The organism is Plantibacter sp. M259, from assembly GCF_006065115.1.
GTDB classification, from domain to species: Bacteria; Actinomycetota; Actinomycetes; order Actinomycetales; family Microbacteriaceae; genus Plantibacter; species Plantibacter auratus.
The window spans coordinates 2,172,491-2,615,631 of sequence record NZ_CP040750.1; the positions used below are offsets into that span (position 1 = coordinate 2,172,491).

Genomic DNA, 443,141 nt, shown 5'->3' on the forward strand with positions numbered 1-443,141 from the left:
ACGATCACCTCGCCGGATTCCTTGCCGTCGGTCGACCGGGCAGCCGCCGTCGCGACGTCGGTGTAGGACTCGGGCGGAGCGCCGTCGGCCATCTCGACGGTGATCCTGGCGTTGTAGTACGTCTCGAGCCCGCCGCCGTTCGACGCCTCGACCGTTCCGCTGACGTCCGCCACATCGGGCAGGTCCTCGACGGCCTCGACGATCGAAGCCCGCGCCGCGTCAGCGCCGGCGCTCGAACCGCATCCGGTGAGCAGGACCGCGGCTGTGACCGCGCCGAGTCCGATGGCGATCGCCCGACGTGCGTTCCGGCGCGCGAGTGCGCCTCGTGATTCCCCCATGCAGGGAGGGTAGCGTGCGCCGCGCTCATCGTCCGGCGCACGGAGGCGGTGCCCATGGTCGAGGATGGATCCATGCCGAACCGAGAGCCGTCCAGCACCAACCCCTACCGCATGAGTCGTCGGCGCATCTCGACGCTGAGCGGTGCGCTCATCGGATCCCTGGTGCTGCTCGTCGTCGTCGCGCTCGTCGGGGCCGCGATCGGCGGGGACGACGCCGAGTCCTGGGTCGCCATCGTGTTGTACGTGGCGTTCGGCCTGCCGCTGGCCGTGGGCGCGGTCCTCGGTGGCCTGGCGATCTCCCGGTGGGGGTGGGTAGCCGGCACCGTGTTCGGCTTGGGTTGGCTCACGATCCTCGTCGTCGTCTTCGACAACGGGTTCGGACTGTTCTACGACGGTGAGGCCGTGGGGCCGGTGGTCTTCGACAACGCGATCTGGCAGCTCATCGGCGTCGCCGGTCTGGTCGTCGGCGGAGCACTGTTCTTCGTCGCCGGTTGGCTGAGCCAGGTCCCGATGTGGATCGGCGGGCCGGCGGGCGGCGTCGACGTCTCGCGCAGGAAGCGTTCGGGCGAGGGGAACGCGGTCGTCCCGCCGGCCAAGCGCAAGCCGCGCCAGAAGCAGCAGCCGAAGCGCCGCTCGAAGCAGCAGCGACGTCGCTGACGATCTGACGTGGCCCGGGCGGACCGGTCAGTCACCGCCGCCCCCACCGCCCCCGTCTCCCCCACCGCCGGAGTCGCCGCCACCGCCGCCGTCCCAACCGCCGGAGTCGCTTCCGCCGTGGTGACCGCCGCCGTGGTGGCCGCCTCCATGGTGACCGTCGCTGTCGACGATGAACGGCATGCCGGAGTCAGATGTCGTACCCCCGCGATGCTTCGACCCGCCAGCACGTCGTCGGGCCTGCACGGTGATCGTGACGACGATGACCGCGACGACGGCGAGGACCGCGATCATGATGACGGTTGAGCTGTCCATGGCTCGACCGTAGCGATGTCCGACGCTTGTCGCATCACTCGCGCGGTGAGTATCGGCGTCCGACCCGGACCTCAGCGCCTCGGGATCGTGGAACCGCGGAGGACGAGGCGGCCCGGCAGGTACTCGACGCCCGGTGCGACGTCCGTGCCCTCGATCGCCTCGAAGATGCGGGTGGCGGCGAGGCGCCCGAGCTGTTGCAGGTTGGCGTCGATCGACGACAGTTCCGGGCGCGAGTTGGTGGCCAGGATCTCCCAATTGTCGAAGCTGACGACCGCGACGTCGCTCGGGACGTCGCGCCCGAGGTCGCGGACCGTGTCGAGCACGCCGCGGGCGATCTGGTCGGAACCGGCGACGATGCCGTCGATCTCCGGGTGCTGTGCGAGCAGCATCGCCGCCGCATCGCGACCCCAGTGCTCGGTCCACTCCGAGAACATCGGCGTGCCGACGAGGTCCAGACCCGCCGCGGCGAGGGCGTTCTGCACCCCCGTCACGCGGTCCCTGGCCGCCGCGTACTGCGGCTCACCCGTGATCATCGCGATCCGGGAACGCCCGCACGCGATCAGGTGCTCGACGGCGAGGCGCCCGCCGTCGCGGTTGTCGGGGGTGATCGACACGTCGGTCGGGTCGTCGGACGGCGCGTAGGCGTAGACGACCGGGACGGGCAGTTTGTGGCCGAGCGAGGGGCGTGGGTCCGTCGTGCGGCCCACCACGATGATGCCGTCGACGCGCCGGGTGAGCAGTGCGTTGAGGTGGTGCTGCTCGCGGATCGCGTCGCCGCGGGCGTCGCAGAGGAACACGTTCACCTGGCCAGCACCGAACGCGTCCTCGGCACCCATGAGGATGGGGATCACGAACCGGCCTTCGAGGTCGCTCGTGAGGAGGCCGACGGTGCCCGTCCGGCCGTTGATGAGGCTGCGCGCGAGTTCGTTGGGGGTGAAGGCGACTTCCTTCGCGGCGTCGAGCACCCGCTGACGGGTCTTCGGTGCGACCTCGCTCCGTCCGTTGATGGCTTTCGAGGCGGTGGCCATCGAGACGCCTGCGATCCGGGCGACGTCGCCCAAGGTCGCCGCTCGGCCGGGGGTACCGGTCACCGAAGCACCGACATCACTGTCTGGCATTGCTCCCCCTCTTCGTTTCCGAAACGTTACCGGACTTCGCTCTTGACGCTACACCGATCCCAGGCTAGCTTTACCGAAAGGCGTTTCGACAGTTTCGAAAACCTCCCATGCACCGCCGGACCCGACCGGTCCGCTCAACGATGAGTCAGAGGAGTCACCATGCGCAGCACGCACACCAGACGGATGCAGCGGGTCGGAGGGGTGTTGGCCGCCAGCGCCCTCCTCGTCGGCCTCGCCGCCTGTTCCTCCGGGGCGGCGGCAGTTCCCCGCTCGCCAGCGCCGGGCCCGAGGGCGTCGACGACGGCTCCGAGCTCACGCTCTGGACCCGCGCCCCACTCGAGAAGCAGGCGAAGCTCCTCGTCGAGGCCTACAACGCCTCGCACGAGAACCAGGTCAAGCTCACCGTCGTCCCGAACGACGACTACGTCGCGAAGGTCGGTGCGGCGGCCGGTTCCGACAGCCTCCCCGACCTGTTCGCCGCCGACATCGTGTACGTCCCGAACTGGGTCGAGCAGGGCCTGTTCCAGGACCTCACCGCGAACATCGACGGCCTCGACTTCAAGGACGAGATCAACCAGGGCCACCTCGCCGCCGGCACGTCCGACGGCAAGGAGCACGTCCTCCCGTTCGTGCTCGACCTGTCGATGCTGTTCTGGAACAAGGAGCTCTACACGGAGGCCGGGCTCGACCCCGAGCAGGGCCCGACCACGCTGGCCGAGTTCGCCGAGGACGCGAAGGCCGTCCAGGCGCTCAACAAGCCCGACACCTACGGCACCGCGACCGGCCTCAACTGCGGCGGTTGCCTCGTCTTCACCTGGTTCCCCAGTGTGTGGGCGGACGGTGAGCAGGTCATGAACAAGGAGGGCACCGAGTCGCTCCTCGCCGAGGACGGCGCCAAGGAGGTCTACAGCACGTGGGCCGACCTCTGGAAGTCGGGCGCCGTGCTCCCGTCCTCGAAGGACGAGGCCGGACCCACCTGGACCGCCGGCTTCACCGAGGGCAAGGTCGGCGTCATGCCGTACCCGGCCACGCTGCTCTCCTCCACTCCCTTCGACGTGGGCGTGTCCGGCATCCCGGGCCCGAAGGGCGGCGACTCGACCTTCGTCGGTGGCGACGGGATCGGCGTCTCGAAGGACAGCAAGAAGGCCGCACAGTCGTGGAACTTCCTCAGCTGGCTGATGTCCGAGGACGCGCAGGTCGGTGTCCTCGCGAAGGACAACGACGTCGTCTCCCGCTCCGACCTCGCCGAGAACGAGTACTCGAGCAAGGACCCGCGCCTCGTCACGATCAACGAGGTCGCCTCGAAGGGTGACACTCCGTACTCGCTGAACTTCCAGGAGGCCTTCAACTCGCCGACCAGCCCGTGGCTGACCCTCGTGCGGAATGCGGTCCTCGAGGGTACCGACACGGTCGACGCCGACAGCGACGCGATCACGGACGTGCTCTCGCAGTAGCCCGATCCGCCGGTGCGCCGCCGCATCCCTCACTGCGACGGCGCACCGGCATCCACCCGCTTCGAAAGGTCCACCCATGAGTACCACCCTCGCCAGACGAGGCCCGACGGACTCGGTCGGTGCCCGGAAGCGCCGAGCCGTGCACGCCCGCACCGGCTGGCTGTTCGCGCTCCCGACCGCCGTGTTCGTCATCCTCCTGTTCCTCGTCCCGCTGGGGCTCGTGTTCCAGATGGCGGCCTCCGACTGGCCGCTCCTCGGCGGCAACCAGGGTGTGAACTTCCCCGAGAACTTCCCGAAGGCGATCGACAACCGCTTCTTCCTCGACTCGGTGGTCTTCACGCTCAAGTACACGGCCATCGCGACCGTCCTGCTCATCGGCCTCGGCCTCGGCCTCGCGCTCCTCGTGCAGGAGTCCAGCCGGTGGAAGGGCTTCCTCCGCACCGCCTTCCTCATCCCGAGCGCCCTCGGCCTCGCCTCGGCGTCGCTCCTCTTCTACGTCCTCTACTCGCCGATCGCGGGGCCGTTCGCCGACCTCACGAAGGCCATGGGCTTCACCTTCCTCGGGACCCCGGACGCGGCGCTCTGGTCGACGGTGTTCCTCATCGTCTGGCGCTTCGCCGGCTTCTACATGCTGCTCATGCTCGTGGGCCTGCAGGGCATCCCGGAGGAGGTCTACGAGGCGGCGCGCATCGACGGTGCATCACGCTGGCAGACCTTCCGCGACATCACGGTCCCACTGTTGAAGCCGACCCTCGCGCTGACGACGGTGATGTGCGTCACCGGCTCACTCCTCGCGTTCGAGCAGTTCTACATCCTCACCAAGGGCGGCCCGGACAACAGCACGATCACCATCGTCCAGCTCATCTACAACGTGGCGTTCCAGGGCCCGAACAACCTCGGCGTCGCCGGCGCGCTGTCGGTCATCGTGCTCGCCGCGCTCATCGTCATCAACATCGTGCAGATCCGCGCGTTCAGCAAGAAGGTCGAGGACTGAGCATGACCATCACCCGCAAGGAACCGGCCACCGTCACCTCGACGATGCCCGACGTCCGTGGTCACGGACGCAATCGCAGCCGCGGACGCGACGGGAAACCGACGAACTTCTTCGGTATCGCCATCCGGATGCCGTTCTGGATCTTCACGGCGGCGCTCGCCGTGATCTTCCTCTACCCGCTCGTCTGGACCGCCGTCCGCTCGGTGTCGCCGCTCGCCGGCACGAACCAGACCGAGGGCTGGGGGCTCGGCAACTACATCACCCTCGCCGGGTATCAGGACGGCATCCTGCAGTACATCGGCAACTCGGTGTTCGTCTCGCTGCTGACCGTGATCCTCACGCTCGTCATCTCACTCTTCGGCGGGTACGCGTTCGCGAGGTTCCAGTTCCGCGGCAAGAACGCCCTGTTCCTCGCCACCATCGCGATCCTCATGGTCCCGTACGCGACGCTGCTCATCCCGCTCTACGTGCTCCTCAACCTGGTCGGGCTGTCGAACTCGCTCGTCGGGGTGGCGCTCGTGCTCACCATGTTCCAGCTGCCGTTCTCGACCTTCATGATGCGCATCGCGTTCGAGTCGATCCCGAAGGAGCTCGACGAGGCCGCGATGGTCGACGGCTGCACGTCCTGGAGCGTGCTGTGGAAGGTCCTCGTGCCGGCCGTGAAGCCGGGGCTGATCACGGTCGGCCTGTTCGCGTTCCTCGCGGCCTGGAACGACTTCATGGCGCCCCTCATCCTCATCAACGACTCGGCGAAGATGACCCTGCCGCTCGCGGTCTCGAACCTGCGCGGCCAGGTCCAGGGCGTCGTCGACTACGGCGCGACCGAAGCCGGCGTCGTGGTCCTCGCGCTGCCGTGCATCCTCCTCTTCCTCATCCTCCAACGTCACTACGTGCGCGGCTTCATGTCCGGCGCCTTCAAGGGGTAACCATGAGCACCACCACCAGCACCACGCCCACGACGTCCACTCCGCCAACTCCGTCGGTGACCGTAGCAGCCCCGGTCGTCCCCACCACCGGTGCGCTCACACCGCTCGGCCTCGACGAGGTGCGCATCACCGACGGCTTCTGGGCCGATCGCCAGCGGGTCAACGGCACGGCGACGCTGCCGCACGTCGAACACTGGCTCGAGCGGGAGGGCTGGCTCCGCAACTTCGACCTCGCCGCCGCCGGGACGCTTCCCGAGGGCCGCCGAGGGCGCGAGTTCGCCGACTCCGAGGTCTACAAGTACCTCGAGGCCGTCGCGTGGGAGCTCGGACGGCTCGGCGGTGACGAAGCGCTCGAGTCGCGGTTCCGCGCGATCGTCGACCGGGTCGCCGCCGCACAGGAGGCCGACGGCTACGTGAACACCCGCTTCGGTCGCCCGGGTCAGGGTGAGCGCTGGTCGGATCTCGAGTGGGGGCACGAGCTGTACTGCCTCGGCCACCTCTTCCAGGCGGCCGTCGCCCGGGAGCGGACGAGCCCGGGCTCCGACGACGGGCTCCTCGGGATCGCGACGCGGGCCGCGGACCTCATCTGCGAGGTCTTCGGCACCGACGGCATCCAGTCCGTGTGCGGGCACGCCGAGGTCGAGGTGGGGCTCGCGGAGCTGTCACGGGTGACGGGCGAGCCGCGCTACCTCGAACTCGCGTCGCTGTTCGTCGAGCGTCGCGGCACCGGCGTGCTCCAGGACATCGAGTGGGGCCGCGCCTACTTCCAGGACGACGTGCCGATCCGCGAGGCCGAGGCGTTGCGGGGTCATGCGGTCCGCGCGAACTACCTCGCGGCCGGTGCCACCGACATCGCGGTCGAGCAGAGTGACGCCGGCTTGCTCGACGCCCTCCGCGGCCAGTGGGACCGGACGATCGCGCGCCGCACCTACCTCACCGGCGGGCAGGGCTCGCACCACCAGGACGAGGCGTTCGGCGAGGACTTCGAGCTCCCGTCCGATCGCGCCTACTCCGAGACCTGTGCCGGCATCGCGTCGATCATGTTCAGCTGGCGGCTGCTGCTCGAAGACCGGGACGTCCGGTACGCCGACCACATCGAGCGCGTCCTCTACAACGTCGTCGCGACCTCGCCGTCGGCCGCCGGCACGGCGTTCTTCTATGCCAACACCCTGCACCAGCGCACGCCGGGGGAGTCGAGTCCAGACGACGAGGTGTCGCCGCGGGCGTCGTCCTCCGAGCGTGCGCCCTGGTTCGACGTGTCCTGCTGTCCACCGAACGTGGCCCGGACACTCGCGAGCCTGGCGGCGTTCGTCGCCACGAGCGACGACCGCGGCGTGCAGATCCATCAGTTCGCATCGGCGGCGATCGACACGGTCATCGGCGGCGAGCATGGCGGGCGGTTCCGGGCCGAGCTCGTGACCGACTACCCGCGCTCTGGTGTCGTCACCATGCGGATCGTGGAGGCGCCGAGTGGACCGGTGACCGTCTCGCTCCGCGTGCCGTCGTGGGCTGATGACGCGGTGGTGACCGTCCGACCCGTCGACGGGGAGCCCACCGATCGTGCCGTCACCCCGGGCTACGCCGACGTCGAGCGGTCCTTCGTCCCCGGTGACGTCGTGGAGCTCGCGTTCAGCGTCCGTCCGCGGGTCACCCTGCCGGATCCCCGCGTGGACGCCATCCGTGGCAGCGTCGCGATCGAGCGCGGACCCGAGGTCTACTGCGTCGAGTCGGTGGACCTCCCGGGCGGTGACGAGGCGATCGCGCGCATCGAGGTGGGGGAGGGTGTCGTGCCCGTCGAGGACGCGGACGGTCGGCTGTCGATCGAGCTGCGCACCCGGAGTCTCCCCGACACCGCCTGGCCGTACGGCGATGCGTTCGCCGGGTCGGGACCCGATGAGACCTTCACCGCGAGCATCGCGCCGTACCATTCCTGGGCCGAGCGCGGGCCGTCCACGATGCGTGTCTGGATCCCGATTGCCCGGGCGTGAGGGCGGAGCGCGTCATACTGGTGTCCTGTCGACCAGCGATCCGGAAGCAGCCATGACGTATCCTCCGAACCCCGAGGTCCCCTCCGGCCAGCCGCCGTATGGCCAGCCACAGTCCGGCCAGGCGCCCTACGGGCAACCGTACGGCCAGCCCCAGTACGGCCAGCCGCAGTACGGCCAGGCACCGTACGGCCAGCCGCAGTACATCGCGCCCCCGCCCCGGGGTGCCAGCTCGCCGGACGACCTGACCCTGCCGCTCTACGGGGCCACGTTCCGCCAGGCCACCAAGCGGTTCTTCAAGCAGTACGCGAACTTCTCGGGGCGCGCGTCGCTCAGCGAGTACTGGTGGAGTTCGCTGCTCACGACGATCCTGATCCTCATCCCGACGCTGCTCGTCATGGTCGGTGCCATCATGACCGGCGTCGCAGCAGCGACGGCTGCGCAGGAAGGAGACCTGTCCGGGGGTGGCTATGACTTCGCGGAGCCTGGGCCCATGGAGTTCGGCATGCGTGTGCTCCTCATCCTCGGCGTGATCCTGCTGTTGGTGGTGTGGTTCGCCCTCATCGTGCCGAGCCTGGCGATCACCTGGCGGCGCCTGCACGACGCGAATTTCCCCGGCCCGTACTACTTCTTCACACTCGTCCCCTCGATCGGGAGCGTCATCATCCTGGTCCTCGTGCTGCTGCCGTCGAAACCGGAGGGCCAGCGCTTCGACCGTCCGGCGCAGGTGCCGCCCGGGCGCTGAGCCGCACCTCACGCCGGCAGTTCGGCGGCCTTCCGCAGCAGGACGTCGCGCTCGCGGTCGTTCGCTGCGAGGTGCGCGGCGGTCAGGAGTTCCGAGCGCGCTTCCTCGATGCGCCCCAGCCGTGCGAGCAGTTCGCCGCGGACGCTCGGGATGAGATGCGACCCCCGAAGTGACGCATCGTCGGCGAGCCCGTCGACGATGCGGAGCGCCGTCGCCGGGCCGGTCGCCATCGACACCGCTATCGCGCGGTTGAGTTCGACGACCGGGTTCGGGGCGATCCGTCCGAGCGTCTCGTAGAGGATCACGATCTGCTCCCAGTCCGTCGCGTCCACGCTGGGGGCGACCGAGTGGCACTGCGCGATGGCCGCCTGCAGTGCGTAGGCACCACGGCCCCGGCCCAGCGCGTCGGCCCGTGCCAGGGTGGTGCCGCCGCGAACGATCTGCGCCCGGTCCCAGCGCTCGCGGTGTTGGTCGGCGAGCAGGATCGCGGAGCCGTCGGGTGCGACGCGGGCGGCGAAGCGTGAGGCCTGGAACTCCATGAGGGCGACCAGCGCGTGCGCCTCCGGCTCGCGGGGGACGAGCGCGACGAGGCGTCGGCCCAGCCGCAGGGCCTCGTTCGCGAGCTCGGCGCGGATCCAGGTCGGTCCGCTCGTCGCCGCGTACCCCTCGGTGAAGAGCAGGTAGACGACGCCGAGGACGGCCGACAGGCGCCGGGGCCACTCGGCCGGGTCCGGCGCCTCGAAGTGGACGTTCGCCGCGGCGAGCGTCTTCTTCGCACGGGTGATCCTCGCCTGCACCGTCGGCACCGGGACGAGGAGCATCCGGGCGATCTCCTGGGTGGTGAGCCCGCTGACGACCCGCAGCGTCAGCGCCACCTGCGACTCCCGCGAGAGCGCCGGGTGGCAGGCGGTGAAGACGAGCCGCAGCACGTCGTCCCCGATCGGCTCCCAGTCGAGGTCGCTCGCCTGCTCCAGGTCACGGGCGAGCGACCGGTACCGCTCATCGAGGGCTGCCCGACGTCGCCACCCGTCGATCGCGCGACGTTTGGCCACCATCGTCAGCCACGCACCCGGGGTGCGCGGCACGCCGTCGCGCGGCCACTGTTCGAGGGCCTCCAGCAGGGCCTCCTGAGCGAGGTCCTCCGCCAGGCCGAGGTCGCCGGTCAGCTTCGTGAGGGTGGCGACGATCTGCGCGCTCTCGATCCGCCAGACGCCGTCGACCACGCGGCGGGCGGCCTCGTCGCCATCCGCCGCGCCGGTTGCGGTCATGTCGGCGTCGGTCATGTCCGTCTCGCGTCGGTCGCGCTCAGACCGGGTCGGCCGCCGGCTTCGCCACGCCCTCCTGCGCCCGCCACTCCTTCTCCTTCTGGAGGTACTCGTTGTCCGCGTGGTCCGCGAAGTCGGTCTCGTCGGTCACTCGGCGCACCTCGATCTTGTTGCCGGGGCCGAGCGGCGCACGGCCGGCCCATTCGATGGCCTCCTCGCGGGTGGCGACCTCGATGGTCCAGAACCCGTTGAAGAGTTCGTGGAGTTCGCCGTACGGGCCGTCGGTGACGATCGGCGCCTCGGTCGTGAACTCGACGACGGCGCCCTGTGCGGCGTCGGTGAGGCCGTCGCCGCCGACCATCACGCCGGCGTTGATCATCGACTCGTTGTAGGCGCCCATCGCGTTGATGACCGCTTCGAAGTCCATGTCCTCGAGCTTCTCGACGGACCCGCTGTTGCGCATGATGAGCATGTATTTCGACATCGTCTTCTCCTGTCGTCAGGGGCGCTGATCGCCCGCCTCACTCTGACGTCGAACGGCGAACACGGAAATCGACATCGCGGTCAGAATATCCTCGGCGGGTGCCCGATGGGGAGGGTGAACGGATCGCGGCGCCCAGGTGACCGGCGGGAGAACAGCGGCGGACGGAAGTCGCGATTCACAGCCCAGGCAACAACTGTGGGTTGATACTGAGTCCATGGCAACTGAGATCGACCACGAAGAGATCATCCGTCAGCTCACTGCGAAGCTGAGCGAGAAGTACTCGGGGGTCGATTCCGCCCGCATCGGCGAGCTCGTGCGCGAAGAGGTCAGCGCACTCGCCGAGCGTCCGGTCCAGGATTACGTGACCGTCCTCGCCGAGCGTGCGGTCAAGAAGTCGCTCAAGCGCTCCGAGAAGTAGCGGTCCCGCCACCGGTCGGACTACGGCCGGTCGGGTCTGCTCGTCAGCGCCTCGACCGAGATCACGATCACGATGCAGATGACGAGCAGGGTGAACACGTTCGGGTTCAGGGTCAACGCGTAGACCACGACGGCGATCAGGGTGAGGACGCCGATGATGACGATCGCGCGGCGTGGTGATCTCCGCCTCGTCCGGTCCAGGTCTGCCATGGTGCCCCTCGCTGATGGTCGGTCGAATCTCCAGACTATGAGTACCCCGGCGACCCGCGCGTCCAGTCTCAGTCGGTAGACTCGGCTCGGGTACTTTTGTCGACGAGTCGACAGAAGCGGTTCCACGCCGTGTGAGACACGCGGGGAAGCGCCCGTCGGTGCCCGCCCGAAGCTACGAAGGAGTACCCATGAGCGCACCGTCCGTGCAGCTGTACACCGTCCGCGACGCCATCGCCGAGGACCTGCAGGGCGCCGTCGCCCGCATCGCCGAGATCGGTTTCACGAAGGTCGAGCCCTACGCGTTCGTCGAGCGCGCGGCCGAGTTCGAGACCGCCTTCGCCGCCGCTGGTGTCACGGCCCCGTCCGGCCACGCGCCCGTCATCGACGCCGCCGACCCGGCGGTCGCGTTCGACGCGGCGTCGCGGCTCGGGATCGGAACGGTCATCGACCCCTTCATCCCCACCGATCGCTGGCAGACCGCCGACGACGCGGCACGTCTCGCCGAGCGCGTCAACGAGCTCGCCGTCCAGGCAGCGGCGTCCGGCCTGAAGTTCGGTTACCACAACCACAACTGGGAGTTCTCGACCCACGTCGACGGGCGCCCGATCTTCGAGCTCTTCGTCGAGCAGCTGTCGCCCGAGGTCGTCCTCGAGATCGACACCTTCTGGTCGACGGTCGGCGGTGCCGACACCCCGGCGTTCCTCCGTTCGCTCGGGGACCGCGTGCAGTTCCTGCACATCAAGGACGGCATCATCTCCGGCGACATCGCCACCGCACTGCCGAGCAGCGAGAGTGCGCTCGTCGTGCCCGACGCGCTCGCCCAGGCGTTCGCGAACCAGCAGCCCGCGGGTCAGGGCCAGGTCGACATCCCGGCGATCCTCGCTGCCGCACCGCACGCGACCCGTGTCGTGGAGTTCGACGGCTACAGCAAGGAGATCTTCGGCGGCGTCGCCGAGTCCTACGCCTGGCTCGCCGAGAACGACAAGTAGGCGCGCACCTCGACAGGCTCGGTGATCGGGACGCCCGTTCCCTGAGCTGCGCCGCACTGAGCCTGTCGAAGTGTCGAAGGCCTCCCCGTGAACACGTGTTCTGGCCGTGGACGTGTGCTCGGGGGCACTTCGACAAGCTCAGTGACCGAGGTTGGCTCGGAGACCGGGGTCGGTTCGGTGAGCGGGAGGTCCGTTCCCTGAGCCTGTCGAAGGGCCCGCGGGGGGTCGTGCTGTGGCCGTGGACGTGTGTTCGGGGGCACTTCGACAAGCTCGGTGACCGAGGTCGGCTCGGAGACGGAGGTTGGCTCGGTGAGCGGGATGCCCGTTCCCTGAGCCTGTCGAAGGGCCCGCGGGGGGTCGTGCTGTGGCCGTGGACGTGTGTTCGGGGGCACTTCGACAAGCTCGGTGACCGAGGTCGGCTCGGAGACGGAGGTTGGCTCGGTGAGCGGGATGCCCGTTCCCTGAGCCTGTCGAAGGGCCCGCGGGGGGTCGTGCTGTGGCCGTGGACGTGTGCTCGGGGGCACTTCGACAAGCTCAGTGACCGAGGTCGGCTCAGTGACGGAGGTCGGCTCGGAGACGGAGGTCGGCTCGGAGACGGAGGTCGGTTCGGTGAGCGGGAGGTCCGTTCCCTGAGCCTGTCGAAGGGCTCACGGTGTGGCGTGTTCTGGCCGTGGATGTGTGCTCGGGGGCACTTCGACAAGCTCAGTGACCGAGGTTGGCTCAGTGACCGAGGTTGGCTCGGAGACCGCGCACGCACTCAGAACGGCGGGACCGCGTCCGGTTCCGTGCGGTGTCGCCTGCCGTTGGGTGTGGTCCAGTCGAGGACACCGTCGGGGCGATGGTCGAGTGACCACCCGGGCAGGTGCTTCAGTCGGTGGTGATGTCGGCAGACGCACGCCAGATTGCCGACACTCGTCGTGCCACCGTCGGCCCAGGCGACGGAATGGTCGAGATCGCAGGCCCGAGCCCGTCTCCCGCAACCCGGTGCGCGACACGTGACGTCACGGAGACGGACCGCTCGTTGCAGGTCCGCGGGCACCCGGTACTGCTGCCGCCCGACCGAGACGACCGCACTCGTCTCCGGGTGGGTGAGCACCCTCGTCATCGAGGGGGCGTTGACCGCGAGCCGCGCCGCGGTCTCGGGGTCGATCGGGCCGTAGCCGTCGAGGATCGCCGGGGCCTCGCTGACCCCCAGGAGGCTGAGCACGGGCACGGTGAGGTTCACCGTGGGCTGGATGTCGTCGAGCACCTCCACCGGCCGGGCGATCGGCGACCGTCGGCCCTGGTGGTCGGTCTGGTCGGCCGTGGTGACGCCGCTGATGCAGAGCGAGCCGAGTGCGTCGGCGCGCAGCTGCTGACAGGTGCGGTCGTCGTCCGTCAGGTGGGCTGCACCGACGAGCGTGTCGAGGCGTTCTCCGATCGCGATGGCGACGGGCGCCGTGGTGAACAGGTGCACCCATGCCATGCCGTCTGCCGCGGGCTCGATCACCACGCGTCGGTCGGCCTCCGACCGGGCCGCCCGCACGGTGATGGACTCCGGGTGCAGGCGCTCGCGGAGGGTGCGGGCCTGGTGCTGCAGCCGCGCGACGGTCGACTGCTCCGCGATGGAGAGGACCGTCTCGAGGAATGCGGCTCGCCCGTGCGCGGGGATGTCTTGGAGCTGATCGGTGATGGTCCGTGCGTGCCGGCTCGAGATGCGGCCGTCCTCCAGCGCGCGGAGGACATCCGGAGCATCGGCAACGAGCCGTTCGGCATCGCCGGTGGCTCGTTGCAGCGTCAGCTCGGAGGCGCGTGTCGCCATGGCGAGCGTCGCGCAGGTGGAACGACGGATGAGCGCCTTCCGCTGGGCGGGCGTCTCGTCGTGTGACACGAGGCTGTCCGCCATGGCGTCGGCCAGGGCTGCCGACCTGGCGAGGAGACGAGCCTCCCGGGCGTCGAGTGCGGCACGCTCGCGGGTGATGGCGGCGAACTCGTCCGATAGTTCCGCGAGACGCTCTTCGAAGACGTCCACCGCGCGCAGCGGGAGCGTGGTGGAGGTCTCGGTCATGACTTCAGTCCATCACGGACCACTGACATTCGAGATGCTCAGTCACGACGCTTCGACGAACCCGGCGAGCGGTCGGGATGTGGAGCGGGGTCGCACTTCGACAGGCTCAGTGACCGGGTGTGTGGCTCAGTGACCGGGTGTGTGGCTCAGTGACCGGGTGTGGCTCACGGAACGGGCACCCGGTCCCTGAGCTTGTCGAAGGGCTCCCGAGCCCCCCCGCTCAGCCGCCGAGCGGCGTCCGGATCACGCGGAACGCGCCCGCCGGGATGGTCACCGCACCCGACACCACCGGCTCGCCCGTCAGGAGCTCGACCGCACCGGTCGTCGTGAGCTGCGCATCCGTGTCGCCGTGGTTGATCGCGATCGTGAACGACGCCTCGTCGCTCCAGCGGGTGACGACCTCCAGCCCGAGCGGCGGCACCGGCGGCGCGTCGACGCCTGCCTGCTCCAAGGCTCCGGACAGCAGCTCCGACAGCCCGGCCTCGTCGAGCTTCGTGGAGACGTACCAGGCGGTCCCGGCGCCGAACCGGTTGCGGGTCACCGCGGGCTGACCGGCGGCGGGGCCGGTGACGTAGCTCGACACGGCCTCGGCGCCCTCGAGCACGATGTCGTCGCTCCAGCTCGACCCGGTCCGTCCGTCGTCCAGTTGAACGGTCTCGCCCTCGTGCAGCGGCAGGAACTCGGGGACCGAGAGGCCCAGCACACGACGGAACGCCCCGGGCGCGCCACCCTCCCAGACGGCGTCGTGCTCGTCGACGACGCCCGAGAAGTACGACACGACGAAGGCGCCGCCGCCCTCGACGTACGCGGTGAGGTTCTCGGAGGTCTCGCGGTCCGCCAGGTACAGCGACGGGGCGAGGACGAGGCGGTAGCCACTCAGGTCGTCGTGCGGGTGCACGAAGTCGACGGTGACGCCAGCGCGCCAGAGGGCGGCGTAGTAGGCCTCGACACGCTCGCGATGGTCGAGCTCGACCGACGGGCGCCATTCGAGGTCCTGGGCCCAGAACGACTGCACGTCCCAGAGGATCGCGACCTCACTCCGCACCCGCGAGCCCACCAGTTCGTCCAATTTGCCGAGGTCGTGACCGAGCGCCGTGACCTCGCGCCAGATGCGACTCTCCGTGCCGGCGTGGGGGAGCATCGCCGAGTGGAACTTCTCCGCGCCGTACCGCGAGGCGCGGAACTGGAAGTAGAGGATCGCGTCGGCCCCGCGCGCCAGGTGGCTGGCGCTGTTGCGGGCGAGTTCGCCGGCTCGCTTCGCGATGTTGCGCGGCTGCCAGTTCACCGCCGAGGTGGAGTGCTCCATGAGGATCCACGGGTCGCCGCCGGCGAGTGAACGGGTGAGGTCCGAGTCGAGCGCGAGCAGGATGTGGTTGTCCTCCCGCTCGGCGACGAGGTAGTAGTCGTTCGCGACGATGTCGACCTCGCGGCTCCAGGCCCAGTAGTCGATCGAACGGCAGTTGGTGGCCATGAAGTTCGTCGTCACCGGGGTCTCCGGTGCGTACCGCTTGATGATGTCGCGCTCGGCGACGTAGCACTCGAGCAGGATGTCCGAGGTGTAGCGCGCGAAGTCGAGTCGCTGCGTCTGGTTGACGACGGAGGCCGAGACGCGCGGTGCGTCGATCTCGTCCCACTCGCCGTAGTCCTGCCCCCAGAAGCGGGTGCCCCAGGCGGCGTTGAGTGCTTCGATCGAGCCGTAGCGCCGCTGCAACCACGCCCGGAAGGCGAGCACCGAGCCGTCGGAGTAGTCCTCGCTGATCGGTGCGCCGTACTCGTTGTGCACGTGCCAGAGGACGACGGCCGGGTGCGATCCGTAACGGGCGGCGAGCTGCTCGGTGATCGCGGCTGCCGCGCGACGGTAGGCGGGGGAGCTGGGGCTCGCGATGCCGCGTGAGCCGTGGCCGAGCCGCAGTCCCTCGCGGGTGACCGGGTGGGCCTCGGGGTGTCGCTTCCAGAACCACGCCGGCGGCACCGTCGTCGGCGTCGCGAGGTCGACCGAGATGCCGGCCTCGTGCAGCAGCCCGATGATGTCGTCGAGGAAGCTGAAGTCGTACTCGCCCTCGCGCGGTTCGAGGACCGCCCAGGAGAAGATCCCGACGCTCACGAGGTCGACGCCGGCCGACTGCATGAGGGCGATGTCCTCGAGCCAGGTCTCCCGCGGCCACTGCTCGGGGTTGTAGTCGCCGCCGTAGCGGAGGCCGGTGGTGCCGGGGATCCAGGTGGCCCGGGCGGTGAGCGGGTTGAGCTCGATGGTCATGCTGCGTCTCCTGTGACTCAGTGGGCCGAGAGCGGATCCATTCGATCGTCTGGCTGTGTGCGCTCCCAGTTCTACCACAGACCCAGGAGACAGGTTTCGACGGATTCTCGATGTTGACAACGCGAAACGGTTGTGAATAACTGTAACCGCTCACAGGTACAACGACGTTCTCCATCGAAGCGTCGCTGCCCCGCACCAGAGCGCTCCAGCTTTCGACAAGGAGGACGAATGCGCAGCACGCTTCGCCACATCGGCATCGCCACGGTCGCCACGACGGCCCTACTGCTCTCCGGATGCTCGGCATCCTCGGGCGGCACGGAGTCCGGCCCCGTCAAACTCACCTACTGGGCCTGGGCGCCCAACCTCGAGCAGGTCGTCGAGCTGTGGAACGAGGACCACCCCGACATCCAGGTGGTCGTGCAGAAGCAGGACGGTGGCGACCCCGCCATCACCAAGCTGCTCACGGCGATCAAGGCCGGCAGCGGCGCTCCCGACCTCATCCAGGCCGAGTACCAGAAGATCCCGACGCTCGTCGCGTCAGATGCGCTCGCCGACATCTCGAAGCAGGGCGCCGCCGATCTCAAGGACGACTTCTCCGACGGCGTGTGGAACTCGGTCACGCTCGGTGGCGATGCGGTCTACGCCGTCCCGCAGGACTCCGGCCCGATGATGGCGTACTACCGCACCGACATCCTCGACAGCCTCGGCCTCAGCGTGCCGACGACGTGGGACGAGTACGCCGAGGTCGCCCGCGCCGTGCACCAGGCCGACCCGACGAAGTACCTCGGCACCTTCTCCGCGAACGACGCCGGCTGGTTCGCCGGACTCGCCCAGCAGGCCGGTGCCTCCTGGTGGTCCATCGACGGTGACAGCTGGGGCGTCGACATCGACGCCGGGCCGACCGAGCAGGTCGCGTCCTACTGGGGTCAGCTCGTCGAGGAGGGCGCGATCGACAACAAGCCGATGTACACGCCCGAGTGGAACGCCGGCCTGAACGACGGTTCGCAGGTCGGTTGGATCTCGTCCGTCTGGGCGCCCGGCGTCCTCGGCGGGAACGCCCCCGACACGGCCGGCAAGTGGACCGCGGCCGAGCTGCCGCAGTGGGACGCCTCGAAGCCCTCCAACGGCAACTGGGGCGGGTCGTCCACCGCGGTGACCACGCAGTCGAAGCACGCCGAAGCCGCGGTCGAGTTCGCCACCTGGCTGAACACCGACCCGAAGGCCGTCGCTGCGCTCGCCGACGTGTCCGGGGTCTACCCGGCCGCGACGAAGGTCGCCGCCGACGCCCTCCAGACGTCGCCCGAGTTCTTCAGCCAGCAGAGCGACTTCTACGACATCGCGTCGAAGGCCTCCGAATCGGTCGCGCCGTTCACCTACGGCCCGAACGTCAACGTCGCCTTCAGCGCCTACAACGACGAGTTCGCGAAGGCCGCCGAGGCGAAGACCGCGCAGGCGTTCTCCGACGCCGTCGCCGCGATGCAGTCCATCACCATCGACGACCTGAAGAAGAGCGGCTTCTCGGTCAAGTAGTCCCACGGGGCCGGCTCACCGAGCCGGCCCCGCTCCCCGTTCCCCGCCCTCGACCCAAGGAATCGGCATGGCTGCACCATCCGCGCTGGACACGATCCGGCCCACCCAGGATCCGCCGACAGGCTCGCGCCCGCCGGCCCGATCGCGCAAGAACCTGAAGAGTCGGGTGCTCATCCCGTACGCGATGCTCGCCCCAGGCATCATCCTGTTCCTGGTGTTCATGGCGGCGCCCATCGTCTACACGCTGTTCCTGAGCTTCCAGAAGAAGCAGGTCACGGGGCTGGGCCTCGGCTCCGGGGCGCGCACGACCGCCTTCGCCGGCTTCGAGAACTACCTGGGCGCGTTCAACGACCCGGAGTTCGCAGCGAGTGTCGGACGAGTGCTGCTCTACGGCCTCATCCTCATCCCGTGCATGCTCGGACTCGCCCTGCTCTTCGCGCTGCTGCTCGACTCCCGTCGCACCCGTGCGGTCTCGTTCTCCCGCATCTCGATCTTCCTGCCCTACGCGGTGCCCGCGGTGATCAGCTCGCTGCTCTGGGGCTTCCTCTACCTCCCGGCCGTGAGCCCCTTCTACGCGATCTTCGACAGCCTCGGCTGGGACGCCCCGGAGATCCTGTCCTCGGGGACCATCATCTTCGGCATCGCGAACATCGCCCTCTGGGGTGGCGTCGGCTTCAACATGATCGTCATCTACACCTCGCTCAAGGCCGTGCCGAGTGAGATCTACGAGGCCGCCCGCATCGACGGCGCGAGCGAGATCCAGATCGCACTGCGGATCAAGATCCCGATCGTCGCCCCCGCGCTCGTCATGACGGCCCTGTTCTCCATGGTCGCCACCCTGCAGGTGTTCGCCGAGCCGACGACGTTGCGGCCGCTCACGAACAGCCTCTCCACGAGCTGGTCGCCGCTCATGCTCGTCTACCGCGACGCGTTCACCCGCGACGACATCTACTCGGCCGCCGCGACCTCGATCATCATCGCCGTCGCCACCTTCATCGTCTCCTTCCTCTTCCTCCGGGTCGTGCAGAAGCGAGCATTCGGTCAGGAGGACTGACACCATGACCACGCTTCGACTCGACCGACCCGCCGGTGCGCGACGCCGCGAACGCGCCGGCAGCACGACCATGCGCTCCGACCGGCCCAGCGGCATCTCGACGGGCATCCTCATCCTCGGCGCGATCTACTGCCTCTTCCCCGTCTTCTGGGTGCTCATGGCATCCACGAAGAGCAGCGGCGAACTGTTCTCCACCTTCACCCTCGTGCCGAGCACCCATCTGTTCGACAACATCGTCGAGCTCACCCAGTACCGCGACGGACTCTTCTGGCGCTGGATGGTCAACACGGCGCTCTACGCGGGCATCGGCGCGATCGCCTCCACCTGGGTCTCCGCGATCTCGGGCTACGTGCTCGCCAAGTTCGACTTCCCGGGCAAGCGCACCGTCTTCAGCATCCTGCTCATGGGCGTGCTCGTGCCGGGGGTCATCCTCGCGATCCCGCAGTACTTCCTGCTCGCGAACGTCGGGCTGACGAACACCTTCTGGGGTGTCCTCCTGCCGCAGATCATCAGCCCCTACGGCATCTACCTCGCCCGCATCTACGCGGCCGCGGCGGTGCCGACCGACGTCATCGAGGCGGCCCGGACGGAGGGTGCGGGCGAGTTCCGCATCTTCGGACGCATCGCGATGCCGATGATGCTGCCCGGGCTCGTGACGATCTTCCTGTTCCAGTTCGTCGCCATCTGGAACAACTTCATGCTGCCGTACATCATGCTCGGCGACGACTCGCTGTTCCCGATCACCGTCGGCCTCAACGGACTGCTCAACCAGGGTGCCTCCGCCCCCGCGCTGTACACCCTCGTGATCACGGGTGCCCTGCTCGCCATCGTGCCGCTCATCCTGATCTTCCTCATCCTGCAGCGCTTCTGGCGGGTGGACCTCGCGGCCGGTGCCGTGAAGGCATGAGCCGCTGTGGTCCGCGCTGCGGCGGCAGCAGGTGCCGCCGTCGCGCGCGAAGCCTCAGCACTAGGCTGACGGGATGACCACCGTCCCGTCCCGTCGGCGCCCGACGATCGACGACGTCGCGGAGGCCGCCGGCGTCTCCCGCGGCACGGTGTCACGGGTGCTGAACGGTGGGCGTTGGGTCAGCCAGGACGCGAAGGCGGCCGTCGACGCGGCCATCCGGAAGACCGGGTACCGCGTCAACCCGCATGCGCGGAGCCTCGCGACGAACCGCACCGGATCGGTCGCGTTCCTCCTCACCGAGGACCACCAGCTGCTCTTCGAGGACCCGAACTTCTCGATGCTGCTGACGGGAGCCGCGCAGGCGCTCGCCGAACGGCAGCTGTCGCTCGTGCTCATCATGGCGGGCAGTGCCGCCGAGCAGGAACGGGCTCTCGCCTACATCGAGGCGGGTCACGTCGACGGCGTGCTGCTCGTCTCGGCGCACAGCGGGCAGCGGCTCATCAGCGACATCGTGGACTCGAAGGTCCCGGCCATCGCGTGCGGCATCCCGCTCGGGTTCCAGAAGCGCCTCGGTTACGTGGCTGCTGACGACCTCGAGGGGGCCCGAGAGATGGTGGCGCACCTGCGTGGCCTCGGTCGGGAGCGGATCGCGACGATCGCCGGACCCGAGGACACCCCGGGCGGTGTCACGCGGCTCGAGGGCTACCGGCTCGAACTCGGCGAGGCGTTCGACGACCGGCTCGTCCGGCACGGCGACTACGGCCGCGCGAGCGGTGAGGCGGCGATGCGCGAGCTGCTCGAGGCCGACCCGACGATCGACGCCGTCTTCGTGGCCAACGACCGCATGGCCGCCGGCGCCATCGACGCTCTGCAGGCCGCCGGCCGACGCGTGCCGGAGGACGTCGCCGTCGGCGGCTTCGACGACTCGAGCATCGCGGTCGGCACCGACCCAGCCCTCACGACGATGCGCCAGCCGTTCGAGCGGATCAGCGCCGAGATGGTGCGACTGCTCCTCCAGGTCATCGAGGGCGAGCGGCCCGCTGCGATCACGCTCCCGACGGAACTCGTGGTCCGCGACTCGGCGTAGCGCGGTCGGGGTTCTGGTCCCTGAGCTCCCCGTCCGGTCCCTGAGCTTGTCGAAGGGCGCACTTCGACAGGCTCAGTGACCGAGTGCGGCTCGGTGACCGAGTGCGGCTCAGTGACCGGGTGTGGCTCAGTGACCTGGGTGCGGGCGTGCGCAACCCCATGACGATCATTCGACGCTCGGTCAGGATGGAATCATGAGCGACCAGTCCGACACCACCACCCAGCCCGATCCCGACACCGTACCCGGCATCCCGGACGCGGAGTCGCTGGAACCGACGAAGCGCACCATCGCGATCCTCGGCGCCAACGGCGACCTGGCCAAGCGGCTGCTGATCCCCGGCCTCGGCGAGGTCGTCGACGCCGCCCGCGACATCTCGCTGCAGATCATCGGTGCCGCTCGCACGCCGCAGCCGAACGAGGAGTGGCGTGCGACCGTCCGCGCCAGTCTCGAGGACGCCGGCATCGGGTCCCGGACCGTCGACGCGCTCGTGTCGACGACGGAGTTCATCCCGACCGACGCCTCCGACCCCGACGAACTGCGTGCGCTGCTCGACGCCTGCACCGGCTCGCCGATCCTCTACATCGCGCTCCCGCCCTCCGCCGGGCGCAAGGTCGCCGAGGCGCTCGCGCAGATCGACCTGCCCGACGACCTCCTCATCGCCATCGAGAAGCCCTTCGGCGACGACCTCGCCGACGCCCAGGCGCTCAACGCGGCGCTCGCCGAGGTCGTGCCGGAGGAGCGTCTGTGGCGCATCGACCACTTCCTCGGCAACGCGACCGTGCTCGGGATGCTCGGCCTCCGCTTCGGCAACCGGCTACTCGAGGCGGGCTGGAACGCGGAGCAGATCGAGAAGGTGGAGATCCTCTACGACGAGGAGCTGGGGCTCGAGGGTCGTGCGGCGTTCTACGACCAGACCGGCGCGCTGCGCGACATGCTGCAGAGCCACCTGTTGATGGTCCTCGCCCTCACCGCGATGGAGCGGCCGGACGCCGTGACGCCGACCGACGTCCACGACCGTATCGCCGAGGTCCTCGGCGCCGTCCGGCTGTGGAAGGACGATCCGTCGACCGCCCGTCGCGCCCGCTACACCGAGGGCAGGGTCGGCGACCGGCTCTTCCCCTCCTATGTGGACGAGCCCGACGTCGACGCCTCCCGTGAGACGGAGACGCTCGCACAGCTCCTGCTCCAGGTCGACACCCCGCGTTGGCAGGGGGTGCCGTTCGTCCTGCGCTCCGGCAAGGGCATCGGCGACCCGCGCCGCGAGGTCGCCGTCCACTTCCGCCGCTCGGCGGCGCCGACCGGACTCGACGCTCCCGACGGGCACGCCGACACCGTCCTCCGGATGTCACTCAAGGGCGGTGCGGTGCACCTCGACCTCATCGTGACCGGCGCCGACGACGTCGACGGCCTGCGCCGGGTCGAGCTCGAGGCCGATCCCGGAGCTGCGACCCTGAGCGCCTACGCGCAGGTGCTCGCCGGCCTCCTGCAGGAGAACACGCTGCTGTCGGTGCGCGGCGACATCGCCGAGCAGTGCTGGCGCATCGTCACCCCGGTCGTCACCGCCTGGGCCGCCGGCGAGACGCCGCTCGAGGAGTACGAGGCGGGGAGCGCCGGTCCGACGGACTGGTGACTGGGCTCTGACGCACTGCTGACCGCCTGACACGAAACGACCCGCGCCGAATGATCGGCGCGGGTCGTTTCGTACAGTGGGCGGTTACGCCGACGGCTTCAGGACGACCTTGATGCAGCCGTCCCGGTGCCGTCAGGTCACGCCGAGAACTGCAGCTACGCCGACGGCTTCAGGACGACCTTGATGCAGCCGTCCTCCTTCTTCTGGAAGGTCTCGTACATCGCCGGAGCTTCGGCGAGCGGGACCCGGTGGGTGGCGAGGTCGAGCACGCCGAGCGGATCGGTGCTGTCCTCGACGAGGGGGAGCAGCGTCGGGATCCAGCGGGCGACGTTGCACTGACCCATCCGGAGCGAGACCTGCTTGTCGAACATCGACTTCATCGGCATGATGTCGGCCTCACCGGCGTAGACGCCGCTCAGGGACACGACGCCGCCGCGGCGCACGAGATCGAGCGCGGTGTGCAGGGCGGCGAGCCGGTCGATGCCGGCGTGCTCCATGGCCGGTCGCGCGATCGCGTCGGGCAGCACGCCGACGGCCGTCTGCGCCGCAGCCGCGATCGGTGAGCCGTGGGCCTCCATGCCGACGGCGTCGACGACCCCGTCCGGGCCGCGTCCGCCGGTGGCGTCGCGGAGCTCCGCGACCACGTCGTCCGAGAGGTCGAGGGCACGGATGCCGTAACGCTCGGCGAGGGCACGGCGCTCCGGCACCGGGTCGACGGCGAACACCTCGAGACCGCGGTGCTTGGCGATGCGAGCCGCGAGCTGGCCGACCGGGCCCAGGCCGAGCACGGTGATCGAGCCGCCGTCCGGCACCTCGGCGTACTCGACGCCTTGCCAGGCGGTCGGGAGGATGTCGCTCAGGTAGAGGTAGGACTCGTCGGGCAGGTCGCGACCGACGACGATGCAGTTCGCGTCGGCGAGCCGCACCTGCAGGAACTCGGCCTGTCCGCCCGGTACCTGGCCGTAGAGCTTCGTGTAGCCGTACAGGGACGCGCCGCTGCCGTGCTCCTTCACCTGGGTCGTCTCGCACTGCGACTGCAGCCCGTTGCGACACATGAAGCACTCGCCGCACGCGATGGTGAACGGGATGACGACCCGGTCACCGACCGCGACGCGGGTGACCTCGGAGCCGACGGCTTCGACGACACCCATCGTCTCGTGGCCGAGGACGTCGCCGCGGTCGAGGAACGGGCCGAACAGTTCGTAGAGGTGGAGGTCGGAGCCGCAGATGGCTGCCGAGGTGACACGGATGATCGCATCTGTGGGGCGGTGATCGCGGGGTCCGGGACGGTCTCGACCGACACCGACCGGCGACCCTGGTACGTGAGTGCGCGCATGGATGCTCCTTCGTCGTTGTCCTTCCACCCTGCGCCTCCCGGGCGTCGGGCGACTGGGGGTGGACGTCTCGGCGGAGGGCTGATACGAGCTCAGCGTGCCGCGTCGGCGGCCACGCGCTGGAGGCTCGCGAGCACCGACCGGACCGCGGACCGCGCCATCGCCTCCGGTCTCGCCAGGACGTCGACGTGCCGGACGAGGACCGCGCCGGCGACCGGTCGGAGGACCATGCCGTCGACGGCCAACGGTGCCGCCGTGGTGCGTGGCATGACGGCGATCGCAGCCCCGGTGCGGACGACCTGGGCGGCGACCGAGAACTCGTTGATGCGGTGGTCGATCCGCGGCGCCCGGCCGCTCAGCGCGCCCAGGTGATGGAGGACGCCGGCGAGCGGGAACCCCTCGTGCGTGGAGATCCAGCGTTCGTCCCGCAGATCCTCCGGCCGCACCTCCGACCGTGCGGCCAGCGGGTGCGTCTCGTGCATCGCGATGTCGAGGGGTTCGACGAGCAGCGGCGTCACGACGAGGCGGTCGAGCGGCCACGCCGGTTCGTGCGGGAGGCGGTGGGCGATGACGAGGTCGTAGTCCGCCGTGAGCCCGGCGAACCGGTCCTGCGCGACGTCGGCGTCGGCGAGCAGGAGTCGCGGAACCGGACCGGTCGCATCGGCTATAAGCGGGGAGCCGGCGGCGAGCAGTGGTCCGAAGAACGCCAGCCCCGCGCTGTGGAACGCGGAGACGCTCACGGGTCGCTGCTCGTGCTGGAGGAAGGAGTCCACAGCGTCCCTGGCCTCGGCAAGAGCCTCCTCGACGCGCGCGGCAGCGACCGCGAGGGCTTCGCCGGCCTCCGTGAGGACGAGGCGACGCCCGTACTTCTCGGTGAGCGGCACCGGCATGGTGGCCTGCAGCGCGGCGAGCTGCTGCGACACGGCCGAGGCGCTGACGTGCATGGCTGCGGCGACCGCGGCGACGCTGCCACGGTCGCCGAGTTCGCGGAGGAGGCGGAGGCGCGCGGGATCCATAAGTGTTTCCTTCATCGTCGATCCAGACACTGGCTGTTGTTCTGTCGTGTCCGTCTCCTGGAGAGTAGCGGCATGGCCCGCCGCGCACCCTCCGAACTCATCGTCGACGTGCTGCTCGTCGGGGTCGCGGCGGTGTGGGGCGCCAGCTTCCTCGCGGCGAAGGACCTCGCCGCCGTCACCGGTGTGCCGGCCGCGGTCGCCCTGCGGTTCCTGGTGGCGGTGGTCGCCATCGGGCTCATCTGCCTCGTGCGGCGGGAGCGCCTCCCTCGCGGACGGGGCCTGCTGATCGCGGCTGGGCTCGGCTGCTCGCAGGCCGCGATCATCGGCCTCGAGACGTGGGGAGTGCACCTGACCTCGGCGACGAACGCCGGGCTGCTCATCAGCCTCGCGCTCGTCATGACGCCGGTGCTCGACGGTGTCGCGTCGCGGTCCTGGCTCCCGCGGTCCTACTTCGTCGCCGCGGTCGCTGCGGTCGTCGGTGTCGCGCTGCTCGTGTCGGACGGCGGTCTCCGAGCACCCACCGCGGGCGACGCGCTCGTGATCGCCGCCGCCGTCGTCCGTGCGGTGCACGTGACGTCGAGTGCGCACCTGACGCGAGGTCGAACCGACAGCACGCTCGGCGTGGTGTTCGTCCAGATGCTCGTGTGCGCCGGGGCGTTCAGCCTCATCGCCGGAGACGGTCTCGCTGCGGCTGTCACGCTGCTCGACCTGCGCGGCTGGCTGGACGTGCTGTTCCTCGGCCTGCTCTGTTCCGTGTTCGCGTTCGTCGTCCAGCTGTGGGCGGTGCGGCGGACCTCGGCGTCGCGCGCGAGCATCCTCATGGGGACGGAACCCGTCTGGGCGCTCCTCGTCGGTGTGCTCATCGCGGGGGAGGCGATCGGCCCGCTGGGTGCGCTCGGTGCGGCGCTGATCATCGTGGCGAGCTATGTGGGCCAGGCGATCGAACGCCGCCACCGCGCGCGGACGACCGGTATGACACCCACGGTGCAGCAGGAGCCGGCGCCTGTCTGACGGGGTCTACAGCGTGGTCGCCGCGCCCGTGAGCGGCGTTCCCAGCGGTGCTGCGTCCTCGATCCGGCACACGCGGACGTCGATCTCGTGGATCGGCGTCTCCGCCATCGACGTCGCTAGCACGCCGCGGATCGCGTCGCCGACGAGTCGGAGGGTCGCCGGGACCGGAGCCCCGTCGGTCACACCGATCGTCGCGCCGATCGTCACCGCGCCGTCGGCTCCGCGACGGACGGCCACCTTCGTCGGCTCCTCGTTGTCACGGCCGACCGCATCGGCGACGGTCCGCAGGACCGCACGGATCGGTGATCCGGTCGCGTAGACCGTCGTGACCCCCGGTGTCGCGGCGACGACGGCGGTGAGCTGCTGCGAGAGTGCGGCATCGGTGTCCATCAGGAGTCCTCCGGCCGGGCGACGCGCTGCGTGTGGATGTCGATGATCGTGACATCGACGGCGACCACGTTGAGCTCGGTGTGCGTGGCCAGTTCAGCGACGACGCGATCCCGGATGAGCTGCGACAGCCGTTCGAGGTTGTTGCCGAACGCGGCCGAGGCGGTGATCGCCACCGTGATCGGCGCGTCCAGGGTCGTCACATCGCCGTCGAGCCGGACCCGGCCGACGATGACCCCGCCGACGCTGTCGCCCACCCCGCGGATCAGGGTGCGGACGGAGCCCTCCGTGATGCGCAGGTGCACCTCGGGGTCCGGGTGCCTGAGCGGGATGTCCCGACCGGCGTGCGCCTCGAGCGAGATGTTCTGGAGCACCGCGTGCATCCAGGAGCGGTCCTGCTCGGAGTGCGTCGCCGCCTCCGACTTGAGCAGCGCCCAGGTCTGGGTGCGCAGCCGGAGGAGGGCGTCGAGGGCGAGTTGGCAACCGGGGGAGGCTTCGATGCCGGGATCGAGGGGCTCGCGGCCGCTGTCGAGGTAGTCGGAGAGCTCGTCGATGGTGTGCCCGTCGAGGTCGGCGCCGGCCAGGCCGTCGAGCATGGACTCGTGGTCGTCGTCGTTCATCGCCACACCTCCATCTCCCGCAGGACGGTCTGTCTGGCTCGCGCGAGCTGACCGCGCACCGTCGACGTGGGGACCCCGAGCGACTCGGCGATCTCGACGTACGACAGCCCGCCCGTCTCCTTGAGCATCCAGCACTCGCGCTGCATGGCGGGCAGTCGGTCGAGGACCGAAGCGAGTGCGCTCATCTGCATGCGCACCTCGACGACCCGTTCCGGGGACTGATGGGACGGGGCGGGGGCATTCCAATCCTCGATCTCGCTGTGTTCGCGGCGGCGTCTGATGCGGTCGATCGCCCGATTCGAGACCATGCGCATCAACCAGGACTTCACCGCGTTCGGGTCGTTCAGCCGGTCGAGCTGTCCCCACGCCTGGATGAGGACGTCCTGCACGACGTCCTCCGCCTCCGACTGGTTCCCCAGCACGCGGACGGCGTAGGCGCGCATGAGGGAACCGTACCGGAAGACGAGGACCTCGAAGGCGGTGGCGTCTCCGTCGGCCGCGCGCTCGGCGAGGATGCCGTCCGGGAGGACCTCGAGCGAGCGCTTCACGGTGTGGCTAGAGGACGGCGAACGCGGTGAAGGCGACGGCGGTCGCGGACACGATCGCGGACGCGGCGACCGTGGCGACATACGGAAACTGGAGCGTCTTCGCCGGGCCGTTCTCCACCGCCTCCTTGGCGCGGAGCAGGGAGACGAAGACCCCGAGGTCCTTGCCGGTGCTCGAGGCGGCGACGAAGCGGCCGTCCCGGAACTCGACCATGCCGGCGTACTCGCCGTCGACCGAGGCGACCCAGAGGGTCGCGTCCGGCTCAGCCCAGGCGACCGTGGTCCCTGTGCCTCGCTCCAACACCGTGCTCATGACTGCTCCTTGCTCAACGTTCGTGTTGTTAGAGAATCTAGCTATTCATGCGTCTGCATGTACCCACTTGACATCGCGATCCGGACTCCGCTAGACAATCTCGTTACGAGAACCACTACTGTTGGACTTCATGACCGCCCAAGCCGTTGACGCGCAGCACTACTGGTACGAACAGGACGAGCACGAGCGCGGCCGCCGCATGCTCGAGGCCATGCGTCTGTACCGTGCCGCCGAGGCCGCCATGCGTCGTCGGACCCGCGACGAGATGCACATGGGCGAGAACGACCTCCTCGCGCTGCGGTTCATGCTGCGCGCCAAGCAGGAGCACCGCCTGGTCAGCCCCACGGATCTCGGGGCCTACCTCGGCATCAAGACCTCCTCGGTCACGGTCATGCTCGACCGCCTGGAGGCGGCGGGTCACGTCGTCCGTCGGCCGAGCGAGACCGACCGTCGTCGCGTCACCGTCTCGACCACCGACTTCGCCGACTCGGAGGTCCGCAAGACGCTCAGCCACATGCACCACCGCATGATGGAGGCGACCACCGGGATCGAACCGGAGATCGCTGCGGGCATCGTCGACTTCCTCGACCGCATGCGCGAGGCCGTCGACTCGATCGACCGCACCGAGCCCGGGGGGCAGCCGCAGCACTGAACGGCAGCGCTGGGCCGTCGATGGGCCGGGGGTCACTCGGTCGGCCCCACCTGGTCTGTGGTGGAACAGCGAGGCGGGCCGCACGGTCTGATCCGTGTGACCCGCCTCCGAATGTCTTCGACGATTTCGACCGCGCGCTGCGGGCCCTCCAGGCGCCGCTCGAGCCGACTCTCAGAAGTCCCCGACCTTCGATGATCCGATGGTAATCGAGCACGTGTCGGACGACCGATGCTTGAACGGTCGGATCGCTTGTGCTACTCGCGGTCGTGCCGGTGGCGTCGCCTCAGTTGTCGGCGCCCGCCTCCGGATACTCGCTCTCAGCCATGAGCTCGAGCCCCGCCGGCGTGTAGGTGCGGTCGAGCATGGCCTGCAACCAGGTGCGGTTCAGTGCGACCGGGCGTGAGCCGGTGAACCGGAAGACGATGGGGACACCGGTCTCGATCCAGATCGCGTAGCGGCCCGAACCGTGTGCGGGGTCGATCGTCCAGGAGAGGAGGAACGCCTCACCCTTGCGGAGCTTCGAGACGACGACCATCTGCACATGGGCGAGGGTCCGATCCTCGAGTTCGAGTGCTTCGTTCCCGTACCGCAGCGTTCCCATGTTCCCCAGCCCCCTGTCGTCGTGTGCGCGCTCGATCACCGCGCCGACAATTCTGGCAGCTCCCGTGGATGCGGCGCGAATGCCAGAGCGGGAGTGCTCGTCAGTCGGCGTCGAGGACGGCGTCGAGGAGGCCCGGGAACCGGGTGTCGAGGTCGTCACGCCGCAGGGTGAGCGTGCGGTGGCGACCGTTCGGCTCGTTCCGGATGACGCCGGCCTCGCGGAGCACCTTCATGAGGTGGGACTTCGTCGACTTCGGGATCGCGGGGTCGAGGGCGGTGCAGTTCGCGGCGTCCATCGGTCCGTCCCGAAGCTGCCGCACCATCTCGAGTCGGTCGGGATCGCTGAGCGCGAAGAGCACGGCCGGCAGCTCGATCGCCTCGCGGTCGGGGTGCGTGAGATCGGCTGGTGCAGGCATGGTTCGATAATAATTGAACAATCAGCGGAAAGCGCGTATCGTCCAATCGTTCGATATTTTTGGAACCAAAGGATGCCGCCCCGTGCAGACGACGACCCCGTCACCCCCGACCCGACCCGTGCCCACCGCGGCTGCTGGCGCGCCCGTGCTGCCGCGCCGTCGCTTCGGCTTCGTGCTCGCGGGGCTCGGCAGCACGCTCATGCTCGCCGGCGCCAGTGCCCCGTCGCCGTTCTACCCGGAGCTCCAGGAACGGCTCGGCATCGGCCCGATCGGCGTCACCATCGCCTTCTCGGCCTACGCGCTCGCCCTGCTCGTCGCGCTCCTCACGATCGGCTCGGTCTCCGACCACCTCGGACGCCGCCCGGTGATCACCGCCGGGTTCATCGTGCTCGCCGCCAGCATGCTGCTCCTCTGGCACGTCGACTCCGGAGCGCTGCTGTACCTCGCGCGCGTGCTCCAAGGCCTCGCCAGTGGGGCACTGCTCTCCACACTGTCGGCGACCATCATCGATCTGGCCCCGCCCGAGCGGCCACGAGCGGCGACCCTGCTGAACGCCATCGCGCCGATGATCGGTCTCGCCTCCGGCACGATCCTCGCGGGCGTCCTGCTGCAGACGGTCGCCGATCCGTCGAGCTGGACGTTCCTCCCGTTGGCGGTCGCCTACCTGCTCATCGCGGCGTCCATCTGGATCGTGCCGGAGACCTCCGCCCGCGCTCCCGGATGGGCCCGTGCCATCCGACCTCGCGCAGCCGTCCCCGTCGACACCCGACGCTTGTTCGTCGTGAGCATCCCGATCGTCCTCGGCGGGTGGGCGACCGGCGGGCTGTTCCTCTCCCTCGGACCGAGCATCATGCACACGGAACTCGGCGTCGACGGCCAGCTCGGGGGTGCGCTACTCATCGGGCTGCTGCCGGCCGCGGGGGCCGTCGCCGCCGCGGTGCTGCACCGTCGCCGACCCGTCGTCGCAGCTGTCTACGGGGCGTCCGCGCTGTCCGCCGGGACCGTGCTCCTGCTCGTCGCGCTGATCCTCGGTTCGCTCCCGATCGCGGTGGTCGCCGTCGTGATCGCCGGCACCGGCTTCGGCACGGCGTTCATGGGCACGATCGCCTCGCTCGTCCCGCTCGCGCCGGCCGACGAACGCGCCGAGCTGTTCGCCGCGCTGTACATCGTCGCCTACCTGTCCTTCGGGGTCCCGGCCGTCATCGCTGGTCTCCTCGCCTCGGCGATCGGGCTCCACGCCACGGTCCTCGGCTACGGCACGGTCGTCGCGATCGCCGCGGGCACGGCCGCCGTCGTCCGCGCCCGTTCGGCGCGCTGACGGCTTCAGTGCGCTGACGGCCCCTCGGCGAGGCGATCGAGGAGGGTCGACGCGCGGTAGGGGATGACCTCGATGAGTGAGACCTTCGTGTTCGTCCGGACCACGCCCGGAGCCGCGAGCAGCACACCGGCGATGCGGTGCAGGTCCTCCGTGTCGTGCGCGACGACCTTCGCGAAGAGGTCGGCGTCTCCGGTGGTCGCGTGCACCTCGACGATCTCCGGGATCGACTCGAGGGCCGCGTAGGCTTCCGTCGCGAGGTCCTGCCGGATGGAGATCTCGATGAACGCGGTGAGGGGGTAGCCCAGCGCCGACAGTCGCACCCGGCGACTCGGGGCGCCGAGTGCGCCGCTCGTCTCGAGCCGACGCAGACGGGCGTGGACGGTGTTCCTCGCGACGCCGAGGGTGCGTGCAAGGGCGAGCGCCGTCATGGAAGGGTCGTCGTCGAGCGCGGTCAGGATGCGCGCGTCGAGGTGGTCGATGGTCGCGGGATGAGGCATGTTGCTCACTCTCGGGCTGGGAATCGAGCACGATGACCACTGCACTCTACTCGTGTTGCGCAAGACGACGAGCTGGCGCATCGTTGGCGGAATGAGCACCCAGCAGCCGAGCGCCGCGACGTCGAGCGCGCAGCAGGCCCCCTCCACGCCTGCCCCGGCACCGTCTCCCGTTCGACACGGGGTGGTCGAGGACATCCTCGGCCTGCTCGTCGGCGTCACGGTGGTGTCGTTCGGGCTGTTCATCCTGAAGGCGGGATCGGCGGTGACCGGTGGGACGGCCGGACTGTCGCTCCTCGTCAGCTACCTCGCACCCGTGCCGTTCCCGGTGCTGTTCATCGCGATCAACCTGCCGTTCTTCCTGCTCGCGATCCGCGGCAAGGGCTGGGTGTTCACGCTCCGGAGCGGCGGCGCGATCGTGCTCGTGTCCGTCCTGTCCGGGGTGCACCCGCTGTTCCTGCCGGTCGGGCACATCGACCCGTTCTACGCGGCCGTCGTCGGCAACGTGCTCTGCGGCGTCGGCATCCTCATCCTGTTCCGACACCGAGCCAGTCTCGGTGGGTTCAACATCGTCGCGCTGATCCTCCAGGACCGGTTCGGCATCCGCGCGGGCTACGTCCTCATGGCCGTCGACACCGTGGTCGTGCTCGTGTCGCTCGTCGCCGTGCCGCCGCTCAACGTGCTCGTCTCGGCGCTCGGTGCGGTCCTGCTGAACCTCATCCTCGCGCTCAACCACCGGCCGGGCCGCTACCTCGGGGTGTAGCGCAGGAGATCCGCCCGGCAGCAGGACGTGCTGTTCGACAACATCCTGTTACCGCGCTGATGTCCTGCTGTCGCGCTACTGCTTGTAGGACGACAGGAAGTTGCCGAGCCGCTCGATCGCGTCGGTGAGAACGCGCTCCTCCGGCAGGGTGACGACCCGCAGGTGGTCGGGGTCCGGCCAGTTGAAGCCCGTGCCCTGGACGAGCAGGATGTGCTCCGCCACGAGCAGATCGTGGACGAGCAGCTCGTCGTCGTGGATCTCGTGGACCTCGGGGTCGAGGCGCGGGAAGGCGTAGAGCGCACCCATGGGCTTGGTGCAGGAGACGCCGGGGATCGAGTTGAGGCCGGCCCAGGTGGCGTCGCGCTGCTCGAGCAGGCGGCCGCTCGGGGCGATGAGGGCGTCGATCGACTGCACGCCGGAGAGCGCCGCCTGCACGGCGTGCTGCGCCGGCACGTTCGGGCACAGACGCGTGGACGCGAGGAGGTTGATGCCCTCGAGGAAGCCGCGCGCGTGGTCGCGGGGTCCGGTGATGACAAGCCATCCTGAGCGGTAGCCGGCGACCCGGTAGGTCTTCGACAGGCCGTTGAAGGTGAGGCAGAGGAGGTCGGGGGCGACGGTCGCCATCGGGATGTGGACGGCGTCGTCGTACAGGATGCGGTCGTAGATCTCGTCGGCGAGCAGCAGCAGCCCGTGCTCGCGTGCGACTCCGGCGATCTGCTCCAGCACCTCGCGGGAGTACACCGCACCCGTGGGGTTGTTCGGGTTGATGACGACGATCGCCTTGGTGTTCGGCGTGATCTTGGAGCGGATGTCCTCGATGTCGGGCGCCCAGTCCGCCTCCTCATCGCAGCGGTAGTGCACCGGCGTGCCACCCGCGAGGCTCGTCATCGCGGTCCACAGCGGGTAGTCGGGCGCGGGGATGAGGACCTCGTCGCCGTCGTCGAGGAGGGCCTGCATCGTCATCGTGATGAGTTCGGAGACGCCGTTGCCGAGGAACACCCACTCCGGATCGACCCGGGGGAACCCCTCCATCTCCTCGTAGCGGTAGGAGACGGCCTGACGCGCGGAGAGAATGCCGCGGCTGTCGCTGTACCCGTGGGAGTGGGGGAGTGCGGCGATCATGTCGCGCACGATCTGGTGCGGTGCCTCGAAGTCGAAGATCGCGGGGTTGCCGGTGTTGAGCTTCAGGATGCGGTGCCCGTCGGCCTCGAGACGCACGGCCTCGACGAGGGCCTTCCCCCGGATCTCATAGAGGACGCTTTTCAGCTTGGAGGATTGGTCGAGGGTGCGGCGGGTGGTCATCCCCACAGGCTACTGCGGGGATGTGAACGCACGACAATGCCGATTCAGGGATCGCGGCTCCCACGGTCGGTCGGCTCCGGTGTCAGACGGCAGGGGCCTCGAGGCGGGCGAGGAGCACCGGACGAGGAGGCCGCGCCGTGCGGACGACGTCGAGCGCGGTCCGGCCGTCAGCGAGGACGACGGCCGGGTCGAGGCCAGGCGCGGCGAGGAGCACGTCGTACAGCGGTTCGAGTCGGTTCTCGGGGAAGTTGCCCTGCCCGGCGAGTGCGGTCAGCGGGACACCGTTCGCCGGTGACGACGCGTTGACGTCGGCACCCGCGGTGATGAGTGCGCCGAGCACCCGGGCGTCCTGTTCGGCGTCCCGCGCGCCGGAGCGGTCGAGCGCGAGGTGGAGGACGCTGTCGCCCTCGGCGGTGCGTAGGGCGACGTCGGCACCGTCGGCCAGCAGCTGCGGGACGAACGTGGAGCGGACGGTGAGGTCGGGATTGCGCAGGACGGCGTGGAGCAGGCTGTCGCCGTTCTCGTCGACCGCGGACGCGAGGCCTGGGGTGTAGACGGCTCGGAGCTCGTCGAGGTTCTGCCAGGTCGCCGTGCGGGTCACCGCCTCGGTGGCGGGGGCGAGTCCGGCCGCATCCAGATACGCCGTCACCAGGTCGAACAGCTGCGGCCGCCGGAAGCGACTCGAGCGGGCCCGGTCGAGCACCGAGTGCCCGTGCGGGTCGGGCGCGAGGAGCTCGAGGCCCGGCTGGTCGAAGAACGCACGGTAGTAGGGTTCGAGCTCCGCTTCGGACAGCTTCGGGTGGTCGACCTCCTCCACCGGGCGGCGCTGGTGTCGTCCGGCGGGCCGGTTCACGTCGGCACCGGCGGCGATGAGGCGACGGACGAGCGGAGGGTCGACCTCGGGGTCCCGGGCGCGCTGCGCCAGCAGGACGTGCAGCAGCGTGTACCCCTCGTCGAGGACGACCGTCGCATCCGCCCCGTCGTCAAGGAGCCGCCCGGCGATGAACGCGCGCGTCGCCGGATCCTGGTTGGACATCGCCTCGGCCAACAGCGGCAGCCCGGTCGAATCGGTGTACGAGGGCCAGGTCTCGGGGTCGTAGGCCGCCTCGAAGTCCTCGATGCTCGCACGCTTCAACCAGTAGGGCCGGACCACCATCGTGACATCCTCCGATCGAGCGGCACCGGCGGAATGGGCCGCGCCCACCAGCCTAGGCGGACGCCCCGCGCGCTGTCCGGCTGGACGCCCGCTGTCAACAACGGGGACACGATTCGTCCACGTTCAGGGTAGAGGAGTACCGTCAGACGCTGGCGGTCAAGACTGCCTGGTCAGAGGCACGGAGGAATCGTGACCGGAAACGCAACTACCCGATTCGACAATGTGGCCATGTTGTCGGTGGCGAGCACGCTGCCGTCCGCAGTGGTGACCTCGGTCGAGATCGAAGAGGGCCTCGCGGCCGCGATGAAACGCGCCCGCCTCCCGAAGGGCATCCTGCGACGCGTCGCCGGTGTGGTCGAGCGACGACACTGGGGACCCGGCGAGAACTCGGACGACGCCACGGTGTCGGCCGGTCGCCGTGCGCTCGCCGAGGCCGGCATCTCGCCGTCCCAGATCGGGCTCATGATCAACACCTCGGTGACGCGGCAGCACCTCGAGCCCTCCGTCGCCGTCCGCATCCACGACGGCCTCGGCCTGCCGAGCTCGGCCATCAACTTCGACATCGCCAACGCCTGTCTCGGCTTCGTGACCGGCATGACCATGGCGGCCGCGATGATCGAGTCCGGCCAGATCGAGTACGCGCTCATCGTCAACGGCGAGGACGCGAGCGAGGTGCACGCCAACACCATCGAGCGCCTCAGCGGCAGCACCATCGATCGCGACGACTTCATGAGCGAGTTCGCCTCCCTCACTCTCGGCTCCGGGGCCGCCGCCGCCGTCATCGGGCCGGCCGACCGTCACCCCGAGGGACACCGCATCCTCGGTGGCGTCACCCGCGCTGCGACGGAGTTCAACCACCTCTGCGTCGGCAGCGTCGACGGCATGTTCACCGATGCCCGAGCACTCCTCAAGGGCGGGCTCGACCTCGTCGTCTCCGCGTGGAAGGAGGCCGCCGGCGACTCGTGGCGGTGGTCGAAGATGGACCGCTACATCACCCACCAGGTGTCGTCCATCCATACGGACTCCATGGTGAAGGCCGCTTCGCTCGACCGCAGCCGCGTGCCGGTCACCTATCCCTACCTCGGCAACGTCGGACCGGCCTCCATCCCGATCACCCTCGCCGACCAGCAGTCGACGCTGAACAAGGGCGACCGCGTCCTCCTCATGGGCGTCGGCTCGGGGTTGAACACCGGCCTCATGGAACTCGCGTGGTAGCGGGCACGGTCGCCGCGAACGTCGGCCTGCGGACCATGGGCGTGCGCGCCGCGGGTCTGCCGGGCCTCCCCGCGCGGTACTCGCACCGCATCGACGTCCCCGGTCGCCTGGCCGACGACGGCGTGACGAGGAACTGGCACTACCTCGACACCGCCGACGCACTCAGCGAAGCCGGTGTCGAGCCGGTCGGCACCATCCTCGCCGTCCACGGCAACCCGACCTGGTCGTACCTCTGGCGCTCGCTCATCACCCGGTCCGTCGAGCAGGCCGACGCCGGCGGGACCGCCTGGCGCGTCGTCGCCGTCGACCAGCTCGAGATGGGCTGGTCGGAGCGCACCGAGGTCACCCGCACGCTCGAACAGCGGATCGCCGACCTCGCAGCCTTCTCCGACGCGCTCGGCCTCACCGGTCCCGTCGTCACCCTCGGTCACGACTGGGGCGGCGTCATCTCCCTCGGCTGGGCCACCGAGCACCCGGAGCTCCTCGTCGGTTCGATGCTGCTCAACACGGCCGTGCACCACCCGGAGGGCACCCCGATCCCCGCGCCCCTGCGGCTCGCCGGCGCTCGCGGCATGCTCGGCGCCGGCTCGGTGCAGACCACCGCCTTCCTCGACACGACACTGTCGCTCGCGTCGCCGCCGCTCGACCGCGACGTCCGCGATGCGTACCGCAGCCCGTACTCCGCGCCCGCGCGCCGTCGCGGCATCGGCGCGTTCGTCGCCGACATCCCGGCGACCCCGGAGCATGTCAGTTTCCCTCGCCTCGAGCGCCTCGCCGACGACGTCGCCCAGCTCCGCGTCCCGGCCCTCATGCTGTGGGGTCCGCGCGACCCGATCTTCAGCGACCGCTACCTCGCCGACCTCGCCGACCGCCTCCCGCACGCCGAGGTCCACCGCTTCGCCGGCGCGGGGCACCTCGTCATCGAGGACGCCCCGGTCGCGGAGTCGCTGCTCACCTGGCTCGACGACCGGCTGCCGCACGGTGCGCCGGTCGAAGTAGCTCCGCTGGAGTCCGCCGCCGCCACGACCGAGCAAGCCGGCTTCGAACCGCTCTGGCGGCGACTGGACGAGCGGCGCACCGACGACAGCGATGCGATCGTCGAACAGCGCGGTTCGGGTGCGGCCCGTCGCGTCAGCTGGCGGCAACTCGACGACCGCGTGACACGCCTGGCCGCCGGCCTGCACCGCATCGGTGTCCGGCGCGGCGACCGCGTCTCGCTGCTCGTCACGCCTGGCGCCACGCTCACAGCCGTGATCTACGCCTGCCTGCGCATCGGTGCGGTCGTGGTCGTCGCCGACGCCGGTCTCGGCGTCAAGGGCCTCCACCGTGCGGTCCGAGGCGCGTGGCCCGCGTACGTCATCGGCGAGACCAAGGGGCTCGCCGCCGCGCGTGCGCTTGGTTGGCCGGGCGTGAAGATCTCCGCGGCCCGCCTCCCCGGCGCGACCGCGGCGGCCCTCGGCGTCTCGTACAGCCTCAAGGACCTGCTCGACGCCCGTACGACGCCTGAGCTGCCCGGCGAACCCGGCCCGACCGACCTCGCGGCGATCCTGTACACCTCGGGATCCACCGGCCCGGCGAAGGGCGTGAAGTACACCCACGCTCAGCTGTCGTCGTTGCGCGACGTCCTCTCGGAGCACTTCGCGATCACCGCCGACTCGGGCCTCGTCACCGGGTTCGCGCCGTTCGCGCTGCTCGGCCCGGCGCTCGGAGCCCGTTCCTCGACGCCGGAGATGGACATCTCGGCGCCCCGGACGCTCACCGCCCGAGCGGTCGCTGCCGCCGTGGCCGAGACGGACGCCGACATCGTGTTCCTCTCGCCGGCCGCGATCCTGAACGTGGTCGCGACGGCCGACGCGCTCGACGGTGCGGATCGTCAGGCGCTCCAGGGCGTCAGGACCGTGCTCTCGACGGGCGCGCCCGTCAGCCGACAGCTCCTGACGGCACTCGTGGGCCTCCTGCCCAACGCGTCCGCGCACGCGGTGTACGGCATGACCGAGTGTCTGCTCGTCTCGGACATCACCCTCGACACGTTGCCCGACGAGGACACCGAGCACACGGGTGTGTGCGTCGGGACGCCCATCGGCGGTGTCGACGTGCGCATCAGCCCGCTCGACGAGGCCGGACGCGCCACGGGTACGCCGACGCAGGACGCGGATCGCCTCGGCGAGGTCATCATCTCGGCCGAGCACCTCAAGTCGCAGTACGACCGGCTCTGGCTGACCGACCGGGCCGCCGTCCGCAACGTCGCCGATGACGGACGCTGGCACCGCACCGGCGATGTCGGGCATCTCGACACCGATGGCCGCCTCTGGATCGAGGGCCGTCTGCCGCACGTGATCGCGACCCAGGACGGACCGATCGCTCCGGTCGGACCGGAGCAGGCGATCGAGACGGTGCCGCTCGTTCGCCGCGCCGCCCTCGTGGGCGTCGGCCCAGAGGGCCTCCGCCAGTGCGTCGCGATCGTCGAGACGACCACGGGCACGAAGCGGGTCCAGCTCGCCGAGGCCCAGCTCGCAGCGCAGGTGCGGGACGCCTCGACGCAGCCGCTCGTCGCGGTGTTCGTCGTACCCGAGCTGCCGACCGACATCCGCCACAACTCCAAGATCGACCGCACCCGCCTGTCGGTGTGGGCGGAAGGCATCCTGGCCGGTGAACGGCTGAGCGCCCCGTGACCGTCCTCGTCACCGGCGCGAGCGGCATGCTCGGCCGCGAGGTCGCCCTCGAGATGCTCCGCGGTGGACATCGCGTCCGGGTGTTGCAGCGTGGGCCGTCCGCGCTCACCGACGTCGAGGAGGTGCGGGGATCCATCACCGACGCAGCCGTCGTCGAGTCGGCGATGGACGGTGTCGACGCGGTCGTGCATCTGGCCGCGAAGGTCTCGTTGGCGGGTGATCCGGCGGAGTTCGAGCGGGTCAACGTCACCGGGGCCGAGGTCGTCCTCGACGCGGCCGAGACCGCGGGTGTCTCACGGTTCGTCCATATCTCCTCGCCGTCCGTCGCGCACGGTGGCTCGGCGCTCGTGGGTGTCGGTGCGGAACCGGCCGACCCGGACGCAGCACGCGGGGAGTACGCGCGGACGAAGGCGCAGGGCGAACTGCACGCCCTCGCGCGGGACCGTCGCGGCTTCGCGGTCGTCGTCGTGCGGCCGCACCTCGTCTGGGGTCCGGGCGACCCGCAGCTCGTCGAGCGCATCGTGGACCGCGCACGCCGCGGCCGGCTGCCGTTGCTCGACGACGGAACCGCCCTCATCGACAGCACGTACGTCGCGAACGCGGCGTCGGCCATCGCGGCGGCGCTCGAACACGCCGAGACGGCACACGGTCGTGCGTTCGTGGTGACGAACGGCGAGCCGCGTCCGGTCGGCGAGCTGCTCGCGGGCATCTGCCGTGCTGCTGGCGTGAAGCCGCCGACCTTCAGCGTCCCCGCCGGTGTCGCCCGAGCTGCCGGCGGACTCGTCGAGCGCCTGTGGAGCATCCGCCCCGGCGCCGATGAGCCGCCGATGACGCGCTTCCTCGCGGAACAGCTGTCGACCGCCCACTGGTTCGACCAGCGCCAGACCCGCGCGGCCTTGCACTGGACGCCGGCGGTCTCGATCGACGAGGGCCTCGAGCGCCTGGCTGCGCACTACCGGTCCTGATGCGAGACCGGCGGCGCATCCTGCGGGTGGTCGCCGGCGCATAGTCCCAGCCCCGCCGCCGCGCTCCAGGCACCCGAGTGCCGGCTCAAGCGGCGGCGGGGTCTGGGCCACACCCGGGCGAGGGAGCCCGGTAGGAACATCGTAGGTGCCGGGCCCGGCGCGCGTCGGCGGAACGCCCCGTCTGTTCGCAAGATGGATATCCGAACTGCCGTACATGGTCCCAGCCCCGCCGCGGCGATCCAGACATTCGGGTGCCGGCTCAAGCGGCGGCGGGGTCTGGGCCACGACCGGGGGAGGGAAGTCCCGGTACGGACGATGGTACGCGCCAGGCCGGGCGGTGTCATCAGTGGGTTGTGCAGCATCGCGCCCTCGTCTCGTGCTCCCTGTCGGACGTCTGCTCTAGCGTCGAGCGCATGCGTTCGTTCCGGATCCAGGTGCCCGATGCCGACCTCGAAGACCTGCAGCGGCGACTCGACGCGGTTCGCCTCCCCGCCGCGATCGGTGACGCCGGCGAGGAGAGCGCCCTCTCGCTCGACCGGTTGCGGTCGCTCGTCGACCACTGGCGGGACGGCTTCGACTGGCGGTGCATCGAACGCGAGCTTCAGGAGGTGCCGCAGTTCGAGGCGGAGGTCGACGGGCTGCGGCTGCATGTCGCGCGGCTACCGGCGCCGGACGGCGTCGCGGTGACGGTCCCGGTGATCGCGTTCCACGGTTGGCCGTACTCCTTCATCGAGATGCTGCCGCTGGCGAGGGAACTCGCAGGACGCACGGTCGACCTCGGCGACGGCCGGACACTCGGCTTCGAGGTCGTCGTCCCCTCGCTGCCCGGGTACGGGTTCTCGGCGCCCCTCGCGGACCGGCCGTTCACCGGCCCGGTGGTCGCCGAACTCATGCACGCACTCATGACCGAGGTGCTGGGGCACGCGAACTACCTCACCTACGGCGAGGACGTCGGGTCGACGACGAGCGACTGGCTCGCCGCGCTGTATCCGGCGTCGGTCATCGGCCAGTTCGCGACGCACGCCGCCTTCCCGTCGGCGTCCCGAGCGCGCGACCTCACCGCCGAGGAGCAGGACTGGCTCGATCGACACGACCAGGAGTGGGCTCGCGGTCTCGCCTATGCCCGTGTGCAGGCCACCAGGCCCGAGATCCTCGCGACGGCCCTGAACGATTCGCCCGTGGGCCTCGCCGCATGGATCGCGGAGAAGCTCCTCGCCTGGGCGGGCGACGGCAGCTGGTGGACCGACGACGAGCTGCTGACCACGGTCTCGCTGTACTGGTTCACGCAGACCATCGGATCATCGTTCCGGCCGTATCGCGACCACCCGAAGCAGCCCGAACTCCCGCTGATCGAGGTGCCTGTGGCCGTCGCCGTGCAGACGGGCGAACGCGGACTCCCGCGCTCCTACGCGGCAAGGGCCTACAGCGACATCCGGAGCTGGACGGAACTGGATCGCGGGGCGCACTTCACGGCCTGGCAGGTGCCGGTCACGGTTGCGGACCGGATCCAGGCGTTCGTGGAGACCCTGCCCATCACCGACTGACGGGCGCCTCAGCGCTCGTCGTCGCGAAGTGATCGGATCATGCTCCGCAGGACGACGAGTGCCTCCCGCTGCTGATCGGCGGTCAGGCCGCTCAGCATCCTGACCTCGACCGATCGCACGGCGGCGGTCGCCTGCGCGAGGTGCTCACGACCGAGCGGCGTGAGCCGGGTCGGCAGTGCCTTGCCGACGGGAGCCTGTTCGGGGCGGCTGACGAAGCCGTCGCGCTCGAGGGCCTGCAGGAGCACGTTCATCGACTGGCGGGTGACGAAGGCGCCGCGGGCCAGTTCTGAGTTCGACAGCCCAGGTCGCTGGGCGAGGAGTTCGAGGCAGGAGTAGTGCGTGATCGTCATGCCGAGTGGTCGCAGCACCGCCTCCATGGCTGAGCGGAGCGCACTCGACGCCTCCTTCAGGAGGTACCCCAGCGAGGTGTCCAGTTCGATCCCGTCTTGACTCATGTCAGTATTCTGACATAGGCTCAGTGTGTCAGATAACTGACACGACAGAAATGGACCCACATCATGCCCGTCACCGGACCGGACTTCATCTCCCTCCAGGTCACCGACCTCGACGCCTCGCAGGCCTTCTATGAGCAGTACCTCGGCCTCGTCCGCTCGCAGGCCGGCCCGCCGCATGCGGTCGTCTTCGAGACGACGCCGACCGCCTTCGCCCTGCGCGACATCGTCGCCGGAACCGATCTCGCCTCCGCGCCCCAGCCTGGGATCGGCGCGGCGATCTGGCTGCACGCCACGGACGTCCAGGAGATCCACGACGCCCTCGTCGCCGACGGCCACACGATCGTCTCGGCGCCGATCGACGGCCCGTTCGGTCGCACCTTCACCTTCGCCGACCCCGACGGCTACCAGCTGACCCTCCACGACCGCGCCTGAGCTGTCCAGTGCCCGACGCGTCAGAATGGACGGATGCGACGATCAAGAGTGCACGTGATGGGTGCGAGTGGCAGTGGCGTGACGACGCTCGGGCGGGCGCTCGCCGACCACTGGTCCGTCCCGCACGCCGACACCGACGACTACTTCTGGGTACCGACGGACCCGCCCTACGTGACCAAGCGTTCGGACGCGGAGCGGGTGCGGCTCATGCGCGAGCTGTTCGTGCCGCGCGAGGCGTGGGTCCTGTCGGGCTCGATGCCCGGCTGGGGCGACGAGATCGTCGCCGAGTGCGACGCGATCGCCTTCGTGACCCTGGACCCGGTGGAACGACTGCGGCGTCTGGAGGCCCGAGAGATCGAGCGGCGGGCCGGCGAACCGCATGATGACCGTGCGTGGCGGGAGTTTCGCGAGTGGGCGAGCGGCTACGACGACCCTGCGTTCGACGGCCGGAGTCGGGCGTCGCACGAGGCCTGGCTCGCGACGCTGCCGCAACCGGTCCTCCAGGTCGACAGCGGGCTGTCTCGTGCCGAGGTCCTCGAGGTCGTCCTGGCCTGGGAGCGACGCTGACGAGTGTCGGTGCCAGAGCGCTGTCAACGGGGTGCCGGCCGCCGGATCGAGGCGCATACTGGAACCCTCAGACTTATCTGACACACGTCGCTTAGTGAGCGACTGCGGCGTGCGGTTCCGACGCTCGAGGAGGATGTCTCACCATGAAGGCACTGCGGTACACGAAGATCGGCTCGGCCCCCGAGGTCGTCGAGATCGAGAAGCCGACACCGGGGCCGGGTGAGATCCTGCTGAAGGTCACCGCCGCCGGTGTCTGCCACTCCGACGACTACGTCATGAGCCTCCCCGAGGAGGACTACCTCGCGCAGCAGTACCCGCTGCCGCTCACGCTCGGACACGAGGGTGCCGGCGTCATCGAGTCGTTCGGTGAGGGTGTCGAGACGGGCCTGCAGATCGGCGACGCGGTCGCCGTCTACGGGCCGTGGGGCTGTGGTCACTGCCTGAACTGCTCGCAGGGCAAGGAGAACTACTGCACGAACGCCGTCGCCGAGGGGATCCGTCCTCCCGGACTCGGCAGCCAGGGCTCGATGGCCGAGTGCATGATCGTCGACGACGTGCGTCACCTTGTGCCGATCGGCGACCTCGACCCCGTGAAGAACGTGTCCCTCACCGATGCCGGCCTCACGCCGTACCACGCGATCAAGCGCAGCCTGCCGAAGCTCGGAGCCGGCACCTTCGCGGTCGTCATCGGATCCGGTGGTCTCGGTCACGTCGGCATTCAGATGCTCAAGGCGCTCTCCGGTGCCACGGTCATCGTGCTCGATGTCAACGACGAGAAGCTGGAGCTGGCGAAGCACGTCGGCGCCGACGTCACCCTCATCAGCGACGAGTCGGCCGCGGGCAAGATCCGCGAGCTGACCGGCGGGGTCGGTGTCGACGCGGTGTTCGACTTCGTCGGTGCCAACCCGACGATCGCCACGGCCACCGCGGTCGCCGCCATGGAGGCCGATGTGACGATCGTCGGCATCGGCGGCGGTTCGGCCACCATCGGCTTCGGCTCGATCGCCTACGACGCCGCCGTCCGGGTGCCGTACTGGGGTTCGCGGAGCGAGCTCATCGAGGTCTTCGAGCTCGCGAAGGCGGGCAAGGTCGACGTCGAGGTGCAGCCGTACTCGCTCGACGACGCCCCGAAGGCCTACGAGGACCTGCACGCGGGCACGATCCGCGGTCGCGCGGTCATCGTCCCGTAACGACGACTCCCGGAACCGGCGTCCGTCGCACTCGCGGCGGACGCCGGTTCGGCGTTCCAGCGCACCTCGGCGCCAGGTTCACACCCCGGAAACATTTTCGACACTGCATCGAAACTCCACACCCGCATACTTTCAATACAGTATCGAAATGAGTCGCGGCGAGGGCAGCGACGCTACCGGAGGAGCATCCCATGACCGTCGTCGAGACCGTTACCACCGTGGAGTCCGTCCGCGCCCGACTGCAGGAGGCCGGCGTCAAGTACGCGATGGCGAGCTTCGTGGACATGCACGGCAGCATCAAGACCAAGTTCGTCCCGCTGTCGCACCTCGAGCGCATGGCCGGGGGATCGGAGCTCTTCACTGGGGCTGCGCTCGACGGTCTCCCGCAGGCGATCAGCGATGAGGAGCTCTCCGCTCGCCCCGACCTCGACAGCGCCGTGCAGTTGCCGTGGCGGAAGGACGTCGCCTTCTTCGCGAGCGACCTCTACACGAAGGGCGAGCCGTTCGAGGCGGCGTCGCGCAACATCCTCAAGCGCCAGCTCGATGCGGCGGCCGAGATGGGCTTCACCTTCAACCTCGGGATCGAGACCGAGTTCTTCGTCCTGAAGGACACCCCGGAGGGTGTGACCGAGGTCAGCGACCGCGACGACCTCGCGAAGCCCTGCTACACGGCGACCGCGGCGCTCGACAACCTCGATTGGCTCACCGAGCTGGTCGAGGCGATGACCGAGATGGGCTGGGGCGTGTACTCGTTCGACCACGAGGACGCCCCGGGGCAGTTCGAGATCGACTTCAACTACTCCGACGCGCTCACCATGGCCGACCGCGCCGTGTTCTTCCGCCTCATGGCCAACGAGATCGTCCGCAAGCACGGCTACTTCGCGACCTTCATGCCGAAGCCCTTCGCTGACCGCAGCGGCTCGGGTGCGCACTTCAACATGTCGCTCGCCGACATCGAGACCGGCGAGAACCTGTTCGAGACCGACGACGACCCGCGTGGTTGCGGCATCTCGGAGCTCGGCTACAAGTTCATCGCCGGTGTCCTCAAGCACGCGCCGGCGCTCTCGGCGGTCATCGCGCCGACGGTCAACAGCTACAAGCGGCTCGTACGTCAGGGCAGCATGTCGGGTTCCACCTGGGCTCCGGTCTTCGTGAGTTACGGCAACAACAACCGGACGAACATGCTGCGCGTGCCGCTCCAGGGCGGGCGCGTGGAGTGCCGGGCGGCCGACATCAGCTGCAACCCGTACCTCGGGGCGGCACTCATCCTCGCCGCAGGCCTCGAGGGCATCCGTGAGGACCTCGACCCGGGAGCGCCGCACACCGAGAACATGTACGACTACACCGAGGCGCAGGTCGCGCAGCTCGGCATCGGCATGCTGCCGCGCAGCCTCGGCGAAGCGGTCGATGAGTTCGCGACCGACTCGTTGTCGCGCTCGGTGTTCGGTGACGCGATGTATGACGCGTTCATCGACTACAAGCGCCAGGAGTGGAACGAGTACCAGGCGCACGTGTCGGACTGGGAGACCGCCCGCTACCTGAAGTTCTTCTGATCCCGATGCACCAGGTCCTCGACCTCGGGAGGTTCGCGCTGGAGTCCGGCGCGGACCTCCCGGAGGCGCGGCTCGCGTACACGACGCAGGGCGCGCTGAACGCCGACGGCGACAACGCCGTCCTGCTTCCGAGCTACTACACCGGGACGCACGGGAGCTACGAGCCGTGGATAGGGCCGGGCCGGGCGCTCGACCCGACCCGCTGGTTCATCGTCTCGGTCAACCTGTTCGGCAACGGCGTCTCGACGTCACCGTCGAACGCGGCTGAGGAGGCGCGGGGTGCAGCGTTCCCCGAAGTCTCGATCGGCGACGATGTCCGTGCGCAACGGCAGCTCGCCGAACACCTCGGTGTCCGTCGCTGGCGGCTGATCGCCGGCTGGTCGATGGGCGCGCTGCAGGCCTACGAGTGGGCGGTGCGGTACCCGGAGCTCGTCGCGGCTTTCCTCCCCGTCGCCGGTGCCGCGCGGTGTTCGCCCCACAACGCTGTCTTCCTGGCTGGCGTCGAGGCGGCGCTCCGGGCGGATCCAGCCTTCGACGGCGGCCGCTACACGACACCGCCGCGGGCCGGACTCCGTGCATTCGGAACGGTGTACGCGGGTGGGCCTACTCGCAGGCGTTCTTCCGCGACGGCACCTACCGAGAGCTCGGGTACGCCGACGTCGCCGACCTCCTCGAGGACTGGGCGGCCGACCACGAGCGGTGGGACGCGAACGACCTGCTCGCGATGCTGCGCACCTGGCAGCGGGCGGATCCCGGGCGAGCGGTCGAGGGCGGTTTGGCCGCGGCGCTCGGCGGCGTGCGCGCGCGGAGCATCGTCATGCCGTCGTCGACCGACCTCTACTTCACCGTCGAGGACAACGTCCTGGAGTCGGCGATGATGCCTCGGAGCGAGGTGCGGGTCATCGAGTCCGACCTCGGCCATGTGGCGGGGCGGCCTGGCGTGCGTGCGGCCGAGACGGCCGTGATCGAGGCGGCCATGCGGGAGCTGCTGGGCGAGAGCTGAGCTGCCGTGCCCGCCCGTAGGATTGGCGGAGGTGTCCGCGAGCAGGGAGTGGTGATCGATGGCCAGCCGCACAGGAGCATCGCCCGGTCGCCCTCGCGCGAGTGGGATCGCCGCAGAGGATCCTCGTGAGGAGATCATCCAGGTCGCGACCAGGTTGTTCGCGGAGCGCGGGTACGAGCGCACGAGCATGACGATGCTGGCCGAGGCGTGCGGGATGAAGCAGTCCTCGCTGTACTACTGGTTCGCGAACAAGCGCGAGGTGCTGCGGGCGACCGCCGCCTCGAACCGCCAGTCGGTCGGCGCTGCGGAGGCCCTCGGTCCGATCGAGGCTGACGTTCCCGCGAAGCTCTACCGCGTCCTCTACGAGGACGGCGTCGCGATCTGCGAGGCGCCCTTCGACTACAACGAGATCGAGCGGCTCGCGGCGGAGCATCCCGACGACCTCGCGTCGTTCTGGGACGACTACCGCACGCTGTTCACCTTCATCGCCGGGCTCATCCGCGATGGGGTGGAGCAGGGATCCTTCGTCCTCGGCGGCAGCGAGACGCCGGAGTGGGCGGCAGCGGCCGCACTGCACGCCAACGAGGGCATGCAGAAGGCCTACCGCTATGGCTCCGGCGACATCGCCGCGCAGTACCCGCTGGTCGAGGCCGCCGAGGGTTCGAGCGAGACGGACCGCATCAGGGCCTTCGCGCGGCGCACCGCCTCCGCCACCCTCCACAGCCTGTTGGTCGACCGCGCTGCGCTCGCCGACGTCGAGCGGGCTGCCCTCGCGCTCGACCTCGCCGGGGAGTGAGCCGCTACTTCGTCTCGTTGGGGTGGCTCGTGTGCACCTGCTCCAGGTAGACGGTGCGTCCATCGACGTAGTACCAGATGCGCGCCGTTCCCTTCGCGGTCGGCTTGTGTTGCCAGCGTTCGTGCGTCCGCCCAGCTCGGGTGATGACGCCGAGATCGCCCATGAGTCGGTAATTCGTGAGCGTGGTGTCCAACGGCGTCGAGGTGAGGAAGTCCCAGGCGTCGGCCATTGAGTTCCGAATGGTGGCGACGAGGTCCTGCCACCCGCGGCTGGCCTCGATCGTCGCGAATCGTATCTCGTACTGGATCTTCTTCGGCGGGCGCGGAACCAGAGCGCCTCTCTTGGATGCCGCCATGGTCAGGGGCGCTCCACCGGCCCGGCCTCGTCGGTCTCGAACCAGACGAGATCGACCGCGCCGAGGCCCGCAGCCAGGGCCGTGGCCGTCTCCTTCCAGGAGGTCAGCCGGGTGATCGCCAGGTGCGGCTGATCAGTCGCGATCGACGCGCGGGCTGCGTCGACGAGGTCTTGCGCGCACGTCGCCCGGTCCGCGCTCGAGAGCGCGAGCATCCAGGGAAACGCCCGGGACATCCGCTCGGCGAGCGCGCCGGTGTCGTCGAGGGTCACGGTGATGAGCTGCGCAGCGAAGTCCAGGAGGCGAGCGCGGGCTTCGGCCTCACGCTGTGACATGAGGACGAGTGGCTCGCCGTCACGGCGGGTCACCGTGACGGGGTGGTCGTCGGCCTCGGCGAAGACCTCGGCCGAGTGCTTGCTCAGATCGGAAGAACGGCGACTGAGTGTCGGGAGGTAGGTCGAAGCGCTCATCCGTCAATGATATTCGGAATGTATTCGGAAGTCCACGAGTGCTTGATGTAACGAACACGAAACGGATTCGATACTGCATTGAAACCGGTCGTCACGACAATTGGATGACCTATTGAAAATGCGGTCGTCCGTTTCGGATCCCGCGCGAACCCTGGAGGTCCGGATGGACACGGCTGCAATCGCGGGCAACACGGCATGGCTCCTGATGGCGGTGGTGGCCGTGGCGCTGATGCTGCCCGGCCTGGCGATGTTCTACGGCGGGATGGTCAGCCGTCGCGTCACCATGAACATGATGATGATGATCTTCGCGTCGTTCTGTCTCGTCGGCATCCTCTGGGTCGCGTTCGGCTACTCGATGGTCTTCGGCGACAGCCTCGGTGGCCTCGGACTCGTCGGCGACCCCACCGAGTACCCGGGCCTCGGCCAGTTGCTCGTCGCCCCCGAGGGGAGCACGCTGCCGCCGCTGGCGCTCGCCGCACTCCACCTGATGTTCGCCGGTCTCACGATCGGGATCGTCGCCGGAGCGGCCGCCGGTCGGATGAAATTCAGCGCGTGGATGGTCTTCGCCGGTGTCTGGTCGACGCTGGTCTACTTCCCGGTCGCGCACTGGGTCTTCGCCTTCGACTCCGCTGACGGCAGCGTGCAGGGCGGGTGGCTCGCGAACACGATCGGCTCGATCGACTACGCCGGCAGCACCGCGATCCACGTCAACTCCGGGGTCGCCGCACTCGCCCTCGCCATCGTCCTGGGCAAGCGGAACGGCTTCCCGTCGCAGCCCAAGGCGCACAGCCTCCCGCTCACGCTCCTCGGCGCCGGCCTGCTCTTCGTCGGCTGGATCGGCTTCGACGGCAGCGCCCTCGGTGCCGCCGACAACAACGCCGCGGTCGCCGTCTTCAACACCGTCGCCGCGACCTGCGCGGGCGTCATCGTCTGGCTCGTCGTCGAGAAGCTGCGCGACGGCCACCCCACCACCCTCGGTGCCTGCTCGGGCGCGATCGCCGCACTCGTCGCCATCACGCCGTCCTGCGGTGCGGTCACCCCGCTCGGCTCGCTCGCGATCGGTGCCGCCGCGGCGGTCGTCTGCTACTTCGCGGTCAGCCTCAAGGTCCGCCTCGGCTTCGACGACGCCCTCGACGTCACCGCGCTGCACTTCGTCGGCGGTGTCGTCGGTGGCCTCCTCATCGGTGTCCTCGCCGTGCCGCTCGCGCCGAGCGGTGGAGAGGGGCTCCTCGCGGGCGGTGGCTTCCTGCTCCTGGGCAAGCAGGCGCTCGCGATCGTCGCCGTCTTCGTCTACACCTTCTCCATCACCTGGGTGCTCGCGAAGGTGCTCGACAAGACGATGGGCATCCGCGTCTCGGTCGAGACGGAGGCGCAGGGCCTGGACGTCGTCCTCCACGCCGAGAACGCCTACGAGATCAGCACGCACGAAGCGCTCGCCCCGCGTGGGCACGCCGAACCGAAGGTCCCGGCCGTCGTCGACTAGGACCGGCATCGGCGAGGACCGGCACCGACGGCGCCGCAGAACACCACCGGGGTAGGGGGTCCGCGATACCCCAGGGTGATGCTGCGGCGCCGTCCGCTTCGTAGCGTCGGAGCATGGACGTCATCAACGAGCTCATCCTCAACGCAGTGACCTCACCGTGGCTGTACGTGGTGATGTTCGCGACCGCCGTCATCGACGGGTTCTTCCCGCCGATCCCGAGCGAGACGGTGCTCGTCGCCGCGGCCGCCGTCGCGGTCTCGACCGGCGGATCGAACCTCCTGCTCCTCTGTGCAGTAGCGGCCGTGGGTGCGGCGATCGGCGACAACATCGCCTACCTCATCGGCCGAGGGGTCGGCACGACGCGCTTCGCGTGGATGCGGCGTCCCCGGATCGCGGCGGCTTTCGATCGGGCAGGGCGGACGCTCGGGCGTCGCGGCGCCCCGCTGATCCTCGGGGCGCGGTACATCCCGGTCGGCCGCGTCGTGGTCAACATGTCCGCCGGCGCTCTCCGATACCCGTGGCGACGGTTCCTGCCGCTCAGCGTCATCGGGGGAGTGACCTGGGCCGCCTACAGCGCGATCATCGGCGTCGTCGCCGGCAAGCTCTTCGAGGACCAGCCCTTCCTCAGCTCCGTGCTCGGTGTGGGCGTCGCGCTCGTCCTCGGTCTGGTCGTCGACCGGGTTGCAGCCGTCCGTCGTCGTCGCCGTGAGCGGTCCGAGCCGGCCGGCGACGGGGCGGCGGCGGAATCAGACACCGAGGACCACCCGCCGGCCCTGGCGCTGATGGGACAATGACCCTCATGGATAGGACGGCGCGCGGCACCTCCCGCCGCACCGTCGGGCTCTTCGTCCTCGCGGGCGTCGGTGTCGTCCTGCTGAGCGTGCTCGTTCCGATCCAGAGCCTCCTCTACGGCACCGTGCTCCCGGCGTCGTTCCTCCTCGGAGCCGCGATCTGCGGCGCGCCGCTCCTGTCCGTCGTGCTCCCACGCGTCGCGATCGTGCTGTTCTCCGCTGCGGCCTTCGTGCTCCCGCTGGTCGCCTCGCCCGACCACGACCCGGTCTGGCCGTGGCCGTGGTCGGTGCCCGCGCTCATCGCCTTCGCCGTGTTCGTCGGCGTCGTCACCTTCCTCCACGGCTGGCTGCTGGGACTCATCCCGCTGCTCGTCGGTATCGCGGGCTCGCTCGTCGCGGCACTCCTCGTCCCGTCCGCCGCCGACGCGACCGCCATGGCCGCCGACCTCATCGTCGCCTCCTCCGTCGCCGGGGCGGCCTACCTCGTGGCGCTGCTCGTGTCCGGACGCGTCCGGGTGGGGGAGGAGCTGACCCGGGAGCGCGAGATCTCCGCCGCCGAGCAGTCCCGGCGCGTGCTCGTCGAGGAGCGCACCCGCATCGCCCGCGAGCTCCACGACGTGGTCGCGCACAGCATGTCCGTGATCCAGGTGCAGGCCTCGACGGCGAAGTACCGCGTGCCCGGCCTCGCCGAGGACGCCGCAGCGGAGTTCGACGACATCGCCGCCACCGCGCGCGGCTCGCTCGTCGAGATGCGGCGTCTGCTCGGCGTCCTGCGCACCGAGGACCAGGTCGCAGAACTCGCTCCGCAGCAGGGCCTGGACGACCTTCCGGCCCTCGCCGACGGTCTGCGTCGCGTCGGCGCCGACATCACCCTCTCGATGCACCGCGGCGACGAGGGCGTCCCCGTCCCGCCGACCGTGCAGATCGCGGCGTTCCGCATCGTGCAGGAGGCGATGAGCAACGCGGTCCGGCACGCACCGGGCGCGCCCATCGTCGTCGACGTCCGAGTCGACGCGACCGCGGTGCAGCTGCGCATCCACAACGGTCCTGCAGAGAGCCCGGGGGAGCACGGCGCCGGACACGGCCTCCGCGGCATGCTCGAACGCGCCGCCCTCCTCGACGGCACCCTCGACGCAGGCCCCGACGGCGCAGGCGGTTGGCTCGTGACGGCCGTGCTGCCCACCGGCGAGCCGACCTCGACGCCGTCCCGCCCCCGATCCAGCTCGACGAAGGACCGCCTGTGACCATCGACGTCCTCATCGCCGACGACCAGGCCATGGTCCGAGCCGGGTTCGCCGCGCTCCTCGACGCCCACGACGGGATCCGGGTGACGGGGCAGGCCGCGAACGGAGCCGAAGCGGTCACGCTGTCGGCGCGGCTCGACCCCGACGTCATCCTCATGGATGTCCGCATGCCCGAGCTCGACGGCATCGAGGCGGCGAAGCGCATCCTCGGCCCGGGCTACCCGGCGGCGAAGGTCCCTCGCATCATCATACTCACCACCTTCGACATCGACGACTACGTCTACGACGCCCTGCAAGCCGGGGCGAGCGGCTTCCTCCTCAAGGACGCGCTGCCCGAGGACCTCGTGCACGCCGTGCGGGTGGTGGCGGCCGGTGACGCACTGCTGGCCCCGAGCGTCACCCGGCGGATGATCGCCCAGTTCGCCGCGCAGAAGCCCCGTGCCTCGCATGGCACCGCGCGGCTGGCGGAGCTCACCGAGCGCGAGCGCGAGGTGCTCGTCCTCATCGGCCATGGGCGGTCGAACAGCGAGATCGCCGCGACCCTGTTCATCGCGGAGCAGACCGTGAAGACCCATGTGGGCAAGGTCCTCGCCAAGGTCGGAGCGCGCGACCGCGTGCAGGCCGTGATCTTCGCCTACGACACCGGCCTCGTCGCACCGTCCTGACCCGGACACTGACCGTCGGTGCCTCACCCCTGGGTACGGTGCACCTCGACACCACCGGGTGATGTGCCCTCGGGTGCCGCGTTCGTAACCTCCTCGGACATCACCGAGGAGGACCGTCATGGCCATCACCCACGCAGCACCGATCGACGCCAGAACCGATCACACACGAGCCGATCACACACGAGCCGATCGCACCCGGGGCGACCGTGACCGTGGGATCGACCTCGTGCGTGCCTGCTGCATCGTCGGTGTCGTCGTCCTGCACGCGATGATGGTCGGCGTGACGGTGACCTCCGCCGGTCCGGTGTTCGAGAATGCGAGTGACGGAACCGTCTGGATCGCCCCGCTCAGCTGGATCCTGCAGGTCATGCCGCTCTTCTTCGTCATCGGCGGGTTCGCCGGCCTGCTCGCGTATCGACGCCACCGGTCGCACGGTGCGCCGGCCTCGGCGTTCGTCGCCGCGCGGCTCCATCGCCTGTTGCTCCCCGCGGTCGTCACCATCGGCTGTGTTGGAGCCGCCCTCGCGATGCTGACCGTGGCCGGTGTCCCCGCCGACCTCGTCGCCATGGCCGGCTTCCGGTTCGGCCAGCCACTCTGGTTCCTCGGCGTCTTCCTGCTCTGCCAGGCACTGCTGCCTGCGCTCGCCGCCGCTCACGAGCGCGCACCGCTCCGGTCGATCGTGGCGCTCGCCATCGCCGCCGTGCTGGTCGACGTCCTGCGTGCGGCCACTGGTGTCGACGCCCTCGGATTCATCAACCTCGTCCTCGTCTGGACCGCGCTCCAGCAACTCGGGTTCTTCCTGGCGGACGGCTCGATCGGCGCGCTCAGCGGGCGTGTCCGGGTCCTCGCCGGTGTCGGGGCGGTCGTCGTCCTCGTGTTCACCTGGTGGACCGGCGTCTACTCAAGCGACCTCATCGCGAACATCAACCCGCCCACCGCGGCGCTGCTCCTCGTCGGCGTCGCCCACACGGCACTGCTGTCGCTCGTCCGCGAACGACTCACTCGGCTGAGCGCGCGTCGCCGGATCGCGTTCGTGACCGACTTCGTCACCCGGCGCGCCATGACGATCTACCTCTGGCACATGCCGGTACTCCTCGCCATGGCCGGCGCGTCCGCCGCGTTCGCGCTGACGACCGGCATCGCCCTCCCCGCGCCGGGCAGCCTCGAGTGGTGGTTCGGACGACCCTTCTGGCTGGCGGTGGCACTGACGCTGACCGCACTGGTCGCGACGGTGTTCGCGCGCGTCGAGGCGGTTCCGACACCGATCGCGAGCCAGTCGCGTGGCCGGATCACGGTCGCCGTCCTCCTCGGGTTGGGCGCGATCGTTGCTCTCCTCGTGATCGGTACGACGGTGCTCACCGCGGCACTCGCCGTCGTGCTGATCCTCGCCGCGCTACTCCTGAGCGCAGAGACCGTCGCGGATCGTCGCAGCCAGTGCCGCGCGCCGGCGCTCGTGCACCTCAGGTGAGTCGGCGGACGTGGCGACGACCGTCATGGACGCCTGGGCCCAGGTCGCCGCGGTCGAGATGAGCAATGCCCACACGTCGGTCGGGTCGAGGTCGGCGCGGATCGACCCGGCTCGTTGCTCGGCCTCGATGTCTCGGAGGTGGCGGAGGTCGTGGTCCTCGAGGCCGCTGTAGAGGTAGCCGGTGCTCTCGCGCTCGAGCCGCTTCCACATGACGAGGCGGGCGAGCGCAGGATCGGCGAGGTAGTCGTCGTACAGCCGGGCCGCGTACTCGGGGAGCTCGGCTGCCGTGAACGGCACACGATCGCCGTTGGCGATGACATGCGCGTCGAAGACGGCGTCGAACAGCTGGTCCTTGGCACCGTAATAGGCGTAGATCATCGGCTTGCTCATGCCCGAGCGCTGGGCGATCCTGTCCACCCGTGCGCCGGCGATGCCGTGGGTGGCGAACTCCTCGGTCGCGGCGTTGAGGATGCGCTGACGAGTCTGTTCTGCGGTGTTCATCGCTCGAGTGTATCGATACTACCAACTAGTAGGTAGTATCGACCGCATGCGCACAACCGCCCTCATGTCCACGGTCGCCCCTCGGTCGCTCCAGCAGACCGTCATCGAACGCCGCGAGCTCCGACCGGACGACGTCGACGTCCGCGTCACGCACTGCGGCGTCTGTCACAGCGACCTGCACGCGCTCGCCTCCGTGGGCCCGGATGCGGGGCTCGTGCCCGGTCACGAGTTCGTCGGCGAAGTCGTCGCCGTCGGCTCGGACGTGACGTCCTTCGCGCCCGGCGACGCCGTCGCCGTCGGCAACATCGTGGACTCGTGCGGAACCTGCACGATGTGTCTGCGCGACCAGGAGAACTTCTGCGTGGAGTTCCCGACGCTCACCTACGCCGGCCGCGACCGCGTCGACGGCAGTACGACGCTCGGCGGGTACTCCGGGCGCTACGTCGTGCGCGACAGCTTCGTCTACCACCGCCCGACCTCCCTCGACCCGGCCGGCGTCGCACCCCTGATGTGTGCGGGCATCACCGTCTGGGAGCCACTCCGCACCAACGGCGTGGGGGAGGGGACGCGACTCGGCGTCGTCGGCCTCGGCGGTCTCGGTCACCTCGCCGTCCGCCTCGGTCGTGCGCTCGGTGCCGAGGTCACCGTGTTCACCACCTCCGAGGGCAAGTCGACCGACGCGCTGCGGCTCGGGGCGTCCCGGGTGGTCGTGTCGACCGACGCCGACGCCATGGCTGCGGCGGCCGGCAGCCTCGACCTCGTCATCGACACGGTCTCGGTGGGGCACGATCTCGCGCCGTACCTCCGCGTCCTCGACCTCGACGGGACGCTCTGCTCGCTCGGTTACCTCGGGCCGATCGACATCCAGACCATGGACCTGCTCCTCGGCCGGAAGCGTCTGACGTCGGCCGGGAGCGGTGGTCGCCGGTGGACGCAGGACCTCCTCGACTTCTGCGGCACCCACGGCGTGACGGCGGACGTCGAGGTGGTGCCGGCTGCGGACGTGGACGTCACGCTCGATCGGCTGGCCCGCAACGACGTCCGGTACCGCTTCGTGCTGGACCTCGCCGACATCGACGCCGGGCTTGCCTGACGGTCAGGAGTGCGTCGTCTGCCGTCCCATCATGCCGTCGAAGAACGCCGCGAGCTCCGCGGTGGCCGTGAGCGGGAGCACGTGGGCGACGTACTGGTCCGGCCGCACGAGGACGACGGCACCCGCTCGGTCGATGCCGCGGTCGGCGAAGATGTCGACGTCGGGATGGCGGGCGTAGACCTTCTCGTAGTCGATGAGGTCGAACGGGCCGACGCGCGGCAGGAACACCGGCGGAACGGTGCCGAGGTCGATGTCGGTGTGGCGCTGCTGGTAGACGATCTTCACGTCGAACCAGTCGTCGGCCCGCACGCCGTCGGGCACCACGCGGAGCGGTGACTCCGGGTCGTCCTGCAGCCAGGCGGCGAGCTCCGCCGATCGGCCAGACGCTGGCGAAGCGGCATCCGCGAAGACGTAGATCCGCCAGCGCCCGTCGGCCGTGGCGTGGTGTCCGAGATGGATGTGGTTGGCGTCCGCGACGCGCGAGGTGAGGGCGGACTTGAACCGCTTGCCGATCGGGAAGCCACTCGCGAGGTGCTGGTGGGTCGCCTCGCCGACGATCGCCGACGGGCTGTACTCGGTCATGAAGCCGGCCGGGAACTCCGCGGTGCGCACGTAGAAGTCGGCGAGCTCGGACGGGTCGGCGAACTCCTCCGGTCGCTTCGCCATGAGCGTCGACCACTCCCGGTCGAAGTCGATGAGGTCCTGCGCGACCACCTGCCGCTCGGCCGAGTAGGTCGCGAGCAGGCTCTCCGGGCTGCGGCCCTCGAGCACATGTCCGAGCTTCCACGCGAGGTTGAACCCGTCCTGCATCGACACGTTCATGCCCTGACCGGCCTTCGCGCTGTGGGTGTGGCAGGCGTCACCGGTGATGAAGACGCGCGGCGTGCGCGTGCCGAGTTCGTCGAGCGGGACGTCGTCGAAGCGGTCCGTCAGGCGATGGCCGACCTCGTAGACGCTGTGCCAGGCGACGTGCTTCACGTCGAGCCGATAGGGACTGAGGATGGCGTTCGCGTGCTCGATGATCTGCTCGATCGAGGTCGACCGCACGGCTTCGCCTCCGCCCGACGGCACCTCGCCGAGATCGACGTACATCCGGAAGAGGTGTCCACCCTCGCGGGGATGAGCAGGATGCTGCCGCCGGAGCCCGACTGGATGGCGCACTTCGTGCGGATGTCGGGGAAGTCGGTGACGGCCAGGGCGTCCATGACGCCCCACGCGTGGTTCGCCTGGTCACCGGCCAAGGTGCATCCGATCGCCTGGCGGACGGCACTCCGGGCCCCATCGGCTCCGATGACGTACTTCGCGCGGACGGTCCTGGTCTCACCGGAGGACTCGTCGCTCGTGTCCAGCAGCGTGACCGCGACCGGGTACTCCGCGTCGTCGTCGATCTCGAGTCCCTGGAACCCCCACCCGTAGTCGGGGCGCATCCGGGTCGGGGCGTTCGCCATGTACTCGGCGAAGTAGTCGAGCACGCGGGCCTGGTTCACGATGAGGTGCGGGTACTCGCTGACGCCGGTGGTGTCGTCGAGGGGTCGGGCGCCGCGGACGATCCGACCTGGGTCCTCGGCGTCGGGCTGCCAGAACGCCATCTCGGTGATGCGATACGCCTCGGCGGTGATGCGCTCAGCGAAGCCGAAGGCGTCGAAGGTTTCGACACTGCGGGCCTGGATGCCGTCCGCCTGACCGATCGCGAGGCGTCCCGGTCGACGCTCGACGATGCGCGTGGTGATGTACGGGAAGCGGGACAGCTGGGCGGCCGCGATCATGCCCGCCGGCCCGCTGCCCACGATGAGGACGTCGACCTCGTCCGGGAGGTCCTCGGGTCGATCGACCCCCACGCCCGCTGCGGGCAGGACGCGCGGGTCACCGGAGACATAGCCGTGGTGGTGGAACTGCATCGATTCCTCACTTCATCGTCAAGAATTCGATAATGGAACACGCTGTTCGCTTATCGCACGGCAGACACTACCCTGCACCGGCGCACGGTGGAAGACCGTTCGCCGGTGCAGGTGCAGCTCGAGTCGCGGGAGCTCAGTCCTTCGTCGCCCAGGTGCCGAGGTCCTTGACCTCGATGGCCGTGGGCAGGGCGTTCTTGTCGCCGAGGAAGGCCTGGCAGGCGACGAGCGGGGCGTCGGGGGCGACGCCCGCCGTCGCATTGCCGTCCGGGGTGCAGTCGAACTGGCCCAGGACCTTGATGGGCTGGTAGGTGCCCGTGCCGCTGAGCTTCCATTCGTCCGTCGTCGGCACGGGGAGTGCGGAGCGGTCGGCGTCCTTGATGTCGCCGTCCGTCAGCGTGACCGAGTAGGTGACGAAGTACGGGGTCTTCCCCTCGTCCGACGGCGTCGACTGCACGCCCATCTCGGCGAGGTCGCTGAGCTTCCCCTCTCGGACGTCGTCGATGGCGAACGACATCTCGACGCCCGTCCCGACCTCGACGGCCACACCCGTGCCGAGCGCCAGAGCGTCGTCGGGAGCCTGCTGCGGGCTCGAGCACCCGGTCAGGGCGACCCCGACGGTCGCTGCGACGAGGGCGGTCAGGGCGAGGGCGCGAGGCGTGCGGATCATGTCATCGACGGTATCGGGAACGGCCGCCCGAGGCCTACGGGGACAACTCCCCATCTGTCGGGGAAGAAGCTCGACTCGCCGTCGTCCAGTGCCCAGGTCGGTCGAGGGCGGTCGGCAGGAGCGCCGCCGCGTCACCTCGTGCCGCGTTGAGCTGCATCTGGGTGAGGAACAGGGCGTCCGAGAGGTCGGCCCCGTCGAGTCGTGCGCCGCGGAGATCGGCACCGAGCAGGTCCACGCCTGCCAGGTCCGCTCCGCGGAGGTCCGCGCCGATCAGGACCGCACCGCGCAGGTCGGCTCCGCACAGTCGACGAGCGCGCAGGTCGTGACCTGCCAGGTCCGCTGCCGGGTGGAGGTCGTCGTCCCGCTCGACGCCGGCCAGGTAGCCGCCCCGCGCCTCCTCGCTGACGTCGATCAGCAGGTGCCGGACGTCGGCGCGGAGGGACTCGACGTCGCAGGCGAGGATCTCGGAGGTGCCGCCGTCGAGGATCCGCTGGATCCCGGCACGGATCCGGCTGATGTTCGCTGTCAGGTCCGACGCGGCCGTCCGCTCTGCGGCCTCGACGAGGTACCAGCGCATCTCCTGCAGCTGGCGCACCACGGAGAACGTGGCGAACATCTCGGCGCTCGTGTCGGGGCGTTCCCGCCAGCTCGTGCCGCCGAAGAGCTCCCGCGAGACGAGTTGGCCGGCGCCGAAGCAGTCGAAGACGGTGCATCCGCGGAATCCTCGTGGGCGCAGGGATTCGTGGATGGTGCAGGAGAAGTCGTCCGCCAGATTGCGGCAGGGCGTGCCTGCCGGTTTGTCGATCGGGAAGTCGATTGATCGTTGGAACCCGAAGGCGGTGCAGCAGAGCGCGAAGCAGTCACCGCAGTTCGCGCGAAGAGCCGAGCGGCCGTCTGAGGGGGTCGAGGAAGCGTCGATGGACGTCATGCGTGGGTGTTCTTTCCGGAGTGGTTTCGAGTGGGGGCCGGGGTGCAGGGGAACTCCGCAGGGAGCTCCCGTTCCGGGCGCACGAAATCACCGCCCCTCGTGGGAGGAGCGAACGGGTGTCGCTGAAAGGCCTCTGGGTCACAGAGCGAAAGAACGGTTCACTGCCCCCAGGGTATCGCGCGGTGTCGTGCACGAGGTCGTCGCTGGGCTCATCGACCTCTGAAGCGGCGGGCCATGCCGAATCAGCCCGACGAGCCATGGATTGCTAGCCTGACAGCTCAGGGAAGGCGGGGCTCATGCGTCCACTGGTGCTCTCGGGTGGTCCTGCGGTCGGGAAGTCGACCTGCGGCAGGCGCCTCGCCGGAGAGCGTGAACGAGCGGCGTTCATCGATGCCGACGACGTTCGGCAGTTGATCGTGGCCGGTGACGCGACGCTCTGGAGCGGTCCGGAGGGGCGAGCACAGCACCTGCTCGCGGTCCGGAACGCCGCGGCGCTCGCTCGCAATCTCGGTGACGCCGGCTTCGACGTGGTCATCGCGGATGTCGTGTCGGCTGACACGCTCGCGGCCTACCGTGAGGAACTCCCCGACTGCCTCGTGGTCCATCTCACGCTCCCGGTGGAGGAGGCGCGAGCACGTGCAGCGACGCGCCCCGCGTATCTGACGGACGCCGAGTTCGATCTGTTGCACGACCTGCTTGCGTCGCCACCGGAGGTCGACGTCGTTCTGGACGTCTCCGGCTTCACGATCGACCGACAGCTCGAGGCGATCCGCGACGTGTGGTCGGTGTCCCGCTGATCCCGCCGGGAGTTCAGTCCCGGACGAGCTGGTTCAGTGCGGCCCAGCCGAGCGTGGGCGGTGATGCGGGAGCTGCATCGGGCGTCTCGAGCATCGCCGTCGCCCACTGCTGCGCGAGGCTGTAGGCGGCCTCCGCGATCGACGAACCCGCGCTGATGCGGCTCGCGCCGGCTCGCGCGAGCTCGCTGATCGTCAGCGTTCCCGGACCGAAGGCGACGTTGAGCGGCAGGGTCGTCGCATCGGCGAGCCGCTCGATCGTGTCGGCTCGGAGGGCACCGAGCACGAAGATCCCGCTCGCGCCGGCCCGTGCATACGCAGCGGCCCGCGTCACCGTCTCGTCGAACCAGCGGTCGCCTCCGATGTCGCCGAGTCGATGCGTGTCGATCCGGGCGTTGATGAAGAGGGGGATCCCGGTCTCGTCAGCGGCAGACCGTGCTGCCGCGATCCGTCGTTCCTGTTCCGCGATCGGGCGGAGCGAGTCCTCGAGGTTCACCCCGGAGGCACCCGCGTCGATGCAGGAGGCGATCGTGCCGGCGACCTCGTCCGGTGTCTCTCCGTAGCCGCCCTCGATGTCCGCGGTGAGCGGGACGGGCACCGCGGACGCGATCCGTCGCACGGCGTCGAGGGCGACGTCGCGGGTCAGCTCGTTCCCATCGCGGTACCCGAGCGACCAGGCGATCCCGGCACTCGTCGTCGCGATGGCGCGGGCGCCGGACGCCAGGACGGCGCGGGCGGAGGTGACGTCCCAGGCGTTCGGCAGGATCAGCGGGTCTCCGGAGACGTGCATCGCCTGCAGGGCGAGCGCGCGTTCGAGCGGTGTGGTCATCAGGCAAGTCCAGCACATCTCGCCTGGCCGTTCGACGCGTGGGTGGCTGAGACCCAGGGGGTCAGCGGACGGAAGGCGTGAGGGCTGAGCTCAAGCGGGACATCGGGATCGCGCCGGGGAATGGCTCGCGCTTCGGCTCCCAGCCCGGTTCGGTGAGACGCCGCTCGGTGACGTTCTTCGTCTGCCCGTCCCAGATCCTTGTGAGGACATTGCCGGTGCGTCGGCTCAGCATCGTGGTGATCAGGTTGAGCGGCGAGATCGGGACGGGCATCTCGACGTCGAGCAGGATGCAGAGCCGACCCGAGTACAAAAACTTCGGATCGTGGTTCACGAACCACCCGCCCCCGGCGATCCGCAGGTAGGTCTCGCCGATGTATCGCGTGGCGCCGTCGTTGAAATCGGTGTCCTGCTCCTGCGCGAAGGCGTGGCGGTCCGGCCAACGGTGGAGGATGAGCCGCTCGAGGGAGACGAGCGAGTCCCGCGAGTAATCGGTGACGACCTCGCGCGGTGTGAGGAAGTCCTCGAATCGTGCGAGGCGCGGGTGCATGATCTCCAGCCACTCGATCAGCAGCTTGTCCTGCTCCGGTGCGGGTGATTGTTCGCCGGTCTCGGTGCGTCCGTCGTCGCTCATCCCTCGAACGTACGCGGTGCGCGACGGCCGGGGAATGGGGACATCTCCCCTCGGTGTGGTTGGCTGGGCCACACCTGATTGAATGCGTCACCCTAGGAGGTAGCCGTGCGCGTCTTCGGTGTCTTTGCCCTCGTCCTCGCCGCCGTCGGCCTCGTCGTCGCCTCGCTGGTCGTGATCGGCAACCCGGATCTGGCTGCACCCGGTCCGCAACTCCTGCCGTACCAGGCGTACGACTCCTGGCGATTCACCCTCGGGCTCCTGCTGTGGGGTGCGGGTGTCTGGCTCGCGGTCGGCATCCTCGCGGTGTCGCGTCAGCCGGGGCTCGCCTGGCTCGTCCTGCTGGCGTTCATCCCGCTGCTCGTGGTCGACTTGATCGGCGGCGGCCTGATGCCGAGCTTCGTCCTGGCACTCCTTGCGGTCGTCGTCCTCGGGCTGGTCGTCCCGGTGATCGTCGGGGTCGTCGGCGTCGCGATCGGCGGGGCTGTCCGGCGTCGCCGGAAGATCGCTGCAACTGCCTGACGACAGCGCTCCACAGGATCACTGGGCCGGAGCATTCTGCGAACAGCTCCCCACGAGATGGACCCGGTTCAGGCCGCCTGGATCGCGTTCCTCGCGGCAGATCGTCAGGCTCGTGTGACTCGAAAGGCTGCCGAACGCGAGCAGTGGTGGCACCGAGCGGAATGGGCGCTGACGCTGGCACGGTCGGATCATCGAGTGGACAGGCTGATCGGCATTCGAGCACTCGAGCCGCTCCGTACGGAAGCGACCGCAACCGAGTACGAGATGATCCTCGCCGTCACCCACGCCGTCTCGGGAGGGGCCGTGGACACCGGTGAGGGAGCGATGGACAATAGGAGTTCCGTCAGAAGGAGGTTCCCGTGGCAGAAGACGATCGCATGAAGAGCGTCCTTTCCGAGCGGATCGCTGCGGGGAAGGCCGACCCGATCAGCGATGAAGAGCGAGCCCTTGTTGCTGAGATGGGAGCGGATTTCCAGCGGAGATTCGGACGGCCTTCTCGGAGTGTCCTCCGCTCGTCCTCCAAGACGGCCTGAATCGCCCGGCCGGCGCTTCCGCTACCGCGCACCCTCGAAGCTCTGGGTGCCGAGGACGGCGAGGAGCTTGAGCTTGCTTGCGGCCTCGGTGTGCGGCGCGGCCGTGAGGACGAGGAGCGCCTGCGACTGGTCCTCGGTGAACAGGGCCTGACAGTCCAGCTCGATGGGGCCGATCTCGGGGTGGATGAGCACCTTGTGGTCCTCGAAGCGCCGCCCGACCTCGTGCGTCGCCCACAGTCGCCGGAACTCCTCACTGTGCCCGGTGAGCGCCTCGACGATCTCGCCCGCAGGCGACTGCGCCCCCAGCGAGCCGTAGGCCGCACGGAGCGACGCGACCTGCGCTCGGCTCTGCCGGTCCCGGTCCTCGGCGGGGTATCGCTCGCGTTCCTCCTGGTGCAGGAACCAGCGGTAGATCGCGCTGCGCTCCAGGCCCCGGTACCGGCTCGCATCACCGAACAGCGCCCGGGCAGGATCGTTCTGGACGAGCGTCTCGCCGAGCGCCGACAGGATGAGCGCGGGGGCGTCGGTGAGCCGGTCGAGGACGCGCAGGAGCGCCGGCGCGACGTAGTCGGTCGCTGCGAGGCGGGTCGGTGCGTTGTGCCCGGCGATCCGGTACAGGTAGTCACGTTCCTCGGCACTCAGCCGGAGCGCCCGCGCGAGTGAACCCAGCATCTGCGTGCTCGGCTGCGGACCCCGCTGCTGCTCGAGCCGTGCGTAGTAGTCGGTCGACATCGCCGCGAGCTGTGCGACCTCCTCGCGTCGGAGCCCCGCCGTCCGTCGCCGAGGTCCGCTGCTCAGACCGACGTCCGCGGGCTGCAACGTCGATCGGTGTCGGAGGAGGAAGTCGGCGAGCGCTGGGCGATCCATCCCGCCAGTATCCGCCTCCGCGGCCAGGCGATCCAGGGATCGCGGATCCATGGATCGCCGGACCCTGGTGCGGCCGTCGCCACCGACGGAGACTCGATCCATGCAGATCACCGGAAACACCGTCTTCATCCCCGGCGCGACGAGCGGCATCGGCCTCGCTCTCGCACGACGTCTCCACGCAGCCGGCAACACCGTCATCATCGGCGGGCGACGCACCGAACTCCTCGAGTCGATCGCCGCCGACGAGCCCGGCCTCCATGCCGTGCGGATCGACACGGCCGATCCCGCGAGCATCGAAGCCGCGGCGAAGCAGGTCATCGCGGAGCACCCGGAGCTGAACGTGCTCATCACGATGGCCGGCGTCATGCGCGGGGAGGACTGGACCGGTTCCGACTTCGTCGCGACCGCCGAGGAGATCATCACGACGAACGTCCTCGGGCCCATCCGGCTCATCGGTGCGTTCATCGAGCAGCTCCGCAGCCGACCGGACGCGACGATCATGACCGTCTCGTCCGGGCTCGCCTTCACCCCGCTGCGGGTGACGCCGACCTACAACGCGAGCAAGGCGGCCATCCATATGCTGAGCGAATCGATCCGTCTCCAGCTGGCGGCCACGAGCGTCCGCGTCGTCGAGCTCGTCCCGCCGGCCGTCCGCACCTCGCTCATGCCCGGCCAGGAGGAGAGCGATTTCGCGATGCCACTCGACGCGTTCGCCGACGAGGTCATGGGCCTCATCGAGTCGCAGCCCGACGCCACGGAGATCCAGGTCGAGAACGTCAAGTTCCTGCGCTACGCCGAGGTCCGCGGCGAGTACGACCAGACGGTCGCGATGCTCAACCGCCTCGACCCGCACTAGGCGCGCTCATTCGCCCGGATCTGCGCGAAATCAGGCTGATTCCGTGCAGATCCGGGCGACTCAGTGACCCACCGCCTCCAGATCCAGGACGACGTCCTCCAGGCCGGGACCGCTCGCCGTCACCGTGATGGCGCCGGCCCCGGTCGGCCGGACGATCGCCAGCGCCCGTCCGTCGAAGGTGGTGCGCGTGGTCGCGTCGAAGCGCTCGGTCGTCTTCGGGGTGCCGGTTCCGAAGCCCGCGAGCCGACCCGCGCCCGTGACGCTGACCGAGACCTCGCGGTCGGCGCCGGTCACCAGGACGCCGGCCGCGTCACGCAGCTCGATCGCGATGAAGGCGAGATCGGTGTCGTCCGCGCGGAGCGTCGTCCGGTCGGCGGCCGCCACGAGCCTGGTCGGGCCGGTGGCGGAGACGAGCGCGGTGCGGCCGACCTCCGCGCCCGAGCGGAACGCGACCGCCTCGAGCGTGCCCGGCCGATAGACGGTCTCGAACTCGGCGAGCTTCGGCCGACGTCCACCCACCGGCCCCCGCGCCACCTCGACACCGTCGAGCAGCAGGGCCACCTCGTCGGCGTCGGCGGCGACCTCGACCGTCACCGGCGCGCCCTCGAAACCGGGCCACGTCCACGAATCGACCGAGTCGCTCCACGCCCACGGGGACTGCATTGTGATCGTCTGCCCGTGCCGTTCCGGTCGGAGCACCGCGATGGCCGGCTCGGACCGCAGACCGAACACGATCTCCCGGTAGTACGACACCGGCCGCCGCCAGCCGGTGATGTCGAAGTCGCCGCACCAGGCGGTGAGGTACGGGAACTCGCGCTCGAGTGCACCGTTCGCCTCGGGGTCCTCGGCGTAGGAGGTCGCACCGATGCCGACCTCGCCGAGGTAGTCCCACCCGGTCCAGGTGAAGTCGCCGATCACGTTCGGGTTCGCTTCGACGAGCGGCCAGAGGTCGCCGATCTGGGTCGGGAAGGTCTCCGAGCCGACGATCACGCGGTGCGGGAACCGCTCGGCGTCGTTCGCGTAGCGGCCGTCCGCGTAGTTGAGACCCAGGACGTCGAGCGCCGCACTGGACTCCTCGGTGCGCGTCGTGACGGCGTCGGAGGAACCGATGAGGCTCATCATGTTCGCGCCCGCTTCGCCCATCAGCTCGTTCAACCCCTGGTCCGACGCCATGATGCCGTCCAGATCGTCGAGCACGGCCAGGGTCGCGTTCACGCCGTTCGTCACGAGTCGTGTCGGATCCAACGAGCGCACGTGCTCGGCGAGTTCCCGCGCCTGGATCGCACCGTGCGGGGTGCCGACCTCGACGATCTCATTGCCGATCGAGTACATGATCACGCTCGGATGGTTCATGTCCTTCGCCACCATCGACTCCAGATCGGCCCGCCACCACTGCGCGAAGTCGAGGGAGTAGTCGTGGTCCGTCTTGCCCCGGCCCCACATGTCGAAGGCCTCGTCCATGACGAGCATGCCGATGCGGTCGCAGGCGTCGAGCATGGCGGGCGACGCCGGATTGTGGGCCGCGCGGATCGCGTTGAAGCCGGCGTCCTTGAGGAGCTGGACACGCCGTTCCTCGGCGCGCGCGATCGACGCTGCACCGAGCGGACCGTTGTCGCTGTGGATACAGGCCCGCGGAGCAGCACCGGTTCGCCGTTGATGCGGAGACCCTTCCGCGGGTCGACCGTGACCGTGCGGATGCCGTGGACCGTGTGGACGACGGCCGACTCGTCGGCGGGCTGGTCGTCGACCTCGAGCGAGGTCCGCGCCGAGTACAGCGCGGGGGAATCGACGCTCCACAGGGCCGGGTTCGGCACGTACAGCCGCTGGCGGATGAGCGCGGTACCACCTGGCGCGACGGTGACCGGCGTGCGCTCGCCCTCGACCACGCTCCCGTCGGGTCCGGCGAGTTCCGTCGCGAGGATGCCCGCACTCCTGGTGAGTCCCCGGTTGACGACGGTCGTCGCGACTTCGAGCACCGCCTGGTCGTCCTCGATCCGGATCGTCGTGATGCGGACACCATCGGGCTCGACGTGCGTGGGGTCGTCGACGTGCAGGAGGACCGGGCGGTGCAGGCCGGCTCCGGCGTACCAGCGCGAGTCCTGACCTGCGCGGGTCTCGATGCGCAGCGTGTTCGTCTCGCCGAAGCGGAGGAACGGGGTGAGCTCGACGAAGAAGCGCGCGAAGCCGTCGGCCCGATTGCCGGCGAACTCGTCGTTCAGATACACCATCGCGTGTCGGAACGCGCCCTGGATCTCGAGCCGGACGATGCGACCGGACCACTCGGCGGGGACCTCGAAGGTCTTCACGTGACTGAACGCGCCGGCGGGGAAGTAGGCGGCCCCGCCCTTGGCGAGTGCGTCCGGCGAGCGCTCGGCATCGCGCAGGGCGTCGTGCGGGAGGGTCACGGCCAGCGAGTCGTCCACGCCGCCCTGAACGGCGGCGAAGGGGCCTCGGGGTGCACGGACGATCCAGTCGCCGGTGAACGGGATGGTGGTCATGATGTGCTCCAGTGCAGATCGGGGTGCGAAAGTCTTTCGGCTTCTTACGCCGAGATCCCGACTGTATGCGAGGCCGCAGGGCATCGTCAACGCGTCAATTCGAAACTGTTTCGCTAGGCTGGGCGCGACCGACGGCCGCCCGCTGTGGGACGCGGAAGGGGACTCCATGGCACGAACACCGATGACGGGTCCGACGCTGGCGTCGATTGCCGAGCGCGCCGGTGTCTCGATCGCGACCGTCTCGAAGGTGATCAACGGTCGATCGGGCATGTCCGAGGCGACGCGTGCCCGGGTCGAGGCGGCCGTGCGCGAGCTCGGGTACCGCCCGACACCGCGGTCGATCCCCGGTGCTCCGCGAACCATCCACGTCGTGTTCGACACCCTGCACAGCGTCTACTCCCTCCGTGTCCTCGACGGCATGGTCGCCGCGGCACAGCGGTCGGACGTCGATCTCGTGACGCGGGTGCTGTCGCCCGGTTCCGGCTTCGGTTCCACGGATGCGACCGGAGACGAGGTGGCGCTCGACCGCAGCTTCGTCGACGGCGTCGCGTCGCGAGGTGCGATCGGCATGATCGTCGTCACGACGCCCATCGCCGCCGACGTCGTCGACGCCTGCCTCGACGCGGGGATCGCGCTCGTCGCGGTCGACTCGCCGGATCCGCTCGACCGCTCGGTCGCGAGTATCGGCTCGAGCCACGCCACCGGCGGGCAGCAGGCGGTCGAGCACCTGCTCGGTCTCGGCCACCGGCGGATCGCCTTCGTCGGAGGGAACCCGGCGAATCCAGGCCTGCGGGCGCGCGCCGTCGGGTACCGCGAAGCACTTCGCGGGGCGGGTATCCCGCTCGATCCCGACCTCGTCTCCGAGGAGGGGATGGGGGCCGCTGGGGACGCCGTCGCGCACATGCTGGCACGCACGGATCCGCCGACCGCCGTGTTCGCGACCAACGACGCCGACGCCTTCGCGGTCGTGCGCACCGTCCTGCGGGCCGGCCTCCGGGTGCCGAATGACGTGAGCGTGGTCGGCTACGACGACACCTACTCGGCCATGCTGACCGTCCCCCGCCTCACCACGGTTCACACGTCCATGCACGACATCGGCCGGGCCGCCGTCGACACCCTGCTCCGCCTGCACGCGGGGAGAAGCCGTTCTCCCACCACCTCGAGCTCGCGACCACACTTATCGAACGCGAGTCGACGGGGCCCCTCCCAACCTCAACGCGCTGAGCTGCCCGAATCGGTGCGATTCTGCACGGATTTCGAGCAGTTCCGGGCGACTCAGTGGGATGAGCGCGACAGGCGGAGGTCGCGGAGGGTGAACCGTCCGATGGGGAGCGCGGCACGGATCCGGGACTCGTCGAAGCGGCGTGAGGGACGGAGGTCCGCAGGGAGTTCCGGTGCCGGTGGGGCCGCCTCGCTCACTCCTTCCGCCAGCATCTGCGCCTGCGCCTTCGCCACGAGCGGCGTCTTCATGAGGCGTTCCGTCGCGCGTGCGAGCAAGCGGATCGTCCAGACGGGGACCGGGACGTACAGCGGGCGGCGTCCGGCCACGTGCGCGATCCGGCGCACGGCCGCACCCAGCTCGAGTTCCTCGGCGCCCATGACCGCGACGGTCGGCTCCGACACCCGGCCCTCGAGTGCTGCGACGAGAACGTCGACGGCGTCCGCGACCGGCACCGGACGCACGAGACGCTCGCGGTAGCCCACGGTCGCGAACACCGGGAAGGTGCGGACTGCCTTGGTGACGTGATCGACCATGTGGTCGCCGGCGCCGTAGATCATGCCGAACTTGAGGACGGTGTGCGCGATGCCCGAGCCCCGCACGATCTCCTCGGCCGCCCACTTCGTCTCGTGGTACCCGGAGCCGCAGTCGGGGCGCGCGCGGAGGAAGCTCACCAGCACGATGCGACCGACGCCGGCGCGACGGGCCGCGTCCACGACCGCCCGGGTGCCGTCGACGTGCACGCGCTGGAAGGTCTGATCACCGAGCTCGCGGTTGATCCCGGCGCAGTGTGCGACCGCGTCGCAGTCGGCGAACGCGGCGGCCAACGCTTCGACATCGTCGATCTCCACGCCGGTGCGTCGGGAGACGACGACGATCTCGTGCCCGTCGTGCTGCAGCCGCTCGGCGAGGTGTCGTCCGACGAACCCGGTCCCACCGGTGATGGCCACTCGCATGCTGTCTCCTTCGCTTGTTAGCAATATAGCGAAACTGTATATCGCAATTGTGCTAGATTGCAAACATGGCAGATACAGCGTCGGACATCTTCGCCGCGCTCGCTCATCCGACGCGGCGGCAGATCCTGCAGGACCTCAAGGACGGCGAGCTCGCCGCGGGGGAGATCGCCGCACGCTTCGACGCCACCGGTCCGACCATCTCGCGGCACCTGAGCGTCCTGCGCCAGGCCGGCCTCGTCTCCGAGCGCCGCGATGCGAACCGCATCCTCTACTCACTCGTCGGTGAGCGCCTCGCGCTGTCGGTCGGCGACTTCCTGTCCACCGTCTGTCCGGAGCAGATGGTCCTGCGTGAGGTCCGCAAGCGCCGGACCGCGTAGCTCGGTCTCGATCCGGCCTTGAGTCGCCCGAAGGTGTTCGATTCCGCCGCGATGTCGAGCCGTTTCGGGCGACTCAGCGCAGCCCGTGCGTGACGCTGTGGACGATCGTCTGCGTGGCGGCCTGTCCGGCGCGGGTCGGCAGCAGCGCCCAGACGTGGAACTGCGCGGCGCCCTCGTGGTAGTCGACCTCGACGCAGGCCGCTTCGGCTCGTTCGACGAGCAACTCTGCGTCGGGGTTGAGGACGTCGCGGGTCCCGCTCAAGACCGTGAGCGGCCCGAGCCCGGCGAGGTCGCCGAAGAGTGGGCTCACGGCCGGATCGGTGATGTCCAGATCGCCGCGCCAGTGCTCCGCGAACACGCGTCCGCCGGGCGTCGCCAGCCAGGGGTCGCTCGGCTGCACGAGGGGGATCCGCGGGTTGCTCCAGGTGAGGTCGAGCGCCGGTGACAGCAGGGTGGTCATCGGCAGGACGACGCCCTCGTCCCTGAGCCGGAGCGCGGCCGACAGGGCGATCTGACCGCCGGCCGAGTCGCCCGCGAGGACGGTCGGCCCGTGCCGCTCGATGCTGCGCCGGACCAGCTCGACGACGCCGTTCTGCGCCACGGCCGCGGTGCCGTAGGGCACGAGCGGGTAGATCGGGAGCGTGACCACGGCGCCGGTCTCCGCCGCGAGGGTGGCGGCCAGTGTCCAGTGCTGCGGTGCGATCTCGCCGACCCAGCCGCCGCCGTGCGCGTACACGACCCCGCCGATCGCCGGTCGTCGCGTGGGGGACACGGTGTACACCGGCCAGCCTCCGAAACGTTCGACGTCGACCCGGACGTCGCTGCGGAGGGTGCTGGGCGGACCGTAGGACGCCGGCCGGAGGGTGCGCTCCCGGATCCGGCGACGCGCGCCGGCCTCGCTGACGAAGGCACGGTTCGCGCGGATGAGTCGGAGCGCGGGGCCGACGACGACGCCTGGGATGGTGAGCACGGTGCCTCCGCGGTTGACGGGTTCCTGGGGGTCGCCACGCTAGCAGCGCAGGCTGGGCAGGAGTCCCCATCGCCCGGTCTCCTCCGCCGCTGCGGGTCGGGCCGTCCTTGACGGGGCCGGTGCGGGTTTCGCGTGGGACACTGGCAGACGGCGTCGACGTGCCGATCGCGCCGCAGCAGCCCGTCCCGAAGGAACCGCATGCCCGAGCTGAACCCCGTCGTCATCGAGCGAGTCGCCTGGGACGACGAGCGGGCCATGCGGCTCCGCGCCGCGATGGACGAGGAGATGGACGCACGGTACGCGTCGGCCTGGGAGGACTGGGACCCGGCGGCCGCCGAGCGGGCGCTGACCGCGTTCACCGTCGATCCTGCCGACATCAGCGCAACCTTCCTGGCCCTCATCGACGGCGAGCCGGTCGGCCACGCCGCCCTGCGCCGACTGCACGGCGAATGGGAGCTCAAGCGAGTCGTCACCCTCCCGAGCCACCGTGGCCGGGGCGTCTCGAAGCGCCTGATCGCCGCCGTCGAGGACGCCGCCCGTGCGGAGGGAGCGTCCCGCCTCATCCTGCAGACCGGCGACCGCCAGCCCGAGGCCGTGCGGCTCTACGAGTGGCTCGGCTACGAGCCCATCCCGATCTACTCGCCGTACGAGGTCATCCCGATGTCGCTCTGCTACGCCCGCCCGCTCCGCTGACGCTCGGCAGCGCGGCTATCGCCGCTAGTGAGCAGCCTTCGCGGGCTGGTTCCGTGAGCGCAGGCGTGAGATCCCGGTCACGATCGCGACGACGATCAGGCCGAGGACGAGTCCGAACACCGCGGACATCGCGGTGTCGGCGATCCAGACGACGACCGGTCCGGCGGCCTCGATCGCGTGGGTGACGACGTGCAGGAGGTCGTACGGGCCGTGCCAGAACGTCTCGGCGAGGTTCGCGATCACGAGGTGGCCGCCGACCCAGAGCATCGCCACCGTGCCGACGACGCTGATGACGCGGAAGACCGCGGGCATCGACGCGACGATCCGTGCACCGGTGCGGCGGACGCCGCGTGACGGGTTCTTCATGAGCCGGAGTCCGATGTCGTCGATCTTCACGAGCAGGGCGACCGCACCGTAGACGACCGCGGTCATGACGAGGCCGATGACCAGGAGGGCCCCAGCGTCATCCAGATGCCGAGCCCGGAGTCGAGGCTGGCGAGGGAGATGAGCATGATCTCCGTGCTGAGGATGAGGTCGGTGCGGACGGCCCCGGAGACGAGCTTCTTCTCGTCGCGGACGTCCTCCTCTGCCTCCGCGTGGTGCATGCCGAACCACTCCATGACCTTCTCCGCGCCCTCGAAGCAGAGGTAGGTGCCTCCGATGATGAGGAGGAACGGCAGCACCCAGGGCGCGAACGCCGTGAGCAGCAGGGCGATCGGGATGATGATGACGAACTTGTTGATCAGGCTGCCGCGGGCGATCCGCCACACGACCGGCAGTTCCCGCGCGGGGGTGAGCCCCTGCACGTACTGCGGGGTGACGGCCGCATCGTCGATGACGACGCCGGCGGTCTTCGCACTCGCCTTGAGGGCTGCGCTGAGGATGTCATCGACAACGGCGAGCAGGCCGACCGACATGTGCTTCTCCTTGGCTCGGGGGTCACACCGCTGCGGGCTCGGCGGGGACGGAGTCCACAGTACTGTCGCGATCGCCGAAGGGTGTACTGCTGGACACTCCCTCGCCGACGTGCACGGCCGTAGCGTCGTCCGTATGCAGATCCAACCGAAACCCGCGACGATCAAGAACCCCGCCGAGCAGTTCACCGGCGATGTCTACCTCGACCTGCTGGCCGCGCCGCAGGAGGACGGCCAGCACATGGTGGTCGCGAAGGTGCGGTTTCTCCCCGGTGCCCGCACCGCGTGGCACTCCCATGCCAACGGGCAGACGCTACACGTCACCGAGGGCGTCGCCCTCATGGGTACGCGCGACGGTGCCGTTCTCGTCGTCCAGCCGGGCCAGACGGTCTACACCCCGCCCGGCGAGGAGCACTGGCACGGGGCCACGCCGGACGACTACATGGAGCACCTCGCGATGTTCGAGCGGGCGGACGACCCCGCCGCGAGCACGACCTGGCTCGAGCACGTCGCCGAAGCCGACTACCACCGCCCCTGATCGACTGCCCGACCGCGACCGCGCTTCTCCGCTGTGGAGAAGCGGGCGTCCTCCCCAGAGGTAGGGAGGCCTCCCTTCCATGCGGATGCCACCCCGGTACTGTTGGCACTCACGACAGATTGGGGATTTCGAATGGTCGAGACCACACCGCGCCGCTCACGGTCGGCCGTGCTCGCGCTGACCTTGACGATCGGAACGCTCGTCGCGGCGGCGATCATCGGCGGATACTTCATCATCGTCGGCGATCAGGCCGACATCGCCGGGCGGGTCTGGCTCACGCTGCTGCTGCTCGCGGCCTTCGTCGGGGCCGTGTCGCTCGACGCCGCAGCCGGCCACGGGCCCAACAAGTGGTACCTCGCGGTGTCGACGTTGGTGAACATCTTCCTCGTCACCGTCGGCCTCCTGAAGCTGTGGAACGGGTGGCTCCAGCCGCCGAACACCTCCGACGGGTTCGTCTGGTCCACGCAGATCATGCTGTTCCTCGGCATCCTCATCATCGTGCGTCTGGCGCTCATCATCATCCAGGTGTACTTCCTCCACTTCGTCACCCGTGCCACGTCCACCGTGGTCAGGGCCACCGGCATCGTGACGATCGCGCTGATCATCGCCACGGTCCTCGTGCTCGTGCTGCCCATGGCCTTCCCCGAGGGAACCTGGGCGGACTGGTGGTGGCGCATCGCCGCGGCCACGACGCTCGCTGCGGCGATCTCCGCCGTGATCCCCGTGATCGTGCGGGCGTTCTCCCCGAAGCCGGAGGGCGAGCAGGTGTCCTACGGGCAGCAGCCGTACCGTCCGGAGGTCTACCAGCAGGCCGCACCCGGGTACCCGGTGCAGGGTTACCCGGGTCAGCAGGGTTACCCGGGTCAGCAGGGTTACCCGGGTCAGCAGGGCTACCCGGGGCAGCAACCGCAGCAGCCGTACCAGGGGCAGCCGTACCCGCAGCAGCCGCACCAGGGGCAGCAGCAGCCGTTTGGCGGCCAGCCGAACCCCGGCCAGCCGAACCCCGGCCAGCCGAACCCCGGCCAGCCGAACCCCGGCCAGTATGGGCAGGGGCACCCCGGGCAGGGCTACCAGGGGCAGCCGTACCAGGGGCAGCCCGCCCCGCAGCAGCCGGGCCAGCAGTGGCCCACGCCGTCCTGGCAGGGCTCCGCGCCCGGCCAGCCTGCTCCGGCACAGCCCGCTCCGCAGCAGTGGGGACCTCCGCAGCCGCAGGTCCCGTCGTCGCCGGTTCCGCCCGCGCCTCAGCAGCAGGACCCGCAACGTCCGCAGGAGTCCCGTCCTCCGCAGGAACCGAAGCAGCCTTCGGTGGCGCCGCAGCCGGCGGAGCCGCAGAGCCCGCCGCCCGCCGAGTAGGCGAACCGACCACGAGCCGGCTGGAAGCCCACCGCTTCCAGTCGGCTCCGTCGTCGGTCGCACTCGAAGCCTCGCTTCGCTTGCGCACAACTGCGTAGCCGCGTCGGGCACGTCTTCGCCCAGCGGCGGATGTGGCGATGCGCTCGCTCCGTGAGTATGGAATCGGCGCGGTGCGACCGCCCGCCGCCGACTCCTCACGATGGGTGACGATGCGCAAGCTCCTGAAGGTTCCACTGATCTCGATCGCCACGATCGCCGGCCTCGTCGCGGCGGGCCTCGCGACGACGAGCATCGTGAACGCCGTCGCGAGTTCGTCGGAAGCGGGCGAACTGCAGCCCTACGGGCAGTTGGTCGACGTCGACGGCAAGGACATGAACGTCGTCATCAGTGGTTCCGGCGCCGAGACGATCGTCCTGCTGCCCGGCCAGGGCACCGCGGCACCCGGCCTCGACTTCGAGCCGCTCGTCGACGAGCTCCGCGACCAGTACCGCGTGGTGGTCGTCGAGCCGTTCGGCTACGGCCTCAGCGATCAGACCGACGTGCCCCGGACCTCGGCCAACATCGCCGGCGAGGTGCACGCCGCCCTGCAGCACCTCGGCATCGACCGGTACGTCCTCGCCGGACACTCGATCGCCGGCATCTACGCCCTCGAGTATCTGGAGCGGTTCCGCGCCGAGGTGACGGCGTTCATCGGGATCGACACGAGCGTCCCGACCCAGCCCGGAAGCGACGAGCCGACGCCGACCGACGGCGTCGACACGCTGAAGGCGCTCGGCATCCTCCGCCTCCTCACCGCCATCGCGCCCGACCCGTACGAGGGCCTCCCATACGACGCCGCCACGAAGCGCCAACTCGCGATCCTGACGAACCGCAACGCGATGTCGCCGACGCTGCTCGACGAGATCGCCCACACGCCGGGCAACTTCCAGGCGGCCCGATCCCAAGCGTTCCCGGCCGACCTGCCGATCCTCATGTTCGTCGTCGGCGACGACCCGGAACTCTCCGACTGGGTGCCCCTCCACGAGGAGCAGCTCGCCGGAGTCGAGCGGGGTGAACTCGTCCGACTCGACGGCGGCCACTACCTGCACCACACCGAGGCGACGGTGATGGGCGAGGACATCAAGCAGTTCCTCGCCGACACGCCGGGAGACTGAATCCCCGGCCGATCCGGGCTGGCGTGTCGTCGGATGTCGGGTTAGGCTCACTCTCTATCGAACGTATGTTCGAATGACGGGAGGCCACGCATGTTGATCACGAGCACCGAGATCGCGGTCTGGACGACGCCGGCAGGCGTGCCGGAGCGACTGTTCTGGGATGGAGCCCGGTACCTCGTCACCGACACCCCGACCCCGCTCGAGCCGAACGTCTCGTTCCTTACCCATCCGCCCGCGGCGACCCCCGCCTGGCGATTCCAGGCGACCGCTGCAGACGGCCGGTCCTTCGTCTTCGACATCCGACTCGACACCGCGCGCGGACGCTGGCAGCTCCTCCGAGCGTACGAATGAACCGCTCAGACCGTTGCCCGGGTCGACGTCGCTCCGGCTGTCAGGCGGCCGGCTGCAACCGCACGACGATCGCCTTCGAGACCGGGGTGTTGCTGCGGTCGGCCGTCGAGTCGAGCGGGACGAGGACGTTCGCCTCGGGGAAGTACGCCGCGGCGCATCCACGAGCGGTCGGGTAGGAGACGACGCGGAAGCCGCGGAGCTCCCGATCCGGCTGCCCTGCCCACTCGCTGAAGACGTCCACCGTCTGCCCGTCCTCCAATCCGAGGTCGCGGAGGTCGTCCGGGTTGACGAAGACGACGTTCCGGCCCTTCTTGATGCCGCGGTACCGGTCGTTGAGGCTGTAGATCGTCGTGTTGAACTGGTCGTGCGAGCGCAGGGTCTGCAGGAGCAGCCGACCGGGCGGGCAGTGGATCGGTTCGAGCTCGTTGACCGTCAGCAGGGCGCGACCCTCGGGGTTCGTGAACGTGCGGGAGTCCCGCGGTCCGTTCGGTAGGACGAAGCCGTCCTCTCGGCGGATCTGCTCGTTATACCCCTCGCAGCCCGGCACGACCCGTCCGATGTGTTCGCGGATCGTGTCGTAGTCATCCTCGAACGCCTGCCAGGCGATGCCCGAGTCCTCACCGAGCGTCGCTCGCGCGAGGCGCGTGATGATCGCGACCTCGGAGAGCAGACCGGGCGCTGCCGGCGGGATGCGTCCGTGCGAGGCGTGGACCGCGCACACCGAGTCCTCCACGCTGACCATCTGCGGTCCGCTCGCCTGCAGATCGATCTCGGTGCGCCCGAGGGTCGGCAGGATGATCGCCGCCTCGCCCGTGACCGCGTGCGACCGGTTGAGCTTCGTGGAGATCTGAACGGACAGCTGCGTGCCGCGGATCGCGGCCTCGGCGGCGGCGGTGTCGGAGATCGCCGCGACGAAGTTGCCGCCGAGCGAGATCCAGGTGCGGACCTCGCCCCGCTGCATCGCTCGGATCGCGTTCACCGCGTCGACCCCGTGCTCCCGTGGCATCGGGACCGCGAACTCGCGCTCCATGGCGGCGAGGAAGGATTCGGGCATCTGCTCCCAGATGCCCATCGTCCGGTCGCCCTGCACGTTGCTGTGCCCGCGGATCGGCGATGCACCGGCGCCGGGCTTGCCGATGTTCCCGCGGAGGAGGAGCAGGTTGATGATCTCCTTGATCCCGTTGACTGCCGCCTTGTGCTGGGTCAGACCCATCGCCCAGGTGACGATCGTCGCGTTCGACGCGATGTAGCGCTCGGCGAGTTCGTCGATCTGCTCGCTCGTGAGGCCGGTCGCCTCGAGCACCGCCGCCTCGTCGAGGTCGGCCAGGTGGGCCGTCAGCTCCTCGAGTCCGAGGCAGTGCTCGGCGAGGAACGCGTGGTCGAGGATCGTCCCCGGAGCTGCCGCCTCGGCCTCCAGGACCCGCTTCGAGACCGCCTGCAGCAGTGCCATGTCGCCGCCGAGCCGGATCTGCAGGAACTGGTCGGAGATGACCGTGCCGCGCCCGACCATGCCGCGGACCGTCTGCGGGTTCTTGTACCGCTCGAGCGCCGCCTCGGGGAGCGGGTTCACCGAGACGATCGTCGCGCCCGCCTGCTTCGCGTCCTCGAGCGCCGTGAGCATGCGCGGATGGTTCGTGCCCGGGTTCTGGCCCATGACGATGATGAGGTCGGCCTGCTCGAAGTCCTCGTACCGGATGGTCGACTTCCCGACCCCGATGACCTCGCCGAGCGCCGTGCCGGTGGACTCGTGGCACATGTTCGAACAGTCGGGGAGGTTGTTGGTCCCGAAGGCGCGCACGAAGAGCTGGTAGACGAAGGCCGCCTCGTTCGACGCGCGGCCGCTCGTGTAGAAGACGGCTTCGTCGGGGGACTCCTGACCGCGCAGCTGATCGCCGACGATGGCGAACGCCTCGTCCCAGCTCACCGGCCGGTAGTGGTCCGAACCGGCCGGCTTGTAGACGGGCTCCGAGAGTCGACCCTGCATGCCGAGCCAGTACTCCGACTTGTCGGCGAGATCGGTGAGCGAGTGTTCGGCCCAGAACGCGCTCGGGACGACGACCGGCGTCGCCTCCCAGATGACGGCCTTCGCGCCGTTCTCGCAGAACTCGAGCTTCTTGCGGTCGTCCGGATCGGGCCAGGCGCAGCTCATGCAGTCGAAGCCGCCGCGCTGGTTGATCGAGGTGAACAGCTCCGCGGTCCGCTTCGGCCCGAGTTGCCGGAGGGCAGGCTCCATCGAATGCAGGATGCCGGGCAGGCCGACGGCGACGTGCTTCGGGTGGGTGACCTCGATGTCGGCGTCCGTGACGTCCTCGACGGGTGGTTCGGCGCTCATGCGTTCGCTCCGGTCTGGAGTGCGGCCGATGCCGAACCGTCGGAACGTGCCGATCCGTCGGTGTCGGACGCGGCCGGGTCGGCGAGCCGGTGCGCTCCGCTGTAGACGACCATCGAGTCGCCGCGGAGGAAGCCGACGAGCGTCATCCCGAGTTCGGTGGCCAGTTCGGCGGCGAGCGAGGACGGAGCGGAGACGGCGGCGAGCATCGGGATGCCGGCCATCGAGGCCTTCTGCGTGAGCTCGAAACTCGCGCGCCCCGACACCATCAGGACCATGGAGCGGAGCGGGAGCAACCCCTCCTTCGCCGCCCATCCGACGACCTTGTCGACGGCGTTGTGTCGGCCGACGTCCTCGCGGAGGACGAGCATCTCGCCGGTCCGGGCGTCGAACAGGCCGGCCGCGTGCAGACCGCCGGTGCGCTCGAAGACCGCCTGCTGTGCTCGGAGACGGTCGGGGAAGGTCACGAGGAGCGCCGGGTCGAGGCGGAAGTCGTCGTCCGCGACCGTGTACCGCGAGCTCGTCCGGACGGCGTCGATGCTCGCCTTGCCGCAGAGGCCGCACGAGCTGGTGGTGAAGAAGTTCCGTTCCAGGCTCGGATCGGGGGCGGGGACGCCGGGGGACAGGGCGACGTCGAGCACGTTGTACGTGTTGACGCCCTCGTCCGTCGCGCCGGCGCAGTAGCGCGCGGTCCGGACGTCGTCACCCCGAGCGATGACGCCCTCCGAGACGAGGAAGCCGATCGCGAGGTCGACGTCGTGGCCGGGCGTCCGCATCGTGATGGCGAGCGAACGACCACCGACGCGGATCTCGAGTGGTTCCTCGACGGCGAGGACGTCCTCGCGGGTGCGTGCGGGCTGTCCCACCGTGATGCGGGTGACGCGTCTGCGCGCCGTGATGCGAGTCATGGCTCATGGCTATCACCACCATCGGACGAGGGCAAGGTGCCTCACCGGATCCGCAGCCGCCTCGGGGGCTGGATCGCGGCCTAGGCTGGTGCCATGTCCGTCGACGCGATCATCCTCGCGGGAGGGCGGTCCTCCCGCCTCGGCGGCGTCGCGAAGGCGTCGTTGCTCCGCGACGGCCGGACGCTCCTCCAGCTCGCGATCGATGCTGCGCGGGTGGCGGACGGCCGTGTCGTCGTGGTCGGCCCCGAGGTCGAGATGACTGATCCAGTCCGCTTCGTCCGCGAGCGCCCCGTCTTCGGTGGCCCTGCCGCGGCCATCGCCGCAGGCCTGGACGCCCTGCGTGATGACGTCGCGGCCGAGGGTCCCGCGCAGGTCGCCGTCCTCGCCTGCGACATGCCGGATGCCGCACCGGCGCTCGCCGCGGTGCTCGATGCAGCGACAGCCGCGACCGGGACCGACACCGACGGCTGGGTCGCGGTGGACGACTCGGGTCGGGAGCAGTCGCTGCTCGCCGTCTACCGCCGGGAGGCCCTGGAACGCCGGGTCGCCGCACTCCGGGCGTCACAACCGAGCGGTGACCTCGCGGGCGTCTCCGTCCGCCAGCTGCTCGCCGGACTCGTCCTCCGACAGGTGCCCATTCCCGCCGGCGGCTCCGCCGACGTCGACACCTGGGCCGACGCCACCGAACTCGGGGTCGTCACCGCCGTCGAGTCGCCGGCGCCGACCGCGTCCACCACACCGACCGCCGACCCTGAGGAGCGTCTCCCATGACCGATGACCTGCATGCCGTCCTCGCCGACTGGACCGAACGGGTGTCCGCTGAGCTGGAGCTCGGTGACGTCGTGGTCGACATCGACGCCGTCCTCGGACTCGCGGGCACGGCCGCGCACGCCGTGCTGCGTCCGGCCGCCCCGCTGACCACGTACCTCGTCGGCATCGCCGTCGGGAAGGCCCTCGCGAGCGGGGCGGATCCGGTCGCCGCCGCCGAGGCTGCGACCGCGGCCGTCGAGCGGCTGGTCGCCTCGGACTCGACCGCATGACGAGGTCCTCCTGGTCGGACGCCCGCAGCATCGCGCATGCGGCGGGTGCCGCGCAGCGGTCCGACGTCGTCGACACCCTGGCGCTCGCCGAGGCCCTCGGACACGTCCTCGCGGCGCCGCTCGTCTCGCCCATCGCGATCCCGCACTACGCCTCCTCGGCGATGGACGGCTGGGCGGTGGCCGGGAACGGCCCGTGGACCCTGCTGACCGGCGACGACGCCGAACGCGGACGGTCGGTCGGACTCAGCGATGGTGTCGCGGTCGACGTCCTGACCGGAGGGCTGATCCCGGCGGGCGCCGACGCGGTCCTCCAGCTCGAGCACGGCGTGGTCGAGCAGGGCTCGGGATCAGCTCGCCTCCACCTCGCGCCGTCCGCACCGAGCGGGGAGCCGCGGCCAGGGCGGCACATCCGGCCCGCCGGAACCGAGTCACCCGCGGGGTCGACCGTCCTCGACGCAGGCACGCGCCTGGGGCCCGTGCACCTCGCGGTCGCCGCCAGTGCCGGCTTCGACCGCGTGTCCGTCATGCCGCTGCCGCGGGTCCGCCTGGTCCTTACGGGCGACGAGGTCGTCACGAGCGGCGTGCCCGCCCCGGGTTCGTGCGCGACAGCTTCGGTCCATCACTCCCGGGAGTGATCGCCTCGCTCGGTGGCGTCGTCACGTCCAGTGTCCGTGTCGGCGACGACGCGTCCACCACGGCCGACGCCCTCGGGCTGACGAGTGCGGTCGGCGCTCCTGCCTGCCACCAGCGGGACCTCATCGTGACCACGGGTGGCACCGGCGACTCTCGCGCCGATCATGTCCGAGCGCTGCTCCGCGACGCCGGAGCGGACTTCCTCGTGGACGGCGTCGACGTCCGCCCGGGTGGCCCTGCGCTGCTCGCGCGGCTGCCGGACGGTCGCCTGTTCGTCGGGCTGCCCGGCAACCCGCTCGCCGCACTGCTCAGTGTCCTCACGCTCGTGCACCCGGTGCTCGCGGGCCTCCAGGGACTCGAGCTTCCGGCCCTGCGACCGGCGGTGCTCGCCTCGCCCGTCGACGGGGTCCGTTCCGGGACGGTGCTGCGTCCGTACCGCTCGGTGCACGATCCCGATTCGGCGACGCCGCATGCGGAGCCGACGCCGTGGCACGGGGCAGCCATGCTCCGAGGCCTCGCCGACGCCGACGGTGTGCTCGTGTGCCCGGGCTCCGGCGCGGCCGCGGGCGGCCTGGTACCGAGTCTCGACCTGCCCTGGTGATCGGGCCTCGGGTCAGCGGCCCCGGACGGCTGCCGCCGTCATCAGCCGCAGCAGTTCCTCGCCGGCGAGGATGCCGCGCCGCTCGGTGACCGTCAACGTGTCGATCGTGAAGCCCTCGTCGTCGAGCTCGCCGTGCGCCGGACGGAACGCGAGGTCGGCGGTCTCCAGCATCGACTGGTCGAGGAGCGAGTCGCCGGCCGCAAGGACGAGTGGGCCGTCGAGGCGGCGGGCGACCTCGCTGACGGCGTCGTGCTTCGTGAGCGTCCGCGGCACGCAGTAGAGCTTGCGTCCCTGCAGGGAGACCGTCCAGCCGAGCCGTTCGCACTCCTGCTCGACCTGTTCGAGCCAGCCCGCCGGGATCGCGTCGCGCTCGACGATCGAGTAGAAGAACAGCGCGTCCGCGACGTTCGTCTTGAGGATCCAGGTCGGCGACGCCAGCTCCTCGAAGCGCGCCAGTGCCTCGTCGAGCGGAGCGGTGTGGTCGGTGAGGTGCGCTCGCACCCGGTCGCGCCAGTCGGCGTCGGGGACGCCGTCGACGAGGATCTCGCCGCCGTTGCTCGTGATCGCGTACGCGGGCGCGCCGCCCGGCAGCTGCACCCGCTGATACTGCGCCACGGTCCGCGTCGTGACGGGCATGAAGACGGCGTGCGAGCGCAGCTCGATCAGCAGGCGCTCCGACTCGCGCGTCATGAACGAGATCGGCACGCCGTTCCAGAGCTCTGAGACGATGATCGACGGCGCCTCGGGGTCCGGCGTCTCGAGCCAGAACGCCTTCGGCGAGTAGATGAGGGTGCGGTCCAGGTCGCAGGCGACGAGGGCGCTCACTGGGCGTCTCCCGCCGCGGCGTCGCTCAACGGATTGATGAGCCCGACACAGCTGTAGGGCAACCCGGGCACGACCTCGACCGGCACACCGCGCTGCTCGGCGAGCAGGAGCACGTGCGCGACGTCGTCGAGGGCGTCCGGCGACACGAGCACCTTCCACGGCACCCGGCGGAGCAGGACGCGGGTGGTCTCGCCGACACCCGGCTTCACGAGGTTCACGGTCGGGATGTCGTACTGTTCGCGGATCCGCTCGACGGCCTCCCAGCCGATCCAGCTCGGCTCGCGATCGGCCGCCGAGGCCTCCTCCACACCCGCGGCGACGTCGTCGACCACCTCGGCGAAGCGGCTCGAGACCGCGTCGAGGAAGGCGCCGGAGACGTCGTGACTGCTCAGCTCGCGGTAGAACTTGGCACCGTGGAACTGGTCGTCGGAGAGCAGCTCGCGGTTGTACACCGTGCGGGACACGAGGCCGGAGACGGTGGAGTTCAAGCACGCCGAGGGGATGAGGTAGTCGTCGCGGGTGCCGTACACGGGCACGCAGTGGCCGGGGTCCGCGAGGACCGCCAGTTCGTCGGAGAAGCGGATGCCGTCGGTCTCGGCGAAGAGTTCCAGCGCCGCCGTCAGTTCGCGCGCGATGGCGCCCTTGCCGGTCCAGCCGTCGACGAACGCGATCTGCTCCGGGTCGTGGTGCGCCGCGAGGTAGCGCAGCGCGGTCCCGTCGACGCCGACACCGCGCACGATGCTCATCGTGTAGTGCGGCACGTCGATCCCGCGGACCTCCTTCGCCCAGCGACGCATGAGGATCCCGATGGGCGTTCCGGCGCGGGCGAGGGAGACCAGCACGGGGCGGTTCGCGCGGGACGCCAGGACGAGGTCGGTGACGACACCGACGGCCACCGCGAGACGTCGGCTCGACCGCGCGAGGGCGTCCCGGTAGAGCTCCTCGTACTCGGGGGAGGGCAGGTACTCGATGGGCAGCGACTCGGCGTAGTGCGCGCGACCGCTCTGGATCGCGGCCTCGCGTTCGGAGGCGTCGGCCTCGAGGCGGGTGTCGCCGAGGTCGGTGAGCAGCCAGCGCACCTCCGAGGCGTCGTAGGACCCGAAGTCCGGTCCGGTGAGCGGCTCGGGGAGGGCGGCGGCGTCGATGGTCACGGTGCGGGGTTCCATTCGGCTGGGGTCGGGACGGATTCGGTGAGGAGGACGACGATGACGTGTTCGGTGACGGTCCGCAGCGCCTCGACGACGCCGTCGGGCCGGAGCAGGAGCTCGCGGTCGGCGCCCGGCTCCGGGAACAGCACCACCGCCGCGAACCGCGAGCCGCCGCGCGAGAGGTTGTAGGCGAAGCGGGGTCCGAAGCCGTCGATCGTGCGGTCGTGGCTGGTGAAGGACACCGCGCTCGCGATGGCGTAGTCGTCACGGTCGATCACGGCGATGGGGGACCGCGTGGTGGTGGAGAAGCGCGTCGCTCCGCGCGCGCGGTCGAGGTGGGCGGCGACGGCCAGCGGGACCGCGATGAACTCCTCGGAGCCGAGCACCACCACCTCGCCGTCCGGCAGCTCCGGAAGGACCCGGTCGGCGATCGCGGCGGTCACCGCGCCGTCCAGGCGTCCTGGCGCACCGAAGCGCGCGCTCCGCACGGGCGGCAGGTCGGAGGCGTCCACGACGACGACGTCGCCGGCTGCGGTCGATCCTGCGACCGATGCGGCGGGTGCAGCGTCGATGACCGCTCGCGCGCGGGCGAGGACGTCCTCCGGAAGGTCGACGGCACCCACGCCGAGCGCGACGACGGTGATCCGGGTGCCGAGGTGGTGGGCGAGGTCGTCGAAGCGCTGCCGGTCCGCATCCGAACGGAGGTCGATGAGGCCCGCGACCACCCAGTGCGCCTGCGGCGTGGTGGCGTGCAGGGCGGTGATCGTGTTGCGGACGGTGCGTCCCGTGCTCAACTCGTCGTCGACGAGCACCGTGGTGCCGCCGACCGTGGCCCACGCGGGGTCGCTCGGGTACAGGCGGTGGTCGCTCGCGTGCGAGTGCTCCTCCTCGAACGGTGTGAAGGGCACGTCCGCCTCGTGCCTCGTGGAGTGGAGGTACGGCGAGCCGAGCGCGTCGGCGACGATGTGGCCGAGGCCGGTCGCCGTCTCCGCGTAGCCGACGGTGACGAGCTCCGGGCCGGCAGCTGGGGCCGCATCGCGGAGCTGGGCGAGGTGCTCGCGGACGGCGGTGAGGGCGGCGAGACCCTCAGCATCCGGCCGTTCCCGACGGGCCAGGAGCTGCGCCACCGTGTCGAACGGCGCCGTCTCCGGATCGCTGTCGTCGAGCGCGCTCCGCACCAGCAGTCCGAGCAGTTCGCCGGCGGTGAGTGCCAGTCCGGGTACGGTCGGCACGTGTTTGGCGAGGACCGTCGACACGAGCAGCTGCGCGCGTTTGGGGTTGTCTCGGAGTGCGAGACCGACGAGGTCCTCCACCGGGATCAGGCTCCGGGACGCGTCCGAGCGCAGGCCGATGCCGACGGCGTCACTGACGAAGCGGCCCGTCCATGCCGTCACCGCATGCTCGTCTCGAGGAGGTCGACGAAGGTCGTCTCCTCCGCTGCCACCCCGAAGGCATCCGCGCGGAGCAGGGTCTTGCGCGCCCACGCCTGGTGCGGCTTCATCTCGTTCATCTTGTTCCGGTAGGGGGAGGCGTTGGCGCCGCCGCCCACGTCGCCGACGACGGAGAGGGCGTCGACGTACTCCTCGTGGCTCACGACCGACATCGCGTGGACGACCGGCACGTGGCTCGGGTGGATGACCGTCTTGCCGAGCAACCCGTTCGCCTGGTCGAGCGCGATCTCGCGGATGAGGCCGTCGAGTCCCTTGAGGAGGAGCTTCTGACGCAGCTGCGCTTCGTTCGCGTCCTGGAACGGCGTCATGCGCAGCTGTGGGCGCATGAGCCGCTCCGCGTTGTGGAAGTGCTCCCAGACCGTGCCGGTGATGACGAAGTCGTCGCCCGGCCGACCGAAGACGTTGACGACGTCGGCGATGACCGAGGAGACGAGTTTCACGTCGTACACGGTGAGGTCGCGGGAGCGCCGGAGCGAGAAGGCGCTCGAGAGGTCGGTGGCGCCGATCCGGACCGCCAGGACGTCCTCGCGGTGGGCCTTGGTGACGTCGACGATCCCGGAGAGGGTGTCGTCGCGGGTCTCACGGTGGATCATCCGCGGCGACTCGAGGATCGGCATGACCCGGAGGCGGCGCGCGCCGTTCGACCCGTCCTGCCCGTAGTCGCGCTGCACGCGGCCGAGCGCTTCGAAGAAGCGGTCCGCCACCCCGTCGCTGTTCTCGTACTTGGGGATGACGAAGCCGCTCAGGAGGTCGAGTCCCGGGCCGAGGAGCCCGGCGACCCGCTCGAGCTGCTCGGGCGTGCGGACGCGGATGAAGAGCAGTGGCAGCACGGGGCGCTTGGACCCCGAGCTCTTGGCGGCGAGCTGCTGCATCGCCTCCGCGACGTTCGTCTCGGCGAACTCGACCGCGTCGTCGGGGACCGAGTCCTCGAGGCACAGCACCATGCTCAGGCAGCCGTGCTTCGCCTGCTTCACGACGTCCTTCGCGAGCGTCGGGCGCGTGCCTGGGCTGTAGAGCGTGGCGCCGAGTGCCGCCGCCACGTGTTCCGGCGGGGAGTCGATGCTGATGGGGCTCGGGAGCTTGTGGAACAGCCGCGACGCGCGCTTGTCGTCGACGTAACTGAAGTGGCGCATGGTCATCGTCTCCGGGGTTCGCGGGCGACGACGTACGGCGTCGGCTCGAAGCCGAACTGCTGCAGGAGCGTCTGGAGGGGGATCTCGGCGGGAAGGGGTTCGAGGCGGAGTTCGAGTCTCGACCCGATGCGCAGCAGCGAGACGACCGGCGGTGCGCCGGTGTCGTCAGCCGCGGCGAAGCTCTCGCCGTCGAAGAGCTGCACCGTCAGTGGGTGACCGGCTGTGCCGACGAACAACGCCCGCCGGATGAGGTGCACGTGCCGGAGCGCGAGGATCGCGTCGCCGCCGTCGAAACCCAGCAACGGCCGGTTGCCGGGCGTCGTCACGGGCGTGCCGTCGATGCCGTCGGCCGTCGCGATCCCCGTGACGAGCTCGACGGTCTCCCACACGATCGCCGTCGCTCCGCCGACGATGAGGCTGCCGATCGCCGACTGACGAGGGTCGAGCCGGACCAGCGGGGTCTCGTCGTCGAGGACGCGGACCTCCTCGGCCGTCGGGGCGGGGAAGGGCTGTGGGGTGCTGGGCGTCGACGGGGGCGACGACGCCGCGTTCACCGAGGGGGTCGCCACGGCGGGCGTCGAGGGCCCGCCGAGCGTGAGTCCCGTCGATGGTGCCGACGGTGCCGACGGCGCTGCCGATGCCACCGGGGCAGGGGGTGCGGCGGCGGGCGTCGACGGCCCGCCGAGCGTGAGTCCTGTCGACGGTGCTGGCGACGCGGCGGGCGCCGCGGGGGCAGGTGCCGCAGGGGTGCTCGCCACCGGCTCGACCTGGGCGACCGGCGCAGGCCGCGGCTTCACCCGACGACGCAGGTAGTCGATGTCCCGTCGCACCGGGGAGGTGTTGAGCGGCACGGCTCAGAGGTCGATTCTGAAGTCGCGCGCCACCCCGGCGAGCCCGCCGGCGTAGCCCTGCCCGAGGGCACGGAACTTCCAGTCCGAGCGGTGCCGGTACAGCTCGGCGAGGAGCAGCGCCTGGCTAGAGCGGACCTCGGCGATCGGCACGTCGAAGCGCACGAGCTCCCGACCGTCGGGCGTGGCGACGCGGACGAACGCCGAGCGCACGGGCGAGAAGTCGCCGGGACCGCGGACGTCGGGGTCGATGTAGAGCAGGAAGGCGATCTTCGACACGGCGTCCGGCACGCGCGACAGTTCGACGTCGATCTCCTCGTCGTCGGCCTCGGACGAGAAGGTGACCGCGCCGTCCTGGCTCTCGACCTGGTTGAAGAACACGAGGTGGTCGTCGGACAGTGCCTTGCCGTCGTCGCCGCACATGATCGCCAGCGGAACGGGTTCGCTCTGCGGTCCGCGGCTCGCGATGACGTCCCAGCCGAACCCGATGAGCACGGCGTCGAGACCGGGGTTCTCGGCGGTGAGCGCGGCGTTCGCGCCCGCGATCAGCGACGCCATCAGTGCGCACCCAACACGAGACCGGCGTCGGGCTCCTGGAACTTGTCAGAGAGGAACCGACCGTGCGTCGAGAGTTCGGCGATCGCGCCGATGCGGATCTGGTTGAGGAGGTCGCGGATGGTCTCCTCGATGAGCTCCAGCTGACGGGCGAAGACGATCGTGCTGCGGGAGTCGTCGGTGCGGTCCGCGGCCGGCAGTGCGAGGAAGGAGCGCAGTGGGCTCGGGAGGTAGTCCGTCACCATTGCGGCGAGGAGCACGCGCTGCTCGGTCGACGCACCCTGGTCTGCGATGGTCGCGACGACGAGGCGCAACTGGTCGTCGATCTGTCGGAGCTGCGAGGTGAGCAGCGTGGGGAGGTCGCGCCCCACGGAGCGCACCGAGTCGCGGAGTTCGTCGAGGTGCCGGGCCGTCTGCTCGTCCTCGGTTTCACCGACGGGCGCCGGCGTGGCGTCGACGACGCCGAGCGGCTCGGCCCCGCCGGTCCGCAGTGCGTTCAGCAGTCGTCCGAATGCCATCCCTCGTCCCCTTCGTCCTCAGCGACCCGTGCGCCCGGTCACCCGAGCGTGAGGCTACCGCAGTTCGCGCTGCTCGGCCTGACGGCTGCGCTCGAGGTACGGCTTCGCCTTCTCGAGACCAGATTCGAGCGCGTTGACGGTGCCCTCCATGTTCTTGGCGGCTTCGGCACGGAAGGTGTCGATCGCGTCCATGGTCTGGAAGACGTTGTCGAACGCGCGCTGCAGGGTCTCGACGCTGACACCCGCGGTGGATGCCTGCTGGTGGATGCGCGTGGTCTGGTCCTTCAGCATCTCGCTGGTCTGCAGGATCATGTTGTTCGTCGTGGTGTTGATCGCGTCGATCTGGTCGAGGACCATCTTCTGGTTCGCGAGGGCCTGCGCGACGACGACGGCGGTCCGCAGGGCGGCGATCGTCGTGGTGCGAGCGCGGTCGACACCCTTGATGAGCTCGAGGTTGTTCTTGCGGATGAGGTCCATCGCGAGATAGCCCTGCACCGAGACGGCGAGCTGCGTGAGGATGTCCTGGTGGCGCTGGCGGACGGGGAAGAGGACGTCGGCCTCGAGCTTCTGGGCCTCCTCGATGCGCCCGGAGGAGCGGGCTTCGTCGATCTTGGCGACACAGGCGGCGTCGAGTGCCTTCGCGAAGACGGCGTACTCGCTGAGCGCCTGCATCGTCTCCCAGAGCTGGACCTTCTCGCCGGCGAGGGCGGCGTTGTCCTTCAGGAGTTCGTCCTGGCCGGCCATGAGCGACTTGATGATCTTGTCGAGCTGGGTCTGCGCGGACTCGTACTTCTGGAAGTACTTGGCGAGCTTGTTGCCGCCCGGGATGAACCCGAGGATCTTGCGGCCGACGCCGAGGTCCGCCTGGTTCGGCGTGAGGTCCTCGACGGTGCTGCGGAGGTCGCCGAGCGTGGTAGCGACCTTGATCTGCGCGCTGTCACCCGAGCGCTTCGCACCGGCGACCGAGGTCGACGAGCGGTCGAGCATGCGGGAGGAGTACCCGCTCGACTGCACCATCTCCTTGCCGCCGATCTGGGAGATGCCCTCGATCTTCTGCGTGAACTCGGGCGAGCGCGGGTCGAGCGTCGCGACCTCCGTCACGAAGGAGCGCGCCTGCTGCTGGATCTCCGTCTGGCGCTCCGCCGGGACCGGGACCATGCCCGGTGCCTCTTCGGCCTGCACGACGTCCGGTGCATCCGGAGCGTGCAGCACGAGGGAGGCTGCTGCCTGTTCGTTGGCGTCTGGCGGAGTGAGTGGCGTGCTCATGCGGTCGACCTTGCTCTCGTGTGTGGCTTGCTCGTGATGGAGGCGTCGGTGCTCAGCCGAGCGGGACGCCGAAGTCGCCGGCGATGCCGGCGAGACCGGTGGTGTAGCCCTGGCCGACGGCCTTGAACTTCCACTCGGATCCGTTGCGGTAGAGCTCCGAGAACAGCATGGCGGTCTCGGGGGCGGCGTCCTCGCTGAGGTCGAAGCGGACGATCTCGGTGCCGTCCTGGTCGACGATGCGACAGTACGCGCCGCGGACCTGGCCGAAGTTCTGGCGTCGCTCGTCGGCCTTGTCGATCGACACGGCGATGATCACGCGCTCGACGTCTGCCCCGACCGCGTTCAGATCGACCGAGATCTGCTCGTCGTCGCCCTCGCCGTCGCCGGTGCGGTTGTCGCCGAGGTGCTTGACGGAGCCGTCCGCTGAGGCGGGCTGGTTGTAGAAGATGAAGTCGGCGGAGGAGCGCACCTTGCCGTTCGCGCCGACGAGCAGCGCCGAGGCGTCGAGGTCGAACGCCTCACCGCTCGTGGTGCGCGGGTCCCACCCGAGACCGACCGTCGCGACGGTCAGGCCGGGGCTGGTCTTCGTGAGCGAGAGGTTGTTGCCCTTTTCGAGGGTGAGTCCTGCCATGGTGATCGCTTCTCCTTCGGAACTGCGCTGTCGCGCGGGGGACTGCTGCGGGTGGTGCTCAGAGCGCCTGGGCGGCCGGGCCGAGCAGGTCCATGACGGAACGCCCGTTGGCGCGCTCGCCGATCGCCTTGAAGGTCCAGCCGTTGCCCTCACGCGAGACCTTCGACATGATCATCGCGGTGTGCGGGCCGGAGTCGGTGAGCTGGTAGCGGGCGACCTCGGGCGAGCCGGGGGTCGAGTCGTCGATGATGCGGCTGAAGGCGTTCTGCACGGTGTCGAAGGTCTGGCGGCTGTAGCTGCTGATCACGAACACGATCTGCTGAACGGACGGGGCGACCTTCGAGAGGTCGACGAGGATCGTCTCATCGTCGCCGTCGCCGGCACCCGTGAGGTTGTCGCCGGTGTGGCTGGCCGAGCCGTCCTTGCTCGCGAGCTGCTGGAACCAGATGGTGTCGAGCACCTTGCCGGTGGCGTCGAAGAAGATCGCCGAGGCGTCCAGGTCGATGTCGGGTGCGGACGAGCGCCCGAAGAAGCCGCGCTTCACCGGTGCGACGCCGTCCCAGCCGAGACCGAGGCGGATCCGCGTGAGCGAACCGCCGTCCTGCTTCGTCAGTGAGAGCGACTGGCCCTTTTCCAGACTCAGACCCATGGTTCCGTCTCCTAGATGCTTCATCGTGTTGCTGGTGGTGAGGTGTGGGACGTGCGCCCCCGGCCGAGGCTGGGAGCGCACGTCAACGTTATCGGTTCATCCGGGCGAACGCCCGGATTCCCGGTCCGTTCAGAGCAGGCCGCGTGAGTCGGAGCTCTTCGCCTGCAGCTCGTGGGCCCGGGCGAGCAGCCGTTGGAGCTCCTCGTCGTCGGCCGCCTTCGCCTGGTGCTTGGGCTTCAGGTTGGCGAAGGACTTCTGGCGCTCGACCATGCGGGTGTAGCTCGTCTCGAGTTCGACCTCGTCCACGTGGTGACCGTCCGGGATGTCCTCCGGGGAGTCGGCGTGGTCGACGATCTTCTTCGCCTGGGTGCGGGCGTCGCTGATGATCGTGTGCGCACGACCGGCCGGGCTGAGGAGCGAGGCGAGGACCGTGACGGTCAGGATACCGATGATGACGATGAGCGACAGGCCCGTGCTGATCTCGAACACCGGGATGTGCTCGCCACCGTTGAGGAACGGCAGGGTGTTCTCGTGCAGCGCGTGCAGGACGAGCTTCACACCGATGAATCCGAGGATCGCCGCCAGGCCGTAGCTCAGGAAGATGAGGCGGTCGAGCAGGCCGTCGATGAGGAAGTAGAGCTGACGGAGGCCGAGCAGCGAGAACGCCGTCGCGGTGAAGACGATGTACGGGTTCTGCGTGAGGCCGAAGATCGCGGGGATCGAGTCGAGCGCGAAGAGCAGGTCGGTGCCGCCGATGGCGACCATGACGAGCAGCATCGGCGTGAGGACCTTCTTGCCGTTCTCGATGGTGACGAGCTTGTCGCCGTCGTAGCGGTCGGTCGTCTTGAACAGACGCTTGGCGAGACGGATGACGAAGTTGTTCGCGTCGTCGCTCTCCTCCTCCGGGCGGAGGAGCTTGATCGCCGTGAAGATGAGGAACGCGCCGAAGATGTAGAACAGCCAGGACCAGGCGTTGACCGCGGCGGCACCGAGGAAGATGAAGCCGGTGCGGGCGATGAGGGCGAAGACGATGCCGAAGAGGAGCACCTTCTGCTGGTCGGCCCGCGGCACGCGGAAGCTCGACATGATGATGAGGAAGACGAAGAGGTTGTCGACCGACAGGGCCTTCTCCGTGATGTAGCCGGCGAAGTACTCGGATCCGAGTGTGCCACCGCCGAAGAAGAGGACGCCGAGGCCGAAGACGATGGCGATACCGACGTAGAGGGCCGACCACTTCGCGGCTTCCGGCAGCGTCGGCTCGTGGGCCTTGCGCACGTGGAAGATGAAGTCGAAGGCGAGGAGGGCCAGAATGCCGACGATCGTCAGCAGCCAGACGTATCCGGGGATTTCCATGGGCTGTGTTCTCCGCAGCGCTCGAGGTGGGGGACGGGTGATGTTTAGTTGGTGCCGTCCCACTATATAGTTGGTATGGTCGAACCAACACCCGAATGCACGTATTCAGAAAGAATTCAGCTATGAGCGATGACGTCGACCCCGCCGAGGCGGGAGCCGTCATCCAGGCGTCCCTCGCGACGGTGCTCCGCTGGTCCACCAGGGCCGACAACCGGCGTTCGCTGCACGACGCCGAGGGTGCCGCCCTCACCGCCACGGACGCGTGGCTCCTCGAATACGTCATCACTGCCGGACCGATCCGCATGTCCACGGTCGCGGGCTGGATGGACGTCGACAAGTCGACCGCGACGGCCGAGGTGCGTCGCCTCGAGGAGGGTGGTCTCGTCGTCCGGGCGACGGATCCGAGTGATCGCCGCGCGGTGCTCGTGAGCGCGACGGAGGAGGGACGGACGGCCCTCGAACGACACCGGCAGGCGGCGCAGCAGGTCTACAACACCCTCGTCGGCAAGTGGAGCGAGCGCGATCGAGCGGAACTCGCCCGGTTGCTCTCGCGGTTCGTCGACGAGTTCTCCTGGGTCAGCGACGCCGTCTCGCAGCACAACGCGAGTCGGTGACCGGACGGCCTCACGGGTCGATGCGCACCGGGATCGGTCCCGTCCGCTCCGCCCGAGGCCCGTACACCCAGAAGCGGTAGAGCACGAAGCGGAACGCGGAACCGAGGGCCAGCCCGACGATGTTCGCCGACACGTTGTCCGCCAGCGGCGTCGTCAGGTGCATCGCGTCATGGGAGACCCAGAGGCAGGCCAGGGCGATCGCGCCACCCGCGAGACTCACCAGACCGAATTCGAGCGCTTCGCGGGCGACGTCCGAGCGCCGATGCGCGCGGAAGGTGAGGAGCCGGTTGCCCACCCAGTTGGCCACGATGGCGAGTGTCGTCGAGATGCCCTTCGCCACGAGCAGCCCGGAGGTGCCGGTGTGGAGGAACACCGTGTACGCGAGCAGGTTGAAGACCCCGACGTCGACGAGGAAGCCGGCGCCGCCGACGAGGCCGAAGGCGGCGACCTCGCGGACGATCGGTCGCCGGAGCAGTGCGCGCGGATCGGGAAGGGCTCGGATCACCATCGCGTCACGACCTGACCAGCTCGAAGACGATGCTGCGGTGGACGGGGATGCGCTGCTCGACGTGGTAGCCGAGCGCCTCCAGATCCGCCACGTTCGGAGAGGTGCTCGAGCCCTCGACGACCCAGACGGTGTCGTGGCCGATCAGCCGGTCGTGGATCTCGGACAGCGGCGCGGCCAGGTCCCAGAGCTCTGGGCGGTCGCGGTAGCTCGTCTCGAGTGCCACGTCGTCGAGGCCGGCGAAGGCCTGCGGGTAGAGGTCGATCGCGAGCCGCGACTTGCGCGAGGGCTTCACCGACTGGTCGAAGACGACCGCGTCGCCCGGCGAGGCATGGGCCTCGACGACCTCGGCGGTCTGCCGGAGGTCGCTGCCGTCGTCCTTCGCGAAGGGGCCGCGCTGTTCCGCGAGGACCGGGATCGCGAGCGCCAGCACGAGCGCGACACCGGCCGCGGTCGCCACCGCGCGGTCCACCTGCTTCGGCAGGAGGTCGACGATCGTCCGGAGTCCGAGCGCCATCATGATCGCGACGGCCGGGACGCAGAAGGTGACGTAGCGGAGGTTGTACATCGGCGTCACGAGGGTGTTGCCGATGATGAGCAGCGCGGTCGGTGCGAGCGCCCAGACGGCGATCATCGCCAGGGCGCGACGCTGTCGGGAGGATCGGCGCACCACGAGCACCCCGATCGGAGCGAGCACGATCAGCAGCCACGCGAGCACGGCGAAGGCAGGCGTCTGGAACCACTGGCCGACGAGCACCGACTCCGGCGTCGCGTAGTCCCGCCTGCCGAGGAACGCGATCTGCTCCCGTTGCGCGATGCCGGCGATCACGATGGGAGCGCCGAGGACCAGTGCGCCGACCAGGGACCATCCCCACGCTCGCATCACCTGCCGCCCGGGCCGTTGGAGCACCATCCATGTGGCGTGCACGAAGAGGAGCATCGCGAGGTACAGGAACAGGTACATCGAGGCGGCGCTCGCGATGGCGAAGAGTGCCCAGCTGCGGCGTGATGTGGACCGGCGACGCACGAGCGACACGAACCAGACCGTCAGCCACACGACCGCGGCCATGCCCAGCGCATAGGAGCGCGTCTCGGCGCCCATCCTGGTGACCTGGGGGATCACGGCGAACACGAGGCCCGCCGTGATGCCGATCGCCGGGGTGAAGAGCGCCCTCGCGAGCACGACCGTGCCGGCCGCGGCCAGTCCGACCCCGACCGCACTCGGGAACCGCGTGACGGCCTCGGCGGTCCCGAAGGCACCGGTCCAGACGTGCAGGAACGCGTAGTACAGGCCGTGGACGGCGTCGATGTGGCCGATCATCCCGAACATGACGGGGAGGGGGCGTTCGGCGGCGAGGACGCTCGCCGCCTCGTCGCCCCAGTACGACGGCGTCCCGATGCCGATGAGCGAGACGAGGGTGGCGAAGAGGCCGACGACCCAGGGCGCGACGCGGCCGCCGAGGAGGGTGTGGAGGGCGTCCCACCGACGGCGCGAGGGCGCGGTCGGGACGGTGATCGTCGCAGTCATGGGTTCCCCTCGGACGCGACAACCTGGCGCGTCGTCTCATCGTCCGCCGCTCAAATGAACGCCAGCAGAGAGATTCCTGAGAGGGCGCGGGGGATCCTGCGGGACCGGACGCCAGGTGGCCGGCCGCCCCGGTGGGGAGTTGTCCCCATCGCGTGGCGGCGGCGCGCGGGACAGACTGCTGGAGTCCGCCGCCGAAAGGAATCCCGATGCAGCTCTCCCGCGCCACCGCCCTGATCACCCTCCCCGTCGCAGCCATGCTCGTGCTGGCCGGGTGCTCCACGCCGTCGGCCCCCGACGCGAAGCCGACGGAGAAGGCTTCGTCGTCCGCGACGTCGAAGCCGACCTCGACCGGATCGGCGGACGGCGAGGTCACCGAGCCTGGAGCGCAGGTCGGGATCGATGAGCCGATCGTCTACGAGTCGCAGGGCACCGACGGCGTCACCGCACTCATCAGTGCGAAGCTGACCGAGGTCACCCCCGCGACGGCCGACCAGGTCGCGTTCCTCAAGACGCAGTTCGACGGCGGGGAACTCGACGGCTATGACATCACGCTCATCCGGCTCGAGATGAGCAAGGTGTCGGGCGACCCGGTGGCGTTCAACAGCGACGCGACCTCCTTCTCGCCCGTCGACGCCGATGGGGAGAAGGTCCAGGAGGCCACGCTCATCGGGTGGGACGAGTGCGGATCCGAGTCGTTCACCGAGGAGTTCGACGCCGGCGCGCCGATCACGCAGTGCTACGTCGCGGCGGCTCCGGCCGGTGGCAAGGCTCCGGCCGGCCTCATGTACGACGGCGGTTTCACCGACCCGAACCCGTACGACTCCTTCGACGGCGATCCGATCCTGCTCATCAAGGACTAGCTGTACTGCAGGCCTGAGTGCCCTTCGACAAGCTCAGGGACCGAAACGTCGGGTTGACTTTTCCCGGTCACTGAGCCTGTCGAAGTGCGCACGAGGACCCCTCATCGTTCCGGGCACACTTCTTCCGGTCGCTGAGCTTGTCGAAGTGCCCACGAGGATCCCTCGATCGTTCCGGGTACACCTCTTCCGGTCGCTGAGCTTGTCGAAGTGCCCACGAGGATCCCTCGATCGTTCCGGGTACACCTCTTCCGGTCACTGAGCTTGTCGAAATGCCCACGAGGACCCCTCAATCGTTCCGGGTACACCTCTCCCGGTCACTGAGCTTGTCGAAGCGCCCACGAGAACCCTCGACAGGCTCAGGGACTCAAGCTGGTCAGAACGGTGCGGGGTCCGGTTCCGTCCTGTGGTGTTTCCCGTCGGGTGTCGTCCACTCAAGCACCCCACCGGGACCGTGGTCGAGATTCCAGCCGGGAAGGTGCTTCATCCGATGGTGATGTCGACACAGGCAGGCGAGGTTGCCGACATCTGTGGTGCCGCCGTCGTCCCACGCGACCGAATGATCGAGGTCACACGCGCGCGCTCGCCTCCCGCACCCCGGTGCCCGACAAGTGCCGTCCCGAAGCCGCACCGCGCGCTGGAGGTCGGCCGGGACCCGGTACTGGTTCCGCCCGACCGAGAGGACCGCACCCGTTTCCGGCTGCACGAGGAGAGCGGGAGGTCCCTCGTGTGCCTTTCGACAGGCTCAGGGGCCGGGGGAAGGGCGCCGGATTCGTGGGGTGCTCCGTGGGCCCTTCGACAGGCTCAGGGACCGGACAAAGAGTGCCGGGACTGGAAGGGGAGTCAGAGACCGGGGGAGGTGAGCCGAGTCGGCGTCCCCGCAGACAGACGAACGCCGGTGACCCGCGAGGGCCACCGGCGTCCGTGTGATCGGGAGGTCAGTTCTTGAACGCGTCCTTCACGTTCTCACCGGCCTGCTTCACGTCGGACTTGGCCTGGTCGGCCTTGCCCTCCGCGACGAGCTTGTCGTTGTCTGTCGCCTTGCCGACGGCCTCTTTGGCCTTGCCCGCGAGGTCTTCGGCGGCGTTCTTGATCTTGTCTCCTGCGCTCATATGGTGCTCCTCACATGTTCTTCGGGCTGTCGATCCGCACTGATCGAATCCGACAGGGCGACCTGGTGGACGCCCTTCACTTCTACACCCGGGAGCTCGACGTCCGGGCGGGGCTCCAGCAGACTCCCAGAGAACTCCCCGGACCACACAGCACCAGTGCACCCGTCGTCGGTTCGTCCTCGACTGCCAGGAGCCCGGCCATCAGACCACGCCGCTCGTGCCGAGCAGGGTGCCGATCGCGAAGGTGGCTGCGAGGGCGAGCGCTCCGCCGACCACGACCCGGACGGTCGGGCGGATCGCCGGGTTGCCGCCGATCCTCGCGCTCGTGAAGCCGGTGAGTGCCAGCGCGATGAGCACGACGACGAAGGTGATCGGGACGCGCACCTCGGGCGGCGGCAGCAGGATCGCGAGCAGGGGGAGCAGCGCCCCGACCGTGAAGGCGAGCGCCGAGGCGCCGGCGGCCGCCCACGGGCTGACGACCGCGTCCTCGGTGATGCCGAGTTCGGCCTCGAGGTGCGCCGTGAGCGGGTCGTGTGCGGTCAGCTCCTCGGCGACCCGCCTCGCGGTCGTCGGCTGGAGCCCCTTCGCCTCGTAGATCCCGGCGAGTTCCGCGAGCTCCGCCTCGGGGTCGTCGGAGAGCTCCCGCCGCTCCTTCGCGATGAGGGCCCGCTGACTGTCCCGCTGGCTGCTCACCGACACGTACTCGCCGAGGGCCATGGAGATCGCACCACCGACGAGCCCCGCGACACCCGCTGCGAGGAGCGGGGCGCTGTCGGTCGTGGCACCGGCGACACCGACGACGAGGGACGCGACGGAGACGATGCCGTCGTTCGCGCCGAGTACACCAGCACGGAGCCAGTTCAAGCGGCCCGCGAGGTCACCGCGATGCGGTTCGTCCGGGTGGGCGCCGGGTGGTGGTGATGAGCTCATGGATGCATCCAAGCACTGCGCTGGCCGCCCGCGCAGGGTTCCCGACCGGCCGCTTGCCCGATCGCCTAGAATGGAGGCTGGTGCGCCGGGAAGTCTGGTCGGCGGGCGATCGATCGGGATCGCTCTGCTGCTCGACCGAACCCTCACCCGAAGGATCTGCATGCCCGACGCTCACCGCTCCCACGACCTGCCGGCCGACCAGGCCCCGCACTCGATCTGGCGAGGCATCCACCAGACGCTCCAACAGGACACCGTCGGTGGTGCCCTCCTCGTCGTCGCCACCGCACTCGCGCTCGTGCTCGCCAACACCGGCGCCTCCGAGTTCTACCTGAGCGTCCGCGACGTCACCTTCGGTCCGGAGGCGCTCCATCTGAACCTCTCCGTCGGTGCCTGGGCGGCCGACGGGCTCCTCGCGATCTTCTTCTTCGTCGTCGGCCTGGAGCTCAAGGAGGAGTTCGTCGCCGGCAAGCTCCGGAACCCCAAGACCGCGGTACTCCCCATCGCCGCCGCGGTCGGTGGTGTGGTCGTACCCGCCGTCATCTACGTCCTCGTGAACCTGAGCGCCGGGCCCGACGCACTGCAGGGATGGGCGATCCCGGCCGCCACGGACATCGCGTTCGCCGTCGCGGTGATCGCAGTTGTCGGCAAGTTCCTGCCGCCGGCACTGCGCACCTTCCTGCTCACGCTCGCCGTGGTGGACGATCTCATCGCCATCAGCATCATCGCGATCTTCTACACCGACCACATCGAGTTCCTGCCGCTGGCGCTCGCCGCGGTGCCGCTCGCCATCTTCGCCGTGCTCGTCCAGCGTGGCGTCCGGGCCTGGTGGGTGCTCATCCCGCTCGGTCTGTGCACCTGGGCGCTCATCCACGCGTCCGGTATCCACGCGACCGTCGCCGGCGTGCTCCTCGGCTTCATGGTGCCCGTCATCGCGACGAAGCGCGCGCGCGTGCAAGTGGGGACCACCGTTGAGGGACGACCGGTCTACGACGGGCTCGCCGCGCACTTCGCCGACCGCTGGAGCGTCGTGTCCACGGCTGTCGCGGTGCCGATCTTCGCGTTCTTCTCGGCGGGCGTGGTCATCGGCGGGATCTCGGGGCTCGTCGAGTCCTTCCAGGACACCATCGCACTCGGGATCATCGCCGGGCTCGTCCTCGGCAAGCCGATCGGCATCACGCTGACGACGTTCCTCGTCACTCGCCTGCCCGGGCTCAGGCTCGACCCCTCGATCCGCTGGGTCGACCTCGTCGGCATGGCCTTCGTCGCGGGGATCGGGTTCACCGTCTCGCTGCTCGTCGGGGAGCTGTCCTTCGGTGTCGGCAGCGAGTCCGACGACCACGTCAAGGTCGGTGTGCTCGCCGGGTCGCTCATCGCCGCCACCATCGGTGCCGCGATACTCGCCGCCCGCAACCGGGTCTACCGGCGTGCGGTCACGGCTGGAAGTAGTACGCCGAATGCAGGCGGCAGCCCGGATTGAACCGGGCGTCGCAGTTCGGACACGCGTCGACCTGCAGGTAGCGGTCGATCGTCAGTTCCGTCGAGCACACGCCGCACAGGATCGCCTCCCGGTCGCGCTGCTCGCGAGGCCACTGCTCGGCCGGGTGGTCGGCGCACTCCGCGTGGCACAGGTGGCACGGGTAGTACTCGCCGCAGCAGGCGAAGCGGATCGCGATGACGTCGAGCGGGGTCGCGTAGTGCGCGCAGCGCGTCTCGTCGTCGACCGTCTTCCCGAGGACGCGCACGGTGTCGCCGCCGCTCACCGGACGCCCCGGGCGGTGAGGGCCTCACCGAGCTCGTCGGCGTGCTTCAGTGACACCACGAGGAACGGCACGACGAAGGTCACCAGGTTCGACCCGGCCCCACGCGCCCGCTGCGCCTCCCGGACGCTCGTCGCCAGGCGGGCGAGGACCGGCACCGTGTTGATCGCGACGGCGAGCATCAGGGCGATGCGCGAGGGGTCGACACCGAAGCGACCCAGGGGCCGGAGGACGCGCTCGAAGGCGTCGAGCAGGTCGGCGACGCGCGTGCTCAGCACCAGGAGGGCCGCGAGCAGGATGGCGGCGACGATGCGGGACGTGTTCGACACCGCGGACTCGACGTCGAGGAACAGCAGTTGGCCGGCCACCGTGATCGTGATGATCCAGCGGATGAGCAGGAGCTGCCGTCCCAGCTCGCCGAGGCCGAGGCCCGAGACGAGGTAGGCGAGGACGGTCACCGTGGTGGCGATGCCCGCGGTCCACCAACTCGTCGGCAGGAGCGAGATCGCGAGCACCACGACGAGGATGCCGAGCGCCTTCGGGCCGGCCGGCGCGCGGTGGAGCCAGCCGGAGCCGGGACGGTAGAGGGTGATCACGCCGTCACGACCGCAGACTCGCGCGGTAGACCGCGATCACGTCGTCCGGTGCGCCCTGCGCGACGATCCGGCCACCGTCGAAGAGCAGCGCGGTGTCGCAGCGGGCGGCGAGCTCCAGGTCGTGGGTGACGAGGAGGAGCTGATGGCCCGCCTCGGGGTGCAGGAGGTGGTCGGCGACGGCGGCGCTGTTACGGGCGTCGAGGTAGGCGGTTGGTTCGTCGGCGATGAGCAGCGCCGGCCGCCGGATCACGGCCCCGCAGAGCGCCAGCAGCTGCTTCTGGCCGCCGGAGAGTTCGTAGGCGGACCGGTCGGCGAGGGCCGTCAGGCCGAACTCGTCGAGCGCGTCGGCGACCTGGGCTGCGATGTCGGCCTTCGACGCCTTCGTGCCGCGGAGGGAGAACGCGACGTCCTCCGCCACCGTCGGCATGACGATCTGCGCGTCCGGGTTGCTGAACACGATGCTGACGAGTCGTCGAAGCGTCGCCGTGTCTTTCGCGGCGTCGACGCCGTGGACCTGGACACTGCCGGCGGTCGCTCGCGTGAGGCCCCCGATGAGCCGGGCGAAGGTGGACTTGCCTGAGCCGTTCGCCCCGATGACCGCGATGCGCGCGTCGTCGAGGTGGAGCGTCACGTCGTCGAGTGCGACGGTGTCGCCGAGACGAGCGGTGACGCCGTCGAGACGGATGGCGGATGACTGGTCGATGTCCCCGATCATCGCACGACCTCGAACACCGCGGCGACGCCGAGACCGCCGCCGACCGACGCTGCCGCCACCCCGATCGTGCCCGCCGGAGCCCCGCCGCGCACGAGCCGCGAGAACAGGCGGACCACGGCGACCGCACCGCTCGCGCCCCACGGGTGCCCGAGCGCGAGGGCGCCGCCGTCGGCGCAGAGCCGCTCGTCGTCCTCGGCGACACCGAGTCGGTCGAGCACGGCGAGCGTCTGGGCCGCGAACGCCTCCACGATCTCGAACGCGGCGACCTGCGCGAGGTCTACGCCGGCCCGATCGAGGGCGTCGAGGATCGCCGGCGCGGCCCCGATCCCCGGGAGTGCCGGGTCGCAGCCGACGACGGCGTGCGCCCGGACGGCGAGACCGGGCGTCGTGCTTCCATGGGCGGGCCCGCCGGGTCCGCCGGGCACGACGAGCACGGCAGCCGCACCGTCGCTCACCCGGCAGGTGTTGCCTGCGGTGAGAGAGCCGTCGGTGAAGAGCGGCGTGAACCGGGGGAGCAGACGCTCGATCCCGCTGCGCGGCGCCTCGTCCTGCTCCGCCGCCCCGACCAGCGGCACGAGCTCGTCGGTGAACCGCCCGGCGGCCAAGGCGCTCGCCGCACGGTGCGTACTCCGCGCCGCGTAGGCGTCCTGGCGTTCGCGGGAGATCCCGTCGTGCTCGGCGAGGTCCTCCGCGGCGCGGGTCATGTCGGGGTCGTGCCACCCCGCCGGCGCGAACGGTGCGCGTGCGTAGGCGACGCCGTCGACGGAACGGGTCGGCGCGGTCGAAGCGCTCTCGACCCCGCCGGCGATCCGTGGCCGATGGTCGCCGGCGCTGATCGCCGTGGACGCCTCGATGATCGCCGCGAGGCCGCTGCCGCACTGCCGATCGACGGTGAGCCCGGGCACGGTGAAGCCGAGTCCGGCCCCGAGTGCCGCGACACGGGCAGGGTTGCCGCCAGGCCCCATGCAGTTGCCGAGGACGACGTCCGCGACCACCGGCGGCAGACCCAGCACGTGCGTCGCGTCATCGTGCACGGCGCGGACGACGGGGACCGCCAGTTGCTCGACCGTGAGCGCGGCGAGCGCACGCCCGCGCGTCGCGATCGGCGTCCGTCTGGCCGCGACGATGCGCGGGAGGGCATGCGACTCAGTCAAGGGACGCCACCGTCCCTGCCGCGAGCCGGTCGACGAGCTCCGCGCGGGCGGCCTTGCCGGTGACGGTGCGGGGCAGCTCGTCGACGACGAACCAGCGGCGGGGCCGATGGGTCGGCGGCAACAGCGGTGCGAGGGCGTCGCGGAGCATCGCGCGGGTCGGACGCGCGCCCGGGTGCAGTTCCAGCACGGCCGTCACGAGCGATCCGACCCCGGCGTTCGGCAGACCGAGCACGACGGCGTCGTCCACCTCGTCGAGTCGGCGCAGGGCCTCCTCGACGTCGGTGGGGATGACGGTCGCCGCGGCCGTGAGGATCGCGTCGTCGGATCGGCCGAGGAGCGTGACGATCCCGTCGTCGATCCGTGCGCGGTCGCCGACGGTGGACCAGTCGTCGTCGCGTCGGAGCGGGCCGTCGCCCTCGAGGTACCCGGTCGCGACGAACGGCGATCGGACCCAGAGGACGTCGTCGTCGCGGACCTCGAGCTCGACGCCGGGGAAGGCACGGAGGCCCGGTCGATCCGGATCGGCGCCGTCGTCGACCGCCACGAAGGAGAGCTCGGCGGCACCGTAGTAGGACACGACACGGATGCCGAGGCCCTCCGCCCTGGCGCGGAGTGCGGGGTCGAGTGAGGCGCCTCCGATCAACGCCACCCGCAGGCGCGGCGGCACCTCGCCGTCGAGCAGCGCCCGGAGGCCGTTCGGGGTCCCGTGGAACCGGGTCGCGTCACGGGCGTCGTCGGGGGTGAGCGCGTGGGTGGTCGGGAGGGCGAGCGAGCAGCCGACGGCGGCCGTATGGGCGACCGAGAACAGCGACAGCGACGACGCGGGCGGCGACGACAGCGCCAGGACGTCGTCCGGCCCGAGGTCGAGCAGCGCGCCGACGGCCGGGAAGGAGTCCGCCCACGACTCGGCGGTCCTGAGCACGATGCGCGGCTCGCCCGTGGTGCCGGAGGTCAGCGTCGCCCACCCCTGGCCAGGCTGTGGACCGGACGCGGTGCTGCGGTCGCGGACGGAACGCCAGTACGACTCGCTCCACCGGTCGTCGCCGATCAACGGCACGCCGCCGGCCGCCCGCACCTCGAGCGCCCGACGGACGAGGTCGGTCGGCGCCCCGCCGCGCAGCGGGACGAGGTGCCCTGAGCGCACGGTCATCCGATCCGGGCGGGCTCGCCGGGACGCGTGGAGCCGGCGCCGGCCGCGTTGCGGAACGCGCGCGGGTAGGCGCGGGCGAGCGTCATCGTGATGACCGTCGCGAGCACGACCTTCACGAGGTCGCCGGGCACGAACACGAGGCTCTGCAGGGCGGTCTCGCCGAGTGGCAGGCGGGTGACGAGCGACTGCACCGGGATGCCGAACGCGTAGATGACGCCGATGCCGCCGACGAAGACGCCGAGCGCGGTGCGCCACCAGCGCAGCCGACGCCCGCCGGCGTGCACGATGAGCCCGATCACGAAGACGCCGACGATCCAGCCGAAGAGATATCCGGCGCTTGGTCCGACGAAGACGCCGATCCCGCCGCGACCGCCGGAGAGCAGGGGCAGGCCGATGGCGACGAGTGCCAGCAGCACGAGCATGGAGAGCATGCCGCGCCACGGGCCGAGGATCGCGCCGGCGAGCATGACGCCGAGGGTCTGCGCCGTGATGGGCACCGCGCCGAGCACCGAGAACGCGCCGGGCAGGCCGAGGGCGGCCACGATGGCGGCGAACACGGCGATGCGTGCGATGTCGGTCGCGTCGATCCGGAGTCTGCTCATGCTGGGTCCTTCGTCGGGATGGTCGGTTCGCCTGGGGCGGGTGGATCACACCTGAACGGTGTTCACCTGAACAGCGTTCACTATAGTGGTGCTCATGTCCGGTCCCGAAACAGTGCGTCGTCATCGGCGCGACGATGTGGCTCTGGTGGCCCTCCGCATCCTCGACGATCACGGCCTGGCCGACCTCACGATGCGCCGCCTCGCCGCGTCGCTCGACGTCCAGCCGAGCGCGCTGTACTGGCACTTCGAGAACAAGCAGACCCTCATCGCCGAGCTCGCCGACCGGATCGTCGACGCCCACCCGGCACCGGACGACGCCGTGTCCGAGGCCGGCTCCGACTGGCGCGAGCGGACGCGCGTGGAGGCGGAGGCGCTGCGTGACGCGCTCCTCGCCTATCGCGACGGGGCCGAGGTGGTGTCGAGCACCTACGCGCTCGGGCTCGGTTCCGGACGTGCGCTCACCCGGCTGACGGACGCGGTGTCGGTGGCCGGGTTCGACGAGGCCACGAGTCGACGTGCGGGCACGGTGCTGCTCCACTTCATCCTCGGACACGTGTCGCACGAGCAGCAACGGATGCAGTACGACAGCGTCGGTGTGCTGGCCGACGGTGCGGCGGATCCACTCGGCCAGGAGGACCAGGCCCAGGCGTTCGCCTTCGGGGTCGGTCTCCTCGTCGACGGCCTGGCGGCGCTCTCGGTCCGCTGACGGCCCTGGTTCCATCGACCGCTCCGGGTCCGCCGATAGCACAGCGTGGATGGAACCGCCCACCGTCTGGATCGGTGGCAGCCCACGGTAGCGTTGGTGCAGGCAGGACGTGAGGGAGGCCGGTGATGGCGAAGGGTGATGACGACGACGTCGACATCGTCATCGACGCCTGGGCGAATGCACTGCCCGACGTGGATTTCGCACCGCTCGACGTGGTGTCGCGGCTCCGCCGGCTCGTGCCGCACCTCCAGGAGGTCCGACGACTGTCGTTCGCCGCGAGCAACCTGCGGCCGTGGGAGTTCGAGTTCCTCTCCATCCTCCGCCAGCACGGGGCGGAGGGCCTGACGCCGTCCATGCTCGCGACCCGGTTGGGCATCACGAGTGGCAACCTCGCGAGTCAGCTGGATCGTTTGGCTGCACGATCGCTCGTCGCCCGGCAGAAGAACGAGGCCGACGGTCGGAGCAAGATCGTCGTGCTGACGACCCTCGGTCAACAGCGGGTCGACGAGGCGATGCGTCGGCTGGTGGACGACGAGAACGCGATGCTCGCCGGGCTCAGCCATGAGCAGGTTGCGGTGCTCATCGAGAGCCTCCGGGTCATCGGCGCCGCGCTCGAGCGTCGGTAGGGGTCTGTTCCCCTGCCCCTTCGACGGGCGCAGGGACCCGACCCCCGCCTCAGAACCGCAGGTCGGCTGGGACGCTGAGCTCGATCCAGGTGTCGGTGTCCGGGCGCACCGTCGCGGGAGCCGGCTCGAGGACGTCGGCGGTGGCGAGGGCCCCGAAGTCCAGACCGGTGAGGCTCGCGAGGTCGAGGATCGGCAGCTGGAAGGTCCGGAACGGGCCGAGCGGGGGTACGGCGTCGCCGTCGCGTGTGTCGTCGATCGCACTGGACCGGCCGAGGTCGATGTCGTCGAGCTGCGCCGACTGGTCGAGCAGGTAGCCGCTCGCCGCGAGCGCTCCGCCGTTCGACCACGCCGCCACCTTCCAGAACCGCCGCGGGATCTGTACGCCGCGGTAGAGCGGGTCCGCGTCGGCGAACACCGGCCCGGTGAAGACCGACAGCCGCCGGCGCCCGGCCGAGGCGTACTCGAGGACGAGGTCCTCCAGGCCGTTCCAGAGCTCGAGTGACTGGTTGAAGTCCGCAGCCTGCGGGGCGGCGTTCGTGTAGCAGAAGGTGTCGACGTTGGCCTGCCGGGCGATCTCGACGGGCCCCCAGACCGGGTCCCTCCGCCGCACGAGGTGGCCGCGGTCGAGGTCGTTGCGGGCGTAGAGTCCCGGGCCGGCCTGCTCCTCGACCGGGATGCGGTCGTCGAGATGCCAGTCGTCGCCGCGCCCGAGGTCGAGGAGGGCGGCGCCGTCGAGGTCGACCCCGGTCGCGGCTGCCAGGCGGCGGTCGGGGTCGAGGAGCACGGTGAAGTGCGTGTAGTCGAGACGGCGGAGGCGCGCCAGCTCGGCGGGGTCGGCCGGGGCCGGGAGCTGCAGCTGGTCGGCGAGGTCGAGGAAGCCTGAATCGAAGCCGGTCATGGCAATGAGTCGATCATGAATCCGATCGAATCGGAACGGGGACCCACCCGATGGCCATGACGTCACCGACCGTTCACGATCACGCACTCGTTCCACAACAAATGAGAGCGCTCTCTTGACCTCGTCCAACCCAGCGCTTAGTGTGTCCTGCATGCCCGTGGGAACGTTCCCACGGCGTCGCGCCGTGGATCCCGGATGGGTGGCCGGCCGACACCGAAGCGCACACACAAAGGAGTGACTGTGAACAGCAAACGCCGCGGCATCACCGCCGCATCCATCGCGGGGGCATCGATCCTCGCCGTCCTGGCCTCGGGGTGCAGTTCCCCCGCCGGCGGTGGCGGAGACGAGAAGATCACCCTCTCGGTCACCACGTTCGGCACCATGGGCGTCGACGCCAACTACGAGAAGTACATGGAGGAGCACCCCAACATCACCATCGAGGCCACCAACCTGGAGGGTGGTGGAGCAGCGCGTGACGACGCCTACGCCAAGATCGCCGCCGGAACCGGCCTCAGCGACGTCGTGGCCATCGAGGAGGGCTGGCTCGGAACCATCTCCGAGGTCAGCGATTCCTTCGTCGACCTCCGTGACTACGGCATCGAGGACGTCAAGGACACCTGGCTGGACTGGAAGTACGAGCAGGGCACGGACGCCGACGGTCGCGTGATCGGCGCCGGTCTCGACATCGGACCGCAGGGCATCTGCTACCGCGGTGACCTGTTCGCGGCAGCCGGTCTGCCGAGCGAGCGCAGCGAGGTCGCCGCGTACTTCGGCGGGGAGGACGCGACCTGGGACCGCTTCTTCGAGGTCGGTGAGGAGTACGTCGGTGCCACCGGGAAGGCGTTCTATCACAGCCCCCGGTTCTTCTGGAACTCCTTCGTGAACCAGCAGGAGGAGGGTTACTACCAGGCCGACGGCGAGACCCTGAACATCGAGGGCAACGACGTGCTGAAGGAGCAGTTCGCGAAGATCGTCGAGGCTGAACAGGCCGGGCTCGGTGCCGGTCTTCCCGGCTGGGACGTCGGCCCGGAGGCCAAGGAGGGCAAGTTCGCGACCTACATGTGCCCGAGCTGGATGCTCGGCATCGTGCAGGGCTACTACGACGAGGGCACGACCGACAGCGGTTGGGACTTCGCCGACGTGATGCCCGGCGGCGCGGCCAACTGGGGCGGTGCGTTCCTCGGCGTCGCCGAGAACTCCGAGCACAAGGAGGAGGCGGCCGAGCTCGCCCTCTGGCTCGCATCCCCTGAGGCGCAGGCCGCATCGTTCGAACTCGCCGGTCCGTTCCCGAGCACGCTCGACGGCCAGGAGCTCGTGAAGGACTCCACCAACCCGTTCTTCAACGACGCACCGGTGGGCGAGATCTTCGCCGCACGGTCCGAGGGGGTCGTGGCCCAGGTGAAGGGTCCTGAGGACTCCAACATCCAGGACAACGTGTTCGGCCCGATCCTCGACCGGGTGAGCCAGGGCGAGATCACCGACGGTGACACCGCCTGGAACGAGGCGCTCAAGCTGCTCGACCAGCTCGTCGGCTGACCTCCTCTCCGACGCAGCTCGCCGGGGCGTCCGTTCGCACGCGGACGCCCCGGCACCCCTCCCGCTCCCTCTCCCGGATTGGCAGAGCCATGACCAGCACCGCAACCGTCCGCCGGCCACCTGCCGCGTTGACGTTCAGACAGAAGCTGAACCGCTTCGACTACCGCGCCTCGCCGTACCTGTACATCGCGCCGTTCTTCATCCTCTTCGCCCTCATCGGGATCTTCCCGATCGTCTACACCTTCAACGTGTCGCTGTACGAGTGGCATCTGTTGAAGGGCCAAGGCGACTTCGTCGGACTCGACAACTACGTCTCCGTCCTCTCGGACCCGTTCTTCTGGAACGCGTTCGGCAACACCATCAGCATCTTCCTGCTCTCGGCGGTGCCGCAGCTCGTCATCGCGACGCTGATCGCCGCCCTCCTCGACCAGACGCTCCGCGGACGCACGTTCTGGCGGATGAGCATCCTGCTGCCGTACATCGTGGCGCCGGTCGCCGTCGCGGTCATCTTCCTGCAGATCTTCAACCAGTACCACGGACCGGTCGCCGGCCTCCTCGAGCTCTTCGGGCTCGACCCGATCCGGTGGGCGTTCGACGTCTTCCCCTCGCACGTCGCCATCGCGAGCATGGTGAACTGGCGGTGGACCGGCTACAACGCCCTCATCCTCCTCGCTGCGATGCAGGCGATCCCACGGGACGTCTACGAGTCCGCCGCGCTGGACGGTGCGAACAAGCTCCGACGGTTCTGGTCGATCACGATCCCGATGATCCGCCCGACGCTCATCTTCGTCGTCATCACCTCGACGATCGGCGGGCTGCAGATCTTCACGGAACCGAAGCTGTTCGATCCCCGGAGCAACGGCGGATCCGACCGGCAGTTCCAGACGATCGTCCTGTACCTGTACGAGCTCGCCTTCCCGAGGCGGGACTTCGGTCGAGCCTCCGCCACCGCCTGGATCCTGTTCCTCGTGATCATCCTCGCGGGCCTGATCAACTTCGCGATCACCAGGGCCATCCGGACGAACGACGCACGTCCGGTGCGGATCCCGAAGGTGCGCGACACCCTCATCACGACGCGGTCCGTCAGCACCAGCCCGGCCCGCTCGCGTTCGACGACCACGAGCACCACCGACCAGCGAGGCGGACGAGCATGAGCACCCTGATGGAACGCACGCGGACCGAACCGACCGCGACCACGGAGGCCCCGCGATACCGCAAGGGCAAGGACCACGAGCGGCCGGGCATCCTCACCTACGCCATCCTGATCGCGTTCTTCGCCATCTCGGCGTTCCCGTTGTGGTGGTCGTTCGTCATCTCGAGTCGGCAGTCCTCCGACACGAACCTCGTGCCGCCCGCCGTCCTCCCCGGCCCGAACTTCCTCGGCAACGCGGCGAAGGTGTTCGAGACCGCGCCGTTCCTGCAGGCGCTCGCGAACAGCGTCATCATCTCGGGCGCGATCACGGTCTCGGTGGTGTTCTTCTCGACCCTCGCCGGCTACTCCTTCGCGAAGCTGAAGTTCCGGGCCAGCAACGGGCTGCTGCTCGCCGTGATCGCCACGATGGCCATCCCCACCCAACTCGGCATCATCCCGTTGTTCATGCTCATGGCCGAGTGGGAGTGGGTGGGGACGCTCCAGGCGGTGATCCTGCCCGGGCTCGTGACCGCGTTCGGCGTGTTCTTCATGCGCCAGTACCTCGTCGACGTCATCCCCGACGAGCTCATCGAGGCCGCGCGCGTCGACGGCGCGTCGATGTGGGGCACCTTCTGGCATGTCGCGCTGCCGGCCGCCCGACCGGCGATGGCCGTCCTCGCGCTCTTCACCTTCATGGCCGCGTGGACCGACTTCCTCTGGCCACTCCTCGTCCTCGGTCCGCGGAACCCGAGTGTGCAGACGGCGCTCGCGGCCCTGAGTGCGAGCGGCGGACAGACCCCGGACCACTCGCTCGTGCTCGCTGGCGCGGTGCTCTCGGTGATCCCGCTGCTGATCCTCTTCGTCCTCGCCGGGAAGCAGCTCGTGGCGGGCATCATGCAGGGCGCGGTCAAGGGGTGACGCCTGCGCCGCATACAGTGTCTTCACACCGGCACGACTGAGGAGGCACACCATCGACACCGAGACGGACTCCACCGTCCCCACGCTCATCGCGGTGGCAGCGCTCGCGGGCGTCTCCAAGTCCACCGCCTCCCGCGTCATCAACGGGTCCTCCCAGGTGACGCCGGAGGCGGTCGCGTCCGTGACCGCGGCCGTCGAGCAGTTGCACTACGTCCCGAACCGCGCGGCACGCAGCCTCGTGCGTCGGCGGGCGCAGACGATCGCGATGGTCATCCCGCAACGCACCGCCGAGTTCTTCGCCGACCCTTACTTCGCCGAGGTCATCCAGGGTGCTGCGATGTACGCGTCGTCGACCGACTACACGCTGACCCTGCTCATCGAATCCGACGTCGACCCGGACAAGACCCGTCGGTTTCTCACCGGCGGCAACGTGGACGGCGCGCTCGTCCTCTCGCATCACACGAGCATGCAGGCGTACGCGAAGCTGTCGACGTCCCTCCCGGTCGTGTTCGGGGTGCGGGCGCTCGAGGAGACGACGCCACCTGGACATGTCGTCGACGTCGACAACGTGGAGGCGGGCGCCCTGGCGACCCGGCGTCTGGTGGAGGCCGGTCGGTCCCGCATCGCCACGATCACCGGCCCGCTCGACACCGCGGCCGGTATCGACCGCCGTGCCGGGTGGCGGCGCGCCCTCCTCGAGGCGGGACTCGAGCCGGGACCGGAGGAGGAGGGGGACTTCACACCGACGAGCGGCGCGCGGGCGATGGAACGGCTCCTCGCAGACGGCCGGCAGGTCGATGCGGTGTTCGCGGCGTCGGCGCAGATGGCGACGGGTGCGCTCGGTGTGCTCCGCGACCGCGGGATCCCGGTGCCGACGCGGATCGCCATGACCTCGGTGGACAACAACGTCTTCGCGGTCGACGCCTATCCGGCGCTGACGACCGTGGACCTGCACACGGCGGACAAGGGTGCGCTGCTCGTCGAGACCCTGCACCGCCTCATCGCAGGAGAGGAAGTGCCGGAGATGACCACGATCCCGATCGACCTCGTGGAGCGCGCCTCGGTCTGATCCCCGCCAGGGCTCGTAGGCGGGAGTCGCCGCACCTGACTACAGTTACTAGAATTTCAAACTTTTGTTTCAGTAGGTTGTTTGATATATTACCTTTCGTGACCATGATCTACGACACCACGCGCCGCACCGAAGATTCGCGCATGCTCGCAGCTCTCGTGTCCGCCACGTTCCTGCTCGACGCGCTGATCGTGTTCGGCATCGGCTTCATCCCCGGCGTCTCGCCGCTCGAAGGCGGACCGACGGCGATGACCGCAGCGGTGCTGACCGCCGTCCTCTTCGCCGTTCAGCTCGTGATCGTCGTCGTGATGGCACGTGCCGCCCGGGCCTCCATCGCCTGAGGGCATCGCTTCGGCGAGGTGCTCAGAGATGGATCTGCGTCTTCGGTCCGCCGGAGCTCGCGCGGGGGAGTCCCTCGGCGAGGACCCGCGGCACCTCGTCCAGGGTGATGACGGTGCCGATGAGTCGTCGGATCCGGTCACCCATGAGCGCAAACCGTCGTGCCGCCTCGTCGATCTCGGCCGAGCCGCCGAGCACCGCGTGGACGGCGGCATCGAGGGCGATGAGTCTGCCCGACGGGAGTCCGACGTCACCGTCGGGGACCCCGAGCAGCGCGATGCGGACGCCGACGGTGGCGTTGTCGAGCAGCCGACGCGTGACCTCGGCTGAGCCGGTCGCTTCGATGATCACGTCGAAGCGCTCGTCGCCGAGCGTCGCGGGGTCGCGGGTCTCGAGGCCGAACCCCGTGGCGAAGTCCCGGTCGGATTCGCGGCGCGCGGCGACGGCCACCTCGGCGCCGGCGTCCGCGGCGAACAGGGCGGCGAACATGCCGAGGGTCCCGGCGCCCCAGACGAGCACGCGGTCGCCCGGGCCGGTCTCGGTGAGTCGGATGCCGCGAAGCGAGCACGACGCCGGCTCGACCATCGCGCCCAGGTCCGCATCGACACCGGGTGGGAGGCGGTGTACGGCCCGCTCGGGGAGCACGAGGAGTTCCGCGAGTGCGCCGTCCAGCTGGCCGAGGACGCCGAGTTCGAGGTGGTCGGGGCAGCGGTGGTGGTGTCCGGCGGCGCAGCGAGCGCATGCGCCGCACCCGATGAACGTGTCGCCGGTGACGAGGTCGCCCGGCCCCACACGGCTGACGCCGTCGCCCACGGCGACCACTCGGCCGGCCCACTCGTGGCCGGGCTGGAGCGGCAGGGTCGTCCGTCCGTCGGCGAGGTACGGCATGGTGCCGCGGAAGAGTGCCACGTCGGTGCCGCAGAGCCCGGCGCGTTCGATACGGACGAGGACCTCGCCCGGGCCGGCGTGTGGATCGGGGCGCTCGACGACCGAGGCCTCGCGCGGTGCGGTGATGCGGACGGCTCTCATGCGGTCTCCTCGTCGTGACGGCGCTCGGTCAGAGCGTAGTGCCGGGGAGCCGGAAGCATCCTCGTGGGCACTTCGACAGGCTCAGTGACCGGGAGTGGGGTCAGTGACCGGGAACGGGGTCACTGGCCGGGGGGGTCGTCTGGAACGTCCCGGTCCCTGAGCTTGTCGAAGGGCGATCGCCTCCTCAGCTCACCAGAAGGACTTGCCTCCGCCTGCGACGACCGCACTCGGCCGCTGCACCTCGGCGAGGCGTGACGTCCGGAGCGGCGTCGTCTCCCACCAGGCGTCGAAGGTGCCGGCTGCCGGGTCGATCTCGACGTGCATGCGGTGGGGTGTCTCGATGAAGATCGCATCGACGCGGAGGACCCGCGCTCCGTCCTCGCCGCCGGTGCCCCAGGCGGCACTCGCCACGATCGGTCCGTGCGTCCGCCAGGCGCCGACACCGGGGGCGATCTCCACCCGGTCGTCGCCCTCGTGCACGACCAGCACGATGTCGTCACCCTCGCCCGCCGTCACCTCGAGCGCCGTCAGCTGCGCCAGGCCGGTGTCGGCTGCCGCAGCGAACGTCCGTCCGACGAGCTCGCGCAGTGACGCAGCCGAGCCGGTCTCGTCCGAGGCGTCGAGCGGCGGCAGGGCGAGGCCCGCCAGACGTTCGAGCAACGCCTGGTCGGCGTCCGCGCTCGCCCCGCGCTCCGCGTCGGAGGCCTCGCGGGTCCCGAAGGCCGGCAGCAGGTGCTCCCATGCGGCGTTCAGCGCGGCCTGCATGTCGAGACTCTGCCCCGTGATCGCCAGGACGACGTCGTGCTCCGGCAGGACGACGCAGTACTGACCGTAGGCGCCGTCGCCACGGAACCCGTGCCGGGCCATCCAGAACTGGAACCCGTACCCCTGCGCCCAGTCCGACTCCGGGTCGTCGCCGTTCGCGATGTGCGATCGCGTCGCCTCGGCGACCCATGCGGCCGGCAGCAGCTGCCGACCCTCCCAGGCGCCGCCCTGCAGGTAGAGCTGACCGAGCGCGGCGATCGCCTCCGTCGTGGCGTGCAGGCCGCTGTATCCGAGCTCGAAGCCCTCGTCGTCCTGCTGCCAGTCGAACTCGCCGATACCCAGCGGCTCGAGCAACCGCGGTCGCAGGTAGTCGGTGAGGGTCCCGCCCGTGGCGCGCTGGACGATCGCCGCGGCCGTGTACGTGCAGGGCTGGTTGTACGCGAAGACGGTCCCCGGGTCCTCGTCGGGCGGGAGGAGCAGGAACCCGCGGACGAGGTTCGTCGGGTCGATCGCCGCGGCCCGCATGATCGTCTCCTCGCGGTGGCCGCTCGCCATCGCGAGCACGTGTCGCACGCGCATGGCGCGGCTGCGGGGGTCGGTGATCTCGGCGTCGAGCTCCGGGAAGTGGCTGATGATCGTGTCGTCGAGTCCGAGCAGACCCTCCTCGACGGCGAGGCCGACGGCGGTCGAGGTGAAGCTCTTGCTCAGCGAGTACAGCAGGTGCACCCGATCAGCCGAGTACGGCGCCCACCAGCCCTCGGCGACGACGTTCCCGCCGCGCAGGAGCATCAGGCTGTGCGGTTCGACGTTCGGCGTGTGCTCGAGGGCCGTGATGAACGCCTCGATCCCGGCGGCGTCGACGTGCTGGGCGGACGGAGTGCTTCGCTGCAGGCTCATCCCTCCATGCTGCCATCTGCCGGCGGTGGGATCGACCCGACGCTCAGTCCTGGTCGGCGTCGAGCTGGTCGCGGAGCCCCTGGTTGATGTCTTCGAGGTCCAGCACGCGAGCGATGCCGGCGAGGTTGACGCCGTCGTCGCGGAGGTCGGTGACGCGCTTGAGTCGCTCGATGTCGTCCTCGCTGTAGCGACGGGTGCCGCCCTCGGTCCGGGACGGGGTGAGGAGTCCTTTGCTCTCGAAGAGCCGCAGGGACGCCTCCGGGACGCCGGCGAGCTGGGCCGCGACGGCGATGCCGTACACGGGTGTCGCACCGTCACGATCGGCCATGCTTGAGATTTCCTTTGAACGGGTTGCACTGGATCAGGTTTCAGATGTATAAAAAATCTACACCACGAAGTGCAGATCCGAACCCCCGGATCTGCGACTTCCGGGCACCGACAATCGATGAGCCCGATCCGTCATCGGGCGACAGGGAAGGAGAACACCCATGGCAATGACCTTCGATCCCATCAGCCAGCTCGACCGCTTCGCGGCCTCCGTACTGGACTCCGTGCGCGCACCCCGGCCCATGCCGGTGGACCTCTTCCGTGACGGCGACCGGTACATGATGGTCGCCGACCTCCCCGGCATCGACCCCGGATCCATCGACGTCGACGTCGACGGTGGTCAGCTCACCATCCGTGCCCAGCGCACGGCCGACAGCCGCGAGGGTGTCCGCTGGCTCGCCCGCGAGCGCGGCGGCGGCCACTTCCTCCGGCAGTTCACCCTCGGGGATGGCGTCGACCTCGACGGCATCACCGCGTCCTACGACAGCGGTGTGCTCTCCGTGATCATCCCGGTGAGCGAGCGCGCGAAGCCGCGGAAGATCGCCGTCGACTCCACGACCGACCACCCGCAGTCGATCAACGCCTGAGCCGGGATCGACACTGAGCCGGGATCGGCGCCCGTCCGAATCGAACGAACCGAACGAACCGAACGCCCCGCCCACCATTCGTGGGCGGGGCGTTCGCCCGTGTGAGACCCGGCGGTCGGCATACTGGGGGCATGTCCCGCGTCCAACGCATCCTCGGAGCGTCAGCCCTGCTCGTGATCGCCGCGCTCGGCCTGCTGGTAGCGGCGACGCAGACCACGATGACCTGGTACCAGGCGCCGGGCGCCGACGGTGCGGCGACGAAACAGATCGCCGTGTTCGAACCGGCGGTGGTCGGCACCGTGATCGCCGCCGTGGCGGTGCTGACGCTCCTGGCCCACCTGGTCCTCGTGATCCGACGCGCGGTGCCTCGGGTGCAGTGGGCCGTCGCCGTCGCGCTCACCGTCGCCAGCGTGGTCGCCGCGGTCCTCGTGTCCATCGCGGACCGGCCGACGTTCTAGCGCGCGTCGTCTGCCTCAGCGGAGCAGCTCGGCCAGCAAGGCCTGAGCGGTCTCCTCGCTCGCCCCGGGGCCTGCAGGCGCACCCAGTCGTCGCCGCGTCGAGCGTGCGCCGAGTGCTCGCTCCCGGCCGCATCCACGGCGCCGACCGCACTGTCCTCGCGAAGCACCCACGCGCCTCCGGGCAGCACCGTGAACCGGACGAGCTCGCGGGAGTCCGCGGACAGCAATCGGCAGTCGAGCCCGCCGATCCGCTGGAGCGAGTCCTGCACGAGGTGGTAGCTCGGTGTCGCGGTACTCACGTAGCTCGCGCCGGTGGCGGCTGCGCCGAGGTGTACCGCCGCAGTGTCCACCGGCAGCGCCGTGGCGCAGGAGCGCGAGGTGGGTGCCGACGAGGACAGGGGCGCGGCGGGCGCCGGAACCGGGGCTGCCGCGAGCGCTGCGCGAGCCAACTCCTCCGTGCGCGTCCCAGCCGGGTCGTCGACCCCTGCCGCATCGACCTCGATGAACCGCTCGCCGTCGAGGGCGTGGACGGAGCAGGCGCCGTCCGAACACATCGTCCCGTTGATCTCGCCGACGCTCGCGCTCCAGTCGGTGTGCTCGTACCAGTGGTTGAAGGTGGCCCAGTGGTCGACGCCGTCTCCGACGAGTCGGACGGTCAGTGAGGTGCCGTCCGCCTCGTCGGCCCAGGCGCAGACGGTCCCGGCGTCCTGCAGGACCGGGGCGTCGTCGATGGTCAGTGGCTGTGGCGCGGCTGCGGCGCCCAGGAAGGATGCCACCTCGGCGTCGGGGACGAGCGCATCGCAGGCGAGCCCCGGGAAGGCGGACGTCGGCGGGGGTGGGAGCACCGCCGACGACGTCGGGGAGGATCCGGGCGGAGTCCCGGTGGGTACGTGCGACAGTGGCGCGCTACACGCTGTGAGGACGCCCAGCAGCGCGGCGATCGTGAGGACGCGTGCGCCACGTGCGATCGCGGGCACCGTTCGACTCAGCCCACTGCTCATCGTCGCCGGAACAGCCCTCGCTTGCGGCGGTGGAACGGCGGGACACCACTCAGGAGATGCTTCGCGCCCGGCGCCACGTACATGACGTCGATCGGCACGCTCGCCGAGTACGTCGCGAGGGCCCGTGCGAGCGGTCCGCTGATCGTCTCGCGTGTGGTCGGGGCGCCGACGATGACGAGGAGGTAGCACTCGTCGAACGTGCCGCCCTCCTGCGGGGTGACCTTCCAGCCCAGCACCGCTTCGTCGACCTCGCCGGACTCGGCGAGGACCGCGGTCAGCGCCTCGGTCATCCCCGGTGGGATGCGAGCCGGCTGTCCCACCATGACCTCGGTCTCGCGCTCGACCACCCGAGGGTGAGCACCGCCTCGCCGTCGAGCAGCTGGGCGATCTCGCCCGGGAGGAACTCCTTGCCGTGCGTGGAGTGCGGGTTCAGCACCAACCTCGCGCCTCGGGTCATCTGCCAGAGGACGCGGCAGGGGAGGGCGAGGAGGTGCTGTTCGAACGACGGGACGACCTGGAGGGTCTCCTGGAAGCGCGCCTTCGAGGTGTAGAACGGCTGCACCGAGCTGCCGTCCGAGTCGAGGAGGTCCGCCAGGGTCGCCATGCCGTCCTCGGTCACGGTCCCCGCCACGATCACGGTGCTCTCGAGGAGCGCCGTCAGGAACGCTGGTGCGTTCGAGCGGTCGTTCGCGGCTGCGGCGAGGAGGGCTTCGATCTCGGGAGCGTCTGGTGCGTCGTCGGCGGCAGGCATGCCAGCAGCGTATCCCGGCCATGTGGGAGGGTGCGCGCGCTCAGCAGCAGTCGCAGGTGTCCGTGTTCTCCGAGGTGAGCGATGAGACCGGCCGCTTGCACGCGTCTCCACGCCAGGCTTCGACGCCCTCACGGACCGCGAAGCCGGCGATGACGAGGGCGGCGACGCCGTCCGCCCAGGCCCAGCCGAGGGTGCTGTTGAGGACCAGCCCGAGGAGGACCGCGGCCGACAGGTAGGAGCAGATGAGCGTCTGCTTCGAGTCCGCGACGGCGGAGGCGGATCCGAGCTCCTTGCCGGTCCGGCGCTCGAACAGCGAGAACGCCGGCATGATCACGACGCTGACCGCCGCGAGGACGATGCCGACGGTCGAGTGCTGGACCTCGGCGAACCCGAGCAGCGAACGGGCGGCGTCGACGCTCACGAACGCGGCGAGGCCGAAGAACGACAGGGCGATGACCCGGAGGGCGACCCGTTCCCGGCGATGGGGATCGGGGCTCAAGAACTGCCAGGCGACCGCGGCGGCGGACAGGACCTCGACGATCGAGTCGAGACCGAAGCCGACGAGTGCCGCTGATGAGGCGACGGTCCCGGCCGACAGGGCGATGATGGCCTCGACGATGTTGTAGGCGATGGTCGCCGCGACGATCCAGCGGATGCGGCGCTGCAGCGTCGCGCGTCTGGCGGGGCTCAGCTGGGCGCGGAGACGGGGGCTCGGTAGGCCGACGGTGCTCATGCGCAGGTGCAGCTCTCACCCGAGCAGCAGGCGGGATCGACGACCAGGACGAGCCGGAGGAGGTCGTCGAGCGCCGGCGCCAGGTGGCTGTCCGCCAGGCGGTACCAGGTGTTGCGTCCTTCCTTGACGCCTTCGACGAGGCCGCAGCCGCGGAGACAGGCGAGCTGGTTCGACATGACCTGTCGGGAGACGCCGAGTGCGTCCGCGAGGTCGGAGGGGAAGGCCGGTGCCTCGCGCAGGGTGAGGAGGATGCGGGCCCGGGTCTCGTCCGACAGGGCGTGCCCCAGCCTCGCGAGCGCAGCGGTGTGCGTCAGGGTCGCGGTCGGTGTCATGGTGTCGGTCACGCGAACGACAGTACACGAAACGCTGTATCGAGCAAGCCTCGCGGTCGCCCGAACAGCCGCGTTAGGCGAGGCGAAACGCTGGCAATCGGGCGTCTCGGCTTGCCGCCGCCGCACCGCGCTGGCAACGTTGACGGGTCCTCGCGGCACGGCGCCCGAACGCATCTCCGCGTCCAGGACGCATCACAGGAAGACCTCGCGACATGACGTTCTGGCCGCTGCTCCTCATCGCGCTCGGCGTCTCCGCCGACGCCTTCGCCGTCGCCCTCACCAAGGGCCTGCACATGCGGCGGTTCAACGTGCGTCACGCGCTCGTGATCGCCGGGACCTTCGGACTGTTCCAAGCGGTCATGCCGCTCATCGGCTGGTTCCTCGGCACGCAGTTCGCGCGGTACATCACCGAGGTCGACCACTGGGTCGCCTTCGGCCTGCTCGCCCTCGTCGGCGGCAAGATGCTCTGGGAGGCGTTCTCGAGCCACGAGGACACCGAGGTCGACTCCGACCGCATCGACGTCCGGCGACTCCTCATCCTCGCGCTCGCCACGAGCATCGATGCGCTCGCCATCGGCATCACGCTCGCGTTCCTGCCCGGCTCGATCCTCGAAGCCGTCGTCCTCATCGGACTGACGACGTTCGTGCTCGCCTTCCTGGGCGTCTTCATCGGCCGTCGCGTCGGTCAGCGGTTCGGCAAGCCGGCGGAGATCGCCGGTGGAGTCATCCTGATCCTCATCGGTACCAAGATCCTCATCGACCACCTCACCGGCTAGTCGGAGGTCACCGCTTCCGGGTGAAGATGGCGCCGGTCGACACGTCCTCGCCGAGCGCCTCGAGGCTCCGCCCACGCGTCTCGGGCACCTGGGTGGCGACGAACAGGAGCGCGAGCGCGCCGACACCCGCGAACAGGAAGAAGGTCCCGGTGATGCCGAGGCCGTCGACCAGGGACGGGAAGTACAGCGCCAGGAAGCCGTTGGCGACCCAGAGCATGAAGATCGAGACGCCCATCCCGAGGCCGCGCATCTGGAGTGGGAAGACCTCGGCGAGGTAGACCCAGACCGCCACGTTGAGGAACGTCTGCATCGAGCCGACGAAGACGACCACGAGGACCAGGATGACCCAAGGACGCATCGGGTCGCCCGGCTCGAGCACCATCGACGAGAAGCCGATGAGCAGATGGCACGCGGTCGTGAGCGAGAAGCCGATGACGAACGTCTTCCGTCGGTCGAGTCGGTCCATGTAGGTGAGGGCGATGAAGCCACCGACGACGGCGATGATGCCGGGCGCGATGTTGGCGATGAGCGCGGCACTCTCGTCGAAGCCCGACTCCACGAGCACGGTCTGCCCGTAGTACATGATCGAGTTGATCCCGGTGAGCTGCTGGGCGATCCCGACGCCGACACCGACGAGCAGGATGCGCACGAGCCACGGGTTGCGGAGGACGGCCCCGAGCCCGATCCGGTGTTCGTCGCGCTGCGCGGTGATGGACGCCTCCACCTCCGCGAGTTCGGCGACGGCGCGGTCGTCGGAGCGGACGGTCCGCAGCACGTCGAGGGCGTCCTCGCGGCGACCGTGGTCGACGAGCCAGCGCGGTGACTCGGGCATCCGCAGCATGCCGACGAACAGCGCGACCGCCGGGAGGGCGCAGACGGCGAACATGATGCGCCACACGCTCGTGTGCTCGCTGAACACGGTGCCGATGACCGCGTTGATCACGAACGCCGACAACTGTCCGAGGACGATCGCGACCTCGTTCCGGCCGGTGATCGACCCTCGGATCTCGTACGGGGCGAGCTCCGCCAGGTAGACCGGGACGACGGCGGAGGCACCGCCGACGGCCAGCCCGAGGAGGACGCGACCGGCGACGAGCAGCTCGACATTCGGCGAGCAGACGACCACGAGCGTCCCGACGAAGAAGAGCACCGCCAGCACGATGATGCTCCGCCGCCGGCCCCACGCGTCCGACACCCGACCGCCGAGCAGGGCACCGACGGCGGCCGCGAAGACGAGTGAACTCGTGACGATGCCCTCCGTGAACGGGGTGAGCCCGAGTTCGGCGGTCATCGGACGCAGCGCCCCGTTGATCACGCCGGTGTCGTAGCCGAAGAGCAACCCGCCGAAACAGGCGACGATGGAGATCAGGCCGAGGTGGCGGCGGTGCGGCCCGGGCGTGAGAGCCGGCAGCGCGCTCGCCGACTGTCGGGCTGTGGGGGATCCGGCCATCGTGTTTCCTCGTCTGCTGGGCCCGCGCGCCGAACGGCGTCGTGGACAGGACGACAGTACCGGTTCAGTCGTCGGCGCCCGGCCGCAGCAGGCCGCTCTCGTACGCGAGGATGACGAGCTGGGCGCGGTCGTGGGCGGCGACCTTCGTCATGATGCGGTTCACGTGGGTCTTCGAGGTGTGCGGTGAGATGACGAGGTCGTCGGCGATCTGCTGGTTGGAGCGTCCGCGGGCCACGAGGAGCAGCACCTCGAGTTCCCGCTCGGTGAGCAGCGCCAGCTCAGCGGGGACCGGGCGTGGACTCGTCGGTTCGTCCGCAGCGACGACGTACTTCGTGATGAGACTCCGGGTCGCCGCGGGGGACAGGAGTGCGTCGCCGGCGTGCACCGCGCGCACGGCGCGGACGATCTCCTCGGGCTCCGAGCCCTTGCCGATGAAACCACTCGCGCCGGCTCGCAGGGTCGCGATGAGGTTCTCGTCCTCCTCGAACGTGGTGAGGATGAGGACCCGCGTGTCCGCGAGGTCGGGGTCCGCGCAGATCGCGGTGGTCGCGCCGATGCCATCGAGGACGGGCATGCGGATGTCCATGAGCACGACGTCCGGTCGCAACTCGCGGGCGAGTGCCACCGCCTGCGCGCCGTCCACGGCCTCGCCGACGACCTCGAGGTCGGCCTCGGATGACAGGATGTCGGCGACGGCCTGGCGGATGAGCGACTGGTCGTCGACGACGAGCACGGTGGTCATGCGGGGACTCCTCGGGGTGCGTCGGGTGTGCGTGTGTCGGCTCGCCGGTCGGGAGGCTCGCGGAGAGCCGCCAGCCGCCCGGGGTCGCACCCACGTCGACGGATCCGCGGACGGCGGCGACGCGCTCACGGATGCCGAGGAGTCCGTGTCCGGTGGTCGGCGCCGCGTCGGCCTGCTCACGCGGGACGCCGGGGGCCGTCGGGTTGCTCACGCTGACGACGATCCTCCCGTCGCCGCCCTCCACGAGCACGTGCGCACGACGCTCAGGGCCGTGTTTCAGTGCGTTCGTCAGCCCCTCCTGGACGACGCGGTACGCGACCATGTCCGTGGCGGTCGACAGCTTCGGCGCGTCGGGGTCGATCCGTGTCGTGATGTCGAGGCCTGCGGCGGTGAACTCGGCGATCAATGCGTCGAGTCGGTCGAGTCCCGGCTGCGGCAGCGTTCCACGGGAGCCCGCGCCAGCGTCGTCGCTGTCGCTGCGCAGGACCTCGAGCAGATCACCGATCTCGCCGAGCACCGTCCGCGACGCCCGGCGGATCGAGACGAGCGCCTCCTTCGCCTTCTCCGGCCGTGACTCCAGGGAGCTCGACGCCACCCCGGCGTTCAGGCTGATCACCGAGATCTGATGGGCGACGGTGTCGTGGAGGTCGCGCGCGATCCGGAGCCGCTCCTCGGTCACCCGACGCCTCGCCTCGGCCTCACGGGTCTGTTCGGCCCGCTCCGCGCGTTCGGTGATCGCCAGGATGTATGCGCGGCGCGAGCGGGTTCCGTCACCGGCCGCGGCGGCGAACGCGATCATCACCGCGAACTGCACCGTCCGCGGATCGAAGCTGCCGATCGACGCGAGCAGGCTGAGGAGGGCGACGGCGACCATCGTCGCGACGGCCGTGATGAGGGTCGTCCGCCGCGCGGAGCGCACGGCCACCCCGAACATCGCGATGGCGGCCGCGATCACGACACCGGGAGCGAGGGTCCCCGTGATCGCCGCCGCACCGTAACAGGCGATGACGGCCGCGAGCACCGGGATCGGCCAGCGCCGACGGAGCGGGAGCAGGAGCGCGGGCGCGACGACCAGGGCGACGACGAGTGGGCTGCCCGGCCGGAACTCCGCGTTGGGGAACGGGATGAACGCCGAGGCGATGATGAGGACCGCGGCGACCACATCGCCCACCCACGCCGGGGGTCTCGGATGCGGATCGCGCACCCGGTGATCCTGCGTCGCGGAGGTCATGGGCCCAGTCTGCCGCGAACCCGCGCCCGGCGACTCCTCCGCACGTGGCATTCGGCGGTACCACGGAAGCGGTACGCGGGTGTCCGCCGGAGGGGACGCGTCGGACGGGCGACGCCGCGAGTCTGGAGTGGTGCCGGAGCACCCGGCCCCAGACGAGGAGACATCATGCAGAGCACCACAGCGCCGCCGATCATCTCGGTCCGGGACGTCCGGCGTTCCTACGGTCGCGGTCAGAACCGGTTCGACGCACTGAAGGGGGTGAGCTTCGACATCCACGCCGGGGAGAGCGTCGCGATCGTCGGGAAGAGCGGTTCCGGCAAGTCCACGCTCATGCACGTGCTCGCGCTCCTCGACGCACCGAGTTCCGGCACCGTCGAACTCGAGGGGGTCGACACGAGCACCCTCCGCGGTCGCCGCCTCAACACGACCCGGAACAAGACCTTCGGGTTCGTGTTCCAGCAGTTCTTCCTCACCGCCAACGCGACGGTGCTCGAGAACGTCCTGCTCCCGATGAAGATCGCCGGCGTCCGCCGCGGTGACCGACGTCGCCGGGCGCTCGCCGCACTCGCCCAGCTCCAGCTCGAGGACAAGGCGCGGAACCGCGCGGTGAACCTCTCCGGCGGGCAGAAGCAGCGGACGGTGATCGCCCGCGCGCTCGTCAACAACCCGCGGATCATCTTCGCCGACGAGCCGACCGGCAACCTCGACACGGCGACCGGTGCCGTCGTGGAGGACATCCTCTTCTCCCTCAACCGGGAGAGCGGCATCACCCTGATCGTCGTCACGCACGACGAGGAGTTGGCGGCACGCTGCGATCGGCGGATCCTCATCCGCGACGGACTGCTCGTCGAGGACGAGGCGGTGGCCGCATGAGAACCGTCGACCTCATCGGGACCGCCGTCGCGAACACGTTCCGGTCCAAGACCCGGACCATCCTGACCATCCTGGCGATCTTCGTCGGAGCGTTCACCCTCACCCTCACCAACGGGCTCGGCACCGGCATCAACGCCTACATCGACGACACGGTGTCGAGCGTCGGCGCGTCCGACACGATGACCGTCACCAAGACGGCCGACACCGGCGGCGGGTTGGGTGCGACGGCGAGCGGGCCGAAGGAGTACGACCCGGACGCGGTCGCCTCCACCGGTGCCGGCGCGCCGGGATCGACCGTCGTCGCCCTCACACCGACCGATCTCGACGAGCTCGGCGGGATCGACGGCGTCCTCGACGTGCAGGCCGTGAAGTCGATCTCGACCGACTACATCGAGTCGGACGGCGGCACGAAGTACGTCGTCGGTGTCGGTGGACTCATCTCCGGGCAGAGCGTCACGCTGCTGGACGGTGCACAGCCCGACGACGACACCGACACGCTCCAGCTCGTGCTCCCCACGTCCTATGTGGAGCCGCTCGGCTTCGGAAGCGACGCCGACGCGGTCGGGCAGACGGTCACGGTCGCGATCACGGATGCGCAGCGCACGCAGCACACCGTGGACGCGACCGTCGTCGGAGTCGCCGAGGAGAGTCTCGCCTCGCCCACCGGTGCCTCGATCGTGCCGAACGCCGCGCTCACCGACCTCCTCTACGCGACGCAGAACATCGGCGTCCCGTCCGACCAGGTCGAGCGGTACGCGCAGGCGTCCATCCGGTTCAGCGCGGACGCCACCGACGAGCAGGTCACGGCGCTGAAGGACCGACTGGCCGACGCGGGCTACACCGGCACGACCGTCGCGGACCAGCTCGGCACCATCAAGACGGTGATCGACGGGATCGTCCTCGTCCTCAACGCCTTCGCGATCATCGCCCTCCTCGCGGCCAGCTTCGGGATCGTGAACACGCTCCTCATGTCCGTGCAGGAGCGCACCCGTGAGATCGGGCTGATGAAGGCCATGGGGATGGGTAGCGGGAAGGTCTTCGGGTTGTTCAGCCTCGAGGCCGCGTTCATCGGCTTCCTCGGCAGTGCGATCGGCGTCGGCATCGCGGTGCTCGCCGGCACCGGCATCAGCGCCGCGCTGTCCGGATCGCTTCTCGCCGACCTGCCGGGCCTCGACCTCATCGCGTTCGACCCGGTGTCGCTCGGGATCATCGTCCTGGTCGTCATGGTGATCGCGTTCCTCGCCGGCACCCTGCCCGCCGCCCGTGCCGCCAAGGCCGATCCGGTGGAGTCGCTCCGCTACGAGTGATGCGCGGAGGAAGGTCCGTGGTGGCGGCTGTGGGGCGTTGCGGAAGCGGCGCCCCACAGCCGCGCCGGCGCCAGGTTGAGGAGCAGCGCCGGCGCAGACGCTCAGGTCGCGTCTGCAGCGTCCACGTTACGACCAGCGGCCGTCCCGTCGTCGGAGGTTGAGGCTCCGCGCCCGCTCTTCTACGCTTCGCGCTCGCGCTTCTCCGCTTCGCGCTGTGGGGTGGTGACGTGCTCGGGCCTGAGCCCGATCCCGATGAATCTCGCCGCAAGCGGTCGGACGACGGGTCCGGCGAGCCGCATGAGGCGGATCACCCACCGCGGCGCGATGTGGGCGCCCGTGGTCGTGCGGGAGATCACCCGATGCCCCGCTCGCTGGATGCGCTGCATGATCCTGACCGGCCGCTCACGTCGACGTTGGACGGCCGCGAGGACCTCGGACGGTGCGTCCCCTGCGGCGAGGTGGCCGGCGATCGCGTTGGACAGGGCGACCGCGTCCTGGATCGCGTAATTGACCCCGACGCCGAACATCGGTGACATCGCGTGCGCTGCGTCGCCGATGGCGATGAAGCCCGGGCGGTGCCACCGGTCGAGGCGGTTGAGCTGGACCGAGAGGAGCTTGACCTGGTCCCAGTCGGTCAGGGTGTCGACGACCGGACGCAGGACGGGCGCGGCATCGACGATCCGGCGGCGGAGTGCCGGCAGGCCCTCGGCTTGGAGCAGCTCCGCGCCGCCCTTCCGGATGACCATGCCGGACTGGTACCGGTCGCCCCGGTCGATCGTGAGCACCATGCCGCGCGGCGAGAGGTAGGCGAGGGTCGGGGGTGGAGGGTCGGCCGGCTTCGGCAGGCTGAACCACAGGACGTCGATCAGGACGCCGCTCTCGTCGGGGATGAGTCCGGCCGCGTCGCGGAGGGCAGAGGTGCGTCCGTCCGCCGCGACCGTGAGGGTGGCTCGGATCTCGATGTCGGTGGAGGAGCTGGTCGCCGGGTCGGTGCCGGTCGCTGGGTCGTCGGCGGTCGTCGTGGTCGCGTGCAGGCCACGCACCCGGCCCTGCTCCATGATCAGGCTGGTCGCCTCGGTGCGGAGACGCAGCTCGAAGTTCGGCAGCGCGGCGGCCTCCTCGGCGAGGAAGTTCAGGAAGTCCCACTGTGGCGCGAGGACGAGGAAGCGGTCGGGTGCTGGCAGGGTGCGGAAGTCGACCATCGTCATCCGCATGCCGTCGATCACGGCGTCCATCGTCTGCAGCCGGTTGAGCGGCAGCCGGAGGAACCGCTCGCGCAGGCCGAGCTCACCGAGCAACGTGATGGTCGACGGGTGGATCGTGTCGCCGCGGAAGTCGCGGAAGAAATCGGCGTGTTTCTCGAGCACGGTCACGCGGAGGCCGGCCCGGGCGAGGAGGTAGCCGAGCACCATGCCGGCCGGACCGCCACCCGCGATGACGCAGTCGCGGTCGGCGGTGTGGTCGGCGGCGTGGTCGCCGTGATCGCTGTCGGTGCGGGTCGTCGGTTTCATCGAATTGCTCCCGTCGGTCTCTTCCGGACACTACTCCGGAACCCATATCGTCGACATCATGCGTCTGTTGCAGCGGGTGGGAGTGCCGCTTCTCGTGTCCGGAACGATCGTGCTCGCGCTGGCGGCGTGTACTGGCGGGGTGGGCCCGGTGGTGGTTCCGCCGGCAGTGCGTCGCCCGCTGCGTCGGTGCCGGCGGAGACGTCGAGCGGGGGCTCGGGAGACGGATCGTCCCTGCAGGTCGACTGCGCGGCGGTGGAGGCGGCCGTCGCGCCGTACATCGAGGGACTCGTGGCACGAGAGGACAACGGGGCGGACGAGTACGGGACCATCTGCGGCTGGGAGGCGCCGGAGGGGACGATCGATGCGGCGGACATCCGGTCGGTGGAGGTCGTCGTGTCGCCCGAATCGAGCGAGGCGCTGTCGGCCGATGAGCTCGCCGCTGCCGGGCTCACGCCGATCCCGGATGCGACCATCGAGGCTGCCGGAGGGACCGCTTACAGCGCGACGGTCGAGACCGGTGTCGCCGCGGTGATCGTCACGACGGTGGTGCTGCCGGAGACGGAGGTGTCGGTCACCGGCGGCCAGTGGGCCGGTCATCCGTCGCTCGACGGGCCGGCCGCGGTCGCCGTCGTGAAGGCGCTCATGGGCCGGTGAATGGCCCGGGAGCCGCCGAGCCCCCGGTCCCTGAGCAACCCTCGCCCGTACCTGAGCAACCCTCTCCGGTCCCTGAGCCTGTCGAAGGGCACTCGTAGGCACTTCGACAGGCTCAGTGACCGGAAGAGGTGCACCCGCACTCACTCCGGTCTCCGAGCAGCCCTCCCCGGTCCCTGAGCCTGTCGAAGGGCGCACGAGGAAGCGTCCAAGACCAGTGACACCCATCCGGTCCCTGAGCCTGTCGAAGGGTACTCGCAGGCACTTCGACAAGCTCAGTGACCGGAAGAGGTGCACCCGCACTCACTCCGGTCTCCGAGCAGCCCTCCCCGGTCCCTGAGCCTGTCGAAGGGCGCACGAGGAAGCGTCCAAGACCAGTGACACCCATCCGGTCCCTGAGCCTGTCGAAGGGTACTCGCAGGCACTTCGACAAGCTCAGTGACCGGAAGAGGTGCACCCGCACTCACTCCGGTCTCCGAGCAGCCCTCCCCGGTCCCTGAGCCTGTCGAAGGGCCCACGAGGAAGCGTCCAAGACCAGCGACACCCATCCGGCCTCTGAGCCTGTCGAAGGGTACTCGCAGGCACTTCGACAAGCTCAGTGACCGGGACAGGCGCACCCGGCTTCACCCCATTTCTCGAGCACCCTTCGCCGGTCCCTGAGCCTGTCGAAGGGCGCACGAGCAACTTCCACAACCGCCCCCACTAGGCATCTGGAATGTCAGTGGTCCATGATGGACTTGTTCCATGACCGAGACCACCGCCGCCGCGATCCGCGCGAGCGACGAATACGCCGCGCAGCTGGCGGAATTCTCGGACCACTACGCGGACATCCAGCGTCGGCGTGCTGCTCTCGACGCCGAGGAGGCCCGCCTCCTCGCTCGCTCCGCCGCCTATGCGGACGCTTTCGCCGACGCCACGGTTCCGGCCATCTTCCCGCCGGCCGAGCGCCTGGCGCTCTCCCGCCGTTCCACCTGCGCGGCCCTCGCCATGGCGACGCGCACCCCCGAGCAGACGGTTCAGCGGGCGACGAACGACGCCGAGCGCCTCGTCAACGACGCACCAGCCGTGCTTGCATCACTCGAGGCCGGCCGTATCTCGGCCCGGCACGCGCAGACGATCATCGACCAACTCAGTGACGTGCCGACAGCGGGGCGGGCGGTGTTCCTTGCTGAAGTTCTGCCGGTTGCGGAAGAGTCCACCAACGCAAACCTCCGTCGGCGCGCCCGCGTGCTCCGCGAGCGTCTCCACCCCGAGTCGATCACCGCCCGCACGGTCCGATCAGAAGCAGACCGTCGGGTGGAGTTCGAACCCGCTGCGGACGGCATGGCCTGGGTGCACCTCTTCACCACAGCACCGATCGCGCAGGGCATCATCGAGCGCGTCGAGGCGGCCGCGGCCGAGTCACGCGCAGCCGGCGACACGCGCACCTGCGCCCAACTGCAGGCCGACGCCCTCGCGGCGCTCGCGCTCGCCGGTGTGACCCCGGAAGACGTGATGTCGAGCCCGGTCCTCCCGCACCCGATCGAGGTCCAGGAGCACATCAAACCGACCGTGCAGATCACCGTCCCGGCACTGAGCATGGCCGGCGTCTCCGACGCACCCGGCATGCTCGATGGGTACGGTCCGATCGACCCGGAGACCGCCGCACGTATCGCGGTGAACGCGCCGAGCTTCACCCGGATCCTCGTCCAGCCGGAAACCGGCGCAGTCCTCTCAGTGGGGCGGAACCAATACCGCGTTCCGGCCGACCTGCAACGCGCAGTGCGCCTCCGGGACGGCAGTTGTCGGGCACCTGGCTGCGGCAGACGAGCCAGAGCCTGCGACCTCGATCATTCCGTCGCCTGGGAGGATGGCGGCACGACAGATGTCGGCAATCTCGCCTGCCTCTGCCGACATCACCATCGGATGAAGCACCTCCCCGGCTGGAACCTCCAACACGCGCCCGGCGGGGTCCTCGAGTGGACGACACCCGACGGGAAACACCACAGGACAGAACCCGATCCCGCACCGTTCTGACCTCCACCGGTCCCTGAGCCTGTCGATGGGTTCCTCGTGGGCACTTCGACAGGCTCAGTGAGCGGGAGCGGTATGCCCGGGACGATGAGGCGTCCTCGTGGGCACTTCGACAAGCTCAGTGACCGGGAGAGGTGTACCCGGAACCGATTCGGTCCCTGAGCCTGTCGAAGGGCACTCGGGGTGCGCTGCCTCAGTGGCCGGGGAGAGGTGTGCCCGGAGCGTTGAGGGGTCCTCGTGGGCACTTCGACAGGCTCAGTGACCGGTAGAGGTGTGCCCAGAACGTCTCGGTCCCTGAGCCTGTCGAAGGGCTTCCGGGACCACCTCCGCACCCCGCCGGGTAGGCTCCAAACGTGGGCACCGACGAAGACCAGATGCTGTCACTCGTGTACGCGAGCACGGCGACACAGCCGTTCAGCGACGACGACCTCACCGCCCTGCTCGCCGTCTGCCGCGAGAACAACGCCCGCGAACAACTCACCGGCATGCTCGTCCACCGCGACGGCCGGTTCCTGCAGGTCCTCGAAGGACCGGAGCCTGCCGTCCGTGAGCTGATGGTCACCCTCTCCGCCGATCCCCGTCACACCGGCATCCGCGTGATGTTCGAGGAACCCATCCGCGAACGGCAGTTCGCCGCCTGGACCATGGGCTTTGAACGCGCCGACACCGGCTCCGCCGCAGAGCTCGACGGCTACCGCGACACCTTCGACGACCTCGACCGCGACGACCCGACCGCCACCATGCGCGCCCTGCAGGAACTCGCCCGCTGGTTCCGCAGCCGCGCCACGCGGAGCTGAGCCGCGCTCAAGCCCGCGTTCCCACCCGCAGTCAGCCCGCGAGCTTGCCGATCGGGCTGTCCTCGAGGTTCGCGAGCAGCTCGGCGACGTCACCGTAGACCGCGACCGCACCGGCGTCACGGAGCTCCTGCTCACCGAAGCCACCGCTGCGTACCCCGATGCACTCCACGCCGGCCCGCGCAGCCGCCTCGATGTCCCAGACGGCATCGCCGACCATGACCGCTCGCGACGCCGGCACGCCCGCACGATCGAGGGCGACCTCGACGATGTCGGGCTCCGGCTTGGCGGTCTCCACGTCGCCGGACGAGGTCGCCGCGAAGATCGCGTCGTCGACGTCGAGCAGGTCCCGCAGGATCTCGAGCTCGTTCTCCGGAGCCGAGGTCGCCAGCACGACTGCGATCCCGCGGCCTGCCAACTCGCCGAGCAGCTCGCGCGCACCGCCGATCACCCGCAGCCGGGAGGTGTTCTGAAGGTAGTACTCGCTGTGCAACTCCTTCGCCCGATCGCCGTACTGCTCGACCTCGTCGGAACCGTCCAGCAGCGATTCGAGCAGCTCATCGCCGTCCTTCCCGATGGAACGATGGATGCGCCACGCGTCGACCGGCCTGCCGGCATCGGCGAACGCGCGATCCCACGCGTCGACGTGCAGGTAGTTCGAGTCGACGAGTGTCCCGTCGATGTCGAAGAGCACCGCGATGCGGTCGTCGGAGTTGTCGGGGACGGTGGTGTCAGCTGGTTCGGACATGCGTCCAGTCAAACCCGCGAGCCCGCGATTGTGAAGCGGTGGTCATTCGCCGCAGAACGTGCGAGCCCGCGGACGCGGCAGCACGCCCCACGCCCGTTACTGGAACCGGCTGGTGAGGATCACCGAGCTGGTCGCATCGTCGAGGAGCACCTGCGTCGAGCGGCCGTCCTGTGAGAAGGCGTCGTCGAGAGCGGACGAACGCACGAACGGTCCCGGCGGCAGCGCGTCGTCGAGTCCTGGGTCGAGGTCCGGGAGCTCCGCCTCCGCGTCCGAGCCCGCCTCACCGGGTGCGAGCGCGCGCAGTTCCGCGTACCCGGCCTCGTCCAGGACGACGATCGCGTCGATCCAGTACGTGCTCGGGCCCGGCACCCGCTCGTCACCCATGGTCCCCGACATCCAGGTCGCCGAGAGCGCGGAGGCGAGCTGTGGGAAGCGCTCGGTGAGCGGGCCGAGCTCGTGGCGGATCTCACCGGTGCCCGAGCGGGTGGCGGAGTCCGATGCCGCTGCGGATGCAGCCGTCGTCCGGTCCGGCGAAGGAGACGACGCGCAGCCGGCGAGCAGACCGGCGACCACGGCGACCACCGCGGCCACGACGGTCGCGCGCGGCGCGAGACGGTGACGTCGATCATGCATCCGAGCAGTCGTGTCCATGCCAGCAGCCTAGAGGTCGTCGATCACTGTCCGTTCGGCCAGCCCGGGACTGTGCGGCAGGCGGGGGTGCCCGGAACGGCTTGCGCCGAGGCTGGAGCCATGAACCTCTCCACCGCCCATCCCATCGAGGCTCGCGGGCTCCGCAAGACCTTCCACGGTCGCCCGCGCGTCGATGACGTGTCCTTCACCGTCGACCCCGGCCGGGTCGTCGGACTCCTCGGCCCCAACGGCGCCGGGAAGACCACCACCATCCGGCTGCTGCTGGGACTCGCCCGTCCCGACGCGGGGGACGGCCTCATCCTCGGCCGCCCCTACCGCGAGCTCGAGCAGCCGGCGCGCACCGTCGGCGCCGTCCTTGACGCGGGCGGACTCCACCCGACTCGCACCGGGCGGCAGCACCTCCGCATCGCCGCCGCGCGGATCGGAGTTGACGCAGCCCGCATCGACGCGGTCCTCACCGAGGTGGGGATGGCACGCGACGCCGACCGCCCCGCCGGCGGGTACTCGCTCGGGATGCGTCAGCGCATCGCGATCGCCGCAGCTCTCCTCGGCGAGCCGGCCGTGCTCATCCTCGACGAGCCGTCGAACGGCCTGGACCCGGCCGGCATGCAGTGGCTCCGCCTCCGGCTGCGTGCGTTCGCCGACGCGGGTGGGACGGTCCTGCTCTCGTCCCACCTCCTCTCCGACGTCCAGGACATCGCAGACGACGTGGTCGTCATCACCGACGGGCGAGTCGTGGCCCAGTCGTCGATGGGCGACATCCTCGCCGCATCGGGCGGCGACCTCGAGGCGTACTACCTCCAGGTCACCGGAACGGCCCAACTCACCGAGAACAGGGAGGTGCGCTGATGTTCCGCGCCGAACTCATCGGACTCGTCACCACGACCGCGACGAAGGTCACCGCGGCGGTCGCCGTCGTGGGACTCATCGTCACGCAACTCGCCTTCGTCACGCTCATGCCCGCCCTCGCCGACGGCGAGATCGGCCCTGGCCTCGACGCCCTCGGGAGCGACTTCCCCGTCCTGGACCTCGCCTCCCGCGCCGTCCAACTCGACGCGCTCAACCCCCTCGGTGCGTCGATGGGCAGCGGCTCCATCGGCGTCGCACTCCTGGCGATCACCCTGCTCGGTGTGCTCGCCGGCACGAGTGACGACCGCTACGGCGGCATCGTCGGTGCTGTCCTCGCCTCGCCGAAGCGGTTCCGCATCGTCGCAGCCAAGGCGGGCGCGGTCGCACTCGTCGGCGCCGCCCTCGGTGGCGTGCTCGCCCTCGTCAGCCTGGTCACGCTCGTGATCACCCTGGGCGCGACCGGGACGCCGTTCGTCCTCGGTCTCCCGGACCTCGGAGCACGGTTCGGGCTCGGTGTCCTCGCCGTCACCGCCCTGTCGGTCATCGGCCTCGCGGTCGGACTCATCGTCCGCACCCAGCTCGCCGGCGTCCTGACGATGATCGCGATCCTCATCCTCGAACCGGTCGTCGTCTCCTCGATCCAGCTGATCACCGGCGGCATCGTGCCGGTCTGGACCCAGTTCCTGCCCGTCGCCCTCGCCCAGGGCGTCATCCACGGCGGAACGGACGGGCTCGGACCGATCGTCGTCATCCTCGCCCTCGTGGCCCTCACCGCCGCCCTCACCGCGGCCGCATCCGCTGCGCTCTCGCGCCGCGACATCTGAAAGGAACCACCCACATGAACGACCAGACCCAGACCCACACTCAGACCAAGACACAGCACCAGACCCGTCACCGCACGATCATCGCCGTCTCGGCCGCCGCCGCGCTGCTCGCCGGAACCGTCTCCCTCAGCGCCTGTTCCAGCGCCACGGAGCAGACCGCTGGGCCCGGCTCCGAATCCGGCCCGCTGCAGGACCGGATGCAGTCGCTCGTCGACGCCGGCTACCCCGCGGCACTCGCCTCGGTGATCGGACCGGACGGCGAGGCGATCGACGTCGCGGCCGGCATCGGTGACCTCGCGACCGACGAGCCGGCCCCGGTCGACGGCGAGGTGCGGATCGCGAGCAACACGAAGATGTTCGTCTCGACCGTCGTCCTGCAGCTCGTCCAGGAGGGGAAGGTCGCGCTCGACGCCCCGATCGACACCTACCTCCCCGGGCTCATCACCGGCGACGGCATCGACGGCACCCGCATCACGGTCCGTCAGCTGCTCCAGCACACGGCGGGGCTCCCCGAGTATGCCGACCAGATCGCCGCCGATGCGTTCGCCGCGCAGGAGCGCTACACCTCGCCCCGCGACATGCTCGACATCGCCCTCGCCAAGCCGGCCGTGTTCGCGCCGGGGGAGCGGTGGGCGTACAGCAACACGAACTACCTCGTGCTGGGGCTCATGGTCGAGCAGGTCACCGACCGGGCGCTCGCCCAGCAGATCGATGAGCGCATCGTCAAGCCGCTCGACCTCGAGCACACCTACTTCCCGGCGCCGGGCGAACGCGAGCTGCGCGGTGAGCACCCCCACGGGTACCACGCGAAGACCGTCGGCGACCTCCTGGACATCACGGCCCTCGACACCTCGTTCGCCTGGTCCGCCGGTGCGCTCGTCTCGACGCCGCACGAGCTCAACGTCTTCATGAAGGCCCTGCTCGACGGTGAACTCCTGAACGAGGAGACCCTCGCCGAGATGCAGACCACGGTCCCGGCGGGTGACGAGCTGTGGCCGGGAGCGGGCTACGGGCTCGGCCTGCAGAGCTACCCGCTGAGCTGCGGCGGCGTGGCGTGGGGCCATGGCGGCGACATCCCCGGAACCCAGACGCGCAACGCGGTCGGTCCCGACGGCACGGCCGTCACCATCGCCGTCACCTCCCTGCCGTGGGCGGTCGTCTCGCCCGACGACAACGAGCGGTTGATGAAGCAGTACCGGATCGTCGTCGACGCCCTCGACGCGACCCTCTGCGAGTGATGATCACTTCCCACCGGACGCCGAGCGCCGGCCCCCGCCGGGGTCGGCGCTCGGCGTGGTTGACTCGACCCATGACCTCTCCCGCACGGCCCGCCCCGCTCGCGGCCCGTCTGCACTCGGCGCTCCCGCCGGTCCTGGTCCTCGCCGGCGCGGTGGGGTACCTCGGGGTCGTCCCGTGGGTCGACGAGCTGCACGCCGTGCCGGGTCAGGTGTCACCGTGGGCGCACGCGGGGCTGGTCGTGCTCCAGGCCATCGCCCTGCTCTTCCGGCGTCGGCACCCTGTCGCGGTGTTCGGCGTGGCGGTCCTCCTCGACCTCGTGGTCCTCGGGTCCAGTGGTGGCGAACTCGGGATCGGCTCGTTCGGCGTGATCCTCGCCACCTACGCGCTCGCTCGGCACGAGGAGCGGCGGACGGTCATCCGCGCGCTGGTGGCCGGCGCGGTCGCGACGACGGTGGTCGGCGGCATCGCGATGATCTTCGGGTCGTCCGAGCAGCCGCTCATCCTCGTGTTCGCGGCCGTTGCGCGCATCGTGTTGCAGTACGTGCTCCCGGCCGGTGTCGCCGAGTACGCCAGGGGTCGCGAGCGCCTGCTGTCGGCGATCGAAGACCAGGCGCGCATGGCCGAGAACGAGCGTCGGATCAGCGTGCAGAACGACCTCCGCGCGGAACGCACCGCCCTCGCGCGGGAGCTGCACGACATCGCCGGACACCACCTGTCGGGGATCATCGTCAGCGCGCAGGCGGCCAGCGCTCTAGTGGAGCGCGACCCGGAACGCGCTCGGGAGATGCTCCAGACGGTGCAGTCGGACGCACGGACGACGCTCGTGGACCTGCGGCGGACGGTCGGCCTGCTGCGCAGCGACGACGCGGACGCCCAGGGCGGCGGAGACGGATCGACCCTCGGGCCGGCGACCACTCCGACGATCGCGGCGATCCCGGAACTCGTCGAGGCGGCGCGGTCACGGGGGCAGCACGTCGCGTACACCGTGACCGGAGAGCCTCGTGTGCTGGGTCCGCTCGCGGAGACGGCCGCGTACCGGACCGTCCAGGAGTCGCTGGCGAACGCCGCCCGGCACGCGCCCGGAGCCGTCTGCCGTGTGGCGGTGCGGTTCGAGGCGGACGCGATCGAGCTCACCGTGACGAACGCCGCGTCGTCGCACCGGCCTGCGTCGCCGTCGCGCGACGGCTACGGTCTCTGGGGCATGCGCGAGCGTGCCGAGCTCATCGGAGCGCGATTGACCGCGGCGCCGACGGACGACGGCGGGTGGCGCAACCGCCTCACCATCCCCGATGAGCACCGTCCTGACGACCGTCCCGACCAGCACCGGAGTGACCAATGATCCGCCTCCTCATCGCCGACGACCAGGCGGTCGTCCGCGCCGGCCTCTCGGTGATCCTCGGTGCCGAGCCCGACATCGAGGTGGTGGGTGAGGCGATCGACGGCGCCGACGCTGTGCGGTTGGCGAAGGAACTGCGACCGGACCTGATCTGCATGGACATCCGGATGCCGGGCACGGACGGGATCGCGGCGACCCGCACGATCACGGCGGACCCGGAGCTCGACGCCGACGTCCTCATCCTCACGACGTTCGACGTCGACGCGGACGTGTTCGCCGCGCTCGAGGCCGGTGCAGCAGGTTTCCTGCTGAAGGGCGCGGACGAGGCGACGCTGCTCGCTGCGATCCGATCCGTCGCTGCAGGGGAGGGGACGCTCGACCAACGCCTCACCCGTCGCATCCTGCGCGAGTTCTCGGAGCGCCGGCGCGAGGCGTCCGCGGCCACGATGGCACCGGCGGAGTCGCCGCTCACCGAACGCGAGTTCGAGGTCCTCGACCTCCTGGCGCAGGGACTCTCCAACGCTGAGATCGCCGACCGCCTGTTCGTCGAACCCACCACCGTGAAGTACCACCTCGCCGGTCTCCTACAGAAGACGGGAGCGCGTGACCGCCTCCAGGCCGTGCTCTGGGGCATCCGCGCGGGCCTCGTCGACCCGCGCTGAGGGCCGGATGGCGAGCCGTGAAGACGCAATAAAACTGTCGGTGGTGGATCTGCCTGGGTTGCATTGGATGCAAGAACCCAGGACGTACGAGCAACAACAAGGAAGCCCAGGTGACTGAGTTGCACCGTGACACGGGCATGTAGGGTTCTGTGCCCGATGCCGGTACCCTCTACCTGTGATCGACAGTGCACCGAGGCAATACCTCTACTTCGACGGCGATGATGTTGGCGCGGCCATCGAACTCTGTCTGCTAGAGGAGGATGTTCCGGGCGCGCACCTCGTGAGCACGCGGGTATCAGACGGTATTGAAAGGCTCGCGGAGGAGTTGCGATACTCCTTTCGCGCGAGGATCATTTTCGCCGCTGGCGACGAAGTGCTGGCGGTGACAGATTCGGAGGTCGACCCCACGTTAGTCCAGCGTTTTCGCGCCAAGTTCGAGACAACAACAGGTCGGACCGTTTCGTGCGGCATTGGTACGTCAGCAGCGGATGCGACTCGACAACTGCATCTTGCGAAACTTCATGGTAAGAACCAGACACGTCGTGGCGGTAACGATGCCTAGCAGGGTCGTAATTCTGGCTTCCTCCGTACAACCGGATGTTTACTTCAATATCATCGCCTTCAACGCGAGGCAAAACGTGCGCGAGTTTGTTGTCGCGGTGATAGACCCACCCACGCTGCCATCTGGATCCTCGAGTGACGCGGTTCAGAAAAGGCTACAGGATTTGGTGAATCGCTTATCCGAATCGAAATACCTCAAGGTTACAACTGAGGCAACGACAATGATTCCATTGGTGAACCCGGAACCTATGGCAACATTTCTCGCGGAGGTGAACTGGTATTCTCTGCAGATTACATATCGGTCGGTCGCTGAATCAGACCTGAAAGAATTTCTGGATGAGGAGCAACAAGCCGGGGCAGCGTTTGACGTGACTGCTTGTCGCAACACTGCCCTGGCCGGCGCGGTCGCTTGGCTTGTCTCCCGCGGTGGTGCGCCGCTCCATTCACTGGAGGTGAAGCGTCCATTTAGACACGACGCTTCAGATTTGCTCCCGTACCTCGATCAAAGCGACTACGCATACCCGGAATTGTCGGCGTCGAAGCTGATCCGAGCTGCTACCCGCCGCGTCAATCGAGGCACGCTGCGGAAGAAGACTTTCTGGATCCTCAGTGTCGTGGGCGCAATTCTGGTTGGCGCTCTGTCGTACTTCGCGCCTTCTGAGCTCTCGACTCCCATACTGACCGCAGCAGCGGCGTTTGCGACCGTCATGTCCGCCGTAGCGATACTCGTGCGAAATCCTGCATAACGCGTCCCGGAGTAGTTCCTCAACAGTGGGCAGGCCGCTACCAGATCAACCGTTCTTCGCAGGTTCGTGACGGGTCGAGCTGATGATCTCGGGAAACGATAGCCTCGCTAGTCGGGCAGGGTCGTCCTTGTGACGCTAGTAACTGAGAACAGTCACGAGCGCTGCCGAAGTATTTTGAGCGCAACTACTCAGGACGCACTCATACGGACGTGCGTCAGTCGCACTATGCGTCGTCGCGTCTCGGAGTACATCGAGGATGTGCCGGTGGTAGTGGATGTTGTGGTTCCAGCGGACCGCCGGCTCATCTTCCATCGGTCAAGACTGCCCGGTCTCCAGCGACGGCTGCAATCGGTCGTTTACCGTGGAAGCCATGTGGTGGTCGGATGGCGAATGGGAAGCGCTGACGGCGGCCGAGCAATGCGGCATGTGCGCGGACGCACACTTGCCGACGAACGAGCACAGTGCCCTCATCGCGACAACCAGCACGAGTCACGTACGGCTCGCTCGAAATCAACACCACGCCGGATACAGCCTCGTGATCCTTCGAGAACATGTCGTCGACATGTCGGAACTCCCGCCAGAACAGCTCGCGAGGTTTTGGGCAGATGTGCAATGTGCGGCACGTGTCATCGATGGTGTCTTCCGATCGAAGAAGATCGACTACCTCGTCATGGGCCACCGGATGCCCCACCTGCACTGTCACCTGCTCCCTCAGCACGCGACCGACGATCCCCTCAGGAATGTGAACATCGCAGACGGCCCGACGTATCTTCCACCTGATGCGTTCGATGCCGCGATCGCCGCGCTCCAGCGAATGTGGGAGTCGTCGGAACCTCCACTCGGTAGATAGCCCTCGTTGACGTTTACGGCCGCTACGCGAACCGTCAGGCGGGCGGTGTGTTGTGTCGGCTGATGAGATCTGTTGCCAGTTCGACGATGCGTTGGCGGGCGCGTTCGGGGGCGAGCACTTCGATGTGATCGCCGAATTGTAGGAGCTGGCGTACGGACTCGACTTCGGGGTAGCTGACCGTGAACAGGTGCCACCCGTCTTCACTTGATCCGGTCGCTTGCAGACGGCTGCCCAAGATGCGTCGGGCGAGGTCGACGCGCGTTCCTCGCAACCTGACCGTAACCTCGACTTCCCCAGGGCCCTCGGAGCGGTGCTTCAGTTCGGCCCAGACCGATCGCAAGTCTTGATCGGGTCGTGTCGCCGCGGGCTCGAGGAGGGCTTCATAGTGTTCAAGCCGTTCGAGGTTGAAGAGCTTCGCCGTTCCATCGTCATCGGCCACGAGATACCACCGCCCGGACTTCGAAACGAGCCCATACGGGTCGACTTCCCGACTGGTGGCGTGCTCGGCACCGCTTCGGCGGTAGTGGATTCGCAGCCGTGGGCGAGAGCGCAACGTCAACGCTAGATCTGCGACGTCGGTGTCGCGGGTTTCTGCGGCGAGCCACCCTGAGTTGTCGACGATGACGAGTTCGGCAAGGTTCGTGTCCCCGGCTGCGTTCGCAGCACGGCGGGCCGCGATCTTCCGAATGGCCATGTCGTGAGCGGCGGTGATCCCCAGTTGTGCGCGCTGCACGCTGTCGAGGCCGGCGAGCGAGAGCGAATCCATTTCGGCTGGTTCGAGATGGGACGCATTCAGGCGCGCGCCGGGGAGGAGGACGATGCCGCCGTATCTCCCTCGCTCGGCATAGACGGGTACGCCGGCCGTCGAGAGTGCTTCCACGTCGCGCAGGATCGTCCGCACCGACACCTCCAAGCGCTCCGCCAGCTCCACGCTCGTCACGCGTTGGCGGGTTTGGAGGACGAGAAGCAGGCTCAGCAGCCGGGCGGCTTTCATTGGACAAGTTTCTCGTAAAACCTGACAACAGGTGGCGTGATTGGGCGATTGGCTTGTGTGACACCGCAAGCACTACTCGACAGGAGACACCCGATGTCCGCACCCAACCTCTTTCTGATCCAGGTCCAGGATGCTGAGGCTGCCACCGCGTTCTACAGCGACCTCTTCACGATCGAACCTGATTTCACCAGCCCGAGGTACGTCGCTTTCCCGGTTGCTCCCGGCGTGCTCTTCGCCCTCTGGACCGGCCGCAACGAACACGCGGTGCCCAGCACCCCGCGCACGTTCGAGGTCGGGCTCATGGTTCCCGGTTCGGAGGCCGCCGTCGACCAGGTGTTCGAGGAGTGGAAGGCCAAGGGCGTCAGCGTCGTGGAGGAGCCACACGATGACGTCTTCGGTCGAACCTTCGTGATTGCAGACCCCGACGGGAATCTCATTCGCGTCTCGCCCGTGGATTGATGCTCGTGGCCCGCGCGCTTGTGGGAGACAACCTCCACAGCGGCGCGGGCTGCCCGGCATGCCATGGGCTGGTCGACCCGAGCTGAGCTGCGTTCGGTGGTGGGAGCGGACCGATTCGCCTCCGACACTCAGGTAAGGCTATCCTTCCTAGGTCCCGCCTCTCGAATGAAGGAGACGACGTGCACCAGCGCGCCGCCATCAGCCTCGTCCTCGCCGCGGCACTCGCCGTCGGACTGTCCGCCTGCGGCGCGTCCGAAGCGGTCGAGCCCGCATCGACCGCCGCCGCCGGGCAGGGCGCGACCGACTACCCGCTCACGCTCGACAACTGCGGCACCGAGGTCACGATCGACGCCGCACCCCAGCGGGTCGTCTCGCTCGACCAGAACTCCACCGAGATCCTGCTGTCCCTCGGGCTCGAGGACCGCATCGTCGGCACCGCCTCCTGGACGGACCCCGTCCTCGACTCACTCGCCGACGCGAACGCCGACGTCCCGCGCCTGGCCGACAACGCCCCGACCTACGAGGTCGTCCTCGGAGCCGACCCGGACTTCGTCACCGCGTCCTTCGGCCGCCACTACAACGAGGGCGGCGTCGCACCACGCGAGCGGTTCGCCGAGACCGGTGTCGCCAGCTACCTCTCGCCCACCGACTGCGACAACGGCACGAGCATCAACGGCGGCGGGACGCGCACGACCCCGCTCACCATCGACGCGCTCTACCAGGAGATCACCGAGATGGGAGAGGTCTTCGACGTCTCCGACCGCGCAGCAACGCTCGTCGCCGAGCTGCAGGGTCGCGCCGCGAAGGCGACCGAGGGTGTCGACTTCGACGGCACGACGGTCGCGTTCTGGTTCGCCGACACGAAGACCCCGTACGTCGGCGGTGGGCTCGGATCCGCCGCACTGCTCGCCTCGACCACCGGGCTCGACAACGCCTTCGGGGAACTCGAGGACGACTGGCCGGCCACCACCTGGGAAGACCTCGTCGACCGCGACCCACAGGTCCTCGTCCTCGGCGACCTGCAGCGCGACCGGTTCCCCGGCGACCGCCTCGACGACAAGGTCGCGTTCCTGGAGTCCGACCCGCTCACGAAGACCATGGACGCGGTGCGCAACCAGCGGTACATCGCCCTGCACGGCGCCGAGCTGAACCCGTCCATCCGCTTCGTCGACGGCCTCGAGAAGATCAAGGCGTGGTGGGTCGAGCACGAGGACGAGCTCTGAACCCGGAGACGGTGACGAGTGGCGACACGGTGACGGGTGGCGACACGGCACGGCGACCCGCCTCACGCGCACGCCGCGCGACGATCACCGGCCTGCTCGTCCTCGCGGGCGTGGTCCTCCTCCTCGCCTCGGTCGGCGTGGCGATCACACTCGGACCGGCGGACATCCTGCTCGTGAACGTGCGTGACATCGTCGCGAACCACCTCGGTGTCACCGACATCCCGGTGAAGCTGTCGAAGGACGCGATCGTGTGGGAGGAACGTCTGCCACGAGCCTTCGTCGCTGCAGCCTGCGGAGCCGGGCTCGGGCTCTGCGGCGTGATCATGCAGTCACTCCTCCGCAACCCGCTGGCCGATCCGTTCATCCTCGGCATCTCCTCCGGTGCGTCGACCGGGGCGGTCGCGATCGGGATCCTCGGACTCGGCGGGGCGTCGATCGGCCTCTCCGGCGGAGCGTTCATCGGCGCGCTCGTCGCCTTCGGACTCGTGCTCCTGCTCTCCCGCCTGTCGGGTGGCGGCACCGACCGGGTCGTGCTGGCGGGCGTCGCCAGCACGCAACTCTTTTCCGCACTGACGTCGCTGATCATCTTCGCCTTTGCCGACTCGGACGAGACGCGCGGCGTGATGTTCTGGCTGCTCGGCTCACTCGAGGGCGTGCGTTGGGACGACGTGGCACTCTGTGCGATCGTCGTCGTCGCCGGCTCGCTCCTGTGCCTCCGGTACGCCCATGCGCTCGACGCGTTCGCCTTCGGTGAGGACGTCGCGGCATCGCTCGGCATCCACGTCGCGAGGACGCGGGCGATCCTGCTCATCGCGACGGCGCTCATCACGGCGACGCTGGTGAGCGTCGCGGGGGCGATCGGCTTCGTCGGGCTCGTCCTGCCCCACGCCGCCCGCCTGCTCGTCGGACCCCGTCACGGGCGACTCATCCCGGCCACGGCGATCATCGGTGCGATCTTCATGGTCTGGGTGGATGCCGGCTCGCGCGTCGCATTCTCGCCGACGCCGCTGCCGGTCGGCGTCGGGACCGCACTCGTCGGCGTGCCGGTCTTCATCGCCCTGCTGGCGCGGAGACGGAGGCGCGGATGACCCTGCATGCAGAGCACGTCTCCTGGAACCGCGGCGGCGCGCTCGTCGTCGACGGCGTGACCCTGCACCCGGAGCCGGGACAGACCGTCGGCCTCCTGGGTCCGAACGGGTCGGGCAAGTCGTCGCTCCTGCGGGTGCTCCACGGCCTCGTGAAGCCGACCGCCGGACTCGTGACGCTCGACGGTGTCGACCTGGCGTCGGTCGGTCGACGGCGCATCGCGCGTTCGGTCGCCTCGGTGACGCAGCACGCCGACACCGACGTCGACATCACGGTGCGCGACATCGTGCGGCTCGGCCGGATCCCGCACCGCTCAGGACTCGGCGGTGACACCGCAGCCGACGAGACCGCCGTCGACCGCGCGCTCGCCCACGTCGGCCTGCTCGACCAAGCCGGCCGCCTCTGGCACACCCTCTCCGGAGGCGAACGTCAGCGCGCGCAGATCGCGCGGGCACTCGCCCAGGAGCCACGCGAGCTCCTCCTCGACGAACCGACCAACCACCTCGACATCCGACACCAGTTGGAGCTGCTCGACCTCGTCTGCGCGCTCCCGGTCACGACCGTCATCGCCATCCACGACCTCAACCTCGCCGCGATGTACTGCGACACGGTCGTCGTGCTGCGGGCCGGCCGGGTGGTCGCTGCCGGGGCGCCGAGCGAGGTGCTGACCGCAGCGCTCATCGCGGACGTCTACGGCGTGGCGGCCGAGGTGACGCTGGATCCCCGCCGAGGGCACCCCGTCGTCACGTTCACGCGATGATCCCACCCGCTCTGGGCACCACATGGCCCGAGCACCGTAGGCTCGCTCACTCCGAGCGCTCGAGCGTGCCGATCTCCGTGCCGCTCTCGTCGAGGACGACGAGGCTCGTGTCGGTCCAGGTGCCGGACGCTCCGCCTGACAACCAGGTGTCGACTCCCTCACAGGCCATCCGTGTGGACACCAGCGGCGCGAACTCGACCGTGTCGCCGTCGGCAGTCCACGAGCCCATGAGGCGGTTGCAGCCGTCGGTCCCCGTGACCTTGCCGTCCTCCGCGAACACCAGCGATGGGGTGTTCTGCGCGCCGGGGTCTCCCCAGACACCGACGACACCGACAGCGTCGCCCGACTCGGCGGCAGGCGCTGTGGTCGAGGCGTCGGCGCCGCCCTCGGCGCCGGATGCGCATCCCGCGAGGGCGAACCCGAGCACTGCTGCGCCGATGACACCGAGGACTGCGGTGCGCCCCCGGTTCGACCTGGTGCCTGTGAACATGTCCATCCCCTTCAGTGGGTGGCCGCCCGACCGCGACTGGCTCGATGCTAGCGCGTCGACTCGTCGCAGCCCGCGATCGGCTGCGCCGTCCCCGTCACGGTGATGCCGCCGGTGACCGGGACGTCGACCGTCAGCAGACTGGGCGCGCCGACGTGGTGGCCCTGGCGGATGAGGATCCGAGCCGGCGGGGTGAGGAGGCCGAGCGCCCGCAGGTAGCCACCGAAGGAGGCGGCTGCGGAACCGGTCGCCGGATCCTCGGTGATGGCTCCGACCGGGAAGAGGTTGCGGGCCTCGACGAGCAGCTGGCCGTCCGCGTCGATCCCGTGATCGTGTACGACCGTCACCGTCCCGGCCCAACCCTGCTCATCCATCAGCGTGCGCAGGGCGGTCGGGTCGAAGGTGAAGGCGTCGAAGACCTCCTGCTCGCGAACCGCGACGACCGGGTGCCGGTTGCCGGCGAACGATTCGCGGAGCGGCCACTGCTCGTCGAGGTCGGAAGGCTCGAGCCCGAGCAGCGACAGCAGGCGATCGGCGACCTCGGCGTCGAGACCGCGCACGGTGGGTTCGACGCTCGTGAACGACGCGGTGATCGAGCCGGTGCCGCCGTTCGTGTCGGCGTCTGCGTCGGAGGCCGTCTCGATGACGAGCGGCCCGACGTTCGTCTCCAGCGCGAAGCGTCCGACGCCACGGCGCTCAGCCAGGGCGACGGCGGTGGCGATGGTCGCGTGACCGCAGAACGGGACCTCGGCACCGGGGGAGAAGTAGCGCAGGCGCACGTGGCGGTCGTCGCCGTCGACACCCGGGTCGACGACGAACGCCGTCTCCGGATACGCAACCTCGGTGGCGATCGCCTGCATCTCGGCATCGGTGAGCGCCGAGGCGTCGAGGACGACCCCCGCAGGGTTCCCACCACCCTGCTCGGCGGCGAAGGCGGTCAGGCGGAGGATCTCGGGAGGTCGCGTGGTCGACATCCGACGATGCTACCCGCGTCGCCGTCCTCGCCGACTGCTGAGACCTCCACGATCCAGGCCCGTTCCGGTGCGGACGACGGGGTCTGGAGGCCCGAGTGCGACAGCACCGCCCCGGAGGCGACCACTCCGGTCCACCCGGCGAGCGGGCCGTCCACCTCGTCCTCCTCGCCGAACCAGGCGGGCACGGCGCGACCGCCGGACGGCTCACCGATGCGCAACGGCCGAACCCGGTAGCGACGCTCCGGGTCCAGACCGCGCAGGGTGAACCGCCCGATCCTCGCGACGTCCGAGCGGCTGAGGAACGTGAGCGAGAACAGCGCACGGGACCGGTCCTCGGCCACCACACCCGTGATCTGGAGCGCGTCGTCGAAGACGTCCTCGCGCACGAGCCTCCCCGTGTGCAACAGGTCACGCGTCCGGCGGTAGAGCCCGAACCATCCGCGCAGTTCCTCCAGTTCGGCCGGGGACGCCTGCCGCAGGTCCCACTCGACCCCGAGATGGCCGAAGAGCGCGGTCGCCGCACGGAAGGACAGCTCGTGCGAGCGGCCCGTGGTGTGCGAGCGCCCGGAGGCGATGTGGGCGCCGAGCCGCTCCAGGGGGACCAGCTGGGCGGTCCAGCGGTTGATCTGCTGCCGCTCGAGCGGGTCGCTGCAGTCCGAGGCCCACACGCGGTGCGTGCGCTCGAGGACGCCGAGGTCGACGCGTGAGCCGCCGGAGGAGCAGGACTCAATCTCCAGCTCCGGGAACCGACGCGTGAGTTCGTCCATCAACCGGTACACGGCCGCCGTCTGACGATGCACGCCGGCCCGACCGTCGGGTGCCGACCCGGCGTCGACGAGGTCGCGGTTCTGATCCCACTTGATGTACGCGATGTCGACCTCGGTCAGGATCGCGGTCATCCGTTCCAGGACGGCGGCGAAGGCCTCTGGTCGGCCGAGATCGAGGACCTGCTGGTTCCTGGCGGGGATCGGCAATCGTCCGCCCGTCTGCATGATCCAGTCCGGGTGCTCCCGGGCCAGATCGGAGTCGAGGTTCACCATCTCCGGCTCGAACCACAGACCGAACTCCATCCCCAGGCTCCGGACCCGGTCGGCGAGCGGCTGCAGCCCGTCAGGCCACACCTCCTCGTCGACGAACCAGTCGCCGAGCCCCGCGCGGTCGTGTCGTCGCCCACGGAACCAGCCGTCGTCGAGGACGAACCGCTCGATCCCGAGCGAGGACGCGACCTCGGCCAACTGCATCAGAGCCTCGGCGTCGTGATCGAAGTAGACCGCCTCCCACACGTTGAGCGTGAGCGGTCGGTCCCGTGCCGGATGGCCGGGTTGCGCGCGCAGGTGCTCGTGGAACAGCGCGGCCTGGGCGTCGAGCCCGTCCCCGTGGGCGCCGTACACCCAGGGGCTCGTGTAGGCGTCACCCCTGGCGAGGCGGATCTCGTCGGGCAGCAGCAGTTCGCCGCCCCCGATCACCTGGTCGCCGGTCGAGAGCCGTTCCGCCAGATGTCGCTGGTTGCCGCTCCACCCCACGTGGACGCCCCAGACCTCGCCCGTGGCGAAGCCGAACCCGGGGACGCCCACGTTCAGGACGAGCGGCGCGTCCGGCCCGGTCCGCCCGCGGCGGTCCTCGCGCACCCAGGCGCCGACCCGGAGCGGCGAGCGCTGCGGCGTCCGCTCCTTGCCCCACCGGCCGGCGAGGTCGAGGACCTCCCGGGCGCGAGCCGGGATCGGGAGCGCGAGATGCAGGTCGTCGAGCCGGTAGACGCCGTCGGCGACGTTGCGGAGCGTCGCGCGGACACGCAGGAGACCGGCCTCGCTCAGCTCGAACTCGATCCGGATCGCCAGGCCCGCCTCGGCGTCCTCGCCGTCGACGGTCACCGTGCGCGGGGTCACCTGCGCCGGCTCCATCGTGAACAGCGGCGACCAGTCGCGTCCGTCCCGGCTGCCGGTGATGCCCGGCCGACCGAGCCAGGCCTCGCTCTGCTCCGGCAGCACCGCGAGGCGGGTCGGGCGGTCGGGGGCGTTCTCCGTGACGAACCGCTCCGCGCCGCGCACGACATCGGCGAGCTCCGCATCGTCGAGCGGACCGAGGTCGGCTCCCCAGTGCGCGATCGACGGGAGGCGACCGTCGTGCAGGTCGATCACGACGCTCACGGCGCGCGATCGCAGGTGGACGACGGGCTGTCGGGTGTCGGTGGACATGGGGTCCTTTCGGATGGGTGCGGTGGTCAGTCCGCGGACGGGCGTGCGAGCTGGCCGTCCCAGGGGACGAAGGTGGCGAGGTCGACGTCGTGCACGGTTCCGTCGGTCCACCGTGCGACCAGTCGGGTCCCGGTCACGTCCACCGCGACCGGGAGGTCGGGCGTCTCGCCGTCGTCGAAGCGGAGGGTGTGGAGCGCGGCCAGGACGGTGTGCCCCGGAGTGCTGGCGGCGTACAGCGCCGGAACCGCCGAGTGCGGGCCGAACGCGTTGGCGTCACGGTAGGCGACGGCCTCCGCGCGGTCCCAACCGTGCAGCCCGACGGTGGTCGCTGCGAGCCCGTCACGACCGACCACCGTGGCCCGAGGCGCGGCCCCGGCGGGATCGACCACGGTGCGCAGGATGGCGTCGTCGGCGACGGCCGCACCGCCCTCGCGGACGGTCCACGCGCGCGTCGACTCGACGAGGTGCGCGCGGAGCTCCTGATCACCGTGGACGATGCTGACCGTGGTGACGGCGCAGCCCAGCCACACCCGGCCGTCGAGCTGTGGGAGGTGCACCGAGCCGGAGACCTCGCGGACGGTCCGCATCCCGCGGATCGCGGCGCGTCGACTCGCCCGCCCGTCCTCGTCGAGCAGCGCGAGATGGCCGTCGACGTTCTCGTCCCACGCCGCGCCCGTCCCCGGGGCCGTGTGCGAGGAGTACCCGAACTTGGCGTAGTGCGGATCGTCCGCGTCGGCGCGAGCGGGCTCCACGGGGATCTCGCAGTGGTCGCTGCCGTGGTTGGCGAGCGTCACGACACCGTCCCGCTGCGAGCGCAGGATCCATCCGACCGCCGGCAGCACGGTGGTCTCCGGCGGCCCGTCGGTCGGTTGCGGGTGTTCCGGAGCGGTCCACACCGGGTCGTCGCGGTCGATGGCGAGCCCGAGGAACCCGATGCCCGCGTAGGCGAGCCGAAGCCGCTGTAGCTCTGCGCGGTGGGCTCCCACGGCCCGTACCAACCGAGACTCAGCGGGCCGTTGACGCCGACGCCGTGCCGGACGAACCCCGAGACCACCCCGGAGGCCAGGCGTCGCGTCGCGCCGGGACTCAACGGGTTCACCCCGAGAGCTCGGCGCACCAGAGCGCGGTGGGGGCGGCCGTCCGATAGCTCAGCGAGCGGCCGACGTGCACCATCGACCCGTCGGGTGCGACCATGCGCGCGAAGGAGCCGGTGAAGTCGTGCAGCCGTTCCAGATGCCGTGAGCCGTCGGCCGTGCCCGTGCGGTCGGTCATGCGGTACCAGGCCCAGAGGTAGGGGTGGATCGCCCACGCGTTGTAGTAGTCGATCGCGTGTTCCGGACCGTCGGTGTACCAGCCCTGCTCCAGGTGCCACGACTCGACCCGGGCGACGTTCCTCGTGCCGTTCAGCCCGGTGACGTCCTCGTCGACCGAGCGGAGGAACGCCTCCGCCATCGCCGGGAAGAGCTGCCAGTTGTTGTGCCAGACCTCGAGGCGCGCGTGGTGGCGCAGCCAGTCGGCGATCTGCACCTGCTCCTTCCGGGTGAGCCCCGCCCACAGTCGGTCGCGACTGACGTACAGGCCGAACGCGATGTTCGCCGCCTCCACGATCGAGTTGGTGACGCCCGTGCCGGGGGCCCGACACGTCACGCCCAGTGGCCAGGACTCCGGACCGTCCGTGGCCGTACCGGCGAGGAGTGCCCGGCTGTACCAGGCGACGAGGTCCTCGACCCCGTCGCCGTCTCCACCGCCGGCGATCCGCGGTGCGGCGAGGAGGAAGGAGCGACCGACCGCCTCCATGCCCTCGCGGACGACACCGTCGCGGGTGACCCGACCGGGCAGCCGAGGGATGCCGCCGAGCGGACTCTCGAACCGGCGGACCTCCGCCAGCCACCGGTCGGCCGTGGCCTCCCAGTGCGCCCGCGTCCACCCGGTGAAGGGTGCGGCGACGGGGTCCGCGGCCGGTAGACGGAACGGCGGGAGCGGGTCGGGCGTCATCGTGGGGCCTCCATCGGTGCTCCCGGTTCCGGGTACTGTTGCGCGCGGCGCACCCGCAGCGTGTGTGACCCGCTCGTCGCGGTGGCGCGCTGCACGAGCCGGATGCGGAAGACGGCCGACCCCCAGACCTCGTGGAGCTTCGGGTCGTCGATGTCGATCCGGTCCACCGCCACCTCGAACGCGGGGTCGGTGTCCAGGCGGGCGTCGCCGACCAGGATCCCACCGCCCGCGACGATCGGCTCGACGGCTGTCAGGAACGTCAGCGTCATCTGCGATGGTTCGGCGAACGCCCAGTGGTCGTCGACGAGGACGGCACCGGCCGCACGGTCGAGCGTCACCGCGCGGTCCAGGGCCGTGAGGCGGGCCTCGCGCGGATACGCACCCAGGAGGGACGTGGCGAGGACGGAGCGGTCGCCCTCGTCGGAGAACCGTGTCCCGCTCGCCGTGAAGGCCCGACCATACGGTTGCTCGACCCCGGCAGGGAGTGGGACGTTGTGGAAGGCGCTCCGCATGGTCCAGATGCCGTAGCGGGTGTCCGGCATGAAGGTGTCGCGGTGGTACACGCCGACACCCACGTCGATGAGGACGGGCTCGCCGTCGAGCGAGACGATGACCCCGCCGACGTCGTTGTGGTTGTGGCTGACGTCGTTGTGACCACCCTTCGCGGCGACCGCCCAGCCGTCCACGCGACCGGCGTGCTCGCGGAACACCGCCACCTCCGTTTCCGGTGCGTACCAGGAGGAGGGCATCCCCGGCGTGGCGTCGCCGGCCGTGCTCCACGCCGGGTCGAGCAGCTCCGCGAGCGTGCGGCGGAACAACGGAGCCAACTGCCCCGAGAAGCCGAGCGGATGCGAGCGCCCCATCCAGCGGGCGTGGGCAGCCACCTCGTCGTCGCCCACGCGCTCGCCGAAGCGGGCGAGCAGGTTCCACGTCGCGTTCGCCGGCAGGCTCGCGGACCCGTCCGAGAAGTTGACCTGTGACGTGGCCGACAGCTGCATGACCATCGGGAACCGGGCCATCGCGGCGACCGGCGGGACCGCGAAGCCGTCGAAGACGCCGCCGGTGAGGTCGCCGAGCAGGTCGATGGCCTCGAACAGGGTCGCGCCCGCCCACCACCAGTACGTCGCACCCTCGTCGCAGCTCCCGTCCTCGGCGTACCCGGCACGGAAACGGTCGAGGACGGCGACCGCGCGGTCCACCGACGCCGCCAGCTCGGACCGATCGGTCTCGACCACGGCGGAGCACACGAGCACGTTCGAGACGATCCACGGGGCCCAGTTGTTCGGCGGTCCGTCGAGCCCGTGCCAGAAGTCCACCTCGTCGCGCCACGGGTCCAGGACCCGACGACGGATCTCGGCGTGCACCCGTGCGCGCAGACCCGGGAAGGTCCGCTCCAGGCGGTCCCCGGCGATCGTGTCGATCGCGGCGAGCATCCCGCCGATGTAGGCGTCTGAGAGGTCGAGCACGTCACGACCGGGGATCGGGAGGAAGGGGCGCTCGCCGGACTCGGGCAGCGCGTAGTGGGAGGGCAGACACCAGGCGGTCAGTTCGCAGAGCCGCCAGACGCGATCGCTGAGCTCGCCGACCCAAGCGTCGTCCCCGCTGGCGCCGAGCGCGAGTGCCGAGGCTGCGACCGAACCGAGGAGCGCCTGCTGCGCCGTCTCGTACGGAGTCCGGTCGCCCTCCGCGCTGTACCGGGCCCAGAGCGACAGCGTCGGCGGGTTGCGGTCCGCCTCCGCGCACCAGCGGTGGGCCGCGTCGACGAGGGCCACCCGGTCGCGCTCGGCGACGCGGCCCCAGGCCTCGCGGTCGTCGACCGACGGTCCGGCGCTCCAGTCCCCGACCCGCAGTGCGCGGCGGGCCCGGTCGTCGAACCGTCCGGCGAAGCTCGTGGTCGTCGGCGCGGTGTGGTCTGTCTCGAGGGTCATGGTCTGGCCTCTGGTGTTCGGCGGTCGGTTCACGCCTGCAGCGCGAGGGCGGCGAGGGTGATCGGTCGATGGAAGGTGCCGAACCGGACGAAGTGCAGGGCCTCGTCGACCGTGTTGGCTGCGAGACGTGCGAGCTCGTTCCCGGCCGAGCCGGCGATGTGCGGCGTGATGACCGTGTTGGGGGTCGACCACAGCCGGGAGGAGGGCGGCAGGATCTCCGGCGAGGTGACGTCGAGGATCGCGACCAGGTCGCCGCGGTCGAGTCGGTCGGCGAGCGCGTCGTGATCGATGAGGTCGCCTCGGGCGGTGTTGATGACCGTGGTCCCGGGCCGCATCAGCTGGAGGAGGGACCGGTCGACGAGGTGCCTGGTGGAGGGGAGCGCCGGGGCGTGGAGCGTGACGATGTCGCTGTGCGCGGCCAGCTCGTCGAGCGTGACGCAGGGTACCCCGAGGGCCGCCTGCTCCTGGTGGTCGAGGGTCGGATCGGCGACGACGACCCGCACGTCCAGGGAGGCGAGGCGCTCGACGACGAGGCGGCCGATCCGGGAGGCGCCGACGACGCCCACCGTGATCCCGTGGCTGCCGACCGTCGGCCACGCCCGCTCCGCATCGACGGGGGCTCGAGAGGCCCGCAGCGTCTCGGCGGCCCAGAACGTGCGCTTCGCGGCGAGGATCACCATCGCCATCGTGAACTCGGCGACCGGGACCGCGTTGGCCGTCGCACTGGAGGTGAGGGCGACCCGGCGTTCGAGGAGGGCGTCGGTGACGATGCCGCGCACGCTGCCGGCCGAGTGCGCCACGGCCCTGAGTGACGGCAGGGATCGCAGGAGCGTCTCGTCGAGCACGGGGGAGCCCCAGCCTGTCACGAGCACTTCGACCGCGGCCAGCTGGGCGCGGTCCTCCGCGCGCTCGAGCCGGAGCGGGCGGTCCGACGGCAGCCTGGCGTACGGCTCCGACCGCAGCCGGGCGAGGTCCGGCGCGGAGAACACCCGGTCGAAGGTGCCGTCCGGCATGAGGAAGCCGATCGTGCCCGTGCGGGCGCTCTCGCTCTGCGGCATCGTCGCCTCCTGGTCGTCTCGGCAGCAGGCTCAATCCCAATCGGAGCCGCCCGATCGTGTCAAGCACGCCCGTTCAAACGAACAGGAATCGAACAGCACAGGGCTATCGCGGTGGCGCGGTCGACTCGCGGAGGCTCAGACTCGGCCGCAGGCTCATGTGGCGTGCGGAGAAGCCCTGCTGGGCCGCGGCCGAGATGCGCTCGAAGCACATCGTCGCCGCGAACCGGCCGATGTCGCGTTTGGGCGGTGCGACCGCGGTGAGCGGCACCCGGGCGAGCCCGGCCACCTCGTCGTCGTACGCCACGATCGACAGGTCGTCCGGGATCGAGAGCCCGAAGTCGAGCGCCGCGTCCGCGAACTCGACGGCGTAGTGGTCCGAGTGCATGAACACCGCGGTCGTGCCGGACGCCACGCACGCCTCGAGGTATCGCCTCGTCTGCTCGCCGACGCCGTGCCGGTCGTCGATGATCGCCGTGCTGGCGTCCTCGCGCAGGCCGAGCTGGCGTCGGGCGCGCTCGTAGCCGAGCCGCAACGACGGCGTCGTCGGGGTGTCGAAGGCCGCCATCCCGACCCGCTCGTGACCGAGGGCGGCGAGGTGCCGGAGTGCGATGGCGGCGCCGGCGGCATGGTCGGTGCGCACGAACTCGAGTCCGTCGCCCACCGCGGACTCCGCGACCGAGCGCTCCACGAGGACGACGGGGACCGGTGCGCGCTCGAGGAGCTCGAGCGTCGCGAAGGCGTCGAGGACCGAGGTGGTCACGAGGAGGCCATCCACCCCGCCGGCCAGCAGTCGCTCGATCTGGTCGCGCTCGCGGGCGGGGTCGTAGCGCGAGACACCGAGGACGATCCGACCGCCGAGCGACTGCGCCCGCTCCACGGCGCCGGCCACGATCGTCGGGAAGTAGTAGCTTGGATCGGGCACGACGAATCCGAAGGTGAACAGGGTGTCGGCCGCACCGGGGGCCGGCGTGGGGCGGGCACCCGGCCGGTGCGGGATGCCCGTGGTCGGCTGCGTGTCGATCGAGACGGCACCGCCGTGCACCCGACGGAGGCGGCCCTGCTCCCCGAGCTCGCGCAGGTCCCGACGGACGGTCATCGCGGAGATGCCCATGCGCTCGGCGAAGTCGGCCGCGGAGAGACTGCCGTGGATCCGCAGTTCGGCGAGGATGCGGTCGTGTCGTTGCGAGAGCTCCATGATCGACTCCGATGTTCGATATCTGTTCGGATGATTAGATGATCTTGACTTTACTCAACGGCCCCGCGAAAGATTGCCAACGTTCGAGAGAACGACGCGGAAGCACCCGACGGGGCCTCCGCTGCGAGCAAAGGAGCTGCTGTGAGCGCGACGACGACCGATCGGCCGGAGACCATCCGACCACCGATCGCACCCGCAGGGTCCGGCGGCCGGCCGACGAAGCGCAAGGTGCCGTTCGGGATGCAGTTCCGTCGCGACTCGCCACTGCTCATCATGGTGACGCCGGCGGTCGTGCTGCTGCTGCTGTTCGTCTACATCCCGCTGCTCGGGAACGTCATCGCGTTCATGGACTACCAGCCGTACATCCCGATCCCGGACAGCCCGTGGGTGGGCTTCGCCAACTTCTCGGCGCTCTTCGGTGATCCGGCGTTCTGGAACGCGGTCTCCAACACCCTCCAGATCACGTTCATCCAGCTGGTCCTCTTCTTCCCGGTCCCCATCGCGCTGGCCATCTTCATCCACTCGCTGACCTGGCCCTGGCTCCGCTCCATCGTGCAGTCGGTGCTCTACCTGCCGCACTTCCTGTCCTGGGTCATCGTGGTCGGCTTCTTCCAGCAGAGCCTCGGATCGGGAGGGGTGCTCAACACCTGGCTGCGGCAGCTCGACCTCGGGACCGTCTCCGTCATGTCCGACCCGGCGACCTTCAAGCTCCTGCTGTCCTCGCAGGTGATCTGGAAGGACGCGGGCTGGGGCACCATCATCTTCCTCGCGGCGCTCGCGGCCATCGACGACTCGCTCTACGAGGCCGCCGCCATCGACGGAGCGGGCGCCTGGAGCCGGTTCTGGCACATCACCCTGCCCGGGATCCGGCCCATCATCGTGCTGCTGCTCATCCTGCGGCTCGGCGAGGCGCTGTCCGTCGGCTTCGAGCAGATCATCCTGCAACGCAACGCCGTCGGCCCCGGAGCCGCCGAAGTGCTCGACACCTACGTCTACTACCACGGCGTCATCGACGGGAACTGGAGTACCGGCATCGCCGCCGGCCTCATCAAGGGTCTCGTCGGTCTCGTCCTCATCCTCGTCGCCAACAAGGCGGCGCACATGCTCGGCGAGCAGGGAGTGTATTCCAAATCATGAGCACCATCGTCCGACCGGTCTGGGCGGGGAAACCGAAGCCCGTCGTCCTCGCGCTCAAAGCGCTCGCGATCGTCATGATCCTCGCCGTCATCCTGTTCCCGTTCCTCATCGTGGTCTCCACGAGTGTGTCGACCGCCGAGGACGTCACGGCCGCCGGTGGCTACGTCGTGTGGCCAAAGTCCTTCACGCTCGACGCGTACCAGCAGATCCTCGCCGGGGGCGTGGTCACCCGCGCGATCCTGGTGACGCTGTTCGTGACCGTCGTCGGCACGCTCATCAGCCTCGTCTGCACCGTGTCGGCAGCGTGGGCCCTCAGCCGGCGTTCGTTCTTCCAGCGCCCCGTGCTGATGATCGTGCTCGCCACGTTCCTCTTCACCCCGGGACTCATCCCGCTGTACCTGATGGTGAAGCAGCTCGGCCTGCTCGACAACGTTTGGGCGCTCATCCTGCCCGGTGCGTTCAGCGTGTTCAACATGGTGGTCGTCCGCGGCTTCATGATGGGCATCCCGCAGGAGCTCATCGACAGCGCGAAGATCGACGGTGCCGGGGAGTTCCGCATCCTCGGCACGATCGTCCTGCCGCTGTCCCGCGCGGTGATCGCCGTCGTCGCCCTCTTCTACGCGGTCGGGTACTGGAACGCGTTCTTCAACGCGCTGCTGTACATCAACGACACCTCCAAGTGGACGCTCCAGCTCGTCCTGCGCACCTACGTGCTGCAAGGGTCCTCGCTCGTCGGTGGAGCTTCGGACGCCTCGGTGCTGCCGCCGGCCGAGTCCCTGCAGATGGCCGTCGTGCTCATCGCCATCGTCCCGATCCTCATCGCCTACCCACTCGTGCAACGCCACCTCACGAAGGGTGTGCTGACCGGCGCCGTCAAGGGCTGACCGGTCCGCACACCTCCACCCGGCACCGTCGCCGGGACCTCACCCGCGCCCCTGGCGCCAGCCCCACCTCGAAGGAGACCACGATGAACGACACCACCTCCGGCCTGTCACGCCGCACCTTCCTCACCGCGGCCGGCGTCGGCCTCGCCGTCCTCGGCCTCGGTTCCGCGCTCGCCGGCTGCACGCCAGGCGGCGCGACGTCCGGTGCCGCGGGTTCCGGAGCCCTCGTCCCGCTGCCCACGTACGTGCCGATCACGAAGGGACCGACCCCGGACCTCGCCGGCTCGGCCACGGTCCAGCCCGTCTACCTCTCGGCACCGAAGGAGGCCGAGCTCTTCACCTCGGTGTCCGGGAAGGCCGCCGTGAGCGGCACGGTGTCCGGGTTCGTCATCTCGTACAGCCCGCCGGCACCCGCGTCGAACAGCTACCTCCAGGCGGCCGAGCAGGAACTCGGCTGCAAGCTCGACCTGCAGGTGGTCCCGGCCGACTCGTTCGCGCCCAAGTTCGCGACGGTCATGGCCGGCGGCAGTGTGCCGGACCTCGTCGAGTTCCTCGCGTTCCAGCTGCCGCCGTCCTACCCGCAGCTGCTGAAGGCCCAGTTCGCGGACCTGTCCGACCACCTCTCCGGCGACAAGGTGAAGGCGTACCCCAACCTCGCGAACCTGCCCACCCCGTCCTGGGAGGGCTGCCGGATCAACGGTCGGATCTACGGCGTCCCGGTGAACCGCCCGCCGTTCGGCAACATGCTCATCTCCCGACCGGACGTCATCAAGGACCTCACGGGAGCGGAACCCGCTCCGAAGACGAAGGACGAGTTCACCGAGCTCTGCAAGGCGGTCACCGACGCCAAGCGCAACCGGTACGCGATCAGCGGGCAGAGCAACGGCGACAGCGTCGACTGGGGGTACGACTTCATGGGCGCGATGTTCGGGGTGCCGAACGGTTGGGAGCTGCAGGGCTCGAAGCTCGTCCACAAGTGGGAGTCGGACCGCTGGCTCGAGACGCTGTCGTACATCAAGGAGTTGAAGGACGCCGGGTACTACCACCCGGACACCCCGAGCATCTCCGGCTCCCAGGCGAAGACCTACATGGCCAACGGCACGGTGCTCATGCACCAGGACGGCATCTCGGCGATCATCGACCCCAGTGCCCCCGAGGGCGTGGTCTACGACGCGATCCTCCCGTTCGCGGCGGACGGCGGCGCCGGCATCGTCTACCAGGGCTCGTCGATGTTCTCCTTCACCGCCATCAAGCAGGCGGACGACGCTCGGGTGAAGGAACTGCTGACGCTGCTCAACCATCTCGCGGCGCCCTACGGCAGCACCGAGGGGTTCTTCCTCCAGTACGGCCGGACCGGCGAGCACCACACGCGTGAAGCGGACGGTCGCGTCGTCCTGACAGAGGCGGGATCGGCACAGATCGGCCCCACCTCGTTGAACCGACTCGCCGCAGCACCGCAGATCCTCGCGAGCGCGGTGCCGATGGAGGAACGGCTGCGTCGCTCGCACGCGTGGCAGGAGCAGGCCTCCCCGATGCTGCAGAAGAGCCCGATCACCGGGCTGTACTCGGAGACCGCCGGCAAGACGTCGTCGGCGACGAACGCCCTGTCGTCGACGATGAACGAGTACGTCCTCGGTCGGACCGGTTTCGACGCCGTGAAGTCGGGCATCGCCTCGTGGAAGGAATCGACGAACGACAAGGTGCGGGCGGAGTACCAGGAGCAGCTCGAGAAGCTGTCCTGACGGCGGCCGGCGGTCAGGCGCGCGGCCTGGCCCACATGACGACGCCGTACCAGGCGATGACCGCCACGACGCCGGCGATCAGCCCGCCGAGGACGAGGTCGCCGAACGGGTCGTCGCCCGCGACGCCGTTCAGGGTCCAGATGCCCAGGATCACCGCGGCGGCGAGTGCCGACGGGGTCAGCCAGCGCACCGCATCGCGGAGCAGACCCGGCTTCGGGGCCCGGCGCCGGGCCGACCCGACGGCGCCGATCACGGAACCGAGGACCGCGATGCCGGCGAAGACCACCGTGAAGACCCCCGGTGCCAGGGCGGCCGTCCGAGCCAAGGCCGCGGCATCGGCGTCGGTACCGGCGACCGTCCCGGCGGGGAGGTCGAGGACCACACCGAGGTCGTCGCCACGGACGTCGAGTGACCACCGGCCGTCGTCGTCCGGCGCGAGGTCGAGCGTCGCCGTCGAGCGGGCGGCACCACCTTCGGTCGCCGCCGGTCGCCAAGCCCCTGCCTCGGCGGGAGTCCACCCGGCGTCGACGGCGTCGTCGAGGAGCTCGTCGTCGGCGGTGAAGCTGAGTCGGAACGGTTCGGGCGGGATGTCCTTGTCGATCGGGACGCTGTTCGACCAGCCGTCGAGGAGTGCGACCCAGCTGACGCGGTCGACGTCCCGACCGCCGACGGACGTGGCGATGGCCGGCCTCGTGGCGGTCGTCTGGATCACAACGTCGTGCAGACCCGTCCGCACGTCGTCGAAGGTCGTCCGGAGCAGCAGCCGACCGTCCTCGTGTTCCGTCGTGAAGGGCGCGTCATCGCCGTCGATCGTCACGCGGTCGACGCTGAGACCCAGATCCTGACCGTCGACGACGGCGGGCCACTCGCGGACCACCTGACCGGGCACCGCCCCCTCGTTGGAGAAGTCGACGCCGAGGCGTTCGGTCACGCGCAGGCGCGCACCGTCGCCATCGGACCGGGTCAGCTGTGCGTCGAACTCGGCTGCAGCGATCGTGACGAGGGTCGATCCAGGGATGTCGCCCGTGTAGGAGCGGGCCGTCTCGGGCTCCAGCGACGAAGCCGGGAGGACGTTGACCGCGACGATCGCGCCGACGACGAGGAGCACGGCGAGCACCCGGACGGCGATCCGCGGACCGGTGAGGAAGCCTGCTGACGACCCGTCGGGCGGCGAGGTGGGATCGGTCGCGGCCGCCGGCATCGTGATCTCCGGGGCGATCAGCGCGGCGACCCGTCGGCCCGTCGCCCGGGGCGGGGTGCCGAGCACGGCGTAGGGCAGGAGACGGTCGCGTAGGGAGGCGCGATCGAGCAGCTGCGTCCGTTCGGCGAACACGCGGATGCCGAGCAGGTGCTGCTTCACGAGCGCACCCTTGCGGGTCAGTGGCCGGGCGGTCAGGGCGATCGCGAGCACGATGACGGCGAAGACGGTGGAGAGGGCGACGAAGGCGAGCGGCCACCACACCACCGCGAGCACGGTCTGGTGGGAGAGCTGCCGGACGATGCCCCACTGGAGGAGGGTCAGCGCGATCGGTGCGGCGATGAACCAGTCGCGGACGAAGCCCTTCGGCACGCGGCGCAGGCCCTCGCGCACCTGACCGGCGCGTTCCGGCCCGGTCAGGTACCGGCGCAGGGCGCGGGGGCGGTCGCCCAGACGGCCGGCCCGCTTGGCCGCACCCGCCGCCGCGATGAGGCGCACCTGTCGCTTGGCCTGCTCCTTCGAGCCGCTGATCGCCGCGTCCTTGAGCCGTTCGGCGAGCTCCATCGTCGCGGGCGACCGCAGGAGGTGCGCGGCGGTGCGCGGCGTGATGCCCTCCGGAGGCTCCGACTGGGCGAGGTACCACGGACGTCCGCGGGCATCACCCCACGCGACCGCACGGGCCGCGAACGACAGCAGGAGCGTCGCCGCGAGGACGAGCATCGGCAGGACGGGCCCGAAGGTCTGGACCCAGAAGATCCAGGACTGCGGGGGCATCGTGATCGAGCCCGCTTCGAACGGCATGGTGAACCGCGCCTGCGCGTGCGGCGGGGCCGCATCGTCGCTCGTGAACGCGTAGGCGACCTCGCCGGGAGGCGAGTCGGCCTCCGGGCTGAGCCACTGCCCGGCACCGATGAGGGTCCAGGCGAGAGAACCGTACGGCTGCCGGACGAGGCGGTCGTCGAGGTCCTGGGGGATGGTCACCCGCACGTCGAGCTTCGCCACGGCCTGCTGCAGGTCGGGCCCGAAGACGTCCCAACGGAGGAGGTCGACGGGTCGCCCGGTCGCCGGGTCGGCGTCGACGTAGGCGAGATCGGAGAGTCGGTACCTGATGACGAGTTCGTGGTCGCCGGTGAGCTGCTCGCCGGGGTCGACGACGAGCCTGAGGAAGACCGCGGCCCGCTCCCGAGTCACGTCCTGCTTCACGCCGTCCAACGTCACCGTGATCGCCGACGGGTCGAGGGCGTGACCCTGGTACTCGGTCGCGAGCACCCGCTCGATGGTCCGGTCGTCGAGGTCCTTCGGGAAGAACGCGTCGATGCGCTCCTCGACGTCGGTGACGAGGCGACCGTCGTCATCCGTCGTCACGCGGTAGTCGGCGGCGAAGGAGCGGGCGATCCAGGTGTCGGTGACGTCGGACGCCTCGTCGGTGAGGTCGTCGAGGGTCAGGGGTGGGTTGATGACCGGGCCGACGAGGAGGATGATCCCTCCGATGGCGACGAGTCCCCAGAGCTGGCGTAGCCCGCTGCGGAGGCGGGAGCCGCCACGCGACTGCAACCATCGCTCGACCCGCAGGAGCCAGGCGGAGAGGACGGTCCACAGCGGCGTGTGCCGTGGTGCGGGATCCGGTATACGGGTGTCGGGGTCGCCCACGCCGTCCGGTTCCGTCACGTCGTCGAGTGTAATCCCGCGGCGTCGCGCTCCCGGACGCCAGCCGTCGCTCGGCGACGCCGGGAGCTCAGCGTCGCCGGGAGTTCAGCGACGCCGAGAGCTGAAGGCGACCGCCTGGTGACCGGTCTCGGTGACGTCGCGCTCGGCCGCGGCCCGCTCGCGGTCCAGGTCGAGCGACCGTGAGAGGAGCACATAGGCGATCGCGGAGGCGGCGAGACCGACGAACAGGGCCAGGTCAGCCCCGCCGAGCAGCTGGGCGATCGGGCCGGTGAACCACACCGTCACGACGAACGGGATCATGGCGACGATCCCGATCGCGTAGGCGAGGAGGCCACGCCAGCCCCACGCGCCGTAGACGCCGTTCGGGGTGAAGATGTCGCGGACGACGTAGTGGCCCTTCCGCACGAGGTAGTAGTCGACGAGGTTGATCGACGTCCACGGCACGAGGACGTAGAGCAGGACGACGAGGAAGCTGCTGAAGTTCGCCAGGAACTCGCCGGTGCTCAGCAACGAGCCGATGACGGCGGCCGTGGCGATCGCGAGACAGGTGACGACCCGCAGGGTGCGTGTCGGCCGGACCGGTCGGATGGAGTCGATGATCGTGATGGTCTCGATCGACGCCGCGTAGATGTTGACCGTGATGACGCTGATCAGCCCGGGCAACGCGGCCACGAGCAGCCAGGTCCCGGAACCCGGCAGGATCGCGTCGGCTGCGTCACGGACGCCCTCGAGCGGGTCGGCGCCCTGGAACGCGCTGGCGACGAACGCACCGAGCCCCATCAGCCAGACCGCGCCGACGAACACGCCGCCGTAGGTGTAGAACAAGGCCCGCCCGGGTTCGTCTGCGGCGGGAGGTAGCGCGAGTAGTCGGAGACGTACGGTGCCCAACCGAGTGCGTACGCTGCGGCACCACCGAACTGCACGAGGAACGCGACCCAGCTGAAGTTCGCGAGCGAGAGCGCGTCGGCCGGGAGCGGCACGACGAAGGGGACGACGACGGTGAACAGTCCGAAGGTGATGAGGAAGAGCGCGGTGAGCCACGACTGTGTGCGGTGGATCCAGGAGTAGCCGAAGATCGCGAGGAGGACGGCGACACCGCTGATGAGCACGTACCAGCCCGCACCGGCGTCGACACCGGTCGTCATGGTGAGGACGTCCGCACCGAGCATCTGGTTGAACATGTTGAAGCCCACGAGGCTGAAGACGACGATCGCGCAGATGAGGACGACACCGCGGTAGCCGAACTGCGCACGCGACTGGATCATCTGCGGGAGCCCGAGTTGCGGCCCCTGTGCGGAGTGGAAGGCCGTGAACACGGTGCCGACGGCCACGCCGAGGACGATCGCGAGGAGGGACGTCGCGAGGTTCGCGCCGAGCGCCGCACCGAGCATGCCGGTCGCCAGGGTCGTCACCTGCGCGTTCGACATGAACCAGAGCGAGAACAGGGAGCGCGGGCGACCGTGACGCTCATTGAGCGGGACCCAGTCGATGGAGCGGGATTCGACGAGGGACGGCTGGGCGTCACCCGCTCCGGCGGCGGAACCGGACGGGGGAGTGGGGGCGGCAGGTGTCGCCATGGCTGGCCTCCAGGGCTCGGGCGGTCGAGGAGTGCGACGGGCAGCCGGGGGTCTGCCTCGGGTCGGGGACTCGCTCGTGCCGACGACGGTATCCGCAGCCCACGGACGGGCACAATCGGCCATGCCCCGATCCCAGCCATCGGAGAACACGATGGTCCCGTCCGCGAGGGCTTCGTATGATCGCTGGATGACCAGCACCGATCCCACTGGGGCCACCGACCACAGCGACCCCGACGCGCACAGCATCCGGGTCCGCGCCCAGGAACTCGCCCCCGTCTTGGGCGATCTCGACGGCAACCTGCGCACGATCGAGGCGGCCATCCGGGACGCCGTCGCGGACGGGGTGCAGCTCCTCGTACTGCCCGAACTCGCGACGAGCGGCTACTACCTCGGCAGCCCGGAGGCGGCCCGCGCGGTCGCACTCCCGAGCGATGTGTCGGTGTTCAGCGACTGGGCGTCGCTGCTCCCCGAAGACGCTGTGGTGGTCGTCGGGTTCTGCGAACTGGACGGCGAGGAGATCCGCAACAGCGCCCTCGTCCTCGGTGCGTCGGGGGTGCTCGGGGTCTACCGCAAGGTGCACCTGTGGGACGAGGAGCAGTCCGTCTTCGTGGCGGGTCGTGAGACCCAGCCGGTGGTCGAGACGCCCCTCGGCCGGCTCGGCGTCCTCGTCTGCTACGACCTCGAGTTCCCGGAGGTGCCGCGGGGGCTGGCGCTCCGGGGCGCGGACCTCCTCGTCGTCCCGACGAACTGGCCGCTGGTCGAGCGGCCGGACGGCGAGCGAGCACCCGAGGTCGTCCAGGCGATGGCGGCGGCGCGGGCATCCGCGATCCCGATCGTCTGCTGCGACCGCTCCGGCACCGAGGATGGCAAGCCCTGGAGCGAGGGGACCACGATCATCCCGGCCGACGGCTGGCCCGTCGGCCGGAAGGACGCGCGGGGACGGGTGGACGCGACCGTCCGCATCGACCGGGGTGCGACCCGGATCGGTCCGCGCAACGACGTGCTCGCCGACCGGCGGCCCGAGCTGTACGGGGCGGTGACGGGAAGGCTCCCTCGCTAGGCTGACCGCATGACCCTCGCGCAACTCCGCGCCTTCCTCGCCGCCTACGAGAGCGGGTCCTTCACCGCCGCGGCCGCCGAACTCGACAGCAGCCAGGCCTCCGTGTCCGAGCTCGTCAGCCGCCTCGAGCGCGAGATCGGCCTGCAGTTGTTCGCCCGCGGTGCGCGTCGGCTCGTCCCGACGGCGGCCGCTGAAGAGCTTCGTGAACACGCCAGGCGAGCGGTCGCCGCGATCGACGGCGGACTCGACGCGCTGTCCGCGATCACCTCGCTCGACGGCGGCGTGTGCACCTTCGGCGTCCTCCGCAACGCCGCCTACTACGAGCTGTCCGACCTGGTGCAGCGCTTCCACCAGCGCTACCCCAACGTGCGCGTGCGACTCGTGGGGCTGAACTCGGCACTCGTCGCGGACTCCGTGGCGAGTGGCGAGATCGAGGCAGGGCTCGTCGTCCTCCCGGTGGCCGTCGCGGGCCTCGCGATCCGGCCGCTCTTCCGCGATGAGGTGTTCTACGCCTCCACCACCAGGGATCCCGCCGCAGGCCCGGTCGGGATCGACGAGTTCGCCGACGCGAAGCTCGTGCTCTACGACGCCTACGCCGGGTGGCGGGACCCCACACGGCTGCAGTTGCTGGAGCGCGCCCGCCTGCAGGGGCGGTCGATCGAGCCGGCCGTCGAGGTCGAGCACGTGGAGACGGCGCTGAGCCTCGCCGCGACCGGAGCGGCCGACACGATCGTCTCCGGCACGGTCGCCCGCACCGGCGGGTTCCCGGAGCAGTTGACGCTCACCCCCTTCGCCGAGCCGCTGTACGACACGATCGCGCTCGTGCAGCGCGAGGGCGCCTACCTGTCGCCGGCCACTGCGCGGATCGCCGAGCTGGCTGAGCACACGCTGCTCGCGGCGGCGGAGCCCGACCAGGTGATCGCGACCACCCCGAGGCGCTGAGCGTCGCCTGCGGACCGGCGTATCGGATGACCCGATGGCTCGCGCCGGTGCGTCCCCCGTTGTCGCCCTCGCGCCCCGTTCGTACGCTCGCACCATGCGATTCAGCCCTCCCGTGCTCCAGTCCCTCGACGGCTCCTTCCGTCACCTCAAGACCCCGCTCGTCGACGCCCCACCGGCGCAGCGCGACCCGGCCGTCATCGAGACCGTCTCCGCGATGCTGCTCGACATCGAACGACGCGGCATGGACGCCGTGCTCGATGCAGCGCGACGCCTCGACCGCTACCAGGGTGGCGACGTCGAGCTGACGGCCGAACAGATCGCGACCAGCGGCGACCGCCTCCCCGCCGATCTCCGCGCCGCCATCGACCTCGGCGGCGAGCGCACGCGGGCCTTCGCCCAGGAACAGCGCTCCCACCTGCAGGACTTCGAGACCGAGCTCGTTCCCGGGCTCGTCACGGGCGTGAAGTACGTGCCCGTCTCCCGCGTCGGCGCCTACCTCCCGGCCGGTCGCTTCCCGCTCACTGCGAGTGCGTTCATGACGGTCGGCGTCGCCAAGCAGGCCGGTGTGCCGACGGTCATCGCCTGCACCCCGCCGCAGCCGAACGGCGGCGCGAACGACGCCGTCGTCTACGCCGCGCACGTGTCCGGCGTCGACCGCGTCTTCGTCCTCGGCGGTGTCCAGGCGCTCGCCGCCATGGCCTACGGTCTGCTCGGCGAGCTGCCGATCGACATGCTCGTCGGTGCGGGCAACGCCTTCGTCGCCGAGGCGAAGCGACAGCTGTTCGGAACGGTCGCGATCGACCTCCTCGCCGGTCCGTCCGAGGTCGCTGTCCTCGCGGACGAGACCGCGGACCCGATCCTGGTGGCCGCCGACCTGCTCGGGCAGGCCGAGCACGGACCGAACTCGCCGGCCGCCCTCGTGACGACGTCGGAGGAGCTCGGCCGCGCGGTCATCGCCGAGGTCGAACGCCAGCTCCCGACGCTCTCGACCGAGTCGATCTGCGGGCCCGCCTGGCGCGACTACGGCTCCGTGACCGTGGCCGACGACTGCGAGACCGCCGCGGCGCTCATGGACGACCTCGCCCCGGAACACCTCGAGGTCATCACGGCCGACGACGCCTGGTACCACGACCGGTTGCTCAACTACGGGTCGATCTTCCTCGGCGCGTGGAGCACCGTCGCCTACTCGGACAAGGGCATGGCAGGCACGAACCACGTGCTCCCGACCGCAGGCGGCGCCAAGCACAGTGCCGGGCTCTCGGTGTCGCGGTTCCTGAAGCCGCTCACCTACCAGCGGATCGCCGAGGCGGCGACACCCGAACTCGCCGACGCGGTGCAGGTCATCTCCGATTCGGAGGGCATGGCGGCGCACAGCGCGACGGCGACGCTCCGCACGGCCCGGCTCAGCTGAGGCACTCGGAGGCACGGCCCCTCTCCGGTCCCTGAGCTTGTCGAAGGGCATTTCGACAGGCTCAATGACCGGGGTGATGGCTCAGTCAGTCGAGCGCAGTGCGTGCTGGGCCTCCTGCATCGCCTCGTCGAAGTCCAGTTCGGGGTCGTGGAGGATCCGGGCGGTCGCGCGGGCGTGCGCGCGAGCCTCACGCTCGATCGCCTCGGATGCGGCCGCGTGCTCGACGGGCTCGATCGAGGGCTCACCGATCGTGGCGAACGCGCGGGTGAGGCTGAGCTGCACCTCGCGGTCGCCGCGGCCGAACTGCCTCGCCAACAGCTCGGCGAGTGCCGACGCCTCCCGCTCCGGGACGACCCCTGCGGCGGTGCGCCACGCGGCTCGGGCGACCTGATCCTCCTCGTCCTCCAGCAGCGCCAGGGTGATGGCCGACCAGGTGCGTGGGTCTCGGGTCTTCGAGAGGGTGTGCAGCGCCTGGCTGCGTGCCTGCGGGAAGACCGACCCGAGTTCCTCCATCAGGCGAGGAACGGTCACCTCGGGATCGTGCCGCACGAGCGCCCAGGTGAGCATGTCGCGCACGAAGAAGTCGGGCTCGACGGCGCAGCGGTCGACGAGGACCTCGATGTAGGTGGTCTTCGGGGTGGTGCCCGCTGCGAGTGCGGCCTGGAGCCGGTCCGAGGAGGCCGGCACGCGGAGGGCGCGGGCGAGCCCGTTCGCGGCGGCGTCATCGTATTCCGAGGACATCTCGACCACCTTCCGGGGTGTGGGGACGGGCTTCCAGCGTAGGTGTCCGATGTGGCCGGTGGCCCCCTATGACGACGCTCGTCGCGCGGACGGCCAGACTGGACCCATGATCACCATCCACCTCCGCTACCAGATCGACCCCGAGCAGCTCGACACCTTCACCGAGTACGGGCGGCGCTGGATCCGCCTCGTGAACCGGCTCGGTGGCGACCACCACGGCTACTTCCTCCCAGCGGAGGGCGACAACGACGAGGCGTTCGCGCTCTTCAGCTTCCCGTCGCTCGCCGCCTACGAGCAGTACCGCATCGCCGCGACGACGGATCCGGAGTGCATCGAGGCCTACGAGCTCGTACGCGGCACCGGCTGCATCGTGCGCTTCGAGCGTCGTTTCCAGACACCGCTCTTCGGCGACGAGGTGGACCTCCGACCCTGAGCCTCCGTGACCCTGAGGCTCAGTAGGGCGCGCGGAACGTCAGGGTGAACCGGGTGGGCGTGTCCTCGGTGAGGAGGGACCCGTTCAGGAGTTCGGCGCGTTCACTCAGGCCGACGAGGCCGTGGCCCGCGGACAACCACGAGCTGTCGGACGACCGCGCGGGGCGGGCGTTCCGGATGACCACGGTGACCTCGTCGGCGGAGGCTTCGGCGCGCACGTCGACCGCGGCGCCCGGCGCATGCTTGCGAGCGTTCGTCAGCCCCTCCTGCACCGTCCGGTAGATCGCACGCTGCAACGGTGCGGGGAGGCCGTCCGGCAACTCGATGGCGGAGGTGACGGCGATGCCGCTCTCCGCGATCAACCGGTCGAGGTCGTCGACCGTCGGTTGCGGGGCCAGCGGCGCGTGTCCGGTCTCCGCGCGCAGCAGCGTCACCATGTCCCGCAGCTCGTCGAGCGTGCGCGACGCGAGCGAACGGACCGTCACCGCCATCCGCTTCGTCCCGGGTTCCTCGGTCTGCACCTGGATCGCGCCGGCCTGGACGGCGATCAGACTGACCTGGTGGGAGACGACGTCGTGCATCTCCCTGGCGATTCGCGTGCGCTCCTCGACGAGGACATCGGAGGCGATGCGCGCCCGCTCGCTCCGGCGGGCCTGCTCGAGGTCACGGATGCGGTCGAACAGCTCACGGCGGGTGCGGACGAGCAGGCCGAAGGCGATCGGAGCCGCCGCGTAGAGCGCGGCGTACACCATGGACAGGACCGTGTAGTTGGGCGACGTCCACCCCACCACGGCACCGCGGCGAGGACGAAGACCACGGCGCCCGTCGTGACGAGCCGCCAGCGTCGCCGTTCCCGCACCGCGACGGAGAAGAGCGATGCCAACCCGGCGAGGGTCGCGAGGTTGAGGGTGAAGGCCGGCACAGCCAGGAGGAGCGACAGCCACGGCCAGCGTCGCCGGAAGACGAGGCCGACGGCAGCGGCGATCGCCAGGCCGGACTCCCAGGGGGTCGCCCACTCGAGCGTCGTCAGGCTCTCGACGGCCGCCGCCGCGATGAGGGCGAGTTCGAGGAGGACCGACCAGAGCCGGGAGCGCGGCTTCACCGCGGGGCCGCCTCGTCGCCGCGGACCCCGGCACGCTCGGCGATGATGGCGGCTTCGAGTCGGGTCGTCACCTCGAGTTTGCCGAGGATCGCACTCACGTGGTCCTTCACGGTCGCGCGGCTGAGGTGCAGTGCCTCGCCGATCTCGGAGTTGGACGCACCGGTCCGGAGCGCCGCGAGCACGTCCTGTTCCCGGCCCGTCAGCCCGGACAGTCGCTTCGCCGCCTCGCGGTCGGCGGTGCGGGCGAATCCGCCGACGAGCGTCCGGGACACCTGCGGGGACAGCACGATGCCGCCCGCGGAGAGGGATCGGAGCAGCATCGGGAGCTGCTCCGGGTCCGTGTCTTTCACGAGGAACCCCGCGGCGCCACTGCGGAGGGCGCGGGCGATGTAGTCGTCGGAGTCGAAGGTGGTCAGGATCGCGACGACGGGCGGGTCGTCCCAGGTCTGCAGTTCGTCGAGGATGTCGAGCCCGTTGCGGCCTGGCATGCGGACGTCCAGGAGCACGACGTCGGGACGGCTCGAGCGGATCGCCTCCACGGCGTCGACCCCGTCGACCGAGGCGACGACCTCGATGTCCTCGACGGCACCCAGGATGAGTTCGAATCCGGACCGTACCAACGCCTCGTCGTCGACGATGGCCACTCCGATCACGGTGTCCTCCTCAGCTCGACTCTCACCCTACGAGTCCCGGGAACCGGGCGGCGACGGCCGGGAGGCTGAACCCGCCAGGTGGCGGGGGTGGAATAGCCCGCAGCAGGATGTGGACGGATCGCCACGCCGTCGATACTGAGTCAACCGGGTCGGTCGACGCCGCCCGGCGCGTCGGGGTCGAGGATGCCGACGTGGAGCCAGGGGAATCTGCATGGGGGACCACACGTGAGACCAGGACGAGACAGCGGTGCGCGGCGTCGCTCGTCCGCCGACCAGCTTCCCACGGTCGGCATCGGGATCATTGCGACCGTCATCATCGTCGCGGCCGTCGTCCTCGTCGTCGGCTTCATCGTCGTCCTCGCACTGGGTGGCCGTTGACGGCGATCGCCCGGACGGCCGCGCGATCTCGCCGCGGAGGAGGCCTCACCGTGCCTCGCGTGGCGTCGACTGGCTGGAGCGCGCGATGCGCACGTCGATCTGACACGCCTCCGCCGCGTCAGCCCGCCCGCACCTGTCGGCCACGCGAGTCGATGTCGGGCACCGTGGCGGTGGTGGCCGCTGAGCGTGAGCCGAGGACGGTGAGTGCAAGCTCGACCGCCTCCCGCACGCTCAAGCCGGTCGCCGTGAGGGTGTTCAACTGCTCGAGGGCCTCGGGATCCACGATGACGACCGAGACGGGGGACTCCGGCCCCGCCTCGCCCACGGCGGACCCGGCGCGAGCCCGACGGGTGGCGAGCCCGCGAGCGATCCACGTCCGGTTCCGCTCGACGTCGATCTTCAACAACCGTTTGTTGTTCCGGACCCGTTCGGCGACGAGTCTGCCCTCGTGGATGTCGGAGTACACCTGCCAGCGCGGGTAGAGGAGCCGGGTCGCGAGGTCGGTCGGTCGGAGGGGACCGGGAGGTCGTCGATGAAGTCCTGCAGCACGGCCTCCGCGAGCGCCGTGCGGAGCGGTCGCCGCTGCAGCAGGTCATCGGGCGAGGTCGGGAACGGCAGGGTCATGGGGATCCGGTGGTCAAGGGTCGGGTGTGCTCCAGTGTCGCTCCGGGGCCTGGGTCCGGGATGGATCCCACCTGGAAACCACCCCGGAACCAACCCCTGCAATCCGTTGACCGTGCAGGTGCCGGTCTCATCGCACGGACCTGATCGGCAGGACGGCGAGTCCGCCCAGGACGGCGAACACGATCGCCGCGAGATACAGCGCGTGATAGTTCTCCCCGCCACCGAGCGCGAGCAACGGGACGGCGACGATCGGGACGAGCAGCTGCGGGAGCTGATAGGACAGCGAGACGATGCCGAGGTCCTTGCCGGCCTCGTCGAACGACGGCAACACCTCCGTCATGAGGGCGATGTCGACGGACACGTAGGCCCCTGCGCCGCTCCGACGATGAAGATGCCGACGAGGAACACGGTGACGTCGGGGGAGACGATCGCGACCCCGAGCCCGACGGCGCTCAGGAGGCTGGAGACGAGCACGATCGGTTTCCGTCGCCCGGTCCGGTCGGAGATCCAGCCGAACAGCACCGTCATGACGATGTTCCCGACCGTGAAGATGATGAGCGCGTTCGCCTGGACGCCCGATGCCTGCTCCTTCGGGATGCCCAACTGGTCGATGATGAAGAACAACAGGTAGATCGACACCGAGACGATCGACATCGTCACGAGCAGGCGGCAGGCCCACGCCCAGAAGAAGTCGCGATAGCGCACGGGGTTCAGCCAATAGGTGGACAGGACGTCGGCGAGGCGCAGCGGCGGAGCAGGGACCGTCCGCACGATGTCCCGGAGCCCGAACACGAGCGCGGTGCTCAGCACGCCGCCGATCAGGCCCGGCACGACGAACCAGGTCCACCGCGCGTCATTCGGGAGAGCGGCGACGATCTGCGCACCGACGATCAGGGCGAGCCCGCCCGAGACGCTGGCGGCGGCTGCGACACGCGCCCGGATCCGTGCCGGGATCTGATCGGCGAGCAGTGCGTGCACCGCCATGTTCGTCGCGCCGAAGCCGAGCTGCACGATGCTCCACCCCAGGATCGTCACCGCGAGACTGTCACCCGTCGCCAGGATCGCGACCCCGCCGAGCGCCACGATCGCGCCGCCGAGCATCCACGGTCGCCGCATCCCGAAGCGCGAACGTGAACGGTCGGACAGCCGGCCGAACAGCGGCGTGATGATCATGATGACGATGCCACCGACCGCCGCGACGATCGAGAGGTTCGTCCCCTTCGTCGCGTCGTCGAGGAAGGCGAGGGCCTTCGGGATCGACGCCCCGCTGATGGTGCCGAGCGCCAGCGTGACCCCGAACCAGGCCAGGACGAACAGCGGCAGGAAGCCGCGCGCCTGCGGGGACCCGGGGACGGCGTCCGGATCGACCGCCGCGACGGGGACGGCGTCACCGATGCGCGGCTCCGGGTCGGCGGGCCCTGTGGACGGACCGGTGGGTGGGGTGTGAGCTGACATCATCGTCTCCTCGGCTGGATCGGTTCGGGCGCGAGCAGGTTCGTCCCGTAGGCGTCACGGAGCGCGGTGGCCTGAACCGCCTGCCACTCCCTCGCCCCCGCCATGACGGCCGTGAGACCACCAGACGCATGGACGTGGCCGCGCCCGATCCACGTCATCGTCGGGACCCCCGCCTCCACGAGTCGGCGTCCGTACGCCAGACCCGCGTCGCGGAGCGGGTCGTGCTCGGCGACCTGGATCAGCGTGGGCGGCAGGCCCGAGAGGTCGTCGGCCTCGAGCGGGGAGGCGTAGGCGTCCGCCGCACGCGGACCGCCGAGGTAGAGCGGCACGAGTGCCTCCGCATCGTCCAGCCCGAACCCGCGCGCGTACCGTGTGGCGGAGTCGCCCGACGGGGTCAGTGACACCGCGGGGACCTCGAGCGCCTGATGCACGAGGGGGAGGTCACCCGAGTCACGCAGGTTGAGGACGGCGCTCGCCGCGATCCCGGCGCCCGCCGAGTTGCCGGCGATGCCCAGGCGGCCTGGGTCGACGTCGAAACAGCTCAGGCCCGCTTCGGTGGTCAGGACCCGCAGGGCGTGGATGGTGTCGTCGACCGCGGCCGGATAGGGGTGCTCGGGTGCGAGCCGGTACCCGAGCGCGACGACCTGGATCCCGGCGGCGAGGGCCCGGGCGGCGAGGAGTCGGTCGTTCAAAAGCTCGTGGACGGTGCCTGACGTGAAGCCGCCGCCGTGCAGCGCGAGCTGGGTCGGCGCCGGAGACGGGAGTCCCTCCGGGCGGTATCGGCGGAGCTCGAGCGGTCCGGCCGGTCCGTCGATCCAGCTCGTGGTGATCTCGACCGACGGCGGCGCGGGTTCGGTGAACTCCTCCGCCAGGAGGTCGGAGAGCTTCCGCGCCGCCTGTCGCCGGAGCACCAGGTCCGAGGATCGGAGTGCCGGCAACTGCTCCGCGTGCTGCTCGATCCGCGCAGCCCAGGCGAGGATGCCCGGATCCAGTCGCAGCTCCTCCACCGACGTCACCGCGAGGCCTCCGCCGGCTCGTGGAGCGGCGCCCCGTACGTCGCCGGGTCCTCGTGGAGCGTCCGCAGGGTCGTGATGACGTCGCGATGCAGGTGGTCTGCGGCGGGGACGTGACCGGTCAGCCCGCCGGAGGTGTGCGTCTGCCCGATGTACCTGACGCAGCTCACCGGCACGCCGGCCTCGCTCAGCAGGCGGGCGTAGGCCTCGCCGTCTCCGCGGAGCGGGTCCATCTCCGCCGTGTAGATGACGGCCGGTGGCAGCCCCCGGTGGTCGGTGGCGAGGAGTGGGGACGCGTACGGTTCGCGCTGCGTCGCCCGGTCTGGCCCCAGGTACTGCAGCACGAGCTGGCGCGCGAGGCGACGCAGGATGGCACCCGGGACCTGCGTGATCCCCCGGGCGTCGAGGTGTCCGCGGGTCAGGTCGAGCGACGGAGCCTCGAGCAGCTGCAGCCGGATCGGTCGCTTGGCGCGGTCGCGGTTCATGAGGGTCACGGCGGCGGCGAGGTTCCCGCCCGATGAAGCACCGCCGATCGCGAGTCGGTCGGGGTCGCCGCCGAGTGAACGTGCGTGCTCGGCCGCCCACTCGAACACGGACCAGCACTGCTCCGGTTGCGCGGGGTACCGGACCTCCGGCGCCAAGGAGTACTCGCCGGCGACGACGATGACGCCGGCCTCCCTGGCGCGGCGACGGAACCCCGCATCCCATCCGATCCAGTCGATCCCGGCGATCGTGAAGCCACCGCCGAAGAAGTACACGAGGACGGGCCGACCACCGGACGCGCCGTCGGCCAGGGCGGGGAGTCGCTGCTGGTCCGGCCAGTAGACGCGGAGCCGTGCGTCCGGGTGGCCGGGCACCTGGACGGTGTGGTCCTCGGTCGCCGCCACGAGGGTCTCGGTGCCGAGCGCCTCGGAGGACACCCGGTCGAAGGCGGCCGCGTGTGCTCGCCGCCCGACGGGATCCTTCGGCTCGGGCGTCTGCAGTGCCGCCAGACGCCCCGAGATCGCCGTGACGAACGCGTCGACGGTGGGCTTGCTCCGAGCCATGGTGTTCCTCCGATCCCGGCATCGATGCCGTGTCCGGTTCGAGTATCCGCTATCGAAGAACTTCGATCAAAGAACTTTTCACGAGCTAGGATCGTCGGAGGAGGTGCGCCATGGACGAGCGACCGCAGAAGGCCACGATCTACGCGGTGGCCAAGCGCGCCGGCGTGAGCATCTCCACCGTCTCCCTGGCCATCAATCACCCGCAGCGGGTGAACGAGGCGACGCGACGATCGGTCATCGCCGCGGCGACGGAGCTCGGTTACCGAGGTGGTGCCGCCGCGAGCGGCGCTCAGCGGATCGCGGTCGCGGCACCGTTCTCCAGCTACGCCTCCTACTACCGGCGACTGTCCGGGATCATGGAGCGCGCCGCGACGGACTCCGTCGAGATCGTCGTGCACGACCTCCCGTCGGCCGCAGGGAGCGACAGTCCCGTCCTCGACGCGCTGCCCATGCGTGCGGGGATCGACGGCATCATCGTGATGGGCGTGCCGCTGTCGCCGGCCGCGTTGGAGTCGAAGGCGCTCCCCGGCCCACCCGTGGTCCTCGTCGACGTCCCGGACGGCGCCCAGCGGCGGCTCGGGCTGCCCTCCGTCCTCATCGACGACGAGCAGGGTGGTGAACTCATCGCTCGACATCTCGCGGAGCTCGGTCACGAACGCGTGGTGTTCCTCCACGAGCCGCAACGCTCCGAGGAGTACGTGTCGGCCGGCATGCTGCGGGCGCGCGGACTGGGTCACCTGCTCTCCGTCTCCGAGGCCGTGGCCGACGTCGCCGCGGCGGACCTCGTCGAAGCCGTCGGTGCCGCGCTCGAGCGGGCGTTCCGGGCCGACCCGGAAGCGACCGCCGTGGTCGCCAACCACGACGAGCTGGCCGCCGCCGCGCATCGGGCGTTCCGCGTCACCGGCGCGCACCTGCCCGAGGGGCGCTCGCTCGTCGGCTACGACGACGGACCACTGGCGTCGGCGCTCGACCTCACGACGGTCCGCCAGCCGTTCGAGGAGTCCGGATACGCGGCGCTCGACCTCCTGCTCGGTCGGCTCTCGGGTGAGCATGCCCGCGTCTCATCGGTCCAGCTCGCACCCGACCTGGTCGTCCGAGGCACCACCTTCCGCGTCTGACCCGACCTCGCGAGCGCCCGCCGCAGCGACGCTGTTACCCTCGACGCACGAACACCACCGTTGAGGGAGGAATCGTCATGGGCAACGACGCCGGACGACAGGACCGAGCACGCGCAGGATCGAAGCGGGACGGAGCGCTGCAGCCCGCGGGCGGCGGGGAGGCCGAACCCGTCCTGGTCCAGGATCCGGAGCTGCCGCCCACGGCGGTCGACGAGCCCGACATCGCCCCGAGATGGACCCCGGCGAAGGTGATCCTGTGGGTCGCCATCGCCCTCCTCGGCGGTCTCGCCTGGACGATGCTCGCCCTCGTCCGCGGTGAGACGGTCAACGCGATCTGGTTCGTCTTCGCGGCGGTCTGCACCTACCTCATCGCCTACCGCTTCTACTCGAAGCTCATCGAACGCAAGCTGCTGCGCCCCGACGACCGGCGGGCGACCCCGGCCGAGTACCTCGCCAACGGCAAGGACTTCGTCCCCACCGACCGCCGGGTGCTCTACGGCCACCACTTCGCGGCGATCGCCGGTGCCGGTCCACTCGTCGGGCCCGTGCTCGCGGCGCAGATGGGCTACCTGCCCGGCACGATCTGGATCATCATCGGCGTGATCCTGGCGGGTGCCGTGCAGGACTACCTCGTCCTCTTCTTCTCGATGCGCCGCGGCGGCCGCTCCCTCGGCCAGATGGCTCGCGACGAACTCGGCGTGATCGGCGGCACTGCGGCGATCATCGCGACGCTCGCGATCATGGTCATCATCGTCGCGATCCTCGCCCTCGTGGTCGTCAACGCGCTCGGCGAGAGCCCGTGGGGTGTCTTCAGCGTCTCGATGACGATCCCGATCGCGCTCTTCATGGGCGTGTACCTGCGCTTCATCCGACCGGGCAAGATCACCGAGATCTCGATCATCGGCTTCGTCCTCCTCATGTTCGCCATCGTCGCCGGCGGCTGGGTCGCCGAGACCGAGTGGGGCGCAGCGGCCTTCACCCTCGACCGCACGGTCATCGCCGTCGGGATCATCGTCTACGGCTTCGTCGCCGCGATCCTGCCGGTCTGGCTGCTCCTCGCACCACGCGACTACCTCTCCACCTTGATGAAGATCGGCACGATCGTCATGCTCGCGGGAGCGATCGTCCTCGTCCGCCCGGAGATCACGGTCCCGGCGTTCAGCGAGTTCGCCGGTGGCGACGCCGGCCCGGTCGTCAGCGGCTCGCTCTTCCCGTTCCTCTTCGTCACGATCGCGTGCGGTGCCCTCTCCGGCTTCCACGCGCTCATCGCGTCCGGCACCACGCCCAAGCTGATCGAGAAGGAGCGCCAGACGCGCTTCATCGGATACGGCGGCATGCTCATGGAGTCGTTCGTCGCGATCATGGCCCTCGTCGCAGCGCTGTCGATCGACCGGGGCATCTACTTCGCGATGAACTCCTCCGCAGCCGCGACGGGCGGCACCGTCGAGGGGCGGTCGCCTTCGTGAACTCGCTCGGCCTCGCCGGGGTGAACCTCACACCCGACGTACTCACGCAGACGGCGGCGAACGTGGGGGAGGAGTCGATCGTCTCCCGGACCGGCGGTGCGCCGACGCTCGCGCTCGGCCTCGCGCACATCATGCAGCAGCTCATCGGCGGCACGTCGCTCATGTCGTTCTGGTACCACTTCGCGATCATGTTCGAGGCGCTGTTCATCCTCACGGCCGTCGACGCCGGGACACGCGTGGCGCGCTTCATGCTGCAGGACACCTTCGGCAACATCATCCCGAAGTTCCGTGATCCGGACTGGCGGCTCGGCGCGTGGATCTGCACCGCGGTGATGGTGGCGGCCTGGGGAGCGATCCTCATCATGGGTGTCACCGATCCGCTCGGCGGGATCAACACCCTCTTCCCGCTGTTCGGCATCGCGAACCAGCTGCTCGCCGCCATCGCGCTCGCCGTCTGCATGGCGATCGTGGCGAAACGCGGGAACTTCCGCTGGCTGTGGATCGTCGCCGTCCCGCTGGCCTTCACCGCCGTGGTGACGATCACCGCGTCGATGTTCAAGATCTTCTCGCCGGTTCCGGCCGTCGGCTACTGGGCGCAGAACGCGGCGTTCCGTGAGGCGCTCGCGGCGGGCGAGGACAGCTTCGGCAATGCACCGACGCGGGCGGCGATGGAGGCGGTCGTGCGGAACACCACGGTGCAGGGGGTGCTCTCGATCCTGTTCGTGACCCTCGCGATCATCGTCATCTTCTTCGCGATCCTCCACACGGTACGGTCGTTCCGCTCGGGCGGTGGGCCGAGCTCGGAGGACCCGGCGCTGCCGTCGCGGCGGTACGCGCCGTCGGGGCTCATCGCCACGAAGGCGGAGAAGGTGCTCGAGCGCGAGTGGTCGACCGTGGACGCCGACAAGCGACCCGCGCGGTCGGGGCACTGATGGCCGGCATACGACGGGGCTGGGCCGCGCTGCGGTGGTTCGTCACCTCGCTGATGGGTGACACCGCCTACGCCACCTATGTGGATCACCAGCGTCGCGTCCATCCCGACGCAGCCGTCCCCGACGAGCGCACGTTCTGGCGGGAGCGCTTCGCGGAGCAGGACCGGACGCCCGGCTCGCGCTGCTGCTAGCGGGCGGTGGTGACTCCAGCGGCTCAGGCCCGCGAGCGCCGCTTCCAACCGGTGAGTCGCTGGAAGCGTCTGCCATCGATCGGGACCGAGCGGTCGATCATCGAGAGTGCGGCGTTCTGGGTGCCGCCGACGACCCGGGTGACCTGCTCGGTGGCGGCCGCGGTGCGTTTGGCGACCATGCCGACCGTCCCGGCTTCGCCCCTGAAGCCCCACACCGTCGTCGTGTGGAGGACGGAGCCGTGTTCGGTCGGCCGAACGGCGACGGGCACCGCGCATCGTGCGAACGGCCGGCGCATGCCGAACAACGAGAGGAGCGGCACGATCTCCAGGGCGAACCCGCTCCAGTTCGAGGCCGCGTCATCGCCGATGACCGCGTAGCGGATGGTCCAGGGATCGGCGGAGTACTCCTCGGGAGTCACGGTGAACCCGTCCGTCTGCAGCGCCGACAGCATGGCTGCCATGGTGTCGGCCGGCGGGAGCGGCGAAACGATCTCGTGGAAGCGCACCATCGACCCGATGGCAAACGCATGGCCGCTCATGCCGGTGTCCCTACTGGTCCACGGCGTGGACGGAGAGGACGACCTGCTCCTCCGGCACGAGCGCCTCGAGGGCCTTGCGGGCACTGGGGTAGTCACGGCCCTCTGCCTCGATGGTGCGGGTTGCCGTCGGTCGGAAGACTGCGGTGCCGACGAGGTCGCCGTTCACCCGACCGCCGCCGTGCAGCCCGGCGAGGGCGTGCCCGGGCGGGGTGGAGGCGAGGACGGCGGCCCGCAGGGCTGCGACGTCGGGTGCGGAGGCTTCGGTGGTGATGGTCGCGCGGTCGCGGACGGTGGCGATGAGCTTCACCCTTCAAGCCTACGGAACGGCGCGTTCCGGGACGAACCCGTTCCGGTCCCTGCCGAGGGAGCTCCCGAATCCGGTGGTCCTTTCCCGGTCCCTGAGTCTGTCGAAGGGCACACGAGGGACCTCCTGCTCCGGTAATCTTCTCCCGGTCCCTGAGCTTGTCGAAGGCCCACGCGCAACTTCCACAGCCGCTCCGTCTCAGCATCTGGAATGTCAGTGGTCCATGGTGGACTTGTCCCATGTCCGAGACCACCCTCACCGCAGTCCGCGCAGGCGATGAATACGCCGCGCAGCTGGCGGCGTTCTCGGACGAGTACGCGGAGATCAAACGGCTGCGCGCTGCGCTCGATGGACGAGAGGCTCGCCTCCTCGCCCGTTCCGCCGCGTACGCCGACGCGCTCGCGGACGCGACGGTCCCAGCGATCTTCCCGCCGGCGGAGCGTCGGGCCCTGTCTCGCCGCTCCACCTGTGCAGCCCTCGCGATGGCGACCCACACGACCGAACAGTCGGTTCAACGCGCGACGAACGACGCCGAGGCGCTCGTCAATCACGCCCCGTCCGTCCTCGCATCGCTCGAGGCAGGTCGTATCTCGGCTCGGCATGCGAAGACGATCACCGACCAACTCCGCGACGTCCCCACCGAAGGTCGCGCGGTGTTCCTGGCGAAGGTGCTCCCGGTTGCCGAGCAGACCACCGACGCAGAACTCCGACGGCGCGCCCGCGTCCTGCGCGAACGGCTCCACCCGGAATCGATCACCGCACGCGCCAAGCGTTCTGAGGCGGACCGCCGCGTCGAGTTCGAGCCCGCCGCCGACGGCATGGCCTGGGTGCACCTCTTCACCACAGCGCCGATCGCGCAGGGCATCATCGAGCGCGTCGAAGCAGCGGCAGCGGAGTCACGCAACGCGGGCGACACCCGCACCTGCGCCCAACTCCAGGCCGACGCCGTCGCGGCCCTCGCACTCACCGGCGTGACCCCGGAAGACGTGATGTCGAGCCCGGTCCTTCCGCACCCGATCGAGGTGCAGGAGCACATCACGCCGACCGTGCAGATCACCGTCCCGGCACTCACCGTGGCCGGCGTGAGCGACGCCCCGGCCACCCTCGACGGATACGGCCCCATTGACCCGGAGACCGCGGCACGTATCGCGGTGAATGCGCCCAGCTTCACCCGGATCCTCGTGCAACCCGAAACGGGTGCGGTGCTCTCCGTCGGGCGGAATCAGTACCGGGTTCCGGCCGACCTGCAACGCGCGGTGCGGCTTCGGGACGGCACCTGTCGGGCACCGGGCTGTGGGCGACGAGCCAGAGCATGTGATCTCGACCACTCCGTCGCGTGGGAGGACGGCGGCGCAGCAGATGTCGGCAATCTCGCGTGCCTGTGTCGACATCATCACCGCATGAAGCACCTCCCCGGCTGGAACCTCGACCACGGCCCAGGCGGGGTCCTCGAGTGGACGACACCCGACGGCAAGCACCACCGGACCGAACCGGACCCCGCGCCGTTCTGACCTGCCTCGGCGTACTCGGATCGAAAGGTTCCTCGTGGGCACTTCGACAGGCTCAGTGAGCGGGAGAGGTGTGCCCGGAACGATCCGGTCCCTGAGCTTCGAAGGGTGCTCGGGGCGTGGCGCCTCGGTCTGCGGCGGAGGTGTGTCCGGATCGCTTTCAGTCCCTGAGCTTGTCGAAGGGTGCTCGGGTCACGTTGCCTCGATGAACGCGAGAGGTGCACCCGGAAAGGGCTGCCTCGTACACGGCTCGAGGGTGCACTCCGATGCGCTGCCAGCCGTGGAGATCAGTGAGATGCAAGCGGCCTTCGACGACGCGTTCGACCAGGCGGTGGTGTTCCACGGCTTCACGGAGTACATGCGCGACTACGAGATGGTCGTCCAGATCGGCGCCGCTCCGAGTACGGGCATTCCGAGGAGGTCCTTGCGCTTCCTCTTCGTCAACTGCGTCAAGGCCGACGTGTCGACGGTGCTTCCGCCGGACCTCTGGGCGCGTTCGTTGGACGACCGACTGCTCGAGCTCGGCACGGACCTTGACGGGTACGTCTGGGGTGTCAGAGAGCAGGGCCTCTATAAGGGGTTCGAACTGATACCCGACTCGGAGATCGCACGATCCTGGTCGACATCGGTGGGAATCCCCTTCCATGAGCTTCGCCTGATGTCGAACGCACACGACATCAGCCTGGTGTTCTCCGACCTTCGCGTCACGGAGCTGGCTCCCGGCTATGCACCGTTCACGGTCGGGCCCGCGTAGTCACAGGGATGCCCGGGGTCGGACCGGCCGCGACGGTCGTGTACCGTCGAAACGACAACTGGACCTCAACACCGCTTGAGGTCGATGCGAGGAACGAGGGTGGGACACCGTGCACAGTCCGGACGAGTTGCTCAGTGTCGGTGAGATGAGCCGTCGCACCGGCGTCGCGGTCTCGGCGTTGCACTACTACGAGCGGCTCGGCCTCATCGGTTCCGAGCGGACCGCCGGCAACCAGCGGCGGTACCCCCGGCACATGCTGCGTCGCGTCGCGCTCATCTCGGTCGCGAAGCGCCTCGGTATCCCGCTCGAGGACGTGGCGGAGGCGTTCGCCGACGTGCCGCTCTCCAGCACCCCGAGTCACGAGGACTGGCAGCGTGCCTCCCGCCGCTGGCAGAAGGTCCTCGAACAGCGTCGGCGCGGGATCGAGCAACTCGAACGCGAGCTCACCGGCTGCATCGGCTGCGGCTGCCTCTCGATGAAGGCGTGCACGCTCCTCAACCCCGACGACGAGCTCGGCGACACCGGCACCGGCGCGAGGCGCATCCCGGTCTGAGTGCACTGCCTGCCCGGTGTTCAGCCGTCGCGGCGTTGTCCGAACGTGGCGGGATCGACCGGCCGCAGCCGGTTCGGCAGCCCCTCGACGACGAGCAGGTACGACTCCGTGACGAGGTCGTCGACGAACGCCGGTTCGAGCTCGCCGTCCGGCCTGAGCGAGATCCAGTGCCGTTTGTTCATGTGATAACCGGGGATGATGTCCGGAAAGGCCTCGCGGAGGCTGCGGCTGTCCTCGGGGCGCGCCTTCAGGGTGACGATGGGTTCGCCCGTCGCCCCCGTCTGCAGCATGAAGACCTTGCCGCGCACCTTGTAGACGTCCCACTCCTCGCCGAACGGGTGCGTCAGCTCCGCACCGGGGAGTTCGTCGGCGCGGCGTGCCGCCCGCTCCTGTAACTCCGAGCCGTGCATCGTGGACCTCCTCGGAGTCGGCGTCAGCCCTGGTCGTTCGCGGGCCTGAGCCCCGCCAGGTTCTGCAGGGGGCACCAGGCGCCGAGACGCGGGTAGTCGATGGTCACGCCGACGACCCCGTGCTCACCGAAGGACAGGACCCAGTCGATCGCCGCAGGCATCGGGACCGCGAGCAGCGACACCGTGGCGTCCGGCGGGACCAGCCCGTTCGCGTACGCGGCCTCCTGTGCTCGCGTCCCGCTGCTGTAGATCCCGATCAGGTTCCCCGGTTGCGCGGCGAGCGCGTACGGCCGAGGGTTGTCCTCCGGACCGCGGTTGACGAAGACCCACCGGTCGAGTGCGGCGACCGCCCGCCAGAGTCGGATCTGTGCGTCGATGTCGTCCGGCGCCGCACGGCAGGCCTCGTTCAGTGCGTCGAGCTCGGCCAGGACCTCGGGAGCGGGTTCGAGGGTGCGGCCCTGGTTCGGCTGCTCCGGGGCGTCGGTCTGCTCGTCGTTCGAGTTGCCATCGTTCGGGCTGCCGTCGCGGCGGAACGGGTTCTTCATGGTCACTTCCTCGTGGCTCGGGATCCGGGTTCGGAGACGTGACCAACGCTATCGCAGGGGTCCGACGGGGAGCCGGAGGTTCAGAACGCACTCCCGAAGGCGAGGGCTTCCGCCGCCGCCTGCGCCGGCGAGCCGAAGAACGCCGGGCCGTGTCCCGGCAGCACGACGGAGGCCGGGAGCCCGGCCAGCGTGGTCAACGACTGGCGGGCGCGCTGCAGGTCGCCGTGGAACATCTCGGGAAGCAACTGCGGGCCGTCGTGAGGGCTGGTGGGGTGGGCGGTGACGAGTGCGTCGCCCGCGACGAGGACGCCGTGCTCGACGAGGAGGAATCCGAGGTGCCCGCGCGTGTGGCCGGGGAGAGGGAGCGGGCGGACCGCGACACCGAGGGTCGCCCGGAGCTCCGGCACGTCCTCGATGGCGGTGACCGACGTCGGCGGCACGACCTCGAGTCCGCCGGCCTCGACCGCGTGACTGACCCAGTCGGCGACCCCGGGACGCTCGAGGTGGGGCTGGACGTCGGCGAGTCCGACCTGCTCGAGCACCTCCCGGCGGACGTTGGGGATCTCGTCGCGGGACGCGAGGATGTCGCACTCCGCCAACCCGGCGATGAAGCTCGCGTTGCCGATGTGGTCGCTGTGCCCGTGGGTGAGGAGGATCGCCTGCACGTCCTCGACCGCGTAGCCGAGCGCGCCGAGGGTCGCGGTGACGGCCGCGCCGTCGCCGGGGTAGCCGGTGTCGATGAGGATCGGCCCGAGGTCGCCCTCGACGATGACCCAGTTGACGGAAGGCCCTTGGACGAGGTGCACCCGGTCGGCGACCGTGGTGCTGCGGGTGGTGCCGTTCGGCACGGCGTCGAGGTGTGCGGGGTCGCTCTGGGACATGGGCGTCCTTCCGATCGCGGAGACGGGTTCGGGGGGGGGCGGTACTCGGGGAGGGGTCAGTGCTCGGCCGGTCCGGCAACGAGCTCATGAGCGGCTGCTGCGGCGGCCGTCGTGGCTGCGGCGCCGGCCGGATCGACGGTCGCGAGGATCGGCCGGATCAGGGTGATCAGTCGCTCGCTGAGCTCTGCCGCATCGTCGTCGCCCACCGTCGTGGTGACCAGTCCGAAGCAGGCGTCGAGCAGGACGTCGGCGACGCCGTCGAGGTCGGGGAGATCGAGGTCGTGCGCCGCAGCCTCCATCCGGAGGTTCAGACGGGTGTACGCGCGCCAGTCGAACACCGTGTAGACCGGGTCGTCCATCCGTGGCAGTTCGTGCAGGAGTCGGATGGCACCCATCGCGATGGGGGAGCGCTGCGCTTCCTGCGCGGAGGCGAGGATCATCGTCACCCAACGGAGCGCGCCGTAGGGCACGCCGATCCGTGCGTCCGCCGCCTGCCACCGTTCGTCCTGCTCCGCGATGACCGCGTGCGCGAGGCTCCGCTTCGACGGGAACAGGTGGTACCCGATGACCGACTTCGGCTTGCCCATGACGGACGCGATGCCGGAGAACGAGGTCCCGGCGTAGCCGTTCCGGCCGAACTCGAGTCCGGCGGCGTCGATGATCTCATCGCGCACCTGGTTCATCGCGTACTGGCGCAGACCGCTCACGAGCGCTCCTTCGAGGTGGAGGGCCCGTCGATCGGGCCGCTAGACGATCGTCTGAGTCAGACGCTCGTCTAGCTTAGACGAGCGTCTGTGAGGAAGCTGAGGGCGCATCAGACGACCGGCGGTCAGCCGGGGAGCTCTTCGCCGGTTCCGCCGTCGCCCGATACATTGGAGCGTCGATTCCCCCGCCGATTGGAAGGCAACAGCGTATGCGCGTCACCCCTCGTTTCTGGATCGGCCTGGCGATCTACGTCGGCTACGTCGCGGTCATCTTCGTCGTGTCGAAGCTGAGCGGGGTGGCGTACACCGAGATCGGGACGTCCGCGGAGTTCACGTGGCGAGGGGCGGTCCTCGACCTGGCGGTCGGTGCGGTGCTACTGGCCGTCACCACCTGGCTGTTGGGGTGGTGGAGGCCTGCCCTGTTCGAGCGGAGACGCTCGCACCACAAGTGGCCGATCTTCGTCCCCGCCCTCATGCTGGTCGTCGCCGTGGCGAACCTGGTCAACACCGACTGGTCGAGATTCGACCCGTCGTTCCTCCTCTCCCTGCTCGCGCTGGGCCTGGCGGTCGGGTTCTGTGAGGAGCTGATGTCGCGCGGTCTGCTGCTGACGGCGTTCCGCTCACGTCTTTCCGAAGTGTGGGTGTGGCTGCTGACCTCCCTGCTCTTCGGAGCCATGCATCTGGTCAATGCAGCACTCGGCGCTCCATTCCTCAACACGCTCGGACAAGTGGTCCTCGCCGCGATGTCGGGCACCTGCTTCTACATCGTGCGGCGGGTGACCGGCTCCCTCATCTGGGCGATGGCGTTGCACGGCATCTGGGACGTCGCCGCGTTCTCGGTGGGCTTCGCCCCGCTCGGCACGCCATGGGCGGCCTACCTGACGCCGGTCATCGGTATCCTCGCCGTCGCGGTCGTGTACTGGGTGATCACGGGGACAGACGAGCGACAGGTCGGATCCCGAGCGGGCGCGACACCCGCCCTGAGCTGACACTCAGGCCGGGAGCGGCTCGATGAGGTGCGGGCCCGTGTTGCGGACGTTGTTCACGTCGCGCGTGACCTCGTAGTGCGTGAGATCGTGGGCGACCGCGAAGGACTCTCGGTCGAGCAGCTGCAACAGCTCGTCGGTGTCGAGGTGGTCGCCGAGCCAGTCGTCGTAGCCGTCGGGGGTGAGGCAGGCGGGCATGCGGTCGTGGACCTCGCCCGGTGAGACGTGCGCGTCCCGGGTGATGATCGCCATCGACAGCCGCCACTTGTCGGGGTCGTCCTCCGCCTTGGCCGGGTCGGGCCAGGCGCTGATGATGCCAGCCATCGCGAGCTCGGAGTCGGGGTCGTGGATGAAGTGGGGCTGTTTGCCGGTCTCGGTGACCACCCACTCGTAGTAACCGGTCGCCGGCACGATGCACCGTGCTGACGCGAACGCCTTCCGGAACATGGAGCCGGTCGCGACCGTCTCCATACGCGCGTTGATGGGTTGTGGCCGTTGCTTGGCGAAATCCTTGGCCCAGCCGGGGACGAAGCCCCAGCGGGCGCTGGTCGCGGTCCGTTCCTCGTGCCGGGTTCGGACCACCGTCACCTCGGTGGTGGGAGCGACGTTGTAGTCGGGCGCGGGCGCTTCGAACTCGGCCACGAGGTCCGCGAGGAGGGTGGACGTGGAATCGGTGACGACGAAGCGACCGCACATGCGCTCAGCTTAGGAGCGGGGATCCGCGAGGTCGAGGCCTGGACGCGGCCTTGGGACCGGGTCAGACCCGACGCCTCGGCCGTCGTCGGAGGAGCAGCACGGCCCCACCCCCGGTGAGCGCCACGGCGATGACGACGGCACTGAGCAGGGTCGTCGCCGAGAAGCCGGTCGGCGGGAGGACGTCGATCGCCGCGACCCCGGCGTCGGCGGTAGGCGCAGGCGGCGTCGGCACCGCGAGCGCGGCGAGGCTCGCGCGGACGTCGATCAGGCCCGCGCCGACCGAACGTTCGGTCGGGATGGAGGGGTCCCAGGGGATGGTGATGGTGTCGAGACGGGCGTGGTCGGTGAGCGCTGCTCGTACCTGGTCTGGCGTGAGATCCGGCCGGAGCTGGCGGACGAGCGCTGCCGCGGCAGCGACGGTGGGGGCGGCCGCCGACGTGCCTCGGAAGTTGCCGGAGCCGGTGAGGACGGTGGTCGAGACGGGGAGGTCGTCGATGCCGGCCGCAGTCGGGCCGGGGACCGTCACCGCGGTGGGGACGCCGAAGAGGATGGTCGACGGCCCGAGGGAGGAGTAGGTCTCCAGGGTGGAGTCCGCTGCGTCGACGGCGGCGACCCGGAACGCCGCCGGGTATGCCTGATGGCCGAAGAGCGCTGAGCCGACGGTGTCCGTCGCGGTCGAGCGGAAGTACTCCTGCGCGATCAGCTCGGGCCGTCCGGGAACGGGGAGCCAGGTCAGAGCGACCGGAGGGGTCGCGGCAATGGACGTCACGTGCCGCACGACACTGACCTGGACCTCCGACGCCTCGGTGTCCGACAGGTTCTGGAGCGGTGCCGCGCCGGTCGCGAGCGCCGGATCGCCCGGGGTGAACGGGATCGTCCGGTCAGCCAGTGACAGGACGTACTCGAACCTCGTGGCGACGGCTCCGTCGGGTTCGGCCCAGTCCAGTGCGCCGACCATCACCGAGGCCGGCGGCAGGGTGACGCCCAGCGTCGCGTCGGTCGATTCCCCCGGGTCGAAGTCGAGGCAGTCGATCGCCTCGGCGGCGAAGAGGTCCGCGACGTTCTGCGGGCAGTCGGTGGGGCGATAACGGTCGGTCGCCCACGAGCCGATCGGGAACCCGGCGCTGGGGAACCCCTCCGCGCCAGGGACGCCGAAGTTGCCGGCTGTGGTGGTGTAGAACACGCCCGTGTCCACCGCGCGCTGGATGGCGGCCTCACCAGGACCGGTCCGATAGCGGCGGTCGCCACCGCCCTGCACGTCGTCGACGATGATCGCCGCACCGGCCGCCACGAGACGGTCGACGGCCCCGGGGAAGTCGGAGGTCCCCGAGGCGAAGAGGATCTCCGCTCCCGGCGCGATCCCGTGCACCAGCTGCGCCATCGCCCGACCCTCGTCGTCATCGTCGCCCGGCGGATCGTCCACCAGCGTGACCGGCGTCTCGTACCCGCACGGATTGCCCGGCCCGGGGAGGAGTCCCGCGCTGACGTCGGCTGAGACGGCCGTTTCTCCGGCGTTCCCGAAGGATCCGGAGATGATCCCCACCCGGACGCCGGAGCCGTCGACGCCGAACCGCGTCTCGGCATCGCCGGCGTTCAGGAGTTCGACGGCGGGTGCCGGGAGCGAGCGGCAGGCAGCCGCGGTCGCGGCGGGGACAGCCGCTACCGGGAGGGCGCCGGCTCCGACGAAACCGCAGGCGAGGACGATCGCCAGCACACCGGACACCCTGCCGCGCGGCACACCCATCGTCACTCCTCATCGCGACGGCCGCCCCCACGGCGGCCAGCCTGAGGAGATCGTGACAGAGGATCTCCTCAGGCCGGCGGTTCTTGCGGAAAACGGATCACCGGCGCCGCGAGCAGGGTCGTCGTCGGCTACCGCTCGAGGCCGGCCCGTGCGTCACGGCGGGTCTTCGCGAGCGAGGCGACCGTCGCCACCGTGATCGTCAGGGCGATGAAGAGCAGCGAGAACCAGATCGGGATGTCGGGGATCCAGTCGATGTGCTCGCCGCCGTTGATGAACGGCAGCTCGTTCACGTGGAGGGCGTGGAACACGAGCTTCACCCCGATGAAGGCGAGGATGACCGCGAGGCCCTGGGCGAGGTAGACGAGGCGTTCCAGCAGGCCGCCGATGAGGAAGAACAGCTGACGCAGTCCCATGAGGGCGAAGGCGTTCGCGGTGAACACGATGTACGCCTGCTCGGTGAGGCCGTAGATCGCGGGGATCGAGTCCACCGCGAACACGAGGTCGACGAACCCGATCGCGACGATCGTCAGCAGCATCGGCGTGAAGAAGCGCTTGCCGTCGATCTTCACCGAGAGTCGGTCACCGTGGTAGGTGTCGGTGATCGGGAGGATGCGGCGGGCGAAGCCCACGACCTTGCCGTTGGCCGGGTCGCTCTCGTGGTTGCCGAACGCCTGGCGGTACGCGAGGAACAGCAGCAGCGCGCCCATCAGGTAGAAGATCCAGGAGTAGTTCTCGATGAGTGCGGCACCGACGGCGATGAACGCGCCGCGCATGATGAGGGCGATGATGATGCCGATCATCAGGACCTTCTGCTGGTACGCCTTTGGGACGGCGAACCCGGCCATCACGATGAGGAAGACGAACAGGTTGTCGATCGACAGCGCCTTCTCGGTCAGATACCCGGCGAAGTACTCACCGCCGTACGTCCAGCCGGAGACGAGGCCGATGCCGACGCCGAACAGCAGGGCGAGGCTGACGTAGAAGATCGACCAGCGTGCCGACTCGGCGATGGTCGGTTCGTGGGGCTTCCGCACGTGCGCGAAGAACTCGTAGACGAAGAAGAGGATCGTGACACCGATGGTGATGATCCAGATCAGCGGGGTGACGGCCATGGTGGCTCCAGGGGCTCGAGGACGGGACTCCGACGCGATGGTCGAAACACGGTCTTCTCCACTCTCGATGAGAGCCGACACCCCGGGACCCGATGGCGGATCCGTACTGACGAGCATGTCGCGAAGGAGTACTCCCCCTGCTCCGACAAGTGTAGGTCAGGGGGTGGACGGGGTACCTGGGAATCGGGTGAGGCTCCGGGACGGGAGATGCTCAGGGGACGTCGACGCTGCGCCTCGCCAAGCGCTCGGCGTTCGCCGTCGCCGTGGAGTTCCGCAGGATCAGCTCCGGTACCGAGGGTGGCACCGCTCCCGGGGGTTCTCCGTTGACGTGGTCGAGCAGGGTCGCGAGCAGGGTCCGGCCGACCTGTTCGAAGTCCTGCCGCACGGTGGTGAGCGGCGGCGAGAGGTGCTCCGCCTCGGGGATGTCGTCGAACCCCACGACGCTGAAGTCGAGCGGGACCCGGAGGCCGCGCTCCGTGAGGGAGTGCATGAGGCCCAGGGCCATCTGGTCGTTGGCGGCGAACACCGCGGTGACCTCGTCGTCCAGCTGTCGCCCGAGGGAGTATCCGGACGTCGGCGTCCAGTCGCCGGTCCCGACGACCTGCGCGACGAGACCCGCAGAGGCGAGTTCGTCTCGCCAGCCGCGCTCGCGCTCGCGGGCGTCGATTGCGTCCGGTGGTCCGGCGAGGTGCCCGATGCGCCGGTGGCCGAGCCCGATGAGGTGGGCGGTCGCCGCACGCGCGCCGGCGTACTGGTCGACGCCGACGGTCACCATGCCCGCGCGTGGCGTTGCGTGCAGGGCGACGAGCGGCACGCTGAGTTCCATCCCCGCCACGATGTCGGTGACCCCCTCGCGTGCGCTGATGACGGCGATGCCCTCGACGTTCTGGCGCAGGAACCCCTCGACCGCTGCGCGCGCGGAACCCGGGTCGCTGTCCACCATGTTCGCGGTGAAGACCGACCACCGTGCGTCGCGGGCCGCGGCGTTGAAGTGCAGGACCGAAGACGACGGCCCGAACTCGGTGCCGCCGGTGGCGATGAGGCCGATGGTCCGGGATCGCTTCGTGACGAGCGTCCGGGCGGCAGGGGAGGGGACGTAGCGCAGCTGCTTGATCGCTTCGTCGACCCGCGCCTTCGTCGCCGGACGCACGTTCGGGAGGTCGTTGAGCACCCGTGACACGGTCTGGTGCGAGACCCCCGCGAGCCGCGCGACGTCGAAGATCGTCGCATGACGGGACGGCTCAGCCACGCGGTCCCCTCTCGTCGTCGGCGGTCGTGATCGGTTCCGGCGGGGCCTCGTCCGGCCCCTCAGACATCGCGGCCAGCAGCTTCGAGACGGTGAGGTCGTAGTTCGGGAGGTCGGCGACCTTCCGTCGGTCGCGCAGCACGGCGATCCGGTGGCTGATGCGCAGGACCTCCTCGAGTTCGGCTGAGATGAACACGACCGACAGACCGTTCTCGGCGAGCCGGGTCACGAGCTTCTGGATCTCAGCCTTGGCGCCGATGTCGATGCCTCGGGTCGGTTCATCGAGCACGAGCAACCGAGGAGCGAGCGCGAGCCACCTCGCCAAGAGTACCTTCTGTTGATTCCCGCCTGAGAGCTCCTTCATGAGCGCATCGGGATTCGCCGGTTTGATGCCCATCGCCTGGATGTAGCTCTCGGCCAGTTCGTTCTGCCGACGCAGCGGGATCCGCCTGAACCACCCGAGGTCGGCCTGGAGGGCCAGCGCGATGTTGTCGCGCAGGCTGAGGTCGCCGATGATCCCCTCGGTGCGACGGTTCTCCGACGCGTAGACGATCCGTTGCTTGAGGGCGCGACGGGGGGATCCGAGGCGGGTGGCCTTCCCGGCCACCTCCACCGATCCGGTGTCGGCCCGGTCGACACCGGTCAGGAGTCTGGCGAGCTCCGTCCGTCCTGAGCCGAGCAGGCCGGCGATGCCGACGATCTCGCCCTCGTAGACCTTCAGGTCGATCGGTTCGATCGCACCCTGGCGCCCGAGCCCGATCGCCGCGACGAACGGGTCCTCACCGTCCAGGGCGTCGCCCTCGTCGGAGGTGTCGAGCCCGCGTCGGATCTCGTCGAAGGTCGCGAGCTCCTTGCCGATCATCTTGTGGACGAGGTCGATCCGGAGCAGTTCGTGCGGGAGGTACTCGCCGACGAGTCGGCCTTCGCGCAGCACGGTGAGTCGGTCGGAGATCTCGTAGACCTGGTCGAGGAAGTGCGAGATGAAGAGGATCGCGACGCCCTCGGCCTTGAGGATCGAGATGACCCGGAAGAGTTCGGTGACCTCGTCGTTGTCGAGGCTCGAGGTCGGTTCGTCGAGGACGAGCACCTTGGTGCGCACGGCGATCGCCCGGACGATCGCGACGAGCTGTTGGATCGCCGGCGGGTGGGCGGAGAGCTGCGAGGCCGGGTCGATGTCGAGTCCGACGACGGCGAGCAGTTCGCGGGCGCGCTCGCGCATCCGTCTCCCCGAGATCCCTCCCCAGGCATGGCGTGGTTCGCGGCCCAGGAGGATGTTCTCGGCGACGGTCAGGTTGGGGAGGAGGTTGACCTCCTGGTAGACGGTGCTGATCCCGTGCGCCTGGGCGTCGGCGACGCTCGAGAACGAGACCTCCCGTCCGTCGAGGAGGATGCTTCCGCTGTCGATCCGATGGACCCCGGTGAGTGACTTGATCAGGGTCGACTTCCCTGCTCCGTTCTCGCCCATGAGGGAGTGGACCTCGCCAGGGAACAGTCGGAGGTCGACGTCGTCGAGCGCTTTGACGCCGGGGAAGCTCACCGAGACACCGCGCAACTGCACGAGTGGCGTGGGCGAGGTCATCTGCAGCTCTCCATCGAGGTGGTCGCGGCCGGGGTGTCCGCTGATCACCTGACTCTAGCGCGCGCGACGGCGCCGCCGGGAGGCCGGTCCGCACGAATTGTGAGGGCTAACATTGCCTGTTGACAACCACTTCGAGCCGTGGCTAATGTTCAGCACAACGCAGATGTGATCGCTAACAATCACCGGCCACCTGCGTCACCACAGCACCACGCACGTCACATTCATGCCGCACCCATTGTCGGGACCGCGGGTCTCAAAGAGGAGAACAATGTTCAAGACAACTCGTGTCCGCGCACTCGCGGGCCTCGCCCTGGTCGGTGCGCTCGCCTTCAGCGCGACCGCATGCTCCAGCGGATCCGGAAGCTCCGACGGCGACGCCGGTTCCGACGGCGAACTCACCACCATCGGCTTCGTGGCCGTCGGCCCCGAGGGCGGATGGCGTACCGCGAACGAGAAGAACATCCAGGACTCGTTCTCGAAGGAGAACGGCTTCGACCTCAAGTACGCACCGGCGACGAACGGCGACCAGAACTCGCAGATCACCGCCTTCACCTCCTTCATCGACGAGGGCGTCGACGCCATCCTGCTGTCCGCCACCGAGGCGACCGGCTGGGAGAGCGTCCTGGAGCGCGCGAAGGAGGCCGAGATCCCCGTGGTCCTGCTCGACCGCGGCATCGAGCCAAACGACACCGAGCTCTACACGAGCCGCATCGCCCCCGACAACGTCGGCATCAGCGCCTCGGCGGCCGAGTGGGCGAACGGTCAGTTCCCCGACGGCGCCAAGTACGTCGTCCTCGAGGGCCCTCCCGGTCTCTCCGTGGTGAACGACCGCAACAAGGGCTGGGACGACACCATCGACCCGAACTTCACGAAGCTCGAGTCGCAGTCGGCCAACTGGTCCACGGAAGAGGCGAAGAGCGTCTTCGAGACCATCCTCAAGGCGAACAACAACGACGTCCAGCTCGTCTTCGCGCAGAACGACGAGATGGGCCTCGGCGCCGCGCTCGCCGTCGAGGAGGCCGGCCTGAAGCCCGGCACCGACGTCAAGATCATCACGATCGACGGCACCAAGGCAGCGCTCGAAGCTCTCGCCGCCGGACGCCTGAGCTTCGTCGCCGAGTACAACCCGCTGTTCGGTGAGACCGCGATCGACATCGTCAAGAAGGCACTCGCCGGCGACAAGGTCGAATCGGACATCGTGGTGCCGAGCGTCACGTTCGACTCCCCGGACGCCGCGACGGCAGCACTGCCCGAACGCGCCTACTGATCCGACCCGGTCGCCCGGCAGCCACCCCCTCGCTGCCGGGCGACCGCCCACCCGCTTCCCGGGGACCAGACTCCCCGGCGACGACGCCGGATCGACCGGCAGAACGACCAGGCAGACATGGCAATCACCGAGCCGATCGTCGAGATGCAGCACATCTCCATCGAGTTCCCGGGCGTCAAAGCCCTGCAAGACGTGGACTTCCGTCTCTTCCCCGGCGAGGTCCACACGCTCATGGGCGAGAACGGCGCCGGCAAGTCGACGCTCATCAAGGCGCTCACCGGGGTGTACAAGATCGACTCCGGCACGATCCTGGTCGCCGGAGGCCCCCGTTCCTTCTCCGGAACGGCGGACGCGCAGAGCGCCGGCATCTCGACCGTCTATCAAGAGGTGAACCTCTGCGACAACCTCACCGTCGGTGAGAACGTGATGCTCGGCCACGAGGTCCGCGGTCCCTTCGGCATCAACTGGCGCCGCACCCACGAAGCCGCACACGAAGCGCTCGTCGGTCTCGGGCTCGGGCACATCGACCCCAAGCAGCCGCTCTCGAGCATCTCGCTCGCGCTGCAACAGCTCGTCGCGATCAGCCGGGCCATGGTCACCAAGTCGAAGGTGCTCATCCTCGACGAGCCGACCTCCAGCCTCGACGCCAACGAGGTGGAGGGCCTCTTCCAGGTCATGCGCCGACTACGCGACCAGGGCGTCGCGATCCTCTTCGTCTCCCACTTCCTCGACCAGGTCTACGCGATCAGCGACCGCCTCACGGTGCTCCGCAACGGCGAGTTCGTCGGGGAGTACCGCACCGCGGACCTCAACCGCACCGAGCTCATCTCCAAGATGATCGGCAAGGACTACGGCGCGCTCGCCGCCCTCGGCTCCAACCGCGGCCGGACCGCCACCGCCGACACCCCGGCGTTCTACAGCGCCAAGGACCTCGGGCGGAAGCGCTCCATCGACCCCGTCGACATCGAGGTGCACGCCGGGGAGGTCGTCGGTCTCGCCGGGCTCCTCGGGTCGGGCCGCACCGAGCTCGGCCGACTCATCTACGGCGCCGACCGTCCCGACTCCGGCACGGTCACGATCGACGGCGCGACCGCAGAGGTCCACACGCCCATGGCCGGCCTGTCGAAGCAGATCGCCTTCTCCACGGAGAACCGACGCGACGAGGGCATCATCGGCGACCTGACCGTGCGCGAGAACCTCATCCTCGCCGTCCAGGCCCGCCGGGGTTGGGCGCGTCCGCTGTCCCGCCGCGAGCAGAACGAGCTCTGCGACAAGTACCTGCTCGAACTCAACGTCCGGCCCTCCGACCCGGAACGACCCATCAAGAACCTCTCGGGCGGCAACCAGCAGAAGGTGCTCCTCGGCCGATGGTTGGCGACGAAGCCGCAGCTCATCGTGCTCGACGAGCCGACCCGTGGCATCGACGTCGGCGCCAAGGCCGAGATCCAGGAGGCGATCGCCGCGCTTGCCGAGGACGGGATGTCCGTCGTGTTCATCTCCTCCGAGCTCGAGGAGGTCGTGCGCTTGAGCGAGCGGATCGTCGTGCTGAAGGACCACCGTAAGATCGGCGAGATCGTCAACGGACCCGAGGTCACCGCGGACACCATCGTCGACCTGATCGCCACCGAAGGGAGCGCCACGTGAGCGCCACCAGTCAGGGGCCGGCCCGTTCCGGTTCCTCCGCACGCGGCGGGCACGGCTCAGCCCGCGGAGGCCAGGGCTCGGCCCGAGCCGTCGTCAGCACCATCGTCCACCAGCCCTACATCTGGGCGATCGTGACCCTGCTGCTCCTGCTCGTCATCAACCTCGTCAAGGACCCCGGCTACCTGGGCGTCTCCGTCAACGGCACGACCGGCAACCTGTCGGGCAACCCCATCGACATCCTGCGCGCGAGCGCCCCGATCATGATGATCGCGGTCGGGATGACGCTCGTGATCGCCACCCGCGGCATCGACCTCTCGGTCGGTTCCGTCATGGCGGTCTCCGGCGCCGTGTCGATGGAGTTCATGAGCAATCAGAGCGGCGGGGACGCGGGTTCGGCCATCGTCGCAGCGCTGCTCGCGCTCGCCGTGAGCGCCTTCCTCGGCACCGTCAACGGGGTGCTCGTCTCGATCGTCGGCCTGCAGCCGTTCATCACCACCCTGATCACGATGCTCGCCGGTCGCGGCCTCGCGAAGGTCATCACCTCGGGGCAGAACACCTCGGCCACGAACGAGCCCTTCCGCTGGCTCGCCAACGGCACCGTGTTCGGCTTCCCCGTCGTCTTCATCATCGCCGGTGTCATCGTCGCGATCGTCGCGTTCCTCGTCCGGCGCACCGCCCTCGGCCTGATGATCGAGTCGATCGGCATCAACCCGCGCGCCGCCCGGATGGCGGGCATCCGACCCATCGGCATCCTCATCGCCGTCTACATCGTGAGCGCCGTCCTCGCGGGCGTCGCCGGGATCTTCAGCACCGCCAGCGTCATGACGGTCGAGGTGGCGAAGACCGGCCTGAACGCGGAGATGGACGCCATCCTCGCGGTCGTCATCGGCGGCACCTCGCTCGCCGGTGGCAAGTTCTCCCTCACCGGCAGCGTGATCGGCGCGCTCCTCATCGCGACGCTCGACAAGACGATCGTGTTCCTCTCCATCCCCTCCTCGGCGACGCCGGCGTTCAAGGCCGTCGTGATCGTGATCATCTGCCTCCTCCAGTCACAGCGCGTGAGAGCCCTGTTCGCCCGGCGGAAGTCCCGGACGACGCCCACGGCGTCGGTCCCCACGCGAAAGGAAACGGTGTCCGCATGAGCACCCTCACCGACCGACCGGCGCCCGACGCTCCGGTGCTCCCGCGGCGCTCGCTGCTGTCCCGGCTGACGCCCAACCTCGAGACCCTGCCCACCCTGGCGGCCGTCGTCATCTTCATCGGCATGGTCGTCTACGGCGAGATCGCCTACGGACGCATCGTCCAGGCCAGCACGATCTCGAACCTGCTCATCAACAACGCCTACCTGATCATCCTCGCCGTCGGCCTCACCTTCGTGATCCTCACGGGTGGCGTGGACCTCTCGGTCGGCGCGATCATCGCCATCAGCAGTCTCGTCGGGGTGATGCTCGCGAACTCGGGCTGGAACCCGATCGCGGTCATGGTGATCATGATCCTGATCGGCTCCGCGTTCGGCGTGTTCTCGGGCGTGCTCGTGCAGTACTTCAACGTGCAACCGTTCATCGCCACCCTCGCGATGATGTTCCTCGGGCGCGGTCTCGCCTCGATGCTCAGCACCACGCCGGAGCGCCTCGACGACGATTCGCCGATCCGCACGCTCTCCACCGAGTGGAAGGTGATCGACGGCCCGAAGATCAACGACCTCATCACCACCCCGAACGTGCTGATCGCCGTCCTGGTCGTCGCTGCGGCGTTCGTGGTGCTCCACAAGACCCGCCTCGGCCGCACGGTCTACGCGATCGGCGGCTCGGAGCAGTCGGCCCTCCTCATGGGCCTGCCCGTGGTCCGCACGAAGCTCATGGTCTACATCATCAGCGGCACCCTGGCCGGCCTCGCGGCCGTCGTCTACACCTCGAAGCTCGGCATCGCCCAGAACATCACGGGCGTCGGTTGGGAGCTCGACGCCATCGCCGCGGTCATCATCGGCGGCACGCTGCTGACCGGAGGCGCCGGCTTCGTCCTCGGCTCCGTCGTCGGTGCGCTCGTCCTCGGCCTCATGAACGTGCTCATCACCCGCGACGGCAGTATCCCGCCGGAGGCGACGACCATCATCACCGGCGGCATCCTGCTCGTCTTCGTCCTCCTCCAGCGACTCGTGGTCTCGCGCAAACGCAAGACCTGACGCCCGCACACCCCCGCAGCACCACCCGTTCCATCCCGCTCGACAACGACGCCGAACCAGGAGAACCAACCCCCATGAGACAACTGCGCCTCAAAACGGTCGTCGCGACCTCCATCGCGGCCCTGATCCTGCCGCTCGTCGGTGCCTCCGGCGCCGCCGCAGCGGTGTCGCCGGGGATCGCCCCGGCAGCGACCTCCCAGTCCAACTTCCGAGCCGCCCCCACGGCGCAGGAGGACCTGGACGCCGCCGCGGCGGCGCTCTCGATCGCGAACGTCGACGACGTGCGCGGGAATCTGACCCTGCCGGGAGCCCCCGAGGGGATCGACATCGCCTGGGCGTCGTCGGACATTACCGTGATCACCACCGACGGTGTCGTGACGCGGCCCGCCACGGACACCACCGTCACCCTGACCGCCACGCTGAGCCAGGGCGAGGCGACCGCGACGCGCGAGTTCACGGCGACCGTCCGCGCCGCGATCGCGGCCCCCGACTACGAGGGCTACGCGTTCGCCTACTTCACCGGCAACTCGCTCGCCGGCGAGAACATCTACTTCGCCGCCAGTGAGGGCAACAACGCGCTCGACTGGAACGAACTCAACGCCGGACGCCCGGTCCTCACCTCGGACGAGGGCACGAAGGGGCTGCGCGACCCGTTCCTCATCCGGTCTCCCGAGGGCGACACCTTCTACCTCATCGCCACCGACCTCTCGATCGGCAGCGGAACGTCCTGGGGTGACTCGGTCCGGAAGGGCAGCCACTACCTCGAGGTGTGGGAATCCCACGACCTCGTGACCTGGTCCGACCAGCGGCACATCGAGGTCGCACCGGAGAACGCCGGCAACACCTGGGCACCTGAGGCCTACTACGACGACACCATCGGCGCGTACGTGGTCTTCTGGGCTTCGTCGCTCTACGGCGCCGACGACCCGGACCACACCGGGAACAGCTACCACCGCATGATGTACGCGACCACCCGCGACTTCACGACGTTCAGCGAGCCGCAGGTCTGGCAGGACCAGGGCGTCTCGCGGATCGACTCGACGGTGATCAAGTCGAGCGACACCTACTACCGCTTCACCAAGGACGAGGGCGCCGGTGGCACCGGGTGCGCCGACATCATCCAGGAGTCCTCGACGGACCTGCGGGCCACGCTCGAGTCCTGGACGGTGCTCGACACCTGCATCGGTCGCGACGCCGGCACCAGCGCGGTCGAGGGGCCGACGGCGTTCGCCGCCAACCCCGGCGACGTCAACGGCGACAAGTTCTACCTCTTCGTCGACGAGTACGGCGGACGCGGCTACATCCCGCTCGAGACCGAGGACATCGCGAACCCGGACTGGCAGGTCGCGAAGGACTACGACCTGCCCGCGAGCCCACGCCACGGCACGGTGCTCCCGGTCACGGCTGCAGAATTGCAGTTGCTCCAGGACAGCCTCGGCGGAGCACCCGAGCCGGCGCCCGCGAACGAGGACGGCGAGATCGTCCGTTACGACTTCGCCGGCTCCGCGGGCTCGACGCTCAGCGACGTGTCCGGGAATGGCCTCGACGCAGCGGTCGAGGGTGGTGCGTCCTTCTCCGACGGCGCCCTGCAGCTCGACGGCGGCGACGACTACGTCAAGCTGCCCGACAACCTGCTCGCCGGCGTGCAGGACGTCACGGTGGAGGCCGAGGTCTGGATCGACCCGACGCAGGCCAACCCGTACTTCATCTACGGGCTCGGCAACACCACCGGTGGCGCCGGCGACGGCTACCTGTTCAGCACCGGCAACGCGTATCGGACGAGCCTCGCGACCGGCAACTGGAGCACGGAGCAGGCGGTGTCACAGGGCAAGGACCTGACGCGCGGTCGCTGGGCGAAGCTGACGTACACCTTGCAGGGCACCACGGCCACGATCTACCTCGACGGCATCGCCGTCGGCACCGGAACCGTGACGTCGGATCCGGGCGACATCGGCGGCGGGTGGACGAGCGCCAACTACCTGGGCCGCTCGAACTACGACGCCGACAACCGCCTGAAGGGCGCGTTCCGTGAGTTCGCGATCTACAACCGCGCGCTCTCGGCGGACGAGGTGCTCGCCGGCTCCGGGAACACCGCGGCGCTGACCGACATCGGCCTCGAGGAGGACGTGCTGAAGACCGCCCCGATCGTCGACAACGACCGCCACGAGGTCGTCTTCCCCGTACAGCCCGGAACGGACCGCACCGCCTTGAGCCCGACCTTCACGACCGCGGCCGGTGTCACGGCGAGCCCCGCCTCGGGGACCGCCGTCGACCTCAGCAGCCCGGTGACCGTGACGTTGACGCCAGCCGCGGGTGAGGCCGTGACGTGGACGATGCGGGCGGTCGAGATGAAGAGCCCGGTCATCCCCGGTCTCTACGCCGACCCGAACGTCTTCGTCTGGGGAGACACCTACTACATCTATGCGACCACCGACGGCTTCGCCGGTTGGGGTGGCAAGGAGTTCTTCGTCTGGTCGTCGAAGGACCTCGTCGACTGGGAGCGCTCGGCGGAGCCGATCCTCACGCTCGACGGCGCGAACGGGAACGTGCCGTGGGCGACCGGCAACGCCTGGGCACCGACGATCGGGGAGAAGGACGGGAAGTTCTTCTTCTACTTCAGCGGCCACAACCCCTCGGTCGACCGGAAGACCATCGGCGTCGCCGTCGCGGACAGCCCGGCCGGTCCGTTCACGGCTCAGCCGAACGCGATGATCCTCAACGACGAAGCGGTGACGTCGGGACAGGCGATCGACCCGGCCACGTTCACCGACCCGGTCACGGGGAAGAGCTACCTGTTCTGGGGCAACGGCTCGCCGGTGTACGCGGAGCTGTCGGACGACATGCTGTCGATCAAGGCCGACACGCTCAAGCGCATCGACGGCCTCACCGACTTCCGTGAGGGCGCCTTCGTCAACTACCGGGACGGGATCTACCACCTGACGTACTCGATCGACGACACCGGTTCGGAGAACTACCGGGTCGGGTACGCGACGGCGACGAGTGTGGACGGCCCGTGGACGTACCGCGGTGTGATCCTGCAGAAGCAGCTCGAACTCGGCATCCTCGCCACCGGTCACAGTTCGATCCTCAACGTGCCGGGCACCGACGACTGGTACATCGTCTACCACCGGTTCGCCATCCCGGGTGGTGACGGCCAGCACCGCGAGACGACGATCGACCGGCTGACGTTCGACCCGGAGACGGGCCTCATGAACCCGGTCGTCCCGACCCTCGAGAGCGTCGGTCCGCAGCGGATCGCGGTGCCCGGTGCCGAGGGCACGCTGACGATCGACCAGCCGTCGGTGCGGGTGGGTGAGTCGATCTCGGTGTCCGGATCCGGCTTCGCCGCGGGGGAGCAGGTGCGGTTCACGCTGTTCTCCACCCCGACCGACCTCGGGACCGTCGTCGCGGACGCTTCGGGTGCGTTCGTGGCGACGCTCACGGTGCCCGCTTCGGTGGTGCCGGGTGCACACACCTTGCAGGCGCTGGGTGCGGACTCCGGCATCACTGCTGCAGCGGCGCTGACCGTCCTGGCTGCGGATGCCGCGGCTCCCGGCGCTGCGGGCTCCGGTCCTGGTGCGCTGTCGACCACCGGTGTCTCGGTCGTCGGATTCCTCGGCCTGGCCGGGCTGCTCCTCGCAGCCGGTGCGTGGCTGGTCGTCCGTCGCCGACGCGTCGCCTCGTAGCCCGCGCCGACACAGCATCGATCCCGTCCGGGGTGACCATCGTCACCTCGGACAGGATCATTGCTGTTCTGTCGCAACGACCCGGGCTGATCATGCCGGCAGGACGATCACCTTGCCGGCGATGCGGCCCGCAGTGGCTTCGGCGTGGAGCGCGGGCAGTTCGGCGAGCGGGATCCGGCGCGTCACCTCGACCGTCAGCGACCCGTCGTCGACGAGGGACACGAGGGTGGACAGGCGGTCGCGGTTCCGCAGGACGAAGACTGTCGCCGCGCGGACCTGCCGCGCCTCGTCCCCGGGCGTCGGCATCCACGCGGTGGTACTCACCACCGCGCCGCCGTCGCGGACGAGACTGACGAGCTCCTCGAACTGCTCCGGGTCGATCGGAGCGAGGTTGAGGAGGACGTCGAGGGGCTCGGAGACCGCACTGAGGAGGTCGGACGCCGTGTGGTCCACGACCTCGTCCGCTCCGGCGGCCCGGACCGAAGCTTCACTCCGCGGGCTGGCCGTCGCGATGACGCGCACCCCGGCGCGCTTGGCGAGTTGGATCGCGTACTTGCCGACGACCCCGCCGGCGCCGACGATCAGGACGCGCTGACCCGACTCGAGACCGCCGTCGTCGAACAGCGCCTGCCAGGCGGTCAGGGCGACCGAGGGGAGGGCAGCGGCGTCCGCGAGCGGGATGGTCGTCGGAGCTGCGACGACGGCCTCCGCCGGTGCGACGACGTACTCGGCCGCGCCGCCGTCGAGCTCCATCGGGAGGAAGCCGATGACCGCGTCGCCGACCGAGAGCCCCTCGACGCCCTCACCGAGCGCGTCGATCGTGCCCGACACGTCGTACCCGGGGACATGGGGGAGCTGGACCGGGATCGGCAGGGAGCCGGCCCGCATGCCGTTGTCGGCCGCATTGAACGCCGACGCGGCGACGCGAATGCGCACCTGCCCCGCGGCTGGAATCGGCTGCTCGATGTCGCCGTAGTGGAGGACCTCGGGTCCGCCGACCTCGTGGAACTGGACTGCCTGCATGATGTTCTCCTTCATTAAGTGTTTCGAATTTGAAGCAACTGGCAAGACGGTAACACTGCTTCGAACTCGAAGCAACACCTAGGATGGACGCATGGCTGAAATTTCTGCATCCCTCACTCCGACCGAGCTCGGCGCCTACTTCGCGTTCACCGAGGTGAGTAGCCTGCTGCGTCCGGCGGTCGAGCAGCAGCTCCGCGAGGCGGGGGAGTTGAGCTACGTCCAGTTCCAGTTGTTGGCGCGCCTTGGTGATGCGCCGGACGGTCACCAGCGCATGACGGATCTCGCCGACGGCGTGGTCTACAGCCGCAGTGGGCTCACCTACCAGGCGCAGTTGCTTGAACAGCGCGGACTCATCACCCGTTCTCCATCACCCGACGACGAGCGCAGCACCGTCGCGGCGATCACGACGGCCGGCCGGGACGTGCTCGCCGCGGTCTTCCCCGGTCACATCCAGGCCGTCCGGGATCTGCTCTTCGCCCCGCTCGACGACGCCGACGTGAGCGAGCTTGCCCGTATCCTCGGGCGGGTCAGCGAGCACCTCCGGGCGGCCCCGCCGCGCTCGGCAGGACGTCGTCGGAAGGCGTGATCGCGGCTGTGATCAGCGGCGGGCTTCGAGGAGTGACACGAACTCGTCCGCCATGGCGAGCTGTTGCTGCAGCTTGGCGCGACGCTCGGCCGCATCGGTGATGAATCCGTCGAGGATCGCGCGGGTGTCGTCGTCGGGTGCGGTGTCCATGGCGTCGATCACCCGGAGGAGCTCGGCCATCTCCTCGAGCGAGAAGCCGAGTGGTTTCATGCGTCGGATGAGGATGAGGCGGTCGTAGTCGTCCTGCGTGTACAAGCGGAATCCGCCCTCGGTGCGCGCGGAGGCCGAGACCAGACCGACGTCGTCGTAGTGCCGCAGCGTGCGGAGCGAGAGTCCGGTGCGCTCGGCGAGTTCGCCGATGTGCATGGTGGTCGGTTCGCTCGTCACGGTCGCCTCACTTCAAATCAACCCTTACGTTAGGGTAGAGTTATCGATGGCGGCCGATCGGGCCGCATCTCCCCACCATTCTCCCGCGCGTGACGTCCCCGTGCGGTCGGTGGCGTGCGCACCGCCGCGCCGGACTCAGACATTCCCATCCGGTCCTCGCGCTGAGGACCCCGACTCCGACAGGAGCACTCATGGCCACTGGCCCCAGATCCGCCGCACCGGACGCCACCGTCCTCTCCGCCCTCCGCAGCCCCCGCATCCTCACCAGGGAGGTGCTGGCGGGCCTCGTCGTCGCCATGGCGCTCATCCCGGAGGCGATCTCCTTCTCGATCATCGCGGGTGTCGACCCGCAGGTCGGGCTGTTCTCCTCGTTCGTCATGGCCGTGGCGATCGCCTTCCTCGGCGGGCGTCCGGCGATGATCACGGCGGCCACGGGAGCGATCGCCCTGGTCATCGCCCCGGTCGCCCGCGAACACGGCCTCGACTACTTCATCGCCACGGTCATCCTCGGCGGTGTCTTCCAGGTGGTCCTCGGCGTCCTCGGTGTCGCGAAGCTCATGCGCTTCATCCCGCGCAGCGTCATGGTCGGGTTCGTCAACGCCCTGGCGATCCTGATCTTCACCGCCCAGCTCCCGAACCTCATCGGCGTGCCGTGGCTCGTGTACCCGCTCGTCGCTGTCGGCATCGTGGTCATGGTCGTCATGCCCCGCCTCACGAGTGTCGTGCCGGCGCCGCTCGTGGCGATCGTGCTCATCACCGCGGCGACCGTGGTCACCGGACTGAACGTGCCGACCGTCGGCGACCAGGGCGAACTGCCGCGCAGCCTGCCGACCCTGTTCATCCCGAACGTGCCGTTCACGCTGGAGACGTTCACGATCATCGCCCCGTATGCGGCCGCGATGGCGTTGGTCGGGCTCCTCGAGTCGCTCATGACGGCCAAGCTCGTCGACGACGTCACCGACACCCCGTCGGGCAAGACCCGCGAGTCGCTGGGTCAGGGGATCGCGAACGTGCTTTCCGGGTTCTTCGGCGGCATGGGTGGCTGCGCGATGATCGGTCAGACCATGATCAACGTGAAGGCCTCTGGCGCGCGGACGCGGATCTCGACCTTCCTCGCCGGGGTGTTCCTGCTGGTCATGGTCGTCGCGTTGGGCGACGTGGTCGCGGTGATCCCCATGGCCGCCCTCGTCGCGGTGATGATCATGGTGTCCGTCGCGACCTTCGACTGGCACAGCATCAACCCGAGGACCCTGCGCGCCATGCCCCTCGGCGAGACCGTCGTCATGGTCGCCACGGTCGTCGTGGTGGTCCTGACGCACAACCTTGCGATCGGTGTCGTCATCGGTGTGATCGCCGCGATGGTCGTGTTCGCGAGGAGGGTCGCCCGCCTCGCCTCCGTCGACCGCACGGTCGACCTGTCCGCCGCGACGCCCACCGCCCGGTACACCGTCACCGGAGAGCTGTTCTTCGCGTCCAGTAATGACCTCACGACACAGTTCGCCTACGCAGACGACCCGGAGCGGATCGTCATCGACCTCTCGCAGTCGCACGTCTGGGACGCGTCGACCGTCGCCGCCCTCGACGCGATCACCACGAAGTACGAGCGTCGCGGGAAGCGGGTCGTCATCGAGGGGATGAACGACGCGAGTACGCGGATCCACAGCCGGCTGGCCGGCAAGCTGACCGGCGGTCACTGACCGCCGGTCGTGCGGGCGCCTGCGTCCGGCTCAGTCGAGCGGGACGCCGAAGTCGCCCGCGATGCCGGCCAGGCCGGTGGTGTAGCCCTGGCCGACGGCACGGAACTTCCACTCCGAGTTGTACCGGTAGATCTCGGCGAACAGCATCGCCGTCTCCTGCGAGGCGTCCTCGGTGAGGTCGTAGCGGACGATCTCCTGCTGGTCCTGGTCCATGACCCGGCAGAAGGCGTCGCGGACCTGGCCGAAGTTCTGGCGGCGGTTGTCGGCGTCGTGGATCGAGACCGCGATGACGATGCGTGAGACGTCGGGCTCCACGGCACGGAGGTCGATCGTGATCTGCTCGTCGTCGCCGTCACCCTCGCCGGTGCGGTTGTCGCCCTGGTGCACGACCGAGCCGTCGGGCGTCGACATCTGGTTGTAGAAGATGAAGTCCGCAGGGCTGCGGATCTTGCCGTTCTCGGCGACGAGGATGGCGGAGGCGTCGAGGTCGAACGCGACGCCGACAGTGGTGCGCGGGTCCCACCCGAGACCGACCGTGGCGATGGTCAGCCCTGGGCTGGTCTTCGTGAGCGAGAGGTTGTTGCCTTTGGAGAGGCTGAGGCCTGCCATGGGTGTGTTCCTTCGAGAGTGCTCGGTGATGTTCGAACCTCCATCCTGCCCTGTTCCGGCTGAGTTTGGAGTGGGTTGTGAAGGATCGCCCGGCTACCCCATGGTCGGTGGAGGGCGGCGGTCAGGCCTCGTCGGGCTCGGGCGAGCCGGTCCCCGTGACCTCGTCGAGCGGCACTTCCTCGCGCGCGACCGCGGCGGCGACATCACCGAGCCGCCGCTGGCGGGTGCGTGCGTACTGCCGGATCATCCCGAAGGCCGTGTCCATGTCGACACCCGCCGCACGGGCCAGATACCCCTTCGCCTGTTCGATGGCGATCCGGCTGTCGAGTGCGCGCTGGAGTTGCTCGGTGGCGAGCGTCGCGTTCTCGATCGTCCGCTGCTGGAGGAGGCTGATCGTCGCGACATCGGCCAGCGCCTGGGCGGCGCGGGCGTCGGCGCCGTTGAGAGCGCCCTCGGTCTCGCGGAACAGGTTCAGTGACCCGACGGTCGTGTCGCGGAGCCGCATGGGGATCGCGTGCACGCCCGCGTATCCGCGTTCCTTCGAGGCCTCCGCGAACCTCGGCCAGTGCTCCTGGAGCTCCGCGGCGCTCTCCGCCGTCACCAGTCGACCCGACGTGACCGCCGCGATGCACGGGCCCTCGCCCGCGTTGAGTTGGAGCAGGCCGATGAACTCGCTCCGTTCGCTCGTGGAAGCGACGACCTGCAGGACGTCGTCGCGGTCGGCCAGATGGATCGCCCCTGCGGCGGCGTCGAACAATTCGACCGCCCGGTCGACCAGTGTCTGCAGCACGTCGACGACGTCGTAATCGGCGACGAGGCTGTCGGTGAGGGTCACGAACGTCTCGATGAGCCGTGCTTCGCGCGTGTCGTTCATGGCGGTGTCAGTCCTCATCTGTTGATCAGCGGATCAACCGTAACCGAGGCCGGAGGTCGTCCATGACCGCCGCGGTCGAGACGCGCTCAGGCGGATTTGCGTCGGGTCGCAAGGCCGTTCTACGCTCAACGAGCGCTGCCCCAGACCCCGGTTGCCGGAATGTTCGTCCTTTCTGATGATGCCCAGGAGCCTCATGAGTTCGCACCCCGTCGGCCTTCTTCTCGCGCGCCGTCGGCGACCCACGTGGTCGACGAGACAGCCCGTCCCACCGGCAGCGTGCGCCCGATGACGGTCGAGCGCAGCAGCGGGTTCCGGAAGACCGGCCCCAGTGGGAGACCCCGGACAGGTGGGACCTCGAGCTACTCCGCGATCCTCGCCGAAGTGAAGTCGGCAGGTCTGCTTCGACGACGCTACGGCTTCTACTGGACGCTGTTCGCCGTCCTGGTGCTGGCCACCGCCGGCTGCTGGGTCGCCTTCGCGTTCCTCGGCGACTCCTGGCTGCAGCTGTTGGTGGCGGCGGCGCTGGGCGTGCTGTTCACCCAGTTCGCCTTCCTGTCCCACGAGGCCGCGCACCGGCAGGTGTTCGAGTCCCGTGCGTGGAACGACTGGGCCGGTCGTTTCCTCGGCACCTTCCTCGTCGGACTGAGCTACTCGTGGTGGATGAACAAGCACACCCGCCACCACGGCAACCCGAACACGGTGGGCAAGGACCCCGACATCGAACCCGACACGATCCGCTTCCTGCCGGAGGACGTCGACACCGTGCGGAACCGGGCGGCGAGGATCTTCTACCGCCACCAGGGTTGGTTGTTCTTCCCCCTCCTCACCCTCGAGGGCCTCAACCTGCACTGGCTCGCGATCCGCTCCGTCGTCAGCGGTGTCGGGACGCGGGCCGGCGTGCGCGACCGGGTGATCGAGGGCGTGATGCTCGTCGCACGCTTCGGGATCATCCTCACCGTCGTGTTCTGGTTCCTGCCGTTCGGCATGGCGTGCGCGTTCCTCGGTGTGCAGCTCGCGGTGTTCGGCGTCATGATGGGTGCCTCCTTCGCCCCGAACCACAAGGGGATGCCGACGATCGCCAATGACGCGAACGTCGACTTCTTCTCCCGGCAGGTCCTGACGTCGCGGAACGTGGCCGGCGGATGGTGGGTGTCGTTCCTCATGGGCGGCCTGAACTACCAGGTCGAGCACCACCTGTTCCCCTCGATGCCGCGCCCCGCGCTCAAGGAGGCTCGACGGCTGGTCCGCGACCACTGCGCCGCACTCGACGTCCCCTACACGGAGACCACCTTGCTACGCTCCTACGGGATCGTCGTCCGCTACCTCAACCGCGTCGGTCTCGGGGCCCGAGACCCGTTCGCGTGTCCGCTCGTCGCCGAGCTCCGCATCCACTGAGCCACCATCACCACTCCCATCACCCCACGGAATCAGGAACCCAAGCCATGCAGATCATCATCGTGCTCCTCGTCATCTGGGCGATCCTCTCCATCGTCGGCTTCGCGCTGAAGGGCCTGCTGTGGCTCGGGATCATCGGCATCGTCCTCCTCATCGGCACGATCGTCTTCGGCGCCATCCGCCGCGCTGCCAGCAAGCGCTAACTCGCAGTCGGAAGCCGCCCGGTCGGTTCGGGTACGCTCTGCCAGATGCGGAATCTGGACTGGGACGGCCTGCGCAACCTCAGGGATCTCGGCGGCCTGCCGACACCGCTGTCGTCCACCGGCCTGACAGCGTACGGGCGGATCGCGCGGGGTCCCCGACGCGAGCTCCTCACCGCTGCAGGGTGGGACGCCGCGATGCGATGGGGGCTGCGGTCCGTGGTCGATCTCCGCAGCGCCGATGAGACCGGAGCGCGCGAAACCGACCCTGGTGTCCGGCCACCAGCCGAGCTGGGGATGACGCTCGCGCCGACCGAGGATCAGACCCATCCGAAGTTCCGCGAGGTGTGTCTTCCGATCCTCGACTCCCCGGAGTACTGGCCGCACAACGTGCGCATCCTGCCGGAGCTCGTCCGCGGTGCGCTCGAAGCGGTCGCCTCATCCGAACCCGGGATCCTGGTGCACTGCGCAGCCGGCCGGGACCGCACCGGCATGATCAGTGCGCTCCTCCTCGCCAACGTCGGCGTCCCCGATGACGCCATCGTCGACGACTACGCGGCATCGGTCCGTGCCATGGCCGGAACGGCACCCCACGGCGGCCCGACCCACGACCGCCAGGCCTCCTGGACCTCGGAGCAGGTCGACGCCTTCCTCGACGACGTGACGCCGCACGTGCGAGCATTCGTCGCCGATGCGGACGGGGTCTTCGACACCCTGGCTCTCGACGAGGCATCCCGACAGAGGCTGCGTCAGCTCCTGCTGTGATGTCCGCGCGATCAGCTTGCGGGACTTCGTCGACGGCGCCTCACGGCTCGTCGTCCCAGGGGACCGGCGTCGTCGTGCCCGACTGCACGTCGCTGCGGAGGATCGCGTAGGCGACCGAGGCGAGCGGCTGTCCGCCGGCCATGGGCCAGCCCTCGCGGTAGTGGGCCTCCTTCACCCAGCCGGCCCGACGGAAGGCACGACGCATGGCGACGTTGTCCTCGCGGGTCTGCCCCTCGAGCTTGCGGACGGACGGGAACCGCCCGAACACCTCGGTGACGATGACCGGCAGGACCGCCGCGCCGATCCCACGGCCTCGCGCGTCTTCGGCGAGCCGCAGGTCGATCAACGCCGTGTCGTCCTCCAGGTCCTCGAGGGTGACGATTCCCACCACCTCACCGTCTGCGAGTGCCCAACATCCGAAGGCGCCGGGCCCGTCGACGATGCCGGAGGCCAGGCGTTTGCGCGCCTCCTCCGTGGTCGGTCGCGGCTGCATGTGGAACGGGAACTCGTGTGCGCTCAGGAACTCGACGAACGCGTCGTCGTCCCGTGGACGTTCGACGGGGCGGAGGGTCAACGCTGGCATCCCTTCAGTATCGCAACACGGCGCATCGTCGCAGGACACGCCGGCTCATCCCGCAGCCAGGGTGCGGAGGTCGGCGAGCTCGCGTTCCAGGTCCACGTCGTCGAGTGCTCCCGCCATGGCTGCGATCGACAGTCCTTCGAGGCTCCTGACGATCTGCCGGGCGAGGAACGCCCGATCGTCGGCGCCGGAGACCTCGCCGAGCATCCCGACCACCACCCCTTCGGCCTGCCGGAACTGCTCCGCGAGGAGAGCTCGACGATGGTCAGCAGGCAGGCCGAGGACGTATTCGTAGACGATCGGGCGGAGGGTCGCGTCGATGTCGTGGAGAGCGGTCGCCTGTTCGGCGAGGAAACCCTCGAGGTCGTTCGCCTCGTCCCCTGAGCGCTCGTGCGCAAGCGCGTCGAGCAGGATCTCCTCGGTGTTGGCGTATTGGTAGTACAGGCCTCCGCGCGAGACGTCCGCCGCCAGTCGGACGTGATCCATCGTCGTCCGCCAGAAGCCGCGTTTCCGGAACTCGGCGACAGCGGCCTGCCGCAGGTGTTCGCGGGCGCGTGACGACGTCGGGCTGAGCGCGTTCACGAGGCGAGGGCGTCCCGCGCGCGACCGAGGTCGCGGGTGAACCCGGGGACGGGGACAGCCGATTCGGTGGCCGACACGTGGACTTCCGACATGAGCGCCAGGATATCGTCCGTGTTGTGGTGCAGCTCCATGATGCGCCGACTGAGGACGTCCTTCCGGAACATGAGGACCATGACGCGCGCGGCGAGCGCCTTCGGCAGGAGCGTGAACGGCGCGATGTCCCGCAGATGGTGGCGGAGCCGGACCCCGCGGGCCTGCACGACCCGGAGGCATTCACGGATGTTGCCGATGCCCCGAGCGAGGGTTCGCGGGCTCGCCAACGCTCGTGAGACGACGTCGCCGATCTCGTCGCCCGGGCGGAATTCGGAGGCGATCGCGGAGATGATCCCGGCGTTGACCGCCTGGTGCACCCAGAGCCACTCGAGCATGCGAGGCGACCGCTCCGCCGTCAGTCCGGCGTCATGGAACGCCTGCGAGGCCGCTGCATGAAGTGCGGTGGTGTGAGCGGACGCCGGCGCCAACCGGACGCTGTCGAAGAGGACGCTCTCGACGAGTTCCGCGTCGCGTCGGCCGCCGGCGATCGGGTAGCCGAGGAGGTGGTCGTCGTGGCCCACGAGCGCCTGCAGCTCCTCGCAGGACCCCCAGAACCCGCCCATGAGCAGGAGGCGTCGATCGAGTCCGCGGCGACGGAGCGACTCGATCGCACCGGCGAGTGCCTCGGCCGGAACGGAGACGAGGACGAGGTCGACCGTCTCCGGATCGAACGTCACCGGGGTGAGCGGATATCGGAACGAGCGGTCGACCGGTGGCTGCTCGCGTCCGTCGAGGAGGTCGACCGTGGTGGTCGCCGGCCGGGCCTGCGGGTCGGCGTCACGAAGGAGGTGCTGGACTTCGTGTCCGGCTTCGCGCAGGACGCAGCCGTAGGTCACCCCGATGACACCTCGACCCATGATGACGATGCGCATGTGCTCTCCGTTGCTGACTGGTATGCATAATCCGACAAAGGTGTCGGTTTTTTGAGTCTACACGGACACGGCTGTCCAAAGAACGCAACGGGCCACGTGCCGTCTCGCCCCGTCATTACGCTGATGCCCGACAGGACCCTTTCGCCCTGTCGGGGTTCCCGGCCGGCTTCCCCTCGATTCCGGCCGGGACCCACTTCACCGCCAGGGCGGACGTCAGAGTCAGTCGGTGTGTCCGGCGCTCGCCGCGAGCAACCCGCTCGCTCCGGCGACCATGGCGGCCTCGGTCCGGGTCGCCACTCCGAGCTTCCGCAGGATGGCCGAGACGTGGACGCTCGCCGTCTTCGCGCTGATGAACAGGCGCTCGCCGATCTGTCGGTTGCTCAGGCCTTCCGCGATGAGCTGCAGCACCTGGCGCTCCCGGGCGGTCAACTCGATGGAGCCGCTCGTGCCACGCGCTCGGGGGCGGCCGTCGAGGTTCAGCGACGCTCGCTCCGCCAACGCCCGCGCACCGTCGAGCACGAGGCCGGCACCGAGCGTCGTCGCCTCGGCGACCGCGATGACGAGCGTGTCCTGTGCGCCGGAGCGATCGCCGGCGGCCACGCGCGCCTCAGCCAGTCGGAGCGCTGTGTAGGGCGCGAGCGCGGCCGGTGCGAACGGACGCTCGGCCATCGCGCGAGCCGCCTCCCACGCACCGACGTCGTCACCGGTGCCGTCCGGTCCGCCGAGTTCTGCATCGACCAGCGCGCTCCACAGCGGCGCGGTCGGCCAGAACCGCTCCTCGGCGAGCAGCGCCCGCCAGCGTTCCTCCAGCTGCCGGAGCTGATCGTCGTCGACGCCGGCAAAGGGTCCGGACGCCACGTCGAGTGTGCCGGTGGCCAGTGCGACACGGACCCGCGCCAGGACGCGCGCCGCGTCCGCCAGCGCCGGCAGGTCGTACGCCGGCATCGGGCGGTGGTCCGGTGCTTCGAACACGCCGACGCCGGCCGGTGACCAGGCCCCGGCGAGGTCGCCGGCCGCCAGCCCGACCTGCATCACGACGCGGGCGACGCCGAACCTCGTCTGCACCTCCAGGCCGGACAGGGAGAGCATCCCCTTCCGCCACCGGCGGTACATGGTCGCCGCACTCTCGGCGTCGCCTCGCCAGAGGGTGAGCAGGATCAGCGACTGGCGGAGATACACCGAGAACGCGAGCGGTGGCTGCAGCGCCAAGGCTCGATGCACGCGCTCCTCCGCCTCGTCCCAGCGCCCGAGCGCCACCAGCGGGTCGACCGCGTTCGACGACAGGATGAGGCCCGAGCTGCGCTCGACGCCCAGCTCCTTCGCCCGCGCGACGCCTTCCAACGCCGACGCGAGCGCCTCCTCGTACGAGCCGAGCAGGTTCGCCATGTCGGACGCGTTCACCCGGTAGCGGAGCAGGGCGCTGCCGTCGCCGTCCGCCAGCGTCTCCGCGGTCGCGAGCATCCTGCTGCCGCTCTCCAGTTCGCCGTGGTGGATGCGCGCGATCCCGCCGATGTTCGCGGCGACCGAGGCGTTCCGTGCCGAACCGGTGCGGACGGCCTCCCGAGCGGCCTCGTCGGCGTACTCGATCGCCCGCTCCAGTCGCCCCACGATCATGTGTCGCGCACCGAGGCTCGTCAGCAGCACCCCGCGCAGGTCGCCGGGGGTGCCCGGTGGGACCCGGTCGAGCGCCTCTTCGAGGAGGTCCACCGAGCCCGGTCGCCCGAGGTTGGCGAGGTAGAAGGCCTTGTCGCGGAGGAGCTTGGCCTGGTCGAGGTCGTCGCGGTCCTCCGGCGTCGCGAGCACCTCGTCGACCATGGCGATCGCCCGGTCCGTCCAGCCGGCGTTCCGCAACGCGCTCGCCGTCCGTCGCATGAGTTCCGAACGCGAGCGCCCGACGAGCGCCGCGGCATCGGGGACCTGATCCCAGATCTCCAGGAGACGCTCGCCGAGCTGTGCCTCCGTGCTGTACGCGTATGCCGCGTGAGCCTGCTCCATGGCGCGGACGGTCGCGGGGAAGGCCCGTCCGAAGTCGCGGGCGAGCATCCAGTGGTGCGACACCGCGGCAGCGACCGGCTCACCACCGACGCCTGCCTCCAGCGCCTCGGCGAACCCCGCATGGAACCGGCTCCGTTCGCCGGGCAGCAGATCGTCGTGGATCGCCTCCCGGACCAGTGCGTGTCGGAACTCGTACGTGGTCGCATCAGCGACGAGGACGTTCGACCCGATCGCCTCCCGCACACCGGTGTCGAGAGCGTCGGGGCCGCCCGTGAACACCCGCTCCAGGAGGGCGTGCTCGACGCAGACGCCGCCGGCCGAGATCACGCGCAGCAGCTGTTGGGTCGTGGGCGCGAGTCGCTCGTAGCGCGCGAGCAGGAGTTCGCGGAGGGTGTCCGGGAGCTCGTCGCCCTCGCCGTCGCGGTCCTGGTCGAGACCGAGCAGCTCCTCGACGAAGAACGGGACGCCCTCGCTCCGGGCATACACGCTGTCGATCGAGACCGTGTCGACCGACGTGCCCCGGATGGCGATCGCCTGGCGGAGCACGTCGCTGCGGCTCAACCGTTCGAGGCTGTGCCGCTCGACGCGCCGCGTGCGGTCGAGCTCGGCGAGGAACCCGCGCAACGGGTGTCCGCGGGAGACGTCCTCGCTCCGGAACGTGAGCACGATCATCACGCGATCGCAGGTGAGCGCGCGGACGAGGAACGCGAGCAGGCTGAGCGTCGCGCCGTCTGCCCAGTGGACGTCCTCGACGGCGACCACGACCGGCCGGTCGCGGGAGAGCGCCTCGAACAGCACGGCGACGGTCTCGTGGAGCCGCCCGACGCCGCCCTCCCGCTGATCCTCCGCGTCGGGACCGAGTGTCGGGAGCAGCGTCGCGAGGGAGGCCTTGCCCGGGCCCGCAGCCTCCAGCACCGCGTCGCGCCCGCGCTGCGCGACGAGGTCCTTCATGAGGCCGAGGACCGGTGCGTAGGGCGCGGCGACGTCACCGAGGTCCACGCACTGGCCCGTGATGACGAGCGCCGACGACCGGACCGACCGCGTGAACTCGGTGAGCAGGCGCGTCTTGCCGATACCGGCCTCGCCGCTCAGGACCACACTGCGTGACTCGCCGGCGGCGACGGCGTCGAACACGGCCTGCAGCGCTCTGAGGTCGGAGGCGCGCCCGATCATCGTCGGGCTGGTGGTGGGCAGGCTCACCACTCCATGGTCCCACCCTCATCGGAATCGGTCGCGGCCTCCGCGAGTCGCCCCTGCTCCTCGAGTCGTCGTTCCCGGCGGTGACGCTCCCGCTCGAGATCCCGCTGGAGTTCCTGCTCGATGAACCGTCTCGTCTCGACGGATGTGAACGGGCTGTAACTGGCGCTCGTGATCAACATGGTTCCTCCGCTGCGCACGGTGCTCGTGTCCGTGCTCGACCACTCACGTTCCTCGCTGAGGCCCCATGCCTACCTCGGGCAACTGCCCTAGTTCCGCCGCAAGCGCGTCGCTGTGGAGCCGTAAGACGGGTTCGCTCCGCTCGATGGCGTACGGTTGCCCTTCGCGCACCATGACCTCATTGAGGACATCACGATGGAAAGCAGCACTCTCACGCTCGGCGGGCTCGTCTACGACCTCGACCCGAGCACGATCATCACCACCCTGAAGGACACGATGGAGCGCACCGCGCTGTCCGGAGGCGGTTTCGTCGACCTCGACGTCATCGGCGAGGACTTCGCGAGCGTCTTCGTGAGCCCTGGGACGTCGATCTACTTCACGACCAACGACGTGTCCGAGTTGACGCACGTCGACCTCAGCCCCACGGAAGCGGTCGACTGGGAGTTGGGGTTCTACGGCCTCTGATCCAGCGGGTGGTCGTGCCCGGTCGATCGTCGGACGGGGGAGTCCTCAGCCCGCGTTCGCCCGCAGGTAGGTCTCGAGGTCCATCGGCGGGACACCGGTGATGTCCTCGATCGACGGGCTCACCTCGGCCATCACACCGCTGCCGATGGCCGTGTAGGTGCTCACCCAGGCGTCGACCTCCCAGTCGGGTGCGCCGTAGGAGGCTCGCGACGCGTAGGCCTCCTCGATGGTCTCGTCGTGGAACGTGACCTCGCGATGGCGGACGCGACCGATCGTGGCGGCGACCTCGGCCATCGAGAGCGCCTCCGGTCCGGTGAGGTCATAGGTGCGACCGGCGTGGGACACCGGGTCGACGAGGATCGTCGCAGCGGTCCGTGCGATGTCGGCGCGGGCGACGAAGGAGGCGCGACCGTCCCCGGCCGGCCCGCGGATGACGCCGTCCTCACCCACGAGGGCCTCCATGAAGTCGAGGTAGAAGCCGTCGCGGAGGAACGTCCAACGCATGCCCGACGCCCGGATGTGCTCTTCGGTCGCATGGTGGTCGCGCGCCAGCGTGAACACGGCATCCGGTGCCGCCGCAGCGAACGAGGTGTACACCAGGTGCTGCACGCCTGCGGCGGCGGCCGCATCGATGAACGATCGGTGCTGGTCGACCCGGTCGGCGCTCTCTGCCCCCGACACCATGAACAGGGTGTCGACGCCCTCGAGTGCCGCGCGGGCCGCAGCCTGGTCGGTGTAGCTGAACCGGTGCACGGTGCTGAGTGGGTGCTGCGGTGCGTTCGCGGGCGTGCGCACCAGCAGGCGTTGTGGGATCTCGCGGGCGGCGAGGTCGTGCGCCACCAGGCCGCCGAGGACGCCGGTCGATCCGGTGACGGCGATGGGTCGGGGTGTGCTCGGGCTCACAGGATTCCTCTCACAGGGCTCAGGGGCGGACGCGGACGCTGCGCCCCTCGAGGGAGACGACGTCGTCGAGCTGCAACTGCCGGCCGCGTCGGCGATCGATCTCGCCGTTGACCCGCACCGCGCCGTCGGCGATCGCTGCCTTCACGTCGCCGCCGGAGTCGAGCAGACCGGCGAACTTCAGGAACTGCCCGAGGCGGATCGCGTCGCCACCGATCGGGACGTCGGTGATCTGTGCCGGGTTCGTCATCCCCGAATGCTAACAAGGATGCGCCGGCTGGACCGAGGGACAGGATGTGGCTGTACCCTCAGCGGTACCGGGTCACCGTGACTCGCAAAGGAGCACCATCATGGGCGAGAAGTCCGCACGGAAAGAAGGCGGCAAGACCGCACCGGCGAAGACGCTGAAGGAGAAGCGCACCGCCAAGGCCGACAAGAAGGCCGGCAATGCGCGTTCGGAGAACACCGACGCAGTCACGCGGGTCAAGAACCGCTAGTCCTGATCAGCGGCCCGTCGTGGTCGGTGATGCGCTCAGGCGTCTGTCCCCTCACGGAGACGGGCGCCTGTTCTGGTCTTCGCCGTCAGCGCCGCGATCCGCCCAGGTGCCGACCTCGACGGGCCGGCGGTGGGGAGCAGTCCCCATTGAGCGGTCGTCGTGGCGTGCCCCAAGCTGGACCCTGAGACCAACAACCGTCGATCAGGGGGAGCATCACCATGGGGCACACATACCGGCAGCGAATCATCCGCACCTCGGCAGCAGCCTTGGCCGTTCCGGCACTGCTGCTCCTGAGCGCATGCGGGAGCTCGGGCGGCGAGATCGGCGACGAGGTCCGGATCTCGGAAGGCATGATGACGGTCACGGGGATCGAGCAGCGGACCGCGGAGGACGTCGCCGCTCTCGAACTCGACGAGCTCGCCGGCCAGACGCCCTACTTCGTGACGTACGAGGTGGCCTTCAACGACGGCTCGGACGGCGACCTCAACGAGAACTTCTGGAAGGCCAAGGCGTCGAACGGTGAGGCGTCGCCCATCAACGTCCTCAACTTCGGTGGGGATTTCGACTGCACCGGTCTCGGCGAAGTGTCCGACGGCAAGGCGGAGGGGTGCCAGCTCATCATGGTGCCGGAGGGTGCGACGCTCGAGTCGGTGTCCTTCGGTGGAGCGGGCACGTGGCGCGCGCCGAAGGCGGAGTGACGCCGAGGCGCTGACCGCTCACGCGCGGGCAGGGCATCCCGCTATCGTCGTTGCATGTCCGACCTCAGCCCCGGCGACGACGCGCTCGAGCTAGCCCGCCTGCTCATCTCGATCGATTCCGTCAGTCCGAGCCTCGTCCCAGGGGCTCCCGGTGAAGGGCGGATCGCGGCGGTGATCGCGCAGCGTCTCGAGGGAGCCGGCTTCGTGGTCGACCTCGTTCCCGCGCCGGAGGATGCGCAGCGCGTCAGCGTCGTGGCCGTACACGCGGGATCGTGGCCGGGTCCGACGGTCGTGTTCAACGGCCATCTCGACACCGTCGGGGTCGAGGGCATGGCCGACCCCTTCAACCCGCGGATCGCGGACGGCAAGCTCTTCGGACGCGGCGCCAGCGACATGAAGTCCGGCCTGGCGGGGTTGCTCGTCGCCGCGGAGCGACTCGCCGCGGCTGACCACCCCGGCACCGTCGTCTTCACGGGCGTCGCCGACGAAGAGGACGCGAGCGTGGGCGCCGCAGCCGTCCTCCGACACCTCGCCGAACGTGGTGTGACGGCGGACGTGTGCCTCATCGCCGAGCCCACCTGGCTGGACCGCATAGCGGCGCACCGGGGGTACGCGGTCGTCGAGGTCACGCTGCAGGGGACGGCCGCGCACTCGTCACAGCCCGGTCTGGCCGTCGATGCGATCCGCGCCCTCGGCGCGCTGCTGCAGGAGGTGGAGCGGGCCGACGACGAGCTCCATCGGCGACCGGCGCACCCGTTGCTCGACCACGGTTCGTTCACCACGACGGTGGTCCGGGCAGGGAGCGCCCCGTTCACGATCGCCGCCGACGCGACCCTCGCCATCGAGCGACGCACCCTGCCGGGTGAACGCGCTGAGGACGCCCTTGTCGAGGTGCAGTCGATGCTCGATGCGGTCGCCGCGAAGATGCCTGGTCTGCGCACGAGCGCTCGGCTGACCCATCAGCGTGAGTCTTGGGAGGCCGACGAGCACGGGGCGGCTGCGCGGTTCGCCGACGTCCTCGCCGCCGAGCTCTCCCGGGACGCGGAGGCCGCACCGGCGGCGGTCGGAGCGCCGTACTGGATGGAGTCGGCGCTCTGGCAGGCGGCCGGGATCCCGACCGTCGTGTGTGGCCCCGCCGGTGGCGGACTGCACGCTGTGGAGGAATGGGTCGACCTCGACCAGCTCCGCCGGTTCCCGCAGGCGGTCATCGCCGCGACCCGCGATGCCCTGTCCGGATCGAGCGAGGCGTGACGCCCTGGGGGCCCGCCCGCATCGCGGTGATCGGGCCAGGCGCGATCGGCACCGTGGTCGCCGCAGCGCTCCACGAACAGGGACGGACGCCGTTCATCGCGGGGCGGTCGAAGCGGCCGGAACTCCAGCTCCAGGTCGATGACGAGACGGTGAGGGTCCCCGGGCCGGTCCACACCGATCCGGCGGAGTCTCCGGGCACCGCGGACCTCGTCTTCCTGGCGGTCAAGGCGACCCAGACGGCTGCCGCTGCGGACTGGCTCGCCGCGCTGTGCGGCCCGGAGACGGTCGTGTGCGTCCTGCAAAACGGCGTCGAGCAACGCGAGATGGTGGAGCCACTCGTCAGAGCGGGAACGGTCGTCCCCGCGGTCGTGTGGTTCCCGGCCACCCGTGAGCCCGGCGGCCCGGTCACCCTGCTGAGCCCGCCGCGCCTGTCCCTGCCGGAGGCACCCGGTGCCATCGTCGTCGAGGACGCGTTGCGCGGCTCCCGCTGCACCGTCGAGGTCTCGACCGACTTCGCGACCCTCGCCTGGCGCAAGCTCCTGCAGAACGCCGCCGCCGGACTCATGGCGTTGACCGGACGCCGATCCGGCATGTACCGGCGCGACGACATCGGCCGCTTGATGCTCGGCTACCTCGAGGAGTGCGCGGACGTCGCGCGCGCGGAGGGTGCGCGGTTGACCGAGGACGAACCTCGACGGCTCCTCGACCAGTTCCGAGCCGCTCCGGTCGACCGTGGGACGTCGATCCTCGCCGGCCGCGACCAGGGGCAACCGCTCGAATGGGACGTCCGCAACGCGGTGATCCAGCGGCGGGGGAGCGTGCACGGCATCCCCACGCCGATCAGCGACGTCATCGTGCCGTTGCTCGCCGCGGCGAGCGATGGACCCGGCTGAACCGCCGGCGGTGGTGGGATCGAGCGCTTCGATAAGGTCGAAAGCATGCTTCGTCTGATCGCCTTCGCGGCTCTCGGTGCTCTGCTCGGCGGCGTCATCGTGATCACCGTCGGTCCGCCCGACGTCGGGTACGCAGTCGCCGGTGTCGCACTCCCCGTCTTCATCATGACCTCGGTGCTCACGCTCGTGGCCCGGTCGGTGGGTAACGCCGTCGGTGCTTCGCCTCAGGCCGTCCAGCAGGCCAAGGACGCTCGTCGGCTCGGGGTCGCCCGCGTCGATGCGCTCCGTCAGACCGGCACCCAGATCAACGACCAGCCGCTGTGCGAACTCGACCTGACCGTCCAGCCGCTTCACGGAGCGGCGTTCGCGAGCACGATGCGCACCGTCGTCCCGCTGACCGCCATCCCGATGTTCCAGCCGGGCACCGAGCGCGATGTCGCGATCCTGCTCGACGGCGGCCCCGAGGTCGCCTTCATCGACGCCGGCGAGCTCGCTCCGGCGGAGCGTTCACGGTTGCGCGTGCCGGCTCGCGCGTCCGTCCCGTTCCTCCCCGTCGAGCCGCACCGGCGCATCGTCGACGGACGGCGACGCGGACCGTTGCTCGGCGTCGGCCGGGCCGGTCGTCCCGGCCGCTTCGCCCTGTTCGCGATCGTCGCCATCGCGGCAGCGGCCATCGTGGTCGTGCCGTACCACCAGTCCGTCGCGCAGGCGATCGCTGCCCTCGAGGACGGACGCCTCCGACCCGACCTCCGTCGCCCGGGGCGCTCGCGGAGGCGCAGCGCGCGCTCCAGGAAGCGATCGGTCATGACCGTGTGGTGTCGATCACGGTCGCCGCCGATTTCGTCATCGTCCAGGCGCCGCTCACCGTGGGGGACACGAAGACCGACCGGTGGGAGTACCGGTATGGCCAGGTCACCAACGACGGCGCGGCGAGCATCCAACCCGAATCGGCGGCCGAGCAGTTCTCCTGGTCGGACGTCGCGCTCGACCGCGTCTGGGCGTTGATGCAGGACGGCGCAGAGCAGGTCGGCCTGCCCGTGGGTGACGCGCTCGCATACGTCGTCCGGTCGACCGACACCGACGTCGACAGCCCCACGTTCGCCCGTTCGGCCGGACCGCCGCAGATCACCTTCAGTGTCGGGGACGACTACGGTTCCACCTCGTTCGTCGCCGATGCGGACGGCTCGGGCCTCACCGCGCGGTGAGCGGCATACTGTCCTCATGAACGGTGCACCGCAGTCCTTCCCGCCACTCGTCGTCGGCTCCGACCCGGTGCGTACGGAGCGGGTGACCCGCCCGGCGTTCGTCTTCACCCTGATCGGAGCGGCACTGATCCCGGTGCTCGGGATGCTCCTCGCCGTGCTGACCACGACGTCCGGCGGATTCGCCCTCGGCATGCTGTCCGGACTGTCCTTCAGCGTCATCTCCTGGCTCATGCTGTTCGCGGTGGTGCAGTTCGCGACGGTCCGTGGAGCGCAGTCAGTGGCTCGCACGGTACTGACGCTCGACGCCGACGGCCTTCGTGGGAGCATCCCGCAAGGAGAGGTCTTCCTCCCGTGGGGAGCGATCGAGCGCATCTCGGTACGCTCACGCGGCAAGTGGCGGATCCTGACCTTCCACCTCGTCCCCGGTCTGACCGCGCAGTCTCCGGGCGTCTCGACGACCCTCCCGCCGAGGTCCTTCGCCGCGCTCGGCAAGCTCGGGTTCCAGGTCGGCGAAGTGGCGATCGACACACCCGTCGACACCGTCCTCGCCGCGACGAACGCGTTCACTGGAGGCCGTCTGCGCTGAGCCATGGTCGACGGGTCTGTCGGATGGTCTGGCACGATCGGATGTATGGACTCCGCACACGCCGCCAGCCCGGTCGCCGCCCCGACGTCGATGCCGCGAGGACGATGTGGCAGGCGTATGCCGAGCATCGCGGCGGCGCGGGACTGGACGACGCCGACTACACGGTCGAGCACTTCGGCGACACGGCCGGGCTGGCCGACGAACTGCTCGACATCGTCCTGACCGGGCGGAAGCGGGCCACCGCCGAACTCGTGTCGGAGTTCGCGCATCGCGGGGACCCGCTCCCGCGGATCGGGTCGCACTGGATCGCGTGCGACAGCACCGGGGCTCCGCAGATCATCATCCGGAGCACCGCGCTGCGCATCGGACCGTTCACGAGTGCCGACGCCGACTTCGCGTTCGCCGAAGGTGAGGACGACCGCACGCTCGAGAGTTGGCAGCGCGAACACCGACGCTACTGGGAACGGACCAGTGCGGCCCGGGGCGCGGAGTGGTCGGAGTCCGAGGAGATCGTCTTCGAACACTTCGCCGTGGTGTGGCCGCCGGAGCACGCCGACTGACACGTTCCGGTCAGACCGGTTCCGTAGACTCCCCGCATGCCGATGTCCGACTACGTCGCCTCGATCCGCGCCCACATCGGGACCGGGTTCCTCATGCTCCCCGGGGTCACCGCGGTGATCAGGGACGGGGACCGGTTCCTCCTCGGTCGCCATCACCACTCCGGCCTCTGGAGCCTGATCGGCGGCGGCGTCGAGCCGGGTGAGGAACCCGCCGACGCCCTCCTGCGCGAGGTCCTCGAGGAGACCGGCGCCCGGGTCCGCATCCGCGGGATCGTCGGGGTGTACGGCGGCGAACCGATGATGGTGCGCTACCCGAACGGCGACCACGTCGGGTACGTGACCACCGCTTACGACTGCGAGCTGCTCAGCGAAGCGACCGCGGATCCCGAGGAGCTCCTCGAACTCGGCTGGTTCGCTCGGGACGAGATCCTGACGCTGCCGCGACGCGACTGGATCGATCGCGTCATCGCCGACGCTCCTGGGCATGAGTCGGCGGGCAGCGAGGAACGGGTCGAGTCGTGATCCGCGTCGTCCTGTTCGACCTCGACGGCGTGATCCGACACTTCGATCCGGCGCAGGTGTCCGACATCGAGGCCAGGTACGGACTCCAGCCTGGGGTGCTCGCCGGGATCGCCTTCGCGGCGCCGCTCATCGACGAGGTCACCACCGGCCGGATCACGAGAGCCGAATGGGTCGGCCGGATCGGCGGTCTCGTCGGTGACCGGGCAGCGGCGGAGGAATGGGGTGCTCAGACGTGGTCGGTCGACGACGCGCTGCTGGAGCTGTCCGACGAGATCCGAACCGCTGGCTTGACGACGGCGGTGCTCACGAACGGCACGGACACCATCGCTGCTGAACTCGCAGCCTCGGGCATCGCCGACCACTTCGACGCGATCTTCAACTCGGCGGACATCGGCTTCGCGAAACCCGACGTCCGAGCGTTCCAGCACGTGCTCGATGCGCTGCAGGTGCGGGGCGAGGATGTGTTCTTCACCGATGACTCGGCAGCGAAGCTCGCCGGAGCAGCACGGCTGTCGATGTCCACGCACCGGTTCACGACGGTCGACGACCTTCAGGGTCGCCTGCGCGCCGCGGGAGTACCGGTTCGCGGTGCGCAGGCGCCCGAGCGCTCAGGCCGAGGCGAGCTCGCGGGCGGAGAGGACGCCGGTCTCGAGCGCTGAGAGCGCCACAACCTTGTAGCCTTCGGCGTCGAAGAAGATGGTGACGCGGTCGGGTTCGACGCCCATGACGGTGCCCGGACCGAACTCTTCGTGTTGCACCGCCTGGTCGACGTGCAACGGCGACGCGTGGCTGGCGCTGGCCGTCCCGGCGTGCTGCTGTGCCTGCTGCTGCTCCTGGTGCGCTTCGTGCCGTTCGCAGCCGTCGCAGTTCCCACACCACTCCGGGGCCTCGACACCGAAGTATTCCAGCAAGACCCGCCGGCGGCAGTGCGACGTCTCGGCGTAGGCGCGCATCATGGCCAGCCGCGACTCCGCGATCCGCTCGCGTGACTCGAGCGTCTCCCGCACGGCACCGATGGCACGCTTCGGGCCGACCTCGTCGATGGCGCGGACGCCGTCGGCGGTGTCGATGAGCCCGGCGTCCGCGAGGTCGTTGACGAGGCGGGCGACCGTGCGCCGCGGCCGATCGAGCTGCTCCGCGAGATCGCCGACGGTCGCGCCCGGGGTCGCGCGGACGGCACGCCACAGGGCGCGCAACGCCGACTCCGACACCGACCGCTTGGTGAAGAAGCGGCGGAGTCCGAGATCCTCCGCCCGGTAGTGCAGCGCGGTGGTCGCTGGCTCACCGTCCCGTCCCGCGCGGCCCACCTCCTGGTAGTAGGCGTCGAGCGACTCGGTGGTCGTGGCGTGCAGGACGAAACGCACATCGGCGCGGTCGATGCCCATGCCGAACGCGGAGGTCGCGACCACGACGTCGAGTTCGCCGGCGCGCCAGCGATCGTGGACGGCACGACGTTCGGTGCTCTTCAGACCCGCGTGGTAAGCGGCCACCCGGCGGCCCTCGGCCGCGATCTCGTCGGCGTACTGCTCCGTCTCGCGCCGCGTCGCGACGTAGACCAGCCCGGGCGCCGTCCAGGCGCGGGCTTCGTCGACGACCGCGGCCCGTTTCTCCGCTTCGCTCTCGTGGCGGTGGACGACGAGCCGGATCTCCGGCCGGTCGACGCCGTGCACCTGCACGTCCGGGTCGTGCATGCGCAGCCGGTCGATGATCTCCGCGCGGACAGGGCCGGACGCGGTCGCGGTCATCGCGAGGACGGGTGGATCGCCGAGTTCGCGGCGGACGTCGGCCAGGCGCAGGTAGTCGGGGCGGAAGTCGGTCCCCCACGAGGAGACACAGTGCGCCTCGTCGACGACCAGCAGCGAGACACCGGCCGTCCGGAGCCGGTCCACGGTCTCCTCGTTCGCGAGCTGCTCAGGAGCCAGCAGCACGTACACGGGGCCACCCTGGTCGACGAGCTCCCACGCGCTCGCGACCGCCGCCTGCCCGAGGGAGGCGTTGAGGGCGACGGCCGGGGGCGCGTCCGGCGCGGCTTCGATCGAGGCGAGCTGATCGGCCTGCAGCGCGACCAGCGGCGAGATCACCAGGGTCACGCCACCGCGCTGAGCACCGGCGACCTGGTACACCGCCGACTTCCCGCCGCCCGTGGCGAGGACCAACAGGGTGTCACGCCCCGCGACCGCCGACTGGATCGCCTCCCGCTGTCCTGGCAGGAACGTCTCCCATCCGAACTCATCGCGGGCGATGCGATCGACGGAACCGGGGGATGTGCGAGAGGAACCCATGTCCGTGACGGTACCTCCGCCCACCGACCTCGCGAGCCCGCTTGACGAGTGCGACGGGCTCTGCAACACCATCCCAGCTGAATGGTGTCGGTGGCTCGTCCTAGCGTGGGATCCGGTCGACGTCGCATCCCCAGCTGACAGTCCTCGGGCCTCACCGGTGAGGCCCCCGCGAGACATCTTCGCGACGTCGGCCCGCCTTCGCTCGCGCGTGCGCCAACCCTGCTGACGCGACCGCGATCAGGACGAGGACCATGAGCGTCGGCAGCGCGGCCTCGACGCCTCCCTGCGCGACGAGCCAACCGGTGAACGCGGCGCTCGCCGCGATACCTGCAGCGGAAGCGGAGTTGATCCAGGTGAACCCCTGCGTCAGTTCCTGTGGGGCGACCGTCGCCTGCACGATCTGCGAGGACGAGGCGAGCAGCGGTGCGATCGCGGTCCCGCCGACGAGGAGCATGATCGCCAGCCCAGGCAGGGTCGGCCAGACGGTGCCGACGAGCACGGCGAGCGTGAGGACGACGGACGCGATCAGCTGCACGGTCGGAGGCTGCGGAGTTGATCGCAGTGCCCCGTACAGCGCGCCCGCGACGATGCTCGCGGCACTGGAGAGCGCGAGGACGAGTCCGATGAACGGCTGGAGCCCCTGCGCCGTCGCCGCCGCAGTGACGAGGAGCGGCACCGCGCCGAAGAAGCAGCCCAGGCCGAGGTTCACCCCGAACGCCGCGAGGAACGGCGGGGCGAGGAGAGTGGACCGGTGGGCGCCCGCCCCGCGCTCCGGTCGACATCGCGGTATCGGTGCGGTGGAGCGTTGGAGGGAGAGTGCGACGCAGCCGGCGGCCACGAGGATCCCTGCAGCTGCGGATCCCGCCCACGGCGCGAGCAACGAACTCATGAGTGTCACGAGGATCGGTCCCGACAGGAACACGACGTCGTTCATGTTCGCCTCGAGGGAGAAGGCGGTCCGGAGCGCCTCGGGCTCCGGGAGGAGCCGTGACCAGCGCGCCGCCGACAGGGCGCCGGGCTGCGGGATCGCGGCACCCGCGACGACGACGATCGCCAGGGTGATGCCGATCGGCGCATGTCCTGCAGTGGTGATCGCGACGACGACTGCACTGACGTGCACGAGCACGGCCACCGGAACGGTCGCCGTCTGTCCCCACCGGTCGATGAGTCGTGCGATCTGCGGACCGACCACCGCCTCGGCGAGCGCGAACGCCCCCGTCGACGCCCCTGCGACCGCGAACGAATCCGTCACGTGCTGGATCGAGAAGAGCAGCCCGAGTCCGGTCATGGCGACGCCGAGCCGGGCGAGGGCCGCAGCGAGGAAGAACTGCGGCGCCCCGGGGCGGCCGAGGATGCCGCGATACCGGCTGGCGGCCGAGCGGAAGGGGCCGAGGATGGAGGGCGGGAATGAGCGAGCAGTCGTCATGGACGATGCCTCCGAGGCGGAGCGGGGGATCGGTCGGCAGACAAATCGGCCTGGGCTTCGACGATCACCACGACACCGCGGTACCCGTCCATCGTGCCCGCCAGGCCTGTGGGGCGCAAGCACCGCAAGCCGTCCGTGGTGGACGGTCCGCGTGAGCCGTGGGTGGGTGGTGCGGTGGGGTTCGGATCCCGTGCTCCGCGGGCGGTCCCGGCGCTGGTATCTTACGGATGGCGCCGACACCATCGGGGTGTGACTCCGGATGCGGTGACGAGTGACGAGGTATCGATGCGAACGGTCGGCGTACTGGACAGCGACGATCGCGCCCGCGCGTCCGCCGTGTCGTGGCTCGGCTCCCACGCACCTGACCTGCAGGTGACGATCGCGGCGTCGTCCTGGGGCGAGATGCTCACGGACGACCGTTTCCCACCGAGCGCGGTCGTCTTGTGCCCGCGAGCTGGGGACCGCGTCGACATCGCGTACAAGGCGCGTGTCTGTCGCATCCTCGACATCGACGTGGTCGTGCTCTCCGAAGCCCCGCAGCAGGAGATCCGGTCCGGACACCGGAGCGTCGGCGCCACGTTCGTCTCGACCGTCGAAGCGGCGGCGGGAGTGCTCCGCGCAGGAAGCTGACCCGCGCCCGCAGGCGGGCTCAGTCCGCGGTGTCGGTGAGGAGCGAGGACACGGAGGCCGCGATGCGGTCGGCCCCCTCGTGGTCCTCGGCCGTGATGGTCACCACAGCGTCGTCGGCGAAGATGACGAGCTGCCCGTAGGCGCCGTGGAGTCGCCAGGCCGCGCCCGGACCATCCCATCCTGCGAGCGCATACCGCTCGTAGCCGATGCCGGTTCCGGAGGACACCCAGTCGGTGTGCATGGCGTCGACCCACTCCGGCGACAGGAGCTGCTCGCCCGCCCACTGGCCGCGGTCGCGGATGAGTCGTCCGATTCGCGCGAGTTCCGTGGTGCGGAGCTGCAGCCCGCCGCCGGATGCGATGAATCCGCGGGGGCATCGCTCCCAGGGCGCGTCGCGGATGCCGAGCGGTGCGAGGAGTCGTTGCTCGAGGTAGTCGCCGACGTCGCCGACCCGGGTCTCGAGTGCGCGCATCGCGGTGTAGGTGCTGGCGTTCGAGTACTGGAAGACGCGACCACGGGACGGCCTGCTCAGGAACTCGAGGGTCAGGTCCGGCCAGTCGGACAGCAGGGTCGGCGACCAGGGGAGGTCGACGCCGCTCGTCATGTTCAAGAGGTGCCGGAGGGTGACGTCGGTGGTGCCCTCGCCGAAGTCGGCTTCCGGGAACACGGTGCCCAGCGTGGTGTCCATCGTGATGAGGCCGTCGTCGATGGCGAGGCCGGCGGCGAGTACGCAGACGCCCTTCGCTGCGGAGTGGATGTCCTCGCGGACGTCCTCGGTCCAGCGATGCTCGGCCTCGTCGTCACCGGCGAGCACGTGCAGGCCGTGCGCGCCGAAGCCCTGCTCGGCGACCTGCTGGACGATGCGGTCGCGGAGGAGGGCTGCTCGGGTGGTGTCGGCTCGGGTCACGGCTCAAGTCTGCCCGACCGGCGCACAGCGCGCGGACGCCGTTCATCGCAGGGTTCACCGTGACGACGTCGAGGCTCGCCGGGCGACCTCGCGTACGGCGCGGCCCACCCGCCCGTCGCCCAATGGAGCGCCGGTAGGAGGACCCACGTGAGGGACGCGACGAGGACGGTCGCGTTGGCGACGACCGTGGCCAGGCGTGGCCAGCCGATGGTGAGCGGGTCGAGGCCGATGTTCAACGCGACGCTCATCGGCAGGACCCCGGCGAGGGTGACGACGGCCTGCCGCCAGGATCCGCGACGGAATCGGCGCCGATTCACGCGAAGAACCCGTCGCGCCAGCTCGGGTACCGCAACGTGAGACCTGCCGCTCTGGCGGCCGCGTTCGACACCGGACGGCCGATGTCGGCCGAGGTCGACGTCCTCGGCGGTGGCGCGCCCACTGCAGCGGCGAACCGCGGCACCCACTCGTGGCCACTGGCGGGTTCGTCGTCGACGATGTTCCACGTCCCGCGACCCCATCCGAGTGCGAGCAGGAGCGCGGCTGCGGCGTCGGAGGTGTGCACGAACGAGGTGACGGTCTCCGTGGCCGGGAGCCCGCCCGCGCGGGCGGCGTCACCGAAGCGTCCGGCGGTCGAATACCAGGTTCCGGGCCCGTAGAGCTGGCCGAACCGGAGGACCCCGCCGTCATCGAGCTCCTGCACGGCGCCCTCGAGGGCACGCACCGCGGAGATCGTCGTCTGTCGAGGCTCCGGTGCGTCCAGATCGAGCGGATCGGACTCCGCCGCGAGCTCACGACCGGGGGAGTGGACCCAGGAGATGCTCTCCGCGACCATCCGCGACGTTCCGGCCTCGTGGGCCGCGTCGACGAGGTGGCGGGTGCCCGCGGTGCGCAATCGTGCATTGCTCCCTGAGTCTCCCGCGGTCAGATCGGTCAGGAGGTGCACGATCGCGTCCGGCCGGGTCTCGACCACCGCCCGCACCGTCGCGGTCCGGTCGAGGACGTCCAGCAGGAACGGTGTCGCCCCGGTGTCGGCGACGCGCGCGAACTTCGAGAGCGACCGGGTCGTCGCGATCACCTCGTGACCTGCTGTCCTGAGCAGTGGGATGAGCGCGCGCCCGAGCACGCCCGAACCGCCCGCGATGAACACCCGCATGAGCACGTCCTTCCAGAAGATACGGTTCGACCCTATTCAGGCGGTGGACCGATGATGAGGGCCAGAACGAGTCCCATATCCTGGTCCAGTGGACCTGATGCTCCAGCTGGACCCGACGTTGCCGAAGACCCGTGCCGTCGAACACGCCATCCGGGCCGCGATCGCCGATGGCCGGGCTCGACCCGGTATGCGATTGCCATCGTCCAGGGAACTCGCGCTCGAGCTCGGGGTGGCTCGCAACACGATCGTGGCCGTCACCGACGACCTCGTCGCCGAAGGTGTTCTCGAGGCCAGAGCCCGCGCGGGCACGTTCGTCGCGCGCAGCGTCGCGCCACTCCACAGCGCAAGCCGGACGGCAGCGAGTGCCGGACCGGAGTTCGACCTCAGGCCGGGGCGACCTGAGGCCGGGTCCTTTCCGACCGCGCGTTGGCTCACCGCCGTCCGGCGCGCCGGCACCGCAGCTGCCGATGTCGACTCCGACGGCGCCGGCAGCATGGCGCTGCGCTCCGAGGTCGCCTCCTACCTCGCCCGGGCTCGGGGTGTGGAGACGACTGCTGACGCCATCGTGATCTGCGCCGGATACCGGACGGCCAGCACGCTCCTCGCGGCAGCGCTCGCGGCAGGCGGAGCGTCGTCCGTCGCGATCGAGGACCCGTCGCTGTTCGGTATCGAACGCCCATGGTCGACGTCGGGGTTCACCGTGTCCGACCTCGTCGTGGACGAGGACGGCGCGGACCTCGGTCGGCTCGATGCCCGCACGGACGCCGTCGTGCTGACGCCGTCGCACCAGTTCCCCCTGGGTGGGGCGCTGGCCCCGGTGCGACGTCGACTCGTCGTGGATTGGGCGATGGCGAACGGAGGCTTCATCGTCGAAGACGACTACGACGGGGAGTTCCGCTTCGACCGCCGCCCGGTCGCCGCGTTGCAACGGTCGGCGCCGGAGCGCGTGGTCTACGCCGGCAGCGTGAGCAAGACCCTCGCTCCAGACCTCCGCCTCGGGTGGCTCGTGTTGCCGCACGACCTCGTGCGTCCGGTCGTCGACGCGTCCGAAGCGCTCACGGGCGGCGCGCCGATGCTGAACCAACTGGCTCTCGCCGACCTCATCAGGACCGGCGAGTACGAGCGCCACATCCGCCGTCAGCGCCGCGAGTACGCCCGCCGTCGCGCCCATCTCCAGCAGGCGCTGCGCACCGTCGGTCTCGAGGTCCCCGGTCTTGCCGCCGGGCTGCACGGCCTCATTCCGCTCGGCGATGGCGCCCCGACGGTGCTGTCCCGACTCGAGTCCCAACCCGATCACGTCGGCGTCCATCGCCTCGCGCGCTACACCCGGAGCCTCGACCGCCCGGAGGCCCTCGTCGTCGGATTCGCCACGCCGTCGCGAGCGCGGTTCGAGCCGGCGGTCGCGGCCCTCATGTCGCTGCTGACCGCTCGCGACTCCCGACCCCCGCGCTGAAGGCGATCAGCAGTCGCCGCCCCTCCGGCCAGGCGCCGAGTCCACTGGCGGAGTTCACGTGGCCCTGCCGCCCGATGCTGATCCGAGGCACGCCCCACGTTGCGGCGAACCCGGCCGCGCGTGCCTCCGAACAGAACGGGTCGTCGTCGCTGGTCACGAGCAGTGCGGGTGCGGATGGCCGGACATCGAGATCCTCGGCGAACGCAGCGGCGACCCTCGGGAACCGCGGCCCGTCGGGATCGGGGGCGGCGACGAGGAACAGCCCGGCGACTCGTGCAGGGTTCGCCGCCGCCCAGCGGACGGCCAGCAGACACGAGAGGCTGTGGGCCACCAGGATCGCCGGTTCGTCCGCCACCGCCCGGTCGAGCGCAGCGGACCAGTCGTCGAGATCCGGCTCGTCCCAGGACGCCGGCGCGAACCGTCGGATCGCAGGCGTCTCGCGCTCCCAGTGGGATTGCCAGTGGGCGTCGTCGGATCCACCGATCCCGGGCATGGTGATGATCGACATGGGATTCCTTCGTCGTGGCTGGGTGATCTGCCCTCAGCGTGCCAGTCGAACCCTCGGTCTCAGCAGCTGGAGCGTCATCATCCGTTGTTTACTAAGCAGATGACGGATAATGCCTCGCTTTCCTTCGATCGAACGGATCAGACGATCCTCGACGTGCTCCAGGTCGACGGGCGCACCACGATGACCGACCTCGCCCGGCTCGTGCACCTGTCCCAGCCGGCGGTGTCGGCGAGGGTCCGCAAGCTCGAACTCGCCGGCTACATCACCGGCTATGGAGCGCGGGTGTCGCCGCAGAAGCTCGGGCTCACGACGCACGCCGTCGTCCGACTGCGGACGACCCACGCGCAGATCCAGGCGTCACTGGCCCAGTTCGACGAGCTGCCGGAGATCCACCGGATCTACCGCGTAACCGGTGAGGACTGCTTCGTCCTCGACGTGCACGCCTCCTCGCCGGAACGCCTCGAGCAGATCATCGACGCCATCGGCCGGTTCGGTCCCGTCAGCACGGCCCTGGTGCTGCGCGAGTACCCGGCCCACCCCATCGCCAGCCGCTGAGTATCCGTCGGCGGTACCACTCCTCGTCGATCGCATCGGGGTGGTCGAGTACGCCCGGCGGCGACTACCGTTGACGGATGTTCACCGTGATCAACCTCGCCGACGGAATCGACATGCGGCCCTTGGAACTCGGCGACGCGAGGGAACTCGCCGCGGCGTACTCGCGGAACCGCGACCATCTGGCCCCGTGGGAGCCGGCCCGATCCGACGAGTTCTTCACCGAGGCCGGGCAATCGGCGGACCTCATGAGCAAGCTCGCGTCGAGTGCCGCCGGGAGCGGATACTCGCTCGGTCTGTTCGACGGCACGACCATCGTTGGCAGGTTCAACCTGTCGGGGATCGTCCGCGGCCCGTTCCAGAACGCCGGGTTGGGCTACTGGGTGGATGCGGAGTACGCGGGCAAGGGCCTCGCGACGGCGGCCGTGCAGGCGATCGTCCGGGTGGCGCGCGACGAGCTCGGCCTGCATCGGGTTGAGGCGAGCACCCTGCTGCACAACCACGGTTCGCAACGGGTGCTTCGCAAAGCCGGGTTCGAGCACATCGGCATGGCGCCGTCGTACCTGCGGATCGCCGGGACCTGGCAGGACCACAACCTGTACCAAGTGATCCTGCACCGCTGACCGTCCCGGACCGGACGCCTTCGCTATCGTGAGCGCATGCTGATCAGACACCGGGACCGCGAACCGTCGATCCACCCGACCGCGACCGTCGCGTCGTCCGCCACGATCGTGGGCGATGTCAGGATCGATGCGGGTGCTCGGATCCTGCACGGTGCGGTGGTGTCCGCCGAAGACGGCGAGGTCGTCATCGGCGAGGACACCGTCGTCATGGAGCATGCCCTGATCCGCGGACGGTCCGGTCACCCAGCGGTCATCGGAGCCGCCGTCATGATCGGGCCGCACACGCATGTCAACGGCAGCGTGGTGGCCGACGAGGCGTTCATCGCCACGGGTGCCTCGCTGTTCCCCGGCAGCCGAGTCGGGCACGGTGCCGAAGTCCGGATCAACGGTGTCGTCCAGGTCAACACCGTGCTGGAGCCGGGTGCCGTGGTTCCCATCGGATGGGTCGCGGTCGGGACACCGGCATCGATCCTCCCGCCCGAACGTCACGAGGAGATCTGGGCGATCCAGCGACAGCTCGACTTCGGCGCGACTGTGTACGGCGTCGGACCCGAGGTGTCGATGCGCGAGCTCATGCGGCGGCAGTCCGAGTTCTACGGAGCCCACGCAGGCGACGAGCCCGTCGGTCGCTGAGGCCAGCCCGAAGGGCTCCCCGTCATCCTCGGACTGTATGGCGCACAGCGCCGAGGCCTGTGGAGTTCCGCGCTTGCTGCGTGCACACTGGGGTGATGACAAACGCCCGTGTCGTCTCGGTCAGCAGCGACGATGAGCACCGTTTCTCCAAGCCGCGACGCGAGGCGATCACGCTCGTCGCCGGGCTGGGCGTCGAGGGGGACGCGCATTTCGGAGCGACGGTGCAGCATCGATCCCGGGTGAGACGCGATCCCACGCAGCCCAACCTCCGGCAGGTCCACCTCATCCATCGGGAGCTGTTCGCGGAGGTGGACGCCGACCTCACCCCGGGTGAGCTGGGCGAGAACATCACCACCGAGGGGCTGGACCTCCTCGACCTCCCCGCGGGTGCCGTGCTCCGACTCGCGACGGACGCCGTCGTCGAGGTGACGGGGCTTCGGAACCCGTGTGTGCAGATCGACCGCTTCGAACCGGGCCTGCTCAAGCAGGTCGTCGGAACCGACGCCGAGGGGCGCACCGTCCGCAAGACGGGAGTCATGGGCGTGGTGCTCGTCGGCGGTGTCGTGCAGCCCGGTGATCCGATCTCCGTGGAGCTGCCGGACGGAGCCCTCGAACCGCTCGCGCCGGTGTAGGCGCGTGACGGTGGACGCTTCGGGCGTCGTCAGGATGACCGAACCGTCTCAGTCGAAGGGGGTGCCGTCGGCGATGTTCCGCAGTGCCGCGAGGTGCGCCTCGAGGGCGGTCGATCCGGCCGGGGTCAGGCGCACCCAGGTGAGCCGCCGCGAGTCGGCCCGTGCCGACGACCGCTCCTTCCGCAGAGCGATCAGGCCGGCGTCGACCAGGAGCTTGAGGTGCTTCGACAGCTTGGCGTCGTCGATGGCGAGCGCGTCGCGGACGACGGAGAACTCCAGTTCGTCGACGTTCCGGAGGAGGCCGCACGCCCGCAGTCGCAAGGGTGCGTGGATCAGTTCGTTGAATGCGGGTGTTGGACTGCTCATCGCGCGGGGATCGTTCCCGAGGCGGCGATCTCCTGGCGGAGCGCCGCGTCGTATCGCCGTCCCAGCACGACGGTCGCCACGAACGTCACACCTGCCGGGACGAGTGCCCACCACGGCGAGACGTCGAGGAACTTGAACGCCAGGCTGCACGACATGGCCGCGACGAGCATGACGAGTGTCGCGATCAGCAGGCGCCTGCTGCGAGGGCCAGCCGGCTTCGTGACGACGACCCCGGACACCCGGGCATACGTCGTGGTCAGGATGGGTAGCGCGACGATTCCCAGGGTGATCGCGGCGATCGGCCACACGCCGGGAAGGGCGTGGGCGCCGGCGAAGACCGCTGTGATGAGGCCGAGTGCCGGGTGGTACCACCACGGCGTGATGATCCGCGTGGCGAGTCGCTCGTGGTCGCGCGCCAGCTCGGCGAGCGCGGTCTCCGCCTGAGCCCGGGCTGCCCGGTCTGACGCCGATTGCGCGTCCTCCATCCGGCCGTCAAAGTCGCTTTCCATGATCGCAACTCTATGTCGTGGGTTGCGATGAACGCAACTGAGCGTTCAGTCGAGGAATTCGCGGACCGCACGCGCGAACACCCGTGTGCCGGTGTCGATGAGTTGGTCGGGGAAGTCGAAGTCCGGGTGGTGCAAGTCGGGGCCATCAGCGCTGCGTCGGGACCCGATGAAGAACATGGCCGAGGGGGCGACGGCTCGGAAGCGACCGAAGTCCTCCGACCCTCGCTCGACGACACCGGTCGTGTGGGGCACGCCTTCGTGATCGAGCGCCCGACGGAGGAGGGTGACGGCTGCAGGGTGGTTCTCGCAGTGGTGGAAGACGTCCGCCTCCTCGACGGTGACACGGAGACCTTCCTGCTCGGCCACGTCGACGGCCAGGTGTCCGGCATCGGCGCGGAGCGCGTCCATGCCGTCGTCGGTCATGGTGCGCAGGGTCGCCCAGATCTCACCGTGCCCGGGTGCCACGCCGAATGCCCGCTCGCCGAGGGCGGCGTGGGTTACCGTCACGAGCCGGTAGTCCGAGTCGATCTCGGTTCCGCGTCCGAGTGCAGGAAGCGACGTGAGTAGCCTGGCGATCGCCGTGGCGGGGGAGACGCCGCCTTCCGGCGCCGACGCGTGGGTGGGTTCGCCGTCCAGGATCACGCGGACGCCGCGCGACGCACAGTTCACGACGCCCTCATCGAGCACCACCTGACCCAACGGCAGTGACGTCAGGTTGTGGAGCGCGAGTGCCAGATCGGGGTGCAACCGTTCGAAGGCGGGATCGGCGAGCACGGCCGCCGCACCGACCGCGTTCTCCTCGGACGGCTGGAACAACAGCACCGCGCGACCCCGTGTCGGTCGACGACGGCCGAGCAGGAGGCCCACGCCGGCGAGGACGGTCATGTGGCCATCGTGTCCGCACTGGTGACCGACGCCGTCGTGCTCGGAGCGGTACGAGACCTCCGTCACCTCCGTGATGGGGAGCGCGTCGAGTTCCGCGCGGAGCAGGAGTGTCGGGCCGGTGTCGGCACCGGAGTAGACCACCGCCACCCCGTGGCCGCCCAGCCCGGTCACGATCTCGTCGGGCCTGGTGGCGGCGAGGAACTCGGCGACCGCGGCCGCGGTGCGGTGTTCGCTGCCGGACAGCTCGGGGTGACGGTGCAGCTGTCGACGGAGCAGGATCAGTCGGTCGAGGTCATTGGTCGCGAGCTCGGTGCCATGGGGCTGCGGGTGCATCGATGCTCCTGTCTGTGGGCGCGTCGATCGGATACCGCTTCGATGACGGCGTTCTGTCTCGCGCCTCCGAAGCCGTCGCGTCAGTCTGCCTGCTCGGGATGAGCCGGGCGTATGTGGTGGTGATCCATCGATGTCCCGTCCGAGTGTCGCATCGGAACACGGCTTCGATGCCTAGCGGAGCGCCAGCCGCGTCTGCGTGTGGGTCGCGCCTCCGTCGTTCTTCATGCTGCGCAGGAGGCGGTCGAGCGCGCTGGTGCCGGCGACGCGGATGTGGACGAGGTAGTCGTAGGCGCCGGTGACGTGCACCGCGTCTCTGATCTCGGGGATCCGGCGGGTCCACTCCAGGAACTCCTCCGACTTACGCGCGGGGTCGAGTCGGACGTCGATGAACGCCTCCAGGCCGTCCTCGGCGACCGGGGCATCGGAGCCGAGGATCGCACGGTACCCGGTGATGACGCCGCTGTGCTCCAGGCGACGCACACGGGCCGCCGTCGCATTCGTGCTCAACCCGATCTGACGGCCGAGCTCACTGAACGATATCCTCGCGTTCACCTGGAGCACGTCGATGATTTCACTGTCGAGATCGTCCATGCGACACAGTATGCCGTCCCACTGCCAGAACGCACTGTCGTGACCGGGTCGCTGCGCCAGAGTCGTCGGCATGGATGTCCTCCTCGCCCTTCTCGCCGGGTCCGTCGCCGGCCTCGCTCCGGCCGCGCCGCTCGGGGCGATCGGGATACTGCTCCTCCAAGAGGGCGTCACCCGCGGGCTGCGCCGTGGACTGCCCGCGGCCGCCGCCGTTGCGACGGTGGACGTGGCGTACTGCACCGCCGCCGTCGCTGCCGGTGCGCTCGCCGGTCCCATCGTGAGCGGATGGTCTCCCTGGCCGCAGCTCCTCGGTGGTGTCGCCGTCATCGCGCTCGGAGCGCACGGTCTCGTGCAAGGCCTCCGTGCGAAGCCGTCAGCAGGGGAACGGCCTGCTGAGCGCTCGGGCTCCGCACATCAGCGCTACCTGCTCTTCCTCGGCCTGACGGCGATCAACCCGGCCACCCTCGTGTACTTCGCGGCGATCCTGACCGGGCTGGCCGAGTTCACGGAGTCAGGGTCGACGGCGGTCGCCTTCATCGTGGGTGTCGGGCTCGCATCCTTCAGCTGGCAGGCGCTGCTGGTCGCGCTCGGAGCCGGAATCCGGCGGAGGACGGGCGCGTCCTTTCGGAGGTGGACGGCCATCGTCGGCAACGGCTTGATCGTCGCATTCGGTGTCGCCCTCATCATCCAGGCGCTGTGATCTTCGCCCTGTGAGCGCCGGCTCGTCCGCCGATCAGCGCCTCGCCGGCACGTCCCCCCAGGGGTTCCGGGACGTCGGCGCGACGATCTGACCGCTCGAGGTCGTGCGGTGACGGCGGGCCGATTCGCTTCCCGATTCCCGTGAATCGAATATCGTATGTTGCGTTGCTTTGATGGGGTCATCGCAGTGATGCGTTCGGATTGAAGGGGATGTCGGGTGACGGAATCGCATGGGGGTACGCCGGCCGGTTGGTATGCGGACCCGTGGAACCCGACCGGGCAGCGGTACTGGAACGGCTCGGAGTGGACCCCGCAGGTGCACAGCGGAGTTTCGCAGCAGCCGCAGCAGCCGCCGCAGCCACGACCCGTGCAGCAGCCACCAGCCCCACAGCAGGCTCAGCGTCAGCCACAGCAGCCACACCAGTCGAAGCATCCCGGCAAACGGCGGGGCCGCACGATCGGCATCGTCACCGGGAGTGTCGCGATCGCGGCTGCGCTCGCCGTCGTGGCGGCGTTCGTCGTGGTCCCTGCCGTGACCGGCGGCGACGAGGGCCGTATCACCACCGACCAGTCCGCACTCTACGACTTCACCGCCCCACAGGCGGGCCTCGAACGCGACCACGAGTTCGAGATCGACGTCGACTACGACGTGAAGGCAGAGAACAAGAAGCGGGCGGACGCCGACGACCTCGACCGCGGCGGCAACGCACCCCCGTGGGCGTTCCAGGTCTTCTACGACGCGGCTCTGACGAAGCAGGCCGAGTACTCGGTGTACCAGTCCGACTCCGGTGGCGGCGTCACGATCTCCGGAACCGAACTCGGGAAGACGTTCGGGAAGACCGAGGCGGACATCCTCGACGAAGCCGGAGCGTCCCGCGGCCGCTGGGGCCTGCACGACGAGTACTTCCTCGTAAGTCGGCTCGAGAAGGACGGCACCGAGCGGGACAAGCCGCTCGTGACCAAGTTCACCGTCGAGTCGGAGTACGCGGCACCCGAGGTGACCTTCGGGGCGGCCGACGACAGCGGCGGTGTCACGCTGTCCTGGGAGTCGGTGGAAGGCGCCGACACCTACCTGATCGTGCACCACGAGGTCACCAAGCGGGGTGACGGCGTCTTCAAGCTGGTGGCCGAGGTCGACGGGACCGAGTGGTCCTCCGCTGGCGACACCGAGAGCTTCGAGGCGAAGGAAGCCCCCTTCGTCAGTCGTCAGAACATCGGGCTGCAGGCCTACAACTACCGTTCGCAGACCGAGGACGACGTGACCGGCGGCGAGGAGCAGGACGCCGGCGAGGAGGAGATCGCCGCCGAGACGATCGGGTTCGACCTCGGCGTGATCGCCACCGACGGAACAGCCTTCTCCCCGTACAAGCCGTACGACTTCACCCGCTCCGCCGGATTCCTCCCGCTCGAGGTCGCGTCGAACTCCACGCGGGCGCTGAAGAACTGGGGTGCCAGCGGCTACATCGAGGGCATCGAGAACGTGCAGAAGGTGCTGCCGTTCGTCTCCGTCGACGGGCGCACCCGCTCGACCGTCGCGTACCTCGATGACAGCGCCGTGCTCGACTACGGCGATCGATGGGTCGTCCCGCTCCGTGGGCGCAACACGCAGCTGGGGGAGTGGATCCCGATCACGAAGCGGTCGACCCCCGACCCGGTCGCAGCCATCGCCCAGTTCAACGCCGCAGCGCAGGAGGCTGCCCCGCCGACCGGCATGCCGCGGTTCGACGCCTTCGTGGCACCCGAGAACACCGACGCCGAACCGGTGTCCGAGGTGCCACCCACCGACTACCCGGTCTACGGCAGCACCGAGTTCACCCGGTTCCTCGCCGGGCACCTGATCGCCCAGACGAAGTCGATCGACATCTCCGAGTTCGTCGACACTCCGGGAGCGCCCGACCCGTACGACGCCGTGTACGAGGCGCGGGCCCAGAACCCCTACGTCTTCAACGTCAGCTACGTCGGACTCCGCGACGGGGGAGACACCCTGCTCGTGACGTATTCGCTGCCGAACGACGAGGTGGCGGCGCTGCAGGCGCAACTCAAGCAACGCGTCGACGAGGTCGTGGCGGCAGTGGCACCCGAGGGGCTGAGTGATCGGGAGAAGGTCACCGCGCTCAACGAGTGGCTCGTCTCGAATGCTGAGTACGACGACACCGCCTTCGCGACCCTGCAGGGCGACGCGTTCGACGGGGTCCCGGCCGGCTACGAGTACGCCTGGAACGCCACCGGGACGCTGCTGCAGGGACTCGGCGTGTGCGCGAGCTACTCCTACGCCTTCAACGCGCTCGCGAACGCCGCGGGTGTGCAGACGGTGGTCGTGACCGGGGATGTCCTCTCCGGTGGGCCGCACGCATGGAACAAGGTGTTTGTGGACGGGCAGTGGCTCGCCGTCGACGCCACCTGGAACGACGGCGGCGATCCCTCGGCCTACCTCATGATCCCCGACTCGGGCTTCACCGACTCGGCGCAGCGGGTCGAAGACACGTACTGGATGATCGACTCGTCGATCCCCGCGTACGCGACCCCCTGATCGGCGAGCATCCTCGTCGTCGAGGACGGCGATCGTCACGGGTCCAGCCCGAGGCCGTAGCGGCGCAGGGGTACCGCGATCGCCCGCTCGTCGGAATCGACGGGCGTGCGGAGCCGTCGCGTTCACCGGTTGATCATGTGGCCCATGAGCCCGTGGAATCCCTCCTGCAGTGCCTCGCCGAGCGTGGGGTGGGTGTGCACGTTGCGAGCGAGTTCGGCGGCGGTCAGGTCCCACTTCTGGGCGAGGGTGAGCTCGGGGAGCAGCTCAGCGACGTCGGCTCCGATGAGGTGTCCGCCGAGGAGCTCGCCGTACTCGGCGTCGGCGATCAGCTTCACGAAACCGCTCGCATCGCCGAGCCCCTGTGCCTTGCCGTTCGCGACGAACGGGAACTTCGCCACCCTGACGTCGTGGCCCTCGTCGCGCGCCTGCTGCTCGGTGAGCCCGAACGAGGCGACCTGTGGCTGGCTGAAAGTGGCGCGCGGCATCATTCGGTAGTCGCCGAGCGGCATGGTCTCCACGCCGGCGATGGTCTCGGCGGCGACGACCCCCTGGGCTTCGGCGACGTGTGCGAGCTGGAGCTTGGCCGTGACGTCGCCGATCGCGTACAGGTGCGGCACGCTCGTGCGCATGAACTCGTCGATGGCGATCGCGCCGCGCTTCGTGAGTTCGACGCCGGTGTGCTCGAGGCCGTACCCCGTCACGCGTGGCGCGAACCCGACGGACATGAGGACCTTGTCGGCGCGCACACTCGTCACGTCGCCCGAGGGGGAGCTGTAGGTGATCCTCACACCGTTGCCGTCGTCGACGACGGTCTCGACCTTCGTGGACGTCAGGATCTCGATGCCGAGCTTCTTGTACTGGCGGGCGATCTCCTTCGACACCTCCACGTCCTCGTTGGGCAGGGCGCGGTCGAGGTACTCGATGATCGTGACGCGCACGCCGTAGTTCACGAGGACGTAGGCGAACTCCATGCCGATGGCTCCGGCGCCGATGATGACGAGCGACTCCGGGAGCTCGCGCGAGAGGATTTGCGATTCGTAGGTGACGACGCGGTCGCTGAGGGCGACGCCGGGGAGTAGCCGGACGGTCGAACCGGTCGCGATGATGGCGTCGTCGAACGTGACGCTCTCCGACCCGCCACCGGTGAGGGCGATGTCGATCGTGCCGGCGTCGCGGAACGTGCCGCGCCCGTCGAACTCGGTGATGCCGTTCTTCTTCATCAGGAAGTGGACGCCCTTGACGCGGCCGTTCGCCACCGAGCGGCTGCGATCGAACGCGACGCCGTAGTCGAACGTCACGTCGCCGACGATGCCGAACTGCTCGGCCTGGTGTGTGAACGTGTGCGCCAGCTCCGCGTTCCGCAGCAGTGCCTTCGACGGGATGCAGCCGACGTTGAGGCAGACGCCGCCCCAGTACTGCTCCTCGATCACGGCGACCGACTTGCCGAGTTGGGCGGCGCGCACCGCGGCGACGTACCCGCCGGGTCCGGCGCCGAGGATGACGAGGTCGAAGTGGATGCTCATGTGGTGCTCCTTCAGAGAGAGGTCGAGAGTGGACGGGACAGGCGGACCGGGTGGGTTGCCGGGTCGGTGAGGTGGTCGGTCATCAGGGTCGCGGCGATCTGATCGCGGATGTCGGCGAGCACGATCGGGTCGTCATAGGGGAGGAAGACGGTCGCCGTCGTGCTGATGTGCATGATCGCGGTGATCACCCGTGCGAGCAGACTCGCGGTGCCGGTGTCGAGCGCGGCGTCCCGCTCGAGGATGGTCGAGATGCCGGCCTCGAGCCGTGCTGCGAGGGCGAGGCCTTCGCGCCGATACGGCTCGGTGGGGTCGCCGAACACGAGTTCGTGCAGATAGGTCCTGCCGTTCTCAGCATGTTCGCGCACGCAGACCACGACCGGACGGATCAACATCATGACGAGCGAGACGGCATCCCGGCTGTCCGTCGCCGGGGCCTCTGCCGCCGCGACCGACGCCAGGCCGTCGTCGATGGCGGCGGCGAACTTCTGGTTCTGGACCATGATCAGGAGCTCCGCCTTCGTCGACGCGTACAGGTACAGCGTGCCGATGGCGACGTCCGCCTCGTCGGCGATCTGCTGGGTCGTCACCCCGCCGATCCCGTACTGCGCGAACAGCTCGCGTGCGGCGAGCATGATCCGTTCGCGTTTGTCCTGTTTGGCGCGTTCCCGACGGCCACGCGGGTTGTGAGCGGTGCTCATGGAACCTCCTTGACAAAATTACTGAGTTGACTCATGATTGAGCTTACTCGGATAAACCGGGGAAAGCGACCGAAGGGCACCACATGGCAGCGCAGGCTGGAATCAGTCGGTTCCGCGAGGCGGCGACGCAGATCGTTCGCGTCGACGGCGCGGACATCGTCTACCGTGCGGTCGGGCCGTCCACGGGCGTGCCGCTCCTGGCGCTGAACCACCTCGGGGCGAACCTCGACAACTGGGACCCGCGCATGGTCGACGCCCTTGCGGCGGATCGGCGGGTCATCCTGCTCGGATATCGGGGCGTCGGCCGTTCGGGCGGACGCGTCCGGTCGTCGATCGAAGCGATGGCCGCCGATGCGGTCGCCGCAGCGGATGCACTCGGACTGCAGCGGTTCGACCTGCTCGGGCTCTCGATGGGAGGCCTGGTCGCCCAGGGCATCGTCGCTCGGGAGGTTGTTGCGGGGGAGGGCGGTCGGATCGACCGGCTCATCCTCTCGAGCGCTGCTCCGGCGGGCGGACCGGGTGTCACCGACATGACGCGCACGATGGTCCTCGGCACGATGCGCGCGTCCCTCTCCCTCACCGATCCGAAGACGCCACTCTTCTTCACCCGCACGGCGGCCGGCACGACCGCCGCACGCGAGTACCTGGGTCGCCTCCGGGAGCGCGACACCGATCGTGACGGCGCCGTCTCCCTCTCCGTGATCCGCGCGCAGCTCGCTGCGGTCCACGCTTGGGGCTTGGCGTCGGCTGCGGGGCGATCGCCGTTCGACGGACCCGTGCTGATCCTGCACGGCGACAGTGACCGGATGATCCCGGTTGCCAACGTGGACGCCCTCGCACAGGTCTTCCCGTCGGCGTCGGTCACCGTGTTCCCGGACGCCGGCCACGGCGTCGTCTTCCAATACCACCAGGACGTGGCTGTCGCGATGCGTGCTTTCCTGCGGCGCTGACCCGTCCTCCTGACACTTCCGACTTCAGCAGACACCCACCCACCAGACATCCACATCGAAGGAGCACCACCCATGAGAGCGTTCATCCTCTCGAAGTACAAGACGCCACTCCACGAGGCGGACGTGCCGGAACCGACCGTCGGAGACCACGACGTCCTGGTCCGCGTGCAGGCAGCCGGGATCAACCACCTGGACGAGAAAGTGCGGGTCGGTGAGTTCAAGCAGATCCTGCCCTACAAGCTGCCGATCATCCTCGGCCACGACGTCGCAGGCACGGTCATCCGTGTCGGGTCCGCGGTCCGAGCCTTCAAGCCGGGCGACGAAGTCTATGCGCGCCCCAGGGACCACCACATCGGGACGTTCGCTGAACGCATCGCCATCGCCGAGGACGACGTCGCGCTGAAGCCCGCATCGCTCACCATGGAGGAGGCGGCCTCGCTGCCGCTCGTCGCCCTGACCGCGTGGCAGGCACTCGTCGTCCTCGGAGACGTGCAGCCGGGTCAGAAGGTCCTCGTCCACGCCGGCGCCGGCGGCGTCGGGACGATCGCCATTCAGCTCGCCAAGCAGCTCGGCGCAGAAGTGGCGACCACCGCCAGCGCCTCGAACGCCGAGTTCCTCCGTGAGCTCGGCGCCGACCGGGTCGTCGACTACCGCAGCGACGATTTCGAGCAGGTCCTGAGCGGCTACGACCTCGTGATCGACAGTCTCGGCGGCGAGAACCTCGAGAAGTCGCTCCGCATCCTGCGTCCCGGCGGGAAAGCAATCGGCATCGCAGGTCCGCCCACGCCCGACTTCGCGCGCCAGGCCGGCCTCAACGGCCTGCTCCGAGCCGCCATCGCGGCGCTCAGCAGCAAGGTCCGGAAGCAGGCCAAGCGGCTCGGTGTCGGCTACGAGTTCCTCTTCATGTCCGCGAGCGGCGACCAGCTCCGGGAGATCACCGCGCTCATCGAACGCGGCGCACTCCGTCCCGTCGTCGGCCGTGTCTTCCCGTTCGATCAGACCGTCGAGGGGCTCGCCGCCCTGAAGTCCGGTGGGTTCCGGGGGAAGGCCGTCATCAGCAACCCCTGACCGTCAGGCCTCACCCCGTTCTTTCCCGCAGTACACGAATCTCAAGGAGCATCATCATGAGCGACAGCTCGAACGAACCGATCATCACGTCGTACGCGAAGGCGCCGGCGAAGACCATCGCCGCCGGTGGCGTCACCTACGCCTATCGCGAATTGGGGCCGAAGGGCGGCATCCCCGTCGTCTTCTTCGTCCACCTCGCGGCAACGCTCGACAACTGGGATCCCCGCATCATCGACCCCATCGCCGAGCACCGCCATGTCATCACCTTCGACCAGCGGGGAGTCGGGGCCTCCAGTGGGAAGGTCCCGGACACGTTGGAGGCTGCTGCCGACGACGCGTACGGCTTCATCAGCGCGCTCGGGTACACGACGATCGACGTCTTCTCCTTCTCCATGGGCGGCATGATCGCCCAGGACCTCGTCGTCACGCACCCGGATCTCGTCCGTCGGCTCATTCTCACGGGCACCGGCCCCCGCGGCGGGAAGGACATGGACAAGGTCGTCGGCACCACCTACTGGGACATCCTGCGCGCGACGCTGACGCGCTCCGACCCGAAGGAGTTCCTCTTCTTCAACCGTGATGCCGAGGGCAAGCGCGCAGCGAAGGCGTTCGTCAAGCGACTCTCGGAGCGCACGGTCGACCGCGACAAGGCCATCGGCACGAAGGCGTTCCAGACGCAGCTCAAGGCCATCCAGCGCTTCGGCCGCTCGGCCCCGTCCGACCTGTCGAAGATCACCCAGCCGACCCTCATCGCGAACGGCGACAACGACCGCATGGTCCCGTCAGTGCTCTCGAACGACCTGCACCGCCGGATCGCCGGATCGGAACTGATCATCTACCCGAACTCCGGCCACGGCGGCATCTTCCAGTACTGGGAGCGGTTCGCGCCGGTCGCGGTGCAGTTCCTCGCGGAGTAGCCCGCGGACGGCGAGAGCGCACAAGACGCTCCCGAACACGATGTTCGGGAGCGTTTTGCGCGCTTTCGAGGGATCAGTCCGAGACGATGAGCTCCGGGTAGAGTGCCTCGATCGGCGCGGCGAGGCCGGCCTTGACGCTGCGGCTGAGGTCGTCGGCGACGACCTCGAAAGCGCCCGCTTCGACACCGTCGAGAACGGCGTCGACGAGGTCCGTCGGCGTCATCTTGGGATCGTCGGTGTGAGCGGCCATCGCGGTGTCGACGTACCCCATGTGCACGCCAGTGACGAGGACGCCGTGGGGCGCGAGTTCGAGCCGCAGTGAGTTCGTTGCGGACCAGATCGCCGCCTTCGACGCGCTGTACACCCCTGCCCCTGCATACCAGCTCGCCACCGAGTGGATGTCGACCAGGACGGCGTCATGGGCCGCCTTCAGTGTGTCGGCGAAGGCGCGGGTCACCAGCACGGGAGCGAAGAAGTTGATCTCCATGTTCCGCCGGAGTTCGTCTTCGCCGATGTCGAGCAGGCTCGCTGTCGGAGGCAAGCCGCCGGCGTTGTTGATGATCACCGTCACGTCATTCGCCTGCTCGGCGGCCGCGGCGATCGAGCTCGGGTCGGTGACGTCCAGGGTCAGTGGGACGACACGCTCGTCGTGCCAATCCCGGGGTGTGCGCGCGGACGCGTAGACCTTGGCGGCACCGCGGGCGAGGACGGCGTCGACGAAGGCGGTGCCGATACCGCCGTTCGCGCCGGTGACGAGGACGACGGCGTCGTGGAGAGAGGTCATGGTCGTTGTGTTCCGTTCTGGAGGTCTGACGGGTCAGGAGGGTGGGGTCGATGTTCCGCTGGTCACCGCTCGGGGTGGAGCGGGCGCAGGGCCGAGGCGAGCACCCGGTCGAGCGTGCGGTCGGGCAGGATCCGTGCGAGGCGGGTGAGCAGTGCGGCATCCCGTCCGATCGTGTACCGGGTCTTCGGCCGACGACTCGTCGCGGCGTCGGCGATGGTCTTCGCCGCCGCTGAGGCGTCCACGCCGTCGCGGAGGAAGCCCTCGGACTGGGCCAGGATCGCGTGCATCAATCCGCCGTATCGACGATCCTGCTCGGGCGTCATGCCGGCCGACAGTCGTCTGGCGGTCACGCCACCACGGCCGACCATCTCGGTGCGCACCGCGCCCGGTTCGACGATCGCCACCGTGACGCCGTGCGGAGCGAGTTCGCGGCGAAGGGAGTCGCTGACGGCCTCCAACGCGAACTTGGAACCCGAGTACGCCCCGTAGGTCGGCTGGGCGAGTCGGCCTCCGAGGGAACTCATCATCACCACGCGACCACGGCTCCGAAGGAGCGCGGGTAGGAGTGCCTGCGTCACCTCGATGTGCCCGAAGAAGTTCACATCGAACTGACGACGCCATTCGGCGATCGGCAACACCTCGACCGGCGCATTGACGGCGATACCGGCGTTGTTCACCAGCGCGCGGAGCGGGCGCCCGTCGGCCTCGATGAGCGAGGCGAGGTCAGCGATCTGATCGGACGAGGTGATGTCGAGGATGACCGGGCGGATGCGGTCGGAGGCGAGCTCCGCGCCGTCGGCCTCGCGCCGGACGCCGGCGAGGACGTGGTGGCCGCGTGCGGCGAGCTCGCGAGCGGTCGCCGCGCCCATACCGGTGGAGGCGCCGGTGACGACGATGAGGGATCTTGATTCAGGTGACGTTGTCATCTCTGAAGAGTAGCACTTGAGATGACATTGTCAACTAACTGTATGATCGAGCAATGGTCAGTCGTGTCGAATCCGCCGCAGCCACTCGTCGCGCCCTGCTCGACGCCGCCCGTGAGTTGCTCAACGAGGGCGGCCCGCAGCGGGTCACCCTGCGCGAGGTGGGGGCTCGCGCCGACGTCTCCCGTGGTGCGCCGTACCGTCACTTCGCAGACAAGGAGAGCCTGCTCGCCGCGGTCGGTGCGGAGAGCTGGGACCGCATCGCCGCAGAGCTCGCCGAGTTGCGTCCGGGTTCCGGGGTGTCCGACGACGCCGAACTCCTGCGGGCGGCGCTGAGCGCACTGATGACCGTGGGGCGGGAAGAGCCCGAGGTGTACCGGATGATGTTCACGATGCCCATCAGGGACCCTGAGATCGCCGTCGAAGCTGCGGCGCGCGCGCAGAACGAGTTCCTGCGGATCGTCGCGCATCTGGTCGGTGACGAGGATGCGCACCTCTACGGCGCGATGCTGTTGACGAGCGCACATGGTGTCGCGAGCATGGCCGCCAGTGGGCATCTGTCGTCGCAGATGTGGCTCACGACGCCGGCCGAGGTCGTCGCGGCACTGGTCGAGCTCATCGCCCACCGCGGCGCCGCGCGCTGACGGCGAGCGAGCATGCGACGCTCCCCGGAATGACTCCGGGGAGCGTCTTGTGCACGGGGCGGGTGGTCAGGCTCGACCTGCGGCGAGCTGCGGGTAGAGCGCTTCGAGCGGAGCGCTGAGGGCGGCCTTCAGCTGCACCGAGGTGTCGTCCGCCAGGACTTCGTACTCGTCGGCCTCCGTCGCGTCGAGCACCTTCGTCACGAGGACGGCGGGGTCGAGCTTCGGTCCGGTCGCGTCTGCGGCCATGGCCGTATCGACGTAACCGACGTGCACGCCCACGACGTGCACACCCGCGGGGGCGAGTTCGAGGCGCAGCGAGTTCGTCGCCGACCACAGGGCTGCCTTCGTCGCGCTGTAGATGCCTGCGACCGCGTACCAGCTGAGGCCTGAATGGATGTCGATGATGGCCGAGGGGCTGTTCGTGGAGAGGATCGGCGCGAACGCTCGGGCGAGGAACAGCGGTCCCAAGAAGTTCGTCTCGACGTTCGACCGGATCTCCTCGTCGGTGTGCGTGAGGATGCCGGGTGTCGACGTGTTCGCGCCGGCGTTGTTGATCAGGACGGTGACATCCGGTGCGGCGGTGACTGCGGCTGCGATCGAGGTCGGGTCGGTCACATCGAGCGTGAGGGGGACGATGCGCTCGTCGTCCCAGGCCTTCGGTGTCCGCGCGGTCGCGTAGACCTTGGCGGCACCGCGGGCGAGCGCCTCGCGGACGAAGTGGGTTCCGATACCGCCGTTCGCGCCGGTGACGAGGACGACTGATCCAGTGAGTGATGGCATATGAAGCGGTGCTTCCTTCTGATTGGTGTTGCGACGAAGTGTGGGGGCCCATCCCGGCCGGAGCAGCGGCCGGGATGGGCGGTACGGGCCCGTCAGGCTCGGGTCAGGACGGGATAGTCGGTGTATCCGGTGACGCCACCGCTGTAGATCGTGGCGGGGTCGACCTCGTTGAGCGGGGCGTCGGTGCGCAGGCGCTCGACGACATCAGGGTTCGCGAGCGCGAACCGGCCGAGCGGTGCGATGTCCGCGAGGCCGGCTTCGATGTCGTCGGCGATCTGTTCACGGGTGCGGCCGTAGCGGACGACGAGTACGGCGGTCGGCCAGACGTCACGGAACGACCGCAGGAGCTCGTCGTCGCCGACGTGGTGGACATGCAGGTACGCGAGGTTCAACGGTGCGAGGGCGCCGACCAGCTGCCGGTACTGTGTCCGCACGCTCTCGGTGTCGCCTTCGTCGATGCCGCCGAGCGGCATGGAGGGCGAGATGCGGATGCCGACGCGGTCGGCGCCGATCTCGTCTGCGACGGCCTGGGCGACCTCCGCGACGAAGCGCGAGCGGTTCTCCACCGATCCACCGTAGGAGTCCGTGCGGTGGTTGGCGTTGGGGGAGAGGAACTGGTGGAGCAGGTAGCCGTTGGCGCCGTGGATCTCGACGCCGTCCGCACCTGCCGCGATCGCAGAGGCCGCAGCGTGGCGGAACTCGGCGATGGTGGCCTGGATGTCGTCGACGGTGAGCTCCCGAGGGGTCGGCATCTGCTGCGGACCGGTCGCGGTGAAGATCTCCTGCCCGGAGGCGATCGCGGAGGGGGCCACCGGCTGCCGGTGGTGCGGGGTGTTGTCGGGGTGCGACACCCGACCCACGTGCATGAGCTGGATGAAGAGCGAACCACCGCCGGCGTGCACTGCCTCTGCGACGCCACGCCATCCGGCGATGTGGTCATCGGTGTAGATGCCCGGTGTGTTCAGGTAGCCCTGGCCGTCGGCGGAGGGCTGCGTGCCCTCGGTGATGATGAGGCCGAGCGACGCGCGCTGTCCGTAGTACTCGGCGACGAGTTCGCCAGGGGTGCCGTCGGGCTCGGCGCGGTTCCGGGTCATCGGAGCGAGGGCGAGGCGGTGCGGTAGCTCGACCCGACCGAGGGTGAACGGTTGCCAGAGGGATGCAGCGGTCATGGATGCGGTTCCTTACGTGTTCGTCGTGGCTCGTCACCGCCGGAGGTTCGGGACGTGTTCGATGCCCCCGTGGAAGAATGAGTGCAACCCCATCCGAGCCCACGCGGTAGTGACTCTGCTCATAACTGAGCATAATCACGTTCTATTCCCGAAGGACACCCATGACCGTCGAATCCCGGCCGCTCGGTCGTCGCGAGCGCAACAAGCTCGACAAACTCGAACGCATCACCGCGGCCGCCGGCGAGCTGTTCGCCGAGCACGGGGTCGACGACGTGACGACGCAGCAGATCGCCGACCGGGCCGACATCGGCACCGGCACGCTCTTCCTCTACGCGAAGACGAAGGGTGAGCTCCTGCTGCTCGTGCAGAACTCCACCTACGCGGATGCACTCGTCCGCGGGGTGGCCGACGCTGACGTTGCAGCCGACCCGCTCGATGCGGTCATGGCGATCATCCGTCCGGTCGTGGAATGCAATCGGAAGCAGGTCGACAACGGCCGCACCTACCTCCGGGAGATCGTCTTCGGCGATCCCGAGGAGCCGTATCACCGCGCCGCGCTCGCCCTCACCGTGCAGACCGAGGAGGCGATCGCCGCGGTGTTGCGACGTGACGACCTCATGACCGCCGAGCGCGCAGCGACGACGGCGCACATCGTGTCCGCGATCATGTTCGTCAGCATGGCGGCGACGATCAACGCCGGGAACACCATCGACGAGATCGTCGCCGAGATCGAAGCGCAGGTGCGGGCGATCCTTCCGAGCTGACGATCGACCGTCACGCAGCTCGGTCTCCGGTCACCCTGACGTGAACAACGGGTGAATCCGCCCGCTCACCCGTTGTCGATCCAGCGATCGAGGAGCAAGCTCGTCGCCGTGGACCCCATCATCCTGCTCTCGCTCGTCGTGATCACGGCACTCGCCTTCGACTTCACCAACGGCTTCCACGACACCGCGAACGCGATGGCGACCTCCATCGCCACCGGTGCGTTGTCGCCGAAGATCGCGGTCACCCTCTCGGCGGTGCTGAACCTCGTGGGCGCGTTCCTCAGCATCGAGGTCGCGCTCACCGTCACGAACGCGGTCGTGAAGATCCAGGATTCGTCGGGAGCTCCCGATCCCGCGCTCCTCGAGGGCGGCGGCTCGGCGCTCCTGCTGATCGTGCTCGCCGGGCTCATCGGTGGCATCATCTGGAACCTGCTCACCTGGCTGCTCGGTCTGCCGTCGAGCTCCTCGCACGCGCTCTTCGGCGGTCTCATCGGCTCGACGCTCGCGGGCCTCGGCCTGAACGGCGTGAACTGGGCCGGTGACGGCTCGAAGCTCGACGGCGTCGTCGGCAAGGTCATCCTCCCGGCGCTCATGTCGCCGTTGCTCGCCGGCGCGGTGGCTGCGATCGGCACCTGGCTCGTCTTCCGCGTCATCGGCAACCTCGCTCAGGGGCGGCTCCACCGCGGCTTCCGGATCGGGCAGATCGGCAGCGCGTCGCTCGTCTCGCTCGCCCACGGCACGAACGACGCACAGAAGACGATGGGCGTCATCACCCTCGCACTCATCGCGGCCGGCGGCTGGGACGACACCGAGTCGGTTCCGCTCTGGGTGAAGCTCGCGTGCGCCCTCGCGATCTCGCTCGGCACGTACATCGGCGGGTGGCGGATCATCCGCACCGTCGGCAAGGGCATCGTGGAGTTGAACACGCCGCAGGGCATGGCAGCCGAGAGTTCCTCCGCCGCCGTCATCCTCGCCTCGAGCCACCTCGGCTTCGCCCTCAGCACCACGCACGTCGCGACCGGATCGATCCTCGGCTCCGGGGTCGGACGGCCAGGTGCGCAGGTGCGCTGGCGGGTGGCCCTGCGGATGGTCGTCGCCTGGATCATCACCCTCCCGGCTGCCGCGCTCATGGGCGCGGTCATGTGGTGGGTCGGTCACCTCGCGGGCGGGGCGATCGGCGGAATCCTCATGGTCGCGATCCTCGTGGGTGTCGCGCTCGCCATCTACCTGCGGTCGCGCCGCGACAGCATCGGATCCCACAACGTGAACGACGACTGGCAGGACGCCCCCGCCCGCTCGTCGCAGAAGACCGCAGCGTAAGGACGTCGGACATGTTCATGCTCTTCCTCGAAGCCGCCGCCCAGGTGGCCGTCATCGCGCTCGTGCTCGGCGCAGGTCTTCCCGCGCTCTTCGCGCTGGGTGTCCGCTCGTTCGCGGTCGCCGGAGGCGCCGGGTCGGACGACCGGAGCGGGTCGGGCACGCCGACGATCCCGTCGGGGCTCCTCCGTGCCATCGGCGTGCTGTGCTTCGCCGTCGTCGTCGCCGCAGTGCTGGTCGGACTCACGATCATCGTGGCCACCGGTCTGGGGCAGGAGGTCAGCTTCGACCACGTGTTCCCGACCTTCACGCCGAAGGACTGAGCGTGTCGCACGAGAACGGCCCAGACGTGAACGACGCAGACGCGACCGGCGTCGGGGTCACCGCCCACGGGTCCGGCGTGGTGGCGCGCGTCGTCGGTTGGCTCCGCGCCGGATACCCGACGGGCGTGCCCGAGCACGATTACGTGCCGCTGCTCGGCATCCTCCGACGGAGCCTCACCCCCGAGGAACTGGACCAGGTCGTCGAGGGACTGCTCGTCGAGGCGGAGAACGCCGATGCCTCCGGCGAGCCGGTCGGCCACGATCGTCTGCGGACGCGTGTCGAACAGCTCCTCCTCGGTCCGGCGCTCCCGGAGGACCTCATCCGCGTCTCCGCCCGGCTCGCAAGTGCGGGGTGGCCGCTCGGCAGTCCGGACGACGTCCGCGCGGGAGCGGCCGACCACGACGATGATGGCGGGGAGGCGCGCGCGACCCTCCTCGAGGAACGCGGAGGGCTGGTCGCACGCATCGTGCGCTGGCTCCGAGCCGGGTACCCTGCGGGATTCCCCGAACAGGACTTCGTCCCGCTCGTGGCGCTCCTCCGTCGGCGGCTGAGCGACGCCGAGGTCGCCGAAGTGGGCGCACGCCTCGCGGCCGAGGGCGACACGTCGCTCAGCCGGGTCGACGTCGCAACTGCGATCGCTCGCGTCACCGCGGAGCTGCCGAGCGATGAGGACGTGGAGCGTGTCCGCCGGTCGCTCGCCGACCACGGGTGGCCGAGCGACTTCGCGGTCTGACGGTCGAGTCGTGGTGCTGGAGTGACGACCACTACGTCCTCAGTCGTGGCCGGTGTCGGGGGCCCGTCGTAGGTTCGGCTCGTGCCGGAACGGGTGGAAGCGTGGTGGGCCCGTCGTCAGTGGTCGAAGGGGCTCGAGACGCCGTACCCGGTGGGCGCCTACCGGCAGGCGTGGGCGGCATTCCCCGCGCTGTGGCGTCAGTATCACGCCGATCTCAACGCCGGGATCGTCCTCACCCAGGTGCCGCCGGCGGCCGACGTCCTGCTGCAGTGGCAGTGCGACCGCGGACACCGGTTCGTCGCGACGCCGGCCGAGCAGCGCTCACGGCCCGGGCGGGAGCGTCGTCGCAGCGCGTGGTGCCCGGAGTGTTCCGATGCGGCCGATCCGTCGAGGGTCATCGCGTTGCCGATGCGGGAGTCGGTGACCGATCCGGTGCCCGCGGTCGCCGGGATCATCCGGGAGCGTCGTGCCCGCCCGAAGCCGTCGCTGTGCGAGAAGACCCCGGACCTGCCGGTGGGGGAGGCCTTCACGTCCGTGTGCGCGCCAAAACCGGCGTCCGCTGTCGAGGCTCAGCTGCGCGCGGATCTCCACGGGCGACTCACGCTGACCGAAGGGCTGAACGCCGTGCGGGTGCAGCGTCCGTTCTTCCAGCACCTCGAGGTGTGGCCCGACCTCGTCTACCCGGAACTGCGCGTCGCCATCGAGTACGACAGCATCGGCCGGCACGGACTCGAGCATGTCGGTCGCCGCGAGGAAGCGGACCGACGGAAGGACCGCGCGCTGCGGTCGGCTGGCTGGGAGGTCGTCCGCCTCCGCACCGGGAAGCTCGAGCCCCTCGGCCCCTTCGATCTCCAGCTCCCCTCGTGGAACCGTCGAGCGCTCGACCGGTTGGTCGACACGCTCAGGGCCGTCCGAGGTCCGTTGTTGGTCGACGCGTATCTGCGGTGAACCGCAGGTGCCAGGACCGGGCGATGATGCGTTACCCTCGTCTCAGAGGGAAAAATCCCGTCGTGCTCCGGCCGACGGAAACGCGCACGCGGTTCATGGGAGCCGTCACTTCTTCATCGAAGGAGTGCGCCCATGCTCGAACCCTCAACCTCCCCGCCTGTCGAAGACTCACCGCCACGCCTCCGCGACGCATGGGTCGCGCTGGCCGGCCTCTCGGCCGTGTTCCTGTTCGAGATGCTCGACAACTTCGTCCTGAACGTCGCGCTCCCGACCATCGGCCGTGACCTCACCGCTTCCACCGCGTCACTGCAGTGGGTCTCGGGCGCCTACTCCGTCGCGTTCGGAGGGCTGATGCTGCTGTTCGGTGCGGTCGCCGACCGGTTCGGCCGGCGTCGGGTCATGCTGATCGGCCTGACGCTGCTCGCCGTCGTCAGCGTGCTGACCGTGTTCGTCGCCTCGGTGGAGCAGTTGATCGCCGTGCGCGCCCTGATGGGTGTCGCCGCGGCGATGACGACTCCGGGATCGATGGCTCTGGCGTTCCGCCTGTTCGACCGGGACGACCTGCGTGTCCGTGCGCTGACCGTCATCTCGACCGCCGGACTGGTGGGCCTCGCCGCCGGCCCGACGATCGGTGGCTTCGTGCTCGCCGTGGCGCCGTGGCAGGTGCTCATCGTCGCCAACGCCCCGATCGCGGTGATCGCCTGGATCGGGATCCGCGCCGGGATCGGTGCCGACGAGCGGTCGCACTTGCACCGGGACCGGATCGACGTGCTCGGCGCTGTGCTCGGGACCGCGACCGTCGTCGGCGTCCTCCTCACCCCGACCCTGTTCGTCGCCGGCACCGACGTCGCAGCGGCCTGGGGTGCGGCGGTGGCAACGGTGATCGCCGCGATCGGCTTCGTGGTCAGGGAGCGCACGGCGCGTCACCCGTTGTTGGACCTCCGTCTCGTCGCACAGCCGCTCGTCGCCTCCGGTCTGGCCTACAAGGCCGCCGCCGGGCTGGCGATGGCCGGCTTGTCGTACCTGGCGACCCTGCAGCTGCAGTTCGCGTGGGGCTGGCCGCCTGCCTTGGCCGCTGTCGCGATGCTCCCGCAGGTCGTCGTGCTGCTGGCGGGCGGTCGCTTCGTCGGGCCGTTCGTGCAGCGCGTCGGCCTCGACCGCGCCGCCTGGATGAGCGCCGCCGTCGTCGTCTCGGGGCTCGCCGTGTTCGCGCTCCTGAGCCGGTTCGGCTATCCGTGGGTCCTCGTCGCACTCGTCCTCGTCGCCGCCGGGATGCGGGTGGTCGGAGTCGTCGCCGGTAATAACGTCCTCCGTGGTCTCCCGACGGACCGCACGTCCATCGGTGCGGCCCTGGTCGACACCGCGAGCGAGATCGCCACCGCTGTCGGGATCGCCGCCACAGGGACGATCCTCGCCGCGCTCGTCGGCGGCGGTATCGCGACCGAGCACTTCACCCCGGCCCTTGTCGCGTCGTTCCAGCAAGCGGTCCTCATTGCGGGATCGACCATCACCGCCCTCGCTGCAGCCCTCGTGGCTGTCGTTGCCCTCCGTTCACATCACCTCCCATCTCAGCCCGCAACCCAGGAGCCTTCCCATGTCTGACCTCATGCCCCGTCCCCCGTTCGATCCCGAACTCACCCCCTTCCTCGCCGCGCTCGAGGCGCGCGGGCCGTTCAGGCTGACGACCGAGATGCTTCCGCGGATGCGCGGCCTCGACACGACCGAGGAGGCCCTCGACGAACGGCTGCGCTCGCGCGGGTACGAGCGGCGCTCCGTCACGGTGCCCGGCCATCTGGGCGATCCGATCACGCTCGCCGTCATCCAGCGGATCGGGCGCTCGGGCGCGACGACGGCGGTCTATACGATCCACGGCGGCGGGATGATGTTCGGCCACCACCTCGGCAACCTCGAGTCCTACGACGACTGGCTCCTGAACGACCACGACGTGGTGCTCATCAGCGTCGACTACCGCCTCGCCCCCGAGTACCCCGACCCGTACCCGGTGGAGGACTGCTACGCCGGACTCGTCTGGGTGGAGGCCCACACGGATGAGCTCGGCATCGACCCGGGCCGCATCGTGATCGCGGGCCAGAGTACGGGTGCCGGGCTCGCCGCGGGGACCGCCCTGCTCGCCCGGGACCGCCGTGGGCCGGCCCTCTTCGGGCAGATCCTCGTCTCGCCGATGCTCGACGACCGCGATGCCACCGTGTCGACGAAGCAGATCGACGGGGTCGGGGTCGCAGATCGGCAGATGACCCGGTTCGGCTGGGACGCGTACCTCGGACCCCGCCGTGCCGGTGAAGACGTGTCGATCTCCGCCGCACCCGCGCGGGCGACCGATCTCGCCGGCCTTCCGCGTACCTACATCGACTGTGGCAGCGCCGAGGTGTTCCGTGACGAGACGGTCGCCTACGCCAGCGCGATGTGGGCTGCGGGTGGCGACGCGGAACTGCACGTCTGGCCGGGGGCGTTCCACGGCTTCACGAGCATGGTGCCGAGTGCGGCCATCTCGCGGGCCGCCATCGCGGCCCTGGCCGACTGGACGAGGCGACTGCTCGGAACACCCGCCGGCGAGGTCGCTCTGCCGGGTGCATCATGAACCGGTGAACTGCACCACGGTGTCCCAGGCGAGCTTCACGATGAGGATGGACAGGGTCACCAGGAACACGATCCGCACGAAGCCGCTTCCGCGTTTCGTCGCCATCCGGGCGCCGATGAACCCGCCGGTGATGTTCATCACGGCCATGGCGAGACCGAGCGCGAGCAGGACCTCGCCGTGCACCCCGTACACGACGAGGGCGGCGAGGTTCGTGGTGAGGTTGGCGATCTTCGCGTTGACGCTGGCTTGCAGGAAGCCGTACCCCAGCACGCCGACGATGAGGATGACGAAGAACGAACCCGTTCCCGGTCCGAGGATGCCGTCGTAGAAGCCCACCAGCAGGCCGATCATCGCAGCCCGCCAGGCGACGGCGGTGGCGCGGTCGTGGCGGGGTTCGTGGCGCAGGCCCATGGTCGGCTTGAAGAGGGTGTACAGCGCCACGGCGATCACGGCCACGAGCACGATGGGCGTCAACACGTCGCGAGGGACGTACCGCGACAGGGCGGCACCGACGGTCGACCCGGCGTAGGCCCCGGCGACGAGGGGCACCAGCAGCACGAGCTGCACCCTGATCTTGCGCAGGTACACCCAGCTCGCCGACAGGGTGCCGAAGAACGACGACAGCTTGTTCGTGCCCAGGATGAACGGGGTCGCGACGTCGCTCGGAACGGCGATGACGAGCGCGGGCAACTGGATCAGTCCGCCGCCGCCGACGACCGCGTCGACCCAGCCGGCCACTCCCGCCGCGACGAGGAGGAGGACGAGCGCGGCCACCGAGACGGGGAGCCATTCGGCGATCAGCGGTCCATCGAGCACAGTCGCCCAGCCTAATCGTCAGAAAGATGATCCAGCGGGCGGCCGTCGAACGGGGTCTTCGAGAGTTCAGGCGATCCTGACGCATTCACATCTGCTTATATGTACAGATGAACGAGGATCTCGAACCCGCTGCCGAGTTGTTCAAGGCCCTGTCCTCCTCCTCGCGGCTGCGGTTGCTGCGCATCCTGGCAGGCGGCACGTCCACGGTCGGTCAGCTCGCCGAGCAGAGCCAGTTGTCGCAGCCGTTGGTCTCGCAGCACCTGCGGACGCTGCGATCAGCCGGCCTGGTCTCGGTGCAGCGGATCGGCCGAGAGGCCCACTACGACGTCGCTGACGTGCACGTCTCGCACATCGTCGACGATGCCGTGCAGCACGCGCTCGAGGGATAGCGAGAACCACTATCGATTAGCTGCATGTATTGCAATTCGCTTATGGATGAGATGTACTGATGACGCGTCGCCGCCCGTCGCGACACCCGATCTCTTCCTTCGAAAGGCAACCATGAGCACGACTGACATCCACGCCGAGCACTCCGTCACCGAGCACGAGCACGGAACGGACTGCGGCCACGAGGCCGTCCAGCACGATGACCACACCGACTACGTGCATGGCACGCACCGCCACGCTCTGCACGACGGTCACTACGACGAGCACGAGAGTGTCGCTGAGCACACCGTCGCCGACCACGAGCACGGTGCGGCGTGCGGTCACGACGCGGTCGAGCACGACGGTCACGTCGACTACGTGCACGACGGCCACCAGCACGCAGTGCACGGCGAGCACTACGACGAGCACTGATCACTCGTCGTCGTACGACACACGAGGGGGCCGGCTTTCGAGTCGGCCCCCTTGTGCTGTTGGTGGGCTGGCGTTCGGTCAGTCATCCGTCAGGCGTTGTTTCTCGGTGGCCGTTACGCTCGCTGCATGGAACCGGACTGGATCGAACATCGGCGCTCGGAGGACCGAGAGCGGCTGGGGTGGATGAAGCCTGTCGGTGAGGGGTTCGTCGTCATCGATCTCCTGGGGCGTCAGCGAACCGATGCGCTGGATTGGTTCCATGCCGAGGAGGCGCTCGACGAGATCGGCATGGGCTATCTGGCCGACCCGCACGAGTTTCGTCTGGAGGACGGCTCATGGTTGCGCGTCCGGATCGCCGAGGTCTCGACCGCCGGTATCCGGGTGAAGAAGGACGATTGGGGCGACATGACCGCCACGCAGCTGTACTACGAGGTGTCCTTCCCCGTGACCGAGGACCAGCTGCGTCCGTTGTCGCGCTGAGCGGCATGGCGGCCCGCGGGTTCCGGTCGCCTCGCGGCCGGATGCCTCGGTCGGCGGCTGCTTGTGGACCTCGTGATCACTGTGCTGACCTGATGGCGACTTTGATTAATTAGTCATGAAAGTTCTTGACCTCTGCAGGAAGACAGGGGAGCCTGTTGGGACCGCCGCTTCAACGAGGAAGCGCGGGGAGGAGACGATGATGAAATCACATGTTCGTGCCGGACGGCTGGCGCTCGCCACCGCGCTCGTGCTCGGCTTGGCAGGAGCGGCGGTCGGGCAACCGGCACCCGCTGAGGCGTTCCCGGCCAAGACGAAAGCGTCGGTGATCCAATACCTCCGTTCGATCACCGGCTCGAACGTCGTGTCGGGCCAGCACAACAAGGAGCCCGCGAGCGCGCCGGGCCAGTACACGCAGCAAGTGAAGGACATCACCGGTCAGTATCCCGGTCTCTGGGGCGGTGACCTGATGTTCCGAGCGCAGGACGCGGCCAACCGTCAGCGAGTGATCGATCAGGCGAAGACCGAGTGGGCGAACGGTTCGCTCGTCGCGTTGACGTGGCATGCATGCTCACCGACCGGCCCCTCGACCTGTGAGTTCGACGGCGGTGTCAAGACGCAGATCACCAACGCGCAGTTCACGCAGATCGTCACGGGCGGCACCGCTCTCAACACCACCTGGCGGCAGCGGATGGCCGAGGTCGTCCCATATCTGCGGCAGCTCAAGGACGCCGGAGTCCCGGTCCTCTTCCGGCCCTTCCATGAGATGAACGAGACCTGGAACTGGTGGGGCGGCCGATCGGGAGCGAACGGCGGGGCGAAGATCTTCCAGCAGATGCGTGACTACTTCGACTCACAGGGGCTCGACAACCTCATCTGGGTCTGGAACGTGCAGGACAACCCTGCGGGAGGGTGGGCGAACTACTACCCGGGGAGCTCCTACGTCGACGTGGCCTCACTCGACGTCTGGTACAAGAACTATCCGAGCGCGGCCGACTACCAGCAGATGCAGACGATCGCCGGTACGAAGCCGATCGCGATCGCGGAGTTGGGGAAGGCGCCGGATGCGAACCTCCTGCAGTCGCAGACGCGTTGGTCGTACTTCATGATCTGGTCGGAGCAACTGCGTGGCAACAACTCCAATGCCGAGATCCAGAACGCGTACTTCCATCCGCGGGTGTTCAATCAGGGCGAAGTGGTCCTGCCGTAGGCGGGATGCGGTGACCTCGTCGGTCCGCGCCCGCTACGATGGCGCGGCCGTCGGGGCGACCTCCTGAACGAGCTGGGAGGCCGGGCCGTCGTCGAACCGGCGACTCAGCGTGTGAGCGCCGGCCCGTGTCCCGGGGCGATCGTGCCTTGTAGGACGAGCGACGCGGCGCCGATCGCTGCCGCGTCGCGCGGGTTGGCGGAGAGCTCGACCACGATCGGGTGGGCCCGCCGGGCGAAGAACCGCTGTTCGAGACGTTCGCGGATCGCGCGGGCGTAGAGCGAACCGGCCACCGCCATGCCAGGGCCGGCGAGGACGAGTCGATCGAGGTCGAGCAGGTTCGCGAGCGTCACCGTGGCCGCGGCGACCCGGTCGGCCGAGTTCTGGATGAGGTCGAGTGCCACGTCATGGCCGCTGACGGCGGCTCGGGCGAGCTGGTCGAAGTCGCGGCTGAGCGTCTCCGGTGCGAAGCCGAGCCCGAGTCCGTCAAGGCGATCCCGCGAGGCCTCAGCCGCCGCCATCACGGCTGCCGGTGCCGCGTAGCGCTCCAGGCATCCGCGGTTGCCGCAGTGGCAGGGGACGCCGTCGACCTCGATGCTGATGTGACCCAGCTCACCGGCGTTCGAGCTCGAACCACGATAGAGCGCACCGCCCAGCACCATTCCTGCGCCGATCCCGGTGCCCATGTAGACGCAGGCGAAGGACTCCGTGCGCGACACCTGGCGACTCCAGAACTCGCCGACCGCCGCTGCGGCAGCGTCGTTGTCGACGACCACCGGAACGTCGAGGCTCTCCTGCAGCGCCTGCTGCAGGGGGAAGTCGTCCCAGCGTACGAGCGTGGGCGGACCGAGGAGGACACCGCCGAGTTGGGCGATCGGGCCGGGGGCGACGACGGCAACGCCCGCGATCGACGGGGCCGCGAGCCCGACGCCGGCGACGAAGTCGCGGTAGAGCGTGACGAGCCGGTCGGTCACCTGCTCCGGCGTGGCCGAGCCTGCGCCGTCGACGAGCTGTCGGCCGACGACGCCGCCGCGGACGTCGGTGGCGACGAGCGTGATCGACTCGAATCCGAGCTGGATCCCGACGGCGTACTTGGCGCTCGCGTTGATCTCGAGGAGGGTCCGCGGCTTGCCGCCGCGGGGCGCGGCCCGACCGGTCTCGCGGACGAGTCCGTCCTCGATGAGGCGGCGGACGATGTTGGAGATCGACGGCTGGGTCAGACCCGTCGCCTCGGTGAGCTCGGTGCGGCTGATGGTGCCGGCCGAGCGGATGAGGTCGACGATGAGCGCCTGGCTGCCGGGACCCGACTGCACGGACTCACGTCTGGCCAACTGTCCCTCCCGGCGATCTTCGAGCGCGTAGTGTGAGGGCCACACGACCACTCCTCACGAAAGGCCGCGTCCCGATGGGTCTCGATGCCGAACAGACTATCGCGCAGCCCCGGCCGATCGGCCTCACGCTGTTCCGGGCCTCGGAGATCTACGGCGCGGAGCCGTTCTACCACGAGCTCATCGCCGGCATCGATCGCGTCGTCCGCCCGCACGGCCTGTCCGTGTTGCTCCGCGTGCTGCCGACGCGGGAGGAGGAACTGCTGCAGCTCGGGCGCTGGCAGCAGGACGGAACGGTGAGCGCCGTCATCCTCGTGGACCTCATCGACGACGACGAGCGGGTGGCCTTCGTCGAGCGGTCCGCGATCCCGGCGATCGTGATCGGCGCTCCGACGACGGCTCAGGGGCTCCCGGCGGTCTGGACCAACGACGCGGTCACGATGCACGAGGCCGTCGACCACCTCGTCTCGCTCGGGCACCGGCGTCTCGCGCACGTCACGGGTCCGCGCGAGCTCACCCACACGCTGTCCCGGATGGAGGCGTTCACCCTCGCCTCCGACCTGCCCGACGTGGACACGGTCTCGATCGGCGGCGATTACTCGCGGACGTCCGGCTACCAGGCCATGCAGACGCTGCTCGCCCGAGAGCCCAGACCGACGGCGGTCGTCTTCGACAGCGACGTGATGGCGCTCGGCGGGCTGCAGGCGGTGCAGGAGGCCGGGTTGCGGGTGCCCGACGACCTGTCGATCGTGGCGTGGGACGATTCGGCGCAATGCCAGCTGTCGGACCCGCCGATGTCGGCGCTCAGCCACGACGTGCAACGCATCGGCGAGATGGCGGGTGAGGAGCTGCTCGAGCTGTTGGCGGGTCGCCCAGGTACCACTCGGGAAGCGCCGCACGCCGTGGTCATCGAGCGCTCCACCTCGGGTCCCGTCCCCGTCGCTTGAGGTTTCGAGGGCGCGAGTGGGGTGGGTTCCCTGTGATCGATTTGTTATATAAATTAATAATGTTTAGTCTTGACGGGCGTGAGACGGCAGACGATGCTGGACAGCGAGCGACGAGGCGACCCGGCCCTTCGCCCCCATGAACGAAGGAGTTCCCATGTCCCGGAGACCGATCATCGGCCTCGCCGCAACGGCTGCGGCCGCGGCACTCGTCCTCAGCGGCTGCTCCGGTGGAGCGGCCAACGACGACGGCGACCCAAGCGGTGAGATCACCGTCCTCACGAACCGCACCGACCTCGTCGACACCACCTTCAAGGACTACGCGACCGAGTTCGAGAAGCAGTACCCCGGCACCACCGTCAAGTTCGAGGCTCTGACCGACTACGAGGGCGATGCCAAGATCCGGCTCAACTCGAAGGACTACGGCGACGTGCTCCTCATCCCCTCGTCGAACGTCACCAAGGACCAGTACGCGAACTTCTTCGAGCCGCTCGGCAGCACCGAGGAGCAGTCCAAGACCTACCGCTTCGCGAACGAGGCCTCCTTCGACGGCACGGCCTACGGCGTCTCGACCTTCGGCTCCGCCATGGGCTACGTCTTCAACCGCGACGTGTGGACCAAGGCCGGGATCACCGAGCCGCCCGCCACCGAGGAGGAGTACCTCGCCGCACTCGAGAAGATCAAGGCGAACGGCTCGATCCCGTACTACACGAACTACAAGGACGGCTGGCCGCTCGCGACGCTCGAGGGCAACCTCGGAGCCGTGCAGGGCCCGAAGGTGCGCACCGAGATGATCGCGACCGACAGCCCGTGGACCGAGGGCAACGACCAGTACAACATCGACGGTCTCCTGTTCGACACCGTCGCTGCCGGTCTGAGCGAGCCCGACCCCACCACCACCAACTGGGAGGAGTCGAAGAACCTCCTCGCCTCCGGTGAGATCAGCTCGATGGTGCTCGGCTCCTGGGCCGTCTCGCAGATGCAGGACGCCGCCGAGAAGGCCGGCGAGTCCCGCGACGTGATCGGCTTCTGGCCGATGCCGTGGAAGACCGACGACGGCTTCACCTCCGTCACCGCCTCCGACAAGTTCCTGGCGGTCAGCAAGTACTCGAAGAACAAGGCGACCGCGAAGGCCTGGATCGACTGGTTCACGAACGAGTCCGGCTTCGCCGCGAGCCAGGGTGCCATCAGCCCCGTCATCAGCGACCCGGCGCCCGACACGCTGGCCGACTTCTCCGATCTCGGCGTCACCTACCTGGAGCTCGCTCCGGACCCGGTCGGCAAGGAGGCCGTGATCAACGACATCGCGAACGCCGCTGAGATCGACCTCTTCGGCAACACCTACCGCCAGAAGCTCATCGACATCGCCCGCGGTGCGGCCGACGGCGACAAGGAGAGCGCCTTCGCCGACCTCAACGAGCGCTGGGCAGCCGCCCGCGCCGACGTCGCCGAGTAGCACCCATCCGATCGACACCCGGGCCCGTCCCCACGGCGGGCCCGGGTGTCCTCCACCCCGCGCAGCGAAGAAGGCAACCAGCATGGTCACAGTCCAGGGAGCGTCACCCGCCACCCGAGCGGTGGTGACGAACCATCCACGCCCGCCGCGGACCCTGCGCCCGGGCAGACCCCCGAAGGCCACCGGGTCGCGCGTCACCCCCTGGCTCTTCCTCGTGGTGCCGCTCGCCTTCCTGATCGTGCTCACCTACGTGCCGGTCGCGAACATGTTCTGGTACAGCCTCACCTCGTGGGACGGACTCGAACCTGAGCAGGAGTTCGTCGGCATCGACAACTTCGTGCAGATCTTCACGAAGCCGGAGATCTTCCAGGTCTTCTTCGTGAGCCTGTACTACCTCGTCGGAGCCGTCGCCCAGCTCGTCCTGGCGCTGCACCTCGCCACGCTGCTGAGCTTCCGCACCCGCTTCAAGAACCTCTTCAAGGGCGTCATCTTCTTCCCCTACCTCATCAACGGGGTCGCGATCGGGCTCGTCTTCCTCTATTTCCTCCGCCCCGGCGGCACCCTCGACGCCCTGCTCGCGGCGGTCGGCGTGCAGGACACCCCGCAGTGGCTCGGCGACCCGTCGTTCGTGAACGCCTCCCTCGCCGCGACTTCCGTCTGGCGGTACATGGGCCTCAACTTCGTCCTGTTCCTCGGTGCGATCCAGTCGGTCCCGTCCGAGCAGTACGAGGCCGCGGACCTCGACGGCGCCAACTCGTGGCACAAGTTCCGCTTCATCATCCTGCCGAGCATCCGGCGCATCCTCGGCCTCTCGTTCATCCTGGCCATCGCCGGAGCACTGTCCGCCTTCGAGATGCCGTACGTCATGACCGGCGGTGCCAACGGCTCCGAGACCTTCGTGATCCAGACGGTGAACACGGCCTTCAAGTTCTCGAAGGTGGGCTTGGCGTCCGCGATGGCCGTCGTCCTGCTGCTGATCGTCCTGATCATCACCTTCGTCCAACGCCGGGTCTTCCCCGACGAGAAGGGAGGCGAATCGTGACCGCCACCGCCGACCGACCGGTCTCCGCTGCCACGCCCGAGCCCGGACGCGCGCTGCGACGGACGCGCCGCGGGCCGAAGCGCCCACAGGGCGCCGCCGCCCTCACCGCGACGACCATCAAGTACGCCTCGCTCATCATCGCGAGCCTCTTCGCGGTGGTCCCCCTGGCCACGATCTTCATGCTCGCGTTCAAGACCGACCGCGAACAGCGGACGACCGGTCCCCTCACCCCGCCGTCGAACTGGTTCAACTTCGACAACTTCGTCGTCGCCTTCGACCAGGGCGGCATGGTCACCGGCTTCCTCAACACCGCGATCATCCTGCTCGTGTCCGTCGCCGGGACCATCCTGATCGGCACCATGTCGGCCTACGCACTCGACCGGTTCCGCTTCCGCGGACGGAAGCTCGTCATGGGCCTGTTCCTCCTGGCGACGCTCGTGCCGTCGGTCACGACCCAGGTGGCCACGTTCCAGGTGGTGTCCGCACTCGAGCTGTTCAACACCCGAGGCGCCGCGATCCTGCTCTTCATGGGGACCGACATCGTCGCGATCTACATCTTCCTGCAGTTCATGCAGTCGATCCCCGTCTCCCTCGACGAGGCTGCGATGCTCGATGGCGCGAACCGCTTCACGATCTACTGGCGCATCATCCTCCCGCTGCTGAAGCCCGCTGTCGCGACGGTGGTCATCATCAAGGGCATCGCCATCTACAACGAGTTCTACATCCCCTTCCTGTACATGCCGTCGCAGGACCTGGGGGTGATCTCCACCTCGCTGTTCCGGTTCATGGGACCGTTCGGCGCCCAGTGGCAGATCATCGCGGCCGGGACGATCCTCGTGATCATCCCGACGCTCGTCGCCTTCCTCTTCCTGCAGCGATACATCTACAACGGCCTGACCTCTGGAGCAACCAAGTGAGCATCATCGACACCGCCACCGTCCGTCCCCTGACCACCCGCCTCCTGCACGAGGGGTGGAGTCTGCGTGCGGTCGGTGGCGCGATCCCCGAGGCCTTCGTCGGGACGAGCGTGCCCGCGACGGTGCCCGGCCTCGTGCACACGGATCTCCTCGACGCCGGGCTCATCCCCGACCCCTTCCTCGACCGCAACGAGCACCTCGTGACGTGGATCGGATCGACGGACTGGGAGTACCGCACCACCTTCACGTGGGAGCCGGACGGCCACGAGCGGCACGACCTCGTGTTCGAGGGACTCGACACCGTCGCGACGGTGACCGTGAACGGCTCGGTCGTCGCGACCACGCGGAACCAGCACCGCACCTACCGCATCGACGTCGGTGCCGTCCTGCGCGAGGGCGAGAACGAACTGGTCGTCCACTTCGCCTCTCCCGTCGCCGCGGCGGACCTGGCCAGCCTCGAGATCGGCTACCGCCCCCACACCTACTCCCACCCGTTCAACGCCATCCGCAAGGCCGCCTGCAACTTCGGCTGGGACTGGGGACTGGACGCCGCTTCGTCAGGGCTCTGGAAGCCCGTGAGCCTGCAGTCGTGGTCGACGGCCCGGCTCGACTCGGTGCGTCCGGTCGTGACCGTCGACGGCGGCGAGGGCCGGGTCGCCGTGCACGTCGACGTGGAACGCGCCGGCGACGGTGACGCGCCCCTCGCGCTCACGGCGACGGTCGCCGGCGCGAACGCCGACCTCGTGCTCCCGGCCGGCGCGGACTCCGCCGTGGTCGAGCTCGCCGTGCCGGACGTCGGACTCTGGTGGCCTCGCGGGTACGGCGAGCAGCCGCTGTACGACCTCGACGTCGTGCTCGGGCAGGACGAGGCACGCCTCGGCGAGTGGTCGAGGCGGATCGGGTTCCGGACCGTCGCCGTCGAACTCGAACCAGACGCGGAGGGCACCTCGTTCCGTTTCGTCGTGAACGGTGAGGCCGTGTGGGTGCGCGGCGCCAACTGGATCCCCGACGACGCCTTCGTGACCCGCGTCGACCGCGCCCGGCTCGCGCGCCGGATGGACCAGGCCGAGTTCGCGAACCTCAACCTGCTCCGTATCTGGGGCGGCGGCTACTACGAGTCCGACGACTTCTACGAGCTCTGCGACGAGCGCGGGATCATGGTCTGGCAGGACTTCCTCTTCGCCTGCGCGGCCTATGCCGAGGAGGAGCCGCTGTGGAGCGAGGTCGAGGCGGAGGCGCGCGACAACATCACGCGCATCATGCCGCACGCGAGCCTCGTGCTGTGGAACGGCAACAACGAGAACATCTGGGGCTTCGAGGAGTGGGGCTGGGAGAAGCGCGTCCAAGGCCGTACCTGGGGCATGGGCTACTACCTCGACCTGCTGCCTCGGCTCGTCGCTGAGCTCGACCCGGCCGGCAACTACACCGCGGGCAGCCCATGGTCGGGAACGCCGGACATCCCGGCCAACGATCCGGACCACGGATCAGTGCACCTCTGGGAGCTGTGGAACCGCGTCGACTACCCCGCCTACCGCGACGTCTCGCCGCGCTTCGTGGCCGAGTTCGGTTGGCAGGGTCCGGCGACGTGGTCGACGATCGAGCGAGCCATCTCGGACTCCCCGCTCACGCCGGAGTCGCCCGGCATGATCCACCACCAGAAGGCGACGGACGGGAACGACAAACTGACCGACGGACTCGTCGCGCACCTGCCGCTGCCGGACGACACCGAGGACTGGCACTGGGCGATGTCGCTCAACCAGGCCAACGCCGTGACCGTCGCGATCGAGCACTTCCGGTCGTGGAGCCCACGCTGCATGGGGTCGATCGTCTGGCAGCTGAACGACTGCTGGCCAGTCACGTCCTGGGCGGCCGTCGACGGCGACGAGCGCGCGAAGCCGCTGCTCTACGCCTTGCGACACGTCTACGCCGACCGCCTCGTGACCGTGCAGCCGCGAGGGGAGTCCCTCGTGGTCGCCGTGCTCAACGACGGCCCGGACGCCTGGGCGGACGACCTCGTCATCCGGCGCCTCCGGTTCGACGGGACCGAACTCGCCTCGGTGCGCGTCCCGGTCGACCTGGACCGACGCTCCTCGACGCTCGTCGAGATCCCCGAAGCGGTCGCGGTCGCGGGCTCGGCACCCGATGAAGTGCTCGTCGCCACAGTCGGGGCGGAACGCGGCTTCTGGTCCTTCGCCGAGGCACGTGATTCAACGATCCCCGCCCCTCGGTTCAGCGCCGAGGTCGCCCGCCAGGAGGACGGTTACGCCGTGACTATCACGGCCGAGTCCTTCCTCCGCGACCTCACGCTGCTCGTCGACAAGCTGGACCCGGCCGCCGTCGTCGACGACCAGCTCGTGACCCTCCTGCCGGGAGAGCGCGTGACGTTCCACGTGCGGACCGAGGTGGAACTCGGCGAGGACGAGCTCCTGTCGACCCGGGTCGTGCGCACCGCGAACCAGCTGGTCGAGGACTGGGCACGGTGACCCTGGCGGACATGACCGCGGAGCGGGATCCGTCGGGGTCGGTCGCGCTCGCGGTCGACCTCGGCGGCACCAAAGTTGAGGCCGCGCTCGTCACGGCCGAGGGCGTCGTGGTCGACGGCAGCGCGCATCGGGCGCCGACGGGGCCCGATGCAGGGCGCCGTGCACTGGAAGACGCCGTCGACCGAGTGGTCCTCGCCTCGATCGCGCACCTGCCGGACGGTTCCGCGCTCGTTGGCGTCGGCATCGGTTCGGCGGGTCCCGTCGACCTCGGCCGCGGCACCGTGAGCCCGAAGAACCTCCCGCGACTGCACGGCTTCGACCTCCGGACACACGTCGCGCGGCTGTTACCGGACGCCCCGGTGGTGGTCCGCCTCGACGGGACCTGCATCGCGCTCGCCGAGCACTGGCTCGGAGCGACCCGCGGCACCGAGAACTCGATGGCGATGATCGTCTCGACCGGTATCGGCGGTGGTGTCATCCTGCACGGCCGGTTGATCGCCGGCCGGAGCGGGAACGCCGGCCACATCGGTCAGGTGCAGATCGCCTCGCGCGTGCCGGGGGAGTCGGCCGACGACGCGACGCTCGAGCGCGTCGCCTCCGGACCACGGAGCGTCGCCTGGGCGCGGGCCCGCGGCTGGGACGGGCACACCGGCGAGGCGCTCGCCGTCGATGCCGCGGCAGGGGATCCCGTCGCACGGTCCGCCGTCGTCCGTTCGGCCACCGCGGTCGGCCAGGCGATCGCGAGCGCCGCGACCTTCCTCGACCTCGAAGCGGTCGCCGTCGGCGGTGGGTTCACCGCCGTCAGCACCGACTACCTCGACCTCGTCCGTGCCGCGGTGCAGGACGCCATCGTCCTCGACTACGCGGCCGGCGTGGTCGTCACCGGTTCCGCGCTCGACGGCGCAGGTCCGATCCTCGGCGCCGCAGCACTCATCCACCGACCGGAGGCACTCGGCCTCCCACCGCTCGACCCGATGCACCATCCCAGACGAAGGAGCCTGGCACGATGAATCGCACCCCCGACCCCCGCCCACCGCACCGCAACTCGAGCGGCCGTCTCGCCGCCGGCATGCTCGCGGCGGCCGTCACCGCTGCACTGCTCCCGGCGCTCGCGTCGCCGGCAGCCGCCGCCCCGGCCGACTGGACCTCGCTCAACACCTCGTTCGTCGAGCGAGACGGCTCCCGCCTCGTGCTCGACGGCGAGACCTTCCGCTTCAGCGGCCCGAACGTCTACTGGCTCGGTCTCGACGAGAACGTGGGCGGGGTCGACTACCCGACCGCGTTCCGCATCGCTGACACCCTCGATGCGGCGGCCAGGATGGGTTCGACCGTCGTGCGGACGCACATGATGACCTCGACGGGCCAGGACGGTGCGAACCCCCTGGCGATCATGCCGGCCCTCGGGCAGATGAACGACGAGGCGTTCGCGACGATCGACTTCGCCGTCGCGTACGCCGGCAAGCTCGGCATCCGGCTGGTGCTCCCGCTCACCGACGAGTGGGAGTACTACCACGGCGGGCATCGCGACTTCACGACCCCGTACGGGCTGACGTCGGCCGACTTCTACACCGACGAGCGGCCGATCGCCGCGTACCAGGCCTACGTCGACGCGATCCTGCAGCGGACGAACGCGCTCACCGGCGTCCGGTACACCGAGGACCCGACGATCATGGCGTGGGAGCTCGGGAACGAGTTGGAGGGGATGACCGCGCCGTGGATCGACCGGCAGGTCGCGTTCATCAAGGAACGCGCCCCGCAGCAGCTCGTCGCGGCCGGTCGTCGATTCGACATCGACCCGGACACACTCTCGGCGCCTGGGCTCGACATCGTCGACGTGCACTATTACCCGCCCACCGCCGCACGCGTGTCCGCGGACGCGGCCACGGTCACCGCCGCGGGCAAGGTCTACCTGGCCGGCGAGTACGCCTCCACTGCTGCGAGCCCGGCGTTGCTCGAACCGCTCGTCGCCGACCCGAACGTGACCGGCATGCTGTTCTGGTCGCTGTTCGGCAACAACGACCGTGGTGGGCTCGTCCCGCACGACGACGGGTTCACGATCCATGCACCCGGTGCGACCGATGCCGAGCGCGCCCGGGTCTCCGCGATCACCGCCTATGCCGCTGCCATCGGTGCCGTGCCGGCTGCTCCCGCCGTCGGGACACCGCTCATCACAGCGGTCGACCGCGCGGACGGCATCAACACCGTCCGATGGCGCGGGGCCGGCGGCGCGGTCTCGTGCCGGCTCGAACGCTCGCTCGACGGGATCTCGTGGACCGCGGTCGACACCGGCGCGCTTCGGGCCGATGCCGGGTCCGCGACGGACTTCGCCTCGCCGACGGGAGCGGTCTACCGCGTCGTCGCGGTCGACGGGGCCGGGGCCGACGCGGCGCTGTCGGACCCGGTCATGACCGAGACCGACACACGCGTGCTCGTGGACCCGCTCGAGTCCTGGCTGCTCACCGAGGCGCACGACGGCGCAGCGATCGCGCCAGGCGCGGACGGGACGAGCGTGGTCGCTGCCTCCGATGGAGCCAGCATCACCTGGAAACAGGTCCGTCTGTCGGCGGCGTCGTTCATCGTCTCCGGGTCGGTCGTGGTCGAGTCCAGCGCTGACGGTTCAGCCTGGGTGACCGCCGCGGCCGAGGTCGGAGCCGGCGGCACGGTGGTCGCACGCGATCTGGCGGGGCCGTACCTCCGGGTGACCCTCGCCGCCGACGCGACCGTGTCGCGGGCCACCATCTGGTCGGCTGTGGACGCTCCGAGCGGGCCGCCGGCGGCGTTCGCATCCGTCTCACCGGCGCCCGGCACCGTCGATGTGACCGCGACGCCGACCTTCACCTGGGAGTCGGCGGCCGGCGCGGCCTACTACCGCTTCACGCTCGCCGCGCAGGCCGACCTCGGGGACCCGGTCGTCGTCGTCGACGGTGTCGGAACCCCCTCCATCACCCCGACGGTCTCCCTCACACCAGGGCAGCGGTATTGGTGGTCGGTCACCGCGGTCAACGGAGCCGGGACGACCGCCTCGAGCACGGGAGCGGCGGATTTCCTCATGAAGGTGCTGCCGAGCGAACCGCTCGTCGTCGAGGACTTCGAGTCGTACGCCGATGACGCCGCCTTGCAGGCCGCCTACGTGCGGAACACCGGGGGCGGCGCCGTGACACCGACGCTCACGCCGAACCCCGACACCGGCACGAACGCGATGTCGGCCGCGTACGACCTCGCCGGTCCCGGCTATGCCGGCGTCGTCCGCACCTTCCAGACACCGCAGGACTGGTGGGGCTATACCGGGCTCCAGTTCTGGGTGCAGGGGACACCGGGCGACGACGTCACCGTCCAGTTCGTGACGCGTGGGACCTACTGGGAGACGGTCGCGCCCATCGAGGGCGAGGGCTGGCAGCTGATCGAGATTCCGTTCTCCGCCTTCGCCCCGCCGGCCTGGGCTGGCGAGGCGGCGTTCGACCCGACCTCCGTCACCCAGATCGGGTTCTACCTCGGTGGTGAAGGAGCCGGCACCCTGCTGGTCGACGACGTCGTCACGACGGTTGCGGCCGTGGAGCCGGAACCGGGCACGGGACAGCCGGGCACGGGACAGCCGGGCACGGGACAGCCTGGTGGGTCTGACGGCGCTGACCCGGTGGCGCCGACGGGCGACCTCGCCCGCACCGGCCTGGACGCCACGCCCTGGATCGTCGGCGCGTTCGCGCTGCTCGCGATGGGTGGTCTGCTGCTGGTCCGCGGTCGACGGCGTGCTCTCTGATGGCGCTGCACCGCATCACCAGCGACCCCAAGCGGTACGCCTGGGGGTCGACGACGGCCATCCCGGAGCTGCTGGGGGTACCCGCTGACGGTTCGCCCCAGGCGGAGCTCTGGCTCGGGGCACACCCTGGCAGCGTGACCGAGTTCGTCGAGCCGGGTCACGGTCGTCCCGACAGCCTCAACGACTGGATCGCGTCGGACCCCGACGCGGCTCTCGGTGGGCGCTCCAGGATGCCGTTCCTGGTGAAGCTGTTGGCTGCCGCGAGGCCGCTCTCCCTCCAGGTCCACCCCACGCCCGACCGGGCCAGGGCGGGGTTCGCGGACGAGGACCGCCGCGGCGTGTCACTGGAAACACCGCATCGGAACTACAAGGACGCCTGGCACAAGCCGGAGATCATCGTCGCCCTGCAGGACGGCTTCCGCGCCCTCTGCGGATTCCGGGCGGTCGAGGAGTCGCGCGCATTCCTCATGCACCTGTCCGCCTACGTCGAGGGGCCGGACCGGATGGTGCTCGAGGCGTTCGAGGCGGAGCTACGTGACGCCGGTCTGGAACCGACGGTGCGAGCGGTGCTCGAACGACGGACGCCCGGCGTGGTCGCCGCCCTGGTGACGGCCGCCGGTGTCGGCACCGCCAGCGGAGCGGTCCCGGACGCCGACCGTCGATCGCGCTGGTCGGCCGAGCGCGAGCTCATCCTGCAGCTCGCCGAAGAGTACCCGGGGGACCCCGGCATCGTCGTCGCGGCGCTCCTCAACCTCGTGACGCTGCGGGAGGGTGAGGCGTTGTTCCTGCCCGCGGGGAACATCCACGCCTACCTCTCCGGCTTCGGGGTCGAGGTCATGGCCTCGAGTGACAACGTGCTTCGCGGCGGACTGACGCCGAAACACGTCGACGTCCCGGAGCTTCTCGCGGTTCTCGATTTCGAACCATCGCCGGTCCCGTTCGTCGAGCCGATCGTGCGAACTGGCGGTGGGGTCATGTACCCGGTGCCGGTCGACGATTTCCAGCTCGTCCGGATCGATCCCGGGACGGCGACCGACCTTGCTCGCGGCCAGGCGGCGGTGATCCTCGTGACCGGTGGTACGGCGCGGGTGGAACAGGGTGCGGACACCGTCGTGCTCGAGCGCGGGACAGCGGTGTTCGTCTCTCCGGGCCCGGAGCCGGTGACAGTGTCCACGGACGGTCGGGTCTTCGTCGCCACCGGCTGACCGGCCGACCGGCCGACACTGTCGGTGGCTGCTGTCCACCACATGGTGGCGTGAATCCGTGCGCGGACGTTCGGTCGTGACGACAGGCGTGCGCTGCTCGAGCCGCTTCGCGTCGGATGACTCTTGACGTCGTCGACCATCCTCGTCATCATTCGAACACGATCGACGGCAACGAGCCGCCGGCACCCTCGAGAGAGACGGCCCCGATGTCCACCATGATCTTCGTCAACCTTCCCGTCAGCGACCTGCACCGGTCACGGGTGTTCTTCGAGGCGCTCGGATACTCGATCAATGAGGGGTTCAGCGACGAGAACGCGATCAGCGTGGTCATCAGCGACACGATCACGGCGATGCTGCTCACGCGGGAGTTCTTCGCGGAGTTCACGAGCAAGTCGATCATCGACGCCACCACCTCCACCGAGGTGCAGCTCGCTCTCAGTGCCGAGAGCAAAGGCGACGTCGATTCGATTGTCGAGAAGGCCATCGCGAGCGGGGCTACCCCTGCCGGCGAACAGGACCATGGCTTCATGTACTCGAAGAGCTTCGACGACCTCGACGGCCACCACTGGGACTTCGTCTGGATGGACCCGGAGGCGGCCGCCGGCGGCGCGCCCGAGATGACCGTCGAGGAGATGCGGGCGAACACGACGCACAGCTGAGCGCGGCGACAAGACAATCGCGCAGCAGAGAGGCCCGCGATCACCCGAGGAGTCCGAGTCGGAGATGTGCTCGTTGGGATCCCGTGGGTGATTCATGCCAACCTGGCATGAGATGGAAGGCGGGCGACATGTCGAAGCGTTTTGGGAAAGCTCGATGACGGGTGGGTCGGAGCCCGCGTCGAGCGTGGGCGATCGGGTGCAGTTCACGATCCGTCGGGCGGTCCCGGCGGACGCGGCTGCGGTTCTGGCGCTCTTCGACGAAGCCATCGCCTGGTTCGTGCGGATCGGCAACACACGGCAGTGGGGTACCGAACCTGCATCTGGGCAGGAGCGCTGGATCACGCGTGTCGAGCAGTGGTGTGCCTCATCCGATGCCTGGGTCGCCGAGCATCCCGCGGTCGGCGTCTGCGGAGCGCTCGTGCTGGGCGAGGCGCTCGAGTACGTGCCGGCCGCCACCGAACCAGAGGTCTACGTCCGCGTGTTGATCGGCTCGCGCGACCCGCGGGTGAAGGGCACCGGTCGCCGGTTGCTGGCGTTCGCTGAGGAGCGTGCGCGGGCCGCCGGGGTCGGTCGCATGCGGGTCGACTGCTACGCGGGTGGCTCGGGGGATCTCGTACGGTTCTACGAGGCCGCTGGCTACGAGCGGGACGTGACGTTCACGGTCGGCGACGGGGCTGATGCGTGGCCGGGCCAGGTGCTGTCACGGCGAGTCGACGTGAGGAACGACCTGGCGCGATGAGGCCGTGAGGTTTCGGACGAGCGCAGCAACGGACGCCCAGGAGTCCTCCCGGCTCGCGCAGTCTGCTTGTCGTCAGTTCGCGGACGAGCTGAGGAGGCGTGCGACACCTGCCGGATAGAAGGGGTGATCGGTCTCGCTGATCGACACCCATCGAACAGGACTTCCCTCGTCCAGGACATGCAGTCGGGCGTCGAGCGGGATGGCATCGATCTCGGCGGACTCGACGCCGAAGATGTGGGCGATCTCATGGCCCGGCTTACCTTCGTATTCGAAGATGTTCTCCGCGACGTCGAGGAGCGTCACGCGGCCCAGTGTGACGCCGAGCTCCTCGACGAACTCTCGGCGCAAGGCGGCTTCAGCGGTTTCGCCGAACTCGATGCCGCCGCCGATCGCGCGATGGAAGGCCTCGTTCTTCACGGTGTCCACGCCGTTCAAGACGAGAACGTGACCGTCTCGGATGGGAAGGCCGACGGCGATGTTTCGAATCGAGGGCATGGCGTCGACTCTAGAGCGACAGCTGACCTGGTGTATGGAGCGGATGACGGGAATCGAACCCGCGCTATCAGCTTGGGAAGCTGAAGTTCTACCATTGAACTACATCCGCGTGGCGCCGGAGCGTCCTGAGTAATCGTACATGACCCGGCGGGCCTCCGTTCGGTCCCTGTGTGCGGGCACCGTTCGGCCCGTGAGTCTCACCCTCGGTCCCTGAGCTTGTCGAAGGGCGGGGTGTCGTCGTATGCCCTTCGACAAGCTCAGGGACCGGGGATTGGTGCTGGCTCAGTGACCGGGGATTGGTGCTGGGCCGGGGACCGGGGAGTGGTGCTGGACCAGGGACCAGGACTGGTGAGGTCTTCGGGGTCGGGTCGGGGGTGCCCAGGGACCTCCGGGGTGCCCGGAGCTAGGCTGGTTCACCGTTCCCCGAGCGGGACGGGATCGAGGGTGTGACGTGAAGCGCAGTGCAGGTGTGGTCGTGGCCGGCCTCGCCGCCGTCGCCGGGTTCGGGGTCGCGAGCGCCATGGTCGCCCGGCGCGTCATCGGGGCCGGACGAGTGCACTACAGCGAGGTGTTGCCGACCTCGTCTCCGAAGACTGTGCGGCTCGAACGGAACGCTGCCACCGCGCTGCCGGGACGATTCGGGCTCGAGTTCGACGACGGCTCGCGGGTCATCGTCGGACCCGTGATCGGTCGAGAGACGACGGACGGCTCGGTGATGCGAGCCGTGGTCGCCGGTCGGGTCCCAGCCGGGGCGACCCGTGCGCGGTTCACCGGCGCCGCCGTGACGCCCGCGGACCTCGGGGTGGACGAGGTGGAAGTGCCGAGGACGCCCTCGGGCGCATGGCAGTTCGACGGCGATGCCGACGGCGACGCACATGACGACACCTGGGTCGTGCACACCCACGGGCTCGGGGCATCACCGCTCGCGACCCTCCGCTCCGTGCAGGCCGTGGAGCGCGCGGGACTGCCCTCGCTCGTCACCTGCCTCGGGTCCGCGTTCGCCGAGCGTCGCTCCGGGGCCGACGCCACGGACGTCGACCGCGTCATCGCGGCCATCGACGACGCCGTGGCGCTCGGTGCGCGACGGGTCATCGTCTGCGGGTGGTCCTACGGCGCCGCCCTGAGCCTCGCGGCGGCACGCGAGCGACCCGAGGTGGTGCAGGGCGCGATCCTCATCTCGCCGATGCTCGGACTCAGCGAGACGGTGCTCCATGCGGCTGCGGTCGCCGGGGTGCCGCGGGTGCTCGTGCACTCGGCGCTCGCCGTGCTCTCGACGCCGGTGCTGGCGCGATCGGCCGGGGTGCGCGGCGCGGTTCCGGTCCGTGCGCTCTCCGCCGGGCCGATCGACGGCCTGCCGACGCTCGCGATCCACTCGCCCGGCGACACGACGATCCCCGTGGAACTCACGCGGGCCGTCGCTCGGCGCTCACCGTCGTTCGAGCTCGTCGAGGTCGACGCGGCGCCGCACGGCTTGGAGTGGAACGTCGCGCCGGAGGCGTTCGAAGCGGCTGTGCGGGAGTGGCTCGGGGCGCGCTGATCGGGTGATGGTCGGTCCCTGAAGTCGTCGAAGGGCGGGGTGTGTCCGTGTGCCCTTCGACAGGCTCAGGGACCGGGGTGGTTGGGGGAGCGGGTCACGGTCGGTTGGGTGCGTGGTGCCCTTCGACCGGCTCAGGGACCGAGGGGGTCGGGTGCCGGGGCTGGCTCAGGGACCGAGCAGGCAGGACCTACTTCGCGTAGCGGTAGCGGGCCCCGGTGTGCTCGTCGGGGAGCCGGTCGCCACGGCCGTGGAGCTTGTGGCGGAGGCTGCCCTCGACGTACTCCTCGGGGTAGGCACCACGACGTCGCAGCTCGGGGATGACGAACTCGACGATGTCCTCGAACGTGCCGGGCGTGATGGCGTAGGCGAGGTTGAAACCGTCGACGTCGGTCTCCTCCACCCACTCCTGCAGGGTGTCGGCGATCTCCGACGCACTACCGACGATCCGCGGACCGAGCCCACCGATCGCGCCCATGCGCGCGATGTCCTTCACCTTGAACTCGCCACCCTCCTCGTTGGCCGCCTGATAGTTGGCGACCGCCGACTGGATGGCGTTGCTCTTCACGTTCCCGATCGGCTCCTCCGGGTCGTACTGCGACAGGTCGATGCCCATCCAGCCCGACATGAACACGAGCGCACCCTCCTGCGACGCGTACTGCAGGTAGTCCTCGTGCTTCGCCTGGGCCTTCTCGCTCGTCTCGTCGGTGATGATCGTCAGCAGCGTGTAGATCTTCGCCGAGTACCGGTCGCGACCGGCGGCCTCGAGGGCGTCGCGGATGCGGCCGACCGTCGCCTTCAAGCCGGCCTTCGTCGACGCACCGACGAAGATCGCCTCCGCGTTGCCAGCGGCGAACTGGATGCCGCGCGGCGACGCACCGGCCTGGTAGATCACCGGTGTGCGCTGCGTGGACGGCTCGGACAGGTGAATGCCGGGCACCGTGTAGTGCTTGCCGAAGTGGCCGATCTCGTGGACCTTCGTCGGGTCGGTGAACACGCCCGTCTCGCGGTCGCGCACGACGGCGTCGTCCTCCCACGAGCCCTCCCACAGCTTGTAGAGGACCTCGAGGTACTCGTCGGCGACGTCGTACCGCTCGTCGTGCTCGAGCTGGTCGTCGTGCCCCATGTTGCGCGCCGCACTCGGCAGGTACCCGGTGACGACGTTCCAGCCGACCCGCCCCTTGGTCAGGTGGTCGAGCGTCGACATGCGCCGCGCGAACGGGTACGGGTGCTCGTAGGCGGTGCCGGCCGTGACGCCGAAGCCGAGGTGCTTCGTCACCGCGGCCATCGCCGAGACGAGCAGGATCGGGTCGTTCACCGGCACCTGCGCGCCGTTGCGGATCGCGGCCTCGTTGCTGTCGCCGTAGACGTCGTAGGTGCCGAGGACGTCGGCGATGAAGATGCCGTCGAAGTTGCCTCGCTCCAGCAGCTGCGCCAGGTCCGTCCAGTAGGAGAGGTCCTTGTAAGTGCTCGAGCGGTCGTCGGGGTGACGCCACATCCCCGACGCCTGGTGGGCGACGCAGTTCATGTCGAAGGCGTTGAAGCGGATCTGTCGGGTCATACGCACGATCCTGCATCACGAGTCCCGGACGTCGCCTGGCAATCGGCCTCGCCCGTAACAGGGCGTCATCTGGGCGCAGCGCACTACCTGCGCGAGGTGTCCTCCGCCGCGATCGCCTCGGCGTACTCCGCGTCACTGAGCGCGCCGACCGTCGAGTGCCGACGCCCGTACCCGAGGTAGAGCGCCGCGCCGACGAGCATCCAGATGAGGAACACGATCCAGGTCGTCCCGCCAAGCGACACCATCAACCCGAGGCACATGACGATACCGAGCGCCGGGACCACCGGGAACAGCGGGACGGAATAGCTGCGATCGAGGTCGGGACGCAGGCGACGCAGCAGGATGACGGAGAGGTTCACCAGGGCGAACGCGAACAGCGTGCCGATGCTCGTGGCGTCGGCGAGCTCGCCGAGCGGGATGAGGGCGGCGACCACCGCGACGACCGCACCGACGATGACGGTCCCGGCGACGGGCGTCCCGCTGCGGCGCCCGACGCGCGAGAACACCCGCGGCACCATGCCGTCCTGCGCCATCCGGTACAGGATGCGCGTCTGCCCGTAGTAGACGGTGAGCACCACGCTCGCGATCGCGATGACCGCGCCGATGGAGAAGAAGAGCGCGACGATCGGCTGTCCGGTGATCTCGGTGAGGATGCCGACGAACGCGGACTCGTCGTCCGCGAACTCGGTCCACGGGCGGGCGCCGATCGCGGCGACGGCGACCAGGATGTAGACGGCCGTGACGATCACCATCGACAGGATGATCGCGCGCGGCAGGTCGCGACGCGGGTTCGTCGCCTCATCGCCGGCGGTCGATGCCGCGTCGAAGCCGATGTAGGAGAAGAACAGCCGACTGGAGGCTGCCGCGACACCGGCGACCCCCATGGGCGCGAGCGGTTCGAAGTTGCCGAGGGAGAACGCCGAGAACGCGATGACGACGAAGACGAGCAGCACGGCGAGCTTCACGAACACCATGATCGTGTTCGCCCAGGCGCTGTCTTTCGCGCCGCGCACGAGCAGCAGCATCGCGAGCAGGACGAGGGCCGCGGCCGGGAGGTTGATCAGGCCGTCGGCGACGCCGATCGGGTTCGCGAGTGACGGCGGCAGTCCCAGGCCGAAGACCGCGAGCGCCTCGTTCACGTACTGCCCGGCACCGACGGCGACCGCCGCGACGGAGACCCCGTACTCGAGCACGAGGCACCACCCGCACACCCAGGCGACGCCCTCGCCCATGGTCGCGTAGGCGTAGGAGTAGCTGGACCCGGAGACCGGCACCGAACCGGCCATCTCGGCGTAGGACAGGGCCGACAGGAGTGCTGCGAGCCCGGCGACCGCGAACGCGATCCAGACGGCGGGCCCGGCGAGCGGGACGGCGGTGCCGAGGACGACGAAGATGCCGGTGCCGAGCGTCGCGCCGACACTGATCATCGTGAGCTGCCAGACGCCGAGCGAACGGCGGAGCGACGTCCCCGAGTCGGCGGGATCCGTCCCCAGTCGGACGAGCGGCATGCGCCGGCGCAGCTGCACGAGGAGCGGGAGTCGGCGATCAGTCACGGGTATCCATGGTAACCGCGGAGATCGGCGGAGCTTGCCGCGGTCACCGCACCGAGCTGCGCCGGACGACGAGTTCCGGCTTGAGGACGACCGTGCGGTGCTCGTGCGTCGCCGGCTCGTCGACCTCATCGGCGAGGAGTCCGGCCGCGATCACGCCCATCTCCCGACCTGGCTGCGCGATCGTCGTCACCGGGACGGCGCTCTCGGCGGCGTAGTGGTTGTCGTCGTAGCCGGTGACGGCGATGTCGTCGGGGACGCTGATCCCGGCGGCGACGAGGTGCTCGATGCACCCGACGGCCAGTGAGTCCGCGGCGCAGACGACCGCATCGGGCCGATCCGTGGCCGCGCGGTCGGCCAGCTGCTCACCGAGGATGCGGCCGACCCTGGTGGTGAGGCTGTGGGTCTCGGCGACCTCGAGCTCGACGCCGGCGTGCTCGGACACGGCGCGTCGCACGCCCGCGAGCCGGTCGGCGACGGCGTGCAGGTGGAGCGGTCCTCCGGCGTACAGCAGCCTGGTCCGTCCGAGACCGATGAGGTGGCTCGCCGCCAGGTAGCCGCCGAACTCCTCATCGACGATGACGCCGCAGGACTGCGCGGGATCGCCCGGCCAGTTCACGAACACCACCGGGCGGCCGTGACTGCGCACACGGGCCGCGCCCCGCTGTTCGCCGTCGAGTGGAGCGAGGATGATGCCGCGCACGCGGGTCTCGTCGAACAGGTCGAGGTAGTCGTTCTGGCGCTGGAGGTCGACGTCGCTGTTGGCGAGGAGGAGTTTCAGCCCGGCTTCCGCCGCTGCGGACTCGATCCCGCGCGCGATGTCGACGAAGAACGAGTTCCCGATGTCGACGAGCACGGCGCCGACGGTGTTGCCGGTGCCTTTCGCGAGTGTGCGGGCTGCGTCGTTGGGGACGAAGGCGAGGGCGTCGACCGCGGCGGCGACCTTCTCGCGTGTCGCGTCACTGAGCAGGTGGGGTCGGTTGAAGAAGTTCGACACCGTGCCGTGCGACACGCCCGCGCGCTCGGCGACGTCGCCCATCCGCGAGTCCCCCTGCTGCCCGCGCCGTGCTCTCGCTTCCGACATCTTCGCCCACCCTCGTCGTGATCCGCGTCGATCGGTGAATCGTTACCGATTCAACCTTGCGGATCGAGGCCAGTTTACCTAGTCTCATCACTTGACGCGCATCAATTGATGCGCGTCAACAAGACACGGCACCGCTCGGGGCCTGCATTCAAGGAGGAATCGCAATGACACGACCCATGCGCCGGAAAGCCGTCCTGGCTCCGCTGGCCGCCAGCGCCGGAGCGCTCGCTCTCGTCCTCACCGGTTGCGGTGGCGGCGGTGGCTCGACGACGGCGACCTCGTTCACCTACCTCATCAACTCCGAGAACACGATGATCCCGGGGCAGATCACGGCCCTCAGCGAGAACCAGTGCAAGGCGGAGAACACGGCCCTGCCGCTCAAGGTGGAGACGGTCCCGCAGACGAACCTCGACCAGAAGCTCCAGCTGCTCGCCGGGCAGAACTCCCTCCCCGTCATGTACGCGGCGGGTAACGCCCCCGATCTCACCAAGACGCTCGACGGCTCAGGCAACGTGGTCGACTTCGAGCAGGCCCTCACCGACCTCGACGCGCTCGACGACATCGAGCCCGCGGCGATCAGCACCATCAAGGCGCTCTACGGCGGCAAGTTCAACGTCCTGCCCTACCAGTACAACATCGAGGGGATCTGGTACAACAAGCAGATCTTCGCCGACGCCGGTGTCGAGATCCCGCAGACGTGGGACGAGCTCGTCACCGCTGCCGACACCATCTCGAAGACGGGCGTCACCCCGTTCTCCGCCTCCGGGGAGCAGGGCTGGCCGCTCACGCGTCTCGTCGGCGACTACCTCTTCCGCGACCTCGGCGCCGATGCGCTCCAGAAGGTGGCCGACGGCGACGCGAAGCTCACCGACCCCGAGTACGTCGAGGCGGCCGCTGCCGTCGCCGACCTCGGCGCGAAGGGCTACTTCGGGCAGGGCGTCGGATCGATCGACTACGACACCGCCGCGCAGCAGTTCCTCACCGGCAAGGCCGCGATGTTCTACATGGGCAGCTGGATCCTCGAGTCGATGAACGACGAGACGGCGAACCAGATCGGCATCGACAACGTCGGCTTCATGCCGTTCCCGGCCGTCGAGGGCGGCAAGGGCTCGATCGACGAGTACCCGGCGAACGTCGGGCTGCCGACGACCATGAACGCGAAGCTCTACGACGACAAGGTCGGCGACTGGCTCGGCTGCATCGCCGAGAACTACGGCAGCGCGGCCCTCCAGGACCAGGGCACCATCTCGGGCTTCAAGACGAACACCGAGGTGACCGGCGTCGCACCGCTCACCCAGGAGATCCAGACGACGATCTCCGAGTCCACGTCGAGCGTGCTCTGGTTCGAGGCGCTCTTCTCCACGAAGGCGACGACCACCAGCCAGACGAACGCCGCACAGCTCGTGACCGGTGCGATCAGCCCCGAGGAGTTCATGCAGCTCGTCCAGGCGGACCTCGACAACTGACCCGCGGCGGGCGGCGGTCTCGCGCCGTCGCCCGCCTCCCACCGCGGCTGCACACGGAAGTGACATGACATGAAACACGTACTCGGCGACAAGCGGGCGATCGCGATCCTGCTCGGTCCCGCCCTCCTCGTCTACACCCTGGTGATGCTCGTCCCGGTCATCTGGTCGCTCGGCTACACGGTCTTCGAAGGCAACGCCATCACCGGCTTCACCTTCGTGGGCGTGGACAACTTCGTGCGCGCAGCCGGGGATCCGAAGGTCTGGGACGCGGTCCTCTTCACGGTCAAGTACGCCCTGGTCGTCACGATCGGGCAGGTCTTCATCGGGTACCTGATGTCGCTCCTGTACGTGTTCGTCCTGAAGCGGTCGTCCGGCATCATCCGCACACTCGTGTTCTTCCCGGTCGTCCTGCCGACCGTGGCGGTCGCGCTCCTCTTCCAGAAGATGTTCGAAGTGGCACCCTCCACCGGCGTCGTCAACACGGTCATCACCAGCTTCGGCGGCGACTCCGTCGACTGGTTCGGCAGCGGCACGAACGCGTTCCTCGTGATCGCGATCATGGACATCTGGCGCTCCATCGGCTTCTACGGCGTCCTGCTGTACGCGGGCATCGTCGAGATCCCGGAGGACACGCTGGAATCCGCCCGCCTCGACGGAGCGACCGGCTGGAGCCTCGTGCGCCACATCGTGATCCCGCTGTCGCTCCCCGTCCTGCTGTCGGCGATCATCTTCAGCATCAACGGAACGCTCAAGGTCTTCGACTCGATCATCGCGCTCACGAACGGCGGCCCGGGCAACGCGACGAGCCCCCTGACGCTCTACATGTTCCAGACGTCGTTCTCCTACGGCGAGTACGGCTACGGCAGCACCATCGCCCTGTTGCTGACGATCATCTGCCTCGTCGTGACCGTGTTCATCTTCCGTTCCTCGCGTCGCGACCTCACGAAAGCCTGAGCCGATGACCTCCAGCACCTTGCCCGTCACCGCTGTTCCCACGAAGACCCCCGAGCGACGACCGCGCGTCTCGCCCGGTGCCCGGCGCTTCCGTCGAGGTCTGGTCAAACTGCCCCTGAACGTCCTCGTCGCGGTCATACTCGTCATCACGATCTATCCGCTGTTCTGGCTGGTGATCAGCTCGTTCAAGACGAACGACGAGTTCATCAACGGTGACGCCTTCGCCCTGCCGTCCTCGATCGCCTGGGGCAACTACGTCGAAGCGTGGACCACCGGCAACATGGGCCAGTACCTCACGAACAGCGCGCTGGCGGTGTTCCCGGCGCTCGCGCTCATCATCGTCCTCGGGACCGCAGCCGGCTTCGCCCTCGAGGTCATGGTGTGGAAGGGCCGGAACGGCGTCCTGCTGGCGTTCCTCGCCGGCATCATGGTGCCGGGGCAGATGATCCTGCTGCCGCTGTTCACCGTCTACTTCCAGACCGGCCTCTCCGGTACGCTCTGGCCGCTCATCATCACCTACACCGCGATCGGCCTGCCGCTGACGGTGTTCATGATGGCGACCTTCTTCCGGGCGATCCCGCGCGAGGTCTTCGAAGCGTCGACCCTCGACGGCGCGAGCATCATCCGCTCGTTCTTCGTCATCGGGTTCCCGATGGTCCGGAACGGGATCTTCACGATCGCCCTCGTGCAGTTCTTCTTCATCTGGAACGACCTGCTCATCGCGCTGACCTTCACGAACAGCTCCGACCTCCGCACGATCCAGGTCGGGCTGCTCAACTTCACCGGCGAGTTCGGGGCCACGCAGTACGGCCCGCTGTTCGCAGCCATCTGCATCAACGTGTTCGGCACCCTCGTCCTCTACCTCGTGCTGAACCAGCGGGTGATGAAGGGGCTCACGGCGGGCTCCGTCAAGGGCTGATCCCTCAGTCGCCGCCGTCCCAGCGCCCTCGATCGCGCTTCCCACCACTCCGCTCACCCGGGTCCGTTCCGACCGGGAGAAAGGCGATGTCTCGCCATGACCACCTCCATCACCGCCACCACCGCCGACCAGGCCGGTCGGCCTCCCGCTGCCGCCGCCGAGCAGGTCACCGTGACCGCGCCACGTTTCGAGCACCTCCGTGAGCCGCTCGGCATCGACGTCGCCTCGCCGCGGTTGTCCTGGAAGCTCACCGCTCCGTCCGGCTTCGAACCGTCCGCGTACCAGGTCGAGGCGGTGCGCGCCGGTGGCCGATCGGAGACCGACCCGGTCGCCTCCTCGGAGCAGGTGCTCGTCGACTGGCCGTTCGACCCGCTCGCGTCGCGTGAGGCGGCCGTGGTGCGGGTGCGAGTCCAGGGTCGTGACGGTGCGTGGTCGGCGTGGAGCGAGTCGGCGACCGTGGAGGCCGGCCTGCTGGAGCCGTCCGACTGGACGGCGGCACCGGTGGGCGGCGCGTGGGAGGAGGACCCCGAGGCCGAACGGCGACCGTCGCTCGTCCGTCGGGAGTTCTCGCTGCCGGACGACGTCGTCTCCGCCCGCCTGTATGTGACCGCCCACGGGCTCGCCGAGGTCGAGATCAACGGGGTCCGTATCGGGGCGGACGCCCTGGCGCCGGACTGGACCGTCTACGGCGAGCGCCTCACGTACCGCACGTACGACGTCCTCGACGCGCTGCGTGCGGGTGGGAACGCGATCGGGGCCTGGCTCGGTGACGGCTGGTACCGCGGCCGCATCGGCTTCCACGGCGGGTACCCCAACCTGTACGGGGCCGACCTGTCGCTCATCGCGCAGCTCGAGGTGATGCACGCCGACGGCACACGCACGACGATCGCCACCGACGCCGACTGGACGGCCGGGTTCGGGCCGATCCTCCGCAGCAACCTCTACTTCGGCGAGCACTACGACGCGCGTGAGGAGGTGGCCGGGTGGTCGCTTCCGGGGTTCGACGGTGAGGGCTTCTCTCCCGTCGCCGTCGGGTCGCGCGATACCGGGACACTGGTGGCGCCGCAGGGGCCGCCGGTCCGGAACACGCAGGTCGTCTCGCCGGTGGAGGTGACCACCTCGCCGTCCGGCGCCACGGTGCTCGACTTCGGGCAGAACCTCGTGGGCCGCCTGCGTATCCGGGTCTCCGGAGCGCGCGGGACGACCGTGCAGCTCCGCCATGCGGAGGTCATGCAGGACGGCGAGATCTACACCCGTCCGCTGCGTGGTGCCCTCGCGACCGACCGGTACACGCTTCGTGGTCCGGCATCCGACGCCGATGCCGCCGATGGCACCGATGGCCCGGATCACGTCGAGGTCTGGGAGCCGCGCTTCACGTTCCACGGATTCCGGTACGCCGAGATCACGGGATGGCCGGGCGCGTTCGATCCGTCGGCCGTCGAAGCGCTCGTCTACCACAGCGACATGGAGCGCACGGGGTGGTTCGAATCGTCAGACCCGCTGCTCGACCGATTGCACGAGAACGTGGTCTGGGGGATGCGCGGCAACTTCGTCGGACTGCCGACCGATTGCCCGCAGCGGGACGAGCGACTCGGCTGGACCGGTGACATCCAGGTGTTCGCCCCGACGGCTTCGTTCCTCTACGACTGCGCGGGATTCCTCGGCGGGTGGCTGCGGGACGTGGAGGCGGAGCAGATCGACGACGGGACCATCCCCTGGTACGTCCCGGTCATCCCCGGTGGCAGCGAGTGGACGCCGATCCGGCCGGGGGCGGTGTGGGGCGACGTCGCCGTCCTGACGCCGTGGACCCTCTTCGAACGGTTCGGAGACCGCGGGGTGCTCGCGACGCAGTACGAGAGCGCGAAGCGGTGGGTGGACCTCGTCGACCGTCTCGCGGGGCCCGGCCATCTGTGGAACACGGGCTTCCAGCTCGGCGACTGGCTCGACCCGGCTGCACCTCCGAACGACCCTGCCGATGCCGCGACCGACCGCTACCTCGTGGCGACCGCGTACTTCGCGTGGTCGGCGAAGCGGCTGGGGGAGACGGCGGCCGAACTCGGACTGACGGCTGACGCCGAGCACTACGGGCGGCTCGCGGCGGCGGTCCGGGACGCCTTCGCCGCGGAGTATGTGCTCGACTCGGGCGAGCTGGCGAGCGATGCGCAGACGGCGTACTCGTTGGGACTGGAGTTCGGACTGTTCCCGACCCCGGAGCAGCGGGACTGGGCGGGTCGTCGGCTCGCCGAGCTCGTCGCCGCGGCCGGGAACCGCATCGCGACCGGCTTCGCGGGGACACCGCTCATCACGGACGCGTTGACCGACAGCGGCCACCTGTCGACCGCCTACGACCTCCTGTTCGAGGACGAGTGCCCGTCGTGGTTGTACACGGTGAAGCAGGGCGGCACGACGATCTGGGAGCGCTGGGACAGCCTCCGCCCGGACGGGACCGTGAACCCCGGCGGGATGACGTCGTTCAACCACTACGCCCTGGGGGCTGTCGCCGACTGGATGCACCGCACCATCGGTGGGCTCACGAGTGTCGCGCCGGGCTACCGTCGGGTGCGGATCGCGCCTCGACCCGATCCGCGGCTGACGTCGGCCGCGGTCGCACACGAGTCGCCGTACGGTCGCATCAGTGTGTCCTGGCGGGTCGTCGGCGAGGCGTTGGAGGTCGACGTGGTCGTGCCCGTCGGCGTCACCACGGAGATCGCCCTCCCCGGTGCGGAGGAGCAGGTGGTCGCGCACGGTGAACACCGGTTCGTGGTGCCGGTCGTCTCGGACTGAGCCCGGGGTCGCCCAGGCTCACCCCGTCTCGGCGAGCTCGGGTCTGGTCTCGTGTCGTCGGCCGTCGGGTGTGGTCCAGGTGAGGACGCCGCCGGGATGGTGTTCGAGGTTCCAACCCGGCAGGTGTTTCAGCCGGTGATGATGTCGGCAGAGGCAGGCCAGGTTGTCGACCGCTGTCGTACCGCCGTCCTGCCAGGCGACCGAGTGGTCGAGGTCGCAGTTCCGGGCGGCTCGTCCGCAGCCCGGAGCCCGACACGTGGAGTCTCGCAGGCGGACGGCACGCGCGAGGTCTGCCGGCACCCGGTACTGCTCGCGTCCGACGGACACGACGGCTCCCGTTTCCGGTTGGGTGAGGATGCGGGTCATGGAGGGGGCCGTGACGGCGAGTCGGGCGGCGGTGTCGGGGTCGATCGGGCCGTAGCCGTCGAGCACGCCGGGTTCGTCGGTGACGCCGAGGGTGGACAGTGCCGGGACGGTCATCTGGACGGTGGCTCGGATGCGGGCCTCGATGCCGACGGGCTCGGCGAGCAGGGGGTCGGCCTCGGCGGCGACCGCCTCCTCGGCGATCTTCGCTGCGTCGTCGAGCGGCGCGGAACCGGGGAGCCACGTGAACGTCCCGGTCGTCTCCGGGTCGACCGGGATGGGACCGACGTCGTCGCTCACCGTTCCGGCGACGGCGAGGGAGGCGAGCGCGTCGGCACGCAGCTGTGCGAGCGTGCGGGCGTCGCCGGCGATCCGCGCCGGGACCGCGACGGCGTCGAGGCGGTTCCTGATCGCGTGCGCCAGTGGGGCCGTGGTGAACAGGTGCACCCAGGCCATGCCGTCGGCCGCGGCCTCGAGCTCGACACGGCGGTCGAAGATCGAGCGCGTGCGTCGGGCGGTGAATGACTCGGGGTGCAACCGCTCCCGCACCACCCTCGCGCGTTGGCGGAGACGTGCGGTCGTCGAGCGGCGGGCCACGGGCAGCACCTGCTCCAGGAACACCGCGCGGCCCTCCGCCGGGACGTCGCGGAGTTGGTCGGTGATCGCGCGGGCGTGACCGCCGCTGATGGAACCCTCCGCGAGCGCCTCGAGCACAGCGGGTGCGTGGTGGACGAGCGCCTCGGCGTCGCCGACCCGCGCCTGGAGCGTCGGCTCGGACATCCTCGTGGCGATCGCGAGCGACGCGCACATCGAGCGCCTCGCGAGGTCGCGGGCGTCGGTGGAGGTGGTGCTCGCGGAGACGAGTGCTGACGCGGTCGCATCGGCGTAGGAGAAGGCCTCGGCCAGCAGCTGCGCCTCCTCAGCTTCGAGCGCCGCGCGTCGGCGCGCGAGGTCGACGAACCTGTCGGTGAACGACGCCATCCGAGCAGCGAACACATCGCTCGGGTGCTCCGGGTGCCCCGGATACCCCGAGCGCTCGTGCACCTCGGGGCCATCGAACGTGGCGGTCTCGGTCATGACTCCAGTCCAACATGGACCACTGACATTCGAGATGATCACGAGTATCCGGCCGCTCGGACCCGCCCACCGCCTCGCACAGACGACCGCCGAACACCAGGGCGAGCCCGCCGTCACCGGTGGCTCGTACGATGAGCGGGTGGGTATGCGTTCGCTGCTGAGTCAGCTGGCCGGGGGAGTCCGAGGAGCGGCGCCGGAGGGCGTCGACGAGCAGGCGGTCGTCCGCCTCAACGCCGAACGGCCCGTGCGCGAGGTGCTCGAGTTGGCCGGCCGGATCGGCGAGTCGATGCTGGCACTCGGAGCCGCAGCGGCCGAGGTCACCGACGCCATCCGCCGGGTGTGCCGCGCGTTCGACCTCGAATGCCAGGTCGACCTCACCTTCACCTCCATCCTCATCGCGCACGACGGGTCCGAGCTGTCGCCGGGCGTCACCGTGCTCCGCGTGGTCCGCTCGCCCTCCGCCGACTTCGACCGCCTCGCCAAGGTCGTCGTGGTCGCCGAGGGCATCACCAACCGATCCGAACCGATCATGACGGTCACCGACGTCGCCCGCGACGACGAGGCCGACCTCCGTGACGAACTGCACGCCCGCCTCGGCGCCGCCCACCGCGACCTCGACCGTATCCTCACCGCACGCCGCACCTACCGCCGCGGCTTCGTCACCGTGCTGCTGTCGACCATGGCGGCGGCCGTCGCCGTCCTCCTCGGCGGTGGCGTCGTCTCGATGCTGCTCGCCGCAGCCACCACGGCACTCATCGACAGCGCGTTCCGGGCCCTGAACGTCTGGAAGCTGCCGGTCTTCTTCCTCCAACTCACCGGGGCGGCCATCGCCACGACCGTCGCCGTCCTCATCTCGATCCTCAGCCCCTACGTCCCGGACGACCTCTCGGCCCTGCCGCCGGCCCTCATCGTCGCGTCGGGCATCGTCGTCCTCCTCGCCGGGGCATCCCTGGTGGGAGCGGCCGACGACGCGATCAACGGGTTCCCGGTCACCGCGAGCGGACGCCTCGTCGAAGTGATGCTCCTCACCATCGGGATCGTGGTCGGCATCGGTGGCGTCCTCGACCTCGCCCGGCGCCTCGGCATCTCCCTGGTCCTCTTCGACCTCCCGGTGAGCCCGTGGCCCGTCGCCGTGCAGATCGTCGGCGCGGCCGTGGCCTCCGCCGCCTGGGCGATGGCTTCGCAGGCGGCCCTCCGTGCAGCGTTCTTCGCGGGGGTCACCGGCGCGATCGCGTTCTCCGTCTTCGTGTTCGTCTCCGGCAGTGGCGTCGCGCCCGCAGCAGCCAGTGCGCTCGCCGCGCTCATCATCGGCTTCGCTGCGGAGGCGCTCGGCCCGCGGCTGCGCATCCCGGCGATCATCCTCACCATCTGCGGGATCGTGCCGCTGCTGCCTGGGCTCGCGATCTACCGCGGCATGCTCGCGCTCGTGAACGGCGAGCAGGGTTCCGAGGGGGTCGAACAGCTGCTGCAGGCGGGCCTCACCGGCCTCGCGCTCGCCGCCGGCGTCACCCTCGGCGAGATCCTCGCCCGCCGCACGGGCGTCTCCGGCCGCGTGCTGCTACCCGGATACATCCGGCGCGCCAGGCGCCACCCGCGCTGAGCGGGATGACTCAGGGACCGGCTGGCGTGACCTGCCGCTCCTGGGGCTTCGCCGCGGACGTCAGGAACGACGCCAGCACGACGACGGCGAGCACCACGATCATCGCGCCACGCAGACCGAAGTGCTCTCCGAGGAACCCGAGCAGCGGCGGACCGACAAGGAACGCGACGTAGCCGGCCGAGGCCACCGCCCCGACGGTCGTCGTCGGATCGTCGCTCTCACCTGCCGCCGAGAGGGTCACCGGGAAGCCGAGCGCCGCGCCGAGCCCCCACAGCAGGACCGCGAGCCCCGCGACGAGCACACTGTCGGAGAACACGACGAGCGCGATCCCGACCGCCGACACGAGGGCGCTCACCCGCAGCACGTTGGCCTTGCCGAAGCGGGCGAGGAGCGGTTCACCGGCGAAACGGCCGATCGTCATGGCAAGTGCGAACCCGGCGAAGACGATCGATCCGACGGCGGCCGTGGTGCCGTGCCCGTCGACCATGATGAGCGGCAACCAGTCGCCGGCGGCGCCCTCGGCCAGCGCGAGGGCGAGCACGATGAGCCCGAGGAAGATGACCCGCTGCTGTCGCCAGACCGCGAGCTGCGCACGGATCCCGGGGGAGCCGGCACCCGTGTCCGACTGTCGTCCCGTCTCGGCGGGGATCTTCGGGATCGCCCACAGCAGCGCCACCAGGGCGACGGTCGCGACGATCAGCAGATGGATCGTCACCGGGAAGGCGATCGCCGTGAGCGCGATGCCGGCGACCGAGCCGATGACGGATCCGAGGCTGTAGCAGCCGTGGAGCACGGGCAGGATGGACCGTCCGGACAGCTGCTCGATCATCGCGCCCTCGATGTTGATCGCGATCTCGGCGAGGCCGAAGCCCAGGCCGATGCCGATCAGCCCGAGGAAGACGCCGACGCCCTGCCCGGCACCCGCCATGAGGGCGAGCAGGGCGAGCCCGATGACGAACGCCGCCCCGCCGATGACGATCGGGCGACGCGCACCGAACCGGCGGACGAGCGCCGCGGACGACAGGATGCCCGTCATCGAGCCGACGGAGATCCCGAAGAGGATGAGTCCCATCTCGGCGGTGCTCGCGTGCACGAGGTCGCGGACGGCGGGCGTCCGGACGATGAAGGACGACAGGCCCACGCCGACGGTGAGCATGAAGACGAAGATCGCCCCGCGCCGCCGCCGAAGAGGGGCGGACAGCGCGGGGCGGGGGTTCGCCTGACCGGCGCGAGCACTCATGCTCCGAGCCTAGAGGCGGTGATGCGGTGTGACGGGCGTGTTGCTAGCCCGAGGGGTTCTCGACCGGGTCGCCCTCGGCGTCGGTCCCCGTCTCGGGGCGGCGCTCGCCTCGGACGGGCCGAGCCGGGATGATCAGCCCGAGGGGTTCTCGACCGGGTCGCCCTCGGCGTCGGTCCCCTTCTCGGGATCGACCTCCTCAGGCTTCGGCACGTCGTGCTTCACGTCGTCGTCGTGCGTGTGCGGGGGACCGGGGCGGGGGCCGTCACTCGACATCGCCACGCCATCCCTGTCCGGTCTGGCCCTCGGATTCGACGAGCTGCTTGAAGTTGCCGAGGTCCTTCTTGACCGCATGACCGGCCACACCGACGGCGGAGCCGAGGTGCTCGAGGAGGCCCTTGGGCTCCCAGTCCAGCTGCACGGTGACACGCGTCTTGGCGTCCTCGAGGCGGTGGAAGGTGACGACGCCGGCGTGGTCCGCCTCGCCGCCGGTGCTGTTCCAGGCGACGCGCTCGTCGGGGTGCTGCTCGGTGATCTCCGCTTCGAAGGTGCGGGTCTGTCCGGCGACGCTGACCGTCCACTCCGTGAGGGTGTCGGTGACCTGCGTGATCGAGTCGACCTCGTCGAGGAACTTGGGGAAGTCCTCGAAGCGGGTCCACTGGTTGTAGGCGACGGAGACGGGAACGTCGACGTCGATGGTTTCGATGACCTGGGTCATGGGCGCCATCCTCTCTGGTTCTGCGGTACCTGCATGGGTCTCGTCCGGAAAGCCCGGACGCGACTGCGACGGTACGCGTGCAAGCTGCGATTCCGGGGGCATGGCCTCCGGCGCTGCAACCTGTTACCCTGCCCGGCTCGACGCGAGCGCTCGCTCAGAGCTGGAAGCGGTACCCCATGCCGGCCTCGGTGAGCAGGTGGCGGGGAGTGGCCGGCTCAGGTTCGAGCTTCTTCCGCAGCTGCGCGATGTAGAGGCGCAGGTAGCCGGTGTCGGTCACGTGCGTCGGACCCCAGATCTCCGTGAGCAGCATCTGTCGGGTCACGAGCTTGCCGGCGTTCCGGATGAGCAGCTCGAGCACCTGCCACTCCGTCGGCGTCAGGCGGACGGTGGCCGGGGACGCACCAGGGGTCTGCTTGGTGACCTGCTTCGCGGCGAGGTCGACCACGATGTCGCCGAAGCGCACGGTGGGTTCTGCCTCGGCGCCGGGGACCCGTCGGGTGAGCGCACGGATCCTGGCGAGCAGCTCGTCGATCGCGAAGGGCTTCGTCACGTAGTCGTCGGCTCCGGCGTCGAGCGCCTCGACCTTGTCGGTCGAGCCGGCACGACCGGACACCACGAGGATCGGCGCGTCGGTCCAGCCGCGGAGGCCCTCGATCACCTGCCGCCCGTCGAGTCCCGGCATGCCGAGGTCGAGCAGGTACAGGTCGGGGCGGTGCGTCGTCGCGGCGTTGAGCGCAGCGGTGCCGTCCTCGGCCGTGATGATCTCGTAGCCGCGAGCGGTGAGCGTGATGCGCAGGGCCCGGAGGATCTGCGGGTCGTCGTCGGCGATCAGGATCTTCATCGAGCGGTCCCTTCCTGATCACGTGCCGCCGGCAGCGACACCACCATGGTGAGGCCCCCACCCGGCGTGTCCTCCGGTTCGAGTGTGCCACCCATCCCCTCGACGAAGCCCTTCGACAGTGCGAGTCCCAGGCCGAGACCGGTGAGGTTGTCGGTGTCGCCGAGGCGCTGGAAGGGGACGAACACGTCCTCGCGTCGGTCGGGCGCGATGCCCGGGCCGTGATCGACGATGCGGATCTCGACGGCGTCGCGGAACCCGCTCGTCGCGATCCGGACGGGGGTGTCGTCGGGGCTGAAGCGCTGCGCGTTCGTCAGGAGGTTCACGATGACGCGCTGCAGCAGGCCGGCGTCCGCGAGGACGGGTGGAAGATCGGGCGCGAGGTCGAGCTCGGCGTCGTGCGGACCGATGCCGAGCTCGTCGAAGGCCGGCAGGATCGCGTCCTCGACGTCGATCGGGGCGACGGTCACGGCGAGGACACCGGCCTGGAGGCGACTGACGTCGAGCAGGTTCGTGACGAGGGCCGCGAGGGTGCGCAGGCTGTCGTCGGCGGTTTCGAGGAGGTCCTGGCGGTCAGCCGTGGTGAGCTCGACGTCGGTCGCGCGCAGGCCGGTGACGGCGGCGGTCGCGGCGGCGAGGGGGCGCCGGAGGTCGTGACTGACTGCCGAGAGCAGCGCGCTCCGCACGCGGTCGGTCGCGGCCAGCGGGCCGACCTCCTGGGCGGTGGCGCGCAGATCGGTGTGTTCGAGCGAGGCGTCGAGCTGCGCTGCGATGACGGCGAGCAGGCGGCGGTCGGAGGCGGCGAGCACCCCGCCGTGGAGTTCGAGCACCGCGCGGGTGCCGATCGGGATGCTCGTGAAGTCGCCTCCGCGGGTCGGTTCGCCGTCGACCGCGAGGACCTGCTCACCCGCGACGAGGCGCACCCCGGCGAGCGAGAAGGACTCGCGGGTCCTGCTGACGAGCGCCTGCAGGGCGCCCTCACCGCGGAGCACGCTGCCCGCGACCGTCGCGAGCAGCTCGGACTCCGCCGCCGCGCGCCTGGCCGTGCGAGCCCGCCGCGCTGAGAGGTCGACGACGCCGCTCACGATCACCGCGATGACGACGTAGAGCACGAGGGCGACGAGGTGCGCCGGATCGTCGATGGTCACGGTGTACAGCGGTTGGACGAAGACGAAGTCGAGCGTGACCCCCGACAGGACGGCCGCGAACACCGCCGGCCAGAACCCGCCGACGAGCGCGACGAGCACCACGAGCAGCTGGTAGGAGAGCACCTCGCTCGTGATCGACTCCTCGGTGCGGGCGAGGTGGAGGAGCCAGGTGACGAGCGGCCCGCCGATGAGCGCGAGCGCGAACCCTGCGATGTGGCGCCGTGCGCTCAGGGCACCGCCGAGCTTCGGTAGTCGGAACCGACCGCCCGCCGCTTCGTGGTTGACGATGTGGACGTCGATGTTGCCCGACTCGCGGATGACCGTGTTGCCGATGCCGGGACCGGTGACCGCGGCGGACAGGCGACTGCGTCGGCTGACACCGATGACGAGCTGCGTCGCGTTCGCCGCCTTCGCGAAGTCCACGAGCGCACGCGGCACGTCGTCGCCGACGACCTGGTGGAAGGTGCCGCCGAGGGTGTCGACGAGCGCCCGCTGCTGCGCGAGCGCGCCGGGGTTCGCGGTGCGGAGGCCGTCTTGCGTCGTCACGTGCACCGCGATGAGCTCGCCACCGGAGGAGCGGGCTGCGATCCGGGCGCCGCGCCGGAGCAGGGTCTCGCCCTCCGGGCCGCCGGTGAGCGCCACGACGACCCGCTCACGCGCCTCCCAGGTGCTGTCGATGCCGTGCTCGGCGCGATAGTCGCGGAGGGCGGAGTCGACCTCGTCGGCAAGCCACAGCAGCGCCAGCTCGCGCAGCGCCGTGAGGTTGCCGAGGCGGAAGTAGTTGGACAGGGCGGCGTCGATCCGCTCCGCCGGGTAGACCCGGCCGCCGGCGAGCCGGTCGCGGAGGGCCTGTGGAGCGAGGTCGATGAGTTCGATCTGGTCGGCCGCCCGCAGCACGGCGTCGGGGATCGTCTCCCGCTGCGGCGCCCCGGTGATCTGCCGGACGACGTCGTTGAGCGACTCGATGTGCTGGATGTTCACCGTCGAGAGCACCGAGACACCGGCGGCGAGCAGGGCTTCGACGTCCTGCCAGCGCTTGTCGTTCGTGGAGCCGGGAGCGTTCGTGTGGGCCAGTTCGTCGACGAGCGCGAGTCCGGGGCGGCGCGCGAGGACGGCCTCGAGGTCCATCTCGTCGAGCGTCACGCCCCGGTGCTCGACGCCCCGACGCGGCAACGTCTCGAGCCCCTCGGTCAGGGCGGCGGTCGCGGCCCGACCGTGGGTCTCGACGACCGCGACGACTACGTCGACACCCTCCGAAGCGAGGCGGTGCCCCTCCTCGAGCATGGCGTAGGTCTTGCCGACCCCGGGGGCCGCGCCGAGGAGCACCCGGAGTCGTCCGCGCTGCATGGTGTTCAGTTCTCCTTGAGCATGGCGCTCTGCCTGCCGACCCCGGGGGCCGCGCTGTGTCGTCCGCGCTGCATGGTGTTATCCGTCCAGTCCTGCCACGGCGAGGTTGAGCTGCAGGACGTTGACCGTGGACTCCCCAAGGTAGCCGAGGTCGGGGCCCTGCGTCAGGCGCTCGATGAGGGCACGGACCTCGCCCTCGTCGAGGCCGCGCTCGGCGGCGACGCGGGGCACCTGCAGCAGCGCGTAGGCCGGGCTGATGTGCGGATCGAGACCGGACGCGGAGGCCGTCAGCGCGTCGGCGGGGATGGTCGACGGATCGACGTCCTCGAAGGACGCGATGGCTGCGCGGCGCTCCTCGATCGAGGCGACGAGGTCGGTGTTCTCCGGCCCGAGGTTGCTGCCGCTCGACGCACCACCGTCGTAGCCGTCGCCGGCCGCCGACGGACGCGACTGGAACCACTGCGGTAGCGGCTTGCCGTCGGCGTCGGTGAACGACTGCCCGATGAGCGCCGAGCCGACCGTCTTCCCACCCTCGGTGACGGCGGACCCGTTCGCCTGCCAGGACATCGTCGCCTGCCCGATGCCGGTGACGACGAGGGGGTAGCCGACGCCGAGGACGACGGTGAGGGCGAGCATGGCCCTGATGGCGACCCAGTACTGGGCGATGCCGCTGCGGGATGCACTCATGATGATCTGTCTGCTTTCGTGTGCTGGGTGGGGCTAGAAGCCGGGGATCAGGGTGACGACGAGGTCGATCAGCTTGATGCCGATGAACGGCGCGATCACACCGCCGAGTCCGTAGACCAACAGGTTCCGGCTGAGGACCTTCGAGGCGCTGAGCGGTCGGTACTTCACGCCGCGGAGGGCCAGCGGGATCAGGATCACGATGATGATCGCGTTGAAGATGATCGCCGAGAGGATCGCCGACGCGGGGGAGTGCAACTGCATGATGTTGAGCAGTGCGAGCCCTGGGAACACCCCGGCGAACATGGCGGGGATGATCGCGAAGTACTTGGCGACGTCGTTCGCGATCGAGAACGTCGTGAGAGCGCCTCGGGTGATGAGCAGCTGCTTGCCGATCCGGACGATGTCGATGAGCTTCGTCGGGTCGGAGTCGAGGTCGACCATGTTGCCGGCCTCCTTCGCGGCCGAGGTGCCCGTGTTCATCGCGACACCGACGTCGGCCTGTGCGAGCGCCGGAGCGTCGTTCGTACCGTCACCGGTCATCGCGACGAGGTTGCCGCCCTCCTGCTCCTTGCGGATGAGCTCGAGCTTCTGCTCGGGCGTCGCCTCGGCCAGGAAGTCGTCGACTCCGGCCTCGGCGGCGATCGCCTTCGCGGTGAGCGGGTTGTCACCCGTGATCATGACCGTGCGGATGCCCATGGCGCGCAGCTCGGCGAACCGCTCCGCGATGCCGGCCTTCACGACGTCCTTCAGGCGGACGACGCCGAGCACCCGCGCGGTGCCGGTGGTGTCGGTCTGCGCGACGACGAGCGGGGTGCCGCCGCCGGCGGACACCGCCTCGACGTGCTCCTGGAGCTCGGCGCGGGTCGCCTCGGCGAGGGATCCGAACGACTCCACCCAGGCCAGCACGGCCGAGCCGGCACCCTTGCGGATCTGGGCGCCGTCCGGCTGGTCGAGGCCGCTCATGCGGGTCTGCGCGGTGAACGGGACGATCTCGCCAGCCCCGGACCCGTCCAGGTGGATGCCCCGCTCGGCCGCGAGGTCGACGATCGACTTGCCCTCGGGCGTCGGGTCGCTGAGCGAGGACCGGGCTGCGGCCTGCGCGAGCTCCTCCGGCGTGACACCGCGGAGAGCGATGAACTCGACCGCCTGGCGGTTGCCGTAGGTGATGGTGCCGGTCTTGTCGAGCAGCAGGGTCGTGACGTCGCCGGCGGCCTCGACCGCACGGCCGGACATCGCGAGCACGTTGCGCTGCACGAGTCGGTCCATGCCGGCGATGCCGATCGCCGACAGCAGGGCGCCGATGGTCGTCGGGATGAGGCAGACGAGCAGGGCGATGAGGACCGGGACGCTGACGGGAGCCGCCGCATAGGAGGCGATCGGGTTGAGCGTCAGCGCGACGACCACGAACACGATCGACAGGCTCGCGAGCAGGATGTTGAGCGCGATCTCGTTCGGTGTCTTCTGCCGCGCCGCACCCTCGACGAGGCCGATCATGCGGTCGACGAAGGTCTCGCCGGGCTTCGAGGTGATGCGGACGACGATGCGGTCCGACAGCACGCGGGTGCCGCCCGTGACGGCGCTGCGGTCACCGCCGGACTCGCGGACGACCGGTGCCGACTCGCCCGTGATCGCCGACTCGTCGACCGAGGCGATGCCCCAGACGATGTCGCCGTCGCCCGGGACGAGCTCGCCGGCGGTCACCACGACGACGTCGCCGAGGGTCAGGTCCGCGGAGGAGACCTGGCCGATGGCGGCGTGCTCAGCGGACGGGTCCGCCGAGGCGTCGTAGGCCGTGACCTGGTTCGCCATGGTCGAGGTGCGCGTCTTGCGGAGGCTGTCGGCCTGCGCCTTGCCGCGTCCCTCGGCCACGGACTCAGCGAGGTTCGCGAAGACGACCGTGAGCCACAGCCAGATCGCGATGCCCCAGGTGAACGACCCCGGCACGGCCGACCCGCCGGACTCCTGCGCGCCACCGAGGAACGGTTCGGCGATCGCGAGGACGGTCGTCAGTGCAGCCCCGGCCTCGACGATGAACATGACCGGGTTCTTGACCATGAGCCGCGGGTCGAGTTTGCGGAAGGCACCCGGGGTCGCGGCGAGCAACTGCGCCGGACCGAACGCGGCCTTCGCGGGCTCGTGGTGGTGGTCCTGCTCCTGCTCGGGTTCCGCCGGGGCGGGAAGCGTGTGCGTGGTGGACATGGTTTATGACAGCCCTTCCGCCAGGGGACCTGGCGCGAGTACGGGGAAGTGGGTGAGAGCGGTGATGATCACGCGGTGTGCGTCGTTCATGACAGCCCTTCCGCCAGGGGACCCAGCGCGAGTACGGGGAAGTAGGTGAGTGCGGTGATGATCACGGCGACACCGGTGAGGAGGCCGACGAACTGCGGCCGGTTGGTCGGGAGCGTTCCGGCCGTCGAAGGGACCCGGTCCTGCGCGGCCAGCGAACCGGCGAGCGCGAGGACGAGCACGATCGGGACGAAGCGGCCGAGGAGCATCGCGACGCCGAGCGCGGTGTTGAACCACGGGGTGTTCGCGGTGAGTCCGGCGAAGGCGGAACCGTTGTTGTTCGCGGCGGAGGTGAAGGCGTAGAGGACCTCGGACAGTCCGTGGAGGCCCGGGTTCCAGATCGACGTCGTCTCCACGTCAGAGCGGACGCCGGGGATGGCGAAGCTCAGTGCGGTGCCGGCGAGTACGAGGGTCGGCGTCACGAGGATGTACAGGCTCGCGAGCTTGATCTCCCGTGGGCCGATCTTCTTGCCGAGGTACTCCGGGGTCCGGCCGACGAGCAGCCCACCGATGAACACGGCGATGACGGCGAGCACGAGCATGCCGTAGAGGCCTGAGCCGACGCCGCCGGGGGCGATCTCGCCGAGCATCATGTTGATCATCGGCATCATGCCGCCGAGCGCCGTGTACGAGTCGTGCATCGAGTTGACGGCACCCGTCGAGGTGAGCGTCGAGGTCGAGCCGAACAGCGTCGAGGCGAAGACGCCGAAGCGCTGCTCCTTGCCCTCCATCGCGCCGCCGGCGGCCATCGGTGCTGCTCCGAGGCCGCGGGCTTCGAGCGCCGTGAGGATCGAGAACGAGGCGAGGAAGATGACGCCCATGACCGCGAGGATCGTGTAGCCCTGCTTGTGGTCGCCGACCATGCGGCCGAAGGTGCGCGGCAGGGAGAACGGGATCGCGAGCATGAGGATGTTCTGGACGAGGCTCGTCCACGCGGTCGGGTTCTCGAAGGGGTGCGCGGAGTTCGCGTTGAAGAACCCGCCGCCGTTCGTGCCGAGGAGCTTGATGGCCTCCTGGGAGGCGACCGGTCCGCCGGGGATGGTCTGCGTCGCGCCCGTGATGGTCGTCACGTCGGTGAAGCCGTTGAGGTTCTGGATGGTCCCGCCCGCGATGAGCACGACCGCCATGACGACGGAGAGCGGCAGCAGCACGCGGAGGGTGCCGCGGGTGAGGTCGACCCAGAAGTTGCCGATGGTGCCGCTGCGGCGACTCGCGAACCCGCGGACGAGGGCGATGGCGACGGCGATGCCGACGGCGGCGGAGACGAAGTTCTGCACCGCGAGGCCCGTGAGCTGCACGGTGTACCCCATCGTGACCTCGGGGGAGTACGACTGCCAGTTGGTGTTGGCGACGAACGACGCGGCCGTGTTGAACGACAGGCCCTCGGGGACGGCGGGGAGGCCGAGTGCGAAGGGCAGGACGGCCTGGGCGCGCTGCAGGGCGTAGACGAGGAGGACGCCGACGAGCGAGAAGGCGAGCACCCCGCGGAGGTAGGCCTGCCAGGTCTGCTCGGAGCGGGCGTCGACACCGATCACGCGGTAGAAGCCGCGCTCGACGGCGAAGTCCTTGCCGGAGGTGTACACCCGGGCGAGGTACTCACCGAGCGGACGGTAGAGCAGCACGAGGACCAGGACGAGGGTCGAGACCTGGAGGATCGCGAAGAGGGTCTGCATCAGAACCTCTCGGGTTTCACGAGCGCGTACACGAGGTACACGACGGCGGCGACGGCCAGGACGGCGGCGAGGAGTTCGAAGACGATCACAGTCTCTCCACTCCCCGGGCGACGAGGCCGACCAGAGCGAACACGGCGATGACGCCGAGCACGTAGACGAGGTCGAGCAAGAGGACTCCAGTGGGTGCGTGGTGCGGGTGCGTGGTGCTGCGTCCCGTTCGGGACAGCTCAGAGCCAACACCCGTCAGCGACCTCAGACGGCGGTCCTCACGGTTTCCATACGCCTTCCGCGTCGATCCTCACGACCTCCCTACGGAGTGGTGTTGTCCACAGGCCGAATGCCGCCAGGCTCCTCGGCACGTCTCCGTCCGTTACGCTGGAGTCATCATGATCAGCCCGTTGCCGAAAGGCGCGGGCTGATTTTCTGTTCCGGCGTCGAATCCCCGGGCTCGAACGCCCACGCGCGGGCGGGGTTGTCGCGGGTGATCGTCGACACCGCTTCCGCGCCGAGGGCCCGCGCCAACTGCGGTGCGACGGTCGTCAGGAGCGCGGCCGGACCGTACTCCTCCGGCCGCGCGCGGGACGTAGCTGTGGTCGTGTCGGCGCCGAGGAGCAGCGCGGGCAGGCGCCCGTCGTCGATGAGGAGCTCGAGGACCCGCGCCAGTCGAGCGGGGTCCATCGGGTGGCCGGGCGACGGCGTGTCGAGGCACACCCAAGCGCCGGAGCGAGCCGCCTCGAGGATCTGCTCGACGTGAGGGTTCCGGCCGAGATGCCCGAGGACGATGGACCTCGGGTCCACCTCGTCGGCGTCCAGCGCCGCCAGGACGAGGTCGGCCGCCGCTCCCTGCTCGAGGTGCACCGCGATCGGCGCACCGGTGGCGTGATGCGCCACCGCGGCCGCCCGCAACGCGTCCCGCTCGTCCTCGGTGAGGCGGTCGGGGCCGACACCGATCTTGATCAGTCCGCACCCGTGCCGGTCGACGTCGTCGACGAACGCCGCTGCGAGCTCGTCGGCCGAGCGCGTGGGTTCCACAGCACCGTCGGGGTAGACGCGTCGCAGATGACGTCCGGTCGCCGCCACGACGTGGACCCCGTCGATGCACTGATCCGCCGGAGCGCCGGGAGGCCGCGTCCGAGACCTCGAGGCGTCCACTGGACGACGGTCCTGCCGCCCGCCGCTGCGAAGCGCTCGACCGCGGTCGTGGCGTCAGGCTCGTCGACCAGGTCCTCACCGGCCAGGACCGGTGTCCGCAGGAAGAGGTGGTCGTGCGAGTCGACCACGCCGGCCGTGGCCGGGTCGATGTCACCGAGCACCGTGCGGATCACCCGGGTCTCGAGCGGCACCCGGGTCATCGGGCGTCGGCGTCGCGGTCGGTCGCTGCTGGTCCGGCCGCCGGCTCCGGCTCGGGGAGGAGTCGCAGGGCCGCCATCACCCGGGGCAGCCCGACGTACGGCACGAGGTGGACGAGCGCCTCCGCGAGCTCCATCCGGGTCATCCCGATGCGGAGCGACGTCGTGAGGTGACCGCTGAGTTGCGGGTCGACGCCTCCGAGTGCCGTCAGCGCGCCGATGATGAGTAGTTGTCGGTCGCGCGGGGTCAGCCCCTCGCGCTGGTAGGTCCCACCGAACACGGCGCCGACGATCCACTCGTCGAAGCCCGGCGCCGCCGCATCGACCGTCGCGCGCCAGGCCGCGGTCGTCGTCTCGTCCTGCAGCTCCGCCAGTCGTTCGCGGCCGGCCGCCACATCGAACACCTCGTGCATCGTCGCTCCCTGCATCGTCGCTCCCTCGTTCGTTTCGGCTGTAACGGTTGACACGTTACACTCGAACCATGACCACCGAGACCGACTTCCGCTTCGACGGCGGAGCCACCTGGCTGAACCTGCTCGCCACGCAGGGGCAGCGCTTCGGAACGCGGCCGGTGGAGCGGATCGGGACGCCCGAGGCGGGGCGGCGGTGGCTCGGCCTGGTCGGGTTCGGGGTGGATGGCGAGCTGAGCGCCGACGACCTCCATCGCCTCGTGCGGCTGCGGGAGTCGCTCCGCGAGCTGGCGATGGCGTCGGTCGCCGGGCGCGAACCGGCCCCAGACGATCTCGCGCAGGTGCGTGGGCACGCGTCGAGGTCGGCCGGAGCGCTGTGGAGCGGTCCCGCTCCGGATGGCGTCCCGCTCGACGCGGCGCTCGCCGGAATCGCCGTCCAGGCGCTGGTGATGCTGCAGGGCCCGGACCGGGAGCTGTTGCGTCAGTGCGCCGAGGTCGACTGCCGCTGGGTGTTCCTCGACACCTCCGGCAGGCGGCACTGGTGCCCGTCGCCGGCCTGTGCCAGTCGGGGCCGGGTCCGCGCCCACCGCGCACGACAGGGCGCCCCGAGCGCTGACTGATTCGGGACGCCCTGTCGTGGGGCTGGCGGGTTCCGCGGACTCGGCGTGGGCCGACGGACCACGCCGGCCCGGCGTCGCCTACTTCAGCGGTCCGAAGGTCGCGTCGATGTCGGCGAGCTCCATCTCCGCCGTCGCCTGGATGAGCGCGAGGAGGTCCTTGTCGGCTCCGGGGGAGAACTCCTCGAACCGCTCGGGTGCGATCGTCGAGGGCACGCCTTCGGGAGCCTGCTCGCTCGCGTCCAGCTCGGTGCCGTCGTTGGACGGCGACATGCCCTGGAAGATGCGGCCGGCCTCGGACTGCCCGGCGAGGTCGAAGGAGAACTGCTTGCTCTGCAGTCCCTGGTCCACCAGCAGCTTGACCTCGGGGAACTGCTCGGCGTTGGTCTTCGGGATCGGCAGGGAGTTCTTCCAATTGACCCCGAGGGTCTCGAGGGCCTTCGCGTAGGCGTTCTCGTGCGCCTGATCACGGACGATCAGGTAGGCGATCGTCGAGCGGGCGGTCTTGTTCGACGTCATCTCGTACAGCCGGCACTTCTGCAGGCGACCGGTCGACTCGAGCATGAGGTTGTACAGCAGGTCGAGGACGAGGTTGCCGGAGTTGTAGACCCAGCTCCCGTTCCACGGGTTGCCGGCCGCGTCCACCGGCATGGCACCCTGCGCGGCGACGAGGTAGTGGTGCGTGTTGACCTCCGACAGCGCGATCGACAGCGGTGTCGCGCCGCCAGCCCCCGGCTGGTCCACCGGGTCGGTCTGCTTGCCCTGGTAGGCGGGCGACCCGTCGAGGAGGCGGGAGATCGTGGTGCCGATGAGCTCGACGTGGCTGATCTCCTCCGTGCCGATGCCCTGGATGAGGTCGCGGTACGGCTTCCCCGCCGGCCCGCGGAAGTTCATGGCCTGGAAGAGGTACTGCATCATGGTGCGCATCTCGCCGAACTGCCCGCCGAGGCCCTCCTGCAACGCCGCCGCTGCCGCGGGGTCCGGCTCGTCCTCGGCGATCTCGTTGATGAACCGCTGCACGTGGAAGTACATGGTGTTCCTCTCTGATCGGAGTCCCCCGGAGCCGTCCGCCCCGAGCGCTCACCATCAGCCTGCGCCGGTCATCCGATCCTCGTAGGGTGTGTGATCTCGGCGGCGAGAGGCGTATAGTCCCGCGCGCGTCGCGATCAGTCCGAGCGCGCGATCCCGTCGCGGAGGGCGACGAGGTGGGTGCGGCTGCGGTCGAACGCCGCGGCGGCATCGCGATCCACGACCGCCTGCACGATCCGCTCGTGGACGAGCTGGTCGTGGTCCGTCCCCGGCTCGCCACTGAGGCGGAGCATCTGGATCATCGCCTCACGGCTGCGCTCGGCGAAGGTGTCGAACAGTTCGGTGAGGATCTCGTTCCCACTCGCGGCGACGATGCTCCGGTGGAGTGCCGTGTCGGCGTCGACCCGCCCCTCGATGGTCACGCGATCGGCGTTCCGATGGGCCAACGCTGCCCGGATGGCGGTCAGGTCGGACGCCGTGTGGCGTTGCGCGGCGAGGGCTGCCGCTTCACACTCGATGGCGATGCGCGCCTCGATGACCGAGCCGATCGCGGTCCGCAGGACGAGCGCGTCCCAATCCTGGACCGGCGTACGCGACCGGAGGAAGTTCCCCGATCCCTGCCGGCTCGACAGCACGCCTTGGCCGGCCAGCTGGCGGATTGCCTCGCGCATCGTCGATCGGCCGACGCCGAGCTGCGGTGCCAGGGTCGTCTCGCCGGGCAGCTTCTGGCCGATCTCCCACTCGCCGGCCTGGATGCGCTGCAGGAGCAAGCGTGCGACCTGGTCGGAGAGCGATTCACGGTGCACGGTGTCCATGTGTCGATCATAGTCCTCAGCTTGTCTGACAAGCTGTGTTAGCGTTACCGCGTGATCCCCGCAGACTCCCGACTCTCCACGCCCGCCGGCCCTGTCCCGTCCTCCGCGCCGAGCTGGAATCGCCAGCGCCACTCGCAGATGCCGTCCCACCGGTACCAGGACCTGTACTCGCGGGTGGACGTCCCCCTCCTCGACCGCACTTGGCCGTCGAGGCGACTGACCGAGGCGCCGCTCTGGGTGCCGGTGGACCTGCGCGATGGGAACCAGGCCCTCGCCGAGCCCATGGACCCCGAGCGGAAGCGGGCGTTCTTCGAGCTCATGGTCACGATGGGGTACAAGGAGATCGAGGTCGGCTACCCGTCCGCCTCGCAGACCGACTACGACTTCGTCCGTCTGATCGCCGAGACCGACATCGCTCCCGATGACGTCACGATCGTCGTCTTCACGCCCGCCCGTCGTGACCTGATCGAGCGCACCGTCGAGTCGATCCGCGGGATCCGGAACCCGGTCGTCATCCACCTGTACACCGCGACGGCGCCGCTCTGGCGGGAGGTCGTCCTCGGACACGACCGCGACTCGCTCCGCGCGCTCATCCTCGCCGGCGGCTCCGACGTCCTCGAGTTCGCGGGCGACCTCGACGGGGTGCGGTTCGAGTTCTCGCCGGAGGTCTTCAACCTGACGGAGCCGGACTACGCGCTCGAACTCTGCGATGCCATGACGACCCTCTGGGACGCCTCGCCTGACCGACCGGTGATCCTCAACCTGCCCGCGACCGTCGAAGCGGCGAGCCCGAACGTCTACGCGGACCAGATCGAGTACATGCACCGGAACCTCGACCGGCGCGACGCCGTCATCCTGTCGGTCCACCCGCACAACGACCGCGGCACGGGGATCGCGTGTGCCGAGCTCGCGGTCCTCGCGGGCGCCCAACGGGTCGAAGGGTGCATCTTCGGCAACGGCGAGCGGACCGGCAACGTCGACCTCGCGACCCTCGCGCTCAACCTGCACGCGCAGGGCGTCGACCCGATGATCGACTTCTCCGACATCGACCACATCCGTCGGGTCGTCGAGCACAGCAACCGGATCGAGATCCACCCGCGCCACCCCTACGTCGGCGAGCTCGTCCACACCGCGTTCTCGGGGACGCATCAGGATGCGATCAAGAAGGGCTTCGCCGAACACCGGGCACGGGCCGAGGCCACCGGCAGTCGCCCGGAGGACCTCCCGTGGCGCGTGCCCTACCTGCCGGTCGACCCCGCGGACCTCGGCCGGAGCTACGAGGCGGTCATCAGGGTGAACTCGCAGTCCGGCAAGGGCGGCATCGCCTACCTGCTCGAGCGCGACTACGGCATCGAGATGCCCCGTCGTCTCCAGGTCGACTTCTCGCGTCGTGTCCAGCAGCAGGCGGACGAGACCGGTCGCGAACTGGACGCTGAGGCGCTGCTCGCGGCGTTCGAGCGCAGCTACCTGTCGGCGACGCCGTCTCGGGTCGAGCTGCTCGAGGTCGATGTGGCGACGAGCGGCGAGACCTCGCGGACGACGATCGGTCTCCGGATCGACGGGGACCGCCATGAGGCCACCTTCGTCGGCATCGGTCCGGTCGAGGCGGCGACCCGTCTCCTCGCCGACCACGGCATCCCCGTCGAGATCGTGTCCCTGCATCAGACCTCGCTCAGTGCCGGCAGTGGCGCCGAGGCCCTGACCCTCCTCGAGGTCCGCCGCGGCGCGGAGACGGTCTGGACGGCCGGGCGCCATCACTCCGTCCTCGAGGCATCGGTCCGCGCCGTCGTCAACGCCGCGAGCCGATAGTCGCCCTGCCCTACGCTGGGAGGCTGAGGGCGTCGAGGGGATCTGGATCAGTGGAACTGCGGTGGCTGACGGCGCCCGAACACGAGGTCGCCGCGGCGATGGCGGACGAGCGTCGTTCTGGCCGGTCCAAGTGGGTGCCCACCGGGCGGAGGGTGCTCTTCCATCTCTACTTCAGCCTCGTCCTCTGGTACCTCGCGATCGCCCTCGTCTCGGTCGGGGTCAGCGTCGACGAGTATCACGACCGTCGCGTCGAGGCCGATGACGTCGTCGGCCTGGTCGTCATCGTGCTCGTCCTCGTCGGGTTGCTCGTCGGTGCCTGGCTCCTGTACCGCTGGTCGCGACGTCCGCCGTCGCCGAAGGCGCGCCTCGCCGAGTGGCGACGCCACCTGACCGCGGTTGCCAACGGCTTCGAGGAGGAGCCGAAGGGACGGGCGATGTTCTCCTCGCTCATCACCACGACAGGGAAGTACAACAACGCCTTCATCAGCACGCCGGGACCACAGGTGCAGTCCCACCCGCGGTTCGTCGGCGACCGGGTCGAGTTCGGCAACCTCGTCGACGACGTGAAGCGGTCGCGGGACTGGCACTACCTGACCGTGCAGCTGCCGGCTCCGCTCCCGCACCTCCTGCTCGACGCGACGACGAACGACACCGTCCGCAGCGACCTGCCGCCGGGCCTCGACCGGGGGCTGCGCATCTCCCTCGAGGGCGACTTCGACCGCTGGTTCCGCGTCTACGCACCGTCCGGGTACGGGACGGACGCGCGATACGTGCTGACCCCCGACGTGATGTCGTCGCTCGTCAGCACCGCGGCGTACTACAACGTGGAGATGGTCGACGATCGGGTCGTCTTCTTCAGCAGACCGGCCGCCGACTTCTCGTACGCCGCCCCCTGGGTCGCCATCGACGCGATCCTCACCGACCTCGTCCCGCGTCTCATCACGAGGGCCGAGCGGTACCGCGACGAACGGGTGGCTGGACAGGACGCGGAGAGCGTCCTCGAAGCGGCGCGGGACGCCATGGAGGCTGAGCAGGTCTGGACCCGGAAGGAGACGGTCGTCGGCGAGGAGGGTCGGCGCCTCACCGTCCGGGCGCGCTTCCATGCGATCTGGGTGGCCGTCGGTGCGGTCAGCTGGCTCGTCACCCGCACGCTGCTGTACATCATCCCGGGAGCCTTCGCCTTCGCGGGGTTCATGTCCGTGGTCGACGGGCGCTAGCCGCGACCGAGTCGCCCGAATCTGCTCGGATCCACGCCGAAATCGGACAGATCCGGGCGACTCAGCGGGCAGGGTCGCGGAACATCCGGCGATGCATTCGCGTTCGCATCGGTGTGACCCTCACCGCGACCCCTCCAGCGTCGACGATCGACACCTTCGATCGCGCGCTCGCGAGCCTGGAATGGACGATCCACGGCACCGACCGCGACCGCCTCGCCGCGGGCACACCGCTGCGACGCGCTCACACGGCGTCCGGCTTCGTCTACCTCTCCAGCGGACGCGTCCGCCTCACCGCCGCCGACGGCACCCGCGACCTCGACGCCGGCGACCTCGTCTTCTTCCCCCGCGCCCACGCCACGACGGTGCTCGCGCTCGAGGACGCCGAGCTGCTCGACGTCGCCTTCACCCCGCCGGGTCAGCGCCAACAGGTGGCTGAGACCCTGCCCGAGCACCTGTACGTCGCCGACTTCGCCGGGCAGGAGCCCTCGATGGTGGCGCTCATCGCAGGCATGGGCTGCCCGCAGGCGGCTGGTCGTCCGCGGGCGGGCGACACCGTCATCTGCAGTCGCATCGCGACGACCATCGTGTCGGCAGCGCTGCGCACGTGGAACGAGGCCGGCTGCGCGCCGGATCGCTGGCTGCAGCGCATCGGCGACCCGCACATCGGCGCGGTCCTCGACGCCCTGCACGCCGAACCGGGGCGACCGTGGACCTTCGAGACGCTCGCCCGCATCGCCATGATGTCGCGGTCGGCGTTCGCCGAGCGGTTCCGCGAGGTCGTCGGGCACACCCCGCGCGCCTACCTCACGACCGTTCGCATGGAGACGGCCAAGGGGCTCATCCTCACGGGCGACGCGACGGTGGCGGAGCTCGCCGGCGCGCTCGGCTACGTGTCGGAAGACGGCTTCGCGCGCGCCTTCCAGCGGTACACGGGCCTGACGCCGGCCCGCTGGCGTGTCGAGGCGGCGCTCGCCGCGTAGATGCTCGGCCGGGCAGTCTTCTGCCTCACCGCGCGGTGCGCGCCGACCCGAAGACGATGCCGCCGACGATCGCGGAGATCGCCGCGACCGTGAGCGCCGGGACGATGCCGACCGCGTCGACGAGCAGTCCACCCGCTCCGGCACCGACGGTGATCGCGAGCTGGAACCCCGCGACGACGAGTCCGCCACCGGACTCCATCCGGTCGGGGACGAGCCGCCCCATCCACGTGCTGAGGGTCGTGAGCCAGGCACCGAAGCCCATGCCCCAGGTGGTGATCGCGATGGTCACGATCCAGGGCTGCCCCGGGAACAGGGTCACGAGCGCGATCGAGATGCCGATGAAGGCTGGGACGACGTAGCGCAGGGCCGCCAGGTGGCGGTCGACGAGGAGCCCGATGACGAAGTTGCCCACCACGCCGCCGAGGCCGAACGCTGCGAGCAGGACCGCCACACCGGCCGCGTCGAGGTCGGGCACCCGCTCGATCGCGAGCCGGATGTAGGTGAAGGCGATGAAGTGGCCGAGGACGGTCAGGATGTGCCCCGTGAGGCCGACGCGGATGCCGGGGACGCGGAGCGTGTCGACGAGCGACCGCAGACCACCGCTGGACGGTGCCGGCGCGACGGGCGGGAGCACGAGCCGCAGTGCGACGGCCACCACCGCGGTGATGACCGCGACGCCGGCGAAGATGAGGCGCCAGTCCATGACCGAACCGAGGTAGGTGCCGACCGGGACACCGGCGACCGTCGCGACGGTGGTGCCGGTGTTCACGAGCATGATCGCCCGACCGAGGTGGTGCGGAGCGGACAACCGGGCGGCGATCGCGATCGACATCGCCCAGAACGCGCCGAGGGCTGCGCCGAGTAAGAGTCGGGCGATGAGCAGCATCACGAAGTCGGCGGAGATCGCGACGAGCGCGCTCGACACCGCGGCGGCCGCTGCGAGCAGGACGAGCAGGAGGCGACGGTCGAGTCGCGGGACGAGGATCCCGATCGTCGGTGCGGTGAGGAAGCCGATGAACGCGGTCGCAGTTACGGCCTGACCGGCCTGGCCCTCGGTGATCCCGAGCGACGAGGCCATCGACGGCAGCAGACTCGGCGGCAGGAACTCGGCGAGCACGAGCACGAAGCTCGTCGCCATCATGACGGCGACGGCCGCCCAGGCGGTCCGCGTGTGCGGAGCATCGGACGCGGCTGTGTTCGTTGTGGGGACCGAGCCCGTTCGTGGAGCGTCGAGCTTCTCGTCTGTCGTCATGGCTCAAGCCTGCCCGAGAGGAGGCGGTCGCATCCGACCTCCCGTCCACTCGACCCGACCGCTAGTCCACCGGAGGCGCCGTGCCCTGCCGAGAGTCGCCTGGGACGATGGTCAACAAGTTGCACTGAGTGCATCGGTGCACGTAGTGTACCCACGTGTCCACCACCGCCCCCGCCGAGGATCGACGCGCCGCCCTCCGCGCGCGCCACCATCGCGCGATCCTCGACGCCGCCCGCGTCATGATCGCGGAGCAGGGCATCGCCGGGTTCAACGTCGACGTCATCGCCGAGCGCGCCGACGTCTCGCGCCGCACGGTGTTCAACCACTTCTCCTCGATCGACGACCTCGTCACCACCTCCTGCACCGAGGAGCTGGCCGTCGTGATCGAGAGCTTCCGGTCCGCCGTCAACGCTCGACCGGCGGGCCCGGGGTCGCGCGTCTCGATGTTCGAGGACGTCGCCGCAGCGCTCCGCACGACCGACATCCCCCGCGTCATCGCCTTCCTCTGGAACGCGCTCGGCGGCTTCGCACCCGACGACTCGCGCCCGCAGCAGCTGTTCCAGGCCACCTTCTCCCGCACCACCCAGGAGCTCGCCCACGAACTGGCCGAGCGCAACACCGACGTCGACGAACTCGAGGCCGGCTTCCTGGTGTCCTCCCTCATGCACGGCGTCGAAGTGCTCGCCCATCACTGGATCGCGAGTACCGGCGCCACCACGGACGATGAAGCCCGTGCCCTCTGGACCGACCTGCTGGAACGGCTCATCGCGAGCGTCCGCAGCGGCTACACGTCCACGCACTGATCCGCTTCCCGCTCCGTCCCCGCACACGTCACCAGCACCACCTCCCGAAGAATCGAGACTCCCTTGGCTGAACTGCTGTATCGCCTCGGACGCTTCTCCGCGCGTCGCGCGTGGGCCGTCCTCATCTCCTGGATCGTGATCCTCGGCATCTCGGTCGGCGCGTTCCTCGCGTTCGGCGGCACTCTCTCGAGCGCCGTCACCATCCCGGGCACCCCGACCGCGAAGGTCACCGACCAGCTCGAGGAGTCGTTCCCGAGCGCATCCGGCGGCACCGGGGCGATGGTGTTCCACACCAAGGACGGCGACGCCTTCACCGACAGCCAGAAGACCGCGATCGGCGAGCTGCTCGACGAGACGGCCGATCTCAAGGGCGTCGACTCCACGGTCAACCCCTTCGAGACGCAGGAGACGATCGCCGACCAGGCGAAGCAGATCTCCGACGGCAAGACGCAGATCGACGACGGCCGCACCCAGCTGACCGACGGCCAGACGCAGCTCGACGCCGGACAGCAGCAGCTGACCGACGCGCAGACCCAGCTGAGTGCCGCGCTCGCCCAGGCGCAGCAGGCCGCCGGCGGCACGCTCCCGGCCGCCGCACAGGCCCAGTTCGACGCCCAGCAGACCGCGATCACGCAGCAGCAGACGGCGCTCGACGCCCAGCAGGCCACCATCACCGAGAACCTCGCGAAGCTCGACGAGCAGAGCACGAAGCTCGAACTCTCCTCCCAGCTCCTCGACCTCTCCTCGGGTATCCGCACCGTCTCGACCGACGACACCACCGCGGTCGCGAACGTCGTCTTCGACAAGCGTCAGCAGGAGGTCACGCCGGAGACCAAGCAGTCGGTCATCGACCAGGTCAAGGAGGACGTCCCGTCGGGCGTCGAGGTCGAGTTCTCGAACGAGCTCGCGCAGAGCCTGCCGCAGCTGTTCGGCGTGGGTGAGGCGATCGGCCTCATCATCGCGGCGATCACGCTGCTCGTCATGCTCGGCACGGTCATCGCCGCATCGCTCCCGCTCGTCTCGGCGATCGTCGGCGTCGGTGTCGGCGTCACCGCGTCGCTCTCGCTCTCGGGCGTCGTCGACATGCTCTCGATCACGCCGGTGCTCGGCGTCATGCTCGGGCTCGCGGTCGGCATCGACTACTCGCTGTTCATCCTCAACCGGCACCGCAAGCAGCTGCTCGCGGGCGTGGAACTCCACGAGTCCATCGGCCTCGCGAACGGCACCTCGGGCAACGCGGTCGTCTTCGCCGGATCGACCGTCCTCGTCGCGCTGCTGGCACTCAACGTCACGGGGATCCCCTTCCTCGGCCTGATGGGCACCGTCGGCGCGATCTGCGTCGCCGTCGCGATCCTGCTCGCGGTCACCTTGACGCCCGCCCTGCTGTCGCTGCTCGGCCTCCGCATCCTCAGCCGGAAGGCACGCGGCAGCATCGGCACGCCGCGCCCGGACGCCGTCCCGACCAAGCCCATGGGCACGCTGCGGGCCGTCGGCACGCTCGTCGCCGGACTCGTCGTGCTCGGCGTCGTCGCGATCCCCGCGCTCGACATGCGCCTCGGCCTGCCGGACGGCAGCTCGGAGGCCGTCGACTCGACGCAGTACCAGTCCTACACGCTCATCGAGGACAAGTTCGGTGCCGGCGTCAACGGTCCGCTGCTCGTCGTCGCCACGCTGCCCGACGCCGCCACCGACGAGGAAGTCCTCGAGGAGCAGGTGCGGATCGGCCAGGAGATCGCCGACCAGGACGACGTGAAGGCCGTCGCGCCGGTGGGCGCCTCGGACGACAACTCCGTCCTCGCCTTCCAGGTGATCCCGAAGGAGGGCCCGAACGCCGTCTCCACGGAGCAGCTCGTCCGCGACCTGCGCGACCTCTCGCCACTGTCGGGCGACGTCGAGCTCGGCGTGGCCGGCAGTGCGAGCGGCAACATCGACGTCTCGAAGCAGCTGTCCGACGCGCTCCCGCTCTACCTGGCGCTCGTGGTCGGCCTGTCGCTGATCATCATGATCCTCGTGTTCCGCTCGATCCTCGTGCCGCTCACGGCGACGCTCGGCTTCATGCTGTCGCTCGCGGCGACCTTCGGAGGCATCACGGCGATCTTCCAGTGGGGCTGGCTCGGCCCGGTGTTCGGCGTGCACGACCCGGGACCCATCCTGAGCTTCCTGCCGACGATCCTCATCGGCATCCTCTTCGGGCTCGCGATGGACTACCAGCTGTTCCTCGTGTCCGGCATGCGTGAGGCGTTCGCCCACGGTGCCCCGGCGCGCCTGGCGGTCCAACGCGGGCTGCACGCCGGCCGGACGGTCGTCGTGGCGGCGGCGATCATCATGATCTCCGTCTTCGGCGGGTTCATCTTCTCCCACTCGGCGATGATCCGGTCGATCGGGTTCGGGCTCGCGTTCGGCGTGCTCGTCGACGCGTTCGTCGTCCGCATGCTCCTCATCCCGGCGGTCATGCACCTGCTCGGGAAGAGCGCCTGGTGGATCCCGAAGTGGCTCGACCGCATCCTGCCGAACGTCGACGTCGAGGGTGCCGCGCTCGAGCGCAGCCACCCGCATGACACGGGTTCGGTCGCGACCGCCCCGTCGAGCGGTGAGCCACGGAACGCGGTCGACGGCGCGGAGACGGCGGCCCTCGGTGCCGGCGTGACCGCGGGGACGGCCGCACACGTGGCCGCACCGTCGAGTGAGCTGACCCGTCGGGAGGCGGCGGCCGCCGCCGAGCGGACGCACCCGGCGCACGTGCTCACGACCGACCCCGACCAGGCCGACCAGCAGGTCTCCCGGGTGGAGCCCGGGCTCGACGTCATCGTGCACCCGGCGACCGCCGGTGTGCAGCGCGTGGCCGTCGGTGCCTACGTCATCGCGGTCGACGCCGACAACGGCACCGCGGTCGTCGAGCCGCCCGTCGGTGGCGTCGTGGTCGTCCGCGCGCCGAGGTAGCGCGGTCTGCCCGGTCCCAGAGCTGCGCCGCACTGAGCCTGTCGAAGTGTCGAAGGGCGGGGTTGGGCCTTTCGGTCCCTGAGCCTGTCGAAGGGCGGGGTTCGTCCGGGTGCATTTCGACAGGCTCAATGACCGGGACTACTCGGTCCCTGAGCTTGTCGAAGGGCGGGGTTCGTCCGGTTGCATTTCGACAGGCTCAATGACCGGGGTCAGGGCTCAATGACCGGGGCGGGGAGGCGGCCGGTGGTCGCCTCTCCGTTACGGCTGCAGGCGGTCCACGATCCAGCCGCCGTCGGCCGCGAGGTAGCGGAGGCGCCGGTGCATGCGGTCGCGACTGGCGTGCCAGAACTCGACCATGTCGGGGACGAGCCGGAACCCGACCCACGTGGTCGGCCGCGGGACGTCGTCACCCTCGCGCTCGAGCAGCTCGTTGGCCTGCGCGATGAGGGCGTCGAGGGTCTCCTCCGGGCCGTCGCGGAACGGCGTCGACTGGTGGGCGACCGCCGTCGCCGCTCGTGACTTGGGCGAGCGGTCGGCGAACAGCGCGTCGGACTCCTCGTCGCTCAGCTGCTCGACGCGGCCCTCGAAGCGGAGCTGCTGCATCGTCTCGCGCCAGTACACCTGGAGGGCGGCGCTCGGGTTCTCGGCGAGCTGCCCGCCCTTCCGGCTCTCGGTCGAGGAGCCGAAGATCAGGCCGCGATCGTCGAGGGTCTTCACGTCGACGGTGCGCGCGCTGACGACGCCGACCGAGGTGGCGGTCGCGAGGGTCATCGACCGGGGTTCGCTGACGTCCCGCTCGATCGCTGCGGCGAGCCACTGCTGAGCGAGCAGCATGGGCTCGGCGGGCGGGGTGTCGAACTCGGGCAGCTGCAGGGTGTCGTCTCCGGAGAGGGGTTCGGCGCTCATGTCGCGAGCCTACCCGCGTTGCCCTCGGTCCCGACGGCTGGGGCGTCGGCACAGTCTCCACCGGAACCGTGGTGTCCGGGCACATGGTGCACGGCCAGGCCGCGGGCTAGCCTCGGAACGCCCACCAGGGAGCAGGTTCGAGGAGAGTGAGCACCGCATGCCGTACACCGACACCGACGACGTCTCGATCTACTACGAGGTGGAGGGCGACCCCGCCGACCCGGTGATCGTGCTCATCGCGGGCGGCGGTGCGCAGCTGCTCACCTGGCGAGACCCGTTCCGGGCCATGCTCGTGGAGGAGGGCTTCCGCGTCGTGCGGTTCGACAACCGCGACGTCGGTTTCTCGCAGCGGTTCGGTGGCGAGACCGACCTCGACGGCGGGTACTCGCTCGGCGACATGGGCGACGACGTCCTGCGGGTGCTCGACCACCTCGGTGTCGAGCAGGCGCACCTCGTCGGGCACTCGATGGGCGGCATGATGGCGCAGATGGTCGCGCTCGACCACCCGGAGCGCGTGCTGAGCCTCGGCCTGCTGTCCACGATCCCCGGCCAGGACCCGCGCTACATCCTGCACGGTGAGCGGCCCGAGCTGCTGATCGAGCCCGTGCGGTACACCCGGGAGGAGTCCGTCGCCGCGATGGCGGAGCTCGCCGCACCCGTGCCCGGCGCGCGCTACCAGCCGGACACGGCCTGGGAGGTGTGGGCGACGGGGGAGGCCTACGACCGCGGGTACGCGCCCGAAGGGTTCAGCCGGCAGTGGGCGGCGCTGCTGCGTGCGCCCGAGCGACTCGAGCGGTTGCGCGACGTGACCGTGCCGACCCTCGTGCTCCACGGTCGCGAGGACGACGTGCTGCACTGGTCCTCCGCCGTGGACATCGCCCAGGCGATGCCGGCGGCCGAGCTCCACGTCCTCCCCGGCATGGGGCACCTCATCCCCGCCGAGCTCTGGCCGACGCTCGCCGCGGGCATCGTCCGGGTGGCGAGGAGCTCTGAGTCCCAGGGCTGACCGGGCACCGCTCGGCTACGGCATGCCGATGAGCCGCACCCGGCAGGCGAGCTCGGCCGCGAAGCGCACGTCGGGGTCGGCGAGGTCGAGTTCGAGCGACTGCTCGATGCGCCGGATCCGGTAGTTCACCGCGTTCGGATGCAGGTTCAGCTCGGCCCCGGCACGCGCCAGCGAGTTCCGATGGCTGAGGTAGGAGAGGAGCGTCCGCACCGAGATCGTGGCCCGCTCCGGCCCGAGGGCGTCGAGCGGCGAGAGGATGTCGTCGAGGAGCGTCCGGCTGAGCGGTGAGGCGTAGAAGTCGAGGAGCACCCGCCGCAACCCGGTGACGTCCGTCGCCTCCATGGTGCCGAAACGACCACCCGCGATGGCTGCTTCCGCCGCGACCCGCGCCTCGGTCGCCGACTGCCGGAGCCCCGCCGCCCCGCTCTGCGGCGTCCCGAGCCCGACCGTAAAGGTCCACTCCGGCCCCGCGATCGTCGCAGCGTGCGCGACGATCCGCTCCATCACGTCGCGCAGTCGCCGCTGGTGGTCGGGTGCGCCGAGCTCCTCCGAGGAGATGACGACGATCTCGTCGCGCCGCATCGCGAGGTGCCACTGCTCCTCGCGCTGGTCGACGAGTTGCAGCGCGAAGAGCTCGACGGAGGGTGCGAGGACGGTGGGTGCCCGGCGGTCCGGGTCGCTCGCGTGCTTCGGGGTCAGCCACGCCACCGCGTGCGACAGCTGGAGCGGCAGGCCGGCCCGGACCGCGTCCATCGCGAAACCGTCGATGCGGGACGACTCGGCGAAGATCAGCTCGATGATGAGCTCCGCCCGCGAGCGAACCGAACCGAACCGTCCGTGCAGTTCCCGTTGCAGGGCGCGCGAGAGGACGGAGGCGATGACCGGGAGGGCGATCGCCGCGGCCGGGTCGTCACGCTCGGCGTGGACGCGGCCGATCGGGATCTCGCCGATGCACACCGCGTCCGGCTCGAGCCAGCTCGCGCTCGCGTCCTCGACGAGCGTGACCGGCACCCCGAGCGTCGTGCTGGCGACCTCGAGGATCGCCTCCCGCACGCCGACACCCGACGTCTGCTCCGCTTCGGCCGCGGAGGCGCTGATGACCCGCTGGATCGCGAACTCGGCGCGCGACATCGCCTCCTCGGCCCCACCGCGGATCGTGCGGTCCATGAGCACGGCGAGGTCGGAGGCGATGCCCTCGCTCATGATCACCGGCAGACCACCGCGGTCCGCGAGGGCCCGCGAGGTCTCGGCGACGGGGAACGCACCGACGAACACGAGGCCGGCGCAGCCCGCGGCGATGGCCCGGCGGATGGCGATGTCGACCTGGTACGGCCTCGGGATGGCGCCGTCGGGCGTCGTCACGATGGCGATGGCGTGCTCGGTCGCGTCGTTCAGCTCGTCGAGCGCGAGGATCTCGACGCCGGTGACCGGCACGCCCGCGGGGGCACCGGCGACGCAGCGGGCGCCGAGATGCTCGGCTTGGAGGATGACGTCGGCGACGGTGACTTGGGCCATGAGCACATTCTGCCCCGATTGTGTGGGCCGCGGGAACATTGTCGTGCTTCCCGGCCCTGCCTACGCTCGGTACATGTCAACGAACCACCCCGCTGCACGCTCCGCAGCGTCGGCCACGCCGATCACCAGCATCACCCTGGCCGACGTGCCGGCGCTCGCCGCAGGATGCGCCATCTTCGGCACCGGTGGCGGCGGCGCGGTGCAGACCCCGCAGCTCGGCGTCGAGATCGCCCTGGAGCAGTTCGGCCCGGTCCCCGTCAAACAGGTCGCCGACCTCGACGCGGACGACGTGGTCGTCGCCATGTCCGGCATCGGCGCCCCGTCGGTGGGCTTCGAGATGCTCGGCGCGAGCGGCCAGGCCGAGATCATCGTGGAGGAGATCGAGCGCCTCACCGGCAAGCGCATCACCACGATCATGGCGACGGAGATCGGCGGCAGCAACGGCGTCGGACCCGTCGGCTGGGCCGCGAGCCTCGGCCTCAGCATCCTCGACGCCGACGGCATGGGACGCGCCTTCCCGGAAGCGCCGATGACCGCGATGAACGTCGCGAACCTCCCGCCCGGGTACGCGGTCCTGAGCGACGTGATCGGCAACGTCTCGATCCTGCGGCCCGTCAGCCTCGCCTGGCTCGAGCGCCACGCCCGCGCCCTCACCGTGGCGAGCGGCGCGATCTCGATCGGCGCCAACTACGTCATGGACCGTGACACCGTCCGCGGTGCGGTCATCGAGGGCAGCGTCAGCCGCGCCGTGCAGGTCGGGCGCCGGCTCCTCACCGCCACCGACCCCGTCGGCGCGCTCACGGACGAACTCGGCGCGTCCCTCATCACGGGCGGCAAGGTCGTCGACATCGAGCGCCGCACCGAGGGCGGGTTCACCCGCGGCTCCGTCACGGTCGAGGGGATCGGCGAGCACCGCGGTCGCCTCACCCGCGTGGAGATCCAGAACGAGAACCTCGTCGTCATGGAGGACGGAGCGGTCATCGTCAGCGTCCCCGACCTCGTCACGATCGTCGACTCCGAGACGGGCGACGCGATCTCCACCGAGATGCTGCGCTTCGGGCAGCGGGTGAGCGTCCTCGCCTGGGCGTGCGATCCACTGTGGCGCACCGAGCGCGGCCTCGAACTCGCCGGCCCGCGCGCGTTCGGCTACGACCTCGACTACGAGCCGTTCGGTGTGAGCGCCGACGAGACCATTGGAGCGACCCGATGAGCGCCGGCACCAGCACCGTCACCGACACCTCGGGCGAACTCGCGATCGGCATCGACGTCGGCGGGACCAACACCGACGCCGTCGCGCTCTCGGGCACGGGCGAGGTCGTCTCGTGGACGAAGCAGCCCACCACCCGCGACGTCACCGGCGGCATCCGGGCGGCGCTCGCCGAGGTCCTCGACCAGCTCGGCGACGACCGGGGCCTCGTCACCCGCGTCATGCTCGGCACCACCCACGCGACCAACGCGATCGTCAACCGCCGCGACCTCGGTCGCGTCGTCGTCATCCGGCTCGGCTCGCCCGCAGCCACCTCGCTCCCGCCGCTCGCTGGCTGGCCGCGGGAACTGCGCGACGTCGTCCTCGCAGGGAGCATCCTCGCGGGCGGTGGCCATCTCGTCGACGGCTACCCGATCGCCCCGCTCGACCGCGACCTCATCCGCCGGGAGCTCGACGCCCTGGCCGGCACCTTCGACGCGGTCGCCGTCTGCGGCATCTTCAGCCCGTCGTTCCCCGAGCAGGAACTCGAGGTCGAGGCGCTCGTCCAGGACCACGTCGGGGTCGACATCCCGGTGTCGCTGAGCCACGAGATCGGCGCGCTCGGGTTGTTGGAGCGCGAGAACGCGACCGTCCTGAACGCGTCCCTCTACGCCGTCGCCCGCGACGTCACGAACGCGCTCACGACCGTCGTAGCCGAGGAGCGACTCGACGCGACCACGTACTTCGCCCAGAACGACGGCACGCTCATGGCCGTCGAGTACGCGGCGCGCTACCCGGTGCTGACGATCGGTTCCGGGCCGGCGAACTCCATCCGCGGCGCCGCTTTCCTCTCCGGTGCCGACAACGCGATCATCATCGACGTCGGCGGCACGACGAGCGATCTCGGCGTGCTCGTCGACCGGTTCCCCCGCGAGTCGACCCTGCCCCGCGAGGTCGGCGGCGTGCGGACGAACTTCCGCATGCCGGACATCCTGAGCGTCGGCCTCGGTGGCGGCACGATCGTCGACACCGCGACCGGCGTCCCGCGGCACGACTCGGTCGGCTACCGGCTCACCGAGGAGGCGCTGCTGTTCGGCGGCACCACCCCGACCCTCACCGACGCGGCCTCGCTCCAGTTCGGCATCGCCGACCGCGAGCTGCCGCCCCTCGATCGCGCGACCCGCCAGGCGCTCGAGCACGCGCTCGGCGTCGCCCACGAACGCATCGAGTCCGCCGTGGAGCGCATGTCGCTCGGCCGCACCGGCCTCCCGCTCGTCGTCGTCGGCGGCGGAGGATTCCTCGTCCCGGACGCCGTCCTCGGCGCGAGCGAGGTCCTGCGCCCGGCGCGCGGCAACGTCGCCAACGCCGTGGGCGCGGCCATCGCGCTCGCCGGTGGGCGCTCCGATCAGCTCTGCGACTTCGCCGACCGCGCAGCCGCCATCGAGGAGGCAGGACGCTCCGCGATCGAGAAGGCGATCCAGGCCGGCGCAGACCCGCGCTCGGTCGAGATCGTCGACGTGCTCGAGACCCCCGTCTCGTACGCGACCCGTCCCACCCTGAAGGTCTCCGTGAAGGCTGCGGGGCCCCTCGCCCGCATCGGCACGGCGACCCGACAGCGCATCTGACGCACCACCGCACCAGCACCGCTCTCCACCAGCACCAGCACGGCACCTCACCCCATCTGATCCGGCCACCCGCGCACCACGGCCACCCGAGTACGAAGGATCCAGCATGAACAGCAAGCGGAAAGCCGCGGCGGCACTCGCCACCGCGGCCCTCACCGCGGTGGCCCTCACCGCGTGCACCTCCTCGCAATCCTCCGATTCCTCCGGCGAGTACGTCTCCGGCGGCACCTTCGTCACCGCGATGAGCGGCGACCCGGGCAGCCTCGTCCCAATGACGGGGATCAGCCTCGAGGCCCGCGAGATCATCAGCTTCCACTACGAGTCGCTCGTGTACGTCAACGCCGACGGCGAGCTCCTGCCCTGGCTGGCCGAGAGCTGGGAGGAGGACGCGAGCTCCACCTCCATCACCTACACGCTCAAGGACGGCATCACCTGCGCCGACGGCACCCCGTTCACTGCGGAGACCGCCGCGGCGAACATCACCTACAACGCCGACCCGGCCAACGCGACCTTCTACTACGGCGCGCAGGTCTCCGAGCGCATGACCGCGACCGCCGACGGCAACCAGCTCACCGTCACGAGCTCGACGCCCGACCCGTTCATCCTCGCCAACACCGGCACCGTCGAGATGGTCTGCCAGGCCGGCCTCGACGACCCCGACTCCCTCGTCGAGACGATGAACGGCACCGGCCTCTTCACCCTCGACAAGGCGACCCCCGGCTCCAGCTACACCTTCACGAAGCGTGACGACTACACCTGGGGTCCCGAGGACGTCACGAGCGACACGAAGGGCCTGCCGGACACCTTCGAGGTCCGCGTCGTCACCGACCCCGGGACCGCCGCGAACCTGCTGCTCTCCGGTGACGTGAACGCCGCGAGCATCGGCGGCGCCGACCAGGACCGCGTCGAGGCCGCCGGTCTCGGCAGCGAGGGCGTGCGCAACCCGATCGGCGAGATGCTCTTCAACGAGCGTCCTGAGCGCCCCACCTCCGACCCGCTCGTCCGTGAGGCTCTCGTCACCGCGATCGACCGCGAGCAGGTCGGTGAGGTCGTCACCGACGGCACCGCCGAGGAGTCCAAGTCGCTCGTCGTGAAGAGCCCGTACCTCTGCGTCGCCGACGGCCCGCAGTGGACGCTCCCCGAGACGGACGTCGAGAAGTCCGGCGAGCTGCTCGACGAGGCGGGCTGGACGCTCGGTTCCGACGGCAAGCGCTCGAAGGACGGTGAGCCGCTGACGATCAAGTTCATCTACGACGCGGCCACCCCGAGCCACGCGGCAGCGGCCGAGCTCGTGCAGCAGACCTGGGACGAGCTGGGCGTCACGACGGAGCTCTCGGGCAACGACGCGAACGCCTGGTCCGAGCAGTTGTTCTCGACCTTCGACTGGGACACCGGCTTCGTGCAGATCGCTCCGGGCGGACCGGTCATCGTGAACACCTTCTTCGGTGGCGAGACCCCGGACAAGGGCGGCAACAACTTCATGTTCGTCGACAACCCGGAGTACGACGCGCTCGCCGAGCAGGCCAAGACGGCCAGCCCTGAGGAGACCTGCGACCTCTGGCAGCAGGCCGAGACGAAGCTCATCGAGCGGACGGACGTGTTCCCGATCGCCGACGCGCAGGACTTCCTGTACCTGAACGGCGCCGAGGTCGAGCGTCCGAACTTCATCCGCCCGACGAGCATCCGGATGGTCGGCTGATCATGACGATCCCCTCGACCGTGACCACCGAGCAGGCCACCGAGCAGGCCCAGGGCCCCGGCGGCCCGGCGGTCGCGCGTCGAGGGGGTCGCGGCGTCCTCGGCGGACTCTCCCCGCGGACCTCGTTCATCCTCCGACGACTCGGCCGGGTGCTCGTCTCCCTCGCCATCGTCATCGTCGCGACGTTCCTGATCGTGCAGCTCGTGCCGGGCGACCCGGTGCGGGCCGCACTCGGGAACAGCGCGACGCCGGAACTCGTCGAGCGCACGCGCGCCGACCTCGGCCTGAACGTGCCGGTGCCGGAGCAGTTCGTCAACTACGTCAGCGGGCTGTTCCGCGGCGACTTCGGCACGGCGATCGGGTCGCAGCGGCCGGTCGCCGACACGATCGCGCAGCGCTTCCCGGTGACGCTCACCCTCGCGGTCGCGTCCTTCCTCCTCGCCGCGATCGGCGCGTTCCCCATCGGCGTCGCGACCGCGGTGTCCTCGCGCACCGGCCGCCGCCGCCTCGCGGACCTCGGCGTCTCGGGTCTGCTCGGCGTGCTGATCGCCATCCCGAGCCTCCTGCTCGCCGTCGGTCTCATCGCGGTGTTCAGCATCGGGCTCAAGGTGCTCCCGGCCGCCGGCTGGGGAGGCTTCGACCAGGCGATCCTGCCGGTGGTGGCCCTCGCGGTCGGTCCGATGGCGTATCTCGCCCGCATCGTGCACGTGGAGATGCTGGCGGTCCTCGAGATGCCGTACATGACCACGGCACGGAGCAAGCGCCTCCCGACACACCTCGTCTACCTGCGGCACGCGCTGCCGAACATGGTGACGTCCACGCTCACGATCGGCGGCATCATCCTCACGGGCATGGTCGCCGGCACCGTGCTCATCGAGACGGTCTTCGCCATCCCCGGTCTCGGGACGAGCATCGTCTCGTCGATCACCTCGAAGGACTACCCGATGATCCAGGGCATCGTCCTCGTGTACGCGATCCTCGTCCTCGGCCTCAACCTCCTCATCGACATCGCGCTCGCGACGATCGATCCGCGCTCCTCGATCACGGAGGGCTGAGCTCATGAGCACCCGTCCGACCACCTCCGGTCCCACGCCCTCACGCCGGTCCCCGGTGCTCGACCGCCTCCGCACCCCGCGCGGCCTGACCGGCGCGATCGGAGCGCTCCTCATCATCGTGGTCGCGGTCGTCGGCCCGACCGTCTGGGGGTCCGCCGCCGACACGACGTCCGTGGCCGACCGCCTCGCCGGTGCGAGCCTCGCCCACCCCTTCGGCACCGACGAGCTCGGCCGGGACGTCTTCGCCCGGGTCATGGTCGCCACGCGGGTGTCCGTGCTGCTGACCCTCGGCGCGACGGCGATCTCCGTCATCGGCGGCGTCCTGCTCGGGGCCGTCGCGACGGTCCTGCCTCGACCGCTCCGCCGACTCGTCACCGCACTCATCGACATCCTGCTGTCGTTCCCTTGGCTCCTGATGGCCCTGTTCTTCTCGGTGATCTGGGGTGCGAGCGCCACCGGCGCGATGCTCGCCGTCGGGTTCGCCGGCGTGCCGACCTTCGCCCGCCTCACCTACACGCTCGCGTCGTCGCTGATCGGTCGCGACTACGTGAAGGCCGCGCGGATCGCCGGCGTCGGGCAGGCGGAGGTGCTCGTCCGGCACGTCATGCCGAACATGCTCCCGCCGATGCTCGTGAACGCGGCGGTCTCCGCCTCCGGCACGCTCCTCGCCTTCGCCGGCCTGTCCTTCCTCGGTCTCGGTGTGCAGGCGCCCGAGTACGACTGGGGTCGCCTCCTCGGCCTCGGGATCGCGCGCATCTACGGCAACCCGATGGCGGCGATCGGTCCCGGCATCGCGCTCGTCGTGTGCGGCGTCATCTTCACGCAGCTCGGCGAGCTCTGGAACGAGTCGTCGAAGCGGCTCCTCGGCCTGCCCGCGCCCGCGCGTCGTCGCACCGCGGCTCCCGCGACCGCCTCGACTGCGGCCGCGACGCCGGCCGACCAGGAGCCCGTCGTGCAGGTGCGCGACCTCCGCGTCGCCTTCCCGGACCGCGACGGCCGACTCGTCGAGCGCGTCCACGGCATCAGCCTCACGATCATGCCCGGCGAGGTCGTCGGTGTCGTCGGCGAGTCCGGATCGGGCAAGTCGGTGAGCGCGATGGCGATCGCCGCCCTCCTCGGGCCGGACTCCTCGGTACAGGCCTCGGAGCTGAGCTTCCGCGGGATCGACATGACCGCACCGCTCACGAAGGCCGAGCGCAGCCGCCTCGGCCTCGAGCTGGCGATGGTCTTCCAAGACCCGCTCACCTCGCTGAACCCCTCGCTCACGATCGGCAAGCAGCTCCGCGAGACCGTCGAGGTCCATGAGGGACTGTCGGCGGCCGAGTCGACGAAGCGTGCCGAGGCCGCACTCGAGTCGGTGCGGATCCCGCTCCCGGCGAAGCGCCTGAAGCAGTTCCCGCACGAGCTGTCCGGCGGCATGCGCCAGCGGGCCATGATCGGCATGGGGCTCATGGGACGCCCGAAGCTGCTGATCGCCGACGAGCCGACCACCGCGCTGGACGTGACGGTGCAGCGTCAGGTCCTCCGGGTGCTCCACGAGGCGCAGGAGCAGACGGGCGCTGCGATCCTGCTCATCTCGCACGACATCGCCCTCGTCAGCGGGTTCTGCGACCGCATCCTCGTCATGAAGGACGGCCGCATCGTCGAATCGCTCGACGCCGACCGCCTCCACGAGGCGCGGCACCCGTACACCCGTGGGCTCATCGCCTGCGTCCCCGACATGACCTCCGACCGCACCATGCCGCTCCCGGTCATCGGTGAGTCGTTCTTGGTCCCTGAGCCTGTCGAAGGGCCGGTCCCTGAGCTTGTCGAAGGGCCCATCACCACCGAAGGACAGCGCGCATGACCGGTCTCGAGTTCTCAGGCCTCACGGTCCGCTACGGCCACGGCGCGTCCGCGCACACCGCGGTCGACGGCTTCGACCTGACCGTCCGCCCGGGCACGTCCCACGGGCTCGTGGGGGAGTCCGGCTCGGGCAAGTCGACGGTCGCCGCGGCCGCCGTCGGTCTCGTCATCCCGAGCGCCGGCGGCATCCGACTGAACGGCGCCGACATCGTCGGGCGCTCGTCCGCTGCCCGGCGTGCGCGCCGACGCGTGCAACTCGTCTTCCAGGACCCGTACTCCGCGCTCGACCCGCGCATGCCGATCGGTTTGTCGATCGCTGAGGGATCTCGGGCGACCGGGCGCTCCTGGAGTCGCTCCGAGCAGCGGTCCCGGGTGGGCGAGCTGCTCGAGCGCGTGCACATCGACCCGGACCGGGCGGGCGACCTGCCGTCGGCGTTCTCGGGTGGTCAGCGGCAGCGCATCACGATCGCCCGAGCGCTCGCGGCCGAACCGGAGGTCCTCATCGCCGACGAGATCACCTCGGCGCTCGACGTGTCGGTGCAGGGCGTCGTCCTCAACCTGCTGCGCGAGCTGCAGCGTGAGCTCGAACTCACGGTGCTGTTCATCTCCCACAACCTCGCCGTCGTGAACTACATGTGCGACACGGTGAGCGTCATGCAGGCCGGCCGGGTCGTCGAGGCGGGCCCGACGGCAACCGTCCTGGCCGCTCCCGAGGACGCCTACACCCGCGAACTCCTGGCCTCGGTGCCCGTGATGGGCCGCCGCATGACCTGGGACGAGGAGTAGCGGCCCAGGCTGCTCGGCCGGGCCGCGCCCGGTCACTGAGCTCGCCTCCGCCGGTCACTGAGCTCGCCTCCGCCGGTCACTGAGCTCGCCTCCGCCGGTCACTTGCGCTCACCTCCGCCGGTCACTGAGCTCACCCCTTCCGGTCACTGAGCTCACCCCTTCCGGTCACTGAGCTTGTCGAAGTGCCCATGGGTGACGTCGCCCTTCGACAGGCTCAGGGACCGAGTTCTCCGGGTGGGCTTCTTCCGGTCACTGAGCTCACTTCCTCCGGTCACCGAGCTCACCGCTTCCGGTCGCGGAGCTCACCTCTTCCGGTCACTGAGCTTGTGCCCACGGGTGACGTCGCCCTTCGACAGGCTCAGGGACCGAGTTCTCCGGGTGGGCCTCTTCCGGTCGCGGAGCTCGCCTCTTCCGGTCACTGAGCTTGTCGAAGTGCCCACGGGTGACGTCGCCCTTCGGGCGGATCCTGAGCCTGTCGAAGGGCAGGGACCGAGGGGTCAGCCGCGCTGCTTGCGCGGCAGGGTCTCCGGGAGGAACGCGATCCCGACGATGCCGATCGCGCTGAGCACCAGCAGGTACGCCGCCACCAACCACGGTGCACCACCGCTCGCGGCGACGAGCGCGGTCGCGACCAGCGGGACCGTCCCGCCGACGAGGGCGGCCGGGATCTCACGCGAGAGCGCGATACCGCTCCACCGCATCGAGGTCGGGAAGATCTCGGCGAGCAGTGCTCCCGAGGTGCCGATCGTGGCGCCCTGGATGACGGCCAACCCGAGGATGAGGCCGAGCGCGACGACGACCGACTGCTCGGTGTTGTAGAGCAGGAACATCGGGAACGCGTAGAGCACCCCGAAGATCGCGGCGCCCATGAGGACGGGCTTCCGCCCGATGCGGTCGGCGAGGCGACCGAACAGCAGCGCCGTCGGGATGGTCAGGACCTCGGCGACGATGAGGCCGATGAGCGCCTCCGTCGGGTTCACGCTCAGCGTGCCCGTCACGTACGACAGCGAGAACACCTGCACGACGTAGACCCACGGCAGCGCGAACGCGAAGAGCCCCATGCCGCAGAGGATCACCCGCCAGTGCGAGCGGATGGCGCCGACGAGCGGTGCCGAGGTGACCGCGCCACGCTCCTCGGCGCTCTCGAACGCCTTCGTCTCCTTCACCCGCAGGCGGAAGTACAGCGCGAACGCGACGATGACGACGCTCGCGAGGAACGGGATCCGCCAACCCCAGCTCTGGAACTGCTCGATCGGCAGGGTGCTCACCACGGCGAAGACGGTGGTCGCGAGCGCCATGCCCACGTATACAGATGCACCGGGGAATGACGCGGCGAACGCACGGTGCTTCACGTCGGCGGACTCGCTCGCCATCGTGATCGCGCCGGCGAATTCGGCACCCGAGCCCATGCCCTGGAAGATCCGCAGCACGATGAGCAGGATCGGCGCCCAGATGCCGATGCTGTCGGCGGTGGGGAGGAGGCCGATGAAGGTGGTCGCGACGCCCATGAAGAGGAGCGTGATGAGCAACGTCGGTTTGCGCCCGAGCTTGTCGCCGTAGTGGGCGAAGATCAGGCCGCCGATCGGGCGGGCACCGAAGCCGACCGCGAAGCCGGCGAACGCGCCGAGCAGGCCGGCGAGGTCACCGGCGCCGGGGAAGAACAGCGGCGCGAACACGAGCGCGGAGGCCAGCCCGTAGAGGGTGAAGTCGTACCACTCGATGACGGTGCCGACCGAGCTGGCGAGGATGGCGCGGCGACGCTGCACCCGGGAGTCGAGGCCGTCGCGATCGATGTCGCTCTGACCGACGGCGGTGGTGTCTGCTCCGCGTGGGTCGCTCTCGCGCGCGCTCTGGATGGCCATGGCACTCCTTCGTGTTGGGCGCACCCGGACGGCCGGGACGCCTGACGAGGCTACCGGCCGTCTGGAGGCTCAGCCCATGTGCGGTCGGCACACTTCGGAGCCGATCCGGTGCGTCGGGAGCACACGGGGTGGGGTGCCCGAGGGCCGCCCCACCCCGGACAGTTGGCTGTGCCCATCTCCGGTCACTGTGCCATCTCCGGTCACTGTGCCATCTCCGGTCACTGAGCCATCTCCGGTCACTGAGCTTGTCGAAGTGCACACGGGTGACGTGGCCCTTCGACAGGCGATTCCTGAGCCTGTCGAAGGGCGGGACCGGGGGTGCTCGCTACAGCGCCTTCGACTCGCGGAGGATCCCGGCGAGCGTCTCCATCTGCTTCGCCTGCGACGTGTAGTCGAGGGCGGCGGTGTTCCAGGAGTGGATCTGACCGGCGACGAGTGCCGGGTGCGAGGCGAAGGTCGCCTGCGCCTCGAGGTCGCTCTGCTGGAAGCCCTCGACGTTGACGAGCAGGACGTCACCGGTCATCGCCTGGCCCGCGTTCTCCCAGCTGTAGATGTCCCAGTAGTAGTAGCCGTCCGGGTTCGCGTTCGTGTACGTCACGCCGAGTTCGCTGTACAGCTCGGTCTCCGGCTCGTCCTGCGGCTTGACGACGTAGATGCCACTCGCGTCCGCATACATCTGCGTGACCTCGAGGTCGGTCTCCTTCGCTGCGGCGGTCAGGTCTGCTGCTGCAGCGTCGTACTTCTCCTTCGCCGCGGCGATGGTGTCCTCGTCGGCTCCGAGCGCCTCGGACAGCTTGTTGAGCGAGGCGATGACGTCGGCACCCTTGCCGCCGACCTTGATGGCGACGACCGGGGCGATCTTCTCCAGCTGCTCCTGCTGTTCGACGTCGGCGACGCCGTAGTACGGACCCTTGAGGTCGAGCGTGCCGTCGCGGTCGGTCGGGTAGATCCCGGTCACGATGAGGTCGGGTGCCGCCTCGGCGAGTGCCTCGAGGTCGATCTCGCCGTAGCTGTTGCCGACGATGGCCGTGTCGCCGAGGTCATAGTCCGAGAACCGCTTGTCGGTGGCGACGTCGACGCGACCGAAGACCGCGACGGGGTCGATGCCGTTGCCGTGCAGGCCGAGCGCGTAGTCGGCGAAGCTCGCGACGCGCTTCGGCTGCTCGTCGAGCTTGACCGTGGTGCCGGTGTCGTCGGTGTAGCTCCAGGCGCCGCTGGAGTCGGCGTCGGATGCGGCGGTGGGGGAGCAGCCGGCGAGGCCGACCAGGGCGAGCGCCGGCACGAGTACGAGTGCGGCGCGGCGGAGGCGTGAAGAGATCGTCATGATACTTAGGGTAGCCGAACCTAAGTCACGAAACGATATCGGAATGCCCGATCGCCCGGATCACTCCGAGTCGAGGGCGATCGCGTCGTCGGGGTCGACGGGCACGATGAGCGGCGACCCGCTGCTCGGGTCGGGGATGACGATCGCGTCGAGGTCGAACGCCTCACGGAGTACGGCCGGGGTGAGGACCTCCCAGGGCGTGCCGTCGGCGATGACCCGGCCGCCGCCCACGACGACGAGTCGGTCGGAGTACCGGCCGGCGAGGGTGAGGTCGTGCAGCACCATGACCACCGTCGCGCCACGCTCGCGGTTGATCGACCGCACGAGTCGGAGGACGTCGAGCTGATGGCTGAGGTCGAGGAAGGTCGTCGGCTCGTCGAGCAGGATCGTGGGGGCCCGCTGCGCGAGGACCAGGGCGATCCAGGCCCGCTGCAGCTGGCCGCCCGACAGGGAGGCCGTGTCGCGGTCGGCGAGGGTCTCGAGACCGGTGGCGGCGAGCGCTTCGTCGACCGCGATCGTGTCGGCGGGCGTCCAGGGCTTCAGGAGGCTCTGGTGCGGGTGTCGCCCTCGAGAGACGAGGTCGCGGACGGTCGTCGCCGACGGCGTCAGCGGCTTCTGCGGCAGGATCGCCAGGCGGCGCGCGACCTCGCGGGTCGGGATCGACCGCACGCCGCGACCGTCGAGTTCGACCGTGCCGGCGGTCGGGGTGAGCAGGCGGCCGAACGCCTTCAGCAGCGTCGACTTGCCGCAACCGTTGGCGCCGATGAGGGTCGTGACCTCGCCCGTCTCGATGCGGAGGTCGAGCCCCTCGAAGACCACCGTCTGGTCGTAGGCCAGGGAGACGCCCCGCGCCTCGAGGGCGGGCGTCAGGCATTCCTTCACGAGCGATGCGGTCGTGGCGGGGTCGGTCATGCGGAGGTCTCCCGTTCCTTGCGGCGCGTCAGCAACCAGATGAGATAGGGCGCGCCGACGATCGCGGTGATGATGCCCACTGGGATCTCGCCCGGCAGGACGCCACGGACGAGTGCGTCGCCGCCCGTGACGATGACGGCTCCGAGCAGCGCGGAGGCGAGCAGGGGCGGGCGACCGGTGCGGGCGAGGCGGCGGGCGATCTGTGGTGCGACGAAGGCGACGAACTCGATCGGCCCTGCGGCGGACACGGCTGCGGCGACGAGCAGGACCGCGCACGCGATGACGACGATCCGATGCCGCTGGACCGCGACGCCGAGGCCGGTCGACAACTCGTCGCCGAGCTGGCTGATGTCGAGGCTGCTCGTCTGCAGGACCGCGATCGGCGTCAGGATCACCAGCGCGACGAGCACCGGCCACACGCTCGACCAGGAGATGCCCGAGAGGCTGCCGACGAGCCACTGCGCCGCCGCTGCAGCCTCGGTGATCTGCGCCCGGGCGATGAGGTAGCTCGTGATGCCGCCGAGCGTCGCGGTGGCACCGATGCCGATGAGGATGAGTCGGAAGCTGTCGACCCCGCCGCGCCAGGACAACGCGTAGACGGCGGCTGAGGTGACGAGCGCGCCGATCGCGGCCATGGCGGGCAGGCCGAGACTGAGCGCGCCGGCGCCGACCGAGTAGCTGCCGCCGACGAGGACGATCGCGGCCACGGCCCCGAGCGCGGCACCCGAGGTCACGCCGAGGATGTCCGGGGTCGCGAGCGGGTTGCGGGCGAACGTCTGGGTCAGCGCGCCGGCGAGTCCGAGGGATGCACCGACGAGGAGACCGCCGACGACCCGGGGGAGGCGGAGCTCGAACACGATGAGTTCCTGACCGCCGGTCCCGCCGCCGAGCAGGGTGGTGATGACGTCGGGGATCGTCAGGGACGACGAGCCGGCGACGATCCCGAGCAGGGCGAACGCCAGCGCGACGACGAGGCAGGCGATCGTGACGCCGACGACCCGCCCTCGCCACAGACGGCCGAAGAAGCGGCTGCCCTCCCGCACGGCGCTCACAGCTCCGCCATCCGTCCGCGGCGCACGATGGCGATGAAGGCGACCCCACCCGCGACGGTGAGGACGACGCCCACGGGCACCTCGGCGGTGCCACCGATGAGTCGACCGATCACGTCGCACGCGAGCAGCACGCTCCCGCCGACGAGTCCCGAGGCGGGGAGGAGCCAGCCGTGGTGCCCGCCCACGAGGATGCGGGCGATGTGCGGGGCGGTGAGTCCGACGAACGCGATCGGGCCGGTCAGGGCGACGGCGGCCGCCGTGAGCAGGGTGATCGCGGCGAGCCCCACGAGTCGCGCGCGGATGAGGTTCTCACCGAGGCCGTTCGCCAGCTCGGTCCCGAGCGCCAGGGCGTTCAGCGAGCGGATGTTGGCGATCGCGAACACGAGGCCGAGCCCGGCGAAGACGAGGGCCGCGTCGACGCCCGTGAGCGATCGTCCGGAGAGCGAACCGACCACCCAGATGCGATAGGCGGCGAGCGTCGTCTCGTCGGACAGGACGAGGTACGAGGTCAGGGCGACGAGGAGGGCCGAGACGGCGGTGCCGGCGATCGCGAGCGGGACGGGACTCGACAGGCCGCGACCGAGCGCGGCGACGGAGAACACGACGACGCTGGCGACGGTGGCGCCGAGCAGGGCGAGCCAGAGGGTGGTGACCACCGAGCTCGTGCCGAGCACGTAGACCCCGACGACGACCGCGAGACTCGCCCCGGCCGAGACGCCGAACAGGCCGGGGTCGGCGAGCGGGTTGCGGGTCTGCCCCTGCATGACGGCACCGGCGATCCCGAGGCAGACGCCGACGAGGACGCCGAGCACCGTGCGCGGCACCCGCGACCCCCAGACGACGGCGCCGGTGTCCTGGGTGGGGTCGAACAGGGCGGTGAGGACGGCAACGGGACTGATGAGGTTGCTGCCGAGCATCAGACTCGCGAGGGCGATGACGAGGAGCGCGGCTGCCAGTGTGCCGACGGCGAGCGCACGTCTCGATCGGAGGAGGGTCGCGCTGCGCATGCAGTTAGCCTAGCCTCACCTATCCCGGTCGCGATGCGCACCCGTCTTCGTCCGCGACGGACGGGCGGTCCATGGAACGGCGCCGGAGGTGTGGGGTTCACACATGGGTGAGGCCTCCATCGCCCGATACCGTTGACCGGTACGGAGTACAGCGATCAGGAGGACACGCATGGCCGAGCAGCCGTCGACCGGAGCCGACACCGAAGCGGTCCTCGCCGCCACGGAACGACTCGCCGTCCCGCCCGGCTCGCTCGAGGGCGTCGTGGTCCTCGACCTCTCCCGCGTCCTCGCGGGCCCCTACGCCGCGTCGATGCTCGCCGACCTCGGCGCGACCGTCATCAAGATCGAGAACCCGAACGACCCCGACGTCTCCCGGGGCTTCCCGCCCTACCTGCGTGACGGCGACGAGGAGTTCAGCGGCTACTACGGCCAGTACAACCGCGGCAAGTTCGGTCTGGCGCTCGACCTCGCGAGCGACGCCGGCAAGGAGGTGCTGCGCGACCTCGTCGCGAGCGCCGACATCCTCGTCGAGAACTTCCGCCCGGGGACGATGGCGAAGCTCGGCCTGCCGTACGAGGCGCTCGCCGCCATCAACCCGAAGCTCGTGTACACCGCGATCTCCGGCTACGGGCAGACGGGTTCACGGAGCCGCCGTCCGGCGTTCGACAACACGGCGCAGGCCGCCGGCGGGCTCTGGTCCATGAACGGCTACGCGGACCAGCCGCCCGTGCGCGTCGGCGTCACGATCGGTGACCTCTCCGCGACGATGTTCGGCGTCATCGGAACCCTCGCCGCGCTCCGGCACGCCGAGCGCACCGGCGTCGGGCAGCTCGTCGACGTCGCCCAGGTCGACAGCATCATCGCGATGACCGAGACCGCCGTCGTCGACTACACCGTCGACGGGACGGTAGCCTCGCCGTCCGGCAACGAACACGCCTGGGTGCGGCCCTACGAGCTGTTCCCCTGTGCCGACGGACAGGTGTTCTTCGGCGCGTACACCGACAAGCTCTGGAAGGCGAGCTGCGAGCTGTTCGGCACGCCCGAGGCGATCGCCGACCCCGAGATCGACACCATGCGCAAGCGCTTCGACGAGGAGGTCTACGCCCGACGCGTCAAGCCGCTCGTCGTCTCCTGGTTCGCAGACCGCACCCGCGCCGAGCTCGAGGAGCTGGCCGGCGACGTCGTCCCGCTCACCGCCGTGAAGACCATCGGCGAGGTCGTCGAGGACCCGGGGACCGCCGAACGCGACATGGTCGTCGAGACCGACTACGGCTCCTTCGGCACCCTCCGCTCCTTCGGCCAGCCGATCAAACTGAGCGCGACCCCCGCGACCACCGACCGCCCCGCGAACCACATGGGCGAACACGCGGACGACGTGCTCACGGCGCTCGCCGGGTACGACGCCGACCGCATCGCGGCGTTGCGTTCCGACGGGGTGATCTGAGTGGGAGCTGTGGAGCGGACAGAGCAGCTCGATCTCCGTCCCGCCTCCTGGTACCGCAGCACCTTCGCGACCGCGGCACCGGAACCGGTCCTCGGAGACGAGCTCCCCGCCGGTTGGGAGGGCGTCCACTTCCCGTTCGAGACACCGTTCGCGCAGCTCCGCGAGGACGGCTCACCGGCGGAGGACGGCGTGCTGCCCACCATCGACCTGCCGCGCCGCATGTACGCGGGGGAGGACACGGAGTTCCTGGCGCCGCTCCGCTACGGCGACGTGGTGACGCAGCGCACGAGCCTCGGTTCGCTCATCGAGAAGCAGGGGCGGGCCGGCCGCCTGGTCTTCGCCGACCTCGTGCGTGAGTATCTCGTCGACGGCGAGGTCGCCGTCCGCAGCACCTGGCACGACGTGTTCCTCGAGGCGCAGCCCGCGGTGCCCTCACCGCGGACGGCGGCGTCCGAGGTGGCCGCCGAGGACGCGGTCGATCCCGACGCCGGAGCCGACTGGACGGTGACCCGGTCACTCGACTCCCGCCAGCTGTTCCGCTTCTCGGCCGTGACGGGCAACACGCACCGCATCCACTACGACCGCCAGTGGGCGCGTGAGGTCGAGGGGCTCGACGACCTCCTCGTGCACGGCCCGCTCACCCGCATCCTGGTGCTCGACGCCCTCACGGCGAACGCCGGTGGTCGTCGGCTCGCGTCGGTCCGCTTCCGGGCGAAGGCGCCGGTGCTCGTCGACACGGCGTTCCGCATCGCGGGGACGGCCGGCCCGGAGGGCACCTCGGTCGTCGTGCGTGCCACCGACGGCACGGTCCTGGCCTCGGCAGACGCCACCTGGCGCCCCTGACCACCGCGGTGCCTTCCTCCGGTCACTGAGCCCTCTTCCATCGGTCACTGAGCCCTCTTCCATCGGTCACTGAGCCCTCTTCCATCGGTCACTGAGCTTGTCGAAGTGCCCACGGGGTACACCGCCCTTCGACAGGCTCAGGGACCGGGGTAGGTTGTCCGGCTCTGGGACTGGATCCGCTCTTGGCCGCTGTGTCTTCCTCCGGTCACTGAGCTGCGCCGCACTGAGCCTGTCGAAGTGTCGAAGTGCCCACGGGGTACGCCGCCCTTCGACAGGCTCAGGGACCGGGGTGGGGGCTCAGGGACCGGGGTGGGTGCTCAGGGACCTGGGTAGGTGCTCAGGGGCGGGGATCGCTGTCGCCCCGCCTACGCGTCGATCACGAGCGTCGGCGTCAGCGAACGCGACACACACGGGTACATGATCATCGACGCGTCGTCGGTCGTCAGGGAGTCGCGATGCTCCGGCGTCCCGTCCACCACCTGCACGGCACAGGAGCCGCAGACGCCGCGCATGCACGACCCGGCGACACCGACCCGCGCGGCCTGCATCGCCTGCAGCATCGTCTGCCCGGCGGGAACCTCGACGGTCCGCTCCGACCTCGCGCACTCGACGGTGAACGCCGTGTTCGGCAGGTAGGCGCGGGGCTTCGGCTCGAACCGCTCGAGGTGCAACCGGCAGTCCTCGGGCAGCGTCTCGGCCAGGTTCGTGAGGGTGTCCGTGAACCCGCGCGGCCCGCAGGCCGACACGACGGTGCCCGGCTCGAGTCCAGCGAGGAGGCCGGCCAGGTCGAGTCGACCGCTCTCCGCGCTGACATGGATCCGCACGTGGTCGCCCAGGGCTTCGAGCTCCGGCGCGAACGCGATGTCCTCCCGCGTGCGCACCGCGTAGACGAGGGTCCAGTCGGCGTCGCCCGCGGCCAGCCGGCGCGCCATCGAGAGCAGCGGCGTGATCCCGATGCCGGCAGCGAGCAGCAGGTGCCGCTTCGCGTCCGAGAGTGGGAACAGGTTCCGCGGCGGCCGGATGAACACCTTCCGACCGACCTTGAGGAAGTTGTGGATGTAGTGCGACGCACCCCGCGAGTGCTCCTCCCGCAGGACGGCGATCCGATACCGGAACTCGTCCGCCGGATCACCGCAGAGCGAGTACTGCCGTTCGTGGCGGGTGATGAGCTGCAGGTCGATGTGCGCTCCGGGGTCCCACGGCGGGAGCCGGCGACCTTCCGGATCGGCGAGCACGACGCTGACGATCGTCGGCGTCTCGCGCACGATCTCCTGCACGATGAGCGGGGTCATACCCGCGCGATTGCGCATCAGGAGTCCCTCGTATCGATAGCATCGCCGATCTGGAGATCAGGACCGGTCATGCCCGCGCGGTTGCGCATCAGGAATCCCTCCTGCTTCCAATCATCAGTACAGGCTCTTTGCTTCCAGCCATCAGTACAGGCTCTGGTTCCCGACGGCGACCGCCTCGTCGATGGCGTCGCCGACCTCGGTGCTCAGCCCCGACATGCTCGCCCAGATCCGGCCCGCACTCGGCACCTCGGCCGCGAGCTCCTGCATCTCGGCGTCCCACAGCCCGCCGCGGAGAAGTGCCCGCCCGCAGTGCAGGTAGACCTCCTCGGTGCGCACGACGATCGCGAGCTGCGGGGTCACGTGATCCTGCTCGAGCATGGCCATCAGTGCCGGGTCGTCGGTGACGGTGGCCGTCCCGTTGATCCGGAGGGTCTCGCTCATGCCGGGGACGAAGCACAGCATGCCGATGTGGCCGTTCTGGACGATGTTCTGCAGGGAGTCGGCCAGCCGGTTGCCGAGGCGCTCCGGGATCACGAGCGTGCGGGTGTCGAGCGCCCGGACGAACCCCGGGTAGTCCCCGCGCGGGGAGTTGTCGCACCGCCCGTCGGCGTCGGACGTCGCGATGGTGCAGAACGGCGAGTGGGCGAGGAAGGCGAGGCAGTTCTCGTCGAGCTCGTCCATGATCTTGGCCGTCGCCGCGGGATCCGGTTCGCCGAGGGAGCGACGGATGGTGTCGACGTCGATCGACGCGAACGCGCTGGCCTGCATGGCGGACCCCTTCTCTGTCCCTCCGACCCTACGGACGTCCCTCGCGCGCCTCAATGGGCTGTCGGCACACGGTTCGCCCGTGTCCTGTGCCACCGACCCAGCCGCAGCGATCATTCCGCCCCGGTTCATCGGCCGAACGAGCGGCGGAACATCGCCTTCGCGCGCGCCGCGGTGTCGGCTCGATGGGAATCGGGGATGCGGGTGAGGGTCGCTCCCACCATCGAGATCGCCATGAGGATGTCGTCGGGCTCGACGTGGTCGGCGATGCGGTGCGCAGCCAGCTCCTTCGCGTGCAGGGCGTGCGCGAGGCGGTCGAGGCGGGTGCCGAGCTCGATCACGCGCGGGTCGTCGCCCTCGCCGAGGATCGCCTCGACGAAGGGCGAGGTGACGAGGGCCTGGTCGATCACGACGTCGAGCAGGGTGTCGAGGGTCGCATCGGGTCGCCCGGTGTGCTCCTCCAACTCGCCGACGTTCTCGTCGAGCACCGCGAGCGCGAGGGAGAGTCGGTCGGGGAAGTGCCGGTACAGGCTGCCCTGTCCGACGCCCGCCCGCTTCGCGACCGCGCTGAGGGGAGCGCTGAAGCCGTCCGCGGCGAAGACCTGACGCGCTGCGGCGACGAGCGCCCGGCGGTTCTCGGGTCCCGCGCTCGGGCCTCGGTTCGGCTTCGGGGGCGTGGACGACATCCCGGTAGCGTAACGCCGCGCGGCCGGTCCTGAGCACCCGGCTGGGAGCCCGCCGTGAGGGCTGGTGGCCATGACCTGGACGGCGTAACGTATACCGGACAATGATGTCCGGTATGGATCGAGGTCCATATGATCCCGCCGCTCATCGCCCTCCCGAGACCGAAGGAACCTCATGAGCGCCCTCACCGCCAACACCCCGATCGCCGCGTGGCTCGCCGACCCCACCGGTGGACCGCTCATCCGCGGCCTCCTCACCCAGCTGGGCACCGAGGAGTCGCAGCTCGCCCCGATCTCGGGCCTCCCGCTCCAGCAGCTCGTCGCCCTGAGCCAGGGCAAGCTGCCCCAGTCGCTCATCGACGAGCTCGTCCTCGCCGCGAACGACGGCGTCGCACCCGTCGACGAAGCGCCTCAGGGGTGGCAGGAGCGCATCACCGTCGGTCGGTTCGCCGGGAAGACCGTGATCGTCACCGGGGCTGCCTCCGGGATCGGCCGTGCCACGGCATCCCGTGTCGCGCGCGAGGGTGGTCGGGTCGTCGCCGTGGACCTCTTCGAGGACAAGCTCGCCGATCTCGCCTCGAGCCTGCCGGACGCCGACCTCGTCACGGTCGCCGGCGACATCACGAAGCAGGACGACATCGATGCGATCGTCGCCGCAGCAGGGGAGCGGATCGACGCGCTCGCCAACGTCGCCGGCATCAACGACGACTTCTCCCCGCTCCACGAGACCTCCGACGCCACCTGGGAACGGGTGATGGGCGTGAACGTCACCGGCGCCTTCAAGCTGACCCGCGCGGTCCTGCCGTCGATGGTCGCGGCCGGATCCGGTTCGGTCGTCAACATCGCGTCCGAGGCCGGGCTCCGCGGCAACGCCTCGGGGAACGCCTACACGACCTCGAAGCACGCGGTCGTCGGCATGACCAAGAGCGCCGCCTTCATGTACGGACCGCACGGCGTCCGGGTCAACGCGGTCGCTCCTGGCGGCGTCGCGACGGGGATCCCCTTCCCGCCGAACGTCTCCGAGGCCGGCTCGGCGCGGCTCGGACCGTTCCAGGCGGCGATCCCGACGATCGCGACCGCGGAGCAGCTCGCGGCGTCCATCACCTTCCTGCTGAGCGACGACGGCGTCAACGTCAACGGCGTCATCCTGCCGTCCGACGGCGGATGGTCGGTGCAGTAGTCGCCGAGGCGCAGAACTTCAGCAATCGGTAAGAACAGCGGTTCTTAACGACCGTTCGGGGCGGGATGAACGCGTTTCTGCTGCGAATCTTGAAGCACACGGGCCGCTCTGCGACGCCCGTCCCCTGCGAACGGTCTGAACGAGTACGGCCGGAACGACCGTTCGCACTGCGGTGACACCGCTCACAGGGCCCCACCGATCTTGGCGGAAGGTGGGGCCCTGCGCCGTGTCCGGCCGGCCTTGTGCCGTGCGCGGGGTCAGCGTGGGATCGCCGCGGCGAAGCGCCACGGCTGGGAGCGGATCGTCGCGGCGGCCCGGGTGATCGCACCGAGGGCGACGACGTCAGCGCCGAGTCGCGAGGCCCGCACGATCGGCGTCGGGGCGTAGGTGCCTTCGCCGAGCCAGGTCTGCGCCGCGGCGATGACGGGGGAGGCGACGCGGGCCACGCCACCGGCGACGACGACCTCGTCCACGTCGAGCAGGCTGCCGAGCAGGACGCAGACCCGCCCGAGGCGCTCCCCGAGACGTTCGACGAGTCTGCCGGCATAGGCGTCGCCCGAGGCTGCGGCGTCGATGATGCGGCCGACGTCGAGCGTGCCGATCGGCATCCGGGCGAGGGGAGAGGTCGCCGGCACCGCGCCGGATCGCTGATCCTCCTCCAGCCACGACCGTGCCGCACCGTCGAGGCCCTCCGGCGAACCGACGCCCTCGACCATGCCGAGCACGCGGAGTTCGCCCGCACCGCCCGCGCCGCCGTGGAGCAGCACGCCGTCCACGATGAGCCCCGCGCCGAAGCTCGCCTCGGCCAGGAGGACGGCGATGGACTCGCGCGCCACCTCGCCGAGGGCGCGCTCGGCCGTGGCCGCGAGGTTGGCGTCGTTCTCGAGCACGACGTCGCCCCAGGGGCCGAGGCGGCTCGCGAAGTCCGGGTTCATCCGGGCCCAGTAGTCGTGATCGCCACGCGGGGAGCGGCCGTGCGCGTCGACCGGTGCCGGGACGCCGACGGCCGTCACGAGCACCTGCCCCGGGGTCGCGCCGGCCTGCGTGGTCGCCTCCTCGACGACGGTCCGTGCGGTCGCGAGGCGGAGGTCTGGGTCTTCGTCCCCGCCCACGATGGGCCGTTCGGCGCGGCCGACGACCTCACCACGGAGGGTCGCGACGAGTGCCGCGACCCGGTGCTGCCCCACATCGAGGCCGACCACGAACGCGGTGTCAGCGGCGAGTTCGTAGCGCCTGGCGGGTCGTCCTCGCCGGTAGTCGCCGGCGGCCCGGGCGTCGTCGAGCTCCCGGATCCAGCCGCGGTCGGCGAGGGCGTCGCAGGCGTTCAACACGGTCGCGCGGGTCAGGCCGGTCCCGTCCATGACGTCGCTCGCCGTGAACGCACCGTGGTCGAAGGCGTAGGCGGCGACGAGTTCGACGCTCGCCCTGCCCGTCTCGATCCCCGGTTCCGCCATGGGGTGACTGTAGCAGGGTTGCATTACTAGATATGGCCGCTATATTTAGTGGCGAAGGTCGACCACCGCCGGTCACGACAGTGCTCGGCTCCGCACCCCGAAAGGAACCGTCCGAGCATGAGCACCAGTACCGCCCCGACATCATCAGACGCTTCGGACCTCCGGGTCGGCGTCATCGGCCTCGGCTTCGCCGGGACCACGCACCTGGACGCCTTCACCGCACTCCCCGGTGCCACCGTCGTCGCCCTGTCCGGTCAGGAACCGGCGCGCCTCGCCGAGCTGGCCGAGAGCCGCGGGGTCCCCGAGACCTACGCCGACTGGGAGGACCTCGTCGCCCGCGACGACCTCGACATCGTCTCGATCGGTGTGCCGAACGCCCTGCACCACCCGATCGCCGTGGCCGCGCTCCGCAGCGGCAAGCACGTCTTCTGCGAGAAGCCGCTCGCCACGACCGCCGACCTCGCCGCCGAGATGGTGGAGGCTGCGACCGCCGCCGACCGCGTCCTCGAGGTCGCGTACAACCACCGCCGTCGTGCCGACGTCGCCTACCTCGCGCGCTACCTAGCCGAGGAGCCGATCGGTCGCGTCTACCACTCGCGCGCCTCCTGGCTCCGTCGTCAGGGCGTGCCCGGCATCGACTCCTGGTTCACGAACAAGGCCGCGGCCGGTGGCGGGCCGCTCATCGACCTCGGCTCCCACGTGCTCGACATCGCGCTGTCACTCCTCGGCGAGCCGCGCGTGACGCACGTCTCGGCCGTCGCGTACAACGAGCTCGGCCGCGCCGGTCGCGGTGGCTCCTCTGGCGGCGGTCCGGTCTCGAGCCGGTCCACGCACGCCTTCGACGTCGAGGACTTCGCGTCCGCCCTCCTGCGGTTCGAAGACGGCGGCAGCCTGCACCTCGAGGCGTCGTGGGCGTCCTACTCGAAGGCCCACGAGGACATCTCGGTCGAGCTCCTCGGCTCGGAGGGCGGCGTCCGCCTCCACGTCGACAACTACAACACCGAGGGGACCGTCACGATCTACCGCGACGTCGCCGGTGCGCCGACGATCGAACGTCCCGCGGTCCAGGTCCCGGCCGGCCACCACCAGTCGGTCATCGCGGAGTTCCTCGACACCATCCGCACGGGCGAGACCGCCGGCGGTGAGCTCCGGTTCGCCGGTCACCACGGCGAGTATGCCCTGCACCGCAGCCGCGTCATCGACGCCGCCTACGCCTCGGCCGCCGCCGGGCACGAACTGGAGGTCCCCGCATGAGCACCACGACACCGATCCGCATCCGCGTCTGGAACGAGTTCGTCCACGAGTCCCGCGGTGACGCCGTGGTGCTCGGCCACTACCCCGACGGCATCCACGCCGTGATCGCGGCGGGCCTCGAGGAGTCGCTCGGCGACGCCGTGTCCGTCTCGACCGCGACCCTCCAGGATCCCGAGCACGGTCTCACCGAGGAGGTCCTCGCGAACACCGACGTCCTCTTCTGGTGGGGGCACATCGCCCACGACCAGGTCTCCGACGAGGTCGTCGAGCGGGTCGTCCGGCACGTCCACGCCGGTATGGGCATCGTCGTGCTGCACTCCGGTCACTACTCGCGGGTCTTCCAGCGGCTGATGGGCACGAGCTGCGCCCTCAAGTGGCGGAACGACGGCGAGCGGGAGCTCGTCTGGACGGTGCTCCCGGACCACCCGATCGCGCAGGGTGTCCCGCACCCCATCGTCATCGACCGCCAGGAGATGTACGGGGAGCACTTCGACATCCCGCGTCCCGACGAGGAGGTGTTCCTCTCCACCTTCGCGGGCGGCGAGGTCTTCCGGTCAGGTGTCACCTACCACCGCGGTCGCGGGCGCGTGTTCTACTTCTCGCCGGGCGACCAGGAGTACCCGGTCTACCACCACCCCGACATCCGTCGAGTGCTGGCGAACGCGGCCGAGTGGGCGCGCCCGACGATCGAGCGCACGCCGCCGACCGCGGATCAGCACCCGAGGGACTGGTTCTTGAACTAGCGCGTCCGCGTCCCTGACACCAGCCCCTCCACCGATCCGTTGGGCAGCGAGAGGCTGGTGACAGGCCGATCGGCCGATGACCGGACGATGAGGAGGACGACATGCCCGGGAAGCAGAACCCGTCACTGAAGGACCCTGAACTCTACGAGAAGCTCCGCGACGACGGCGCGTCGAAAGGCAAGGCCGCTCGGATCTCCAACGCCGCGGCGAAGCAGGGACGCTCGACGATCGGGGAGAAGGGCGGCGAGGCCGGGTCCTACGAGGACTGGACCGTCGCGCAGCTCCGCGAGCGCGCCAAGGAGATCGGCCTGACCGGCTACTCCGACAAGCGGAAGAGCGAACTGATCACGATGCTCCGCGACAGCTGAGCAGGCGGCGCGACCGACCGGGCTACTTCGCCGGAGCGGTCGTGTCGTCACCGGTCGTCGCGTGGACGACGACCTCGCCGGTGTTCGCCTCGTGCATGAAGCCTTCGAGCAGCGCGCGGTCCATGTCGCCGACCTCGTCGGAGTCGAAGGAGAACTGTAGGGCGATCGCCGGGTGCAGCCAGAGCGTCGTGCGTCCGTCGGTGGTGGAGTCCTGTCGGATCGTGAGCGCGAACGACTCGTTCCGTCGCAGCTTCATGAGTGCGATCGTCTTGACATGGGCGAGCGTTCGATCGTCGAGCCGAACGCGTGCATCGCCGGTGCCGTAGACCAGTTGTCCCATGGGATCCCTCGACTTCCGACCCCTGCGATGGCCGACGACGCGAACGGCCGACTGCTGTGCGCATCCCGACGGGGTCCGGGCCGGTGAAGCGCTCTCTCAGGATACGAGACATTCTTGGCGCGCGCCCGATTATCCACAACGCGAACGGCCCATTGGCGGGGCGTTCGCGCATTGTCCGCTGCTCGGGCCCTTCGCGCAATGGCCCCCGCAGGCCGAGGTCCGCAGGCTAGCGTGGCACACCTGAGACAAGGAGCTGACGATGGGATTCCTCCGCCTCGGTGCGCTCCGCTCACAGGTCGACGACCAGACGCTCGCCCAACTCGAACGTGTGATCCTCACCCGCATGCTCGGCGAGCAGTCGTTCCGGTTGCAGCTCCACCGTGGGCGCTTCCAGTCGTCCGAGCCGATCACCGTGTCGCCCGAGCAGCCGATCGTCTTCGCGTTCGACGCCGAGTTCGAGCCGCCGATCGACGAGCGCATGGCCGCCGAGATGCTCGAGGAGATCGAGATCACGGGCGGACTGCACGTCGTCGTCGCGTGACCAGCAGCAGACCGTCACCAGCACCACACCGAGACCACCACCACAGGAAGCAGGAGCGACATGAGTGACTTCACCGGAGCAGACGCATTGGGTACCGACCCGGACATGGTCGCGGGCACCCCGCCCACCGAGATCCCGGACGAGCCCACGCACGAGGACACGGAGGACGAGCCCGACGTACTCGAGCAGCCGGACGCGGCGCCGTTGGAGGACCCCGACGCTCGCTGACCCCGTCAGACGTGGAAGCGCCGCCGACCCTCGGGTCGGCGGCGCTTCGTCGTGCAGCGGGCGGGGCTCAGCCCTGCTCGGTGTCCTCGGGGTCCGCGCCCGGCCGCACGGCCGCGTCGTCGCGGATGTCGATCCGGGTCACGCCGTCGCCCTGGTCGGTGACGTCGATGCGCGGAGCCGCGTCGGCTTCGGTCGCGTTCGGGGCGGTCGTCAGCTGGTCGTGCCGGTTCTCGTCGTGCGTGTTGGGAGTCTGGTCGCTGTCGGTCATGCCCAGACGATAGCGCACGGGCACCGGTGCCTCCCGGTATACCCTCCGGGTTGCGGATGCAAGGTCTGCCGTCTCGACCGCCCACGTTCCCACAATGGACGTATGAGAAAGCTGCACTACGCCAGCGGCTATCTGCTGATGGCCGACAAGACCTGTAAAGCGCTGCTGCGATACGCACGGGCCCTCTCCCAGAGCGGAGAGTCCGACATCGTGATGGTACCGACCATCTCGGAAGGCGGCAGCCTGGGATACGCCCACCTCCTCATCGGACCGGCGAGCCAACTGTTCTCGACGCCCGTCGAGAATGCTTCGGAGGAACCGTTCGACGAACAGACCATCGTCGAACTCGAACAGCGGACCGCCGAGCTGCAACCGGCGCGACCGGAGTGGGCGACGGAACTCACGGACATCGACGACCTGGAGTTCGACGAACGTTCGAGGTGAGCAGGGCCGGAGACCCGGTCGGCGAGGTTCAGACGCGCGGGCCGGGCTCCGGCACGAGGACGAGCCCCTGGTTCGAGTCGGCGCTGATCGCGAGCGCATCGAGCCAGGCGCGGTTGAGTTCGACCGGGACGCTGCCGGCGTACTTGAACCGGAGGGACATCGCCGGGTGCAGCCAGATCGTCGTCCGGCCGTCGCCTGACCGCGGGTCGTCCTTCCAGCCGAAGTAGAACGCTTCGCCGCGACGCAACTTCGCACCGATGACCTGTTGCAGGTGGGCGAGGACCCGGTCGTCGAAGGTCACCGACACGTCGGCGTCGTAGATCATCTTGCCCATGGGTTCTCCTGCTCGGTCCGTCCCCTCCTACGGTAGGCCCGGTGCTCCGGAAGTGCCACGATGCACCCGGGGCTTGCGGTCGGCCACGACTGTGCTGCAGTGCGTCGCGGGTATGGTGCAGCAGTCGTCGCCGGATCGCAACCCTGCGCAGCCACTGGTCGGCGCGTTCTACCGTGTCGCCATGACCGATACTCCCGCAACGCCCAATCGTCTCGACCTCGCCTACTCGCCCAGCCGGGCGATCGTCACCGCCTCGGATTCCGGCATCGGTCGGGCCGCCGCCGTCGCGCTCGCCGAAGCGGGCTTGGACGTCGGCATCACCTGGCACACCGATGAGCAGGGTGCCGAAGCGACCGCGGACGAGGTCCGCGCACTCGGCCGTCGCGCCGTGGTCGCCCGCCTCGACACCACCGACCTCCAGTCCTGTGGCGACGTCGTCGACGGGCTCGTCGCCGAGCTCGGCGGACTGGACGTCTTCGTCAACAATGCGGGCACCGGAGCCTCCACACCGTTCCTCGAGATCGAACTCGAGGAGTGGCGTCACGTCGTCGCCGCCGACCTCGACGGGGCGTTCGTCTGCATGCAGCGTGCGGCACGGCACCTCGCGGCGGCGGGCAACGGTGGTCGCATCATCGCGGTCACGAGCGTCCACGAGCACCAGCCGCGCGTCGGGTCGTCCGCATATGATGCCGCGAAGCACGGTCTCGGCGGACTCGTGAAGACGGCGGCGATCGAATTGGCGCCGTTCGGCATCACCGTGAACTCGGTGGCACCGGGCGAGATCGCCACCCCGATGACAGGCCAGACCGACGAGGACCCGCACGACGCCGAACGCCCCGGCATCCCGGTGGGCCGTCCGGGCGACGCGCGGGAGATCGCGTCCGTCATCGCGTTCCTGGCGTCGTCGGGGTCGAGCTACCTGACCGGCGCGTCGATCCCGGTCGACGGCGGGATGCTGCTCATGGGCCCGCAGGCCGGTTCCCACATCACCGGCCACGACTGGCGGGATGCTGCCAGCCAGTGAGGCGGAACACAGAGGGGCACCGGCCAGCACCGGTGCCCCTCTCTCGCGGTTGTCGCGGTTCAGGCGCCGATCGGCAGTGTCTCCGCGATCGAGGTGCGGTGCAGGACGTCCCAGCGGCTGGTGTAGCTGCGCTCGGGGAGTGAACGCAGCGCCTCGACCAGGTGGTTCGGCAGCAGGTCGCGGCGGGCCTCACGCGTGAGGTCGCTGGGGCGGCAGGGGTACTCCATGCCGCGCAGGAATTCGTCGAGCTCGGTGAACACGAGCATCTCCTCTCTGGGCGCGTCGTGGCACCCGATGTCAGGCGGGCCGGCTGCGTCGACCGGTCGTCAGACCGCCGTGCCCTCCTTCGAGTGTCGTTCCCGTACGGCCGTTCGGCGCGCTCTTGCCTTTCCGCCGTCGAGCTGCTACTCGGCCGGAGTGAGGTGCATCCTCAGAGCTCGAGGCGTCGCTCCACGATGTCGCGAGCGACGTCCGCCAGCGGACGACGGCGACTGCGCGCATACTTGCGGATCACCTCGAAGGCCGCTTCGACCGAGATCGCGGCGGTGTAGGCGACGACGCCCTTCGCCTGCTCGATGACGACCCGCGACTGCAGCGCCGACTCCAGCTGCTCGCGCGTCGCGTCACTCTCGCGGAGGGTCCGCTCGTGCAGGATGCCGATCGTCGCGACGTCGGCCATCGCCTGCGCGGCCTGGGACTCGTACCGGTCGAAGGCCTCCGAAGCCGTGCGGAACAGGTTGAGGGTGCCGATGGTCGTCCGGCGGAGTCGCAGCGGGAACGCGTGAGCCGAGTGGAATCCGGCAGTCGCCGCGATCTCGGCGAATCTCGGCCAGTCGGCAGCGACCGTGGCGATCTCGGGGATCGACACCGGTGTCGCCGTGCGGAAGCTGTCGATGCACGGGCCTTCGTCCGCGCTCAGTTGGATGAGCTCCACGAGCTTCCCGGACTCGCTGGTCGACGCGATCAGTTCGAGGTCGCCGTGCGGGTCCGCCAGCAGGATGCCCGAGGCCTGGACGTCGAGGAGGTCCACGGTGGCGTCGACCAGGGCCTGGAGCAGGTCGACGACGTCGTACTCGTCCACGAGAGTGTCGGCGAGCGTCGCGAACACGTCGAGCAGGGCGGTCGAATGACGGAGATCGGACCCGGTCCCGTCGTCGCCGCGGGCGCTCATCGCTCGTCTTCGATCGAGTCGTCGTGCAGCACGTACCCGGTGCGACGTTCGAGGATGTCCTCGGCGACGTCCGACATCGAGCGGTTCTGAGCGAAGGCCTGCGCCTGGATCAGCAGGTGGGCGTCGTCGGGGGTGAGGCCGAGTTGCGCGATCACGAACCCGGTCGCCTGATGGATCCGGCGTCGGGCGTGGGGCTTCAGCTGCGCCGTGTCGGGGAGACTCGCGAGTTCGAGGGTGCGTCGGAGCACGTACCGGCTGAGCGGGCGGGTGAGGGACATCATGTCCTCGACCGCCTGCGCGTCCAGCGTGCGCTCGTCGGTGTCGTACAGCTCGACCGCGCCCACCTGGAGCGGTCCGACGCGGAGCGGGAAGGCGAAGATGGAGCCGACCGCGTGTTCGCGGATCGCCTCGGTGAACGACGGCCAGGAGTCGTAGCCGTTCCGCTTGACGGCTTCCTCGAGCACCGGGCGGCCACTGCCGACGGCGTCCCAACAGGGCCCCTCGGACAGGTCGAACTGAAGCTCGTCGATCAGCGCGATCTGCTCGTCACTCGCGGCGATCGTCTCGGGGCTCAGGGTGTCGCCGAGTGTCGCGATCGAGACGCCGCTGAGGGGCATGAGTCGAAGGATCGGCTCCACCAGCTGGTCGTCCTCGTCGACCCGGTCGAGTGCGCTGTACACGATGGCGAAGGTGTCGCTCATGTCCGCATTCCTTCCGGGCTCGAAGATGATCTCCGCTCATCGTACGTCCATCCGGCCGCGATCGCCGGGTGATGATCCGTCCTGGCTGGGAAAGCAAGGGGCCGCCCTGGCGGCGTGGATTCGCCTAACGTGGCGTCATGCCTCTGACGACGACAACCCCACCGCGCCCCTCCGCCAACCGGTCCGCAGCAACCGATCGGTCGGCACGATGAGCCGCGGGGTCGCCGTCGTCACCGGCGGAACCGCAGGGCTCGGTCGCGCGACCGTCCGTGAGCTCGCCGCCCGTGGCTGGGACGTCGCTGTCCTGGCCCGCGGTGAGGACGGACTCGCCGCCACCATCGCCGAGGTCGAACAGGCCGGGCGTCGCGGGCTGGGCGTGCCGACGGACGTCGCCGACCGGGAGGCCGTCGAGCATGCGGCCGACCGGGTCGAGGCGGAACTCGGACCGATCGAACTCTGGGTGAACTGCGCCATGGTCGGCGTGTTCGGGGACTTCCTCACGACCGAACCGGCGGACTTCGAGCGCGCCGTCGCCGTCAACTTCTTCGGCTTCGTCAACGGCACCCGGGCCGCCCTCTCGCGCATGGTCCCACGTGACCGTGGGCACGTGATCCAGGTCGGTTCCGCCCTCGCCCACCGCGGCATCCCGCTGCAGGCCGCGTACTGCGGGTCCAAATTCGGCGCCCGAGGCTTCACGGAGTCGGTGACGGCCGAACTGCTCCACGACGGCAGCAACGTCAAGCTCTCGACCGTGGACATGCCGGCGCTCAACACCATCCAGTTCAGCTGGGTGAAGTCGCAGCTGCCCGAGCACCCGCAGCCGGTGCCGCCGATCTACCAGCCCGAGGTCGGGGCGACCGCCATCGCCGACGTCGCAGACCGACCGAGGCGACGCACCTGGGTGGGGGAGTCCACCGTCGGCACGATCCTCGGCGACCGCTTCGCCGGTGGATTCCTCGACTGGTTCCTCGCCAGGACCGGATACTCCGGGCAGCTCGCGCCGGACAAGGACGACCCGCGGATGCCCGACAACGTCTACACGCCCGCCCCCGGCGACCACGGCGCTCGTGGCGTGTTCAGCGACAAGGCCCACTCGTGGAGCCCGCAGACCTGGGCGATCCGCCACCGACGGGCCGTGTACGCGACCGCCGCCGGCACCCTCGCAGCGGGTGTCGCCATGGTGGCCGGCGCGGCGAAGCGGCGCTGAGCACGATGGCGCGGCGCGAGCAGTTCGACGCGGTGGTCGTCGGCGCGGGCCCCAACGGGCTCGCTGCCGCGGTGACCCTCGCCAGGGCCGGCCTGCACGTGCAAGTGGTCGAGCGGGGCGACACGATCGGTGGTGGTGCCAGGACCGCTGAGCTGACGCTGCCCGGCTTCCACCACGACATCTGCTCCGCGGTCCACCCGATGGCGCTCGCGTCCGGGTTCTTCCGATCCTTCGGCCTCGAGCGCCGCATCGACCTCGTCGTGCCGGAGATCTCCTACGCCCACCCGCTCGACGGTGGACGGGCCGGGATCGCCTACCGCGACATCGACCGCACGGCCGACGCCCTCGGACGCGACGGCGACGCCTGGCGCTCGCTCATGGGCCCGCTCGCCGCCGACGCCGACCGCGTCTCGCAGTTCACCGGTGGCAAGCTCCTGCAGGTGCCGCGCCACCCGGTCACGGTCGCGCGCTTCGGCCTCCGCGCGCTCGAGCAGGGCAGCCCTGCGTGGAACCTCCGGTTCCGTGAGGAGACCGCTCCGGCGATGCTCAGCGGTGTCGCCGCCCACTCCATCCGCCCGATGCCGAGCCTGTCCACCTCGGCCGCCGCCCTGTCGCTCGGCGCGTATGCGCACGCCCGCGGTTGGCCCATCCCCGTCGGCGGCAGCCAGGCGATCGTCGACGCGCTCGCGGCCGACCTGCTGGCCCACGGCGGTGAGATCGTCACCGGAACCGAGGTGCGCTCCATCGACGAGCTGCCGTCCGCCCGCGCCGTCCTGTTCGACACGACGCCGAAGGCGCTCGCCGAGATCGCGGGCAGTCGACTGCCCGACGCGTACCTCCGTCGGCTCTCCCGGTTCCGGTACGGCGACGGCGTGGCCAAGGTCGACTTCGCGCTCTCGGGTCCCGTCCCGTGGACGAACCCGGAACTGGCCCGGGCCGGCACGCTCCACCTCGGCGGCACCCGCCCGGAGATCGCCGCCGCCGAGCGCGACGTCGCCCGCGGTCGGCACAGCGAGTCGCCCTACGTCCTCGTCTCGCAGCCCGATGTCGGCGATCCTGGTCGCGCTCCCGGTGACGCCCAGGTCCTCTGGGCCTACACGCACGTGCCGAGCGGGTCCGGTCTCGACCAGACCGAGGCGATCATCCGGCAGATCGAGCGCTTCGCCCCCGGGTTCCGCGACGTGATCCTGACGTCGGCGTCGATGACCGCCCGCGACATGGCGCGGTACAACCCGAACTACGTCCTCGGCGACATCGCCGCTGGTGCCGCGAGCTTCGCACAGCTCGTCGCGCGTCCCGTGCTCTCGAACGACCCGTGGCGGACGCCGACGCCGGGGATCTTCCTCTGCTCCTCGTCGACCCCGCCCGGCCCGGGCGTCCACGGTCTCGCCGGCTGGCACGCCGCCCGCAGCGCCCTCCGCTCGGTCTTCGGCCGCGACCGCATGCCGTCGCTCGCGCCCGACCGACCGCGTCCGAACTCCTGACCCGTCCCTGCTCCAGCGAAAGGAACACCACCGTGTCCCACACCACTCGGATCCTCGACTGCCCGCCCGACCGTGTCTTCGCCGTCCTCGCCGACGGCTGGCTCTTCCCGGCGTGGGTGGTCGGCGCGTCCCGCATGCGCGACGTCGGTGACCGGTGGCCGCACGTGGGCGGGAAGCTGCACCACTCCTTCGGTGTCTGGCCGGCGGTGTTGAACGACGAGACGACCGTGCTCCAGTGGGACGCGCCGCACCGGTTCGTCATCCAGCCGAAGGGGTGGCCGCTCGGTGAGGCCCGCGTCGCGGTCGAGGTCGAGCCGCACGAGCGCGGGTGCATCATCCACCTGCACGAGCACGCCGTGACGGGCCCCGGTGCGCTGATCCCGGTCTGGCTCCTCGACATCGGGCTGCACCTCCGCAACATCGAGACGCTGCGCCGACTCGCCCACCTCGCTGAGGGCGGCGCTGGCGGGACCCACCTCGTGGAGGCGGCCGAACCGACGGCAGCAGACCGGAAGAACGCCGAGTTCCCGAAGCGGTCGTTGTTCGCGCGGGTGGCGTCGGTCCTCGTCGTCGCCGTGCCGGTGGTCGCGGTGGCGCGCAAGCTCCTGCGCGGATAACGCATCAGCGGCAGGATCGCAAGCGCGGCGCGTGGTTCTGTCGCTCCCGTACCGTTGCGCGAGTGACTGCACCCGACACCGCCAGGACCGAGACCTCGTCCCAGCTCAAACGCGACATCTCCGGCAAGATGCTCTACCTGTTCATCCTCGGAGACGTGCTGGGCGCGGGCATTTACGCCCTCATCGGCCAGATCGCCGGGGAGGTCGGTGGGGTCACCTGGGTCCCGATGATCGTCGCGCTGCTGCTGGCACTGCTCACCGCGGCGTCCTACGCGGAGCTCGTCACGAAGTACCCGAAGGCGGGTGGTTCGGCCGTGTTCGCCGAGCGCGCCTACAAGCGGCCGATCATCTCCTTCCTCGTCGGGTACTGCATGCTCGCGGCGGGTGTCGTGAGTGCGTCCGGGCTGGCGCTGGCCTTCGCCGGTGACTACCTCGCGACCTTCATCGACCTGCCGCCGGTGCTCGGCGCCGTGCTGTTCCTCCTGGTGATCGCGCTCATCAACGCCCGCGGCATCAAGGAGTCCGTCCGGGCGAACCTGGTCATGACGATGATCGAGACCACCGGCCTCGTCCTCGTCGTGGTGGCGGTCGCGATGATGCTCGGTGGCGGCAGGGGCGACCTCGGTCGTGCGACGCAGTTCGCGGAGGGTGGCAGCCCCGTCATCGCGGTGTTCGGTGCGGCGCTGCTCGCCTACTACTCCTTCGTCGGGTTCGAGACGAGTGCAAACGTCATCGAGGAGGTCAAGGACCCGTCGCGGGTCTACCCGAAGGCGCTCTTCGGTGCCCTTGCGACCGCCGGCGTGCTGTACGTCCTCGTCGGCACCGCGGCCTCGATCGCCGTGCCCTCCGACGAACTCGGCGAATCGACCGGTCCGCTCCTGACCGTGATCCAGGCGACCGGCGTCGGCATCCCCGCATGGTTGTTCAGCATCATCGCGCTCGTCGCGGTCGCGAACGGTGCGCTGCTCACGATGATCATGTCGAGCCGGCTCGCCTACGGCATGGGCTCCCAGGGCCTGCTGCCGAGCGTCTTCACGAAGGTGCTGCCGAAGCGCGGTACGCCGTGGGTCGCGATCATCGTGACCACGGGTGTCGCGATGGTCCTCACGGCCACCGGCAGCATCGCGACGCTCGCCGAGACGGTCGTCCTGCTCCTGCTCATCGTCTTCCTCAGCACGAACATCGCGGTGCTCGTCCTGCGGCGCGAGCGCGTCGAGCACGCCCACTTCCGTGCGTGGACGGTCCTGCCGGTCCTCGCGGTCCTGTCGTGCCTCGTCCTCCTCACGCAGCAGAGCGCCGAGGTCTGGTTGCGTGGCGGCATCATCGTCGTGGTCGGCGTCGTGCTGTACGCGATCACGCGTGTGGTCCGTCGGCGGAAGGCGCCGGAAGCGGCGTGAGGAGCGTCTGACGGCGGTACCATCCCTCCATGCGATCTGGACGAGGCGTATCGGGTGGTGATGGCAGCTGATGCCTGACGGGAAGGACACGGCCGATGCGTCGCCCGGGGACGGTCGCGACGAGACCCTGAACGAGCGGTCCGACCGCAACTGGTCGGAGCTGCTGCAGGAGTTCCGGGTCCTGCAGACGGGCACGCAGATCCTCGCGGGCTTCCTGCTGACGCTGCCGTTCCAGCCGCGGTTCACCGAGCTCACCGGATTCGACCACGTGCTCTACCTCGCCCTCGTGATCCTCGCCGTCACGGTGACGCTCCTGGCGCTCGCGCCGGTGATCATGCACCGGTTGGTGTTCCGGCAGCTGGCGAAACCACAGCTAGTGCGGCTGTCCAGCAGGATCCTCATGGTGTGTCTCGGGGCGGCGTCGCTGCTGTTCGCAGGGATCGTCCTGTTCGTCTTCGACTTCGTCGCGTCGCCTGCGGTCGGCTTGTGGGCGGGTGGGGCCGTGGTCGTCGTCATCGGGCTGGTGTGGATCGTCGGCCCGCGCCTGATCCGGGGTGCGCGCGACCGCGTGTCCTGAGGTCATCGACGTGCCCGCGGTGAGCCCCGAGAATGGGACGATGCCCGAAACGTGCACCTTCTGCCGCATCCTGCGTGACGAGCCCGACGACATCACCTGGGTGGAGCGCGAGGACGAGGCGGTCGCCTTCCGGCCGTTGCCCGAGTCGGAGCTCGCGCCCGGACACACCCTGGTCGTGCCGCGGGCGCACAGCGTCGGCCTGCTCGACGCCGATCCGCGAGCCCTGCAGGCGACGACCGCCCTCGCTCAGCGGGTGGGACGCGCGATGCGGGCGGCGCTCGGGGCGACCGGCGTCGTCGTGCTGAGTGCGTCCGGTGCCGATGCCGGGCAGAGCGTCCCCCACCTCCATCTCCACGTCGTCCCGTGCTGGGATGACGACGGGGTCACGTTCTGGCCCGAGGGCCGCTCGAAGCACCGGGTCGACGGCGACCCGCACGAGCTCCTGGCGGAGATGTTCGAGTAGCCGGAGATCGCTGCTCCTTGAGTTGACCTCAAGACCGATTGAGGTTCTACGGTTGAAGCATGACCATTCCCACCACGCCGTCCGCTGATCCCGATGCCCTCGCCCGCGCCGCGACCGTCGACGGGTTCAAGACGGCGTTCCGTGACCACCCGGCGGGCGTCGCGTTGATCAGTGCCTCGACCGATCGGGGAGACGTCGGGCTGACGGCGTCATCGGTCGCGTCGGTGGCCGTCGACCCGCCGATGCTGTCCTTCTCGGTCACGCGGGCCACGGGGTCCGCGGGCGGACTACTCAGCGCGGGAACGGTCGTCGTCCACCTCCTGGCCGATCACCACCTGGAGGTCGCGAAGGCGTTCGCCAAGACGGGGGAGCCGCGCTTCACGCCGGAACAGCACTGGGAGCGACTCGCGACCGGCGAGCCCTACCTGCCGAGCGCCCGTGCGGCGCTGCGTTGCCGGATCGTGCAGACGGTCCCGGCCGGCAGCTCGATGCTCGTCATCGCCGAGGTGCTGGAGGTCGTCCCACCCGGCACGGACGCGCCGGCGCTCGTCTACCAGAACCGCAACTTCCACCGCCTGGAGTCCGACCCGCTCGGTTGATCAGGCGAGGAGCGCGATCGGGCCGATGTCAGCGATCGCCTCGATGACCCGCTCGGGGTGCTCGGCGATCCGGTTGAGGACGTAGAGCCACCACTCGGGTCCGTAGACGAGGTACTCGCGCGTCGTGAACCCGCGGCGGCGGAGGTCGTCGAGCAGTTCGGTGCCGAGTCCCTGCAGCATCTCGAACTCCACGTGCGGCTGACGGAGGTCGTCGCCGAGCGCGCCCTCGAGTGCGGCGACGAGGTTCGCGTCGTGGGTGGCGAGGTTGACCCGGTGACCCGACCCCACGAGTCGCGTGACCATGCTGAGGTAGGCGGCGGTCATCGGCGCCGAGTCGCGGGGGTAGGCGACCTCGGTCGATTCGAGGAAGGCGCCCTTGACGACGCGGATCGGCCCGGGTCGGTCCAGCACGCGGTCGAGGTCCGCGGGGGTGCGGTGCAGTCGCGCCTGCAGGGTGATGCCGGTCTCCGGGAAGGCGTCGGCGATCTGCTCGTAGATCGACAACACGAGGTCCGTGCGGTCGGAACCCTCGGCGGAGATCATGAGCGAGGTCCCGGCGTCCCTGGCCGCCTGCGCGAGCGCCAGGCCGTTGCGCAGGCCGAGCTCGGGGGAGACGACCGAACCGATGTGGGAGAGGTCGAGCGAGATCGTCGCGGTCTGGTCGGATTCGCTGATCCGGCGGGCGAGGTCGATGAACTCCGCGGTCTGCTCGTCGGCGACGCGTGCGTCGCGGACGGACTCGCCGACGAGTTCGATGCTCCAGCGGTGCCCACGATCGGCGTTCGCTTCGAGGAGCCGCAAGGCCGAGGCCGCGTCCTCGCCGGCGATGTATCGCAGGGCTGCCCGCTTGGCGACGGCGGCGGCCTCCGGGTGGGCGAGGACTCGCGCTTTGAGGTCCTCGTCGAGGGCCCAGGCTCGCAGGGTGTCGGCGGCGCGCGACAGCGTCTCGTCGTTCATCAGCATGCTTCGACCCTATCCAGTCCCGGGTGACGATCCGGACGGCACCGGGGTCTGGGCTGCACCGAGGTCTGGGCTGCGTCGCCCGTGCGCGCTACGCTCGCTCACGTGGCGAGCTTCGAGGAGAAACCGATCCTGGACCTCACGCTCGATGAGTGGGAGGCCTACCTCGCCGGTGCGCCGAGCGACGCGGGCGTTCGGTTGAAGCTGCGGAAGAAGACGTCGAAGGCGTCGGGGATCACCTGGTCGGAGGCACTCGACGTCGCCCTCTGCTACGGGTGGATCGACGGACAGAGCAAGCGGTTGGACGACGACTACACGCTGCAGGCGTTCACGCCGCGGCGGAAGAGCAGCCCGTGGTCGCAGATCAACCGGGAGCACGTCGCCCGCCTCATCGAGGAGGGGCGGATGCGTCCCGGTGGGCTCGCGGAGATCGAACGCGCCAAGGCCGACGGGCGGTGGGACGTGGCGTACCGGCAGAAGGACGCCGTCGCGCCGGACGATCTCCAGGTGGCGCTCGATGCGAACCCCGAGGCCGCGGCCTACTTCGCGACGCTGAAACGGACGGAGCGCTTCCGTGTCTTCTTCCGGCTGAGCAACATCAAGACACCCGCTGTGCGGGCCGCCCGCATCGCCGACGTGGTCGAGAAGGCCGCCCGGGGTGAGCAGCACTACCGCTGAGGATGGGTGGATCGGCGCGGATGAGGGTGTCACCGGGGACCGTGTGGCCGGTCGTCCACGAGGAGCGTCGGCGGCTCGTCGCGGACCTGTCGATGATGGGCGAAGAGCAGTGGGGGACGCCGTCGCTCTGCAGCGGATGGGATGTGCACGACGTCGTGGCCCATCTCGTCGATTCGGCGAAGACCACGCGGCTGGGATTCGCCAGACGACTCATCGCCGCGCGGTTCGATTTCGACCTCGACAACGCACGCGGGGTCGAGCGGGAGCGGAGGAACGATCCACAGGAGACGCTCCGCGCTCTGGCGGACGCCGCCGAGCTGACATGCACGCCGCCGGCGAACCTCGCGACCAGGCTCGTGGAGGCCATCGTGCACGGGGAGGACGTCCGTCGGCCGCTCGGCATCCGCGCGGACTACCCGACAGCCGCGGTCCTGGTGGCGTTGGAGTACCAGCTCCGGACCGGTGTCTCGATGGGCGGCGGCAAGGAACGCGCCCAGGGTGTCCGGCTCGTCGCCGAGGACACGGGGACGAGCTGGGGTGAGGGCGACGAGGTCCGGGGATCGGCGCTCGACCTCTTGCTCGCGGTGTCAGGGCGACCGACCGGGCTGGCGTTGCCCGGGAGGTGAATGCGGGCCAGGCCGCGGGGCCGGAAGCCGCACGGGCAGGTCGCTCCCGGGTGCCGAGGTTGCGCGGCTCGGCTGCCCGTCGACAGGCTCAGGGACCGAAACGGTTCGGGCACACTTCTCCCGGTCACTGAGCCTGTCGAAGTGCCCACGAGGACGCCTCATCGTTCAGGGCACACTTCTCCCGATCACTGAGCTTGTCGAAGTGCGCACGAGGAACCCTTCGACAGGGACCGGATTCATCAGGGCACACCTCTCCCGGTCGCCGAAGCGGAACGCCCGAAGTGCCCTTCGACAGGCTCAGGGACCGGGGCGTTCCGGGCGCACTTCTTCCGGTCACTGAGCCTGTCGAAGTGCGCACGAGGAACCCTTCGACAGGCTCAGGGACCGGGTGCATCCGGGTGATCCTCTTCGGTTGACCGAGGTTGCGCGGCTTGGCTGCCCTTCGACAGGCTCAGGGACCGAAATGGTTCGGGCGCACTTCTTCCGGTCACTGAGCTTGTCGAAGTGCGCACGAGGAACCCTTCGACAGGCTCAGGGACCGGGTGCATCCGGGTGATCCTCTTCGGTTGACCGAGGTTGCGCGGCTTGGCTGCCCTTCGACAGGCTCAGGGACCGAAATGGTTCGGGCGCACTTCTTCCGGTCACTGAGCTTGTCGAAGTGCGCACGAGGAACCCTTCGACAGGCTCAGGGACCGGGTGCATCCGGGTGATCCTCTTCGGTTGACCGAGGTTGCGCGGCTTGGCTGCCCTTCGACAGGCTCAGGGACCGAAATGGTTCGGGCACACTTCTTCCGGTCACTGAGCTTGTCGAAGTGCGCACGAGGAACCCCTTCGACAGGGACCGGATTCATCAGGGCACACCTCTCCCGGTCGCCGAAGCGGAACGCCCGAAGTGCCCTTCGACAGGCTCAGGGACCGGGGCGTTCCGGGCACACCTCTTCCGGTCACTGAGCTTGTCGAAGTGCCCACGAGGAACCCTTCGACAGGCACAGGGACCGGTGGAGGTCAGAACGGTGCGGGATCAGGTTCCGTCCGATGGTGTTTCCCGTCGGGTGTTGTCCAGTCGAGGACCCCGCCGGGCCGATGGTCGAGGTTCCACCCGGGAAGGTGTTTCATGCGGTGGTGATGTCGGCAGAGGCAGGCGAGGTTGCCGACATCTGTGGTCCCGCCGTCTTCCCACGCGACCGAGTGATCGAGGTCGCAGGCTCTGGCGCGTCGCCCGCAGCCTGGTGCCCGGCAGGTGCCGTCCCGGAGGCGGACCGCGCGTTGCAGGTCGGCCGGGACTCGGTATTGATTCCGCCCGACGGAGAGGACCGCGCCGGTTTCCGGCTGGACGAGGATCCGGGTGAAGCTGGGCGCGTTCACCGCTATCCGTGCCGCGGTCTCCGGGTCGATCGGACCGTAGCCGTCGAGGGTGGCCGGGGCGTCGCTGACACCGGCCATGCTGAGTGCCGGGACGGTGATCTGCACGGTTGGCGTGATGTGCTCCTGGACCTCGATCGGGTGCGGGAGCACCGGGCTCGACATGACGTCTTCCGGGGTCACGCCGGTGAGCGCGAGCGCCGCGAGGGCGTCGGCCTGCAGCTGAGCGCACGTGCGGGTGTCGCCAGCTGCGCGCGACTCAGCCGCTGCTGCTTCGACGCGCTCGACGAGCCCCTGGGCGATCGGTGCTGTGGTGAAGAGGTGCACCCACGCCATGCCGTCTGCCGCAGGCTCGAACTCCACCCGGCGGTCCGCTTCTGAGCGGACCGCTCGGGCGGTGATCGATTCCGGGTGGAGGCGTTCGCGGATGACGCGGGCGCGTTGCTGGAGGTACGAGACGGTCGTGCTCTCGGCGACCGGCAGCACCTGTTCGAGGAACGCCGCCCGGCCCGTGGTTGGGACGTCGCTGAGCTGGTCGGTGATCACCTGTGCATGCCGCGCCGAGATGCGGCCGGCCTCGAGTGATTCGAGCACGGCTGGTGCGTCGTTGACGAGGCGTTCGGCGTCGTTGGTCGCGCGCTGGATCGTTCGTTCCGGTGTCCGGGTCGCCATCGCGAGGGCCGCGCAGGTCGAACGGCGGGAGAGGGCCTGTCGCTCGGCCGGCGGGAAGATGGCCGGGACCGTGGCGTCTGCGAACGCGTCGGCGTAGGCGGCGGAACGGGCGAGGAGGCGCGTCTTGCGCGCGTCGAGGACGGCTTGTTGCCGGTGGAGCTCCGCCCACTGGTCCGAGAACTCCGCGAGCTGCGCGGCGTGTTCGTCGCAAACACGGATCGCAGCGGAGGTGGTCTCGGTCATGGAACAAGCCCATCATGAACCACTGACATTCCAGATGCCGAGTTGTGCCGTTGTGGAAGTTGCTCGGTGTGCCCTTCGACAAGCTTAGGGACCGGGGGAAGGGCGTCGGATTCGTGAGGTGCTCCGTGTGCCCTTCGACAAGCTCAGGGACCGGGGGAGGGGGGCCGGATTCGTGGGGTGCTCCGTGTGCCCTTCGACAAGCTCAGGGACCGGCGGAGGGGTGCCGGATTCGTGGGGGTTGGTTCGTGTGCCCTTCGACAAGCTCAGGGACCGGGGGAAGGGCGTCGGATTCGTGGGGTGCTCCGTGCCCTTCGACAGGCTCAGGGACCGGGGGAAGGGCGTCGGATTCGTGGGGTGCTCCGTGCCCTTCGACAGGCTCAGGGACCGGGGGAACGGCGCCGATTCGTGAGGTGCTCCGTGTGCCCTTCGACAAGCTCAGGGACCGGGGGAACGGCGCCCGATTCATGGGCCCATCGGCAGGCTCAGGGAACGGAGGTCGACTGGCGACCGGCCCAGGGACCGGACGGGGTCAGACCGCCCGGGCGAGCAGCTCTGCGACGCGCTTCGCGACGGCGTCGTTCCACGCGGTGACACCGAACGCGGTCGGCCACAGGTCGCCGTCGTCGAGCTTCGCGGAGTCGTTGAACCCGATGGTCGCGTAGCGCGCCTTGAACTTCGCCGCCGCCTGGAAGAACACGACCGCCTTCCCGTCGGCACCGACGTAGGCGGGCATGCCGTACCAGGTCTTGGCCGCGAGGCCGGAGTCGCCACCCATGATCAGCTCATGCAACGGCTCGGCGATCGCGCGGTCGGCGTCCTCCATGTCCGCGATCGCGTCGACGACGGCCTGCAGAGCCTCCTCGCGACTCGCGGCCGCCTTCAGCTCCTTGGCGCGCTCCTTCATCGCCGCGCGTTCCTCGGCGCTGAATCCGCTCTTCGTGCTCGACTGCTTCTCGGCCATGTCGGCGTCCTTCCGTTCGGGGCTGTGGTCCGCTTCTCACGGTAGCCCTGCGAGCCCCACGCCGCTTCTCGAATCCTGCTCAGCCCACTGAGTCACCCAAGAGTGCTCGCAATCAGCCGGAAAACGGACCGATTCGGGCGACTCAGCCGTCCAGCGCTCCCGGCTCGAGCACCGACTCGACGATGACCCGGATCGCGTACTCGCTCGTCTCGGCGAGGTCGACGTCCGCGGGGTCGATGAGCCACTGGACCTGCAGGCCGTCCATGACCGCCAGGATCGACGCCGCCGCACGGTGGATCGTCTCGGGCGCATCCACGCCACGCTCGGCGCACACGACTTCGAACGCCTCCGCGATCTCGCGCCGCAGCGTCCGGTAGCGGTCGTCGAAGTAGTGCCTGGCCGGGTGGTCCTCCGTCACCGACTCCGCCGACAGGACGACGAACGCCTGCACGATCCCGGCACGCTGCGCGTTCGCGGCGGCGGTGCGGATCAGGTGCTTGAACAGGTCGATGCCGCCGGGGATGTGCTGGTCGTCGAGGTCCTGCACATCCGTAGCGTCGCGGTAGCTGAGGACCTCGAGGAGGAGCTGGTCCTTCGACCCGAAGTGGTGCAGGATGCCCGCCGGCGTCATGTCGACGAGCTCGGCGATGTCGATGAGGGTGCCGTTCGCGTAGCCCTTGGCGCCGAAGACGTCGAGCGCGGAGCGGACGACCTCGGCTCGCCTCGCCACGGTCGCCGGGCGTGGCTGTGCCGGTCGTTTCGCCGTGTTCTGTCGTTTCACCGTGCTCATGGTGTCCGTTCCGCGGGGGCCTCGATGCGCCCGACACTACCGCGCTTGCCAACTTACTGAATGGTCAGTAAGTTATCACCGAATCCCGACTTGCGCCGCACTGCCGCAGCGCACACCCAAGAGGAGAAAGCGATGAAGCTGAGAACCCCACTGCTGGCCGCGTTCGCGGCCACAGCCCTGCTGCTCACCGGATGCACCGGTGGCGGCGGGTCGAGCGACGGCCCCGAGAGCGGCGCCGCCCTGACGATCGCGAAGCCGGACGGCTCGATCGCCACCGAATCCAACAACCCCTACGTCGGCGACTCGTCCGCCATGAAGCTCGGCTACATCAACGCGATCCTGGAGCCGCTCGCGATCGTCAACCTCGTCGACCCGAGTGCCGAGGTGAAGCCCTGGCTCGCGTCCGAGATCGCCTGGTCCGACGACTACACCTCCGTCGCGCTGACCGCCCGCGACGGCGTCACCTGGAACGACGGCGAGGCGTTCAGCGCCGACGACATCGCGTTCACCTTCCAGCAGTTCATCGACCACCCGGAGCTCGACAACTCGGCCCTCGGCCTCACCTCGGTGGCGACCGAGGGCGACACCGTCACCCTGTCGTTCACGAACCCCATGTTCGTGAAGCAGGACAAGGTGCTCCTCAAGCAGATCGTCCCGAAGCACGTGTGGGAGTCCGTCGACGACCCCGCCACCTTCGAGAACCCGGAGCCCGTCGGCACCGGTCCGTACACGCTCACGAGCTTCAGCACCGAGAGCGTCGAGCTCACGGCCCGCGACGACTACTGGGGGGAGCAGCCGGCCGTGCCGACGCTCTACTACGTGTCGTACAACGACAACACGGCCCTCACCACCGCCCTTGCGAACGGCGACGCCGACTGGGCACAGGCCTTCATCCCGAACGTGCAGTCCGCGTACCTCGACAAGGACAAGGAACACAACGTCTACTGGGCGGCCGCCGGTCTCGCCGTCGACGCGATGTTCGTGAACACGCAGACGAAGCCGTTCAACGACCCCGCGTTCCGCCAGGCGGTGAACCTCGTGATCGACCGCGAGCAGCACCAGCAGATCGCCCGTGAAGGCGGCGTCCCCGAGCTCAGCTCCGTGACCGGTCTCCCGACCCCGGCGGGCGACGCGTTCATCGCCTCCGAGTTCGAGGGCGAGGACTACACCGTCGACGCGAAGGCTGCGAAGCAGGTCCTGACCGACGCCGGTTACACCTGGGAGGACGACGTCCTCACCGACCCGTCCGGCGAGGCCGTCACCTTCACGCTGTCGGTGCCGCAGGGCTGGAACGACTACGTGACCGGCATCAGCCTCATCGCCGACTCGGTCAAGACACTGGGCGTCACCGCCACGGTCGACACCCCCGACCAGGACACCTGGTGGGCGGCGAAGTCGGACGGCGACTTCCAGGCCATCCTGCACTGGACCGACACCGGCGCGACGCCGTACGACCTGTACTCCGACATCATGGACGGCCGCTGGCTCGTCGCCGAGGGTGAGGCGGCCGACTTCAACTTCGGTCGCTACGACAGCCCGGAGGCCACCGCGGCGCTCGCCGCCTACGCCAACGCGACGGACGACGCCACGCGCACAGCCGCCCTCGAGACCGTGCAGAAGCTGTTCGTCTCCGACGTCCCGGCCATGCCGATCGGCACGCGCCCGTTCATCGGTTCGTACAACACGCGGAACTACACCGGATGGCCGAGCGAGGACGACCCCTACGCGCCCGCCGACCCGACGCAGCCGACCGCGGTCTACATCCTCACGCAGCTCAAGGCCGCGAAGTAGGCACGGGCACCACACCGACGGGCGGGGCGCTCATCCGCCCCGCCCGTCACCTCCCGCATGCGCAACGGCATGCACCGCGATCAGCACAGAACGGACTCATGCAGTGACCAACGACGACCTGCTGACGGTGTCCTCCTTCAGCGTCACCTACGACGTGGAACCACCCGTCGAAGCCGTGCGCGACGTCTCGCTCACCCTCCGCCGGGGCGAGATCCTCGGCCTGGCCGGCGAGTCCGGCTGCGGCAAGACCACCCTCGCCTACGGCCTGCAACGGCTCCTCAAACCACCGGCGGTCATCACGGGCGGGACCGCCGTCTTCCACGACGAGTCCGGCGAGGACATCGACCTCGGCCGGCTCGGCGAGGAGGAGATGCGCGCATTCCGCTGGGACAAGGCCTCCATGGTGTTCCAGGGTGCGATGAACGCCCTCAACCCGGTCACCTCGATCGGGCGGCAGCTCGACGACGTCTTCACCACGCACCGCCGGGGCATGTCACGCGCCGAACGTCGCGAGGAGGCGGGCAAGCTGCTCGACATCGTCGGGGTCGGCCGCGACCGCCTGAAGTCCTACCCCCACGAGCTCTCCGGCGGCATGCGCCAGCGGGTCATGATCGCGATGGCGCTCGCCCTGAAGCCGCAGCTGATGATCATGGACGAGCCGACCACCGCGCTCGACGTGCTCGTGCAGCGCGAGATTCTCCAGCAGATCTCCGAGCTCCGCACCGAGTTCGGCTTCTCGGTCATCTTCATCACCCACGACCTCCCGCTGCTCCTCGAGATCTCCGACCGCATCGCCGTCATGCGTGCCGGCCGGCTCGTGGAGATCGACACGGCGGAACGCATCTATCGACAGGCGAAGGACCCGTACACGCGGAAGCTGCTCGCGTCCTTCCCGAGCCTCACCGGCGAGCGCGGCGACTTCGTCCGCGGGACCGGTGCCGCCACGTCAGCCACCCAGGCAGGAGTGACCGCATGACCACCCTCGAGTTCTCGCACGTCTCGAAGCGCTACCGGGTCCGTGGCTCCGGTCACATGCTCGCGCTCGACGACGTCAGTTTCACCCTGCGGTCCGGCCAGACGCTCGCCCTGGTCGGACAGTCCGGCAGTGGCAAGTCGACCATCGCGAAGATCCTCACCCAGCTGGAGCGGGCGACGAGCGGCGACATCCTGCTCGACGGCAAGGCGATCCCGCGTCGTGGTCGTGCACTCCGCCGCTACCGCCAGCAGGTCCGCATGGTCTTCCAGGACCCGTTCGCCTCGCTGAACCCGTCGCACACGATCCGTCACCATCTGGAGCGACCGCTGCGCCTCGACCACGTCGTCCCCGAGGCCGAGGTGGAGGACGAGGTGCACCGCCTCCTCGAGCGCGTGCAGCTCGACCCGGCCGGCACGATCGACCGCCGGCCCCACGAACTGTCCGGCGGTCAGCGCCAGCGGGTCGCCATCGCCCGTGCGCTCGCGTCGCGTCCGTCCCTCCTCATCGCCGACGAGCCTGTCTCGATGCTCGACGTCTCCATCCGGCTGGGCGTCCTCAACCTCCTGGCCGAGCTGCAGCGCGAGTCGCAACTCGGTGTGCTCTACATCACGCACGACCTCGCGACCGCGCGGCACTTCAGCGACGAGATCATGGTCCTGCACCACGGTGAGGTGGTCGAGCGGGGCCCGGCCGACGACGTGATCCTCCGCCCGCAGCACCCCTACACGCTCGCTCTCCGCAACGCGTCGCCCGACCCCGACCGCCACTTCGCGGGAACGGAGACCATCGCATGACCTTCTTCCTCCGTCGCGCCGCCTTCTACGCGTTCACCGCGTGGGCCGCGATCACGATCAACTTCTTCCTACCGCGCATGCTCAAGGGCGATCCGGTCTCGGCGTACATCGCGAAGAACCAGGGCCGCATCAGTCCCGAGGCCGCGGACTCGCTGCGCACCCTGTTCGGACTCGACGCCGACAAGTCGATGCTCGAGCAGTACCTCGACTACTGGCGGCTCCTGTTCTCGGGCGACCTCGGACGGTCCTTCTCGAAGGGCCTCGCGCCGGTCACCGACGTGATCGCCGCGGCCCTGCCGTGGACCGTTGGTCTCGTCGGGATCGCGACGATCCTGTCGTTCGTCCTCGGCACCTCCATCGGCGCCCTCATCGGCTGGCGACGCGGCAGCAAGGCGGACTTCATCGTCCCGCTGTCCACCTTCTTCTCGACGGTGCCGTACTTCTGGATGGGCCTCATCGCGATCGCGGTGTTCTCCACCCTGCTCGGCTGGTTCCCCGCCTCCCACGCCTACGGCAAGGGGTCGAGGCCCGAGTTCACGCTCGACTTCATCGGCCAGGTGATCGCGCACGGCTTCCTCCCGGCGGCGACGATCGTGCTCGCCTCACTCGGCGGTTGGATCCTCGGCATGCGCAACATGATGGTCACCGTGCTCGACGAGGACTACGTGACCGTCGCCCAGGCGAAGGGACTGCCGACCCGCCGGGTGCTCGTGGACTACGCCGCACGCAACGCGATGCTGCCGCAGCTGTCGAGCTTCGCCCTGTCGCTCGGCTTCATCGTCGGCGGCACGATCGTCATGGAGATGGTCTTCTCCTACCCGGGCGTCGGCAAGCTGCTGCTCGACGCCACGACGGCGAAGGACTACCCGCTCATGCAGGGGCTCTTCCTCGTCATCACGCTCACCGTCCTCGTCGCGAACATCCTGGCCGACGTCGCCTACGCGGTGCTCGACCCCCGCACCCGCCAGATGGAGTCCTGACATGACCATCCCCACCACCGAGGCCCTCGCCACCGCCGAGGCGCCCAAGCCGACGCCCGCGGGTCGCTCGTTCGCCGCCCGGTTCGCGTCGTCGTTCGCGATGTTCCGGAACGGCAAGTCGATCGCGGGGCTCTGCATCCTCGGGTTCTTCGTCCTCGTCGCGGTCTTCGGCGACCTCATCGCGCCGTACGGCCCGCTCGAGAAGGACTTCACCGCGCTGCGCCAGGCACCGTCCGCCGCGCACCTGCTGGGCACCACGCACATGGGCGAGGACGTCCTGAGCCAGCTCATCTACGGCACCCGCGGCGTGCTCCTCGTCGGCTTCCTCGCCGGGATCTTCGCGACGATCATCGCCGTCGCCATCGGGGTCACCGCCGGGTACGTCTCCGGGTTCACGAGCGAGTCGCTCTCCGCGCTGACGAACGTGTTCCTCGTCATCCCGGGGCTGCCGCTCATGATCATCGTGGCGTCCCAATACGACAACCCGAGCCTGTTCCTCATCGCCGGCGTCTTGGCGCTCACCGGGTGGGCGTGGGGCGGCCGGGTGCTCCGCGCGCAGACGATGTCGCTGCGGAACCGTGACTTCATCCAGGCCGCGAAGGCGAACGGGGAGTCCCTCTTCCGGATCATCACCGTCGAGATGCTGCCGAACCTCACCGCCATCATCGCCTCGAGCTTCGTCGGCACGGTGACCGCTGCAGTGCTCGGGCTCACCACGCTCGCGTTCATCGGCGTCATTCCCATCACGAACCTCAACTGGGGCACCATCCTGTTCTGGGCGCAGCAGAACGGTGCGTTCCCCGACTTCTGGTGGTGGTACGTGCCCGCCGGTGTCTGCATCGCCCTGCTCGGTGTCGCGCTGTCGCTCATCAACTTCGGGATCGACGAGTACGTGAACCCGAGGCTCCGCTCGGCGGGTGAACGCGCCAGGGCCCTCCGCAAGCGCGGCATCAAGCCCGGGGCGAGCGTCACCGCCGTCCGCACCGAGACGACCGGCCCGTCCACGATCACCGACACGACCCACACCGAACGCGCTGGAGCCACCGAACGATGAAGACCGACACCGCCCCTCACCTCGAGGACGCCCGCTACCTCGACGCCACGCTGCCCATCGCGGCCCGCGTCGACGACCTCGTCGAGCGGATGACCGTCCGCGAGAAGGTCGGGCAGATGATGCAGCTCGACGCGCGCGACGACATCGAGGCGCACGTCCTCGAGACGCACGTCGGCTCGATCCTGCATGCGTCACCGGAGCGTCTCGCGGTCGCCCATGAACTCGTCGGGCGGACGCGACTGCGGATCCCGCTGATCGTGGGGGAGGACTGCATCCACGGTCACTCCTTCCACCTCGGCGCGACGATCTTCCCCACGCAACTGGCGATGGCCGCGAGCTGGGACGCCGAGCTGCTCGAGCGGGTCGCCAGGGCCACGGCCGTCGAGGTCGCCGCGACGGGTGTCCACTGGACGTTCTCGCCGGTGCTCTGCATCGCCCGCGACCTCCGCTGGGGGCGCGTCGGTGAGACCTTCGGCGAGGACCCGTTCCTCATCGGTGAGCTGGCCTCCGCGATGGTGCGCGGCTACCAGGGCGACGGCCTGTCCGACCCGACCGCCATCCTCGCGACGGCCAAGCACTTCGCCGGCTACTCCGAGACGCAGGGTGGGCGCGACGCGAGCGAGGCCGACATCTCCCCGCGCAAACTGCGGTCATGGTTCCTCCCGCCGTTCGAGCGGGTCGCTCGCGAGGGCTGCGCCAGCTTCATGCTCGGCTACCAGTCGATCGACGGGGTGCCGATCACGGTCAACGAGTGGCTGCTCAACGACGTGCTGCGCGGCGAGTGGGGGTACGAGGGGACGCTCATCACCGACTGGGACAACGTGGGCCGCATGGTGTGGGAGCAGCACGTCAGCCCGGACTACGTGCACGCCTCGGCTGCCGCGATCCGTGCCGGCAACGACATGGTGATGACCACGCCTGGCTTCTTCGCGGGCGCTCTGGAGGCGCTCGAGCGCGGGCTGCTCGAGGAGGCCGACCTCGACCGGGCGGTCCGTCGCATCCTCACCCTGAAGTTCGCGCTCGGCCTGTTCGAGCTTCCGCGGCACCCGGACGCCGCGGAGCAGCTCGCGGTGATCGGCTCGCCGGAGCACACCGAACTCAACCTCGAGACCGCGCGTCGCTCGCTCGTCCTGCTGCGCAACAAGGGCGTGCTGCCGCTCGCCGGCGGCTACCGGGCGGACGAGGCAGGCAGGGCGATCGCGACGCCTGAGGCCGGGCCGCAGCGCATCGCCGTCGTGGGTCCGCTCGCGGACGACGCGCAGATGCAGCTCGGCGACTGGGCGGGCAACTCCGGCCAGGCCGGTTGGCTGCCCGACGGCCAGCCGCGCGAGATGATCACCACCGTGGTCGACGGCCTGCGCGCGGTCGCACCCGCCGGGAGCACGGTCACGACCGCGTTCGGAGCCGACATCCTCACGCTGTCACCGGATCCCGCGGGGGCGACCTTCCCCGACGGTCAGCCGCGTCCGCCGCTCGTCACGCCCGCGCGACCCGACGAGGCGCTCATCGCGGAAGCCGTCGCGCTGGCCGAGGACGCCGACGTGGTCGTCGCCGTCGTGGGCGACCGCATCGAGCTCGTGGGGGAGGGCCGCTCCACCGCGACGCTCGAGCTCATCGGCGGACAGGTGGCACTGCTCGACGCCCTGGCCGCCACCGGCAAGCCGCTCGTCGTGGTCCTGCTCGCCTCGAAGCCGCTCGTGCTGCCGCCGTCCGCGCTGCACGCCGACGCGATCGTGTGGGCGGCGAGCCCCGGCATGCAGGGTGGCCGCGCTATCGCGGAACTCCTGCTCGGTCTCATCGAGCCGACCGGTCGCCTGCCGATCTCCTTCGCGCGGCACGCCGGCCAGCAGCCGACGTACTACAACCAGATCCGCGGCCAGCACGGCGACCGCTACGCCGACCTCACGCAGGAGCCCGCGTTCGCGTTCGGCGACGGGCTGTCCTACTCGAGCGTCGAGTACGGGGAGCCGCGCCTCGACCAGGTCGTCTACGGACGTGACGCCACCGTGCGCGCCGAGGTCGAGGTGCACAACAGCGGCTCGCGCCCCGTCCTCGAGACCGTACAGGTGTACGTCAGCGACCTCGTCACCTCTGTGAGCTGGGCCGACCAGGAGCTGAAGACGTTCCGGCAGGTCGCGATCGAACCGGGCGACACAGCGACGGTCACGATCGAACTGCCCGTCGCCGACTGCTCGATCGTCGACGCCAGGGGACGACGGGTCGTCGAAGCGGGCGAGTTCGAGCTGCGGGTGGGCGGCTCGTCACGGGCCGATGCGCTGCACGCGGTCCGCTTCACGATCGCCGACTGAGCCGTCGGCCGGCGGGACCCTCACGGGGCCGCACGAAGTCCCTCCTGTTTCGTGCGGTGCCCGTGAGAGCTCGCGACGACTACGCCAGTTCGTCCGCGTCAGCGCGGACGGTGACCTCGCCGCCGTTGGCGCCGTGCATGAGATCCTCCAGCAGGGGCCGGTCCATCTCGAACGTCTCGTCCGAATCGAAGCTGAACTGCAGCGGGATCGACGGGTGCAGCCAGAGCGTGACGCGGCCGCGTTCCGTCGAGGTGTCGCGCAGCGTCACCGAGAACGACTCGTTCCGGCGGAGCTTCATGAGGGTGATGGTCTTGACGTGAGCCAGCATCCGGTCCTCGAGGTGGAACCGGTTCTCGCCCGTTCCGTATACGATCGCGCCCATGTGCTGTGCCCTTCTCCGGACCTCCGACGATCGACACGGCGAGATGCGCCGGTGTCGAGCGGCCAGCCTGGAGACCCACTTCAACGTCCGCCGGACAAGTCTAGAAAACCTGAAATCCTCGCCCTCAACTGTTGATTTCGAGGTATCGGCTGCGCTATGCGCTTCGACGCGGAGGTCAGGACAGCAGGTCGGGGTCCTGCCCCTGGGGGAGTGCTGAGGACGGGGTGTCCTGGGACGGGCCGTCCGGTGTGCCCATCGCGATGCCGATCCCGGGACCGACGAGCAGGTTGATCGGTTCGAGCTGGCCTTCACCACGGTCGACCTGCAGCCAGCGGTACTCTCCGGCGGAGATGCTGTCGAGCACCTCGGCGCGGAACTCGTCCGGGTCCTCGACGGCGATCGAGTACGGAAGTCCCTGGTAGACGATCTCCATGCGGCTCATGCGACTTGTCCTGTCCGGCTCGGAGCGGGCTCCGCGATGACCGAGAGGCCGTGGGCGGAGTTCGCCGTGACGTTGAGCGCGTCGATCCACGCGCGGTTGAGGTCGATCGGGACGCTGCCCGAGTACTTGAAACGCAACGGCACCGAGGGGTGGATCCAGATGACGCTGCGTCCGTCACCGGCGCGCGGGTCGTCCTTCCAACCGAAGTAGAAGGCCTCGTTCCGGCGGAGCTTCGCACCGATCACGAACTGCAGGTGCGCAAGCAGCCGGTCCTCGAAGGTGATCGAGACCTCAGAACCGTAGATCAGTTTTCCCATGGCGGGCCGTGCTCTCCTCGTCGTGCGTCACGCGGTGTCTATCGCGGTGTCGCTTCACCTTAAGACTCTCGGCTCCGAAAACCCAGCTGGCGGCCGCGCGGGCGCGAATGGGATGCTTCGGCGTCGATGTCAAGGGCCCCGGGATCGACAGGTACGGTGCGTAACCTGCGGTGCAGGAGGTGCCAACCATGGCAACAGCAGAGAAGACCAGCAAGACCGAGAGCACGACCCGATCGGCTCCCGGAGGATCCGGGCCGAAGCCCACCCGTCGGCAGAACGCCGAGAAGGGCTTCGTCGCGTCGAAGGAACTCGACGCCAACATGCAGGCCGTCCTCGTCGACCTCATCGAGCTGTCGATCCAGGGCAAGCAGGCGCACTGGAACGTCATCGGACGCAACTTCCGCGACACGCACCTGCAGCTCGACGAGATCATCGACGCCGCGCGCGAGTTCAGCGACACCGTCGCGGAGCGCATGCGTGCCCTGCACGCCGTGCCGGACGGACGCAGCGACATCGTCGCCGAGACCACGACGCTGCCCGAGTACCCGCAGGGCGAGATCGACACCTCGGAGACGATCGACCTGATCACCGTCCGACTCGAGGCGGTCGTCGGCACGATGCGTCGGGTCCACGACGACGTCGACGAGGAAGACCCGACGAGCGCGGACATCCTCCACGCGATCATCCAGCAGCTGGAGCAGTTCGCGTGGATGATCAGCGCGGAGAACCGGACGGCGACCCGCAGTCGTTGACCCGAAGTCGGTGACCCTGGGCGGCGCCCGACGACCACGCGTCGTCGGCAGCGCCGCCCGGTCGTTCGTCGACGACCAAGGGCCGGCGACGACTACTTGTCGTCGGCGCCGCCACCCGACGCCGTGTCCTCGCCGTCGTTCGGCTCGGAACCGTCGGAGCCCGAACCGTCGGGGATCTCTTCCGCGTCGGGACGTGAGGATGATGCAGATGCGTTCGTCATGTTCGCTTCCTTCCTGGGTGTCGCCATCGGAGATGACCAGACCAACGCTAGGCCGCGGAGCTGATCAGCGCGTGGGGGTTGACGCTTCGACGGGGCCAGACCACCATGGCGGCTGTGATGAGCGGCGATGAGGTGACCGGGCGCACGACCGCCACGGGGAGCATCCGCACGCCGAAACAGCGGGTCGGCGCGTGGGTCATGCCCGCGCTCCGCCCCTGGCGCCTCATGCTCGCGCTCAAGGTGGCCATCGCGGCTACCGCCGCCTGGTTCCTCGGAAGCCTGCTCCCGGGCGAACTCGGCGACTTCTCCTACTACGCGCCACTCGGCGCCCTCGTGAGCCTCACGCCGACGCTCATGGACTCGGTGCGCTCGAGCCTGCAGACCCTCGTCGGGCTGGGCCTCGGCATCGGGCTCGCGTGGCTGCTCATCATCTCGCCCGCGCCGGGCTGGGTGTCCGTGTCACTGTCGGTCGGGCTCGGCACGCTGCTCGCCGGCCTGCCGGGACTCGGGCAGGGCCGTGACTACGTCCCGATCGCGGCGCTCTTCGTCATCATCATCGGCGGAGCGAACGCCAACGACTTCTCGGTCGGCTACCTCGTGCAGATGGCGCTCGGTGTGCTCGTCGGCCTCCTCGTGAACCTGCTCATCATGCCGCCGCTGTTCGTCCGCGAGTCGGCAGCCGGGATATCGGCCGCGCGGTCGCGGATGGTCGGTGCGCTCCGGAGCATGTCGGACACCCTGCGATCCGAGTCGGCACCGACCCCCGACGACCCACCGTCCTGGGACAGCTCGTTGCTCGCCATCCGGCACGACGTCGACGCAGCCCGCGGGCTGATGCGCGACGCCGCGGAGAGCCGGCGGGCCAATCCGCGCACGCGGTGGAACCGGCACGACTTCCGCGGGGATGAGGGGGCGCTCGCCGCCCTCGAGCGGATCGCCCCGGTGGTCGTGGAGATCGGTGACGCCCTGCGTGCGGCGCTCTGGGGGATCCCGGTGCCGGTCGACCTCGATGAGGGCGTCCAGAGCGCGCTCGCCGATGCGATCGACGCGTCCGCCGACCTCGTCGAGGCCGCGATCGACGACGAGCGTCTCTCCGAGGCGCTGCGTGCCTCCGACCGGGCGCTGACGACGCTGCGACGGGCGGTGCGCTCGGCGCACGCGGGCGCGAACGGGGCGGCGGGTCGGGAGCCGGACGACGACGACCCGGCGGAGGATGCGGGCGGCGAGAACCTGCTGTTCGCGCTGCGCCGCATCCACGCCGAGATCGAGCGCTCGGAGCGGTCGCCCGACGCCTGACCGGCGCCCGGCGCGCCGGTCCTCAGAGGATCGGCTTGCCGCCCGTCACCGCGATGACGGCGCCCGAGATGTAGCTCCCCTCGTCCGAGGCGAGCAGCACGTAGGGCGGTGCGACCTCGGCAGGCTGACCCGGACGCCCGAGCGGGGTGTCCGTCCCGAACGACTCGACCGTCTCGGGCGGCATCGTCGACGGGATCAGGGGCGTCCAGATCGGACCGGGGGCGACGGCGTTCACGCGGATGCCGTCGCCGCCGAGCATCTGGGCGAGTGAGGCGGTCATGCTCGCGAGGCCCGCCTTGGTCATGGCGTAGGGCATGAGCTGCGGCGACGGCGAGTCGGCCTGCACCGAGCTCGTCGCGATGATCGAGGAGCCCGGAGCCATGTGCGGGACGGCCGCCTTGCTCAGGTGGAAGAATGCGCTCAGGTTCGTGGCGAGCGTGTGGTCCCACTCCTCGTCCGGGATCTCGGCGAGCGTCTCCCGCGTCATCTGGTACGCGGCGTTGCTCACGAGGATGTCGACCTTGCCGAAGCGTTCGACCGTCGCGCGGACGATCTCGCGGCAGTGCTCGGGGCTCGTCAGGTCTCCACCGATGCTGAGCGCGGTCCGGCCGGCCTCCTCGATCCAGCGGACCGTGTCGGCGGCGTCCTCGTCCTCGTCGAGGTAGCTGACGACGACGTCCGCCCCCTCGCGGGCGTAGGCGATGGCGACGGCCTTGCCGATACCGCTGTCGCCCCCGGTGATGATGGCGACCTTGCCCTCGAGCTTGCCCGAGCCCCGGTAGCCGGTCTCGCCGTGGTCGGCCTGCGGGGTGAGTTCACCCTCGGTTCCGGGTGGCTGCTGCTGCTGAGCGGGCTGGTTCATGGTGTTCCTCCCTGTGCTGCTGTGTCTGCGGTCCTTCCACCCAAGCCGATCCGGGCGATCCGCCTCCAGGGGTTGACGCCCGCCCGGCACCCGGCGTCCCGCGCTAGCAGCCGCGTGGCGGGGCCGCCAGCCCCGGCGATTCGGAGTCGCGGCTCGTAGGGTGAAGCGCATGACCGCAGCTGGCGAGGATCTCCGTTCGTACGCACCGATCGGGGACGGCCGCACCGTCGCCCTCATCGGACTCCGTGGCCAGGTCGACTGGCTGCCGATCCCCGACCTCGGTTCCATGCCGGTGTTCGCCCGGTTGCTCGACGACGACTCCGGCGGGTGCATCGAGCTCGAGCCGGTCGGCGAGTACACCGTCACGCGGCGCTACGTGTCCGGCACCAACGTGTTGCGCACGACCTTCACGACCGAGCACGGGCGTGCGACGATCACGGACGCGCTCGTCACCGGCATCGCGGGTCGCCTGCCCTGGGCCGAACTCGCGCGCCGGATCGACGGGGTGTCCGGCAGCGTCGAGTTCACCTGGCGGGTGCGTCCAGGGACAGCGCTCGGGACGGCCTCGCCGTGGATCCAGGACAGCACCGGCGGCCCCATCATCCGATCCGGTGCGACGACGATCGCGGTCGTCGGCGACGAGTACGGGCCGGAGGCGGTCGAGGTCGACGGGGCCTTGCCGACGGAGCTCTCCGGTCGTTTCACCACAGCCGAGGACTCCCGCCACCTGCTGATCATCGTCGCCACCCACGGTGAGCCGATCCATCTCCCGGTCCCGGCGAACGTCGACGTGGGTATCGATCGGACGATCGACAACTGGCGCGCCTGGTCCCGTGCCTTCTCCTACGAAGGCCCCTGGGCGGATCAGGTGCAGCGGAGTGCGCTCGCGCTCAAACTCCTGATCTTCAGCCCCACGGGTGCCATCGCGGCCGCGGCGACCACCTCGCTGCCGGAGAACCCGCGCGGGGCCAAGAACTGGGACTACCGCTTCGCCTGGGTGCGCGACCTCGCGTACACCGCGCACGCCCTCGTACGCTTCGGCCTCCGCGAGGAGACGCACGCGGCCGTGTCCTGGTTGCTGCGCACCATCCGCGAGAACGGGCCGGAGCTGCACATCTTCTACGGACTCGAAGGAGGCGTACCCGACGGGGTCGTCGAGCACGATGTCGCCGGCTGGCGCGGCATCGGTCCGGTGGTCAGTGGGAACCCGGCTCAGGGGCAGCTGCAGCTCGGCGTCTACGGCGACCTCTTCGCGATCTGCCGCACCTACGTCGACGCAGGCAACGTCCTCGACGTGGAGACCGGCCGTCTCCTCGCCGAGGTCGCCGACCGCACCTGCGACCTGTGGCGGAACCGCGACGCCGGCATGTGGGAGCTGCCCCAGGAGGAGCACTACGTGTCGTCGAAGATGGGCTGCTGGCAGGCGCTCGGTGACGCCGTGCACCTGGCGGAGCTCGGGCAGGTCGCCGGCAGTGCCGACCGCTGGCGCACTGAGCAGACCCGCATCCGGGAGTGGATCGACGAGCACGGGTGGAACGAAGAGCGCGGGGCGTACGTCATGTTCCCCGGGAGCGACGACCTCGACGCCTCCGTGCTGCTGCACGCGATGAGCGGGTTCGACCGCGGTGACCGGATGTCCTCGACGATCGACGCGCTGACGGCCGAACTCGGCGAGGGGGCGCTGCTGTACCGGTACTCGGGGGTGCAGCAGGAGGAGTACACCTTCGTCGCCTGTGCGTTCTGGCGGGCCTCCGCGCTTGCCTGCGTCGGCCGTCACGACGAGGCGATCGCGGCCATGGACGAGCTCGTCGGCATGACCAACGACGTCGGGATCCTCGCCGAGATGATCGACCCGGCCGACGGTGCACACTGGGGCAACCTCCCGCAGGCGCTGAGCCACCTCGCGCTCATCAACGCGGCCCTCACGATCAAGGAGCTCACCGAGCAGGATTGAAGTCCCCGGTCCCTCAGCTGCGCCGCACTGAGCCTGTCGAAGTGTCGAAGGGCACGCACGCGGGTACCCGCCCGATGCTGGGAAAGCAAGCCCCGCGGGGACACCCGTCCGGGTCCGTACCGTGGAGGCGATGGATGTTCACCCACAGGTCTTCCGAGACACCCCCGCGATCCTCGTCGAGAGCATCTGGTGGGACGCGCGCACCGACGAGGTCGTCTGGGTCGACATCACCGCGGGCACGCTTCATCGTGGTCCGATCGACGGAGCCGTCGACGGCCGTGACGACCGCGTCACCGAACTCCCACCGCCGCTGAGCGCCGTGCAGCCGCGCGCCGCCGGCGGATACATCGCCGCACTCGGTGACCGCATCGTCACCCTCGACGACGATGGGCTCATCGCCGAGACCCTGGTGAAGCTCGACCACGTCCACGCCGGCCTGCGCAGCAACGAGGCGAAGGTCGACCCGTTCGGCCGGTTCCTCGTCGGCTCCATGAACGTCACCACCGGCGAACCGAATGCGGCCCTGTACCTGCTCGACGACACCGGACTCCGCACGCTCCTCGGCGGCTTCGGCGTCACCAACGGCTTCGAGTGGTCCGACGACGGTCGCACCGTGTACGTGACCGACACCGCGGCCAAGACGGTCTACCGGGCGGCCACGGACGAGGACGGCCGCCTCGGGCCGCTGGAGCCCTTCCTCGTCGGCTACGACTCCGACGGCCTCGCGCTCGACACCGAGGGTCGATTCTGGAACGGCGTCAACGGCGACGGTCGTGTGCTCCGGTGGAGCCCCGACGGCACCGTCGAGGACGAGCTCACCGTGCCGGCGCCAGGCGTCACCTCGGTGGCCTTCGGTGGGCCCGAGCTCACGACGCTCTTCGTCGGAACGGCCCGCGAGAACCTCACCGAGGCGGACCTGGTGGACGCACCGCTCAGCGGGGGCATCTTCCGATTCGACGGACTCGCGACCGGCCGACCCGTCAATTCCTACGGACGCCGATCGACCTCGGTGCCCGACCCGGCGACCGACCGCATCTGACCTGAACCATTCCGACCTGTCCGACCACGACCGAACACTGAACGAGAGGACCATCACCATGGCCAACGACCAGTACACCTTCACCGACCCGGCGAAGCTCTACGCCCACATCACCGCCGAGAAGCAGCACCAGCCCGAGCCCGGCCTCGACGCGAAGCTCGACCCCAAGGCCGACCTCGGCGAGGAGAGCTACCGCGGCTCGGGTCGCCTCACCGGCCGCAAGGCGCTCATCACCGGCGGCGACTCCGGTATCGGTGCCGCCACCGCGATCGCCTTCGCCCGCGAGGGTGCCTCCGTGGCCCTGTCCTACCTCCCGGAGGAGGAAGAGGACGCGCAGCGCATCGCCGGCATCGTTCGCGAGGCCGGCGTCACCGTCCTCACCCTGCCGGGCGACCTGCGCGACCCGTCCTACTGCCGCGACCTCGTCGCGCAGACGGTCGAGGGCCTCGGAGGACTCGACATCCTCGTGAACAACGGCGGCAAGCAGATGTTCAACGAGGACCTCACCACCCTCACGGACGAGCAGTTCGACGACACCTTCAAGACCAACGTCTACGCGATGTTCTGGCTCTCGAAGGCCGCCCTCCCGCACCTTCCGGCAGGCTCGTCCATCATCAACACGACGTCGATCCAGGCGTACTCGCCCTCCGACATCCTCGTGGACTACGCGTCGACCAAGGCGACCATCAACGCCTTCACAAAGGCGCTGGCGCAGCAGCTCGCGCCCAAGGGCATCCGCGTCAACGCGGTCGCGCCCGGCCCCATCTGGACGCCGCTCCAGGTGTCCGACGGACAGCCACAGGACAAGATCGCCGAGTTCGGCGAGGACACTCCGCTCGGCCGCATGGGCCAGCCGGCCGAGCTCGCGCCCGCCTACGTGTTCCTCGCGTCGGCGGAGTCGTCCTACGTCCTCGGTGAGACCCTGAACGTCAACGGCGGTATGCCCACGCCGTAACCCGTCCCACCCCGCAGCAGCCCGCGAACTGTCAGTTCCGGCTAGTCCGACGCCGTCCGACTAGCCGTTTCTGACAGTTCGCGGGCTGTTTGGGTCAGTCCGTGCGGTCCGCTGCACGCCGGACCCGACGGCCCTCGAGGGCGTCCTTCGCGTCGCGGTCGGCGAGCGCCTTGATCGCGGCGTCCGACCGCAGGGGCAGCTGCAGCTCCTGCTCCGCGGCGACACCCGAGGCGAGCTGACGGCCGCGCTGGATCTCGATGTCGAGCTGGGCGCCGAACAGCAGCGCGAGGTTCGCGATCCAGATCCACAGCAGGAAGATGATGATGCCGGCGAGCGAGCCGTAGGTGGCGTCGTAGTTGCTGAAGTTGGCGATGTAGAAGCCGAAGCCGAGCGAGGCGATAAGCAGAATCAGGAGAGCGGCGAGCGCTCCGATGCTGATCCAGCGGAACTTCTCCGGCTTGATGTTCGGCGTCGCGGAGTACAGCACGGCGATGACGAAGACGAGCGCGGCGGCCATGACCGGCCACTTCGCGATGGACCAGACCGTGAGGCCCGTCTCACCGAGACCGACCGCCTGTCCGATGGCCTGCGCGACCGGGCCGGACACGATGAGCGCGAGGGCGATCACCGAGATCACGAGGAGGACGACGAGGGTCACGCCGAGTTGGACGGGGCGCAGCGACCAGATCTTGCGACCCTCCTCGACCCCGTACATGCGGTTGAGCGCGCGTCCGAAGCCGCCCACGTACCCGGATGCCGACCACACGGCACCTGCGATACCGACGACGAGCGCGAAGCCGATCGCGGGCGATTCGACGAACTGGTTCACCGCGTCGGTCAGGAAGCCGAGGCTGTCGCCCGGGGCGAGGTTGCCGACGATCTCGAGGAGCGCGTCGGTCCCGTTCCGGCTCTGCCCGAAGAGGCCGAGGATCGAGACGAGTGCGAGGACCGCAGGGAAGAGCGACAGGATCGCGAAGTACGTGAGCCCCGCGGCAAGGTCGGTGCACTGGTTCGAGGTGAAGGAGTGCAGCGTCCGCTTCAGGACGTAGCCCCAGGGCACGGAGACGCGCTGCGGGTTCATCGTCTCTTCCGCGTGGTCCGCATCGCGGTTCCGCGGATCGTCAGCCGTGCTCCGATCGAGACGGTCCTCCTTGGCGGACTCAGACACGGTGCCCTCGGTTCGCACGCCACAGCAGGACGCCGGCACCGACGACCGCGACCGACGCGACGACGATGGCGGTGGTGCGCAGGTGGTACGCGACCGCGGTGCGGACGTCGAACTTCTGGAAGAGGAGGTCGAGCGTCTGCGCGAGGTGCTCGCGCGTCTGTTCGACGTCGAGCTGCAGGGTGTTCAGTCCGGCGCCCTCGGAGGGAGTGGGTCGGGCGAGATCCTGGTCGCTCATGCTGCGGCCTCCTTGGTGTCGTGCTTCGAGTCGTGCTGCTGGTGCTCTGCGAGGTGGTCGCCGGTGAGGGCTTCGACACTGCGCTCGGGAACGGGCTTCGCGCCGGCCTTGAGCTTCTTGACGCCGACGAGTGCCAGGATCCCGGCGACGAGGATGAGGACGACGCCGACGATGAGGGCGGCGAGCCAGGCGGGGAGCACGGTGGCGAGTCCGAGGACGGCTGCCGCGATGAGCGTCCCGAAGCCGAAGAGCACGAGCACGAGGGCGACGACGAGCATCCCCGCGCCGATCCCGAGGTCCTTGGCCTTCTTCGTCATCTCCGCCTTGAACAGGGCGATCTCGCCCGTGACGAGGCGGACGACATCCTCGCGGAGGTCGGTGAGGAGGGTCTTCATGGGAGGAAGTCCGCGGCGACTCCGTCTGCGGTCGGCCGCGCTGCTGGCATCGGTCATGTGAGCACTCTTCTCGTTGTGGTCCTCCAGCCCACACCGCTCGCGCGCGCGAGACAAGGGCTTGACAGGCGTGTCGGCCGATCACGGAATACGACGACCCTTAATTGGTTACATCTACAAGTAAACGGGGTAGCCTGTACCGACCCCATCACCCGATCGGAGACCGAATGTCCGCTGTGCTCGACGAGCGTCTGCTCGCCCCCGAGACGTCGATGGGCGCGGTCACGCTCCGCGTCGGCGACCTCGACCTCATGTCCGGCTACTACGCCAACGCCTTCGCGATGGAGCCGCTCGAGGAGCGCAGCCGCGACCGCGAGGTGCACCGGGTGCTCGGTCGTGGCGACACCCCGCTCGTCCGGCTCGTGCACACGCCCGACCTGCCGGCCGTCGACCGGCGGCAGGCCGGCCTGTTCCACACCGCGTTCCTGTTCGAGGACGAGTCGAGCCTCTCGGCGACGGTCTATCGGGCCGCACAGGACCCCCGCGGACAGTTCGTCGGGTCGAGCGACCACTTCGTGAGCGAGGCGTTCTACTTCACCGACCCCGAGGGGAACGGCGTCGAGCTGTACACGGACCGGCCTCGCAGCAGCTGGGTGCGCTCGGGCGACCAGATCGCCATGACCACCACCTACCTCGACCCGAACGCCTACCTGCAGCGTCATCTCACGGAGGACGCCCTCGGCGCCGGGCCGTCGTTGGCCGGTGCCGTCGGGCACGTGCACTTGCAGGTCGGCGACCTCCAGACCGCCCGAGCCTTCTACGTCGACGCCCTCGGATTCGAGACGACGCAGACCGAGTACCCCGGCGCGATCTTCGCCTCCGCCGGCGGGTACCACCACCACATCGCGATGAACGTCTGGAACAGCCAGGGCGCCGGTCCCCGCGCGGCCGCCCTCGGCCTCGGCGACGTGTCGATCACCGTCCCCGACCTCGCGAACCTCGATACGCTGGCCGCGCGGCTGCGCGCCCGCACGATCCCCTTCGACGCGGACGGTCGTTCCGTGACCGTCTCCGACCCGTGGGGGACCCGCGTGACCGTGGCCCTGCCCGACCTGTCGACCGAGGAGCTGCTGTCCCGATGACCACCGCACTGCGCGACGTCCGTTCCGCCGACTGGGCCGACGCCGTGACGTCCGCTCCCGTCGTCGCGGTGCTCCTCCACGGCTACGGTTCGAACGAGCACGACCTCACCGGCCTCGTCGGGCCGCTCGCGCTCGGGATGCCTTGGGTGTCGCTGCGCGCGCCGCTCGAGATGGGTCACGGTGGGGCGGCCTGGTTCGAGATCACGACGCCGGGCAACCCTGACCCGGAGCCGATCGCCCGCGTCACGGACGCCGTCTGGGACTGGATCGATGAGCACGTGTCGGCCGAGACGCGCATCGTGCCCATCGGATTCTCGCAGGGCGGCTTCATGGCCTCGCAGCTGCTGCGCACGCGGCCCGAGCGGGTCGTGGCGCCGGTCATCCTCGCCGGGTTCGTGCTGAGTGCGCCGCAGCCCGGCGACGAGGTGCTGGCCGCGACGAAGCCCGCGGTGTTCTGGGGGCGCGGGCTCGAGGACCGGGTCATCGCCGCGCCGGCCGTCGCGCGCGCCGCAGCGTGGTTGCCGCTGCACACGACCCTCACCGAGCGCACCTACCCGGGGCTCGCCCACGGGATCCACCAAGCCGAGATCGACGACGTGCGCACGTTCCTCGGCGAGCACGTCGGCTGATCCGTCACCAACAGCCGCTCAGGTCGTCGTCTCCGCCGGCATCACCACCTGCGGTCGCACGTGCTCGTAGACGACGCTCGTACGGACGTCGGCGACCTCCTCGCGCTCGGTCAGCTTGTCGATGACGAAGGCGTAGAGCGCGTCGTTGTCGGTGACGGCGACCTGGAGCAGGAAGTCCTCGTTCCCGGAGACGACGAACACGCCGATGGTCTCGGGGAGGGTGATCGCCCAGCTGCGGAACGCGTCGATGTTGACGCGCGACGGCGGTCGGATCCGGATCGCGATGAGCGCCTGGACTGCGCGGCCGAGCGACGGCAGATCGACGTCGAGTCGCGCGCCGCGGATGACACCGCGACGGTACAGGCCCCGGGTGCGGTCGAGTGCGGTGGTGGGTGAGACGCCGACGGCGGCCGCGATGTCGCGGTTGGTGCGCCGGGCGTCGCGTTGCAGTTCGCGCAGGATCGCCGTATCAAGTTCGTCCATGCGGTCGATTGTGCCAGTTCGGCCGAACGATGTACGGCAGCGAATCGATAGCGGGTTCGCTCGACGTAGCCTGAGGGTCGATTCGCGTACGACATCAGGGAGAGACATGACGGAAGAGCAGCTCGTCGGCTTCGCGCCGGAGGAGATCGACACGGCGGCGCCCACGCGGTCCGCCCGGCTGAAGTGGGTCGTCGTCGTGCAGCAGGACCTCCCGGCCGGCCGAGCCGTGAATGCGGCGGCCTGCGTCGCGGCGGCGATCGGAGCCGGCGTCCACGGGCTCCTCGGGCCGGACGCCGTCGACGCCGACGGCTCGGCTCATCCCGGACTGCCGTGGGCCGGGTGCAGTGTGTTGACCGCTCCGGCCGAGCAACTGGCGGCGATCCGAGCCAAGGCGGCGGGCTCGGACGGCGTACTCGTCGTCGACATGCCGGAGGCGGCCCAGCTCACCCGGGTCTACGACGAGTACCTCGCGGCGGTGGCGGAGACCGCGTCGGATGCCCTCGCCCCGCTGGCCGTCGCCCTGGTCGGCCCGCGCAACCGGGTGGACCGGATCGTCGGGCGACTGCCGCTGTTGGCCTGAAAGCGCACGCGTCAGGGCTTGAGGGAGGTGGGGTGCGGCGGGCTGGCTAGGGTTGGCGGGTGAGCACCACCGTCCATCCCACGCAGGTCGCGCCGTCCCGAGCCGTCGTCACCGCCAGCCGAGTGGTGTACCTCCTGATCGCCGTGATCATCGCGATCTCGCTCGTCATCCAGATCGTCCTCGTCATCACCGGCGGCGCAGACGCCCGCTCGGGTGGTGTGGACATGTCCGTCGGCCTCGCGACCCGCTTCGCGCGCATCTTCAGTGCCTTCACGATCCTCAGCAACCTCATCGTGCTCGCGGTGTCCGTCCTGCTGGCGATCGACCCCCTGCGCGACGGTCGGCTCTGGCGGGTGGCGCGGCTCGACGCCCTGCTCAGCATCGTCATCACCGGCATCGTCTACGCGGTCGTCCTCGCACCGCAGGTCAACCTCACGGGGTGGGCGCTCGTCATCACGATCGGGTTCCACTACCTGTCCCCGTGGCTCACACTCGGCGCCTGGCTCGTGTTCGGTCCGCGTCCGCGCTTCACCTGGAGCACCGTCGCCTGGGCGTTCCTCTGGCCGCTCGCCTGGGTGGTCTTCACCTTCATCCGTGGCGGCATCACCGGCTGGTACCCCTACCCCTTCCTCGATGCGACGCAGCTCGGCTTCGACGGCGCCGTCCGGAACGCGCTCATGGTGCTCGTCGTCGCGATCGTGTTCGCCGTGCTGCTCAAGCTCGTCGACCGGGTGTTGCCCGCCGCGCTCCGCCGCTGAGGTGAGGCATCTGGTCGCCTGCCAGCGTTCCGGGCGGCCATCTGCCTCACCTCGGCCTGCGGCCCGACTCAGGGGTGCAGTACCACCTTCCCGTTGAGGGTCCGCGACTCGGCGAGTTCCATGGCGGCGACGATCTCGGTGAGGGGGAACCGGGCGGCGATGTTGGCCGTGATGTCACCGTGCTCGAGGAGCCGGAAGACCTCGCCGAGGTCGGCCTCCAGGTGGCGGCGGAAGCGGGCGGGACGGAGACGGTGCCCTGCCCACAGGTCGTAGAAGGTCGAGCTGCGACCGTTCGGAAGGGCCGTCCAGAGCAGCGCCTGACCGATCGCCCGCAGGAACGGCGCCATGAGCGGTCCGGTGCCGCCGACCGCTGAGATGATCGAGTAGGTCACGAGCGTACCGCCGCGCGCGAGGAGCCCGAAGGCCGTGCGGGTCGTCTCGCCGCCGACGTTGTCGAAGACGGCATCGACCCCGTTCGGCGCCAGCTCGCGGACCCGTGCCCCGAGCTCGGGGTCCGCGTAATCGACGGGGATGACGCCCGCCGCGCGGAGTGCCTCGTGATGCCGGGGTGACGCCGCACCGATGACGCGGACGCCGTTGAGCCGCGCCAGCTGGATGAGGATTCCGCCGACACCGCCGTTCGCGCCGAACAACAGGATGGTCTGGCCCGGCTGGACCCGCGCCGCGCGGTGCAGCATCTGCCAGGCGGTGACCCCGTTCACGACGACCGTCTCGGCGTCCTCCGAGCTGACGCCGTCCGGCACGAGGATGCTGTCGCGCGCGGCCACGACGGCGTGGGTCGCCCAGGCGCCCGTCTTGGTCAGGGTCGCGACCCGTCTGCCGATGAGGGTCGCGTCGCCTCCGATGCCGACCTCGAGCACCCGTCCGACGAGGTCGTATCCAGGGACGAAGGGGAACGCCGGCTGGCCGAAGTACCGGCCCTTGCGCATCGACTGCTCGGCGAAGGAGACCCCGGTCGCCTCCATCTCGACGAGGAGCTGACCGGCGTCGGGTGTGGGCGTCGGCACGGTGGCCAGTTCGAGGCCGGACGGCTCGACGAGGCCCGGCAGGACGACCTGGGTGGTGGTCGCGGATGGTGTGGTGTGCATGGTGTGTTCCTATCTCGTGATAGTTGTGTGTGACTGAACAGTCACAACTGCGGGTACGAAAAACAGTGGGTGCGGTCGGTGGCTCGGAGTCGATCAGTCGTGCCGGATGCCGTGGTCGACGACGCGCGCCCAGTCGGCGTCGACGTCGCCGAGGCCCGCCTGTACGACGAGGTGGCAGAGCTGCCCGTAGGCGAGACTGCGCTGGACGGCGCCGGCGTCCGCCCCCGAGTCGCGGGACATGATGCGCACGACGAGCGCGAGCCCGGAGCGGACCGCCGCCTGGATCTCGGGGACGTCGCAGGCGCTCTGCGCGTGCACCTGGAGGGCGATGAGGCTGCGGTCGCGGATGAGCTCGATGTACGCCTGGGTCATCGCGTCGAGCTTGTCGTCCGGGCTCCACTCCGGGTGGTCCTCGACGGCTGCGGACATCGCGTTCGCGACCTGCTCGTAGCAGTGCTCGACCGCGGCGACGAAGAGGCCGAGTTTGCCGTCGAAGAGACGGAAGACGTAGGCGGGGGAGATCTTGGCCGCCGCAGCGACGTCCGCGACGGGGGTGGCGCGGTAACCGGCGATCGAGAAGACCTCCACCGCACTCGCGATGGTGCGGACGCGTTGGTCCTCGGCGGTCGATCGGCTCATGTGACTGATTGAACACGAACAAGTGACGCTCGTCAAGCACCCATGTCAGGATGGGGCATGCCCGTCGTCGAATCCCGCTGCACCGTGCCCGTCCCGCCCGACGTCGCGTTCGCGATCTCCCAGACCACCGGCGAGACCAGGATGCGCTGGGATCCGTTCATCCGGCGGCAGTACTTCCTCGACGGCGCGAAGGAGGCCGCCAAGGGCGTCCGCACCTTCACCGTCCAGCGCTTCGGGTTCCGGATGGTCAGCGAGTACGTCTCGTACCACCCGCCGACCAACGTCGGCATGAAGATGACGAAGGGCTCATGGTTCTTCGAGCGGCTCGCCGGCGGCTGGCGCTTCAGCCCGGTGGAGGGCGACGACCAGCGCACGCTCGCCGTCTGGCGCTACAACTTCACGTGCAAGCCGAAATGGTTGGCGCCGATCGCCGAGCGCATCGGTGCGATCGTCTTGCAGCGCGACATCGACCGCCGCATCCGAGGCTTCGCGCGCGGCTGCGAGGACCCCGTGGTGCTCGCTGCGGTCGCAGCATGACTCGGCACGGCTGAGGTCGAGGCGCTCAGGCGCTTCGCGCCAATCGCTTGATCCACTCCGCGGTCTCGTGTCCCCGCCGTTTGTCGTACGCGACCCGGATTCGCGCGGCTACGGCACGCTGCGAGTCCGTCACCGGGTCTGCCTTACCGGACTCGATACGCGCCTCGAGACCGTTCAGTTCATGCGTGCGCCGCTCAGCTTGCTCGTCCATTACGTGTCCCTCCGTGATTCATTGTGGGCGTCATCGGCCGTTGCTGTCCACGCGTGGCTCGAACAAGAGTGCCGATGTGACCGCGTTGACGAGTGCGGCTTCGGTCCGCGTCGCGTCCTGGAACAACACTTCGACTGCGGCCAACCCGACGTCGCGCTCGGAGCCGCGGTCGGATGTCGCCAGATGCAGAGCCCACTCGGCGCGTGCCCACCACTCCTGGCGTTGCGCCGCGCGGCGCGAGATTCGAGCTGCGACCGCGGCAGCTGCAAACGCGATGACGGCTCCGGCCAGCGCGAACAGGCCGCCCATTGCGGGCCCGGTCAAGAGGTCCCTCCAGAACGGACGGTCGATCACGAACGGAGGCAGGAGTTAATCGAGCGCTTCGACGAAGTCGTGAGCGAGCGACGCCATGAATTCCCTGTGATCAAGGCCGGGGGTCGGGGCTACCGTAGGCGGAAGGACACTGAGGAAGTCGAGATGGCCGACCCCCGCGTATGATCGAACGCTCACCGCCGCTGGGGCTGCGTCCAGGATGTCCGCAGTCTCGGGGGGTGTGACTACGTCGGACGCCCCCATCATGACGGTGACGGGAACGATGAGTTGGTCGAGCGCACCGGGTGCGCGAAACCAGCCAAGAGGCGGAGCTAACGCAACCACCTTCGATACTCGCGAGTCGACGGGAACAGGAATGGGACGTCCGTCTCGGCTCCACGGTTGCGCGCCGGCCAAACACAGTGCAGCCCATCCTCCCACCGAGTGCCCTGTCGCGATGACAGGGAGATCGTGATGGCCGGCCTCCTCGAGCACCTCGGCGAGTCCGATTGCACGTTCACGGACCTGCCCATCGGTCACGGTCCTCACATCGAAACGCTCATGGGAAGGTGCGGCGACGATAAATCCCGCGTTCCGCGCGGCACTGGTTAGCGCTTCATATCGTGCAGGGTCGCCACCAGCACCGGGGGCGAACAACACAATTCCGCAAGGCTGGCAGGAGGGAATGAGGATCACGGCGGAAACTTACCAGCTTCCCGTTAACCCGGCCTGGCGCCGCCGTAGCTGAGACAACCTGCTTTGAGCAACACGCCCTAGCGGGCGAGGAACGAGCCGATCCCGAATCGGGCGGTCACGCCGGGGCTGAAGAGGACCGAGTCGGGCTGGTGCTCGACGACACCCGGCAGGCCCGCCGCCGCACAGAGCTCGTCGCGCAACGAGGTGACGCGCGCCGGGTGCAGGACCCAGGGTTCGTGCTCGTTCGGCAACCACTGCGTCCGACCGAAGCGGCTCTGGAAGAGCCCCCACCGCGCCGTCAGGAACTGTGACAGCTCGTCGTCGACGGTCGTCGCCCGGTCGACGTCGACGCCGAGCTGGAAGCCCGGACCTCGTGTCGTCGGCGACGTGGCGATCCGCCGCGACGCGTACTCCCAGCCGTCGTCCGTCGGCCGTTGCGCGGTCCGCGCCCACTGGTAGGGCAGGCCGAACATCGCTCGAGCAGCGAGGACCGCCGGCAGGCTCGACGCCTCGAGCGACCGGAACACGACGCCGCGACGCCCCTCGGCGTCGACCCCGTACAAGCGGACGTTCACCTCGGTGAAGGAGCCGCCGACCGGCGACGGCGGCAGCGGTCCGATTCTCGCGTCGCCCAATTGGAAGGCGATCAGTCCGACCCACGTGGAGCCGTCGAAGACGTCGGGGACCACCCCGGGCGGGAGCAGTGGCGCGACGGCGCTCGCCGGGACGCGCCAGTGGACGAACGCCAGGTCCCGCCATTCCTGCGCGGCGACGACCGGGCCGGACAGTGCCGGTGCGCTCGAGGCGATCGGCCTGGGCTCGCCGGTCATGCCAGGTGCTCGTACTCGGGCAGGTCGATCTTGTCGGCCGGCGGGGAGAACAACTGGGCACCGATGAGCTTCGCCGGCTTCGACCCGGCCACGCGGAGTGCGGTGCGGAACGCCGCGACGCCGGCCTTCGACGTCGGATTGGCGAGCTGCGGCGTACCCGGCGGCAGCGACTGGGCCTGCTCGACGTAGGGGCGCATGATCCGTTCGTACCCGCGGAAGGCGTCCCGGTGGTGCACGTGCGCGGCCAGCTCACCGGCCAGCACGTAGGCGCCGACGATCGACAGGCTCGTCCCCATGCCGCTGACGGGCGACGCGCACCAGGCCGCGTCACCGAGCAGCGCGACCCGTCCGGATGCCCAGCGGGGCGTCCTGACCTGGCCGATGGACTCGTAGTAGACGTCGTCGCTGTCGTCGAGATGCTCGAGGATCCGGTTCGCCTGCCAGGGGAGTCCGACGAACCGGTTCCTGAGATGCCGTCGCTGTGCGTCGAGGTCGCGGCGCGCGGGGACGACCCCGTCGCCGCGGTCGGACGTGACCTCCGTCAGCACCGCGCGGGTGGTGCCGTGCCGGTCGGGTCGGAGCGTGACGCTGCGGCCACCGACGCCCGAGTACCACTGCCACCACGGCACGTCGGCGTCGTCGCGAGGGATCGTGAGGTAGGTCATCTCGAGGCCGAGGGACCGGGTCACCGCCTCGCCGGGGAAGGCCAGCTCACGGGTCGACGATCGGATGCCGTCCGCCGCGATCACGAGGTCGAACGCCTCGTCCTCGCCATGTGCGAAGGACACGAGGACCCGTTCACCGTCGTCATCGAGTCCCGTGATGTGGTCGCCGTACCGATAGGTGGTGGTGCCGTCCGTCGCATCGATGAAGATGCGGGCCAGGTCACCACGGAGGATCTCGACCTCGGCGGTCGCGCCGTCGGTCTCCGAGTCCGACACCGGGAACTCGGCGATCGTCTCACCGGCATCACCGACGAACCGGGTGCCGCGCTCACCGGTGGTCGCCTCGCGTGCCGCGTCCTCGAGCCCCGCGCGTCGCAGGACCTCGCGAGCAGCGCCCCGCACGTCGATGTTCTGGCCGCCGTCGCGGAATGCCGGCGCGCGCTCGACGACCGTCGTCTCCCAGCCGTAGCGGTTCAGCCAGAACGCCAAGCCGGGGCCGGCGATGCTGGCTCCGGAGATCAGGACGCGGGGAACGGTCATCGTGGTGCCACCTCTCGGGGAGCGTGGGATTGCCGCTCCGGTTGCCTCCATCATCGCGCTCGCCGATCCGAATCCCGCATGGTTGACAGCTCCGGCGGTGCAGGCGCCGGCCGCTTGTACGCTTGGGGCATGTCGAGGATCGAACGCAAGCGTCGCAAGCGGAGTGTGCGGGTCGATCGCGTGTACGACGGCGACGTCTACGTCCGCGTCAACTCCGTGGGCTCCAGCGGCGATCGCTCCTTCATCCTCATCCCGGGCATCGGCGTCTCGTCCACGTACTTCGAGCGCCTCGCGCCGCACCTCAACGAGTTCGGGCCGGTGCACGCGCTCGACCTCCCCGGCTTCGGCGGGGTGCCGCACCCCTCGTCGACGCTGACGATCCGTGAGTACGCGGACCTCGTCGGCCGGGTCATCGACGAGCTCGACCTCAAGGACCCGATCATCGTCGGCCACTCGATGGGCAGCCAGGTGGTCAGCGACCTCGTCTCGCGTCGCCCCGAGCTGTCCACCCTCATCCTCATCGGTCCGGTCGTCGTGCCCGGTCAGCGGCGGGTGCTCACCCAGGCGGTCAGGTTCCTGCAGTCGAGCTGGCACGAACCGCTCACGGTGAAGGTGCTGGCCGTCAGCGCCTACATCTTCTGCGGGTTCAAGTGGTTCTCGCGGGTCCTGCCGGAGATGCTGACCTACCCGATCGAGGAGGCCCTGCCGAAGGTACAGGCGCACACGCTCGTGATCCGTGGCGAGTACGACGCCGTCGCGCCGCGCGAGTGGGTGGAGCGGGTCGGAGAACTCCTGCCCTCCTCACGCCTCTGGGAGATCCCCGGCGCAGCGCACTCTGTCATGTACGCGCACGCCGAGGAGGTCGCGAAGCTCTGCGTCGACCACGCCAGGCGCACGGTGGCGGACGGCGACGACGACCGACTCCAGGTCTACCCCGAGGACTCGGACGGGAGCGACGACAAGGAGCCGGAGGCGCCGCAGCCAGCGGCCATCATCCAGGCCGTCGGGGGTCGGATCGAGGAGACGATCGGCATCGTCACCGACGACGACGACCGCGTGGCCGAGGGGAAGTCGCAGGTGGCCGACGCGGTCGCCTCCATCGATCACGACTGAGCGCTCGCTGAGATGCGGCGGATGGTCGCTTAGTCTCGGGCCGGGCGACGAACCGCCTCACCTCACCGTGTCGGCTCGCCGAACCAGCGTCGCAGGGCCGGCTCGAGCGGCTCCCGCCCGTCGGCCAGCCAGACCACGTGGCCGTCGGGTCGCAGCAGCGCCGCCGGGGACGCGAGCGCAGGGGTCGTGGAGACGACCCGGTCGATGCGATCCTCCCACCCGGTGACGGCGTGGGTCCCGGTCTGGTCGAGGAGGAGTCCGCGGCCCTCGTGGAGGAGGGCGAACAGGCGCCCGCCGTCGGCCAGGGCCAGATCGCGGAGCCGTCGACCGAGCAGCGACCCCTCGTCCGAGCCGCTGTCCACCGCTGCGCCGGGACCTCCGATGTCGTATCGGATGCCGGTGGACGCGATCCGCTCGCCCAGGAAACGGGCCACGTCGTCGAACCGCATCAGTTCCGAGAACAGCCGACGCACCGCCTGCGGGCCGGGGTCAGGGGAGAGGAGGACGCTCTGCGCACGGGTGAGCGTGAGGACGTCGTCGGCGACCGGACGGCGCTCGCTCCCATAGGTGTCGAGGAGGTCGGCCGGTGCCCAGCCGGCGAGCTCGGCAGCCAGCTTCCATCCGAGGTTGAACGCGTCCTGGACCCCGAGGTTGAGGCCCTGCCCGCCGAGGGGCGGGTGCACGTGGGCGGCGTCACCGGCGATGAGCACCCGGCCGACCCGGTAGCGCTCGGCGAGTCTCGTCGCATCGGTGAAGCGCGACAGCCAGCGCGGGGAATGTGCGCCGAAGTCGGTCCCGGCGAAGCGCTCGAGCCGGGCCCGGAACTCCTCGATCGTGGGAGTCGCCAGGCGCTCGTCGGTGGGGGCGCTCGCAGGCGCCACCGCGCGGAAGAAGCCGTCGGACACCGGTCCGATGCCGAAGCCACGGTGCGTCTTCCGGACCTCCTCGGCGATGGCTGCGATGTCGTCCGCGGGGAGCGTGACCTGGATCTCCCCGAGGATCCACTCGGTCTGCGCGGGCTCGCCGAGGAAGCCGATGCCCAGGATCTTCCGGACGGTGCTCCGCCCGCCGTCGCACCCGACGAGCCACCGTGCCCGCAGGCGCTCACCGTCGTCCAGCTCGACGGTGACGTCGTCGTCGTCCTGTTCGAGGCCGACGAGTGCGCTCCCGCGATGCAGCTCGGCGCCGAGTTCCACCGCGCGTTCGGTCAGCAGCCGATCGGTCACCGGCTGCGGGAGACCGAGGACGTAGTCGTGCTCGGTGTCGAGCGGGACGGGTCGCGGCGGGACGATGCCGGCGAAGTGGCCGGTGGCCCCCGGGTACTGCGTGCCCTCGGCGAGGAACCGGTCGAGGATGCCGCGCTGGTCGAGGATCTCGATGCTCCGCGGGTGGAGGCCCAACGACCGCACGGCAGGGCTCGGCTCGGCGTCCCGCTCGAGGACGAGGACGTCGACGCCGTGGAGGCGGAGTTCGGCGGCCAGCATCATGCCGGTCGGGCCGCCACCGCTGATGATGACGTCATGCATGAAGACCCCGTTCTCGTGGTCGGAGGCGACCGCGGCCACCCATTCTGGAGGCCGATGGGGGTCTTGCGGCAAGCCCCGGTGCCCGGCGTACTCTGGAACTGCAGCGGCAGCGAGATGCGGCGGATGGTCGCTCAGCCTCGGGCCGGGCGACGAACCGCCTCACCTCACCGCGCCGGCTCGCCTGGCCAGGATCGCCCCGTGCGGTCGCTGATCGAGGGTCGTCCGGGTGTGCGTCTCGACGAACTCGAAGCCCGCCCGGCGCACGTGCTCGCCCAGCTCCACGACCGGCCAACGATAGGCCGTCACCACGGCATGGTCGAACGGCTCGACGGTCGGCCCCTCGAAACAGCCGATCAGCAGCTCGCCGCCAGGCCGGAGCACGCGCGCGAACTCCGCGAGCGGTGTCCTGATCGTGTCGGGACGGTGGTGGATCAGCGAGTACCACGAGAGCACTCCTCCCACTGAGCCGGTCTCCGCGTCGAGGGTGTCGAGGCTGCCGAGGCCGAACCGGGTCTCCGGGTGCTCGGCGCGGGCGTGCGCGATGAACTCGGGGACCAGATCGATGCCGCGGATGTCGAGCCCGCGCGAGGCGAGGTACGCAGTCCAGTGCCCCGGGCCGCAGCCGGCGTCCAGCGCGGGACCGGCGATCCGGTCGGCCCAGGACGTCACGAGTTGCCGGTCCGACGGGTGCACTGACGCCATCGTGCCCAGCAGCGTCGCGTACTCGGCGGACCGACGGGCATAGGCGTCTCGGACGGTGCTCATGGCTCCACCGTAGCGAGCACGCGGCTCGGTTCGACGATGGGGACGGAGGGCAGCCCTCGCGGTTTCGCACCCCAACTGTTATGGTGTTTATAAACAGATGGAGGTGCCATGGGTGTTGTGATCTCGAACAGTTCGGGAACACCGATCTACGAACAGATCGAGACCCAGTTGCGTGCGTCGATCCTCGCCGGGGAGATCCCCGTCGGGCAGACGCTCCCGTCCCTGCGGCAGTTCGCGGCGGATCTCCGGGTGAGCGTCATCACCGTCACCCGGGCCTACAACGATCTCGTCGCCGAGGGCCTGGTGCGGAGTGAGCACGGACGCGGGTTCGTCGTCCTCGATGTCGACCCCGAGACGGCGAGCACCCTCCTGCAGTCGCGGGTCGATGAGGTCATCCATGAGCTCGTCATCGCGGCTCGGCACGCGCGCCTCAGCAGGACCGACATCCAGACACGACTCGATCAGACTTGGAGTACCGATGACTGACAGCATCCTTCGCATCGACGGATTGCGCGTCCAGCGGCGATCATTCGCCGTCGACGACGTCTCCTTCGCGGTCGAACGCGGCACCGTCACGGGCCTCGTCGGACCCAACGGGGCGGGCAAGACCACCACCATCCGGGCCCTGCTGGGCCTGCTGACCCCCGACGCCGGCGACATCGAGGTCCTGGGGCAGCCTGCCGGTTCCCCGGATGCGCTCGCATGCATCGGCGTCGTCCTCGACCAGCCGACCGCGGCTCCGGAGTGGCGGGTCGCATCGATCGGTCGCCGGCTCAGCCCGTTCTACGCGGCGTGGGATCAGCAACGCTTCGAGGCGTCGCTCGACCGCCTCGGGGTGCCGCGCGAACAGCGGGTCAGCGAACTGTCCCGCGGTCAGGGTGTGAAGCTGTCGCTGTCGACGGCGCTCGCGCAGCGGCCGGAACTCCTCATCCTCGATGAGCCGTCCAGCGGCCTCGACCCGGCCTCCCGTCGCGAGATCGGGGACCTGATCCGCGAGTTCATGGTCGACCCCGAGCACGCGGTGCTCTTCTCGACGCACATCACGACGGATCTCGACGAGCTCGCCGACGACCTGCTCGTCCTCGTGAACGGCCGGGTCGCCTACGACGGACGGTTCGCGGACACCGTCGACGAGTTCGCCATGGTGCGTGGCGCGGGAGCACCGCCGTCCGGCGAGGTGCTCGGGCTCGAGCGGCGCGGGGAGCAGTGGTCCGCACTCATCCGCACGACGCGGATGGCGGACTTCGGACCGGAGACCGTGATCGACGCCGCGAGCGTCGACGACATCGTCATCCACCTGGCAGCAGCACACGGAAAGGCTTCCGCATGATCGGCTCGTTCATCCGTTTCGACCTGACGTCCTGGCTGCCCCGGCGGCAGACGCTCCTCCTCCTCGGTTTTGTCGCCGTGATCGGGATCCTGCTCCCGGTGCCGGGGATGGCCCTCATGGGCGCGGCGATCGTCACCTCGCTCATGATCGCCGCGCCGTTCCTCGGGGATGAGCGCGGGCGTCTCGACACCCTCTACGGCATCCTCCCCGTCTCGCGGTCCTCCGTCGTGGTGGGACGGGCCGGTTCCATCGTCGTCTTCGCCCTCCTCGCTTCGGCGATCGCGTTCGCCGTGACCGTGCTCATGGCCAGCGTGCGCGGTGGTTCGCTCGACTGGGGCCTGCTGCTCGTCATCCAGGCCGTCGCGGTCGCCTTCGTCGGACTGTCGGCCAGCATCCAGTTGCCCGTCCTGTTCCGGATCGGGTACACCCGCGGACGGCTGATCAGCTATGCCCCGGCGCTGGTGGTCGCGGGCCTCGCCTGGGTCGCGCAGGCGATCGGTGTGCTCGACGGCGCGCAGGAGGCCGCCGCCGGTGTCCCGCTCCCGCTCGTGGTCGGCCTCGGGCTCACGCTCGGCGCCGTCGGGATCGTCGTCGGCGTCCTCGTCGCTGTGCCGCTGTACCGCAAGCGCGAGCTCTGAGCGGCGCCGGACCCCTCCCGGGCGTTCCCGACGTCAGAGCGTCGCCAGGAACGCTCGGATGTCCTCCGCGAGGAGCTCGGGCTCCTCGTGCGGGGCGAAATGGCCGCCTCGTGGCATGGTCGTGAACCGTCGCACGTCGTAGCTCCGCTCGGCCCAGCTGCGCGGCGGGCTCGCGAGGTCGTGCGGGAAGAGCGCGACCGCGGTCGGCACCTCGACCCGATCGACACGCGTCGTGATCCCGGTCGCGGACTCGTAGTACGGGCGGAGCGAGGTGCCGATCGCGTTCGTGAACCAGTAGACGGAGGCGAGTGTCGCGAGGTAGTCGTCGCTGAAGCGGGACGAGACGTCGCCGTCGCAGTCGCTCCACGCCCGATGCTTCTCGAGGATCCACGAGAGCAGGCCGACGGGGGAGTCGGACAGCGCGGGAGCGAGCGTGAGCGGACGCGTGTGGTGCTGATGCTCGTACGCACCCTCCTCGGCGTCCCAGGCCTCGACCCGGGCGAGATGCGCCTGCTCCTCCTCGGTGAGCGTCTCGGCGTCGACCTCGAGCGGCGCGGCGACCGCGAGAAGGTGGATGCCGGCGACCGCCTCGGGGTGCGCCTGCGCAAGGCGAGAGGTGATCCCCGCCCCGAGGTCGCCTCCATGGGCGGCGTACCGGGCGAAGCCGAGGTGATCGTGCATCAGCGTGTGCCACAGCTCGTGCGTCTGATCACCGAAGGTCGGCCGTTGCGGCGAGAACGGCAGCCCGGGCAGCGCGGGCACGATGACGGTGACGGCGCTCGCCGGGTCTCCGCCGAAGTGGGACGGCGTCGCGAGGCGTCTGGCGAGTCCGACCAGTTCGAGGGCGGTGCTCGGCCACCCGTTCGTGAGGACGACGGGGATGCCGCCCGGGGCCTCGGCGTCGAACCGGAGATAGGTGATGGTGGCCCCACCGATCTCCACCCGGTGCCACGGCAGGGTGTTGATCTCCCGCTGCTGTGCCGCCCAGTCGAAGTCGTCCGCCCAGTAGGTGACGAGTCGTCTCAGCTCGTCCTGGTCGGTGCCGGCCTCCCAACCGGCGGTCGGCCAACGGTCAGGCCAGCGGGTGTCGCGGAGTCTGCGGCGGAGGTCGGCGAGGTCGTCGTCGCTGACGTCCATGACGGTCCGGCCCGCTGGCGACCGGGTCACCTGGTAGCGGCGTTCGATGCCCGCGGTCGCGCGTCCCCACGCGCTGGACCCGACGCGGGCCTGATGTGCTGCGAACGACTCGTCGTCCTCGAAGACCTCGGCGACGTCCCAGACGAGCGGGTTGTCCGTCGGCGTCACCTCGAACGACACGCACCCCGGTTCGGCGCGGGTGAGAGCGACATGCTCCGGCAGATGGGTCTCGACGATCGCCACGTCGGTCGCTGTCGCGCAGATCAACTGGCCGGTCAGGTGCACGGTGGTCATGGTCTCACCGTAGCGAGGGTCGGCCCACCGGCTGCTTCGTCCCGAGCTCCGCGCCGCGTTTCCAGAGCCATTCGACGGGGCCGAGTGCGAACCGCCGGAGCCAGAGGTGGGCGAAGCCGGTCACGAGCGCGGCGATGACGACGAACGCGGCGACGGTGACCGGGACACGCCACGGAGCGGTGAGTTCGGCGAGGCCGAAGCCCCACCCGTAGAAGATCGCGCCGCCGAGGAGGTTCTGCAGGAGATAGGCGCTGAGCGCGACCTTCCCGAGTTCGCGGAGACGCGAGGCCACCCAGCCGTCGGTGCCGAAGCGACGACAGAGCTCGACGGTGGCGCTGAGAATGCCGAGCGCCACGAGGGGCGCAGCCAGGTAGCGTTCGGCGAGGAGCCCCGCGGTGCCGCCCGCGATCCCCAGCAGCAGGTCGACCGGCAGCGCGCAGGCACCGATGATCATCAGGCGGCGTCGGAGTCGACCGCCGGTCTCACTGAAGACCCCGGCGTGGAAGAGGTGTGCGCCGGCGAGGAACATCGCGAGCGTGAGGAATCCGATCAGCACGGGCTCTGCGCGGAAGACCCCCACGTTGTCGAGCCGGAAGACCGCCAGACCGAGGAACGAGTCCGTGGCATACGGGCTCGGGCCTGCGGGAAGCGCGAGGTCGCCGGACGCCGACGGTGTCGTGGCGATGAACGCCACGATCGCGCTGATGAGGAGGACGTGCAGCACGCCGAAGACGGCGATCATGGCGCGCTGGGCGCGGGGCCTCGTGAGCAGGAGCCAGGCGACGATGGCGCCGGTGACCGCATAGCCCATGAGGACGTCGAACTCCGCGATGAGGATGTAGTTCACGGCGCCGTCGATGAGGAGCAGGGTGGCGCGCCACAGGTAGCGGCCCGGCCAGCGCTGCTCGCGTCGGCGTGCTGTGGCGTGCTGGATCGTGAGCCCCGCGCCGAACATCAGGGTCAGCAGGGCGAGGAACTTGCCCTGCGTGAGTGCCATGAGGGCGAGCTGGATCGTGCCGGCCGCAGGGCTGGTCTCCGGCGTCACCGGGGCCGAGAGCATCCCGAGCAGACCCCAGGGGTGCGAGAACACCCAGATATTCGTGCCGAGCGTGCCGAGGATGGCGAGTCCGCGGACCACGTCGAGTGCGGCGATGCGTCGGGAGGTCGGCGGTGATGGCGGCAATACGCTCGTATTGGTCATGTGAAGACCGTACCCTGTCGAGTGGGCGATGGCGAAAGCGGAGGCGATGACCGAGCAGGACACGAACAGGGATCGGATCCTCGACGCACTGCTGCGGATCATGGCGTCGCGCGGAGCCGATGCGCTGACCATCCGCACGGTCGCGAGCGAGGCCGGTGTCTCCGTCGGCGCGGTCCAGCATCACTTCCCGACGAAGGACCGACTGGTCGTCGCGGCGATGACCGAGGTCAACGAGCGGTTCCGTCGGCGCGTGGCAGCGCGGCTCGAGGCGGTGAACTCCGAGGAGGAGCGACTTCGGATCTTCTGCCGTGAGATCGCCTGCATCGAGGGCGATGACCTGACCGACGGGATCGTCTGGGTCGCCTTCGCCGCGCGGGCGAGCACGGAGACCGAGGTGCGCGCGATCCATGCCGCTGACTGGGCCCGCACTGAGGAGGTCCTCCTACGGCTGCTCGTCGCCGCGTTCCCGGATGACGGCCTGGCCGCGGACGATGCGGCGCTCCTGCTCGCGGTCCTCGACGGCATCGCGGTGGCGCGAGCGGCGGAGCAGTCGGAACGGATGACGCCGGAGCGCGCCGAACGGCTGATCGACGCGACGCTGCGGGGCCTGCGCCGAGCGGGCTGAACCTCCAGGGCCCGGCTCAGTCGGCGTCCAGTTCGAGCTCGACGAGGTAGCCGACAAGTCGTGGTTCGACCTCGCCCGGTGGTGGCGGGTCCGTCGTCTGCGCCGCTCGAGCGGCAGCCTCTGCCGCCTGCGCCGCTGCGCGTGCCGCGGCCGCCGCTGCCTCTGCCCCTGCCTGGGCGTCGGGGTGATCGATGCCGCGCGTGAGTGGGATCCGCGGTGTCTCCTCGACGACGGGCGGGCCGGGGACGGTCTCGTGGTGGGTGACGTACGCGGAGGGTCGCATCTCCGCGAACCATGGGCTGTCTGGCGGGCCGAAGAAGCGAGCCGGGGTGGAAGAGACTCCGGGCGGTAGCGGTGGTCGCTTGGTGTGGATGAGGCGCGAGGGGATCGAAACCCTCGACAGCTTCGCCAGCCTGCCTGTCAGGCGCTCCGGCGCGGGATTCTCCTCGTGGTGCATCTCAACACCGTCGATGTGAGCGGTGAGGTCCGCACCGATCGCCTCGGTCAGCCAGGTCCGCTGTCCATCGTCGACGGGCCAGACCGAGAAGGTCACCCGTTGGCCGGTTTCCAACGGCCCGCCGCAGCAGTCCCACTCCCAGGGGCTGAGCCAGAGCGTCCGCCGGGTCATCCGTGCTGACTCGGGGTTGGTGGGTCGCAGGCGCGAAACCAGCTCGATTGTGGGTGCGGTCAGGACGCGAAGGGCGATCGCGTCGCCTGGCATCGGTACGCGACCGAGCTCGCTGAGTCCCCAACTGCGGTAGATCGCTGCCGCCTCGGTCGCGCGCTCGTAGACACCGATGAAGGTCTGTGTCTCCGTCCGGTCCTGCAGCAGCGCGGCCAGGCAGCCGCGGGCGATCCCACGTCCGCGCTGGTCCTCCGCGACGGCGAGTTCGTGGACCACGACGGCGTCCGCCGGCCGCTCGAGCGCAGCCGATGCCGTACTGCTGGAGTCGGCCAGCTGCGCCAGGATGCCGAGCCAGGCCGGGTCGGCATCGAGGCCGTGGGCGAGCGCGAAGCCCACGATCCGGCCGTTGACCGTGGCGATGACGAGGCGTCCGCCACGGTGGCCGAGATGCTCCGGGCCCCACTGTCGGATGGTCGCGAGGTCGATCGCGTCCTCGTTGTACGGCTCGGCGGTGAACGCCGCGACGAACAGCTGCGTGACCTCACCCCACACGCCGTCGGGTGCAGATCCGGTGAACGAGGTGTAGCCGACCGGGCTCATCATCCAGCCAGCATAGGGAAGTGGTTGGGCATCGAGCCCGCGAAGTGAGGCAGATCGTCGCATGAGCGGCGAGCGTGCGACCGTTCGACTCAACTCAGTGCGTCAGCCCGGAGTTCCGTGCTCAGGGCGGCGCGTTCAGCTGCGTCCAGTGGGACGAGTGGATAACGGCTCGCGTCCTCGCGGAACTCATAGCCGTCGCCGGTGGCACGCGGAATGACGTGGAGGTGGGCGTGGGGGATGCCCTGGTCCGCAGCCGCGCCGTTCGACATCAGCAGATTCGTCCCTTCGACGGCTTCTCCGAAGATCTTCCGAATCGCTCGATCCGCGCGCTGCGCGACGACAGCCATCTCGGTAATCTCCTCCTGATGCAGCGCCGCGAGATCCGCCGCGTGACGTGTCGGCAGGACGAGCACATGGCCACGATTGATCGGGTGGCGGTCGAGGACAGCGATGACACCGGTTCCCCGAGCGACCACGTCGAACGTGCCCTCCGTGATGTTCGTGCAGAAGTCACAAGCGTCGTCCGCGTTCATGGAGCTGACCCTAACCGATCGTGACTTCTCACGGACGTGTGTCCGCGGTCGGCGATTGACCCGTTGCTGTGTGGACACTTCGGCGCGTTGCGGTCATGTACAGACCAGACGCACCGACAGACTGCGAGGGACGACATGGACGATGACCAGCTGACCGAACTGCTCCGCGAGAGCGGTCCGCCCACCCGGGTGCCCTTGGCGCTGGCCGACCACCGTCGACGCATCGTGACTGCTGGATCGCGCGCGAGGACCATGCGTCGGCGGAACTGGTTCGTCGGCAGTTCCGTGGTGATCGTCCTACTCGCCGGTGGGGGAGCTGCCACCGCTGGATCCGATCTGGTCACGCCGTGGGGGTGGACCGCCGAGAACACCTTCGCGCGAGTGGACGATCGAGGAGCCTCGTGTTACGCCGGCGTGCGGGTCGAACCCGAAGGAGTGGCTGACGACGCACCGATCATGATCGCCGCGCGGGAGATCGCCTCCGGTATCTCGCTCGATGACCTGGACACCTCGGCCGCCGAGCGTCGCATCGTCGCCGAGAACGCCGATGCTACGGGCGATGGGCCTCGCGCTATCGGCCCGAGTCAGCTCCGGCGAGAAGCGCTTGATGCGGTGGTTGCGGAGACCGTGTTCGAAGGCCTCCGGGAGCAGGGCTTTCCGACAGATCCTGTGCCGGTGAGCGTCTACATTCGCGAGCGTTGTGGAGCCGGCGAATGAGGTTGACGAATGTGGAGGTCGAGCAGCGGCTGGCCGCCAACGATGCCGATCTCCTTCGCTATCTGCAGCGACGCCTCGTCGACCGGGAGGACGCAGCTGATGCCTTCTCGGAGGTACTCCTCGTTGCGTGGAAGCAGCGTCGCAAGATGCCCGTCGATCACGAGCAGGCTCGGATGTGGTTGTTCGGGATCGCCCGCAACGTCTTGCGATCGACACGGCGGGCTGGAGCCAGACGAACGGCCGCCACACAGCTGTTGATCGACGCGACACTGACCGATAGGACGGCGCCCGACGAGGCATCCGCGGTGCGCGACGCGATCGCCAGCTTGCCTGAAGAGCAGGCGGAACTCATCAGACTGACCTACTGGGATGGGTTCAGTTCGATCGAGGCCGGGGAGATGCTCGGCATCTCAGCCTCGGCCGTTCGCTCGCGCCTCGTCGGAGCACGCTTTGCGGTGCGCGCACTCCTCGCAGGTGACCCCTCGACGCACGGCGCTGGCCGGGGCAGCTTCACCACGTGATCGTCAGACGGATATGGGGTCATCCCGCTTCCGCAGAGTCGGTCGAGCGCCTGAGAATCGGGAGGTGCCCCTGAACTTCGTCGCCATCGACTTCGAGACCGCCAACTTCGATCGCGCATCCGTCTGCGCGGTCGGCCTGACCAAAGTCGTCGACGATCGAGTGGTCGCAACCGACTCCTGGTTCGTGCGACCGCCGACCGGCTTCGACTTCACGAACACCTACCTGCACGGCATCGGACCCGCCCACGTGGCATCGGCGCCGTCGTGGACTGAGACGCTGCAACGCATCGCCGGGGTGACGGCCGGAGTGCCGCTGGTCGCATACAGCCCGTTCGACAAGGGCGTCTACAACGCGGCCAACACGCTCACGGGCAGCACTCCCAGCGGATTCGACTTCCTCGATGCGCTCGCCGTCGTCAGGCACCACTGTCAGTTGCCCAGTCACCGGCTGCCCCTCGTCGTCGCCCACTTCGGGTTGCCGGACTTCGACCACCACGAGGCCGGCGCCGACTCGCTCGCGTGTGCACTCATCACGCTGCGCATCGCGGAGGAACGCGGTGCGAGTTCGCTCGAGGAGCTGTGGTCCTCCATCCCGACGCGCCCACGCACCAGAGCGGCCCGTTCGTACACGAAACAGGCCGACTTGCCCCAAGCCAGCCTCGAGGCGGATCCGGGTCATCCGCTCTTCGGCGAGGTTGTCTGCTTCTCGGGTGACCTCGACAGCTACACCAGGCCGGAAGCGCAGAAGATCGTGGCATCGTTCGGGGCGACCGTCTCCGCAAACGTGACGAAGAAGACGTCTCTGGTCGTCATGGGCGGCTTCGATCCGGCGACGCTTCGTCCCGGGACGAAGCTCAGCACGAAGATCCAACGGGCACAGGAGCTGGCAGCCGGCGGTCAGTCCGTGGAGATCGTCACCGAGCAGACGTTCCTCGAGATCCTGAGCGTCTGAGGACGTGTTCATTCGCCCATGTTCGGGCGAGCGAACACAGCGTCGCCCAAAGATGGGCGAATGAACTGAGGCCTAGAGCGTGTTGCCGAGCTTGAAGCCCTGGGCCTCGTCGCCCTTGCGGGTGTAGGAGAAGCCGTCGGCACCGATGGTGACCTCGAGCTCGGAGTCGTCGGTCCTGGAGACCACCGGCTTCGGCTCGCCGTCGAGGTCGAGCACGAGCGACGCGTCCGTGTACCAACTCGGCACGACGGCGTTGCCCCACCAGTCGCGCCGCTGGTTGTCGTGCACGTCCCACGTGACCACCGGGTTGTCGGGGTCGCCCGTGTAGTAGTCCTGGGTGTAGATCTCGATCCGGTGGCCGTCGGGGTCGCGGATGTACAGGTAGAACGCGTTCGAGACGCCGTGCCGGCCGGGGCCGCGCTCGATGACGTCCGACATCCGCAGCGCGCCGAGCTTGTCGCAGATCGCGATGATGTTGTGCTTCTCGTGCGTCGCGAACGCCACGTGGTGCATGCGCGGTCCGTCGCCACCCGTCATCGCGGTGTCGTGCACCGTCGGCTTCCGGCGCATCCAGGCCGCGTACGTCGTCCCGGCCTCGTCCTGGATGTCCTCCGTGACACGGAACCCGAGGTCCTCCATGTACGCGACCGCGCGCGGCACGTCGGGCGTGACCTGGTTGAAGTGGTCGAGCCGCACGAGCGCGCCCGGTGTGTACAGGTCGTAGCGCCAGGCCAACCGCTCGACGTGCTCCACGTCGTAGAAGAACTCGACGGGGAACCCGAGCGGATCCTCGACGCGCACCGAGTCGCCAATGCCTTTCACGTATCCTTCGGCACGACGCTCCACCCGGCACCCGAGCTCCGTGTAGAAGGCGACCGCGCGGTCGAGGTCCTCGGGGCTCCGCACCCGGTAGCTGAACGCCGCGACCGCTGCGACCGGCCCCTGCCGCAGCACGAGGTTGTGGTGGATGAACTCCTCGAAGCTCCGCAGGTAGACGGTCGTCTCGTCCTCCTCCGTGACCACGAGGTCGAGGACGTCGACGTAGAATTTCCGGCTCGCGGCGAGATCCGTGACGACGATCTCCATGTACGCGCAGCGGAGGATGTCGGGCGGGGTGGCGGCGGGCGTCGGGATGCGGTTCACCGGCACGGGGATCGGGTCGGCGGCGGTCACGACGGGCTCGGCCGACGACGGGGTGATGGGGTTCGACATGATCTGCGTCCTTGCTGATCTCGGTTGCTGGGTGGAGGTCGACCGGGAGCGGTCAGTGCGCGGCCTGCAGCGGCCCGCCGGTCCCGAAGCGTGGGGAATGCGCCTGGTTCAGCGTGATGTGCACCGCCTGCTGGTCGGTGTAGAAGTCGATCGAGCGGTAGCCGCCCTCGTGCCCGAGCCCCGAGGCCTTCACCCCGCCGAACGGCGTGCGGAGGTCGCGCACGTTGTTCGAGTTCAGCCACACCATCCCGGCCTGCACGTTCTGGGAGAAGGAGTGGGCCCGCTTGAGGTCGTTCGTCCAGATGTACGCGGCGAGCCCGTACTTCGTGTCGTTCGCGAGCGCGAGCGCCTCCGCGTCGGAGTCGAACGGGGTGATGGCCACGACCGGCCCGAAGATCTCCTCCTGGAAGATGCGGGCGCTCGGCGGGACGTCGGCGAAGACCGTCGGCGCGACGTAGTTGCCGGTCGGGAACCCCTCGGGGCGACCGCCACCGGCGACGAGGCGGCCCTCGGTCTTACCGATCTCGACGTAGCCCATGACCTTCTCGTAGTGCTCCGGGTGCACGAGCGCGCCGACCTCGGTGGCCGGGTCGTTCGGATGACCGACGACGATGTTGCGGGCCCGCTCGGCGTAGCGCTCGACGAAGTCGTCGTAGACACTCCGCTCGACGAGGATGCGGCTGCCGGCGGTGCAGCGCTCACCGTTCAACGAGAACACCCCGAACACCGTCGCGTCGAGGGCGTCGTCGAGGTCGGCGTCGGCGAACACGACGGCCGGTGACTTGCCGCCGAGCTCCATCGAGAGTCCCTTCAGGAACGGCGCGGCGTTCGCAAAGATGAGCTGACCGGTGCTGCTCTCGCCGGTGAACGAGATGAGCGGCACGTCCGGGTGCTTCACGAGGGCGTCGCCGGCGTCCTCACCGAGTCCGTTCACGAGGTTGAACACGCCGTCGGGCACGCCGGCGTCGCGGAAGATGTCTGCCCACAGGCTTGCCGAGAGCGGGGTGAACTCCGCCGGCTTCAGGACGACCGTGTTGCCGGTCGCGAGGGCCGGAGCGAGCTTCCAGCTCTCGAGCATGAACGGCGTGTTCCACGGCGTGATGAGCCCCGCGACACCGATGGGCTTGCGGTTGACGTAGTTGAGCTGCCGCCCGGGCACCTTGTAGGTGTCGTCGTGCTGGGCGACGATCAGGTCGGCGAAGAACCGGAAGTTCTCAGCGGCCCGCTTCGCCTGACCGAGCGCCTGCGTGATCGGCAGTCCGGTGTCGAAGCTCTCCAGCTCCGCGAGGCGGGCGTCCTGCGCTTCGACGGCGTCGGCGACCCGGTGCAGGATCCGGCTGCGTTCGCGCGGGAGGAGCCGCGGCCACGGACCCTCGTCGAATGCGCGCTTCGCTGCGGCGACGGCGAGGTCGATGTCTGCCTGCTTGCCGGCGGCGGCCTGGACGTAGGTCTCGTTCGACACCGGGTCGAGGACGTCGAAGGTGTCGCCGTCGACCGAGTCGACGAACGCGCCGTCGATGTAGTGCCGGATACGGTCGGGCAACGCTGCCGGAACGTGCTGGGTCATGAGTGGTTCCTCCGGTCGGTGGTGGACGGCGGTGACGACGGCGGGCGGGCCGTCGTGGGCGGCTGGTGCTCCGCCTGGTACGCGAGCATGGCGTCGAGCGTCGCGGTGCGGTGGTCGCGGGCGGCGATCTCGATCTCGAGCGGCTGCGCGCCGGCGGCGATGAGTTCGAGGATGCCGTCGTGTTCGGCGACCGACTCCCGTGCACGGCCGGGCACGAAGCTGAACGTCGAATCGCGGAGCGCGTTCAGCCGTCGCCAGCCGCGGTGGACGAGGTCGAGGACGTGCGGGTTCGGGCACTCCTCGAAGAGGACGGTGTGGAACTCCAGGTTCAGCGCCGTGAACGCGTGCGGGTCGAAGTCGTCGAGGGTGCGGCGCATCCGCTCGTTGATCTCGCCGGCGCGGGCCAGATGGTCGTCGGTGAGGTAAGCGGCGCTCATCGAGGTCGCTGCTCCCTCGACGAGGGCGAGCGTCTGCATCGTGAAGAGGTACTCGGTCTCGTGCAGCATCGCGACCTGCGCGCCGACGTTGCGCTCGAACGTCACGAGCCCCTCGGCCTCCAGCCGCCGGATCGCCTCGCGCACCGGGACGACGCTGATGTCGAGCTCACCGGCGATCTGGCCGAGCACCAGCCGGTACCCGGGGACGAAGCGACCCTCGTCGATGGCCTCGCGGATGAACCGGTAGGCGCGCTCGGACTTGCTGAGCGACGCCTCCTGCCCGGTGGTCGGGTGCGGTCCGCTCATCGTCCCTGCTCGCTCTCGTATCGCGCCCGCCACTCGGCGTTCAGCGGAAAGAGGCCGTCGACGGCGGCACCGCCACGGACCTGCTCGGCGATCCACGCGTCCTCCGCCTCCTGCACGACCGCCTCCGCGGCGACCTCGGCGGCGAGCGCCCGGGGGATCGCGATGACGCCGTCGCCGTCCCCGACGATCACGTCGCCGGGCAGGACCGTCGCTCCGCCGCAGGTGATCGCGACATCGGTCTCCCACGGCACATGGCGGCGCCCGAGGACGGACGGATGCGGACCCTGCGAGAAGGTCGGCAGGTCGAACGCCGCGACCTGCTCGGCATCGCGGATGCCGCCGTCGGTGACGACCCCGGCCGCTCCCCGCTGCTGTGCCCGAAGCGCGAGGACGTCGCCGACGGTGCCCGTGCCGCGCTCGCCGCGTGCCTCGATCACGATGACCTCGCCGGACTCGACGGTGTCGAAGATGCGCTTCTGCGCGTTGAAGCCGTTGCCGCGCTCGGCGAAGAGGTCGGGCCGGTAGGCGACGAAGCGGAGGGTGCGGGCCACGCCGACCATGCGCGTGCCCGGTCGCGAGGCTTGGACGCCCTCGATGAAGACCTCGGTGTACCCGCGGGCCCGGAGCTTGGCGCTGAGCGTCGCCGTCGAGACCGAGGCGAGATGCTCGGCGACCGCGGGGTCGAGCGGTTCGGCGGGCGATGCAGCGGTGGGAGGCTCAGCCGGTGCGGGCAGACCCGCCGCCGCAGCGTCCCCCCAGGCCTCGATCCGCTGATGGTCGTCGACGGCCGGCTTGGCGCCGAACCCGCCGAAGGGTTCGGTGCCCTCGACGACCGTCGTCACGAGTCGACCGCTGGTCGGGGTGCCGGGTGCGGTCGGTGCGTCGACCTCGACCTCGACGACGTCGCCGGGCACGACGACGGAGGAGCCGGCGGGTGTCCCGGTCAGGATGACGTCGCCGGGCTCGAGCGTCGAGAGCTGCGAGAGGTCGGCGATGAGTTGGGCGAAGGGGAAGAGCAGCGTGTCGCTCGTGTCGTCCTGGGCCACGACACCGTTGACCCAGGTGCGCACGCGGAGGGCGGCCGGATCGATCTGCTCGACGGGGATGACGGACGGGCCGAGGGGCGTGTAGCCGTCGCCGCCCTTCGAGCGCACGTTCGACCCCTTGTCGGCACTGCGGAGGTCGTAGAGTCCGAAGTCGTTCGCCGCGGTGACGCCCGAGACGTGCTGCCAGGCGTCCTTGACGCGGACGCGGCGGGCCGCGGACCCGATGATGATCGCGATCTCGCCCTCGAAGGCCAGCAGTTCCGCGCCGGCCGGGCGCTCGACGGTGCCGCCCGTGCCAGAGACGGAGGACCACGGCTTGAGGAAGTACGAGGGGTGCTCCGGCGTGCGGCCGCGCTGGGCGGCCCGTGACGGGTAGTTGAGGTGGACGGCGATGATCTTGCCGCCCCCGCTGTTGGGGAGGCCTTCGATGCCCTGGTGGCTGCTCATCACACGTCCTCGTTGTTGGTATCCAGAATCGTATACGATCTGGACGCGGTCGGAAAGGGTCAGTACCCGTCGCTGCGGGTCGCGTCGCTCCGGCCGTCGATGAAGCGCTCCGCCAACTGCTCGGATGCGCGGGCGAGGAGTGACACGTCCGCACCGACGAGGACGAAGGACGCCCCGTGGTCGAGGTAGTGCTCGGCCATGACGGGGTCGAAGGCGTTCACGCCGGCCGGCTTCCCCGCGGCGGCGGCGGCATCGAGCACCCGCTCGACAGCACTGACCACGGTGGGGTGCCCCTGCTGGCCGAGCAGTCCGAGCGACGCTGAGAGGTCGGCCGGACCGACGAACACCGCGTCCACGCCGTCGACCGCGAGGATCTCGTCCGCCTGCTCCACGGCCTCCGCCGACTCGATCTGCACCGTGAGCGACACCGAATCGTTCGCCTGCGCGAGGTAGTCGTCGACCCGGTTCCAGCGGGAGGACCTCGCGAGCGCGCTACCGACCCCGCGGACGCCCTGCGGCGGGTACCGCACGGCCTGGACGAGTGCCACCGCCTCCTCGGCCGACGACACCATGGGCACGATGAGGTTCTGTGCCCCGAGGTCGAGCACCTGCTTGATGACGACCGCGTCGCCGAACGGCACCCGCACCAGCGGACACACCGGGAATGCGGCAACCACCTGCAGCTGCAGCTGGATGCTCTCCAGGGTGTTCGCCGAGTGTTCGCCGTCGATGAGGAGCAGGTCGAGCCCGCTGCCCGCCGCGATCTCCGCCGCGATCGGGCTGCCAGACACCACCCACATCCCGACGAGGGGACGGTCCGCGGTGCGCAGGCGCTCGCCGAAGGTCGGCGGCAGGGTCATTCGAATCGGCATGTCACGGCTCCCAGTCCCTGATATTCGGCGTGGACGGTGTCGCCCCGCTCGACCCACATCGGTCTCGTGAACGAGCCCGACAGGATGATCTCCCCGGCGGCGAGGCTCCCGCCGTGCTGGGCGAGCTTGTTCGCGAGCCACGCGACGCCGAGTGCCGGGTGCCCGAGGACGGCGCCGGCGACGCCCGACTCCTCGATGGTCTGGTTGCGGTAGAGCAGGGCCGAGACCCAGCGCGGGTCGATCGCGTCGGGGCGGACGGGCGTTCCGCCGAGCACCATGGCGCCGAGCGCCGCGTTGTCGGCGATGGTGTCGACGATCGTGCGACCGTCGAGTTCGATGTGCGAGTTGAGGACCTCGAGCGCGGGCACGATGTGGTCGGTCGCGTCGAGCACCTCGAAGATCGTGCAGTGCGGACCCTGCAACGGTCGGCCGAGGACGAAGGCCAGCTCGACCTCCACGCGGACGTTGGAGAAGGCGTCGAAGTCGAGCGTCGCACCCGAATCGAAGACCTGGTCGTCGAGGATGACGCCGTAGTCGGGTTCGGTGATCCCGGTGGCCTGCTGCATCGCCTTCGAGGTGAGGCCGATCTTGTGACCGACGACGCGCCGACCGGCGGCGATGCGGCGTTCGGCCCACAGCGCCTGCACGGCGTAGGAGTCCTCGATGGTCATGTCGGGGTGCCGGGCGGTGAGGAGGGGGATGACGCTCCGCTCCTTGTGCGCCGCCGCCAACTCGTCGGCGATCGCCTGTCGTTCGTGATCCTGCATCGCGTCCCGTCCTCATCTGCATCGACTGCGGCTTGCGATCACGATACGGTGCGTCGTCATCGACTGCCTCTTGCGCGGTGACCACGATTGTATACGATGTGGTGTACATTCTGGCGGTCCAATGACGGGCCGCGACGGACAAAGGGGTCTCGAGACAATGACAACCGCATCTCTGGCGCGAGCGACGACGCCCGCGGAACTCCGGCGCGTGGCCTTCGCCACCGTCATCGGCACCACGGTCGAGTGGTACGACTTCTTCCTCTACGCGAGCGCCGCTGGACTCGTCTTCTCGCAGCTCTTCTTCCAACCGGCAGGACCGCAGGCCGCGCTGTTGCTGTCGTTCGCGACCGTCGGTGTGAGCTTCCTGTTCCGGCCGCTCGGCGCGTTCGTCGCCGGGCACTTCGGCGACCGCATCGGCCGGAAGAAGATGCTCGTCATCACCCTCTTCCTCATGGGCGCCGCCACGACGCTCATCGGTCTGCTGCCGACGTACGACCAGATCGGGATCATCGCCCCGGCACTGCTCGTGTTCCTCCGCATCCTGCAGGGGTTGTCGACCGGTGGGGAGTGGGGCGGCGCCGTCCTCATGGCGGTCGAGCACGCTCCCACCGGCCGCCGGGGCCGGTTCGGTGCGTTCCCGCAGATCGGCGTCCCGATCGGACTGCTCCTCGCCTCGGGCATGCTCGCCCTCATGACGGGCGTGATCTCGCCCGGCGCGGCGTTCCTCGAGTGGGGCTGGCGGATCCCGTTCCTGCTGAGCTTCGTCCTGATCATCGTCGGATACGTCGTGCGCCGGAAGGTCGACGAGAGCCCGGTCTTCGTGGCCCTCGCCCGGAACAAGGAGCGTCGCCGGGTCCCGATCGTCGAGCTGTTCCGCCACCACTGGTTGCTCGTGCTGCTCGCGGCGCTCACCTTCGCCGGCAACAACGCCGCCGGCTACATGACCACGGGCGGCTACATCCAGAACTACGCGACGACGCCGCTCGCCGACGGAGGCCTCGTGGGTATGGAGCGGACACCGGTCCTGCTCGCGGTGACCGGGTCGGCCATCGTCTGGCTCATCGTCACGTGGTTCGCGGGCTCGCTCTCCGACCGGATCGGTCGACGCAACACCTACATCATCGGCTGGGTCGCGTTCCTGGCCACCGTCTTCGTGCTCTTCCCGCTCGTGAACACCGGCAACCCGTGGTTGTTGTTCCTCGGGCTCGCGCTGTTCACGATCGGCAACGGCTTCACCTACGGGCCGCAGGCGGCGTACTTCGCCGAGCTGTTCCCAGCCTCGATCCGGTACACGGGTGTGTCGGTCACCTACGCGATCGGCGCCATCCTCGGCGGCGCGTTCGCTCCGACGATCGCGACCTGGCTGGTGCAGGTCACGGGGTCGTCGACGAGTGTCGCGTTCTACATCGCCGGCATGATCGTCATCGCCTTCGCGGCGACCCTCCTCCTGCGTGACCGCACGGGCATCCCGCTCGGTGGCGAGGCGGAGGACGAGCAGAGCCGTGGTCAGGTCTACGGCGCGCGGAGGTAGCCGCGGTCAGACGGACGACGCGATGGTCGCGGCCCCCTCGATGAGGCGGGACGCGATCTCGGTTTCGGGGCGGCTGCTGGAGACGTAGACGACCGCGAGGGCGGCTGCCGGCGAGCCGTGCGCGGCGAGCGGTACGGCGACGGCGCGGAGGCCGGTGATGACCTCGTCGTGGCTCGACGCCCAGCCCTGTTCACGGACCACCGTCAGCTCGGCGCGGTGGTCGTCGTCGAGGGCGTCCGGCCACTGCGACGCAGGCAGCCGGGACGCGATCGCCTTGCCAGGAGCGCCGACGCCGACCGGGTGCCGGGTTCCGGGCCGCTGCGCGATCGACCCCATCGTGTGCCGTGGCTCGACGCTGACGAGGGTGACGATCTCATCGCCGTCCAGCACGGTGATGAAGCAGGTCATGCCGAGCTCGTTCGCGATGGCCGTCAGCTCGGGCAGGGCGGCGGCCTGCAGATCGTGGGAGACGCCGGCGGCGAGGGCCGCCAGGCGCGATCCGAGTGCGATCCGTCCCGCACCGTCGCGGACGACCAGGCGGTGGTCTTCGAGCGTCCGCAGCAGCCGGTAGGTGACGCTGCGGTGCAGCCCGAGTGTCGCGCTCAGGGCGTCGATCGTGAGCGGGGTGCGCGCGTCGGCCAGGACCTCGAGGATCCGGATGCCGCGCGAGAGCGTCTGGGAGTGGGCGCTGCTGGCATCGGTCACGACTCGACCCTATCGACGAGCCCCCTGAGTCGCCCGGATCGGTGCGATTCTTCGTCGAAACCGTGCAGCGTCGGGCGACTCAATGGGTGATCGGGTAGGCGACGAAGGCGAACCGAGAGCTGTCGGGTGCCCAGCTGTTCACGTTGAGGGTGCCCTGCCCGCCGAACAGCGGGTAGCGGCGGAGCGGGGTCGCCCAGTCGTCGGTCGAGACGAGCCGGACCTCGACGTCGAGGTCGGCGGGGTGTCCGATCGTGCCGGCAGGGAAGGCGATGTACGAGGCCAGTCGGGCGTCGGGCGAGAGGTGCGGGAACCAGTCGACGCTGTCGCTCTTGACGAGCTGTTCGAGCTCGCCGCCGCCGTCGGGGATCCGTGCGAGCTGCGCATGGCCGGGGGCCGTGCCGAAGTGTTCCGTGTTGCAGAGCAGCCACCGGCCGTCGGGCGACCACTCCGGGCCGTCGAGGTGGCCATCGCCCGTGTCGAGGACGGTGACGGGACCGCCGCCCTCGACCGCCGGAGCGATCGCGAGTCGACCGGGGTGCTCGAAGCCTTCGAGCTCGACGTACGCGATCCGCGTGCCGTCCGGGGAGACGCCGTGGAGGAAGTGCCACCGGTCGTCGTCGGCCGTGAGCTTCGTGACCGGCCCGCCGGTGAGCGCGCCGCGGTAGATGTGACCGTCCATCGCCGAGAGGAGGATGTGCTCGCCGTCGGGGTCGAGGACGTGATCGTTGTTGAGCTCCGGGAGGCCGTGGAACTCGATCGGCGTGAGCCCTGCGGTCGGGTCGTCGACCGCGAGCGCCCAGAGCCGCCCGTTGCCGTTGAGGTACAGCGTCCGGCCGTCGACTGACCAGTTCGGCGCTTCGACGAGGAGCTCGTCGGTCTCGAAGAGGAGGACGGGCGCATCATCGTACGGCCCGCCGAGCAGGACGCTGGAACGCTGGCCGGGGCGAGGGCGCGGAAGGTCATGCGCCCATCGTCCTCCAGTCCGTCGTGATCCGGGAGGATCGTTCCTCCCGGATCACGATCCGACGACTACTTGACGAGCGCGAACCCGGCGGTCCAGGAGATCTTCTCCGACGCCGCCAGCGTGAGCTGCAGGAAGCCGATCGCCTCGAGTTCGTGAGCGCGCTTGAGGGATCCGGCGTCGACGGCCTCGAGGCCACCGGCGGTCACGAGCTGCTGGAGTGTGGCCTTGGCGTCGGCGTCGTCACCGGCGATGAGGACCGTGGTGGCCGCGTCGCCGACCTGCTTCGATGCGAGGGTCGCGGCGAAGTTCGTGTTGAAGGCCTTGAGGACGTGGGAGCTCGGGAGCTTCGCCTGCAGTTCCGCTGCAGCCGAGCTGCCGGCGGGGACGGTGAGGGCGTCGAAGGTCGAGAAGTCGAGGGGGTTGGTGATGTCGACGACGACCTTGCCCGCGAGTTGGTCGGCGTACTGCTCGACGATCGTCGCGAGGGCCGGGTAGGGGACCGCAAGGACGACGATGTCGCCGGTGATCGTGCCGGTCTCGGCCGACCCGAGGTGGTCGACGGACGCGCCGCTTGCTGCGAGGACACCGGCGATGGCGCTGCCCATGTTGCCGGTTCCGAAGATGGTGACGTTCGTCATGACGATGCTCCTTCTCGTGGCCGCCTGGTCACGGGTCGATTGGTTGTTGGTACAACTAACGTAACACCGGTTAGTTGTAGGCGCAACTATTGCTACGCTGGAGTCATGACCGAGACGCGATGGCTGAGTGCGGACGAGCAACGCTCCTGGGTGCGCTTCGCCGCGGTGCTTGAACTTCTCCCGGCCGCGCTCGACCTCCAGCTCACGCGGGACGAGCACCTGACGCACTTCGACTACTTCACGCTCGCGATGCTGTCCGAGACGCCGGACCGCACGCTGCGCACCTCGGCGCTCGCGGCCCGGACGAACGCGACGCTGCCCCGCTTGTCGCGGGTGCTGACGCGCTTGGAGGAGGCCGGCTTCGTGGCGCGGACGCCGTGCCCCGAGGACCGGCGGGCGACGAACGTGACGCTCACCGATGCGGGCTGGGACAAGGTCGTCCAGGCCGCACCGGGCCACGTCGAGCACGTGCGATCCCTGGTCCTCGACGCACTGACGCCGGCGCAGATCGAGCAGCTCGGTGAGATCTCCGCCGCCCTCCTGACGAAGCTCGATCCTGACGGCCGGATGTTCGCCAGCGAGGCCTGATCTCCGTCACCCTGGGGGATTCGCGGCGCTCGAGGGGTGCGTAGCGTGAGGCCCGACGTCGCAGACACCACCGAGCGCGACGCGGATCGGAGCGAATGATGACCGGATCGACGCAGCCCGAACCTGCACCACACGGGGACGAGGTGCCCCAGGACGGTCCCGCCGCGGCGGAGCCCGAATCGACGCCGCCGCCCACATCGATGAACGGTGGGACGACCTCCGTCTGGTACTTCGTCGGCGCCACGTTCCTCTTCGCCGGACCCCTGATCTTCGGTGTCGACGACTTCGGGTTCTTCCGGATCATCACCCTTGTCCTCGGGGCGGTCGTCATGGTCGCCGGGTTCGTCGTCCTGCGGCGCGAGAGTGGCAAACGGTCCTGAGGTCGCTGTCGCCTGGTCAGTTCGCCAACCGGTCAGCTCGCGAGCCGGTCCGCTCGCGAGCCGTTCAACCGGCGAGGAAGGCCCTGATGCCGTCGAGCAGGCGGTCGACGTCCTCGTCCGAGGTGTACGGGGCGACGCCGACGCGGAGGCCGCCGACGTCCTCGAGGCCCAGCGCCGCGAACGGCTCGACCGCGTAGAACGAGCCAGCCGGTGCGAGGACGTCGCGAGCGGCGAGGAACGCGGCCGCGTCGGCTGCACGCCTGCCGGGGAACGTCATGAACAAGGTCGCCGTGCGCTCGGCGGCCCGTGAGTGCAGTTCGACGAGCGGGCCGAGCTCCGCGAGGGCGTCCTCGATGCGGGTGCGCAGCGCGAGTTCCCACTCGTGGACGGCTGCGGAGGAGGCGACCAGACGGTCGCGCCTCGTCGTGGCGTCACCGGGGTCGATCGATGCGAGCACGCCGATGGCCGCCGTCACGCCGGCCATGAGCTCGTAGGGCAGCGTGCCGAACTCGAAGCGCTCCGGCACCACGTTCGTCGACGGCAGCAGCTTGTCGGGGTGGATCGAATCGAGCAGCGCCGGCGACGCGGCGAGGACACAGCAGTGCGGCCCGAAGAACTTGTACGGCGAGCAGACGAAGAAGTCGGCGCCGAGGGCCTCGACGTCGACGACGTGGTGCGCCGTGTAGTGGACGCCGTCGACCCAGACGAGCGCGCCGACCGCGTGCGCGCGGTCGGCGATCGTCCGCACCGGCGGGATGGTGCCGAGGAGGTTCGACGCGGCGGTCACGGCGACGAGCCTCGTCCGTTCGGTGACGAGGGCGTCGAGGTCCGCGAGGTCGAGCTCGCCCGTCGCCGGGTCCAGGTCGATCCAGCGCACGGTCGCACCTGCGCGGTCCGCCGCCTGAACCCACGGGCGCACGTTCGCGTCGTGATCGAGTCGGGACAGGACGATCTCGTCGCCGGCGATCCAGCCCCGCGACAGATGCCTGGAGAAGTCGTAGGTGAGCTGGGTCGCGCTGCGCCCGTAGACAATGCCGCGAGGATCGGCGGCGAGCAGGTCGGCGCACGCGGCACGGAAGGCGGTCACGGCGTCGTCCGCCCGACGCTCGGAGGCGACCGACGAGCCCCGGTTGGACAGCGGCCCGGTGAGGGTGTCGAGGATGGCCTGGCCGACGGCGAGTGGCGTCTGGGTGCCGCCGGGGCCGTCGAAGTGGGCGATGCCGGAGTCGAGGGAGGGGAACGCGGTGCGGAGGAGGGCGACGTCGAGGGTCATGCGTCCATCCTGCCGCGCCGGGAGCCAGAACGTGCGGACCAGGGGAGCGAGCACGCCATCGCTTGATACAGTGCCTGTGTGTCCAAGCTCATCGCTCCGCCCCATGTCGGGCGTCTGGAGGTCGTCGGCGTCCGCAACGCCGGCCCGAGAGAGCAGCGCACCCGGTCGACCACCTCGCCCACCCGGTGAGGACGTCGGCCTCGTTCATCGCGCTCGTCCGAGCGACGACGACGGGGCCGCGCACCCTGACGTACCCACCGCAGCGCACCGACGCGCGGAGGGTCTCTCCGCCGTCTCCACGACGGCCCAGCCGAAACCGGTGAACCCATGATCCCCCTGAACGAATCCCAGATCCGAGCCTCCTTCGTCAACGCGTCGCGCAAGGAGGTCAGTGACGTGAGCCTTCCCGTCGACCTCGACACGCTCGACTTCGAGGTGCGTGACTTCCTCGGGTGGCGCGACAAGAAGCTGCCGCGACGCGCGTACGTGGTCACGATCGTCGACGGCGAACCCGTCGGCATCCTGCTCCGGCAGGCCGACGCGATGCCCCGCACCCGGCCGCAGTGCGCGTGGTGCCAGGACATCACGCTCAGCAACGACGTCGTGTTCTACAGCGCGAAGCGGGCCGGACAGGCCGGCAAGAATGGCGACACGGTCGGCACGCTCGTCTGCGCCGACTTCCAGTGCTCGGCCAACGTGCGGAAGCTGCCGCCGCTCGCCTACGTCGGTTTCGACGCGGAGGCGGCCCGCCAGGACCGCATCGCGACGCTCAGCGTCCGTGCCGCGTCCTTCGCCTCCTCGGTCCTGAACGGCGTCGGCTGACCCGCTGAGTCGCCCGGATCTGCAAGAAATCCGCCCGATTTCGCGCAGATTCGGGCGACTCAAGGCTCGGGAGTCAGGCCCCGCCAGAAGAGGTCGACGGCGCTCGTCACGAGGTCGTCGGGCGGGACGCCGTCAAGCAGGCTGCCAGAGGCGAGTGTGGCGATGCCGTGGAAGGTCGCGAACGCGACGAGCGCGATGTGGTGCGGATCGCCGGCGGTGATCGCCCGGATCTCCTGCCCGGCGGTGACGACCCGGACGACGATCTCCATCGAGGCGTGACCGGCGGCGAGCAACTCCGTCCGGGCATCGGGCGCGTGCTTGAGGCCGAACATGAGCGAGAGGAGCGTCGGCTGAGCGAGCGCGAAGCCGACGTACGCTCGGGCCAGTGCGTCAACCTGTTCGCGGGCCCCTGCCGACGACGTGACCTCGGCTTCGGTCGCCCGCTCGAGCGCCGCGGAGAGACGACGGAAACCGTCTTCGGCGAGCGCGTCGAGGAGGGCCTGCTTGTCGCGGAAATGTCGGCTCGGCGCCGCGTGGCTGACGCCGGCATCGCGGGCGAGTCGGCGCAGCGACAGCTCATCGACGCCGTCGGTCTCGAGGCTTGCGGCGGCGGCTTCGAGGAGCGTCCGGCGGAGGTCTCCGTGGTGATAGGGCTGGGCTGACACGAGACGAGCCTACCGTTATGTTGACATTGACAACACGAGCAAAGACGGAGATGATGTCACTGACAACATTCGTGTACCGCCAGCTGAAGGATTCCCCATGACACTCGATCTCCGCGGTGGCACCGCACTCATCACGGGCGCGAGCTCCGGCCTCGGCGTCGAGTTCGCCAGACGGTTCGCGAACCGAGGGTCGAACCTGGTGCTCGTCGCAAGGCGCGCGGATCGCCTCGAGGCGCTGGCGGCCGAACTCCGGTCTGCCTCGGGTGTCGAGGTCACGGTCGTGCCGGCCGACCTCGGCGTCGCGGGTGCCGCCGAGTCACTCCACGAGGAGCTGGATCGCCGCGGCATCCGGATCACCTCGCTCGTCAACAACGCCGGGTTCGGCAGCCACGGTGCCTTCGACCAGGCGGACCCGGAGCGCATGACGGGAGAGATCCAACTCAACGTCGGGACCCTCGTCGAGCTCACGCGTGCATTCATGCCGCAGTTGCTCGAGGGGTCCGGCGCCCTGGTGACGGTCGCGAGCACCGCTGCCTACCAGCCGACGCCGGGCATGGCTGTCTACGGCGCGACGAAGGCGTTCGTGCTGAGCTTCACCGAGGCGCTCTGGGCAGAGGCTCGCGGCACCGGGCTGCGGGTGCTCGCCGTGAGCCCCGGGCCGACGAAGACCGAGTTCTTCGACGTCGTCGGGAGCGAAGACGCTGCCGTCGGCCGCAAGCAGACGAGCGTGCAGGTCATCGACACCGCGTTCCGCGCGCTCGACCGGGCTGACGGTGGCCCCAGTGTCGTGTCCGGCCGCAGCAACCACCTCGCCGCGCTCGCGACTCGGCTGCTGTCGCGTCGGACGCTCGCCCGCACGAGCGCCCGCGTCCTCGGCGGCGTACGGATGACCCGCTGAGTCGCCCGGATCTGTCGGAAATCCGCCCGTTTTCGCGCAGATTCGGGCGACTCAGCGACCAGTGAGGGCGGCGCGCACCGAGGCGACGACGGCGCGGAGGTCACGGAGATCGTCGGCCGTCAGCTCGATGACCGTCCACCCCGCGGCCCGAAGGCGGTTGGAGCGAGCGCGGTCCTTGCGCCACCGGTCGACCTCGACCCGGTGGTAGTCGCCCTGGTACTCGATGACGATCCGCGCTGCACGGTGACAGAGGTCGGCGCGGGCGAGGAACGAGCCGTTCGCCGCCCGGATCTCCTGGTTCGGTTCGAAGCCGGTGACGCCGCCGCGCACCAGCGCGACGCGGACGATGGACTCGGGCGGTGATTCCGCGCGGTGATCGAGCAGCGGGAGTGCGGCGGCGATGGCTCCACGGCCGCGCCGGCTCGGATAACGGGCTGCAGCCTCCTCCAACTCGGCCAGGCCTGCGGTACTCGTCCGAAGCAGATGGTCGCCTGTTGCGACGAGATCGGCGAGCGGGAGCGTCGCGGCAAGGTCCAGCCACGTTCGAACCGGACTCGTCAGCCGGATGCCGCCGTGGACGATCACGTCGTCCTCGTCGTCGATCGTGACCGACCGGCCGGCGATCCCGGCGGCGTGCGGAGCGCGGGCTGGTGCGGCCACGGCGAGGTCGAGGCGTTCGGGGGTGGAGAGCCGGTACGGGAGCGGCAGGCCGAGCAGGAGCGCAGCGGTCGGACCGCAGACGAAGACCCGGTCGGACAGGCGGTGGAGGAACGCACGACAGCGATCCTCGACTGACTCCACCGGGCGGGCGGACCGGATGCCGTGACCCGGTTTCTCGAGCCGACGACTGCGGAGTTCGCCGGGCGTCATCCCGCTGCGGAGCGCGTCGCCGACGAGGAACGGTCCGTCCGGAAGCTCTGCTGGCATCCCTTCACTGTGCCTGCGCCGAGTGGTTCCCTGTCCACGTTCTCCACAAGTCCGCTGACTCGCCCGGATCTGCGCGAAATCCAGCCGATTGCGCGTAGATTCGGGCGACTCAGGCGGGCGGGGCGGTCAGGGACGAGGCGCGGACCTGCAGCTCGGGCAGGACCTGGGTGCGCTGCGTCGGGCGACGACGGCCCTCGGACAGACGGGCGACCATCGTCTCGACGGCCATCCGACCGATGTGCTGCTTCGGCGGGCGCAGCGCGGTGATGGGCGGCTCGCCGTTCTCCGCCACCTCGTCGTCGTAGGCGACGATCGCGAGATCCTCGGGGATCCGCACGCCGCGGTCGAGGCAGTGGTGCTCCAGCAGGATCGCCTGCGGGTCGGCGTGCACGAACAGCGCGGTCGTCCCCGTGGCGAGGCATTCGTCGACGAGCGCACCCAGCCGGGCGTCCCTGGCGCCGTTCTCGACGTCGTCGATCTCGGCGTTCACCGTCAGGCCCGTGTCCAGCCCGAGGTCGGCGGACGCCCTCGCCCACCCGCGCCGCAGGTGGTCGGAGGTGGGGGAGTGCCGTGCCGCGGCGATGCCGATGCGACGGTGCCCCTGCTCGTACAGGTGGCGGACGGCGAGGACCGCGCCGAACTCGTGGTCCGTCGTCACCCATTCCAGTGAGCGCAGCGCGAGCGATGATGGCGCGCGACGCTCGGCCAGCACGACCGGGATCGGCAGCGCATCGAGCCAGGCGAGGAGGGCGTACCCGTCCTGGCCCGCGGTGTCGGGTGCGGCGATGAGCCCATGGATCCCACCCGTCTCGACGAGTGCGGCCATCTGTCGGCGCTGGTCGGCCGGGTCGTACGACGAGCCGCGGAGCACGAGCTGCGAGCGGCTGAGGGCGGCCGTGGCACGGGCGCCGTTGACGATCTGCGGCCAGTAGTAGCTGAGGGACGGCACGACCATGCCGATGCGGTATCGGGCGGGGCCAGCGGCGTCGGCGGATCGCGCGACCGTCTGGTCGAGGGAACTCCGGGCGGTCGCACCACCGTGGACGCGCGTGACGAGCCCGAGATCGGCGAGTGCGGTGATGTCGCGTCGGATCGTCAGCTCCGTGACACCGAGGATGACGGCGAGTTCGCGGACGACGACGGAACCGTTGCGTCGGACCTCGTCCATGATCCGTTCGCGGCGCTCAATGCCGAAGACCTGCGAGGGTCCCGTGCCGCCCGTCGGTCCCCGGTCGCCGGAGACGCCGTCGTCGCTCATCGTGCGGCCTCCACGGTGACCAGCAGACGATCCGCATCGGGACGCGGCAGCAGCCGCACGCGGGTGATCGTCTCGCCCCAGGACGACCGCATCATCGGGTCGTCGAGCCGGACGACCTCGATCGCGACCCCGGCCGCGTCGTGCTGGAGCATCACGTCCCGGGCGTCGGCGACCGGTCGACGCACGAGCAGGGTCACCGGATCGACCTCGGTCACGTCGCCCCACAGCATGAGGGTGACGGCCGTGCCCGCCGTATCGTCGAGCGACCAGACGTCCTCGATCACGACCCGCGACGCCGTGCGGTCGAGCGTCGCGGTCCGGCGCCAGTGTTCGTGCTCCGCCAGCCCGTAGGCCGCGGCGAGATCCATCGACCAGCTCGCTTGTGCGCCCTGGTCTCCGCCCCGGCGATCGCGCGCCGCGAACTCCGGTCCGTGCTGCTGCAGCAGACCGCGCGGAGCCGGGACGCTGTGCCAGTCGCTGCGCATGCACCAGATGTCGTAGCGGTGCGGGCCGAAGGTCCGCGCGTCATAGGTGGGCCGTCCGGGATCGATGATCGCGGGGACGCCGTCGAGTGCGACGATCACGCTCCCGAGGTCGTTGTGGTTGTGGTTCTCGTCGTTGTGGCCGCCCTTGAGGCTGACCGCGAGTCCGTCGGATCGCCCCTCGTGTTCCCGGGCGAGACCCACGCCGATCGACGGCAGGTCGACCGATGCCGGCAGCGGCAGGGCGGCGCTCCGGGCGTCCGCGACCGCCCACGGACGATCGAGGCAGACGCGGACGAGGCGCCCGAGTCCGGCCCGGTCCGTGGCGACGGGTGCATCGGGATCGCGATGCGCCGTGGCGTACGCGACGACGTCCGGCAGGGCGAGTCGCCGGCCCCAGCGATGCAGGAGATCGAACGGGAGCGTGCGATCACCGCGTGCTCGGGCATCCGCGACGTTCACGTACCAGTCGGCGGACAGCTGCATCCGCAGCGGGAAGCGCAGTGACTCGGGCAGCAGGTCGAGGCCGTCGAGCGCGAGGCGACCTCCGGCGAGACGATCGAGGGTCTCGACCGCTTCGAGCGCGCGTGCCGCCCCGTTCCACCAGTACTCCCAACCCTCGTCGATCGCGCCGTCCCGGGGAGGCCCGCCAGGTAGCGGTCGATGCCGTCGACCGCCCGATCGATGACGAGTTCGGCGCGGTCGGGGCTGCAGAGCACCGCCGCCGCGGCGATCGTGTTGCCGAGGATCCAAGGGTTCCAGTTGTGGAGGACGACCGGCTCGCCGTCAGGGTCGACGTCGAGGCCGAGCCAGTGCCAGTCGTCGCGGTCGAGGAACGGCCGGAACACCCGCTGCTCGGCCTCGGCTCGCAGCCGGTCGGTGAGGCCCGGGTAGCGCTCGTCGAGCTCGTCGCCGAGGACGGCGATCGCCCAGGCGACGGCCGCGACCGCCTCGCCGGCGCCGAGGTCGAGGAACGGTTCGTCGAGCGACGGCGTCACCGTCCCGAACCGACGGAACGCGTCGTCGTGGGCCGCCCAGCACCAGGTCGTCTGCTCCGCGAGGAGCCACAGGCCGTCGGCGACCTCGGCGAGTGGGTCGTGCGGCGCCGTGACCGCGACACCGGCTGCGGACGCGGCGGCGAGGATCACGGCGCGGGAGAGGCGTGCGAGCCGGTCACCGACCGCCGTCTCGTAGGAGAGGCGCTCCCCGACGAGCGGGTAGGCGCTGTACTGCGAGAAGAGCGGCTGGGGCCAGGGCGTCGCGGCATGGTCGGTGGTCGCGGACTCACGGGTCGCCTGGGCGACGAAGGAGTCGAGCAGCCGCCGGTCGATCGAGCTCCAGTCGCCGTCCGGCACGATGGACCGGAGTGCGGTCGCCGGGCGCTGTGACCACGCCGTCACCAACGGGCCGTGCGACCGACGTCGCTCATCGGTGGCCGGTGTGGCGGGTGCGGTCTGCGAGGGTGGATGCACGACGTCTCCATGATCATCTTCGATCGAGCTTGTTCGTTTGTGATCGACTGTTTTGACTCCGATCGGATTGGAGTATTCACTACCTGACAACCGCATGCAACCGCGGCCCACTCGAAGGAGAGCACCAGATGTCGAACGCCGCGCGCCCCGCAGCCCTGGTCGCCATGTGGCCCGACGTGTTCTCGACGCTCTTCGACGACGCCCGCCTGGCCCGGCTCCACGAGCTGTGCGAGGTCCGCGACGACGAGACCACCGGCGACCTCGACGACCCGGCGCTCGCCGCACGGCTCGCGGAGGTCGAGGTGCTCATCACCTCATGGGGCACCCCGCCGCTCACGGCGGAGCGGCTCGACCGCATGCCCCGGCTGCGCGCGGTCTTCCACTGCGCCGGCACGGTCCGCTCGCTCGTGACCGACGCGGTCTGGGAGCGCGGCATCGTCGTCACCACGGCCGCCGAGGCGAACGCCATCCCGGTCGCCGAGTTCACCTTCGCCTCGATCGTGCTCGCCGGCAAGCGGGCACAGGTCTTCGCCCGCGACCCTCGGGCGCACCGTCGCGAGTGGCGCACCCTGCTCGAGACCACGAACCTGTCCAACCTCGGACGCCGCGTGGGCGTCGTCGGCTTCTCGCGCATCGGCCGTCGCGTCGTCGCCCTGCTCCAGCAGCTCGACGCGGTCGAGGTGCTCGTCGCCGACCCCTACGCCGACGCCACGGCCGTCGCCGCGGCCGGAGCCCGCCTCGTCCCGCTCGACGAGCTCCTGCCGAACGTCGACGTGCTCTCGCTGCACGCCCCGGAGCTCCCGGAGACGAAGCGCATGATCGGGGCTGCCCAGCTCGCGGCGCTCCCGGACGGCGCCACGGTGATCAACACGGCCCGCGGGAGCCTCCTCGACACCGACGCCCTCGCGGCGGAGTGCGCGAGCGGACGCCTCGACGCGATCCTCGACGTCACCGACCCGGAACCGCTGCCCGTGCACTCGCCGCTGCTCGACCTCCCGAACGTCTCGATCACCCCGCACATCGCGGGCTCCCTCGGCCGGGAGACGCTGCGCATGACGGACGCGGCGCTCGACGACCTCGAGCGGTTCGTCAACGGCGAGGACCCGCGCGAAGCCGTCCGGGTCGCCGACCTGGGGGTGAGCGCCTGATGGTCGCGCTCCTGACCGCCCCGGCGTCGGAGACACTCGCCCTGGACCGCACCCTGTCACCGTCGACCGGCTGGACGCGCAGGCACTGGGAGGACCTCGCGGACCGGCTGCTCGGCGGTGCCGAACCCTTCACCTCGCCCGGTCGTGCCCGTATCCTGTTCCCGGGTGCGCCGGGCGGCTACGGCTCCGACATCGACGGGCTGGAGGGGTTCGCGCGGACGTTCATGCTCGCCGCCTTCCGGATCGCCGGTGATCCCGCGCGGACGGGCAACCTCGTCGAGCGCTACGCCGCGGGCCTCGCAGCGGGTACCGACCCGGACTCCCCGGAGCGATGGCCGCGGCCCGACGAGGTCGACCAGGCCAAGGTAGAGGCCGCAGCCATCGCGATCGGGCTCCACCTCACCCGCGCCGAACTCTGGGACCGTCTCGACGACCGCACCAAGCGCACGACGATCGACTGGCTCGCCGCCGTCATCGGCCAGCCGTACCCGCCCATCAACTGGGTGTGGTTCCGCATCGTCGTCGAGGAGTTCCTCCGCACGGTCGGCGGCCCGTTCTCGGAAGCGGACCTCGAGGAGGACCTCGCGATCGCGGACGGTTTCTTCCGCGAGGACGGCTGGTTCGCCGACGGCGGCACGCGCGCCTACGACCACTACACCGGGTGGGCGCTCCACCTCTATCCGGTCCTGTGGCGCACGATGCTCGCACCGGGCCACCCGCATCAGGCTCGACTCGACCGCTACGACGCCCACCTCGACCGCTACCTGGAGGACGCCGTCGCGCTCGTCGGCGCGAACGGTTCGCCGCTCGTCCAGGGGCGGAGTCTCATCTACCGCTTCGCCGCCGCCGCACCATTCTGGGCCGGTGCGATGGCCGGGTCCACCGCGCTCTCGCCGGGACTCGTCCGTCGGGCGGCCAGCGGTGTCGTGTCGCACTTCGACGCGGCCGGCGCCCCCGACGACCGCGGGATCCTGACGCTCGGCTGGCACCGGGAGTGGCGGCAGCTCGCACAGTCCTACTCCGGCCCCGGTTCGCCCTACTGGGCGTCCAAAGGCATGCTCGGGCTCGCGCTCCCGGCCGAACACCCGGTGTGGACGGCGATCGAGGAACCACTGCCGATCGAGCGGGGCGACATCCTCCGCACCGTCGTCGCCCCGGGCTGGATCGTCAGCGGGACGACCGCCGACGGCATCGTGCGCGTCGTCAATCATGGGACGGACCACGCGAACGACGGCGTCGCCCAACGCGACGCCCCGCTGTACGCGCGTCTCGGCTATTCGACGGCGAATGCGCCCGTGCTTTCGGCCGATGCCCGCGACCCGTTCGACGGATCGGTCGTGCTCCTGGACGCCGAGGGTGTCCCGAGTCACCGTTCCGGGTTCACCCGAGGTGGGCTGACGACGCTGCCGACCTCCGACGGGTCGTCCACCGGTTGGGCGACGTCCTCCGGTCTCGCCCGATGGATCGACGCCGATGCCGACGGCCCGGACCACGGCCACGGTCACGCTGCGGACCGGATCCGCACCGGCGCGCGGATCGACCTCTGTTCAGCAGTCCGTGGTCCCTGGGAGGTGCGGTTCGTCCGCGTCGTCCCGGGCGCGGGCGACGAGGTCCCGATCGGCGCGCTGCGTGTCGGCGGGTGGACCGTCAGCGGTCGTGACCTGGCCGTCGCCACCGACCCGACCTCGGCGGTCGCCGTCGCCGACGGGGTGCGTTCGGCCGTCGTCGAGCTCCAGAGCGACCACGACCAGGTCCCGACCGCCGCGCGTCGGTTCGGCGTCCGCGTGCTCGACGACGCCACGCCGCTCGGACCCCGTTCGGGCACGCCGTGGTGCGAGACCGACGGACCCGTCCGCCCGGACCACTGGCACGCGTTCGCGCTCCTCCTGGACGGCGCCACGCAGCCGGGCGTCGTCGCCCCGGCGATCGCGGGCGACGCCGGGTCCACCGGCCGCACCATCACCTGGCCGGACGGGGCGACGACCTCGCTCGACCTGCCCGCGTCGCACTGACGCCCACCGACCTCTCCATCCCGCAGCATCCCCGTTCCACCTGCACCGCCACCTGCACCGCCATCACCACCGACAGCACCACTACTCACCGAGGAGCATCCGCAATGAAGCGACCCATCCTGACCATCTCCGCGATCGCCGCAGCCGCCGGCCTCGCCCTCACCGGCTGCTCGGGTGCCGGCTCCGCCCAGCAGGACGAGGACGGCCCCGTCACGCTCAGCGTCTCCGTCTGGAACTACGACCAGACGCCCGAGTTCAAGGCGCTCTTCGACGCCTTCGAGGCCGAGCACCCCGACATCACGATCGAGCCCGTCGACATCCTCGCCGACGACTACTCCGACAAGGTCACGACGATGCTCGCGGGCGGCGACAAGACCGACGTCCTCACCATGAAGAACGTGACCGACTACGCGCGCTACGCGAACCGCGGCCAGCTCGTCGACGTGGGCGACGTCGTCGACGACATCGGCGCGGACAAGCTCGCCGGGATCGAGCCGTTCGCGCTCGACGACACCTACTACGCGGCGCCGTACCGACAGGACTTCTGGCTGCTGTACTACAACAAGGCCATCTTCGACGCGGCCGGCATCGAGCACCCCGACAACCTCACCTGGGACGAGTACGCGGACATCGCGGCGAAGCTCACCTCGGGTGACGGCGACTCCAAGGTCTACGGCACGTACAACCACTACTGGCGGTCCGTCGTCCAGTCGATCGCCGCAGCCCAGACCGGCGGCGACCTCATCAGCGGCGACTACGGCTTCATGCAGGACCAGTACGACCTCACCCTCGACCTGCAGGAGAAGGGCTACGCGCTCGATTACGGCACGGCGAAGACCCAGCAGATCAGCTACCGCACCATGTTCGAGACCGGCAAGGCCGCGATGATGCCGATGGGCACCTGGTACATCGCGGGCATCGCGCAGTCGATCGAGACGGGCGCGACCGACGTCGACTGGGGTGTCGCGCAGATGCCGCAGCTGCAGTCCGGTGAGGAGACGGTGACCTTCGGGTCGCCGACCGCGTTCGCCGTCAACAAGAACTCCACGCACCAGGCCGCCGCGAAGACCTTCCTCGAGTTCGCCGCGAGCGAGGCCGGCGCGAAGGCGATCGCCGCGATCGGTGTCGTCCCCGCGTACCAGTCTGACGACGTCACCGCGGCGTTCACGGCCCTCCCGACCGACGGCCTCTCGGTCAAGGCGTTCCAGGAGCCGAAGGACGTCGTCCTCGAGATGCCCGTGAGCGAGTACTCCTCCGACGTCAGCTCGATCCTCGACGAGGAGCACGACCTCATCATGGTCGGCGAGTCGGACGTCGACGACGCCATCACGAAGATGCAGGACCGCGTCAAGAACGACGTCCTCGTCGACTAGCCGCGTTCGCGGGGCCGGCACGCCCGGCCCCGCGATCCTCGCGTCCGCCCGGCGCGTCCCCACCGACCCCGCACCACCGTCCTCGAAAGGCTCGTCATGGCGATCGCAGCCCCACCGCAACGCACCCGCTCCAGCAGCCGCGTCCGCAGGAATGCGCTCGTCGGCTGGAGCTTCATCCTGCCGAACTTCATCGGCTTCGCGCTCCTGACCCTCATCCCGATGTGCGCGGCGTTCGTCATCGCGTTCATGAAGTGGGACTCGTACTCACCGCCCGAGTGGGTCGGGTTCGCGAACTTCGCCCGCATGATGCGTGACGAGTCCTTCTGGATCGCGCTCGGCAACACCGCCTACTACGCCGCAGGCCACATCCCGCTCACGATCCTGGCGTCGCTCGGCCTGGCCCTGCTCCTCAACCGCAAGCTCCGCGGCCTCGGCTTCTTCCGCACCGCGATGTTCTTCCCGTACATCACCTCGCTCGTCGCCGTCGCCGTCGTGTGGAACATGCTCTTCAACCCCACCGCCGGCCCGATCAACCAGTTCCTGGAGCTCATCGGCGTCGCCGACCCGCCCGGCTGGACGACGAGCTCCGCGTGGGCGATGCCCGCCGTGATCATCACGAGCGTGTGGCGCGACATGGGGTACTACATGGTGCTCTACCTCGCCGGCCTCCAGGCGATCCCGCAGGAGTACTACGAGGCCGCCGAGGTCGACGGTGCGAACGCCTGGCAGCGGTTCTGGAACATCACCATCCCGTCGCTCCGTCCGACGACGTTCTTCGTCCTCATCATGGTGACGATCGCGAGCTTCAAGGTGTTCGACCTCATCGTCGTCATGACGGGAGGCGGGCCCGGCCGGTCCACGCTCGTCCTCTCGCAGCTCATCTACCGCGAGGGCATCACCGAGAACCGCTTCGGCTACTCCTCGGCGATCTCGCTCGTGCTGTTCGTGATCGTGCTCGTCTTCACCGTCGTCCAGTTCAAGCTGCAGCAGAGGAAGGAACGCTGATGTCGACCAGTGCCACCACGCGTGCCTCGTCCACGGTCCCGTCGTCGGCGGAGGTCGCGATCGCCGAGGTCACCGACGCCATCACCCCACCCGTGCTGCCCGGGGCTGGAGGCAAGCGCACCCGGGTGCGCCGCCACGGTCCGATCTCGCCGCTGCGCCGCGTGCTCATCTACGTGATGCTCACCGTGCTGACCGCGATCATCTTCGTCCCGTTCTTCTGGATGGTCTCGTCCTCGCTCAAGCAGAACAACGAGGTGTTCTCGATCCCCGTCCAGTGGATCCCCACCGAGTTCGTGTGGCAGAACTACGTCGACATCTGGACCCGCATCCCGATGCTGACCTACCTCAAGAACTCGCTGTTCCTGTCGGTCACGATCACGATCCTGCAGGTGCTCACCGGGAGCTTCGCCGCCTACGGCTTCTCGAAGATGCACTTCAAGGGACGTGACGTCCTGTTCGTCGCCTACATCGCGACGATCGCCGTGCCGTGGCAGGCCTACATGATCCCGCAGTACATCATGATGCAGAACGCCGGCCTCGTGAACACGCACCTCTCGATCATCCTGCTGCAGGCGTTCGGCGCCTTCGGGGTGTTCCTCATGCGGCAGTACTACCTGACCATCCCCGACGAACTGAGCGAGGCCGCCCGCATCGACGGCCTCAACGAGTACGCGATCTGGTGGCGGATCATCCTGCCGCTCACGAAGCCGGCGCTCGCGAGTCTCGCGCTGCTGACCTTCGTCTCCACCTGGAACGACTACATGGGTCCGTTCATCTACCTGACGAGCAACGACCTCTGGACCGTGCAGCTCGGTCTGCGCTCCTTCGTCGGGCAGTACGACGCCGAGTACGCGCTCATCATGGCCGGGTCCGTCGTCTCCGTCATCCCGATCGTGCTGATCTTCCTCCTCGGCCAGCGCTACTTCATCCAGGGCATCGCGACGAGCGGGATGAAGGGATGAGCGCGGTGACCGAGCGGCGCGCGGACGACCGTGCCGGCGGCGTGCGCGGGTTGCTGCAGCCGCGCCGGGAGACCTTCGAGTCAGTGTTCGGCGTCGTGTACCGCTCGCTCATGGTCGGCGTCGGCGTCGGGATCGGCGCGCTCCCGTTGGCGGCCGCGATCGTCCTCGTCGCCGAGCCACTCGCGAGCTGGCCGTTCCTGCTGCTGTGCTCGCTCCCGCTCGGCCCCGCCTTCGCCGCCGGCTGCTGGTCGTTCCAGCGGTCGCGCGACGCCGCCGATGCCGGGCCGCTGCGGGAGGTCGGGATCGGCCTCCTGCGGACCTGGCGTCCGGCGCTCGCCGCGTGGTCGCTCGTGTGCGCGCTCACGTTCGTCGTCGTGATCGACCTCGTCGCCGTGTGGGGGACGCCGTTCGCGATGCTGCTCGGGCCGCTGCTCGTCGTCGTGCTGCTGCTCGCGGTCGTCGCAGCCTTCGGCGTCTTCGCCGGGCTGGCGGCCGCTCCGGGCCTGCGGTTCCGGGCGCAGCTGCTCGGCGGGCTCGTCCGGACCGTCCGTCGGCCGGGCACCTCGCTCCTGTCGCTCGTGCTCCTGGCCGCGTGGGCCCTCATCGTCCTCGCGCAACCGGTGCTCGGGCTCCTCGCCCTCGGCGGTTTCGTCCTCTACTCGGTCTGGAGCAACGCCGCGGCGGCGCTCGCCGACTGACCTCCCGGATTGTCCGACGCTCGGGCCCGTTGAGTGGTTGGATCGACGCATGGGCGAGCACAGAGGTCAGCGGACACTCACCACCAGCGGATGGCACGACTTCTGGGCGAAGGGCGGCATCGGGCGGGCGTTCCTGTTGGCCATCGTCTACCTCGCCCTGTACCTCGGGGCCGGCTGGGTCGTCGGGCAGCTCTTCGGCTCGCAGATCGGCGAGGACGTCTTCGCGACCCCGCAGAGCGTGTTCTTCGGGCTCATGCTGCCGCTCATCGTCGGATCCCTCCTCCTGGCCGGCTTCGTCCTCTCGGTCGGTTGGTTCCGGGAGCTCTTCGCGAAGCAGCCGATCCGTGGACGCTGGTGGATGTGGGCTGCCCCGATCGTGATCCTCGCCGCGGTCGTCCTGCGGTTGCTCGGCATCGACTACGGGAGCTACGAGGGTTCCGTGGTCGTGGTCGCGATGCTGTCCGGCGTGTTCATCGGGTTCGCCGAGGAGATCCTGACCCGCGGACTGGTCGTGAAGATGCTGCGCGACGCCGGAAGTTCGGAGTGGATCGTGATGGTGATCTCCTCGCTGGTCTTCGCGCTGTTGCACGCCTCCAACCTCCTGTCGGGCCAGCCGGTCACGACCGTGCTCGTGACCGTCGTCTACACCTTCGGATTCGGCGTGTGCATGTACCTGACGCTCCGGGTGACCGGCAACCTCATCTGGCCGATCCTGATCCACGGACTCTACGACCCGACGCTCTTCCTCTCGACCGGTGGGATCGACCACGCGGGAGCCGCCGCCGGTCAGAGCGTGTTCCTGGCGATCGCCGGTCCGGCCAACCTGCTCATCATGCTCGTCGCCGTGATCGGCCTGATCTTCGTCCGTGGGCACGTGCAGGCCCACCCGGTCGACGACGTGCTGCGGCCGTAGCCGACCGACCCCTCCGGCGCACCGGCCGGGTACGCTCGGACGGATGACCACCGCGCGGCACTACCCGGCGACGATCGCCGCGCCGGTCGGGCACGAACTCGTGATCAAGAAGTCGCGGTTCCTCGGCCTCGCGCACCCGGTCGCCTCCCCGGAGGAGGCCGAGGCCGTCATCGGTCGGGTGAAGAAGCAGGCGTGGGACGCGCGACACCACTGCGTCGCGATGGTCACCGGGCTGCTCGGCGACCAGGCCCGCTCGTCCGACGACGGTGAACCGTCCGGCACGGCGGGGATGCCGATCCTCGAGGTCATCCGGCGGCGCGAGCTGACCGACGTGGTCGTCGTCGTCACGCGGTACTTCGGCGGCGTCAAGCTCGGGGCGGGCGGTCTCGTCCGTGCGTACTCCTCGGCGGCCTCCGAGACGCTCGACCTCGCCGCGCTCGTGCGCCGCGAGACCCTGACCCGTGCAACGCTCGTCGTCCCGCACGCCGACGCCGGGCGGTACGACAACCTGCTGCGTGATTGGGCCGGAACCCACGGTGCCACCCTCGGCGACCCGGTCTACGGGGCGCAGGCGGAGCTGGAACTGTGGGTGCCGCCGCCCGAGCTGGAGCGGCTTCAGGCCGACGTGGCGTCGGCCTCCAACGGGTCGCTCGCCGTGGCCGTCGGGGAGGAACGCGTCGTCGACGTCCCGGCGCTTCGCTGAGCTGCCCGGATCTGCGCGGAATCAGCCGGATGCAGAGCAGATCCGGGCGACTCAGGGGAACCTGCGATCCCGATAGGGTCGGATCATGCACACCGACGTGACCCGAATCGACGGGCTTCCCGACCTCGCCTGGACCTCGACCCCCGGAATCGCATCGTTCGACGCCGATGCCGGAGCGCTCACCCTCACCTCCGCCGCCGGCGTCGACTGGAGCAACAGCTCGCTCGGTGGGCCGCGTGAGCTGCGTGCCACGGCGCTCGCCTTCGACGCACCCGAACATTTCACGCTCTCGGCGCGGGTCGCTGTCGTGAGTGAGCGCAGCACCTTCGACGCCGGTGCCCTCGCACTCTGGATCGACGACGAGCACTGGGCCAAGCTCTGCTTCGAGCAGTCGCCGCAGGGGCAGGCGATGGTGGTGAGCGTCGTGACGAACACCTGGTCGGACGACGTGAACTCGACGCACGTCACGGCCGACCACGTGTGGATGCGTGTCAGTCGCCTCGGTGAGGCGTGGGCGTTCCACAGCTCGCCCGACGGTGTCACGTGGGACTTCGTCCGCGTCTTCCGTCTGCACAGCGACGCCCCGGTGCGCGTCGGCTTCCTCTCGCAGGCGCCGGTCGGTCCGCCCTGCGAGGCGCGGTTCGACGAGATCGCCTTCGGGGCAACACCCCCGACGGACCTCCGCGACGGGAGCTGACCCCCGCTGAATCGCCCGGAATTGCACGGAAACCGGCGATACGTGTGCAGTTCCGGGCGACTCAGCGCGAGGGCAGCTTGACGTATCGGAACCTATCTTCCTAAAGTGTCCTCATGGCACGCAGACGACCCGGCACGCTCTTCCCGCTCGAGCTCGACATCCTCGACGTCGGCACCGTGTTGCAGTCGACCGAGGGGAGCTTCTACGGGTTCGCCCTTGCGAAGCAGCTCGCCGAAGCCGGAGACGCCGCGCTCACCGCGCACGGCACGCTCTACAAGGCCCTGTCGCGGATGGCGGACGCCGGCCTGATCGAAGCGACCTGGGAGGACCCGGAGGTCGCGGAGGCGGAGGGTCGCCCCCGTCGACGGTTGTACCGGATCACGGGTGAAGGCGCGACGGCCCGGGATCGGGAGCACGCGAGGATCGCCGGTGAGCAGGCCTCCGCGGCGAGGCCGGCGGGTGCGGCGTGGACGCAGGGGGCGATCGCATGACCGCCATCCGGACGCCTGAATACCGCACGGCCGCCCACCGCGTCCTGAACTGGTGCGGGTGGTACACCCGCGACCTCGCGCCCGACGTCGCCGGGGAGCGCCGCGACGAGATCGCATCCGACCTGCACGAGCACGCCGTCTGGGCCGAGGAAGCGGGCGTCACGCCGCAGCGGCTGCGGCGCGACATCATGCTGCGGGCCATCCGCGGGATCCCGCACGACCTCTCGTGGCGCTCCGGGCAGTTGCGCGCGGGCCACGGCGTCGATCCGATGCCGCTCGGCATGCGGCGGGCCGGCGACGTCCTCGCAGCCCTCGTGGTCACGGGCGGCGTCCTGGTCACCGGAGCGGCGCTGTTCCTCCTCGTCCGGATCGTCCGTGCGCTCGTCATCGGCGACGTCGTCGAGGTGCCGGCGGGCGCGCTCGGTGTGGCGATCGCCGCGGTCCTGGGCGTCGGGGGGCTCGTGCTGTTGTTCTCGAGGCACCGCCGATGGCTCGGCTCGGCGCTCCTCGCACCCGCCGCGGTCCTCATCGGCGTGCTCGCGGGCGACATCGTGTACCGCGTCAGCGCGACCGGCGTGCTCATCGTGTCCCGCCTGAGCTCGCACGGCGCCGGGGTCGAACCGTGGTGGGTGATGAGCGTGGCCATCGGGGTGGGTGCTGCGCTCGGGTTCATCGGAGCCGCGGTGTGGTGGTGGCCGGGGGTCGCCGAACGACGGAACGGGACGCAGCGGCGTCGGTGCAGGGGAGACGGCATGAGCGGGAACGAGATCCATGACGGGCCGGATGCGGCGCAGGAGACGGCACCCGTCCGCCGGAGTCCCGGAACGCTCCGTCGACGGATCGGGCTCGGCATCGCGATGAGCGGGGTGCTCGCAGTGGCAGCGGGCGGCGTGTTCATCGGGGTGTCGAACGCTCAGGCGGCCGCTGACGACGCACGATCCCTCGAAGCGGTCGCCGACGCCGCCGCGTCGCTCGACGACCTCCCGCCCGTCGAACCCGTGGTGCCCGCGGATCCCGCAGCGACGCCGGACGCTGGCGAACCCGTCTCGCCGGCGGCCGGCGTCGACTACTCGCAGACGCCGGAGGGCTGGTACGACGCGACCACCGACCCGGCTTCGATCGTGCCCAGCACCGACTCCTACCTCAGCGACGGGATCTGGGAGGCACAGCAGCAGATCATCGCGAAGTGCATGGCTGATCAGGGCTTCTGGTACGCCTGGACGAACGACCCCTCCAAGATCCTCGATCCACTCTTCGGCATGGTCATGTCGGAGTCGTCCGATGCGGCGTTCCTGGCGCGGTGGGGGACGAACCCTGACGATCAACCGTACGACTGGAAGCTCGCCGGCTGCCACGGCTACGCCGTCCACGTCACCGGGATGGACGACGCCAACTGACGTCGTCGATCGACAGTGCTGTCGTCGGATGCCGGTGCTAGCGTCGCCCGCATGAGAATCCTGTTGATCGGTGCGAGTGGACATGTCGGACGAGCGGCGCAGGACGCCCTCGCGGAACGTCACGAGGTGATCGCGGTGTCGCGCTCGACGGCGCCTGCCGTCGACACCACCGATGAGGCGTCGATCGAGGCGCTGTTCGCCGAGGTGGGCGAGGTCGACGCGGTCATCGTCGCCGTCGGATCCGTCCCGTTCAAGCCCGTGGGGGAGCTGACCCGCGACGACTATCGCGCGGCCTTCCTCGGCAAGGTGCTCAGCCAGCTCGACGTCGTGCGGATCGGGACCCCGTTCGTCCGCGACGGCGGCTCCTTCACGCTCACGACGGGCATCCTCGCCCGCGAGCCAATCGCGACGGGCGCTGCGGCCTCGATGGCCAACGGAGCGGTCGAGTCCTTCGTGATCGGTGCCGCCCCGGAACTTCCGCGCGGCATCCGCATCAACGCCGTCAGCCCCACGGTGCTGGCCGAGGCAACCGGCTACCACGACGCGTTCCCGGGCTTCGCACCGGTCGCGTCCGACGTGGTGGGCCTCGCGTTCGTCCGTGCCGTGGAGGGTGTCGGCACCGGTCGGGTACTCGCGCTCGACTGAGCCGTCCCGGCACTCCCGAGGGGAGGCATGTCGTCGTCCGGCCGTTGGCCAAGCGACGATCCGCCTCCGCTCAGTCGCGCTCTCGACGCGGTCGACGCCCCAGCGCTAGGGTCGGCACATGACCCGCTTCCTGCTCAGCATCGCCGTCAGCCTGCTGTCCTCGGCGATCGGGCTGCTCGTCGCCGACTGGGTCGTCCCTGGCGTCCGCCTGTCGCTCGGCGGTTTCATCATCGCCGTCGTCGTCTTCACGATCGCGCAGGGCGTCCTCGGGCCGTTCATCCTCCGCCTCGCGCGGCGCTACGCCTCGGCGATCCTCGGCGGCATCGGACTCGTGACGACGCTCGTGTCGCTGTTCGTCGTGTCGGTCCTCCCCGGTGGCCTCCACATCCGCGGGGTGCTGGCCTGGGTGCTCGCACCGCTGGTGGTGTGGCTGGTCACGGCGCTGGGGAGCTGGATCCTCGGGTGGGCGCTCATCACGCGACGGTTCGGCGACCGCGATCGCGATCAGGGTCGCACGAGCTCGAAGCGGTAGGCGGCGACGGAGCCCGGAGGGGATCAGCGGCTGGCGGCCAAGGCGGCTGCCAGCTCGACGCGGCTGGCGACGCCGAGCTTCCGCAGGACGTTCGCGATGTGGAACTTGACGGTGTTCTCGCTGATGGTGAGGGTCTCGGCGATCGCCCGGTTCCGTGCTCCACCGGCGGCCAGCTCGGCGACGCTCCACTCGCGCTCGGTCAGCGCGGCGGCCGCCGAGTCGGAACGGGTCTGGGTTGCGGGCGGCGGGTCGAGCGGCAGTGTCACGTGCAGCTCCGAGCCCCACCCGGGCGTCGCCTGGACATCGAGACTGCCGCGGAGTGCCGCGACGCGAGCGCCGAGCTGCTGCACGCTCGGGGTGTCGACGGTCAACTCGCCGGGGCCGTCGTCGCGGATGCCGATGAGCAGGTTGCTGCCGTCGCAGTCCCACTGCACCCGGACCCGCCCGACCGAGGACTGCTCGACGAGCGCGAGGACCGTGCCGCGGACGATCGCCCGTCCCGCATGCGCCACCTCGCCGGGCAGTGCTCGACCATCGACGGGTGGCTCGATGAACTGGACCTCCGGGCCGCCGAAGCGGGCCAGTGGGCGGAGGTCCTCGCGGAGTCTCGCGAAGGCGCGCGCGACCGGTTCCTCGGCCAGCTGGCGGTCGCGGTCAGACACGGCCCGCAGCTCGACCATCGCGGCCGAGGCGATCTCGGTCACCGCCGCTCGGGCGTCCTCCGCCGACGTCTGACGCGACCGGGTGACCGCGAGGATCGACTCCAGCGTCGTCGCATGGGCGTCGGTGAGTTCCGCGATCGCGCCGGCCCGCTCGCTCGACGCCGCCCGCGAGTCGCGCAGGTAGTCGGGGGCCGCCGTCGCGACCTGCTGGCGGATGCCGGCTGCGACGACCTCCCACAGGGCGCCGACGAGCCGGTCGTCGATCGGTCCCTGCGGGTCGGTCAGGACGAGGAGGGCGCCGGTGTCGGCCAACCACGCCGCGATCGGACGCTCCGCTCCTGCGATCACCGCCGACGTCGGCCGGTCGGCGTGTGTTCCGGCATCAGCGGTCACTGTGGTGACCGGGCCGCGCGGGGTGCGCTGTCGGACGGCGTCGAGCTCGGCGATCGTGACGCCCTCGACGATCGCCGGGTCGCCGGCCTTCTTCCGGGGGCGACCGGTGCAGTCCTCGGTGAAGATCACGAGCGCGGAGTGAGCGACGACCGGCTCGAGCACCTCCCGGAACGCTCCGGCGATGCGCAGCAGTGAGCTGGATGCGACTGATGCCAGGCCGTCGAGCAGCTCGACCGGGTAGGTGACAGTGCGTTCGATCATGTCCGCACCCTATCCCATCGGTCCGCACCCACCCGTTCGGGTAGGTGGAACCGTTCGGCCGAGCGGCGGCGCACCTACCCGATCACGCCGAGGATGGAGGGATGTCGAACCCCACCGTCTCTCCATCCACGTCGGTGACGCCTGCGACCTCGACGGTCCAGGGTGCGCTCACCGCGATCGACGCCGAGTTGCATCGCACCGTGTCGAGCCTGCTGGAGGCCGATCCGGCCCCGTTGGCCGGCGCACTCGAGCGCCTGCGCACGGCGGACCGCGTGTTCGTGTCCGGTGCCGGTCGTTCGGGCCTCGCGCTCCGGATGACCGCCATGCGCCTCATGCACCTCGGGCTCACCGTGCACGTCGTCGGCGAGACGACGACGCCAGCCATCGTCGCGGGTGACGTCTTGCTCGTCGCCAGCGGCTCCGGTACGACGACGGGTGTGGTGCGTGCCGCGGACACGGCCGTCTCCGTCGGGGCCCAGGTGATCGCCATCACGACCGATCCCGCATCCCCGCTCGCCGAGTTGGCCGCCGAGACGATCGTCGTCCCCGCCGCGCAGAAGACCGACCACGGCGGCACGCGTTCCGTGCAGTACTCGGGGAGCCTCTTCGAGCAGGCGGTCATGCTGCTCGGCGACGCGTTGTTCCATGCGCTCTGGCAGTGCGACGGCGTCAGCGCCGAGGAGCTGTGGCCGCGCCACGCGAACCTCGAGTAGTCGCCCCGATCCCTTCCTACGCGCCCGGCAGACGTCGGACGCCTCCCATCACGACAGAAAGCAGCACCACATGAAGCTCCAGGTAGCCATGGACGTCCTCACCACCGAGGCAGCCCTCGAACTCGCCGGGAAGGTCGCGCCCTACGTCGACATCCTCGAGCTCGGCACGCCCCTCATCAAGAGCGAGGGCCTGCGTGCCGTCACCGCGGTCAAGGACGCCCACCCCGACAAGATCGTGTTCGCCGACCTCAAGACGATGGACGCCGGTGAGCTCGAAGCCGACATCGCCTTCTCCGCCGGTGCGGACATCGTCACCGTCCTCGGGACCGCCGGTGACAGCACGATCGTCGGCGCCGTGAAGGCCGCGAAGGCGCACGGCAAGTCCGTCGTCGTCGACCTCATCGGAGTCGCCGACAAGGTGCAGCGCGCCAAGGAGGTAACCGCTCTCGGTGCCGCATTCGTCGAGATGCACGCCGGTCTCGACGAGCAGGCGGAGGAGGGCTTCACCTTCCAGACGCTCCTGTCCGACGGGGAAGCGGCCGCCGTGCCGTTCTCGGTCGCCGGTGGCGTGAACGTGTCGACGATCGCGTCGGTCCAGCAGGCGGGCGCGCAGGTCGCGGTCGCCGGTGGTGCGATCTACTCGGCCGACGACCCGGCGGCCTCCGCAGCAGCGCTCCGCGCGGCAATCGTCGCGTAACCCCCTCCGCCAACCCCGCACCCGTCGGGTTGGCCAGCGCGGTGCGCTGACGTGAGCGCGGTGCATCGGACGCGAGCGCGGGTCTCCAGAGACCCGCGTTCACGGCTCCGGGGCGCGCTCGGGTCAGCGCACCGCGCTGGCGTATCGGGTCGGGCGGCTGGGTGAAGTCCGAACATCGGACGGGATTCAGGCGTGACGCGGCATACTGGGCGGATCACCACGCGACGCTCGTCGGATGAGCGCGCGGCCGAGTACCCGGAGGATCCGCCGATGACGACCGATTCCAGCCCCGAGCAGCCCACCGCACAGACGACCTCGGGAGCGGTCCGCGGGACGCGCCGCGCCGACGGCTCGGTCGCCTTCCTCGGCATCCCGTTCGCCGAGCCGCCGACCGGAGCGAGACGATTCCAGGCCCCCGAGCCCAAAGCGCCCTGGGACGGCGTCCTCGACGCGACCGCCTACGGCGCGACACCGCAGCGGAAGGCCATGGCCGAGATCACGACGATCCCGGAACCGTCGATCCCCGGCGATTCGACGCTCAATGTCAATGTCTTCACGCCCGACCCGACTCCGACCGATGAGGGCGCCGGTCTGCCCGTCCTCGTCTGGATTCACGGCGGCGGCTTCATCGCCGGGTCGCCCGCGAGCCCCTGGTACGACGGTCGGGCCTTCAACCGCGACGGCGTCGTCACGGTTTCGGTGTCCTACCGCCTCGGCTTCGACGGGTTCGGCTGGCTGCCGGACGCCCCCGCCAACCGCGGCGTCCTCGACTGGATCCTCGCACTCGAGTGGGTGCGCGACAACATCGCGGCCTTCGGCGGCGACCCGCAGCGCGTCACGATCGCGGGCCAGTCCGCCGGCGGCGGGTCCGTCATGACCCTGCTCACGGTCCCGTCCGCGCATCACCTGTTCCACCGGGCGATCTCGGTGTCCGGCGTCCCCGGCGACGTCCCGCTCCACGACGCGCAGGCCCTGACCGGGCGACTCGCCGAGCACCTCGGGGTACCCGCGACCCTGGCCGGTTTCGCGAGCGTCCCGGAGGACACGTTGATCGAGGCCCAGCGCTTCGAACTCGTCCCCGGCGGCGCGACCCACCCGGAGTCCGTGCTCCGCGGGATGACGACGATGAACGGCCGCCTCGGTCTCGGCCCGGTCGTCGACGGCGAGTTGGTCGTCGACACCGTCGAAGCCGGCATGATCGCGGGACGAGGCGTGGACAAGCCGTTGCTCGTCAGCGCGACCCGAGAGGAGTTCGCCGGGTTCTTCACGGGTCGGCTCGACGACTTCGACGCCGTGGCGCCGACGCGTGCGCTGGAACTGATGGGCGTGCCGGAACCGCTCGCCGAGGCGTACGTCGCGACCCAGCCGGGTGAACGCACGGGACTCGTCGCGGGGCGCTTCGTGAGTGACGTCATGTTCCGGGAGCGCATCATCCGCTGGCTGGCGCTGCGGGACGACGCGGAGACCTGGGTCTCCGACTTCGTGTGGCGCTCGGCGGTGAGCGGGATCGCGGAGCACTGCCTCGACGTCCCGTTCATCTTCGACGGGCTCGACGACCCGGACGTCACCCGGGTGGCGGGCCCGCACGCGCCGCAGGAGCTCGCTGATCGGATCCACGGTGCGGTCGTGGCGTTCGTCAGGGACGGGTCACCGGGCTGGTCGCGGTCCGACCGCGACGGCTCCGGGATCGAGGTGTTCGACGCGGCCGGGGCGCCCGCGGTCGAGCCGTTCGCGAGTGCACGCGTGCTCGCCGCGGCCACGCGACTCGCGGAAGCGACGTCGACACCGGCCTGACAGACCTGGTCGCCCGATTCGTAGGACGAACCGGGCTGTTCTGCCAGGGGGTGTGGCTGTGAGGCGTCCCGCGTTACCGTCGGGACACGAGGAAAGGAAGAAACATGAGCGATCCACGAGACGAGCAGGACGATCCGATCGGTGACGCACAGGAGGCGATCTCCCGCGCGCTGCCCGACAACGCCCCGAGAGCGACGACCCGATGGCCGCGCCGACGGTCGACGACCCGGGCTCCGAGCCAGGCGACGGCGACCCCGCCGACCAGCCGGGCCTCCTCTAGGGCGACTCGCCGCGGCGGCCGGTTCCGCTGAAACCCCTGGTCAGCGCGGTGCTGCCGACCGAGATGTCACGAACCGCCGCCAGCGCGGTGCGCTGGTCCGAACCCCCGGGATCAGGCCTGAGCGCGACCCACACGCGTGAGCGCGACCCTCCGGAGACCCGCGCTCACGCGTGTGGCCCGCGCTCGCGTCAGCGCACCGCGCTGGCGCAAGCCGAAACGCAGGAGGGTGGAGGTGTGCAACGCGGGGGCGCTCCGCGCGCGTAGCGGAACGACTTCGGGCGATGTCAACCCCGGGACGGAATGGTCAGGCCCCATACGGTGGACGGAGTTCTGCGAAAGGAGCTTCACCATGAACATCCTGCTCATCATCGTCATCGTCGTTGCCATCGTTCTCGCCATCACCGGTGGGTTCGTCCAGTCCCTCAACTTCCTGCTGTGGGTCGGCCTCGTGCTGCTCGCGATCGCGATCATCGCGTTCTTGATCAGGACGATCACGGGTCGCAAGGCCCTCTAACTCGAACTCGAGTTCACGAAGCGGTCGGTCCCTCCGGGGGCCGGCCGCTTCGCTGTGTCCGGGATGCTGTGTCCGGGGCGCGATCCGAGTCCTACCGCAGTGACGGATCGACGCTCGTCCGACGGAGCACCGCGTCGGCGAAGGCCCCGAACAACCGCTCGCCGGCCTCGCGCATCGGCCCCGCCACCGCGGCGACCTCGGACCGCAGCCGGTCGGCCGCCTCCTCCGCGGTCCCGGCGATGAACGGCAGGTCGCGGAGCATGAGCGGTTCCGCGAGCCACCGGTCGAGCATCGGCGGGTCGACCTCGAGGTGGAACTGCGTCGCGAAGACCCGGTCCTCGATCCGGAACGCCTGGTTCGGCGTCGACGGCGACGATGCGAGGACCGTCGCTCCATATGGAGCCTCGACGACGTCGCCATGCCAGTGCAGCACCGGCAGTCGCTCGCCACGCATGCCGAGTTCGCTCTCGGTCAGGAGCTCGACGTCGCCGACACCCACCTCGTGCGCGGCCGCCGAGTGGAGGGTGGCTCCGAGGGCCGTCGCGATGAGCTGATGCCCGAGACAGACCCGAACACCGGGATGCCGAGCACCGCCGCATCGCGCACGAGCTGTGCTTCGAGCCCGAGACCCGGGTGCTCCTCCACGTCGAGCGCGCCCATCGGGCCGCCGAGGAGGACGAGCCCGTCGAACCCGGTGATCTCGCGCGCCGGCGGCAGCTCACGACGCTCGACGATGGTGTCGAGCGTCCAATCGATCCCCGACGCCGTCAGCACCTCGCCGAGCACCGCCGGTCGCTCCCAGGGGACGTGCTGCAGGACGAGAACGTGCGGTCTGGTCATCGGATGCCTCCAGGTCGCTGGGGCGGCGCGACCGGTCTCCGCCGGGTCGCGGAGGTCCGCGCCGTGCGAGCAGCGTAGCGAATCCGGGCGTCGTCACCGGCCCGAGGCTTCGGGCTCCCGGCCGATACACTGTCACCGTGCTGCTCTCGGACCGTGACATCAAAGCCGAACTCGACGCCTCCCGCATCGCGCTCGACCCCTACTCGCCGGAGATGATCCAGCCGTCGTCCATCGACGTGCGCCTCGATCGCTTCTTCCGCCTCTTCGACAACCACAAGTACCCCTTCATCGATCCCGCGGAGGATCAGCCCGAGTTGACGCGCCTCATCGAGACGCTGCCGAACGAGCCGTTCATCCTGCACCCCGGTGAGTTCGTCCTGGGGTCCACGTACGAGCGGGTGTCCCTCCCGGACGACGTCGCCGCACGCCTCGAGGGCAAGAGTTCGCTCGGTCGTCTCGGTCTCCTCACGCACTCCACCGCCGGCTTCATCGACCCGGGCTTCACGGGGCACGTCACCCTCGAGCTCAGCAACGTCGCGACGCTGCCGATCAAGCTCTGGCCGGGGATGAAGATCGGTCAGATGTGCTTCTTCCGGCTCACGTCACCGGCCGAGCGCCCGTACGGGTCGAGCGAGTACAGTTCCAGGTATCAGGGACAGCGTGGACCCACCGCCTCCCGTTCCTTCCAGAACTTCCACCGGACCGACGTCGGCGAGACGCAGCGCTGACGCAGGACTGAGGCGGGCGTCCCGACGACGGGCGAGCAGGTGGACCAGCAGAAAGGCCCGCCATGAGCACGTCAGAGCGACCCGACTTCGCCCGCGCGATCACCGCCGACGGGCCGACGCCGCTCTACCCGCGTCGCATGGTCCGGTTCGGGCAGTTCGTCGGATCCTGGGACGTCCACTCGAAGCGCCTCGACGACGAGAGTGGCGAGTGGGTCGAGTCCGACTTCCGCTGGATCGTGTCGTACATCCTCGAGGGGCGGGCCGTGCAGGACGTCCAGCTCGTCGCGAACGACTCCGAACCGTCGGGCTGGGAGACGGTCAGTACGGCTCTCCGCGTCTACGACCGGTTGATGGGCGCCTGGCGCGTGAACTACGTCGAGCCACGGCGCGGGGAGTTCTGCCAGCTCGTCGCGACGCCGCACCGCTCCGACGGCATCCGTCAGGACGGCACGCGGAACGACGACAAGCTCATCCGGTGGAACTTCAGCGGCATCACCGAGGACTCGTACACCTGGGAGAGCTGGGTGTCCGACGACGAGGGCGTGACCTGGTGGCTGCAGGAGCACAACGAGGGTCGCCGCATCGCCTGAGCGGCTCCGTCTCCACCGCGACGATCAGGGGTCGGTGCGCGCCAGGCGCTCCAGGAACGACGCCAGCTGCTCGCGCTCGGCCGTGGAGAAGCCGTCGAGGACACGATCCTCGGCGGCGAGGTGATCGGGCAGGGCTGCGTCGACGAGGCGCTTGCCGGCCGGGGTGAGGGCGACGACGGTGCCGCGCCCGTCCTGTTCGCTCGGACGGCGCGTCACGAGACCGCGCTCGACGAGCTTGTTCACGCGCTGGGCGATCGCACTCGACGTCACCATCGACCAGTGGGCGAGGTCCTTCGGCGCGAGCTCGTGCGGTGAGCCGGCGCGGAGGAGGGTGGCGAGCACATCGAACGAGGCGCTGTCGAGACCGTGCTCGGCGAAGGTCGTGGACAGGCGTGCGTCGACCGCCGTAGCCGCTCGCGACAGTCGTCCGATGACGGCCATGGGCGAGACGTCGAGGTCGGGTCGCTCGGTCCGCCACTGGCTCAGGATGTCGTCGACGCGTGTGCTCATGCAGCCAGCGTAGCAATTCGCTTAGTGCTGAGCTACTCTTGCTCAGTGCTTAGCAATCAACTCCGCATCGCAGCCGTCACCGCCATCGCCCCGATCAGCTGGGGGACCACCTACCTCGTCACGAGCGAACTGCTCCCGCCGGGACGACCGCTGCTGGCAGCCGTGCTCCGGGCGCTACCCGCCGGCCTCCTGCTCCTCGCGATCACGCGGACCCTCCCGGTCGGTGGCTGGTGGTGGCGATCGCTCGTGCTCGGCACGCTCAACATCGGCGCCTTCTTCGCATTCCTCTTCCTCGCCGCCTACCGACTGCCCGGCGGGGTCGCCGCGACCATGGGGGCGATCGGGCCGGTGCTCGTCGCTGTGCTCGCGAGCCTGCTGGTAGGCGAGGCGTTGACCGTACGTCGCGTCGTCGCCGGGTTCGCCGGGGTGCTGGGCGTCGCCCTCATCGTGCTGCAGGCCGACGCGCGTCTCGATGTGATCGGCGTCGTCGCCGCGCTCGCCGGGGCGGTCTCGATGTCGCTTGGATCGGTGCTGAGCAAGCGGTGGGGGAGACCGGAGGTCGGCCGCCGGATCGGCGCGCGCCGGCGTACGAGCCCGGACCTCGGCCTGACCACGGCCGGCGGCGCGCCGGTCTCCGGCCTCGCGCTGACCGCCTGGCAGCTCGTCGCCGGCGGTCTCGTCCTCGTGCCGGTGTTGCTCCTCGTCGAGGGACTTCCGTCGGACGCGCCGGACGCAACGGCGATCGGCGGGTACGCCTACCTCTCCCTCGTCGGCACCGCCCTCGCGTACGCCCTGTGGTTCCGCGGCATCGCCGCGCTCCCCGTGTCGTCGGTGTCGTTCCTCGGCCTCCTGAGTCCCGTCGTCGCCGTGCTGGCAGGCCTCGTGGTCCTCGGCGAGGCGCTGAGCCTCGGCCAAGTGCTCGGGATCGCGGTCGTCGCAGGCTCCCTCATCCTGGTCTTCACCGCGAGACGCCCCCGGGTCATACTGAGCGCATGAGATTCCGCACCGTCATCGAACTCCAGGGCAACAACACCGGCATCCTTGTCCCCGACGCCGTCGTCGAGGGCCTGGACCGGGGCAAGCGCGTGCCCGTCGTCGTCACCGTCGGTGCGACCACCTACCGCAGCACCATCACGCCGATGGGTGGCCGGTACCTGATCGCGTTGAGTGCCGCCAACCGCGCCGCCGCCGGGGTCGCAGGAGGCGACGAGGTCGACGTGGACCTCGAGGTCGACGACGCACCGCGCGTGTTCCCGCTGCCGCCCGAGCTCGAGACCGCGCTCGCGGGAGACGAGCAGGCACTCGCCGCCTACGGAGCTCTGTCGTTCAGCCGCCAGCGCGCGCTGGCCGAGCCGGTCGCGCTGGCGAAGACGGACGCGACGCGCGACAAGCGGATCGCCGCGGCCGTCGAAGCGCTCCGTGGTGCCTGACCTCGCTCAGTCGCCTGGATCTGTTCGGAAACCGGCTCGATCCGCGCAGATCCGGGCGCCTCAGCGGGCCGCGGACTCCGCGAGCAACGGCACGACGAGCGGCAGCTGGAGCGTCAGCCAGGGGCTGAATGCGAAGGGCGCCTGCTCGACGGACGCCAGGAGCGATTCGGGCTCGGCCCAGGCCCACTCCATGACCTCGTCGGGGTTCGGCTCGGGCGTCGCGTCCGTGTAGGCGACGTAGACCGGGCAGATCTCGTACTCGACCACACCCGAGGCGTCGACCGCGCGATACCGGAAGTCGGGCAGTACCAGTTCCGGCGCGGAGATCGGCAGCCCCAGCTCGGCGCTCGCCCGACGCAGCACGGCGTCGACGCTGACCTCGTCGGGGCCGGGGTGTCCGCAGAACGAGTTCGTCCAGACGCCCGGCCATGTGAGCTTCGAGAGCGCGCGCCGCGTCACGAGGATGCGGCCGTCGGGCCCGATGACGTGGCAGGAGAACGCGAGGTGGAGTGGCGTCTCCAGCGTGTGGACGGTCGCCTTCGGCGTGGTGCCGATGCGGGTGCCGTCCTCGGCGAGCAGGACGACGAGTTCTTCGGGTACCGACATGCGTCCATTCTCCCCGACGATCGGGGCGAACGCGAATGGACAGCTAGCGTACTAATCTCACCGCTCCGTGAAGTAGCCTCGTGATATGGAGACCCACCACGTCGTCGACGTGCCCTATCGACAACAGCATCAGGTCGAGGATGCCCTCGAGCGTTTCCTCGAACTGGCGAAGACGCAGGCGGTGTCGTTCGGCGGCGCCGGGTACCTGCGGCTCTGGGAGACCATCGAGCGCAGCATGGCCGGCGGCAAGCGGTTCCGTCCCCGGATGGTCATGACCGCGTACGAGGCCCTGGGTGGCGAGGACATCGTCGCGGCCGCCCACGTCGCCGCCGCCTACGAGCTCCTGCACACCGCGCTGATCGTCCACGACGACGTGATCGACCGCGACTTCGTCCGGCGCGGCAGCCCCAACGTCTCCGGCAGCTACCGCGACATCGCGCAGACCGCGGGCATCCCGCTGCCGCTCGCCGAGCACCGCGGTATGTCCGTCGCCGTCATCGCGGGCGACCTCGCCCTGTCCGCGTCCTACCGTCTGATCGACCGCGCCGGGAGTGCCGACTCGGTCCGCACCCGCCTGCGCGAGATCCTCGACGACGCCATCTCCGCTTCGGCAGCCGGTGAGCTCGCCGACGTCGACTTCACGGTCGGCGGCGTCGTCCCGACGGTCGACGACATCATCCGCATGGAGCGCCTGAAGACCGCCTACTACTCGTTCGAGGCGCCACTGCAGTCGGGCGGCGTCCTGGCCGGTGCTCCGGAGGCGACGATCGACGCGCTCGGGGCCTTCGGGCAGCAGATCGGCATCGCCTACCAGATCATCGACGACGTCCTCGGCGTCTTCGGCGACTCGAAGACGACCGGCAAGACGACGATCGGCGACCTCCGCGAGGGCAAGCTGACGGTCATGGTGGCGTTCGCGGCGGAGCAGCCCGAGTGGCACGCCGTCGAGCACCTCTTCGGCGACCCCGATCTCGACGAGGAGGGTGCCGCGGTCCTGCGCGACGTCCTCACGACGACGGGTGCCCGCCAGCACGCGACCCTGCTGGCCGGTGACTACGCCAACCGCGCCTGGGAGCAGCTGGCCTCGCCGAGCATCCCGGCGCAGCTCCGCGACGAGCTCCGCCCCATCGTCGCCACCGTGCTCGAGCGGTCGCGATGACCGCAGCAGGGGACGGGACCGGGCGACCGGCCGACGACGCTTCGGCGGTCGGCGACGCACGACAGCTCTACGACCGGGTCGCGCAGGAGACCGCCAGCATCGTCATCCGTCGGTACTCCACGTCCTTCGGCTTGGCGGCCAGGCTGCTGGGTGGCGACATCCGCCAGGACGTCGAGAACGTGTACGCGCTCGTCCGCATCGCCGACGAGATCGTCGACGGCGTGGCCGCGGCGGCCGGGCTCGACCCCGAGCGGGTCCTCCGCATGCTCGACGCCCTCGAGCAGGACACCGAGGACGCGATGGAGACGGGGTACAGCAGCAACCTCGTCGTCCACGCCTTCGCCATCTCGGCGCGGTCGGCGGGGATCGAGGCCGACCTCACCCGTCCGTTCTTCGCGTCCATGCGCGCGGACCTCTCGCGGACCGTCCACACCCCGGAGACGTTCCGCGACTACGTGTACGGCTCCGCCGAGGTCGTCGGGCTCATGTGCCTGCGGATCTTCCTGCGCGGCCACGACGTCGACGACGCCCAGCGCGCCGCGTTCGTCGTCGGCGCCAGGAGTCTCGGTGCCGCCTTCCAGAAGGTGAACTTCCTCCGCGACCTCTCGGCCGACCACGACGAGCTCGGCCGCAGCTACTTCCCGGGTGTCGCCGTCGACGAGCTCACCGAGGCGCAGAAGCACAGCCTGCTCGACGACATCGAAGCCGATCTCGACCGCTCGGCAGCCGTCCTCGGGCGGCTGCCGAAGTCGAGCCGTCGCGCGGTCGCCCTCGCTCAGGAGCTCTTCTCGGAACTCGCCCGGCGCATCCGGACGACGCCGGCCTCGGCGCTTGTCCGCACGCGTGTCCGGGTGCCCGACCCGGTCAAGCTCCGCATCGCCGCCGGCGCGCTCGCCGGTCGCACACCGGCCACGACCGGCACCACCGCCTCCATCCCGACGATCGACGAGAGTTCGCAGTCATGACCACCTCCCACAACCGGACCGTCGTCATCGGCGGCGGCATCAGCGGTCTCGCCACCGCAGCCCTCCTCGCCCGCGACGGCCAGCGGGTCACGCTGCTCGAACGACGCGAGGTGCTCGGCGGCCGCGCCGGCACCTGGGAGCAGGACGGCTTCACCTTCGACACCGGCCCGAGCTGGTACCTCATGCCGGAGGTCTTCGACCACTTCTACCGGCTCCTCGGCACCTCCGCGGCCGAGCAGCTCGACCTCGGGCGACTCGACCCGGCCTACCGTGTCTACTCGGAGGGCCGCGACGGGCACCTCGACCTCGCCGCCGACCGGGCAGGCAACCTCGCCCTGTTCGAGTCGGTCGAGCCCGGTGCCGGCGCGAAGATGGACGAGTACCTCCGCAGCGCGAAGGAGACGTACGAGATCGCCATCCGGAGCTTCCTGTACACGACGTTCGAGTCGTACCGGACGCTCGCGAGCCGTGAGGTCCTCGCCCGGATGCCGAAGCTCGCGAAGCTCCTCACGGAGGACCTCGACACGCTGGCCGCGCGCACCGTCTCCGACGTCCGGTTGCAGCAGATCCTCGGCTACCCGGCCGTGTTCCTCGGCTCCTCGCCCTTCGAGGCGCCGAGCATGTACCACCTCATGAGTTACCTCGACCTCGAGGACGGCGTGCTCTACCCGCAGGGCGGCTTCTCGCGGATCATCGACACGATCGCCGAGCTCGCCCGCGCCGAGGGTGTGGAGATCATCACGGGCGCCGAGGTCACCGGCATCACCACGATGCCCGCCGGCCGCCGCGCCAGGGTCGACGGCGTCAACTACCTCGACGCCGACGGTCGTCGGCAGCTGCTCCGCGCCGACCGCGTCGTGTCCGCCGCCGACCTGCACCACACCGAGACGACGCTGCTTCCCCGCGAACTCCAGACCTACCCGGCCGAGTACTGGGAGAAGCGCACCGCCGGCCCCGGAGCCGTGCTCGTCATGCTCGGCGTCCGCGGTGAGCTGCCGGAACTGCTGCACCACAGCCTGTTCTTCACGGCCGACTGGCGCGACAACTTCGGTCGCATCTTCGGCGAGGAGACGAGCGTGCCCGACCCCGCGTCGCTGTACGTCTGCCGCCCGAGCGCGACCGATGCCGGCGTCGCACCCGACGGCCACGAGAACCTGTTCATCCTGGTCCCGGTCCCGGCCGATCCGTCCATCGGTGGCGGTGGAGACGCCCGGGTCGCGGAGATCGGCGACGCCGCCATCGCGCAGATCGCCGAGTGGGCCGGCGTCCCCGACCTCGCCGAGCGCATCGTGGTGCGTCGCGACGTCGGACCAGCCGACTTCGCGACCGACCTCAACGTCTGGAAGGGTACCGCCCTCGGGCCGGCGCACATCCTCTCGCAGAGCGCGATGTTCCGGAGCGGCAACGTCAGCAAGAAGGTCGACGGACTGTTCTACACGGGTGGCTCGACCATCCCGGGCATCGGCCTGCCGATGTGCCTCATCAGCGCGGAGCTCGTCGTGAAGCGCATGCGCGGCGACATCACCACCGGCCCGATGGCGGAGCCGTTGCGCGCTCGCGCCGAGGCGACCGGCTGATGGGTCTGCTGTACCTGCTGGCGCTGCTCGTCTCGATCACCGGGATGGTCATGCTCGACCGGCGGTTCCGGCTGTTCTTCTGGGCCGACCGACGGCGGGCCGCGATCATCCTGCCGATCGGCGTCGTGTTCTTCCTCGTGTGGGACCTGCTCGGGATCGGCACCGGCATCTTCTTCCGCGGTGAGACGGCGTTCATGACCGGGTTGCAGGTCGCGCCCGAGCTGCCGATCGAGGAGGTCTTCTTCCTGACGCTGCTCTGCTACCTCACGATGAACCTGTTCGGTGCAGCGCGACACACGCTCGGCCGGGTGTCCCGCCGGACGACCGGCGCCGCCGAGGTGAGCGGACGATGACCTACTGGGCCCTCAACGCATGGTTCCTCGCGGTCGTGGCGGTCGTCGCGCTGCTCGCGGTCGTGCGGCTCGATCGACGCCGTGCAAGCGGATCGCGCTCTACCGGTCTGACGGCGGGCACCTGGCTGCTCGCGGTGGGCGGTGGGCTCGTCGTCCTCCTGCTCATGACCGCGCTGTTCGACAACATCATGATCGGGATCGGGCTCGTCGGCTACGACCCGGCACTCATCTCCGGCGCCTTCATCGGCGTCGCGCCGCTCGAGGACTTCGCCTACGCCATCGCCGCGGCCGTCCTGCTCCCGTCGCTCTGGGTGCTCCTCGAGCGCCGAACCCCTGCTCCCGTCTCCCCATCCCCGTCCCAGGAGGACCCGGCATGAACCGACTCGGCCAGCTCGTGCTGTCCTCCCGACCGCTGTCGTGGATCAACACCGCGTACCCGTTCGCAGCGGCGTACCTGCTGACCATGCGCGAACTCGACCTCACGTTCTGGCTCGGGACGCTGTACTTCCTCATCCCGTACAACCTCGCGATGTACGGCATCAACGACGTCTTCGACTACGAGTCCGACCTGCGGAACCCGCGCAAGGGCGGCGTCGAGGGCGCGGTCCTGGACCGCCGGATGCACCGGTTGACGATCTTCGCGGCGATCGTGACGAACGTCCCGTTCCTCGTCTACCTCGTCGTCATCGGGTCGCCGCTGTCGTGGCTCGTCCTCGCGATCAGTGTGTTCGCGCTCATCGCGTACAGCGCACCCGGCCTGCGGTTCAAGGAGCGGCCGTTCATCGACTCGCTCACCTCGAGCACGCACTTCGTGAGCCCGGCGGTGTACGGCCTCGTCCTCGCCGGTGCGGTCTTCACCCCCGCGCTCTGGGCGCTGCTCGTCGGCTACTTCCTCTGGGGGATCGCCAGCCACGCCTTCGGTGCGGTGCAGGACATCATCGCCGACCGGGAGGGCGGGATCGGCTCGATCGCGACGGTCATCGGTGCGGCGGCGACCGTCCGGTTCGCCTTCGTCGCCTACCTCGCGGGTGGTGCGCTGATGCTCGTGACCCCGTGGCCGATCCCGCTGGCGGGCCTGCTCGCGCTGCCCTACGCCGCGAGTGTGCTGCCGTTCTGGAACCTCCGCGAGGAGGACGCCGAGCGGGCCAACGCGGGCTGGAAGCGGTTCCTCCGCCTCAACTTCCTGACGGGCTTCCTCGTCACGATGCTCATCATCTGGTACTGGTTCCTGACGTCCTGACCCCTGTTTCCTCTCCCTAACTCAGGAACCCGGCGGCGCGTCGCCCGTCCCGCGGGCGGGAGCAGCGCGACACACAGGGCGCGTCCTGAGTTAGGGAGGGGGCGGGCTCAGAGCTCGAAGGAGAAGCCGAGGTCCTCGGGGTACTCGCCGAGCTCGGTGAGGCCGGTCGCCGCACGCTGCAGGGCGGCGAGCGTCAGGCCGAGGGTGCCGGGGCCGAAGCTGACGCGTGAGACGCCGAGTTCGGCGAGGCGCTTGAGCGGGACTGCGCCGGGGTAGCCGATGACGGAGATGCGTCCGTGCACCTGGTCGATCGCCTTGGCGACGAGCTCCTCCGTGCCGAGTCCGAGGAAGAAGACGACGTCCGCACCGGCCTCGAGGTAGGCGTTGGCGCGCGCGACGGCCTCGTCCCACGCCTCGGGATCGCCGGCGAGGGTGTCGACCCGGGCGTTGATGACGAGCGGGATGCCCGCATCGTCGGCTCCGGCGCGAGCGGCGGCGACGCGGGCCGCGGCCTCCTCGATCGGGAACTGCGGGGCCTTCGCGGCGCCGACGGAGTCCTCGAGGTTGATGCCGACGGCACCCGACTCGACGATGAGGCGGCGGACGTTCTCGCGAACCCCGGCCGCGTCGGGCGCGTACCCCTTCTCGAAGTCGATCGTCACCGGCAGGTCGACGGCGCCCACGATGATCTTCGCGGCGGCGATCGCCTCGTCGACGTCGAGACCACCGCCGTCTTCGAGCCCGCGGACGTTCGACACCGAGTGGCTCGCCGAGGCGAGGGCGACGACGCCGGGGGCCTCGGAGACGACCTTCGCGGTGATGGCGTCCCAGACGTTGGTAACGATGAGCGGGGAACCCGGCTGGTGGAGGGAGTTGAGGAGGACGGCTTTGGCATGCTGATCAGTCATGTCCGCAGTCTGTCAGCGGACGTCGACCACCCAGCCGACAAGCGTCGAGAATTCAGGGAACGTTCGGGTTGGCTGCGGTTCCCGGCTCCTATGGGCCGCTCCCGTGACGCAAGACCAGGGCGCTCCGCGCGTCATCCCGTGCCGCCGGTGGACCGGGCGGGCAGGATGCCGTGCGTATCATTGGTGGCCGAAGGAAGGCGTTCCCATGACGAAACCGCCGACGGTCTACGACGTCGCGCACCACGCCGGCGTCTCCATCGCGACGGTCTCGCGGGTGCTCAGCCGCCCCGACGACGTGAAGCCGGCCACGCGAGACCGCGTGCTCGCCTCGGTCGGTGAACTCGGGTACGTCCCGAGTGGAGCCGCACGAGGGCTCGCCGCGCGCCGCACCGGCGTCATCGGCCTGTTCTTCCAGGGGCTCGACGCGATGGACGACCTCGGGGACATCGCCCTCGAGGGTGACGAGGCGGCGGCCGGGGGAGCGCGCATCGTCCGCGACATCCCGGAGCGGACCGACACGCGGACGCTCAACCTCTACTTCGACGAGGTGCTGCGCGGTTGCGAGCTGGAGTCCTGGCGGAGCGGGTTCGCGCTGCTCGTCGGCGTCGGACGCGGGTCCACGGCGACGCAGACCGTGCGCGACATGGCGGGTCGGGTGGACGGTCTCATGGTGCTGGCCGGGAGCGCGAGCGAGGAGGAGCTCGCGCGCCTGTCGCGGCACGTCCCGATCGTCGTGATGGCGGGGCCCCGGCGCGGCGACGACCTCGACCACGTCTCCGTGAGCAACGCCGAGGGGATGCGCACGCTCACGGCGCACCTCATCGACGACCTCGGTGCCCGAGAGCTCGAGTACGTGGCGGGAAGCCTCGGCTCGCCCGATGACGCGGAGCGCTGGAGCGGGTTCCGCGCGGCCCTCGCGGACCGGTCGCTCGAGGCCCCGGAGGAGCCGACCCTCCGCGGCGACTTCACCCGGGAGGGCGGGCGACGGGTCGGTCGGGAGCTGTTCCGACGCGACGGACTGCCGCGGGCCGTCGTGTGTGCCAACGACCAGATGGCGCTCGGCGTGATCGACGCCGCCAGGATCGCCGGGGTCGCGGTCCCGGAGGAGCTCATCGTCACCGGCTTCGACGGCATCGACGCCGGCCGCCTGTCGGCTCCGCGGCTCACGACGGTCCGGCAGCCGATGGAGACGCTGGGCAGGGTGTCCGTGCAGGCGCTCGCCCGTCGCCTCGCCGAGCCGAAGCTGCCCGCGATGTCCGTCCGGCTCCCCGTCGAGGTCGTCCTCCGCGAGAGCTCCGAGTCGGGCGTCTCCGTGTCCCTTCCCTAACTCAGGACGTGTGCGGCGTGTCGCCCGTGGGTCGCGAGTACGTTGGCGGACACGCCGAGCCCTTCCTGAGTTAGGGAAATCCGACACGGGTTGCGCCGGGCAATGTATGCGCTTACACTCAACCGGTACAGACTTCAGCAAGGACGGTGGCGATGACGCACACGACGCACGAGCGGACCAAGGTCCGCAGGCGCAGACGACTCGGAGCAGCGGCGATGATCGCCGCGGCGGCCCTGCTCGTCTCCGGCTGCAGCATCCAGATCAAGAGCGAGCCGGATCCCTCGATCCCCGCCGACACGATGCTGCTGGCCTCCGACAAGGGCACCCCGATGCTCGAGCGGAACTTCAACCCCTACCTCGTGAACAAGCGCTCGGCCTCGAGCTACATCTACGAGCCGCTCGTGATCATCAACGTGCTCGACGGCAAGGAGACGCCGTGGCTCGCCGAGAAGGTCGACCTCCCGGACGCCCGCACGATCGACTACACGATCCGCGACGGCGCCACCTGGTCCGACGGCGAGGCCTTCACCCCTGAGGACGTGAAGTTCACCTTCGACCTCATCAAGCAGTACCCGACGCTCGACCAGAAGGGCGCCTGGCAGCACATCGACACGATCGAGGTGAAGGGCCAGCACGTCATCATGCACCTGCTCGACGACGACGCCCCCGCGGCCGACATCGTCTCGCAGACGCTCATCGTCCCGGAGCACATCTGGAAGGACGTCAAGAGCCCCGACACCTGGCGGAACCCGAACCCGGTCGGCACCGGTCCGTACGTCCTCGGCAACTACACCTCGCAGCAGTACACGATGGACAAGAACGAGACGTACTGGCAGGCCGACAAGATCGAGGTCAACCACCTCGTGATCCCCGCGGCCACCGGCGAACTCGACATCGTGACCAAGGGCTTCGACTGGGCGTACTCGTTCCTGTCGAACGTCGAAGGCACCTGGGGTGCGGCCAACGACCACAACAAGTTCTGGTTCCCGCCGGGAGGCGTGATCGGGCTCGTGCCCAACATGGACGTCGCCCCGTTCGACAACGTCGACGTCCGTCGCGGCATCGCCCTGGCGCTCGACCGTGACAAGATCGCCGACGCAGCGACCGAGGGGTACCTCGGTGCAGCCGGCCAGTCGAGCCTCATGCTCCCCAACCAGGAGGACGAGCTCGACCCGACCCTGCCGAACCAGGGCATGATCACGCAGGACACCGCCGGCGCCCTCGAGGCCTTCGCGGCCGCCGGGTACACCCAGCAGGGTGGCAAGCTCGTCGACGCGGCGGGCAAGCAGTTCAGCTTCTCGATCACGACCGCCAACGGCTACGCGGACTGGCTCCGCGCGGTCCAGGAGGTCCGCAAGGAGCTCGGCGCCCTCGGCATCGACGTGCAGATCAAGCAGCCGCAGCCGCCGGGGTACCAGCAGGCGATCCAGAGCGGCGCCTTCGAGGTCGCCATGGGTGGCATGGGCAACGGCATCATGTTCCAGGGCTTCAACAACAGCTTCAACAGCGAGTTCGCGAAGCCGATCGGCGAGACGACGTCCAGCAACTTCGGTCGCTATCGCAACCCGCAGATGGACCAGCTGCTCGCCCAGTACAAGGAGACGACCGACGAGGCCACTCGCCTGGGGCTGAGTCACCAGATGCAGCAGATCGTCTACAGCGACTTCCCGGTCATCGGCATGTACTACGGCGGACTCTGGGGCCTCTACAACGACAAGAAGTTCACCGGCTGGCCCGATGCGGACAACCCGTACGCACCGCTGCAGACCTACGACCAGACCCCGCTCCTCGTGTTCACGCACCTCAAGCTCCGGAAGGACGGTGAGTGACCGTGTACATGGTGCGCAAACTCGGCCTCTTCGTCCTCACCCTGTGGGCGGCGGTCACGCTGAACTTCCTTCTGCCGCGGCTCATGCCCGGCTCCCCGACCGACGCCGCGATCGCGAAGCTCGCGCAGAACGGCCCGGTCTCCGCGGCCACGCGTGCGGCGATCGAGGCCCAGCTCGGTGTCCCCGGCGGCAACCTCTGGGAGCAGTACGTCACGTACCTCCACCAGGTCGTCACGCTCGACTTCGGGGTCTCGTACACCTTCTTCCCGCAGTCGGTCGGTGAGCTCATCTGGCAGGCGTTCCCGTACACGATCATCCTGCTCGGGATCGTGACGATCGTCGCCTTCATCCTCGGCACCCTCATCGGTGTGCTCGCGGCCTGGCGACGGAACACCTGGCTCGACGCCCTGCCGACGCTGAGCGGCACGTTCGCCAGCACGTTCCCGTACTTCTGGACCGCACTGCTCCTGCTGTTCTTCGCCGGCTATGTCCTCCACTGGTTCCCGACCTCGGGTGCCTTCGGCCCGACGGCGACGCCTGCCTTCACCTGGGACTTCATCGTCGACGTCGCGTACCACGCGGTGCTGCCGGCGCTGACGATCCTCGTGACGAGCCTCGGTGGCTGGATCATCGGCATGCGCAACGCGATGATCAACACCCTCGGTGACGACTACGTGACCTTCGCCGAGGCGAACGGTCTCCGTGGTCGCACGGTCGCCATTAAGTACGCGGCCCGCAACGCGATCCTCCCGAACCTCACCGGCTTCGGGCTCGCGCTCGGCGGTGTGGTCGGCGGCTCGATCCTCGTGGAGCAGGTCTTCGGGTACCCGGGCATCGGCTTCCTCCTGTTCAACGCGGTGATCGGACAGGACTACCCGCTCATGCAGGCGCTGTTCCTGCTCATCACCGTGAGCGTGCTCATCGCCAACTTCCTCGTCGACATCCTGTACGGCGTACTCGACCCAAGGACCCGCCGATGACCACCACACAGCACGTCAAGACACTGCAGTCCGACCAGACCGTGCGTCCGCCGAGGAAGTTCGCCTTCATCGGTCGATCGGCGGCGACGCTCTGGGCCAACTGGAAGTCCCGCCTCGGGCTCATCATCCTCGCGTTCTTCATCCTCGTCGCGATCTTCGCCCCGGTGCTCGCACCGTACGGCGCGAGCCAGGACGGGTTCCCCCGGAACGCCGACTCGAGCCCCGAGCACTGGTTCGGGACGACGGCGGCGGGCGAGGACGTCCTCAGCCAGCTCATCTACGGTTCGCAGATCAGCGTCACGGTCGGTTTCATCGCCGGCATCCTGTCGACGATCGTCGCCGTCCTGATCGGCCTCAGCTGGGGCTACATCAAGGGCTTCGGCGCCGAGGTCGTGAACTTCATCGTCAACCTGTTCCTCGTGGTGCCCGGCCTGCCGCTCATGATCGTCATCGCCGCGTACCTCCAGAACGGTGGGCTCGTGATGATCGTTGCGGTCATCGTGATCACCGGGTGGGCGTGGGGTGCCCGCGTGCTCCGCAGCCAGACGCAGTCGCTGCGTTCGCGTGACTTCGTGACCGCGGCTCGCTTCTCCGGTGACCGACCGTTCCGCATCGTGTTCAACGAGATCCTGCCGAACATGACGTCCCTCATCGCCGGTGGCTTCTTCGGTGCCGCGACGAGTGCGATCCTCGCGGAGGCCGGCCTCGAGTTCCTCGGCCTCGGCGATTCGTCGATCGTCAGCTGGGGCACCATCCTCTACTGGGCGCAGAACTCCAACGCCCTGCTCACCGGTCAGTGGATCCTCCTCTTCGCCCCCGGTCTCTGCATCGCGCTCCTCGCGATGAGCCTCACCCTCATCAACTTCGGTGTCG

The 443,141-nt window shown here is 69.7% G+C and carries 455 protein-coding genes, 1 tRNA gene and 9 pseudogenes (2 of these 465 running past the window's edge); 249 read left to right on the forward strand and 216 right to left on the reverse strand.

Features of this window, described 5'->3' with window-relative positions:
- Nucleotides 1–338: the start of a hypothetical protein gene (locus FGL15_RS10025; RefSeq protein WP_138945919.1), read on the reverse strand. The gene continues 808 nt to the left of window position 1, outside the view; only the first 338 of its 1,146 coding nucleotides appear in the window; its start codon is at nt 336–338; the stop codon falls past the left edge of the window.
- Between the two features lie 72 nt (nt 339–410).
- Here FGL15_RS10025 and FGL15_RS10030 point away from each other — a divergent pair, with 72 nt between their 5' ends.
- Nucleotides 411–995, forward strand: a complete 585-nt coding sequence (locus tag FGL15_RS10030) for a hypothetical protein (protein WP_138945920.1) — start codon at nt 411–413, stop codon at nt 993–995.
- Between the two features lie 27 nt (nt 996–1,022).
- Here the strand turns inward: FGL15_RS10030 and FGL15_RS20290 are convergent, their stop codons facing one another.
- Nucleotides 1,023–1,307: a hypothetical protein gene (locus tag FGL15_RS20290; protein ID WP_168223368.1), complete on the reverse strand. Its 285-nt coding sequence runs from the start codon at nt 1,305–1,307 to the stop codon at nt 1,023–1,025.
- A gap of 71 nt (nt 1,308–1,378) precedes the next feature.
- Nucleotides 1,379–2,425 (reverse strand): LacI family DNA-binding transcriptional regulator, encoded by a 1,047-nt coding sequence (locus tag FGL15_RS10040; RefSeq protein ID WP_085511264.1) that lies wholly within the window; start codon nt 2,423–2,425, stop codon nt 1,379–1,381.
- A 140-nt stretch (nt 2,426–2,565) separates the two neighbouring features.
- Here FGL15_RS10040 and FGL15_RS10045 point away from each other — a divergent pair, with 140 nt between their 5' ends.
- The 5 genes from FGL15_RS10045 (at nt 2,566) to FGL15_RS10065 (ending at nt 8,529) form a co-directional block, all read left to right on the forward strand.
- A complete protein-coding gene (locus tag FGL15_RS10045; RefSeq protein ID WP_240773495.1) occupies nt 2,566–3,879 on the forward strand; it encodes a sugar ABC transporter substrate-binding protein in 1,314 nt (437 codons plus the stop codon).
- A gap of 76 nt (nt 3,880–3,955) precedes the next feature.
- The gene (locus tag FGL15_RS10050) at nt 3,956–4,873 is read left to right on the forward strand and encodes a carbohydrate ABC transporter permease (protein ID WP_085511262.1); all 918 of its coding nucleotides are present in this window, start codon (nt 3,956–3,958) and stop codon (nt 4,871–4,873) included.
- Between the two features lie 2 nt (nt 4,874–4,875).
- Nucleotides 4,876–5,799: a carbohydrate ABC transporter permease gene (locus tag FGL15_RS10055; protein WP_370281623.1), complete on the forward strand. Its 924-nt coding sequence runs from the start codon at nt 4,876–4,878 to the stop codon at nt 5,797–5,799.
- A 2-nt stretch (nt 5,800–5,801) separates the two neighbouring features.
- A complete protein-coding gene (locus FGL15_RS10060; protein ID WP_138945921.1) occupies nt 5,802–7,787 on the forward strand; it encodes a glycoside hydrolase family 127 protein in 1,986 nt (661 codons plus the stop codon).
- 52 nt (nt 7,788–7,839) lie between these two features.
- Nucleotides 7,840–8,529 (forward strand): DUF805 domain-containing protein, encoded by a 690-nt coding sequence (locus FGL15_RS10065; protein ID WP_138945922.1) that lies wholly within the window; start codon nt 7,840–7,842, stop codon nt 8,527–8,529.
- Nucleotides 8,530–8,537: 8 nt separating this feature from the next.
- Here the strand turns inward: FGL15_RS10065 and FGL15_RS10070 are convergent, their stop codons facing one another.
- Nucleotides 8,538–9,797: an RNA polymerase sigma factor gene (locus tag FGL15_RS10070; protein WP_138947268.1), complete on the reverse strand. Its 1,260-nt coding sequence runs from the start codon at nt 9,795–9,797 to the stop codon at nt 8,538–8,540.
- A gap of 37 nt (nt 9,798–9,834) precedes the next feature.
- Nucleotides 9,835–10,278 carry a YciI family protein gene (locus FGL15_RS10075; protein ID WP_138945923.1) on the reverse strand — a complete coding sequence of 148 codons (444 nt, stop codon included), beginning with the start codon at nt 10,276–10,278 and terminating at the stop codon, nt 9,835–9,837.
- Between the two features lie 214 nt (nt 10,279–10,492).
- Between FGL15_RS10075 and FGL15_RS10080 the strand changes: the two genes are divergently transcribed.
- Nucleotides 10,493–10,696 (forward strand): three-helix bundle dimerization domain-containing protein, encoded by a 204-nt coding sequence (locus FGL15_RS10080; protein ID WP_064295795.1) that lies wholly within the window; start codon nt 10,493–10,495, stop codon nt 10,694–10,696.
- A 20-nt stretch (nt 10,697–10,716) separates the two neighbouring features.
- Here FGL15_RS10080 and FGL15_RS10085 read toward each other — a convergent pair whose 3' ends face one another.
- A complete protein-coding gene (locus FGL15_RS10085) occupies nt 10,717–10,905 on the reverse strand; it encodes a hypothetical protein (RefSeq protein WP_138945924.1) in 189 nt (62 codons plus the stop codon).
- Nucleotides 10,906–11,093: 188 nt separating this feature from the next.
- Here FGL15_RS10085 and FGL15_RS10090 point away from each other — a divergent pair, with 188 nt between their 5' ends.
- Nucleotides 11,094–11,894, forward strand: coding sequence for a sugar phosphate isomerase/epimerase (locus FGL15_RS10090; protein WP_079704551.1), 801 nt, complete (start codon nt 11,094–11,096; stop codon nt 11,892–11,894).
- A 757-nt stretch (nt 11,895–12,651) separates the two neighbouring features.
- On the opposite strand, the gene FGL15_RS10095 is transcribed toward FGL15_RS10090, so the two are convergent.
- Together FGL15_RS10095 and FGL15_RS10100 are read right to left on the reverse strand one after the other, a co-directional pair.
- A complete protein-coding gene (locus FGL15_RS10095; protein WP_138945925.1) occupies nt 12,652–13,941 on the reverse strand; it encodes an HNH endonuclease signature motif containing protein in 1,290 nt (429 codons plus the stop codon).
- Between the two features lie 220 nt (nt 13,942–14,161).
- On the reverse strand, nt 14,162–16,198 hold the full coding sequence (locus tag FGL15_RS10100) for a beta-galactosidase (RefSeq protein ID WP_138945926.1): 2,037 nt from the start codon (nt 16,196–16,198) through the stop codon (nt 14,162–14,164).
- Nucleotides 16,199–16,426: 228 nt separating this feature from the next.
- Between FGL15_RS10100 and FGL15_RS10105 the strand changes: the two genes are divergently transcribed.
- The 5 genes from FGL15_RS10105 to FGL15_RS10125 all read left to right on the forward strand — a co-directional run bounded on the left by FGL15_RS10105 (nt 16,427) and on the right by FGL15_RS10125 (nt 22,406).
- The gene (locus FGL15_RS10105; protein WP_138945927.1) at nt 16,427–17,728 is read left to right on the forward strand and encodes an ABC transporter substrate-binding protein; all 1,302 of its coding nucleotides are present in this window, start codon (nt 16,427–16,429) and stop codon (nt 17,726–17,728) included.
- A gap of 67 nt (nt 17,729–17,795) precedes the next feature.
- Complete coding sequence (locus FGL15_RS10110) at nt 17,796–18,782, forward strand: carbohydrate ABC transporter permease (RefSeq protein ID WP_079000704.1); 987 nt, start codon at nt 17,796–17,798, stop codon at nt 18,780–18,782.
- 4 nt (nt 18,783–18,786) lie between these two features.
- The gene (locus FGL15_RS10115) at nt 18,787–19,689 is read left to right on the forward strand and encodes a carbohydrate ABC transporter permease (RefSeq protein ID WP_079000706.1); all 903 of its coding nucleotides are present in this window, start codon (nt 18,787–18,789) and stop codon (nt 19,687–19,689) included.
- A 73-nt stretch (nt 19,690–19,762) separates the two neighbouring features.
- The gene (locus FGL15_RS10120) at nt 19,763–20,776 is read left to right on the forward strand and encodes a LacI family DNA-binding transcriptional regulator (RefSeq protein ID WP_138945928.1); all 1,014 of its coding nucleotides are present in this window, start codon (nt 19,763–19,765) and stop codon (nt 20,774–20,776) included.
- A gap of 193 nt (nt 20,777–20,969) precedes the next feature.
- Nucleotides 20,970–22,406 carry a glucose-6-phosphate dehydrogenase gene (locus FGL15_RS10125; RefSeq protein WP_138945929.1) on the forward strand — a complete coding sequence of 479 codons (1,437 nt, stop codon included), beginning with the start codon at nt 20,970–20,972 and terminating at the stop codon, nt 22,404–22,406.
- A gap of 155 nt (nt 22,407–22,561) precedes the next feature.
- Here FGL15_RS10125 and FGL15_RS10130 read toward each other — a convergent pair.
- Nucleotides 22,562–23,742: pseudogene (locus tag FGL15_RS10130) on the reverse strand (alcohol dehydrogenase catalytic domain-containing protein).
- 90 nt (nt 23,743–23,832) lie between these two features.
- Nucleotides 23,833–24,756, reverse strand: coding sequence for a LysR family transcriptional regulator (locus FGL15_RS10135; RefSeq protein ID WP_138945930.1), 924 nt, complete (start codon nt 24,754–24,756; stop codon nt 23,833–23,835).
- Between the two features lie 72 nt (nt 24,757–24,828).
- Between FGL15_RS10135 and FGL15_RS10140 the strand changes: the two genes are divergently transcribed.
- Nucleotides 24,829–25,767, forward strand: a complete 939-nt coding sequence (locus FGL15_RS10140; RefSeq protein ID WP_138945931.1) for a DMT family transporter — start codon at nt 24,829–24,831, stop codon at nt 25,765–25,767.
- Nucleotides 25,768–25,773: 6 nt separating this feature from the next.
- On the opposite strand, the gene FGL15_RS10145 is transcribed toward FGL15_RS10140, so the two are convergent.
- From FGL15_RS10145 to FGL15_RS10160, 4 genes are read right to left on the reverse strand one after another with little or no spacing between them, the layout of a single operon-like run.
- The gene (locus FGL15_RS10145) at nt 25,774–26,157 is read right to left on the reverse strand and encodes a hypothetical protein (protein WP_138945932.1); all 384 of its coding nucleotides are present in this window, start codon (nt 26,155–26,157) and stop codon (nt 25,774–25,776) included.
- On the reverse strand, nt 26,157–26,774 hold the full coding sequence (locus FGL15_RS10150) for a hypothetical protein (protein ID WP_240773496.1): 618 nt from the start codon (nt 26,772–26,774) through the stop codon (nt 26,157–26,159). The genes FGL15_RS10145 and FGL15_RS10150 overlap by 1 nt, the downstream gene beginning before the upstream one ends.
- The gene (locus tag FGL15_RS10155; protein WP_240773497.1) at nt 26,771–27,322 is read right to left on the reverse strand and encodes an RNA polymerase sigma factor; all 552 of its coding nucleotides are present in this window, start codon (nt 27,320–27,322) and stop codon (nt 26,771–26,773) included. Before FGL15_RS10155 ends, FGL15_RS10150 begins: the two co-directional genes overlap by 4 nt.
- Before the next feature lie 7 nt (nt 27,323–27,329).
- On the reverse strand, nt 27,330–27,632 hold the full coding sequence (locus FGL15_RS10160) for a hypothetical protein (protein ID WP_138945934.1): 303 nt from the start codon (nt 27,630–27,632) through the stop codon (nt 27,330–27,332).
- 130 nt (nt 27,633–27,762) lie between these two features.
- Between FGL15_RS10160 and FGL15_RS10165 the strand changes: the two genes are divergently transcribed.
- Nucleotides 27,763–28,284 (forward strand): MarR family winged helix-turn-helix transcriptional regulator, encoded by a 522-nt coding sequence (locus FGL15_RS10165; RefSeq protein WP_138945935.1) that lies wholly within the window; start codon nt 27,763–27,765, stop codon nt 28,282–28,284.
- 283 nt (nt 28,285–28,567) lie between these two features.
- Here FGL15_RS10165 and FGL15_RS10170 read toward each other — a convergent pair whose 3' ends face one another.
- Both FGL15_RS10170 and FGL15_RS10175 read right to left on the reverse strand, forming a co-directional pair.
- Nucleotides 28,568–28,885, reverse strand: a complete 318-nt coding sequence (locus FGL15_RS10170) for a hypothetical protein (RefSeq protein WP_138945936.1) — start codon at nt 28,883–28,885, stop codon at nt 28,568–28,570.
- A gap of 100 nt (nt 28,886–28,985) precedes the next feature.
- Nucleotides 28,986–29,300, reverse strand: a complete 315-nt coding sequence (locus tag FGL15_RS10175; RefSeq protein ID WP_079000723.1) for a helix-turn-helix transcriptional regulator — start codon at nt 29,298–29,300, stop codon at nt 28,986–28,988.
- A gap of 82 nt (nt 29,301–29,382) precedes the next feature.
- Here FGL15_RS10175 and FGL15_RS10180 point away from each other — a divergent pair, with 82 nt between their 5' ends.
- Complete coding sequence (locus tag FGL15_RS10180; RefSeq protein WP_205858599.1) at nt 29,383–30,618, forward strand: MFS transporter; 1,236 nt, start codon at nt 29,383–29,385, stop codon at nt 30,616–30,618.
- A 5-nt stretch (nt 30,619–30,623) separates the two neighbouring features.
- Here the strand turns inward: FGL15_RS10180 and FGL15_RS10185 are convergent, their stop codons facing one another.
- Complete coding sequence (locus FGL15_RS10185; RefSeq protein WP_138945937.1) at nt 30,624–31,115, reverse strand: Lrp/AsnC family transcriptional regulator; 492 nt, start codon at nt 31,113–31,115, stop codon at nt 30,624–30,626.
- Nucleotides 31,116–31,206: 91 nt separating this feature from the next.
- Here FGL15_RS10185 and FGL15_RS10190 point away from each other — a divergent pair, with 91 nt between their 5' ends.
- Nucleotides 31,207–31,875, forward strand: a complete 669-nt coding sequence (locus tag FGL15_RS10190; protein WP_086472703.1) for a YitT family protein — start codon at nt 31,207–31,209, stop codon at nt 31,873–31,875.
- A gap of 75 nt (nt 31,876–31,950) precedes the next feature.
- Here FGL15_RS10190 and FGL15_RS10195 read toward each other — a convergent pair whose 3' ends face one another.
- Both FGL15_RS10195 and FGL15_RS10200 read right to left on the reverse strand, forming a co-directional pair.
- The gene (locus FGL15_RS10195; RefSeq protein ID WP_138945938.1) at nt 31,951–33,177 is read right to left on the reverse strand and encodes a pyridoxal phosphate-dependent aminotransferase; all 1,227 of its coding nucleotides are present in this window, start codon (nt 33,175–33,177) and stop codon (nt 31,951–31,953) included.
- A gap of 82 nt (nt 33,178–33,259) precedes the next feature.
- Nucleotides 33,260–34,333 carry a hypothetical protein gene (locus FGL15_RS10200; RefSeq protein ID WP_138945939.1) on the reverse strand — a complete coding sequence of 358 codons (1,074 nt, stop codon included), beginning with the start codon at nt 34,331–34,333 and terminating at the stop codon, nt 33,260–33,262.
- A gap of 228 nt (nt 34,334–34,561) precedes the next feature.
- Here FGL15_RS10200 and FGL15_RS10205 point away from each other — a divergent pair, with 228 nt between their 5' ends.
- The 4 genes from FGL15_RS10205 to FGL15_RS10220 all read left to right on the forward strand — a co-directional run bounded on the left by FGL15_RS10205 (nt 34,562) and on the right by FGL15_RS10220 (nt 40,729).
- Nucleotides 34,562–35,548, forward strand: a complete 987-nt coding sequence (locus FGL15_RS10205) for a 3-oxoacyl-ACP synthase III (protein ID WP_194718740.1) — start codon at nt 34,562–34,564, stop codon at nt 35,546–35,548.
- A complete protein-coding gene (locus FGL15_RS10210; protein ID WP_370281627.1) occupies nt 35,542–38,220 on the forward strand; it encodes an alpha/beta fold hydrolase in 2,679 nt (892 codons plus the stop codon). The genes FGL15_RS10205 and FGL15_RS10210 overlap by 7 nt, the downstream gene beginning before the upstream one ends.
- The gene (locus FGL15_RS10215; protein ID WP_138945940.1) at nt 38,217–39,185 is read left to right on the forward strand and encodes an NAD(P)-dependent oxidoreductase; all 969 of its coding nucleotides are present in this window, start codon (nt 38,217–38,219) and stop codon (nt 39,183–39,185) included. Before FGL15_RS10210 ends, FGL15_RS10215 begins: the two co-directional genes overlap by 4 nt.
- Nucleotides 39,186–39,598: 413 nt before the next feature.
- Nucleotides 39,599–40,729, forward strand: coding sequence for an epoxide hydrolase family protein (locus tag FGL15_RS10220; protein WP_138945941.1), 1,131 nt, complete (start codon nt 39,599–39,601; stop codon nt 40,727–40,729).
- An 8-nt stretch (nt 40,730–40,737) separates the two neighbouring features.
- On the opposite strand, the gene FGL15_RS10225 is transcribed toward FGL15_RS10220, so the two are convergent.
- Nucleotides 40,738–41,184 carry a MarR family winged helix-turn-helix transcriptional regulator gene (locus FGL15_RS10225; protein WP_138945942.1) on the reverse strand — a complete coding sequence of 149 codons (447 nt, stop codon included), beginning with the start codon at nt 41,182–41,184 and terminating at the stop codon, nt 40,738–40,740.
- 63 nt (nt 41,185–41,247) lie between these two features.
- Between FGL15_RS10225 and FGL15_RS10230 the strand changes: the two genes are divergently transcribed.
- From FGL15_RS10230 to FGL15_RS10255, 7 genes and pseudogenes are all read left to right on the forward strand, one after another.
- On the forward strand, nt 41,248–41,616 hold the full coding sequence (locus tag FGL15_RS10230; protein ID WP_138945943.1) for a VOC family protein: 369 nt from the start codon (nt 41,248–41,250) through the stop codon (nt 41,614–41,616).
- A gap of 33 nt (nt 41,617–41,649) precedes the next feature.
- Entirely contained in the window at nt 41,650–42,183 is a 534-nt protein-coding gene (locus tag FGL15_RS10235) for a hypothetical protein (protein ID WP_138945944.1), read from the forward strand.
- Nucleotides 42,184–42,326: 143 nt separating this feature from the next.
- Nucleotides 42,327–43,373 carry an NAD(P)-dependent alcohol dehydrogenase gene (locus FGL15_RS10240; protein WP_138945945.1) on the forward strand — a complete coding sequence of 349 codons (1,047 nt, stop codon included), beginning with the start codon at nt 42,327–42,329 and terminating at the stop codon, nt 43,371–43,373.
- A 191-nt stretch (nt 43,374–43,564) separates the two neighbouring features.
- Nucleotides 43,565–44,926 carry a type III glutamate--ammonia ligase gene (glnT, locus tag FGL15_RS10245; protein ID WP_138945946.1) on the forward strand — a complete coding sequence of 454 codons (1,362 nt, stop codon included), beginning with the start codon at nt 43,565–43,567 and terminating at the stop codon, nt 44,924–44,926.
- A gap of 5 nt (nt 44,927–44,931) precedes the next feature.
- A pseudogene (locus FGL15_RS21505) lies at nt 44,932–45,372 on the forward strand (alpha/beta fold hydrolase); the annotation flags it as partial.
- Between the two features lie 20 nt (nt 45,373–45,392).
- A complete protein-coding gene (locus tag FGL15_RS20895; RefSeq protein WP_240773498.1) occupies nt 45,393–45,929 on the forward strand; it encodes a hypothetical protein in 537 nt (178 codons plus the stop codon).
- A gap of 58 nt (nt 45,930–45,987) precedes the next feature.
- Complete coding sequence (locus FGL15_RS10255; protein WP_138945947.1) at nt 45,988–46,725, forward strand: TetR/AcrR family transcriptional regulator; 738 nt, start codon at nt 45,988–45,990, stop codon at nt 46,723–46,725.
- Between the two features lie 4 nt (nt 46,726–46,729).
- Here the strand turns inward: FGL15_RS10255 and FGL15_RS10260 are convergent, their stop codons facing one another.
- Both FGL15_RS10260 and FGL15_RS10265 read right to left on the reverse strand, forming a co-directional pair.
- Entirely contained in the window at nt 46,730–47,080 is a 351-nt protein-coding gene (locus tag FGL15_RS10260) for a hypothetical protein (RefSeq protein ID WP_138945948.1), read from the reverse strand.
- Nucleotides 47,081–47,082: 2 nt separating this feature from the next.
- The gene (locus FGL15_RS10265; RefSeq protein ID WP_138945949.1) at nt 47,083–47,547 is read right to left on the reverse strand and encodes a prevent-host-death protein; all 465 of its coding nucleotides are present in this window, start codon (nt 47,545–47,547) and stop codon (nt 47,083–47,085) included.
- A gap of 163 nt (nt 47,548–47,710) precedes the next feature.
- On the opposite strand from FGL15_RS10265, the gene FGL15_RS10270 reads away from it, so the two are divergent.
- From FGL15_RS10270 to FGL15_RS10290, 5 genes are all read left to right on the forward strand, one after another.
- Entirely contained in the window at nt 47,711–49,030 is a 1,320-nt protein-coding gene (locus FGL15_RS10270; protein WP_138945950.1) for an ammonium transporter, read from the forward strand.
- 113 nt (nt 49,031–49,143) lie between these two features.
- Nucleotides 49,144–49,824, forward strand: a complete 681-nt coding sequence (locus tag FGL15_RS10275) for a DedA family protein (RefSeq protein WP_138945951.1) — start codon at nt 49,144–49,146, stop codon at nt 49,822–49,824.
- 5 nt (nt 49,825–49,829) lie between these two features.
- On the forward strand, nt 49,830–51,065 hold the full coding sequence (locus FGL15_RS10280; protein WP_240773499.1) for a sensor histidine kinase: 1,236 nt from the start codon (nt 49,830–49,832) through the stop codon (nt 51,063–51,065).
- Complete coding sequence (locus tag FGL15_RS10285; protein ID WP_138945953.1) at nt 51,062–51,730, forward strand: response regulator transcription factor; 669 nt, start codon at nt 51,062–51,064, stop codon at nt 51,728–51,730. The genes FGL15_RS10280 and FGL15_RS10285 overlap by 4 nt, the downstream gene beginning before the upstream one ends.
- A 118-nt stretch (nt 51,731–51,848) precedes the next feature.
- A complete protein-coding gene (locus tag FGL15_RS10290; RefSeq protein ID WP_138945954.1) occupies nt 51,849–53,198 on the forward strand; it encodes an acyltransferase in 1,350 nt (449 codons plus the stop codon).
- Here FGL15_RS10290 and FGL15_RS10295 read toward each other — a convergent pair.
- The gene (locus FGL15_RS10295; protein ID WP_138945955.1) at nt 53,124–53,699 is read right to left on the reverse strand and encodes a TetR family transcriptional regulator; all 576 of its coding nucleotides are present in this window, start codon (nt 53,697–53,699) and stop codon (nt 53,124–53,126) included. The genes FGL15_RS10290 and FGL15_RS10295 overlap by 75 nt on opposite strands.
- 46 nt (nt 53,700–53,745) lie before the next feature.
- Here FGL15_RS10295 and FGL15_RS10300 point away from each other — a divergent pair, with 46 nt between their 5' ends.
- Nucleotides 53,746–54,792, forward strand: a complete 1,047-nt coding sequence (locus FGL15_RS10300) for an NAD(P)-dependent alcohol dehydrogenase (protein ID WP_138945956.1) — start codon at nt 53,746–53,748, stop codon at nt 54,790–54,792.
- Between the two features lie 3 nt (nt 54,793–54,795).
- Here FGL15_RS10300 and FGL15_RS10305 read toward each other — a convergent pair.
- The 3 genes and pseudogenes from FGL15_RS10305 to FGL15_RS10315 form a co-directional block, all read right to left on the reverse strand.
- Nucleotides 54,796–56,690: pseudogene (locus FGL15_RS10305) on the reverse strand (FAD-binding monooxygenase).
- Nucleotides 56,691–56,823: 133 nt separating this feature from the next.
- Entirely contained in the window at nt 56,824–57,357 is a 534-nt protein-coding gene (locus tag FGL15_RS10310) for a hypothetical protein (RefSeq protein WP_138945957.1), read from the reverse strand.
- 34 nt (nt 57,358–57,391) lie between these two features.
- Nucleotides 57,392–58,285, reverse strand: coding sequence for a pentapeptide repeat-containing protein (locus FGL15_RS10315; RefSeq protein ID WP_138945958.1), 894 nt, complete (start codon nt 58,283–58,285; stop codon nt 57,392–57,394).
- A 296-nt stretch (nt 58,286–58,581) separates the two neighbouring features.
- Between FGL15_RS10315 and FGL15_RS10320 the strand changes: the two genes are divergently transcribed.
- Complete coding sequence (locus tag FGL15_RS10320) at nt 58,582–59,082, forward strand: AAA family ATPase (protein ID WP_138945959.1); 501 nt, start codon at nt 58,582–58,584, stop codon at nt 59,080–59,082.
- 13 nt (nt 59,083–59,095) lie between these two features.
- On the opposite strand, the gene FGL15_RS10325 is transcribed toward FGL15_RS10320, so the two are convergent.
- Complete coding sequence (locus tag FGL15_RS10325) at nt 59,096–59,908, reverse strand: isocitrate lyase/phosphoenolpyruvate mutase family protein (RefSeq protein WP_138945960.1); 813 nt, start codon at nt 59,906–59,908, stop codon at nt 59,096–59,098.
- Nucleotides 59,909–59,969: 61 nt separating this feature from the next.
- The gene (locus FGL15_RS10330) at nt 59,970–60,539 is read right to left on the reverse strand and encodes a hypothetical protein (RefSeq protein WP_138945961.1); all 570 of its coding nucleotides are present in this window, start codon (nt 60,537–60,539) and stop codon (nt 59,970–59,972) included.
- 105 nt (nt 60,540–60,644) lie between these two features.
- Here FGL15_RS10330 and FGL15_RS10335 point away from each other — a divergent pair, with 105 nt between their 5' ends.
- Nucleotides 60,645–61,058: a hypothetical protein gene (locus FGL15_RS10335; RefSeq protein WP_138945962.1), complete on the forward strand. Its 414-nt coding sequence runs from the start codon at nt 60,645–60,647 to the stop codon at nt 61,056–61,058.
- A gap of 195 nt (nt 61,059–61,253) precedes the next feature.
- Entirely contained in the window at nt 61,254–61,439 is a 186-nt protein-coding gene (locus FGL15_RS10340) for a hypothetical protein (RefSeq protein WP_138945963.1), read from the forward strand.
- Between the two features lie 173 nt (nt 61,440–61,612).
- On the opposite strand, the gene FGL15_RS10345 is transcribed toward FGL15_RS10340, so the two are convergent.
- A complete protein-coding gene (locus FGL15_RS10345; RefSeq protein ID WP_138945964.1) occupies nt 61,613–62,458 on the reverse strand; it encodes a helix-turn-helix transcriptional regulator in 846 nt (281 codons plus the stop codon).
- Between the two features lie 100 nt (nt 62,459–62,558).
- On the opposite strand from FGL15_RS10345, the gene FGL15_RS10350 reads away from it, so the two are divergent.
- On the forward strand, nt 62,559–63,314 hold the full coding sequence (locus tag FGL15_RS10350; protein ID WP_138945965.1) for an SDR family oxidoreductase: 756 nt from the start codon (nt 62,559–62,561) through the stop codon (nt 63,312–63,314).
- A gap of 60 nt (nt 63,315–63,374) precedes the next feature.
- Here FGL15_RS10350 and FGL15_RS10355 read toward each other — a convergent pair whose 3' ends face one another.
- Nucleotides 63,375–65,111, reverse strand: coding sequence for a glycoside hydrolase family 2 TIM barrel-domain containing protein (locus FGL15_RS10355; protein ID WP_138945966.1), 1,737 nt, complete (start codon nt 65,109–65,111; stop codon nt 63,375–63,377).
- Nucleotides 65,096–66,082 (reverse strand): annotated as a pseudogene (locus FGL15_RS20900) (sugar-binding domain-containing protein); the annotation flags it as partial. The pseudogene FGL15_RS20900 and the gene FGL15_RS10355, both read right to left, overlap by 16 nt.
- Here FGL15_RS20900 and FGL15_RS21510 point away from each other — a divergent pair.
- A pseudogene (locus tag FGL15_RS21510) lies at nt 65,994–66,965 on the forward strand (LacI family DNA-binding transcriptional regulator); the annotation flags it as partial. The pseudogenes FGL15_RS20900 and FGL15_RS21510 sit on opposite strands and share 89 nt — an antisense overlap.
- A gap of 122 nt (nt 66,966–67,087) precedes the next feature.
- On the opposite strand, the gene FGL15_RS20910 reads toward FGL15_RS21510, so the two are convergent.
- Nucleotides 67,088–67,987 (reverse strand): NAD-dependent epimerase/dehydratase family protein, encoded by a 900-nt coding sequence (locus FGL15_RS20910; protein ID WP_138945968.1) that lies wholly within the window; start codon nt 67,985–67,987, stop codon nt 67,088–67,090.
- 65 nt (nt 67,988–68,052) lie between these two features.
- Between FGL15_RS20910 and FGL15_RS10375 the strand changes: the two genes are divergently transcribed.
- Complete coding sequence (locus FGL15_RS10375; protein ID WP_064295846.1) at nt 68,053–68,364, forward strand: metalloregulator ArsR/SmtB family transcription factor; 312 nt, start codon at nt 68,053–68,055, stop codon at nt 68,362–68,364.
- A 73-nt stretch (nt 68,365–68,437) separates the two neighbouring features.
- Here FGL15_RS10375 and FGL15_RS10380 read toward each other — a convergent pair whose 3' ends face one another.
- Nucleotides 68,438–69,334: an alpha/beta hydrolase fold domain-containing protein gene (locus FGL15_RS10380; protein ID WP_138945969.1), complete on the reverse strand. Its 897-nt coding sequence runs from the start codon at nt 69,332–69,334 to the stop codon at nt 68,438–68,440.
- Between the two features lie 198 nt (nt 69,335–69,532).
- Here FGL15_RS10380 and FGL15_RS10385 point away from each other — a divergent pair, with 198 nt between their 5' ends.
- Entirely contained in the window at nt 69,533–70,027 is a 495-nt protein-coding gene (locus tag FGL15_RS10385) for a GNAT family N-acetyltransferase (RefSeq protein WP_138945970.1), read from the forward strand.
- 24 nt (nt 70,028–70,051) lie between these two features.
- On the opposite strand, the pseudogene FGL15_RS10390 reads toward FGL15_RS10385, so the two are convergent.
- Nucleotides 70,052–70,944, reverse strand: a pseudogene (locus FGL15_RS10390) (DUF808 domain-containing protein).
- A 133-nt stretch (nt 70,945–71,077) separates the two neighbouring features.
- On the opposite strand from FGL15_RS10390, the gene FGL15_RS10395 reads away from it, so the two are divergent.
- The 4 genes from FGL15_RS10395 (at nt 71,078) to FGL15_RS10410 (ending at nt 74,337) form a co-directional block, all read left to right on the forward strand.
- The gene (locus FGL15_RS10395; protein WP_138945971.1) at nt 71,078–71,479 is read left to right on the forward strand and encodes a cupin domain-containing protein; all 402 of its coding nucleotides are present in this window, start codon (nt 71,078–71,080) and stop codon (nt 71,477–71,479) included.
- Between the two features lie 132 nt (nt 71,480–71,611).
- Nucleotides 71,612–72,832 (forward strand): hypothetical protein, encoded by a 1,221-nt coding sequence (locus FGL15_RS10400; protein ID WP_138945972.1) that lies wholly within the window; start codon nt 71,612–71,614, stop codon nt 72,830–72,832.
- 209 nt (nt 72,833–73,041) lie between these two features.
- A complete protein-coding gene (locus tag FGL15_RS10405) occupies nt 73,042–73,986 on the forward strand; it encodes an alpha/beta fold hydrolase (RefSeq protein WP_138945973.1) in 945 nt (314 codons plus the stop codon).
- Nucleotides 73,987–74,076: 90 nt separating this feature from the next.
- Nucleotides 74,077–74,337, forward strand: coding sequence for a hypothetical protein (locus FGL15_RS10410; protein ID WP_138945974.1), 261 nt, complete (start codon nt 74,077–74,079; stop codon nt 74,335–74,337).
- Nucleotides 74,338–74,377: 40 nt separating this feature from the next.
- On the opposite strand, the gene FGL15_RS10415 is transcribed toward FGL15_RS10410, so the two are convergent.
- Both FGL15_RS10415 and fdhD read right to left on the reverse strand, forming a co-directional pair.
- A complete protein-coding gene (locus FGL15_RS10415; protein ID WP_138945975.1) occupies nt 74,378–76,669 on the reverse strand; it encodes an FdhF/YdeP family oxidoreductase in 2,292 nt (763 codons plus the stop codon).
- On the reverse strand, nt 76,666–77,574 hold the full coding sequence (gene fdhD / locus FGL15_RS10420; protein ID WP_138945976.1) for a formate dehydrogenase accessory sulfurtransferase FdhD: 909 nt from the start codon (nt 77,572–77,574) through the stop codon (nt 76,666–76,668). Before fdhD ends, FGL15_RS10415 begins: the two co-directional genes overlap by 4 nt.
- A 93-nt stretch (nt 77,575–77,667) precedes the next feature.
- On the opposite strand from fdhD, the gene FGL15_RS10425 reads away from it, so the two are divergent.
- Genes FGL15_RS10425 through FGL15_RS10440 form a run of 4 tightly spaced genes read left to right on the forward strand, consistent with a single transcriptional unit; the run spans nt 77,668 to nt 79,848 of the window.
- Nucleotides 77,668–78,345: a molybdenum cofactor guanylyltransferase gene (locus tag FGL15_RS10425; RefSeq protein ID WP_138945977.1), complete on the forward strand. Its 678-nt coding sequence runs from the start codon at nt 77,668–77,670 to the stop codon at nt 78,343–78,345.
- Nucleotides 78,342–78,614, forward strand: a complete 273-nt coding sequence (locus FGL15_RS10430) for a DUF6457 domain-containing protein (protein ID WP_138945978.1) — start codon at nt 78,342–78,344, stop codon at nt 78,612–78,614. The genes FGL15_RS10425 and FGL15_RS10430 overlap by 4 nt, the downstream gene beginning before the upstream one ends.
- Nucleotides 78,611–79,249 carry a hypothetical protein gene (locus tag FGL15_RS10435; protein ID WP_138945979.1) on the forward strand — a complete coding sequence of 213 codons (639 nt, stop codon included), beginning with the start codon at nt 78,611–78,613 and terminating at the stop codon, nt 79,247–79,249. Before FGL15_RS10430 ends, FGL15_RS10435 begins: the two co-directional genes overlap by 4 nt.
- Nucleotides 79,246–79,848, forward strand: coding sequence for a molybdopterin-binding protein (locus FGL15_RS10440; RefSeq protein ID WP_240773500.1), 603 nt, complete (start codon nt 79,246–79,248; stop codon nt 79,846–79,848). Before FGL15_RS10435 ends, FGL15_RS10440 begins: the two co-directional genes overlap by 4 nt.
- 12 nt (nt 79,849–79,860) lie before the next feature.
- On the opposite strand, the gene FGL15_RS10445 is transcribed toward FGL15_RS10440, so the two are convergent.
- The 11 genes from FGL15_RS10445 to FGL15_RS10495 all read right to left on the reverse strand — a co-directional run bounded on the left by FGL15_RS10445 (nt 79,861) and on the right by FGL15_RS10495 (nt 90,225).
- Entirely contained in the window at nt 79,861–80,673 is an 813-nt protein-coding gene (locus FGL15_RS10445) for an HAD family hydrolase (protein ID WP_138945981.1), read from the reverse strand.
- Nucleotides 80,670–81,839 (reverse strand): cysteine protease StiP family protein, encoded by a 1,170-nt coding sequence (locus FGL15_RS10450; RefSeq protein ID WP_085511191.1) that lies wholly within the window; start codon nt 81,837–81,839, stop codon nt 80,670–80,672. Before FGL15_RS10450 ends, FGL15_RS10445 begins: the two co-directional genes overlap by 4 nt.
- Nucleotides 81,821–83,215 carry a phosphoribosyltransferase domain-containing protein gene (locus FGL15_RS10455; protein WP_168223369.1) on the reverse strand — a complete coding sequence of 465 codons (1,395 nt, stop codon included), beginning with the start codon at nt 83,213–83,215 and terminating at the stop codon, nt 81,821–81,823. Before FGL15_RS10455 ends, FGL15_RS10450 begins: the two co-directional genes overlap by 19 nt.
- Entirely contained in the window at nt 83,212–84,405 is a 1,194-nt protein-coding gene (locus FGL15_RS10460; protein WP_138945983.1) for an HpcH/HpaI aldolase/citrate lyase family protein, read from the reverse strand. The genes FGL15_RS10455 and FGL15_RS10460 overlap by 4 nt, the downstream gene beginning before the upstream one ends.
- A gap of 2 nt (nt 84,406–84,407) precedes the next feature.
- On the reverse strand, nt 84,408–85,256 hold the full coding sequence (locus FGL15_RS10465; RefSeq protein WP_138945984.1) for a hypothetical protein: 849 nt from the start codon (nt 85,254–85,256) through the stop codon (nt 84,408–84,410).
- Nucleotides 85,257–85,259: 3 nt separating this feature from the next.
- Nucleotides 85,260–85,811, reverse strand: coding sequence for a TerD family protein (locus tag FGL15_RS10470; protein ID WP_064295863.1), 552 nt, complete (start codon nt 85,809–85,811; stop codon nt 85,260–85,262).
- Entirely contained in the window at nt 85,811–86,326 is a 516-nt protein-coding gene (locus FGL15_RS10475; RefSeq protein WP_079704609.1) for a hypothetical protein, read from the reverse strand. The genes FGL15_RS10470 and FGL15_RS10475 overlap by 1 nt, the downstream gene beginning before the upstream one ends.
- A gap of 54 nt (nt 86,327–86,380) precedes the next feature.
- Nucleotides 86,381–87,592: a toxic anion resistance protein gene (locus FGL15_RS10480; RefSeq protein WP_079704610.1), complete on the reverse strand. Its 1,212-nt coding sequence runs from the start codon at nt 87,590–87,592 to the stop codon at nt 86,381–86,383.
- A gap of 52 nt (nt 87,593–87,644) precedes the next feature.
- Entirely contained in the window at nt 87,645–88,223 is a 579-nt protein-coding gene (locus tag FGL15_RS10485; RefSeq protein ID WP_079704611.1) for a TerD family protein, read from the reverse strand.
- Nucleotides 88,224–88,281: 58 nt separating this feature from the next.
- Nucleotides 88,282–88,872: a TerD family protein gene (locus tag FGL15_RS10490; RefSeq protein ID WP_138945985.1), complete on the reverse strand. Its 591-nt coding sequence runs from the start codon at nt 88,870–88,872 to the stop codon at nt 88,282–88,284.
- 129 nt (nt 88,873–89,001) lie between these two features.
- Nucleotides 89,002–90,225 (reverse strand): TerC family protein, encoded by a 1,224-nt coding sequence (locus tag FGL15_RS10495; RefSeq protein ID WP_079704613.1) that lies wholly within the window; start codon nt 90,223–90,225, stop codon nt 89,002–89,004.
- 122 nt (nt 90,226–90,347) lie between these two features.
- On the opposite strand from FGL15_RS10495, the gene FGL15_RS21245 reads away from it, so the two are divergent.
- Nucleotides 90,348–90,839, forward strand: coding sequence for a MarR family winged helix-turn-helix transcriptional regulator (locus tag FGL15_RS21245; RefSeq protein WP_086472760.1), 492 nt, complete (start codon nt 90,348–90,350; stop codon nt 90,837–90,839).
- A gap of 10 nt (nt 90,840–90,849) precedes the next feature.
- Here the strand turns inward: FGL15_RS21245 and FGL15_RS10505 are convergent, their stop codons facing one another.
- Nucleotides 90,850–91,347, reverse strand: a complete 498-nt coding sequence (locus FGL15_RS10505) for a GtrA family protein (protein WP_138945987.1) — start codon at nt 91,345–91,347, stop codon at nt 90,850–90,852.
- A gap of 4 nt (nt 91,348–91,351) precedes the next feature.
- Nucleotides 91,352–92,872: a glycosyltransferase family 39 protein gene (locus tag FGL15_RS10510; protein ID WP_138945988.1), complete on the reverse strand. Its 1,521-nt coding sequence runs from the start codon at nt 92,870–92,872 to the stop codon at nt 91,352–91,354.
- A 206-nt stretch (nt 92,873–93,078) separates the two neighbouring features.
- On the opposite strand from FGL15_RS10510, the gene FGL15_RS10515 reads away from it, so the two are divergent.
- Entirely contained in the window at nt 93,079–93,732 is a 654-nt protein-coding gene (locus FGL15_RS10515; protein WP_138945989.1) for a hypothetical protein, read from the forward strand.
- Between the two features lie 373 nt (nt 93,733–94,105).
- Here FGL15_RS10515 and FGL15_RS10520 read toward each other — a convergent pair whose 3' ends face one another.
- From FGL15_RS10520 to FGL15_RS10530, 3 genes are all read right to left on the reverse strand, one after another.
- Complete coding sequence (locus FGL15_RS10520; RefSeq protein ID WP_138945990.1) at nt 94,106–94,435, reverse strand: HNH endonuclease signature motif containing protein; 330 nt, start codon at nt 94,433–94,435, stop codon at nt 94,106–94,108.
- 232 nt (nt 94,436–94,667) lie between these two features.
- Nucleotides 94,668–94,841 (reverse strand): CsbD family protein, encoded by a 174-nt coding sequence (locus FGL15_RS10525; protein ID WP_079704619.1) that lies wholly within the window; start codon nt 94,839–94,841, stop codon nt 94,668–94,670.
- A gap of 201 nt (nt 94,842–95,042) precedes the next feature.
- The gene (locus FGL15_RS10530; RefSeq protein ID WP_079704620.1) at nt 95,043–95,771 is read right to left on the reverse strand and encodes a VIT family protein; all 729 of its coding nucleotides are present in this window, start codon (nt 95,769–95,771) and stop codon (nt 95,043–95,045) included.
- Between the two features lie 160 nt (nt 95,772–95,931).
- Between FGL15_RS10530 and nhaA the strand changes: the two genes are divergently transcribed.
- Nucleotides 95,932–97,248 (forward strand): Na+/H+ antiporter NhaA, encoded by a 1,317-nt coding sequence (gene nhaA, locus FGL15_RS10535; RefSeq protein WP_138945991.1) that lies wholly within the window; start codon nt 95,932–95,934, stop codon nt 97,246–97,248.
- On the opposite strand, the gene FGL15_RS10540 is transcribed toward nhaA, so the two are convergent.
- Genes FGL15_RS10540 through FGL15_RS10565 form a run of 6 tightly spaced genes read right to left on the reverse strand, consistent with a single transcriptional unit; the run spans nt 97,202 to nt 101,745 of the window.
- Nucleotides 97,202–97,531, reverse strand: a complete 330-nt coding sequence (locus FGL15_RS10540) for a CHY zinc finger protein (RefSeq protein ID WP_138945992.1) — start codon at nt 97,529–97,531, stop codon at nt 97,202–97,204. The genes nhaA and FGL15_RS10540 overlap by 47 nt on opposite strands.
- The gene (locus FGL15_RS10545) at nt 97,528–98,124 is read right to left on the reverse strand and encodes an energy-coupling factor transporter transmembrane protein EcfT (RefSeq protein ID WP_137242666.1); all 597 of its coding nucleotides are present in this window, start codon (nt 98,122–98,124) and stop codon (nt 97,528–97,530) included. Before FGL15_RS10545 ends, FGL15_RS10540 begins: the two co-directional genes overlap by 4 nt.
- A 4-nt stretch (nt 98,125–98,128) precedes the next feature.
- Nucleotides 98,129–98,839: an energy-coupling factor ABC transporter ATP-binding protein gene (locus FGL15_RS10550; protein WP_138945993.1), complete on the reverse strand. Its 711-nt coding sequence runs from the start codon at nt 98,837–98,839 to the stop codon at nt 98,129–98,131.
- Complete coding sequence (locus FGL15_RS10555) at nt 98,836–99,993, reverse strand: thiolase family protein (RefSeq protein WP_138945994.1); 1,158 nt, start codon at nt 99,991–99,993, stop codon at nt 98,836–98,838. The genes FGL15_RS10550 and FGL15_RS10555 overlap by 4 nt, the downstream gene beginning before the upstream one ends.
- On the reverse strand, nt 99,986–101,143 hold the full coding sequence (locus tag FGL15_RS10560) for a class I adenylate-forming enzyme family protein (RefSeq protein WP_138945995.1): 1,158 nt from the start codon (nt 101,141–101,143) through the stop codon (nt 99,986–99,988). Before FGL15_RS10560 ends, FGL15_RS10555 begins: the two co-directional genes overlap by 8 nt.
- The gene (locus FGL15_RS10565) at nt 101,140–101,745 is read right to left on the reverse strand and encodes a biotin transporter BioY (protein WP_138945996.1); all 606 of its coding nucleotides are present in this window, start codon (nt 101,743–101,745) and stop codon (nt 101,140–101,142) included. The genes FGL15_RS10560 and FGL15_RS10565 overlap by 4 nt, the downstream gene beginning before the upstream one ends.
- 94 nt (nt 101,746–101,839) lie before the next feature.
- Here FGL15_RS10565 and FGL15_RS10570 point away from each other — a divergent pair, with 94 nt between their 5' ends.
- Nucleotides 101,840–102,451, forward strand: coding sequence for a TetR/AcrR family transcriptional regulator C-terminal domain-containing protein (locus tag FGL15_RS10570; protein ID WP_138945997.1), 612 nt, complete (start codon nt 101,840–101,842; stop codon nt 102,449–102,451).
- Nucleotides 102,452–102,576: 125 nt separating this feature from the next.
- A complete protein-coding gene (locus tag FGL15_RS10575; protein WP_138945998.1) occupies nt 102,577–103,077 on the forward strand; it encodes a MarR family winged helix-turn-helix transcriptional regulator in 501 nt (166 codons plus the stop codon).
- A gap of 49 nt (nt 103,078–103,126) precedes the next feature.
- Here FGL15_RS10575 and FGL15_RS10580 read toward each other — a convergent pair whose 3' ends face one another.
- Nucleotides 103,127–103,975, reverse strand: a complete 849-nt coding sequence (locus tag FGL15_RS10580; protein ID WP_138945999.1) for a DNA/RNA non-specific endonuclease — start codon at nt 103,973–103,975, stop codon at nt 103,127–103,129.
- A 234-nt stretch (nt 103,976–104,209) separates the two neighbouring features.
- On the opposite strand from FGL15_RS10580, the gene FGL15_RS10585 reads away from it, so the two are divergent.
- The 5 genes from FGL15_RS10585 (at nt 104,210) to FGL15_RS10605 (ending at nt 108,971) form a co-directional block, all read left to right on the forward strand.
- Nucleotides 104,210–105,511, forward strand: coding sequence for an extracellular solute-binding protein (locus FGL15_RS10585; RefSeq protein WP_138946000.1), 1,302 nt, complete (start codon nt 104,210–104,212; stop codon nt 105,509–105,511).
- Nucleotides 105,512–105,600: 89 nt separating this feature from the next.
- Nucleotides 105,601–106,665, forward strand: a complete 1,065-nt coding sequence (locus FGL15_RS10590) for a carbohydrate ABC transporter permease (RefSeq protein ID WP_138946001.1) — start codon at nt 105,601–105,603, stop codon at nt 106,663–106,665.
- Nucleotides 106,662–107,561, forward strand: coding sequence for a carbohydrate ABC transporter permease (locus tag FGL15_RS10595; protein WP_079704633.1), 900 nt, complete (start codon nt 106,662–106,664; stop codon nt 107,559–107,561). The genes FGL15_RS10590 and FGL15_RS10595 overlap by 4 nt, the downstream gene beginning before the upstream one ends.
- Before the next feature lie 94 nt (nt 107,562–107,655).
- Nucleotides 107,656–108,630, forward strand: a complete 975-nt coding sequence (locus tag FGL15_RS10600; protein WP_240773502.1) for a LacI family DNA-binding transcriptional regulator — start codon at nt 107,656–107,658, stop codon at nt 108,628–108,630.
- A 98-nt stretch (nt 108,631–108,728) separates the two neighbouring features.
- Nucleotides 108,729–108,971: a hypothetical protein gene (locus FGL15_RS10605; RefSeq protein ID WP_138946003.1), complete on the forward strand. Its 243-nt coding sequence runs from the start codon at nt 108,729–108,731 to the stop codon at nt 108,969–108,971.
- Between the two features lie 22 nt (nt 108,972–108,993).
- On the opposite strand, the gene FGL15_RS10610 is transcribed toward FGL15_RS10605, so the two are convergent.
- The 3 genes from FGL15_RS10610 to FGL15_RS10620 form a co-directional block, all read right to left on the reverse strand.
- On the reverse strand, nt 108,994–109,998 hold the full coding sequence (locus FGL15_RS10610) for a zinc-binding dehydrogenase (protein WP_138946004.1): 1,005 nt from the start codon (nt 109,996–109,998) through the stop codon (nt 108,994–108,996).
- A gap of 189 nt (nt 109,999–110,187) precedes the next feature.
- Nucleotides 110,188–111,660, reverse strand: a complete 1,473-nt coding sequence (locus FGL15_RS10615; RefSeq protein ID WP_138946005.1) for a serine hydrolase — start codon at nt 111,658–111,660, stop codon at nt 110,188–110,190.
- 43 nt (nt 111,661–111,703) lie between these two features.
- The gene (locus tag FGL15_RS10620; protein ID WP_079704638.1) at nt 111,704–111,988 is read right to left on the reverse strand and encodes a MerR family transcriptional regulator; all 285 of its coding nucleotides are present in this window, start codon (nt 111,986–111,988) and stop codon (nt 111,704–111,706) included.
- A gap of 160 nt (nt 111,989–112,148) precedes the next feature.
- On the opposite strand from FGL15_RS10620, the gene FGL15_RS10625 reads away from it, so the two are divergent.
- Nucleotides 112,149–112,574 carry an Hsp20/alpha crystallin family protein gene (locus FGL15_RS10625; protein ID WP_138946006.1) on the forward strand — a complete coding sequence of 142 codons (426 nt, stop codon included), beginning with the start codon at nt 112,149–112,151 and terminating at the stop codon, nt 112,572–112,574.
- A 131-nt stretch (nt 112,575–112,705) separates the two neighbouring features.
- Nucleotides 112,706–113,032: a hypothetical protein gene (locus FGL15_RS10630; protein WP_138946007.1), complete on the forward strand. Its 327-nt coding sequence runs from the start codon at nt 112,706–112,708 to the stop codon at nt 113,030–113,032.
- Here FGL15_RS10630 and FGL15_RS10635 read toward each other — a convergent pair.
- The 5 genes from FGL15_RS10635 to FGL15_RS10655 form a co-directional block, all read right to left on the reverse strand.
- A complete protein-coding gene (locus tag FGL15_RS10635; protein WP_138946008.1) occupies nt 113,029–113,877 on the reverse strand; it encodes a hypothetical protein in 849 nt (282 codons plus the stop codon). The two genes, FGL15_RS10630 and FGL15_RS10635, sit on opposite strands and share 4 nt — an antisense overlap.
- A gap of 152 nt (nt 113,878–114,029) precedes the next feature.
- On the reverse strand, nt 114,030–114,323 hold the full coding sequence (locus FGL15_RS10640; RefSeq protein WP_240773503.1) for a hypothetical protein: 294 nt from the start codon (nt 114,321–114,323) through the stop codon (nt 114,030–114,032).
- Complete coding sequence (locus FGL15_RS10645) at nt 114,320–114,784, reverse strand: SseB family protein (RefSeq protein WP_138946010.1); 465 nt, start codon at nt 114,782–114,784, stop codon at nt 114,320–114,322. The genes FGL15_RS10640 and FGL15_RS10645 overlap by 4 nt, the downstream gene beginning before the upstream one ends.
- Before the next feature lie 40 nt (nt 114,785–114,824).
- Nucleotides 114,825–115,517 (reverse strand): cation diffusion facilitator family transporter, encoded by a 693-nt coding sequence (locus FGL15_RS10650; RefSeq protein WP_138946011.1) that lies wholly within the window; start codon nt 115,515–115,517, stop codon nt 114,825–114,827.
- A complete protein-coding gene (locus FGL15_RS10655) occupies nt 115,514–115,849 on the reverse strand; it encodes a helix-turn-helix transcriptional regulator (protein WP_085511700.1) in 336 nt (111 codons plus the stop codon). Before FGL15_RS10655 ends, FGL15_RS10650 begins: the two co-directional genes overlap by 4 nt.
- Before the next feature lie 212 nt (nt 115,850–116,061).
- On the opposite strand from FGL15_RS10655, the gene FGL15_RS10660 reads away from it, so the two are divergent.
- The gene (locus FGL15_RS10660) at nt 116,062–116,625 is read left to right on the forward strand and encodes a manganese efflux pump MntP family protein (RefSeq protein WP_138946012.1); all 564 of its coding nucleotides are present in this window, start codon (nt 116,062–116,064) and stop codon (nt 116,623–116,625) included.
- A 7-nt stretch (nt 116,626–116,632) separates the two neighbouring features.
- On the opposite strand, the gene FGL15_RS10665 is transcribed toward FGL15_RS10660, so the two are convergent.
- From FGL15_RS10665 to FGL15_RS21515, 3 genes and pseudogenes are all read right to left on the reverse strand, one after another.
- Nucleotides 116,633–118,075, reverse strand: a complete 1,443-nt coding sequence (locus FGL15_RS10665) for a sugar porter family MFS transporter (protein WP_138946013.1) — start codon at nt 118,073–118,075, stop codon at nt 116,633–116,635.
- A gap of 64 nt (nt 118,076–118,139) precedes the next feature.
- Entirely contained in the window at nt 118,140–118,817 is a 678-nt protein-coding gene (locus FGL15_RS10670; protein ID WP_138946014.1) for a response regulator transcription factor, read from the reverse strand.
- Nucleotides 118,818–118,878: 61 nt separating this feature from the next.
- Nucleotides 118,879–119,616: pseudogene (locus FGL15_RS21515) on the reverse strand (sensor histidine kinase); the annotation flags it as partial.
- On the opposite strand from FGL15_RS21515, the gene FGL15_RS20930 reads away from it, so the two are divergent.
- From FGL15_RS20930 to FGL15_RS10685, 3 genes are all read left to right on the forward strand, one after another.
- Nucleotides 119,549–119,815, forward strand: a complete 267-nt coding sequence (locus tag FGL15_RS20930; RefSeq protein ID WP_240773505.1) for a hypothetical protein — start codon at nt 119,549–119,551, stop codon at nt 119,813–119,815. The pseudogene FGL15_RS21515 and the gene FGL15_RS20930 overlap by 68 nt on opposite strands.
- 398 nt (nt 119,816–120,213) lie before the next feature.
- The gene (locus FGL15_RS10680) at nt 120,214–120,921 is read left to right on the forward strand and encodes an ABC transporter ATP-binding protein (protein ID WP_085511157.1); all 708 of its coding nucleotides are present in this window, start codon (nt 120,214–120,216) and stop codon (nt 120,919–120,921) included.
- Nucleotides 120,918–122,228, forward strand: coding sequence for an ABC transporter permease (locus tag FGL15_RS10685; protein ID WP_138946016.1), 1,311 nt, complete (start codon nt 120,918–120,920; stop codon nt 122,226–122,228). Before FGL15_RS10680 ends, FGL15_RS10685 begins: the two co-directional genes overlap by 4 nt.
- 179 nt (nt 122,229–122,407) lie before the next feature.
- Here the strand turns inward: FGL15_RS10685 and FGL15_RS10690 are convergent, their stop codons facing one another.
- Nucleotides 122,408–123,739, reverse strand: a complete 1,332-nt coding sequence (locus tag FGL15_RS10690) for an FAD-dependent oxidoreductase (RefSeq protein ID WP_138946017.1) — start codon at nt 123,737–123,739, stop codon at nt 122,408–122,410.
- 186 nt (nt 123,740–123,925) lie between these two features.
- Here FGL15_RS10690 and FGL15_RS10695 point away from each other — a divergent pair, with 186 nt between their 5' ends.
- The 3 genes from FGL15_RS10695 (at nt 123,926) to FGL15_RS10705 (ending at nt 127,200) form a co-directional block, all read left to right on the forward strand.
- Nucleotides 123,926–124,393, forward strand: a complete 468-nt coding sequence (locus tag FGL15_RS10695; RefSeq protein ID WP_138946018.1) for a hypothetical protein — start codon at nt 123,926–123,928, stop codon at nt 124,391–124,393.
- 741 nt (nt 124,394–125,134) lie between these two features.
- A complete protein-coding gene (locus FGL15_RS10700) occupies nt 125,135–126,406 on the forward strand; it encodes an HNH endonuclease signature motif containing protein (protein ID WP_138946019.1) in 1,272 nt (423 codons plus the stop codon).
- A gap of 350 nt (nt 126,407–126,756) precedes the next feature.
- Nucleotides 126,757–127,200 carry a BLUF domain-containing protein gene (locus FGL15_RS10705; protein WP_240773506.1) on the forward strand — a complete coding sequence of 148 codons (444 nt, stop codon included), beginning with the start codon at nt 126,757–126,759 and terminating at the stop codon, nt 127,198–127,200.
- A 31-nt stretch (nt 127,201–127,231) separates the two neighbouring features.
- Here the strand turns inward: FGL15_RS10705 and FGL15_RS10710 are convergent, their stop codons facing one another.
- Both FGL15_RS10710 and FGL15_RS10715 read right to left on the reverse strand, forming a co-directional pair.
- Entirely contained in the window at nt 127,232–127,945 is a 714-nt protein-coding gene (locus FGL15_RS10710) for an HAD family hydrolase (protein ID WP_138946020.1), read from the reverse strand.
- 96 nt (nt 127,946–128,041) lie between these two features.
- Nucleotides 128,042–128,596 (reverse strand): hypothetical protein, encoded by a 555-nt coding sequence (locus FGL15_RS10715; protein WP_138946021.1) that lies wholly within the window; start codon nt 128,594–128,596, stop codon nt 128,042–128,044.
- Nucleotides 128,597–128,695: 99 nt separating this feature from the next.
- On the opposite strand from FGL15_RS10715, the gene FGL15_RS10720 reads away from it, so the two are divergent.
- The 8 genes from FGL15_RS10720 (at nt 128,696) to FGL15_RS10755 (ending at nt 135,663) form a co-directional block, all read left to right on the forward strand.
- Nucleotides 128,696–129,445, forward strand: a complete 750-nt coding sequence (locus tag FGL15_RS10720) for an ABC transporter ATP-binding protein (RefSeq protein ID WP_138946022.1) — start codon at nt 128,696–128,698, stop codon at nt 129,443–129,445.
- Nucleotides 129,445–130,269 (forward strand): hypothetical protein, encoded by an 825-nt coding sequence (locus FGL15_RS10725; protein WP_138946023.1) that lies wholly within the window; start codon nt 129,445–129,447, stop codon nt 130,267–130,269. The genes FGL15_RS10720 and FGL15_RS10725 overlap by 1 nt, the downstream gene beginning before the upstream one ends.
- A 14-nt stretch (nt 130,270–130,283) precedes the next feature.
- Complete coding sequence (locus FGL15_RS10730) at nt 130,284–131,507, forward strand: serine hydrolase (protein ID WP_138946024.1); 1,224 nt, start codon at nt 130,284–130,286, stop codon at nt 131,505–131,507.
- A 71-nt stretch (nt 131,508–131,578) separates the two neighbouring features.
- The gene (locus tag FGL15_RS10735) at nt 131,579–132,847 is read left to right on the forward strand and encodes a sensor histidine kinase (RefSeq protein ID WP_168223370.1); all 1,269 of its coding nucleotides are present in this window, start codon (nt 131,579–131,581) and stop codon (nt 132,845–132,847) included.
- Complete coding sequence (locus tag FGL15_RS10740) at nt 132,844–133,506, forward strand: response regulator transcription factor (protein WP_138946026.1); 663 nt, start codon at nt 132,844–132,846, stop codon at nt 133,504–133,506. The genes FGL15_RS10735 and FGL15_RS10740 overlap by 4 nt, the downstream gene beginning before the upstream one ends.
- A gap of 175 nt (nt 133,507–133,681) precedes the next feature.
- Nucleotides 133,682–134,068, forward strand: coding sequence for a mCpol domain-containing protein (locus FGL15_RS10745; RefSeq protein WP_138946027.1), 387 nt, complete (start codon nt 133,682–133,684; stop codon nt 134,066–134,068).
- Complete coding sequence (locus tag FGL15_RS10750; protein WP_138946028.1) at nt 134,049–134,813, forward strand: hypothetical protein; 765 nt, start codon at nt 134,049–134,051, stop codon at nt 134,811–134,813. Before FGL15_RS10745 ends, FGL15_RS10750 begins: the two co-directional genes overlap by 20 nt.
- Nucleotides 134,814–135,087: 274 nt before the next feature.
- Entirely contained in the window at nt 135,088–135,663 is a 576-nt protein-coding gene (locus FGL15_RS10755; protein ID WP_138946029.1) for an HIT family protein, read from the forward strand.
- A 34-nt stretch (nt 135,664–135,697) separates the two neighbouring features.
- Here FGL15_RS10755 and FGL15_RS10760 read toward each other — a convergent pair whose 3' ends face one another.
- On the reverse strand, nt 135,698–136,657 hold the full coding sequence (locus FGL15_RS10760; protein WP_138946030.1) for a YafY family protein: 960 nt from the start codon (nt 136,655–136,657) through the stop codon (nt 135,698–135,700).
- Nucleotides 136,658–136,750: 93 nt separating this feature from the next.
- Between FGL15_RS10760 and FGL15_RS10765 the strand changes: the two genes are divergently transcribed.
- The 4 genes from FGL15_RS10765 (at nt 136,751) to FGL15_RS10780 (ending at nt 140,185) form a co-directional block, all read left to right on the forward strand.
- A complete protein-coding gene (locus FGL15_RS10765; protein WP_138946031.1) occupies nt 136,751–137,116 on the forward strand; it encodes a VOC family protein in 366 nt (121 codons plus the stop codon).
- A gap of 179 nt (nt 137,117–137,295) precedes the next feature.
- A complete protein-coding gene (locus tag FGL15_RS10770) occupies nt 137,296–138,339 on the forward strand; it encodes an ABC transporter substrate-binding protein (protein ID WP_205858604.1) in 1,044 nt (347 codons plus the stop codon).
- A 29-nt stretch (nt 138,340–138,368) separates the two neighbouring features.
- Nucleotides 138,369–139,427 (forward strand): iron chelate uptake ABC transporter family permease subunit, encoded by a 1,059-nt coding sequence (locus FGL15_RS10775; RefSeq protein ID WP_168223451.1) that lies wholly within the window; start codon nt 138,369–138,371, stop codon nt 139,425–139,427.
- Nucleotides 139,424–140,185, forward strand: a complete 762-nt coding sequence (locus tag FGL15_RS10780; RefSeq protein WP_138946032.1) for an ABC transporter ATP-binding protein — start codon at nt 139,424–139,426, stop codon at nt 140,183–140,185. Before FGL15_RS10775 ends, FGL15_RS10780 begins: the two co-directional genes overlap by 4 nt.
- Before the next feature lie 46 nt (nt 140,186–140,231).
- Here FGL15_RS10780 and FGL15_RS10785 read toward each other — a convergent pair whose 3' ends face one another.
- The 8 genes from FGL15_RS10785 to FGL15_RS10815 all read right to left on the reverse strand — a co-directional run bounded on the left by FGL15_RS10785 (nt 140,232) and on the right by FGL15_RS10815 (nt 150,017).
- A complete protein-coding gene (locus tag FGL15_RS10785; RefSeq protein ID WP_138946033.1) occupies nt 140,232–140,675 on the reverse strand; it encodes an META domain-containing protein in 444 nt (147 codons plus the stop codon).
- Between the two features lie 47 nt (nt 140,676–140,722).
- Entirely contained in the window at nt 140,723–141,646 is a 924-nt protein-coding gene (locus FGL15_RS10790) for a PhzF family phenazine biosynthesis protein (protein ID WP_138946034.1), read from the reverse strand.
- Nucleotides 141,610–143,841 (reverse strand): alpha-galactosidase, encoded by a 2,232-nt coding sequence (locus FGL15_RS10795; RefSeq protein ID WP_138946035.1) that lies wholly within the window; start codon nt 143,839–143,841, stop codon nt 141,610–141,612. Before FGL15_RS10795 ends, FGL15_RS10790 begins: the two co-directional genes overlap by 37 nt.
- 26 nt (nt 143,842–143,867) lie before the next feature.
- Entirely contained in the window at nt 143,868–144,827 is a 960-nt protein-coding gene (locus tag FGL15_RS20310; RefSeq protein ID WP_240773507.1) for a hypothetical protein, read from the reverse strand.
- 109 nt (nt 144,828–144,936) lie between these two features.
- Nucleotides 144,937–145,836 carry a DUF2264 domain-containing protein gene (locus FGL15_RS20320; RefSeq protein ID WP_168223373.1) on the reverse strand — a complete coding sequence of 300 codons (900 nt, stop codon included), beginning with the start codon at nt 145,834–145,836 and terminating at the stop codon, nt 144,937–144,939.
- Nucleotides 145,833–147,764, reverse strand: coding sequence for a heparinase II/III family protein (locus tag FGL15_RS10805; protein WP_138946036.1), 1,932 nt, complete (start codon nt 147,762–147,764; stop codon nt 145,833–145,835). The genes FGL15_RS20320 and FGL15_RS10805 overlap by 4 nt, the downstream gene beginning before the upstream one ends.
- Nucleotides 147,765–147,793: 29 nt before the next feature.
- Complete coding sequence (locus tag FGL15_RS10810) at nt 147,794–148,822, reverse strand: hydroxyacid dehydrogenase (protein WP_138946037.1); 1,029 nt, start codon at nt 148,820–148,822, stop codon at nt 147,794–147,796.
- A 103-nt stretch (nt 148,823–148,925) separates the two neighbouring features.
- A complete protein-coding gene (locus FGL15_RS10815; protein WP_138946038.1) occupies nt 148,926–150,017 on the reverse strand; it encodes a substrate-binding domain-containing protein in 1,092 nt (363 codons plus the stop codon).
- A 141-nt stretch (nt 150,018–150,158) separates the two neighbouring features.
- Between FGL15_RS10815 and FGL15_RS10820 the strand changes: the two genes are divergently transcribed.
- From FGL15_RS10820 to FGL15_RS10830, 3 genes are all read left to right on the forward strand, one after another.
- Nucleotides 150,159–151,154 carry a sugar ABC transporter permease gene (locus FGL15_RS10820; RefSeq protein ID WP_338000138.1) on the forward strand — a complete coding sequence of 332 codons (996 nt, stop codon included), beginning with the start codon at nt 150,159–150,161 and terminating at the stop codon, nt 151,152–151,154.
- A complete protein-coding gene (locus FGL15_RS10825; RefSeq protein WP_079704680.1) occupies nt 151,151–152,038 on the forward strand; it encodes a carbohydrate ABC transporter permease in 888 nt (295 codons plus the stop codon). The genes FGL15_RS10820 and FGL15_RS10825 overlap by 4 nt, the downstream gene beginning before the upstream one ends.
- Nucleotides 152,039–152,121: 83 nt before the next feature.
- On the forward strand, nt 152,122–153,780 hold the full coding sequence (locus FGL15_RS10830) for an extracellular solute-binding protein (protein ID WP_138946039.1): 1,659 nt from the start codon (nt 152,122–152,124) through the stop codon (nt 153,778–153,780).
- A gap of 13 nt (nt 153,781–153,793) precedes the next feature.
- Here the strand turns inward: FGL15_RS10830 and FGL15_RS10835 are convergent, their stop codons facing one another.
- The 3 genes from FGL15_RS10835 to FGL15_RS21255 form a co-directional block, all read right to left on the reverse strand.
- A complete protein-coding gene (locus FGL15_RS10835; RefSeq protein WP_138946040.1) occupies nt 153,794–156,646 on the reverse strand; it encodes a DUF2207 domain-containing protein in 2,853 nt (950 codons plus the stop codon).
- Between the two features lie 84 nt (nt 156,647–156,730).
- Nucleotides 156,731–157,471, reverse strand: a complete 741-nt coding sequence (locus FGL15_RS21250) for a cytosine permease (RefSeq protein WP_205858605.1) — start codon at nt 157,469–157,471, stop codon at nt 156,731–156,733.
- Nucleotides 157,426–158,223, reverse strand: a complete 798-nt coding sequence (locus FGL15_RS21255; RefSeq protein WP_205858606.1) for a cytosine permease — start codon at nt 158,221–158,223, stop codon at nt 157,426–157,428. Before FGL15_RS21255 ends, FGL15_RS21250 begins: the two co-directional genes overlap by 46 nt.
- 187 nt (nt 158,224–158,410) lie before the next feature.
- Here FGL15_RS21255 and FGL15_RS10845 point away from each other — a divergent pair, with 187 nt between their 5' ends.
- The 3 genes from FGL15_RS10845 to hisD all read left to right on the forward strand — a co-directional run bounded on the left by FGL15_RS10845 (nt 158,411) and on the right by hisD (nt 161,636).
- On the forward strand, nt 158,411–159,283 hold the full coding sequence (locus FGL15_RS10845; RefSeq protein ID WP_138946041.1) for a nitrilase-related carbon-nitrogen hydrolase: 873 nt from the start codon (nt 158,411–158,413) through the stop codon (nt 159,281–159,283).
- 9 nt (nt 159,284–159,292) lie between these two features.
- Entirely contained in the window at nt 159,293–160,225 is a 933-nt protein-coding gene (locus FGL15_RS10850; RefSeq protein ID WP_138946042.1) for a LysR family transcriptional regulator, read from the forward strand.
- A gap of 94 nt (nt 160,226–160,319) precedes the next feature.
- Nucleotides 160,320–161,636, forward strand: coding sequence for a histidinol dehydrogenase (gene hisD / locus FGL15_RS10855; protein ID WP_138946043.1), 1,317 nt, complete (start codon nt 160,320–160,322; stop codon nt 161,634–161,636).
- Nucleotides 161,637–161,717: 81 nt separating this feature from the next.
- Here hisD and FGL15_RS10860 read toward each other — a convergent pair whose 3' ends face one another.
- Nucleotides 161,718–162,377 (reverse strand): HEAT repeat domain-containing protein, encoded by a 660-nt coding sequence (locus FGL15_RS10860; protein ID WP_138946044.1) that lies wholly within the window; start codon nt 162,375–162,377, stop codon nt 161,718–161,720.
- Between the two features lie 106 nt (nt 162,378–162,483).
- On the opposite strand from FGL15_RS10860, the gene FGL15_RS10865 reads away from it, so the two are divergent.
- Nucleotides 162,484–162,810: an NIPSNAP family protein gene (locus tag FGL15_RS10865; RefSeq protein WP_138946045.1), complete on the forward strand. Its 327-nt coding sequence runs from the start codon at nt 162,484–162,486 to the stop codon at nt 162,808–162,810.
- Between the two features lie 19 nt (nt 162,811–162,829).
- Here the strand turns inward: FGL15_RS10865 and FGL15_RS10870 are convergent, their stop codons facing one another.
- Both FGL15_RS10870 and FGL15_RS10875 read right to left on the reverse strand, forming a co-directional pair.
- Nucleotides 162,830–163,561, reverse strand: coding sequence for a sensor histidine kinase (locus FGL15_RS10870; RefSeq protein WP_138946046.1), 732 nt, complete (start codon nt 163,559–163,561; stop codon nt 162,830–162,832).
- 346 nt (nt 163,562–163,907) lie between these two features.
- Entirely contained in the window at nt 163,908–164,564 is a 657-nt protein-coding gene (locus tag FGL15_RS10875) for a response regulator transcription factor (protein ID WP_138946047.1), read from the reverse strand.
- Nucleotides 164,565–164,789: 225 nt separating this feature from the next.
- Here FGL15_RS10875 and FGL15_RS20325 point away from each other — a divergent pair, with 225 nt between their 5' ends.
- Complete coding sequence (locus FGL15_RS20325; protein WP_168223374.1) at nt 164,790–164,942, forward strand: hypothetical protein; 153 nt, start codon at nt 164,790–164,792, stop codon at nt 164,940–164,942.
- Between the two features lie 118 nt (nt 164,943–165,060).
- Here FGL15_RS20325 and FGL15_RS10880 read toward each other — a convergent pair whose 3' ends face one another.
- The 5 genes from FGL15_RS10880 to FGL15_RS10900 form a co-directional block, all read right to left on the reverse strand.
- The gene (locus FGL15_RS10880) at nt 165,061–165,408 is read right to left on the reverse strand and encodes a hypothetical protein (protein ID WP_138946048.1); all 348 of its coding nucleotides are present in this window, start codon (nt 165,406–165,408) and stop codon (nt 165,061–165,063) included.
- A gap of 285 nt (nt 165,409–165,693) precedes the next feature.
- On the reverse strand, nt 165,694–165,927 hold the full coding sequence (locus tag FGL15_RS10885; protein ID WP_138946049.1) for an SLC45 family MFS transporter: 234 nt from the start codon (nt 165,925–165,927) through the stop codon (nt 165,694–165,696).
- Nucleotides 165,903–167,021: an MFS transporter gene (locus FGL15_RS10890; protein ID WP_168223375.1), complete on the reverse strand. Its 1,119-nt coding sequence runs from the start codon at nt 167,019–167,021 to the stop codon at nt 165,903–165,905. The genes FGL15_RS10885 and FGL15_RS10890 overlap by 25 nt, the downstream gene beginning before the upstream one ends.
- Nucleotides 167,021–168,037, reverse strand: a complete 1,017-nt coding sequence (locus FGL15_RS10895; RefSeq protein WP_138946051.1) for an alpha/beta hydrolase fold domain-containing protein — start codon at nt 168,035–168,037, stop codon at nt 167,021–167,023. Before FGL15_RS10895 ends, FGL15_RS10890 begins: the two co-directional genes overlap by 1 nt.
- Nucleotides 168,034–169,080 (reverse strand): alpha/beta hydrolase, encoded by a 1,047-nt coding sequence (locus tag FGL15_RS10900; RefSeq protein ID WP_138946052.1) that lies wholly within the window; start codon nt 169,078–169,080, stop codon nt 168,034–168,036. The genes FGL15_RS10895 and FGL15_RS10900 overlap by 4 nt, the downstream gene beginning before the upstream one ends.
- 110 nt (nt 169,081–169,190) lie before the next feature.
- Here FGL15_RS10900 and FGL15_RS10905 point away from each other — a divergent pair, with 110 nt between their 5' ends.
- From FGL15_RS10905 to FGL15_RS10915, 3 genes and pseudogenes are all read left to right on the forward strand, one after another.
- Nucleotides 169,191–170,198 carry a LacI family DNA-binding transcriptional regulator gene (locus FGL15_RS10905; RefSeq protein ID WP_138946053.1) on the forward strand — a complete coding sequence of 336 codons (1,008 nt, stop codon included), beginning with the start codon at nt 169,191–169,193 and terminating at the stop codon, nt 170,196–170,198.
- Nucleotides 170,199–170,275: 77 nt separating this feature from the next.
- A pseudogene (locus FGL15_RS10910) lies at nt 170,276–172,596 on the forward strand (carbon starvation CstA family protein).
- Entirely contained in the window at nt 172,596–172,787 is a 192-nt protein-coding gene (locus tag FGL15_RS10915) for a YbdD/YjiX family protein (protein WP_064295968.1), read from the forward strand. Before FGL15_RS10910 ends, FGL15_RS10915 begins: the two are co-directional and overlap by 1 nt.
- A gap of 23 nt (nt 172,788–172,810) precedes the next feature.
- Here FGL15_RS10915 and FGL15_RS10920 read toward each other — a convergent pair whose 3' ends face one another.
- Entirely contained in the window at nt 172,811–173,326 is a 516-nt protein-coding gene (locus FGL15_RS10920; protein ID WP_138946054.1) for a hypothetical protein, read from the reverse strand.
- A gap of 10 nt (nt 173,327–173,336) precedes the next feature.
- A complete protein-coding gene (locus tag FGL15_RS10925) occupies nt 173,337–173,633 on the reverse strand; it encodes a hypothetical protein (RefSeq protein ID WP_079704698.1) in 297 nt (98 codons plus the stop codon).
- A gap of 236 nt (nt 173,634–173,869) precedes the next feature.
- Here FGL15_RS10925 and FGL15_RS10930 point away from each other — a divergent pair, with 236 nt between their 5' ends.
- The 3 genes from FGL15_RS10930 (at nt 173,870) to soxR (ending at nt 176,445) form a co-directional block, all read left to right on the forward strand.
- Complete coding sequence (locus FGL15_RS10930) at nt 173,870–175,141, forward strand: HNH endonuclease signature motif containing protein (protein WP_138946055.1); 1,272 nt, start codon at nt 173,870–173,872, stop codon at nt 175,139–175,141.
- A gap of 70 nt (nt 175,142–175,211) precedes the next feature.
- On the forward strand, nt 175,212–175,892 hold the full coding sequence (locus tag FGL15_RS10935; protein WP_205858607.1) for a hypothetical protein: 681 nt from the start codon (nt 175,212–175,214) through the stop codon (nt 175,890–175,892).
- Nucleotides 175,893–176,001: 109 nt separating this feature from the next.
- The gene (soxR, locus tag FGL15_RS10940) at nt 176,002–176,445 is read left to right on the forward strand and encodes a redox-sensitive transcriptional activator SoxR (RefSeq protein ID WP_255377972.1); all 444 of its coding nucleotides are present in this window, start codon (nt 176,002–176,004) and stop codon (nt 176,443–176,445) included.
- A gap of 20 nt (nt 176,446–176,465) precedes the next feature.
- Here soxR and FGL15_RS10945 read toward each other — a convergent pair whose 3' ends face one another.
- From FGL15_RS10945 to FGL15_RS10960, 4 genes are all read right to left on the reverse strand, one after another.
- Nucleotides 176,466–176,855, reverse strand: a complete 390-nt coding sequence (locus FGL15_RS10945) for an MmcQ/YjbR family DNA-binding protein (protein ID WP_138946056.1) — start codon at nt 176,853–176,855, stop codon at nt 176,466–176,468.
- Nucleotides 176,856–176,878: 23 nt separating this feature from the next.
- The gene (locus tag FGL15_RS10950) at nt 176,879–177,400 is read right to left on the reverse strand and encodes a hypothetical protein (RefSeq protein WP_205858608.1); all 522 of its coding nucleotides are present in this window, start codon (nt 177,398–177,400) and stop codon (nt 176,879–176,881) included.
- Nucleotides 177,401–177,480: 80 nt separating this feature from the next.
- The gene (locus FGL15_RS10955) at nt 177,481–178,281 is read right to left on the reverse strand and encodes an MBL fold metallo-hydrolase (protein ID WP_138946057.1); all 801 of its coding nucleotides are present in this window, start codon (nt 178,279–178,281) and stop codon (nt 177,481–177,483) included.
- A gap of 56 nt (nt 178,282–178,337) precedes the next feature.
- A complete protein-coding gene (locus FGL15_RS10960; RefSeq protein ID WP_138946058.1) occupies nt 178,338–178,988 on the reverse strand; it encodes a TetR/AcrR family transcriptional regulator in 651 nt (216 codons plus the stop codon).
- Nucleotides 178,989–179,194: 206 nt separating this feature from the next.
- Between FGL15_RS10960 and FGL15_RS10965 the strand changes: the two genes are divergently transcribed.
- Nucleotides 179,195–179,974: a CPBP family intramembrane glutamic endopeptidase gene (locus FGL15_RS10965; RefSeq protein ID WP_240773508.1), complete on the forward strand. Its 780-nt coding sequence runs from the start codon at nt 179,195–179,197 to the stop codon at nt 179,972–179,974.
- Between the two features lie 3 nt (nt 179,975–179,977).
- Here FGL15_RS10965 and FGL15_RS10970 read toward each other — a convergent pair whose 3' ends face one another.
- From FGL15_RS10970 to FGL15_RS10990, 5 genes are all read right to left on the reverse strand, one after another.
- Entirely contained in the window at nt 179,978–180,667 is a 690-nt protein-coding gene (locus FGL15_RS10970) for an SOS response-associated peptidase (protein WP_138946059.1), read from the reverse strand.
- Nucleotides 180,668–180,728: 61 nt separating this feature from the next.
- A complete protein-coding gene (locus tag FGL15_RS10975; protein ID WP_138946060.1) occupies nt 180,729–182,411 on the reverse strand; it encodes a S8 family serine peptidase in 1,683 nt (560 codons plus the stop codon).
- A 128-nt stretch (nt 182,412–182,539) separates the two neighbouring features.
- Nucleotides 182,540–183,523, reverse strand: coding sequence for a TerC family protein (locus tag FGL15_RS10980; protein WP_138946061.1), 984 nt, complete (start codon nt 183,521–183,523; stop codon nt 182,540–182,542).
- Nucleotides 183,524–183,734: 211 nt separating this feature from the next.
- Nucleotides 183,735–184,772: a LacI family DNA-binding transcriptional regulator gene (locus FGL15_RS10985; protein ID WP_138946062.1), complete on the reverse strand. Its 1,038-nt coding sequence runs from the start codon at nt 184,770–184,772 to the stop codon at nt 183,735–183,737.
- Complete coding sequence (locus FGL15_RS10990) at nt 184,765–186,348, reverse strand: sugar ABC transporter ATP-binding protein (protein WP_138946063.1); 1,584 nt, start codon at nt 186,346–186,348, stop codon at nt 184,765–184,767. The genes FGL15_RS10985 and FGL15_RS10990 overlap by 8 nt, the downstream gene beginning before the upstream one ends.
- Before the next feature lie 268 nt (nt 186,349–186,616).
- Here FGL15_RS10990 and FGL15_RS10995 point away from each other — a divergent pair, with 268 nt between their 5' ends.
- The 5 genes from FGL15_RS10995 (at nt 186,617) to FGL15_RS11015 (ending at nt 195,127) form a co-directional block, all read left to right on the forward strand.
- Nucleotides 186,617–187,615: an ABC transporter substrate-binding protein gene (locus FGL15_RS10995; RefSeq protein WP_086472835.1), complete on the forward strand. Its 999-nt coding sequence runs from the start codon at nt 186,617–186,619 to the stop codon at nt 187,613–187,615.
- A 117-nt stretch (nt 187,616–187,732) separates the two neighbouring features.
- Nucleotides 187,733–189,259, forward strand: coding sequence for a sugar ABC transporter ATP-binding protein (locus FGL15_RS11000; RefSeq protein ID WP_138946064.1), 1,527 nt, complete (start codon nt 187,733–187,735; stop codon nt 189,257–189,259).
- Entirely contained in the window at nt 189,256–190,401 is a 1,146-nt protein-coding gene (locus FGL15_RS11005) for an ABC transporter permease (protein ID WP_370281659.1), read from the forward strand. Before FGL15_RS11000 ends, FGL15_RS11005 begins: the two co-directional genes overlap by 4 nt.
- On the forward strand, nt 190,398–191,441 hold the full coding sequence (locus FGL15_RS11010; protein ID WP_138946065.1) for a sugar ABC transporter permease: 1,044 nt from the start codon (nt 190,398–190,400) through the stop codon (nt 191,439–191,441). Before FGL15_RS11005 ends, FGL15_RS11010 begins: the two co-directional genes overlap by 4 nt.
- A 74-nt stretch (nt 191,442–191,515) precedes the next feature.
- Entirely contained in the window at nt 191,516–195,127 is a 3,612-nt protein-coding gene (locus FGL15_RS11015; protein WP_205858609.1) for a family 43 glycosylhydrolase, read from the forward strand.
- Nucleotides 195,128–195,217: 90 nt separating this feature from the next.
- On the opposite strand, the gene FGL15_RS11020 is transcribed toward FGL15_RS11015, so the two are convergent.
- Nucleotides 195,218–196,150: an NADP-dependent oxidoreductase gene (locus tag FGL15_RS11020; protein WP_138946066.1), complete on the reverse strand. Its 933-nt coding sequence runs from the start codon at nt 196,148–196,150 to the stop codon at nt 195,218–195,220.
- A gap of 91 nt (nt 196,151–196,241) precedes the next feature.
- Here FGL15_RS11020 and FGL15_RS11025 point away from each other — a divergent pair, with 91 nt between their 5' ends.
- The gene (locus FGL15_RS11025) at nt 196,242–196,736 is read left to right on the forward strand and encodes a MarR family winged helix-turn-helix transcriptional regulator (RefSeq protein WP_138946067.1); all 495 of its coding nucleotides are present in this window, start codon (nt 196,242–196,244) and stop codon (nt 196,734–196,736) included.
- A 12-nt stretch (nt 196,737–196,748) separates the two neighbouring features.
- Here the strand turns inward: FGL15_RS11025 and FGL15_RS11030 are convergent, their stop codons facing one another.
- The gene (locus FGL15_RS11030; RefSeq protein WP_121291167.1) at nt 196,749–197,102 is read right to left on the reverse strand and encodes a MerR family transcriptional regulator; all 354 of its coding nucleotides are present in this window, start codon (nt 197,100–197,102) and stop codon (nt 196,749–196,751) included.
- 212 nt (nt 197,103–197,314) lie between these two features.
- On the opposite strand from FGL15_RS11030, the gene FGL15_RS11035 reads away from it, so the two are divergent.
- Complete coding sequence (locus FGL15_RS11035) at nt 197,315–198,820, forward strand: SulP family inorganic anion transporter (protein ID WP_138946068.1); 1,506 nt, start codon at nt 197,315–197,317, stop codon at nt 198,818–198,820.
- A gap of 30 nt (nt 198,821–198,850) precedes the next feature.
- Here the strand turns inward: FGL15_RS11035 and FGL15_RS11040 are convergent, their stop codons facing one another.
- Together FGL15_RS11040 and FGL15_RS11045 are read right to left on the reverse strand one after the other, a co-directional pair.
- Nucleotides 198,851–199,429: a TerD family protein gene (locus FGL15_RS11040; RefSeq protein ID WP_085512164.1), complete on the reverse strand. Its 579-nt coding sequence runs from the start codon at nt 199,427–199,429 to the stop codon at nt 198,851–198,853.
- Nucleotides 199,430–199,550: 121 nt separating this feature from the next.
- On the reverse strand, nt 199,551–200,321 hold the full coding sequence (locus tag FGL15_RS11045) for a GAF and ANTAR domain-containing protein (RefSeq protein ID WP_240773509.1): 771 nt from the start codon (nt 200,319–200,321) through the stop codon (nt 199,551–199,553).
- A 267-nt stretch (nt 200,322–200,588) separates the two neighbouring features.
- Here FGL15_RS11045 and FGL15_RS11050 point away from each other — a divergent pair, with 267 nt between their 5' ends.
- The 3 genes from FGL15_RS11050 to FGL15_RS11055 are packed head-to-tail and all read left to right on the forward strand — an operon-like array spanning nt 200,589 to nt 202,663.
- On the forward strand, nt 200,589–201,698 hold the full coding sequence (locus tag FGL15_RS11050; RefSeq protein WP_138946069.1) for an acyl-CoA desaturase: 1,110 nt from the start codon (nt 200,589–200,591) through the stop codon (nt 201,696–201,698).
- 47 nt (nt 201,699–201,745) lie between these two features.
- A complete protein-coding gene (locus FGL15_RS20330; protein ID WP_168223376.1) occupies nt 201,746–201,901 on the forward strand; it encodes a hypothetical protein in 156 nt (51 codons plus the stop codon).
- A gap of 45 nt (nt 201,902–201,946) precedes the next feature.
- Nucleotides 201,947–202,663 (forward strand): tyrosine-protein phosphatase, encoded by a 717-nt coding sequence (locus FGL15_RS11055; protein WP_138946070.1) that lies wholly within the window; start codon nt 201,947–201,949, stop codon nt 202,661–202,663.
- 40 nt (nt 202,664–202,703) lie between these two features.
- On the opposite strand, the gene FGL15_RS11060 is transcribed toward FGL15_RS11055, so the two are convergent.
- From FGL15_RS11060 to FGL15_RS11080, 5 genes are all read right to left on the reverse strand, one after another.
- Entirely contained in the window at nt 202,704–203,246 is a 543-nt protein-coding gene (locus FGL15_RS11060) for a GNAT family N-acetyltransferase (RefSeq protein ID WP_138946071.1), read from the reverse strand.
- 45 nt (nt 203,247–203,291) lie between these two features.
- Nucleotides 203,292–203,825 (reverse strand): TetR family transcriptional regulator, encoded by a 534-nt coding sequence (locus FGL15_RS11065; protein ID WP_168223377.1) that lies wholly within the window; start codon nt 203,823–203,825, stop codon nt 203,292–203,294.
- Complete coding sequence (locus FGL15_RS11070; protein ID WP_138946073.1) at nt 203,822–204,790, reverse strand: ketopantoate reductase family protein; 969 nt, start codon at nt 204,788–204,790, stop codon at nt 203,822–203,824. The genes FGL15_RS11065 and FGL15_RS11070 overlap by 4 nt, the downstream gene beginning before the upstream one ends.
- Before the next feature lie 219 nt (nt 204,791–205,009).
- Nucleotides 205,010–207,985, reverse strand: coding sequence for a helix-turn-helix transcriptional regulator (locus FGL15_RS21350; protein WP_138946074.1), 2,976 nt, complete (start codon nt 207,983–207,985; stop codon nt 205,010–205,012).
- Nucleotides 207,982–208,164, reverse strand: a complete 183-nt coding sequence (locus FGL15_RS11080) for a hypothetical protein (RefSeq protein ID WP_138946075.1) — start codon at nt 208,162–208,164, stop codon at nt 207,982–207,984. The genes FGL15_RS21350 and FGL15_RS11080 overlap by 4 nt, the downstream gene beginning before the upstream one ends.
- A 193-nt stretch (nt 208,165–208,357) precedes the next feature.
- On the opposite strand from FGL15_RS11080, the gene FGL15_RS11085 reads away from it, so the two are divergent.
- Nucleotides 208,358–208,627, forward strand: coding sequence for a hypothetical protein (locus FGL15_RS11085; RefSeq protein ID WP_138946076.1), 270 nt, complete (start codon nt 208,358–208,360; stop codon nt 208,625–208,627).
- 45 nt (nt 208,628–208,672) lie between these two features.
- Here the strand turns inward: FGL15_RS11085 and FGL15_RS11090 are convergent, their stop codons facing one another.
- Together FGL15_RS11090 and FGL15_RS11095 are read right to left on the reverse strand one after the other, a co-directional pair.
- On the reverse strand, nt 208,673–209,530 hold the full coding sequence (locus FGL15_RS11090) for an SDR family oxidoreductase (protein WP_138946077.1): 858 nt from the start codon (nt 209,528–209,530) through the stop codon (nt 208,673–208,675).
- A gap of 19 nt (nt 209,531–209,549) precedes the next feature.
- Complete coding sequence (locus FGL15_RS11095; RefSeq protein WP_138946078.1) at nt 209,550–209,777, reverse strand: RNA-binding S4 domain-containing protein; 228 nt, start codon at nt 209,775–209,777, stop codon at nt 209,550–209,552.
- A 100-nt stretch (nt 209,778–209,877) separates the two neighbouring features.
- Here FGL15_RS11095 and FGL15_RS20335 point away from each other — a divergent pair, with 100 nt between their 5' ends.
- The 10 genes from FGL15_RS20335 to FGL15_RS11135 all read left to right on the forward strand — a co-directional run bounded on the left by FGL15_RS20335 (nt 209,878) and on the right by FGL15_RS11135 (nt 216,398).
- A complete protein-coding gene (locus tag FGL15_RS20335) occupies nt 209,878–210,024 on the forward strand; it encodes a hypothetical protein (protein ID WP_157579891.1) in 147 nt (48 codons plus the stop codon).
- 218 nt (nt 210,025–210,242) lie between these two features.
- Nucleotides 210,243–210,722: a hypothetical protein gene (locus FGL15_RS11100; RefSeq protein WP_138946079.1), complete on the forward strand. Its 480-nt coding sequence runs from the start codon at nt 210,243–210,245 to the stop codon at nt 210,720–210,722.
- A gap of 54 nt (nt 210,723–210,776) precedes the next feature.
- Nucleotides 210,777–211,973 carry a M20/M25/M40 family metallo-hydrolase gene (locus FGL15_RS11105; RefSeq protein WP_138946080.1) on the forward strand — a complete coding sequence of 399 codons (1,197 nt, stop codon included), beginning with the start codon at nt 210,777–210,779 and terminating at the stop codon, nt 211,971–211,973.
- Entirely contained in the window at nt 211,970–212,866 is an 897-nt protein-coding gene (locus FGL15_RS11110; RefSeq protein WP_240773510.1) for an oxidoreductase, read from the forward strand. Before FGL15_RS11105 ends, FGL15_RS11110 begins: the two co-directional genes overlap by 4 nt.
- A gap of 45 nt (nt 212,867–212,911) precedes the next feature.
- Nucleotides 212,912–213,871, forward strand: coding sequence for a hypothetical protein (locus FGL15_RS11115; protein WP_240773511.1), 960 nt, complete (start codon nt 212,912–212,914; stop codon nt 213,869–213,871).
- On the forward strand, nt 213,871–214,071 hold the full coding sequence (locus FGL15_RS20950; protein ID WP_240773512.1) for a hypothetical protein: 201 nt from the start codon (nt 213,871–213,873) through the stop codon (nt 214,069–214,071). Before FGL15_RS11115 ends, FGL15_RS20950 begins: the two co-directional genes overlap by 1 nt.
- A 16-nt stretch (nt 214,072–214,087) precedes the next feature.
- Nucleotides 214,088–214,657 (forward strand): hypothetical protein, encoded by a 570-nt coding sequence (locus FGL15_RS11120; protein ID WP_137242572.1) that lies wholly within the window; start codon nt 214,088–214,090, stop codon nt 214,655–214,657.
- 23 nt (nt 214,658–214,680) lie between these two features.
- Nucleotides 214,681–215,217: an ASCH domain-containing protein gene (locus tag FGL15_RS11125; RefSeq protein ID WP_370281666.1), complete on the forward strand. Its 537-nt coding sequence runs from the start codon at nt 214,681–214,683 to the stop codon at nt 215,215–215,217.
- A 36-nt stretch (nt 215,218–215,253) separates the two neighbouring features.
- Nucleotides 215,254–215,739 carry an NUDIX domain-containing protein gene (locus FGL15_RS11130; RefSeq protein ID WP_236555338.1) on the forward strand — a complete coding sequence of 162 codons (486 nt, stop codon included), beginning with the start codon at nt 215,254–215,256 and terminating at the stop codon, nt 215,737–215,739.
- Nucleotides 215,736–216,398, forward strand: coding sequence for an HAD-IA family hydrolase (locus FGL15_RS11135; protein ID WP_138946082.1), 663 nt, complete (start codon nt 215,736–215,738; stop codon nt 216,396–216,398). Before FGL15_RS11130 ends, FGL15_RS11135 begins: the two co-directional genes overlap by 4 nt.
- On the opposite strand, the gene FGL15_RS11140 is transcribed toward FGL15_RS11135, so the two are convergent.
- Both FGL15_RS11140 and FGL15_RS11145 read right to left on the reverse strand, forming a co-directional pair.
- Entirely contained in the window at nt 216,348–218,021 is a 1,674-nt protein-coding gene (locus FGL15_RS11140; RefSeq protein ID WP_138946083.1) for a RecQ family ATP-dependent DNA helicase, read from the reverse strand. The two genes, FGL15_RS11135 and FGL15_RS11140, sit on opposite strands and share 51 nt — an antisense overlap.
- Nucleotides 218,022–218,172: 151 nt before the next feature.
- Entirely contained in the window at nt 218,173–219,447 is a 1,275-nt protein-coding gene (locus FGL15_RS11145; RefSeq protein WP_138946084.1) for an MFS transporter, read from the reverse strand.
- A 285-nt stretch (nt 219,448–219,732) separates the two neighbouring features.
- On the opposite strand from FGL15_RS11145, the gene FGL15_RS11150 reads away from it, so the two are divergent.
- A complete protein-coding gene (locus tag FGL15_RS11150) occupies nt 219,733–220,077 on the forward strand; it encodes a hypothetical protein (protein WP_138946085.1) in 345 nt (114 codons plus the stop codon).
- A 19-nt stretch (nt 220,078–220,096) separates the two neighbouring features.
- Here the strand turns inward: FGL15_RS11150 and FGL15_RS11155 are convergent, their stop codons facing one another.
- From FGL15_RS11155 to FGL15_RS11165, 3 genes are read right to left on the reverse strand one after another with little or no spacing between them, the layout of a single operon-like run.
- Nucleotides 220,097–220,984, reverse strand: a complete 888-nt coding sequence (locus tag FGL15_RS11155) for a serine hydrolase (protein WP_138946086.1) — start codon at nt 220,982–220,984, stop codon at nt 220,097–220,099.
- Nucleotides 220,981–221,301, reverse strand: a complete 321-nt coding sequence (locus tag FGL15_RS11160) for a hypothetical protein (RefSeq protein WP_138946087.1) — start codon at nt 221,299–221,301, stop codon at nt 220,981–220,983. The genes FGL15_RS11155 and FGL15_RS11160 overlap by 4 nt, the downstream gene beginning before the upstream one ends.
- Entirely contained in the window at nt 221,298–222,137 is an 840-nt protein-coding gene (locus tag FGL15_RS11165; protein ID WP_138946088.1) for an NAD(P)-dependent oxidoreductase, read from the reverse strand. Before FGL15_RS11165 ends, FGL15_RS11160 begins: the two co-directional genes overlap by 4 nt.
- 97 nt (nt 222,138–222,234) lie before the next feature.
- On the opposite strand from FGL15_RS11165, the gene FGL15_RS11170 reads away from it, so the two are divergent.
- A complete protein-coding gene (locus FGL15_RS11170) occupies nt 222,235–223,590 on the forward strand; it encodes a PLP-dependent aminotransferase family protein (RefSeq protein ID WP_240773957.1) in 1,356 nt (451 codons plus the stop codon).
- Here FGL15_RS11170 and FGL15_RS11175 read toward each other — a convergent pair.
- A complete protein-coding gene (locus FGL15_RS11175; protein WP_138946090.1) occupies nt 223,547–224,098 on the reverse strand; it encodes an alpha/beta hydrolase in 552 nt (183 codons plus the stop codon). The genes FGL15_RS11170 and FGL15_RS11175 overlap by 44 nt on opposite strands.
- A 99-nt stretch (nt 224,099–224,197) precedes the next feature.
- Here FGL15_RS11175 and FGL15_RS11180 point away from each other — a divergent pair, with 99 nt between their 5' ends.
- From FGL15_RS11180 to FGL15_RS11195, 4 genes are all read left to right on the forward strand, one after another.
- Entirely contained in the window at nt 224,198–224,653 is a 456-nt protein-coding gene (locus FGL15_RS11180; RefSeq protein WP_138946091.1) for an Lrp/AsnC family transcriptional regulator, read from the forward strand.
- A gap of 77 nt (nt 224,654–224,730) precedes the next feature.
- Nucleotides 224,731–225,273 (forward strand): GNAT family N-acetyltransferase, encoded by a 543-nt coding sequence (locus tag FGL15_RS11185; protein ID WP_240773513.1) that lies wholly within the window; start codon nt 224,731–224,733, stop codon nt 225,271–225,273.
- 36 nt (nt 225,274–225,309) lie between these two features.
- Nucleotides 225,310–225,906 (forward strand): gamma carbonic anhydrase family protein, encoded by a 597-nt coding sequence (locus FGL15_RS11190; protein WP_138946092.1) that lies wholly within the window; start codon nt 225,310–225,312, stop codon nt 225,904–225,906.
- A 95-nt stretch (nt 225,907–226,001) separates the two neighbouring features.
- Nucleotides 226,002–226,538 carry an MOSC domain-containing protein gene (locus FGL15_RS11195; protein ID WP_138946093.1) on the forward strand — a complete coding sequence of 179 codons (537 nt, stop codon included), beginning with the start codon at nt 226,002–226,004 and terminating at the stop codon, nt 226,536–226,538.
- A gap of 48 nt (nt 226,539–226,586) precedes the next feature.
- Here the strand turns inward: FGL15_RS11195 and FGL15_RS11200 are convergent, their stop codons facing one another.
- The 4 genes from FGL15_RS11200 to FGL15_RS11215 form a co-directional block, all read right to left on the reverse strand.
- Nucleotides 226,587–226,904, reverse strand: coding sequence for a transcriptional regulator (locus tag FGL15_RS11200; RefSeq protein WP_138946094.1), 318 nt, complete (start codon nt 226,902–226,904; stop codon nt 226,587–226,589).
- Nucleotides 226,901–227,413 (reverse strand): hypothetical protein, encoded by a 513-nt coding sequence (locus FGL15_RS11205; protein WP_138946095.1) that lies wholly within the window; start codon nt 227,411–227,413, stop codon nt 226,901–226,903. The genes FGL15_RS11200 and FGL15_RS11205 overlap by 4 nt, the downstream gene beginning before the upstream one ends.
- Nucleotides 227,414–227,458: 45 nt before the next feature.
- The gene (locus FGL15_RS11210; RefSeq protein ID WP_138946096.1) at nt 227,459–228,631 is read right to left on the reverse strand and encodes an amidohydrolase; all 1,173 of its coding nucleotides are present in this window, start codon (nt 228,629–228,631) and stop codon (nt 227,459–227,461) included.
- A 171-nt stretch (nt 228,632–228,802) separates the two neighbouring features.
- A complete protein-coding gene (locus FGL15_RS11215) occupies nt 228,803–229,222 on the reverse strand; it encodes an Lrp/AsnC family transcriptional regulator (protein WP_138946097.1) in 420 nt (139 codons plus the stop codon).
- Nucleotides 229,223–229,292: 70 nt separating this feature from the next.
- Here FGL15_RS11215 and FGL15_RS11220 point away from each other — a divergent pair, with 70 nt between their 5' ends.
- Together FGL15_RS11220 and FGL15_RS11225 are read left to right on the forward strand one after the other, a co-directional pair.
- Nucleotides 229,293–229,919, forward strand: coding sequence for a LysE family transporter (locus FGL15_RS11220; RefSeq protein ID WP_138946098.1), 627 nt, complete (start codon nt 229,293–229,295; stop codon nt 229,917–229,919).
- Between the two features lie 216 nt (nt 229,920–230,135).
- Nucleotides 230,136–232,448, forward strand: a complete 2,313-nt coding sequence (locus tag FGL15_RS11225; protein WP_138946099.1) for a DUF2510 domain-containing protein — start codon at nt 230,136–230,138, stop codon at nt 232,446–232,448.
- A 122-nt stretch (nt 232,449–232,570) separates the two neighbouring features.
- Here FGL15_RS11225 and lpdA read toward each other — a convergent pair whose 3' ends face one another.
- On the reverse strand, nt 232,571–233,971 hold the full coding sequence (gene lpdA, locus FGL15_RS11230; protein WP_138946100.1) for a dihydrolipoyl dehydrogenase: 1,401 nt from the start codon (nt 233,969–233,971) through the stop codon (nt 232,571–232,573).
- Nucleotides 233,972–233,982: 11 nt separating this feature from the next.
- A complete protein-coding gene (locus FGL15_RS11235) occupies nt 233,983–234,669 on the reverse strand; it encodes a TetR/AcrR family transcriptional regulator (protein ID WP_138946101.1) in 687 nt (228 codons plus the stop codon).
- Nucleotides 234,670–234,752: 83 nt separating this feature from the next.
- Between FGL15_RS11235 and FGL15_RS11240 the strand changes: the two genes are divergently transcribed.
- From FGL15_RS11240 to FGL15_RS11250, 3 genes are all read left to right on the forward strand, one after another.
- A complete protein-coding gene (locus tag FGL15_RS11240; RefSeq protein WP_138946102.1) occupies nt 234,753–235,619 on the forward strand; it encodes an alpha/beta fold hydrolase in 867 nt (288 codons plus the stop codon).
- A gap of 72 nt (nt 235,620–235,691) precedes the next feature.
- A complete protein-coding gene (locus tag FGL15_RS11245; protein ID WP_138946103.1) occupies nt 235,692–236,687 on the forward strand; it encodes an NADP-dependent oxidoreductase in 996 nt (331 codons plus the stop codon).
- Between the two features lie 56 nt (nt 236,688–236,743).
- A complete protein-coding gene (locus FGL15_RS11250) occupies nt 236,744–237,604 on the forward strand; it encodes an alpha/beta fold hydrolase (RefSeq protein WP_138946104.1) in 861 nt (286 codons plus the stop codon).
- Nucleotides 237,605–237,677: 73 nt separating this feature from the next.
- Here the strand turns inward: FGL15_RS11250 and FGL15_RS11255 are convergent, their stop codons facing one another.
- On the reverse strand, nt 237,678–238,388 hold the full coding sequence (locus tag FGL15_RS11255) for an SDR family oxidoreductase (RefSeq protein WP_138946105.1): 711 nt from the start codon (nt 238,386–238,388) through the stop codon (nt 237,678–237,680).
- 62 nt (nt 238,389–238,450) lie between these two features.
- The gene (locus FGL15_RS11260; protein WP_138946106.1) at nt 238,451–239,314 is read right to left on the reverse strand and encodes an SDR family NAD(P)-dependent oxidoreductase; all 864 of its coding nucleotides are present in this window, start codon (nt 239,312–239,314) and stop codon (nt 238,451–238,453) included.
- A gap of 53 nt (nt 239,315–239,367) precedes the next feature.
- Between FGL15_RS11260 and FGL15_RS11265 the strand changes: the two genes are divergently transcribed.
- Nucleotides 239,368–239,955, forward strand: coding sequence for a TetR/AcrR family transcriptional regulator (locus tag FGL15_RS11265; protein ID WP_138946107.1), 588 nt, complete (start codon nt 239,368–239,370; stop codon nt 239,953–239,955).
- A gap of 66 nt (nt 239,956–240,021) precedes the next feature.
- Here FGL15_RS11265 and FGL15_RS11270 read toward each other — a convergent pair whose 3' ends face one another.
- Nucleotides 240,022–240,735: an SDR family oxidoreductase gene (locus tag FGL15_RS11270; RefSeq protein WP_138946108.1), complete on the reverse strand. Its 714-nt coding sequence runs from the start codon at nt 240,733–240,735 to the stop codon at nt 240,022–240,024.
- A gap of 92 nt (nt 240,736–240,827) precedes the next feature.
- The gene (locus FGL15_RS11275; RefSeq protein WP_138946109.1) at nt 240,828–241,904 is read right to left on the reverse strand and encodes an alkene reductase; all 1,077 of its coding nucleotides are present in this window, start codon (nt 241,902–241,904) and stop codon (nt 240,828–240,830) included.
- A 161-nt stretch (nt 241,905–242,065) separates the two neighbouring features.
- Here FGL15_RS11275 and FGL15_RS11280 point away from each other — a divergent pair, with 161 nt between their 5' ends.
- From FGL15_RS11280 to FGL15_RS11310, 7 genes are all read left to right on the forward strand, one after another.
- Nucleotides 242,066–242,668, forward strand: a complete 603-nt coding sequence (locus tag FGL15_RS11280) for a TetR/AcrR family transcriptional regulator (protein ID WP_138946110.1) — start codon at nt 242,066–242,068, stop codon at nt 242,666–242,668.
- A gap of 108 nt (nt 242,669–242,776) precedes the next feature.
- Nucleotides 242,777–243,988, forward strand: a complete 1,212-nt coding sequence (locus FGL15_RS11285; protein ID WP_138946111.1) for an inorganic phosphate transporter — start codon at nt 242,777–242,779, stop codon at nt 243,986–243,988.
- An 11-nt stretch (nt 243,989–243,999) separates the two neighbouring features.
- Nucleotides 244,000–244,308 (forward strand): hypothetical protein, encoded by a 309-nt coding sequence (locus tag FGL15_RS11290; RefSeq protein WP_085512127.1) that lies wholly within the window; start codon nt 244,000–244,002, stop codon nt 244,306–244,308.
- 26 nt (nt 244,309–244,334) lie between these two features.
- Nucleotides 244,335–245,042, forward strand: coding sequence for a DUF3349 domain-containing protein (locus tag FGL15_RS11295; protein WP_240773514.1), 708 nt, complete (start codon nt 244,335–244,337; stop codon nt 245,040–245,042).
- An 81-nt stretch (nt 245,043–245,123) separates the two neighbouring features.
- Complete coding sequence (locus FGL15_RS11300; protein ID WP_138946112.1) at nt 245,124–245,990, forward strand: zinc-ribbon domain-containing protein; 867 nt, start codon at nt 245,124–245,126, stop codon at nt 245,988–245,990.
- Nucleotides 245,991–246,122: 132 nt separating this feature from the next.
- Nucleotides 246,123–247,592, forward strand: coding sequence for an MFS transporter (locus FGL15_RS11305; protein ID WP_138946113.1), 1,470 nt, complete (start codon nt 246,123–246,125; stop codon nt 247,590–247,592).
- Nucleotides 247,585–248,589, forward strand: coding sequence for an alpha/beta hydrolase (locus FGL15_RS11310; RefSeq protein ID WP_138946114.1), 1,005 nt, complete (start codon nt 247,585–247,587; stop codon nt 248,587–248,589). The genes FGL15_RS11305 and FGL15_RS11310 overlap by 8 nt, the downstream gene beginning before the upstream one ends.
- Here FGL15_RS11310 and FGL15_RS11315 read toward each other — a convergent pair.
- Nucleotides 248,584–249,405 (reverse strand): TSUP family transporter, encoded by an 822-nt coding sequence (locus FGL15_RS11315; RefSeq protein WP_138946115.1) that lies wholly within the window; start codon nt 249,403–249,405, stop codon nt 248,584–248,586. The two genes, FGL15_RS11310 and FGL15_RS11315, sit on opposite strands and share 6 nt — an antisense overlap.
- 107 nt (nt 249,406–249,512) lie before the next feature.
- Here FGL15_RS11315 and FGL15_RS11320 point away from each other — a divergent pair, with 107 nt between their 5' ends.
- The 4 genes from FGL15_RS11320 to FGL15_RS11335 all read left to right on the forward strand — a co-directional run bounded on the left by FGL15_RS11320 (nt 249,513) and on the right by FGL15_RS11335 (nt 251,890).
- Entirely contained in the window at nt 249,513–249,794 is a 282-nt protein-coding gene (locus tag FGL15_RS11320) for a helix-turn-helix transcriptional regulator (RefSeq protein ID WP_064295041.1), read from the forward strand.
- Between the two features lie 112 nt (nt 249,795–249,906).
- A complete protein-coding gene (locus FGL15_RS11325) occupies nt 249,907–250,203 on the forward strand; it encodes a hypothetical protein (protein WP_138946116.1) in 297 nt (98 codons plus the stop codon).
- Between the two features lie 126 nt (nt 250,204–250,329).
- Nucleotides 250,330–250,683: a hypothetical protein gene (locus FGL15_RS11330; RefSeq protein ID WP_138946117.1), complete on the forward strand. Its 354-nt coding sequence runs from the start codon at nt 250,330–250,332 to the stop codon at nt 250,681–250,683.
- A 199-nt stretch (nt 250,684–250,882) separates the two neighbouring features.
- Nucleotides 250,883–251,890 (forward strand): glycosyl hydrolase, encoded by a 1,008-nt coding sequence (locus tag FGL15_RS11335; RefSeq protein WP_205858610.1) that lies wholly within the window; start codon nt 250,883–250,885, stop codon nt 251,888–251,890.
- A gap of 104 nt (nt 251,891–251,994) precedes the next feature.
- Here the strand turns inward: FGL15_RS11335 and FGL15_RS11340 are convergent, their stop codons facing one another.
- Nucleotides 251,995–253,263, reverse strand: a complete 1,269-nt coding sequence (locus FGL15_RS11340) for an ROK family transcriptional regulator (RefSeq protein ID WP_240773515.1) — start codon at nt 253,261–253,263, stop codon at nt 251,995–251,997.
- A gap of 29 nt (nt 253,264–253,292) precedes the next feature.
- On the opposite strand from FGL15_RS11340, the gene FGL15_RS11345 reads away from it, so the two are divergent.
- From FGL15_RS11345 to FGL15_RS11390, 10 genes are all read left to right on the forward strand, one after another.
- Nucleotides 253,293–254,162 (forward strand): LacI family DNA-binding transcriptional regulator, encoded by an 870-nt coding sequence (locus tag FGL15_RS11345; protein WP_138946119.1) that lies wholly within the window; start codon nt 253,293–253,295, stop codon nt 254,160–254,162.
- A 154-nt stretch (nt 254,163–254,316) separates the two neighbouring features.
- The gene (locus FGL15_RS11350) at nt 254,317–255,615 is read left to right on the forward strand and encodes an ABC transporter substrate-binding protein (RefSeq protein WP_138946120.1); all 1,299 of its coding nucleotides are present in this window, start codon (nt 254,317–254,319) and stop codon (nt 255,613–255,615) included.
- A gap of 82 nt (nt 255,616–255,697) precedes the next feature.
- The gene (locus tag FGL15_RS11355; protein ID WP_138946121.1) at nt 255,698–256,657 is read left to right on the forward strand and encodes a carbohydrate ABC transporter permease; all 960 of its coding nucleotides are present in this window, start codon (nt 255,698–255,700) and stop codon (nt 256,655–256,657) included.
- Nucleotides 256,658–256,812: 155 nt separating this feature from the next.
- Nucleotides 256,813–257,574, forward strand: coding sequence for a carbohydrate ABC transporter permease (locus tag FGL15_RS11360; protein WP_369796511.1), 762 nt, complete (start codon nt 256,813–256,815; stop codon nt 257,572–257,574).
- Nucleotides 257,571–260,057: a glycoside hydrolase family 2 protein gene (locus FGL15_RS11365; RefSeq protein WP_240773516.1), complete on the forward strand. Its 2,487-nt coding sequence runs from the start codon at nt 257,571–257,573 to the stop codon at nt 260,055–260,057. Before FGL15_RS11360 ends, FGL15_RS11365 begins: the two co-directional genes overlap by 4 nt.
- 11 nt (nt 260,058–260,068) lie before the next feature.
- On the forward strand, nt 260,069–261,067 hold the full coding sequence (locus tag FGL15_RS11370; RefSeq protein WP_138946122.1) for an ROK family protein: 999 nt from the start codon (nt 260,069–260,071) through the stop codon (nt 261,065–261,067).
- The gene (locus tag FGL15_RS11375; RefSeq protein ID WP_138946123.1) at nt 261,064–263,814 is read left to right on the forward strand and encodes a CIA30 family protein; all 2,751 of its coding nucleotides are present in this window, start codon (nt 261,064–261,066) and stop codon (nt 263,812–263,814) included. The genes FGL15_RS11370 and FGL15_RS11375 overlap by 4 nt, the downstream gene beginning before the upstream one ends.
- The gene (manA, locus tag FGL15_RS11380; protein WP_138946124.1) at nt 263,814–265,019 is read left to right on the forward strand and encodes a mannose-6-phosphate isomerase, class I; all 1,206 of its coding nucleotides are present in this window, start codon (nt 263,814–263,816) and stop codon (nt 265,017–265,019) included. The genes FGL15_RS11375 and manA overlap by 1 nt, the downstream gene beginning before the upstream one ends.
- A 206-nt stretch (nt 265,020–265,225) precedes the next feature.
- Nucleotides 265,226–265,678, forward strand: a complete 453-nt coding sequence (locus tag FGL15_RS11385) for a VOC family protein (RefSeq protein WP_138946125.1) — start codon at nt 265,226–265,228, stop codon at nt 265,676–265,678.
- Between the two features lie 154 nt (nt 265,679–265,832).
- Nucleotides 265,833–266,417 carry a GNAT family N-acetyltransferase gene (locus FGL15_RS11390; RefSeq protein WP_138946126.1) on the forward strand — a complete coding sequence of 195 codons (585 nt, stop codon included), beginning with the start codon at nt 265,833–265,835 and terminating at the stop codon, nt 266,415–266,417.
- 72 nt (nt 266,418–266,489) lie between these two features.
- Here FGL15_RS11390 and FGL15_RS11395 read toward each other — a convergent pair whose 3' ends face one another.
- On the reverse strand, nt 266,490–266,912 hold the full coding sequence (locus tag FGL15_RS11395; RefSeq protein ID WP_138946127.1) for an NUDIX hydrolase: 423 nt from the start codon (nt 266,910–266,912) through the stop codon (nt 266,490–266,492).
- A gap of 35 nt (nt 266,913–266,947) precedes the next feature.
- Nucleotides 266,948–267,021 (reverse strand) — tRNA-Gly (locus FGL15_RS11400).
- Between the two features lie 342 nt (nt 267,022–267,363).
- Here FGL15_RS11400 and FGL15_RS11405 point away from each other — a divergent pair.
- Entirely contained in the window at nt 267,364–268,449 is a 1,086-nt protein-coding gene (locus FGL15_RS11405) for an alpha/beta fold hydrolase (RefSeq protein ID WP_138946128.1), read from the forward strand.
- 187 nt (nt 268,450–268,636) lie between these two features.
- On the opposite strand, the gene FGL15_RS11410 is transcribed toward FGL15_RS11405, so the two are convergent.
- From FGL15_RS11410 to FGL15_RS11420, 3 genes are all read right to left on the reverse strand, one after another.
- Complete coding sequence (locus tag FGL15_RS11410; RefSeq protein WP_138946129.1) at nt 268,637–270,007, reverse strand: LLM class flavin-dependent oxidoreductase; 1,371 nt, start codon at nt 270,005–270,007, stop codon at nt 268,637–268,639.
- A gap of 83 nt (nt 270,008–270,090) precedes the next feature.
- Complete coding sequence (locus FGL15_RS11415) at nt 270,091–271,515, reverse strand: APC family permease (protein WP_138947285.1); 1,425 nt, start codon at nt 271,513–271,515, stop codon at nt 270,091–270,093.
- 88 nt (nt 271,516–271,603) lie between these two features.
- Complete coding sequence (locus FGL15_RS11420; RefSeq protein ID WP_240773517.1) at nt 271,604–272,641, reverse strand: LacI family DNA-binding transcriptional regulator; 1,038 nt, start codon at nt 272,639–272,641, stop codon at nt 271,604–271,606.
- Nucleotides 272,642–272,805: 164 nt separating this feature from the next.
- Between FGL15_RS11420 and FGL15_RS11425 the strand changes: the two genes are divergently transcribed.
- From FGL15_RS11425 to FGL15_RS11440, 4 genes are all read left to right on the forward strand, one after another.
- Nucleotides 272,806–274,107 (forward strand): ABC transporter substrate-binding protein, encoded by a 1,302-nt coding sequence (locus tag FGL15_RS11425; RefSeq protein ID WP_071261691.1) that lies wholly within the window; start codon nt 272,806–272,808, stop codon nt 274,105–274,107.
- A gap of 69 nt (nt 274,108–274,176) precedes the next feature.
- On the forward strand, nt 274,177–275,061 hold the full coding sequence (locus FGL15_RS11430) for a carbohydrate ABC transporter permease (protein ID WP_138946130.1): 885 nt from the start codon (nt 274,177–274,179) through the stop codon (nt 275,059–275,061).
- A 4-nt stretch (nt 275,062–275,065) separates the two neighbouring features.
- Nucleotides 275,066–275,980 (forward strand): carbohydrate ABC transporter permease, encoded by a 915-nt coding sequence (locus tag FGL15_RS11435; protein WP_138946131.1) that lies wholly within the window; start codon nt 275,066–275,068, stop codon nt 275,978–275,980.
- 96 nt (nt 275,981–276,076) lie between these two features.
- Nucleotides 276,077–278,764 carry an alpha-L-rhamnosidase gene (locus tag FGL15_RS11440; protein ID WP_138946132.1) on the forward strand — a complete coding sequence of 896 codons (2,688 nt, stop codon included), beginning with the start codon at nt 276,077–276,079 and terminating at the stop codon, nt 278,762–278,764.
- An 18-nt stretch (nt 278,765–278,782) separates the two neighbouring features.
- Here FGL15_RS11440 and FGL15_RS20955 read toward each other — a convergent pair whose 3' ends face one another.
- On the reverse strand, nt 278,783–280,204 hold the full coding sequence (locus FGL15_RS20955; RefSeq protein WP_168223378.1) for an HNH endonuclease signature motif containing protein: 1,422 nt from the start codon (nt 280,202–280,204) through the stop codon (nt 278,783–278,785).
- A 34-nt stretch (nt 280,205–280,238) separates the two neighbouring features.
- Here FGL15_RS20955 and FGL15_RS11450 point away from each other — a divergent pair, with 34 nt between their 5' ends.
- The gene (locus FGL15_RS11450; RefSeq protein WP_168223379.1) at nt 280,239–281,804 is read left to right on the forward strand and encodes a threonine/serine exporter ThrE family protein; all 1,566 of its coding nucleotides are present in this window, start codon (nt 280,239–280,241) and stop codon (nt 281,802–281,804) included.
- A 10-nt stretch (nt 281,805–281,814) separates the two neighbouring features.
- Here FGL15_RS11450 and FGL15_RS11455 read toward each other — a convergent pair whose 3' ends face one another.
- From FGL15_RS11455 to FGL15_RS11500, 12 genes are all read right to left on the reverse strand, one after another.
- Nucleotides 281,815–283,044, reverse strand: coding sequence for an MFS transporter (locus tag FGL15_RS11455; protein WP_138946134.1), 1,230 nt, complete (start codon nt 283,042–283,044; stop codon nt 281,815–281,817).
- A gap of 132 nt (nt 283,045–283,176) precedes the next feature.
- Nucleotides 283,177–283,317 carry a hypothetical protein gene (locus FGL15_RS20345; protein ID WP_168223380.1) on the reverse strand — a complete coding sequence of 47 codons (141 nt, stop codon included), beginning with the start codon at nt 283,315–283,317 and terminating at the stop codon, nt 283,177–283,179.
- Nucleotides 283,307–283,759 (reverse strand): SRPBCC family protein, encoded by a 453-nt coding sequence (locus FGL15_RS11460; protein WP_138946135.1) that lies wholly within the window; start codon nt 283,757–283,759, stop codon nt 283,307–283,309. Before FGL15_RS11460 ends, FGL15_RS20345 begins: the two co-directional genes overlap by 11 nt.
- Before the next feature lie 154 nt (nt 283,760–283,913).
- A complete protein-coding gene (locus tag FGL15_RS11465) occupies nt 283,914–284,600 on the reverse strand; it encodes a response regulator (protein WP_079704770.1) in 687 nt (228 codons plus the stop codon).
- Nucleotides 284,597–287,092, reverse strand: coding sequence for a DUF4118 domain-containing protein (locus FGL15_RS11470; protein ID WP_138946136.1), 2,496 nt, complete (start codon nt 287,090–287,092; stop codon nt 284,597–284,599). The genes FGL15_RS11465 and FGL15_RS11470 overlap by 4 nt, the downstream gene beginning before the upstream one ends.
- 78 nt (nt 287,093–287,170) lie before the next feature.
- Nucleotides 287,171–287,779: a potassium-transporting ATPase subunit KdpC gene (kdpC, locus tag FGL15_RS11475; protein ID WP_138946137.1), complete on the reverse strand. Its 609-nt coding sequence runs from the start codon at nt 287,777–287,779 to the stop codon at nt 287,171–287,173.
- A gap of 33 nt (nt 287,780–287,812) precedes the next feature.
- Nucleotides 287,813–289,978, reverse strand: a complete 2,166-nt coding sequence (gene kdpB / locus FGL15_RS11480) for a potassium-transporting ATPase subunit KdpB (RefSeq protein ID WP_138946138.1) — start codon at nt 289,976–289,978, stop codon at nt 287,813–287,815.
- An 86-nt stretch (nt 289,979–290,064) separates the two neighbouring features.
- Nucleotides 290,065–291,738 carry a potassium-transporting ATPase subunit KdpA gene (kdpA, locus tag FGL15_RS11485; protein ID WP_138946139.1) on the reverse strand — a complete coding sequence of 558 codons (1,674 nt, stop codon included), beginning with the start codon at nt 291,736–291,738 and terminating at the stop codon, nt 290,065–290,067.
- The gene (gene kdpF, locus FGL15_RS11490; RefSeq protein ID WP_056009336.1) at nt 291,738–291,827 is read right to left on the reverse strand and encodes a K(+)-transporting ATPase subunit F; all 90 of its coding nucleotides are present in this window, start codon (nt 291,825–291,827) and stop codon (nt 291,738–291,740) included. Before kdpF ends, kdpA begins: the two co-directional genes overlap by 1 nt.
- A 301-nt stretch (nt 291,828–292,128) precedes the next feature.
- A complete protein-coding gene (locus FGL15_RS11495) occupies nt 292,129–292,770 on the reverse strand; it encodes a hypothetical protein (protein WP_240773518.1) in 642 nt (213 codons plus the stop codon).
- Entirely contained in the window at nt 292,695–293,090 is a 396-nt protein-coding gene (locus FGL15_RS20960; RefSeq protein ID WP_240773519.1) for a hypothetical protein, read from the reverse strand. Before FGL15_RS20960 ends, FGL15_RS11495 begins: the two co-directional genes overlap by 76 nt.
- Entirely contained in the window at nt 293,087–293,515 is a 429-nt protein-coding gene (locus FGL15_RS11500) for a carboxymuconolactone decarboxylase family protein (RefSeq protein WP_240773520.1), read from the reverse strand. The genes FGL15_RS20960 and FGL15_RS11500 overlap by 4 nt, the downstream gene beginning before the upstream one ends.
- Nucleotides 293,516–293,568: 53 nt before the next feature.
- Between FGL15_RS11500 and FGL15_RS11505 the strand changes: the two genes are divergently transcribed.
- The gene (locus FGL15_RS11505; protein WP_138946141.1) at nt 293,569–294,117 is read left to right on the forward strand and encodes an ABATE domain-containing protein; all 549 of its coding nucleotides are present in this window, start codon (nt 293,569–293,571) and stop codon (nt 294,115–294,117) included.
- 78 nt (nt 294,118–294,195) lie between these two features.
- Here FGL15_RS11505 and FGL15_RS11510 read toward each other — a convergent pair whose 3' ends face one another.
- Complete coding sequence (locus FGL15_RS11510) at nt 294,196–295,146, reverse strand: manganese catalase family protein (RefSeq protein WP_138946142.1); 951 nt, start codon at nt 295,144–295,146, stop codon at nt 294,196–294,198.
- A 134-nt stretch (nt 295,147–295,280) separates the two neighbouring features.
- Nucleotides 295,281–295,958: a FadR/GntR family transcriptional regulator gene (locus FGL15_RS11515; RefSeq protein WP_138946143.1), complete on the reverse strand. Its 678-nt coding sequence runs from the start codon at nt 295,956–295,958 to the stop codon at nt 295,281–295,283.
- Between the two features lie 138 nt (nt 295,959–296,096).
- Here FGL15_RS11515 and FGL15_RS11520 point away from each other — a divergent pair, with 138 nt between their 5' ends.
- The 3 genes from FGL15_RS11520 to FGL15_RS20580 all read left to right on the forward strand — a co-directional run bounded on the left by FGL15_RS11520 (nt 296,097) and on the right by FGL15_RS20580 (nt 299,964).
- The gene (locus FGL15_RS11520; protein WP_138947289.1) at nt 296,097–297,767 is read left to right on the forward strand and encodes a 2-isopropylmalate synthase; all 1,671 of its coding nucleotides are present in this window, start codon (nt 296,097–296,099) and stop codon (nt 297,765–297,767) included.
- Between the two features lie 50 nt (nt 297,768–297,817).
- Nucleotides 297,818–298,984, forward strand: coding sequence for a hypothetical protein (locus FGL15_RS11525; RefSeq protein WP_138946144.1), 1,167 nt, complete (start codon nt 297,818–297,820; stop codon nt 298,982–298,984).
- 113 nt (nt 298,985–299,097) lie between these two features.
- Nucleotides 299,098–299,964, forward strand: coding sequence for an AraC family transcriptional regulator (locus FGL15_RS20580; RefSeq protein WP_205858611.1), 867 nt, complete (start codon nt 299,098–299,100; stop codon nt 299,962–299,964).
- Nucleotides 299,965–299,989: 25 nt separating this feature from the next.
- Here the strand turns inward: FGL15_RS20580 and FGL15_RS11535 are convergent, their stop codons facing one another.
- The gene (locus FGL15_RS11535; protein ID WP_138946145.1) at nt 299,990–301,216 is read right to left on the reverse strand and encodes an MFS transporter; all 1,227 of its coding nucleotides are present in this window, start codon (nt 301,214–301,216) and stop codon (nt 299,990–299,992) included.
- A 155-nt stretch (nt 301,217–301,371) separates the two neighbouring features.
- Here FGL15_RS11535 and FGL15_RS11540 point away from each other — a divergent pair, with 155 nt between their 5' ends.
- Entirely contained in the window at nt 301,372–302,019 is a 648-nt protein-coding gene (locus FGL15_RS11540; RefSeq protein ID WP_138946146.1) for a TetR/AcrR family transcriptional regulator, read from the forward strand.
- A 63-nt stretch (nt 302,020–302,082) separates the two neighbouring features.
- Nucleotides 302,083–304,959 (forward strand): MMPL family transporter, encoded by a 2,877-nt coding sequence (locus FGL15_RS11545; RefSeq protein WP_138946147.1) that lies wholly within the window; start codon nt 302,083–302,085, stop codon nt 304,957–304,959.
- A 258-nt stretch (nt 304,960–305,217) separates the two neighbouring features.
- Here the strand turns inward: FGL15_RS11545 and FGL15_RS11550 are convergent, their stop codons facing one another.
- Entirely contained in the window at nt 305,218–305,865 is a 648-nt protein-coding gene (locus FGL15_RS11550; RefSeq protein ID WP_138946148.1) for a pyridoxal 5'-phosphate synthase, read from the reverse strand.
- 157 nt (nt 305,866–306,022) lie between these two features.
- On the opposite strand from FGL15_RS11550, the gene FGL15_RS11555 reads away from it, so the two are divergent.
- Complete coding sequence (locus FGL15_RS11555) at nt 306,023–306,871, forward strand: alpha/beta fold hydrolase (RefSeq protein WP_168223382.1); 849 nt, start codon at nt 306,023–306,025, stop codon at nt 306,869–306,871.
- Nucleotides 306,872–306,886: 15 nt separating this feature from the next.
- Here FGL15_RS11555 and FGL15_RS11560 read toward each other — a convergent pair whose 3' ends face one another.
- Entirely contained in the window at nt 306,887–308,386 is a 1,500-nt protein-coding gene (locus FGL15_RS11560; RefSeq protein ID WP_138946150.1) for a CdaR family transcriptional regulator, read from the reverse strand.
- 73 nt (nt 308,387–308,459) lie between these two features.
- Between FGL15_RS11560 and FGL15_RS11565 the strand changes: the two genes are divergently transcribed.
- The 6 genes from FGL15_RS11565 (at nt 308,460) to FGL15_RS11590 (ending at nt 316,582) form a co-directional block, all read left to right on the forward strand.
- Nucleotides 308,460–309,596: a DUF917 domain-containing protein gene (locus FGL15_RS11565; RefSeq protein ID WP_085512084.1), complete on the forward strand. Its 1,137-nt coding sequence runs from the start codon at nt 308,460–308,462 to the stop codon at nt 309,594–309,596.
- Complete coding sequence (locus FGL15_RS11570; protein ID WP_064296013.1) at nt 309,593–311,197, forward strand: hydantoinase/oxoprolinase N-terminal domain-containing protein; 1,605 nt, start codon at nt 309,593–309,595, stop codon at nt 311,195–311,197. The genes FGL15_RS11565 and FGL15_RS11570 overlap by 4 nt, the downstream gene beginning before the upstream one ends.
- Before the next feature lie 106 nt (nt 311,198–311,303).
- Complete coding sequence (locus FGL15_RS11575) at nt 311,304–312,896, forward strand: ABC transporter substrate-binding protein (protein ID WP_138946151.1); 1,593 nt, start codon at nt 311,304–311,306, stop codon at nt 312,894–312,896.
- Between the two features lie 2 nt (nt 312,897–312,898).
- Nucleotides 312,899–313,951: an ABC transporter permease gene (locus FGL15_RS11580; RefSeq protein WP_086472924.1), complete on the forward strand. Its 1,053-nt coding sequence runs from the start codon at nt 312,899–312,901 to the stop codon at nt 313,949–313,951.
- 4 nt (nt 313,952–313,955) lie between these two features.
- Nucleotides 313,956–315,797 carry a dipeptide/oligopeptide/nickel ABC transporter permease/ATP-binding protein gene (locus tag FGL15_RS11585; protein WP_138946152.1) on the forward strand — a complete coding sequence of 614 codons (1,842 nt, stop codon included), beginning with the start codon at nt 313,956–313,958 and terminating at the stop codon, nt 315,795–315,797.
- Nucleotides 315,794–316,582 carry an ABC transporter ATP-binding protein gene (locus FGL15_RS11590; RefSeq protein ID WP_079704789.1) on the forward strand — a complete coding sequence of 263 codons (789 nt, stop codon included), beginning with the start codon at nt 315,794–315,796 and terminating at the stop codon, nt 316,580–316,582. The genes FGL15_RS11585 and FGL15_RS11590 overlap by 4 nt, the downstream gene beginning before the upstream one ends.
- A gap of 497 nt (nt 316,583–317,079) precedes the next feature.
- On the opposite strand, the gene FGL15_RS11595 is transcribed toward FGL15_RS11590, so the two are convergent.
- The 5 genes from FGL15_RS11595 to FGL15_RS11615 form a co-directional block, all read right to left on the reverse strand.
- A complete protein-coding gene (locus FGL15_RS11595) occupies nt 317,080–318,444 on the reverse strand; it encodes an MFS transporter (protein ID WP_138946153.1) in 1,365 nt (454 codons plus the stop codon).
- A 325-nt stretch (nt 318,445–318,769) separates the two neighbouring features.
- Nucleotides 318,770–319,768 carry an ABC transporter substrate-binding protein gene (locus tag FGL15_RS11600; protein WP_138946154.1) on the reverse strand — a complete coding sequence of 333 codons (999 nt, stop codon included), beginning with the start codon at nt 319,766–319,768 and terminating at the stop codon, nt 318,770–318,772.
- 60 nt (nt 319,769–319,828) lie between these two features.
- Complete coding sequence (locus FGL15_RS11605; protein WP_138946155.1) at nt 319,829–320,680, reverse strand: ABC transporter ATP-binding protein; 852 nt, start codon at nt 320,678–320,680, stop codon at nt 319,829–319,831.
- Nucleotides 320,677–321,732 carry an iron chelate uptake ABC transporter family permease subunit gene (locus tag FGL15_RS11610; protein WP_064297044.1) on the reverse strand — a complete coding sequence of 352 codons (1,056 nt, stop codon included), beginning with the start codon at nt 321,730–321,732 and terminating at the stop codon, nt 320,677–320,679. Before FGL15_RS11610 ends, FGL15_RS11605 begins: the two co-directional genes overlap by 4 nt.
- A complete protein-coding gene (locus FGL15_RS11615; protein WP_138946156.1) occupies nt 321,729–322,739 on the reverse strand; it encodes an iron ABC transporter permease in 1,011 nt (336 codons plus the stop codon). The genes FGL15_RS11610 and FGL15_RS11615 overlap by 4 nt, the downstream gene beginning before the upstream one ends.
- 169 nt (nt 322,740–322,908) lie before the next feature.
- Here FGL15_RS11615 and FGL15_RS11620 point away from each other — a divergent pair, with 169 nt between their 5' ends.
- Nucleotides 322,909–324,183: a CaiB/BaiF CoA-transferase family protein gene (locus FGL15_RS11620; protein WP_138946157.1), complete on the forward strand. Its 1,275-nt coding sequence runs from the start codon at nt 322,909–322,911 to the stop codon at nt 324,181–324,183.
- 9 nt (nt 324,184–324,192) lie between these two features.
- On the forward strand, nt 324,193–325,026 hold the full coding sequence (locus FGL15_RS11625; protein ID WP_205858612.1) for a MaoC family dehydratase N-terminal domain-containing protein: 834 nt from the start codon (nt 324,193–324,195) through the stop codon (nt 325,024–325,026).
- A 365-nt stretch (nt 325,027–325,391) separates the two neighbouring features.
- Here the strand turns inward: FGL15_RS11625 and FGL15_RS11630 are convergent, their stop codons facing one another.
- The 3 genes from FGL15_RS11630 to FGL15_RS11640 all read right to left on the reverse strand — a co-directional run bounded on the left by FGL15_RS11630 (nt 325,392) and on the right by FGL15_RS11640 (nt 327,769).
- Nucleotides 325,392–326,336: a PDR/VanB family oxidoreductase gene (locus FGL15_RS11630; RefSeq protein WP_138946159.1), complete on the reverse strand. Its 945-nt coding sequence runs from the start codon at nt 326,334–326,336 to the stop codon at nt 325,392–325,394.
- Between the two features lie 123 nt (nt 326,337–326,459).
- On the reverse strand, nt 326,460–327,086 hold the full coding sequence (locus FGL15_RS11635; protein WP_071261734.1) for an MSMEG_1061 family FMN-dependent PPOX-type flavoprotein: 627 nt from the start codon (nt 327,084–327,086) through the stop codon (nt 326,460–326,462).
- A gap of 125 nt (nt 327,087–327,211) precedes the next feature.
- Nucleotides 327,212–327,769: a TetR/AcrR family transcriptional regulator gene (locus tag FGL15_RS11640; protein ID WP_138946160.1), complete on the reverse strand. Its 558-nt coding sequence runs from the start codon at nt 327,767–327,769 to the stop codon at nt 327,212–327,214.
- Between the two features lie 172 nt (nt 327,770–327,941).
- Between FGL15_RS11640 and FGL15_RS11645 the strand changes: the two genes are divergently transcribed.
- The gene (locus FGL15_RS11645) at nt 327,942–328,946 is read left to right on the forward strand and encodes an SDR family NAD(P)-dependent oxidoreductase (RefSeq protein WP_138946161.1); all 1,005 of its coding nucleotides are present in this window, start codon (nt 327,942–327,944) and stop codon (nt 328,944–328,946) included.
- Nucleotides 328,947–329,203: 257 nt separating this feature from the next.
- Here FGL15_RS11645 and FGL15_RS11650 read toward each other — a convergent pair whose 3' ends face one another.
- A complete protein-coding gene (locus FGL15_RS11650; protein WP_168223383.1) occupies nt 329,204–330,400 on the reverse strand; it encodes an ROK family transcriptional regulator in 1,197 nt (398 codons plus the stop codon).
- A 117-nt stretch (nt 330,401–330,517) separates the two neighbouring features.
- On the opposite strand from FGL15_RS11650, the gene FGL15_RS11655 reads away from it, so the two are divergent.
- The 3 genes from FGL15_RS11655 to FGL15_RS11665 all read left to right on the forward strand — a co-directional run bounded on the left by FGL15_RS11655 (nt 330,518) and on the right by FGL15_RS11665 (nt 332,765).
- Nucleotides 330,518–331,654, forward strand: a complete 1,137-nt coding sequence (locus FGL15_RS11655; protein ID WP_138946163.1) for a Gfo/Idh/MocA family protein — start codon at nt 330,518–330,520, stop codon at nt 331,652–331,654.
- Nucleotides 331,651–332,397: a ThuA domain-containing protein gene (locus FGL15_RS11660; RefSeq protein ID WP_205858613.1), complete on the forward strand. Its 747-nt coding sequence runs from the start codon at nt 331,651–331,653 to the stop codon at nt 332,395–332,397. The genes FGL15_RS11655 and FGL15_RS11660 overlap by 4 nt, the downstream gene beginning before the upstream one ends.
- A 101-nt stretch (nt 332,398–332,498) precedes the next feature.
- Entirely contained in the window at nt 332,499–332,765 is a 267-nt protein-coding gene (locus tag FGL15_RS11665) for a Rho termination factor N-terminal domain-containing protein (protein WP_138946164.1), read from the forward strand.
- Between the two features lie 22 nt (nt 332,766–332,787).
- Here the strand turns inward: FGL15_RS11665 and FGL15_RS11670 are convergent, their stop codons facing one another.
- The gene (locus tag FGL15_RS11670; protein WP_138946165.1) at nt 332,788–333,105 is read right to left on the reverse strand and encodes a hypothetical protein; all 318 of its coding nucleotides are present in this window, start codon (nt 333,103–333,105) and stop codon (nt 332,788–332,790) included.
- A 259-nt stretch (nt 333,106–333,364) separates the two neighbouring features.
- Between FGL15_RS11670 and FGL15_RS11675 the strand changes: the two genes are divergently transcribed.
- Together FGL15_RS11675 and FGL15_RS20350 are read left to right on the forward strand one after the other, a co-directional pair.
- Nucleotides 333,365–333,646 (forward strand): hypothetical protein, encoded by a 282-nt coding sequence (locus FGL15_RS11675; protein ID WP_138946166.1) that lies wholly within the window; start codon nt 333,365–333,367, stop codon nt 333,644–333,646.
- Between the two features lie 60 nt (nt 333,647–333,706).
- Nucleotides 333,707–333,874, forward strand: a complete 168-nt coding sequence (locus FGL15_RS20350; RefSeq protein WP_168223384.1) for a hypothetical protein — start codon at nt 333,707–333,709, stop codon at nt 333,872–333,874.
- 67 nt (nt 333,875–333,941) lie between these two features.
- Here the strand turns inward: FGL15_RS20350 and FGL15_RS11680 are convergent, their stop codons facing one another.
- The gene (locus FGL15_RS11680) at nt 333,942–334,142 is read right to left on the reverse strand and encodes a hypothetical protein (RefSeq protein ID WP_085512068.1); all 201 of its coding nucleotides are present in this window, start codon (nt 334,140–334,142) and stop codon (nt 333,942–333,944) included.
- Nucleotides 334,143–334,244: 102 nt separating this feature from the next.
- Here FGL15_RS11680 and FGL15_RS11685 point away from each other — a divergent pair, with 102 nt between their 5' ends.
- On the forward strand, nt 334,245–334,586 hold the full coding sequence (locus FGL15_RS11685) for a hypothetical protein (RefSeq protein ID WP_138946167.1): 342 nt from the start codon (nt 334,245–334,247) through the stop codon (nt 334,584–334,586).
- A gap of 28 nt (nt 334,587–334,614) precedes the next feature.
- On the opposite strand, the gene FGL15_RS11690 is transcribed toward FGL15_RS11685, so the two are convergent.
- Nucleotides 334,615–334,920, reverse strand: coding sequence for an ATP-dependent DNA ligase (locus tag FGL15_RS11690; RefSeq protein WP_138946168.1), 306 nt, complete (start codon nt 334,918–334,920; stop codon nt 334,615–334,617).
- A gap of 181 nt (nt 334,921–335,101) precedes the next feature.
- Between FGL15_RS11690 and FGL15_RS11695 the strand changes: the two genes are divergently transcribed.
- The gene (locus tag FGL15_RS11695) at nt 335,102–335,944 is read left to right on the forward strand and encodes an SDR family oxidoreductase (protein WP_138946169.1); all 843 of its coding nucleotides are present in this window, start codon (nt 335,102–335,104) and stop codon (nt 335,942–335,944) included.
- Nucleotides 335,945–336,003: 59 nt separating this feature from the next.
- On the opposite strand, the gene FGL15_RS11700 is transcribed toward FGL15_RS11695, so the two are convergent.
- The 3 genes from FGL15_RS11700 to FGL15_RS11710 form a co-directional block, all read right to left on the reverse strand.
- Nucleotides 336,004–336,204: a DUF2795 domain-containing protein gene (locus FGL15_RS11700; protein ID WP_168223385.1), complete on the reverse strand. Its 201-nt coding sequence runs from the start codon at nt 336,202–336,204 to the stop codon at nt 336,004–336,006.
- A gap of 170 nt (nt 336,205–336,374) precedes the next feature.
- Nucleotides 336,375–337,115 carry a GAF and ANTAR domain-containing protein gene (locus FGL15_RS11705; RefSeq protein WP_138946171.1) on the reverse strand — a complete coding sequence of 247 codons (741 nt, stop codon included), beginning with the start codon at nt 337,113–337,115 and terminating at the stop codon, nt 336,375–336,377.
- On the reverse strand, nt 337,112–337,816 hold the full coding sequence (locus tag FGL15_RS11710; RefSeq protein WP_086472941.1) for a GAF and ANTAR domain-containing protein: 705 nt from the start codon (nt 337,814–337,816) through the stop codon (nt 337,112–337,114). Before FGL15_RS11710 ends, FGL15_RS11705 begins: the two co-directional genes overlap by 4 nt.
- A 208-nt stretch (nt 337,817–338,024) precedes the next feature.
- Between FGL15_RS11710 and FGL15_RS11715 the strand changes: the two genes are divergently transcribed.
- From FGL15_RS11715 to FGL15_RS11745, 7 genes are all read left to right on the forward strand, one after another.
- Nucleotides 338,025–339,023: an SDR family oxidoreductase gene (locus FGL15_RS11715; RefSeq protein WP_138946172.1), complete on the forward strand. Its 999-nt coding sequence runs from the start codon at nt 338,025–338,027 to the stop codon at nt 339,021–339,023.
- Nucleotides 339,024–339,028: 5 nt separating this feature from the next.
- A complete protein-coding gene (locus FGL15_RS11720; RefSeq protein ID WP_138946173.1) occupies nt 339,029–340,507 on the forward strand; it encodes an NAD(P)/FAD-dependent oxidoreductase in 1,479 nt (492 codons plus the stop codon).
- Between the two features lie 32 nt (nt 340,508–340,539).
- Nucleotides 340,540–341,124: an SRPBCC family protein gene (locus FGL15_RS11725; RefSeq protein ID WP_138946174.1), complete on the forward strand. Its 585-nt coding sequence runs from the start codon at nt 340,540–340,542 to the stop codon at nt 341,122–341,124.
- Nucleotides 341,125–341,186: 62 nt separating this feature from the next.
- Nucleotides 341,187–342,521, forward strand: coding sequence for an APC family permease (locus FGL15_RS11730; RefSeq protein ID WP_370281683.1), 1,335 nt, complete (start codon nt 341,187–341,189; stop codon nt 342,519–342,521).
- A 70-nt stretch (nt 342,522–342,591) separates the two neighbouring features.
- Entirely contained in the window at nt 342,592–343,098 is a 507-nt protein-coding gene (locus FGL15_RS11735) for a DUF6328 family protein (protein ID WP_138946175.1), read from the forward strand.
- Nucleotides 343,099–343,138: 40 nt separating this feature from the next.
- A complete protein-coding gene (locus tag FGL15_RS11740; protein WP_138946176.1) occupies nt 343,139–343,561 on the forward strand; it encodes an HIT family protein in 423 nt (140 codons plus the stop codon).
- Between the two features lie 59 nt (nt 343,562–343,620).
- The gene (locus tag FGL15_RS11745) at nt 343,621–344,160 is read left to right on the forward strand and encodes a flavin reductase family protein (RefSeq protein ID WP_085512058.1); all 540 of its coding nucleotides are present in this window, start codon (nt 343,621–343,623) and stop codon (nt 344,158–344,160) included.
- On the opposite strand, the gene FGL15_RS11750 is transcribed toward FGL15_RS11745, so the two are convergent.
- Nucleotides 344,161–345,123, reverse strand: a complete 963-nt coding sequence (locus FGL15_RS11750; protein ID WP_205858614.1) for a proline dehydrogenase family protein — start codon at nt 345,121–345,123, stop codon at nt 344,161–344,163.
- A 102-nt stretch (nt 345,124–345,225) separates the two neighbouring features.
- Here FGL15_RS11750 and FGL15_RS11755 point away from each other — a divergent pair, with 102 nt between their 5' ends.
- The gene (locus tag FGL15_RS11755) at nt 345,226–345,798 is read left to right on the forward strand and encodes a YdeI family protein (protein ID WP_138946177.1); all 573 of its coding nucleotides are present in this window, start codon (nt 345,226–345,228) and stop codon (nt 345,796–345,798) included.
- Between the two features lie 20 nt (nt 345,799–345,818).
- A complete protein-coding gene (locus tag FGL15_RS11760; RefSeq protein ID WP_138946178.1) occupies nt 345,819–346,424 on the forward strand; it encodes a maleylpyruvate isomerase family mycothiol-dependent enzyme in 606 nt (201 codons plus the stop codon).
- 1,005 nt (nt 346,425–347,429) lie between these two features.
- Here the strand turns inward: FGL15_RS11760 and FGL15_RS11765 are convergent.
- From FGL15_RS11765 to FGL15_RS11775, 3 genes are all read right to left on the reverse strand, one after another.
- Nucleotides 347,430–348,701 carry an HNH endonuclease signature motif containing protein gene (locus FGL15_RS11765; RefSeq protein WP_138946179.1) on the reverse strand — a complete coding sequence of 424 codons (1,272 nt, stop codon included), beginning with the start codon at nt 348,699–348,701 and terminating at the stop codon, nt 347,430–347,432.
- A gap of 529 nt (nt 348,702–349,230) precedes the next feature.
- Complete coding sequence (locus tag FGL15_RS11770) at nt 349,231–349,662, reverse strand: hypothetical protein (RefSeq protein WP_138946180.1); 432 nt, start codon at nt 349,660–349,662, stop codon at nt 349,231–349,233.
- 142 nt (nt 349,663–349,804) lie between these two features.
- A complete protein-coding gene (locus tag FGL15_RS11775; protein ID WP_138946181.1) occupies nt 349,805–350,452 on the reverse strand; it encodes a TetR/AcrR family transcriptional regulator in 648 nt (215 codons plus the stop codon).
- Nucleotides 350,453–350,584: 132 nt separating this feature from the next.
- On the opposite strand from FGL15_RS11775, the gene FGL15_RS11780 reads away from it, so the two are divergent.
- The 6 genes from FGL15_RS11780 (at nt 350,585) to FGL15_RS11805 (ending at nt 358,356) form a co-directional block, all read left to right on the forward strand.
- On the forward strand, nt 350,585–352,243 hold the full coding sequence (locus tag FGL15_RS11780) for an ABC transporter substrate-binding protein (protein ID WP_138946182.1): 1,659 nt from the start codon (nt 350,585–350,587) through the stop codon (nt 352,241–352,243).
- Between the two features lie 103 nt (nt 352,244–352,346).
- Nucleotides 352,347–353,219 (forward strand): ABC transporter ATP-binding protein, encoded by an 873-nt coding sequence (locus FGL15_RS11785; RefSeq protein ID WP_138946183.1) that lies wholly within the window; start codon nt 352,347–352,349, stop codon nt 353,217–353,219.
- Nucleotides 353,216–354,013, forward strand: coding sequence for an ABC transporter ATP-binding protein (locus FGL15_RS11790; protein WP_056009243.1), 798 nt, complete (start codon nt 353,216–353,218; stop codon nt 354,011–354,013). The genes FGL15_RS11785 and FGL15_RS11790 overlap by 4 nt, the downstream gene beginning before the upstream one ends.
- Nucleotides 354,010–354,993, forward strand: a complete 984-nt coding sequence (locus tag FGL15_RS11795; protein ID WP_056009241.1) for an ABC transporter permease — start codon at nt 354,010–354,012, stop codon at nt 354,991–354,993. The genes FGL15_RS11790 and FGL15_RS11795 overlap by 4 nt, the downstream gene beginning before the upstream one ends.
- Nucleotide 354,994: 1 nt before the next feature.
- Nucleotides 354,995–356,047, forward strand: coding sequence for an ABC transporter permease (locus FGL15_RS11800; protein WP_079704857.1), 1,053 nt, complete (start codon nt 354,995–354,997; stop codon nt 356,045–356,047).
- A complete protein-coding gene (locus tag FGL15_RS11805) occupies nt 356,044–358,356 on the forward strand; it encodes a glycoside hydrolase family 3 N-terminal domain-containing protein (protein WP_138946184.1) in 2,313 nt (770 codons plus the stop codon). Before FGL15_RS11800 ends, FGL15_RS11805 begins: the two co-directional genes overlap by 4 nt.
- 79 nt (nt 358,357–358,435) lie before the next feature.
- On the opposite strand, the gene FGL15_RS11810 is transcribed toward FGL15_RS11805, so the two are convergent.
- From FGL15_RS11810 to FGL15_RS11820, 3 genes are all read right to left on the reverse strand, one after another.
- Nucleotides 358,436–358,738, reverse strand: a complete 303-nt coding sequence (locus FGL15_RS11810) for a hypothetical protein (RefSeq protein WP_085512050.1) — start codon at nt 358,736–358,738, stop codon at nt 358,436–358,438.
- Nucleotides 358,739–358,913: 175 nt separating this feature from the next.
- Nucleotides 358,914–359,180, reverse strand: coding sequence for a hypothetical protein (locus FGL15_RS11815; protein ID WP_138946185.1), 267 nt, complete (start codon nt 359,178–359,180; stop codon nt 358,914–358,916).
- The gene (locus tag FGL15_RS11820; protein ID WP_064297077.1) at nt 359,177–359,497 is read right to left on the reverse strand and encodes a hypothetical protein; all 321 of its coding nucleotides are present in this window, start codon (nt 359,495–359,497) and stop codon (nt 359,177–359,179) included. Before FGL15_RS11820 ends, FGL15_RS11815 begins: the two co-directional genes overlap by 4 nt.
- A 188-nt stretch (nt 359,498–359,685) precedes the next feature.
- Here FGL15_RS11820 and FGL15_RS11825 point away from each other — a divergent pair, with 188 nt between their 5' ends.
- Complete coding sequence (locus FGL15_RS11825) at nt 359,686–360,249, forward strand: Dps family protein (RefSeq protein ID WP_138946186.1); 564 nt, start codon at nt 359,686–359,688, stop codon at nt 360,247–360,249.
- 92 nt (nt 360,250–360,341) lie between these two features.
- Here FGL15_RS11825 and FGL15_RS21260 read toward each other — a convergent pair whose 3' ends face one another.
- The gene (locus FGL15_RS21260; protein WP_255467562.1) at nt 360,342–360,470 is read right to left on the reverse strand and encodes a hypothetical protein; all 129 of its coding nucleotides are present in this window, start codon (nt 360,468–360,470) and stop codon (nt 360,342–360,344) included.
- A gap of 117 nt (nt 360,471–360,587) precedes the next feature.
- Here FGL15_RS21260 and FGL15_RS11830 point away from each other — a divergent pair, with 117 nt between their 5' ends.
- Nucleotides 360,588–361,766: an FUSC family protein gene (locus FGL15_RS11830; RefSeq protein ID WP_138946187.1), complete on the forward strand. Its 1,179-nt coding sequence runs from the start codon at nt 360,588–360,590 to the stop codon at nt 361,764–361,766.
- Between the two features lie 22 nt (nt 361,767–361,788).
- Here the strand turns inward: FGL15_RS11830 and FGL15_RS11835 are convergent, their stop codons facing one another.
- Nucleotides 361,789–362,628: an SDR family oxidoreductase gene (locus FGL15_RS11835; protein ID WP_138946188.1), complete on the reverse strand. Its 840-nt coding sequence runs from the start codon at nt 362,626–362,628 to the stop codon at nt 361,789–361,791.
- 169 nt (nt 362,629–362,797) lie between these two features.
- On the opposite strand from FGL15_RS11835, the gene FGL15_RS11840 reads away from it, so the two are divergent.
- From FGL15_RS11840 to FGL15_RS11850, 3 genes are all read left to right on the forward strand, one after another.
- Nucleotides 362,798–364,582 (forward strand): glycoside hydrolase family 15 protein, encoded by a 1,785-nt coding sequence (locus tag FGL15_RS11840; protein WP_138946189.1) that lies wholly within the window; start codon nt 362,798–362,800, stop codon nt 364,580–364,582.
- A 130-nt stretch (nt 364,583–364,712) separates the two neighbouring features.
- The gene (locus FGL15_RS11845; RefSeq protein ID WP_138946190.1) at nt 364,713–365,621 is read left to right on the forward strand and encodes an SMP-30/gluconolactonase/LRE family protein; all 909 of its coding nucleotides are present in this window, start codon (nt 364,713–364,715) and stop codon (nt 365,619–365,621) included.
- A gap of 58 nt (nt 365,622–365,679) precedes the next feature.
- A complete protein-coding gene (locus tag FGL15_RS11850) occupies nt 365,680–366,576 on the forward strand; it encodes an SDR family oxidoreductase (RefSeq protein ID WP_086472962.1) in 897 nt (298 codons plus the stop codon).
- Nucleotides 366,577–366,670: 94 nt separating this feature from the next.
- Here the strand turns inward: FGL15_RS11850 and FGL15_RS11855 are convergent, their stop codons facing one another.
- Genes FGL15_RS11855 through FGL15_RS11865 form a run of 3 tightly spaced genes read right to left on the reverse strand, consistent with a single transcriptional unit; the run spans nt 366,671 to nt 368,431 of the window.
- Nucleotides 366,671–367,744 carry a YihY/virulence factor BrkB family protein gene (locus FGL15_RS11855; RefSeq protein WP_240773522.1) on the reverse strand — a complete coding sequence of 358 codons (1,074 nt, stop codon included), beginning with the start codon at nt 367,742–367,744 and terminating at the stop codon, nt 366,671–366,673.
- Nucleotides 367,737–367,979 carry a DUF3618 domain-containing protein gene (locus FGL15_RS11860; RefSeq protein ID WP_138946191.1) on the reverse strand — a complete coding sequence of 81 codons (243 nt, stop codon included), beginning with the start codon at nt 367,977–367,979 and terminating at the stop codon, nt 367,737–367,739. Before FGL15_RS11860 ends, FGL15_RS11855 begins: the two co-directional genes overlap by 8 nt.
- A complete protein-coding gene (locus tag FGL15_RS11865) occupies nt 367,976–368,431 on the reverse strand; it encodes a phage holin family protein (protein ID WP_071261765.1) in 456 nt (151 codons plus the stop codon). Before FGL15_RS11865 ends, FGL15_RS11860 begins: the two co-directional genes overlap by 4 nt.
- Nucleotides 368,432–368,598: 167 nt before the next feature.
- Between FGL15_RS11865 and FGL15_RS11870 the strand changes: the two genes are divergently transcribed.
- Together FGL15_RS11870 and FGL15_RS11875 are read left to right on the forward strand one after the other, a co-directional pair.
- The gene (locus FGL15_RS11870; protein ID WP_079704870.1) at nt 368,599–369,513 is read left to right on the forward strand and encodes a VOC family protein; all 915 of its coding nucleotides are present in this window, start codon (nt 368,599–368,601) and stop codon (nt 369,511–369,513) included.
- Nucleotides 369,510–370,142, forward strand: coding sequence for an alpha/beta hydrolase (locus FGL15_RS11875; RefSeq protein ID WP_138946192.1), 633 nt, complete (start codon nt 369,510–369,512; stop codon nt 370,140–370,142). Before FGL15_RS11870 ends, FGL15_RS11875 begins: the two co-directional genes overlap by 4 nt.
- Nucleotides 370,143–370,160: 18 nt before the next feature.
- Here FGL15_RS11875 and FGL15_RS11880 read toward each other — a convergent pair whose 3' ends face one another.
- Nucleotides 370,161–370,625, reverse strand: coding sequence for an Lrp/AsnC family transcriptional regulator (locus FGL15_RS11880; RefSeq protein WP_138946193.1), 465 nt, complete (start codon nt 370,623–370,625; stop codon nt 370,161–370,163).
- Between the two features lie 106 nt (nt 370,626–370,731).
- Here FGL15_RS11880 and FGL15_RS11885 point away from each other — a divergent pair, with 106 nt between their 5' ends.
- Both FGL15_RS11885 and FGL15_RS11890 read left to right on the forward strand, forming a co-directional pair.
- Nucleotides 370,732–371,205 carry a DUF2000 domain-containing protein gene (locus tag FGL15_RS11885; RefSeq protein WP_138946194.1) on the forward strand — a complete coding sequence of 158 codons (474 nt, stop codon included), beginning with the start codon at nt 370,732–370,734 and terminating at the stop codon, nt 371,203–371,205.
- A 59-nt stretch (nt 371,206–371,264) separates the two neighbouring features.
- Nucleotides 371,265–371,963 carry a Pr6Pr family membrane protein gene (locus FGL15_RS11890; RefSeq protein WP_138946195.1) on the forward strand — a complete coding sequence of 233 codons (699 nt, stop codon included), beginning with the start codon at nt 371,265–371,267 and terminating at the stop codon, nt 371,961–371,963.
- 68 nt (nt 371,964–372,031) lie between these two features.
- Here FGL15_RS11890 and FGL15_RS11895 read toward each other — a convergent pair whose 3' ends face one another.
- Nucleotides 372,032–373,072 carry a medium chain dehydrogenase/reductase family protein gene (locus FGL15_RS11895; protein WP_138946196.1) on the reverse strand — a complete coding sequence of 347 codons (1,041 nt, stop codon included), beginning with the start codon at nt 373,070–373,072 and terminating at the stop codon, nt 372,032–372,034.
- A 93-nt stretch (nt 373,073–373,165) separates the two neighbouring features.
- Nucleotides 373,166–373,711 (reverse strand): TetR/AcrR family transcriptional regulator, encoded by a 546-nt coding sequence (locus FGL15_RS11900; protein WP_138946197.1) that lies wholly within the window; start codon nt 373,709–373,711, stop codon nt 373,166–373,168.
- 57 nt (nt 373,712–373,768) lie between these two features.
- Here FGL15_RS11900 and FGL15_RS11905 point away from each other — a divergent pair, with 57 nt between their 5' ends.
- On the forward strand, nt 373,769–374,248 hold the full coding sequence (locus FGL15_RS11905) for an SRPBCC family protein (RefSeq protein WP_138946198.1): 480 nt from the start codon (nt 373,769–373,771) through the stop codon (nt 374,246–374,248).
- 241 nt (nt 374,249–374,489) lie between these two features.
- Here the strand turns inward: FGL15_RS11905 and FGL15_RS11915 are convergent, their stop codons facing one another.
- The 3 genes from FGL15_RS11915 to FGL15_RS11925 form a co-directional block, all read right to left on the reverse strand.
- Nucleotides 374,490–374,783 carry a hypothetical protein gene (locus tag FGL15_RS11915; protein WP_168223386.1) on the reverse strand — a complete coding sequence of 98 codons (294 nt, stop codon included), beginning with the start codon at nt 374,781–374,783 and terminating at the stop codon, nt 374,490–374,492.
- Nucleotides 374,784–375,544: 761 nt separating this feature from the next.
- Nucleotides 375,545–376,297 carry a YqjF family protein gene (locus FGL15_RS11920; RefSeq protein ID WP_138946200.1) on the reverse strand — a complete coding sequence of 251 codons (753 nt, stop codon included), beginning with the start codon at nt 376,295–376,297 and terminating at the stop codon, nt 375,545–375,547.
- Nucleotides 376,294–377,502, reverse strand: coding sequence for an FAD-dependent monooxygenase (locus FGL15_RS11925; RefSeq protein ID WP_138946201.1), 1,209 nt, complete (start codon nt 377,500–377,502; stop codon nt 376,294–376,296). The genes FGL15_RS11920 and FGL15_RS11925 overlap by 4 nt, the downstream gene beginning before the upstream one ends.
- Nucleotides 377,503–377,631: 129 nt before the next feature.
- Here FGL15_RS11925 and FGL15_RS11930 point away from each other — a divergent pair, with 129 nt between their 5' ends.
- On the forward strand, nt 377,632–378,615 hold the full coding sequence (locus FGL15_RS11930) for an alpha/beta fold hydrolase (RefSeq protein WP_138946202.1): 984 nt from the start codon (nt 377,632–377,634) through the stop codon (nt 378,613–378,615).
- Nucleotides 378,616–378,677: 62 nt separating this feature from the next.
- On the opposite strand, the gene FGL15_RS11935 is transcribed toward FGL15_RS11930, so the two are convergent.
- Both FGL15_RS11935 and FGL15_RS11940 read right to left on the reverse strand, forming a co-directional pair.
- Nucleotides 378,678–380,141 (reverse strand): FAD-dependent monooxygenase, encoded by a 1,464-nt coding sequence (locus FGL15_RS11935; RefSeq protein WP_138946203.1) that lies wholly within the window; start codon nt 380,139–380,141, stop codon nt 378,678–378,680.
- A gap of 159 nt (nt 380,142–380,300) precedes the next feature.
- A complete protein-coding gene (locus tag FGL15_RS11940; RefSeq protein WP_138946204.1) occupies nt 380,301–380,906 on the reverse strand; it encodes a class I SAM-dependent methyltransferase in 606 nt (201 codons plus the stop codon).
- A 108-nt stretch (nt 380,907–381,014) separates the two neighbouring features.
- On the opposite strand from FGL15_RS11940, the gene FGL15_RS11945 reads away from it, so the two are divergent.
- From FGL15_RS11945 to FGL15_RS11955, 3 genes are read left to right on the forward strand one after another with little or no spacing between them, the layout of a single operon-like run.
- Entirely contained in the window at nt 381,015–381,392 is a 378-nt protein-coding gene (locus FGL15_RS11945; protein ID WP_138946205.1) for a GntR family transcriptional regulator, read from the forward strand.
- Nucleotides 381,385–382,236, forward strand: coding sequence for an ABC transporter ATP-binding protein (locus FGL15_RS11950; protein ID WP_168223387.1), 852 nt, complete (start codon nt 381,385–381,387; stop codon nt 382,234–382,236). Before FGL15_RS11945 ends, FGL15_RS11950 begins: the two co-directional genes overlap by 8 nt.
- Nucleotides 382,233–382,874, forward strand: coding sequence for an ABC-2 transporter permease (locus FGL15_RS11955; RefSeq protein ID WP_138946207.1), 642 nt, complete (start codon nt 382,233–382,235; stop codon nt 382,872–382,874). Before FGL15_RS11950 ends, FGL15_RS11955 begins: the two co-directional genes overlap by 4 nt.
- Nucleotides 382,875–382,907: 33 nt before the next feature.
- Here FGL15_RS11955 and FGL15_RS11960 read toward each other — a convergent pair whose 3' ends face one another.
- Entirely contained in the window at nt 382,908–384,305 is a 1,398-nt protein-coding gene (locus FGL15_RS11960; RefSeq protein WP_138946208.1) for an alpha/beta fold hydrolase, read from the reverse strand.
- Nucleotides 384,306–384,309: 4 nt separating this feature from the next.
- Nucleotides 384,310–385,506: a DUF418 domain-containing protein gene (locus FGL15_RS11965; RefSeq protein ID WP_138946209.1), complete on the reverse strand. Its 1,197-nt coding sequence runs from the start codon at nt 385,504–385,506 to the stop codon at nt 384,310–384,312.
- A gap of 46 nt (nt 385,507–385,552) precedes the next feature.
- Here FGL15_RS11965 and FGL15_RS11970 point away from each other — a divergent pair, with 46 nt between their 5' ends.
- Nucleotides 385,553–386,131: a TetR/AcrR family transcriptional regulator gene (locus FGL15_RS11970; protein WP_168223388.1), complete on the forward strand. Its 579-nt coding sequence runs from the start codon at nt 385,553–385,555 to the stop codon at nt 386,129–386,131.
- 16 nt (nt 386,132–386,147) lie between these two features.
- Here FGL15_RS11970 and FGL15_RS11975 read toward each other — a convergent pair whose 3' ends face one another.
- Both FGL15_RS11975 and FGL15_RS11980 read right to left on the reverse strand, forming a co-directional pair.
- Nucleotides 386,148–387,359, reverse strand: a complete 1,212-nt coding sequence (locus FGL15_RS11975; RefSeq protein ID WP_168223389.1) for a GNAT family N-acetyltransferase — start codon at nt 387,357–387,359, stop codon at nt 386,148–386,150.
- Between the two features lie 86 nt (nt 387,360–387,445).
- Nucleotides 387,446–387,889, reverse strand: a complete 444-nt coding sequence (locus FGL15_RS11980) for an HIT family protein (RefSeq protein WP_138946212.1) — start codon at nt 387,887–387,889, stop codon at nt 387,446–387,448.
- Nucleotides 387,890–388,324: 435 nt separating this feature from the next.
- On the opposite strand from FGL15_RS11980, the gene FGL15_RS11985 reads away from it, so the two are divergent.
- The 3 genes from FGL15_RS11985 (at nt 388,325) to FGL15_RS11995 (ending at nt 390,079) form a co-directional block, all read left to right on the forward strand.
- On the forward strand, nt 388,325–388,606 hold the full coding sequence (locus FGL15_RS11985) for a hypothetical protein (RefSeq protein WP_138946213.1): 282 nt from the start codon (nt 388,325–388,327) through the stop codon (nt 388,604–388,606).
- Between the two features lie 11 nt (nt 388,607–388,617).
- On the forward strand, nt 388,618–389,127 hold the full coding sequence (locus FGL15_RS11990) for an RNA polymerase sigma factor (protein WP_168223390.1): 510 nt from the start codon (nt 388,618–388,620) through the stop codon (nt 389,125–389,127).
- A 64-nt stretch (nt 389,128–389,191) separates the two neighbouring features.
- Complete coding sequence (locus FGL15_RS11995) at nt 389,192–390,079, forward strand: exonuclease domain-containing protein (protein ID WP_168223391.1); 888 nt, start codon at nt 389,192–389,194, stop codon at nt 390,077–390,079.
- Between the two features lie 72 nt (nt 390,080–390,151).
- Here the strand turns inward: FGL15_RS11995 and hpaD are convergent, their stop codons facing one another.
- Genes hpaD through FGL15_RS12025 form a run of 6 tightly spaced genes read right to left on the reverse strand, consistent with a single transcriptional unit; the run spans nt 390,152 to nt 396,733 of the window.
- Nucleotides 390,152–391,291, reverse strand: a complete 1,140-nt coding sequence (gene hpaD, locus FGL15_RS12000; RefSeq protein ID WP_138946216.1) for a 3,4-dihydroxyphenylacetate 2,3-dioxygenase — start codon at nt 391,289–391,291, stop codon at nt 390,152–390,154.
- A gap of 52 nt (nt 391,292–391,343) precedes the next feature.
- The gene (gene hpaE, locus FGL15_RS12005; protein WP_138946217.1) at nt 391,344–392,858 is read right to left on the reverse strand and encodes a 5-carboxymethyl-2-hydroxymuconate semialdehyde dehydrogenase; all 1,515 of its coding nucleotides are present in this window, start codon (nt 392,856–392,858) and stop codon (nt 391,344–391,346) included.
- Nucleotides 392,855–393,601 (reverse strand): GntR family transcriptional regulator, encoded by a 747-nt coding sequence (locus tag FGL15_RS12010; protein WP_138946218.1) that lies wholly within the window; start codon nt 393,599–393,601, stop codon nt 392,855–392,857. Before FGL15_RS12010 ends, hpaE begins: the two co-directional genes overlap by 4 nt.
- Nucleotides 393,598–395,094, reverse strand: a complete 1,497-nt coding sequence (locus tag FGL15_RS12015; protein ID WP_138946219.1) for a fumarylacetoacetate hydrolase family protein — start codon at nt 395,092–395,094, stop codon at nt 393,598–393,600. The genes FGL15_RS12010 and FGL15_RS12015 overlap by 4 nt, the downstream gene beginning before the upstream one ends.
- Before the next feature lie 59 nt (nt 395,095–395,153).
- Nucleotides 395,154–395,966, reverse strand: coding sequence for an HpcH/HpaI aldolase/citrate lyase family protein (locus FGL15_RS12020; protein WP_138946220.1), 813 nt, complete (start codon nt 395,964–395,966; stop codon nt 395,154–395,156).
- Entirely contained in the window at nt 395,951–396,733 is a 783-nt protein-coding gene (locus tag FGL15_RS12025; protein WP_138946221.1) for a 2-keto-4-pentenoate hydratase, read from the reverse strand. Before FGL15_RS12025 ends, FGL15_RS12020 begins: the two co-directional genes overlap by 16 nt.
- A gap of 157 nt (nt 396,734–396,890) precedes the next feature.
- Here FGL15_RS12025 and FGL15_RS12030 point away from each other — a divergent pair, with 157 nt between their 5' ends.
- Complete coding sequence (locus FGL15_RS12030) at nt 396,891–398,264, forward strand: MFS transporter (RefSeq protein WP_138946222.1); 1,374 nt, start codon at nt 396,891–396,893, stop codon at nt 398,262–398,264.
- A 6-nt stretch (nt 398,265–398,270) separates the two neighbouring features.
- On the opposite strand, the gene FGL15_RS12035 is transcribed toward FGL15_RS12030, so the two are convergent.
- Complete coding sequence (locus tag FGL15_RS12035; RefSeq protein ID WP_138946223.1) at nt 398,271–398,969, reverse strand: IclR family transcriptional regulator; 699 nt, start codon at nt 398,967–398,969, stop codon at nt 398,271–398,273.
- Nucleotides 398,970–399,048: 79 nt separating this feature from the next.
- Nucleotides 399,049–399,648 (reverse strand): hypothetical protein, encoded by a 600-nt coding sequence (locus FGL15_RS12040; RefSeq protein ID WP_240773523.1) that lies wholly within the window; start codon nt 399,646–399,648, stop codon nt 399,049–399,051.
- Here FGL15_RS12040 and FGL15_RS20965 point away from each other — a divergent pair.
- Nucleotides 399,637–399,813 (forward strand): hypothetical protein, encoded by a 177-nt coding sequence (locus FGL15_RS20965; RefSeq protein WP_240773524.1) that lies wholly within the window; start codon nt 399,637–399,639, stop codon nt 399,811–399,813. The genes FGL15_RS12040 and FGL15_RS20965 overlap by 12 nt on opposite strands.
- A 185-nt stretch (nt 399,814–399,998) precedes the next feature.
- Here FGL15_RS20965 and FGL15_RS12045 read toward each other — a convergent pair whose 3' ends face one another.
- Nucleotides 399,999–400,571 (reverse strand): NADPH-dependent F420 reductase, encoded by a 573-nt coding sequence (locus tag FGL15_RS12045; RefSeq protein ID WP_138946225.1) that lies wholly within the window; start codon nt 400,569–400,571, stop codon nt 399,999–400,001.
- Nucleotides 400,572–400,676: 105 nt separating this feature from the next.
- Here FGL15_RS12045 and FGL15_RS12050 point away from each other — a divergent pair, with 105 nt between their 5' ends.
- Both FGL15_RS12050 and FGL15_RS12055 read left to right on the forward strand, forming a co-directional pair.
- On the forward strand, nt 400,677–401,159 hold the full coding sequence (locus FGL15_RS12050; protein ID WP_138946226.1) for a MarR family winged helix-turn-helix transcriptional regulator: 483 nt from the start codon (nt 400,677–400,679) through the stop codon (nt 401,157–401,159).
- 98 nt (nt 401,160–401,257) lie between these two features.
- Nucleotides 401,258–401,539: a hypothetical protein gene (locus FGL15_RS12055; RefSeq protein WP_124768530.1), complete on the forward strand. Its 282-nt coding sequence runs from the start codon at nt 401,258–401,260 to the stop codon at nt 401,537–401,539.
- A gap of 64 nt (nt 401,540–401,603) precedes the next feature.
- On the opposite strand, the gene FGL15_RS12060 is transcribed toward FGL15_RS12055, so the two are convergent.
- Nucleotides 401,604–402,812: a cysteine desulfurase-like protein gene (locus tag FGL15_RS12060; protein WP_138946227.1), complete on the reverse strand. Its 1,209-nt coding sequence runs from the start codon at nt 402,810–402,812 to the stop codon at nt 401,604–401,606.
- A gap of 327 nt (nt 402,813–403,139) precedes the next feature.
- On the opposite strand from FGL15_RS12060, the gene FGL15_RS12065 reads away from it, so the two are divergent.
- The gene (locus FGL15_RS12065) at nt 403,140–403,634 is read left to right on the forward strand and encodes an FBP domain-containing protein (RefSeq protein WP_138946228.1); all 495 of its coding nucleotides are present in this window, start codon (nt 403,140–403,142) and stop codon (nt 403,632–403,634) included.
- 59 nt (nt 403,635–403,693) lie between these two features.
- Here FGL15_RS12065 and FGL15_RS12070 read toward each other — a convergent pair whose 3' ends face one another.
- Nucleotides 403,694–404,299 (reverse strand): TetR/AcrR family transcriptional regulator, encoded by a 606-nt coding sequence (locus tag FGL15_RS12070; RefSeq protein WP_138946229.1) that lies wholly within the window; start codon nt 404,297–404,299, stop codon nt 403,694–403,696.
- Between the two features lie 97 nt (nt 404,300–404,396).
- Here FGL15_RS12070 and FGL15_RS12075 point away from each other — a divergent pair, with 97 nt between their 5' ends.
- Nucleotides 404,397–405,197: an SDR family oxidoreductase gene (locus FGL15_RS12075; RefSeq protein ID WP_138946230.1), complete on the forward strand. Its 801-nt coding sequence runs from the start codon at nt 404,397–404,399 to the stop codon at nt 405,195–405,197.
- A 51-nt stretch (nt 405,198–405,248) separates the two neighbouring features.
- Here FGL15_RS12075 and FGL15_RS12080 read toward each other — a convergent pair whose 3' ends face one another.
- The 4 genes from FGL15_RS12080 to FGL15_RS12095 form a co-directional block, all read right to left on the reverse strand.
- Nucleotides 405,249–406,124, reverse strand: coding sequence for an endonuclease domain-containing protein (locus tag FGL15_RS12080; RefSeq protein ID WP_138946231.1), 876 nt, complete (start codon nt 406,122–406,124; stop codon nt 405,249–405,251).
- Nucleotides 406,125–406,233: 109 nt separating this feature from the next.
- Nucleotides 406,234–407,382 (reverse strand): substrate-binding domain-containing protein, encoded by a 1,149-nt coding sequence (locus tag FGL15_RS12085; protein WP_085512005.1) that lies wholly within the window; start codon nt 407,380–407,382, stop codon nt 406,234–406,236.
- The gene (locus FGL15_RS12090) at nt 407,379–408,350 is read right to left on the reverse strand and encodes a heparinase II/III family protein (RefSeq protein WP_138946232.1); all 972 of its coding nucleotides are present in this window, start codon (nt 408,348–408,350) and stop codon (nt 407,379–407,381) included. The genes FGL15_RS12085 and FGL15_RS12090 overlap by 4 nt, the downstream gene beginning before the upstream one ends.
- A complete protein-coding gene (locus FGL15_RS12095) occupies nt 408,323–409,264 on the reverse strand; it encodes a hypothetical protein (protein WP_168223392.1) in 942 nt (313 codons plus the stop codon). Before FGL15_RS12095 ends, FGL15_RS12090 begins: the two co-directional genes overlap by 28 nt.
- Before the next feature lie 200 nt (nt 409,265–409,464).
- Here FGL15_RS12095 and FGL15_RS12100 point away from each other — a divergent pair, with 200 nt between their 5' ends.
- The 13 genes from FGL15_RS12100 (at nt 409,465) to FGL15_RS12160 (ending at nt 421,912) form a co-directional block, all read left to right on the forward strand.
- A complete protein-coding gene (locus FGL15_RS12100; RefSeq protein WP_205858615.1) occupies nt 409,465–410,484 on the forward strand; it encodes a hydroxyacid dehydrogenase in 1,020 nt (339 codons plus the stop codon).
- Nucleotides 410,484–412,496 carry a DUF2264 domain-containing protein gene (locus FGL15_RS12105; protein ID WP_138946234.1) on the forward strand — a complete coding sequence of 671 codons (2,013 nt, stop codon included), beginning with the start codon at nt 410,484–410,486 and terminating at the stop codon, nt 412,494–412,496. Before FGL15_RS12100 ends, FGL15_RS12105 begins: the two co-directional genes overlap by 1 nt.
- A 104-nt stretch (nt 412,497–412,600) precedes the next feature.
- Complete coding sequence (locus tag FGL15_RS12110) at nt 412,601–413,869, forward strand: ABC transporter substrate-binding protein (RefSeq protein ID WP_138946235.1); 1,269 nt, start codon at nt 412,601–412,603, stop codon at nt 413,867–413,869.
- A gap of 96 nt (nt 413,870–413,965) precedes the next feature.
- Complete coding sequence (locus FGL15_RS12115; protein WP_124768540.1) at nt 413,966–414,874, forward strand: carbohydrate ABC transporter permease; 909 nt, start codon at nt 413,966–413,968, stop codon at nt 414,872–414,874.
- Nucleotides 414,874–415,836 carry a carbohydrate ABC transporter permease gene (locus tag FGL15_RS12120; RefSeq protein WP_137242439.1) on the forward strand — a complete coding sequence of 321 codons (963 nt, stop codon included), beginning with the start codon at nt 414,874–414,876 and terminating at the stop codon, nt 415,834–415,836. Before FGL15_RS12115 ends, FGL15_RS12120 begins: the two co-directional genes overlap by 1 nt.
- Nucleotides 415,833–416,534, forward strand: a complete 702-nt coding sequence (locus tag FGL15_RS20355; RefSeq protein WP_168223393.1) for a hypothetical protein — start codon at nt 415,833–415,835, stop codon at nt 416,532–416,534. The genes FGL15_RS12120 and FGL15_RS20355 overlap by 4 nt, the downstream gene beginning before the upstream one ends.
- Before the next feature lie 49 nt (nt 416,535–416,583).
- Nucleotides 416,584–417,447: a CPBP family intramembrane glutamic endopeptidase gene (locus FGL15_RS12130; protein WP_138946236.1), complete on the forward strand. Its 864-nt coding sequence runs from the start codon at nt 416,584–416,586 to the stop codon at nt 417,445–417,447.
- 43 nt (nt 417,448–417,490) lie between these two features.
- A complete protein-coding gene (locus tag FGL15_RS12135; protein WP_138946237.1) occupies nt 417,491–418,150 on the forward strand; it encodes a YigZ family protein in 660 nt (219 codons plus the stop codon).
- Between the two features lie 85 nt (nt 418,151–418,235).
- Nucleotides 418,236–418,847, forward strand: coding sequence for a DUF1349 domain-containing protein (locus FGL15_RS12140; protein ID WP_138946238.1), 612 nt, complete (start codon nt 418,236–418,238; stop codon nt 418,845–418,847).
- A 113-nt stretch (nt 418,848–418,960) separates the two neighbouring features.
- Nucleotides 418,961–419,338, forward strand: a complete 378-nt coding sequence (locus tag FGL15_RS12145) for a PadR family transcriptional regulator (RefSeq protein ID WP_138946239.1) — start codon at nt 418,961–418,963, stop codon at nt 419,336–419,338.
- Complete coding sequence (locus tag FGL15_RS12150) at nt 419,335–420,735, forward strand: hypothetical protein (RefSeq protein ID WP_138946240.1); 1,401 nt, start codon at nt 419,335–419,337, stop codon at nt 420,733–420,735. Before FGL15_RS12145 ends, FGL15_RS12150 begins: the two co-directional genes overlap by 4 nt.
- A gap of 51 nt (nt 420,736–420,786) precedes the next feature.
- Complete coding sequence (locus FGL15_RS12155; protein ID WP_138946241.1) at nt 420,787–421,380, forward strand: short chain dehydrogenase; 594 nt, start codon at nt 420,787–420,789, stop codon at nt 421,378–421,380.
- A 118-nt stretch (nt 421,381–421,498) separates the two neighbouring features.
- Complete coding sequence (locus FGL15_RS12160) at nt 421,499–421,912, forward strand: phage holin family protein (RefSeq protein ID WP_138946242.1); 414 nt, start codon at nt 421,499–421,501, stop codon at nt 421,910–421,912.
- Between the two features lie 23 nt (nt 421,913–421,935).
- Here the strand turns inward: FGL15_RS12160 and FGL15_RS12165 are convergent, their stop codons facing one another.
- The gene (locus FGL15_RS12165) at nt 421,936–423,228 is read right to left on the reverse strand and encodes a LuxR C-terminal-related transcriptional regulator (RefSeq protein WP_138946243.1); all 1,293 of its coding nucleotides are present in this window, start codon (nt 423,226–423,228) and stop codon (nt 421,936–421,938) included.
- Nucleotides 423,229–423,329: 101 nt separating this feature from the next.
- Here FGL15_RS12165 and hxlB point away from each other — a divergent pair, with 101 nt between their 5' ends.
- From hxlB to FGL15_RS20360, 5 genes are all read left to right on the forward strand, one after another.
- Nucleotides 423,330–423,941, forward strand: coding sequence for a 6-phospho-3-hexuloisomerase (hxlB, locus tag FGL15_RS12170; RefSeq protein ID WP_138946244.1), 612 nt, complete (start codon nt 423,330–423,332; stop codon nt 423,939–423,941).
- Nucleotides 423,942–424,011: 70 nt separating this feature from the next.
- A complete protein-coding gene (gene hxlA / locus FGL15_RS12175; RefSeq protein WP_064297125.1) occupies nt 424,012–424,638 on the forward strand; it encodes a 3-hexulose-6-phosphate synthase in 627 nt (208 codons plus the stop codon).
- 270 nt (nt 424,639–424,908) lie between these two features.
- The gene (locus tag FGL15_RS12180; RefSeq protein ID WP_138946245.1) at nt 424,909–426,432 is read left to right on the forward strand and encodes a carboxylesterase/lipase family protein; all 1,524 of its coding nucleotides are present in this window, start codon (nt 424,909–424,911) and stop codon (nt 426,430–426,432) included.
- Between the two features lie 104 nt (nt 426,433–426,536).
- Entirely contained in the window at nt 426,537–426,743 is a 207-nt protein-coding gene (locus FGL15_RS12185; protein WP_138946246.1) for a hypothetical protein, read from the forward strand.
- 318 nt (nt 426,744–427,061) lie between these two features.
- Entirely contained in the window at nt 427,062–427,226 is a 165-nt protein-coding gene (locus FGL15_RS20360) for a hypothetical protein (RefSeq protein ID WP_162852292.1), read from the forward strand.
- A 91-nt stretch (nt 427,227–427,317) separates the two neighbouring features.
- Here FGL15_RS20360 and FGL15_RS12190 read toward each other — a convergent pair.
- Nucleotides 427,318–427,779 (reverse strand): annotated as a pseudogene (locus tag FGL15_RS12190) (type 1 glutamine amidotransferase); the annotation flags it as partial.
- Complete coding sequence (locus FGL15_RS20970) at nt 427,698–428,066, reverse strand: hypothetical protein (RefSeq protein WP_138946248.1); 369 nt, start codon at nt 428,064–428,066, stop codon at nt 427,698–427,700. The pseudogene FGL15_RS12190 and the gene FGL15_RS20970, both read right to left, overlap by 82 nt.
- Nucleotides 428,067–428,203: 137 nt before the next feature.
- On the opposite strand from FGL15_RS20970, the gene dcd reads away from it, so the two are divergent.
- Both dcd and FGL15_RS12205 read left to right on the forward strand, forming a co-directional pair.
- A complete protein-coding gene (gene dcd, locus FGL15_RS12200) occupies nt 428,204–428,794 on the forward strand; it encodes a dCTP deaminase (protein ID WP_056009122.1) in 591 nt (196 codons plus the stop codon).
- Between the two features lie 62 nt (nt 428,795–428,856).
- Nucleotides 428,857–429,384 (forward strand): hypothetical protein, encoded by a 528-nt coding sequence (locus tag FGL15_RS12205; RefSeq protein WP_138946249.1) that lies wholly within the window; start codon nt 428,857–428,859, stop codon nt 429,382–429,384.
- A 24-nt stretch (nt 429,385–429,408) separates the two neighbouring features.
- On the opposite strand, the gene FGL15_RS12210 is transcribed toward FGL15_RS12205, so the two are convergent.
- The gene (locus tag FGL15_RS12210; protein WP_138946250.1) at nt 429,409–429,894 is read right to left on the reverse strand and encodes a MarR family winged helix-turn-helix transcriptional regulator; all 486 of its coding nucleotides are present in this window, start codon (nt 429,892–429,894) and stop codon (nt 429,409–429,411) included.
- 45 nt (nt 429,895–429,939) lie between these two features.
- On the opposite strand from FGL15_RS12210, the gene FGL15_RS12215 reads away from it, so the two are divergent.
- On the forward strand, nt 429,940–430,890 hold the full coding sequence (locus tag FGL15_RS12215; RefSeq protein ID WP_138946251.1) for an EamA family transporter: 951 nt from the start codon (nt 429,940–429,942) through the stop codon (nt 430,888–430,890).
- Complete coding sequence (locus FGL15_RS12220; protein ID WP_138946252.1) at nt 430,887–431,324, forward strand: YdeI/OmpD-associated family protein; 438 nt, start codon at nt 430,887–430,889, stop codon at nt 431,322–431,324. The genes FGL15_RS12215 and FGL15_RS12220 overlap by 4 nt, the downstream gene beginning before the upstream one ends.
- 60 nt (nt 431,325–431,384) lie before the next feature.
- Here FGL15_RS12220 and idi read toward each other — a convergent pair whose 3' ends face one another.
- Nucleotides 431,385–431,930, reverse strand: a complete 546-nt coding sequence (gene idi / locus FGL15_RS12225) for an isopentenyl-diphosphate Delta-isomerase (protein WP_138946253.1) — start codon at nt 431,928–431,930, stop codon at nt 431,385–431,387.
- Nucleotides 431,931–432,015: 85 nt separating this feature from the next.
- On the opposite strand from idi, the gene FGL15_RS12230 reads away from it, so the two are divergent.
- The 6 genes from FGL15_RS12230 to FGL15_RS12255 are packed head-to-tail and all read left to right on the forward strand — an operon-like array spanning nt 432,016 to nt 437,224.
- Complete coding sequence (locus tag FGL15_RS12230; RefSeq protein WP_079001229.1) at nt 432,016–433,089, forward strand: polyprenyl synthetase family protein; 1,074 nt, start codon at nt 432,016–432,018, stop codon at nt 433,087–433,089.
- Complete coding sequence (locus FGL15_RS12235; protein WP_079704927.1) at nt 433,086–434,054, forward strand: squalene/phytoene synthase family protein; 969 nt, start codon at nt 433,086–433,088, stop codon at nt 434,052–434,054. The genes FGL15_RS12230 and FGL15_RS12235 overlap by 4 nt, the downstream gene beginning before the upstream one ends.
- Nucleotides 434,051–435,631, forward strand: coding sequence for a phytoene desaturase family protein (gene crtI / locus FGL15_RS12240; protein ID WP_138946254.1), 1,581 nt, complete (start codon nt 434,051–434,053; stop codon nt 435,629–435,631). Before FGL15_RS12235 ends, crtI begins: the two co-directional genes overlap by 4 nt.
- Nucleotides 435,631–435,984, forward strand: a complete 354-nt coding sequence (locus FGL15_RS12245) for a lycopene cyclase domain-containing protein (protein ID WP_086473019.1) — start codon at nt 435,631–435,633, stop codon at nt 435,982–435,984. Before crtI ends, FGL15_RS12245 begins: the two co-directional genes overlap by 1 nt.
- Nucleotides 435,981–436,361: a lycopene cyclase gene (locus tag FGL15_RS12250; RefSeq protein ID WP_138946255.1), complete on the forward strand. Its 381-nt coding sequence runs from the start codon at nt 435,981–435,983 to the stop codon at nt 436,359–436,361. The genes FGL15_RS12245 and FGL15_RS12250 overlap by 4 nt, the downstream gene beginning before the upstream one ends.
- Nucleotides 436,358–437,224, forward strand: a complete 867-nt coding sequence (locus FGL15_RS12255; RefSeq protein WP_138946256.1) for a prenyltransferase — start codon at nt 436,358–436,360, stop codon at nt 437,222–437,224. The genes FGL15_RS12250 and FGL15_RS12255 overlap by 4 nt, the downstream gene beginning before the upstream one ends.
- A gap of 107 nt (nt 437,225–437,331) precedes the next feature.
- Here FGL15_RS12255 and FGL15_RS12260 read toward each other — a convergent pair whose 3' ends face one another.
- Nucleotides 437,332–438,132 carry an isocitrate lyase/phosphoenolpyruvate mutase family protein gene (locus FGL15_RS12260; RefSeq protein WP_138946257.1) on the reverse strand — a complete coding sequence of 267 codons (801 nt, stop codon included), beginning with the start codon at nt 438,130–438,132 and terminating at the stop codon, nt 437,332–437,334.
- Nucleotides 438,133–438,337: 205 nt separating this feature from the next.
- Here FGL15_RS12260 and FGL15_RS12265 point away from each other — a divergent pair, with 205 nt between their 5' ends.
- From FGL15_RS12265 to FGL15_RS12280, 4 genes are all read left to right on the forward strand, one after another.
- Complete coding sequence (locus FGL15_RS12265; RefSeq protein ID WP_138946258.1) at nt 438,338–439,459, forward strand: LacI family DNA-binding transcriptional regulator; 1,122 nt, start codon at nt 438,338–438,340, stop codon at nt 439,457–439,459.
- 152 nt (nt 439,460–439,611) lie between these two features.
- Nucleotides 439,612–441,288 (forward strand): ABC transporter substrate-binding protein, encoded by a 1,677-nt coding sequence (locus tag FGL15_RS12270; RefSeq protein WP_086473023.1) that lies wholly within the window; start codon nt 439,612–439,614, stop codon nt 441,286–441,288.
- 8 nt (nt 441,289–441,296) lie between these two features.
- The gene (locus FGL15_RS12275) at nt 441,297–442,268 is read left to right on the forward strand and encodes an ABC transporter permease (RefSeq protein WP_138947296.1); all 972 of its coding nucleotides are present in this window, start codon (nt 441,297–441,299) and stop codon (nt 442,266–442,268) included.
- Nucleotides 442,265–443,141, forward strand: the 5' portion of a protein-coding gene (locus FGL15_RS12280; protein ID WP_086473024.1) for an ABC transporter permease. Its footprint extends 44 nt past the window's final position; the window shows 877 of its 921 coding nt (coding positions 1–877); it begins with the start codon at nt 442,265–442,267; its stop codon lies beyond the right edge, outside the window. Before FGL15_RS12275 ends, FGL15_RS12280 begins: the two co-directional genes overlap by 4 nt.

Bases quoted from the DNA above. Each gene is read 5' to 3' on its own strand.
- FGL15_RS11130 (WP_236555338.1), top strand. From the start codon at position 215,254: ATGCCGATGTCCGACTACGTCGCCTCGATCCGCGCCCACATCGGGACC.
- FGL15_RS12130 (WP_138946236.1), top strand. From the start codon at position 416,584: ATGGGCGAGCACAGAGGTCAGCGGACACTCACCACCAGCGGATGGCAC.
- FGL15_RS10965 (WP_240773508.1), top strand. From the start codon at position 179,195: ATGCGCGTCACCCCTCGTTTCTGGATCGGCCTGGCGATCTACGTCGGC.
- FGL15_RS10865 (WP_138946045.1), top strand. From the start codon at position 162,484: ATGATCACCATCCACCTCCGCTACCAGATCGACCCCGAGCAGCTCGAC.
- FGL15_RS10205 (WP_194718740.1), top strand. From the start codon at position 34,562: ATGTTGTCGGTGGCGAGCACGCTGCCGTCCGCAGTGGTGACCTCGGTC.
- FGL15_RS11100 (WP_138946079.1), top strand. From the start codon at position 210,243: ATGGGGCACACATACCGGCAGCGAATCATCCGCACCTCGGCAGCAGCC.
- FGL15_RS10550 (WP_138945993.1), bottom strand. From the start codon at position 98,839: ATGATCGGGGACATCGACCAGTCATCCGCCATCCGTCTCGACGGCGTC.
- FGL15_RS10805 (WP_138946036.1), bottom strand. From the start codon at position 147,764: ATGACCCTCGAGACAGACCACACCGCGCCGACGACCACGAGCTTCGCC.
- FGL15_RS10120 (WP_138945928.1), top strand. From the start codon at position 19,763: ATGACCACCGTCCCGTCCCGTCGGCGCCCGACGATCGACGACGTCGCG.
- FGL15_RS11935 (WP_138946203.1), bottom strand. From the start codon at position 380,141: ATGCATGACGTCATCATCAGCGGTGGCGGCCCGACCGGCATGATGCTG.
- FGL15_RS11205 (WP_138946095.1), bottom strand. From the start codon at position 227,413: ATGGAAAGCGACTTTGACGGCCGGATGGAGGACGCGCAATCGGCGTCA.
- FGL15_RS10615 (WP_138946005.1), bottom strand. From the start codon at position 111,660: ATGAGCCTGCAGCGAAGCACTCCGTCCGCCCAGCACGTCGACGCCGCC.
- FGL15_RS11470 (WP_138946136.1), bottom strand. From the start codon at position 287,092: ATGCAGCGCGGACGACTCCGGGTGCTCCTCGGCGCGGCCCCCGGGGTC.
- FGL15_RS10560 (WP_138945995.1), bottom strand. From the start codon at position 101,143: ATGACCGTGCGCTCAGGGCACCTCGTCCCGCTGCGCGGCGGGGCGCCG.
- FGL15_RS20335 (WP_157579891.1), top strand. From the start codon at position 209,878: ATGGGCGAGAAGTCCGCACGGAAAGAAGGCGGCAAGACCGCACCGGCG.
- fdhD (WP_138945976.1), bottom strand. From the start codon at position 77,574: ATGACTCGCATCACGGCGCGCAGACGCGTCACCCGCATCACGGTGGGA.
- FGL15_RS11705 (WP_138946171.1), bottom strand. From the start codon at position 337,115: ATGAGCGCCCGCGGCGACGACGGGACCGGGTCCGATCTCCGTCATTCG.
- FGL15_RS11720 (WP_138946173.1), top strand. From the start codon at position 339,029: ATGGCGCGGCGCGAGCAGTTCGACGCGGTGGTCGTCGGCGCGGGCCCC.
- FGL15_RS10700 (WP_138946019.1), top strand. From the start codon at position 125,135: ATGACCGAGACCACCGCCGCCGCGATCCGCGCGAGCGACGAATACGCC.
- FGL15_RS10640 (WP_240773503.1), bottom strand. From the start codon at position 114,323: ATGACCGAGGCGCTGACCGCGGTCCTCGCCGAGTCCGGCGAGGTCGAC.
- FGL15_RS11320 (WP_064295041.1), top strand. From the start codon at position 249,513: ATGAACGAGGATCTCGAACCCGCTGCCGAGTTGTTCAAGGCCCTGTCC.
- FGL15_RS11030 (WP_121291167.1), bottom strand. From the start codon at position 197,102: ATGCACATCGGCGAACTCGCCGAGCGCACCGGACTCTCGCTCCGCACG.
- FGL15_RS11125 (WP_370281666.1), top strand. From the start codon at position 214,681: ATGGTCTGGCACGATCGGATGTATGGACTCCGCACACGCCGCCAGCCC.
- FGL15_RS10350 (WP_138945965.1), top strand. From the start codon at position 62,559: ATGCAGATCACCGGAAACACCGTCTTCATCCCCGGCGCGACGAGCGGC.
- FGL15_RS11335 (WP_205858610.1), top strand. From the start codon at position 250,883: ATGAAATCACATGTTCGTGCCGGACGGCTGGCGCTCGCCACCGCGCTC.
- FGL15_RS11195 (WP_138946093.1), top strand. From the start codon at position 226,002: ATGACAAACGCCCGTGTCGTCTCGGTCAGCAGCGACGATGAGCACCGT.
- FGL15_RS11215 (WP_138946097.1), bottom strand. From the start codon at position 229,222: ATGGACGATCTCGACAGTGAAATCATCGACGTGCTCCAGGTGAACGCG.
- FGL15_RS12065 (WP_138946228.1), top strand. From the start codon at position 403,140: ATGATCCCCCTGAACGAATCCCAGATCCGAGCCTCCTTCGTCAACGCG.
- FGL15_RS11280 (WP_138946110.1), top strand. From the start codon at position 242,066: ATGACCGTCGAATCCCGGCCGCTCGGTCGTCGCGAGCGCAACAAGCTC.
- FGL15_RS11595 (WP_138946153.1), bottom strand. From the start codon at position 318,444: ATGGCCATCCAGAGCGCGCGCGAGAGCGACCCACGCGGAGCAGACACC.
- FGL15_RS11275 (WP_138946109.1), bottom strand. From the start codon at position 241,904: ATGACCGCTGCATCCCTCTGGCAACCGTTCACCCTCGGTCGGGTCGAG.
- FGL15_RS10970 (WP_138946059.1), bottom strand. From the start codon at position 180,667: ATGTGCGGTCGCTTCGTCGTCACCGATTCCACGTCCACCCTCCTCGCG.
- crtI (WP_138946254.1), top strand. From the start codon at position 434,051: ATGACCACCTCCCACAACCGGACCGTCGTCATCGGCGGCGGCATCAGC.
- FGL15_RS11585 (WP_138946152.1), top strand. From the start codon at position 313,956: ATGAGCACCCGTCCGACCACCTCCGGTCCCACGCCCTCACGCCGGTCC.
- hxlB (WP_138946244.1), top strand. From the start codon at position 423,330: ATGTCGAACCCCACCGTCTCTCCATCCACGTCGGTGACGCCTGCGACC.
- FGL15_RS21255 (WP_205858606.1), bottom strand. From the start codon at position 158,223: ATGGCGACACCTGCCGCCCCCACTCCCCCGTCCGGTTCCGCCGCCGGA.
- FGL15_RS10660 (WP_138946012.1), top strand. From the start codon at position 116,062: ATGACGTTCTGGCCGCTGCTCCTCATCGCGCTCGGCGTCTCCGCCGAC.
- FGL15_RS10385 (WP_138945970.1), top strand. From the start codon at position 69,533: ATGCCCGAGCTGAACCCCGTCGTCATCGAGCGAGTCGCCTGGGACGAC.
- FGL15_RS11550 (WP_138946148.1), bottom strand. From the start codon at position 305,865: ATGAGCGCCGAACCCCTCTCCGGAGACGACACCCTGCAGCTGCCCGAG.
- FGL15_RS10255 (WP_138945947.1), top strand. From the start codon at position 45,988: ATGGCCAGCCGCACAGGAGCATCGCCCGGTCGCCCTCGCGCGAGTGGG.
- FGL15_RS10100 (WP_138945926.1), bottom strand. From the start codon at position 16,198: ATGACCATCGAGCTCAACCCGCTCACCGCCCGGGCCACCTGGATCCCC.
- FGL15_RS20290 (WP_168223368.1), bottom strand. From the start codon at position 1,307: ATGGACAGCTCAACCGTCATCATGATCGCGGTCCTCGCCGTCGTCGCG.
- FGL15_RS11770 (WP_138946180.1), bottom strand. From the start codon at position 349,662: ATGGCCGAGAAGCAGTCGAGCACGAAGAGCGGATTCAGCGCCGAGGAA.
- FGL15_RS12270 (WP_086473023.1), top strand. From the start codon at position 439,612: ATGACGCACACGACGCACGAGCGGACCAAGGTCCGCAGGCGCAGACGA.
- FGL15_RS12210 (WP_138946250.1), bottom strand. From the start codon at position 429,894: ATGAGCACACGCGTCGACGACATCCTGAGCCAGTGGCGGACCGAGCGA.
- FGL15_RS11975 (WP_168223389.1), bottom strand. From the start codon at position 387,359: ATGATGAGCCCGGTCGGCTACACCTCGTTCACCGGATCTGCACCCGAC.
- FGL15_RS11375 (WP_138946123.1), top strand. From the start codon at position 261,064: ATGAATCGCACCCCCGACCCCCGCCCACCGCACCGCAACTCGAGCGGC.
- FGL15_RS11385 (WP_138946125.1), top strand. From the start codon at position 265,226: ATGTCCACCATGATCTTCGTCAACCTTCCCGTCAGCGACCTGCACCGG.
- FGL15_RS11515 (WP_138946143.1), bottom strand. From the start codon at position 295,958: ATGGACACCGTGCACCGTGAATCGCTCTCCGACCAGGTCGCACGCTTG.
- FGL15_RS10945 (WP_138946056.1), bottom strand. From the start codon at position 176,855: ATGCACGGCTCGGAGTTACAGGAGCGGGCGGCACGCCGCGCCGACGAA.
- FGL15_RS11615 (WP_138946156.1), bottom strand. From the start codon at position 322,739: ATGCGCAGCGCGACCCTCCTCCGATCGAGACGTGCGCTCGCCGTCGGC.
- FGL15_RS10190 (WP_086472703.1), top strand. From the start codon at position 31,207: ATGAGCACCCAGCAGCCGAGCGCCGCGACGTCGAGCGCGCAGCAGGCC.
- FGL15_RS11655 (WP_138946163.1), top strand. From the start codon at position 330,518: ATGAGCACCAGTACCGCCCCGACATCATCAGACGCTTCGGACCTCCGG.
- FGL15_RS11305 (WP_138946113.1), top strand. From the start codon at position 246,123: ATGCTCGAACCCTCAACCTCCCCGCCTGTCGAAGACTCACCGCCACGC.
- FGL15_RS11310 (WP_138946114.1), top strand. From the start codon at position 247,585: ATGTCTGACCTCATGCCCCGTCCCCCGTTCGATCCCGAACTCACCCCC.
- FGL15_RS11715 (WP_138946172.1), top strand. From the start codon at position 338,025: ATGAGCCGCGGGGTCGCCGTCGTCACCGGCGGAACCGCAGGGCTCGGT.
- FGL15_RS11235 (WP_138946101.1), bottom strand. From the start codon at position 234,669: ATGAGCACCGCTCACAACCCGCGTGGCCGTCGGGAACGCGCCAAACAG.
- FGL15_RS11510 (WP_138946142.1), bottom strand. From the start codon at position 295,146: ATGTACTTCCACGTGCAGCGGTTCATCAACGAGATCGCCGAGGACGAG.
- FGL15_RS12010 (WP_138946218.1), bottom strand. From the start codon at position 393,601: ATGAGCGGACCGCACCCGACCACCGGGCAGGAGGCGTCGCTCAGCAAG.
- FGL15_RS10930 (WP_138946055.1), top strand. From the start codon at position 173,870: ATGTCCGAGACCACCCTCACCGCAGTCCGCGCAGGCGATGAATACGCC.
- FGL15_RS10200 (WP_138945939.1), bottom strand. From the start codon at position 34,333: ATGGTGGTCCGGCCCTACTGGTTGAAGCGTGCGAGCATCGAGGACTTC.
- FGL15_RS10175 (WP_079000723.1), bottom strand. From the start codon at position 29,300: ATGCCTGCACCAGCCGATCTCACGCACCCCGACCGCGAGGCGATCGAG.
- FGL15_RS11025 (WP_138946067.1), top strand. From the start codon at position 196,242: ATGGCTGAAATTTCTGCATCCCTCACTCCGACCGAGCTCGGCGCCTAC.
- FGL15_RS12245 (WP_086473019.1), top strand. From the start codon at position 435,631: ATGGGTCTGCTGTACCTGCTGGCGCTGCTCGTCTCGATCACCGGGATG.
- FGL15_RS11435 (WP_138946131.1), top strand. From the start codon at position 275,066: ATGACCTCCAGCACCTTGCCCGTCACCGCTGTTCCCACGAAGACCCCC.
- FGL15_RS20910 (WP_138945968.1), bottom strand. From the start codon at position 67,987: ATGCGAGTGGCCATCACCGGTGGGACCGGGTTCGTCGGACGACACCTC.
- FGL15_RS11255 (WP_138946105.1), bottom strand. From the start codon at position 238,388: ATGACCTCTCTCCACGACGCCGTCGTCCTCGTCACCGGCGCGAACGGC.
- FGL15_RS10310 (WP_138945957.1), bottom strand. From the start codon at position 57,357: ATGATCCGCACGCCTCGCGCCCTCGCCCTGACCGCCCTCGTCGCAGCG.
- FGL15_RS10685 (WP_138946016.1), top strand. From the start codon at position 120,918: ATGAGAACCGTCGACCTCATCGGGACCGCCGTCGCGAACACGTTCCGG.
- FGL15_RS11190 (WP_138946092.1), top strand. From the start codon at position 225,310: ATGCTGATCAGACACCGGGACCGCGAACCGTCGATCCACCCGACCGCG.
- FGL15_RS11680 (WP_085512068.1), bottom strand. From the start codon at position 334,142: ATGACCGACAGCGACCAGACTCCCAACACGCACGACGAGAACCGGCAC.
- FGL15_RS10185 (WP_138945937.1), bottom strand. From the start codon at position 31,115: ATGCCTCATCCCGCGACCATCGACCACCTCGACGCGCGCATCCTGACC.
- FGL15_RS10080 (WP_064295795.1), top strand. From the start codon at position 10,493: ATGGCAACTGAGATCGACCACGAAGAGATCATCCGTCAGCTCACTGCG.
- FGL15_RS10815 (WP_138946038.1), bottom strand. From the start codon at position 150,017: ATGGAGCTCTCGCAACGACACGACCGCATCCTCGCCGAACTGCGGATC.
- FGL15_RS10570 (WP_138945997.1), top strand. From the start codon at position 101,840: ATGTCCGGTCCCGAAACAGTGCGTCGTCATCGGCGCGACGATGTGGCT.
- FGL15_RS11640 (WP_138946160.1), bottom strand. From the start codon at position 327,769: ATGTCGTCCACGCCCCCGAAGCCGAACCGAGGCCCGAGCGCGGGACCC.
- FGL15_RS10850 (WP_138946042.1), top strand. From the start codon at position 159,293: ATGACCCTCGCGCAACTCCGCGCCTTCCTCGCCGCCTACGAGAGCGGG.
- FGL15_RS11395 (WP_138946127.1), bottom strand. From the start codon at position 266,912: ATGCCCTCGATTCGAAACATCGCCGTCGGCCTTCCCATCCGAGACGGT.
- FGL15_RS10505 (WP_138945987.1), bottom strand. From the start codon at position 91,347: ATGGTGATCCGAGCCCTTCCCGATCCGCGCGCACTGCTCCGGCGACCG.
- FGL15_RS12205 (WP_138946249.1), top strand. From the start codon at position 428,857: ATGAGCACGTCAGAGCGACCCGACTTCGCCCGCGCGATCACCGCCGAC.
- FGL15_RS10135 (WP_138945930.1), bottom strand. From the start codon at position 24,756: ATGGATCCCGCGCGCCTCCGCCTCCTCCGCGAACTCGGCGACCGTGGC.
- FGL15_RS11690 (WP_138946168.1), bottom strand. From the start codon at position 334,920: ATGGGCAAGATGATCTACGACGCCGACGTGTCGGTGACCTTCGACGAC.
- FGL15_RS11120 (WP_137242572.1), top strand. From the start codon at position 214,088: ATGAACGGTGCACCGCAGTCCTTCCCGCCACTCGTCGTCGGCTCCGAC.
- FGL15_RS10565 (WP_138945996.1), bottom strand. From the start codon at position 101,745: ATGAGCAGACTCCGGATCGACGCGACCGACATCGCACGCATCGCCGTG.
- FGL15_RS11970 (WP_168223388.1), top strand. From the start codon at position 385,553: ATGACCGAGCAGGACACGAACAGGGATCGGATCCTCGACGCACTGCTG.
- FGL15_RS11095 (WP_138946078.1), bottom strand. From the start codon at position 209,777: ATGACGAACCCGGCACAGATCACCGACGTCCCGATCGGTGGCGACGCG.
- FGL15_RS10150 (WP_240773496.1), bottom strand. From the start codon at position 26,774: ATGAACGACGACGACCACGAGTCCATGCTCGACGGCCTGGCCGGCGCC.
- FGL15_RS10620 (WP_079704638.1), bottom strand. From the start codon at position 111,988: ATGGCCGATCGTGACGGTGCGACACCCGTGTACGGCATCGCCGTCGCG.
- FGL15_RS10590 (WP_138946001.1), top strand. From the start codon at position 105,601: ATGACCAGCACCGCAACCGTCCGCCGGCCACCTGCCGCGTTGACGTTC.
- FGL15_RS10725 (WP_138946023.1), top strand. From the start codon at position 129,445: ATGTTCCGCGCCGAACTCATCGGACTCGTCACCACGACCGCGACGAAG.
- FGL15_RS10160 (WP_138945934.1), bottom strand. From the start codon at position 27,632: ATGAGCACGGTGTTGGAGCGAGGCACAGGGACCACGGTCGCCTGGGCT.
- FGL15_RS11670 (WP_138946165.1), bottom strand. From the start codon at position 333,105: ATGGGACAACTGGTCTACGGCACCGGCGATGCACGCGTTCGGCTCGAC.
- FGL15_RS11390 (WP_138946126.1), top strand. From the start codon at position 265,833: ATGACGGGTGGGTCGGAGCCCGCGTCGAGCGTGGGCGATCGGGTGCAG.
- FGL15_RS11840 (WP_138946189.1), top strand. From the start codon at position 362,798: ATGACCGCAGCTGGCGAGGATCTCCGTTCGTACGCACCGATCGGGGAC.
- FGL15_RS10220 (WP_138945941.1), top strand. From the start codon at position 39,599: ATGCGTTCGTTCCGGATCCAGGTGCCCGATGCCGACCTCGAAGACCTG.
- FGL15_RS10780 (WP_138946032.1), top strand. From the start codon at position 139,424: ATGACCCTGCATGCAGAGCACGTCTCCTGGAACCGCGGCGGCGCGCTC.
- FGL15_RS11115 (WP_240773511.1), top strand. From the start codon at position 212,912: ATGCTTCGTCTGATCGCCTTCGCGGCTCTCGGTGCTCTGCTCGGCGGC.
- kdpB (WP_138946138.1), bottom strand. From the start codon at position 289,978: ATGTCCACCACGCACACGCTTCCCGCCCCGGCGGAACCCGAGCAGGAG.
- FGL15_RS10920 (WP_138946054.1), bottom strand. From the start codon at position 173,326: ATGAGCGGCCATGCGTTTGCCATCGGGTCGATGGTGCGCTTCCACGAG.
- FGL15_RS11830 (WP_138946187.1), top strand. From the start codon at position 360,588: ATGAGCGGCGATGAGGTGACCGGGCGCACGACCGCCACGGGGAGCATC.
- hisD (WP_138946043.1), top strand. From the start codon at position 160,320: ATGCGATTCAGCCCTCCCGTGCTCCAGTCCCTCGACGGCTCCTTCCGT.
- FGL15_RS12015 (WP_138946219.1), bottom strand. From the start codon at position 395,094: ATGAGCAGCCACCAGGGCATCGAAGGCCTCCCCAACAGCGGGGGCGGC.
- kdpA (WP_138946139.1), bottom strand. From the start codon at position 291,738: ATGCAGACCCTCTTCGCGATCCTCCAGGTCTCGACCCTCGTCCTGGTC.
- FGL15_RS12080 (WP_138946231.1), bottom strand. From the start codon at position 406,124: ATGCCAGCAGAGCTTCCGGACGGACCGTTCCTCGTCGGCGACGCGCTC.
- FGL15_RS11250 (WP_138946104.1), top strand. From the start codon at position 236,744: ATGAGCGACAGCTCGAACGAACCGATCATCACGTCGTACGCGAAGGCG.
- FGL15_RS12020 (WP_138946220.1), bottom strand. From the start codon at position 395,966: ATGCCGATTCGAATGACCCTGCCGCCGACCTTCGGCGAGCGCCTGCGC.
- FGL15_RS10510 (WP_138945988.1), bottom strand. From the start codon at position 92,872: ATGACTGCGACGATCACCGTCCCGACCGCGCCCTCGCGCCGTCGGTGG.
- FGL15_RS10490 (WP_138945985.1), bottom strand. From the start codon at position 88,872: ATGGGTCTGAGTCTGGAAAAGGGCCAGTCGCTCTCACTGACGAAGCAG.
- FGL15_RS11810 (WP_085512050.1), bottom strand. From the start codon at position 358,738: ATGGGCGCGATCGTATACGGAACGGGCGAGAACCGGTTCCACCTCGAG.
- FGL15_RS11740 (WP_138946176.1), top strand. From the start codon at position 343,139: ATGCCCGAAACGTGCACCTTCTGCCGCATCCTGCGTGACGAGCCCGAC.
- FGL15_RS11500 (WP_240773520.1), bottom strand. From the start codon at position 293,515: ATGCAGGGAGCGACGATGCACGAGGTGTTCGATGTGGCGGCCGGCCGC.
- FGL15_RS11880 (WP_138946193.1), bottom strand. From the start codon at position 370,625: ATGGACGAACTTGATACGGCGATCCTGCGCGAACTGCAACGCGACGCC.
- FGL15_RS12100 (WP_205858615.1), top strand. From the start codon at position 409,465: ATGTCGAACGCCGCGCGCCCCGCAGCCCTGGTCGCCATGTGGCCCGAC.
- FGL15_RS10755 (WP_138946029.1), top strand. From the start codon at position 135,088: ATGTTGTGGTTCCAGCGGACCGCCGGCTCATCTTCCATCGGTCAAGAC.
- FGL15_RS10650 (WP_138946011.1), bottom strand. From the start codon at position 115,517: ATGAGCACCGTCGGCCTACCGAGCCCCCGTCTCCGCGCCCAGCTGAGC.
- FGL15_RS10195 (WP_138945938.1), bottom strand. From the start codon at position 33,177: ATGACCACCCGCCGCACCCTCGACCAATCCTCCAAGCTGAAAAGCGTC.
- FGL15_RS11900 (WP_138946197.1), bottom strand. From the start codon at position 373,711: ATGAGCCGATCGACCGCCGAGGACCAACGCGTCCGCACCATCGCGAGT.
- FGL15_RS12230 (WP_079001229.1), top strand. From the start codon at position 432,016: ATGGAGACCCACCACGTCGTCGACGTGCCCTATCGACAACAGCATCAG.
- FGL15_RS11150 (WP_138946085.1), top strand. From the start codon at position 219,733: ATGCGAACGGTCGGCGTACTGGACAGCGACGATCGCGCCCGCGCGTCC.
- FGL15_RS10345 (WP_138945964.1), bottom strand. From the start codon at position 62,458: ATGGATCGCCCAGCGCTCGCCGACTTCCTCCTCCGACACCGATCGACG.
- FGL15_RS10315 (WP_138945958.1), bottom strand. From the start codon at position 58,285: ATGACGTCCATCGACGCTTCCTCGACCCCCTCAGACGGCCGCTCGGCT.
- FGL15_RS11040 (WP_085512164.1), bottom strand. From the start codon at position 199,429: ATGGCAGGCCTCAGCCTCTCCAAAGGCAACAACCTCTCGCTCACGAAG.
- FGL15_RS10050 (WP_085511262.1), top strand. From the start codon at position 3,956: ATGAGTACCACCCTCGCCAGACGAGGCCCGACGGACTCGGTCGGTGCC.
- FGL15_RS12120 (WP_137242439.1), top strand. From the start codon at position 414,874: ATGTCGACCAGTGCCACCACGCGTGCCTCGTCCACGGTCCCGTCGTCG.
- FGL15_RS11875 (WP_138946192.1), top strand. From the start codon at position 369,510: ATGACCACCGCACTGCGCGACGTCCGTTCCGCCGACTGGGCCGACGCC.
- FGL15_RS10225 (WP_138945942.1), bottom strand. From the start codon at position 41,184: ATGAGTCAAGACGGGATCGAACTGGACACCTCGCTGGGGTACCTCCTG.
- FGL15_RS10450 (WP_085511191.1), bottom strand. From the start codon at position 81,839: ATGGAACCCCGCACCGTGACCATCGACGCCGCCGCCCTCCCCGAGCCG.
- FGL15_RS12110 (WP_138946235.1), top strand. From the start codon at position 412,601: ATGAAGCGACCCATCCTGACCATCTCCGCGATCGCCGCAGCCGCCGGC.
- FGL15_RS11660 (WP_205858613.1), top strand. From the start codon at position 331,651: ATGAGCACCACGACACCGATCCGCATCCGCGTCTGGAACGAGTTCGTC.
- FGL15_RS11050 (WP_138946069.1), top strand. From the start codon at position 200,589: ATGACGGTCGAGCGCAGCAGCGGGTTCCGGAAGACCGGCCCCAGTGGG.
- FGL15_RS10680 (WP_085511157.1), top strand. From the start codon at position 120,214: ATGCAGAGCACCACAGCGCCGCCGATCATCTCGGTCCGGGACGTCCGG.
- FGL15_RS11870 (WP_079704870.1), top strand. From the start codon at position 368,599: ATGTCCGCTGTGCTCGACGAGCGTCTGCTCGCCCCCGAGACGTCGATG.
- FGL15_RS10515 (WP_138945989.1), top strand. From the start codon at position 93,079: ATGCAGCTCTCCCGCGCCACCGCCCTGATCACCCTCCCCGTCGCAGCC.
- FGL15_RS11270 (WP_138946108.1), bottom strand. From the start codon at position 240,735: ATGCCATCACTCACTGGATCAGTCGTCCTCGTCACCGGCGCGAACGGC.
- FGL15_RS21245 (WP_086472760.1), top strand. From the start codon at position 90,348: ATGAGCGATGACGTCGACCCCGCCGAGGCGGGAGCCGTCATCCAGGCG.
- FGL15_RS12135 (WP_138946237.1), top strand. From the start codon at position 417,491: ATGACCACCGCGCGGCACTACCCGGCGACGATCGCCGCGCCGGTCGGG.
- FGL15_RS10095 (WP_138945925.1), bottom strand. From the start codon at position 13,941: ATGACCGAGACCTCCACCACGCTCCCGCTGCGCGCGGTGGACGTCTTC.
- FGL15_RS10085 (WP_138945924.1), bottom strand. From the start codon at position 10,905: ATGGCAGACCTGGACCGGACGAGGCGGAGATCACCACGCCGCGCGATC.
- FGL15_RS11455 (WP_138946134.1), bottom strand. From the start codon at position 283,044: ATGAGTGCTCGCGCCGGTCAGGCGAACCCCCGCCCCGCGCTGTCCGCC.
- FGL15_RS11950 (WP_168223387.1), top strand. From the start codon at position 381,385: ATGACTGACAGCATCCTTCGCATCGACGGATTGCGCGTCCAGCGGCGA.
- FGL15_RS10405 (WP_138945973.1), top strand. From the start codon at position 73,042: ATGCGCAAGCTCCTGAAGGTTCCACTGATCTCGATCGCCACGATCGCC.
- FGL15_RS11180 (WP_138946091.1), top strand. From the start codon at position 224,198: ATGACGGATAATGCCTCGCTTTCCTTCGATCGAACGGATCAGACGATC.
- FGL15_RS21260 (WP_255467562.1), bottom strand. From the start codon at position 360,470: ATGACGAACGCATCTGCATCATCCTCACGTCCCGACGCGGAAGAGATC.
- FGL15_RS12165 (WP_138946243.1), bottom strand. From the start codon at position 423,228: ATGATCGAACGCACTGTCACCTACCCGGTCGAGCTGCTCGACGGCCTG.
- FGL15_RS11565 (WP_085512084.1), top strand. From the start codon at position 308,460: ATGTCAACGAACCACCCCGCTGCACGCTCCGCAGCGTCGGCCACGCCG.
- FGL15_RS10320 (WP_138945959.1), top strand. From the start codon at position 58,582: ATGCGTCCACTGGTGCTCTCGGGTGGTCCTGCGGTCGGGAAGTCGACC.
- FGL15_RS10905 (WP_138946053.1), top strand. From the start codon at position 169,191: ATGGACGAGCGACCGCAGAAGGCCACGATCTACGCGGTGGCCAAGCGC.
- FGL15_RS11790 (WP_056009243.1), top strand. From the start codon at position 353,216: ATGACCACCCTCGAGTTCTCGCACGTCTCGAAGCGCTACCGGGTCCGT.
- FGL15_RS10495 (WP_079704613.1), bottom strand. From the start codon at position 90,225: ATGGAAATCCCCGGATACGTCTGGCTGCTGACGATCGTCGGCATTCTG.
- FGL15_RS10485 (WP_079704611.1), bottom strand. From the start codon at position 88,223: ATGGCAGGACTCACCCTCGAAAAGGGCAACAACCTCTCGCTCACGAAG.
- FGL15_RS10530 (WP_079704620.1), bottom strand. From the start codon at position 95,771: ATGAGCTCATCACCACCACCCGGCGCCCACCCGGACGAACCGCATCGC.
- FGL15_RS10325 (WP_138945960.1), bottom strand. From the start codon at position 59,908: ATGACCACACCGCTCGAACGCGCGCTCGCCCTGCAGGCGATGCACGTC.
- FGL15_RS11805 (WP_138946184.1), top strand. From the start codon at position 356,044: ATGAAGACCGACACCGCCCCTCACCTCGAGGACGCCCGCTACCTCGAC.
- FGL15_RS11675 (WP_138946166.1), top strand. From the start codon at position 333,365: ATGGGATTCCTCCGCCTCGGTGCGCTCCGCTCACAGGTCGACGACCAG.
- hpaD (WP_138946216.1), bottom strand. From the start codon at position 391,291: ATGTCGAACCCCATCACCCCGTCGTCGGCCGAGCCCGTCGTGACCGCC.
- FGL15_RS11570 (WP_064296013.1), top strand. From the start codon at position 309,593: ATGAGCGCCGGCACCAGCACCGTCACCGACACCTCGGGCGAACTCGCG.
- FGL15_RS11460 (WP_138946135.1), bottom strand. From the start codon at position 283,759: ATGACCCAGGTCATCGAAACCATCGACGTCGACGTTCCCGTCTCCGTC.
- FGL15_RS12105 (WP_138946234.1), top strand. From the start codon at position 410,484: ATGGTCGCGCTCCTGACCGCCCCGGCGTCGGAGACACTCGCCCTGGAC.
- FGL15_RS10430 (WP_138945978.1), top strand. From the start codon at position 78,342: ATGACCGATGACCTGCATGCCGTCCTCGCCGACTGGACCGAACGGGTG.
- FGL15_RS11815 (WP_138946185.1), bottom strand. From the start codon at position 359,180: ATGAGCCGCATGGAGATCGTCTACCAGGGACTTCCGTACTCGATCGCC.
- glnT (WP_138945946.1), top strand. From the start codon at position 43,565: ATGACCGTCGTCGAGACCGTTACCACCGTGGAGTCCGTCCGCGCCCGA.
- FGL15_RS10240 (WP_138945945.1), top strand. From the start codon at position 42,327: ATGAAGGCACTGCGGTACACGAAGATCGGCTCGGCCCCCGAGGTCGTC.
- FGL15_RS10460 (WP_138945983.1), bottom strand. From the start codon at position 84,405: ATGCGCCACTTCAGTTACGTCGACGACAAGCGCGCGTCGCGGCTGTTC.
- FGL15_RS10670 (WP_138946014.1), bottom strand. From the start codon at position 118,817: ATGACCACCGTGCTCGTCGTCGACGACCAGTCGCTCATCCGCCAGGCC.
- FGL15_RS10955 (WP_138946057.1), bottom strand. From the start codon at position 178,281: ATGTCCCAGAGCGACCCCGCACACCTCGACGCCGTGCCGAACGGCACC.
- FGL15_RS10125 (WP_138945929.1), top strand. From the start codon at position 20,970: ATGAGCGACCAGTCCGACACCACCACCCAGCCCGATCCCGACACCGTA.
- FGL15_RS10580 (WP_138945999.1), bottom strand. From the start codon at position 103,975: ATGACCGGCTTCGATTCAGGCTTCCTCGACCTCGCCGACCAGCTGCAG.
- FGL15_RS11925 (WP_138946201.1), bottom strand. From the start codon at position 377,502: ATGACCGTTCCCCGCGTCCTGATCTCCGGAGCCAGCATCGCCGGCCCC.
- FGL15_RS10045 (WP_240773495.1), top strand. From the start codon at position 2,566: ATGAGTCAGAGGAGTCACCATGCGCAGCACGCACACCAGACGGATGCA.
- FGL15_RS11965 (WP_138946209.1), bottom strand. From the start codon at position 385,506: ATGACCAATACGAGCGTATTGCCGCCATCACCGCCGACCTCCCGACGC.
- FGL15_RS20345 (WP_168223380.1), bottom strand. From the start codon at position 283,317: ATGTCGAGTGACGGCCCCCGCCCCGGTCCCCCGCACACGCACGACGAC.
- FGL15_RS11170 (WP_240773957.1), top strand. From the start codon at position 222,235: ATGCTCCAGCTGGACCCGACGTTGCCGAAGACCCGTGCCGTCGAACAC.
- FGL15_RS11060 (WP_138946071.1), bottom strand. From the start codon at position 203,246: ATGCCAGCGTTGACCCTCCGCCCCGTCGAACGTCCACGGGACGACGAC.
- FGL15_RS10030 (WP_138945920.1), top strand. From the start codon at position 411: ATGCCGAACCGAGAGCCGTCCAGCACCAACCCCTACCGCATGAGTCGT.
- FGL15_RS11745 (WP_085512058.1), top strand. From the start codon at position 343,621: ATGACCATTCCCACCACGCCGTCCGCTGATCCCGATGCCCTCGCCCGC.
- FGL15_RS11240 (WP_138946102.1), top strand. From the start codon at position 234,753: ATGGCAGCGCAGGCTGGAATCAGTCGGTTCCGCGAGGCGGCGACGCAG.
- FGL15_RS11410 (WP_138946129.1), bottom strand. From the start codon at position 270,007: ATGACCCGACAGATCCGCTTCAACGCCTTCGACATGAACTGCGTCGCC.
- FGL15_RS10765 (WP_138946031.1), top strand. From the start codon at position 136,751: ATGTCCGCACCCAACCTCTTTCTGATCCAGGTCCAGGATGCTGAGGCT.
- FGL15_RS10730 (WP_138946024.1), top strand. From the start codon at position 130,284: ATGAACGACCAGACCCAGACCCACACTCAGACCAAGACACAGCACCAG.
- kdpC (WP_138946137.1), bottom strand. From the start codon at position 287,779: ATGAGTGCATCCCGCAGCGGCATCGCCCAGTACTGGGTCGCCATCAGG.
- FGL15_RS11175 (WP_138946090.1), bottom strand. From the start codon at position 224,098: ATGTCGATCATCACCATGCCCGGGATCGGTGGATCCGACGACGCCCAC.
- FGL15_RS10290 (WP_138945954.1), top strand. From the start codon at position 51,849: ATGGCCATCACCCACGCAGCACCGATCGACGCCAGAACCGATCACACA.
- FGL15_RS10630 (WP_138946007.1), top strand. From the start codon at position 112,706: ATGTCCCGCGTCCAACGCATCCTCGGAGCGTCAGCCCTGCTCGTGATC.
- FGL15_RS10140 (WP_138945931.1), top strand. From the start codon at position 24,829: ATGGCCCGCCGCGCACCCTCCGAACTCATCGTCGACGTGCTGCTCGTC.
- FGL15_RS20355 (WP_168223393.1), top strand. From the start codon at position 415,833: ATGAGCGCGGTGACCGAGCGGCGCGCGGACGACCGTGCCGGCGGCGTG.
- FGL15_RS10260 (WP_138945948.1), bottom strand. From the start codon at position 47,080: ATGGCGGCATCCAAGAGAGGCGCTCTGGTTCCGCGCCCGCCGAAGAAG.
- FGL15_RS12155 (WP_138946241.1), top strand. From the start codon at position 420,787: ATGAGAATCCTGTTGATCGGTGCGAGTGGACATGTCGGACGAGCGGCG.
- FGL15_RS11865 (WP_071261765.1), bottom strand. From the start codon at position 368,431: ATGACCGATGCCAGCAGCGCGGCCGACCGCAGACGGAGTCGCCGCGGA.
- FGL15_RS11905 (WP_138946198.1), top strand. From the start codon at position 373,769: ATGCCCGTCGTCGAATCCCGCTGCACCGTGCCCGTCCCGCCCGACGTC.
- FGL15_RS11330 (WP_138946117.1), top strand. From the start codon at position 250,330: ATGGAACCGGACTGGATCGAACATCGGCGCTCGGAGGACCGAGAGCGG.
- FGL15_RS10975 (WP_138946060.1), bottom strand. From the start codon at position 182,411: ATGGGTGTGCCGCGCGGCAGGGTGTCCGGTGTGCTGGCGATCGTCCTC.
- FGL15_RS12090 (WP_138946232.1), bottom strand. From the start codon at position 408,350: ATGCAGCTGTCCGCCGACTGGTACGTGAACGTCGCGGATGCCCGAGCA.
- FGL15_RS11580 (WP_086472924.1), top strand. From the start codon at position 312,899: ATGACGATCCCCTCGACCGTGACCACCGAGCAGGCCACCGAGCAGGCC.
- FGL15_RS10740 (WP_138946026.1), top strand. From the start codon at position 132,844: ATGATCCGCCTCCTCATCGCCGACGACCAGGCGGTCGTCCGCGCCGGC.
- FGL15_RS11860 (WP_138946191.1), bottom strand. From the start codon at position 367,979: ATGAGCGACCAGGATCTCGCCCGACCCACTCCCTCCGAGGGCGCCGGA.
- FGL15_RS11750 (WP_205858614.1), bottom strand. From the start codon at position 345,123: ATGCTGATGAACGACGAGACGCTGTCGCGCGCCGCCGACACCCTGCGA.
- FGL15_RS11665 (WP_138946164.1), top strand. From the start codon at position 332,499: ATGCCCGGGAAGCAGAACCCGTCACTGAAGGACCCTGAACTCTACGAG.
- FGL15_RS12085 (WP_085512005.1), bottom strand. From the start codon at position 407,382: ATGAGCGACGACGGCGTCTCCGGCGACCGGGGACCGACGGGCGGCACG.
- FGL15_RS11645 (WP_138946161.1), top strand. From the start codon at position 327,942: ATGAGCGCCCTCACCGCCAACACCCCGATCGCCGCGTGGCTCGCCGAC.
- FGL15_RS10915 (WP_064295968.1), top strand. From the start codon at position 172,596: ATGGCCGGCATACGACGGGGCTGGGCCGCGCTGCGGTGGTTCGTCACC.
- FGL15_RS10065 (WP_138945922.1), top strand. From the start codon at position 7,840: ATGACGTATCCTCCGAACCCCGAGGTCCCCTCCGGCCAGCCGCCGTAT.
- FGL15_RS11260 (WP_138946106.1), bottom strand. From the start codon at position 239,314: ATGACAACGTCACCTGAATCAAGATCCCTCATCGTCGTCACCGGCGCC.
- FGL15_RS11765 (WP_138946179.1), bottom strand. From the start codon at position 348,701: ATGACCGAGACCACCTCCGCTGCGATCCGTGTTTGCGACGAACACGCC.
- FGL15_RS10480 (WP_079704610.1), bottom strand. From the start codon at position 87,592: ATGAGCACGCCACTCACTCCGCCAGACGCCAACGAACAGGCAGCAGCC.
- FGL15_RS11015 (WP_205858609.1), top strand. From the start codon at position 191,516: ATGAGACAACTGCGCCTCAAAACGGTCGTCGCGACCTCCATCGCGGCC.
- FGL15_RS11650 (WP_168223383.1), bottom strand. From the start codon at position 330,400: ATGGCGGAACCGGGGATCGAGACGGGCAGGGCGAGCGTCGAACTCGTC.
- FGL15_RS11200 (WP_138946094.1), bottom strand. From the start codon at position 226,904: ATGAGCAGTCCAACACCCGCATTCAACGAACTGATCCACGCACCCTTG.
- FGL15_RS10435 (WP_138945979.1), top strand. From the start codon at position 78,611: ATGACGAGGTCCTCCTGGTCGGACGCCCGCAGCATCGCGCATGCGGCG.
- FGL15_RS11035 (WP_138946068.1), top strand. From the start codon at position 197,315: ATGGCCACTGGCCCCAGATCCGCCGCACCGGACGCCACCGTCCTCTCC.
- FGL15_RS10900 (WP_138946052.1), bottom strand. From the start codon at position 169,080: ATGGCTCGGAGCAAGCCCACCGTCGACGCGTTCGTCACGGCGATCTCG.
- FGL15_RS10690 (WP_138946017.1), bottom strand. From the start codon at position 123,739: ATGAAACCGACGACCCGCACCGACAGCGATCACGGCGACCACGCCGCC.
- FGL15_RS12145 (WP_138946239.1), top strand. From the start codon at position 418,961: ATGGCACGCAGACGACCCGGCACGCTCTTCCCGCTCGAGCTCGACATC.
- FGL15_RS10375 (WP_064295846.1), top strand. From the start codon at position 68,053: ATGGCAGATACAGCGTCGGACATCTTCGCCGCGCTCGCTCATCCGACG.
- FGL15_RS12250 (WP_138946255.1), top strand. From the start codon at position 435,981: ATGACCTACTGGGCCCTCAACGCATGGTTCCTCGCGGTCGTGGCGGTC.
- hpaE (WP_138946217.1), bottom strand. From the start codon at position 392,858: ATGACCCAGCACGTTCCGGCAGCGTTGCCCGACCGTATCCGGCACTAC.
- FGL15_RS20320 (WP_168223373.1), bottom strand. From the start codon at position 145,836: ATGACGCCCGACCCGCTCCCGCCGTTCCGTCTACCGGCCGCGGACCCC.
- FGL15_RS10165 (WP_138945935.1), top strand. From the start codon at position 27,763: ATGACCGCCCAAGCCGTTGACGCGCAGCACTACTGGTACGAACAGGAC.
- FGL15_RS11555 (WP_168223382.1), top strand. From the start codon at position 306,023: ATGCCGTACACCGACACCGACGACGTCTCGATCTACTACGAGGTGGAG.
- FGL15_RS12115 (WP_124768540.1), top strand. From the start codon at position 413,966: ATGGCGATCGCAGCCCCACCGCAACGCACCCGCTCCAGCAGCCGCGTC.
- FGL15_RS11245 (WP_138946103.1), top strand. From the start codon at position 235,692: ATGAGAGCGTTCATCCTCTCGAAGTACAAGACGCCACTCCACGAGGCG.
- FGL15_RS11560 (WP_138946150.1), bottom strand. From the start codon at position 308,386: ATGGCCCAAGTCACCGTCGCCGACGTCATCCTCCAAGCCGAGCATCTC.
- FGL15_RS11010 (WP_138946065.1), top strand. From the start codon at position 190,398: ATGAGCACCCTCACCGACCGACCGGCGCCCGACGCTCCGGTGCTCCCG.
- FGL15_RS11290 (WP_085512127.1), top strand. From the start codon at position 244,000: ATGTTCATGCTCTTCCTCGAAGCCGCCGCCCAGGTGGCCGTCATCGCG.
- FGL15_RS12140 (WP_138946238.1), top strand. From the start codon at position 418,236: ATGCACACCGACGTGACCCGAATCGACGGGCTTCCCGACCTCGCCTGG.
- FGL15_RS10995 (WP_086472835.1), top strand. From the start codon at position 186,617: ATGTTCAAGACAACTCGTGTCCGCGCACTCGCGGGCCTCGCCCTGGTC.
- FGL15_RS10625 (WP_138946006.1), top strand. From the start codon at position 112,149: ATGGCAATGACCTTCGATCCCATCAGCCAGCTCGACCGCTTCGCGGCC.
- FGL15_RS11145 (WP_138946084.1), bottom strand. From the start codon at position 219,447: ATGACGACTGCTCGCTCATTCCCGCCCTCCATCCTCGGCCCCTTCCGC.
- FGL15_RS11600 (WP_138946154.1), bottom strand. From the start codon at position 319,768: ATGACGATCTCTTCACGCCTCCGCCGCGCCGCACTCGTACTCGTGCCG.
- FGL15_RS10655 (WP_085511700.1), bottom strand. From the start codon at position 115,849: ATGACACCGACCGCGACCCTGACGCACACCGCTGCGCTCGCGAGGCTG.
- FGL15_RS11520 (WP_138947289.1), top strand. From the start codon at position 296,097: ATGCCGTCCCACCGGTACCAGGACCTGTACTCGCGGGTGGACGTCCCC.
- FGL15_RS11945 (WP_138946205.1), top strand. From the start codon at position 381,015: ATGGGTGTTGTGATCTCGAACAGTTCGGGAACACCGATCTACGAACAG.
- FGL15_RS20360 (WP_162852292.1), top strand. From the start codon at position 427,062: ATGAACATCCTGCTCATCATCGTCATCGTCGTTGCCATCGTTCTCGCC.
- FGL15_RS10055 (WP_370281623.1), top strand. From the start codon at position 4,876: ATGACCATCACCCGCAAGGAACCGGCCACCGTCACCTCGACGATGCCC.
- FGL15_RS11775 (WP_138946181.1), bottom strand. From the start codon at position 350,452: ATGAGCACGGTGAAACGACAGAACACGGCGAAACGACCGGCACAGCCA.
- FGL15_RS10410 (WP_138945974.1), top strand. From the start codon at position 74,077: ATGTTGATCACGAGCACCGAGATCGCGGTCTGGACGACGCCGGCAGGC.
- FGL15_RS11620 (WP_138946157.1), top strand. From the start codon at position 322,909: ATGGCCGAGCAGCCGTCGACCGGAGCCGACACCGAAGCGGTCCTCGCC.
- FGL15_RS10475 (WP_079704609.1), bottom strand. From the start codon at position 86,326: ATGGCATTCGGACGACTGCTGAACGCACTGCGGACCGGCGGGGCCGAG.
- FGL15_RS10275 (WP_138945951.1), top strand. From the start codon at position 49,144: ATGGACGTCATCAACGAGCTCATCCTCAACGCAGTGACCTCACCGTGG.
- FGL15_RS11000 (WP_138946064.1), top strand. From the start codon at position 187,733: ATGGCAATCACCGAGCCGATCGTCGAGATGCAGCACATCTCCATCGAG.
- FGL15_RS10415 (WP_138945975.1), bottom strand. From the start codon at position 76,669: ATGAGCGCCGAACCACCCGTCGAGGACGTCACGGACGCCGACATCGAG.
- FGL15_RS20330 (WP_168223376.1), top strand. From the start codon at position 201,746: ATGCAGATCATCATCGTGCTCCTCGTCATCTGGGCGATCCTCTCCATC.
- FGL15_RS20950 (WP_240773512.1), top strand. From the start codon at position 213,871: ATGCAGGACGGCGCAGAGCAGGTCGGCCTGCCCGTGGGTGACGCGCTC.
- FGL15_RS10890 (WP_168223375.1), bottom strand. From the start codon at position 167,021: ATGTCAGCTCACACCCCACCCACCGGTCCGTCCACAGGGCCCGCCGAC.
- FGL15_RS10235 (WP_138945944.1), top strand. From the start codon at position 41,650: ATGCGACGATCAAGAGTGCACGTGATGGGTGCGAGTGGCAGTGGCGTG.
- FGL15_RS11370 (WP_138946122.1), top strand. From the start codon at position 260,069: ATGACCGCGGAGCGGGATCCGTCGGGGTCGGTCGCGCTCGCGGTCGAC.
- FGL15_RS20955 (WP_168223378.1), bottom strand. From the start codon at position 280,204: ATGACCGAGACCGCCACGTTCGATGGCCCCGAGGTGCACGAGCGCTCG.
- FGL15_RS12260 (WP_138946257.1), bottom strand. From the start codon at position 438,132: ATGACTGATCAGCATGCCAAAGCCGTCCTCCTCAACTCCCTCCACCAG.
- FGL15_RS10070 (WP_138947268.1), bottom strand. From the start codon at position 9,797: ATGACCGCAACCGGCGCGGCGGATGGCGACGAGGCCGCCCGCCGCGTG.
- FGL15_RS20960 (WP_240773519.1), bottom strand. From the start codon at position 293,090: ATGACCCGGGTGCCGCTCGAGACCCGGGTGATCCGCACGGTGCTCGGT.
- FGL15_RS10105 (WP_138945927.1), top strand. From the start codon at position 16,427: ATGCGCAGCACGCTTCGCCACATCGGCATCGCCACGGTCGCCACGACG.
- FGL15_RS10265 (WP_138945949.1), bottom strand. From the start codon at position 47,547: ATGAGCGCTTCGACCTACCTCCCGACACTCAGTCGCCGTTCTTCCGAT.
- FGL15_RS10300 (WP_138945956.1), top strand. From the start codon at position 53,746: ATGCGCACAACCGCCCTCATGTCCACGGTCGCCCCTCGGTCGCTCCAG.
- FGL15_RS11895 (WP_138946196.1), bottom strand. From the start codon at position 373,072: ATGCACACCACACCATCCGCGACCACCACCCAGGTCGTCCTGCCGGGC.
- FGL15_RS10395 (WP_138945971.1), top strand. From the start codon at position 71,078: ATGCAGATCCAACCGAAACCCGCGACGATCAAGAACCCCGCCGAGCAG.
- FGL15_RS10795 (WP_138946035.1), bottom strand. From the start codon at position 143,841: ATGTCCACCGACACCCGACAGCCCGTCGTCCACCTGCGATCGCGCGCC.
- FGL15_RS10060 (WP_138945921.1), top strand. From the start codon at position 5,802: ATGAGCACCACCACCAGCACCACGCCCACGACGTCCACTCCGCCAACT.
- FGL15_RS10090 (WP_079704551.1), top strand. From the start codon at position 11,094: ATGAGCGCACCGTCCGTGCAGCTGTACACCGTCCGCGACGCCATCGCC.
- FGL15_RS11885 (WP_138946194.1), top strand. From the start codon at position 370,732: ATGACGGAAGAGCAGCTCGTCGGCTTCGCGCCGGAGGAGATCGACACG.
- FGL15_RS10595 (WP_079704633.1), top strand. From the start codon at position 106,662: ATGAGCACCCTGATGGAACGCACGCGGACCGAACCGACCGCGACCACG.
- FGL15_RS11325 (WP_138946116.1), top strand. From the start codon at position 249,907: ATGAGCACGACTGACATCCACGCCGAGCACTCCGTCACCGAGCACGAG.
- FGL15_RS10845 (WP_138946041.1), top strand. From the start codon at position 158,411: ATGACCAGCACCGATCCCACTGGGGCCACCGACCACAGCGACCCCGAC.
- FGL15_RS11420 (WP_240773517.1), bottom strand. From the start codon at position 272,641: ATGTCGGAAGCGAGAGCACGGCGCGGGCAGCAGGGGGACTCGCGGATG.
- FGL15_RS10400 (WP_138945972.1), top strand. From the start codon at position 71,612: ATGGTCGAGACCACACCGCGCCGCTCACGGTCGGCCGTGCTCGCGCTG.
- FGL15_RS10870 (WP_138946046.1), bottom strand. From the start codon at position 163,561: ATGGTGTACGCCGCGCTCTACGCGGCGGCTCCGATCGCCTTCGGCCTG.
- FGL15_RS12045 (WP_138946225.1), bottom strand. From the start codon at position 400,571: ATGACGAACGTCACCATCTTCGGAACCGGCAACATGGGCAGCGCCATC.
- FGL15_RS12075 (WP_138946230.1), top strand. From the start codon at position 404,397: ATGACACTCGATCTCCGCGGTGGCACCGCACTCATCACGGGCGCGAGC.
- FGL15_RS11930 (WP_138946202.1), top strand. From the start codon at position 377,632: ATGTCGAGGATCGAACGCAAGCGTCGCAAGCGGAGTGTGCGGGTCGAT.
- FGL15_RS11105 (WP_138946080.1), top strand. From the start codon at position 210,777: ATGTCCGACCTCAGCCCCGGCGACGACGCGCTCGAGCTAGCCCGCCTG.
- FGL15_RS10525 (WP_079704619.1), bottom strand. From the start codon at position 94,841: ATGAGCGCAGGAGACAAGATCAAGAACGCCGCCGAAGACCTCGCGGGC.
- FGL15_RS11960 (WP_138946208.1), bottom strand. From the start codon at position 384,305: ATGACCACCGTGCACCTGACCGGCCAGTTGATCTGCGCGACAGCGACC.
- FGL15_RS11575 (WP_138946151.1), top strand. From the start codon at position 311,304: ATGAACAGCAAGCGGAAAGCCGCGGCGGCACTCGCCACCGCGGCCCTC.
- FGL15_RS11955 (WP_138946207.1), top strand. From the start codon at position 382,233: ATGATCGGCTCGTTCATCCGTTTCGACCTGACGTCCTGGCTGCCCCGG.
- FGL15_RS11710 (WP_086472941.1), bottom strand. From the start codon at position 337,816: ATGAGCGACACCTTCGCCATCGTGTACAGCGCACTCGACCGGGTCGAC.
- FGL15_RS10790 (WP_138946034.1), bottom strand. From the start codon at position 141,646: ATGTCGACCACGCGACCTCCCGAGATCCTCCGCCTGACCGCCTTCGCC.
- FGL15_RS11630 (WP_138946159.1), bottom strand. From the start codon at position 326,336: ATGCGCAATCGCGCGGGTATGACCCCGCTCATCGTGCAGGAGATCGTG.
- FGL15_RS11140 (WP_138946083.1), bottom strand. From the start codon at position 218,021: ATGGGTTCCTCTCGCACATCCCCCGGTTCCGTCGATCGCATCGCCCGC.
- FGL15_RS20350 (WP_168223384.1), top strand. From the start codon at position 333,707: ATGAGTGACTTCACCGGAGCAGACGCATTGGGTACCGACCCGGACATG.
- FGL15_RS12055 (WP_124768530.1), top strand. From the start codon at position 401,258: ATGACCGGATCGACGCAGCCCGAACCTGCACCACACGGGGACGAGGTG.
- FGL15_RS10645 (WP_138946010.1), bottom strand. From the start codon at position 114,784: ATGCCTGCCGCCGACGACGCACCAGACGCTCCCGAGATCGAAGCCCTC.
- FGL15_RS11020 (WP_138946066.1), bottom strand. From the start codon at position 196,150: ATGCAGGCAGTCCAGTTCCACGAGGTCGGCGGACCCGAGGTCCTCCAC.
- FGL15_RS10950 (WP_205858608.1), bottom strand. From the start codon at position 177,400: ATGAAGAACCCGTTCCGCCGCGACGGCAGCCCGAACGATGGCAACTCG.
- FGL15_RS10425 (WP_138945977.1), top strand. From the start codon at position 77,668: ATGTCCGTCGACGCGATCATCCTCGCGGGAGGGCGGTCCTCCCGCCTC.
- FGL15_RS11440 (WP_138946132.1), top strand. From the start codon at position 276,077: ATGACCACCTCCATCACCGCCACCACCGCCGACCAGGCCGGTCGGCCT.
- FGL15_RS11590 (WP_079704789.1), top strand. From the start codon at position 315,794: ATGACCGGTCTCGAGTTCTCAGGCCTCACGGTCCGCTACGGCCACGGC.
- FGL15_RS11045 (WP_240773509.1), bottom strand. From the start codon at position 200,321: ATGAGGACTGACACCGCCATGAACGACACGCGCGAAGCACGGCTCATC.
- FGL15_RS10990 (WP_138946063.1), bottom strand. From the start codon at position 186,348: ATGACCTCGCCCACGCCACTCGTGCAGTTGCGCGGTGTCTCGGTGAGC.
- FGL15_RS11425 (WP_071261691.1), top strand. From the start codon at position 272,806: ATGACACGACCCATGCGCCGGAAAGCCGTCCTGGCTCCGCTGGCCGCC.
- FGL15_RS11080 (WP_138946075.1), bottom strand. From the start codon at position 208,164: ATGTTGATCACGAGCGCCAGTTACAGCCCGTTCACATCCGTCGAGACG.
- nhaA (WP_138945991.1), top strand. From the start codon at position 95,932: ATGCCCGACGCTCACCGCTCCCACGACCTGCCGGCCGACCAGGCCCCG.
- FGL15_RS12185 (WP_138946246.1), top strand. From the start codon at position 426,537: ATGAGCGATCCACGAGACGAGCAGGACGATCCGATCGGTGACGCACAG.
- FGL15_RS10230 (WP_138945943.1), top strand. From the start codon at position 41,248: ATGCCCGTCACCGGACCGGACTTCATCTCCCTCCAGGTCACCGACCTC.
- FGL15_RS12050 (WP_138946226.1), top strand. From the start codon at position 400,677: ATGACCGAGACGCGATGGCTGAGTGCGGACGAGCAACGCTCCTGGGTG.
- FGL15_RS11850 (WP_086472962.1), top strand. From the start codon at position 365,680: ATGGCCAACGACCAGTACACCTTCACCGACCCGGCGAAGCTCTACGCC.
- FGL15_RS11605 (WP_138946155.1), bottom strand. From the start codon at position 320,680: ATGACCGACCCCGCCACGACCGCATCGCTCGTGAAGGAATGCCTGACG.
- FGL15_RS11165 (WP_138946088.1), bottom strand. From the start codon at position 222,137: ATGCGGGTGTTCATCGCGGGCGGTTCGGGCGTGCTCGGGCGCGCGCTC.
- FGL15_RS10735 (WP_168223370.1), top strand. From the start codon at position 131,579: ATGACCTCTCCCGCACGGCCCGCCCCGCTCGCGGCCCGTCTGCACTCG.
- FGL15_RS10575 (WP_138945998.1), top strand. From the start codon at position 102,577: ATGGCGAAGGGTGATGACGACGACGTCGACATCGTCATCGACGCCTGG.
- FGL15_RS12255 (WP_138946256.1), top strand. From the start codon at position 436,358: ATGAACCGACTCGGCCAGCTCGTGCTGTCCTCCCGACCGCTGTCGTGG.
- FGL15_RS11835 (WP_138946188.1), bottom strand. From the start codon at position 362,628: ATGAACCAGCCCGCTCAGCAGCAGCAGCCACCCGGAACCGAGGGTGAA.
- lpdA (WP_138946100.1), bottom strand. From the start codon at position 233,971: ATGAGCATCCACTTCGACCTCGTCATCCTCGGCGCCGGACCCGGCGGG.
- FGL15_RS11345 (WP_138946119.1), top strand. From the start codon at position 253,293: ATGGGTCTCGATGCCGAACAGACTATCGCGCAGCCCCGGCCGATCGGC.
- FGL15_RS10040 (WP_085511264.1), bottom strand. From the start codon at position 2,425: ATGCCAGACAGTGATGTCGGTGCTTCGGTGACCGGTACCCCCGGCCGA.
- FGL15_RS10720 (WP_138946022.1), top strand. From the start codon at position 128,696: ATGAACCTCTCCACCGCCCATCCCATCGAGGCTCGCGGGCTCCGCAAG.
- FGL15_RS12160 (WP_138946242.1), top strand. From the start codon at position 421,499: ATGACCCGCTTCCTGCTCAGCATCGCCGTCAGCCTGCTGTCCTCGGCG.
- FGL15_RS11085 (WP_138946076.1), top strand. From the start codon at position 208,358: ATGGAAAGCAGCACTCTCACGCTCGGCGGGCTCGTCTACGACCTCGAC.
- manA (WP_138946124.1), top strand. From the start codon at position 263,814: ATGGCGCTGCACCGCATCACCAGCGACCCCAAGCGGTACGCCTGGGGG.
- FGL15_RS11695 (WP_138946169.1), top strand. From the start codon at position 335,102: ATGACCGATACTCCCGCAACGCCCAATCGTCTCGACCTCGCCTACTCG.
- FGL15_RS10665 (WP_138946013.1), bottom strand. From the start codon at position 118,075: ATGGCCGGATCCCCCACAGCCCGACAGTCGGCGAGCGCGCTGCCGGCT.
- FGL15_RS10715 (WP_138946021.1), bottom strand. From the start codon at position 128,596: ATGGACACGACTGCTCGGATGCATGATCGACGTCACCGTCTCGCGCCG.
- FGL15_RS10330 (WP_138945961.1), bottom strand. From the start codon at position 60,539: ATGAGCGACGACGGACGCACCGAGACCGGCGAACAATCACCCGCACCG.
- FGL15_RS10170 (WP_138945936.1), bottom strand. From the start codon at position 28,885: ATGGGAACGCTGCGGTACGGGAACGAAGCACTCGAACTCGAGGATCGG.
- FGL15_RS11450 (WP_168223379.1), top strand. From the start codon at position 280,239: ATGATCACGAGTATCCGGCCGCTCGGACCCGCCCACCGCCTCGCACAG.
- FGL15_RS11415 (WP_138947285.1), bottom strand. From the start codon at position 271,515: ATGCCGCTCGTCCGACTGGGGACGGATCCCGCCGACTCGGGGACGTCG.
- FGL15_RS10075 (WP_138945923.1), bottom strand. From the start codon at position 10,278: ATGTCGAAATACATGCTCATCATGCGCAACAGCGGGTCCGTCGAGAAG.
- FGL15_RS11185 (WP_240773513.1), top strand. From the start codon at position 224,731: ATGTTCACCGTGATCAACCTCGCCGACGGAATCGACATGCGGCCCTTG.
- FGL15_RS12150 (WP_138946240.1), top strand. From the start codon at position 419,335: ATGACCGCCATCCGGACGCCTGAATACCGCACGGCCGCCCACCGCGTC.
- FGL15_RS11780 (WP_138946182.1), top strand. From the start codon at position 350,585: ATGAAGCTGAGAACCCCACTGCTGGCCGCGTTCGCGGCCACAGCCCTG.
- FGL15_RS11980 (WP_138946212.1), bottom strand. From the start codon at position 387,889: ATGAACGCGGACGACGCTTGTGACTTCTGCACGAACATCACGGAGGGC.
- FGL15_RS12235 (WP_079704927.1), top strand. From the start codon at position 433,086: ATGACCGCAGCAGGGGACGGGACCGGGCGACCGGCCGACGACGCTTCG.
- FGL15_RS11070 (WP_138946073.1), bottom strand. From the start codon at position 204,790: ATGCGCATCGTCATCATGGGTCGAGGTGTCATCGGGGTGACCTACGGC.
- FGL15_RS10610 (WP_138946004.1), bottom strand. From the start codon at position 109,998: ATGAGAGCCGTCCGCATCACCGCACCGCGCGAGGCCTCGGTCGTCGAG.
- FGL15_RS10145 (WP_138945932.1), bottom strand. From the start codon at position 26,157: ATGGACACCGATGCCGCACTCTCGCAGCAGCTCACCGCCGTCGTCGCC.
- FGL15_RS11220 (WP_138946098.1), top strand. From the start codon at position 229,293: ATGGATGTCCTCCTCGCCCTTCTCGCCGGGTCCGTCGCCGGCCTCGCT.
- FGL15_RS12275 (WP_138947296.1), top strand. From the start codon at position 441,297: ATGGTGCGCAAACTCGGCCTCTTCGTCCTCACCCTGTGGGCGGCGGTC.
- FGL15_RS10110 (WP_079000704.1), top strand. From the start codon at position 17,796: ATGGCTGCACCATCCGCGCTGGACACGATCCGGCCCACCCAGGATCCG.
- FGL15_RS11265 (WP_138946107.1), top strand. From the start codon at position 239,368: ATGGTCAGTCGTGTCGAATCCGCCGCAGCCACTCGTCGCGCCCTGCTC.
- FGL15_RS11685 (WP_138946167.1), top strand. From the start codon at position 334,245: ATGAGAAAGCTGCACTACGCCAGCGGCTATCTGCTGATGGCCGACAAG.
- FGL15_RS10470 (WP_064295863.1), bottom strand. From the start codon at position 85,811: ATGGCGTCGCTGATCGCGGGCGCGAACGCCGCGCTCACCGCCGAGAAC.
- FGL15_RS11920 (WP_138946200.1), bottom strand. From the start codon at position 376,297: ATGACCGGCGAGCCCAGGCCGATCGCCTCGAGCGCACCGGCACTGTCC.
- FGL15_RS12030 (WP_138946222.1), top strand. From the start codon at position 396,891: ATGACAACCGCATCTCTGGCGCGAGCGACGACGCCCGCGGAACTCCGG.
- FGL15_RS11465 (WP_079704770.1), bottom strand. From the start codon at position 284,600: ATGAAGATCCTGATCGCCGACGACGACCCGCAGATCCTCCGGGCCCTG.
- FGL15_RS10830 (WP_138946039.1), top strand. From the start codon at position 152,122: ATGAACGACACCACCTCCGGCCTGTCACGCCGCACCTTCCTCACCGCG.
- FGL15_RS11795 (WP_056009241.1), top strand. From the start codon at position 354,010: ATGACCTTCTTCCTCCGTCGCGCCGCCTTCTACGCGTTCACCGCGTGG.
- FGL15_RS11800 (WP_079704857.1), top strand. From the start codon at position 354,995: ATGACCATCCCCACCACCGAGGCCCTCGCCACCGCCGAGGCGCCCAAG.
- FGL15_RS11825 (WP_138946186.1), top strand. From the start codon at position 359,686: ATGGCAACAGCAGAGAAGACCAGCAAGACCGAGAGCACGACCCGATCG.
- FGL15_RS11535 (WP_138946145.1), bottom strand. From the start codon at position 301,216: ATGACGACAGACGAGAAGCTCGACGCTCCACGAACGGGCTCGGTCCCC.
- FGL15_RS11350 (WP_138946120.1), top strand. From the start codon at position 254,317: ATGTCCCGGAGACCGATCATCGGCCTCGCCGCAACGGCTGCGGCCGCG.
- FGL15_RS20970 (WP_138946248.1), bottom strand. From the start codon at position 428,066: ATGACCAGACCGCACGTTCTCGTCCTGCAGCACGTCCCCTGGGAGCGA.
- FGL15_RS11940 (WP_138946204.1), bottom strand. From the start codon at position 380,906: ATGAGCACCGTCCGAGACGCCTATGCCCGTCGGTCCGCCGAGTACGCG.
- FGL15_RS10980 (WP_138946061.1), bottom strand. From the start codon at position 183,523: ATGGCCGTCACCCCGCTGATCTGGATCATCACCATCGGTGTCACGATC.
- FGL15_RS11210 (WP_138946096.1), bottom strand. From the start codon at position 228,631: ATGCACCCGCAGCCCCATGGCACCGAGCTCGCGACCAATGACCTCGAC.
- FGL15_RS10810 (WP_138946037.1), bottom strand. From the start codon at position 148,822: ATGCCGCAGAGCGAGAGCGCCCGCACGGGCACGATCGGCTTCCTCATG.
- FGL15_RS10270 (WP_138945950.1), top strand. From the start codon at position 47,711: ATGGACACGGCTGCAATCGCGGGCAACACGGCATGGCTCCTGATGGCG.
- FGL15_RS10280 (WP_240773499.1), top strand. From the start codon at position 49,830: ATGGATAGGACGGCGCGCGGCACCTCCCGCCGCACCGTCGGGCTCTTC.
- FGL15_RS11760 (WP_138946178.1), top strand. From the start codon at position 345,819: ATGAGGGTGTCACCGGGGACCGTGTGGCCGGTCGTCCACGAGGAGCGT.
- FGL15_RS11635 (WP_071261734.1), bottom strand. From the start codon at position 327,086: ATGCAGGCCAGCGCGTTCGCGTCGATCGACGTCGACACCATCCGTCGC.
- FGL15_RS11505 (WP_138946141.1), top strand. From the start codon at position 293,569: ATGACCACCGAGACCGACTTCCGCTTCGACGGCGGAGCCACCTGGCTG.
- FGL15_RS12180 (WP_138946245.1), top strand. From the start codon at position 424,909: ATGACGACCGATTCCAGCCCCGAGCAGCCCACCGCACAGACGACCTCG.
- FGL15_RS12265 (WP_138946258.1), top strand. From the start codon at position 438,338: ATGACGAAACCGCCGACGGTCTACGACGTCGCGCACCACGCCGGCGTC.
- idi (WP_138946253.1), bottom strand. From the start codon at position 431,930: ATGTCGGTACCCGAAGAACTCGTCGTCCTGCTCGCCGAGGACGGCACC.
- FGL15_RS10115 (WP_079000706.1), top strand. From the start codon at position 18,787: ATGACCACGCTTCGACTCGACCGACCCGCCGGTGCGCGACGCCGCGAA.
- FGL15_RS12040 (WP_240773523.1), bottom strand. From the start codon at position 399,648: ATGGACGGTCACATCTACCGCGGCGCGCTCACCGGCGGGCCGGTCACG.
- FGL15_RS11735 (WP_138946175.1), top strand. From the start codon at position 342,592: ATGCCTGACGGGAAGGACACGGCCGATGCGTCGCCCGGGGACGGTCGC.
- FGL15_RS10295 (WP_138945955.1), bottom strand. From the start codon at position 53,699: ATGAACACCGCAGAACAGACTCGTCAGCGCATCCTCAACGCCGCGACC.
- FGL15_RS10785 (WP_138946033.1), bottom strand. From the start codon at position 140,675: ATGTTCACAGGCACCAGGTCGAACCGGGGGCGCACCGCAGTCCTCGGT.
- hxlA (WP_064297125.1), top strand. From the start codon at position 424,012: ATGAAGCTCCAGGTAGCCATGGACGTCCTCACCACCGAGGCAGCCCTC.
- FGL15_RS11820 (WP_064297077.1), bottom strand. From the start codon at position 359,497: ATGGGAAAACTGATCTACGGTTCTGAGGTCTCGATCACCTTCGAGGAC.
- FGL15_RS10760 (WP_138946030.1), bottom strand. From the start codon at position 136,657: ATGAAAGCCGCCCGGCTGCTGAGCCTGCTTCTCGTCCTCCAAACCCGC.
- FGL15_RS12025 (WP_138946221.1), bottom strand. From the start codon at position 396,733: ATGCAGGATCACGAACGACAGGCGATCGCCGACGAGTTGGCGGCGGCG.
- FGL15_RS10710 (WP_138946020.1), bottom strand. From the start codon at position 127,945: ATGTCCGAACCAGCTGACACCACCGTCCCCGACAACTCCGACGACCGC.
- FGL15_RS10860 (WP_138946044.1), bottom strand. From the start codon at position 162,377: ATGTCCTCGGAATACGATGACGCCGCCGCGAACGGGCTCGCCCGCGCC.
- FGL15_RS12220 (WP_138946252.1), top strand. From the start codon at position 430,887: ATGAGATTCCGCACCGTCATCGAACTCCAGGGCAACAACACCGGCATC.
- FGL15_RS11055 (WP_138946070.1), top strand. From the start codon at position 201,947: ATGCGGAATCTGGACTGGGACGGCCTGCGCAACCTCAGGGATCTCGGC.
- FGL15_RS11355 (WP_138946121.1), top strand. From the start codon at position 255,698: ATGGTCACAGTCCAGGGAGCGTCACCCGCCACCCGAGCGGTGGTGACG.
- FGL15_RS11430 (WP_138946130.1), top strand. From the start codon at position 274,177: ATGAAACACGTACTCGGCGACAAGCGGGCGATCGCGATCCTGCTCGGT.
- FGL15_RS12060 (WP_138946227.1), bottom strand. From the start codon at position 402,812: ATGACCCTCGACGTCGCCCTCCTCCGCACCGCGTTCCCCTCCCTCGAC.
- FGL15_RS10825 (WP_079704680.1), top strand. From the start codon at position 151,151: ATGAGCACCATCGTCCGACCGGTCTGGGCGGGGAAACCGAAGCCCGTC.
- FGL15_RS11845 (WP_138946190.1), top strand. From the start codon at position 364,713: ATGGATGTTCACCCACAGGTCTTCCGAGACACCCCCGCGATCCTCGTC.